Annotated in this window: 387 protein-coding genes, 8 tRNA genes, 6 rRNA genes, 1 other RNA gene and 3 pseudogenes (2 of these 405 running past the window's edge); 219 read left to right on the forward strand and 186 right to left on the reverse strand. The window is 61.5% G+C overall.

The window, feature by feature from the left end; genetic code table 11:
* Positions 1-1163 carry the 5' portion of an Hsp70 family protein gene (locus BLV18_RS02060; protein WP_090355935.1) on the reverse strand. It extends 109 nt beyond the left edge of the window, so only the first 1163 of its 1272 coding nucleotides appear in the window; it begins with the start codon at positions 1161-1163; the stop codon falls past the left edge of the window.
* Positions 1164-1398: 235 nt separating this feature from the next.
* Here BLV18_RS02060 and BLV18_RS02065 point away from each other — a divergent pair, with 235 nt between their 5' ends.
* Complete coding sequence (locus BLV18_RS02065) at positions 1399-2373, forward strand: DnaJ C-terminal domain-containing protein (protein ID WP_090355938.1); 975 nt, start codon at positions 1399-1401, stop codon at positions 2371-2373.
* Positions 2374-2378: 5 nt separating this feature from the next.
* Here the strand turns inward: BLV18_RS02065 and BLV18_RS02070 are convergent, their stop codons facing one another.
* From BLV18_RS02070 to cbiE, 17 genes are all read right to left on the reverse strand, one after another.
* Positions 2379-4949, reverse strand: a complete 2571-nt coding sequence (locus BLV18_RS02070) for a membrane-targeted effector domain-containing toxin (protein WP_090355941.1) — start codon at positions 4947-4949, stop codon at positions 2379-2381.
* A gap of 115 nt (positions 4950-5064) precedes the next feature.
* Entirely contained in the window at positions 5065-6765 is a 1701-nt protein-coding gene (gene ureC, locus BLV18_RS02075) for an urease subunit alpha (protein ID WP_090355944.1), read from the reverse strand.
* 48 nt (positions 6766-6813) lie between these two features.
* Positions 6814-7119: an urease subunit beta gene (locus tag BLV18_RS02080; RefSeq protein ID WP_090355946.1), complete on the reverse strand. Its 306-nt coding sequence runs from the start codon at positions 7117-7119 to the stop codon at positions 6814-6816.
* A 34-nt stretch (positions 7120-7153) separates the two neighbouring features.
* Positions 7154-7672, reverse strand: a complete 519-nt coding sequence (locus tag BLV18_RS02085) for a GNAT family N-acetyltransferase (protein WP_056844352.1) — start codon at positions 7670-7672, stop codon at positions 7154-7156.
* 9 nt (positions 7673-7681) lie between these two features.
* Positions 7682-7984 (reverse strand): urease subunit gamma, encoded by a 303-nt coding sequence (locus tag BLV18_RS02090; protein WP_049861996.1) that lies wholly within the window; start codon positions 7982-7984, stop codon positions 7682-7684.
* Between the two features lie 44 nt (positions 7985-8028).
* A complete protein-coding gene (locus tag BLV18_RS02095; RefSeq protein ID WP_090355949.1) occupies positions 8029-8868 on the reverse strand; it encodes an urease accessory protein UreD in 840 nt (279 codons plus the stop codon).
* 32 nt (positions 8869-8900) lie between these two features.
* Positions 8901-9599, reverse strand: a complete 699-nt coding sequence (gene urtE / locus BLV18_RS02100; protein WP_049861994.1) for an urea ABC transporter ATP-binding subunit UrtE — start codon at positions 9597-9599, stop codon at positions 8901-8903.
* Positions 9600-9719: 120 nt separating this feature from the next.
* Positions 9720-10580, reverse strand: coding sequence for an urea ABC transporter ATP-binding protein UrtD (gene urtD / locus BLV18_RS02105; protein ID WP_049861993.1), 861 nt, complete (start codon positions 10578-10580; stop codon positions 9720-9722).
* Positions 10577-11656 carry an urea ABC transporter permease subunit UrtC gene (urtC, locus tag BLV18_RS02110; protein ID WP_043191047.1) on the reverse strand — a complete coding sequence of 360 codons (1080 nt, stop codon included), beginning with the start codon at positions 11654-11656 and terminating at the stop codon, positions 10577-10579. The genes urtD and urtC overlap by 4 nt, the downstream gene beginning before the upstream one ends.
* Positions 11656-13221, reverse strand: coding sequence for an urea ABC transporter permease subunit UrtB (urtB, locus tag BLV18_RS02115; protein WP_090355951.1), 1566 nt, complete (start codon positions 13219-13221; stop codon positions 11656-11658). Before urtB ends, urtC begins: the two co-directional genes overlap by 1 nt.
* Positions 13222-13412: 191 nt before the next feature.
* Positions 13413-14678: an urea ABC transporter substrate-binding protein gene (gene urtA / locus BLV18_RS02120; RefSeq protein WP_090355953.1), complete on the reverse strand. Its 1266-nt coding sequence runs from the start codon at positions 14676-14678 to the stop codon at positions 13413-13415.
* Between the two features lie 371 nt (positions 14679-15049).
* A complete protein-coding gene (locus tag BLV18_RS02125) occupies positions 15050-16411 on the reverse strand; it encodes a PepSY-associated TM helix domain-containing protein (protein ID WP_090355956.1) in 1362 nt (453 codons plus the stop codon).
* Positions 16412-16564: 153 nt separating this feature from the next.
* Positions 16565-16999, reverse strand: a complete 435-nt coding sequence (locus BLV18_RS02130) for a DUF2946 domain-containing protein (RefSeq protein WP_244156797.1) — start codon at positions 16997-16999, stop codon at positions 16565-16567.
* A complete protein-coding gene (locus BLV18_RS02135; RefSeq protein ID WP_090355959.1) occupies positions 16989-17471 on the reverse strand; it encodes a copper chaperone PCu(A)C in 483 nt (160 codons plus the stop codon). The genes BLV18_RS02130 and BLV18_RS02135 overlap by 11 nt, the downstream gene beginning before the upstream one ends.
* Positions 17472-17551: 80 nt before the next feature.
* Positions 17552-18277 (reverse strand): cobalt-precorrin-6A reductase, encoded by a 726-nt coding sequence (locus BLV18_RS02140; RefSeq protein WP_090355961.1) that lies wholly within the window; start codon positions 18275-18277, stop codon positions 17552-17554.
* Positions 18274-19371, reverse strand: a complete 1098-nt coding sequence (locus BLV18_RS02145) for a cobalt-precorrin-5B (C(1))-methyltransferase (RefSeq protein WP_090355964.1) — start codon at positions 19369-19371, stop codon at positions 18274-18276. The genes BLV18_RS02140 and BLV18_RS02145 overlap by 4 nt, the downstream gene beginning before the upstream one ends.
* Complete coding sequence (cbiE, locus tag BLV18_RS02150) at positions 19364-20572, reverse strand: precorrin-6y C5,15-methyltransferase (decarboxylating) subunit CbiE (protein WP_090355967.1); 1209 nt, start codon at positions 20570-20572, stop codon at positions 19364-19366. Before cbiE ends, BLV18_RS02145 begins: the two co-directional genes overlap by 8 nt.
* A gap of 42 nt (positions 20573-20614) precedes the next feature.
* Here cbiE and cobG point away from each other — a divergent pair, with 42 nt between their 5' ends.
* The 4 genes from cobG to cobJ are packed head-to-tail and all read left to right on the forward strand — an operon-like array spanning position 20615 to position 25149.
* Complete coding sequence (gene cobG / locus BLV18_RS02155) at positions 20615-22108, forward strand: precorrin-3B synthase (RefSeq protein ID WP_090355969.1); 1494 nt, start codon at positions 20615-20617, stop codon at positions 22106-22108.
* The gene (locus BLV18_RS02160; RefSeq protein WP_049861983.1) at positions 22101-22727 is read left to right on the forward strand and encodes a precorrin-8X methylmutase; all 627 of its coding nucleotides are present in this window, start codon (positions 22101-22103) and stop codon (positions 22725-22727) included. The genes cobG and BLV18_RS02160 overlap by 8 nt, the downstream gene beginning before the upstream one ends.
* The gene (locus BLV18_RS02165) at positions 22727-23458 is read left to right on the forward strand and encodes a precorrin-2 C(20)-methyltransferase (RefSeq protein ID WP_090355972.1); all 732 of its coding nucleotides are present in this window, start codon (positions 22727-22729) and stop codon (positions 23456-23458) included. Before BLV18_RS02160 ends, BLV18_RS02165 begins: the two co-directional genes overlap by 1 nt.
* Positions 23458-25149, forward strand: coding sequence for a precorrin-3B C(17)-methyltransferase (cobJ, locus tag BLV18_RS02170; RefSeq protein WP_090355975.1), 1692 nt, complete (start codon positions 23458-23460; stop codon positions 25147-25149). The genes BLV18_RS02165 and cobJ overlap by 1 nt, the downstream gene beginning before the upstream one ends.
* 194 nt (positions 25150-25343) lie before the next feature.
* On the opposite strand, the gene BLV18_RS02175 is transcribed toward cobJ, so the two are convergent.
* The 11 genes from BLV18_RS02175 to BLV18_RS02225 all read right to left on the reverse strand — a co-directional run bounded on the left by BLV18_RS02175 (position 25344) and on the right by BLV18_RS02225 (position 41149).
* The gene (locus tag BLV18_RS02175; RefSeq protein WP_090355977.1) at positions 25344-28109 is read right to left on the reverse strand and encodes a hybrid sensor histidine kinase/response regulator; all 2766 of its coding nucleotides are present in this window, start codon (positions 28107-28109) and stop codon (positions 25344-25346) included.
* Positions 28110-28199: 90 nt separating this feature from the next.
* Positions 28200-29486 carry a phosphoribosylamine--glycine ligase gene (gene purD, locus BLV18_RS02180; protein ID WP_090355980.1) on the reverse strand — a complete coding sequence of 429 codons (1287 nt, stop codon included), beginning with the start codon at positions 29484-29486 and terminating at the stop codon, positions 28200-28202.
* A 246-nt stretch (positions 29487-29732) separates the two neighbouring features.
* On the reverse strand, positions 29733-31340 hold the full coding sequence (gene purH, locus BLV18_RS02185; RefSeq protein ID WP_090355982.1) for a bifunctional phosphoribosylaminoimidazolecarboxamide formyltransferase/IMP cyclohydrolase: 1608 nt from the start codon (positions 31338-31340) through the stop codon (positions 29733-29735).
* A gap of 80 nt (positions 31341-31420) precedes the next feature.
* Positions 31421-31741: a DNA-binding transcriptional regulator Fis gene (fis, locus tag BLV18_RS02190; RefSeq protein ID WP_049861977.1), complete on the reverse strand. Its 321-nt coding sequence runs from the start codon at positions 31739-31741 to the stop codon at positions 31421-31423.
* Positions 31738-32751 carry a tRNA dihydrouridine synthase DusB gene (gene dusB, locus BLV18_RS02195; RefSeq protein ID WP_049861976.1) on the reverse strand — a complete coding sequence of 338 codons (1014 nt, stop codon included), beginning with the start codon at positions 32749-32751 and terminating at the stop codon, positions 31738-31740. The genes fis and dusB overlap by 4 nt, the downstream gene beginning before the upstream one ends.
* A gap of 167 nt (positions 32752-32918) precedes the next feature.
* Positions 32919-34019: a DUF3426 domain-containing protein gene (locus BLV18_RS02200; protein WP_090355985.1), complete on the reverse strand. Its 1101-nt coding sequence runs from the start codon at positions 34017-34019 to the stop codon at positions 32919-32921.
* A gap of 41 nt (positions 34020-34060) precedes the next feature.
* Positions 34061-34939 carry a 50S ribosomal protein L11 methyltransferase gene (gene prmA / locus BLV18_RS02205; protein WP_049861974.1) on the reverse strand — a complete coding sequence of 293 codons (879 nt, stop codon included), beginning with the start codon at positions 34937-34939 and terminating at the stop codon, positions 34061-34063.
* 146 nt (positions 34940-35085) lie between these two features.
* Positions 35086-36432, reverse strand: a complete 1347-nt coding sequence (gene accC / locus BLV18_RS02210; protein ID WP_049861973.1) for an acetyl-CoA carboxylase biotin carboxylase subunit — start codon at positions 36430-36432, stop codon at positions 35086-35088.
* 17 nt (positions 36433-36449) lie between these two features.
* Positions 36450-36905, reverse strand: a complete 456-nt coding sequence (accB, locus tag BLV18_RS02215) for an acetyl-CoA carboxylase biotin carboxyl carrier protein (protein ID WP_090355987.1) — start codon at positions 36903-36905, stop codon at positions 36450-36452.
* 387 nt (positions 36906-37292) lie between these two features.
* On the reverse strand, positions 37293-39074 hold the full coding sequence (locus tag BLV18_RS02220) for a protein-disulfide reductase DsbD (RefSeq protein ID WP_090355989.1): 1782 nt from the start codon (positions 39072-39074) through the stop codon (positions 37293-37295).
* 128 nt (positions 39075-39202) lie between these two features.
* Positions 39203-41149 carry a methyl-accepting chemotaxis protein gene (locus tag BLV18_RS02225; RefSeq protein WP_090355991.1) on the reverse strand — a complete coding sequence of 649 codons (1947 nt, stop codon included), beginning with the start codon at positions 41147-41149 and terminating at the stop codon, positions 39203-39205.
* 282 nt (positions 41150-41431) lie between these two features.
* Here BLV18_RS02225 and BLV18_RS02230 point away from each other — a divergent pair, with 282 nt between their 5' ends.
* The 5 genes from BLV18_RS02230 (at position 41432) to BLV18_RS02250 (ending at position 46562) form a co-directional block, all read left to right on the forward strand.
* Positions 41432-42502, forward strand: coding sequence for a DUF2333 family protein (locus BLV18_RS02230; RefSeq protein ID WP_090355994.1), 1071 nt, complete (start codon positions 41432-41434; stop codon positions 42500-42502).
* 4 nt (positions 42503-42506) lie between these two features.
* Positions 42507-43049 carry an NUDIX hydrolase gene (locus BLV18_RS02235; RefSeq protein ID WP_090355997.1) on the forward strand — a complete coding sequence of 181 codons (543 nt, stop codon included), beginning with the start codon at positions 42507-42509 and terminating at the stop codon, positions 43047-43049.
* A gap of 207 nt (positions 43050-43256) precedes the next feature.
* A complete protein-coding gene (locus BLV18_RS02240) occupies positions 43257-43628 on the forward strand; it encodes a translation initiation factor Sui1 (protein ID WP_090361957.1) in 372 nt (123 codons plus the stop codon).
* Positions 43629-43760: 132 nt separating this feature from the next.
* Complete coding sequence (speA, locus tag BLV18_RS02245) at positions 43761-45674, forward strand: arginine decarboxylase (RefSeq protein ID WP_049861967.1); 1914 nt, start codon at positions 43761-43763, stop codon at positions 45672-45674.
* Between the two features lie 3 nt (positions 45675-45677).
* On the forward strand, positions 45678-46562 hold the full coding sequence (locus BLV18_RS02250; protein WP_090356000.1) for an alpha/beta hydrolase: 885 nt from the start codon (positions 45678-45680) through the stop codon (positions 46560-46562).
* 228 nt (positions 46563-46790) lie between these two features.
* On the opposite strand, the gene BLV18_RS02255 is transcribed toward BLV18_RS02250, so the two are convergent.
* Positions 46791-47213, reverse strand: a complete 423-nt coding sequence (locus BLV18_RS02255; protein WP_090356004.1) for a hypothetical protein — start codon at positions 47211-47213, stop codon at positions 46791-46793.
* Between the two features lie 371 nt (positions 47214-47584).
* Positions 47585-48922: an MATE family efflux transporter gene (locus BLV18_RS02260; RefSeq protein WP_090356008.1), complete on the reverse strand. Its 1338-nt coding sequence runs from the start codon at positions 48920-48922 to the stop codon at positions 47585-47587.
* 144 nt (positions 48923-49066) lie between these two features.
* Between BLV18_RS02260 and BLV18_RS02265 the strand changes: the two genes are divergently transcribed.
* Positions 49067-53959 carry an alpha-2-macroglobulin family protein gene (locus BLV18_RS02265; RefSeq protein WP_090356011.1) on the forward strand — a complete coding sequence of 1631 codons (4893 nt, stop codon included), beginning with the start codon at positions 49067-49069 and terminating at the stop codon, positions 53957-53959.
* Between the two features lie 48 nt (positions 53960-54007).
* Here BLV18_RS02265 and BLV18_RS02270 read toward each other — a convergent pair whose 3' ends face one another.
* Positions 54008-54301, reverse strand: coding sequence for a hypothetical protein (locus tag BLV18_RS02270; protein ID WP_043190966.1), 294 nt, complete (start codon positions 54299-54301; stop codon positions 54008-54010).
* Between the two features lie 149 nt (positions 54302-54450).
* Here BLV18_RS02270 and pbpC point away from each other — a divergent pair, with 149 nt between their 5' ends.
* Positions 54451-56772: a peptidoglycan glycosyltransferase PbpC gene (pbpC, locus tag BLV18_RS02275; protein WP_244156920.1), complete on the forward strand. Its 2322-nt coding sequence runs from the start codon at positions 54451-54453 to the stop codon at positions 56770-56772.
* Between the two features lie 8 nt (positions 56773-56780).
* Here the strand turns inward: pbpC and BLV18_RS02280 are convergent, their stop codons facing one another.
* The 7 genes from BLV18_RS02280 to BLV18_RS02310 all read right to left on the reverse strand — a co-directional run bounded on the left by BLV18_RS02280 (position 56781) and on the right by BLV18_RS02310 (position 61912).
* Positions 56781-57251, reverse strand: coding sequence for a prepilin peptidase (locus BLV18_RS02280; protein ID WP_056844329.1), 471 nt, complete (start codon positions 57249-57251; stop codon positions 56781-56783).
* Between the two features lie 126 nt (positions 57252-57377).
* Positions 57378-57941 carry a DUF4136 domain-containing protein gene (locus tag BLV18_RS02285; RefSeq protein ID WP_090356013.1) on the reverse strand — a complete coding sequence of 188 codons (564 nt, stop codon included), beginning with the start codon at positions 57939-57941 and terminating at the stop codon, positions 57378-57380.
* A gap of 18 nt (positions 57942-57959) precedes the next feature.
* A complete protein-coding gene (locus BLV18_RS02290) occupies positions 57960-58577 on the reverse strand; it encodes a DUF4136 domain-containing protein (RefSeq protein WP_090361963.1) in 618 nt (205 codons plus the stop codon).
* Positions 58578-58597: 20 nt separating this feature from the next.
* Complete coding sequence (locus BLV18_RS02295) at positions 58598-59347, reverse strand: methyltransferase domain-containing protein (protein ID WP_090356016.1); 750 nt, start codon at positions 59345-59347, stop codon at positions 58598-58600.
* Positions 59344-59649: a MazG-like family protein gene (locus BLV18_RS02300; RefSeq protein ID WP_049861957.1), complete on the reverse strand. Its 306-nt coding sequence runs from the start codon at positions 59647-59649 to the stop codon at positions 59344-59346. The genes BLV18_RS02295 and BLV18_RS02300 overlap by 4 nt, the downstream gene beginning before the upstream one ends.
* Positions 59650-59703: 54 nt before the next feature.
* A complete protein-coding gene (locus tag BLV18_RS02305) occupies positions 59704-60570 on the reverse strand; it encodes a MaoC family dehydratase (protein WP_090356017.1) in 867 nt (288 codons plus the stop codon).
* Between the two features lies 1 nt (position 60571).
* Entirely contained in the window at positions 60572-61912 is a 1341-nt protein-coding gene (locus BLV18_RS02310) for a 3-oxoacyl-ACP reductase (protein WP_090356020.1), read from the reverse strand.
* Positions 61913-62016: 104 nt separating this feature from the next.
* Here BLV18_RS02310 and BLV18_RS02315 point away from each other — a divergent pair, with 104 nt between their 5' ends.
* Positions 62017-63306: an acetyl-CoA C-acetyltransferase gene (locus tag BLV18_RS02315; protein WP_090356022.1), complete on the forward strand. Its 1290-nt coding sequence runs from the start codon at positions 62017-62019 to the stop codon at positions 63304-63306.
* Here BLV18_RS02315 and BLV18_RS02320 read toward each other — a convergent pair.
* Positions 63293-64324 carry a bile acid:sodium symporter family protein gene (locus BLV18_RS02320; protein ID WP_090356025.1) on the reverse strand — a complete coding sequence of 344 codons (1032 nt, stop codon included), beginning with the start codon at positions 64322-64324 and terminating at the stop codon, positions 63293-63295. The two genes, BLV18_RS02315 and BLV18_RS02320, sit on opposite strands and share 14 nt — an antisense overlap.
* An 87-nt stretch (positions 64325-64411) precedes the next feature.
* On the opposite strand from BLV18_RS02320, the gene BLV18_RS02325 reads away from it, so the two are divergent.
* Both BLV18_RS02325 and BLV18_RS02330 read left to right on the forward strand, forming a co-directional pair.
* Positions 64412-65194 carry an AraC family transcriptional regulator gene (locus BLV18_RS02325; protein WP_090356029.1) on the forward strand — a complete coding sequence of 261 codons (783 nt, stop codon included), beginning with the start codon at positions 64412-64414 and terminating at the stop codon, positions 65192-65194.
* Between the two features lie 165 nt (positions 65195-65359).
* Positions 65360-66253 (forward strand): PA4780 family RIO1-like protein kinase, encoded by an 894-nt coding sequence (locus BLV18_RS02330; protein WP_049861951.1) that lies wholly within the window; start codon positions 65360-65362, stop codon positions 66251-66253.
* 36 nt (positions 66254-66289) lie between these two features.
* Here the strand turns inward: BLV18_RS02330 and cueR are convergent, their stop codons facing one another.
* Both cueR and BLV18_RS02340 read right to left on the reverse strand, forming a co-directional pair.
* Complete coding sequence (gene cueR, locus BLV18_RS02335) at positions 66290-66691, reverse strand: Cu(I)-responsive transcriptional regulator (RefSeq protein ID WP_090356032.1); 402 nt, start codon at positions 66689-66691, stop codon at positions 66290-66292.
* Between the two features lie 57 nt (positions 66692-66748).
* Positions 66749-67135 carry a hypothetical protein gene (locus BLV18_RS02340; RefSeq protein ID WP_056844319.1) on the reverse strand — a complete coding sequence of 129 codons (387 nt, stop codon included), beginning with the start codon at positions 67133-67135 and terminating at the stop codon, positions 66749-66751.
* Between the two features lie 144 nt (positions 67136-67279).
* Between BLV18_RS02340 and BLV18_RS02345 the strand changes: the two genes are divergently transcribed.
* Both BLV18_RS02345 and BLV18_RS02350 read left to right on the forward strand, forming a co-directional pair.
* Entirely contained in the window at positions 67280-67477 is a 198-nt protein-coding gene (locus BLV18_RS02345) for a heavy-metal-associated domain-containing protein (protein WP_090356035.1), read from the forward strand.
* A gap of 202 nt (positions 67478-67679) precedes the next feature.
* Complete coding sequence (locus BLV18_RS02350) at positions 67680-68873, forward strand: multidrug effflux MFS transporter (RefSeq protein WP_090356038.1); 1194 nt, start codon at positions 67680-67682, stop codon at positions 68871-68873.
* Here BLV18_RS02350 and BLV18_RS02355 read toward each other — a convergent pair.
* Complete coding sequence (locus BLV18_RS02355) at positions 68870-69049, reverse strand: hypothetical protein (RefSeq protein WP_090356041.1); 180 nt, start codon at positions 69047-69049, stop codon at positions 68870-68872. The two genes, BLV18_RS02350 and BLV18_RS02355, sit on opposite strands and share 4 nt — an antisense overlap.
* Positions 69050-69464: 415 nt before the next feature.
* On the opposite strand from BLV18_RS02355, the gene BLV18_RS02360 reads away from it, so the two are divergent.
* Complete coding sequence (locus BLV18_RS02360; protein WP_049861946.1) at positions 69465-70160, forward strand: ArsR/SmtB family transcription factor; 696 nt, start codon at positions 69465-69467, stop codon at positions 70158-70160.
* A 48-nt stretch (positions 70161-70208) separates the two neighbouring features.
* On the opposite strand, the gene BLV18_RS02365 is transcribed toward BLV18_RS02360, so the two are convergent.
* The 6 genes from BLV18_RS02365 to BLV18_RS02390 all read right to left on the reverse strand — a co-directional run bounded on the left by BLV18_RS02365 (position 70209) and on the right by BLV18_RS02390 (position 76444).
* Positions 70209-71162, reverse strand: a complete 954-nt coding sequence (locus BLV18_RS02365) for an adenosine deaminase (RefSeq protein WP_090356043.1) — start codon at positions 71160-71162, stop codon at positions 70209-70211.
* A gap of 120 nt (positions 71163-71282) precedes the next feature.
* A complete protein-coding gene (gene fecE, locus BLV18_RS02370) occupies positions 71283-72074 on the reverse strand; it encodes a Fe(3+) dicitrate ABC transporter ATP-binding protein FecE (protein WP_090356047.1) in 792 nt (263 codons plus the stop codon).
* A gap of 4 nt (positions 72075-72078) precedes the next feature.
* Positions 72079-73047 carry an iron chelate uptake ABC transporter family permease subunit gene (locus tag BLV18_RS02375; RefSeq protein WP_090356049.1) on the reverse strand — a complete coding sequence of 323 codons (969 nt, stop codon included), beginning with the start codon at positions 73045-73047 and terminating at the stop codon, positions 72079-72081.
* Entirely contained in the window at positions 73044-74033 is a 990-nt protein-coding gene (gene fecC, locus BLV18_RS02380) for an iron-dicitrate ABC transporter permease FecC (RefSeq protein ID WP_056844315.1), read from the reverse strand. The genes BLV18_RS02375 and fecC overlap by 4 nt, the downstream gene beginning before the upstream one ends.
* Positions 74034-74954: a Fe(3+) dicitrate ABC transporter substrate-binding protein gene (locus BLV18_RS02385; protein WP_090356052.1), complete on the reverse strand. Its 921-nt coding sequence runs from the start codon at positions 74952-74954 to the stop codon at positions 74034-74036.
* A gap of 116 nt (positions 74955-75070) precedes the next feature.
* The gene (locus BLV18_RS02390) at positions 75071-76444 is read right to left on the reverse strand and encodes an L-serine ammonia-lyase (RefSeq protein ID WP_090356055.1); all 1374 of its coding nucleotides are present in this window, start codon (positions 76442-76444) and stop codon (positions 75071-75073) included.
* Between the two features lie 102 nt (positions 76445-76546).
* On the opposite strand from BLV18_RS02390, the gene BLV18_RS02395 reads away from it, so the two are divergent.
* Together BLV18_RS02395 and BLV18_RS02400 are read left to right on the forward strand one after the other, a co-directional pair.
* Complete coding sequence (locus BLV18_RS02395; RefSeq protein WP_043190912.1) at positions 76547-77464, forward strand: LysR substrate-binding domain-containing protein; 918 nt, start codon at positions 76547-76549, stop codon at positions 77462-77464.
* 94 nt (positions 77465-77558) lie between these two features.
* Positions 77559-78650: a calcium:cation antiporter gene (locus BLV18_RS02400; RefSeq protein ID WP_049861939.1), complete on the forward strand. Its 1092-nt coding sequence runs from the start codon at positions 77559-77561 to the stop codon at positions 78648-78650.
* Between the two features lie 92 nt (positions 78651-78742).
* Here BLV18_RS02400 and BLV18_RS02405 read toward each other — a convergent pair whose 3' ends face one another.
* From BLV18_RS02405 to BLV18_RS02425, 5 genes are all read right to left on the reverse strand, one after another.
* Positions 78743-79426: an SDR family oxidoreductase gene (locus BLV18_RS02405; protein WP_090356058.1), complete on the reverse strand. Its 684-nt coding sequence runs from the start codon at positions 79424-79426 to the stop codon at positions 78743-78745.
* Positions 79427-79482: 56 nt separating this feature from the next.
* Entirely contained in the window at positions 79483-80073 is a 591-nt protein-coding gene (locus BLV18_RS02410) for an IMPACT family protein (protein ID WP_090356060.1), read from the reverse strand.
* A gap of 25 nt (positions 80074-80098) precedes the next feature.
* The gene (locus BLV18_RS02415) at positions 80099-80761 is read right to left on the reverse strand and encodes a TetR/AcrR family transcriptional regulator (RefSeq protein ID WP_090356063.1); all 663 of its coding nucleotides are present in this window, start codon (positions 80759-80761) and stop codon (positions 80099-80101) included.
* A 90-nt stretch (positions 80762-80851) separates the two neighbouring features.
* Positions 80852-82237 carry a uracil-xanthine permease family protein gene (locus BLV18_RS02420; RefSeq protein WP_090356065.1) on the reverse strand — a complete coding sequence of 462 codons (1386 nt, stop codon included), beginning with the start codon at positions 82235-82237 and terminating at the stop codon, positions 80852-80854.
* Positions 82238-82374: 137 nt separating this feature from the next.
* The gene (locus tag BLV18_RS02425) at positions 82375-83292 is read right to left on the reverse strand and encodes a LysR family transcriptional regulator (RefSeq protein WP_090356068.1); all 918 of its coding nucleotides are present in this window, start codon (positions 83290-83292) and stop codon (positions 82375-82377) included.
* Positions 83293-83413: 121 nt separating this feature from the next.
* Here BLV18_RS02425 and aptA point away from each other — a divergent pair, with 121 nt between their 5' ends.
* The 10 genes from aptA to recD all read left to right on the forward strand — a co-directional run bounded on the left by aptA (position 83414) and on the right by recD (position 101496).
* Positions 83414-84760 carry an omega-aminotransferase AptA gene (gene aptA, locus BLV18_RS02430; RefSeq protein WP_090356070.1) on the forward strand — a complete coding sequence of 449 codons (1347 nt, stop codon included), beginning with the start codon at positions 83414-83416 and terminating at the stop codon, positions 84758-84760.
* 23 nt (positions 84761-84783) lie between these two features.
* Positions 84784-86280, forward strand: coding sequence for a CoA-acylating methylmalonate-semialdehyde dehydrogenase (locus BLV18_RS02435; protein WP_090356073.1), 1497 nt, complete (start codon positions 84784-84786; stop codon positions 86278-86280).
* A gap of 583 nt (positions 86281-86863) precedes the next feature.
* A 16S ribosomal RNA gene (locus tag BLV18_RS02445) occupies positions 86864-88400 on the forward strand.
* A 65-nt stretch (positions 88401-88465) separates the two neighbouring features.
* Positions 88466-88542: transfer RNA gene (locus BLV18_RS02450), tRNA-Ile, on the forward strand.
* Between the two features lie 5 nt (positions 88543-88547).
* A tRNA-Ala gene (locus tag BLV18_RS02455) sits at positions 88548-88623 on the forward strand.
* 250 nt (positions 88624-88873) lie between these two features.
* A 23S ribosomal RNA gene (locus tag BLV18_RS02460) occupies positions 88874-91767 on the forward strand.
* Positions 91768-91914: 147 nt separating this feature from the next.
* Positions 91915-92030, forward strand: a 5S ribosomal RNA gene (rrf, locus tag BLV18_RS02465).
* The 16S, 23S and 5S rRNA genes sit together here with 2 tRNA genes alongside, the layout of an rRNA operon.
* Before the next feature lie 210 nt (positions 92031-92240).
* Positions 92241-95720, forward strand: coding sequence for an exodeoxyribonuclease V subunit gamma (gene recC / locus BLV18_RS02470; RefSeq protein WP_090356076.1), 3480 nt, complete (start codon positions 92241-92243; stop codon positions 95718-95720).
* Positions 95717-99412, forward strand: coding sequence for an exodeoxyribonuclease V subunit beta (gene recB, locus BLV18_RS02475; protein WP_090356078.1), 3696 nt, complete (start codon positions 95717-95719; stop codon positions 99410-99412). The genes recC and recB overlap by 4 nt, the downstream gene beginning before the upstream one ends.
* Positions 99409-101496 (forward strand): exodeoxyribonuclease V subunit alpha, encoded by a 2088-nt coding sequence (gene recD / locus BLV18_RS02480; RefSeq protein ID WP_090356081.1) that lies wholly within the window; start codon positions 99409-99411, stop codon positions 101494-101496. Before recB ends, recD begins: the two co-directional genes overlap by 4 nt.
* 28 nt (positions 101497-101524) lie before the next feature.
* On the opposite strand, the gene BLV18_RS02485 is transcribed toward recD, so the two are convergent.
* The gene (locus tag BLV18_RS02485) at positions 101525-102451 is read right to left on the reverse strand and encodes a LysR family transcriptional regulator (protein WP_090356083.1); all 927 of its coding nucleotides are present in this window, start codon (positions 102449-102451) and stop codon (positions 101525-101527) included.
* Between the two features lie 100 nt (positions 102452-102551).
* Here BLV18_RS02485 and BLV18_RS02490 point away from each other — a divergent pair, with 100 nt between their 5' ends.
* The 6 genes from BLV18_RS02490 (at position 102552) to BLV18_RS02515 (ending at position 112744) form a co-directional block, all read left to right on the forward strand.
* Positions 102552-104078: a CoA-acylating methylmalonate-semialdehyde dehydrogenase gene (locus tag BLV18_RS02490; RefSeq protein ID WP_090356085.1), complete on the forward strand. Its 1527-nt coding sequence runs from the start codon at positions 102552-102554 to the stop codon at positions 104076-104078.
* A gap of 10 nt (positions 104079-104088) precedes the next feature.
* Positions 104089-104970, forward strand: a complete 882-nt coding sequence (mmsB, locus tag BLV18_RS02495) for a 3-hydroxyisobutyrate dehydrogenase (protein ID WP_090356087.1) — start codon at positions 104089-104091, stop codon at positions 104968-104970.
* 64 nt (positions 104971-105034) lie between these two features.
* Positions 105035-107872, forward strand: coding sequence for an ATP-binding protein (locus tag BLV18_RS02500; RefSeq protein WP_139210999.1), 2838 nt, complete (start codon positions 105035-105037; stop codon positions 107870-107872).
* Positions 107869-109065: a response regulator cyclic di-GMP phosphodiesterase PvrR gene (pvrR, locus tag BLV18_RS02505; RefSeq protein ID WP_090356091.1), complete on the forward strand. Its 1197-nt coding sequence runs from the start codon at positions 107869-107871 to the stop codon at positions 109063-109065. The genes BLV18_RS02500 and pvrR overlap by 4 nt, the downstream gene beginning before the upstream one ends.
* Positions 109066-109182: 117 nt before the next feature.
* Positions 109183-112068, forward strand: coding sequence for an ATP-binding protein (locus BLV18_RS02510; protein ID WP_090361966.1), 2886 nt, complete (start codon positions 109183-109185; stop codon positions 112066-112068).
* A 28-nt stretch (positions 112069-112096) separates the two neighbouring features.
* Positions 112097-112744 (forward strand): response regulator, encoded by a 648-nt coding sequence (locus tag BLV18_RS02515; protein WP_090356094.1) that lies wholly within the window; start codon positions 112097-112099, stop codon positions 112742-112744.
* A 4-nt stretch (positions 112745-112748) separates the two neighbouring features.
* Here the strand turns inward: BLV18_RS02515 and BLV18_RS02520 are convergent, their stop codons facing one another.
* From BLV18_RS02520 to BLV18_RS02545, 6 genes are all read right to left on the reverse strand, one after another.
* Entirely contained in the window at positions 112749-113246 is a 498-nt protein-coding gene (locus BLV18_RS02520; protein WP_049858611.1) for a fimbrial protein, read from the reverse strand.
* Positions 113243-113728 carry a fimbrial protein gene (locus BLV18_RS02525; protein ID WP_177327933.1) on the reverse strand — a complete coding sequence of 162 codons (486 nt, stop codon included), beginning with the start codon at positions 113726-113728 and terminating at the stop codon, positions 113243-113245. The genes BLV18_RS02520 and BLV18_RS02525 overlap by 4 nt, the downstream gene beginning before the upstream one ends.
* Positions 113729-113738: 10 nt before the next feature.
* Positions 113739-114632, reverse strand: coding sequence for an MrpH family fimbial adhesin (locus tag BLV18_RS02530; protein WP_049858612.1), 894 nt, complete (start codon positions 114630-114632; stop codon positions 113739-113741).
* Entirely contained in the window at positions 114625-117207 is a 2583-nt protein-coding gene (locus tag BLV18_RS02535) for a fimbria/pilus outer membrane usher protein (RefSeq protein ID WP_090356097.1), read from the reverse strand. Before BLV18_RS02535 ends, BLV18_RS02530 begins: the two co-directional genes overlap by 8 nt.
* 24 nt (positions 117208-117231) lie before the next feature.
* Complete coding sequence (locus tag BLV18_RS02540) at positions 117232-117930, reverse strand: fimbrial biogenesis chaperone (protein WP_049858614.1); 699 nt, start codon at positions 117928-117930, stop codon at positions 117232-117234.
* Positions 117931-117994: 64 nt separating this feature from the next.
* Complete coding sequence (locus BLV18_RS02545; protein WP_049858615.1) at positions 117995-118567, reverse strand: fimbrial protein; 573 nt, start codon at positions 118565-118567, stop codon at positions 117995-117997.
* Between the two features lie 219 nt (positions 118568-118786).
* On the opposite strand from BLV18_RS02545, the gene BLV18_RS02550 reads away from it, so the two are divergent.
* The 4 genes from BLV18_RS02550 (at position 118787) to BLV18_RS02565 (ending at position 123273) form a co-directional block, all read left to right on the forward strand.
* Positions 118787-120001 (forward strand): aldose 1-epimerase family protein, encoded by a 1215-nt coding sequence (locus BLV18_RS02550; RefSeq protein ID WP_049858616.1) that lies wholly within the window; start codon positions 118787-118789, stop codon positions 119999-120001.
* Between the two features lie 200 nt (positions 120002-120201).
* Positions 120202-120783 (forward strand): NADPH:quinone oxidoreductase MdaB, encoded by a 582-nt coding sequence (gene mdaB / locus BLV18_RS02555; protein ID WP_090356099.1) that lies wholly within the window; start codon positions 120202-120204, stop codon positions 120781-120783.
* A gap of 68 nt (positions 120784-120851) precedes the next feature.
* Positions 120852-121748 carry a LysR family transcriptional regulator gene (locus BLV18_RS02560; RefSeq protein ID WP_090356102.1) on the forward strand — a complete coding sequence of 299 codons (897 nt, stop codon included), beginning with the start codon at positions 120852-120854 and terminating at the stop codon, positions 121746-121748.
* 106 nt (positions 121749-121854) lie between these two features.
* A complete protein-coding gene (locus BLV18_RS02565; RefSeq protein WP_090356106.1) occupies positions 121855-123273 on the forward strand; it encodes a hypothetical protein in 1419 nt (472 codons plus the stop codon).
* Positions 123274-123503: 230 nt separating this feature from the next.
* On the opposite strand, the gene BLV18_RS22670 is transcribed toward BLV18_RS02565, so the two are convergent.
* The 3 genes and pseudogenes from BLV18_RS22670 to BLV18_RS02575 form a co-directional block, all read right to left on the reverse strand.
* Complete coding sequence (locus BLV18_RS22670; RefSeq protein ID WP_425272638.1) at positions 123504-124367, reverse strand: methyl-accepting chemotaxis protein; 864 nt, start codon at positions 124365-124367, stop codon at positions 123504-123506.
* A gap of 39 nt (positions 124368-124406) precedes the next feature.
* Positions 124407-125285 (reverse strand): annotated as a pseudogene (locus BLV18_RS22675) (methyl-accepting chemotaxis protein); the annotation flags it as partial.
* Positions 125286-125611: 326 nt separating this feature from the next.
* Positions 125612-127198, reverse strand: coding sequence for an aldehyde dehydrogenase (NADP(+)) (locus BLV18_RS02575; RefSeq protein ID WP_090356113.1), 1587 nt, complete (start codon positions 127196-127198; stop codon positions 125612-125614).
* A 684-nt stretch (positions 127199-127882) separates the two neighbouring features.
* Between BLV18_RS02575 and BLV18_RS02580 the strand changes: the two genes are divergently transcribed.
* Positions 127883-128881 carry a response regulator gene (locus BLV18_RS02580; protein ID WP_090356116.1) on the forward strand — a complete coding sequence of 333 codons (999 nt, stop codon included), beginning with the start codon at positions 127883-127885 and terminating at the stop codon, positions 128879-128881.
* Between the two features lie 3 nt (positions 128882-128884).
* Complete coding sequence (locus tag BLV18_RS02585) at positions 128885-129844, forward strand: sensor domain-containing diguanylate cyclase (RefSeq protein WP_090356120.1); 960 nt, start codon at positions 128885-128887, stop codon at positions 129842-129844.
* Positions 129845-129853: 9 nt separating this feature from the next.
* Here the strand turns inward: BLV18_RS02585 and BLV18_RS02590 are convergent, their stop codons facing one another.
* Positions 129854-131197, reverse strand: a complete 1344-nt coding sequence (locus BLV18_RS02590; protein ID WP_090356122.1) for an MFS transporter — start codon at positions 131195-131197, stop codon at positions 129854-129856.
* Positions 131198-131665: 468 nt separating this feature from the next.
* Between BLV18_RS02590 and BLV18_RS02595 the strand changes: the two genes are divergently transcribed.
* Positions 131666-132967: an NAD(P)/FAD-dependent oxidoreductase gene (locus BLV18_RS02595; RefSeq protein ID WP_090356124.1), complete on the forward strand. Its 1302-nt coding sequence runs from the start codon at positions 131666-131668 to the stop codon at positions 132965-132967.
* An 11-nt stretch (positions 132968-132978) separates the two neighbouring features.
* Here the strand turns inward: BLV18_RS02595 and BLV18_RS02600 are convergent, their stop codons facing one another.
* Positions 132979-133782, reverse strand: coding sequence for an IclR family transcriptional regulator (locus BLV18_RS02600; RefSeq protein ID WP_167375908.1), 804 nt, complete (start codon positions 133780-133782; stop codon positions 132979-132981).
* Positions 133783-133913: 131 nt separating this feature from the next.
* Here BLV18_RS02600 and BLV18_RS02605 point away from each other — a divergent pair, with 131 nt between their 5' ends.
* The 7 genes from BLV18_RS02605 to BLV18_RS02635 all read left to right on the forward strand — a co-directional run bounded on the left by BLV18_RS02605 (position 133914) and on the right by BLV18_RS02635 (position 143536).
* Positions 133914-135248, forward strand: coding sequence for an NAD(P)/FAD-dependent oxidoreductase (locus BLV18_RS02605; RefSeq protein ID WP_090356130.1), 1335 nt, complete (start codon positions 133914-133916; stop codon positions 135246-135248).
* Positions 135249-135370: 122 nt separating this feature from the next.
* Positions 135371-137047 carry a peptide ABC transporter substrate-binding protein gene (locus BLV18_RS02610; RefSeq protein WP_090356132.1) on the forward strand — a complete coding sequence of 559 codons (1677 nt, stop codon included), beginning with the start codon at positions 135371-135373 and terminating at the stop codon, positions 137045-137047.
* Between the two features lie 57 nt (positions 137048-137104).
* The gene (locus BLV18_RS02615) at positions 137105-138055 is read left to right on the forward strand and encodes an ABC transporter permease (protein ID WP_090356135.1); all 951 of its coding nucleotides are present in this window, start codon (positions 137105-137107) and stop codon (positions 138053-138055) included.
* 13 nt (positions 138056-138068) lie between these two features.
* Entirely contained in the window at positions 138069-138956 is an 888-nt protein-coding gene (locus tag BLV18_RS02620) for an ABC transporter permease (protein WP_049858630.1), read from the forward strand.
* Positions 138953-139981 (forward strand): ABC transporter ATP-binding protein, encoded by a 1029-nt coding sequence (locus BLV18_RS02625; RefSeq protein WP_090356137.1) that lies wholly within the window; start codon positions 138953-138955, stop codon positions 139979-139981. Before BLV18_RS02620 ends, BLV18_RS02625 begins: the two co-directional genes overlap by 4 nt.
* The gene (locus tag BLV18_RS02630; RefSeq protein ID WP_090356140.1) at positions 139978-141036 is read left to right on the forward strand and encodes an ABC transporter ATP-binding protein; all 1059 of its coding nucleotides are present in this window, start codon (positions 139978-139980) and stop codon (positions 141034-141036) included. Before BLV18_RS02625 ends, BLV18_RS02630 begins: the two co-directional genes overlap by 4 nt.
* A 238-nt stretch (positions 141037-141274) precedes the next feature.
* Positions 141275-143536 (forward strand): TonB-dependent receptor, encoded by a 2262-nt coding sequence (locus BLV18_RS02635; protein WP_090356142.1) that lies wholly within the window; start codon positions 141275-141277, stop codon positions 143534-143536.
* Positions 143537-143664: 128 nt separating this feature from the next.
* Here BLV18_RS02635 and BLV18_RS02640 read toward each other — a convergent pair whose 3' ends face one another.
* Positions 143665-144237, reverse strand: coding sequence for an isochorismatase family protein (locus BLV18_RS02640; RefSeq protein ID WP_090356145.1), 573 nt, complete (start codon positions 144235-144237; stop codon positions 143665-143667).
* A 364-nt stretch (positions 144238-144601) separates the two neighbouring features.
* Entirely contained in the window at positions 144602-144808 is a 207-nt protein-coding gene (locus BLV18_RS22305; RefSeq protein WP_090356148.1) for a hypothetical protein, read from the reverse strand.
* A gap of 817 nt (positions 144809-145625) precedes the next feature.
* Between BLV18_RS22305 and BLV18_RS02650 the strand changes: the two genes are divergently transcribed.
* A complete protein-coding gene (locus tag BLV18_RS02650) occupies positions 145626-146891 on the forward strand; it encodes an ATP-binding protein (RefSeq protein WP_090356150.1) in 1266 nt (421 codons plus the stop codon).
* A 21-nt stretch (positions 146892-146912) separates the two neighbouring features.
* Here the strand turns inward: BLV18_RS02650 and BLV18_RS02655 are convergent, their stop codons facing one another.
* Positions 146913-147434: a GAF domain-containing protein gene (locus BLV18_RS02655; RefSeq protein WP_090356152.1), complete on the reverse strand. Its 522-nt coding sequence runs from the start codon at positions 147432-147434 to the stop codon at positions 146913-146915.
* Between the two features lie 907 nt (positions 147435-148341).
* Between BLV18_RS02655 and dpdE the strand changes: the two genes are divergently transcribed.
* Genes dpdE through dpdD form a run of 8 tightly spaced genes read left to right on the forward strand, consistent with a single transcriptional unit; the run spans position 148342 to position 165755 of the window.
* Positions 148342-151434: a protein DpdE gene (gene dpdE, locus BLV18_RS02660; RefSeq protein ID WP_090356154.1), complete on the forward strand. Its 3093-nt coding sequence runs from the start codon at positions 148342-148344 to the stop codon at positions 151432-151434.
* A complete protein-coding gene (gene dpdF / locus BLV18_RS02665) occupies positions 151431-153896 on the forward strand; it encodes a protein DpdF (RefSeq protein ID WP_090356157.1) in 2466 nt (821 codons plus the stop codon). The genes dpdE and dpdF overlap by 4 nt, the downstream gene beginning before the upstream one ends.
* A 2-nt stretch (positions 153897-153898) precedes the next feature.
* Positions 153899-154783: a protein DpdG gene (dpdG, locus tag BLV18_RS02670; protein ID WP_090356159.1), complete on the forward strand. Its 885-nt coding sequence runs from the start codon at positions 153899-153901 to the stop codon at positions 154781-154783.
* On the forward strand, positions 154780-157860 hold the full coding sequence (gene dpdH / locus BLV18_RS02675) for a protein DpdH (protein ID WP_090356162.1): 3081 nt from the start codon (positions 154780-154782) through the stop codon (positions 157858-157860). The genes dpdG and dpdH overlap by 4 nt, the downstream gene beginning before the upstream one ends.
* A complete protein-coding gene (locus tag BLV18_RS22185) occupies positions 157847-158605 on the forward strand; it encodes a hypothetical protein (RefSeq protein WP_139211001.1) in 759 nt (252 codons plus the stop codon). Before dpdH ends, BLV18_RS22185 begins: the two co-directional genes overlap by 14 nt.
* Positions 158605-163038 carry a protein DpdJ gene (gene dpdJ / locus BLV18_RS02685; protein ID WP_090356168.1) on the forward strand — a complete coding sequence of 1478 codons (4434 nt, stop codon included), beginning with the start codon at positions 158605-158607 and terminating at the stop codon, positions 163036-163038. The genes BLV18_RS22185 and dpdJ overlap by 1 nt, the downstream gene beginning before the upstream one ends.
* 9 nt (positions 163039-163047) lie before the next feature.
* Positions 163048-163575 (forward strand): phospholipase D-like domain-containing protein DpdK, encoded by a 528-nt coding sequence (dpdK, locus tag BLV18_RS02690; RefSeq protein ID WP_090356170.1) that lies wholly within the window; start codon positions 163048-163050, stop codon positions 163573-163575.
* Positions 163572-165755 carry a protein DpdD gene (gene dpdD / locus BLV18_RS02695; RefSeq protein ID WP_139211002.1) on the forward strand — a complete coding sequence of 728 codons (2184 nt, stop codon included), beginning with the start codon at positions 163572-163574 and terminating at the stop codon, positions 165753-165755. The genes dpdK and dpdD overlap by 4 nt, the downstream gene beginning before the upstream one ends.
* Before the next feature lie 110 nt (positions 165756-165865).
* Here dpdD and BLV18_RS02700 read toward each other — a convergent pair whose 3' ends face one another.
* From BLV18_RS02700 to BLV18_RS02730, 7 genes are read right to left on the reverse strand one after another with little or no spacing between them, the layout of a single operon-like run.
* Positions 165866-166306 carry a 6-pyruvoyl trahydropterin synthase family protein gene (locus tag BLV18_RS02700; protein WP_090361968.1) on the reverse strand — a complete coding sequence of 147 codons (441 nt, stop codon included), beginning with the start codon at positions 166304-166306 and terminating at the stop codon, positions 165866-165868.
* A complete protein-coding gene (gene queE, locus BLV18_RS02705; RefSeq protein WP_090356177.1) occupies positions 166306-166938 on the reverse strand; it encodes a 7-carboxy-7-deazaguanine synthase in 633 nt (210 codons plus the stop codon). The genes BLV18_RS02700 and queE overlap by 1 nt, the downstream gene beginning before the upstream one ends.
* Complete coding sequence (gene queC / locus BLV18_RS02710; protein ID WP_090356180.1) at positions 166935-167639, reverse strand: 7-cyano-7-deazaguanine synthase QueC; 705 nt, start codon at positions 167637-167639, stop codon at positions 166935-166937. The genes queE and queC overlap by 4 nt, the downstream gene beginning before the upstream one ends.
* 27 nt (positions 167640-167666) lie before the next feature.
* Positions 167667-168722 (reverse strand): DGQHR domain-containing protein DpdB, encoded by a 1056-nt coding sequence (dbpB, locus tag BLV18_RS02715; RefSeq protein WP_090356183.1) that lies wholly within the window; start codon positions 168720-168722, stop codon positions 167667-167669.
* Positions 168719-170017, reverse strand: a complete 1299-nt coding sequence (gene dpdA / locus BLV18_RS02720) for a tRNA-guanine transglycosylase DpdA (RefSeq protein ID WP_090356185.1) — start codon at positions 170015-170017, stop codon at positions 168719-168721. Before dpdA ends, dbpB (BLV18_RS02715) begins: the two co-directional genes overlap by 4 nt.
* Complete coding sequence (dbpB, locus tag BLV18_RS02725) at positions 170014-171135, reverse strand: DGQHR domain-containing protein DpdB (protein ID WP_090356187.1); 1122 nt, start codon at positions 171133-171135, stop codon at positions 170014-170016. Before dbpB (BLV18_RS02725) ends, dpdA begins: the two co-directional genes overlap by 4 nt.
* A complete protein-coding gene (locus BLV18_RS02730; RefSeq protein WP_090356190.1) occupies positions 171132-172067 on the reverse strand; it encodes a hypothetical protein in 936 nt (311 codons plus the stop codon). The genes dbpB (BLV18_RS02725) and BLV18_RS02730 overlap by 4 nt, the downstream gene beginning before the upstream one ends.
* Positions 172068-172246: 179 nt before the next feature.
* On the opposite strand from BLV18_RS02730, the gene dbpB (BLV18_RS02735) reads away from it, so the two are divergent.
* Together dbpB (BLV18_RS02735) and BLV18_RS02740 are read left to right on the forward strand one after the other, a co-directional pair.
* Positions 172247-173302 (forward strand): DGQHR domain-containing protein DpdB, encoded by a 1056-nt coding sequence (gene dbpB / locus BLV18_RS02735; protein WP_244156798.1) that lies wholly within the window; start codon positions 172247-172249, stop codon positions 173300-173302.
* A 31-nt stretch (positions 173303-173333) separates the two neighbouring features.
* On the forward strand, positions 173334-173771 hold the full coding sequence (locus BLV18_RS02740) for a hypothetical protein (RefSeq protein WP_090356196.1): 438 nt from the start codon (positions 173334-173336) through the stop codon (positions 173769-173771).
* 131 nt (positions 173772-173902) lie between these two features.
* Here the strand turns inward: BLV18_RS02740 and BLV18_RS02745 are convergent.
* The 4 genes and pseudogenes from BLV18_RS02745 to BLV18_RS02760 all read right to left on the reverse strand — a co-directional run.
* A pseudogene (locus BLV18_RS02745) lies at positions 173903-174594 on the reverse strand (integrase arm-type DNA-binding domain-containing protein); the annotation flags it as partial.
* A gap of 175 nt (positions 174595-174769) precedes the next feature.
* Positions 174770-175162, reverse strand: a transfer-messenger RNA (tmRNA) gene (gene ssrA, locus BLV18_RS02750).
* A gap of 78 nt (positions 175163-175240) precedes the next feature.
* The gene (locus BLV18_RS02755) at positions 175241-175513 is read right to left on the reverse strand and encodes a PA2433 domain-containing protein (RefSeq protein WP_090356198.1); all 273 of its coding nucleotides are present in this window, start codon (positions 175511-175513) and stop codon (positions 175241-175243) included.
* A gap of 216 nt (positions 175514-175729) precedes the next feature.
* Positions 175730-177430 (reverse strand): lactate permease LctP family transporter, encoded by a 1701-nt coding sequence (locus BLV18_RS02760; protein ID WP_043190819.1) that lies wholly within the window; start codon positions 177428-177430, stop codon positions 175730-175732.
* Positions 177431-177615: 185 nt separating this feature from the next.
* Here BLV18_RS02760 and BLV18_RS02765 point away from each other — a divergent pair, with 185 nt between their 5' ends.
* A complete protein-coding gene (locus tag BLV18_RS02765; RefSeq protein WP_049858653.1) occupies positions 177616-178383 on the forward strand; it encodes a GntR family transcriptional regulator in 768 nt (255 codons plus the stop codon).
* Between the two features lie 48 nt (positions 178384-178431).
* Here the strand turns inward: BLV18_RS02765 and smpB are convergent, their stop codons facing one another.
* Positions 178432-178914: an SsrA-binding protein SmpB gene (smpB, locus tag BLV18_RS02770; protein ID WP_043190812.1), complete on the reverse strand. Its 483-nt coding sequence runs from the start codon at positions 178912-178914 to the stop codon at positions 178432-178434.
* A gap of 258 nt (positions 178915-179172) precedes the next feature.
* Here smpB and BLV18_RS02775 point away from each other — a divergent pair, with 258 nt between their 5' ends.
* Both BLV18_RS02775 and BLV18_RS02780 read left to right on the forward strand, forming a co-directional pair.
* A complete protein-coding gene (locus tag BLV18_RS02775; protein ID WP_056845235.1) occupies positions 179173-179607 on the forward strand; it encodes a type II toxin-antitoxin system RatA family toxin in 435 nt (144 codons plus the stop codon).
* Positions 179600-179911 (forward strand): RnfH family protein, encoded by a 312-nt coding sequence (locus tag BLV18_RS02780; RefSeq protein WP_090356200.1) that lies wholly within the window; start codon positions 179600-179602, stop codon positions 179909-179911. The genes BLV18_RS02775 and BLV18_RS02780 overlap by 8 nt, the downstream gene beginning before the upstream one ends.
* A gap of 61 nt (positions 179912-179972) precedes the next feature.
* Here BLV18_RS02780 and BLV18_RS02785 read toward each other — a convergent pair whose 3' ends face one another.
* Positions 179973-180494 (reverse strand): outer membrane protein assembly factor BamE, encoded by a 522-nt coding sequence (locus tag BLV18_RS02785; protein WP_049858655.1) that lies wholly within the window; start codon positions 180492-180494, stop codon positions 179973-179975.
* A gap of 98 nt (positions 180495-180592) precedes the next feature.
* Here BLV18_RS02785 and fur point away from each other — a divergent pair, with 98 nt between their 5' ends.
* Complete coding sequence (gene fur / locus BLV18_RS02790) at positions 180593-180997, forward strand: ferric iron uptake transcriptional regulator (RefSeq protein ID WP_049858656.1); 405 nt, start codon at positions 180593-180595, stop codon at positions 180995-180997.
* A 442-nt stretch (positions 180998-181439) separates the two neighbouring features.
* On the opposite strand, the pseudogene BLV18_RS22680 reads toward fur, so the two are convergent.
* Both BLV18_RS22680 and recN read right to left on the reverse strand, forming a co-directional pair.
* A pseudogene (locus BLV18_RS22680) lies at positions 181440-181544 on the reverse strand (hypothetical protein); the annotation flags it as partial.
* A 177-nt stretch (positions 181545-181721) separates the two neighbouring features.
* Entirely contained in the window at positions 181722-183395 is a 1674-nt protein-coding gene (gene recN, locus BLV18_RS02795) for a DNA repair protein RecN (RefSeq protein ID WP_090356204.1), read from the reverse strand.
* Between the two features lie 228 nt (positions 183396-183623).
* Between recN and grpE the strand changes: the two genes are divergently transcribed.
* From grpE to BLV18_RS02835, 8 genes are all read left to right on the forward strand, one after another.
* A complete protein-coding gene (grpE, locus tag BLV18_RS02800) occupies positions 183624-184190 on the forward strand; it encodes a nucleotide exchange factor GrpE (protein ID WP_090356205.1) in 567 nt (188 codons plus the stop codon).
* A 62-nt stretch (positions 184191-184252) separates the two neighbouring features.
* Positions 184253-186226, forward strand: coding sequence for a molecular chaperone DnaK (gene dnaK / locus BLV18_RS02805; protein ID WP_269082545.1), 1974 nt, complete (start codon positions 184253-184255; stop codon positions 186224-186226).
* A gap of 186 nt (positions 186227-186412) precedes the next feature.
* Positions 186413-187540 carry a molecular chaperone DnaJ gene (gene dnaJ / locus BLV18_RS02810; protein WP_090356208.1) on the forward strand — a complete coding sequence of 376 codons (1128 nt, stop codon included), beginning with the start codon at positions 186413-186415 and terminating at the stop codon, positions 187538-187540.
* A 17-nt stretch (positions 187541-187557) separates the two neighbouring features.
* On the forward strand, positions 187558-188361 hold the full coding sequence (gene dapB, locus BLV18_RS02815; protein WP_056845240.1) for a 4-hydroxy-tetrahydrodipicolinate reductase: 804 nt from the start codon (positions 187558-187560) through the stop codon (positions 188359-188361).
* Between the two features lie 305 nt (positions 188362-188666).
* Positions 188667-189803, forward strand: a complete 1137-nt coding sequence (carA, locus tag BLV18_RS02820; protein WP_090356210.1) for a glutamine-hydrolyzing carbamoyl-phosphate synthase small subunit — start codon at positions 188667-188669, stop codon at positions 189801-189803.
* Between the two features lie 125 nt (positions 189804-189928).
* Positions 189929-193150 carry a carbamoyl-phosphate synthase large subunit gene (gene carB / locus BLV18_RS02825; RefSeq protein WP_049858663.1) on the forward strand — a complete coding sequence of 1074 codons (3222 nt, stop codon included), beginning with the start codon at positions 189929-189931 and terminating at the stop codon, positions 193148-193150.
* The gene (greA, locus tag BLV18_RS02830; RefSeq protein WP_090356213.1) at positions 193147-193623 is read left to right on the forward strand and encodes a transcription elongation factor GreA; all 477 of its coding nucleotides are present in this window, start codon (positions 193147-193149) and stop codon (positions 193621-193623) included. Before carB ends, greA begins: the two co-directional genes overlap by 4 nt.
* Before the next feature lie 73 nt (positions 193624-193696).
* On the forward strand, positions 193697-194047 hold the full coding sequence (locus BLV18_RS02835) for an MFS transporter (protein ID WP_090361969.1): 351 nt from the start codon (positions 193697-193699) through the stop codon (positions 194045-194047).
* A 15-nt stretch (positions 194048-194062) separates the two neighbouring features.
* Here BLV18_RS02835 and BLV18_RS02840 read toward each other — a convergent pair whose 3' ends face one another.
* Entirely contained in the window at positions 194063-194371 is a 309-nt protein-coding gene (locus tag BLV18_RS02840; RefSeq protein WP_049858703.1) for a YhbY family RNA-binding protein, read from the reverse strand.
* A gap of 100 nt (positions 194372-194471) precedes the next feature.
* On the opposite strand from BLV18_RS02840, the gene rlmE reads away from it, so the two are divergent.
* The 16 genes from rlmE to BLV18_RS02920 all read left to right on the forward strand — a co-directional run bounded on the left by rlmE (position 194472) and on the right by BLV18_RS02920 (position 210546).
* Entirely contained in the window at positions 194472-195116 is a 645-nt protein-coding gene (rlmE, locus tag BLV18_RS02845) for a 23S rRNA (uridine(2552)-2'-O)-methyltransferase RlmE (RefSeq protein ID WP_090356217.1), read from the forward strand.
* Positions 195117-195313: 197 nt separating this feature from the next.
* Positions 195314-197224, forward strand: a complete 1911-nt coding sequence (ftsH, locus tag BLV18_RS02850) for an ATP-dependent zinc metalloprotease FtsH (RefSeq protein WP_049858666.1) — start codon at positions 195314-195316, stop codon at positions 197222-197224.
* Between the two features lie 35 nt (positions 197225-197259).
* On the forward strand, positions 197260-198111 hold the full coding sequence (gene folP, locus BLV18_RS02855) for a dihydropteroate synthase (protein WP_049858667.1): 852 nt from the start codon (positions 197260-197262) through the stop codon (positions 198109-198111).
* 16 nt (positions 198112-198127) lie between these two features.
* Positions 198128-199468 carry a phosphoglucosamine mutase gene (glmM, locus tag BLV18_RS02860; protein ID WP_049858668.1) on the forward strand — a complete coding sequence of 447 codons (1341 nt, stop codon included), beginning with the start codon at positions 198128-198130 and terminating at the stop codon, positions 199466-199468.
* A gap of 66 nt (positions 199469-199534) precedes the next feature.
* Positions 199535-200290, forward strand: a complete 756-nt coding sequence (gene tpiA, locus BLV18_RS02865) for a triose-phosphate isomerase (RefSeq protein ID WP_090356220.1) — start codon at positions 199535-199537, stop codon at positions 200288-200290.
* Positions 200291-200294: 4 nt separating this feature from the next.
* On the forward strand, positions 200295-200681 hold the full coding sequence (gene secG, locus BLV18_RS02870; RefSeq protein ID WP_082223522.1) for a preprotein translocase subunit SecG: 387 nt from the start codon (positions 200295-200297) through the stop codon (positions 200679-200681).
* 54 nt (positions 200682-200735) lie between these two features.
* Positions 200736-200821 (forward strand) — tRNA-Leu (locus tag BLV18_RS02875).
* A 100-nt stretch (positions 200822-200921) separates the two neighbouring features.
* A tRNA-Met gene (locus tag BLV18_RS02880) sits at positions 200922-200998 on the forward strand.
* Between the two features lie 131 nt (positions 200999-201129).
* Positions 201130-201588, forward strand: coding sequence for a ribosome maturation factor RimP (rimP, locus tag BLV18_RS02885; protein WP_167375975.1), 459 nt, complete (start codon positions 201130-201132; stop codon positions 201586-201588).
* 59 nt (positions 201589-201647) lie between these two features.
* Positions 201648-203129 (forward strand): transcription termination factor NusA, encoded by a 1482-nt coding sequence (gene nusA / locus BLV18_RS02890; RefSeq protein ID WP_043190771.1) that lies wholly within the window; start codon positions 201648-201650, stop codon positions 203127-203129.
* Positions 203130-203155: 26 nt separating this feature from the next.
* Complete coding sequence (gene infB / locus BLV18_RS02895; RefSeq protein WP_056845242.1) at positions 203156-205669, forward strand: translation initiation factor IF-2; 2514 nt, start codon at positions 203156-203158, stop codon at positions 205667-205669.
* A 111-nt stretch (positions 205670-205780) separates the two neighbouring features.
* Positions 205781-206182, forward strand: coding sequence for a 30S ribosome-binding factor RbfA (gene rbfA, locus BLV18_RS02900; RefSeq protein ID WP_049858671.1), 402 nt, complete (start codon positions 205781-205783; stop codon positions 206180-206182).
* Positions 206183-206187: 5 nt separating this feature from the next.
* Positions 206188-207105, forward strand: coding sequence for a tRNA pseudouridine(55) synthase TruB (truB, locus tag BLV18_RS02905; protein WP_049858672.1), 918 nt, complete (start codon positions 206188-206190; stop codon positions 207103-207105).
* 143 nt (positions 207106-207248) lie between these two features.
* Positions 207249-207518: a 30S ribosomal protein S15 gene (gene rpsO / locus BLV18_RS02910; RefSeq protein ID WP_043190760.1), complete on the forward strand. Its 270-nt coding sequence runs from the start codon at positions 207249-207251 to the stop codon at positions 207516-207518.
* 251 nt (positions 207519-207769) lie between these two features.
* The gene (pnp, locus tag BLV18_RS02915; RefSeq protein ID WP_049858673.1) at positions 207770-209875 is read left to right on the forward strand and encodes a polyribonucleotide nucleotidyltransferase; all 2106 of its coding nucleotides are present in this window, start codon (positions 207770-207772) and stop codon (positions 209873-209875) included.
* A gap of 320 nt (positions 209876-210195) precedes the next feature.
* Positions 210196-210546 carry a BON domain-containing protein gene (locus tag BLV18_RS02920; protein ID WP_043190755.1) on the forward strand — a complete coding sequence of 117 codons (351 nt, stop codon included), beginning with the start codon at positions 210196-210198 and terminating at the stop codon, positions 210544-210546.
* Between the two features lie 99 nt (positions 210547-210645).
* On the opposite strand, the gene BLV18_RS02925 is transcribed toward BLV18_RS02920, so the two are convergent.
* From BLV18_RS02925 to dksA, 13 genes are all read right to left on the reverse strand, one after another.
* Positions 210646-210951, reverse strand: a complete 306-nt coding sequence (locus tag BLV18_RS02925; protein ID WP_244156799.1) for a DUF2845 domain-containing protein — start codon at positions 210949-210951, stop codon at positions 210646-210648.
* Positions 210948-213845 (reverse strand): DUF748 domain-containing protein, encoded by a 2898-nt coding sequence (locus BLV18_RS02930; RefSeq protein ID WP_090356225.1) that lies wholly within the window; start codon positions 213843-213845, stop codon positions 210948-210950. Before BLV18_RS02930 ends, BLV18_RS02925 begins: the two co-directional genes overlap by 4 nt.
* Positions 213846-213958: 113 nt before the next feature.
* Positions 213959-214975, reverse strand: a complete 1017-nt coding sequence (locus tag BLV18_RS02935) for a class I SAM-dependent rRNA methyltransferase (protein ID WP_090356227.1) — start codon at positions 214973-214975, stop codon at positions 213959-213961.
* 110 nt (positions 214976-215085) lie between these two features.
* Positions 215086-216750 carry a glucose-6-phosphate isomerase gene (pgi, locus tag BLV18_RS02940; protein ID WP_090356231.1) on the reverse strand — a complete coding sequence of 555 codons (1665 nt, stop codon included), beginning with the start codon at positions 216748-216750 and terminating at the stop codon, positions 215086-215088.
* Positions 216751-216969: 219 nt separating this feature from the next.
* A complete protein-coding gene (gene panC, locus BLV18_RS02945; protein WP_056845247.1) occupies positions 216970-217839 on the reverse strand; it encodes a pantoate--beta-alanine ligase in 870 nt (289 codons plus the stop codon).
* Positions 217836-218636: a 3-methyl-2-oxobutanoate hydroxymethyltransferase gene (panB, locus tag BLV18_RS02950; RefSeq protein WP_090356233.1), complete on the reverse strand. Its 801-nt coding sequence runs from the start codon at positions 218634-218636 to the stop codon at positions 217836-217838. The genes panC and panB overlap by 4 nt, the downstream gene beginning before the upstream one ends.
* A 341-nt stretch (positions 218637-218977) precedes the next feature.
* Positions 218978-219454: a 2-amino-4-hydroxy-6-hydroxymethyldihydropteridine diphosphokinase gene (gene folK, locus BLV18_RS02955; protein ID WP_090356236.1), complete on the reverse strand. Its 477-nt coding sequence runs from the start codon at positions 219452-219454 to the stop codon at positions 218978-218980.
* Positions 219455-219456: 2 nt separating this feature from the next.
* The gene (locus BLV18_RS02960) at positions 219457-220839 is read right to left on the reverse strand and encodes a polynucleotide adenylyltransferase PcnB (protein ID WP_049858681.1); all 1383 of its coding nucleotides are present in this window, start codon (positions 220837-220839) and stop codon (positions 219457-219459) included.
* A gap of 706 nt (positions 220840-221545) precedes the next feature.
* Positions 221546-222979, reverse strand: coding sequence for a sigma-54-dependent transcriptional regulator (locus BLV18_RS02965; protein ID WP_090356241.1), 1434 nt, complete (start codon positions 222977-222979; stop codon positions 221546-221548).
* 22 nt (positions 222980-223001) lie between these two features.
* Complete coding sequence (locus tag BLV18_RS02970) at positions 223002-225956, reverse strand: sensor histidine kinase (RefSeq protein WP_162240103.1); 2955 nt, start codon at positions 225954-225956, stop codon at positions 223002-223004.
* Positions 225940-226116 (reverse strand): hypothetical protein, encoded by a 177-nt coding sequence (locus tag BLV18_RS02975; protein WP_003250005.1) that lies wholly within the window; start codon positions 226114-226116, stop codon positions 225940-225942. Before BLV18_RS02975 ends, BLV18_RS02970 begins: the two co-directional genes overlap by 17 nt.
* 95 nt (positions 226117-226211) lie before the next feature.
* On the reverse strand, positions 226212-227102 hold the full coding sequence (gene gluQRS / locus BLV18_RS02980; RefSeq protein ID WP_090356244.1) for a tRNA glutamyl-Q(34) synthetase GluQRS: 891 nt from the start codon (positions 227100-227102) through the stop codon (positions 226212-226214).
* Between the two features lie 64 nt (positions 227103-227166).
* Positions 227167-227610, reverse strand: a complete 444-nt coding sequence (dksA, locus tag BLV18_RS02985) for an RNA polymerase-binding protein DksA (protein WP_049858684.1) — start codon at positions 227608-227610, stop codon at positions 227167-227169.
* A 244-nt stretch (positions 227611-227854) separates the two neighbouring features.
* Between dksA and BLV18_RS02990 the strand changes: the two genes are divergently transcribed.
* Positions 227855-229030, forward strand: coding sequence for a pyridoxal phosphate-dependent aminotransferase (locus tag BLV18_RS02990; protein ID WP_090356247.1), 1176 nt, complete (start codon positions 227855-227857; stop codon positions 229028-229030).
* Positions 229027-229734, forward strand: coding sequence for a DNA/RNA nuclease SfsA (gene sfsA / locus BLV18_RS02995; protein WP_090356249.1), 708 nt, complete (start codon positions 229027-229029; stop codon positions 229732-229734). The genes BLV18_RS02990 and sfsA overlap by 4 nt, the downstream gene beginning before the upstream one ends.
* A gap of 221 nt (positions 229735-229955) precedes the next feature.
* Here the strand turns inward: sfsA and BLV18_RS03000 are convergent, their stop codons facing one another.
* Positions 229956-230228 carry a TfoX/Sxy family protein gene (locus tag BLV18_RS03000; RefSeq protein WP_090356251.1) on the reverse strand — a complete coding sequence of 91 codons (273 nt, stop codon included), beginning with the start codon at positions 230226-230228 and terminating at the stop codon, positions 229956-229958.
* 125 nt (positions 230229-230353) lie between these two features.
* A complete protein-coding gene (locus BLV18_RS03005) occupies positions 230354-231898 on the reverse strand; it encodes a bifunctional aminoglycoside phosphotransferase/ATP-binding protein (RefSeq protein WP_090356254.1) in 1545 nt (514 codons plus the stop codon).
* A 119-nt stretch (positions 231899-232017) separates the two neighbouring features.
* Here BLV18_RS03005 and mrcB point away from each other — a divergent pair, with 119 nt between their 5' ends.
* From mrcB to BLV18_RS03020, 3 genes are read left to right on the forward strand one after another with little or no spacing between them, the layout of a single operon-like run.
* Entirely contained in the window at positions 232018-234342 is a 2325-nt protein-coding gene (gene mrcB, locus BLV18_RS03010; protein ID WP_090356258.1) for a penicillin-binding protein 1B, read from the forward strand.
* A gap of 15 nt (positions 234343-234357) precedes the next feature.
* Positions 234358-235137, forward strand: coding sequence for a tetratricopeptide repeat protein (locus tag BLV18_RS03015; protein ID WP_090356262.1), 780 nt, complete (start codon positions 234358-234360; stop codon positions 235135-235137).
* Positions 235137-235466, forward strand: a complete 330-nt coding sequence (locus BLV18_RS03020) for a YqcC family protein (protein WP_056845258.1) — start codon at positions 235137-235139, stop codon at positions 235464-235466. Before BLV18_RS03015 ends, BLV18_RS03020 begins: the two co-directional genes overlap by 1 nt.
* 4 nt (positions 235467-235470) lie before the next feature.
* On the opposite strand, the gene BLV18_RS03025 is transcribed toward BLV18_RS03020, so the two are convergent.
* On the reverse strand, positions 235471-235905 hold the full coding sequence (locus tag BLV18_RS03025) for a DUF4124 domain-containing protein (RefSeq protein ID WP_090356265.1): 435 nt from the start codon (positions 235903-235905) through the stop codon (positions 235471-235473).
* 395 nt (positions 235906-236300) lie between these two features.
* Here BLV18_RS03025 and BLV18_RS03030 point away from each other — a divergent pair, with 395 nt between their 5' ends.
* From BLV18_RS03030 to rrf (BLV18_RS03085), 11 genes are all read left to right on the forward strand, one after another.
* Positions 236301-238025 carry an acetolactate synthase 3 large subunit gene (locus BLV18_RS03030; RefSeq protein WP_090361976.1) on the forward strand — a complete coding sequence of 575 codons (1725 nt, stop codon included), beginning with the start codon at positions 236301-236303 and terminating at the stop codon, positions 238023-238025.
* Positions 238026-238027: 2 nt separating this feature from the next.
* Positions 238028-238519, forward strand: coding sequence for an acetolactate synthase small subunit (gene ilvN, locus BLV18_RS03035; RefSeq protein ID WP_049858693.1), 492 nt, complete (start codon positions 238028-238030; stop codon positions 238517-238519).
* 47 nt (positions 238520-238566) lie between these two features.
* Positions 238567-239583: a ketol-acid reductoisomerase gene (gene ilvC, locus BLV18_RS03040; RefSeq protein ID WP_049858694.1), complete on the forward strand. Its 1017-nt coding sequence runs from the start codon at positions 238567-238569 to the stop codon at positions 239581-239583.
* A gap of 146 nt (positions 239584-239729) precedes the next feature.
* On the forward strand, positions 239730-240578 hold the full coding sequence (gene pssA / locus BLV18_RS03045; RefSeq protein ID WP_049858695.1) for a CDP-diacylglycerol--serine O-phosphatidyltransferase: 849 nt from the start codon (positions 239730-239732) through the stop codon (positions 240576-240578).
* A gap of 66 nt (positions 240579-240644) precedes the next feature.
* Positions 240645-241658 carry a protein-methionine-sulfoxide reductase catalytic subunit MsrP gene (gene msrP, locus BLV18_RS03050; RefSeq protein ID WP_090356267.1) on the forward strand — a complete coding sequence of 338 codons (1014 nt, stop codon included), beginning with the start codon at positions 240645-240647 and terminating at the stop codon, positions 241656-241658.
* The gene (msrQ, locus tag BLV18_RS03055; RefSeq protein WP_090356269.1) at positions 241658-242278 is read left to right on the forward strand and encodes a protein-methionine-sulfoxide reductase heme-binding subunit MsrQ; all 621 of its coding nucleotides are present in this window, start codon (positions 241658-241660) and stop codon (positions 242276-242278) included. Before msrP ends, msrQ begins: the two co-directional genes overlap by 1 nt.
* Positions 242279-242787: 509 nt before the next feature.
* Positions 242788-244324 (forward strand): 16S ribosomal RNA (locus tag BLV18_RS03065).
* A gap of 65 nt (positions 244325-244389) precedes the next feature.
* Positions 244390-244466: transfer RNA gene (locus BLV18_RS03070), tRNA-Ile, on the forward strand.
* 5 nt (positions 244467-244471) lie between these two features.
* Positions 244472-244547 (forward strand) — tRNA-Ala (locus BLV18_RS03075).
* A 250-nt stretch (positions 244548-244797) separates the two neighbouring features.
* Positions 244798-247691, forward strand: a 23S ribosomal RNA gene (locus BLV18_RS03080).
* Positions 247692-247838: 147 nt separating this feature from the next.
* Positions 247839-247954 (forward strand): 5S ribosomal RNA (gene rrf, locus BLV18_RS03085).
* A gap of 101 nt (positions 247955-248055) precedes the next feature.
* On the opposite strand, the gene BLV18_RS03090 is transcribed toward rrf (BLV18_RS03085), so the two are convergent.
* Positions 248056-248970 carry a LysR family transcriptional regulator gene (locus tag BLV18_RS03090; protein ID WP_090356271.1) on the reverse strand — a complete coding sequence of 305 codons (915 nt, stop codon included), beginning with the start codon at positions 248968-248970 and terminating at the stop codon, positions 248056-248058.
* A gap of 84 nt (positions 248971-249054) precedes the next feature.
* Between BLV18_RS03090 and BLV18_RS03095 the strand changes: the two genes are divergently transcribed.
* A complete protein-coding gene (locus tag BLV18_RS03095; protein WP_090361978.1) occupies positions 249055-249837 on the forward strand; it encodes an NAD(P)H-dependent oxidoreductase in 783 nt (260 codons plus the stop codon).
* A gap of 33 nt (positions 249838-249870) precedes the next feature.
* Positions 249871-250476, forward strand: coding sequence for a GNAT family N-acetyltransferase (locus tag BLV18_RS03100; RefSeq protein WP_244156800.1), 606 nt, complete (start codon positions 249871-249873; stop codon positions 250474-250476).
* Positions 250477-250524: 48 nt separating this feature from the next.
* Here BLV18_RS03100 and mksF read toward each other — a convergent pair whose 3' ends face one another.
* Genes mksF through mksB form a run of 3 tightly spaced genes read right to left on the reverse strand, consistent with a single transcriptional unit; the run spans position 250525 to position 255297 of the window.
* Positions 250525-253356, reverse strand: coding sequence for an Mks condensin complex protein MksF (gene mksF / locus BLV18_RS03105; protein ID WP_090356276.1), 2832 nt, complete (start codon positions 253354-253356; stop codon positions 250525-250527).
* Positions 253353-254018, reverse strand: a complete 666-nt coding sequence (gene mksE / locus BLV18_RS03110; protein WP_049861792.1) for an Mks condensin complex protein MksE — start codon at positions 254016-254018, stop codon at positions 253353-253355. The genes mksF and mksE overlap by 4 nt, the downstream gene beginning before the upstream one ends.
* Complete coding sequence (gene mksB, locus BLV18_RS03115) at positions 254008-255297, reverse strand: Mks condensin complex protein MksB (protein WP_090356279.1); 1290 nt, start codon at positions 255295-255297, stop codon at positions 254008-254010. The genes mksE and mksB overlap by 11 nt, the downstream gene beginning before the upstream one ends.
* A 159-nt stretch (positions 255298-255456) precedes the next feature.
* Here mksB and BLV18_RS03120 point away from each other — a divergent pair, with 159 nt between their 5' ends.
* Both BLV18_RS03120 and rimI read left to right on the forward strand, forming a co-directional pair.
* Entirely contained in the window at positions 255457-256266 is an 810-nt protein-coding gene (locus BLV18_RS03120; RefSeq protein ID WP_090361981.1) for an energy transducer TonB, read from the forward strand.
* On the forward strand, positions 256259-256711 hold the full coding sequence (gene rimI / locus BLV18_RS03125; RefSeq protein ID WP_043186281.1) for a ribosomal protein S18-alanine N-acetyltransferase: 453 nt from the start codon (positions 256259-256261) through the stop codon (positions 256709-256711). The genes BLV18_RS03120 and rimI overlap by 8 nt, the downstream gene beginning before the upstream one ends.
* 75 nt (positions 256712-256786) lie before the next feature.
* Here the strand turns inward: rimI and BLV18_RS03130 are convergent, their stop codons facing one another.
* On the reverse strand, positions 256787-257194 hold the full coding sequence (locus BLV18_RS03130; protein WP_043186284.1) for a hypothetical protein: 408 nt from the start codon (positions 257192-257194) through the stop codon (positions 256787-256789).
* 138 nt (positions 257195-257332) lie between these two features.
* Between BLV18_RS03130 and can the strand changes: the two genes are divergently transcribed.
* Together can and sodC are read left to right on the forward strand one after the other, a co-directional pair.
* The gene (gene can / locus BLV18_RS03135) at positions 257333-257971 is read left to right on the forward strand and encodes a carbonate dehydratase (protein ID WP_049861794.1); all 639 of its coding nucleotides are present in this window, start codon (positions 257333-257335) and stop codon (positions 257969-257971) included.
* A 101-nt stretch (positions 257972-258072) separates the two neighbouring features.
* Positions 258073-258597 (forward strand): superoxide dismutase family protein, encoded by a 525-nt coding sequence (sodC, locus tag BLV18_RS03140; protein ID WP_056844925.1) that lies wholly within the window; start codon positions 258073-258075, stop codon positions 258595-258597.
* Between the two features lie 84 nt (positions 258598-258681).
* Here the strand turns inward: sodC and BLV18_RS03145 are convergent, their stop codons facing one another.
* From BLV18_RS03145 to BLV18_RS03155, 3 genes are all read right to left on the reverse strand, one after another.
* Entirely contained in the window at positions 258682-259620 is a 939-nt protein-coding gene (locus BLV18_RS03145; protein WP_090356281.1) for a 2-hydroxyacid dehydrogenase, read from the reverse strand.
* A 106-nt stretch (positions 259621-259726) separates the two neighbouring features.
* Positions 259727-259803: transfer RNA gene (locus tag BLV18_RS03150), tRNA-Met, on the reverse strand.
* A gap of 120 nt (positions 259804-259923) precedes the next feature.
* The gene (locus BLV18_RS03155; RefSeq protein WP_049861797.1) at positions 259924-261219 is read right to left on the reverse strand and encodes an NCS2 family permease; all 1296 of its coding nucleotides are present in this window, start codon (positions 261217-261219) and stop codon (positions 259924-259926) included.
* Between the two features lie 395 nt (positions 261220-261614).
* Between BLV18_RS03155 and BLV18_RS22845 the strand changes: the two genes are divergently transcribed.
* Positions 261615-263672 (forward strand): methyl-accepting chemotaxis protein, encoded by a 2058-nt coding sequence (locus BLV18_RS22845; protein WP_090356283.1) that lies wholly within the window; start codon positions 261615-261617, stop codon positions 263670-263672.
* A gap of 88 nt (positions 263673-263760) precedes the next feature.
* Here BLV18_RS22845 and BLV18_RS03165 read toward each other — a convergent pair whose 3' ends face one another.
* The 5 genes from BLV18_RS03165 to BLV18_RS03185 all read right to left on the reverse strand — a co-directional run bounded on the left by BLV18_RS03165 (position 263761) and on the right by BLV18_RS03185 (position 272034).
* Entirely contained in the window at positions 263761-264918 is a 1158-nt protein-coding gene (locus BLV18_RS03165; protein WP_043186305.1) for an osmoprotectant ABC transporter ATP-binding protein OsmV, read from the reverse strand.
* A complete protein-coding gene (locus BLV18_RS03170) occupies positions 264915-265568 on the reverse strand; it encodes an ABC transporter permease (protein WP_049861800.1) in 654 nt (217 codons plus the stop codon). The genes BLV18_RS03165 and BLV18_RS03170 overlap by 4 nt, the downstream gene beginning before the upstream one ends.
* Positions 265565-266479 carry a glycine betaine ABC transporter substrate-binding protein gene (locus tag BLV18_RS03175; protein WP_056844928.1) on the reverse strand — a complete coding sequence of 305 codons (915 nt, stop codon included), beginning with the start codon at positions 266477-266479 and terminating at the stop codon, positions 265565-265567. The genes BLV18_RS03170 and BLV18_RS03175 overlap by 4 nt, the downstream gene beginning before the upstream one ends.
* 17 nt (positions 266480-266496) lie before the next feature.
* Positions 266497-267210 (reverse strand): ABC transporter permease, encoded by a 714-nt coding sequence (locus tag BLV18_RS03180; RefSeq protein WP_049861802.1) that lies wholly within the window; start codon positions 267208-267210, stop codon positions 266497-266499.
* 354 nt (positions 267211-267564) lie between these two features.
* Positions 267565-272034: a dermonecrotic toxin domain-containing protein gene (locus BLV18_RS03185; protein ID WP_090356284.1), complete on the reverse strand. Its 4470-nt coding sequence runs from the start codon at positions 272032-272034 to the stop codon at positions 267565-267567.
* 222 nt (positions 272035-272256) lie between these two features.
* On the opposite strand from BLV18_RS03185, the gene BLV18_RS03190 reads away from it, so the two are divergent.
* A complete protein-coding gene (locus tag BLV18_RS03190; protein WP_090356286.1) occupies positions 272257-273840 on the forward strand; it encodes a peptide chain release factor 3 in 1584 nt (527 codons plus the stop codon).
* A gap of 14 nt (positions 273841-273854) precedes the next feature.
* Here the strand turns inward: BLV18_RS03190 and BLV18_RS03195 are convergent, their stop codons facing one another.
* Positions 273855-274928 carry a polyamine ABC transporter substrate-binding protein gene (locus BLV18_RS03195; RefSeq protein WP_090356287.1) on the reverse strand — a complete coding sequence of 358 codons (1074 nt, stop codon included), beginning with the start codon at positions 274926-274928 and terminating at the stop codon, positions 273855-273857.
* Positions 274929-275087: 159 nt separating this feature from the next.
* On the opposite strand from BLV18_RS03195, the gene BLV18_RS03200 reads away from it, so the two are divergent.
* Together BLV18_RS03200 and BLV18_RS03205 are read left to right on the forward strand one after the other, a co-directional pair.
* On the forward strand, positions 275088-276194 hold the full coding sequence (locus BLV18_RS03200; protein ID WP_090356289.1) for a polysaccharide deacetylase family protein: 1107 nt from the start codon (positions 275088-275090) through the stop codon (positions 276192-276194).
* Positions 276195-276546: 352 nt separating this feature from the next.
* Complete coding sequence (locus tag BLV18_RS03205) at positions 276547-277941, forward strand: PhoH family protein (protein WP_090356291.1); 1395 nt, start codon at positions 276547-276549, stop codon at positions 277939-277941.
* An 18-nt stretch (positions 277942-277959) separates the two neighbouring features.
* Here BLV18_RS03205 and BLV18_RS03210 read toward each other — a convergent pair whose 3' ends face one another.
* The 4 genes from BLV18_RS03210 to BLV18_RS03225 all read right to left on the reverse strand — a co-directional run bounded on the left by BLV18_RS03210 (position 277960) and on the right by BLV18_RS03225 (position 282965).
* The gene (locus BLV18_RS03210) at positions 277960-278685 is read right to left on the reverse strand and encodes a pilus assembly protein (RefSeq protein ID WP_090356293.1); all 726 of its coding nucleotides are present in this window, start codon (positions 278683-278685) and stop codon (positions 277960-277962) included.
* 10 nt (positions 278686-278695) lie between these two features.
* Positions 278696-279868, reverse strand: coding sequence for a hypothetical protein (locus tag BLV18_RS03215; RefSeq protein ID WP_139211003.1), 1173 nt, complete (start codon positions 279866-279868; stop codon positions 278696-278698).
* On the reverse strand, positions 279865-282375 hold the full coding sequence (locus tag BLV18_RS03220) for a TcfC E-set like domain-containing protein (protein WP_090356297.1): 2511 nt from the start codon (positions 282373-282375) through the stop codon (positions 279865-279867). Before BLV18_RS03220 ends, BLV18_RS03215 begins: the two co-directional genes overlap by 4 nt.
* A 104-nt stretch (positions 282376-282479) precedes the next feature.
* Entirely contained in the window at positions 282480-282965 is a 486-nt protein-coding gene (locus BLV18_RS03225; protein WP_090356300.1) for a CS1 type fimbrial major subunit, read from the reverse strand.
* Between the two features lie 242 nt (positions 282966-283207).
* Between BLV18_RS03225 and moaC the strand changes: the two genes are divergently transcribed.
* From moaC to moaE, 3 genes are read left to right on the forward strand one after another with little or no spacing between them, the layout of a single operon-like run.
* A complete protein-coding gene (gene moaC / locus BLV18_RS03230) occupies positions 283208-283681 on the forward strand; it encodes a cyclic pyranopterin monophosphate synthase MoaC (protein ID WP_090356302.1) in 474 nt (157 codons plus the stop codon).
* Positions 283678-283920, forward strand: a complete 243-nt coding sequence (locus tag BLV18_RS03235) for a MoaD/ThiS family protein (protein ID WP_090356304.1) — start codon at positions 283678-283680, stop codon at positions 283918-283920. The genes moaC and BLV18_RS03235 overlap by 4 nt, the downstream gene beginning before the upstream one ends.
* A gap of 1 nt (position 283921) precedes the next feature.
* On the forward strand, positions 283922-284371 hold the full coding sequence (moaE, locus tag BLV18_RS03240; RefSeq protein WP_090356307.1) for a molybdopterin synthase catalytic subunit MoaE: 450 nt from the start codon (positions 283922-283924) through the stop codon (positions 284369-284371).
* A 755-nt stretch (positions 284372-285126) separates the two neighbouring features.
* Here moaE and rhlB read toward each other — a convergent pair.
* Both rhlB and BLV18_RS03255 read right to left on the reverse strand, forming a co-directional pair.
* Positions 285127-286563, reverse strand: coding sequence for an ATP-dependent RNA helicase RhlB (gene rhlB / locus BLV18_RS03250; RefSeq protein ID WP_090356311.1), 1437 nt, complete (start codon positions 286561-286563; stop codon positions 285127-285129).
* A gap of 211 nt (positions 286564-286774) precedes the next feature.
* The gene (locus BLV18_RS03255) at positions 286775-287431 is read right to left on the reverse strand and encodes an alpha/beta hydrolase (RefSeq protein ID WP_090356313.1); all 657 of its coding nucleotides are present in this window, start codon (positions 287429-287431) and stop codon (positions 286775-286777) included.
* 468 nt (positions 287432-287899) lie between these two features.
* On the opposite strand from BLV18_RS03255, the gene BLV18_RS03260 reads away from it, so the two are divergent.
* From BLV18_RS03260 to BLV18_RS03290, 7 genes are all read left to right on the forward strand, one after another.
* Positions 287900-288928, forward strand: a complete 1029-nt coding sequence (locus BLV18_RS03260) for an amino acid ABC transporter substrate-binding protein (RefSeq protein ID WP_049861817.1) — start codon at positions 287900-287902, stop codon at positions 288926-288928.
* A gap of 64 nt (positions 288929-288992) precedes the next feature.
* Complete coding sequence (locus BLV18_RS03265; protein ID WP_090356315.1) at positions 288993-290174, forward strand: amino acid ABC transporter permease; 1182 nt, start codon at positions 288993-288995, stop codon at positions 290172-290174.
* A 10-nt stretch (positions 290175-290184) separates the two neighbouring features.
* A complete protein-coding gene (locus BLV18_RS03270; protein WP_090356317.1) occupies positions 290185-291282 on the forward strand; it encodes an amino acid ABC transporter permease in 1098 nt (365 codons plus the stop codon).
* 10 nt (positions 291283-291292) lie between these two features.
* Positions 291293-292057 (forward strand): amino acid ABC transporter ATP-binding protein, encoded by a 765-nt coding sequence (locus BLV18_RS03275; protein ID WP_056844941.1) that lies wholly within the window; start codon positions 291293-291295, stop codon positions 292055-292057.
* Positions 292058-292482: 425 nt separating this feature from the next.
* Complete coding sequence (locus BLV18_RS03280; protein ID WP_090356318.1) at positions 292483-293706, forward strand: MFS transporter; 1224 nt, start codon at positions 292483-292485, stop codon at positions 293704-293706.
* Between the two features lie 30 nt (positions 293707-293736).
* A complete protein-coding gene (locus tag BLV18_RS03285; protein ID WP_090356319.1) occupies positions 293737-294012 on the forward strand; it encodes a GIY-YIG nuclease family protein in 276 nt (91 codons plus the stop codon).
* Positions 294013-294533: 521 nt separating this feature from the next.
* Positions 294534-295469 (forward strand): glutathione S-transferase family protein, encoded by a 936-nt coding sequence (locus BLV18_RS03290; RefSeq protein WP_090356321.1) that lies wholly within the window; start codon positions 294534-294536, stop codon positions 295467-295469.
* A gap of 146 nt (positions 295470-295615) precedes the next feature.
* On the opposite strand, the gene yejK is transcribed toward BLV18_RS03290, so the two are convergent.
* Positions 295616-296623: a nucleoid-associated protein YejK gene (yejK, locus tag BLV18_RS03295; protein ID WP_049861824.1), complete on the reverse strand. Its 1008-nt coding sequence runs from the start codon at positions 296621-296623 to the stop codon at positions 295616-295618.
* Between the two features lie 408 nt (positions 296624-297031).
* On the opposite strand from yejK, the gene BLV18_RS03300 reads away from it, so the two are divergent.
* Complete coding sequence (locus BLV18_RS03300; RefSeq protein WP_043186365.1) at positions 297032-297313, forward strand: HU family DNA-binding protein; 282 nt, start codon at positions 297032-297034, stop codon at positions 297311-297313.
* A 185-nt stretch (positions 297314-297498) separates the two neighbouring features.
* Here BLV18_RS03300 and rlmF read toward each other — a convergent pair whose 3' ends face one another.
* The 5 genes from rlmF to BLV18_RS03325 all read right to left on the reverse strand — a co-directional run bounded on the left by rlmF (position 297499) and on the right by BLV18_RS03325 (position 304036).
* Positions 297499-298437, reverse strand: a complete 939-nt coding sequence (gene rlmF / locus BLV18_RS03305) for a 23S rRNA (adenine(1618)-N(6))-methyltransferase RlmF (protein WP_090356322.1) — start codon at positions 298435-298437, stop codon at positions 297499-297501.
* Positions 298438-298541: 104 nt separating this feature from the next.
* Positions 298542-301388 carry a valine--tRNA ligase gene (locus tag BLV18_RS03310; protein WP_090356324.1) on the reverse strand — a complete coding sequence of 949 codons (2847 nt, stop codon included), beginning with the start codon at positions 301386-301388 and terminating at the stop codon, positions 298542-298544.
* Positions 301389-301608: 220 nt separating this feature from the next.
* Positions 301609-301986: a hypothetical protein gene (locus tag BLV18_RS03315; RefSeq protein ID WP_056844947.1), complete on the reverse strand. Its 378-nt coding sequence runs from the start codon at positions 301984-301986 to the stop codon at positions 301609-301611.
* 7 nt (positions 301987-301993) lie between these two features.
* Positions 301994-302422 (reverse strand): DNA polymerase III subunit chi, encoded by a 429-nt coding sequence (locus BLV18_RS03320; protein WP_090356327.1) that lies wholly within the window; start codon positions 302420-302422, stop codon positions 301994-301996.
* A gap of 123 nt (positions 302423-302545) precedes the next feature.
* Complete coding sequence (locus tag BLV18_RS03325) at positions 302546-304036, reverse strand: leucyl aminopeptidase (protein WP_090356330.1); 1491 nt, start codon at positions 304034-304036, stop codon at positions 302546-302548.
* Positions 304037-304299: 263 nt separating this feature from the next.
* On the opposite strand from BLV18_RS03325, the gene lptF reads away from it, so the two are divergent.
* The gene (gene lptF / locus BLV18_RS03330) at positions 304300-305418 is read left to right on the forward strand and encodes an LPS export ABC transporter permease LptF (protein WP_090356332.1); all 1119 of its coding nucleotides are present in this window, start codon (positions 304300-304302) and stop codon (positions 305416-305418) included.
* The gene (gene lptG / locus BLV18_RS03335) at positions 305411-306472 is read left to right on the forward strand and encodes an LPS export ABC transporter permease LptG (protein WP_090356335.1); all 1062 of its coding nucleotides are present in this window, start codon (positions 305411-305413) and stop codon (positions 306470-306472) included. The genes lptF and lptG overlap by 8 nt, the downstream gene beginning before the upstream one ends.
* 30 nt (positions 306473-306502) lie before the next feature.
* Here lptG and BLV18_RS03340 read toward each other — a convergent pair whose 3' ends face one another.
* From BLV18_RS03340 to gap, 12 genes are all read right to left on the reverse strand, one after another.
* Complete coding sequence (locus tag BLV18_RS03340) at positions 306503-306997, reverse strand: RDD family protein (RefSeq protein ID WP_090356336.1); 495 nt, start codon at positions 306995-306997, stop codon at positions 306503-306505.
* 95 nt (positions 306998-307092) lie between these two features.
* On the reverse strand, positions 307093-307305 hold the full coding sequence (locus BLV18_RS03345; protein ID WP_049861833.1) for a cold-shock protein: 213 nt from the start codon (positions 307303-307305) through the stop codon (positions 307093-307095).
* Between the two features lie 421 nt (positions 307306-307726).
* On the reverse strand, positions 307727-308851 hold the full coding sequence (gcvT, locus tag BLV18_RS03350) for a glycine cleavage system aminomethyltransferase GcvT (protein WP_090356337.1): 1125 nt from the start codon (positions 308849-308851) through the stop codon (positions 307727-307729).
* A gap of 54 nt (positions 308852-308905) precedes the next feature.
* Positions 308906-311767 (reverse strand): aminomethyl-transferring glycine dehydrogenase, encoded by a 2862-nt coding sequence (gcvP, locus tag BLV18_RS03355; protein ID WP_090356339.1) that lies wholly within the window; start codon positions 311765-311767, stop codon positions 308906-308908.
* Between the two features lie 9 nt (positions 311768-311776).
* Positions 311777-312154 (reverse strand): glycine cleavage system protein GcvH, encoded by a 378-nt coding sequence (gene gcvH, locus BLV18_RS03360; RefSeq protein WP_090356341.1) that lies wholly within the window; start codon positions 312152-312154, stop codon positions 311777-311779.
* Between the two features lie 337 nt (positions 312155-312491).
* Positions 312492-314000 (reverse strand): transcriptional regulator GcsR, encoded by a 1509-nt coding sequence (locus BLV18_RS03365; RefSeq protein WP_090356343.1) that lies wholly within the window; start codon positions 313998-314000, stop codon positions 312492-312494.
* 78 nt (positions 314001-314078) lie between these two features.
* Complete coding sequence (locus BLV18_RS03370) at positions 314079-314480, reverse strand: YbaN family protein (protein ID WP_090361984.1); 402 nt, start codon at positions 314478-314480, stop codon at positions 314079-314081.
* 20 nt (positions 314481-314500) lie between these two features.
* On the reverse strand, positions 314501-315118 hold the full coding sequence (locus tag BLV18_RS03375) for a biliverdin-producing heme oxygenase (protein WP_090356345.1): 618 nt from the start codon (positions 315116-315118) through the stop codon (positions 314501-314503).
* Between the two features lie 113 nt (positions 315119-315231).
* Complete coding sequence (locus BLV18_RS03380; RefSeq protein WP_090356347.1) at positions 315232-317790, reverse strand: TonB-dependent receptor; 2559 nt, start codon at positions 317788-317790, stop codon at positions 315232-315234.
* A gap of 153 nt (positions 317791-317943) precedes the next feature.
* On the reverse strand, positions 317944-318837 hold the full coding sequence (locus BLV18_RS03385) for a FecR family protein (protein WP_090356349.1): 894 nt from the start codon (positions 318835-318837) through the stop codon (positions 317944-317946).
* Positions 318838-318878: 41 nt separating this feature from the next.
* The gene (locus BLV18_RS03390; RefSeq protein WP_090356351.1) at positions 318879-319400 is read right to left on the reverse strand and encodes an RNA polymerase sigma factor; all 522 of its coding nucleotides are present in this window, start codon (positions 319398-319400) and stop codon (positions 318879-318881) included.
* A 125-nt stretch (positions 319401-319525) separates the two neighbouring features.
* Positions 319526-320527, reverse strand: a complete 1002-nt coding sequence (gap, locus tag BLV18_RS03395; protein WP_090356353.1) for a type I glyceraldehyde-3-phosphate dehydrogenase — start codon at positions 320525-320527, stop codon at positions 319526-319528.
* 273 nt (positions 320528-320800) lie between these two features.
* On the opposite strand from gap, the gene edd reads away from it, so the two are divergent.
* From edd to BLV18_RS03440, 9 genes are all read left to right on the forward strand, one after another.
* Complete coding sequence (gene edd / locus BLV18_RS03400; protein WP_056844959.1) at positions 320801-322627, forward strand: phosphogluconate dehydratase; 1827 nt, start codon at positions 320801-320803, stop codon at positions 322625-322627.
* Positions 322624-323577, forward strand: coding sequence for a glucokinase (locus tag BLV18_RS03405; RefSeq protein ID WP_090356355.1), 954 nt, complete (start codon positions 322624-322626; stop codon positions 323575-323577). Before edd ends, BLV18_RS03405 begins: the two co-directional genes overlap by 4 nt.
* A gap of 65 nt (positions 323578-323642) precedes the next feature.
* Complete coding sequence (locus tag BLV18_RS03410; protein ID WP_090356358.1) at positions 323643-324374, forward strand: response regulator; 732 nt, start codon at positions 323643-323645, stop codon at positions 324372-324374.
* A 22-nt stretch (positions 324375-324396) separates the two neighbouring features.
* Entirely contained in the window at positions 324397-325803 is a 1407-nt protein-coding gene (locus tag BLV18_RS03415) for an ATP-binding protein (RefSeq protein ID WP_090361986.1), read from the forward strand.
* 167 nt (positions 325804-325970) lie between these two features.
* Positions 325971-327257, forward strand: a complete 1287-nt coding sequence (locus BLV18_RS03420; protein WP_043186421.1) for an ABC transporter substrate-binding protein — start codon at positions 325971-325973, stop codon at positions 327255-327257.
* Positions 327258-327364: 107 nt separating this feature from the next.
* On the forward strand, positions 327365-328273 hold the full coding sequence (locus BLV18_RS03425) for a carbohydrate ABC transporter permease (protein ID WP_049861849.1): 909 nt from the start codon (positions 327365-327367) through the stop codon (positions 328271-328273).
* Positions 328266-329111, forward strand: coding sequence for a carbohydrate ABC transporter permease (locus BLV18_RS03430; protein WP_090356360.1), 846 nt, complete (start codon positions 328266-328268; stop codon positions 329109-329111). Before BLV18_RS03425 ends, BLV18_RS03430 begins: the two co-directional genes overlap by 8 nt.
* 2 nt (positions 329112-329113) lie before the next feature.
* Positions 329114-330274: an ABC transporter ATP-binding protein gene (locus BLV18_RS03435; RefSeq protein WP_090356362.1), complete on the forward strand. Its 1161-nt coding sequence runs from the start codon at positions 329114-329116 to the stop codon at positions 330272-330274.
* A gap of 129 nt (positions 330275-330403) precedes the next feature.
* Complete coding sequence (locus BLV18_RS03440; protein WP_425272640.1) at positions 330404-331708, forward strand: carbohydrate porin; 1305 nt, start codon at positions 330404-330406, stop codon at positions 331706-331708.
* A gap of 43 nt (positions 331709-331751) precedes the next feature.
* Here the strand turns inward: BLV18_RS03440 and BLV18_RS22310 are convergent, their stop codons facing one another.
* Together BLV18_RS22310 and hexR are read right to left on the reverse strand one after the other, a co-directional pair.
* Positions 331752-331907: a hypothetical protein gene (locus BLV18_RS22310; RefSeq protein ID WP_167375896.1), complete on the reverse strand. Its 156-nt coding sequence runs from the start codon at positions 331905-331907 to the stop codon at positions 331752-331754.
* A complete protein-coding gene (gene hexR, locus BLV18_RS03445) occupies positions 331870-332730 on the reverse strand; it encodes a DNA-binding transcriptional regulator HexR (RefSeq protein WP_177327977.1) in 861 nt (286 codons plus the stop codon). Before hexR ends, BLV18_RS22310 begins: the two co-directional genes overlap by 38 nt.
* Before the next feature lie 211 nt (positions 332731-332941).
* Here hexR and zwf point away from each other — a divergent pair, with 211 nt between their 5' ends.
* Genes zwf through BLV18_RS03460 form a run of 3 tightly spaced genes read left to right on the forward strand, consistent with a single transcriptional unit; the run spans position 332942 to position 335794 of the window.
* On the forward strand, positions 332942-334411 hold the full coding sequence (zwf, locus tag BLV18_RS03450; protein WP_090356368.1) for a glucose-6-phosphate dehydrogenase: 1470 nt from the start codon (positions 332942-332944) through the stop codon (positions 334409-334411).
* Positions 334398-335111, forward strand: a complete 714-nt coding sequence (pgl, locus tag BLV18_RS03455; protein WP_090356370.1) for a 6-phosphogluconolactonase — start codon at positions 334398-334400, stop codon at positions 335109-335111. Before zwf ends, pgl begins: the two co-directional genes overlap by 14 nt.
* A gap of 17 nt (positions 335112-335128) precedes the next feature.
* On the forward strand, positions 335129-335794 hold the full coding sequence (locus tag BLV18_RS03460) for a bifunctional 4-hydroxy-2-oxoglutarate aldolase/2-dehydro-3-deoxy-phosphogluconate aldolase (protein ID WP_090356372.1): 666 nt from the start codon (positions 335129-335131) through the stop codon (positions 335792-335794).
* Between the two features lie 86 nt (positions 335795-335880).
* On the opposite strand, the gene BLV18_RS03465 is transcribed toward BLV18_RS03460, so the two are convergent.
* Positions 335881-336123 (reverse strand): DUF3820 family protein, encoded by a 243-nt coding sequence (locus tag BLV18_RS03465; protein ID WP_090356375.1) that lies wholly within the window; start codon positions 336121-336123, stop codon positions 335881-335883.
* Positions 336124-336356: 233 nt separating this feature from the next.
* On the opposite strand from BLV18_RS03465, the gene BLV18_RS03470 reads away from it, so the two are divergent.
* Positions 336357-336815, forward strand: coding sequence for a ferritin-like domain-containing protein (locus BLV18_RS03470; RefSeq protein ID WP_049861857.1), 459 nt, complete (start codon positions 336357-336359; stop codon positions 336813-336815).
* Positions 336816-336872: 57 nt separating this feature from the next.
* Here BLV18_RS03470 and BLV18_RS03475 read toward each other — a convergent pair whose 3' ends face one another.
* Positions 336873-339968 (reverse strand): multidrug efflux RND transporter permease subunit, encoded by a 3096-nt coding sequence (locus tag BLV18_RS03475; protein WP_090356377.1) that lies wholly within the window; start codon positions 339966-339968, stop codon positions 336873-336875.
* The gene (locus BLV18_RS03480) at positions 339965-341113 is read right to left on the reverse strand and encodes an efflux RND transporter periplasmic adaptor subunit (RefSeq protein ID WP_090356380.1); all 1149 of its coding nucleotides are present in this window, start codon (positions 341111-341113) and stop codon (positions 339965-339967) included. The genes BLV18_RS03475 and BLV18_RS03480 overlap by 4 nt, the downstream gene beginning before the upstream one ends.
* Positions 341114-341388: 275 nt before the next feature.
* Between BLV18_RS03480 and BLV18_RS03485 the strand changes: the two genes are divergently transcribed.
* Positions 341389-341679, forward strand: coding sequence for a hypothetical protein (locus BLV18_RS03485; RefSeq protein ID WP_139211004.1), 291 nt, complete (start codon positions 341389-341391; stop codon positions 341677-341679).
* A gap of 2 nt (positions 341680-341681) precedes the next feature.
* Here the strand turns inward: BLV18_RS03485 and BLV18_RS03490 are convergent, their stop codons facing one another.
* Positions 341682-341996 (reverse strand): hypothetical protein, encoded by a 315-nt coding sequence (locus tag BLV18_RS03490; protein WP_090356384.1) that lies wholly within the window; start codon positions 341994-341996, stop codon positions 341682-341684.
* A 100-nt stretch (positions 341997-342096) separates the two neighbouring features.
* Positions 342097-342996 carry a chemotaxis protein gene (locus BLV18_RS03495; protein ID WP_049861862.1) on the reverse strand — a complete coding sequence of 300 codons (900 nt, stop codon included), beginning with the start codon at positions 342994-342996 and terminating at the stop codon, positions 342097-342099.
* 288 nt (positions 342997-343284) lie between these two features.
* On the opposite strand from BLV18_RS03495, the gene BLV18_RS03500 reads away from it, so the two are divergent.
* From BLV18_RS03500 to alaC, 7 genes are all read left to right on the forward strand, one after another.
* Positions 343285-343791, forward strand: coding sequence for a disulfide bond formation protein B (locus BLV18_RS03500; protein WP_049861863.1), 507 nt, complete (start codon positions 343285-343287; stop codon positions 343789-343791).
* Between the two features lie 574 nt (positions 343792-344365).
* Positions 344366-345301 carry a ubiquinol oxidase subunit II gene (gene cyoA, locus BLV18_RS03505; RefSeq protein ID WP_049861864.1) on the forward strand — a complete coding sequence of 312 codons (936 nt, stop codon included), beginning with the start codon at positions 344366-344368 and terminating at the stop codon, positions 345299-345301.
* A gap of 3 nt (positions 345302-345304) precedes the next feature.
* The gene (gene cyoB / locus BLV18_RS03510; RefSeq protein ID WP_090356386.1) at positions 345305-347320 is read left to right on the forward strand and encodes a cytochrome o ubiquinol oxidase subunit I; all 2016 of its coding nucleotides are present in this window, start codon (positions 345305-345307) and stop codon (positions 347318-347320) included.
* A gap of 3 nt (positions 347321-347323) precedes the next feature.
* On the forward strand, positions 347324-347953 hold the full coding sequence (locus BLV18_RS03515) for a cytochrome o ubiquinol oxidase subunit III (protein WP_049861866.1): 630 nt from the start codon (positions 347324-347326) through the stop codon (positions 347951-347953).
* Positions 347954-348286 carry a cytochrome o ubiquinol oxidase subunit IV gene (gene cyoD / locus BLV18_RS03520; RefSeq protein WP_049861867.1) on the forward strand — a complete coding sequence of 111 codons (333 nt, stop codon included), beginning with the start codon at positions 347954-347956 and terminating at the stop codon, positions 348284-348286.
* Between the two features lie 10 nt (positions 348287-348296).
* Positions 348297-349184, forward strand: a complete 888-nt coding sequence (cyoE, locus tag BLV18_RS03525) for a heme o synthase (RefSeq protein ID WP_049861868.1) — start codon at positions 348297-348299, stop codon at positions 349182-349184.
* Positions 349185-349441: 257 nt separating this feature from the next.
* Complete coding sequence (alaC, locus tag BLV18_RS03530; RefSeq protein ID WP_056844972.1) at positions 349442-350650, forward strand: alanine transaminase; 1209 nt, start codon at positions 349442-349444, stop codon at positions 350648-350650.
* Here the strand turns inward: alaC and BLV18_RS03535 are convergent.
* Positions 350647-351294, reverse strand: a complete 648-nt coding sequence (locus BLV18_RS03535) for a DJ-1/PfpI family protein (RefSeq protein WP_090356389.1) — start codon at positions 351292-351294, stop codon at positions 350647-350649. The two genes, alaC and BLV18_RS03535, sit on opposite strands and share 4 nt — an antisense overlap.
* A 314-nt stretch (positions 351295-351608) precedes the next feature.
* Between BLV18_RS03535 and BLV18_RS03540 the strand changes: the two genes are divergently transcribed.
* Positions 351609-352394, forward strand: coding sequence for a substrate-binding domain-containing protein (locus BLV18_RS03540; RefSeq protein WP_049861871.1), 786 nt, complete (start codon positions 351609-351611; stop codon positions 352392-352394).
* Between the two features lie 26 nt (positions 352395-352420).
* On the opposite strand, the gene BLV18_RS03545 is transcribed toward BLV18_RS03540, so the two are convergent.
* Positions 352421-353272 carry a class I SAM-dependent methyltransferase gene (locus BLV18_RS03545; RefSeq protein WP_341864566.1) on the reverse strand — a complete coding sequence of 284 codons (852 nt, stop codon included), beginning with the start codon at positions 353270-353272 and terminating at the stop codon, positions 352421-352423.
* Between the two features lie 153 nt (positions 353273-353425).
* Positions 353426-354328 (reverse strand): LysR substrate-binding domain-containing protein, encoded by a 903-nt coding sequence (locus BLV18_RS03550; protein WP_090356392.1) that lies wholly within the window; start codon positions 354326-354328, stop codon positions 353426-353428.
* 124 nt (positions 354329-354452) lie between these two features.
* On the opposite strand from BLV18_RS03550, the gene BLV18_RS03555 reads away from it, so the two are divergent.
* Together BLV18_RS03555 and BLV18_RS03560 are read left to right on the forward strand one after the other, a co-directional pair.
* Positions 354453-355229: a 2OG-Fe dioxygenase family protein gene (locus tag BLV18_RS03555; RefSeq protein ID WP_090356394.1), complete on the forward strand. Its 777-nt coding sequence runs from the start codon at positions 354453-354455 to the stop codon at positions 355227-355229.
* A gap of 12 nt (positions 355230-355241) precedes the next feature.
* A complete protein-coding gene (locus tag BLV18_RS03560; protein ID WP_056844975.1) occupies positions 355242-355859 on the forward strand; it encodes a LysE family translocator in 618 nt (205 codons plus the stop codon).
* Between the two features lie 47 nt (positions 355860-355906).
* On the opposite strand, the gene BLV18_RS03565 is transcribed toward BLV18_RS03560, so the two are convergent.
* The 4 genes from BLV18_RS03565 to BLV18_RS03580 all read right to left on the reverse strand — a co-directional run bounded on the left by BLV18_RS03565 (position 355907) and on the right by BLV18_RS03580 (position 359841).
* On the reverse strand, positions 355907-357460 hold the full coding sequence (locus BLV18_RS03565) for an alkaline phosphatase D family protein (RefSeq protein WP_090356396.1): 1554 nt from the start codon (positions 357458-357460) through the stop codon (positions 355907-355909).
* Positions 357461-357518: 58 nt separating this feature from the next.
* Positions 357519-358724, reverse strand: coding sequence for an MFS transporter (locus tag BLV18_RS03570; RefSeq protein WP_090356398.1), 1206 nt, complete (start codon positions 358722-358724; stop codon positions 357519-357521).
* Between the two features lie 104 nt (positions 358725-358828).
* Positions 358829-359458, reverse strand: coding sequence for a LysE family translocator (locus BLV18_RS03575; protein ID WP_090356400.1), 630 nt, complete (start codon positions 359456-359458; stop codon positions 358829-358831).
* Positions 359459-359756: 298 nt separating this feature from the next.
* A tRNA-Leu gene (locus BLV18_RS03580) sits at positions 359757-359841 on the reverse strand.
* 109 nt (positions 359842-359950) lie between these two features.
* Here BLV18_RS03580 and queA point away from each other — a divergent pair.
* The 6 genes from queA to BLV18_RS03610 all read left to right on the forward strand — a co-directional run bounded on the left by queA (position 359951) and on the right by BLV18_RS03610 (position 366054).
* Positions 359951-361015 (forward strand): tRNA preQ1(34) S-adenosylmethionine ribosyltransferase-isomerase QueA, encoded by a 1065-nt coding sequence (queA, locus tag BLV18_RS03585; protein WP_090356402.1) that lies wholly within the window; start codon positions 359951-359953, stop codon positions 361013-361015.
* 14 nt (positions 361016-361029) lie between these two features.
* Entirely contained in the window at positions 361030-362145 is a 1116-nt protein-coding gene (gene tgt / locus BLV18_RS03590; protein ID WP_161804304.1) for a tRNA guanosine(34) transglycosylase Tgt, read from the forward strand.
* A gap of 52 nt (positions 362146-362197) precedes the next feature.
* On the forward strand, positions 362198-362533 hold the full coding sequence (gene yajC / locus BLV18_RS03595; protein ID WP_043186500.1) for a preprotein translocase subunit YajC: 336 nt from the start codon (positions 362198-362200) through the stop codon (positions 362531-362533).
* Positions 362534-362595: 62 nt separating this feature from the next.
* The gene (secD, locus tag BLV18_RS03600) at positions 362596-364464 is read left to right on the forward strand and encodes a protein translocase subunit SecD (RefSeq protein ID WP_049861880.1); all 1869 of its coding nucleotides are present in this window, start codon (positions 362596-362598) and stop codon (positions 364462-364464) included.
* A gap of 9 nt (positions 364465-364473) precedes the next feature.
* Positions 364474-365385 (forward strand): protein translocase subunit SecF, encoded by a 912-nt coding sequence (secF, locus tag BLV18_RS03605; protein ID WP_043186504.1) that lies wholly within the window; start codon positions 364474-364476, stop codon positions 365383-365385.
* A gap of 120 nt (positions 365386-365505) precedes the next feature.
* Positions 365506-366054, forward strand: coding sequence for a glycine zipper 2TM domain-containing protein (locus BLV18_RS03610; protein ID WP_090356404.1), 549 nt, complete (start codon positions 365506-365508; stop codon positions 366052-366054).
* On the opposite strand, the gene BLV18_RS03615 is transcribed toward BLV18_RS03610, so the two are convergent.
* The gene (locus BLV18_RS03615; RefSeq protein WP_090361991.1) at positions 366039-366998 is read right to left on the reverse strand and encodes a LysR family transcriptional regulator; all 960 of its coding nucleotides are present in this window, start codon (positions 366996-366998) and stop codon (positions 366039-366041) included. The two genes, BLV18_RS03610 and BLV18_RS03615, sit on opposite strands and share 16 nt — an antisense overlap.
* Before the next feature lie 498 nt (positions 366999-367496).
* Between BLV18_RS03615 and BLV18_RS03620 the strand changes: the two genes are divergently transcribed.
* The 8 genes from BLV18_RS03620 to argE all read left to right on the forward strand — a co-directional run bounded on the left by BLV18_RS03620 (position 367497) and on the right by argE (position 375311).
* Complete coding sequence (locus BLV18_RS03620) at positions 367497-369017, forward strand: amino acid ABC transporter permease/ATP-binding protein (protein ID WP_090356406.1); 1521 nt, start codon at positions 367497-367499, stop codon at positions 369015-369017.
* A gap of 29 nt (positions 369018-369046) precedes the next feature.
* Positions 369047-369919 (forward strand): phytanoyl-CoA dioxygenase family protein, encoded by an 873-nt coding sequence (locus BLV18_RS03625; RefSeq protein ID WP_090356408.1) that lies wholly within the window; start codon positions 369047-369049, stop codon positions 369917-369919.
* Positions 369920-369944: 25 nt separating this feature from the next.
* A complete protein-coding gene (locus BLV18_RS03630) occupies positions 369945-370778 on the forward strand; it encodes a transporter substrate-binding domain-containing protein (protein WP_049861884.1) in 834 nt (277 codons plus the stop codon).
* A 71-nt stretch (positions 370779-370849) separates the two neighbouring features.
* A complete protein-coding gene (locus BLV18_RS03635; protein ID WP_090356410.1) occupies positions 370850-371581 on the forward strand; it encodes a class II aldolase and adducin N-terminal domain-containing protein in 732 nt (243 codons plus the stop codon).
* Positions 371582-371713: 132 nt separating this feature from the next.
* Positions 371714-373009 (forward strand): flavin-containing monooxygenase, encoded by a 1296-nt coding sequence (locus BLV18_RS03640; protein ID WP_090356412.1) that lies wholly within the window; start codon positions 371714-371716, stop codon positions 373007-373009.
* A gap of 49 nt (positions 373010-373058) precedes the next feature.
* Positions 373059-373469 (forward strand): RidA family protein, encoded by a 411-nt coding sequence (locus BLV18_RS03645; protein ID WP_049861888.1) that lies wholly within the window; start codon positions 373059-373061, stop codon positions 373467-373469.
* Positions 373470-373482: 13 nt separating this feature from the next.
* A complete protein-coding gene (locus tag BLV18_RS03650; RefSeq protein ID WP_090356415.1) occupies positions 373483-374160 on the forward strand; it encodes a DUF1028 domain-containing protein in 678 nt (225 codons plus the stop codon).
* Entirely contained in the window at positions 374157-375311 is a 1155-nt protein-coding gene (gene argE / locus BLV18_RS03655) for an acetylornithine deacetylase (RefSeq protein WP_090356418.1), read from the forward strand. The genes BLV18_RS03650 and argE overlap by 4 nt, the downstream gene beginning before the upstream one ends.
* Positions 375312-375380: 69 nt before the next feature.
* Here the strand turns inward: argE and suhB are convergent, their stop codons facing one another.
* Complete coding sequence (gene suhB, locus BLV18_RS03660) at positions 375381-376196, reverse strand: type III secretion system regulator SuhB (protein WP_049861891.1); 816 nt, start codon at positions 376194-376196, stop codon at positions 375381-375383.
* A 134-nt stretch (positions 376197-376330) separates the two neighbouring features.
* On the opposite strand from suhB, the gene trmJ reads away from it, so the two are divergent.
* The 21 genes from trmJ to BLV18_RS03765 all read left to right on the forward strand — a co-directional run bounded on the left by trmJ (position 376331) and on the right by BLV18_RS03765 (position 395024).
* Positions 376331-377083 (forward strand): tRNA (cytosine(32)/uridine(32)-2'-O)-methyltransferase TrmJ, encoded by a 753-nt coding sequence (gene trmJ / locus BLV18_RS03665; RefSeq protein WP_090356420.1) that lies wholly within the window; start codon positions 376331-376333, stop codon positions 377081-377083.
* Positions 377084-377863 carry a serine O-acetyltransferase gene (cysE, locus tag BLV18_RS03670; RefSeq protein WP_090356422.1) on the forward strand — a complete coding sequence of 260 codons (780 nt, stop codon included), beginning with the start codon at positions 377084-377086 and terminating at the stop codon, positions 377861-377863.
* A 159-nt stretch (positions 377864-378022) separates the two neighbouring features.
* The gene (gene iscR / locus BLV18_RS03675) at positions 378023-378520 is read left to right on the forward strand and encodes a Fe-S cluster assembly transcriptional regulator IscR (RefSeq protein WP_056844988.1); all 498 of its coding nucleotides are present in this window, start codon (positions 378023-378025) and stop codon (positions 378518-378520) included.
* A 34-nt stretch (positions 378521-378554) separates the two neighbouring features.
* Positions 378555-379769 carry an IscS subfamily cysteine desulfurase gene (locus BLV18_RS03680; protein ID WP_049861895.1) on the forward strand — a complete coding sequence of 405 codons (1215 nt, stop codon included), beginning with the start codon at positions 378555-378557 and terminating at the stop codon, positions 379767-379769.
* A 53-nt stretch (positions 379770-379822) separates the two neighbouring features.
* Positions 379823-380209, forward strand: coding sequence for a Fe-S cluster assembly scaffold IscU (gene iscU / locus BLV18_RS03685; RefSeq protein WP_043186545.1), 387 nt, complete (start codon positions 379823-379825; stop codon positions 380207-380209).
* Between the two features lie 90 nt (positions 380210-380299).
* Positions 380300-380623 carry an iron-sulfur cluster assembly protein IscA gene (gene iscA, locus BLV18_RS03690; RefSeq protein WP_049861896.1) on the forward strand — a complete coding sequence of 108 codons (324 nt, stop codon included), beginning with the start codon at positions 380300-380302 and terminating at the stop codon, positions 380621-380623.
* A gap of 9 nt (positions 380624-380632) precedes the next feature.
* A complete protein-coding gene (gene hscB, locus BLV18_RS03695; protein WP_056844989.1) occupies positions 380633-381154 on the forward strand; it encodes a co-chaperone HscB in 522 nt (173 codons plus the stop codon).
* Between the two features lie 46 nt (positions 381155-381200).
* On the forward strand, positions 381201-383063 hold the full coding sequence (gene hscA / locus BLV18_RS03700) for a Fe-S protein assembly chaperone HscA (protein WP_090356424.1): 1863 nt from the start codon (positions 381201-381203) through the stop codon (positions 383061-383063).
* Between the two features lie 3 nt (positions 383064-383066).
* Complete coding sequence (gene fdx, locus BLV18_RS03705; protein ID WP_090356427.1) at positions 383067-383408, forward strand: ISC system 2Fe-2S type ferredoxin; 342 nt, start codon at positions 383067-383069, stop codon at positions 383406-383408.
* Positions 383409-383421: 13 nt separating this feature from the next.
* On the forward strand, positions 383422-383622 hold the full coding sequence (gene iscX / locus BLV18_RS03710) for a Fe-S cluster assembly protein IscX (RefSeq protein ID WP_049861900.1): 201 nt from the start codon (positions 383422-383424) through the stop codon (positions 383620-383622).
* 88 nt (positions 383623-383710) lie between these two features.
* Positions 383711-384136: a nucleoside-diphosphate kinase gene (gene ndk, locus BLV18_RS03715; RefSeq protein WP_043186559.1), complete on the forward strand. Its 426-nt coding sequence runs from the start codon at positions 383711-383713 to the stop codon at positions 384134-384136.
* A 28-nt stretch (positions 384137-384164) separates the two neighbouring features.
* Positions 384165-385313 (forward strand): dual-specificity RNA methyltransferase RlmN, encoded by a 1149-nt coding sequence (rlmN, locus tag BLV18_RS03720; RefSeq protein ID WP_049861901.1) that lies wholly within the window; start codon positions 384165-384167, stop codon positions 385311-385313.
* Between the two features lie 14 nt (positions 385314-385327).
* Positions 385328-386083 carry a type IV pilus biogenesis/stability protein PilW gene (gene pilW / locus BLV18_RS03725; protein WP_090356429.1) on the forward strand — a complete coding sequence of 252 codons (756 nt, stop codon included), beginning with the start codon at positions 385328-385330 and terminating at the stop codon, positions 386081-386083.
* Positions 386080-387060, forward strand: a complete 981-nt coding sequence (locus tag BLV18_RS03730) for a RodZ domain-containing protein (RefSeq protein WP_090356431.1) — start codon at positions 386080-386082, stop codon at positions 387058-387060. The genes pilW and BLV18_RS03730 overlap by 4 nt, the downstream gene beginning before the upstream one ends.
* A 1-nt stretch (position 387061) precedes the next feature.
* A complete protein-coding gene (ispG, locus tag BLV18_RS03735; RefSeq protein ID WP_090356434.1) occupies positions 387062-388171 on the forward strand; it encodes a flavodoxin-dependent (E)-4-hydroxy-3-methylbut-2-enyl-diphosphate synthase in 1110 nt (369 codons plus the stop codon).
* 22 nt (positions 388172-388193) lie between these two features.
* Positions 388194-389483, forward strand: a complete 1290-nt coding sequence (gene hisS, locus BLV18_RS03740; protein WP_049861905.1) for a histidine--tRNA ligase — start codon at positions 388194-388196, stop codon at positions 389481-389483.
* Positions 389484-389525: 42 nt separating this feature from the next.
* Positions 389526-390167 (forward strand): YfgM family protein, encoded by a 642-nt coding sequence (locus BLV18_RS03745; RefSeq protein ID WP_090356435.1) that lies wholly within the window; start codon positions 389526-389528, stop codon positions 390165-390167.
* On the forward strand, positions 390160-391314 hold the full coding sequence (bamB, locus tag BLV18_RS03750) for an outer membrane protein assembly factor BamB (protein ID WP_090356438.1): 1155 nt from the start codon (positions 390160-390162) through the stop codon (positions 391312-391314). The genes BLV18_RS03745 and bamB overlap by 8 nt, the downstream gene beginning before the upstream one ends.
* Positions 391315-391434: 120 nt before the next feature.
* The gene (gene der / locus BLV18_RS03755; RefSeq protein ID WP_049861908.1) at positions 391435-392898 is read left to right on the forward strand and encodes a ribosome biogenesis GTPase Der; all 1464 of its coding nucleotides are present in this window, start codon (positions 391435-391437) and stop codon (positions 392896-392898) included.
* A 180-nt stretch (positions 392899-393078) separates the two neighbouring features.
* Entirely contained in the window at positions 393079-394227 is a 1149-nt protein-coding gene (locus tag BLV18_RS03760; protein WP_090356440.1) for a pyridoxal phosphate-dependent aminotransferase, read from the forward strand.
* Positions 394215-395024 carry an amidohydrolase gene (locus BLV18_RS03765; RefSeq protein WP_090356442.1) on the forward strand — a complete coding sequence of 270 codons (810 nt, stop codon included), beginning with the start codon at positions 394215-394217 and terminating at the stop codon, positions 395022-395024. The genes BLV18_RS03760 and BLV18_RS03765 overlap by 13 nt, the downstream gene beginning before the upstream one ends.
* A gap of 118 nt (positions 395025-395142) precedes the next feature.
* Here BLV18_RS03765 and leuA read toward each other — a convergent pair whose 3' ends face one another.
* The 14 genes from leuA to BLV18_RS03835 all read right to left on the reverse strand — a co-directional run bounded on the left by leuA (position 395143) and on the right by BLV18_RS03835 (position 414351).
* The gene (gene leuA, locus BLV18_RS03770; RefSeq protein ID WP_090356444.1) at positions 395143-396813 is read right to left on the reverse strand and encodes a 2-isopropylmalate synthase; all 1671 of its coding nucleotides are present in this window, start codon (positions 396811-396813) and stop codon (positions 395143-395145) included.
* Between the two features lie 383 nt (positions 396814-397196).
* Entirely contained in the window at positions 397197-398018 is an 822-nt protein-coding gene (locus BLV18_RS03775; RefSeq protein ID WP_090356446.1) for a M23 family metallopeptidase, read from the reverse strand.
* Between the two features lie 3 nt (positions 398019-398021).
* Positions 398022-399401 carry an exodeoxyribonuclease VII large subunit gene (xseA, locus tag BLV18_RS03780; RefSeq protein ID WP_090361994.1) on the reverse strand — a complete coding sequence of 460 codons (1380 nt, stop codon included), beginning with the start codon at positions 399399-399401 and terminating at the stop codon, positions 398022-398024.
* 249 nt (positions 399402-399650) lie between these two features.
* The gene (gene sfnG / locus BLV18_RS03785) at positions 399651-400742 is read right to left on the reverse strand and encodes a dimethylsulfone monooxygenase SfnG (RefSeq protein WP_090356448.1); all 1092 of its coding nucleotides are present in this window, start codon (positions 400740-400742) and stop codon (positions 399651-399653) included.
* 357 nt (positions 400743-401099) lie between these two features.
* A complete protein-coding gene (locus BLV18_RS03790; protein WP_090356450.1) occupies positions 401100-402071 on the reverse strand; it encodes a peptide ABC transporter ATP-binding protein in 972 nt (323 codons plus the stop codon).
* Positions 402071-403039, reverse strand: a complete 969-nt coding sequence (locus BLV18_RS03795; RefSeq protein ID WP_043186595.1) for an ABC transporter ATP-binding protein — start codon at positions 403037-403039, stop codon at positions 402071-402073. Before BLV18_RS03795 ends, BLV18_RS03790 begins: the two co-directional genes overlap by 1 nt.
* Before the next feature lie 10 nt (positions 403040-403049).
* Positions 403050-403961 carry an ABC transporter permease subunit gene (locus BLV18_RS03800; protein WP_049861914.1) on the reverse strand — a complete coding sequence of 304 codons (912 nt, stop codon included), beginning with the start codon at positions 403959-403961 and terminating at the stop codon, positions 403050-403052.
* Between the two features lie 10 nt (positions 403962-403971).
* A complete protein-coding gene (locus BLV18_RS03805; RefSeq protein ID WP_049861915.1) occupies positions 403972-404982 on the reverse strand; it encodes an ABC transporter permease subunit in 1011 nt (336 codons plus the stop codon).
* Positions 404983-405058: 76 nt separating this feature from the next.
* Positions 405059-406654: an ABC transporter substrate-binding protein gene (locus BLV18_RS03810; RefSeq protein ID WP_090361997.1), complete on the reverse strand. Its 1596-nt coding sequence runs from the start codon at positions 406652-406654 to the stop codon at positions 405059-405061.
* Between the two features lie 72 nt (positions 406655-406726).
* Entirely contained in the window at positions 406727-408106 is a 1380-nt protein-coding gene (locus BLV18_RS03815) for an OprD family porin (RefSeq protein WP_056845000.1), read from the reverse strand.
* 162 nt (positions 408107-408268) lie between these two features.
* Positions 408269-409867 carry an ABC transporter substrate-binding protein gene (locus BLV18_RS03820; RefSeq protein WP_090356452.1) on the reverse strand — a complete coding sequence of 533 codons (1599 nt, stop codon included), beginning with the start codon at positions 409865-409867 and terminating at the stop codon, positions 408269-408271.
* Between the two features lie 211 nt (positions 409868-410078).
* Positions 410079-411680 (reverse strand): ABC transporter substrate-binding protein, encoded by a 1602-nt coding sequence (locus tag BLV18_RS03825; RefSeq protein WP_049861918.1) that lies wholly within the window; start codon positions 411678-411680, stop codon positions 410079-410081.
* A 256-nt stretch (positions 411681-411936) separates the two neighbouring features.
* Positions 411937-413538 carry an ABC transporter substrate-binding protein gene (locus tag BLV18_RS03830; protein ID WP_090356454.1) on the reverse strand — a complete coding sequence of 534 codons (1602 nt, stop codon included), beginning with the start codon at positions 413536-413538 and terminating at the stop codon, positions 411937-411939.
* Between the two features lie 102 nt (positions 413539-413640).
* The gene (locus BLV18_RS03835) at positions 413641-414351 is read right to left on the reverse strand and encodes an SIMPL domain-containing protein (protein ID WP_049861920.1); all 711 of its coding nucleotides are present in this window, start codon (positions 414349-414351) and stop codon (positions 413641-413643) included.
* A 200-nt stretch (positions 414352-414551) separates the two neighbouring features.
* On the opposite strand from BLV18_RS03835, the gene BLV18_RS03840 reads away from it, so the two are divergent.
* The 6 genes from BLV18_RS03840 to BLV18_RS03865 all read left to right on the forward strand — a co-directional run bounded on the left by BLV18_RS03840 (position 414552) and on the right by BLV18_RS03865 (position 421267).
* Positions 414552-415811: an ATP-binding protein gene (locus tag BLV18_RS03840; protein WP_049861921.1), complete on the forward strand. Its 1260-nt coding sequence runs from the start codon at positions 414552-414554 to the stop codon at positions 415809-415811.
* Positions 415808-416368: a response regulator transcription factor gene (locus BLV18_RS03845; RefSeq protein ID WP_090356457.1), complete on the forward strand. Its 561-nt coding sequence runs from the start codon at positions 415808-415810 to the stop codon at positions 416366-416368. The genes BLV18_RS03840 and BLV18_RS03845 overlap by 4 nt, the downstream gene beginning before the upstream one ends.
* A 154-nt stretch (positions 416369-416522) precedes the next feature.
* Positions 416523-417272, forward strand: a complete 750-nt coding sequence (locus tag BLV18_RS03850; RefSeq protein ID WP_090356459.1) for a FadR/GntR family transcriptional regulator — start codon at positions 416523-416525, stop codon at positions 417270-417272.
* Between the two features lie 532 nt (positions 417273-417804).
* Entirely contained in the window at positions 417805-418716 is a 912-nt protein-coding gene (kdgD, locus tag BLV18_RS03855; protein WP_090356461.1) for a 5-dehydro-4-deoxyglucarate dehydratase, read from the forward strand.
* Positions 418717-418927: 211 nt separating this feature from the next.
* Entirely contained in the window at positions 418928-419869 is a 942-nt protein-coding gene (locus BLV18_RS03860) for an AEC family transporter (protein WP_049860558.1), read from the forward strand.
* Between the two features lie 45 nt (positions 419870-419914).
* A complete protein-coding gene (locus tag BLV18_RS03865; protein ID WP_049860559.1) occupies positions 419915-421267 on the forward strand; it encodes an amino acid permease in 1353 nt (450 codons plus the stop codon).
* A gap of 10 nt (positions 421268-421277) precedes the next feature.
* Here the strand turns inward: BLV18_RS03865 and BLV18_RS03870 are convergent, their stop codons facing one another.
* The 5 genes from BLV18_RS03870 to gatC form a co-directional block, all read right to left on the reverse strand.
* The gene (locus BLV18_RS03870) at positions 421278-422312 is read right to left on the reverse strand and encodes a calcium/sodium antiporter (protein ID WP_090356463.1); all 1035 of its coding nucleotides are present in this window, start codon (positions 422310-422312) and stop codon (positions 421278-421280) included.
* Positions 422313-422360: 48 nt separating this feature from the next.
* Positions 422361-422759: a septal ring lytic transglycosylase RlpA family protein gene (locus BLV18_RS03875; RefSeq protein WP_425272641.1), complete on the reverse strand. Its 399-nt coding sequence runs from the start codon at positions 422757-422759 to the stop codon at positions 422361-422363.
* Between the two features lie 98 nt (positions 422760-422857).
* Positions 422858-424303 carry an Asp-tRNA(Asn)/Glu-tRNA(Gln) amidotransferase subunit GatB gene (gene gatB, locus BLV18_RS03880; RefSeq protein ID WP_090356467.1) on the reverse strand — a complete coding sequence of 482 codons (1446 nt, stop codon included), beginning with the start codon at positions 424301-424303 and terminating at the stop codon, positions 422858-422860.
* Positions 424304-424314: 11 nt separating this feature from the next.
* A complete protein-coding gene (gatA, locus tag BLV18_RS03885; RefSeq protein ID WP_090356469.1) occupies positions 424315-425766 on the reverse strand; it encodes an Asp-tRNA(Asn)/Glu-tRNA(Gln) amidotransferase subunit GatA in 1452 nt (483 codons plus the stop codon).
* Between the two features lie 17 nt (positions 425767-425783).
* Positions 425784-426071 carry an Asp-tRNA(Asn)/Glu-tRNA(Gln) amidotransferase subunit GatC gene (gene gatC, locus BLV18_RS03890; protein WP_043186652.1) on the reverse strand — a complete coding sequence of 96 codons (288 nt, stop codon included), beginning with the start codon at positions 426069-426071 and terminating at the stop codon, positions 425784-425786.
* Positions 426072-426276: 205 nt separating this feature from the next.
* Here gatC and mreB point away from each other — a divergent pair, with 205 nt between their 5' ends.
* From mreB to tldD, 7 genes are all read left to right on the forward strand, one after another.
* On the forward strand, positions 426277-427314 hold the full coding sequence (gene mreB, locus BLV18_RS03895) for a rod shape-determining protein MreB (RefSeq protein WP_008371426.1): 1038 nt from the start codon (positions 426277-426279) through the stop codon (positions 427312-427314).
* Positions 427315-427450: 136 nt separating this feature from the next.
* The gene (mreC, locus tag BLV18_RS03900) at positions 427451-428500 is read left to right on the forward strand and encodes a rod shape-determining protein MreC (RefSeq protein WP_090356471.1); all 1050 of its coding nucleotides are present in this window, start codon (positions 427451-427453) and stop codon (positions 428498-428500) included.
* Complete coding sequence (gene mreD, locus BLV18_RS03905) at positions 428500-428988, forward strand: rod shape-determining protein MreD (RefSeq protein WP_056845012.1); 489 nt, start codon at positions 428500-428502, stop codon at positions 428986-428988. The genes mreC and mreD overlap by 1 nt, the downstream gene beginning before the upstream one ends.
* A gap of 36 nt (positions 428989-429024) precedes the next feature.
* Positions 429025-429612: a Maf family protein gene (locus BLV18_RS03910; RefSeq protein ID WP_049860565.1), complete on the forward strand. Its 588-nt coding sequence runs from the start codon at positions 429025-429027 to the stop codon at positions 429610-429612.
* A 61-nt stretch (positions 429613-429673) separates the two neighbouring features.
* Entirely contained in the window at positions 429674-431131 is a 1458-nt protein-coding gene (gene rng / locus BLV18_RS03915) for a ribonuclease G (RefSeq protein WP_049860566.1), read from the forward strand.
* 64 nt (positions 431132-431195) lie between these two features.
* Positions 431196-435011 carry a YhdP family protein gene (locus tag BLV18_RS03920; protein ID WP_090356473.1) on the forward strand — a complete coding sequence of 1272 codons (3816 nt, stop codon included), beginning with the start codon at positions 431196-431198 and terminating at the stop codon, positions 435009-435011.
* A gap of 254 nt (positions 435012-435265) precedes the next feature.
* Complete coding sequence (gene tldD / locus BLV18_RS03925; RefSeq protein WP_049860568.1) at positions 435266-436708, forward strand: metalloprotease TldD; 1443 nt, start codon at positions 435266-435268, stop codon at positions 436706-436708.
* A 41-nt stretch (positions 436709-436749) separates the two neighbouring features.
* On the opposite strand, the gene yjgA is transcribed toward tldD, so the two are convergent.
* Positions 436750-437271 carry a ribosome biogenesis factor YjgA gene (gene yjgA, locus BLV18_RS03930; protein ID WP_090356475.1) on the reverse strand — a complete coding sequence of 174 codons (522 nt, stop codon included), beginning with the start codon at positions 437269-437271 and terminating at the stop codon, positions 436750-436752.
* Between the two features lie 108 nt (positions 437272-437379).
* Here yjgA and pmbA point away from each other — a divergent pair, with 108 nt between their 5' ends.
* From pmbA to BLV18_RS03960, 6 genes are all read left to right on the forward strand, one after another.
* Positions 437380-438726, forward strand: a complete 1347-nt coding sequence (gene pmbA, locus BLV18_RS03935) for a metalloprotease PmbA (protein ID WP_049860570.1) — start codon at positions 437380-437382, stop codon at positions 438724-438726.
* Between the two features lie 118 nt (positions 438727-438844).
* Positions 438845-439240 (forward strand): hypothetical protein, encoded by a 396-nt coding sequence (locus BLV18_RS03940; protein ID WP_043186681.1) that lies wholly within the window; start codon positions 438845-438847, stop codon positions 439238-439240.
* On the forward strand, positions 439233-440609 hold the full coding sequence (locus tag BLV18_RS03945) for a class II fumarate hydratase (RefSeq protein WP_090356477.1): 1377 nt from the start codon (positions 439233-439235) through the stop codon (positions 440607-440609). The genes BLV18_RS03940 and BLV18_RS03945 overlap by 8 nt, the downstream gene beginning before the upstream one ends.
* 30 nt (positions 440610-440639) lie before the next feature.
* Complete coding sequence (locus BLV18_RS03950; protein WP_090356479.1) at positions 440640-441092, forward strand: DUF2753 family protein; 453 nt, start codon at positions 440640-440642, stop codon at positions 441090-441092.
* 2 nt (positions 441093-441094) lie between these two features.
* Entirely contained in the window at positions 441095-441706 is a 612-nt protein-coding gene (locus tag BLV18_RS03955; RefSeq protein ID WP_090356481.1) for a superoxide dismutase, read from the forward strand.
* An 8-nt stretch (positions 441707-441714) separates the two neighbouring features.
* Positions 441715-442608 carry a ZIP family metal transporter gene (locus tag BLV18_RS03960; RefSeq protein WP_090356483.1) on the forward strand — a complete coding sequence of 298 codons (894 nt, stop codon included), beginning with the start codon at positions 441715-441717 and terminating at the stop codon, positions 442606-442608.
* Positions 442609-442678: 70 nt separating this feature from the next.
* Here BLV18_RS03960 and BLV18_RS03965 read toward each other — a convergent pair whose 3' ends face one another.
* The 10 genes from BLV18_RS03965 to BLV18_RS04010 form a co-directional block, all read right to left on the reverse strand.
* A complete protein-coding gene (locus BLV18_RS03965) occupies positions 442679-442951 on the reverse strand; it encodes an HPr family phosphocarrier protein (protein WP_090356485.1) in 273 nt (90 codons plus the stop codon).
* 16 nt (positions 442952-442967) lie between these two features.
* Entirely contained in the window at positions 442968-443825 is an 858-nt protein-coding gene (rapZ, locus tag BLV18_RS03970; RefSeq protein WP_049860577.1) for an RNase adapter RapZ, read from the reverse strand.
* 2 nt (positions 443826-443827) lie between these two features.
* Entirely contained in the window at positions 443828-444292 is a 465-nt protein-coding gene (gene ptsN / locus BLV18_RS03975; protein ID WP_049860578.1) for a PTS IIA-like nitrogen regulatory protein PtsN, read from the reverse strand.
* Positions 444293-444304: 12 nt separating this feature from the next.
* Entirely contained in the window at positions 444305-444613 is a 309-nt protein-coding gene (gene hpf, locus BLV18_RS03980; RefSeq protein WP_049860579.1) for a ribosome hibernation-promoting factor, HPF/YfiA family, read from the reverse strand.
* Positions 444614-444691: 78 nt separating this feature from the next.
* Positions 444692-446185: an RNA polymerase factor sigma-54 gene (locus BLV18_RS03985; protein ID WP_090356486.1), complete on the reverse strand. Its 1494-nt coding sequence runs from the start codon at positions 446183-446185 to the stop codon at positions 444692-444694.
* A 163-nt stretch (positions 446186-446348) separates the two neighbouring features.
* The gene (gene lptB, locus BLV18_RS03990) at positions 446349-447074 is read right to left on the reverse strand and encodes an LPS export ABC transporter ATP-binding protein (RefSeq protein ID WP_049860581.1); all 726 of its coding nucleotides are present in this window, start codon (positions 447072-447074) and stop codon (positions 446349-446351) included.
* On the reverse strand, positions 447074-447619 hold the full coding sequence (gene lptA, locus BLV18_RS03995) for a lipopolysaccharide transport periplasmic protein LptA (RefSeq protein WP_056845022.1): 546 nt from the start codon (positions 447617-447619) through the stop codon (positions 447074-447076). The genes lptB and lptA overlap by 1 nt, the downstream gene beginning before the upstream one ends.
* Positions 447606-448178, reverse strand: coding sequence for an LPS export ABC transporter periplasmic protein LptC (gene lptC, locus BLV18_RS04000; protein ID WP_049860583.1), 573 nt, complete (start codon positions 448176-448178; stop codon positions 447606-447608). The genes lptA and lptC overlap by 14 nt, the downstream gene beginning before the upstream one ends.
* Before the next feature lie 8 nt (positions 448179-448186).
* Complete coding sequence (locus tag BLV18_RS04005; protein ID WP_090362000.1) at positions 448187-448723, reverse strand: KdsC family phosphatase; 537 nt, start codon at positions 448721-448723, stop codon at positions 448187-448189.
* A 17-nt stretch (positions 448724-448740) separates the two neighbouring features.
* The gene (locus tag BLV18_RS04010; protein WP_090356488.1) at positions 448741-449715 is read right to left on the reverse strand and encodes a KpsF/GutQ family sugar-phosphate isomerase; all 975 of its coding nucleotides are present in this window, start codon (positions 449713-449715) and stop codon (positions 448741-448743) included.
* 234 nt (positions 449716-449949) lie between these two features.
* Here BLV18_RS04010 and BLV18_RS04015 point away from each other — a divergent pair, with 234 nt between their 5' ends.
* The 10 genes from BLV18_RS04015 (at position 449950) to hisC (ending at position 457835) form a co-directional block, all read left to right on the forward strand.
* A complete protein-coding gene (locus tag BLV18_RS04015) occupies positions 449950-450759 on the forward strand; it encodes an ATP-binding cassette domain-containing protein (protein ID WP_049860586.1) in 810 nt (269 codons plus the stop codon).
* On the forward strand, positions 450759-451556 hold the full coding sequence (gene mlaE / locus BLV18_RS04020) for a lipid asymmetry maintenance ABC transporter permease subunit MlaE (RefSeq protein ID WP_049860587.1): 798 nt from the start codon (positions 450759-450761) through the stop codon (positions 451554-451556). Before BLV18_RS04015 ends, mlaE begins: the two co-directional genes overlap by 1 nt.
* On the forward strand, positions 451556-452023 hold the full coding sequence (mlaD, locus tag BLV18_RS04025) for an outer membrane lipid asymmetry maintenance protein MlaD (protein ID WP_049860588.1): 468 nt from the start codon (positions 451556-451558) through the stop codon (positions 452021-452023). Before mlaE ends, mlaD begins: the two co-directional genes overlap by 1 nt.
* A 10-nt stretch (positions 452024-452033) precedes the next feature.
* Complete coding sequence (locus BLV18_RS04030; RefSeq protein ID WP_049860589.1) at positions 452034-452687, forward strand: MlaC/ttg2D family ABC transporter substrate-binding protein; 654 nt, start codon at positions 452034-452036, stop codon at positions 452685-452687.
* Positions 452687-452989: an STAS domain-containing protein gene (locus BLV18_RS04035; RefSeq protein WP_049860590.1), complete on the forward strand. Its 303-nt coding sequence runs from the start codon at positions 452687-452689 to the stop codon at positions 452987-452989. The genes BLV18_RS04030 and BLV18_RS04035 overlap by 1 nt, the downstream gene beginning before the upstream one ends.
* Before the next feature lie 113 nt (positions 452990-453102).
* Positions 453103-453342, forward strand: coding sequence for a BolA family protein (locus BLV18_RS04040; RefSeq protein WP_043186744.1), 240 nt, complete (start codon positions 453103-453105; stop codon positions 453340-453342).
* 22 nt (positions 453343-453364) lie between these two features.
* On the forward strand, positions 453365-454630 hold the full coding sequence (gene murA, locus BLV18_RS04045) for a UDP-N-acetylglucosamine 1-carboxyvinyltransferase (protein ID WP_043186747.1): 1266 nt from the start codon (positions 453365-453367) through the stop codon (positions 454628-454630).
* Positions 454631-454699: 69 nt separating this feature from the next.
* Positions 454700-455335: an ATP phosphoribosyltransferase gene (hisG, locus tag BLV18_RS04050; RefSeq protein ID WP_090356490.1), complete on the forward strand. Its 636-nt coding sequence runs from the start codon at positions 454700-454702 to the stop codon at positions 455333-455335.
* A 125-nt stretch (positions 455336-455460) separates the two neighbouring features.
* Positions 455461-456789, forward strand: coding sequence for a histidinol dehydrogenase (gene hisD, locus BLV18_RS04055; protein WP_056845027.1), 1329 nt, complete (start codon positions 455461-455463; stop codon positions 456787-456789).
* A 2-nt stretch (positions 456790-456791) separates the two neighbouring features.
* Entirely contained in the window at positions 456792-457835 is a 1044-nt protein-coding gene (gene hisC / locus BLV18_RS04060) for a histidinol-phosphate transaminase (RefSeq protein WP_090356491.1), read from the forward strand.
* Between the two features lie 55 nt (positions 457836-457890).
* Here the strand turns inward: hisC and algW are convergent, their stop codons facing one another.
* A complete protein-coding gene (gene algW / locus BLV18_RS04065) occupies positions 457891-459054 on the reverse strand; it encodes a Do family serine endopeptidase AlgW (RefSeq protein ID WP_090356493.1) in 1164 nt (387 codons plus the stop codon).
* 114 nt (positions 459055-459168) lie between these two features.
* Between algW and BLV18_RS04070 the strand changes: the two genes are divergently transcribed.
* From BLV18_RS04070 to cysN, 3 genes are all read left to right on the forward strand, one after another.
* The gene (locus BLV18_RS04070) at positions 459169-459927 is read left to right on the forward strand and encodes a Nif3-like dinuclear metal center hexameric protein (RefSeq protein ID WP_090356495.1); all 759 of its coding nucleotides are present in this window, start codon (positions 459169-459171) and stop codon (positions 459925-459927) included.
* A gap of 217 nt (positions 459928-460144) precedes the next feature.
* Positions 460145-461062 (forward strand): sulfate adenylyltransferase subunit CysD, encoded by a 918-nt coding sequence (gene cysD / locus BLV18_RS04075; RefSeq protein ID WP_056845033.1) that lies wholly within the window; start codon positions 460145-460147, stop codon positions 461060-461062.
* Positions 461063-461076: 14 nt separating this feature from the next.
* A protein-coding gene (gene cysN / locus BLV18_RS04080; RefSeq protein WP_090356497.1) for a sulfate adenylyltransferase subunit CysN crosses the window boundary here: on the forward strand, positions 461077-461373 show its 5' portion. It continues 1602 nt past the right edge of the window; 297 of the gene's 1899 nt are visible here — the first part of the coding sequence; the start codon lies at positions 461077-461079; its stop codon lies off the right edge, out of view.

The following is a 461373-nucleotide window of genomic DNA, read 5'->3' on the forward strand; positions in this document are numbered from 1 at the left end:
TTGCGCAGGGCCGGGATGCCGCTCGAACCGCCGGTGAAGAACACCGTGTCGACCTGTTCCACGCCCACACCCGCCTTGTTCAGCAATTCGCCGACACTGCCGCGCACGCGTTCGAGCAGGTTGTCGATGGCCGCCTCGAACAGCGCCCGGGTCAGCTCCACGCTCAGGCCCGACTCGATCCGGTCCAGCGGCACATGGCGACTGGCCGCCTCGGTCAGCTGGATCTTGGTTTCTTCCACTTCCATCGCCAGCCAGTGTCCGGCTTTCTGCTCGATCAGCTTGAACAGGCGGTCGATACCGTCGGTGTCCTGGATGTCGTAGCGCATGCTGCCCAGCGCCAGTTGCGACTTCTGCAGGTACACCGAGTTGATGGTGTGCCAGGTGGCCAGGTTCATGTGGTGGCTGGTCGGCATGAAGGCGCCGCTCTTCATCCGGCTGCCATAGCCGAACAGCGGCATGACGCCTTGCAGGCTGAGCTGCTTGTCGAAGTCGGTCCCGCCGATGTGCACGCCACCGGTGGCCAGGATGTCTTCGGCACGGTCGTCCAGCCCACGGCGCTCTGGCGCCAGGCGCACCAGGGAAAAGTCGGACGTACCACCGCCAATGTCGACGATCAGCACCAGCTCTTCACGTTCGATGGTGGACTCGTAGTCGAAGGCGGCCGCAATGGGTTCGAACTGGAACGACACGTCCTTGAAACCGACCTTTTTCGCCACCTCGGCCAGGGTGTCTTCGGCTTCCTGGTCGGCGGCCGCGTCGTCGTCGACGAAATGCACCGGGCGGCCGAGCACGACCTGATCGAACGCACGACCGGCGTTGGCCTCGGCACGCTGCTTGAGCTCGCCGATGAACAGCCCGAGCAAGTCCTTGAACGGCATCGCCGTGCCCAGCACGCTGGTGTCGTGCTTGATCAGCTTGGAGCCCAGCAGGCTCTTGAGCGAACGCATCAGACGGCCTTCATAGCCTTCCAGGTATTCGTGCAGGGCCAGGCGGCCGTACACCGGACGCCGCTCTTCGAAGTTGAAGAAGATCACCGAAGGCAGGGTGATCTTGCCCTCTTCCAACGCGATCAGCGTCTCGCTGCCCGGGCGATGCCAGCCGACAGTGGAGTTGGAGGTGCCGAAGTCGATGCCGCAGGCGCGGGCCGGGGATGCGTTTTTCATGGCAAGGCGAGTCTGTTCAAAAAACGGCCGCGCAGTGTATGCCAGTTGCGTACAGAATCAAGAGCTGCGGCTGTCTTGAAAGTGAGCCGGCGGCCCCAACCTTCTAGCCATCGACCGGGCTGTACAACTCACTGTTCACATCCAGTGCCTTGCAGCCGATAAACTTCCCATGCGTTGCCGAGTCCGACCAATAGGCGCGGGCGGCGCGCATTCGCTCATTGATGGTGATGCTTAGATGGATTTCAAAGACTACTACAAGATTCTGGGCGTCGAGCCGACGGCGGACGAGAAGGCGATCAAGACCGCCTACCGCAAGCTTGCACGTAAATATCACCCCGACGTCAGCAAGGAAAAGGACGCCGAGGACAAGTTCAAGGAAGCCAGCGAGGCCTACGAAGCGCTGAGCAATGCCGACAAGCGTGCCGAATACGACGAGCTGCGCAAGTACGGCCAGCACGGTCGCCCGTTCCAGGGACCGCCGGGCTGGCAGGGGCGGGGCGGCGGTGGTTTCCATGAGGAAAGCGCCGGTGACTTCTCGGATTTCTTCAGCACCATTTTCGGCAACAGCGGCGGCGGTCGTGGTGCAGCCGGCGGCAATCCGTTCGGGCGCGGTGGGCAGCAGCGCAGCCCGGCGCGCAATGGCCAGGACGTGGAGATGGAGCTGTCGATTTCGCTCGAGGAAACCCTCGCCGACGAGTCGAAGAAGATCAGCTTCAAGGTGCCGCAATACAACGCGGGCGGTCAGCGTCTGACCGATGTGGTCAAGAACCTCAACGTGAAGATTCCCGCAGGCGTTGCCGACGGCGAACGCATCCGCCTCAAGGGCCAGGGTGCGCCCGGGGTTGCGGGCGGTGCCAGCGGCGATCTGTTCCTGACTTTACGCCTGGCCGTTCACCCGTTGTTCGAGGTGGACAGCCACGACCTGATCATCCAGGTGCCGTTGGCCCCTTGGGAAGTGGCGTTGGGCACCAAGGTGGCCGTACCCACCTTGACCGGCCGGATCAACCTGACGATCCGCCCGGACAGCCAGAATGGTCAGCGCCTGCGAGTCAAGGGCATGGGCCTGAAGAACAAGCAGGGCGGGCGGGGTGATCTGTTCGCGCAGATCAAGGTGGTCATGCCCCCTGCGGGTGACGAGGACACCAAGGCAGCCTGGGCGACATTGGCCAAGCGCGCCGACTTCGATCCGCGCGAGAACTGGGCGCGCTGATACCGTCAGTGATCGACGCGCGGACCGCTGTCAGCCGCTGGCATTTTCAGGCGGATGTCGCCGCGGATCGGTACCAGGCCCGCTGTCACCACTTCGCCGGCATCGACGCCGAAACGTAATGGTTGACCACTGTCCACCCGTGTGACCCTCAGACTGGGGACGCCGGTGAGGTTGGCCAGGCCAGGGGTTCGGTCATAGTGGTTGGCTAAGGTCTGGTCGGTGAGGGCCAGCCACTTTTCGTCTGACTTGATGCTCTGCAAAGCTTCGATGCGCGCGTACGCATAGTAGACGCGCAAGCGTTGTTGCAGAGGTGGCACAGCGCTGCTCAGACCGTCGGTGGACAGGCTGGCGGCGCAGTCCAGCGCCTTGATGACGATCCCCTGGCGTCGCGCCTCCACCAGCACTTGACGCAACGTGTAGCGGCCACTGTCCAGGCCGGTGCCACGGTTGTGCAGATCGCGCAGCCTTTTTTCCAGATCGCGGCCGAATATTCCGTTTTGCTGAAACTGGTCGAGCAGGTCCTGGTGAAGGTCCTTGAGCAGCCCTTGGACATAGAGGGTCTTGACCTGCTGCGCCTTGAGCGTTGACATGTACTTGATCAGCAATTGGCAACTGCCGACGGCATTCCGGGTTTCGTTGATGACCAGTCCGGTATTGGTGGCATAGACCTGAGTGAAAAACTCCTTGGGTGTCATGGTACTGCTGGGCGTCGGCAGTCGTGGACTCTGCTGTGGTGTGGCGGCCAGGAAAAACGCCTGCGCTTTGTCCGCAAGGGCTTGGCGCACCTCGATCAACTGCGACCGTGCGCCACGCAGCACGCTGTCGATGGGACCGGTCATCAACTGCTTCGCATTGGGGTTGATCAGCATCGCGATGACATCGCGAAAGCCTGGCGACGTGTCGAATGCGGCCAGCGCATCGGTGTGGGTGGCTACGTTTTCGGGTGCGGTCACAGTGAACAGCTCCCAGCGGCCTTTCCAGTCTCTCTGCACGGGGTAGCTGCCGGCGATCTGTTGCGGTGCGATCGGATCGACGATCACCCAGCGGTCAAGCGTGTCGATGTGGACGACCTGAAAGATCTTGCCCGCCAGGCGAATGTAGTACTGACCATCGGGATTGGTGAACACGCCCTGATAGATGCCGGTTCCCTCCGGCAATCCGGTCAAGTCTTCGTCCGTCGCAATGAGATCGAGCGACGAGTCGCCGGGCGTCACACGATCTATCTGGGCCAGCTCTTCGGTATCCAGGTCGAGCGCCGCACCCAGCTCTTCGAAGTTGCCCAGTTCGCCAATGGCCTCGTCACCCACACCGCGCAACAGCGGCATGTCCATAATGATGTTCAACGCGTCCAGTATCGCGGCCTTGAAAGCGGCCTGGCGCACGCTCTTGGTCGAGCCGTGCACAGCCTGGGCGAGGTGGCTGCCAAAGGCAACCGACCCAGCCGCGACCGCTACCAGTGCCACGATCGAGTCGCCTGGAGCCAGCGGTGTGATGATTCGCATGAACGCCTCCAGATCGACCAGAAACAGGTCCTTGCGTAGCTCATGGTTGCTGTTGAGCAACTGTTTGGCGTCTAGCTTCAGCCGATTGCCCACGCTGTCGAACAGAAAAGTGAAGACATCTTTTTCGATCGTTGTGGCGCTGCCGTTGAGCAGGCGCTGTCCGGCTTGCCATGGAGTGGTGCGGATGCGCTCCAACGTGGCCAGGAGCAGCGTGCGCGGTGGCGTGTTCGACTCCCCGCGTGTATCGAAGTGTGCGATCAGACGCTCGCGTCCCTGCTCGAGAGCGGCAGTCTCGGCCACCCAGTCGTACATCTGTTGTTCGTTGTGAAAGGTTCGGAACCAGCCGGCCGGCATGTAGAGGATTTCCGGCCCCTGGCCGGTGGTGATGCGCAGGATGTCGTAGGAGCTCAGATCACCCAGCGTGAAACTCTTGACCACCGTCGTCTTGCGAGTGGTGTGCAGCCGCTTCATGTCTTCCAGCGTGGGCGCTCCCGAGATCGGCCCGGCGAACGCATCGAACACCAGCCTGAGTTCCTTGTTGCTCAGCGCGCCGGTGTTGTAGGCGTTCCAGACGAAGCTGAAGAACAGGATCTTGACCAGCACGCGGCCGTCATCGGCGTAATTGCGCAGGAAGCTGTCCAGGCGTTTCTGATAGTGGGTCGAGAAATCGGTTGCCCAGAATTCCTGCATGATCTGCGAGGGCGCCAATGGCACCTCGTTCGTTTCGTTGTAGAGCCCGGCGTGTTGAACGGTGTAGAACCCGGACATCTGATCGAGCAGGTCGAAGTTCACTTGGTAGAACGTCTTGAATCGGCGCAGCACCAGCTCGGTGACGGTGAGCGTCTCTGCGGGTTTGCCCATATGCTGTTGCCCGGTAAAGGCCCGAGGGTTGTTCTGGGCGTTGTCGAAGTCGTGCCAATAAACGGTGTCCGGGTCCAGGTCCAGGCCGGTATGGAACTTGAGCAGCTTGGTCCCCCAGTCGTGGGCCGATCCTCGCAGGTCGGGGAAGTTCTCGTAGTAGCGGTCGGCGATGGCGCTGACGTTCGCAGCAGATAAAGGGGTGGTTCCGGTCATGGTGTAGCTCCTGGATCGAATGGAGCTGCACCATAGAAAATCCAACCGGAGTCAACGGCCTACATAGATAGGCCAGCTCAGCTCGGTTCGGCACCCGGCGTTGGCACAGGCCCGCTCAGAACAGAAAGTAGCGCTGCGCCATGGGCAGCACGTCGGCCGGTTCGCACCACAGCAGCACGCCGTCGGCCTTGACCTGATAGGTCTGCGGGTCGACGTCGATGTCGGGCAAGTAGCCGTTGTGGATCAAGTCGGTCTTCTGCACCGAGCGGCAGCCTTTCACCACGGCGATCCGCTTCTTCAAGCCCAGCTGTGCAGGCATCCCGGCGTCCAGCGCGGCCTGGCTGATGAAGGTCAGGCTGGTGGCGTGGCGCGAGCCGTCGAAGCTGGCGAACATGGGGCGGTAGTGCACCGGCTGCGGCGTAGGAATAGAGGCGTTGGCGTCGCCCATGAGGCTGGCCGCGATGGCGCCTCCCTTGAGGATCAAGGTTGGTTTGACGCCGAAGAAGGCCGGACGCCAGAGCACCAGGTCAGCCCATTTGCCGATTTCGACCGAACCCACTTCGTGGCTGATGCCATGGGTGATGGCCGGGTTGATGGTGTACTTGGCGATGTAGCGCTTGGCGCGGAAGTTGTCGTTGCCCTCGGCGTCTTCGGGCAGCGGGCCGCGTTGTTTCTTCATCTTGTCGGCGGTCTGCCAGGTGCGCGTGATCACCTCGCCGACCCGACCCATGGCCTGGCTGTCGGAGCTGATCATGGAGAACGCACCCAGGTCGTGCAGGATGTCTTCGGCGGCAATGGTCTCGCGTCGAATGCGGCTTTCGGCGAAGGCCACGTCCTCGGCGATGCTGGGGTCCAGGTGATGGCAGACCATGAGCATGTCCAGGTGCTCGTCGATGGTGTTGCGGGTGAACGGGCGGGTCGGGTTGGTCGAGCTGGGCAATACGTTGGCGAAGCCGCAGGCCTTGATGATGTCCGGGGCGTGGCCGCCGCCGGCGCCTTCGGTGTGGTAGGTGTGAATGGTGCGGCCCTTGAAAGCGGCGAGGGTGGTCTCGACGAAGCCCGACTCGTTGAGTGTGTCGGTATGGATGGCGACCTGCACGTCGTACTGGTCGGCCACGCTCAGGCAATTGTCGATGGCCGCAGGCGTGGTACCCCAGTCTTCGTGCAGTTTGAGGCCGATGGCGCCGGCCTTGACCTGTTCGATCAGCGGCTCGGGCAGGCTGGCGTTGCCCTTGCCGGTGAAGCCGATGTTCATGGCGAAGGCATCGGCGGCCTGGAGCATGCGCGCCATGTGCCAGGGGCCAGAGGTGCAGGTGGTCGCGTTGGTGCCGGTGGCCGGCCCGGTGCCGCCGCCGATCATGGTGGTGACGCCGCTCATCAGTGCCTCTTCGATCTGCTGCGGGCAGATGAAGTGAATGTGGGTGTCGATGCCCCCAGCAGTGAGGATCATGCCTTCACCGGCGATCACTTCGGTGCTGGCGCCGATGGCAATGGTTACATCGGGCTGGATGTCGGGGTTGCCGGCCTTGCCAATGGCCGCGATGCGCCCGTCCTTGAGGCCGACGTCGGCCTTGACGATGCCCCAGTGATCGATGATCAGGGCATTGGTGATCAGCGTGTCGACCACTTCGGCGGCCAGCAACTGGCCTTGACCCATGCCATCGCGGATGACCTTGCCGCCGCCGAATTTGACTTCTTCGCCGTAGGTAGTGAAGTCCTTTTCCACTTCGATCCACAGGTCGGTGTCGGCCAAGCGGACTTTGTCACCGACGGTGGGGCCGAACATGTCGGCGTAGGCTTCTCTGGAAATCTTCATCGCTATGCCCTGCAATTCAATGGTGTGGAGACCCTGGATAAGCGGTGATCAGAGATCACCCATGACGCGGCCGGCGAAGCCGTACACGCGGCGCAGCCCGGCCAGGTCCACCAGTTCCACCTCGCGGCTCTGGCCCGGTTCGAAGCGCACTGCGGTTCCCGCAGGAATGTTCAGGCGCATGCCCCGGCTGGCGGCACGGTCGAAGTGCAGCGCATCGTTGGTCTCGAAGAAGTGATAGTGCGACCCCACCTGAATCGGTCGATCGCCACTGTTGGCCACGGTCAGGCTCAGCGTGCGCCGGCCGGCATTGAGTTCGATGTTGCCAGGCTGGATCTGGTATTGGCCGGGAATCATGGGATAGCTCCTCGAAGTGATGAATGACGGCGGTTCAAGCCGACTCCTGTGGCGGCTCGGCGCCGGGGTTGAGGGCCAGTTGCATGAAGGTCAGGTCCAGCCAGCGGCCGAACTTGATGCCCACCTGCGGCATTTGCCCGGTGGTGACGAAGCCCAGGCGTTCGTGCAGATGAACCGATGCCTGGTTGCCGCTTTCGATGGCGGCCACCATGACGTATTTGCCGCGTTCGCGGGCCCGCTCGATGAGCACCTGCATCAGGCGCGCGCCCAGGCCTTTGCCGCGCTGGTCGTTGCGCACATAGACCGAGTGCTCGACGCTGTAGCGAAAGCCTTCGAACGGGCGCCAGTCGCCGAACGACGCATAGCCGCTGACCTCGCCGTGTTCCTCGGCGACCAGGATCGGGTAGTTTTGCGCCTTGCGCGCTTCGAACCAGGCCTGGCGGTTGGCCAGGTCGACCGGCTGCTCGTTCCAGATCGCGGTGGTGTTGAGCACCGCATCGTTGTAGATCGCGCAGATCCCTGGCAGGTCGCGCTCGGTGGCGTCACGAATCATGCGCGTGCCTCAGGCGATGGGTTGATGAACGGTGACCAGCTTGGTGCCGTCGGGAAACGTGGCCTCCACCTGGATCTCCGGGATCATTTCGGGGATGCCCTCCATGACCTGTTCGCGACTGAGCAGGGTGGTTCCGTAATGCATCAGTTGGGCGACCGTCTGGCCATCGCGGGCGCCTTCGAGCAGGGCGGCGGAGATCAATGCCATGGCCTCCGGGTAATTCAGCTTGAGGCCACGGGCCAGACGGCGCTCGGCGACCAGGCCGGCAGTGAAGATGAGCATCTTGTCTTTTTCGCGAGGTGTCAGGTCCATGGGGGTTCCTTGAGAATTTTGGTAGGTAGCCAGGCAGGATTCAGTCAGGTGCTCCAGATCCGCGGCGCCAGCGCTTCGCGGCCCAGCAGGGCCGGGCGCAGCAGCGTCCACAGCTGGATCAGCCAGTCGCGCGCATGCAGCGCCTCGTCGGCCAGACAGCGCGCCACCAGCAGTCCTGGCAACTGGCTCAGGTCGCCGCGTACGCGGGTTGTCAGCGTCCGGCAGCGTTCGAGCAGGGCCGGGTCGATCTCGCCGGTCACCAGCAAGGTGGCGAACACCGGCTTGCCGCCCAGGCCCACGGCCGATTCGAGCAGGCCGTCGTCGCCGACGATGCGCTGGCGCTCGTGCCAGATCAGCTCGCCGTCGCGACGGATCTCCAGGCGCGACTGGAAATGCCCCTGGTCGAAGCGCTCGGCCGCCGCCGGACGACCCACGGCGACGATGTCCCAATAGAACAGCCGGGCATCGCCTTGCAGATGGATACGGGTATCCAGTTCGGCCTGGGCGGCACTGTAGATGATGGTTTCCTGGGGCAGCCATTCAAGGGTGGCGCCAGCGGCCACGTGCAGCTCGGTGCTTTGATAGGCTGGACTGAGCGCGCGGTACCATTTGGCCGCGCCGGGCGTGGTCAACTGCGCCCAGGCGTTGGCCTGAACCTGTGCGCTGATGTCCAGCCGATCGCCGCCGGCGATACCCCCCGGCGGATGCACGATGATGTGCTGGCATACTTCGGGCCCTTCGGCGTACAGATGCTTCTGCACCCGCAAGGGGCCCAGGTGGCGGCGCAGGGTCGGCCGCGTGCTGTCGCCGAACCGAGCGTAGCCCAGCTCCAGCCGGGCGTGCCAGCTGGGTGTGTAGGGCAGGGAAGTGACAGGTAGATTCATGGCCTTCATTCTTTTTCGGGTCGCGGCAAAGATTAAATGGTTACCAGGCCACGCACACCCTCGGTTTCCATGTTTTCACCACGACCCTGCTGGACGATCTCGCCGCGCGACATGACCAGGTACTGATCGGCCAGCTCGGCGGCGAAGTCATAGAACTGTTCGACCAGCAATATGGCCATGTCGCCACGCGCAGCGAGCTGCTTGATCACGGCGCCGATCTCCTTGATCACCGAAGGCTGGATGCCTTCGGTGGGCTCGTCGAGAATCAGCAGGCGCGGTCGGCTCGCCAGAGCGCGGCCGATTGCCAGTTGTTGCTGTTGACCACCGGACAGGTCGCCACCACGGCGATGCTTCATCTGCAGCAGTACTGGAAACAGTTCGTAGATGAACGCCGGCACCTCGCGCGCTTCGCTGCCGGGAAAGCGCGAAAGCCCCATCAGCAGGTTTTCCTCGACCGTCAGGCGGCCGAAGATCTCGCGGCCCTGGGGCACGTAGGCGATGCCAGCGTGTACCCGCTGATGCGGTTTGAATGCGGTGATCGGCTTGCCTTCCCAGGCCACGCTGCCTTGCTTGGCCGGGATCAGGCCCATCAGGCACTTGAGCAAGGTGGTCTTGCCCACGCCGTTGCGCCCGAGCAGACAGGTCACTTCGCCTATGTTCACATCGAACGACAGGCCGCGCAGGATATGGCTGCCGCCGTAGTATTGGTGAAGCTGGTCGACTTGGAGCATGGGTCTTGTCCTTGTTCTTGCAGTGTCTGGGTGGGCCTCTTCGCGGGCAGAGGACTCGCCGTCCGCCCCGCTCCCACATGTTTGTGGGAGCGGGCTCTGCCCGCGAAGAGGCCCGTGGCATCAACGCCCCAGATAAACCTCGATCACTCGCTCATCGGCCTGCACCGTCTCGAGCGAACCTTCAGCCAGCACGCTGCCCTGATGCAGCACGGTGACATGGTCGGCAATCGAGCCGACGAAGCCCATGTCATGCTCCACCACCATCAACGAATGCTTGCCGGCCAGGGTCTTGAACAGCTCGGCGGTGAATTCGGTTTCGGCATCGGTCATGCCTGCCACCGGTTCATCGAGCAGCAGTAATTGCGGGTCTTGCACCAGCAGCATGCCGATCTCCAGAAACTGCTTCTGGCCGTGGGACAACAGACCGGCCGGGCGATCGACCGACGCGCTCAGGCGAATGGTTTCCAGCACTTCGGCGATGCGGTCGCGCTGCTCGCCGGTCAGCCGCGCGCGCAGGCTGGCCCAGACCGACTTGTCGGTCTTCTGCGCCAGCTCCAGGTTCTCGAACACGCTCAAGGCTTCGAACACGGTCGGCTTCTGGAACTTGCGGCCGATGCCGGCCTGGGCGATCTGCACCTCGCTCATGTGGGTCAGGTCCAGGGTTTCGCCGAACCAGGCCTTGCCCGTGGTGGGTCGGGTCTTGCCGGTGATCACGTCCATCAGCGTGGTCTTGCCGGCACCGTTGGGGCCGATGATGCAGCGTAGCTCACCGACGCCGATGTACAGGTTGAGGTCGTTGAGCGCCTTGAAGCCGTCGAAGCTGACGCTGATGTCTTCCAGGGTCAGAATCGTCCCGTGTCGGGTGTTCAACCCCGGACCGCTGGCCTGGCCCAGGCCGATCGCGTCGCGGCTGGTGCCGGCGTCGCTGTTGGGGTCGAGGATCGGTTCGAGCATGAACTCGCCGGTGGCGGTGATTCTCATTGTTCACCTCTCTTCTTCAACAGGCCGATCACGCCCTTGGGCAGGTACAAGGTGACGATGATGAACAGTGCGCCGAGGAAGAACAGCCAGTATTCGGGAAACGCCACGGTGAACCAGCTCTTCATCCCATTGACGATGCCGGCGCCCAGTAGCGGTCCGATCAGCGTGCCGCGCCCGCCCAAGGCCACCCACACGGCGGCTTCGATGGAGTTGGTCGGCGACATCTCGCTGGGGTTGATGATCCCCACCTGCGGCACGTAGAGCGCGCCGGCCAGACCGCATAGCACGGCGCTGAGCACCCAGACGAACAGCTTGAATCCGCGTGGATCGTAACCGCAGAACATCAGCCGGTTTTCGGCATCGCGCAGCGCGGTCAGCACCCGGCCGAACTTGCTGCGGGCCAGGCGCCAGCCCAGGTACAGGCTCAGCACCAGCAACGCCACGGTGAGCAGGAACAGCACAGCGCGCGTGCCTTGCGAGGTGATGCTGAAGCCCAGGATGCTGCGGAAGTTGGTGAAGCCGTTGTTGCCGCCGAAGCCGGTTTCGTTGCGGAAGAACAGCAGCATGCCGGCGAAGGTCAGGGCCTGGGTCATGATCGAAAAATAGACGCCCTTGATCCGCGAGCGGAAGGCGAAGAAACCGAACACCAGGGCCAGCACGCCCGGCGCCAGCACCGCCAGGCACAGGGCCCAGAGGAAATGTTCGGTACCGACCCAGAACCAGGGCAGCTCGGTCCACGACAGAAACGTCATGAAGGCCGGCAGGCCATCCCCGGCCGCCTCGCGCATCAGGTACATGCCCATGGCGTAGCCGCCCAGGGCGAAGAACAGGCCGTGGCCCAGGGACAGCAGGCCGGCGTAGCCCCAGACCAGGTCCAGCGCCAGAGCGACGATGGCGTAGCAGAGAATCTTGCCGACCAGGGTCAGGGTGTAGGCCGAGACCTGCAAGCCGTTGCTGGCCGGCAGCAGCGACAGCAGCGGCAGGGCGATGAGGATCGCCAGGACCACGACGCCGATGGCGAGGGTCACTTTCGGGCCGGCTTTCTGCGCGGCAGTGAGCATCAAGGGCTGATTCATCAGTCGATCACCCGTCCTTTGAGTGCGAAGAGGCCTTGCGGACGTTTCTGGATGAACAGAATGATCAGCGCGAGGATGAGGATCTTGCCCAGCACCGCACCGATCTGCGGCTCCAGGATCTTGTTGGCGATGCCCAGGCCGAACGCGGCGGACACGCTACCGGCCAGTTGGCCGACACCGCCCAGTACCACCACCAGGAACGAGTCGATGATGTAGCTCTGGCCCAGGTCCGGGCCGACGTTGCCGATCTGGCTCAGGGCTACGCCACCCAGGCCGGCGATGCCCGAGCCCAGACCGAAGGCGAGCATGTCGACACGCCCGGTGGGCACCCCGCAGCAAGCGGCCATGTTGCGGTTCTGAGTGACGGCGCGCACGTTCAGGCCCAGGCGGGTCTTGTTCAGCAGCAGCCAGGTCAGGACCACCACGAACAGCGCGAAGGCGATGATGACGATGCGGTTGTACGGCAGCACCAGGTTGGGCAGCACCTGCCAGCCGCCCGAGAGCCAGGCGGGGTTGGCCACTTCCACGTTCTGCGCGCCGAAGATCAGGCGAATCGCCTGGATCAGCATCAGGCTGATGCCCCAGGTCGCCAGCAGGGTTTCCAGCGGGCGACCGTACAGATGGCGAATCACCGTGCGTTCCAGAAGCATGCCGACGCCTGCGGTGACGAAGAACGCCACGGGCAGGGCGATCAACGGGTAGTACTCGATGGCGCCGGGGGCGATGCGCTGGATCAGCATCTGCACGACGTAGGTCGAGTAGGCGCCGAGCATGAGCATTTCGCCGTGGGCCATGTTGATCACGCCCAGCAGCCCGAAGGTGATCGCCAGGCCCAGGGCGGCCAGCAGCAGGATCGAGCCCAGGGACATGCCGCTGAAGGCCTGGCCCAGAATGTCGCCGATCATCAGCTTGCGCTTCACCTGAGCCAGGCTGGTCTCGGCGGCCGTGCGCACGCCCGGGTCGGTTTCCACGCCCGGCGCCAGCAGGTTTTCCAGACGGGTGCGCGCCAGGGGCTCACCGGTTTCGCCCAGCAGACGCACCGCAGCCAATCGCACGGCGGGCTCGGGAGCGACCAGCTGCAGGTTGGCCAGGGCCAGGGTCAGCGCGGTCTTCACCGTTTCGTCCTGTTCCCCAGTGGTTTGGCGATCGAGCAAGGTCAATTGGTTGGGCTGTGCCGAGCGTTGCAGTTGCTGCGCAGCGGCGAGGCGAACCTGGGCGTTTTCGCTCAGCAGTTGGTGGCTGGCGAGGGCGGTTTCCACCAGGCCGCGCAGGCGGTTGTTCAGGCGCAGCTTGCGCACCGGTTCCACGGCCGCGGCGGTGCCGTCGGCGGGAGTCACCTGGCCATTGGTTTCGATGAACGGTTTTTTCTCGGCGTCGGCGGCAACCCGGCCTTCCTGCAAGGCGTCGAGCAGTTCGAGCCGTGCCGGGTCCGGCTGTGCGGCCCAGGCTTCCAGCAGGCGGACCTGCTCGGCAGACGAGGCGCCGGTGAAATCACTGGCGTCGTTGGCGCTGGCCATCAGTGGCAGCAGCAGGACGACAGTGACGAGGAATTTGATGAGGGACATGGCAAGTCCTTTGAATTGACGGCAATGGCGGCCGCAGACCGCCCCACAGAAACCTTGCGGCCCTTTGTAGGAGCGGTCATCGGCCGCGAAGGGCCACCAAGGTCTGTCATGCACACCACGGTGCCCCTTCGCGGCCGATGACCGCTCCTACAGCAGTCCGCTTACACGACGGCGCTGGGAGGCTGGTTGGATCAGTTGCTCTTCACGGCGTGATCCGGCTTCTTGTCGTTACCCGGAATATAAGGGCTCCATGGCTGGGCACGGATCGGCTCCTTGGTCTGCCACACCACGTTGAACTGACCGTTGTCCTCGATCTCGCCGATCATCACCGGCTTGTGCAGGTGGTGGTTGGTCTTGTCCATGGTCAGGGTGTAGCCCGACGGCGCGGCGAAGGTCTGCCCGGCCATGGCTTCACGTACCTTGTCCACGTCGGTCGACTTGGCCTGATTGGCGGCCTGGGCCCACATGTTGATGCCCACGTAGGTCGCTTCCATCGGATCGTTGGTGACCACGGTGGCGGCGTTCGGCAGGTTCTTGGCCTTGGCGTAGGCTTTCCAGTCGGCGACGAACTGGGTGTTTTCCTTGTTCTCCACCGACTGGAAGTAGTTCCACGCTGCCAGGTTGCCCACCAGCGGCTTGGTGTCGATGCCGCGCAGTTCTTCTTCGCCGACCGAGAACGCCACGACCGGGACGTCGGTGGCCTTCAGGCCCTGGTTGGCCAGCTCCTTGTAGAACGGCACGTTGGAGTCGCCGTTGACGGTGGAGATGACGGCAGTCTTGCCACCGGCCGAGAATTTCTTGATGTTGGCAACGATGGTCTGGTAGTCCGAGTGACCGAACGGGGTGTAGACCTCTTCGATGTCCTTGTCGGCCACGCCCTTGGAGTGCAGGAAGGCGCGCAGAATCTTGTTGGTAGTGCGTGGGTAGACGTAGTCGGTGCCCAGCAGGAAGTAGCGCTTGGCCGCGCCGCCGTCTTCGCTCATCAGGTACTCGACCGCCGGGATCGCCTGCTGGTTGGGCGCCGCGCCGGTGTAGAAGACGTTCGGCGACATCTCTTCACCTTCGTACTGCACGGGGTAGAACAGCAGGCCGTTGAGCTCTTCGAAGACCGGCAGCACCGACTTGCGCGACACCGACGTCCAGCAGCCGAACACCACCGCCACCTTGTCCTGGGTGATCAGTTGGCGCGCCTTCTCGGCGAACAACGGCCAGTTCGACCCCGGGTCCACCACCACCGCCTCGAGCATCTTGCCATTCACGCCGCCCTTGGCGTTGATCTGGTCGATGGTCATCAGGGCCATGTCTTTCAGAGAAGTCTCCGAGATCGCCATGGTGCCGGACAGCGAATGCAGGATGCCGACCTTGATGGTCTCGGCGGCCTGAATCGTCCAGGACAAGCCCATGGCAGCGATCGATGCGGAAAGGGTGAACGCCTTGATCAAGCTGCGACGCTTCATTGTGCAATCTCCATGTACGAATGTTTTTTTAGTGAGGCAGATGGGGACTTCTCAGCGGAGCTTTGCAAGGGGTGTGCCGAAGCGCGCGCAGGTGCGGGATAGGGGGCGAGGGAGGGCTGGGACGAATATCGGCCGCACCGCATTGGTGCTCGATCCGAACGGTGGTGCGTTTCAGTGGATGGTATTGGTGCGCCGGATTTCATCCCCAGCCGAACGACGAACCGCGTTGCCCGCTGACGCGGCTTGCGCCGCTGCTACAGAAACCGTGTGCATCGCTGACCCGGCTTGCGCTCGCGTTGCAGCTGTACTCCGATTCCCTGTAGCAGCGGTGCAAGCCGCGTCCGGGCGCACCGCAGATACAGCTGGATGACTCAGATCGCTTCGATCGGCGGCCGCAGGCGCACCACCATCTGGTCCACCGCCCAGATCAGCAACAGCGACACACCCACCAACGGAAACGCCACGCCAATCGCAATCATCACGCCGACCGCCACCTTCCATCGCGGCAGATCGTGGCGCAGCGGCGGTACACCGAGCTTGCCCTGGGGCCGACGCTTCCACCAGATCACCAGACCGCTGACCGAGCTGAGCAATATCATCAGGCAAACCAGCAGCACGATGATCTGATTGACCGGCCCGAACATCTTGCCCTCGTGCAGCATCACCCCGGTTTCAGTGGCGCGCGCGACCAAACCGTAGTGCTCCCAGCGCACGTCGGCCAGCACCTTGCCGCTGTACTGATCGATGTGCAGGGTCGCGTCGTTGCGTGGATCGTCAGCGAAGACCGCCACAGTGAACACGCCGCTCGCGGTGCTCGGCAGGGTGATGCTGTAGCCGGGCTCCACCTGCAACCGCGCGGCCGTGTCGACCACGCTCTGCAGGCTGACCAACGGCGCTGCCGGGGCGTGCATGTGCCCGCCATGGCCCATGTGCTCGGCATGTGCCCCGGTGGACTTGGGCATGGGCGTGTTTTCCATGGCCCAGGGCACGGTCTGGCGGTGGGCCTGGTTGAGCTGGCCGGCCTGCTCGTCGGACTTGGGCATGGCGTTCCACATGGCGTCAGGGAAGCGGTTCCACACTTGGGCATACTGCTTGCCCCAGAACCCGGTCCAGGTCATGCCGCTGAGCAGCATGATCAGCAGCAACGCTGCGCCCCAGAAACCGACCGCCGCGTGGAGGTCGCGCCACAGCGCCCGGCCCCGGCTGCGCCAGCGCGGCCAGAGCACACCGCTGGCGGCATTGCCGCGCGGCCACCACAGGTACAGGCCGGAGATCACCAGCACGATGCCCCAGCCGGCAGCCAGCTCGATCAGCCGGTCACCCACTGTGCCGATCATCAGCTCGCCATGCAGGGCCCTCGCCACGGCCTGCAGGTTCCACTTGGCGTCCTGCTCGCCCAGCAGCTCGCCGGTGTAGGGATTGAGGAATACGTTCAACTCATGGCCATCGGCATGCACCACGAACTGGGCGCTGCGTTCGGCGGCACTGGGCGGCAGGTACTGACCGATGGTGCCACGCGGGTAAGCATTGTGCGTGCGCAACAGCAGTTCGTCGGCACTCAGGCGCTGTTCGGCCACCGGCACCACCAGCAGATCGCGGTACATCCACGGGTCCAGTTGCGGCTTGAACAGGTAGATGATCCCGGTCAGCGCCAGCAGGATCATGAACGGCGCGACGAACAGCCCGGCGTAGAAGTGCCAGCGCCAGGCAAGGTTGTAGAAAGAGGTTTTCATGGGTGAAAGGTATTCCAACGGTATCGTTGTGCTCAACGTTGACCAATGCACTGCCAATGCCGACCTGTGGAAGCGGGGCGGACGACGAGTCCTCTACCCGCGAATAGGCCTGCGCAGACACCGCATCAGCTCACAGTCATTGGGATTCGACGATCACACCATTGAGGGCGGTGCACGCGTGCGCGCACCGGGAAACACCGCGTGGGTCGCATGTCCCTGGCGAGGCTGGGCAACGAAGACGCTCTGCGGGCGCTGCGAAGTTGCACCCGCGATACCCAGCGTCTGTGGCAGCGCCGGGCAGTGGAAGAACAGGCTGCAATAACCGCATTTCTCCATCAGCACATGCAGCTCGCCCCCAGCCGTGGCGCTGCCATGGTGCTCGCCATGGGCCTCGTGCTGCATGGCAGGCATGGCGCCGTCCATGGGCATGGCGGACCGCGTGTGGTCCATCGGCATCGACTGGGAAATCAACGGCCCGATGAACATCATCAGCACTGCAAAGAGGCTGATCCAGCTGGCGCGGGCCTGGGCAGAAGGCCGGGAAGAAGAGCGCCTGGCGCTCAGGTCGCTCATCGGCTCAATGCGCATGCTCGTCGGCATCGTCCTGCACCGGCGCCTGGGTGAGCACCTGCACCTCGACCACGAAATTCCCCGCCTTGGCGAAGTGCAGGGTCAGCGGGAAATGCTGGCCCGCCTGCAAGGGGCTGCTCAGCTTGAGGTCCAGCAGCATCACGTGAAATGCCATGGGCGCGAACACTGCGTGGCCGCTGGCCGGAATGGTCACGCCCTGAACCTGCTGCATCTTCATCATGCCGTCCTGGTTGATGTGCTGATGCAGTTGCGCGTCACCGGCGATCGGCGTGTCGATGCTGGTCAGGGTGTCGTCGTCCAGCCCGCGGTTGCGCAATTCGAAATACACCGCGACGGTGGGCGCGTTGGGCGGCAGCTCCTGTGCCCAGGGTTCGACGATCAGCAGGTCACCGGCCTTGTATTGGCGGGCGTCGCCCTGCGCGGCGGCAGCGAGCAGCATGAGCACACAGGCAGACCAGAACCTTTTCATCGCAGACACCCCGGTACGAAAGCCGCCATTGTAGCAGCGGTGCAAGCCGCGTCGGCGGTCAACGCAGTAAATCTGGTGCGTTACTGGGCGTATTGATTCATGTGCGCCAGCAGCGTTGCTGCATTCGTGAAGGTGCGATCCACCTGCGGCAGGGGCGGGCGCTTGAGCACCAGCACCGGAAGCCCCAACTCCCGCGCCACCTGCAACTTGGGCTCGGTCGCACCGCTGCCGCTGTTCTTGCTGATCAGCACATCGATAAGGCGCTGGGCGAACAAGGCGCGTTCGTCTTCCAGGCGAAAGGGGCCGCGGGCGCCGATCACCTCGCAACGCGCCGTGCCGGGGTAGGGGTCCAGCGCTCGCAAGGTCCAATGCTGATGGGGTGGAATCTCCTGCAGGTGTTCCAGCGGCTCGCGACCCAGGGTGAACAGCGGTCGCTGGAACGGGGCCAGCGCCTGCACCAGTTCAGCCCAGTCGGTCACTTCTCTCCAGTCGTCACCCGCCTGAGGCTGCCAGGCCGGACGTCGCAGCGCCCAGCACTCGATACCCGCCAGGCCGGCCGCCTTGGCCGCATTGGCGCTGATCTGGGCGGCATAGGGGTGAGTCGCGTCAACCAGCAGCGTAATACCTTCGCTGCTGATGTACGTCGCCAGCCCTTCGGCCCCGCCATACCCGCCGACGCGCACCTGACAGCGCAGGTCGGTGGGCACGCGACCCACGCCGGCCAGGCTGTAGACGTGCTCCGTGCTCAAGGTCCGAGCGATCGCCAAGGCTTCGGTCACGCCACCCAGCAGCAGGATGCGCTTCATGGAGCGACCCCCGCCTGCCCGACGATCCCGCCCTGACGGTCGATGGCGAACACCTCCACCTGCACCCGATCCTGCACCACGCTGCGGGCGAACCGCCAGGCATGACGACAGACTTCATCGCCCAGCTTCACACCTTCGGCATGGGCCAGGGCCAAGGCTTGCTGGCTGGTATTGGCCGCGCGGATACGCGCCTGCAGATCCGCATCGGCGCCGATGTCGCTGGCCCAACCCGCCAGTTGCGGCAGGTCGATGCTCGAATGACGGCTGTGCAGGTCCATGTGTCCGGCCGCCAGCTTGCTGATCTTGCCGAAACCGCCGCACAGGCTGAGTTTGTCCAAGGGTACTTTGCGTACGTGTTTGAGCACTGCACCGACGAAGTCGCCCATCTCGATCAAGGCAATCTCGGGCAGCGCGTAGACCTGGCGCATGGTGTCCTCGCTGGCATTGCCGGTGCACGCGGCGATGTGCCGGTAGCCGTTGGTGGTCGCTACATCGATGCCCTGATGGATGGAGGCGATATAGGCCGCGCACGAAAAAGGCCGCACGATACCGCTGGTGCCCAGGATCGACAGCCCGCCGAGGATGCCCAGGCGTGGGTTCATGGTCTTGAGCGCCAGGCTGGCGCCGTTCTCGACGTTGACGGTGACCTGAAAGCCGCCGCCGTAGCCGTGCTCTTCGGCCAGGCGGGTCAAGTGTTCACCGATCATCCGCCGTGGAACCGGATTGATCGCCGGTTCACCCACGCCCAGCACCAGCCCTGGACGGGTGACGGTCCCCACGCCTTCGCCCGCCACGAAGTGAATGCCGGGCGCATCGAGCAGACGCACCTGGGTGTACAACAGGGCGCCGTGGGTCACATCCGGATCGTCGCCGCCGTCCTTGAGGGTCCCGGCTTCGGCACCGTCGGCATTCAGCCGACAGAACTCCAGGCGCATCGACACCTGCTTGCCCTTGGGCAGCACGATATGCACCGCATCGCTGGCGCCACCGCCCAGCAACAGCCGCGCCGCCGCCAGACTGGTCGCCGTGGCGCAGCTGCCGGTGGTCAGGCCGCTGCGCAACGGGGCCGGTTGCTCCGCCGTTTCTTCACGCATCGAGGGGCTTGACCGTGTCGAGCAGGGTGATCGGCAACGCCTGGCGCCAGGTGTCGAACTCGCCCAGCGGGGCCGCCTGGGCAATGTGCAGCCGGGTCAGGTCGCCACCGTAGCGCTCGCGCCACTGCGCCAGGGCCAGTTCACTCTGCAGGGTGACCGCGTTGGCCACCAGGCGACCGCCGGGTTTGAGCGCTGCCCAGCAATCGGCCAGCACGTTCTCGCGGGTCACGCCGCCGCCGACGAAGATCGCGTCGGGTGCGGGCAAACCGGCCAGCGCGCCCGGCGCCCGCCCGCGCACCAGTTGCAGGCCGGGCACACCCAAGGCATCGCGGTTGTGTTCGATAAAGGCCTGTCGACCTTCGTCGGACTCGACCGCGATGGCGCGGCAGCTGGGATGTGCGCGCATCCATTCGATGCCGATCGAGCCACAGCCGGCGCCCACGTCCCACAGCAGCTCGCCCGGTCGGGGCGCCAGGCGCGCCAGGGTCACCGCGCGAATGTCGCGCTTGGTCAGTTGGCCGTCGTGGCGAAAGGCAGTGTCGGGCAGGCCGGCCAGCGGGGACAGACGCGGGGCGTCCGGGCTGGCCTGGCATTCGATGGCGATGAGGTTCAGCGCGGCGATCTCGGGAAAATCATCGGCGGCGCTACCGTCGATGCGCCGTTCCTTGGCCCCCCCCAGGTGTTCCAGCACGGTTACGCGGCTGAGGCCGAAGCCGCGCTCGCGCAGCAACTGGGCCACGGCCTGCGGGCTCGTGCCATCGTTGCTCAGGACCAGCAGGCGCTGGCCGCTGTACAGGTGCGCAGCCACCGCCGCTACCGGGCGCGCCACTACCGAGAGGGTGACCACGTCCTGCAGCGCCCAGCCCAGGCGCGCGGCGGCCAGCGAATAGGAAGACGGCGAGGGCAGCACGTGCATCTGCTCGGCTGGAATCTGTCGCGCCAGACTGGCGCCCACGCCGTAGAGCATCGGGTCACCACTGGCCAGTACGCAGACCGCCTCGCCGGGTTCGGCCAGCACGGCGTCGAGGCTGAACGGGCTGGGCCAGGCGACCCGGCTACCGACGATGCAGCGCGGCAGCAATTCGAGCTGGCGCGGGCTGCCGACGATGCGCCGGGCGCTCAGCAGCGCGCGCCGTGCCTGTTTGCCCAGGCCCGCAAAACCGTCTTCACCGATACCTACCAGGGTCAGCCAGGCCGACATGAATATCCCTCATACAAAACTATTCCGACGGGCAGACTTTTCATGCCTTCGGCCAAAGCAGGCATAATACCGCGCCTTACCCTTTCCAGTGGTTTTTCGCGCGTGTCCGGTGCCCCTTTGAACAAGACCTCGAACGTTGTCCGCCCCTCGGCGTGTCCGGGGTTGCTGCGTATCGTTCAGGCATTGGACGGAGGCATCTGTCGCATCAAGCTGGCCGGTGGCGAGTTGCGCGCCGACCAGGCCGATGCCGTAGCCGAAGCGGCCGAGCGCCATGCCGAAGGCACGATCGAGGCGACCAACCGCGCCAACCTGCAGATCCGTGGCATCGGCGAGCAGCGCCAGGCCCTGATCGAGCATCTGCTGCAGGCCGGTCTGGGCCCGCGAGAGGCAGCCGGCGACGATGTACGCAATGTCATGCTCAGCCCCACGGCTGGCATCGACCCTCAACAGGTGGCGGATACACGCCCGTTGGCCGCGAAGATCATCCACAGCCTGGAAACCGAGCCGCGCTTTCATGCGTTGTCGGCCAAGTTCGCTGTGCAACTGCAGGGCGGCGAGCGTCTGGCGATGCTCGATCACCACCATGACCTGTGGCTGTCGGCCTTCGAGCGAGACGGGCAGTGCATGTGGGCGTTCGGCCTGGCCGGCTGCCCCGGAAGCGACGCTGCCGTGGGCGCAGTGCCCTTCGACCAGGGCCATGCCCTGGTGGTGGCGGTGCTGGAGCAATTCCTCGAACGGGCGCGACCGGAGCACACGCGCATGCGCGATCTGCTCGCCGATGAGGACGCCTTTTTCGCAGGCAAAGGGCTCAGCCACCCGCCCCGCCATCAACACAGCAGCAGCAGCAGCAGCAGCGCCGCGGTCCTTGTGGGAGCGGGCTCTGCCCGCGAAGAGGCCGCCACTGACACGCTTCAGGCATTCCTCAGCACCCTGGGTCTGCCTGTTTGCCCTGCACCACTGGAAAAGCCGCTGTCCACCTTCAAACTGGGCATCCAGCCACAGCGCCAATCGGGCCTGAGCTTCATCAGCACCCTGGCCCCCCTGGGACGTCTGACCCCAGCCATGCTGCACGGCGCCGCCCAGCTCGCTCGCGACCACGGCAACGGCACCCTGCGCATGACCCCCTGGCAAGGCCTGCTGTTGCCTGATCTACACGAGCCTGAGCCAGTGCTCCGAGCCTTGACCGAGTTGGGTTTCATCACCGGTTCGCAGCAGCCCCTCGCCGCCATGATCGCCTGCACGGGCGCCAGCGGCTGTGCCAAGGGCCTGGCCGATACCAAGGCTGACGCCGTGCGGCTGGCCGCCCTGTTGTCCGATCAAGCGCCGCTGAGCGTCCATCTGAGTGGCTGTTCTCGCTCATGCGCCGCCGCCCATGTCGCTCCGGCGACCCTGCTGGCCAGTACCGCCGGCCACTACGACCTGTATCTACGCGCAGCCGGGGTACCCGGATTCGGGACTCTGCTCGCGCGCCATCTTTCACTGGATGCGGCCGCTGCCCTGCTGCGCGACCGCTCACGGAGCGACACCCATGATTGACTACATCCGCGATGGTCAGGAGATCTATCGCAACTCCTTCGCCATCATTCGTGCCGAAGCGAAGCTGGACCAGATCCCCGCCGACCTGGAAAAACTCGCCGTGCGGGTCATTCACGCCTGCGGCATGGTCGATGTCGTCCAGGACCTGCGTTTCTCTCCCGGTGCCGGCAAGGCCGGACGCGATGCCCTGGCCGCCGGTGCACCCATCCTGTGCGACGCGCGCATGGTCGCCGAAGGCATCACGCGCGCGCGCCTGCCCGCCAACAACCCAGTGATCTGCACCCTCAAGGACGACAGCGTGCCCGCCCTGGCCCAGGCCCTGGGCAATACCCGTTCGGCGGCAGCGCTGGAGCTGTGGCGGCCCCATCTGGCCGGCTCGGTGGTGGTCATCGGCAACGCGCCGACCGCGCTGTTCCACCTGCTTGACATGATCGATGCCGGCGCGCCCAAGCCCGCTCTGATCCTGGGCTTTCCGGTCGGCTTCGTCGGCGCTGCCGAGTCCAAGGCCATGCTCGCGGCCGACAGCCGTGGCGTGCCGTTCGTCATCGTCGAAGGTCGCAAGGGCGGTAGCGCCATGGCGGCTGCAGCGGTCAATGCACTGGCCACGGAGGTCGAGTGATGCAACCGCGTGGCCGTCTGCTGGGACTGGGCGTAGGCCCGGGCGATCCCGAACTGATCACCGTGAAAGCGCTGCGCCTGTTGCGCGAGGCGCCCGTGGTGGCCTATTTCGTCGCCAAGGGCAAGAAGGGCAATGCCTTCGGTATCATCGAGGATCATTTGCAGGCGCAGCAGACCTTGCTGCCGCTGGTCTACCCGGTCACCACCGAGGCACTGCCCGCGCCCCTGTCCTATGAACAGGTGATCAGCGATTTCTACGACGCCGCCAGCCTGGACGTCGCCGCGCACCTGGATGCCGGCCGCGATGTGGCGGTGATCTGCGAAGGTGATCCGTTCTTCTATGGCTCCTACATGTACCTGCACGACCGGCTCGCCGAGCGCTATGAGGCCCAGGTGATTCCCGGCGTCTGCTCGATGCTCGGTGGGGCCTCGGTCCTGGGTGCGCCGCTGGTGTACCGTAATCAGAGCCTCTCGGTGCTGTCGGGCGTGCTCCCGGCGGATGACCTCAAGCGTCGTCTGGCCGACGCCGATGCTGCGGTGATCATGAAGCTGGGCCGCAACTTCCACAAAGTCCGCGAAGTGCTGGCCGAACTGGGTCTGGCCGAGCGTGCGCTGTACGTCGAACGCGCCACCATGGCCAACCAGAAGATCGTCCCCCTGGCCGAAGTCGATCCGACCTCGTCGCCGTATTTTTCCTTGATCATCGTTCCGGGTGAGAGGTGGCAAGGCTGATGAACGCTCCAGCAATCGTGATTCTCGGCAGTGGCGCACTGGCCACCGCGCGGCGCCTGCAGCAATGCTATCCACAGGCGCTGATCCACGGCCTGGTCGAGCGCGTGACCGATGTCGACTGCAGCTACCAGGATTTCGGTGCCACCTTGCGTCAGCTGTATCAGCAAGACACGCCGATCATCGCCCTGTGCGCGGCAGGTATCGTCATCCGCAGCCTGGCGCCGGTCCTGCTGGAGAAGGGCGCCGAGCCTCCGGTGCTGGCCGTGGCCGAGGACGGCAGCGCCGTCGTGCCGTTGTTGGGAGGCCTGGCCGGGGGCAACGTGCTGGCTCGTGAAATCGCTGCAGGGCTGGGCATCGCCGCCGCGATCACCACCAGCGGCGAATTGCGCTTCGGCACCTGCCTGCTCAATCCGCCCAGTGGCTACGCCCTGGCCGATCTGGAACTGGGCAAGCGCTTCGTTTCCGATCTGCTGGCCGGCGAAGCCGTGCGTGTCGAAGGCGCAGCGCCATGGCTGGCCGAGGCGCGCCTGCCCGAGGATGCCCAGGCGCGGCTGACCATCCATGTCGGCAGCGAGGCGCGGCAGCCCTCGGCCAACGAACTGCTCATCCACCCACGCAACGTGCTGGTCGCGGTGAGTGCGGCGCAGCCCGAACTGGCCGAGTCCGTGCGTGACGCGCTGCAGCACGGCGGCATTGCCCTGCCATCCCTGGCGTGCCTGTTGGCGAACGAGTGCGACATGGCTGATCCGGTATTGCATGAAGCCGCGGCAGCGTTGGCCGTGCCGCTGCGCTTTGCCGCGGTGCAAGGCTCGCTGGCACAACTGGCCCTCCAAGCAATGCCGAAGTCGTCCCCCATCGCGATCGGCGAGCACCTGGCGATCGCCGTGGCCGATCAGCCGTTGGACATTGCCAGCATCGGTCTGCCGCGCGGACGTCTGGCGGTGATCGGCCTGGGTCCCGGCGCTGCCGATCTCATGGTCCCGGCGGTCAAAGCGGAGCTGGCACGTGCCAATGACGTGCTGGGGTACGAGACCTATGTCCGCATGGCCGGCCCGTTCCGCGCCGATCAGGTGCTGCACTGCACCGACAACCGCGAAGAAATGCAACGTGCACGCCATGCGTTCGAGTTGGCGGCTCAGGGCCGCTCGGTGGTGGTGGTCTCGTCCGGTGACCCTGGCGTGTTCGCCATGGCGGCCGCCGTGCTGGAGGCGCTGCATGAATCCACCGACCCGCGCTGGCACGCGGTGGAGTTGGAGATGCTGCCGGGCGTTTCGGCCTCCCTGGCCACCGCAGCACAGGCCGGCGCACCGCTGGGCCACGATTTCTGCGTGCTGTCGCTCTCCGACAACCTCAAACCGTGGGCCATCATCGAGAAGCGTCTGGACCTGGCCTGCGAGGCCGACCTGGCCCTGGCGTTCTACAACCCGATTTCCCGCTCGCGCCCATGGCAATTGGGCAAGGCCCTGGACATCGTTCGCCAGCATCGCGCCCCTACTACCCCCATCGTTCTGGGGCGAGACATCGGCCGGCCCGGCCAGACCCTGCGCGTCATCACCCTGGGCGAGTTGACCCCCGAGCAGGTGGACATGCGCACCATGGTCCTGGTGGGTTCCTCCACCACCTGCACCTTCGCCAAGGCCGCAGGCGGCACCTGGGTCTATACCCCACGTTGGTACGGCAGCAAACCCTGATCTGCAAACGAACATCAACCGCTGCCACACTGCGCATTCCCTGACACACCGCGCACACTGCCGCCGAACGACTCCCCCTGTAGCAGCGGCGCAAGCCGCGTCCGGCCGCACCGCGCACTGCCTGACACACCGCGTATACAGCTGACGCGGCTCGCGCCGCTGCTACAGGTGCAGGTGCAGGTGCAGGTGCAGGGTCAGAGGGTTTTCAACGGGGCCACGATGGCCTCGCGCTGGGCCGCCCAATGCTCGACCAGTTCGCGCAGCTGCGACATTTCGATCGGCTTGGCCATATGCCCGTCCATGCCGGCCTGGCGCGCCTGATCCTTGTGCTCGCTGAGGATGTGCGCGGTCAGCGCCACCACCGGCGTACGCACGCGCTGGTTGCCCATTTCCCACGCACGCAGCTGACGGGTGGCAGAAAAGCCATCGAGGATCGGCATTTCACAGTCCATCAGCACCAGGTCGTAGCGCTGGGCCTTCATCGCTCGCAAGGCTTCCTCGCCATTGCTGGCGGTGTCCGGATGCAGGTTGAGCTTGCCGAGCATGCCGCGGATCACCTTGGTGGAAATGTTGTTGTCCTCGGCGACCAGGATGCGAAAGTCGCTGGGCAGGTCGATCGGCGGCAGGTGGGCAGCGGCAGGTGGCGGTGCCTCGATGTCGCCGCGATGGCTGAGCTCGTCGGCCAGGGTGGTCTTGAGCGTATAGCCGGCCACGGGCTTGGCCAGGATGCGTTTGATCCCGGCATTGCGCGCGACGATCTTGCTCGGCGCGTTGCTGATGCCGGTGAGCATGATCAACAGAATATCGTGGTTCAGGCTTGGATCTTCCTTGATCTTCGCTGCCAGCTGCATGCCGGTCATGCCGGGCATATTCTGGTCCAGCAGGACCACATCGAAATAGTCACGCAAATGCGCCTTGGTGCGCAGCAGAGCCAAGGCTTCCTTGCCTGACGGCACCGAGCTGACGTTCAGACCCCAGGCGCTGCACTGCTGCACGAGCACCTTGCGGCAGGTTTCGTTGTCGTCGACCACCAGCACCCGTGCGTTCCTGAGCGGCAGATCGAGGTCCGAGCACGGCTGTTCGAGTCGTTGCGGATCCAGCGGCAGGGTCAGCCACAGCGTACTGCCATGCTCGCTGCCGCTCTTGATGCCGAAATCGCCCTTCATCAACAGCACCAGTTGACGGGCGATCACCAGCCCCAGATGCCCGCTCAGGCGATTGCCGTCGAGCAGGTTGGTGCTGCGCAGCTCGGTGTGCAGCAGCGCTTCGCGTTCGGCGCTCGGCATCGGTTCGCCGCTGTCCTGCACGGCGATGCGCAGGCGCGGTGTGGCACTGCGCTGGTCGAGCGCCACTACCAGCAGGATCTCACCCTGGTCGGTCTTCTTCAGGGCGTTGTCCAGCAGGCTCAGCAGCGCTTGGCGCAGGCGTGTAGGGTCACCGCTGATGACCCGCGGCACCTGCGGCTGGGTGAAGCTGATCAGTTCGATGTTCTGCTGCTCAGCCTTGGCGCGGAAGATGTTCAGGCAGTCTTCGATCAACGCGTGCAGGTCGAACTGCACATCGTCGAGCTCGATCTGTCCGGATTCGATCTTGGAAATATCCAGGATCTCGTTGATCAGACCGAGCAGCTCGTTGCCGGCACTGTGGATAGTCTGTACATAGTCGCGTTGCTTGACCGACAGCGGCGTGCCCAGCAACAGCTCGGTCATGCCCAGTACGCCGTTCATGGGTGTACGAATCTCGTGGCTGAGCTTGGCCAGAAATTCTGCCTTGGCGTTGATCTCGGCTGTGCTCGCCGCCAGTTGCCGGCTGGCGCTGTAGCGATCCTCACTGATGCTGCGCAGACGCTGGGTCAGGGCGGCATTGAGGATCACTCCGCCGACCATGGCGAATCCGAGCAAGGTAAAGATCAGCCATTGCGAAGGTGTGCGGGTCAGGCCGAGAAGCGCTGGCAGGACCACCAGGCAGCCCAGGTTGCACACCAGCAGACCCAGGCAGAACGTCCGTGCCGGGCGGTAGCCCTGCAGCCAGTGCCAGGCGCCGATCATCAGCATGGTCAGGCTGGTCAGAGCCAGCAGGCCGTAGGCGAAGAAGTTGAATGGCAGGCCGTCGACGAACAGCAGCAGCAACCCGCACAGGGCAATCAGCGCCACTTCGGCCTTGATGATGGTATTGGAGCGCTGGTGTTGGCGCACGGCAAAGAAACGCAGGCAGAACAGCAGCCCGGTCACCGATGCCAGCAGCAGCGCACTGTAGGCAGCCGGCGTGCGCGCCCCCGGCCAGAGCGAAACCCAGGGTCCGGTGAAGTTGAACAGGATCAGCGCCGATGCCAGCAGGCATGCCTGGGAGCAGGCCAGCCACAGGCTGCTGCTGGAGCGCCGATGGGCGAAGCACATCAGGTTGTGCAGGATGAGCATGGCGACACAGCCCAACAGCAGACCGAACAGCAATGGCTCACGTTGGTCGGCGGCAGCCGCGGAAGACGATTGCAGCACGATGCTGGGACGAATCTGGTGTTCCGAAGCGATGCGCAGATAGACGTCCAGAGGCTTCTGGCTCACCGGTAGCGTCAGCAGATGATCACTGCTGGCCAGCGGGGCTTCAGTATTGACATCGGTGTCCGAGGAGGCGCGTCTGATGAGCGCGTCGGCATCGAGCACGTAGAAATCCAGCGCCTTGAGATCGGGGCAGAAAATCCGCAGCAACAATTCCTGGTCGCTCGGCGGCAGGCGGTAGTGCAGCCACAGCGCGCCGTTAGGTCCGGCGGCGTTGACCTGGCGCAGTTGCACGGGGGAGAACTGGTTCTGGAAGCGTTCGGAGCGCACGTCGCCCAACTGCAGCCGGCCATCCTCGTCCATCAGCATCGACCAGCCGCCCGCCGACTCTGCGTGAGCACCGAGCATACAGAGCAGGACCAGCAGGCCCGCGGTGAATCCTATGGCAGTCCTGAGCCAGCGCAAGGCGAAATCCCTTCGTAGATGAATGCCTGATTATAGCCGTGTGCGCCGTGAAACGTGTGTCGAGGGCGTCACGCCCTCGACGTTCACCGTTTACTCGCCGTTTTCGCGAGCAATGGCCCGGTAGCCGATGTCACGACGATAGAAGCAGCCCGACCAATCGATCTTGGCTGCCAACGCATAAGCCTGGCGTTGCGCGGCGCCGACGCTGTCACCCAGTGCCGTGGCGCACAATACGCGGCCGCCTGCCGTGACGACTTGGCCATCCTTGAGCGCGGTGCCCGCATGGAACACCTTGCCCGGCTCGTTCGCCGCTGCATCCAGGCCACCGATCACATCGCCTTTGCCGTAGTCGCCTGGGTAGCCACCGGCCGCCAGCACGATGCCGACGCTTGGCCGCGGGTCCCATTGCGCTTCGATCTTGTCCAGCGCCTGGGCGAAGGCCGCTTCGATCAGCAGAATAAGGCTCGACTGCAGGCGCAGCATGACCGGCTGAGTTTCCGGGTCACCGAAGCGGCAGTTGAACTCGATGACTTTGGGGTTGCCGGCCTTGTCGATCATCAGACCGGCATACAGGAAGCCTGTGTAGACATTGCCTTCTTCGGCCATGCCACGCACGGTGGGCCAGATCACCTGGTCCATGACCCGCTGGTGAACCTCGGCAGTCACCACCGGGGCAGGGGAGTAGGCACCCATGCCACCGGTGTTCGGGCCGCTGTCGCCGTCGCCGACCCGCTTGTGGTCCTGGCTGGTGGCCATGGGCAGCACGTTCTTGCCGTCGACCATGACGATGAAACTGGCTTCCTCGCCATCGAGAAACTCTTCGATGACCACGCGCGAGCCGGCATCACCGAAGGCATTGCCGGCGAGCATGTCGCGCACGGCGTCTTCGGCTTCCTGCAGGGTCATGGCGACGATCACGCCCTTGCCTGCGGCCAGGCCATCGGCCTTGATCACGATCGGCGCGCCTTTTTCGCGCAGATAGGCCAGGGCCGGCTCGATCTCGGTGAAGTTCTGGTAATCGGCGTTGGGAATCTTGTGCCGCGCCAGGAAATCCTTGGTGAACGCCTTCGAGCCTTCGAGCTGGGCGGCACCTGCGGTCGGACCGAAACAATCCAGGTTGCGCGAGCGGAACAGATCGACGACGCCGGCTACTAGCGGCACTTCCGGTCCGACGATGGTCAGGGACACGTTCTTTTCGGCGAAGTCGGCCAGTTGCTCCAGTGCCAGCACATCGATAGCGACGTTCTCGCACTTGGCTTCGGTGGCGGTACCGGCGTTGCCCGGCGCTACGAAGACTTTCTCGACCCGTGGGTCCTGGGCGACTTTCCAGGCCAGCGCATGTTCGCGCCCGCCGCTGCCAATGATCAATACGTTCATGGTTCAAAACCTCGGTAAAGCGGAATTCTAGGGGTGTTCACGGTATGTCGCGTAACGGCCTGACGCGGCTCGCGCCGCTGCTACAGGGGTGGCGTACCCGTGGAACATCGCTGCAGGAGGTCGCAGTGGAGTGGGTAGATGCAAGGCGGAACCGGTGGCGCTGAGCGCAGTTGCCTATTGGCAATGAGCATCAGCGACACCGGTTCCAACGCGGCAGATACCCGCTTCAATGCGGCCGTCGCCAAATCAGTGGCGGAAGTGGCGCATGCCGGTGAAAACCATCGCGATCCCGGCTTCATCGGCCGCCGCAATCACCTCGGCATCACGCATCGAACCGCCCGGCTGGATCACCGCGGTGATCCCCACCTTGGCCGCGTTGTCCAGGCCATCGCGGAACGGGAAGAACGCGTCCGAGGCCATCACGGAACCCTGTACCTGCAACCCGGCGTGTTCAGCCTTGATTGCCGCGATGCGCGCCGAGTTCACCCGGCTCATCTGGCCGGCACCGACACCGATGGTCTGGCGATTCTTGGCGTACACGATCGCGTTGGACTTGACGTACTTGGCCACTTTCCAGGCAAAGATCAGGTCATGGATTTCCTGCTCGCTCGGCGCCCGGCGGGTCACCACCTTCAGATCATCGGCGCCGATCATGCCGATATCGCGGCTTTGCACCAGCAGGCCGCCGTTCACTCGCTTGTAGTCCCAGGCGTCGGCCCGCTCGGCCGACCACTGTCCACAGGCCAGCAGGCGCACGTTGGCCTTGGCCGCGACGATGGCGCGGGCTTCATCACTGACACTCGGGGCAATGATCACTTCGACGAACTGACGCTCGACGATGGCCTTGGCCGTGGCCGCATCCAGTTCGCGGTTGAAGGCGATGATGCCGCCGAAGGCCGATTCGGTGTCGGTGGCGTAGGCCAGCTCATAGGCCTGGCGAATGCCGCCTTCGGCCTCCGGGCACACCGCCACGCCGCACGGGTTGGCATGCTTGACGATGACGCACGCCGGCTTGACGAAGCTCTTCACGCATTCCAGCGCGGCGTCGGTATCGGCCACGTTGTTGTAGGACAGTTCTTTGCCTTGCAGCTGGGTCGCGGTGGCGATGCCCACTTCGGCCGGCTGGGCCTCGACGTAGAACGCCGCTTTCTGGTGCGGGTTCTCGCCGTAGCGCATTTCCTGGGCCTTGACGAACTGGCTGTTGAAAGTGCGCGGGAATTCGCCGCGGCCTTCGGTGCTCAGGGTCTCGCCAGCCTGATCGATGGTGCCCATGTAGTTGGCGATCATGCCATCGTACGCGGCGGTATGCTCGAAAGCCTTGAGCATCAGGTCAAAGCGCTGCGCGTAGGTCAGGCCACCGGCTTTCAGGCTTTCCAGCACCTGTGCGTAGTCACTGGCGTTGACCACGATGGCCACGTCCTTGTGGTTCTTCGCGGCCGAACGGACCATGGTCGGTCCGCCGATGTCGATGTTCTCGATGGCGGTGGGCAGGTCGCAGCCGGGCTTGGAAATCGTGGCCTGGAAGGGATAGAGGTTGACCGCGACCAGATCGATCGGCTTGATGCCATGTTCGGCCATGATGGCGTCGTCGGTACCGCGACGGCCAAGGATGCCGCCGTGGATCTTCGGATGCAGGGTTTTCACGCGGCCGTCCATCATCTCGGCGAAGCCGGTGTAGTCGGCCACTTCCACAGCGGCCACGGCGTTGTCGCGCAGCAGCTTGAAGGTACCGCCGGTGGACAGGATCTCGACGCCAAGGGCTTCCAGTTCGCGGGCGAATTCAACGATCCCGGTCTTGTCGGAAACGCTGATCAAGGCGCGGCGGATCGGCAGGCGGGTGGTCTGGTCGGTCATCACGATTTCCATCTTCAAAGCGTAGAAGTCAACAAAAAAGGCGAACCGCTGGGTCGCCTTTTCTGGTTTGAATGCTTCGGTTACAGCAGGTCGTATTGCTTGAGTTTCTTGCGCAGGGTGCCGCGATTCAGGCCCAGCATTTCACTGGCCTTGGTCTGGTTGCCCTTGACGTGGTTCATGACGCTTTCGAGCAAGGGAGCTTCGACTTCGGACAGCACCAGGTTGTACACGTCCGTGACGGAGGCGCCTTCGAGGTGCGCAAAGTAGTTGTGCAACGCCTTCTCGACACTGCCGCGCAGGGTCTGGCCCTCTTCGCTCGGCGTGTTCAGATGCTGCTTCAGGTTTACGTTGTCGCTCACAGGCGTTGTTCCACTCACTAAAGTCTCGCTCATCATCGTCATGCGGCCACCTCTTTCGCGTCCCTTTCACCAAGGCTTCTATGGCGTTCGCCGAAGAACTCGCGAACGTTGGCGCATTGCTCTTGCGTCTCTTGCAGCCCATTGAAATGGCTGCGAAATTCCCGCCCGCCCGGCTGTGTACTCAGGTACCAGCCAACATGCTTGCGGGCGATGCGCACGCCCATCACCTCGCCATAGAAGGCGTGCAGGGCCTGCAAATGTTCCAGCAGAATGCTTTCCACTTCACTCAACTGCGGTGCCGGCAGCAGTTCACCGGTGCGCAGGTAATGCTCGATTTCCCGGAAGATCCACGGCCGACCCTGCGCCGCGCGCCCTATCAGCAGGCCGTCGGCACCGGTCGCCTGCAATACCTGCCGGGCTTTGTGCGGTGAATCGATGTCGCCATTGGCAAAAACCGGGATCGACACCGCCTGCTTGATCGCGGCGATGGTGTCGTATTCGGCTTCGCCGGTGTACAGGTCGGCGCGTGTGCGACCGTGCACCGCCAACGCGGCGATGCCCGATTGCTCGGCAATCTTTGCAACGCTGATGCCATTACGGTTGGAACGGTCCCAACCCGTACGAATCTTCAGGGTGACCGGCACATCCACGGCCCCCACCACCGCCTCCAGAATCTGCGCCACCAGCGCTTCATCCTTGAGCAAGGCAGACCCCGCTGCCTTGTTGCACACCTTTTTCGCCGGACAGCCCATGTTGATGTCGATGATCTGCGCGCCGGCCTCGACGTTGGCCCGTGCCGCCTCGGCCAGCATCTGCGCATCCCCGCCGGCGATCTGCACCGAGCGCGGCTCGGGATCACCTTCGTGGATCATGCGCAGCCGCGACTTGCGGCTGTTCCACAGGCTCATGTCGCTGGTGACCATCTCCGACACCACCAGGCCAGCGCCCAGGCGCTTGCACAACTGACGAAAGGGCTGATCGGTAACCCCGGCCATGGGGGCCAGGACCAGCGAATTGTTCAAGGTATATGGGCCGATGCGTACCGCCGACATAGGACTTCCCTGTTGTGGGGCCGGATCATGAGAGTTCGAAAAAGGGTTGGCATAATACCCGCTCTCGATGACGGGTTAAAGATCGATTTGGATAAAATCTGAACAGTTATCTGCCCCCGCGGACAGGTTTGGACTGGCGGAGTGCGCCCCTCCACCGAAGCCTCCGGCTATTCGGGCGAGCGGAAACTCAGGCTGTAATTGACCGCTGCAGGGCCTGGGTCGAGGATGTCCAGGGCAATGTGGATAGGCGTCTGCGGGGGCATCTCGGCCTTGCCGGCCAACTCGCCGTTAAGGTATTCGCTGGGCTTGAAGCGACGGCTGGCGATCAGTTGGCCGTTGAGGTCGGCGAAGCGCAGTTCAAGCAGGGGAAAGGGCTGTGCAAACGCGGCGCGATTGTAGATGATCGCATCCACCACCAGCGCTCCGGCAAAGTCAGGGTGGCTGCGCACCACCAGGTTGCTGCTTTTTATCAGGGCAATATCGACCTTGGCCGGTACGCTGCAGCCTATTACGGGGCACAGTTCCTGAAACAGCGGGCGATACTGATCCTGTCGAGCCAGCTCGCCGAAGTGGTAGACCACGTATTGCACGCCCAGGCCCAAGGCGGCCACGATCGCCAGGCCCAACCACATCAAGCGTTTGCCCCAGTGCGGGCGAGGCTTCTCCCAGGCCAGTTGCATCGGTTCGTCGAGCAGATCGGCCAGGTCGTCGTCATCACGCACGGCCGGTTCGCTGCGGTCGGCTTGCGCCTTGCGCGGCGAGTTGAAGGCGCTCACGGATGGCTCGTCCCGGTCGTGTTCGTCCAGCGCCGACAGCCGGCCGTTGCCGTCCAGGGACGGTTCATCGTCGATGTGCGTGTCGTCGAGGTCTGCACGGCTTGAAAGCGACGGTTCGGTCCGGCTCGCAGGCGCTACTGCTTCGTCGTCATCCAGTGTAGGTTGCCGCTCGATGATCGGCGGCAAGGCTGGCGAATCCACCTCGGCATCGTCCCGGCGCGCGCTCAGGCTGTCCACTCGGGGCGCGTCGCCCAGTTCCAGCTGGTCCAGGTCGATGTCACCGTTGCTCCACGGCCGCGGCGCCAGCTCAGGCGGCCTGGGCAGGTTGGCCGGGGTCAGGGTCGCGCTCTGTTCGAGCAACTGCCGGGCGGCGTTGAAGACCTGCAGGCAGGAGCCACAACGAACCACGCCACGTGCCACACTCAGCTGGCTGTGGTTGACGCGGAAGCTGCTCTGGCAATGCGGGCACTGGGTGACGAAACTTTCGCTCATGCGCAGGTCCTGGGAGGGCAGGGAAACATGCTGGTCGGGGCTCAGCGGCGACGGCCGCTGATGCGTACCCAGCCATCACGGTTGGCGATCGGGTCCAGCTCGAAGTCCTGAGCGTAGGCGGCGGCGACTTCCTCACCCTGCTCGGCGAGGATGCCGGACAACGCCAGCAGGCCGCCAGGCCGGACCAGCCCGCTGAGCTGGGGTGCGAGGCTGACCAGCGGCCCGGCAAGGATGTTGGCTACCAGCACGTCCGCCTGCTGCGCAGGCAAGTCGGCAGGCAGATACACCGGGAAGCGGTCGTCGGCAATGCCGTTGCGCTGGGCGTTGTCGCGCGAAGCCTCCAGGGCCTGCACGTCGATGTCGGTGCCGACCGCCTGCTGCGCACCCAGCAGCAGTGCAGCGATCGCCAGGATGCCCGAGCCGCAGCCGAAGTCCAGCACCTGAGTGTCCTGCAATTGCTGACCGTCCAGCCACTCCAGGCACAGGGCCGTGGTGGGGTGGGTGCCGGTGCCGAACGCCAGGCCCGGGTCCAGCAGCAAGTTGACGGCGCCAGGCTCCGGGGCTTCGTGCCAGCTGGGTACGATCCACAAGCGGCGGCCGAAGCGCATGGGCTGGAAATTGTCCATCCAGCTGCGTTCCCAGTCCTGGTCCTCGATCACCTCGGCGTGATGCTCGGGCAGCGTCGTGCCGGTCAGCAACTGCAAGTGGGCAAATACTGCGTCGGCGTCGGTGTCGGCTTCGAACAGCGCCAGCAAGTGGGTGTGCGACCACAGCGGTGTGGTGTTGAGTTCAGGTTCGAAGATCGGCTGGTCTTCGGCATCCATGAACGTGACGGACACGGCACCGACTTCCAGCAGCGCATCTTCATAGGTTTCGGCTTGTTCTGGGCTGATGGCCAGACGGACTTGCAGCCAAGGCATGGCAGGCACCTTCGATCTAAACGGGGGGCGCAGCAGGGTCGCTGCGACAAGCGCGCCAGTTTACGCGAGGAGGCGCGTCAGGACCAAAAAAACCCGGCTCGAAAGCCGGGTCCTTTTCACATGACAACGTCACATAGACTACCGAATCACTTCTGGCTGGCCAGTTTGTGTTCCAGGTAGTGGATGTTGATGCCGCCTTTGCAGAAACCTTCATCGCGCACCAGGTCACGGTGCAGTGGGATGTTGGTCTTGATGCCGTCCACGATGATCTCGTCCAGCGCATTGCGCATACGGGCCAGGGCCTCGTCGCGATCCTTGCCCCAGGTGATCAGCTTGCCGATCAGCGAGTCGTAGTTCGGCGGTACCGCATAGCCACTGTACAGGTGCGAGTCGACGCGAACGCCGTTGCCACCCGGCGCGTGGAAATGCTTGACGGTGCCGGGGCTGGGGATGAAGTTCTTCGGATCTTCGGCGTTGATGCGGCACTCCAGGGAGTGACCGCGAATGACCACGTCATCCTGGGTGAACGACAACTTGTTGCCTGCGGCGATGCTGAGCATCTCCTTGACGATGTCGATACCCGTGACCATCTCCGATACCGGGTGCTCCACCTGAACGCGTGTGTTCATCTCGATGAAGTAGAAACGACCGTTCTCGTACAGGAACTCGAAAGTGCCAGCACCGCGGTAGCCGATCTCGATGCACGCCTTGACGCAGCGAGCCAGAACTTCCTCGCGAGCGGCCTCGTCGATGCCCGGTGCCGGTGCTTCTTCCAGTACCTTCTGGTGACGGCGCTGCAGAGAGCAGTCGCGATCGCCCAGGTGAATTGCCTGGCCCTGACCGTCGGACAGCACCTGAACTTCCACGTGACGTGGATTGGTCAGGAATTTTTCCAGGTACACCATCGGGTTGCCGAACGCGGCACCGGCCTCGGTGCGGGTCAGCTTAGCCGAGGCGATCAGGTCTTCTTCCTTGTGCACCACGCGCATGCCGCGACCACCGCCGCCGCCAGCGGCCTTGATGATCACCGGGTAGCCGACTTCACGGCCAATGCGCAGGGCTTCTTCCTCGTCTTCCGGCAGCGGGCCATCGGAGCCGGGTACCGTCGGTACGCCAGCGGCGATCATCGCGTGCTTGGCCGAAACCTTGTCGCCCATCAGGCGGATGGTGTCGGCAGTCGGGCCGATGAAGGCAAAACCGGATTTCTCGACCTGCTCGGCAAAGTCCGCGTTCTCGGCGAGAAAGCCATAGCCTGGGTGAATGGCGGTGGCGCCAGTCACTTCGGCAGCGGCGATGATTGCCGGGATGTGCAGATAGGACAGGTTGGCAGGCGCCGGACCGATGCAGACCGACTCGTCAGCCAGGCCGAGGTGCATCAGCTCCTTGTCGGCCTTGGAGTAGACGGCAACGGTCTTGATGCCCAGCTCTTTGCAGGCACGCAGGATCCGCAAGGCGATTTCGCCGCGGTTGGCGATCAGAACTTTTTCCAACATCGCAGGCTCTCCGCTGGTCAAACGATGGTGAACAGCGGCTGGTCGTACTCAACCGGCTGACCGTCTTCTACCAGGATCGATTCGATCACACCGCTGGTTTCAGCTTCGATGTGGTTCATCATTTTCATTGCTTCGACGATGCACAGGGTATCGCCCTTCTTCACGGTCTGGCCCACTTCGACGAATGCCGGCGACGCTGGCGACGCCTTGCGGTAGAAGGTGCCGACCATTGGCGAGCGAGCCACGGTGCCGTTCAACTTGGCAGCAGCGGGTTCGGCGGCTGCGGCAGCAGGTGCGGCGGCCACGGGCGCGGCGGCAGGGGCTGCCACCGGCGCGGGCGCATAGTACTGCTGGGCCGGGGTCTTGCTGTGACGGCTGATCCGTACGGATTCTTCGCCTTCCTTGATTTCCAGCTCGTCGATGCCGGACTCTTCCAGCAGCTCGATCAGTTTCTTGACTTTACGAATATCCATTAATCATCAACTCCCAAGGGTCGGTCAGGGGCGTTCAGTAGGTGTTCTATGCCAAGCGCCTTTCACAGAAGGCTGCGAACACTCATGTGCCGTTGAAAAGGGCCGAGTGACGGCGAAAATTCTTGAACGTGCCGGTGAAAAACACGCACGTCGAACAGTGGGATGCTCATCGACAGCGGCGCGTCACGTCGGTGGTGACATCGACCGGTAAAAGGCGTCGGGTCATGTCCATTTTCAGTGGTCTCTCACCGTCGGGTTCATACGCAGAGCGGGCGAACTATGCCGGAAAGCCCGGGCGTCTGTCCAGTTAAGCGCAATAGCCCGCACGTTGCCCGATGTTTGCGCAAAATTTGTGACTCGCTTGTCGATTTCGGTCACTGCCGACGATCATTGATCGCCTGATGGCGGTATTTTGCCGACGAACCCTGCCGCATCGATTTCGCCAACGACCCGTGAGGCGACCTGTTCGATGCCGTTGGCGTCGAAGAACAGCAAGGCCGGTGGCCCGAACAGCTTGAAGCGATCGAGCAGGGCGCGCTGTTCGGCATTGCTCTGGGTAATGTCCAGGCGCACTTTGCGATACCCCGCCAGTCGCGCGATGACCTGCGGATCGGTCAGTACTTCATGCTCGATGACCTTGCAGCTGATGCACCAGTCGGCGTACCAGTCCAGTACCAGAGGCTGGCCACTGGCCTTGGCCTGTTGCAGGGCCAGTTCGAAACCTTCACGGGTAGTCACCGTCTGCCACGCATCGGCTGCGGCACTCGGCGGGGCAGCACTCGAAGCACTGATGGTGGGAGGTGCCAACGGCTGGAAAGGATCGGATTGGCCGCTCAGGGCTCCGTGCCAGCAAGCCAGGGCGTAGAACACAAAGCCCAGCCCCAGCACCTGTTGCAAGCGTTGCCGCGCCGGTTTCACCACCCACTCCAGCGCCCCCATGAACACGCCGACGCCGGCGGCCAGCAGACCGATCAACAGCAGGGTCACACTGCCTGGCAATACCCGGGCGAGCAGGGCGATCGCCAGGCCCAGCAGCAGCACGCCGATGGCATTCTTGACGGTCACCAGCCAAGGGCCGCTCTTGGGCAGCCAGGCCGCGCCGCCGGTGGCGACCAACAGCAGCGGCGCGCCCATGCCCAGGCCCAGGGCGAAGAGTTTCAACCCGCCTCCCAAGGCATCGCCGCTGGCGCTGATATAGAGCAGTGCCCCGGCCAGCGGCGCCGATACGCACGGTGACACCAACAGGCTCGACACCACGCCCAGCACCGCGGCGCCCCACAGCGAGCCGCCCTTGGCATTGCCGGCCACGCGATCGAGGCGCTGGCTCACGGCCGCTGGCAGCTTGAGCTCGAACAAACCGAACATGGCCAGGGCGAAAATCACGAAGAACAGGGCGAAGGGCACCAGCACCCAGATCGACTGCAAGCGTGCCTGCAGGTTGAGTTCGGCGCCGAACTTGCCCATCAGCGCACCGAGCAAGGCGAAACAGACTGCCATGGGCAGCACGTAGGCCAGCGACAGACTGAAGCCGCGCCACCCGCCGACCTGCCCGCGCAGGACCACGCCGGACAGGATCGGCAGCATCGGCAACACGCAGGGGGTGAAGGTCAGGCCGATGCCGGCGAGAAAGAACAACGCCAGTTCATGCCATTGCCAGCCACCGTCGACAGGCGTCTGGCTGGCCACTGGCGCGGCCTGCCCGATGCCCGACACGGACAGGCGCTGGGTCTCCGGCGGATAGCACAAGCCCTTGTCGGCACAGCCCTGGAAGGTCACCGCCAGGGTGAAGGCCCGCTGATCACCGCTGGGGCGAGGAATGTGCACATCGAGAATGCCGTGGTACACCTCGACATCGCCGAAGTACTCGTCATGTTTCGCCTCGCCAGGCGGCAGTTGTGCCGTTCCCAGCGCGATGTCGGCGGGTTCGGCCTTGAATTCGAAGCGGTGGCGATAGAGGTAGTAGCCTTCGGCGATGACAAAGCGCAGGGTGATGTCTTGCGCCGACGACTGCACCTGTTCGAGCTGGAACGCCTGGCCGACCGGCAGGAAGTCGGCGCTGTTGTTCAGCGACGCGCCTCCCAGGGTGGCGCTGGGCCGTGTGTCAAGCAGACCGGAAGCCGCGACGGGCAGTGCGAAAACCAACAACAGGAGGCAGAGCAGGCGGCGCATGACGTTTCTCGAACAGCAACTGAGCGCGCATCATACTGGAGCGGTGCGGTACTGCCGAATCGCCATGGGCCAATTTCATGTAACAGGATGGGTCGCCCGGATAGGGTCGCCCAGACGGGTCGCCCGCACTAGACCCTGAACGCCTGCACGGCCGTGCGCAGCTCACCCCCCAGTTGCAACAGGTGCTCGCTTTGAGCCCGTCCCTGGTCAATGAGTTGCAGGTTGTCTTCACCCAAGCCATGAATGCGCTCGCCGTGCTCGCGAATCTCGCCGACCGCGTCACTTTGCTGTGCAGTCGAGTCGGCGATGCGCACGGCGGTGTCGGAGATGGTCTGGATCGCCGTGACGATCTGCGTCAGCGCGCCGTCCGCCGCCTCGGCTTGACTCGCCGTGGCCTGAGCATGAACCACTTGCGCGCGGATACCCTGCACGGAGTCCCTTGCAACCGTCTGCAGGCCGGCAATCAAGGTCTGGATTTGATGGGTCGCCCCGGTCGTGCGCGACGCCAGCGAACGCACCTCTTCGGCCACCACCGCGAAACCGCGACCCATCTCGCCGGCACGGGCCGCCTCGATCGCGGCATTGAGGGCGAGCAGGTTGGTCTGGTCGGCGATCGAGCGAATCACAGTCAGCACTTCGCCGATGGTGGCTGATTCCTCGGCGAGCTGTTCGATCATCTGCGCGTTGCCCTGCACCTCACCCACCAGTGCATGCAGGCCCCTCAGGCTCTGCCCGATGACCTGCTGACCATGCTCCACCGCATCACCCGCCAGGCGGCTGGCCGCTGCAGCCTGACTGGCGTCACCGGCCACTTGGCCGATGGTCGCTTCCAGCTCGCCCAGTGCATCGCGAATTTGCGCCGTGTCCCCGGCCTGGCGCAGCGCCCCTTGATGCAGGCCACCACTGAGCTCGGCCAGTTGATGGCTGCTGCCGGCCACCTGCTCGGCGTTCTGGCGAATGGTGCCGACCAACTCGACCAGATAAAGACGCAGGCGATTGAGTGAGGCTTCGATGGCCTGCAACTCATGGTTGGTCCGGCCCAGAGCAATGGGCCGGGCGAAGTCTCCCTCGGCCCAGGTCGACAGCGCTGGATCCAGTCGGGTCAGCACGCCCGCCAGACGGCGTTGCATGCGGTCGATGAGCAGCGCGATCAGCAGAATCAGACCGATCATGGCCCCTTGCAGCAGTCGCACTTCACCCTGGATTCGAGCGTGCTGGCTGCGCACGCCGGGTTCCAGCGCCCCCAGGCCCTGCTGGACCGCGCCGATGCGTCGCTGCGCGGTCTCGGCCAGCTCGGTCCGACGCTGGATCAGTTCACGGGTACGGCTCAATTCGGCCGGATACCGCGTCAACAGGCTGGCCAGCTCGCGCTTGAGGTCCACGCCGTCATCCTGAGTGGCCGTGGTGCTTTCATTCTGCAACCCCATCAATGTAGCGAAATCATCGGCACTCGACGCGCCGGTGCTGGAAACGCCCAGCAGCGGCAAGCCTTCCAGGGTGCTGGCCTGGGTCCTGATGCCGACCAGTTCGCGTTCCACGTCGGCGGCCAGCTCGCTGCGCCCGCTGCTGATCATCTTCTCCCGTGCCAGGGTCAGTTTGGCCAGTTGCTGGCTGGCGCCCAGCAGCGTTGCCTGATAAGCGCCGTTGCCCTGTGAATACCGGGCCAGTTGCTCCAGCGTGCCGCCCAGTTCGCGTTCGGCCTGCACCAGCAGGGCCTGTGGGTCCCCCGCCAGCTTGCCGGCGGCCAGCAGTTGCTCGGCGGTGAACGTCTCCAGCGCATCCACTTCCTGCAGCAAGGGGCCGGTGAGCTCTGCCGGCAGCCCGGTGATGCCTTCACGCAGCCGGGTCAAGGCCTGGGTGGCTTCGGCATGGCGCAGCGCGTCACCACTGTTCAGGTAATCCTGAACGTTGCGCACGACTTCATCCTGGAACTGACGTGACAGTTGCAGGTAGCGCTCCATCAGCAGATAAGGCTGCTCCAAGGCCCTTTGCGACCACCACAGGGTCGCTGCCAGTGCGATGCACACGGCAACCAGCAACAACGTGTTCAGATTGGTGAGCAGTTTCAGGCGCATGGGGCACTACCAACAGCGAAATGGTCAGTGCGTGAAGGTATGGCCGATCTGTTACAGGCTCGTGACGTGAACGTTAAAAAGATGGCACATGGCTTTCATCGTCGATCGGCACCTGGTCCTGGTCTGACACATCCGGATGCCTTTGCCGCGGCTGCAGCCTGCTTGTGCATCCTTTATAGTGCCGTTGCGCTATCTCACCTGGAAAACTTTGCCCGTAGGAGGCACGTTAGCCAAGTGACGAGGTCAGAACCCATGAATTCCGCGATAGAAAGGACATAAGCCATGCTGGACTGGAAGAATCGTGCGGGCACAGGCGATGCGCGCGAGCGTGCCGACACCAGTGGCGGCTCACGCAGGCCCTTCAAAAGCCTGCTCCTGAGCAAGGCGGTACTGGGCGCACTGGCCATCTATCTGGTCGTGACCCTGTTGCTGGGTTGGTACTGGAGCGAAGAGCCCGAACTGTTCCCGGTGCAGCAGAATGCCCAGGCGGCCGCCCAGCGTGACGGGCGCCAGATGGTGGTGGGCTACACCACGGTGGAAACCCTCAAGACCGTGGCTTCCACCCTGCTGAACAAGCCCGGTGGCTATATTTCCAACGACCGTTTTCCACCCGGCCTGTGGATGGACAACATGCCCAGCTGGGAATACGGCGTGCTGGTACAGGTGCGTGACCTGAGCCGCGCGCTGCGCAAGGACTTCGCCCGTTCGCAGTCGCAGTCGGCCGAAGACGGCGATCTGGCTCGCGCCGAACCGCGTTTCAATTTCGACAACAAGAGCTGGGTGCTGCCCTCCAGCGAATCGGAGTTTCAGGAAGGCATCAACCTGCTGACGCGCTACCAGAATCGCCTGTCCGATCCGAGCCAGACCAACGCGCTGTTCTACACCCGCGCCGATAACCTGAACAACTGGCTGGGCGACGTCGGTACCCGACTGGGTTCGCTGTCGCAACGGCTGTCGGCCAGTGTCGGTCGCGTCAAGCTCAACACCACCCTCAAGACTGAAAGCGTGATTGCCGGCCAGGCACCACAGGTGGACGAAGAAATCGTCGAAACTCCGTGGATGCAGATCGATAACGTCTTCTACGAGGCTCGAGGTCAGGCCTGGGCGTTGTCGCACCTGCTGCGCGCCATCGAAGTCGATTTCGCCGACGTGCTGGCCAAGAAGAACGCAACCGTGAGCGTGCGCCAGATCATTCGCGAACTGGAAGCTTCCCAAGCACCAGTCTGGAGCCCGATGATTCTCAACGGTAGCGGTTTCGGCATGTGGGCCAACCACTCGCTGGTCATGGCCAACTACATCTCGCGGGCCAACGCGGCAGTGATCGACCTGCGCCAGCTGCTGTCGCAGGGCTGAGGACATGCCGATCTCGACCCAGGAGGTCGAACATCGCGCAGCGTCCGATGCCGAGTCGATTGCCTGGGTCGATGAGTCCGACCGCCTGCTGGGAACCCTGCCCAGAGCCGAGCTGCGTGAACGTGGGCTGATCGGCCGGGGGACCTACATCCTTCTGTTCAACAGCGAGGGCGAGCTGTGCGTTCACCGCCGCACGCTAAGCAAGGCGATCTATCCAGGCTACTGGGACGTGGCAGCCGGTGGCATGGTGCAGGGCGACGAAACCTATGCCGAGTCGGCTGCACGCGAGCTTGAAGAGGAACTGGGCGTGAGCGGTGTCGAGTTGACCGCCCACGAGCAGTTTTTCTTCGATCAGCCGGGCAATCGCGTCTGGTGCGCGGTTTTTTCGGCCGTCTGGGATGGACCGCTGGAACTGCAGCCCGAGGAGGTCCTCGAAGCGCGCTTCATGCCTGTACAACAGGCCCTCGACGAGAGCGCCACTGAACCGTATTGCCCCGACTCGGTGGCAGCACTGTTGCGCTTTCTGGCTTGCCGCGACAATGCCTGACAGCAGCCGTACCGCACCGATCCCCGAGCGCGCCCGTTCCACGTAGGAGCGGTCATCGGCCGCGAAAAAGCACCGCGTAACGCCTGACCGCCCGCACTCTTCCATGAAATCCGCGCAACCTCGGCAATTGCTTCCTTCAGGCCCTTAGCACACACCCCGTTTCCCGCTAAACTGCGCGGCCTGATCCACTTCACATGAGGCATGCCGGTGGCCAAGAAAGCCGCATCCTTCGCCGCCCTGGGCGGCCTGGTGTTCTCTACCGACAGCGGTCGGCATTGTCCCGACTGTCGTCAGCCCATCGACGCCTGTACCTGCAAGCAAACGGCCGTGCCCGAAGGCGACGGCATCGCTCGCGTGCGGCGGGAAAGCAAAGGGCGTGGCGGCAAGACCGTGACCACCATCACCGGCGTGCCGCTGCCAGCCGATGCCCTCAAGGAATTGGCGACCACCCTCAAGCGCCGTTGCGGCACGGGTGGCGCGCTCAAAGAGGGTGTCATCGAGATCCAGGGCGATCACGTCGAGCTGCTACTTGCCGAGCTGGTCAAGCAGGGCTTCAAGGCCCGCAAATCCGGTGGCTGAGCCATACGCCTTGTAAACTTGAGGTACTCGCCGGGGTCTACCCCTGCAGGCGCAGCAACCGTCATCTTTACCCTCTACACTGCGCAGGGCCTGACGGCCCGTGACAACCGACTTTTTTCATAGGGGACCTCGATGTCCGTACGACGCACACGCAAAGACGATGGCAGCCAATGGACCGTGGCTGACAGCCGCAGCGTTTATGGCATTCGCCACTGGGGCGCGGGCTATTTCGCCATCAACGAGGCCGGCCGTGTCGAGGTTCGTCCCAACGGCCCGGACAGCTCGCCGATCGATCTTTACGAACAGGTCGACCACCTGCGCAAGAGCGGCCTGTCGCTGCCGCTGCTGGTGCGCTTCCCCGACATCCTGCAAGACCGCGTGCGCCAGCTGACCGGGGCTTTCGATGCCAACATCGCCCGCTTGGAATACCAGAATCGCTACACCGCGCTGTACCCGATCAAGGTCAACCAGCAGGAAGCGGTGGTGGAAAACATCATCGCCACCCAGGACGTCTCGATCGGCCTGGAAGCCGGTTCCAAGCCCGAGCTGCTGGCCGTGCTGGCTCTGGCGCCGAAAGGCGGAACCATCGTCTGCAACGGCTACAAGGACCGTGAGTTCATCCGTCTGGCCCTGATCGGCCAGAAGCTGGGCCACAACGTCTTCATCGTCATCGAAAAAGAGTCCGAAGTGGCGCTGGTCATTGAGGAAGCGGCCGACCTCAAGGTCAAGCCGCAGATCGGCCTGCGCGTGCGTCTGTCGTCCCTGGCTTCGAGCAAGTGGGCCGACACCGGCGGTGAAAAATCCAAGTTCGGCCTGTCCGCCGCGCAGCTGCTGTCGGTGGTCGAGCGCTTCCGCGAAGCCGGTGTCGATCAAGGCATTCGCCTGCTGCATTTCCACATGGGTTCGCAGATCGCCAACCTGGCGGACTACCAGCATGGCTTCAAGGAAGCGATCCGTTACTACGGCGAGCTGCGCGCGCTCGGCCTGCCGGTCGATCACATCGACGTGGGCGGCGGTCTGGGTGTCGACTACGACGGTACGCATTCGCGCAATGCCAGCTCGATCAACTACGACATGGACGACTACGCCGGTGTCGTGGTGGGCATGCTCAAGGAGTTCTGCGATGCCCAAGGCATGCCGCATCCGCACATCTTCTCGGAAAGCGGCCGCTCGCTGACCGCGCACCACGCCATGCTGGTGGTTCAGGTCACCGACGTCGAACGTCACAACGACGAAGTCCCCGAGATCGTCGACAAGCAGAGCCTGCCCGAAACCCTGCAATGGCTGGTCGACCTGCTCGGCCCGACCGATATCGAGATGGTCACCGAGAACTACTGGCGCGCCACGCACTACATCAGCGACATCGCTGCGCAGTACGCCGACGGCAAGGTGACCCTGGCGCAGAAGGCGCTGGCCGAACAGTGCTACTTCGCCGTGTGCCGTCGCCTGCACAACTCGCTCAAGGCCCGCCAGCGTTCCCATCGCCAGGTACTGGACGAGCTCAACGACAAGCTCGCCGACAAGTACATCTGCAACTTCTCGGTGTTCCAGAGCCTGCCTGATACCTGGGCCATCGGCCAGGTGCTGCCGATCCTGCCGCTGCATCGTCTCGACGAAGAACCGCTGCGTCGCGCCGTGCTGCAGGACCTGACCTGCGACTCCGACGGCAAGATCAAGCAGTACGTGGATGAGCAAAGCATCGAGACCAGCCTGCCGGTACACGCCGTCAACCAGGGTGAAGATTACCTGCTGGGCATCTTCCTGGTCGGCGCGTACCAGGAAATCCTCGGTGACATGCACAACCTGTTCGGTGACACCGATTCGGTGAACATCTATCAGCGTCAGGATGGCAGCGTGTACAGCGCCGGTATCGAAACCCATGACACCATCGAAGACATGCTGCGCTATGTGCACCTGTCCCCCGAAGAGCTGATGACCCATTACCGCGACAAGGTCGCCAGTGCCAAGATCACTGCGCGCGAACGCACCCAGTACCTGGACGCCCTGCGCCTGGGCCTGACCCGTTCTTCGTACCTGTCCTCGTAACGCATGGGCCTGGCTGCCCGGTTGCTCGCCTTCGCAGCCCTGCTGGGGCTGCTGAGCGGTTGCTCCGGGTTGCGCACCCTGGATGTCGTGACGCCGTCCAGTGGCTACCAGCTGACCCAAGGGGTAGCCTACGGCCTCGATCCGCGTCAGAAGCTGGACGTCTATCGTCCCACCCGACCACTGCCGGCCACACCGGTGGTGGTTTTTTTCTATGGGGGCACCTGGAACAGCGGCGAGCGGGGCGACTATCGTTTCCTCGCCCAGGTGCTGGCTGCTCGCGGCATTCTGGTGGTGGTCGCCGACTACCGTCTCTACCCGCAGGTGCGCTATCCCAGCTTTATCGAGGACGGTGCCGATGCCGTTGCCTGGACCTATCGAAACATCGATCGGTACGGTGGCGACGTTCGCCGTCTGTTCCTGATGGGCCACAGCTCCGGTGGCTATAACGCGGCCATGCTTGCCCTCGATCCGCAGTGGCTGCGTAAAGCCGGGGTCCCCGCCAATGCGCTGCGCGGCTGGATTGGCCTGGCCGGCCCCTATGATTTCCTGCCGATCGAGAATCCCGAAGCCAGGCCGGTATTCTTCTTCCCCGATTCACCGCCCCAATCGCAACCCATCAACCAGCCTCTGACCGGCTCGCCTCCGGCGTTGCTCATCGCCGCGACCCATGACTCGACCGTGGACCCGGTTCGCAACAGCGAAGGCCTGGCGCACCGACTGCGCGCCGCTTGCGTCCTGGTGCAGGAACGCTATTACCGCCGACCGAACCACCGCACCTTGGTTGCCTCATTCGCCTGGCCCCTGCGCTGGTTGGCACCGGTGCTGAATGACGTTGTGCGGTTCGTCGAGGCCAAGCCTGAAACAGCGGAAGTCCGTTTGCGCGAATAGATCAATCTTGCCAGTCACCGCAAACACTATTCTCGGATTTTATTTGAGTAGGTGCTGAACGTACTGCGTGCAGAGGTCATCGAAGCACGTGTTCGACGCGTTTCGGGGTGGGGTGGAAGTGTACAGTTGCAATAGCTTTGGGAACGGTATCCAGGTACTCCGCAAGTATCAATATCCTTGTAGGAAAAAGCCCGCTTAATTGCAGGCCTTTTCTATGAGCTCAAAGGCTCACTGGTATTTATCTTCGATCTTGCGCTTTTCCAGTGTGTAGGTTTTCAGATCGATTTCATTGATGGTGAGTTTGGAATCAAGCTCGTTCATGTCACGTTTTCTCAAGCTGGCAACATGCTCCTTGCTGGCGTGATAGTTCAAAGTTTCGGCAGCGTCGTAGCCGCTGACCGGGTCCCATAGAATGGACGCTGGCCACAGAAGCAGGTTGACGACGCCCCAACCATAGGCGCGGCCATAAAATGACCCGCCGCCAGGCAATAGGCCAAGGCCGGCACCGAGGACGGGTTGTTTGACTTCCACGGCGAGGTTTTTGGCGCGGAGCATTGCAAGTTCGGATTGCTGGGCGGAGTTGAGTCCGCTCGCGCAGCCAGTGGTCAATACGATGAGCGTAACGGCAAACAAACTGCGAAGTGTAGACATCCCTATTCCTTATTTACGGATTTCCAATCGATAGTGAAGTGGAAGGCGGCGTAGTCTATAGACGGGATATGGATATGTATCGCTTGTTAGCGTGATTTTAACTAATGGTTACATTTGGCTGGGGGGCGGAGTCGTGATCGTGCAAAGAAGACCTTGTTACTTCTAGTAATGATCTCGCCAAGTATTGCCGTATTCTGTGCAGATTGAATGTTGACTCTTCCTGTCATAAGAAAGCGTCCGCATTAGCTAACAAGGTTTAGCTGATTGATTGTCAGTTTATCGTATTGAAATTCTTGCCGTAGGGTTGTATGGATGCTGTTCGAGGTATAGAAGCTGTGAACGAAGTGTGGAACCTCGTTTACATCCATCCGTTACGATACCCACTCATCCCTGCGCTGCAACCGCCACGCAATCCACCCCAGCGTCACCGCCCGCAGCATCATGAACAGCAGGAAACTGATCCACAGACCATGATTCCCGAACCCGGTGCTCCACCAGCCGATCGGCAACATCACCACCACACTGACCAGCATCGCATTGCGCATCTCCCGCGCCCGCGTTGCACCAATGAACAGGCCGTCCAACAGATAGCTCCCCACCGCAATCAGCGGCAGCACGGCCAGGTATGGCAGGAACGGATAGGCCGCCTCACGGACACTGGGAATATCGGTCTGCAGATTGACGAACACATGCCCAGCGAGCAGAAACAGCACGGCAAACCCGCTGCTGGCGATCAGCGACCAGCCAAGGGACACCACCAGCGAACGGCGCAGCGTTTGCCGATCGCGCGCACCGATGGCGTGCCCGCACAACGCTTCGACCGCATGGGCCAGGCCGTCCAGCGCATAGGCAGTGATGAGCAGGCCGTTGAGCAGCAGCGCATTGGCGGCCACGGTGGCGTCGCCCAAGCGTGCGCCCTGAATGGTGATCAGCAGAAAGACCCCGGACAGCGCCAGGCTGCGCAGAAAGATATCGCGGTTGACGCCCAACAGCGGCTGCCAGTTGCGCCACGACTGCAGTGCTGTCCACACCATATGCCCCGGATAGGCGCGCAGGGAGGGACGGGTGAGGGCCAGACCGAGCAGGGCGCCAACCCATTCGGCAATCACTGACGCACGCGCCGAGCCCAGGACGCCCCAGTCCAGGCCGAGCACGAACCACAGGTTCAGAGCGATATTGACCACGTTGGTGGTCAGCAGCAGTTGCAACGGCGCGCGGGCGTTCTGGGTACCAAGGAACCAGCCGATCAGGGCGTAGCTGGCCAGGGCCGCGGGCAGCCCCAGCAGGCGCGTCTGGAAAAAGTCGTGGGTGGCTTGCTCCAGTGCCGCGGACGGCGCCATGAAGCTCAGGGCGAGGTGGCTGAAGGGCAGGGCCAGCATCGACAGCAGCAGGGAAAACAGCAGCCCCAGGCTCAGGCCCTGCACGAGGATCTGGCGCAGCGCGTCACCGTCGCGGCGCCCGGCCGCCTGCGCGGCGAAACCGGTGGTGCCCATGCGCAGGAAACTCATCAGCGACACCATGAACGTAAACAGGCTGCCGCCCACGGCCACTGCGCCCAATTGGTGAGCGTGGGGCAGATGGCCGATCACGGCGCTGTCCACCAGCGTCACCAGCGGGACCGACAGGTTGGACAGAATCATCGGCGCAGCAAGGGCCCAGACGTTCTTGTGGGTGAGGCGATGGCGCCAGTCGGTCAGTAGGGTAGACATGCAAGCTCCGCGTTCGGGGCGGGGATTGTAGCCCACACTCGCAACACCACGGCACAGTTGTCTCAACCGGTAACCCTGCCTACGAAAACGTCAATATTGATATATATTCTCAGCCTTGCTTTTCACTGCCCCAGGTACCTCACATTGAACAAAGGACTGTTTCTGGCCTGTGCACTGGCCCTGCTCGGCGGGTGCGATTCATCGACCTCGGAAAAACCCGTCGAGCCCGCGCCGCCGGTGGCTGCAACGGCTGCGGCGGCCAACGTCGATCTGCCTGCCCTGGCGAAGCGCTACGAAGGCCGTGAGCTGGCCGTCGCCGATACCTCGGAAATTCAGCTTGATGGCGCCAGCACCCTCTCGGTGACCTTCACCGCACCGCTGGATCCCAAGCAGAACTTCGCCGACAAGGTTCACCTGGTCGACAGCACCCGAGGCACGCTGGACGGCGCCTGGGAGCTGTCCGACAACCTGATGGAGCTGCGTTTTCGCCATCTGGAGCCCAAGCGCAAACTGGTGCTGACGGTCGATGCCGGCCTGCTCTCGGTGAACCAGGGCACCTTGGCCAGTGCGTACAGCAGTCGCCTGGAAACCCGAGACCTGCAACCCACCGTGGGCTTCGCCAGCCGCGGCTCGCTGTTGCCCACCCGACTGGCCGAAGGCTTGCCGGTGATTGCGCTGAACGTCGACAAGGTCGATGTCGAATTCTTCCGCATACGGCCCGAGCAACTGCCGGCCTTTCTCAGTCGCTGGGGCCGCAACAGCAGCCTGCAAAGCTATGAATCCCGCGAGCTGTTGCCCATGGCCGAACTGGTCTACGGCGGTCGCTTCAATCTCGATCCGGCGGCCAATACCCGCGAGACCCTGCTGCTGCCCATCGGCGGTATCAAGCCGTTGCAGCAGCCGGGCGTCTATCTGGCGGTAATGCGTGCCTCGGGCACCTACGACTATGCCCAGCCGGCGACGCTGTTCACGCTGAGCGACATCGGCCTGTCCGTGCATCGCTACGCCGACCGCATGGACGTATTCACCCAAGCGCTGGAAGGCGGCAAGGCCCTGGGCGACGTCAGTCTGCAACTGCTTGACGGCAAGGGCCGCACGATTGGCGAAGGCAAGACCGACGCCGCCGGACATGCCGAACTGCCCTTGCCGGTGAAAGCCGAGGTGCTGCTGGCACACCAGGGCGAGCAGACCAGCCTGCTGCGGCTGAACACCGCTGCCCTGGATCTGGCCGAGTTCGACATCGCCGGGCCCAAGGCACATCCGTTGCAGTTTTTCGTTTTCGGTCCGCGCGACCTGTACCGCCCTGGCGAAACCGTGTTGCTCAACGCCTTGCTGCGCGACAACGACGGCCACCCGGTCAAGCCGCAACCGGTGAGCGTCGAGGTCCGCCGGCCGGACGACCAGCTCAGCCGCAAATTCGTCTGGCAACCGGACGATGCGGGCTTCTATCGCTATCAGCTGCCACTGGCAGGCGAAGCCCCGACCGGGCGCTGGCAACTGCTGTTCGACCTGGGCGACGGCAAGCCTCAGGTCTATGAATTCCAGGTGGAAGACTTCCTCCCCGAGCGCCTGGCCCTGGACCTCAAGGGCCAGGACACGCCTATCGCACCTGCCGATACGCTGGATGTCGACGTAACCGGCCGCTATCTGTACGGCGCTCCGGCCTCGGGCAACCGGCTGAGCGGCCAGTTGTACGTGCGTCCGCTGCGCGAAGCGGTGCCTGCGCTGCCGGGTTTCCAGTTCGGCTCTCTGACCGAGGGCGAACTCAGTCAGGATATGGAGCTTGATGAAACCCCCCTCGATGCGCAGGGCAAGGCGAACCTCGCCATCGACAGCCGCTGGAGTGACGCCAAGTCGCCCCTGCAACTGGTGCTGCAAGCCAGCCTGCAGGAGTCCGGTGGTCGTCCCATCACGCGCCGGCTGGTGCAGCCGGTCTGGCCCGCTGACCGGCTGCCCGGCGTGCGCGGCATGTTCGACGGCGAGAACGTCGACGGCGACGGGCCGGCCGAGTTCGAGTTGCTGGTCGCCGACGCCCAAGGCCACAAGTTCGCGGCCGATGGGCTCAAGGTACGGCTGGTGCGCGAGCGCCGCGACTATTACTGGAATTACTCCGAGAGCGACGGCTGGAGCTACAACTACAACGAGAAATACCTGAACCTGAGCGAGGAAACGCTCTCGGTCGCCGAAGGCGGTACGACCAAGGTCAGTTTCCCCGTGGAATGGGGGCCCTATCGCGTCGAGGTCGAAGACCCACAAACCGGCCTGGTCAGCAGCCTGCGTTTCTGGGCCGGCTACAGCTGGCAGGACAACACCGAAGGCGGCGCGGTACGCCCGGATCAGGTCAAGCTGGCACTGGACAAGCCCCACTACAGTGACGGCGACACCGCCAGGGTAACGGTGACGCCACCGGCCGCCGGCAATGGCTATCTGTTGGTGGAATCTGCCGAAGGCCCCTTGTTCTGGCAGGAAATCGACGTGCCCGCCGAGGGCAGGACCTTCGACATCAAGGTCGATCCGAAATGGGCCCGGCATGATCTCTACATCAGCGCGCTGGTGATTCGCCCCGGCGAACGCAAGGCCAACGTCACCCCCAAGCGTGCGGTCGGCCTGCTGCACCTGCCGCTCGATCGCGCTGCGCGCAAGTTGGCGCTGAGCCTCGACGCGCCCTCGACCATGCGTCCCCAGCAGCCGCTCACGGTCAAGGTGCAGGCACGCAACAGCGACGGCAGTATCCCGCGTCAGGCTCACGTGCTGCTGGCCGCGGTGGACGTGGGTATCCTCAATATCACCCAGTACGCCACGCCGGATCCTTTTGCCGCCTTGTTCGGCCGCAAGGGCTACGGTGCCGACCAGTTGGACGTCTACGGCCAGCTGATCGAGGCAGGGCAGGGGCGGCTCGCCAGTCTGGCCTTCGGTGGCGACGCTGCCAACCTGGCCAAGGGCGGCAAGCGTCCACAGACCAGCGTCAACATCGTGGCCCTGCAAAGTGCCCCCGTGACGCTGAACGAGCAGGGCGAAGGGCAACTGACCCTCGATATCCCCGACTTCAACGGCGAGCTGCGGGTGATGGCGCAAGCCTGGACCGAAGATCGCTTCGGCATGGCCGAGGCCAAGACCGTTGTCGCCGCGCCCCTGGTCGCAGAACTGTCCGCGCCGCGCTTCCTTGCTGGCGGCGACCAGGCGCGCGTTGCACTCGACATCACCAACCTGACCGAACGATCACAGACCCTGACCGTGCAGTTGAACACCGAAGGCCCCTTGACCCTGCTGGACGCCCCCCGCAAGCAGTTGCAGTTGGCCAAGGGCGAGCGGCAGACGCTGTACGTGCCGGTGCAAGCCTCGGGCGGGTTGGGCCAGGGGCACATCAAGGTGCAGATCGAAGGCCTCGACCTGCCTGGTGAAACCTTGCCACCCATCACTCGGGACTGGACCCTGGGCGTGCGTCCTGCCTACCCCGCTCTGGTCAGGCATCTGCGCAGCGTGCTCAAGGATCAACCCTGGACGCTGCCGGCCGGTGCCCTGTCACCCTTCGAATCCGCAGGACGAGAGGCGCTGCTGACTCTGTCGAGTCGGCCGCCGCTGAACATCGGCGAGCAGATCAAGGCGCTCAGGGCATATCCCTACGGCTGCCTGGAACAAACCGTCAGCGGCCTGTATCCGTCGCTGTATTCCGATGCCGCCAGTCTGAAGAAACTGGGTGTGGAGAGCGATACGGATGCCGAGCGCAAACGCAAGATGGACATCGGCATCGAACGGCTGCTGGGCATGCAGCGCTACAACGGCAGCTTCGGGCTGTGGGGCGCGGATGGCGAGGAGGAGTACTGGCTGACGGCCTATGTGACCGACTTCCTGCTGCGCGCCCGCGATCAAGGCTATGCCGTACCCCCGGAGCCGTTGAAGAAGGCCAATGAGCGGCTGCTGCGCTACCTTCAGGAGCGCGACCTGATCGAGGCCGACTACAGCGACAACCTGGAACACACCCGCTTCGCGGTTCAGGCGTATGCCGGTCTGGTGCTCGCGCGCAGCCAACAGGCGCCGTTGGGCGCGCTGCGCAGCCTGTTCGACCGGCGCAGCGATGCACGCTCGGGTTTGCCGCTGGTGCAGTTGGCGATCGCCCTGCAGAAGATGGGCGACCAGCCGCGCGCCGATCAGGCGCTGCAAGCCGGTCTGGCGGCCAGTCGCAGCGATGCTGACTGGCTCGGCGACTACGGCAGCCCGCTGCGCGACCAGGCCCTGGTACTCGCCTTGCTCCAGGAGAATGACCTGAGCAAAGCAACGCTCGAAGAGCGTCTGTTCACCCTCTCGGACTTGCTCGCCAGCAGCAGCTGGCTTTCCACCCAGGAGCGCAACGCCCTGTACCTGGCCGGTCGCACGGCACTGGCTTCGCCTCAGCAACCCTGGGCCGCCCAGCTGCAAAGTGCTGGCACCAGCCACGCGCTGACTGACGCCCAGCCTGCGCTGAAGCTGGCCGACGGCGCGCTGTCCGAGCCGCTCACCGTCACCAGCCAGACGCAACAGCCGCTGTACCAGCAGTTGACCTTGTCGGGCTATCCGGCACAGCCACCGGCGCCGTCTGCAGACAACCTGTCGATCCGTCGCCAATACCTGAGCCTGGACGGCGAGCCGCTCAAGCTCGATACGCTCAAGAGCGGTGATCTGGTGCTGGTGCATCTGGTCGTGGGCGCCAAGCAGCGCGTAGCGGATGCATTGGTTGTGGATCTGCTGCCCGCCGGCCTGGAAATCGAGAATCAGAATCTGGCGCAAAGTGCCGCCAGCCTGGACGACGCCAGCAGCAACGTCAGGCAGTGGCGTGAATCGATGCAGAACGCCAGCCTGCAGCATCAGGAGTTTCGCGATGACCGCTACGTGGTGGCGCTCAAACTCGATGGTTATGGCAGCACGCACCTGCTGTACCTGGCTCGTGCGGTGACCCCTGGTACCTACAAGGTCCCGCCGCCGCAGGTGGAATCGATGTACCGGCCAGGCTGGCATGCGGTCGGCGCTACGCCACCGGATCTTACGGTTCGGCCCCGGTGACCGTGTGCAAGGGCAGCCGCTGGCTGCCTTAGCCGCTCGCTTTGGAGCCTACTGAATGATCCAGCTCAGCAACCAAAGGCCCAGCACGGCCCAGATGACACCCATGATGATCGACGCACGCATGAACGCTCGGACAGCGGAATACAGAAACAGCAGGCCCACGATCAGGGCCGCGATGGTGACGATGTTGGTGTCCATGCCCAAGGTCCGCGACAGGCCGTCGACGAAGTTGCCCCCTGCGTTGCCGAGGAGGCTGAACAGCCAGCTCAGGCTGTCGACCACCCAGCGGATGATGGCGCCCAGGGCCTGTCCCAACCACTCGAAAAAGCCTTCTACATGCATAGCTGCGTCCTGATTCGGTTAGTGGCATTCACGCCATTGTGCCCCCTTTGGCCATGCGCCAGCGAACCAAGTTCCCGACAGCGCCAGCAAGGTTGGCGCACTTGATCCGCAGCATTCTCGTTTCTCCGAAGTCGCCTCGACGTAGATTCATTCGCCGCTCGCTGTTGGCGCTTGGTGTGCCGGTGGTGCTCCTGTGGCTGGCCGATCGGCTCTGGCCGCTGCCGTTGCCACAGGATGACCTGGCCCGCGTGGTGCTGGCCGAGGACGGTACACCGCTATGGCGCTTCGCCGATGCCGAGGGCGTGTGGCGCTATCCGACCCGCGTGGAGCAGGTGTCGCCCTATTATCTGGAAGCCTTGCTGACCTACGAAGACCGCTGGTTCTACGAACATCCAGGTATCAATCCGCTGGCGCTGGTCCGCGCGGCCTGGCTCAACCTCGGCGGTGGGCGGGTGCTTTCGGGCGGCAGTACGTTATCGATGCAGGTGGCACGGCTGCTCGATCCGCATTCGCGGACCTTCTCCGGCAAGCTGCACCAATTATGGCGAACCGCACAACTGGAGTGGCACCTGAGCAAGAGGCAGATCCTGACGCTGTACCTGGATCGCGCACCGTTCGGTGGCACCCTGCAAGGCGTGGCGGCAGCCAGTTGGGCGTATCTGGGCAAGCCGCCCGCGCAGCTCACCCGCAGCGAAGCCGCCTTGCTGGCGGTGCTGCCCCAGGCGCCGAGCCGCCTGCGTCCTGACCGGCATCCGCAGTTGGCGCAGGCCGCTCGCGATAAAGTGCTGCAACGCATGGCCGACCAAGGCGTGTGGCCCGCCGCTCAAGTACGCGAAGCACAACAGGAGCCCTTGTTGCTGGCCCCGCGGCAGGAACCGGCATTGGCCCCGTTGCTGGCCCGACGCCTGAACCGCAGCGACAGCCCGCCGCTCATCCACACCCTGATCGACGCCAGCCTGCAGCGGCGTCTCGAAGACCTGCTCCTGGGCTGGCGTGCACGTCTGCCGGAGCGTACGTCGGCGGCGATTCTGGTAGTGGATGCCCAGACCATGGCCGTGCGTGCCTACCTGGGCTCGGTGGACCTCGCCGATACCCGGCGCTTTGGCCATGTCGACATGATCAGCGCCATCCGCTCGCCAGGCTCCACGCTCAAGCCTTTTCTCTATGGCATGGCCCTGGATGCCGGATTGATTCACTCCGAATCGCTGTTGCAGGATGTCCCGCGACGGTACGGGGACTACCGGCCCGGCAATTTCTCTGCGGGGTTCAGCGGTCCGGTCGCGGCCAGCTCGGCGTTGTCCCTCTCGCTCAACCTGCCCGCCGTGCAATTGCTCGAAGCGTTGGGTCCCAAACGCTTTGCCGCGCAGTTGCGCAACGGTGGCCTGAACCTGAGCTGGCCGCTGGCCGCCGAGCCCAATCTGGCCATGGTCCTGGGCGGCGTGGGCAGTCGGCTCGACGATCTGGTCGCCGCCTACAGCGCCTTCGCGCGCAGCGGCAACAGCGCCGTCCTGCGCTGGCAGCCACAGGATGCATTGCGCGAGCGACCCATGATGTCGGCAGGTGCCGCCTGGATCGTGCGGCGTATCCTCAGCGGTCAGGCCCGGCCGGATCAGGACCGGCACGCCGATCTGGTCCAGCGTCCCGCGCTGGCCTGGAAGACCGGCACCAGCTACGGCTTTCGCGATGCCTGGTCGATCGGCGTCGGGCCGCGCTATCTGATCGGCGTGTGGATCGGTCGGCCCGATGGCACCCCGGTACCCGGTCAATTCGGTCTGGCCTCGGCCGCGCCATTGATGCTGCAGGTCCACGATGTGCTGAGCAATCGCGAGGCACAGCGGGCCATTGCCACGCCGGTCCAGCCCATGCCCGCCAGCGTCGGCGTCGCCGCGATCTGCTGGCCTCAGGGGCAACCCCTGGATCGAGGCGACCCCAACTGCCGCCGCCAACGCTTTGCCTGGACCCTGGACAACACCGTCCCGCCTACCCTGCAGGCATTGGATCAGCCCCTTGGGACCGGTTTGCTGCAACAGGTCTGGCTTTCGCCGCAGGGACTGCGAACTAGCGCCTCCTGCCCGGATGCCCAGGCGCGATCCATCGCATTGTGGCCTGCCGCTCTCGAACCCTGGTTACCCAAAGTCGAGCGCCGGGAAATGCGTTTGCCCCAGGAAGACCCGCAGTGCCCGGCACCTCCTTTGCCGTCCATGGCAGCGCTGTCCATCGTCGGTGCTCGCAACGGCGACCGCCTGCGCCAGCCAACGACCAGCAGCGGTCCCTTGCGGCTGCAGCTCTCCACGCTCGGCGGGCAGGGGCCGTATTGGTGGTTCATCAATGGCAAACCTCAAGGGAATGTCGCCGGAGACGGTAGCTTGAGCGCCGTGTTCGAGCGGCCGGGCAGTTATCAGGTCAGTGTGCTGGATGAAGCAGGGCAAACGGCCAAGGTCGAACTGACCGTGTCGGATCAGGGCTTTTGAAAAAGCAATCAGCTCAGCCAGAACAGCGTCATCACGAAACCGGCGAGCAAGAAGGGAGTGAGGGGCAGCACGGTCGCTGCATTGGGGTCCAGATAGACCGCCTTGCGCCGGTAGCGAATGCTCAGCCGTTGCCAGATCAGCGGGGTGACGAACACCCACAGCACCAGGGCCACGATGCCGCCGATGAGGGTTCCGACCAGATGGCTGCTGTCCGAAGCCAGGGCCAGGGCCCAGAGCAGCTTGACCTCACCACAGCTCAGCCGACCGTTGAGGTAGCCGGGCAACGTCAACGCCATGCTCAACACCAGCGCCGCTGCCGCTTCCACCATGCTCGATCCGATCCAGGTGTGCCCGGTGGAGAACAGGCACGCCAGCGCCAGCACCCCCGCGCCGACGGTCAAGGTATCGGCGATGCGCCTGTGCCGAATATCCTGCTCGGCGCACAGGGTAAACCAGAGGAGAAGAACGAGACTTGGCATGGCAGCACCCGCTTGAGTACGACAGTGGATCACTTCTGAAACAGGCCTTCTGCTTTCAGATTAGACGCCTCGCGCACGACGAAGGGGTAACTGCGGTACTTTTTTTCTTTGCCAAGCCTGAGTCGCTCAGCGGGGCGGGTAGGTGGACAGGATGTCGTTCACCGCCTTCTGAATGACACTGCTGCGTTCACTCGGCGACACCGCACTGTCGTTGACCAGTTGCTCGGTGCTGCCGCGCCACACCAGCTTGCCGTCGCGTCCATCGAGCATGTCCAGCTGCAAGGTCGCGACCTTGTAATCGATGCTGCGGGTTTCATTCATCGCTGGCGTGGCCCAGTAGGGCCCCCAGTAGCCACCGCCCCAGCCGCCCCCGTAGTTGGTAGTGACTTGCTGCTGACGGTTATCGACGATCAGGTACGCCTGCACGGTCACGTCGGCACGGCCACCGGCGGCGGCCGGCCGCAGACCTCGCTGGTCGAGCTGACTGCTGACGGCTTGGCGAATGCGCTGCTCGGTCAGGTCGCTGCGCACCCGCGGATCGTCCGGCCGGTATTGCACGGCTGGTTCTTTCCAGGCCCAGCTGCGGTAGGCCGCAAAGTCGCGGCTGGCATCGAAATCGTGATTGACCCGAGGGGTTTGGCACGCGGCCAGCAACAACGCCAAGGGTAGAACGGCAAGACGACGCAACATGATGAAATCTCCTATGGATCAGGAAGGAGGATAAGCCGTGAGCGCCTTTTGTACCGCGTTGCGTAACGCCTCGTTACGATCGCTCAGGCTGCCCTGGCTGCTGGTTTCAGCACTCGCGCTCCAGACAGGCTGGCCGCTCTTGCCGTCGAACAGGTCGATGCGCACCACCATGACCTGGATCTGGTAGGTGCGTACCACCGGATAACTGCCGTAACCGCCGAAGCGATCATAGCGATCGTACGGCCCGTAACCACGCCCATAGCCGGCGCCGTAGCCGACGTCGTCACGGGTCTGTTGCAGGCGCGTCTCCATGCGCAGGCTGGTACCGACCCGCAGATCGGCAGTGCCGCCACCGCGCTGAGGACGCAGGCCACGCTGGTCGAGGGCATTGCTCACAGCCTCGGCGATCTGCGCCGAATCCGCCCAACTTGTTCCAGCCGGCAACTGTCCGTTGACCCAAGCCCAATTGCGGTACTGGGCATAGTCACGCGCAGGCGCGGGGTAGGCACTGGCGTCGAAGGTCTGCGCGGCCTGCGCCGGTGCCGGCGGCAACGGTCTGGAACTGGCCACATAGGGATTGGGGCTCTGGCAGGCCGTCAGGGCCAGGCAAACAGCGCAAAGTGACAGGCGACGCATGGCAGTCTCCGAAATACCGATCAAGCGGGGCGGCAGATCCAGTGCAGGTAACGGCCCAGGCCGGCAAACGCCGGATGCCGCCGATGGGCAAGCTCCATTTCCACCAGTTGTTCCAGGTCGGCGCGCTTCTGGAAGTCGATGGGCATGTAGTCGTGAAACACCCGCACACCGCTCATGGATTCGACACGCCACGTGCCCTCAAGTTGCGCGGCCAGCTCGCGCGGGTCCAGCGGCTGCTGGGGCGTCAGGCTCTGCTTCTCGCCCGCCAGCTCATTGCTGTGCAGCTTGCGGAAATGGCCTTTGAGCAGGTTGCGGTAAACCAGCGCATCGCGGTTGTAGAACGCCAGCGACAGCCAGCCATGGGCGGCGGTCAGCGAATGCAGCACCGGCAGAATGGCGTGCGGCTCGGCCAGCCACTCCAGCACCGCATGGCAGATCACCAGGTCGAAGGCAGGCAGCCCCAGTTCGGGCAGCTGCTGCCAGGACGCCTGGATGAAGGTGGCACTCTGGCCTGCGGCGGCGAAGCGCTCGCGGGCGCCATCGAGCATCGGTTCGGCCGGTTCGCTCAGGGTGACCTGATGACCTTGCTCGGCCAGCCACAAGGCCATGTGGCCCAGGCCGCCGCCGACATCCAGCACCCGCAGAGGACGCTGCGGCAAGGCCTCGCGCAGGTCGGCCTGAAGCACGGCGAGTCGAATCGCACCCTTGGCACCGCCATAGATCTTTTCGGCGAAGCGAGTCGCCAGTTGATCGAAATGGCGATCGTTCATCGCGCGAACCGCCGCTCGCTGTCGGCCAGCTTGGCGCGTACCACCTGATCCATGTCCAGACCCAGTTCGCTGCACAACAGCAACAGGTACAGCACCACATCGCCGACTTCCTGGCCTGCATGTTCGAGTTGCTCGGCCGAGAGGTGTCGCGACTGGTCTTCGGTCAGCCACTGGAAGATCTCCAGCAGTTCGGACATCTCGACGCTGGCCGCCATGGCCAGGTTTTTCGGGCTGTGAAAACGCCGCCAATCGTTGTTTTCGCGAATCTGGTGCAGGCGTTGGGTAAGTGCGTCTAGGTTCATTGCAAAGCTCCTGAAGGCGCATAGCTTCAAGCTGAACTTTGCCGAACGCAATAGCTACAGGGTCGCCGGGCCCCAGGTTCCGCTCATGTGCAACAGATCGTCGCGACCGCGCAACGCCAGCTGCCCACTCTGGCCCGCCGCGCTGGCACTGAGAATAAGCTCGCTGGGCAGGCGTACCGGCTTGTGAAACGCCACCTCAAGTTGGTAGTTGCTCTGCGGCAAGCGCTCACGCAGCGCGGCCACGCTCTGCGCCAGGCTCCACATGCCGTGGGCGATGGCGGTGGGAAAGCCGAACAGGCGTGCGCTCAGGGCACTGAGGTGAATCGGGTTGTAATCCCCCGAGACCCGCGCATAGCGCCGCCCGGTGTCGGCGGCGGCGTACCAGCGATGCACCGCGACCAATGCGGATAGGGGCTGCTGAGCATCCGTCTGCACAGGGCGTGGCAAACCGTCGATCTTCGCCTGGCGACACAGCATCGTGCTGTGTTCCTGCCAGAGCGGGCCCAGGGGGTCATCGACCTGGGTCACCAGATCGAACGTCACGCCTTTCTCGTGGGCCTGCAGATTCTGCGCGTGTACGCTGACCCGCACGCCGGCGACGCCGCCCAGTGGGCGCAACACCTGGATGCGATTGCGCAAATGCACCAGCCCCAGTATTGGAAACGGAAAACGCTTGTCGGTCAGCAGGCGCATCTGCAGGGCGAACGCCAGGACATGCGGGTAAGTGGCGGGCAGCATGCCGCCTTCGCCGAACCCGCACAGCTCGCGATAGGCCGCCAGGTGCCTGGGGTCGGCCGACAGATTGCAGCGCAGGCCCAGATCGGGCAGGTGCTCGCCGGTGATCTTGCGATTGAGCGCAGCTTTCAGATAGGCGCGGGGCAGGTCGGGCTTGCGTGGCAAGGTCTGCCAGTGGATCGCCATGTCAGGTCCCCAGGATGCTTTGGCCGCACACGCGCAGCACTTGCCCATTCACGGCGCCACTGCCTGGCTGGGCCAGCCAGGCGACGGCCTCGGCGACGTCCTGCGGCTGTCCGCCCTGGCCCAGCGAGCTCATGCGTCGACCCGCCTCGCGCAGGGCGAAGGGCATCTGTGCGGTCATGCCGGTTTCGATGAAGCCGGGCGCTACAGCGTTGATGGTCGCGCCCCGGGTGGCCAGCCTGGGCGCGAATGCCTCAGCCAGGCCGATCAGCCCGGCCTTGCTTGCCGCGTAGTTGCTTTGCCCGCGGTTGCCGGCAATGCCCGAAGTCGAAGAGAGCAGTATCACCCGACCGTCGTCGCGCAACGTGCCGCGATCGAACAGCGCCTGGGTCAGGCGTTGCGGCGCGAGCAGATTGACGGCAAGCACCGAGTCCCAGTACTCGGGCGTCATGTTGACCAAGGTCTTGTCGCGCGTGATGCCCGCGTTGTGCACGACGATATCGATCCCTTCCGGCAGCGCCTCGATCAGCCGTTCGGCCGCGTCGCTGGCGCAGATGTCCAGATCGATCGTGCGGCCTCCCAGTCGCGCCGCCAGCGCTTCCAGATCGGCACGCGCCTGGGGTACGTCGAGCAGGATCACGTCGGCACCGTCGCGGGCCAGGGTTTCGGCGATCGAAGCACCGATGCCGCGCGCAGCGCCCGTGACCAAAGCCTTGCGGCCTGCCAGTGGCCGCGTCCAGTCGCTGACCTGACGCGTGCTGGCCCGCAACGACAGCACCTGGCCCGAGACGAACGCACTTTTTGGCGAGAGAAAGAAGCGCAGGGCGCCTTCCAGTTGTTCGTCCGCTTCGGGAGCGACGTGGAGCAACTGCAAGGTGCCGCCGTTGCGCAGTTCCTTGGCCAGCGATCGGCTGAAACCTTCCACGGCGCGCTGGGCAATGTGCGCTTCGGGGTCATCCAGATCGCGAGGCTCGCGCCCCAGGATGACGATATGCGCGTTGTGATCCAGGCTCTTGATCAGCGGCTGGAAGAACTCGCGCAAGCGCGCCAGCTGAGTGCTGTCGACGATTCCACTGGCATCGAACACCACCGCCTTGATGCGAGGACCCAACCCTGCGGTCCAGTCCGGCAGGCCAGCGGCACCGAAGGCCGTATCGGTGAGGCGCTGGGCGAAGCCGGCAACCTTGTCGCCCAGCGCGCCGCCGCCCAGCAGCAGGGCGCCTTCCACCGGTCGCATGCGTCCACCTTGCCAGCGCTCCAGGCGTGCCGGCGCTGGCAGGCCGACGGCACTTACCAAGCGGCGACCAAGGTCGGAGTTGACGAAGTCGATATATCGATCGGACATGGAACAGGCTCCGGGTCAAGGGGTTCAAAGTGTGGACCACGGCAAGGCCCGCGTCGTTCGCCTGGGCCCTTTGCAGCACGTTTCTTCAACCCAGGATGTCCGCCATGAACCTTGACACGAATCCGGTGCGCCGGGTTGCCATCATCGGCAGCAACCGCATTCCTTTCGCGCGAGCCAACGGGCCCTACGCGCGGATCGGCAATCAGGCGATGCTCACGGCTGCGCTCGAAGGCCTGATCGAGCGCTATGCACTGCATGGCCAGCGCCTGGGCGAAGTGGCGGCAGGCGCCGTGCTCAAGCACTCCCGGGATTTCAATCTGACCCGCGAATGCGTGCTGGACTCGCGGCTGTCTGCGCAGACTCCGGCCTACGATGTGCAGCAGGCCTGTGGCACGGGCCTCGAGGCTGCGCTGCTGGTGGCCAACAAGATCGCCCTGGGCCAGATTGAATGCGGCATCGCCGGTGGCGTCGACAGTGCTTCCGACGCCCCGATCGCTGTCGATGAAGGGCTGCGTCAGATTCTCTTGCAGACCCACCGCGCCAAATCCTTCGGCGAGCGCGCCAAGGCGTTGCTGCAACTGCGACCTCGGCATTTGAAACCCGAACTGCCGCGCAACGGCGAGCCGAGAACCGGGCTGTCGATGGGGCAGCACTGCGAGCTGATGGCGCAACACTGGAACATTCCCCGCCAGGCACAGGATGAACTGGCCCTGCGCAGCCATCACACCCTCGCGGCGGCCTATGCCGAGGGATGGCAGGACGATCTCAGCACGCCATTCGGTGGACTGGTTCGCGACCATAATCTGCGTCCCGACCTGACCCTGGAAAAACTGGCAGCGCTCAAGCCGGTGTTCGAGAAGAACTCTCAGGGAACGCTGACGGCAGGCAACTCCACGCCGCTGACGGATGGCGCCTCGGTGGTGCTGCTGGCCAGTGAAGCCTGGGCACGGGAACGCGGACTGCCGGTGCTGGCGTATTGGCGTGACGGCGAGGCGGCAGCGGTCGACTTCGTCGGCGGCCAGGAAGGCCTGTTGATGGCGCCGGTCTACGCCGTGCCGCGCTTGCTCGCCCGCAACGGCCTGAGCCTGCAGGATTTCGACTACTACGAAATCCATGAAGCCTTTGCCGCGCAGGTGCTCTGCACGCTCAAGGCCTGGGAGGACGCGGACTACTGCCGCACACGCCTGGGCCTGAAGGCGCCGTTGGGAGCGATCGATCGTACTCGCCTCAACGTCAAGGGCAGCTCCCTGGCGGCAGGGCATCCGTTCGCCGCCACCGGTGGCCGCATCCTCGGCAACCTGAGCAAGCTGCTGGACAGGGCCGGCGGTGGCCGCGGGCTGATTTCCATCTGCGCCGCCGGCGGGCAGGGCGTCACCGCAATCATCGAGCGATGACAGGGTTTCCCACGGGTGCGACGGCCGCTTCCAGACGCAGCCGATTGGCATAGTTTTCCGCCATGATCGAACACACGATCAACTGCAGCGGGTGGTAGATCATGATCGGCAGCAGGATCAGGCCCAGGCCCGGGTTGCTGCCGAAGATCAACGCAGCCATCGGCGCACCGGCCGCCAGCGATTTCTTGCTGGCGCAGAACACTGCAGCGACCTTGTCGGCGTGGTTGAAGCCCAGCCATTTGGCCGTGCGCGTGGTCAGCAGCAGGATCAGCGCCAGCAGCAGCGCACTGCCGCCCACCGCGATGGCCAGGACCGACGCGCCTTGCTGTTCCCACAGCCCCGACATCATCGAGTTGCAGAAGGCGGCATACACCAGTAGCAGAATCACTGCCTTGTCGATCAGGTTGGTGTAGCGCTTGTGCTTCCCGAAAAACTTGCCGAACAGGGGGCGCAACAATTGGCCCAGCACCAGCGGCAACAGCAGCATGGCGCACAGGTCCAGCAGGGTTTCCCCCAGGTCGATGCCTCCCGAACCACCGCCGACCACCAGCGCGCAGAGGAACGGCGTGATGAAGATGCCCAGCACACTCGACAGGCTGGCATTGAGAATTGCCGCCGGCACGTTGCCGCCCGCACTGCCGGTCAAGGCCACCGACGAAGAAATGGTCGACGGCAATGCGGCCAGGTACAGGAAACCCACCATCAAGGCGCCGGGAATGAACGCACCCAGGGTCCTGTCGCAGGCCAGCCACAGCAGTGGGAACACCACGAAGGTGAAGGCCTGCACCATCAGGTGCAGCCGCCAGTTCTTCAAGCCGTGGCGGATCTGCTCGCTGGACAGGTTCATGCCATGCAGAAAGAACACCACGAACACGCCGATATTGGTCACCAGGCCGGCATGCATTGCGCCGCCGGTGGCGCCGAAGCGGGGAAACAGCCAAGCCAGCAGAACGGCCAGCACCATGCCGCAGAGGAACCAGTCGGTTACCACGCGCTTGAGGTGTTTGAAAATGTGCATGAAAGAATCGCCTGTGCGTCGATGAACATTGAGATGAACAGGCTAACTCAGGCACTCTGTTGCCGTCTCGCGATAGAGAGCCAACCAATGCCGATAAACGGACACGCTCCGCCACCTCGCTCCATTCCCGACCTGGTCAGCCTGCCACGCCCTTTGTACGCCCGTGCCGAAAGCCTGGGCGCAGGTTCGTGGACTCCAGCCCATCGGCACGACTGGGCGCAGTTTTCCTACGCCATCAGCGGCGTGCTCGGCGTCCATACCGACGAAGGCAATTTCTTCGCGCCGCCACAGTGGGGCATCTGGATTCCCGCCGGTGTCGAGCACAAGGTCGTCACCTCGATGCGCGCCGAGATGCGCAGTCTGTACGTGCGCCGCGACGAGTCGCCCTGGCTCACCGAGCACTGCAAGGTGCTCGAAGTCACGCCGCTGGCACGTGAGCTGATCAAGGGCTTCTGCGAGTTGCCCCATGAGTACCCGGCAGGGGATACCGCACAGGCGCGTCTGGTGCAGGTGTTGCTGGACCAGCTTGCAGTGCTGCCTGAAGTGGCGTTCTCCTTGCCCCTGCCCAGGGAGCATCGGCTGTTGGCCTTGTGCAATCAGCTGATCGCGGCGCCCGATCAGGCCACCACGCTGAGCCAGTGGGCAAGCCGCCTGGGCACTTCGGAAAAAACCCTGATGCGCCTGTTCCAGCGCGAAACCGGCCTGAGCTTTCGCGCCTGGCGCCAGCGCATGCGGCTGCTGTCGTCGCTGCAGGCCCTGGAGCAGGGTGACAGCGTCACAACGGCGGCGCTGAACCACGGCTATGAATCCACGTCGGCCTTCATTGCCGCTTTCAAGGGGTTGTTCGGTTTCACCCCGGGCGAGCTTTGATGCCCGGGCGTCGCTGTCGCTACGCCGGGAAAGCGCTATGATCGGCCACCGCTTGGCGAGTAGTTTGCATCCTTTTACAGGCTCGGGTCGGCAAGCCGCGCTCGCTGTGAGAGGATGCCGTCAGAATTCGCGTGTTTGGCTACGAAGGACCCAGAATAAAAGCTGATGAAGACTCCAAAACGCATTGAACCGCTGATCGAGGACGGTCTGGTGGACGAGGTGCTGCGACCGCTCATGAGCGGTAAAGAAGCAGCTGTCTATGTGGTGCGCTGCGGCAAGGAATTGCGCTGCGCCAAGGTCTACAAGGAGGCGAACAAACGAAGCTTCCGCCAGGCGGCCGAATACCAGGAAGGCCGCAAGGTGCGCAACAGCCGACAGGCGCGGGCGATGGCCAAGGGCTCCAAGTTCGGCCGCAAGGAAACCGAGGACGCCTGGCAGAACGCCGAAGTCGCGGCGCTGTTCAAGTTGGCCAGCGCCGGTGTACGTGTGCCCAAGCCGTACGATTTTCTCGAGGGCGTGCTGCTCATGGAGATGATCTGCGACGAGTACGGCGATGCGGCGCCGCGTCTCAATGACGTCGAACTGGAACCCGATCAGGCGCGCGAATACCACGCGTTCCTCATCCACCAGATCGTGCTGATGCTCTGCACGGGTCTGGTGCACGGTGACCTTTCAGAGTTCAACGTGCTGCTCACGCCCGACGGCCCGGTGATCATCGATCTGCCTCAGGCCGTAGACGCCGCCGGCAACAACCACGCCTTCAGCATGTTGGAACGTGATGTCGGAAACATGGCCAGCTATTTCGGCCGGTTCGCCCCCGAGCTGCGCCAGACCCGCTACGCCAAGGAAATGTGGGCGTTGTACGAGGAGGGCAAGCTGCACCCGGCCAGCGTGCTGACGGGCGAGTTCGTCGAAGAGGAAGTGGAGGCTGATGTCGGCGGCGTGATGCGGGAAATCGAGGCCGCGCGCCTGGACGACATTCGTCGACGTGCCGCGCGCGAAGCCGACGAGCAGCCGACCAAGACCACGGAAGAGCCGCCACCGCCCTGGTTGCAGTAGGCACACGGCCATAGGCTGCGGGCGCCTTCTTCCGGGTCAGTTGCAACAGCCCCCGGATGCCAGCTCCTGAAGGATCGGGCAGTCCGGGCGGTCGTCGCCATGGCAATGGTCCACCAGATGGACAAGCGTATCGCGCAACTGGCTCAGCTCACCGATGCGACGGTCCAGCTCGTCGATGTGCTTGCGTGCCAATTGCTTCACATCGGCGCTGGCGCGCTCGCGGTCCTGCCACAGCGTCAGCAGCCGGGCCACTTCTTCCAGTGAAAATCCAAGGTCGCGCGAGCGCTTGATGAAGCCGAGCGTATGCAGGTCTGCGGCCTGATACAGGCGGTATCCGCTGTCGCTGCGCAGTGCTGGCGCGAGCAGCCCGATAGACTCGTAATAGCGGATCATTTTTGCGCTGAGGCCGCTTTCACGGGCGGCCTGGCCAATGTTCATGGTTGGAATGTCCTCGGTAGCGTTTGCGCCAGTATCAACCCTACCCCTTGGACAAGGTCAATACTCCAGCGGCTCGGGCTTGAGGTACAGGCCGGCACTGCCTGCTGCAATGCGGAATTTCTGGATCTGTCCGGCCTGCAGGGTCACGATTACCGGTTTGTATTCGGTCATGCCCGGCGCGCACCCGGGCATCTGTCCAGGCAGCTGACGCAGACCCACCGACACGGGGCCGGGCGGCAGGTTGAAGGAGGTGGCCTGTTCTTGAAACAGCCGGCCGACCAGTTGATCCTGCAGGTAGACCCCGATCTCGCAGGACGTGGCGACTTCCAGTCGCTCCCGGGAAACGATCAGAATGCCGTACGGCTGCCCGGTACCCGCACCGGCCCAACAGCTTTGTGCCGCCAGGGCACACATCCCGAACAGCCATGGAATCATCGGGCGCATCGAATCTCTCCTGCCAGTAGGGTCAGCGTCCAGCTTGGACGAGTGATCTGAGGAATTCCAGCCCGGCCGCACCGGGCGAAACTTGACCTTGCCCCGATGGCAAGGTTGAGAATGGCTGCAATCCCGTTCAGCGAGGTATTACCCATGCAACAGTTCAACGTGCAAGGCATGACCTGCGGCCATTGCGTACGCGCCGTAACCCAGGCCATCACCGCTCAAGACCCGGCCGCCCAGGTTCAGATAGACCTGGCAGCGGGCAAGGTCGAGACCAACACCCAGCTGCCGCCCGAGCGAATCATCCAGCTGATCGCCGAAGAAGGCTACAGCGCAACCCCCGCATAACCCACCGCACGCACCGCTACTACGGGCGAAACCGTCGCCTGTGGCAGCGGTGCAAGCCGCGTCCGCCCGCACCGCGGTCCCCCTGACCCGCCCCAACCGCTGTCACCCATGGGCAATCCCCCAGGCGGAACCTTCACCCCGATCCCCGCGCAACCCGGTTAGACTAGGTCGCCTGTATTGCCTGGACATAAAGAATACCCCGATGAATTTCAAGACCATCCTGATCCTGGGGGCGCTCAGCGCGTTCGGCCCTCTGGCGATCGATTTCTACCTGCCTGGCTTCCCTGCCATGGCGCTGGCCTTCGCCACCGACGAAAAACACATCCAGACCACCCTGGCGGCCTACTTCCTGGGCCTTTCGATCGGCCAGTTGATCTACGGCCCCGTGGCTGACCGCTTCGGTCGCCGAGTCCCGTTGCTCGTGGGCGTTTCGCTGTTCACCCTGGCTTCGTTGGCGTGCGCTTTCGCACCCACTCTGGAGTGGCTGATCGCCGCCCGATTCGTCCAGGCCCTGGGCGGTTGCGCTGGCATGGTGCTGGCCCGTGCCATCGTCAGTGACAAATGCGATGCGGTCGGATCGGCCAAGGTCTTCTCGCAACTGATGCTGGTCATGGGGCTGGCGCCCATCCTGGCACCTCTGCTCGGGGGTGTCCTGGTGAACGGTTGGGGCTGGCAGTGGATCTTCATAGTGCTCACCCTGTTCAGCGCCGCCTGCACCCTGGCCGTCGCCCTCGGCCTGCCCGAAAGCATGCCGGCGGACAGGCCGAGACGCCCGCTCAGCGGCGCGCCGAAGCTGTACGGTGGCTTGCTGTTGGACCCGGTGTTCATGGGCCATGCGCTGACCGGCGGAATCGCCATGGCCGGCATGTTCGCCTACATCGCCGGTTCACCCTTCGTGTTCATCAAGCTCTACGGCGTACCGGCCGAACACTACGGCTGGCTCTTTGGCAGCAACGCAGCCGGCTTCATCCTGATGGCGCAGATCAACGCCCGTCTGCTCTCTCGTCACGGCCCGGCGTGGCTGCTGTCACGTACCGTGTGGATCTACATGGCGGCGGGCGCCGTGCTTCTCGCCCTCTGCGCGCTGAAGCCAACGGCACTATGGCCGCTGCTGATTCCGCTGTTCGTCTGTCTGGCGAGCCTGGGCGGGATCATCCCCAATGCCTCTGCCTGCGCCATGAGCGGCCAAGGGTCACGCGCCGGCAGCGCATCGGCCCTGTTGGGCTGCCTGCAGTTCAGCCTTGCTGCCGCCACTGCTTCTCTGGTGGGCGTATTGCACGACGGCACCGCCATGCCCATGGCCTGGGTGATCGCCGGCTGCGGCCTGCTGGCCGTCTGCGCGGCGCTACTGACTCGCCGCTGCCAGCAGCGCCGCGATCTACAGAAGGCCATCTAGCCGGGGCTGGCCTGCCGCGCCTGCGGCAGGCCATGGGGGGCCTGCAAGCGGGCTTCGAGCGTGGCGATGAAAGCCCGCGCCTCGGCTTCGCTGCGAAAGGACACTACGTGCTGGTCCATCTGCACCTGCCAACGGCTGCCACGTGGCTGCTTCAACTCAGAAAGAAGAACGTTCATTGCAAAGTCCTCGGGCTCGAGATGAGAAGCCAGTGTAATCCTCATTCGGGGCGTTCGAGCGTGGCCCGCTTGCCCGTCGGACTGACGGTGCGATGCTGCTCCCAACATAATCATGTAGGTCTGCAAGGACGGATATTGCGGGAAAAGTCGGTATTGGCTGTGAGGTTGAACCCGCCCTGAACCCCGTATGCAGCCGGCTCAGGCGCAGGTGGGCGATACGTTTCGGGCACTTGAGCAAATGTCCTGGAAAATGCCGATGGTAACTCCGGTGAATACAAATGCAGGGTATTGCATATCTCTCGCATTCTTGGGTCAGCCTCGACGATTTCGTCCAATTCCGTACAAAGGTGGGGTGCCTATAATCACCCCGGCAACCATTGCCAGATTGACGAACGTTTCCACAGGGAGTGAATACATGCCACCAACACCTTGCATCAGCAGGATCGCCACATTGCTGGCCGACCCCAAACGTAGCGCCATGCTCTGGGCCCTCATCGACGGTACCACGCGGGGCGCCGATGAGCTGGCATCGCTGGCAGGTGTGTCGGCCTCTTCGGCCGGCGCGCATCTGGCGCGGCTGTCGGCCGGCGGTCTGCTGACGTTCGAAGCCCGAGGGCGCAAGCGCTTCTTCCGCTTGGCCAAGCCAGAAGTGGGGGCCGCCGTGGAAGCGCTGGCCAGCGTATCGCTGGTGCAGGCCAAGACAGGAACGGCTGCGCCGATCAGCGTGCCCAAGCCATGCTCGCCCAGGGCGCTGCATCAAGTACGTCTGTGTGGTGATCATCTGGGGGGCGTGCTGGCGGCCGACCTGTTCCAGCGCATGGTCGAAAACGGCTGGCTCGAGCACTATGAGCAACGTCTGGAAGTCACCGCGCTCGGCAGCAGCCGCCTGGCCAGTCGAGGCATCTACACCCAGGCACTGGTCAACCGCGAGCGCCAGCCGCTGAACAGCTGCTGCGACTGGAGCACCCAGCGCCCGCACCTGGGTGGCGCACTGGGTGCAGGGTTGCTGACCCTGTTTCTGCAGTCGGGTTGGCTCAAGCTCAATGAAGACAGCCGCTCATTGCAGGTGACGCGGCTGGGCATGATCGAGATCGGCCGCCTGGGCACCTGACAGCGCATTTCACCGATGACAACGGGCGGCGTTTCGACGCCGCCAGCCTCACTGCTTGATCAGGCGTGCATCCAGGCTGTTCTGCGCCAGGCGCCGGGCCTGGTCCTCGGTCATGCCCAGATGGGTGTGCAGCGCGTGATAGTTCTCGGTGACGTAGCCACCGAAATAGGCCGGATCATCGGAATTCACCGTGACCTTCACGCCGCGCTCGAGCATGTCGAGAATGTTGTGCTGGCCCATGTGATCGAACACGCACAGCTTGGTGTTGGAAAGCGGGCACACGGTCAGCGGGATCTGCTCGTCGATGATGCGCTGCATCAGCCGCTCATCCTCGATGGCTCGCACGCCGTGGTCGATGCGTTGGATCTTGAGCAGGTCCAGGGCTTCCCAGATGTACTCGGGCGGACCTTCCTCGCCCGCGTGGGCCACGGTCAGGAAGCCCTCGTCGCGGGCACGGTCGAACACACGCTGGAACTTGCTCGGCGGATGGCCCATCTCGGAGCTGTCCAGACCCACGGCCACGAAGGCATCGCGGAAGGGCAGCGCCTGGTTCAGGGTCTTCTGTGCTTCGTCTTCGCTCAGGTGGCGCAGGAAGCTCAGGATCAGACCGCTGTCGACACCCAGCCGGGTACGGCCATCATTGAGTGCAGCGGTGATGCCACCCAGCACGGTCTCGAAGGCAATGCCACGGTCGGTGTGGGTCTGCGGGTCGAAGAACGGTTCGGTGTGCACGACGTTCTGGGCCTGGCAACGCAGCAGGTAGGCCCAGGTCAGGTCGTAGAAATCCTGCTCGGTGCGCAGCACATCGGCACCGCGGTAATACAGGTCGAGAAACTCCTGCAGGTTGTTGAACGCATAGGCTCCGCGCAGCGCCTCTACATCATTCCAGGGCAATGCGATCTTGTTGCGCTCGGCCAGGGCGAACAGCAGCTCGGGTTCCAGCGAGCCTTCCAGGTGCATGTGCAGTTCGGCCTTGGGCAAGGCATTGAGCCAGTCGTACATGGTGTTTTCATTCTCTCATCAGGTGCAATCGTGGCCAATTCTACAGGTATTGACCCTCACCCGCAGCCGCGCAGGGCCGGACGACACCTTCGCGCCGACGCTCGGCCAGGCACGGCACGTTCAGGTCGACTCGCGAGTGCTCTTTTCCACCACGCACATCGGCGTACCCGCCACCGGTTCGCGGATGACCTGCACCTGCACCTCGAACACCCGCTGCATCAACTCGGCATCGACGACCTGCGCAGGCGTGCCATCAGCCACCAGGCGGCCTTGATGCATCACTGCCAGATGATCGGCGTAGCGGCACGCCTGGTTGATGTCGTGCAGCACGGTGACCACGGTCTTGCCTTCGGCCGCCAGCTCGCGCATCAGATCGAGCAGCTCGACCTGGTGACTGATGTCCAGATAGGTCGTGGGCTCGTCGAGCAGCACCACCGGGGTATTCTGCGCCAGCACCATGGCCAGCCACGCCCGTTGCCGCTGGCCACCGGAGAGGTCCGCCAAGGCAGTATCGGCAAGCGCTTCCAGGCCCATGCGCTGCAGGGCCTGATCCACGGCGCCACGGTCCGCGCCGCTCAGGCGCCCCCAGAAGCTGTTGTGCGGGCTGCGTCCATAAGCCACCAATTGGGCCACGCTGACCCCTTCGGGGATGGGCAGCACCTGCGGCAGAAACGCGACCTGTCGCGCCAGCGTCCGCGACGACAGTTGCGCATAGGCCTGGCCATCCAGGCTCACTGTGCCCGACTGCGGCGTGATGATGCGCGCCAGCGCCTTGAGCAAGGTCGATTTGCCGCAGCCGTTGGGGCCGATCAGCGCAGTGACCTGCCCGGCGGGCGGGGTGAACGAAAGGTTGCAAACGATAGGCTTGGCGCCGTAGCCGATGTCGACGCCGTCGGCCTTGATGATGCTCATGATGTCAGCCCTTGAAGCGTGCCAGCAGCCAGAGAAAGTAGGGAGCGCCGATCACTGCGGTCAAGATGCCCGCCGGAATCTCGCTGGGCGCGATCAGCGTGCGTCCCAAGGTGTCGGCCAGCACCAGCAGCAGCGCGCCGATCAGCATCGCGGCCGGCAGCAGGTGCTGATGATGCCCACCCACCAGTCGCCGTGCCATGTGCGGAGCCACCAGCCCCAGAAAGCCCACCGGTCCGATGATTCCCACGCCCAGGCTGCTCAACAGCACCGCCATGCCCATCGCCAGCCAGCGCGTACGCGCAAGGGCCGTGCCCAGGCTGTGCGCCGCTTCGTCGCCCAGGCCGATCAGGTTCAGCGGCTTTGCCAGGCTCAGAGCCAACGGCATCAGCAGCAGAAACGGCAGCGCCAGCTCGACGTGATGCCAATTGCGACTCCACAGGCTGCCGGTCAGGGCGAGCAAGGCGGTGTTGATGTCCAGCGGATGGGACAGGATCAGAAACTCCGTGACGCTGGACAAAGTAACGGCGATCGCTACCCCGGACAACGCAAAGCGCACGCCGGAAAAACTCACGCCGCTGTTGTACAGCGCCAGCAGCAGCGCGCCGCCAGCGCCGCCCACCCCTGCAACCAGAGGCAGCCAGGTGAAGGGCAACTGCGGAAAAGCGATGATGGCGATGGTCAGGGCCAGCCCGGCGCCCTGGGTCACCCCCAGAATCTCCGGCGAGGCCAGCGGGTTGCGGATCACCCCCTGCACCAAGGCGCCGGCCAGGCCCAGGGCGCTGCCGGTAAGGATGGCGATCAGTGCGCGTGGAAGGCGGTGGTTCCATACCTCGAAGTCCAGCGCATCGTGGGCGATCAGTCGATCCAACACTGTCCCCGGTGTCAGCCAGGACGTGCCGGCGCTCAGGCTCAGCCACAGGGCCGCCAGCACCAGCGCAAGCAGGATCAGCAGGCGAGGGTAGGGCCGAGTCATTGCGTGCGCCTGGCAAGGTACAGGAAGAACGGTGCGCCGATCAGGGCGGTCACTACCCCGGCCGGCGTTTCCGCCGGGAAGGCCACGGCGCGGCTGACAAGGTCGGCTGCCAGCACGATCGCCGCTCCCAGCAGGGCGCTGGCCGGCATCAGCCAGCGATAGTCGTTGCCCAGGTATTGTCGAGCGATGTTCGGCGCGATCAGCCCCACGAAACCGATCGGGCCAACCGCACAAACGCTTGCACCCACCAGCAGCAGGCTGACGAAGAACACCTGCAGGCGCAGGCTGGCGATGCCGACCCCCAGCGAGCGCGCCGCATCCTCGCCCAGATTCACCAGGTTCAGACGCGGCGCACAGAACATGGCCCACACGGCGCCCACCAAGGTGCACGGCCATAGCAATTGCAGTTGCGCGGCACCCACATTGGCCAGTGATCCGGCCAGCCAGTTGAGCACGCTCTGTGCCTGCGTCTCGACCAGTATTACGGTCAACCGCGTCAGCGCCGCACACAGTGCCGCCACCGTGACGCCGGCCAGCACCAGTCGGCCTTGCGCCGCCGTCGGTGACCAGGCGCCGCCCAGGCTGAAGACGATCACCCAGGCCAAGGCGCCACCCAGACACGTCATCAGCAGCGCACCACCGGCAAACGGCAGGGCCACCAGCCCCGTGGAGAACAACGCCAGCCCCAGCGCAGCACCGGCCGTGACCCCGAACAGTGACGGCGACGCCAGGCGATTGCGGGTAATGCCCTGCATCAATGCGCCCGCCAGTCCCAGGCAGGCACCGACCAAAGCCGCACACAGTGCTCGCGGCACCCGCAGTTGGGCAACGATATAGGCCATGTTGCCGCCCTCGCGGCCTTGACTGAACAAACCGTTGAACGCATCAGCCTGACTGATCGTGAACGGCGACCAGGCATAAAGAGAGATCCAGAACAGCCCGGCGACGGTCACCGCGCCCAGCGCCATCGCCAACCCACGCCTCATTCAGGGCGTCATGGCGGCTTTGCCGCCCTTGAGAATGGCCAATGCATCCTCGGCAATCTGCTCGGACGCCATCACCCCACGGTTGCGTGCCCAGGTGTCACCGTCGACTTCCGCGACCTGGTGATTGCGCACTGCGCCCAGCACTGGCCACAGTGGCTGCTGGCTCCAAGTGTCGACCAGACTCGGATGCCGGTAGTGGCCGACCAGCAGCCAGGCAGGGTCCAGTGCCAGCAATTGCTCCAGGCTGACGAACTCGGTCGGTGCCGCATGACTGCGCACCGGCGGAACCTGCAAACCGATGGCCGCCAGCACGCTGCCCGCATAGGAATGGGGGCCGTGCACGGAAAAGCTGTCTTCCCGAGCCACACCGAACAGCACCTTGGTGCCGGCCGGCACCTGCCCGGCAATGTCGGCGAGGCTGCGACGGTTCTGCGCGATCCGCGCCTGCATCGCCTCGTGCTTGCCCAGCGCCTGGCCGATCAGTTCGGCAGACTTCAGGCTGCCTTCGTAGTCTTCCCCACGCGATGGCAGCAGCAGGGTCGGTGCCAGGCTCGCCAGGTCGTTGTACAGCGCCTGGTGGCGGTTGAGGTCGGCGATGATCAGGTCGGGCTTGAGCCGTGCGATCTGCTCGATGCTGGGCTGCGCGCGCAAGCCCACCGACGTCCATTGGCCGATGGCCTTGCGTACCCGTGGCAACACGCGGTTGGCATCGCCATCGTCGGCGGCCCCCACTGGCGTGACGCCCACGGCCGCAAGGCTGTCGAGAAAGGAAAACTCCAGCACCACCACACGTTGTGGCGCCTGGGGCAGATGGACGGTGTGCTGACCGTCATCGATATCGATGGGCGCGGCGACGGCCAGCCTGGCGCACAGGGCCAGGGCACCGACGGCGATCATGGAGATGAGGCGGGAACTGCGCATGGACAAATACCTTCGCTGTGAAAGCTGCGCGCTGGGCGGGCGCGCAAAAACGGCGGGTACTATTCCATATCAGGCTGTTGCGATCAAAAAACATTCTCTTTCACAACACAGGCAGCTCAACATTCCACCAGATTGACCGCCAAACCCCCGCGCGATGTTTCCTTGTACTTGTCGTGCATGTCGGCGCCGGTGTCACGCATGGTGCGGATGGCGTGATCCAGGGAGATGAAGTGCTCGCCATCCCCGCGCAGCGCCATTTGCGCGGCGTTGATCGCCTTGACCGCGGCAATCGCATTGCGCTCGATGCACGGCACCTGAACCAGGCCGCCGACCGGATCGCAGGTCAGCCCAAGGTTGTGCTCAAGGCCGATTTCCGCCGCGTTCTCGACCTGCTCCGGTGTGGCTCCCAGCACTTCGGCCAGGCCTGCGGCGGCCATGGCGCAGGCCGAACCGACCTCGCCCTGGCAGCCCACCTCGGCACCGGAAATCGAAGCGTTCTTCTTGCACAGAATGCCCACCGCAGCGGCGGCCAGGAAGAAACGCACCACGTCGTCGGCCGACGCTTCAGGGCAAAACTTCATGTAGTAGTGCAGCACCGCCGGAATGATACCGGCCGCGCCATTGGTAGGAGCGGTCACCATGCGCCCGCCGGCGGCATTCTCCTCGTTCACCGCCAGGGCGAAGACGTTCACCCACTCCATGGCACTCAAGGTCGAACCGATGACATTGGGCTTGCCGATCTCCTGCAGGTTCTGGTGCAACCGATAGGCGCGGCGCCGCACATTCAGCCCACCGGGCAGAATGCCTTGCCCGGTCAGCCCCTTGTCCACGCAGGCCTGCATCGCCTGCCAGATCACCGCCAACTGCTCACGGATCTGACCTTCGGAGCGCCAGGCCTTTTCGTTCTCCATCATCAGCGCCGAGATGCTCAAGCCGGTGCGTTTGCACAGGCTCAACAACTGCGCCGCCGACGAGAAATCGTAGGGCAGGGCCGTGGTGTCATTGTCCAGCACACCGCTGGCAGCCTGCTCGGCATCGATCACGAAACCGCCGCCGACCGAGTAGTACGTCTGCTCGTGCACCTCGCCGTTCTGCAGATGCGCCAGCAAGGTCATGCCATTGGGGTGGTAGGGCAGGCTCTCATCGAGCAGCAGCATGTCGCGTTGCCAGTCGAAATGGATCGCGTGCTCGCCCAGGTGCAGGCACTGCCGCTGGATCACCTCGTCCACCCGTGGCCCTACGGTTTGCGGGTCCACGCGGTCCGGCCATTCGCCCATCAAACCCATCAGGGTGGCGCGGTCGCTGCCATGGCCCACGCCGGTCGCCGACAGCGAGCCATACAGGCGGACTTCGATACGCTCCACCAGCGGCGTCATGCCGTGCTCGTTCAAGTGTTTGGCAAACAGGGCAGCGGCGCGCATCGGACCCACCGTATGGGAACTGGAGGGCCCGATGCCGATCTTGAACATGTCGAATACGCTGATAGCCATGTCTGCCCCATTCTCTCTCTATACACTCGTGCCCTATCTTTGAGCTGACAGACATTTCAGACAAACGATACTTACTAAGTCATTGTTTAGCGGGGCTCACCGATGAGCAAAATCCTCAATGCCCAAATGCACGCCTGGCTGCAGGTGTTCGCCTGCGCCGCGCGGCATTTGTCCTTCACCCGCTGCGCCGATGAACTGCATGTCACCCCCGGTGCCATCAGCCAGCAGATGAAGCAATTGGAAGATCGGCTCGGCTTTCCGCTGTTTCACCGCGTGGGGCGCGGTCTGCAACTGACTGCACAGGGCCAGCGGCTTGCCGTGGTTGCCAACGAAGTGCACAGCCGCATCGACGAAGAATTGCGGCTGTTGCATTCCGGCGCGATCGGCGGGGTGTTCAAGTTGCGCAGCATTCCCTCCTTTCTGAGCAAGTGGCTGATGCCACGGCTGCCCAGCCTGGAACGGGCGTTTCCCGAGCTGCAATTGCGCGTGATCGCCGAAGACAGCAGCGGCTCCCTGCGCGACGATGACTTCGATCTGGCCATCGACCTCAACGATGGCAGCTACCCCGGCCTGGTCACCACGCCCTTGCTGGAGGAAGAGTTGTTCCCGGTCTGCTCGCCACTGCTGCTCGAAGGCCGGCCGCCTTTGGACAGCCCAGGCCAACTGGTTCACTTCCCATTGCTCCACGACATCACCGCCTGGCGTGGCAGCTACGAATACGCGGAGTGGGAGTTCTACCTCTCGGCCATCGGCGCCGAAGGCATCGACGTGCGCCGTGGGCACACCTTCAATCGCAACCACCTGACCATCGACGCCGCGCGCATGGGCATGGGCGTGGCCATCGCGCGCCGGGCACTGATCACCGACGAACTGGAACAAGGCTCGCTGATCGTGCCGTTCGGGTGGCCCATCCAGGCGCGCAAGAAATACGTGCTGGCGTACCGCGAAGGCGCCCTCAATACCCCCACCCGACGCGCCATCCATGACTGGCTGGTGGCCCAGGCACAGGTCCGGCCCTGAACCTTTGCCGCTGTTGCATACTCTCATCCGCTGATTCTTGTTACATCCAGTTACTTACCGCGGCACAGGTCGCAGCAATCAGCGAAGGCAGGCCATGATCGCGTTACTCAAGCAGGAAAAATTTCTACTTCTGGCGGTGATCGCCGCATGCGTCGCCTTTCCGGCCGAGCACTACCTGCTCAGCCACGGCCAAGGCGTGGCATTGGGCGCAGGCATAGCCCTGGTCGTGGCGATCATCTTCGCCTCGGTGCGCGTGGCGGGACATGCCGAATTGCTTGCCGAAAAATTCGGCGACCCCTACGGCACCATGATCCTCACTCTCTCGGCAGTACTGGTCGAAGTGGTGGTACTGGGCATCATGATGAGCAACGAGCCGTCCCCGACCCTGGTGCGTGACACCATCTATTCGGCGGTGATGCTCGACATCAACGGCATCCTCGGCCTTGCCGCACTGATGGGTGGCCTCAAGCACGGCGAGCAGTCCTACAACGACGATTCGGCGCGCAGCTACAGCGTCATGATCCTCACCGCCATGGGCGTGTCCATGGTAGTCCCCGAGTTCATCCCCGAGGGCAACTGGAAGGTCTATTCGGGCTTCACCATCGGCGCCATGCTCGTGCTCTACGCGTTGTTCCTGCGCATGCAGGTCGGCCCGCACAGCTACTTCTTCAGCTACAACTACCCGGAAAAGAAGAAGCGCAAGGGCGTGACCACTGAACCGGAAAAGCCGGTTCACCTGGGCTGGTCGGTGGGGACGCTGGTGTTCGGTATCGTCATCATCGGTGCGCTGGCCGAAGTCATGTCCAAGACCATCGACCTGGGTCTGGAAGGCACCGGCGCGCCACCCGTGGTGACGGCCATTCTGGTGGCCGCCATTTCCGCCGCACCGGAAATTCTCACCGCCTTGCGCGCAGCCTTGGCCAACCGCATGCAGTCGGTGGTCAACATCGCGCTGGGCGCCTCGCTGTCGACGGTGATTCTCACCGTACCGGTCATGGAAGGCCTGGCCTTGTACAGCGGCCAGCCCTTCCAGATGGCCATGACCCCGGTCCAGACCGTGATGATCTTCATCACCCTGCTGATCTGCGCCATCAACCTCAACGACGGCGAAACCAACGCCATCGAAGGCATGACTCACTTCGTACTGTTCGCCACCTTCATCATGCTATCGATCCTGGGCCTCTAAACCAGATTCCACTGGTAGAACCCGTATCCTGTGGGAGCGGGCTCTGCCCGCGAAGAGGCCTCCTCTGACACCCCTGTACCCCTGCAAGCCCCTCACCACTCAATCCTCTCCCCCCGATAATCCAGAAACTGCAACCCACCCTTGCCCAACTGCCCGGTGATCACATCCACCAACCCCCGGGTACTGGTGGCAACGTCCAGACTGGCCCCTTCGCCACCCATGTCGGTCTTCACCCACCCCGGGTGCATCGCCAGCACCGTCAGCGCAGGCCGCGCCAGCTCGGTCACGAACGTATTGGTCATCGAATTCAAGGCCGCTTTGCTCGCCTTGTACAACGCCATGGGCGACCCTTCGGGCATCGCCACGCTACCGAGCACCGAACTCATGAACGCAATCGCACCGCCGTCGGCGACATTGTCCGCCAGTCGCTGGGCCAAGCGGATCGGCGCCACGGCATTGATGACGAACAGCTCGCCGATTTCCGCATCGCTGGCCTGATCGGTGTTGTAGCCCGCCGGCCCGGACACTCCGGCATTGATGAACAGCAGATCGAAGCGCTGCTGCTGCAGACGCTGGGCCAATGCATCCATCGATTCCAGCCGAGTCATCTCCAGTGCTTCCACCGTGGCCCCGGTGGCCGTCAGCCCTGCCGGGATCTTGCCCAGATCACGAACCGTGGCCGTCACTTCCCAGCCATCCTCGCTCAATCTCTCCACCAGCCCCAGGCCCAGGCCACGGGAGGCACCGATCACCAGCGCTTTCTTTGCAGTTGTCATCGCGACGCTCCTGGAAAAGGAAACAGACTAGCACTCACCGTGAACAAGCCGCAGGTTCATGAAGCAGCGTTTTGCAGCACGATCCGCCCCCGCGAAAGGTCGGCCAACTGCTGCGCAAGGGTCGGGATGACTTCGCTGGCCACTGCCAGCTGCAGATCGACGCCATTGCTGGTGAAATCTTCCGCAGTCACCAGCCCTTCAGCCTCGGCCACGCGAAGCTTGACCAGGGCCAGCTCGCTGAACGTGCAGGAACACGACACCGCCACGCGCGCGATCAGCAGGCGCTTGGGCGCCTGTTGCAGACATTTGTTCGCCCCCCCGCCATAGGCGCGGGCCAATCCTCCGGTGCCCAGCTGAATACCGCCGTACCAGCGAATCACCAGCACCACCACCTGATCGCAATCCTGCGCCTCGATGGCCGCCAGAATGGGTCGGCCTGCCGTACCGCCCGGCTCGCCGTCGTCGTTGCTGCGGTACTGGTCGCCCAGTTTCCACGCCCAGCAATTGTGAGTGGCCGCCAGATCGCTGTTCTGTTCGATGAACGCCTGGGCGTCCTGCACGCTGGCAATGGGTGCGGCGAGGGTGATGAATCGACTCTTGCGAATCTCCTCGCGGAACTCGCAAGGGCCCAGCAGGGTGGAAGGCATCGCTATCTCTTGGCTGTTGCAGTGATCACACTGCAGGGGTCAGTCCGCATCCCTTTAGGATGATGCGGATCAGGTTGTCACCGGCTTGCTCGAAATCCTCTCGCGTCAGCCTCGCCTGTCCGGTCACCCGGCAGATCTGCGTGGCAAAGTCGGCGTAATGCTGAGTACTGCCCCACAGCAGGAAGATCAGGTGCACAGGGTCGACTGGGTCCATTTTACCGGCATCGATCCACGCCTGGAACACGGCGGCGCGCCCCGTGAACCAGCTGCGATAGTCCTGGTTGAAGTATTCGGTCAAGCACTCGCCACCGCTGATGATCTCCATGGCGAAGATCCGCGACGCCAGTGGCTGACGTCGGGAAAACTCCATCTTGGCGCGAATGTAACGGGTCAAGGCCTGCGCCGGATCGTCCTCGGCACTCAAGGTGTTGAAGGTGCTGTCCCACAGCTCGATGATGTTGCTCAGCACCGCGATGTACAGCCCCAGTTTGTTGGTGAAGTAGTAATGCAGATTGGCCTTGGGCAGCCCGACGTTGAGCGCGATGTTATTCATGCTCGTACCCTTGAAACCGTGCCGGGCAAATTCGTCTTCGGCCGCCTTGAGAATCGCTTCCTCATTCTTCTGGCGGATGCGGCTGGCAGGCTTGCCACTGGCCGAGGCGCTGTGCGCGGGGACTTCAAGCATCATGGGGCGGTTCCGAGCAAATCGTGTGGGTAAGGCAGATGCGTTGATAACGCACCTGCCCGGATACGACAAGCATCGTCGCGAAAATGTCGCTCAAACCGGTTCGTTTTCCAGTCGCTGCGTCGACACTTCGCCGCTGTGCTTGGGTTCCGGCAACAACAGGCACATGATCAGCGCGGTGACGCCGCCACTGGTGATCGCCGAGTCGAACAGGTTCTGCACCAGTTGCGGCATGCGGTGCAGCAGTTGGGGCTGCGCGGCCACACCCAGGCCCACGCCGAACGAGGTGGCGATGATCAGCATGTTGCGCCGATCCAGCGGCGACTGCGCCAGAATCCTCACCCCAGCGGCTGCGACGCTGCCGAACATCACCAGGGTGGCGCCCCCCAGCACCGGCTTGGGAATCTGCTGCAGCACGGCACCGATTATCGGCAACAACCCGAGCAGCATCAGCACGACGCCGATGTACAGCCCCACATAGCGGCTGGCCACGCCCGTCAGTTGGATGACCCCATTGTTCTGCGCGAACGTGGTGTTGGGAAAGGCGCTGAAAGTGGCGGCTACCATGCCACTCACGCCGTCGCCCAGCACACCCCCTTTGAGCCGGTCGATGTAGCTCGGTCCGCTGATGGGCTGTCGCGACAGCATGCAGTTCGCCGTCAGGTCGCCCACCGTCTCCAGGGTACTGATCAGATAGATCAGGGCCACGGGCAGAAACGCCGTCCAATCGAAAGCGAAACCGAACTTGAAAGGCACCGGCACACTGATCAGCGGTAGGTCCGGCAGTGGCTGGATCACCAGCTTGCCACTGAACCAGGCGGCCAGGCTGCCCACCGCCAGCCCGATGATGATCGCCGACAGCCGCAACCAGGTTGCGGCGCTGCGATTGAGCAGAATGATCACCACCAGCACGAACGCGCCCAGGGCAAGGTTGCCTGGCGCACCGAAGTCTGGCGCGTTGAAGCCTCCGCCCAGGTCAGTGATACCCACCTTGATCAGGCTCACGCCAATCAGCGTGATCACGATGCCGGTCACCAGCGGGGTAATGACACGCCGTAGCTGACCGATGAAGCGACTCAGCACGATCTGCACCAACGCGCCGAAAAAGCACACCCCGAAAATCATCGCCAGAATGTCTTCCGGGCTGCCCCCGCGCTGCTTGACGATGAAGCCGGCCGATAGCACCGCCCCCAGAAAGGCGAAACTGGTGCCTTGCAGACAGATCATGCCTGCGCCGATGCCGAACGGACGGCGTGCCTGGATGAACGTGCCGATGCCGGACACCAACAGCGCCATGCTGATCAAGTACGGCAAATGCGTGCCGAGGCCCAACGCCGAGCCAATGATCAACGGGGGCGTGATGATCCCGACGAACGCAGCGAGTACGTGCTGAAGCGCCGCCAGCATCGAAGTCACGGGGGGCGGACGGTCATGCAGACCATAGATCAGTTCGCTGGGCGTGGACGTATCGGTAGGCATGGCGTCGGACTCTCGGCACGGTCGATGGACTGGAGTCAGTCCTCGCTTTGCGAAGCAGTCGTGCAAAAAGCTGTCCAATCGCTCAGGTTTTTACTTGCCATGTTAAAAACCCAAACCAGATCAAGGAGATAAGAACGTCATCGGGTTTCGTACAAACTCTCCAGAAAGCTTTCGAGCACCAAATGCGGGCGTCGCCCCTTGCGAGTGACCCAGGATAGGCTCAAGTCATAGAACCGTTCGGCCGCCTTGAGTGCGCGCAGTCGCCCCTGCTGCACCCAGAACGTCGCGTAGTGGTCGGGCAGATAGCCGATGTAGCGCCCGGTCAGAATCAGGAACGCCATGCCCTCGCGATCCGACGCGCTGGCCGTGCAGTTCAGTGCCTGGTAACGCGCCTGAATTTCGGCCGGCAGGCGGAAGGTCGGTGCGATCGCCTCCTGGGCATCGAGCCGTGCATCGTCCAGTTGCGCATCGTCGGCGTAGAACAGCGGATGGCCCACCGCGCAGTACAGCAGCGAGCGCTCGCTGTACAACGGCTGGTATTCAAGCCCGGACAGCGGACTGGCCTGCGGCACCACGCCCACGTGCAGGCTGCCGTCCAGCACCCCTTGTTCGACCTGGCTCGGAGCGATCATGCGGATCTGAATGCGTACGTCCGGCCCTCGATCCTTCAACTGCGCCAACGCATGGGTGATGCGCATGTGCGGCAGCGTCACCAGGTTGTCGGTCAGGCCAATGTTGAGTTCACCGCGCAAATGCCGATGCAGGCCATTGACCTCGGTACGAAAGCTCTCCACCGCACCCAGCATCTGCAGGGCCGAGTGATACACCTCGCGACCTTCCTCGGTCAGCGAAAAACCGGCTCGGCCCCGCTGGCACAAACGCAGACCCAGGCGCTGCTCCAGATCGCTCATCTGCTGACTGATCGCCGAGCGGCCGATACCGAGCACATTCTCCGCCGCAGAAAAACCGCCGCACTCCACCACGCTGCGGAAGATGCGCAGCAGGCGAATATCGAAATCACTGACCTGCGCGAGGGGATCGGGACGGCGGCTCATAGTTTAGTGATTGCCTGACTGAAGATCGCAAAAGTTGAATTTTCCAGACTTTATCGCCGTGACACCGTAGGGGCAACACGCTTGTCATCGCGTCTCCAATCGCTCAAAGAGGTTTGTGCCCATGAACATGCCCGAGAACGCCCCCGTTGGCGTTACCAGCCAGCTCAAGCTGGACGCTCACTGGATGCCGTACACCGCCAACCGCAGCTTCCAACGTGATCCTCGGATCATTGTCGCGGCCCAGGGCAGTTGGCTGACCGATGACAAGGGCCGCCAGATCTACGACAGCCTTTCCGGTCTGTGGACCTGCGGTGCAGGCCACACGCGCAAGGAAATCCAGGAAGCGGTGTCGCGCCAACTCGGTGTGCTCGACTACTCCCCCGCGTTTCAGTACGGCCATCCGTTGTCGTTCCAGCTGGCTGAAAAGATCACCGACCTGACCCCCGGCACTCTCAATCACGTCTTCTATACCAACTCCGGCTCCGAGTGCTGCGACACGGCCGTGAAAATGGTTCGCGCCTACTGGCGCCTGAAAGGCCAGGCCACCAAGACCAAGATGATCGGCCGCGCCCGTGGCTACCACGGCGTCAACGTGGCCGGCACCAGCCTGGGTGGAGTCAACGGCAACCGCAAGATGTTCGGTCAATTGATGGACGTGGACCACATCCCCCACACCCTGCTGCCGGGCAATACCTTCTCCAAGGGGTCACCGGAGGAGGGCGGCATCGCCCTGGCCGACGAAATGCTCAAGGTCATCGAGCTGCACGATGCCTCCAACATCGCCGCCCTGATCGTCGAGCCCATGGCCGGTTCGGCAGGCGTCCTGCCGCCGCCCAAGGGCTACCTCAAGCGCCTGCGTGAGATCTGCGACCAGCACAACATCCTGCTGATCTTCGACGAAGTCATCACCGGTTTCGGTCGTACCGGCGCCATGTTCGGCGCCGACACCTTCGGCGTGACGCCGGATCTGATGTGCATCGCCAAGCAGATCACCAACGGCGCCATCCCGATGGGCGCCGTCATCGCCAGCACCGAGATCTACCAGACCTTCATGAACCAGGCGACGCCCGAGTACGCCGTGGAATTCCCCCACGGTTACACCTACTCGGCCCACCCTGTAGCCTGCGCCGCCGGCCTTGCCGCACTGGACCTGCTGCAGCGCGAAAACCTGGTGCAGAGCGCCGCCGAACTGGCACCGCATTTCGAAAGCGTGCTGCACGGCGTCAAGGGGGCGAAGAACATCGTCGACATCCGCAACTATGGCCTCGCCGGTGCGATCCAGCTGGCGCCCCGGGATGGCGACGCCATCGTGCGCCCCTACGAAGCGTCCATGAAACTGTGGAAAGCCGGCTTCTACGTCCGCTTCGGCGGTGACACCCTGCAGTTCGGCCCTACCTTCAACGCCCAGCCACAAGACCTCGATCGCCTGTTCGACGCCGTGGGCGAAGCCCTCAACCAGATCGACTGACCTTTTTTTCAGGAGCCCTTTGCATGAGCACTATCCAACACTTGATCAATGGCGATCTGGTTTCCAGTGGCGACCGCACGGCCGACGTCTTCAACCCATCGACCGGCCAACCTATCCGCACTCTCCAACTGGCCAGCCGCGAAACCGTGCAACAGGCCATCGACTCCGCCAAGGCCGCCTTCCCGGCCTGGCGCAAGACCCCGGCGGCCAAGCGCGCCCAGGTGATGTTCCGCTTCAAGCAACTGCTCGAGCAGAACGAAGCCAAGATTGCCCAGATGATCAGTGAAGAGCATGGCAAGACCCTGGAGGACGCCGCAGGCGAACTCAAACGCGGCATCGAAAACGTCGAATTCGCCTGCGCAGCCCCCGAAGTGCTCAAGGGCGAGTACAGCCGCAACGTCGGTCCGAACATCGATGCCTGGTCCGACTTCCAGCCCTTGGGTATCGTCGCCGGTATCACACCCTTCAACTTCCCGGCCATGGTCCCCTTGTGGATGTACCCGCTGGCCATCGTCTGCGGCAACTGCTTCATCCTCAAGCCGTCCGAGCGCGACCCCAGCTCCACACTCTATATAGCCCAACTGTTGCTGGAAGCAGGCCTGCCAGCCGGCGTGCTCAACGTCGTCCACGGCGACAAGGTCGCAGTGGATGCCCTCATCGAAGCGCCCGAGGTCAAGGCGTTGAGCTTCGTCGGCTCCACACCCATCGCCGAGTACATCTATAGCGAGGGTACTCGCCGTGGCAAGCGCGTCCAGGCCCTGGGTGGCGCGAAGAACCACGCGGTGCTGATGCCCGACGCCGATCTGGACAACGCGGTCAGCGCCCTGATGGGTGCGGCCTACGGTTCCTGCGGTGAGCGCTGCATGGCCATCTCGGTCGCCGTCTGTGTCGGTGACCAGGTCGCAGACGCGCTCGTGGCCAAGCTGACTCCGCAGATCAAAGCTTTGAAAATCGGCGCCGGTACCTCTTGCGGCCTCGACATGGGCCCCCTCGTGACTGCCCAGGCACGTGACAAGGTGTCGGGCTACGTCGACGACGGCGAGCAGGCCGGTGCCAAACTCGTCGTGGATGGCCGCGGCCTGAGTGTGGCAGGCAACGAAGAAGGCTTCTTCCTCGGCGGCTGCCTGTTCGACCACGTCACCCCGCAGATGCGCATCTATAAAGAGGAAATCTTCGGGCCGGTACTGTGCATCGTCCGTGTCGACAGCCTCGAACAGGCCATGCAACTGATCAACGACCACGAATACGGCAACGGCACCTGCATCTTTACCCGCGACGGTGAAGCGGCGCGCCTGTTCTGCGACGAGATCGAAGTCGGCATGGTCGGCGTCAACGTACCCTTGCCCGTACCGGTTGCCTATCACAGCTTCGGCGGCTGGAAGCGCTCACTCTTCGGCGACCTGCACGCCTATGGGCCAGACGGCGTGCGTTTCTACACACGCCGCAAAGCCATCACGCAACGCTGGCCGCAACGCGCCAGCCACGAAGCCTCGCAGTTTGCTTTCCCGAGTCTTGAGTAGCCAGTCGAAGCAGCAATAAGGGGCGGGCCGCAGGCCCGCCCCTTGCTTTTGAATGGATGTGACAGATTTTTGAAATTACCTGTTGACGCCTCCTCAGATCTCTCTATAATTCGCCCCACTTCCGGCGCAGTCGAAACGATAAACGCTTTGTTAATCAATGAGTTAGTCGTTCAGGTGGTGAGGAAGTGCTTCGATCTTCAAGGTCGGAAGCGGTGAAAAAGGCAGTTGACAGCGGTTTGAAACGCTGTAGAATTCGCCTCCCGCTGACGAGTGATCGAGGCGAGTCAAGTGTTTGAAGTTGTTCAGGTTTCTGGAAAAATACTTCGAAATAAACGCTTGACAGAATATGAGGCCAGCGTAGAATGCGCGCCTCGGTTGAGACGAAAGAATCAACCCACCGCTCTTTAACAATTGAATCAAGCAATTCGTGTGGGTGCTTGTGAGTTAAGACTGTTAGTCAACAAGATTATCAGCATCACAACAACTCCACGAGAAATCAAAGAGTTACCTCGATCCTTCGGGTTCGAGTTTGCGATTGCTGAGCCAAGTTTATAGGGTTTTCTCAAAACCCGATTGCAGTATTGAACTGAAGAGTTTGATCATGGCTCAGATTGAACGCTGGCGGCAGGCCTAACACATGCAAGTCGAGCGGTTGAGGGAAGCTTGCTTCCTGATTCAGCGGCGGACGGGTGAGTAATGCCTAGGAATCTGCCTGGTAGTGGGGGACAACGTTTCGAAAGGAACGCTAATACCGCATACGTCCTACGGGAGAAAGCAGGGGACCTTCGGGCCTTGCGCTATCAGATGAGCCTAGGTCGGATTAGCTAGTTGGTGAGGTAATGGCTCACCAAGGCGACGATCCGTAACTGGTCTGAGAGGATGATCAGTCACACTGGAACTGAGACACGGTCCAGACTCCTACGGGAGGCAGCAGTGGGGAATATTGGACAATGGGCGAAAGCCTGATCCAGCCATGCCGCGTGTGTGAAGAAGGTCTTCGGATTGTAAAGCACTTTAAGTTGGGAGGAAGGGCAGTCAGCGAATACCTTGCTGTCTTGACGTTACCGACAGAATAAGCACCGGCTAACTCTGTGCCAGCAGCCGCGGTAATACAGAGGGTGCAAGCGTTAATCGGAATTACTGGGCGTAAAGCGCGCGTAGGTGGTTTGTTAAGTTGAATGTGAAATCCCCGGGCTCAACCTGGGAACTGCATCCAAAACTGGCAAGCTAGAGTAGGGCAGAGGGTGGTGGAATTTCCTGTGTAGCGGTGAAATGCGTAGATATAGGAAGGAACACCAGTGGCGAAGGCGACCACCTGGGCTCATACTGACACTGAGGTGCGAAAGCGTGGGGAGCAAACAGGATTAGATACCCTGGTAGTCCACGCCGTAAACGATGTCAACTAGCCGTTGGGAGTCTTGAACTCTTAGTGGCGCAGCTAACGCATTAAGTTGACCGCCTGGGGAGTACGGCCGCAAGGTTAAAACTCAAATGAATTGACGGGGGCCCGCACAAGCGGTGGAGCATGTGGTTTAATTCGAAGCAACGCGAAGAACCTTACCAGGCCTTGACATCCAATGAACTTTCCAGAGATGGATGGGTGCCTTCGGGAACATTGAGACAGGTGCTGCATGGCTGTCGTCAGCTCGTGTCGTGAGATGTTGGGTTAAGTCCCGTAACGAGCGCAACCCTTGTCCTTAGTTACCAGCACGTTATGGTGGGCACTCTAAGGAGACTGCCGGTGACAAACCGGAGGAAGGTGGGGATGACGTCAAGTCATCATGGCCCTTACGGCCTGGGCTACACACGTGCTACAATGGTCGGTACAGAGGGTTGCCAAGCCGCGAGGTGGAGCTAATCTCACAAAACCGATCGTAGTCCGGATCGCAGTCTGCAACTCGACTGCGTGAAGTCGGAATCGCTAGTAATCGCGAATCAGAATGTCGCGGTGAATACGTTCCCGGGCCTTGTACACACCGCCCGTCACACCATGGGAGTGGGTTGCACCAGAAGTAGCTAGTCTAACCTTCGGGAGGACGGTTACCACGGTGTGATTCATGACTGGGGTGAAGTCGTAACAAGGTAGCCGTAGGGGAACCTGCGGCTGGATCACCTCCTTAATCGACGACAACAGCTGGCTCATGAGCTCCCACACGAATTGCTTGATTCATTGAAGAAGACGATTGGGTCTGTAGCTCAGTTGGTTAGAGCGCACCCCTGATAAGGGTGAGGTCGGCAGTTCGAATCTGCCCAGACCCACCAATTATGGGGCCATAGCTCAGCTGGGAGAGCGCCTGCCTTGCACGCAGGAGGTCAGCGGTTCGATCCCGCTTGGCTCCACCACTTTTGGTGCTCCATCGTTGTCAAAGCTTAGAAATGAGCATTCCATCGGTTGATGGTTGAATGCTGATTTCTGATCTTTTTCAGAATCGTTCTTTAAAAATTTGGGTATGTGATAGAAAGATAGACTGGACAGACACTTTCACTGGTGTAGGTTCAGGCTAAGGTAAAATTTGTGAGTTGCTCTTTGAGTAAATGCGAATTTTCGGCGAATGTCGTCTTCACAGTATAACCAGATTGCTTGGGGTTATATGGTCAAGTGAAGAAGCGCATACGGTGGATGCCTTGGCAGTCAGAGGCGATGAAAGACGTGGTAGCCTGCGAAAAGCTTCGGGGAGTCGGCAAACAGACTGTGATCCGGAGATGTCTGAATGGGGGAACCCAACTGTCATAAGACAGTTATCTCATGCTGAATACATAGGCATGCGAGGCGAACCAGGGGAACTGAAACATCTAAGTACCCTGAGGAAAAGAAATCAACCGAGATTCCCTTAGTAGTGGCGAGCGAACGGGGACCAGCCCTTAAGTTGATTTGAGATTAGCGGAACGCTCTGGAAAGTGCGGCCATAGTGGGTGATAGCCCTGTACGCGAAAATCTCTTGTCAATGAAATCGAGTAGGACGGGGCACGAGAAACCTTGTCTGAATATGGGGGGACCATCCTCCAAGGCTAAATACTACTGACTGACCGATAGTGAACTAGTACCGTGAGGGAAAGGCGAAAAGAACCCCGGAGAGGGGAGTGAAATAGATCCTGAAACCGTATGCGTACAAGCAGTGGGAGCAGACTTCGTTCTGTGACTGCGTACCTTTTGTATAATGGGTCAGCGACTTATATTCAGTGGCGAGCTTAACCGAATAGGGGAGGCGTAGCGAAAGCGAGTCTTAATAGGGCGTTTAGTCGCTGGGTATAGACCCGAAACCGGGCGATCTATCCATGGGCAGGTTGAAGGTTAGGTAACACTGACTGGAGGACCGAACCGACTACCGTTGAAAAGTTAGCGGATGACCTGTGGATCGGAGTGAAAGGCTAATCAAGCTCGGAGATAGCTGGTTCTCCTCGAAAGCTATTTAGGTAGCGCCTCATGTATCACTGTAGGGGGTAGAGCACTGTTTCGGCTAGGGGGTCATCCCGACTTACCAAACCGATGCAAACTCCGAATACCTACAAGTGCCGAGCATGGGAGACACACGGCGGGTGCTAACGTCCGTCGTGAAAAGGGAAACAACCCAGACCGTCAGCTAAGGTCCCAAAATCCTGGTTAAGTGGGAAACGATGTGGGAAGGCTTAGACAGCTAGGAGGTTGGCTTAGAAGCAGCCACCCTTTAAAGAAAGCGTAATAGCTCACTAGTCGAGTCGGCCTGCGCGGAAGATGTAACGGGGCTCAAACCAGGTACCGAAGCTACGGGTATCATCTTTTGATGATGCGGTAGAGGAGCGTTCTGTAAGCCTGTGAAGGTGAGTTGAGAAGCTTGCTGGAGGTATCAGAAGTGCGAATGCTGACATGAGTAACGACAATGGGTGTGAAAAACACCCACGCCGAAAGACCAAGGTTTCCTGCGCAACGTTAATCGACGCAGGGTTAGTCGGTCCCTAAGGCGAGGCTGAAAAGCGTAGTCGATGGAAAACAGGTTAATATTCCTGTACTTCTGGTTATTGCGATGGAGGGACGGAGAAGGCTAGGCCAGCTTGGCGTTGGTTGTCCAAGTTTAAGGTGGTAGGCTGAGATCTTAGGTAAATCCGGGATCTTAAGGCCGAGAGCTGATGACGAGTTGTCTTTTAGACGACGAAGTGGTTGATGCCATGCTTCCAAGAAAAGCTTCTAAGCTTCAGGTAACCAGGAACCGTACCCCAAACCGACACAGGTGGTTGGGTAGAGAATACCAAGGCGCTTGAGAGAACTCGGGTGAAGGAACTAGGCAAAATGGCACCGTAACTTCGGGAGAAGGTGCGCCGGTGAGGGTGAAGGACTTGCTCCGTAAGCTCATGCCGGTCGAAGATACCAGGCCGCTGCGACTGTTTATTAAAAACACAGCACTCTGCAAACACGAAAGTGGACGTATAGGGTGTGACGCCTGCCCGGTGCCGGAAGGTTAATTGATGGGGTTAGCGCAAGCGAAGCTCTTGATCGAAGCCCCGGTAAACGGCGGCCGTAACTATAACGGTCCTAAGGTAGCGAAATTCCTTGTCGGGTAAGTTCCGACCTGCACGAATGGCGTAACGATGGCGGCGCTGTCTCCACCCGAGACTCAGTGAAATTGAAATCGCTGTGAAGATGCAGTGTATCCGCGGCTAGACGGAAAGACCCCGTGAACCTTTACTATAGCTTTGCACTGGACTTTGAATTTGCTTGTGTAGGATAGGTGGGAGGCTTTGAAGCGTGGACGCCAGTCTGCGTGGAGCCATCCTTGAAATACCACCCTGGCAACTTTGAGGTTCTAACTCAGGTCCGTCATCCGGATCGAGGACAGTGTATGGTGGGTAGTTTGACTGGGGCGGTCTCCTCCTAAAGAGTAACGGAGGAGTACGAAGGTGCGCTCAGACCGGTCGGAAATCGGTCGTAGAGTATAAAGGCAAAAGCGCGCTTGACTGCGAGACAGACACGTCGAGCAGGTACGAAAGTAGGTCTTAGTGATCCGGTGGTTCTGTATGGAAGGGCCATCGCTCAACGGATAAAAGGTACTCCGGGGATAACAGGCTGATACCGCCCAAGAGTTCATATCGACGGCGGTGTTTGGCACCTCGATGTCGGCTCATCACATCCTGGGGCTGAAGCCGGTCCCAAGGGTATGGCTGTTCGCCATTTAAAGTGGTACGCGAGCTGGGTTTAGAACGTCGTGAGACAGTTCGGTCCCTATCTGCCGTGGACGTTTGAGATTTGAGAGGGGCTGCTCCTAGTACGAGAGGACCGGAGTGGACGAACCTCTGGTGTTCCGGTTGTCACGCCAGTGGCATTGCCGGGTAGCTATGTTCGGAAAAGATAACCGCTGAAAGCATCTAAGCGGGAAACTTGCCTCAAGATGAGATCTCACTGGAACCTTGAGTTCCCTGAAGGGCCGTCGAAGACTACGACGTTGATAGGTGGGGTGTGTAAGCGCTGTGAGGCGTTGAGCTAACCCATACTAATTGCCCGTGAGGCTTGACCATATAACACCCAAGCAATTTGCGTCGAACGACCAGATTGCGGTGACTGTGGAGATGACACGAACCGAAAGTTCGCAGCAAGGCAACCCACAAATATCACATACCCGATTCGCTGGAATGCCTCCCAAGGGCATCCCGGCTACAGAATTTCTTGACGACCATAGAGCATTGGAACCACCTGATCCCATCCCGAACTCAGCAGTGAAACGATGCATCGCCGATGGTAGTGTGGGGTTTCCCCATGTGAGAGTAGGTCATCGTCAAGATTCAATTCCGAAACCCCTATCTGCGCGAGCAGGTAGGGGTTTTGTCTTTGTGCGGCTTTTTCTCTAGCGCTTCGCTGTAAGACCTCTCCTACTTATCAAGTCGACATTCAGTTGTCTCTTACACGTTGAGCAGAACCGGCTGGCTCAACTGACAAAGCTACATCTGATATGGTTGATCCTTGATTCACGCTTACCTCAAGGACTTCGCACATGTCGGCCATGTCGCCTCTCACCCCCGGTTTCATGGTTGTACATGGCAATCGCCTGGACGAACTGCGCAGTCTTGTCGTGAGCTGGATGCGCCTGTACCCGCTGCGTCCACTGGAAAACGAAATCATCCTGGTGCAGAGCAATGGTATCGCTCAATGGCTCAAGCTTGCGCTCGCCGCGGACGAAAGCACGGACGAGGAAGGAGGGGTAGGAATCTCGGCGGCGGTGGATGTGCAGTTGCCTGGCAGTTTCATGTGGCAGCTGTATCGAAGCGTATTGGGGCACGACCAGATTCCTTCTTCCTCGCTGCTCGACAAGGCACCGCTCACCTGGCGTTTGATGCGTCTGTTACCGCAACTGATCGACCGGCCCCATTTCGAACCTCTCCAGCGCTTCCTGCTCGACGATAACGACCTGCGCAAGCGCTACCAGTTGTCAGAACGGCTGGCAGACTTGTTCGATCAGTATCAGGTCTATCGCGCGGATTGGCTTCAGGACTGGGCGGTAGGCAAGCATCAGCTGCGCAATGGGCGAGGTTTAAGCAAGTCCTTGCCTGCAGGCAATTGTTGGCAAGCGGAGTTGTGGAGGGCATTGCTGGAGGATGTAGGGTCAGAAGGCATGGCACAAAGCCGGGCGGGGGTACATCAACGCTTCATGGAGGCTGCTGCCGCGCTGGATGAAGCGCCTTCGACATTGCCATCGCGTGTAATCGTGTTCGGTATTTCGTCGCTACCAGCCCAGGGCCTGGAAGCCTTGGCGGCGCTGGGTCGCTTCAGTCAGGTGCTGTTGTGTGTGCACAATCCCTGTCGGCACCATTGGGCCGATATCGTGGCAGACAAGGACCTGCTGCGTCATCAATACAAGCGCCAGGCTCGCAAGCAGGGCATGCCGGTCGTATTGGATTCAGACAACCTTCATCAGCACGCCCATCCCTTGCTCGCTGCCTGGGGCAAGCAAGGGCGTGACTACATCAATCTGCTCGACAGCTATGACGACCCCGCCAGCTATCAGGCTGCATTTGGCGACGGTCGTATCGATCTTTTCAGCGAAGGCGAGCCGCGACACCTGTTGGGTCAGTTGCAGGACGACATCCTTGAGCTGCGCCCCCTGGGCGAAACACAGTCGATCTGGCCCAGCGTCGATATCAAGACCGACAAGAGCATTCGCTTCCACGTTGCACACAGTGCGCAGCGCGAGGTGGAGATTCTGCACGATCAGCTGTTGGCACGCTTCAGTGCCGATGCCGCGCTGCGTCCACGTGATGTGATCGTCATGGTGCCCGACATCGACAGCTACGCCCCCCATATTCGGGCGGTGTTTGGCCAGCTGGACCGGGATGACCGCAGATTCATCCCCTTCACGCTGACCGATCAAGGTCAACGCGGGCGTGATCCTTTGCTCATAGCGGTCGAGCACCTGCTCAAGCTACCGGACAGTCGCTTCCCCGTGAGCGAGATTCTTGATCTGCTCGACGTGCCTGCCCTGCGCAGTCGATTTGCGATTCTGGAGCGGGACCTGCCGACGCTGCGTCGCTGGATCGAAGGGGCGGGTATTCGCTGGGGTCTCGATGCACGCCAACGCACGCAGATGGGACTGCCGATCGAACTGGAGCAGAACACCTGGCGCTTTGGGCTGCGACGAATGTTGCTTGGTTATGCCGTGGGAACCGGAATAGGGTGCAGTGACATCGAGCCCTACGACGAAATCGGTGGCCTGGATGCAGCGCTTATCGGGCCGCTTGCAGCGCTTTTGGATGCGCTGGAAGTGGCCTGCCAGCAACTTGATCGTCCGGCCACCCCTGCGCAGTGGGGTATCAGACTGCATCAGTTGCTGCAGCTGTTCTTCGCTGCCGAGACGGAGCATGACGAATACCTGCTCAATCAGCTTGAAGAACTGCGTGAAGAGTGGCTGGAAACCTGCGAAGCGGTGGGACTGGTCGAGCAATTGCCGCTGACGGTGGTGCGTGAAGCCTGGCTCGCCGGGCTGGATCAGGGGCGCTTGAGCCAGCGCTTTCTGGCAGGCTCCGTCAACTTCTGTACCTTGATGCCGATGCGCGCCATTCCGTTCAAGATCGTCTGCCTGTTGGGCATGAACGATGGCGACTACCCGCGGGCGCAGCCACCGCTGGACTTCGACTTGATGGGCAGCGATTACCGCCCGGGGGACCGTTCCCGTCGCGAGGACGACCGCTACCTGCTGCTGGAAGCCCTGCTCTCGGCGCGTGAGCAACTCTACATGAGCTGGGTGGGGCGCAGCATCAGGGACAACAGCGAACGGCCACCGTCCGTGCTGATCGGGCAGTTGCGCGATCACCTGGCCAGTGGCTGGCGGCTGTCAGGCGACGAGGCACTGGACAGTTCCGCTAGCGGACAGAAGCTCTTGCACGCGCTCACGCTGGAGCATCCGCTTCAGCCTTTCAGTGCTCGGTACTTTCACCAGGGAAATCCTGCGCTCTTCAGTTTTGCCAGCGAGTGGCAGCACTTGCACGCAGGCATAGCGGCAGCGGATGCGCAGGTACCGCTGCCTGCTCATCGTCAGGAAGAGCCATTGAGCGTGGCTCAGCTACAGGATTTTCTGCGCAATCCGGTCAGGCACTTTTTCAGCCAGCGGCTCAAGGTCTTCTTCGAGTCGGCCGAGAAGCCGGTGTCCGATATCGAGCCCTTCGTGCTCGATGCGCTGGAGCGTTACACCCTCAGTGACAGCCTGCTCAGTGCGGGCATGGCCAGTGCCGGTGAAATCGCCGACGTGCTGGAGAACCACGCTCGCAAGTTGCAGGGCAGCGGTCTTTTACCCATGGCAGAATTCGGTACGCGACTGCGGGAAGAATTGATCGAACCATTGCCCGATCTGCTCGAGCGCTACCGCCAGTTGCTCGTGCTCTGGCCTTCCCGGCTGGACAGCGCTCTACCGATCACTTTCCAGGCACAGGGCATCGTACTGGAGGGGTGGCTGGCGGGCGTGTACCAGCGCGAGGATGGTAACTGCCTCAGTGTTTCGACGATCGCCAATGCCATCGGCGGCGTGCGCTCGCGCAAATGGCATCGTCTGATACGTCCCTGGGTCTTGCATCTCGCCTCGTGCGCCGTGGGGCTGCCCCTGACAACGGCGGTAGTGGCCAGCGACGATACCTTGTTGCTCGATCCATTGCCTCTGGACCAGGCTCAAACGGCGCTGAGCGATCTATTGCTGGCCTGGCAGACGGGCATGACCCGTCCTCTGCCGGTAGCGGTGAAGACAGCCGTGGCCTGGCTTTCGCAGACTGATGGGGAGAAAGCCTTGGCGGCAGCACGAAAAGCCTATGAGGGGGATGGGGTGACCAGCAATGGCGAGCGCCGGGAGGCGGTGGCGTTGATGCGCCAGTTCGCTGATTTCGATGCACTGGTCGACAGTGAAGAGTTCGAGGGTTGGGCTCAGACGCTCTACCAACCCATGCTGGAAGCGCCCTGGCGCTCGGTCGATGAGCAGGAGGCCCGATCATGACGTCTCTTGAACGTCCATTGGCGTTGGCCTTCCCACTGCGTGGCAGTCAGTTGATCGAAGCCAGCGCGGGCACCGGCAAGACATTCACCATTTCCGCACTCTATCTGCGTTTGATCCTGGGCCACGGTGCGGACATCAACGGATTCGGTCGCGAACTGCTGCCTCCGCAGATCTTGGTCGTGACCTTCACCGATGCGGCGACCAAGGAGCTGCGCGAGCGGATTCGGATACGGCTGGCCGAAGCGGCTCGTTTTTTTCGAGACGAGATCTCGGCACCGGATGCATTGATCGCGCAGTTGCGCGACGAATTCGACACCACCCAGTGGGCGGCCAGCGCAGCCCGACTGGATATTGCTGCGCAATGGATGGATGAGGCAGCCGTTTCCACCATCCACAGCTGGTGCCAGCGCATGCTGCGCGAGCATGCGTTCGACAGCGGCAGTTTGTTCACCCAGAGCCTAGAGACCGATCACAGCGACCTGCTGGGCGAAGTCGTGCGTGACTATTGGCGGCGCTATTACTACCCGATGCAAGGCGCTGCCCTGGATTGGGTAAGAGCTCATCTGGGCGGGCCCGCAGCGTTGCTCACCCGAGTACGAGGGCTGTTTGCCCATGCGCACGAGGGCGCTTCGGGCGATGAACCTGGCGAGCTGATCGAGCGTGCTCTGGCCGAGCGCGTGCAGGCCTTGATCGAGCTCAAGAAACCCTGGCCGCAGTGGGCCATCGAGTTGCGTGAAATCTGCCTGCAGGCCGTGGCGGCGAAGGCGGTCGACGGTCGCAAGATGCAGGCACGCTATTTCGAACCCTGGTTCGAGAAGATCACGGCCTGGGCGACCGACCCGGATCAGCACGAGCTGGATATCGGCACCGGCTTTACCCGCCTGACCCCCGAAGGCATGGCCGAAGCCTGGAAGGGAGAGGCCCCTGATCACCCTGGATTGCAAGCGATGGTCATGCTGCCCGCAGCGCTGGCGGCGCTGCCGACACCTGAAAGCGCGGTGCTCAGGCATGCTGCCCAGTGGATCGGCGAACGCTTCGAGGAAGAGAAACGCCGGCGCGCGGAAATGGGCTTCGACGATATGCTGGTCCGGCTCGACCGTGCGCTTCAGGGCGCCGGTGGCGAGCAGTTGGCCCAGTTGATTCGCGAACAGTTCCCGGTGGCCCTGATCGATGAGTTTCAGGACACCGATCCGGTTCAGTACCGCATTTTCGAGCGTATCTATCACATCGAGGAGAACGAACAGGAGACCGGGCTATTCCTGATCGGCGATCCGAAGCAGGCGATCTACGCTTTCCGCGGTGCCGATATACACACCTACCTGCAGGCACGTCGTGCGACCGAGGGGCGGCTGCATACATTGGGTACCAATTTCCGGTCAACCCGGGCCATGGTCGGGGCGGTCAACCATGTGTTCATGCAGGCCGAGCAGCGTGTGCAGGAACGAGGTGCGTTCCTGTTCCGGCAGGGTGAAGACAATCCGGTGCCGTTCATCGATGTGCAGGCCCAGGGGCGCAAGGAATCGTTGATCGTCGAGGAGCAGGCCGTACCGGCGCTGACCCTCTGGCAATTGGCCAGTGATCAGCCTGTTTCGGGCGTTGCCTATCGCAAGGCCCTGGCAGCTGCCTGCGCGGCCGAAATCGTGCGCCTGTTGAACGCCGGCCAAGCCGGGCAAGGTGGCTTTCAAGTGGAGGGGCGCAAAGCCAGAGGTATCTTGCCGGCCGACATCGCCATTTTGGTACGCGATGGCAAGGAAGCTCAGGCCGTGCGCGCCGAGTTGACCGAGCGCGGGGTACGCAGCGTGTACCTGTCGGACAAGGACTCGGTGTTCGCTGCACAGGAGGCCCACGATCTGCTGGCCTGGCTGAAGGCGTGCGCCGAGCCCGATTCGGAGCGGCAATTGCGCGCTGCCTTGGCGAGCATGACGCTGAACCGTTCGCTGCATGAACTGGAGCAGTTGAATCTCAGCGAGCTGGAATGGGAAGCGCGAGTCATGCAGTTCCGCAGCTATCGAACCATCTGGCGCAGCCAGGGTGTGCTGCCGATGCTGCGCAGGTTGCTGCACGACTTCGACCTGCCGTTGGCGTTGATCGGTCGCGACGATGGCGAACGTATCCTGACCAACCTGCTGCACCTGTGCGAACTGTTGCAGCAGGCATCCAGCGAACTGGATGGTGAGCAAGCGTTGATCCGTCATCTGAGCGAACAGCTGGCGCTGTCCGGCAGCGCGGCCGAGGAGCACATCCTGCGCCTGGAAAGCGACGAGCAGTTGGTGAAGGTGGTGACCATTCACAAGTCCAAGGGGCTGGAGTACGCGCTGGTTTTCCTGCCCTTCATCTGCAGCTGCAAGCCGGTCGATGGTAAGCGCTTGCCGTTGATCTATCACGATGCGTCACACCGGGCGCAACTGACACTGAGCCCTACGCCTGAACAGGTGGCGCTGGCCGACGACGAGCGTCTGGCCGAGGATCTGCGTCTGCTTTACGTGGCCTTGACCCGGGCTCAACACAGCTGTTGGCTCGGCATCGCGGACCTCAAGCGCGGCACGACCAAGGAGTCGGTGTTTCATCGCTCGGCTATTGGTTACCTGCTGGGCGGCGGGCAGCCTCTGGTCGATGCGAGCCAGCTTGCGAGCTGGTTGCAGGCTGTGAGTGCGGGATGCCCGGACATCGTGAGCCTGCCGGTACCGGAAGCGGACGAGACCCGCTACGTACCGTTGCGCAGCGATGCCGCGCTGCTCAAGGTGCGCCAACCCAAGCGCAGTGCTCGGGAAAACTGGTGGATAGCCTCTTACAGTGCGTTGCGCATCAGCGACGCCTTGAGCGCGGATGACGATCAGGCGCCCGACAGCGCGCTTGAGCAGAAGCTCATGGACGATGAGCGCCTGGACGTCCAGGTACCGCGCGAAGTGCCGGCCACCAGTGGCGATATTCATCGTTTCCCCCGCGGGCCGGGTCCGGGGACTTTTCTACACGGTTTGCTGGAGTGGGCGGGGCGCGAAGGGTTCGCCAGTGTTGCGGAGGCTCCCGAACGTTTGGCCGACAACGTCGCCCGCCGTTGCAGTCGGCGCGGCTGGACCGGCTGGATCCCGACCCTCGACGAATGGCTGCGACGTTTCATCGACGAGCCATTGCGCCTCGGATCCGAGCGCGCGCCGGTACGCATGGCCGAGCTCGATCAATACCAGATCGAAATGGAGTTCTGGTTCGCCAGCCACAAGGTCGACGTGACCCGGCTCGATGCTCTGGTGCGCCAGTACACTCACCCTGGCGTGCTTCGGCTGCCAGCCGAAGGGGCGATGCTCAATGGCATGTTCAAGGGCTTCATCGACCTGTGCTTCGAGCATCAGGGCCAGTATTACGTTGCCGACTACAAATCCAACTGGCTGGGCCCGGATGATGATGCCTATACCCAGGAGGCGATGACCGAATCCATTCTGGCCAACCGCTACGACCTGCAATACGTGCTGTACCTGCTCGCCTTGCACCGACAGTTGAAAGCCCGGCTGCCAGGGTACGACTACGACCAGCATGTCGGAGGTGCGGTATTCGTGTTTCTGCGCGGCCTGGGGGCGCCCAGTCAAGGGGTGTACTTCACGCGTCCGCCACGTGAGCTCATCGAGGAGCTCGATGCGTTGTTCAAAGGCGGACGCCGCGATGTCCAGGCCGACCTGTTCGAGGAAAGTACACCATGACCCGCTCGTTTGCCGACCTGTTGCCGACGCCTCTGGACGCACACAGCCTTGCTCGATTGCAGCCCCGTACACATACGGCCGACCTGTTGGCGCTGCTCGAGCGCTGGGTCGAGCGCGGCTGGCTGCGCGCGCTGGACAAGGCCTTCGTGGCGTTTCTGGCCGACCTTGATCCCCAGGGAGATCCCCTGGTGTTGCTGGCTGCTGCCTTGGCCAGTCACCAGCTTGGGCATGGACACGTCTGCCTGGACTTGGCAGCAACGCTGCAGGCGCCGGATTTTGCCTTGTCGCTACCGCCCGAAGGCGATCTGCAGGGAGGCGTGGCCCTGCTGCCATCGCAGTTGCTGGAGGGCCTGAGTCCCGACGCCTGGTTGAGCAGTCTGGCGAATAGCCCATTGGTGAGCAACGGGGACGACACTTCTGGCAGCTCGCCCTTGGTGCTTTCGAGTCAACGTCTGTACCTGCGTCGGTACTGGGCTTACGAGCGGCGCATCGGTGATGCGTTGCGCCAGCGTCTGGAGGCGCATGAGCCGATACCGGAGGATCTTGCCCAGCGTTTGACGCAATTGTTCGGCACCGCCGATGGGGCGCGGATCGATTGGCAGAAACTGGCCTGCGCGCTGGCGGCCCGCGGCGCCTTCAGTATCGTCACCGGCGGCCCGGGGACCGGCAAGACCACCACGGTGGTACGCCTGCTGGCGCTGTTGCAGGGGCCTGCCGTTGCCCAGGACAAACCGCTGCGCATTCGTCTGGCGGCACCGACCGGCAAGGCGGCGGCTCGGCTGACGGAATCGATCAGCCTGCAGGTCCAGAGCCTGGAAGTGGACGCGGCGATCAAGGCGCGCATTCCCACCGAGGTAACCACCGTTCACCGGCTGCTGGGAAGCCGTCCAGGTACGCGGCATTTTCGTCACGATGCGGCCAACCCTTTGCCCTTGGACGTGTTGGTGGTCGACGAGGCCTCGATGATCGACCTCGAGATGATGGCCAACCTGCTCGACGCGCTGCCGCCTCATGCGCGGCTGGTGCTGCTGGGCGACAAGGATCAGTTGGCGTCGGTCGAGGCGGGGGCCGTGCTGGGTGATCTATGCAGCCAGGCCGAGGCCGGCTACTACAGCCCGGCGACGCGAGCCTGGCTGGAGCAGGTGAGCGGCGAGGATCTGGCGCACAGTGGTTTGCTCGAAGGGAACGAGCGTGATCACGCCTTGGCACAACAGGTGGTCATGTTGCGGCACTCGCGTCGGTTCGGCGAGGACAGTGGCATCGGCCAGTTGGCCGCCCGCGTCAACCTGCAGGACGCCGAAGGTGCGCGTGCCTTGCTCCAGGAAGGCCGGTACCAGGATGTGCATTGGCTGCCACTCAAGGGTGAACACGATGCGGCGCTGTTGCGTCTGCTGCTGGACGGGCATGGTCGCAACAGCGATGGACCGCAAGGCTACCGCCGCTATCTCGAGCAGATGGATATGGCTCGACCGCCGGCTGAAACGCCACTTGAAGATGAAGCCTGGGCAACCTGGGCCCGTGGGTTGCTGAATGCTTTCGACGAGTTTCAGCTGCTGTGCGCGGTACGAAAAGGGCCTTGGGGGGTCGAAAGCCTGAACGCACGCGCGACCCAAGCCTTGACGCAGGCGCGCCTGATCGACGGAAGCCAACCCTGGTACGAAGGCCGTCCGGTATTGATGACCCGCAACGACTATGGCCTGGGTTTGATGAACGGTGATATCGGCATCGCCCTTATGCTGCCCGAGGGTGGCGGGCGCGAGCGAAGGGTCTTGCGCGTGGCCTTCCCGCGCAACGACGGGCAGGGCGGCATTCGTTTCGTGCTGCCCAGTCGGTTGAATGACGTGGAGACGGTGTACGCGATGACGGTGCACAAATCCCAGGGTTCCGAATTCGCGCACACGGCACTGATCCTGCCGGACGCGTTGAATCCGGTGTTGACCAAGGAGTTGATCTACACCGGAATCACGCGTGCCAAACACTGGTTCACCCTGGTCGAAAGCCGCAAGGGTGTGTTCGAGGAAGCGGTGCGGCGCAGGGTGAAGAGGCTCAGTGGGTTGATGCTTGGGTGGCAGTCTAACGTCTGAGTGGAGCGGGACGCGGCTGGCTCCGTTGCTACAGGGGGGCGGGGGTGCCCATCAATAGCGGTGCGTTGCGTTCGGTGACGTTGCGGATGTAATCCCACAACAGCGTAATCCGTTTCAGCTTGCGCAAGTCCTCGCGGCAGTACATCCAGAACTGCCGGGTGATATCGATTTCCTCGGGCAGGACCTCCACCAGGCGTTCGTCCTGGGCAGCCAGGAAGCAGGGCAGGATGACCAGCCCGTGGCCCTGGAGCGCCGCAGTGTACTGGGCGATCACGCTGGTGCTGCGCAGTCCGGCGTTGACGTTGGGCAGCAGTTTGCTCAGGTAGAGCAGCTCGGAGCTGAATGCCAGGTCGTCGACGTAGCTGATGAAGCGGTGGCCGCTGAGTTGGGCGCTGCTGTCGATGGGCGGGTGGCGATCCAGGTAGGCGCGTGTGGCATACAGTTTCAATCGGTAATCGCAGAGCTTGCAGCAGACGTAGGGACCGTGTTCGGGGCGTTCAAGCGCGATGACGATATCGGCTTCGCGCTTGGAGAGGCTGATGAAGTGTGGCAGCGGCAGGATGTCGACCGAGATTGCCGGGTAGGTGTCGACGAAGTGACTCAGTTGCGGGGTGATGAAGAAGCTGCCGAAGCCTTCGGTGCAACCCATGCGAATGTGTCCTGACAGTGCCACGCCGGAGCCTGAAACCTGTTCGCAGGCCATGTGCAGGGTGCTTTCCATGGATTCGGCCGACGCGAGCAGGCGCTGCCCTTCGGCGGTGAGGACGAAGCCGGTGGTCCGTGATTTTTCGAACAGCAGGGTACCCAGCGCGTTCTCCAGCGAGCCGATGCGTCGCGACACGGTGGTGTAGTCCACCCCCAGGCGTTTGGCTGCGATGCTAGCCTTGCGGGTGCGGGCCACCTCGAGAAAGAACTTGAGGTCGTCCCAGTTCAGGCTGCTAAGGTCTTTTTGCATGTTGGACCGGCTTTATTGTGAGTTCTTGTTAGATGTTTGCAGCCTCTATACTCCACCGCAGAACCGTCTCGCCACAACAATAAATACGCGGAGGTCATCCATGAACGTGTCCGTTCAACCGAATGCCAGCAAGCTCGACGATGTGAAACTGCTGATCGATGGCCAATGGGTCGCATCGACCACTCAGGAATGGCGCGACATCGTCAACCCGGCCACCCAGCAAGTGCTGGCGCGTGTGCCCTTCGCCACGACCGATGAAGTCAATGCCGCGGTTGCTGCCGCGCAGCGTGCGTTCAAGACCTGGCGTCTGACGCCGCTGGGTGCGCGGATGCGCATCATGCTCAAGCTGCAGGCCCTGATTCGCGAACACTCCAAGCGGATCGCCCAGACCTTGAGTGCCGAGCAGGGCAAGACCATTGCCGACGCCGAAGGCGATATTTTCCGCGGCCTGGAAGTGGTCGAGCACGCCTGTTCCATCGGCAGCCTGCAGATGGGTGAGTTCGCCGAGAACGTGGCCGGGGGCGTCGATACCTACACCTTGCGTCAGCCCATCGGCGTCTGTACCGGGATCACCCCGTTCAACTTCCCGGCGATGATTCCGCTGTGGATGTTTCCGATGGCCATCGTCTGCGGCAACACCTTCGTGCTCAAGCCGTCCGAGCAGGATCCCCTGTCCACGGTCCAGTTGGTAGAGCTGGCGCTGGAGGCGGGTGTGCCGCCTGGCGTGCTGAACGTGGTGCATGGCGGCAAGGAAGTGGTGGATGCGCTGTGCACCCATGCCGATATCAAAGCGGTGTCGTTCGTCGGCTCGACTGCGGTCGGCACTCATGTGTATGACCTGGCTGGCCGCCATGGCAAGCGTGTGCAGTCGATGATGGGGGCCAAGAACCATGCCGTGGTATTGCCGGACGCCAACCGCGAGCAGACCCTCAATGCGCTCGTCGGCGCTGCGTTCGGTGCAGCCGGGCAGCGCTGCATGGCGACTTCGGTGGCGGTGCTGGTGGGCAAGTCCCGCGAGTGGATTCCGGACCTGAAGGCGCTGGCGCAGAAACTCAAGGTCAACGCAGGCAGCGAGCCGGGCACTGACGTAGGTCCGGTGATTTCCCGGCGTGCGCTGGAGCGTGTCACGGGTTTGATCGACAGCGGTGTGCAGGAAGGCGCCAAGCTGGAGCTCGATGGCCGCGGCGTGCAGGTGCCAGGTTACGAGCAGGGCAACTTCGTGGGGCCGACCTTGTTCAGCGGTGTCACCACGGATATGCAGATCTACACCCAGGAGATTTTCGGGCCGGTGCTGATCACGCTGGAAGTCGACACCCTCGACGATGCCATCGCCCTGGTCAACGCCAATCCGTTCGGCAACGGTGTGGGGCTGTTCACCCAGAGCGGTGCGGCGGCGCGCAAGTTCCAGAGCGAGATCGATGTGGGCCAGGTGGGGATCAATATCCCGATTCCCGTGCCGGTGCCTTCGTTCAGCTTCACCGGGTCGCGCGGTTCCAAGCTCGGCGATCTGGGGCCCTACGGCAAGCAGGTGGTGCAGTTCTATACCCAGACCAAGACAGTCACGGCGCGCTGGTTCGATGACGACAGCGTGAACGATGGCGTCAACACCACCATCAACCTGAAGTAGGAGCACCGCCATGAACATCGCTTTCATTGGCCTGGGCAACATGGGCGCGCCCATGGCGCGCAACCTGCTCAAGGCCGGCCATACGTTGCACCTGTTCGATCTCAACCAGGCTGTGCTTGCCGAACTGGCGCAGTTGGGTGGCCATATCAGCGCATCGCCGAAGGATGCCGCCGCGCAGGGCGAGCTGGTGATCACCATGTTGCCGGCAGCCGCCCATGTGCGCAGCGTCTACCTGGGCGAGGAGGGCGTGCTGGCGGGTATTCGTTCCGGTACGCCGGCGGTGGATTGCAGCACCATCGATCCGCAGACCGCGCGCGACATTGCCGCCGCAGCGGCCAAGCAGGGTGTCGACCTGGCCGATGCGCCGGTATCGGGTGGCACTGGCGGCGCCCAGGCGGGCACCCTGACGTTCATGGTCGGCGCATCGACCGAACTGTTTGGCCAGTTGCAGCCAGTGCTGGCGCAGATGGGGCGCAACATCGTTCACTGTGGTGAGGTGGGCACGGGGCAGATCGCCAAGATCTGCAACAACCTGCTGTTGGGGATTTCCATGGTCGGCGTCTCCGAGGCCATGGCCCTGGGCAATGCGCTGGGCATCGATACCCAGGTGCTGGCCGGGATCATCAACAGCTCTACGGGCCGATGCTGGAGTTCGGATACCTACAATCCATGGCCGGGCGTCAGCGAGACAGCGCCGGCTGCTCGTGGGTATAGCGGGGGCTTTGGAGCCGAGCTGATGCTCAAGGATCTGGGCCTGGCGACCGAGGCGGCCAAGCAGGCCCGCCAGCCGGTGATTCTGGGGGCGGTGGCGCAGCAGTTGTATCAGGCGATGAGTCTGCGCGGGGAGGGCGGGCTGGACTTCTCGGCGATCGTCAAGGCGTACCAGCGCTGACCGCCATGAGCGTTTAAGAATCGTCTGATGGGCCGGGTGCAGTGGGGTGCGTAGTGTGCGCCCCATGAAACTCAAACACTTCCTGCAACCGTTGGACTCTTCCTTCTCGACGCCCAAGGCGGCGCGCAAACTGTTGCATCTGTTTGCCGCAGCCTTGGTGTTGGGGCTGTTCGCCGGTGCAGGCAGTTATCTGCGTACGGCCTTCAATGATGAGGTCAGTCTGCGCCGCAGCGACATGAACGCGGCCATCTCCGATGCTCAGAATTTCTTCGTCAGCCGCCAGACATTGCTCAGAAGCCTGGGGCTTTCAGCTGTGCGCAATGTGGTGCAACCCAAGCCCAACCTCAACGAGGTACCCACCGAAGAGGTGCATATTGCCTTGGGCCAAGGCGCCGACAGTTGGAGCTTGTGGCTGACCAAGCGCATGCTCGCTCACCTGCGACAGAGCAAGGTCAACCTCCTGTATATCGGTGCGGGCCAGGGCCTGGCGCCAGACCAGACGTCCACCATCACCCGTCTGTTCAGTATCGCCGACAGCGTTTCTCCCGTACCGATGTGCGTGCCTCGCAGGCTGCGAGCCTTCGAAGGGGTTGGACAACCGACCAACGACTACCTCTGGCTCAGCGATCAGAGCGACGCCGCTTCGCCCCTGTATATTTTCACTCGGCTGGACGAGCGCAGTCCGGCTTCAGGGTGGCTGGGCCTGGAAGTGGAGGTGCCAGACCTGATGGAAGCGCTGCGCCACGACAGCGCTGGAGATTTTCTGCTGCTCGATGCCAGGGGTGAAGTGATCTTCACCAGTGCTGTCGGTCAATCGGCGTACCAGGCGCTCGACCTGCTCAGGAGCAGCAACGCTTTTGGCCTGGTGGGCGGAGGCTGGCTTCCGCAGCATCTGGCGATCAAGAAACAGCTGGGCTATTCGCAATGGCAGATCGTCTACACCCTGAAGCTGAGTGCGCTGCTTCCGGCGTTGGCCGCACGTGTGTTGACCTGTCTGTTGTCGTGCCTGATTGCGACGATACTGATGTGCTGGCTGGTTCGGCGCATCGATCGGCGGCTGATCATCCCGGCAGGTCACCGTATTGAAGCGTTGGTGGAGAGTGAAGCGTTCAGCAGCACCGTCATTCGCATCGCGCCTGTGGCGCTGTGCGTGCTGCGTCGTAGCGATGGCAAGGTCGTGCTGCAGAACCCCTTGGCGGAACAGTGGCTGGGCCATGGCCAGGAGCGTGAGCAGCTGTGTCATGGCTGGATTCATCGGGCCTTCGATCAACTGGACCGCAATGGCAGCGACGAAATCGAATTGGCCGATGGACGCCATCTTTACCTCGCCTTCGCGCCGACGCGTTACCAGCGCGAAGAGGTTCTGATCTGCGCGTTCAGCGATATCAGTGCCCGCAAACAGGTCGAGCGAGCATTGCAGCAGGCGCGCCGCTCGGCGGACGCGGCCAATGAGGCCAAGACGCTGTTCCTGGCCACCATGAGCCATGAAATCCGTACGCCGCTCTACGGCGTACTGGGCACCCTGGAGCTGCTGACGCGAACCGAACTCAATGGGCAGCAGCGCAACTACCTGAAAGCCATCGAGGGCTCGTCGGCCAACCTGCTGCAGTTGATCTGCGATGTGCTGGATGTGGCCAAGATCGAGGCAGGGCAATTGTCGCTGGAGCTGACGACTTTCTCGCCCCTGGCGCTGGTTCGGGAAGTCATGCAGGGGTATGCCGGTGCCGCCCAAGGCAAAGGCCTGCGGCTGTTCAGCTGCATCGATCCGCAGATGCCCCAGCAGTTGCGTGGGGATGTGACCCGATTACGCCAGGTGCTCAACAACCTGCTCAGCAATGCGCTCAAGTTCACTGACAGCGGTCGCATCGTGTTGCGGGTGCGCGTGGATACGCGAGACGAGGAGCGCCCGGTGTTGCACTGGCAGATCGTCGATACCGGCAAGGGCATCAGCCGCGAAGATCAGCAGCATTTGTTCGAGCCGTTTTTCCAGGCCAGTGGCAATGCCAATGTGGTAGCCGGAACTGGTTTGGGCCTGTCGATCTGCAAGCGTCTGATTCATCTCATGAACGGCAATCTGCGAGTGGTCAGCGAACCGGGTCTGGGCAGTAGCTTCGCCTTCGATGTGCCGCTGGAGCAGGTGCGCGAGCAGCCGGGCCTGGTCAATGCCGAGCCGCTCATGGCCCATAGGGTCTATGTGGTGTCGCGCATGCACGACCTGTCCGACAGCGTCTGCGGCTGGCTGCGACGCTGGGGCGCGATTGCCCAGGTCGGGGTGCCGGCAGCAGGGGAGGTGCCTGTCGATGCCGTACTGGTCGAGCTGGAGACGGTTGCCGAAGAGTCCAGTCTCGTGCCGCGCTGGCTCGGTCCTAGGGTCATCGCCAGCCCCATGGAGCTGATGTTCGATGCAGCGCTTTCAGGCATCTGGCAGGCCAACCTAAACAACCTGGAAGAGATCAGGGAAGCGGTGTCCCGTGCCCAGGGACAAGCGCGCAAGCACTGCACCGGCGTGACCGAAGCCCCAGCTGAGATGGAGCTGAATCTTCGCGTGCTGGTGGTCGAGGACAATGTGATCAATCAATTGATTCTGCGTGATCAGCTCGAGGAGCTGGGCTGCAACGTGGTACTGGCCGGTGACGGTGTCGAGGCGTTGTCGCTGTGGCACGCCGCCGAGTTCGACCTGGTGCTGACCGATGTCAACATGCCGCGCATGAACGGCTATGAGCTTGCCGCGCAGTTGCGCCAGCGTGACTGCACGCTGCCCATTATCGGTGCCACGGCCAATGCCATGCGCGAAGAAGGCGACAAGTGCCTGGCCGCGGGAATGAACCAGTGCCTGATCAAACCGGTGACGTTGCGGGCCCTGCACCAGTGTCTGCAGCACTACCCGCGGAGGGTGGCGTGAGTCCCTATCGCGTGCTCATCGTTGAAGACCACCCCTTTCAACATGAGTATCTGGTGCATGTGTTCAATGAAGCGGGTGGCTTCAACGTCGACACCGTCTGGGACGGGCAGACGGCGCTGCAATCGCTGGCTGGCGGCCATTACGATTTGCTCCTCAGTGACCTGCTCATGCCCGGCATGGATGGGGTACAGCTGATCCAGCAACTGGCGACCCTGGACAAGCCTCCGGTACTGGCGCTGATGAGCGTGGCGTCGCGCCGCATGTTGGAGGGGGCTGGTCTGGCCGCGCGCAACCTGGGGCTGACCGTCGCCGGTCTGATCTCCAAGCCTGTGCAGGCGACGGCCGTGCAACGCCTGCGCGACTGTCTGGATCAGATCGGCGGCGCACCGCGCGGCGCGAGCGGCCAGCCGATCCTTGATGATGTGGACGCCGTGGCGGCAGCGCTGCACAACGGTCAGATACAGGCGTGGTTCCAGCCCAAGAAAAGCCTGTGCGATGGCCGCATCGTCGGCGCCGAGGCATTGGCGCGCTGGCTGCATCCTGGTGCAGGGTTGTTGATGCCCGGGGCCTTTCTCGGGTCGGTGCAGCGGGCGGGGTTGGAAGAAACACTGCTGTGGCTGACTCTGCGGCATACATTGGCTGCGCAGCAGCACTGGCGGCGCAAGGGCTACAGCATTCCCGTGTCGATCAATCTGCCGACCCATCTGCTGGATCAGCATGATCTGGCTGACCGATTGCATGCGCAGGTCGTGGAGCAGGGTGCCGATCCACAGCAGGTGATCTTCGAACTGATGGAAACCTCCACCGCCCATCAGCTCAGCGATTACTACGCGGGCGCGTGCCGGTTGCGCATGAAGGGCTTTGGCCTGGCGCAGGATGATTTCGGTCAGGGCTTCAGCTCGTACTTCAATCTGGTGTCCACGCCTTTCAGCGAGCTCAAGCTCGACCGCTCGCTGGTGCACGGATGTGCCGACAACGAGCACTTGGCCACGGCACTGCAGAGCATTGTCGAGCTGTGCCGCAAATTTGGTCTGGCCGTGGTGGCAGAAGGCGTGGAAACCCATGCCGAGCTCATGCTGCTGCGGCGTATCGGCTGTGAGCAGGTACAGGGGTTTCTCATCTCGCCCGCTGTTGCGGTTGATCGTTTCAGCACTTTGCTGGTAGAAGATGGCCCTGCGCCAGCACTAAGCTGATCGGACGGGGTCCGATGTCTACGAAGCCCAAGGGAAGGGTCGCCTGCATTCAGGCGTCAACGGCCACGGCCACTGCCAGGCACTACGCCTTTCATCAAGGCTTCAACGGTATTGATCATGAAGCATGCAAGCTTGCGTCTCGGGGCGCTGGCGCTCAGTTCGCAGCGCCTGAACAAGGGCCTGCTGCTGTTGGCGGGGCTGACGCTGCTGCTCACCAGCACCAGCTATTGGGCCGTCAGCCGCCTGGTCGAGGCGGAACAGGACAAGGTGGAGTTTCATTTCGCGCGGGTGATCGAGAACATCCACGAGCATGAGACGTTCCTGCGCAACGTGGCCAGCGCCTACGATCGCACCAACCACAGCCTGCTGGCCGACGTCCAACCGGCCAGCACGACGGCGCTGGGCAGCGATGGCCACCGCGAGCTGTTTCAGGGGCGCGCATTGCCACTGTCATTGCCTTTCACCTTGGCCTATGACAGTCGGCTGACCAGCATGGAGACCCGCGGCGCGCTCTCCTTGGGCACTCAGCTGACCGATTACTACAGCACTTATTGGGCTGGCTCCTATTACGCTTCGCCGCAGATGTTCGTGTTCGCCCCCAACGCTCAGTTCGACATTGCCGTGCCAGGCATTGATGGCACGCGGCAGCGTCTGCCTTTGCGCCAGGCCCAGTATCTGGAGATAGCCGGGCGTCTGCGTGAGCAATTGCAGCCACAGCGGCCGTTGCTCAGCGGCACGGGGGTGCGCTGGCTACGGGCGCCATCGGGCCTGTACAGCACTGCCAAGACGTTGGTCGCGAGCATCGGTGTCGACCTGCCTGCCAGCATCATGCCCTCACGGCAGGAACAGGGCCTGACCACCGTAGTGGCGCTGCTGGACATGGGGCAGATCAACGAGATCGAACGACTACTGCGACGCCCCGTGTACAACCAGTTCACCCTGATCTCGCCCCAGGGCGAGGTATTGCTCGGCAGCCTGGACGATGACAGTCAGGCGCCGATGGGCTTGAGTTTCAGCGGCAAGGGCTTGCGGTTCAAGATGAGCACTGAAAACGGCGCGCGCTGGACTGCGCTGTACGCCATCAGCTACCAGGATTTTCTGCGTTACGCCAAGTGGCCGCTGGTGGGCCTTGGCTTGACGGTATTGCTGGCCTTGCTGGTGGGGTGGTGGATCAACCGCTGGTACCGCCTGCAGATCGTGCAGCCGGCGCAGCGTGCTCAACAGCGTCTGTTCGAGGGTGAGGCGTTCAACCGGGTGATGATGGACAACGCCCCTGTCGGCTTGAGTGTCGTGCGCCGCGAAGACCACGAAGTGTTGCTCGAGAACCAGCGTGCACGCGAATGGCAGGGCACCGCCGAGCTGATCAAGTCGCTGAACCTCGGTGACGTCCCTGCCACCCCCGATGAGGTCTGGCTGGAGGTGGCCGGACGACACCTGCAGGCGTGCTTCGTGGCGACCCGCTATCAGGGCGAGGATGTGCTGCTGTGCGGTTTCAACGACATCACCCAACATGTCGATACGGCGCAGACCATGGAGGAGGCCCGCCGCACCGCCGACCAGGCCAGTGAGGCGAAGACGTTGTTCCTGGCCACCATGAGCCACGAGATTCGCACACCGCTGTATGGCGTGCTGGGCAATCTGGAACTGCTTGGCCTGACCGATCTCAACCATCGTCAGCGTCAGTATCTGGAAGTGATTCAAGGCTCGTCGGCGGTGCTGTTTCAGCTGATCAGCGATGTGTTGGATGTGTCCAAGATCGAGTCCGGTCAGATCGCGCTCGAGGCGATTACCTTCTGTCCGCAGGATCTGGTGCAGGAGGCGGTCCGCGGTTTCACGGCGGCCGCTCAGCACAAGGGCCTGCCGATTCAAACCGAGATCGAGCCACAGGTGCCTGCGCGCCTGCGTGGTGATCCGGGGCGTATTCGGCAGATCCTCAACAACCTGTTGAGCAATGCCATCAAGTTCACCGAATCGGGCCGGGTACTGGTGCGTCTGGCCGTGGTCGAAATGAGCGAGGCGCGCGTGGCGTTGCAGTGGCAGGTGTCCGATACCGGCGCGGGTATCCCGGAAAAGGCTCTGGAGCAGCTGTTCAAACCCTTTTACCAAGTGTCCGAGCGTGACCAGAGCACGGGTGCCGGGCTTGGGCTGTCGATCTGTGCCCGCTTGAGCGAGTTGATGGGCGGCAGCATGCGCGTGGTCAGCGAGCCTGGCCTGGGCAGCAGTTTTTCGCTGTTGCTGGAACTGCCCATTGTCGCCCTGCAAGCGCCGCCGGCGGTCTCGCAGCCCCAGCAGGGTAGCCGCTTGCCGGGTAAGCCATTGCAGATTCTGGTCGCCGAAGACAACCCGATCAATCAGGCCATATTGCAAGAGCAACTGCAGGCGCTTGGGGCCCAGGCGACGGTGACGGAAAATGGCGAGCGGGCCTTGCAGGCGTGGGCCGCGCAAGCGTTCGACCTGGTCATTACCGACGTCAACATGCCACGCATGAATGGTTACGAGCTGACTCGCGAGCTGCGTCGCATCGGCGCTACGGTGCCGATCATCGGGGTCACCGCCAACGCCATGCGCGAAGAAGGTGAGCGTTGCCTGCAAGTGGGCATGAATGCCTGGGTCGTCAAACCGTTGAGTCTGTCGATGCTGCGCGCGACGGTGCTGGCCCACTGCAGCGAAGCGCAGGGCGGCGGGCTGGCGGTGGATCTCGAGGGTTGGATCGCCCTGTCGCCGGCGATGCGCCAACTGATGGAACGTACGCTGCATGAGGATATCGAGCAGATCGAACAGGGTCTGCGTTCGGGTGACGGCACCCTCGTGCAACAGCGTCTGCACAGCCTCAACGGCGGTCTTGCCACGGTACGGGCCACGGCGCTATCCATGGCTTGTGGTCAATGGGAGGCGGCTTTGGAGCAAGGCCCTCTGGACGCGCGCGCCAGTGCCGGTATCAAGGTGTTGCTGGAACGCTTGCGCGTAGTGGCGATGGCTCTGCGAGAGGAGCCGCGCGCATGATCATTGGACAACGCACGGAAGGTAGCTTATGCAACAACTGAAAGTCGTCATTGCCGACGACCACCCCATCGTCCTGGTGGGGGTGCGTGAGATGGTCATGCGCGATCAACGCTTTGCCGTGGTGGCTGAGGCCGTCAGCCCCAGCCAGTTGGTGGAGCAACTACAGACCCATCGGCCGGACGTGCTCATCACCGACTACAACATGCCCGGCGATGCCGTGTATGGCGACGGATTGAAACTGATCCAGTACGTGCTGCGCCACTTCCCCGACACTCAGGTGCTGGTGCTCACCATGGTTTCCAATAGCCTGATCCTGTCGCGTCTGGACGAGCTCGGGGTGGCGGGCGTGATCCAGAAAAATCACCTTCACGAAGAGATTCAGAAGGCCTTGAGCGCCCTGAGCGATCGACGCAGCTACCGCAGCCCACAGGCCCCCGCCAGTTCGGTGGTCGGCAGTACTCAGCAGGTCGATGAGCGGTTCGCCAGTCTGTCACCCAAGGAGTTGGAAGTGCTGCGCCTGTTCGTGACGGGGTTGAGCGTCAGCGATATCGCTCGCCACCTGAGCCGCAGCATCAAGACCGTCAGTGCGCAGAAGGTGGCCGCCATGCGCAAGCTGGAAGTGGACAGCGATCAAGCGCTGTTGACGTACTGCATACGGGCCGAGCAGTTCGAGTAGGCGGCTACAGGTAGGTCATTTCGAGCATCAGCAAGGCGCTGTAGCTGCCCGCCTCGGGTAGTGCTTCCAGCATGACCGGGGTGACTCGCAATACCAGCTCCAAGGTCTTCCCGGACACGGTGAAGGCATTGCTCTGGCCCAGACCGAAATCGATCTCCGTCCCCGCCACCTGCGGCCGCAGCAGGCTCAGGCGCAAGCCCAGCTGTGCCAGGCTGGTGGCCAGGGTGCGGCGATCGCTGGTGCTGGCTGCCGACAGCTTGAGGTCGACGCGGCTGGCGTCACGGCAATCGAAGACCAAGGGCACATCGACGCTGCCGACCTTGGCGTCGTGCAGTTGATTGAGCGATACCACTCCCAGATCCACCTGCTGAACACCAGCGAAGCGGGCGCTGCAGGGCGGGGAGATCAGTTGGCCGGTCACTTCGATACGGGCGCTATCGCCTGCGGCCAGCGCACCGGATGAGCAAAGCCAGGCGAGCAGGGCAAGATGACGAATGGTCATAGGTACTCGATGTTCATCACGAAGGTGGAGGTAAAACTGCCGGGCGTGAGCTCGCCACGCTGCACCAGTCGTGCACTCAGGCTCAGGTCCACACTGCCGCTTTGACCGGTCAGGGTGCGCTTGACGTTTAGTAGGTTGGCCGCCGTGTTGTTGCTGGTCCACAACAGCGAGACACCCAGGTTGGCGGCCGTCGTCCGTGCCACGGTGTCGGTGAAGGTGTTGTTGCTCGAACTCAGGCCAACGTTCAGCGACGAGCCCGCCGGGCAGGTCAGTGTTACCGGCACCGCTATCGGTGCGGCGCTGGCGACCTGGTCGGTACGCACGTCACCGAAGTCGACCGTCAGGGTCGAACTGCTGGCCAGCACGCAAGGCGGGCGGGTCAGTGTTCCCCGAACGCTGATGTTGACTGTATCGCTGGCCGCCAGTGCGGCGGTGTCGATCATCGACGCCAAAAGAAGGGTCAGCAGGGCAGAACGTTTCATGGCCAATGCCTCAGCGGTAATCGATGGTCAGGGTGTATTGCGCCTGAAAGCTGCCGGCCGGTGATGCGCCCGCTGCCAGACGTGGGGTGAAGCCAAGGTTCAGGCTGTTGTCGCCCGCTCGCAGGTTGATACTGCGGGCGCTGTTGAGCGAGACGGCGGTGTTGCTGTCGGTCCAGCGCGCGGCCATGTTCAGTCCCGACAGCGAGGTCGTCGACAGGCCGTTGGCAGCGTCCATGGTCTGCTGGTTGGAGGCCAGGGTGACGTTGGCCTGCAAGGCCGTGGCGCAGTTGAGCGAGACGGTGGTGTTCTGGCTGACGTTCTGCAGGCTGTCATTGCGCAGCGTGCCGAAGTTCAGGTTGACGGTGCCCGGCGAGGTCAGGCTGCAGGACGGCGCCGTGACGGTGTAGCTGATCAGCAGCGCATTCATATAGTCACCGTAGGCCTGCCAGCCTCCGATGGAGGTATTGGTCAGTTGCACCGCCAGCCAGTGCTGACCGGTGGTGGCGGCTGTCATGCCTATCACAGCGACGGAGTAGCTCACGACACGGCCCACCGCCAAGGTTTGACAGGTGATGGGTATGCAGATCGTACCAGGGGTGCCGACGGGTACTTCGGACAATTGCATCCCCATGTAGAACGCCATAACGCTTGGTGGGTTGCCTACCAGTTTGTTCTGTGAGTACTGCAGCGATGCCCCTACCGGATACCGGCGTGTAACGGTGCAGCTCCCTTGCATGATCAGGCCGAACTGCGTATTGGGGGCTACATTGCCCAGATCACCGGAAGAATTGCTGTGAGTGCATTTCATGTTGTTCTCGATCAAGGCCTGAGCCGGCGCACTCAGCAGACACAGCAGTGCGCTGAGCAGGCCCAGGACGGCCTTTTTCAAACAAGCTTCATACATTGGGTACACCTTGGCTTGGCTGTTGGGCGGTCGCGGGCCGGTCGCACTGGGACTGGATCTGGGCGATGCCGGTGGTGGGTTGATCGGCCAGGTCCAGTGCCACCGCGCACCAAGACTGACCATTGACGCTGACCTGCAGCCGCGCCTTGTCCGGCACACCGCTGAGGAAGATCCGTCCGTTGTCGGCCACCATCGCGGCGTTCAGAGGAACGCCCTGCACGTCCAGCAACTGTGCACTGGCGGCGAAAGGAGCCGGGTTGCCGAACTGATCGCTCAGCTTGAGCAGTACCCGGCGGCCGCGCTGGGTGTGAAAGTCCACCAGCGCAAAGGCGCCGCGGGTCGGTGCGACCTCCTGCACCAGCTGCGTGATATCGATGTCTTCGGGCAGGCTTTCGGTGTCCAGCGAAATGCGATTGCTCCGGTAGGGCAGGGCCGATGGCACCACCGTGTAGCCGTCGGCGTTGGTGTACACGCCGGTCTTGTTGAGCACGCTGACATTGGCAGCCCCGGGAGTGGCAACGATGATGTTGGTCTCGCCCAGCGGCTGGCTGAAGATCAGGCTATTGCGATGAGCAAGCACCGCGCCTTCAATGCCGTAGTCCAACTGTTGGTCATTGCCGTAGCGGTTGTAGGCGCCGTGCACCACTGCGCGGGAGCCGTCATAGCGCGCCGCGATCGATGAGCCCAGGACGTCGCTCTGGTCACTGGTTTGTTGCGAAACGCCCACGTTGTAGCTCAGTGCTCCCTCCGGCAACGCGTTGCCGCTCAGGGTTGCGGTACGTGATGCCTGGCCCGTCGAGCTCTGGCTGGTGTTGAAGGTGGCGCGCTGCCCCGACGGTCCGCCCAGCGGCAAGCTGATGCTCAGCGACACGCTGCGGCTGTCCACTTCATTGCCCCGATTCAAGCCCAGGCCCAGGGAGTAGGAAACATTGTGCGCTGTGAAGTTGTAGCCCACCTGGAGCGAGGTGTCGGCTTTGCTGTAGTTCCAGTAGGCCGATTTCGACAGGTTCGCGTACAGCCCGCCATAATTGCCCAGTTGTTGGGAAATGTTGGCGGTGAAGTTGCTTTTGACATGGCCGTTGCGATAGCTGGACAGCGCCTGCACGTTCTCTCGGCTGTTGAGTGCTTCGCTGAACGAGTAGTAGCCGCTGGTGGAATAGCGATAGCCGATCAGGCTGAAGTTGGTGTCGGTGGCGGCCAGTGACTTGGAGTAGCGAAAGCGGTAGGACTGCCCGCTTGCACTGGCTTTGCCTGCGCCCACGCCAGTGCTACGGGCGTGGGTCACATCCAGAGATACAGCGCCCAGGCCGGAAAAGTCGTGCGCCAGACCCAGCAGGCCGGCGTTGTATTCGGCGCTGGTCAAGGTCCCGCCGAACACCGTGGTGCCGCCGCTCAAACCCCGGCGCAGGCTGGCCTGGACGAAAGCCGGTGCGGCGTGCTGTTGGCTGTCTTCGCTGGGACGATAGTGGCCCGCGTAGAACGAGTAGCTCTGCTGACCTTCGCGCAGCATGTACGGCACGGAGGAGAACGACTGGGTGTACACCTGTCGCTGCCCATCAGGCCCTTCTACCGTGATTTCCAGGTCGCCATTGCTGGAGGTGGGGTACAGATCGGTCAGGGCGAAAGGGCCCGAAGGCACCCAGCGTTCGTCGATCACATAGCCGCGCTGGCGGATGGTGATCCGCGAGCGGCCGTTGGCGATGCCACGCACCACAGGCGCGAACTCCCGAGCCTGATCGGGAAGCATGTCCAGGTCGGAGGCCACCCCCACGCCGCGATAAGGCAGGGCGTCGAACAGATCACCTTCGGTGTTGGCCTCGCCCACGGTGGCGATCGCCATCAGGTTGCCCAGATCCCGCTGCGCGTAGGTTTCCAGATTCTGCCAGCGGCCCGGATTGCCGGTTCCCTTGCGCCAGGTCGAATGGTTGCGTAGCCGCCACGGGCCGCTGTTGATGCCGCTGCGCAGGGTGCCGAACTGGTTCTGACGGGCCTTTCCATCGTACTGCGCGGCACTGCCCGAGAAACTGTAGTTGGCGAACGCGACTTGCTCGCCTTCGCTCCATTGCTTGCGCCGCAGCGCAAACGGAATGCTGCCCAGATACGCCTGGGGAATCTGGATGTCGAGGTGTTGGCGATTGAAGTCGTAGTCGTAGCTCACGCCACTGAGTGGGCCGCTCAAATCCACGCAGCCAGTTTCCACCTCGGTAGCCCCCTGCAGCACGTCGGAGGAGACGCCATTGCTCAATAGGAATTCGCTGTCCACGCAGGGGTACAAGCCGGTGACCGAGCGAGCTGGGGTTTGTGGGTCACGGATGAAACGCAGGTCGCTCTGGCCTGCCTGTTTCTGATTGATGCTCACGTTGACGTGGTAGATCCCGGGTAACTGCCCTTCGCTCAATGCGCTGACTTGTTCTTGCACCGCGGTCGATGTGCGACCGCCACCAATTTCCAGAAACGAGGAATCGAACCGGTAGCCGGCCTGGGCATCGGCGAGATGCAAGGCCAGGGCTGCAAAAAAAGGGCAGCCGATGACCTTCACCGCGCGTGAGCGCATGAAAAGGTGCGAACGGAGCATAGGGCATCCTGAAGTCAGGGAGGGTCAGTTGACCTGGGCAGTGGGTGCGACGAGGGTGCTGCCGTACTCGTCGATGTAGCTCAGGGTGATGCGGTCGCCAGGCTTGGCTGCGACGTCGAGTTGGCGCTGCTCTGCGGGGCGGATGACATCGGGGATGTCTGCGGTGGCGACGTCGTTGACCTTCAACTCGCTGACCACCAGGTTGAATCCGGAGGGGTTGCGCACCTGCAGTTTGCCGTTGTTCGAATGCCAGGCCACGTTGGCGGTTGCCTCCTTCAGCGTGCCCTTGAGGCCTGCGGGCCGGTAGAACAGCTTGATGGAGGTTTTCAGGGCGATCTGCAGCACGTTCTGCGCGGTTTGTTCCTGAGTCATGGCCGGAATCGCTTTGACGTTCATCAGGAACAGGCTTTCCTGGTCCTGCGGAAGCGACTGCGAACCGGTGTAGAGAATGCGCAGCACGTTTTCGCTGTTGCCATCCAGGCGAAACAGCGGTGGGGTGACGAGAAAGCCTTCGACGCTGTTTTCCGTCTGGGCGCCGTAGGCGCTTACCCAGGACTGCACCAGATAGGGCGCGTCTTCACCACGGTTGCTGACGCTGAGATTGGCCTCCTTGGCGGCACTGTCATAGATCACGCGGGTAGCGCCTACCGATACGGCGGCGCTCGCCTGACCTGCCAGCAGCACAGGCAACAGGGTCAGAAGAGAAAGGAATCTGGAACGCATGGACATACCTTCATGCTCGGCAAGGCCAGCCGGGATGCGGCCCGGGCCGGCCTTGGCCAGTGAGTTACTTGTAGATGACGTCGAAGCTGGCCAGCGCATACACCTGACCGGTGCCAATGCCCGACGCAGTGACTTCACCCTGTTCGTTCTTGGTGTCGACCGCGGTCCGCACATACTCGGCACTGAAGTCGAAGGTGTTCGACTGCGGGCGCAGTGCGTAATCGGAGGTTGGCGTGTTCAGGGCGACCTGGTTGCCGGTGCGCTGGTCGTTGATGCGAATCGCCACGCCCTTGACCTGGTTTTCGCCGGTCAGGCCCAGCAAGGTGGAGTCCACGGCGTCCTGTTGGCCGCTGAAGCGGATGGCCACGTTCTTGCGGGTGGTGGTGCTGCAATTGTCCAGGCTGATGGAAAAGGTGTTGCCTCCGGCCGCATCACCGACCGCCGGGCCGAAATCGGCGATACGGACCTGGCCCAGCTCGACCGAGCGGTTCACGCTGCTGGTATTGATGGTGCAGGCGTTATCGGTGACCGCGCCGGTGAACTCGATCTGACCGTCGGCGGCCTGCACGTTGGCAGCGGCCAGCAACAGGCACGAAGCGCCACAGGCGATCGTGTATTTCCCTAGGTTCTTCAGCATTTGCATTGCCCTTGTAGTGGGGAGTGAGTGGAGGCCTGCACAGGTCTTGAACGCCTGATCAGCAGACGCAGCCATGGTGCCGCGTTGGGCGCGGCAACCCCATCAGACGAATCTTAAAGCGCCCTCCAGACCCATTTTCAAATCCCCCCAAGACGACTAGACTCGAAGGCTGAAACGTTTCACTGTACTGCCTCATAACTCCAATAAAGGGCCACCCCCATGAAACTGCTCCCCCTCGCCTGTGCCATCTCCGCGTTCACCCTCAGTGCCCACGCCCTGGCCTGGGATTTCGTGCTGCTGGACAGCGACAAGCCAGCGCAGAACCAGCGCATTACCAGCGAACAGTTGGGCGTCAAAGTCGACAAGCCGTTTTCCATCACCATGCGAACCCTGCACGGCGGCCGTCAGGAAGGTGTGAGCCTGATCGATATCGATAACGGCACCATGAAGCTGACGCTGGTGCCTACGCGCGGCATGAACGTGCTCCATGCCCAAGTCGGCGATGCGCGAATGGGCTGGGATTCGCCGGTGAAGGAGGTGGTCAATCCGGCCTTCATCGAGCTCAACGGCCGAGGCGGTCTGGGTTGGCTGGAAGGCTTCAACGAGTTGGTCACCCGCTGCGGTTACGAATGGGTCGGTCACCCCGGCATGGACAATGGCGAGTTGCTGACCCTGCATGGTCGCGCTGCGAACATTCCGGCCAGCAAGGTCACGGTGCACATTGACGAAGCGCCGCCCTATGCGATTCACGTGCGTGGCGAGCTGAAGGAGCAGGCCTTCAAGAAGGTCGACTTCAGCGTACAGACCGAGCTGGTGACCGAGCCCGGCGCGGCCCGTTTCGTGCTCAACGACACCCTGACCAACAACGGCGACTACCCCAAGGAATACCAGGCGCTGTATCACAGCAACTTCAGCACGCCGTTCCTGGAGGAGGGCGCGCGGTTCGCTGCGGCGGTCAAACAGGTCTCTCCGTTCAACGACAAGGCCAAGGGTGACCTGGGCGATTGGCAGACCTATCGCGCGCCGACCAAGGACTATGACGAAACCGTCTACAACGTGGTGCCCTACGGCGACGCCAAGGGCGACACGCTGACCGTGCTGCACAACAAGGCCGGCAGCCTGGGCGTGGCGGTGGGGTTCAATGTCCAGCAGTTGCCGGTGTTCTCGCTGTGGAAGAACACCGATACCCAAGGTCAGGGGTACGTGACGGGGCTGGAGCCGGGTACCAGTTTTTCCTATAACCGCCGTTACCAGCGGCCTTTGAACCTGGTCCCGACCATCGAGCCCAAGCAGCAGAAGCAGTTCAGCATCAGCTACAGCCTGCTGGCGGACAAGCCGGCCGTGGACAAGGCGCTGAAGACCATCGACACGATTCGCGACGGTCGCCAGACCGAAGTGCGGCAGACGCCGTTGGTGGACCTGAGCAAGGAGTAGGAAGCGCTGTGGTCATGAGCTGAAATCCGCGCGGACATACCGACACGCGGATTTCGGCTCACCAATGAAATCGCACGAATGAACGCTCATTCGTGCCTGCCAGGCAACATACATTTGCGTATCGCTGCCTTACTCCCCGCAACCAAGCCCTCTAGACTGCGCCCATCGATATTACTCGCACAGTCAACGAGGCCACTTTCATGAAAAAGATTCTCCTGCTCAACGGCGGCAAGCAGTTCGCCCACTCCGACGGTCGCTACAACCAGACCCTGCATGACGCCGCCGTCGCCTACCTGGACCGCGCCGGCTTCGACGTGAAGCAGACCTTCATCGACGGCGGCTACGACCTGGCCGAAGAAGTGCAGAAATACCAGTGGGCCGATGTGATCATCTATCAGATGCCGGGCTGGTGGATGGGCGCGCCGTGGACCGTGAAAAAGTACATCGACGAAGTGTTCACCGAAGGCCATGGCAGCCTCTACGCCAACGACGGCCGCACGCGTTCCGATGCTTCGCAGAAATATGGCAGCGGCGGTTTGCTCAAGGGCAAGCAGTACATGATCTCGGCCACCTGGAACGCGCCGCAGCAGGCGTTCGAGGATCCTGCCGATTTCTTCGAGGGCAAAGGGGTGGACGCGGTGTACTTCCCGTTCCACAAGGCCAACGAGTTTCTCGACATGACCGCCTTGCCGACCTTCCTCAGCGTCGATGTGATGAAGAGACCCGACATCGACAACGACGTCGCGCGCTATGAAGCGCATCTGGCTAAGGTGCTGAGCTGACGGCACGCTCGCCCGGGTAGCGATTGATGTATGTTGCGCACGTCCCGGTACACCCGATGAGGCCTGCCTTGAAATCCCGATCCGATGAGCTGCAAGTCTTCGTCGCCGTCATCCAGAGCGGCTCCATATCTGCGGCCGCCGAGCAGTTCAGGCAGACCCCATCGGCGGTCAGCCGCACCTTGTCCAAGCTTGAAGCCAAGCTGGACACGACGCTGATCAACCGCACCACACGGCGCATGGACCTGACCGAGGAGGGGCGGTTTTTCTTCGAGCAGGCCAAGGACATCCTGGCGCGCATGGATGAGCTGGAAGAGCGTTTGTCGCTGCGTCAGCAGACGCCGGCCGGGCGCTTGCGCATCAATGCCGCGTCACCGTTCATGCTGCACGCGATCGTCCCGTACGTGGCCGAATTTCGCGAGCGCTATCTGGACATTCAGTTGGAGCTCAACAGCGACGATCTGATCATCGATCTGATCGAGCACAGCACCGACATCGCCATTCGCATCGGCGTGCTGGCCGACTCGACCTTGCACGCACGCTCCCTGGGCTGCACGCCGTTGAATATCCTCGCCAGCCCGGCCTACCTCGAACGCCACGGCGTTCCCCAGACCATCGCCGCGTTGAGCCAGCATGTGCTGCTGGGCTTCACCCAGACCGAAACCCTCAATCACTGGCCGTTGCGTCATGCCGAGGGCGATCGGTTGCAGATCCAGCCGCGGATTGCGGCGTCCAGTGGCGAAACGTTGCGTCAGTTGGCGCTGGAGGGGCAGGGGATTGTCTGCCTGTCGCATTTCATGACCCACGAAGACATTCGTCAGGGGCGCTTGCAGGTGGTGCTGGCCGAGGCCAACAGCGGCTATCGACAGCCGATCCATGCGGTGTACTACCGCAATTCGCAGTTGGCGTTGCGAATTCAGTGCTTCCTGGACTTCATTCAGGACAAGCTGGCCATTTACGCCTGCTGAATCTATGCCTGCTGAATCTACGGCTGTTGAAGAGGGAGCAGATGGATTGCACCGCTTTCGATCCGCCGCTTACCATGAAGCCTGATTGCCACTGCCAGGACTCATCATGAAGCGCATTGCATTGCTCGCCGCCCTCATCACGCTGGCCAGCTGCTCCAGCAAGGGGCCCGACGACGGCAGCCTGGGCAACGAACAGGCCAAGGACATGTTCAAGGAGGCGATGTCGCAGCCGCCCGTGCCGCAGAGCGTGATGCGCAACGGTGACCGCCTGAGCTTCATGCTGTTGCAGCCCAAGAGCGAGACATCCCCGTTCGGCTTTCTGTTGCAGGTCGATGCGGCCTGTTCCAGCCCCAGCGCCAGCCTGATCTATCTGGATGGCGTGAAGCGCATCTATTTCGCCAGCCCCGATGGCAAATACGCACCGGCGCGCCCGATTCCTGCCGGCCAGGTAGAAGTGCTCAACGCCAGCCCCGCCTTCCAGCGTGCCTGCGCCACAACGCCCCAGCCGGATTGGCGTGTGCTCAAGGGCGAGGGTGACGAGCAGTATGTGATGATCGATCGCAACAGCCTGTCCACCGTCGACGGCCAGTTGCAGTTCTGGGCCGGCTACGATTCGCCGAGCATCGGCCACGACCTGCCGTACAACGCGCCCTATGCGCAGAAGCGCGAACGCTATGCGCTGGACTGCGGCAAACAGACCTTCAGCCTGCTGGCCGGGTATGACCTGGACGAACACAACACCGTGACCGATGGAGGGGTGTTCTTCGAGCCCAAGACGTACTCGGTGAAGGGCAGCGATCCTGACTATCGATTGTTGTTCGATGCGGCCTGCGGCAAGCCCGAGGGCCTTGCCGCGTTGCCGGCGTTCAAACCGCGGAGCAAGGCACCGTTGGTGCTGACCACGCCCCGGGTGCAGGCGCCGGCCTTGTCGGCGGTCAAACAGTTGAACCTGCCGGCACCGGCAAAGCAGTTGAAGCGGACGGTTGAAACCGGCACCGCTCACCTCAAGGGGCAGAGTGCGCCGTTCACCGAGGAGAAGTCGTTCAGCCAGGACAAGGCGTCGGGCCTGCTGGCCGTGCGAACCAAGGGCAGCAACTTCGAGGGGCAGGCGGTGAGCTTTCGCGGGCTGGTCGCGTTGGCCCAGCAGACCGTGTACAGCGGTGAGGCGCCGATGGTGGATAACATCGGCTTGAACGCCATTGCGTTCAGTGGGGACTGGAAGAACATGCCGGTGGGCGCTCAGTTGGGCTATGTCACCGACGGCAAGATGAGCAACAGCGTGGTGGGCGAGTACGGCAAGCCGCGCCAGGCGTTCGACTGCCGCGTCGAACAGCAGGTGCCCGCCGCGCAGGTCAACGCCCATCTGAGCGGGCAGGCGAAGAAGCTGCGGTGTGCGCATCTGGAGGACAGTTTCAAGCGGGTGGAGACGTTGTATTACCTGGAGGATTACGGGTACTTCTTCCGCGCCGGGGTGGACCCCAATGACTTCTTTCATGAAGAGCGGGTGTTGAAGGAAGTGGAGTGAGCGGTTGGGATCGCGTTGCCGCCTGACGCGGCTTGCGCCGCTGCTACAGGGATCGTGTTGCTGCTGGACGCGGCTTGCGCCGCTGCTACAGGGATCGCGTCGGTGCCGGACGCGGCTTGCGCCGCTGCTACAGGGATCGCGTTGCTGCCTGACGCGGATGCGCCGCTGCTACAGGGATAGGGTTTCTGTAGCAGCGGCGCGAGCCGCGTCAGGGTTTGGGCGTGTTTTGGTCAAACACGGAAATGGCTGACCATCATCTGCAGCTGATTACCCAGGCGGGCCAGTTCGACGCTTGAGGCAGCGGTTTCTTCGCTGGCCGAGGCGGTCTGTTCCGACACGTCGCGCACGTTGATGATGCTGCGGCTGATTTCCTCGGCGACCGAGCTCTGCTGCTCGGCGGCTGCGGCGATCTGCTGGTTCATGGCCTGGATGCTGGACACCGTGCGCGTGATGTTTTCCAGCGACGTGCCGGCGCGGCGCGTCAGCTCGACGCTGCTGTCGGTCAGGCCACGGCTGCTGAGCATGACGCTGGCGACCTGTTGGGTACCCGACTGCAAGCCTGCCACCAGCCCTTCGATTTCCTCGGTGGATTTCTGCGTGCGCTGGGCCAGGCCGCGCACTTCATCGGCCACCACCGCAAAGCCACGTCCGGCCTCGCCTGCGCGGGCCGCTTCGATGGCCGCGTTGAGGGCCAGCAGGTTGGTTTGTTCGGCCACGGCCTTGATCACGTCCATGACGCTGCCGATCTTGTCGCTTTCCTTCTGCAGTGCGTTCATCGCTTCGGTAGAGCGGCGGACTTCCTCGGCCAGCTTTTCGATCTGCGCAATCGCTTCGCCGACGACCTTGTCGCCTTCGCGCGCTTCCTCGTCAGCCGTGGTCGCAGCCACCGAGGCCTGCTCGGCGTTGCGAGCCACTTCCTGAACGGTCGCGGTCATCTCGTGCATGGCGGTGGCGACCTGATCGGTCTCGACCTTCTGATTGTTGACCCCGGCACTGGTCTGCTCGGTGACGGCCGACAGCTCTTCGGCGGCGCTGGCGATCTGGGTGACGCTGTCGCGGATGCCACCGATCAGTTCGCGCAGGGTTGAGCCCATGCGCTGGATGCCTTGCTGCAGCACGCCCAGTTCGTCCTTGCGCGTTACCTTCAAGTCGTGGCTGAGGTCGCCACTGGCGATGCGCTCGACCACGTCCAGGGTCTGTTGCAGAGGGCGGGTGATCTGTCGGGTGATGATCCAGGCGGCGAGGATGCCGAAGATCAATGCCAGCAGTGCCGCGCCGATCTGATAGCTGCGCGCTTCGGCGCTTTCGGCATCGCGGCGCTGGATCTGGATCTTGTACAGCTCATCGCTGAGGCGGACGATTTCCGAGCCTTCGACGGTCATCTCGGCGCGTGCGGTGTTGATCTGGGCGATCGACGCCTTGAAACCGGCCACTGCATTGCGATAGTTGCTCAGGGCCGCGTTGAGTTGCTGCAGGCGAGCCTGCTCGGTGGGCAAGCGGGTCGTCAGCTGTTGCAGCTCGGCCACGGCCCGGTCCATTTGGGCAAAGGCCGTCTGCTCGGATTTATCGGTGGCGTTGCTGGTGTAGTTCAGCACGTCGTAGCGTGCTTGCTGGATGAACTGCCGGGCGCGATTGATGGCCTGGTATTCGTCGAAGCGCAGTTCACTGTCGGGCAGGGCAAGCACAGCCGCATCGATCTGGTCGACCAGCTCGTAGGCTGCTGCTGCCGTGGTGTCCATGTTCTGCCGCGCGGTATTGCTGGCCTTGTAGCCTTCACGCATCTGGTTCAACGATTTCTGGTAGGCGCCGATCTGTTCGGCCTGAGCCTTCAGGCGCTGCAGATTTTCAGGGCTCTTGAAACCGTCGATGAGTTTCTTCTGCTGTGCTTCGAAAGCGTCGAGCTGGGTTTGAACGGTTTGCGCCGAAGCGTCGTCGCCGTTGGTCAGCATGTACTGCAGCCGCACGATGCGCAGCTTGGTCAGGCTGTTGTTGAGCTCGGAAATATCGCTCATCCAGTTGCTGCGCTGGATCAGGCTGCTCAAGCTGGTCCATCCGGTCAGCGCCAACAGCGCGGTCAATACCAGCACCAGGCCGAAGCCCAATGCAAGTTTTCGGGTAACGCTGATATTGCCGAACCAGCCGTTCATAAAATGTGCTCCTGACAGTAAAGGGTCAGACCTGGACGACCATAGTTGTGCTTATGGCGGTCGCCATGAAAAGGTCTCGGTGATTTCCCCATATCGGCCACGGGCGGCAGAGCTGAAACAAAAAGTGAGAACGGCGACGCAAAAAAAACGGCGCGATCAAGATCGCGCCGTTCATTGTCACCACCGATGCGTCATGCGATCGGCTGTGAACTCCACTCGCCATTGACCAGGCGCTGCAGGCCCAGCGGGTTGGCATTGCGCAGTGCTTCGGGCAGCAACGCGTCCGGGTAGTTCTGGTAGCAGACCGGGCGCAGGAAGCGGTCGATCGCCAGGGTGCCGACCGACGTGCCGCGGGCATCGGAGGTGGCTGGATAAGGGCCGCCGTGGACCATGGCATCGGACACTTCCACGCCGGTCGGGTAGCCGTTGACCAGGATGCGACCGACTTTCTGTTCCAGCACCGGCACCAGCCACTGGTACTTGGCCAGGTCGGTAGCGGTTTCGCCGATCAAGGTGGCGGTCAGCTGTCCGCGCAGCGATTGCAGGGCGGTCTTGAGCTCGGCATCGTCGGCGACTTCGATCACCACGGTGGCCGGGCCGAACACTTCTTCCTGAAGCAGTTCGTCACCGTTGAGCAGCAGGCTCACGTCGGCCTTGAACAGTTGCGCCTGAGCCTGTTGGCCTTCCTGCGGGTTGCCGGCCAAATGCGTGACGCCCTGGTGCGACAGCAGGTGTTCGACGCCTTTGCTGTAGCTGCGTAGGCCACCGGCGTTGAGCATGGTTTGTGGCGCCTGGGCTGCCATTTGCGCTTGCAGGTGCTCGAGGAAAGCACTGAAGGCCGGCGAGCGAACGCCGATCACCAAGCCTGGGTTGGTGCAGAACTGCCCACCGCCCATCACCACGGAAGCCGCCAGTTCCTTGGCCACGGTTTCGCCCCGGGTGGCCAGGGCGTCTGGCAGCAGCACGACCGGGTTGATGCTGGACATTTCAGCGAACACCGGGATCGGCTGGGCGCGCTCGGCGGCCATCTTGCACAGCGCGTTGCCGCCGTTCAGCGAGCCGGTGAAGCCGACTGCCTGAATCGCCGGGTGCTTGACCAGCGGCTCACCGACGCCGGCACCGAAGATCATGTTGAACACGCCCTTGGGCATGCCGGTTTTTTCCGCTGCGCGGATGATGGCGGTGCCCACCAGATCGGCCGTCGCCATGTGACCGCTGTGGGCCTTGAACACCACCGGGCAGCCCGAAGCCAGGGCTGCGGCAGTGTCGCCACCGGCGGTGGAGAATGCCAGCGGGAAGTTGCTGGCGCCGAACACGGCCACCGGGCCGACGCCGATGCGGTACTGGCGCAGGTCGACGCGCGGCAGCGGCTTTCGGTCCGGCAGGGCGAGATCGATGCGGGCACCGAGGAAGTCGCCGCGGCGCAGGACCTTGGCGAACAGGCGCATCTGGCCGCTGGTGCGACCGCGCTCGCCTTGGATACGGCCGGCAGGCAGGGCGGTTTCCTGGCAGACGATGGCCACGAAGTCATCGCCCAGGGCATCGAGTTCGTCAGCGATGGCGTCCAGGAATTCGGCGCGGCGAGCGGGGCTCAGCTGGCGATATTCCAGGAAAGCGTTGTCGGCGGCCTGGCAGGCGGCGTCGACTTCGGCATCGGTGGCTTGGTAGAAGGCATAAGGAAGCGCCTCGCCGGTGGTGGCGTCGACACTCTTGAGTTTGGGCTCGCCACTGGCGCTGCGGTTGCCGCCGATGAAGTTGTGACCGAGGATGTTAGGCATTGTTGTCTCCGTGTCCTGTGGGCGGGTTGTTAACAGACATCATACAACTTGGTCATATACCGGGCAAGTTGCCCCCCGAATCACCCACTGTAGCCGCCTCGGCCGCCGATGTGGTGAATCAGGCAGACCGCGGTGTGCCCGGACGCGGCTTGCACCGCTGCTACAAAAGCCCGTTGCGAGCGGTTGTGGCCTCTGTAGCAGCGGCGCGAGCCGCGTCGGCGGTTGGCGCGGTGGATCGGGCAGACCGTGGTGCGTCCGGACGCGGCTTGCACCGCTGCTACAAAAGCCCGTCGCGAGCGGTTGTCGCCTCTGTAGCAGCGGCGCGAGCCGCGTCGGCGGTTGACGCGGTCAATCAGGCATACCGCTCGCCGTGAGCGGTTGTGGCCCCTGTAGCAGCGGCGCGAGCCGCGTCGGCGGTTGGCGCGGTGGATCGGGCAGACCGCGGTGTGCTCGGACGCGGCTTGCGCCGCTGCTACAGAGGCCTGGCGTGATCGATCTGCAACCCCGTGTCGGCGGTGGATGCGGTGAATCAGGCTGAACGCGGTAACCCACATCGGCATTCGCGCCGAATGAAAGCAAATAGCCAGCACGCAAGGTAGCGGCGAACAGGGCCTTGGGGGTATGGTGGGCAATGGTGCATCAATGGCGATCATGCGCGTCGCCCCATGGAGAGAACGAGAGGACATGCTGCCCATTCCCCTGTTGATCTGCGATGACTCGAACATGGCTCGCAAGCAGCTGCTGCGTGCCCTGCCGGCGGATTGGGAGGCCACGGTCACCCAGGCGGTGAACGGCCACCAGGCGCTCGAGGCCGTGCGCCAGGGGAAAGGCGATGTGATGTTGCTGGACCTGACCATGCCCGACATGGACGGCTACCAGGTCCTGGCCGCGCTGCGCGAGCAAAACCTGCCGTGCAAGGTCATCGTCGTCTCGGGCGACGTCCAGGATCAGGCCCTGCGCCGGGTTCGCGAGTTGGGCGCGCTGGCCTTCATCAAGAAACCGGCCGAACCCGAAGAGCTGCGCCGGGTGCTGCTCAAGGCCGGCCTGCTGGAAAAAACCACTGGCACAGCCCTGCGTCGCAGCAGCGACAGCACGCTGCACATCGGCTTCATCGACGCCCTGCGCGAAGCCATCAACGTTGCCATGGGCCAGGCCGCCGCCATGCTGGCCAAAGTGCTTGGCGTGTTCATCCACCTGCCCGTACCCAACGTCAACCTGCTCGAAGCCAGCGAGCTGCACATGGTGCTGGCGGACGTGCAGAGTGAGCAACCGATCACCGCCATCTGCCAGGGGTTCATCGGCGGCGGCATTGCCGGCGAAGCGATGCTGATCTTCCACGATTGCGACATCGCCGACCTGGCTCGCTTGATGAACCGCAGCGCGCTCGACTACTCCGACCTCGAGATGCTGCTGGATCTGTCATCGGTCATCATCGGCGCCTGCCTCAGCGGCCTGGCCCAGCAGTTGGACGTCATGTTTTCCCAGAGCCACCCGCACATCCTTGGCAACCATGCCGCGATCGACGATCTCATCGCCGTCGGCAAACACCGCTGGAAAAAGACCCTCACCGTGGAAATCAGCTACGCCCTGGAAGGCCACTGCATTCACTTCGACCTGTTGCTGCTGTTCACCGAGGACTCGGTACCGTTGCTGCGCGACAAGCTCGACTACCTGATGAACTGAACCATGAGCCGACCTATCGAACTCGACGAATTTCACTGGCTGCTGGCGATCACCCAGAGCATCGACGTAGGCGTGGTGGTGCTCGACAGCGATTACCAGGTGCAGGTCTGGAACACCTTCATGGAAAACCGCTCCGGCGTGCAGCCCAAGGACGCCATCGGACATTGCTTCTTCAGCTTGTTCCCGGAGATCGATTGCGAGTGGTTCCGCAAGAAGGTCAGCAGTGTGGTCACCCTCGGCACCCCGGCTTTCACCATCTGGGAACAGCGTCCGTACCTGCTGCGCTTCAAGAACTACCAGCCGATCACCGGGCAGGAGGCGTTCATGTATCAGAACACCACCATCCTGCCACTGCGCTCCACCCATGGTGAGGTCAAACACATCTGCGTGGTGATCTACGATGTCACCGACGTGGCCATCAACCGGCGACAACTGCAGGCCTCCAACCTGGAACTGCAGAAGCTGTCGAGCACCGATCGCCTGACTGGGTTGTGCAACCGTGGCCACTGGGAAGAAGCGCTGAAGGTCGAGTACGTCCGACATGGCCGCTATGGCCACGCCACCTCGTTGATCATGTTCGACATCGACCACTTCAAACGGGTCAACGACACCTATGGCCATCAGGTGGGCGACCAGGTCATCCAGCGCGTGGCGCAGGTGCTGCGCGGGCTGGTTCGTGACGCCGACATTGCCGGACGCTACGGCGGCGAGGAGTTCGCCGTGCTGCTGCCGGACACCGACAAGGCCGGTGGCGCCATATTGGCCGAGCGGTTGCGCCAGGCCGTCGAGGCTGAAGTGGTCGAGCACGAAAGCGGCCCGATCCGCTTCACCATCAGCCTGGGCGTAGCCGACCTCGGCTACCCCAGCACCGAACACCAGCAACTGATCGAATGGGCCGACCAGGCGCTGTATGCCTCCAAGCGCGCTGGCCGCAATCGGGTGACCGTCTACGAGCGGCCCTGACCGGGACGATCAATCCTTGGTGGCATGCGCCCAGCGATAGTCCAGACGCGGCGCACGGACTTTTATCCGGCGCTTGGTCTTGCTGAACAACGGCTCATGCACCGGCTCGGGATCCTTCAGGAACACCGTCAAGACCGCACTCAGTGCATACAGGCCGGTGAAGGCCCAGACCACGCCTTCCAGGCCGAAGCTTTCATTGAAGATCGCCACCACCGCCGGTCCCACCCAGGTGGATGCACCCGCGCCCAAGCTCAGCACCGACAGCGCGGCGGCCTTGTTGTGCGGCGCCAGGGCCGGCGCCAGTGCCGATAGCGGCACGAAGCACGCCAGGGTCAGGCCATACAGTGCGCCGAACACCGAGGCCAGCAGGAAGTTGTCGGGAAAGGCCTGCGGCATGAAGAAGAACAGCGGCGTAGTGATCGTGCTACCGATGGCGCCCAGCCAGAGGATGGTATTGCGGTAGCCGATCCGCGTGCTGATGACGCTGGAACCCATGTTGCCGATGATGTTGAACACGAAGACGATGGTCAGCAGTTGCAGCCACTGTTCCAGGGTGAACCCCACCGTGTCCATGAAGAACCCCGGCAGCACCACCAGAAAACCGAACATCGACGAGGTGTTGATGATGCGCACCACACCGGCCAGGGTCACCTTGGGGTGCGACCACATGATGGTGATGTTCTTGGCCATCGACACCAGCGGCTTCTCGCCCTCGGGTGCGAGGCGGCGCATGCCGTGGGCTTCACGCATGCCGATCAGGCCGATCAAACCACCGATGACCACCAGCGCGAACGACAGCCAGAAAGTCTGCAACGCGCCGATCAGCGGAATGCTCACGCTCGCCACCAGTGAACCCAGGGTCGGCAGACCTGCTGCATAAGCCACCCAGAACCAGCCAACCGCCAGACCCATCTTGCGCGACGGTGTCGCGGCGGCGATCCACACCAGAAACCCGTAGGCGAACAGTGGATAGCCGAAGCCGCGCAGACCATAGGTCAGCAGGATCATCTTGTAGCTCAGAGTTTCCAGGCCATAGATCAGGAACAGAACCTCGAACACGCTCCAGATCAACAGGCCCAGCATCATGACCCGTTTCGGCCCCCAGATATTCGACAGTGCGCCGGCCAGCCAGGAGGAGATGCCGACGGTGACGCCATACAGCGTGAACACCATGGCGATTTCGCCTTCGGGCATGCCGCGGTCACTGAGAAACGGGGAGAGGTAACCCAGTTCGACGCCGTCGCCGATCATGAAGATCAGCAGGCCGACGAAGCCCCAGAACATGGGGTAGGGGATGCCGATTTTGTCGCACAGGCGAGAGAGGGGGGTGTTCGGAGTGGATTGATTGCTCAATGGTCCGTTCCTTTTTTGCAGCACGGCGCTTGGGCGCGCCGAATGAATGGCCTCGATGAGGTTGGAAGGCAGGCTCGGTGAAGAGCAAATCGCCACGCAGCGGTGGCACAACTCGGCGGGTCAGGAGGGGCTCAGCAGGATCGCCGGCGTACGGCGTGCATGGGCCCTGTAATCTGCTTTATTTGAGATTTTCGCGCCGTTTGCTTATTTGTTATCGCATCTGAAACGATTCAGCGCAACCGCCCGAGCGGGCGTTGCCTGCGACAACGTGCCCGGTGGTAATGGCCGCAGGCCACGTCTCATGGCGGCTAAGGTGTTGCAAAAGATGACTGAAAAAAACCTGATAATTTTCCATTGCGCCTGGCTTTGTCTCAGCATGTGAGAGCATGAGCGCGCCACGTCCCCAGGACTTGCCGCTCGCCGTTTCAAGGGGTAGATGTAGGGACACCGACATTGGCAGGCGTTCCCATGTACCCGCTCATTTCCCACGTCGACAGCGACACTTCTCTGCCCGACAGCGCCGATGTGGTGATCATCGGCGGCGGCATCATCGGCGTGTGCACGGCCTTCTTCCTGGCCGAGCGGGGCGTGTCGGTGGTGCTGGTGGAAAAGAGCGGCATCGCCCACGAACAGTCGTCGCGCAATTGGGGCTGGGTGCGGACCATGGGCCGTGACGTCGCCGAAGTGCCGTTGGCCATCGCCAGTCTGAAACTGTGGGACGGCTGGGCCAGCAAGCTGCGCCACGAGACAGGCTTCACCCGCTCCGGCATTCTCTATGCCTGCGAATCGGCAGCCGAGCTGGCAGCCAAGGTCAGCTGGCTGGATCAGGCCAAACCGCTGGGCATCGAGGCGCGGCTGCTCGACACCGTCCAGATTCAGGCGCGCCTGCAAGCCAAGGTGCCGGCCTCGTGGACCGGTGCGCTGTTCACCGAAAGCGACGGGCGCGCCGAGCCGGACATCGCCACGGCGGCCATTGCCGAAGGGGCACGCGCACGCGGCGCCAGGCTGTTCGTGCGCTGTGCCGCGCGCAGTGTCGAAACCACCGCGGGAAGGGTCAGTTCGGTGGTCACCGAACTGGGCGAAATCAAATGCACCAGCGTCGTGCTGGCGGCCGGTGCCTGGTCGAGCCTGTTCTGCGGCAACCTGGGCATCCGCCTGCCGCAGCTGCGCGTGCTCGGTTCGGTGATGCGCACCGGGCCGCTGCCGGGCGGGCCGGAGTGCGCCGTGGCCACCGAGAAGGTCTCGTTCAGAAAGCGTGCCGACGGCGGCTACACCGTGGCCCTGCGCAACGCCAACGTGGCGGCGCTGGTGCCGGACAGCTTTCGCTACCTACCCGACTTTCTGCCCATGGTCAGGGCGCATCACCACGAATACCGCCTGCGCGTGACCCGCCAGAGCTGGCAGGAACTCAACACGCCCAAACGCTGGAGCAATGCCCAGGCTTCACCGTTCGAGACACAGCGTTTGTACGATCCCAAGCCGGTGGACGCCTACCTCGACAAGGCCCTGAGCATGCTCGCCGAGCAATTCCCGATCTTTGCCCAGGCGCGGATCGAGCAGCGCTGGGCGGGGCTGATCGATGTCACACCCGACATCGTCCCGGTGATGGATCAGGTGCAGAGCCTGCCGGGCTTCTACCTGGCCACCGGCTTCTCCGGGCATGGTTTCGGCATCGGACCGGGCGCCGGCCACCTGATGGCCGACCTGATCACCGGCGACCAACCCCTGGTCGATCCTGCGCCGTTTCGTTTCGCCCGGTTCGCCCGATGAGGCGCGTTCATTCAGGCGCCCAGCCGTTGCGCGATGCTGTCGGCTTCCTTGCGCATGGCCTGCACCAATCGCTGCTGGTAAAGCGGGGTCATGCGCACGCTGGGCAAGGCGCAGCTCAGCGCCCCCACCGGGGCGGCGCTGGCATCGAGGATCGGCACCGCCACGCCGGTGTGCAGCGGCAGCACGCGATCGGCCAGGCCGCAGGCGAAACCTTGCTGGCGCACCTGCTTGAAGGTGGAGCGCAGGGCACTGTCGCTGATGGCGTATTCACGCAGCAGGCGCGGCGCGTTGTGTTCCAGAATCTGCGCACGGGCCGCAGTGGGCAGGTGGCTGAGCAGCGCCAGCGAGCCCTGACCAACGCCGCTCAGCACGCGCGCGCCCACGCAGTCGGCAAAACTCTGAGTGGGATTGGCGCCTTCGTGCAGCTCCAGGCACAGGGCGTAGTAGCCGTCCTGAACGAACAGAAAGAAACTGTCCTGAAAGGTCTCGCACAGGCGCAGCAAGGCCGGGCGGGCCAACTCGCGCACGCCGCCGGTGTTGCCGGCCTGGGCACCGAGGCTGAGCAATTGGTAACCCAGGAAGTAGGGGCCCCGCAGCCGCGGCAGGCGCACGAAGCCGTAGGATTTCATGGCCTTGAGCAGGCGGTACAGGGTGGCGCGGCTGAGCTGGGTGTCGGCGCTGAGCGCATCGATGGTCGCACCCTGCGCACCGCGCGCCGCGATCGCCTGGAGAATGTCGAAGGAGCGATCCAGCGTCTGCGTGCCTTGAGTGCTGCAGCGTGGCAGGCGGCGGGTCGATGAGTCGGTGTGGGGCATGCTGACCTCTCCCGTGAAGCGACGATTGCCGAGCCATGGCCCGGCAGGCCGACTGGCACTGCAAATGCGCTGCAATATCCGGGCCCTCGCAGCGCCCATCCATTCATGATCCATCAGGAGAACAGCCAGCGATGCCAGGACCTCGCGTAGTACCCGTACAGGGCGATGAACAACTGCCGGAGCGTGTCGACGTGGTGGTGATCGGGGGTGGCATCGTCGGTGCCTCCACGGCGCTGGAGCTTGCCGAACGCGGCTTGAAGGTGGCGCTGTGCGAGAAAGGTGGCATCGGTCACGAGCAGTCCAGTCGCAACTGGGGCTGGGTGCGCATCTCGCGCCGCGACCCGCGTGAACTGCCGCTGATGGCCCATGCCCTGAACATCTGGGGCGACCTCGCCGCGCGCATCGGCAAGGACGTCGGCTACACCCGCGCCGGCATTCTCTTCACCTGTGCGGACGATCAAAGCTACGCGGAGCACGAGCGCTGGAAGGCCAATCTGGACGATTACCCGGTGCGTGCGCGGATGCTCTCGGGCACCGACCTGGCCACGGTGTTGCCCGGCGCCGAGCGTCTGCGCATCAAGGGTGCGCTGTACACCCCCGATGACGGTCGCGCCGAACCGCAACAGGCGGCCCCGGCGATTGCCGAAGCGGCGCGGGCCAAAGGGGCGATGATCTTAACCGAGTGCGCGGTGCGTGGCATCGAGCGCACGGCAGGCCGGGTCAGCGGCGTCATCACCGAGCGCGGCGCGATCGCCTGCACGTCCGTGGTGCTGGCCGGTGGCGCCTGGTCGAGCCTGTTCTGCTCGCCGTTGAAGGTGCATTTGCCGCAGCTCAAGGTGCTCAATTCGGTGATCCGTACCACGCCCCTGCAGGGCGGCCCGGAATCCGCCATCTGGGCAATGGACTTCGCCGTGCGCAAACGCCAGGACGGCGGCTACACCGTCGCCTCCGGCCACGAAAACATCGCCGACATCGTCCCCGACTCCTTTCGTTACGCGCGGCAGTTCTGGCCTGCGTTGCAGCAGGAGCACAAGTCACTGTCGTTTCGCCTGGGCCAGCGTTTTTTCCAGGAAGCGGTGCTGCCCAAGCGCTGGGCACTGGACGAAGCCAGCCCCTTCGAATACCGCCGCGTGCTCGATCCGGTGCCATCGATCCGGCAAACTAACCGCGCCCTGGCCAGCCTGACCAACGCCTTCCCGGTGTTCGCCAACGTGCGGATCGCCCAGCGCTGGGGCGGCATGATCGATGTCACGCCCGATGCCGTGCCGGTGATCTCGGCGGTGGACGGTGTGCCCGGATTTTTCATCGCCACCGGATTCTCGGGTCATGGCTTCGGCATCGGGCCGGCGGCAGGAAGGCTGATGGCCAATCTGGTCACCGGTGAAACCCCGATCGTCGACCCGCAAGCGTTTCGCCTGTCGCGCTTCAGCGATGGCTCCAACCCACGGCCCATTTCCGGATTCTAGAACCGCCCGATCACTCGGCAACAGCCCTGCAGAAGCTCGTTCGAACGAGCCCGGGTCCAGCGTCCAAGACGCTTTCCAACGCCTGCCACCTGCCCTTTCTTCCTTACTGTGGGAGCTTCAGCATGTCGCAACGCGATGACTCGGATAAAGGCAACAGCCTGTCGAACCCGACCCGCCGCCAGGCGCTGGCCATGGCCATCATCGGTGCTGCGGGCAGCCTGCTGCCCCTGGGCCGGACCAGCCAATCGTTCGCGGCCATGGCCGCCCCGCCGTCCGGACAGGTGATCATCGGCCTGTCCCAGGAACCCACCGTCTTCAATCCGCACATGCCGCACATCGAAGTGGACGACGGCATCCACTGGAACGTGTTCGACCCGCTGTTCGGCATCTCGCCCAGCGGTGAATTCGTTCCGGCCCTGGCCACCGAAGTGCCGACCGTGGCCAATGGCGGCATCTCCGCCGACGGCCTGCAGTGGAAGGTGAAACTGCGCAGCGATGCCAAATGGCACGACGGCCGACCCTTCACCGCCGAAGACGTGAAGTACACCCTGGAACTGATCGTCTCGCCGAATTTTCGCAGCGGTCGCCGCGCCGGCCACGATCTGCTGCGCGACATCACCGTGGTTTCGCCCACCGAAATCCACTGGCGCATGGAGAAATCCTACGCACCCTACGCCTCGATCCTGTCGTCCACCTTCATGGTGCCCAAACATATTCTCTCGGTCGCCGCCGACGTCAACACGGCACCGTTCAACAATGCACCGATCGGCACCGGGCCGTTCAAGTGGGGCACGCGGGTGGCTGGCGACCACATCCAGCTCAAGGCCAACCCTGACTATCACGGCACCCAGCCGCAGATCGACAGCGTGATCTTCAAGTACATCCCCGACCTGACCGTGCTCTACACCCAGTTCAAGACCGGCGACATCGACGTCACCGCCATGCAGGGCATCACCCCCGACCATTACGAGGAAGCCAAGGACCTGGCCGGGCGCACCGTGGTGATTTTGCCGGTGGCCACCATCGAGTCGGTGACCCTGAACATGGAGCGCCCGCAGTTCAAGGACCCCGTCGTGCGCCAGGCGCTGTACATGGCCATCGACAAGAAGACCATCATCGACGAATTGTATTTCGGCCTGGTGCTGCCCACCGAAACCTACATGCCGCAACAGTCGGCCTACTACAACCCGAACCTGCCCAAGCAAAGCTTCAACATCGAGGCGGCCAGCAAACTGCTCGATGACGCCGGCTGGAAACCGGGCGCTGGCGGCATTCGCGAGAAGGGCGGGGTGCGCCTCTCGTTCACCAACTCCACCACCGCCGGCAACCAGATCCGCGAGCAGGCGCAGCAGTTCATCCAGCAGACCTGGCTGGCCATCGGTGTGGAGATGAAAATCTCCAACCTGCCGCCTGCGGTGATGTGGGGCGAGTACTGGGTGCAGTCCAAATTCGACTCGGTGATCGTCGGCAACAACTTCCTCACCGGTGCCGACCCCGACACCCGCGACTACTTCGGTTCGCAATCGACCAATGCCAAAGGCGGGGCCGGGCAGAACAACTCGCAATACGTCAACGCCAAGGTCGACGAACTGCTGGCCCAAGGCGCGGCGATCCAGGACGTCGCTCAGCGCAAGGCGGTGTACGTGCAGGTGCAGGACCTGATCCGCCAGGACCTGCCCATCCTGCCGCTGTTTCAGTACACCTACGTGCGCGGCTACAAATCGGGCCTCAAGGGCTTCACCGGCAACATCAACCTGCGCATCGAACCCTGGAACGTCAACACCTGGTCCTGGACCTGAGCACGCCCATGCCTGGCCGCAGGGTCGGGTGTCGTTCGCACCGCAGAGGATTCAAGCATGCCGAACTACATTCTCAACCGCCTGGGGCAGAGCGCCGTGGTGCTGGTGCTGGTCTCGCTGATCGGCTTCATGGTGCTCAACCTGGCTCCCGGCGGGCCGATGTCGCAGTTCGCCCTGAACCCCGGCATGAGCCAGGCCGAGCTGGACCGCATCGCCGAGCAGCTGGGCTTGAAGCGGCCACTGCTGGTGCAGTACATCGACTGGTTCAGCCATCTGTTCGTCGGCGACTGGGGCAACTCGTTCCGCGACGGCCGCCCGGTGCTCAGCGTGATTGCCGGGCACCTGCCCGCGACGTTGCTGCTGATGGGCACCTCGACGCTGCTGTCCATCGTCATTGGCACCTGGGTTGGCGTGCTAGGGGCGGTGCGCCGCTATTCGGTGTTCGACACCCTGGCCACGGTCGGCGCGATGGTGGCGCTGTCGATTCCCACCTTCTGGTTCGGGCTGGTGGCGATCTTCTTGTTCTCCCTGCACCTGGGCTGGCTCCCGGCGGGCAACATGTACACCATCGGCGACCAGTCCCTGGGCGATTACGCCATTCACCTGGTGCTGCCGGTGCTGGTGCTGGCCCTGGTCAACGTGGCGATCTGGAGCCGCTACATGCGCTCCGCCACCCTGGACGTGATCGACCAGGACTTCGTCCGCACCGCCCGCGCCAAGGGCGTGCCCTATCGCCGAGTGCTGACTCACCACGTGATTCGCAATGCCCTGCTGCCGATGATCACCCTCGCCGGGCTGCAGATACCCACCATCCTCGGCGGCGCGCTGATCACCGAAACGGTGTTCACCTGGCCCGGCATGGGCCGGCTGTTCCTCGACAGCCTGGGTTACAGCGACTACCCGGTGATCATGGGCATTCTGATGTTCTCGGCCGTACTGGTGCTGCTGGGCAACCTGCTCGCCGATCTGTTGATAGGCGTCGCCGACCCCCGTGTCCGGCTGGCCTGAAGGAGTACCGCCCATGACCACCGCCACGCACTACCTGCCCGCCAGCCGCCGCTGGGCCTGGCTGGCCAACCCCACCCTGCGCCGTTTCATGCGCCACAAACTGGCCGTGCTCGGCGTGGTGATGATCACCGTATTGATCCTGGCCTGCGTGTTCGGCCCCTACCTGCTGCACTACAACGACCTGAGCATCGACATCCGCAACCGCTTCGCGCCGCCGTTCACCGGCAATCACTACCTGGGCACCGACGCGCTGGGCCGCGACACGGCTGCCCGCTTGCTCAACGCCGGGCGCATCTCGTTGATGGTGGGCTTCTGCGCGATGCTCATCAGCATCGTCATCGGCACCCTGATCGGCGTCATCGCCGGTTACTACCGCGGCTGGGTCGGCGCCGGGTTGATGCGCTTCGTCGATGCCTTCCTGTCTTTTCCCAGCGTGTTCCTGGTGCTGGTGCTGGCGGCGTTCACCAAACCCAGCCCGATGATGATCACCCTGATCATCGCCGTGACCAGCTGGATGGAAATCTCGCGCATCGTCGAAGCCGAGATCCGCTCGCTGCGCGAACGCGACTTCACCCTGGCCGCCCGCATGATCGGCGCCAGCAACCGCTGGATCATGTTTCGCGAACTGATGCCCAACGCCATCGGCCCGATCATCGTCGCGGCCACCCTGACCATCGCCAACGCCATTCTGCTGGAGGCCTACATCAGCTTCCTCGGCTACGGCATCCAGCCGCCCTTGCCCAGCTGGGGCAACATGCTCAACGCCGCCCAGCAGTACCTGGGCAAGGCGCCCTGGCTGGCGATCATTCCCGGGCTGGCGATCACCCTCGCGGTGACCAGCTTCAACTTCATCGGCGACGGCCTGCGCGACGCGCTGGACGGCAGGAGCGACCTGAAATGAACGCAGATGAAAAGATCGCCGTGGCGCACCTCAACGTCGCCTTCCGCAAGGGCGCCGGCTACGTGCCCGTGGTCCACGACATCAACTTCACCATCGGTGCCGGCGAAACCCTGGCCCTGGTGGGCGAGAGCGGTTCAGGCAAGAGCGTCACCAGCCTGGCCATCATGAAGCTGCTCGCCGAAGCGCCGAAAACCCGCATCGACGGCAGCGCCATCGTCGCCGACCGCCACGGCGCGCCCATCGACCTGGTGGCCATGGGCGAGCAGCAGATGCGCCACGTGCGCGGCAACCGCGTGGCGATGATCTTCCAGGAACCGCTGACCTCGCTGAACCCGGTGCACCGCGTAGGCGACCAGATCGCCGAAGCGATCCGTTTCCATGAGTCCCTGAGCAAGGCCGACGCCCGCGCCCGCGCGTTGGCCCTGCTGGAGCAGGTCGGCATTCCGGAACCGGTCAAGCGCCTGGACTGTTATCCCCACGAGCTGTCCGGCGGCATGCGCCAGCGGGTGATGATCGCCATCGCCCTGGCCATGGAGCCGGACGTGCTGATTGCCGACGAACCCACCACCGCGCTGGACGTGACCGTGCAGGCGCAGATCCTTGACCTGCTGCGCAACCTGCAGAAGAAGAACGGCATGGCGATCCTGTTCATCACCCACAACTTCGGCGTGGTCGCGGAAATCGCCGACCGGGTCATGGTGATGTACGCCGGGCGCATCGTCGAACAGGGCAGCGTCAGCCAGGTGCTGTCATCGCCGCGCATGCCCTACACCCGCGGCTTGCTGGCCGCAGTGCCGCGCTTCGAACACGCCGGTCTGGCGCAAGGTGAACTGGGCACCATCGCCGGCTTTGTCCCCGACCCCAGCACACCGCCCAGCGGCTGCGCCTTCCACCCGCGCTGCGGCTACAGCATTGCTGGCCGCTGCGACCAACAGGCACCCGTGCTGGAAGAAATCGAAATGGGCCACCAACTGCGCTGCGTGCGCTGGCGGGAACTGGCGACCGAACAGGAAGGTGCACGATGAAAGAACGTCCGCTGATCGACGTCGTCGGCTTGAAGAAATACTTCCCCGTGCGCAAGACCTTCCTCGCTCACCGTCGCGACCGCGACGACAACCTGGTCCGCGCCGTGGATGGTGTCGACCTGAGCATCGCCCGTGGCGAAGTGCTCGGCCTGGTGGGCGAAAGCGGCTCGGGCAAGAGCACCCTGGGCCGCAGCCTGATGATGCTCGACCTACCCACCGAAGGGCACATCGTCTTCGACAACGTCGAAATCACACCCTTCAACGACCGCCTGCTCAAGCCCTATCGCAAGCGCATGCAGATGATCTTCCAGGACCCCTACGGTTCGCTGAACCCGCGCATGAGCGTGGGTGACATCCTCGCCATGCCGCTGCGCTTCCACAACCCCGAACTCGACGCCGCCGGGCGCCGGGAAAAGGCCGGGCAGGCCCTGGAAACCGTCGGCCTCGCGGCCCAGTACCTGGACCGTTACCCCCACGAGTTCTCCGGCGGTCAACGCCAGCGCATCGGCATCGCCCGCGCCCTGACCCTGGAACCTGAATTCATCATGGCCGACGAACCGGTGTCGGCCCTGGACGTCTCGGTGCAGGCGCAAGTGCTCAACCTGTTCGCGCGCATCCGTCGGCAGATGAACCTGACCATGCTCTTCGTCACCCACGACCTGGCCGTGGTCGGCCACATCGCCGACCGCGTTGCGGTGATGTACCTGGGCCGCATCGTCGAAATAGCGCCCACCCGCGAGCTGTTCAGCCATCCCCGACACCCCTACACCGAAGCGCTGATGTCGGCCATCCCCATGCCCGAACCCGGGCAGCGGCGGCAGCGAATCGTGCTTCAGGGCGATATCCCTAGCCCTATTTCACCGCCTTCGGGATGCGCGTTTCGCACCCGCTGCCCCTACGTCCTGCCCGCCTGCGCACAGGATCGACCGCTGTTGCGTGAGGTCAGCGCAGGTCATGGCGTGGCGTGTATACGGGATGATCTGGAGTTGGTTTCGCCGCTCCACGAACAGCGCGAAATCATGCAGCAGTCACATCAGCGCCTGGCCGGGAGCTGACATCAGCTGCCCCGCGATCTGCTTCTAGTCCCCAACCCTCCCATACAAACCCCTGTCTCAATGTGGGAGCGGGTTCTACCCGCGATGAGGCCAGCCGACGTCCCGTCGCCCCAAAGATCCCAAAAGCGACTTGAGCCCACATAAAAAAGCTGAAGATGTAGCAGAGAAAGATTCGCATTCGCTACAATCCAGCAGTTTGCCCACTCTCTTCAGTCGCCCATCCCCAGCAGGATTGTTCATGCCTATCCCACAGTTTCCACGTAAAGCCGCGGTCAGTTCCGTTTGGTTACCCATTTGCCTGATCGCCAGCTTTTCGCCGATTGTCGCCCATGCGCAAACGACGCTTGAGCTGCCTGTGGAAACAACGCAGCCGGAAGGTCCCGCCGCAAGCCAAGGGACAACGCTGGAATTGGGCGAGACGGCGATCTCTGCCAGCGCGGACGCTTCGCGCGAAGGCCTGGTGCCCGAATACGAGGGTGGTCAGGTCGCACGGGGCGGCCGGGTAGGTATTCTGGGCAACAAGGACTACATGGAGACGCCGTTCACTTCAACGTCCTACACGAATCAACTCATTCAGGATCAGCAGGCGCGCAGTGTCGCGGACATTCTGCAGAACGACCCTTCGGTTCGCATCGCCCGTGGATTCGGCAACTTCCAAGAGTTGTACGTGATGCGCGGTTTCCCGCTGTACTCCGATGACATTGCCTACAACGGGCTCTATGGCCTGTTGCCTCGGCAGTACGTGGCCTCCGAATTCATCGAACGCGTTGAAGTGTTCCGCGGCGCCAACGCCTTCCTCAACGGCGCAGCGCCAGGCGGCACCGGAATTGGTGGTGCCATCAACATCTTGCCCAAGCGCGCGCCGAACGAGCCGCTTACACGCCTCACTGTAGGTGCCGAGAACAACGGCTTCGGCACGGTCGCCGCCGACGTCGCCCGTCGCTTCGGCGAAGATGATCGCTTTGGTGTTCGAATCAACGCGGCCAAGCGAGGCGGTGAAACCTCGGTGGATGATCAGGACCGCAACCTGGATATGTTCGCCCTGGGCCTCGATTACCAAGGCGACCGGCTGCGCCTGTCTGCCGATGTCGGCCATCAGTATCACTTCATCGATACGCCCCAGCCGAGCGTTACCCCGGTAGGCGGTATTCCTAGCGCGCCCAAAGCGCGTGACAACTACGGACAGTCCTGGACCTACTCGAAAGAGAAGCAGACCTTCGGCACCTTCCGCGCCGAATATGACCTGACCGACTCTCTCACCACCTGGGCCGCCGCGGGTATGCGCAAAGGCGAGGAAAAAAACGTCCTCGCCAATCCGTCATCCACCCCCTCCGGTGTGACTTCCGCCTCGCGCTTCGACAACTACCGCGAAGAGACCGTCACCACGGGTGAAGTGGGTATGCGTTTCAACCTGCAGACTGGCCCGGTATCCCATGAGTGGGTCGTTTCAGGTTCCATGTACGACACCAAGGACAAGAACGCCTGGGCTGGCAATTTCTCCAACCCGATAGTGGGCGATCTGTACGGCTCCAACGACGCAGCACAGCCCGAGAACGTGTTGTTCAACGGCTCCATGTCCGATCCGGAAATCACTGGGCGTACCCACACACAAAGCTTGGCCATTGCCGACACCCTGGGTTTCTTCGACGATCAGTTGCTGGTCACCCTAGGCGCTCGTCGCCAGGGCCTGGATGTCACCGAATACAACTACATCAGCGGCGACCGCACTTCTCAGTACAAACGCTACGAAACCACACCCGTGGCAGGCATCGTGTATCAGTTGAACGGCCAGTTCTCCGTGTACGCGAACTACATCGAAGGCCTGACCAAAGGTGATACCGCAGGTGCCACCACCACCTTGCCCAACGGCTCGACCGCGCCGGTGCTGAACTCCGGGGAATCCTTGACACCTTATGTCGCCAAGCAAACCGAGGTCGGCATCAAGTACGACAGCGGCAACCTGGGCGGCAGCCTGGCTGTATTCCAGACCGAGAAGCCGGTCGGCATCGTCGAGAACCAGGTGTTCAAAGACGGCGGCGAGCAGCGAAACCGTGGTATCGAACTGTCGGTGTTCGGCCAGCCCACACAGGGCGTGCGCCTGTTGGGTGGCGTCACCTTGCTCGATGCCGAGCTGACCAAAACCCAGAACGGCGAAAACGACGGCAACGAGCCTATCGGCGTGCCCAAGACACAGGCCAACATCGGCGGTGAGTGGGACGTGCCTGGGCTCAACGGTGTGACCTTGACCAGCCGCGTCATCTACACCGCCAGCCAGTACGCCAATAACGCCAACAGCCTTGAGATTCCTTCGTGGACACGTCTGGACCTGGGTGCTCGTTACGGCTTCAAAGTGGACGAGCGCGACGTGACCCTGCGTGCGCGCGTGGACAACGTGACCGGTCGCGATTACTGGGCATCCACCGGCGGTTATCCGGGGTCTAACTATCTGGTACTCGGCGCGCCGCGGACATTCTCTGTCAGTGCTTCTGTCGATTTCTGAGTACGGTTGAGCAGGTATGTAAATGAAAGAAACGGGAGCTGCGGCTCCCGTTTCCTTTGTGATGATTCACTGATTTCGCGAGCCATGTTAGAGCGGGCTCTACCGGCGATGAGGCCAGTCGCCTCACCTCAGCCCCCTAATCCAAGCGCCTCGACCGCATCCCGCGCCAGCACCACCTCGGCGTACTCACTCCCCAGTATCGCCAACGTCAGATTATGAACGGTTTCAGCATCCCAGACGGTGCCGTCCGCTGCGGTGATCGGCACTGCCGTCGTGGCATCCGAGGGAAGAATGATGTTGTACCCCAAGGCTTTCCCCACCCGAACCGTGGCGTCCATGCTGTTGTGGATAACCACACCCGTCAGCACAAAACGCGTCACCTGCATCTGCTTGAGCATGGCATCCAGATCGGTACCGATGAACGCGCAGTTCTGCTGTTTGGTAATGACCGGTTCACCGTCCAAGGGGGCAACTTCTTGCTTGATGCCATTCCATGGGCCGTGGGTGTGGTAGGTCGAAGTAGGTGTAGGTTCATCGTGCTTTACGTGAAGCACAGGCCAGTTATTCGAGCGCCAAAGTTGTAGAAGGCGTTGGATGGTTTCCAGGTAGCCGGGGTTGCTCTTGCCATTCCATTTCGGCTGGTCGATGGCGTCTTGCACGTCGAGGATGATGAGAGGGATGGAGTTGGGCTGGTCGCTCATGGAAGGCCGTTTTATCGGAAAAGAATGGGGTCAGTGTGCGGTAACCAGTAAGTCCGTTCAATGGGCGATAGGCAGTGTGGGATGCATGGCAGGCGTACCTGAAACGGTTATGATCTTCAGCACCGTAGGCCTGTGTACGCGCAAGCGATCCTCATTACGTAGACCCTGCGTGCCGCGTCAAGCCCCTGGTCCCCACTTGGTCCCAGAAGAGCTTCGCAATCAGTGACGAAGCCACCAGGATCGACTTCCGAATACTGGATTCTAAGGCAGTGAACCGCACTCACCTATTGCAATGCTGTTCATTTTTTGAACGGTACCTATCAATCTCGATCGGCACCGCCTTCGTGCTTGATGACGATCGGAATCAACTAAACCGCAACTTCATCTCCAGCAGCGAATCCTCCACCAGCGTCCTGCTCGTCTCCGTCAGCAAGGCCACAGCTTGGTTAAGCGCACGACAGAGCTGCTGATTGGCATCGCTCGTTTCCGCAGCAAGCACCGACGCGGTATCTAGCAATTGACTAGCACGTTGAAGGGATTGGTAAGCAGCGAGATTCGTTTGATCTTTCATGATTGGCGACTTCCGTATGTGAGGTGAGATCTGCCAGCACTCGCCGTCAAACGAGTGGGTGGCAGCTGTGCATGGGTTGACGGACCGGTCACATACGAACCCGGCGCACCCGAAGGTGCCCCACGCACAGCCGCCATAGCGTTCGAAACGGGTGCGGAGGCGCCCGAGCCGAGTCTTGAGACTGCGCGTTCGTATGTAAGACAGGCCGTCAAACCTGGTCACGCATGTGGCGTGACGAGTGGGAGGATAGGCAGCGTGGGTAGGCAGGTCAACTGTGATGCCTGTCTAGCCAGGGCTCCGGTCCCGGTTGATTGTTTGCAAGCAGTGTCTCAAGCATAAATCCAAAAAGGCTCGTGGGTCGTGGAGGAGGCTTGCCTTAATTCCCCCAACTCGCTGGCTCCTGTCCCGCCCATGATCGGCGGCGTAGAAATGGGAGACTTAGTGCGCGACACGGATTGGTACAGCACCGCTCTGGGCGATTACAGCTCATGGCCTGCATCCCTGCGTACTGCCTTGTCGCTGGTATTGAACACCAAGGGCATCGCGGCCCTTTACTGGGGGCCGCAGCAGTGGTTGCTCTATAACGATGCCTACGGCCTGGCACTGGGCGATCGGCACCCTGCAGCGTTCGGTCGCCCGATGCCGGAGGTGCTCACCGACATCGCCCGTGTGCTCAGCCCCCAAGTGGCACAGGTGCTCGCCACAGGCGATGGTTTCTCCATAGAGAACTTGTCGATGATGATGCGGCGTCACGGCAGAGAGGAAGAGACCGTATGGACCTACAGCTTTTCGCCTGTGCAGGGCGAAAGCGTCGGCTATGAAGGCGTACTACCGCTGGATATCCTGGTCGACCCAGCCAGACGAGCAGCAGATCAACGCCGTGGGCCGCGACTTCACCGCCGAGCGGGAGAGCGCCAACGCCCTGGCCGCCGCCGAGGAAGCCCTGCGTCAATCGCAGAAGCTGGAAGCCATCGGCCAACTCACCGGTGGCGTCGCCCACGACTTCAACAACCTGCTGACCGTAATCAAGTCGTCGACTGACCTGCTCAAACGGCCGGATCTCTCCAGCGAGCGACGCGCACGCTACGTGTCAGCCATCGCCGACACCGTCGAACGAGCCGCCAAAGTCACCTCGCAACTGCTTGCCTTCGCCCGGCGTCAAACACTGCAACCGACTGTGTTCGCACCTGCAGAGAACCTGCGGGCCCTGGCCAGCATGATCAAGACTCTGGTGGGCGCCGAAGTGGAGCTGGTGATGGACATCCCCGAACACAGCCACTTCGTGATCGCCGACCCCTCTCAGTTCGACATGGCAATCGTCAACATGGCCGTCAACGCGCGTGACGCCATGGTCGGCCAAGGGCGCCTCATTATCCGAGTGGATCCAGCCCGCTACGAAGCCAAGGCTGGCGAACAGCCGATGATCGCCGGCGATCAGGTAGTGATCTCGATGACCGATACCGGCAGCGGCATCGCGCCGGTGCACCTGGGCAGGATATTCGAGCCCTTCTTCACCACCAAAGGCGTGGGGCAGGGCACGGGCCTTGGCCTGTCGCAAGCGTTTGGGTTCGCCAAGCAATCGGGTGGCGAGATCACCGTGGACAGTGAAGTCGATCAAGGCACCACCTTCACACTCTACCTGCCCCAAGCATCCGAGCCGCGCGAGCCACGGAATGTCGAAGCGACCCATGAATTGGTACACGGGCACGGCACCGGTGTATTGATCGTCGAAGACAACCCTCAAGTGGACGCCTTTGCGATGCACTCACTCACGGATCTAGGCTACCGGCCGGTCCTTGCCATCAATGGACAGGAAGCCCTGGCCGAACTGGCCCGCGACGCCAGCCGATTCAAAGTGGTGTTTTCCGATGTAGTGATGCCGGGGATGACAGGCATCGAGTTGGCCCATGAGATTCGTCGGCGATACGCAGGTTTACCTGTAGTGCTGACGTCGGGATACAGCCATGTGCTGGCAGAGAAAGGGACCGATGGATTCGAGTTGTTGCATAAACCCTATTCGGTGGAGCAGTTGTCGCGCTTGTTGTGCGGGACTGTGTGTACACATCGCTTGAGGGTGACCTGAGCTAGCATCCCCCTCCAACAATCACTCCAACTCAATCCCGACACTCGCCACCTTAACCGCCAAGCTCGCAAAGAATATGCACCCGATCAACCGGGCAAAAATCTCCAGCGTCTCGCACACATCCGGATCTTCAAACAGCACAGGCCGCGAATCAATCGCGCAAAGCGCTCCATACAAGCGACCATCAGGCAGGAAAATGGGCACGCCTACGTAACTGTCCAGATCATAGGTCTTGACGATCAGTCGTGAGGCGAAGCTGTGGTCATGGCTGACTTTCGGGATCAGCAACGGCGCTGGGTCTCGCTGGAACTCGCTGCAGATCGTGTCTTCCAGCGGAAAAGCCTCGCCTGCGCCGATTCCCAGGTCGGCGGAATCGTGCACGGAGCAGATCACCAATTCCGCGTCGCCGAACTTGGTGATCGCGGCGAAGCGCATGTTGGTTAGCCGGGTCACCAGACGCAGGATATTGGTGGTGGCTTCGATTTCAGCGATGGCTGAGCGTTCTTCTTGAGACAGGAGGCTGGGCGGGTAGTGGAGTGCCATGGTGTACCTCGTCGTTTGGTGCAGTTTCGGCTTGTGGGGGAGGTTCTGCAAGGGGGGAGGGCTGGGGCGATGCTATGGCAGCGGTGCGATTGAGCCAACGCTATCGGTCCGGGCACAGAAAAAAGCACTTGCGAGCTACGCGAACTGTTAGGTTTGTAAGGCTCGCTTAGGCCGGGATTATCTGAATTGAATCTATATCTATCTGAAAATTAGGTAGAAAATGCTGTTATGAAAATTACTGGAATACCATCTGGAATACGGAATCCTGAGTTTGATCCGGGATCGGCCTAGGGCAATCTTTGGATTTCACTAGTAGGACGTTACATGAGCATGGACAACTCGATTGACCGGCTGCCAGGGCATTGCTGATACCACGCAGAACAGCACTCGGGGGCCGACTTTCGTAGGGGCGCCGAATTTCATGGCGTTATGGATTTTTTCGATTCGAACGGCTGCTTTTCAGCAGCGTGTTTCAGCGTGGTTCGATCTGTTCGAAAAATGTAGTTGTACAGGTAAGCGCATATGGATATGTACTTAAGGGTTACATATGGTTGAGTCCTGCAGAGAATCGCGTCAGGAACCGGTGCTAGTGCGCTGGCGGCATTCAAGGGTCAGTGCTAGGCATGCTGTGCCGGTAAAGTCAATGGGTGTGTGGCTATGTGTCGCCTTTTGCGGGTCCACTGATGGCTGCGGGTGATCCAATCGTGCATTGGCTAGCTGTGATAGCAAAAAAACACCATGCTATGGCTTTACCCGGCTATGGCCAACGGATAGGGTGAGCGTCACCGGAAGTGTTGGCCTCAGAAGTCGCGCCCATTACCGCGTGAGGCGCCAAGCGCCACCGCCTCGTTCATGTTGCTAGTAAGAGACGGAAAAGGATAGGAAATAATACTGGTAGAGGGACGAAGTGAACCAGGTTTTAGAAGTCGGTGAGTTGGTTCTGTCCAGTGCTTTTCCTGGCATTGGCAAACTGTCGAGATTGGATCTTGAGAAGGGCGAGTGCGAAGTCACGTTCTTCAAATCCCCTTTAAATCCTGAGGCGAGGACGCTCAGGGTCGATCTAGTCGACGTTAGGAAAACTCAATTGTATGAGGAAGCCATCGTCTATTGTCGAGATCAATCGACAGGTATCTGGCGGCGTGGTCGGTACGGCGGTTCGCGGCCACTCAATCGGCATCTGGTAATTTTTCGCGCTGACGATAACGATCAAGCGGTTGTCGATATCGATGAAATCTACTGCCTGAACCTCGGAACGCAGGATTTACTCGATCCTTCGGCGTTCCTGGCGGCTAGGGCTAACGACGCGCCTTTTTTCTTCCCCCTACGCCAGGATTTCCTCGAAGCGTATATCGAGCAGCGGGCGGCTTGCCGTTCCATCGGTGCGATTACCAGCAGCAGCGTAGAGTTGGAGCCGCATCAAATTGCCGTGGTTAGGCGCGTCCTTCAGGATCCATGCCCGAAGTACCTGCTAGCGGATGAAGTGGGCTTGGGCAAGACGATCGAGGCAGGTCTGATCATCCGTGAGCACGTGCTTCAGAAAAAGTTCGACGCCAATGTTCTAATTGCAGCGCCGGCTTCTATTGTCACTCAATGGCATGAGGAGTTAAGGGACCGATTTCATCTTGGCGAGTTGATGTCTACAAAGCATCGATCGGAACAGCTGATTCGAGTATGCAGTCATGAACAGTTGGTAACGGCTTTGCAGGAGGGTGGCCAGCCTAGCTTGTTTGTCGTTGACGAGATGCATCAATTGGCGCCGCTGGCCTGGTCCTCCGAGCAACGCTCGAATGACCTGTTTCAGGTGCTGGCGGAGGCCTGCCAAGCAGCCGAGGTGACTCTGTTGTTGTCGGGAACCCCGTTAAATGGGAACGAAAGGAATTTCCTGGCGATGCTGCATTGCTTGAGTCCCGAAGCTTATGAGATCTCGGAATCGGGGGTTCAGCGTTTCATCGCTCGAGTCAAGGAGCGTGAGTGGCTTGGCGGGCTGTATAGCGCACTGATCCCGGGTAACTCGAACGCCGCATTGGAACAAGCACTACAGGATCTGCGGAGTAAATTCCCTGAGGATCAGGAGTTGCATGAGCGAATCGGCAGTTTGATGCCGTTGGTGGATCTCTTCGCCGAGGAGAGCGGCGAGGAGCGCGAGCAACAGATCATAGGCTTGCGGCATTACCTCGGAGAACACTACCGACTGCATCAGCGCATGCTTCGTAACCGCCGGGAAATGGGGCATCTCGCGCAGTTATTTCCAGGATTGGCTGGTTTGCGCCGTCAATATTGGCCGATAGAACCACGCAGCATGCCATTGGATCTGTTGTTGGAAGAGTACCGTAGCCAGGCCTGCCGAGATCCTGATGAGTTCCAGGCAATGAGTTCTGGAGAGTACCTGAACTGGGTTGACGACATGTTGGGCAGTCCATTACTGGTCAAGCAGCGGGCCGATAGGTTCGACAGGCAACTGGCGGCCACGCTTGAAGCAACCGAGCGGGAGTTCCTTACCGAAATATCCAAGCAGGCCTCACTAGAGCAGGCGTGTAAAGATCGTAGTTTGATCGCGAGTCTGGAAATTTGGTTAGTCGAAAACCCTAAGGGTAAGGTGGTTGTTTTCTGCGGTGACGAAGTCGTCGCGGATCATGTTGCCGCTACGCTCGGTGACTCTCTGGCTGTAGGTATAGTGCGCAATAATTCCGACCGCGACTCGGAGTTCTTGCAGTCGGGCAGTTTTGTGCGGGTATTGGTTTGCGATCAAGGTGGTGAAGATGGTCTTAACCTGCATGGAGGGCAGAAACTCGCCGTGCATTACAGTCTTCCGAGATCGTTCAGTCGCGTTGAACAACGTCTGGGACGATTGAACCGTTACAGCGCAAATTTGCGTGGCATCAGGCCTGTGAAAAGCTTGGTTCTGATGTCTGACCATGATGGTTTGCTCCGACGGTGGCTAGATCTGCTTGACACATCGGTAGGTGTGTTTAATCAGACAGTGGCAAGCTTGCAGTACGTACTGGAGGAGCACCTCGAAAAGACTTGGCAGACAGTCGCGCGATCTGGCGATGAAGAGTTGCTTGTCTGCGCTAAGCAGCTGAGCGGCGAGGGCGGCCTGCTGGATCGCGAGCGCCGTCGGGTGAAAGTACAAGAAGAATTGCTTGCATTGGACGAGGATGTCGCCAAGGCAAGGGACTTCGCCGAAAAAATTTCCGAGGCGGACGAAATAGCCGAGGAGCAGATTGGCCGCATGTGTGCCTGGATGACGCGCGGCTTGAACTTCAGGCTAGAGGGGGATCTGCAGCAGCAATTTAGGTTGGGCTTCGGCCTTGACCCCGCTGAGCCTGGCGGTCGCACCCTGGTGGACGTGAAGACCTTTATCGAAGGTTGCATCACGGGTATTGATCCGGAAAGTGGTAACCCGCCATACACCGCCTCCATGAGTTTCTCGCGGCAGCAGGCTTCAGTTCAATCGGGCGTGTATCCCTTCCGTTACGGCCAGCCGTTCGTGGATTCCATATATGAACTGGCCGTTGGTGATTCGCGGGGGGCAACCTGCGCATTCTTGCGAATTCTTAATAGCAGTGCCCTGCAAGCGCCAAAGATTTTCTTTCATTTCAAGTGGTTGGTAACCGCTGCCCGGCCGGATTGCACGCATCAGGAACAAGTTATCGCCGATGAGTTACTGGCACCTGCGGTACATGGACACTGGCTCGCTGAAGACGGCAGCCTGGTAAAAGCCGAAAGCACATTGAAATCCCTGGAATGGCCTTACAAGAAGCCCACGGGCGCCATCTTCCAGGATATCAATCTGCGCCATGATGTCTGGTCCGAGTTGGAGTTTCTCTTACCTGCGGGTGAATGGAAACGCATGGTGCTGAGTATCACTGAGTTGAGCCGAAAGAGGATCGTAGAGGAGATAGGCGCTCTGCGAGGTTCCGTCCTTGAGTCGCACGTACACCTTATGGCGGTACACGCCCAGATCCTGTGTTCGAAAGATCTGTGGAGGAATGAATGATTCAAGCCCAATGGAACGCCTTGCAGAGAGCTCTGCTGGCGCAAGAGCATCAATCCGAGCAGTCTGTCGTAGAGCCGTACTTTCTCCGCCTGCTGATAGTGTTCGGCGACGCCAAGGCGGGCTCGGCCGATCGTGCCGTCGCTTGCCGTGATGCTTTCGGCTGTGCTCAAGCTCATGGCTGCACTGATTTGCTGCTTCAACTGCCTGCCGGTTCCGTTGAAAAGCAACACCTATTCCGAGTGGGGCTGACTCAAGATCCGTTGACCGACCGGATCAGGTTAGAGGTTGCTTTCGAAGAAACGGATTTGGCAGTTTACAGACGTCAACGTCGCCGATTCCTGCACCAACCTCAAATAGACGTGGCCTTGAGCAGTGCTTTGGGCCGTGTTGGATTCAGTAGCTACAATGGCCATGGTCAGCAAACTGCGGTTCGGGCCTTGCTGACCTCTCCGGATGACAGCACGGTCTTCATCAATCTGCCGACAGGTTGCGGCAAGACTCTGGCCGTCCATGCTTTGAGTTTGTTTGCCTATCGGCAGAAAGTGGTGCTTGTGATTGCGCCTACGACCGGACTTTCCATCGAGCAGGCCGCGCGCGCAGGAGAAGTGCTGGAGGCCGCAGGATGCGGACACGGTGGTAGCTACGTGTGGATCGGTGGCCAGGCGGAAGCGGAGCGTCGGGAGATACGGGAGCGCCTGCATTGCGGCAGTCAACGGATCTTGTTCTGTGCCCCCGAGTCCGCCATATCGGGTCTTCGACCTCTGCTATTCCAGTTGGCTGCGAAAGGACTTCTCGGTGCGCTAGTAATCGATGAAGCACATTTGGTCGGTCAATGGGGGGCGGAGTTCCGTCCTGACTTCCAACTGCTTGCCCCTCTATTCCACTCTCTCAGGGAGTACTCATCAAGCGCCATCCGCACCTTGTTGATGTCGGCTACGTTTAATGTCGCGGCTCTGGAGGTGTTGAAAGAAGCCTTCGTTCCTGAAGGAAAGAAGGCTATAGATATCAACGGCAGTTTTTTGCGACCGGAAGTGAACTTCAATGTCCGTAGAGTCTTTGCAGAGGAAGAGCACCGGCAGGTTGTGTTGGACATGCTGTGGCGCTTGCCTCGACCTCTGATTCTCTACACAACGACTCGGGCGGATGCGAAGAACTGGCGAGACCTGCTCGCCGAGCAGGGCTTCCGGCGTCTTGGTTTGTTCCACGGCGAAACCAATACCCAAGAGCGCAAGCGCTTAATAGACCAGTGGCAGGATGACCACCTGGACATAATGGTTGCGACGTCCGCTTTCGGTGTCGGTATGGACAAGAGCGACGTCCGTTCGGTGTTGCATGCGGCAGTACCGGAAAATTTAGATCGCTTCTATCAAGAGGCTGGGCGTGCTGGGCGCGATGGCAATGCCTGCTGGTCTTGGTTGGTTTTCTACCCGGAGCAGATAAAGGTGGCAGAGGGGATATCACGAGCAAGGCTGATATCCAGTGAGTTGGGCTTGGACCGCTGGAACGCCTTGCTGCAAACCCGCCAGCGCAGCAGTGATGGTTGCTTCAGTGTTTCTCTGTCGATGTTTCGCCGCGACTTGAAACGTCGTAGCGAAGGGAACGCAGAATGGAACGTACGTACGTTGCTTTTGATGCAACGAGCAGGCCTGATTCGATTGCGCTATTCGCCGCCCGAGGCTGTTTACGAAAGCGCCGTAGTTACAGATACAGATGAACTGAAAAGTGACAACTATTTTGACCGTATCGATATACAAATCCTGATCGATGCTCATCAGTCCGAAGATATCTGGCAGCGCCATGTCGATCCTCAGCGCACCCATGAAAAACAGGCAATGGAAGAGAACTTCGCCGGTTTGCGTAGATGGTTGGATGATCCGGATCAGTCGTTGTGCCGCCTGCTGGAAGAGTTCTACAGACTGGATGGATTCAGTCCTGAACGCAGTTGCGGCGGATGCCCTGGTTGCCGCGCTCAGGGGCGGGGGCCCTTTACGCCAACGTTGAGTGCGTCTTCCCATGTGACTGGCATAGTGCCTCCTGCAACGCCGAAATGGATGCCGGAATTCCAGTTACAGAGGATCCACTACCGTGCGGAGAGTTATCGTAGCGTTAATCCTCGTGCTCTGATTCATAACTGGCGGCGATGGATGGTGACTCTCCTGCGCAGCCAGCAGGTGCAGGCTGTCCGTGCCAGTCGAGCTTTTTTGGATGAAATACAGACCGATGCTGGTTTTAGAACACTACCTTTCTGGTGTGCCCTGGAACCATTCGACAGTGCTGGAAGTTGGACTGAGTTGGTATTACTCATGCCAGAGGAAAGTCACCTACCTGCGGGAGGTTACGATGCTCCGGCAAGGCTGATAGTTGCGCCCGAGACTCTGAGCGATCCGAATCACCCGTACCGAAACTGGTGGGAATGTGATACCCGAAGCAAGGATTTGGTCGACTTCGAAAGGGAAATATAAATATGTCCATGGTGAATAATGCCCACCCTGGTAGCAGTCTAATACTGCTAAATCTTATTGATCGTGTACTGGTTCGCAAAGGAAAGCCAGTTGCTCGCGCGGAGTTATTGGATACTTTGCGGCCGGACTTGCTCCCGAAAAGTGAGAATGGAGCAAAACGTTTTGAGTCAAATCTAGATTTCTGGTTGGAAGAAGGATTGTGGTTGCAGGATAGTGAAGGAGTGATCCTCTTACCCCCGCAGGCCCGAGATCAGAGTCTGGCCTCTCGGGTGCTGGAATTAATTATTAAAAACGCAGTTAAAGGACCCGACAGCGTTATTCTGGATGGCACTCGCAATGAACCGTTCTTTCGAGCCATGACCTGTTTATTGGCGCAGCGTCGTTACACTTTCATGGGGGGCGACTCGGTAAGTTCTGCTAATGCTGCTGAGGCAGTAAATAGCCATCTGCCGGGCAGAGGATTGAATGAGTCTAACGAACTCTCGACCTTCTTAGCGTACGGAGATTTTCTTGGCTTTCTAGAGCCATTCGGCAAGGGCTACCTTGTCGATCCAACACGGGCTATTGAACCCTATCTCGAACGAATCTTTGAGGGTGAGCGAGCACTGGCGGTCAGGATCTTTGTCGAGCGGTTAGGAGATTTTTTGCCACTACTGGATGGTGGGCGTTACCGAAGGTTGTTGGAACCTTACATGGCAGATTGGCAAACAGATGCCTCGCATGAAATCAGTGCCGCACTTAGCCACGCTCTAATCCGTCTGGAAAGTCTATTTCGATTGCGCTTGGAAAAGATCTCGGACGATAGTTCGAGTATGCGTCTGCTATTGCCGAATGGTGTTCAACGCTCCGTAAGTGAGATTCAATACCGTAACGAGGTGGCCGTATGAGTCTGATCAATTACTGGCCGACTTCAGACCATATTCTCCAGTGTATCCGTACGGAGGCAGAGGAATTAGCTGAGCACGTACTCTTAGCGGTGCATGAACCTATGCAATTGCTTCGGATAGGTAACGGAGCAGAGCAGCAATGCACTGAAGCCGATTTGCTAAAGCACTTTCTTGAGGTAGAACGGCCGATTCCTTTAATCGGCCGTTCTGGCGTCGGTAAGTCTCATCTGATTCGCTGGTTGGAAGCCCAGCTAAAACTGCAGTCGCAATCCGTCAACTGGCACATTGTTCGCATTCCAAAGAATTCGAGTTTACGCCAGGTGTTGGAAGTTCTACTGGATGGTTTGGAAGGCGACGCGTTTGACAGTGCGCGTCTACGTATTCAGTCGGTAGGTGAAATGCTGAGGACTGAGGAGGTCGCAGATTTGTTGCTGACTTTCATGTCCCAGCAACTGCGGCGACTCAATGACGATGTCGAAAAAGAAAGGCTATCTTACAAGGAAAATCCACACGCCGCCCGAGAATTACCTGTTGAAAAAACGCTACGTTGGCGAACTGTGCTCGCGCACACAAATCCGGGTTGTGGTCTTTCAGAATTGATTACCGACCCTAACTTTAAGAAAAGTTTGCTTAACCCAAAACACTGTATTTATCAGTTTGCAAGTCGTTTGACTCAGGGCGCTACCGATCAAGAGTTGAGCCGAAACGATTACCAAATCATTGCCGAGGATTTGGACTTCAGTTTCAACCTCGATGACTTATCGCAAAGCGCTCGGCAGTATGTCAGTAGGGCCCAGTTGAACACCAATAGGCAGGCGCAAGAAGCAGCGGCAAGTGTTCTAAATGAGGTGCTGGGAGAGTCCACCAGAACAGCCTTTCGCCATTTGTTCAGTTTCAATGGCGGTAGTTTTGTAGATCTTTTCAAAGACATTCGTCGTACGTTGAAGGTCCAAGGTCGTACCTTGGTCGTTCTAGTGGAGGATATGGCGGCGATTTCTGCTATCGAGGATGTGCTGATCGATAGCCTTCTGGAAGAGGCTGTTAGGGATGAAAAGCAGGAACTGTGTACGCTTCGCTCGGCTATCGCGGTAACGGATGGTTACCAAGGGTATCTACGGAGGCAGGACACGATTCAGACACGTGCACAATATGAGTGGCTGATACGTGATCATGGCCAGAGTCGCGAGCAAACGCTGGAGCGTATCGTTGATTTCTGTGGTCGCTACCTTAACGCTGCCCGTCACGGCAGTGCAAAGTTGAAAGCGTCTTGGTTAGAGCGCTCGACCGAACCTGATTGGCCGCCAGTTTGGGAGGATTCAGAAGGTCCGCCGGAGGAACTTCAAGCGTTCGGTCTTTCGCCTTCTGGTGTACCGCTATTTCCATTCAATCGTAACGCGATCAGTGCGTTGGTGGGGCACTATTGTAGCGACGACGAAGAGTTGAAGTTCAATCCCCGTCAAGTCTTGAACCAGATAGTGTTGCGTGTATTACGTGATCACCGTCAGGCTTGCAATGAACGTCGATTTCCGCCGGCGGAGTTTGCCGGCATCAAGGGCGGTGCTGGATTGATCGATCTGTATAGGCTCGACCAGCCTGCACGTTGCGAAACCGTAGCTGCAATTTGGGGCCATGGTTGCCGATCAATTGCAGAGTTGCAGCAGGACTTGGATTGGCGTGTGGCAAACGTATTCGGGCTAGATGAATTGGCATCTTTGTTGAAAGAGGTCCAGCCTGTCGGTTTTGTTCGCCCTCCGGCGCGGACAGTCAAGGGCCCAAAAAATACTAAGACGGCGGTAGAGCCAAAAGGACCAAAACCCGATCCCGATCAGCATCGATTGGAAGAGGTTGTTTCAGAGTGGTTCCAGCGCAAGAGGAAGTTGGAGCAAGAAGAGTCCAAAAAGTTAAGAAACGCCTTGAACAAGATGTATCAGCAATATGCTCATTCTGACTGGTTCGGTTTAGGGGCGCGGCCGGAATTACTGAGTGGGAACTTTGTTTATATAAATATTCCATTTTCCATCACAGGGAACAGAACCACTAATCTGGTGAGTTTTTGCCAGGAAGAAGACTTCGACGACCCTCAAAAGGCAGCTGTTTTGAAGGGGGTTACGCTGGCGCTACTACGCTACGAAACCGCCAACCCGAAACCCGGAGGGATAGGTTGGCAATACGATGGTGGATTCGAAGATTATTTGCGCTATCAAAATTTCGCCGCCTATTGGGTCCCTCAGGTTCTAGAAACGCTTGCGCTAATGGAACGCTCAAAACTACATGAGGTATTGTTTGAACAGTTGAGCTTAGTTCCAGTTTTGGGGTTGTGGCGTACTGCATCCAATGATCGTCAACGACTCAATGAGTTGCTTACTCCGGCAAAAAAGGTCTTGGAGTCATTGCCTACACCTGCTTCTCCCGGATTGCTAGAGCTTCGCACAAGGGCGTTGGATGAATGGGAAGGAAAGCGAGACGCCTGGTTGAAATTGGTTGCTGCCAATGACCATGGTGTGGATGGAGAGTTGGCGCTCAAGTCATTTAAAGAGGCTAGTAAGATCGGTTTTGGGCAGAAGTTAGCCCGGAATGATAGGCAAATTACCCAGGAATTGCAGTCGTCTTTTAATATATTGTCCGTTCTTGATGGTTATTCCCGGTACGAGCAATTTTGCTCCTTGCTGGATGAAATGTCTGAGATTGTTCGTGGCATCAGTGAGGAGGGGCGTCATTATCCTACTCACATTCCAGAGGTGCCGAATTCTAAGAAGATGCTAGAGGTCTTGAGCGCTCTACGATCGGGCGAGGTTTGGGTTGCAGTCAAGACTTTTCTTTTGTTTTGGAAGGAATCCGAATTGTCCAGGAGGCTGCAACTGATCAATCAAGTTGACGGAGACAGTCTGCAAAAGGCAGTTCAGTCATTTGCGGCGTGGGATAAGTTTGAAGCATATGTATCGCCGCGGCTGGAAAATGAGAGTCGCGAATTTGGTCTGGATATTTTGGAGAAGTCACAAGCGAGAGTTACTGAGTTATTGATGGTGTTGACTGGTACTTTGACGGGGTTGTTGGAGGAATGCCGTGAGCAGTCTTGAGCAAAAAGTTAGTGTTTTACGTGAGCGGATCTCATTGAACCGGTCGATTGGTGATTCGCGTATAGCCATTGATGATTGCAAAGAAATTTTCGAGAGATTTTCGGGGCTTTCAGAAAAGCTTGTTTTGCTGCGGCGGCAATCATCGAGCCTAGCTGCCTTGCCGGATGATGCTCCAGAGTCACTGGATTTGAAAAGTGAGTTTCACGACCAGATCTATAGGACTTTAGCGAGTTTAGATGTTTTTTTTGAGGTGTGGAAAACTTATAAACAATCTTCTCGTCAGGATGACTCTCTAGATAATTCAAGGATTGCACTTGAAAATTTAGTTGTCCAACTGGAAAACAAACTCGAATCCTGCTGGAAATCATGGACCGAACAATTGTATAGCCAGTGCATGGTTGAGAAAGTGATACTCGATAGCCAGCGTGAGATACCGGGTTTTGAACACCTTTACGATGACTATGTCAAGTCGCAGGGCGATTTTAAAGTCCTGGCAAAGCGCGTGCCGGAAACGGTGTGGCCGCTTGAAGACTTGATGAAGCTTAAAAAGCGTATGGAGCAACTTCGAGATGAAATGCAGCTCGATCTTCCCGAGAACGTTAAACGCTTCTTCAAGGTATTGAACCAACGTGGTAGGTCTGCAGGTGTTCTATTGTCGGAGATGGACAAGCACACTTTCTGTTGGCTTCTTGAGCATGACTTGCTAGGTCAGTTCTCCGTCGAACGCAGTAGGAAGCTATTTTGATGGAAATATCCCTTGAGAGTTTGTGTACTGCCCTCGATCGCCTGGAGGTGTTGGAGACGAGTTTGCTGGCCTGGGGGGACACCGGTGGCTTCTTCACTGAAGACGAGATACTTGCGACACTCGAAGAGGTGCTTCCCGAGGACGATCCCTATGACGTTCTGCTCGGACTCTGCGACCACGCAATGGTGATCGAGGCTCCCCACCCTGAGGGATTATCCAAGCGCTACAGGACGCGAATGGGAGAAGCTGTGCATCTGTACCGCCATCTTCGCCAGTGGTTCTTAAACAAACCGGCCGACCAGGCCCGTACGCTAGTTTCCGATTTTCGTTTCGTTCGACGGCCGCGTAGTTACCCCTGCCGCGATCAGAGTTTACAGAAACTGCTAGATTGCTTGGGCGAGGACGCTTCTGCGCGATTCCACCTGCCAATCCGCGCTCTACTGGGACACCAGGAGAACCTGCTTCTGGCCGGCTTTCAGGTGCGTGCTACTAATCGAGTCCTGCAGGCGTCTAAGGATCGGTCCATCCATGCTGCCGGCAGCATAGTCTGTGCCGGCACTGGTAGCGGCAAGACCTTAGCTTTCTATTTACCAGCCTTAGCTGCCTTATGCAGTCAATTGGCTGAGGATGCGTCCTCGCGAGTACGCATTCTGGCGATCTACCCGCGGCGTGAACTGCTTAAGGATCAGTTCATGGAGACTTGGAGCCAATGCCGAAAACTGGACGAATTGGTCAAGTCGCAGTCAGGCCGAAAAATTTCCATTGGGGCATTTTTTGGCGACACGCTGGAGAACACCAGTTCTGCCCATGAAGCCGCAAAAAAGTTCAGCGGCAATTTGCCGTTCGACTTGTTGCGTTGCCCAAGGAAGGATTGCTCCGGAAAAATGGAATGGCGTCTGGAGGGGTCTGTCGCGCAACGCGAAGAACTGCACTGCAGTCGCTGTGATCATTATGTACCTCATGATGAGGTTCGATTGACTCGGCGGTCTCTGGCTGCTGCGCCACCGGATATCCTCTTCACGACGACTGAAATGCTGAATCAGCATCTTGGGAACTATGCATTCCACCACTTATTTGGGGTAGGTAACTCCGAGGGGCCCACACTGGTGCTGCTGGATGAGGTGCATACTTATGAAGGTAGTAGCGGAGCGCAGACGGCCTATCTGCTACGGCGTTGGATGAAGCGAAGTGAATGCCGCCCACACTTCGTTGGACTTTCCGCTACTTTGAGTGGCGCACCTGCTTTTTTTTCCGAGTTAATCGGGGCGAAAGAAGGTCATGTGGAGTTGATCGAGCCTCTTGCGGATGAGATGGTGGATGAGGGCGCCGAGTATCTTATGTTGTTGCGCGGGGATCCGGTTTCTCAAACCGCATTGCTTTCCACCACCATTCAGGCCGCCATGTTGACTCGACGTATCCTAGATAATCGTGACAAGAGATCGCGTGGAACATGGGGAAGTAAAACTTTCGTCTTTACCGATGATTTGGATGTCAACAATCGACTCTATCACCAACTGGCAGACGCTGAAGGTTGGAAAACCAGGGGCGCGCAGTTGGTGCCGGACCATGAACCGCTGGCAAGCTTGAGGGGAGGTGGTCGCTATCTAGATTATCCAAGCCGCCTTAAACGTATTCAGTTAGGCCAAGACTGGCAAATAGGCATGGATATCGGGCATTCGCTCGACAATGATGATCGCGCTCTGGTAGGCCGGACCTCTAGTCAGGACTCTGGCGTCGACCCTAACTCCGAGATAGTAGTGGCTACTGCTTCGCTGGAGGTCGGCTTTAACGATCCATTGGTTGGAGCGGTTTTGCAGCATAAGGCGCCGCGTAGCGTTGCATCCTATCTGCAGCGCAAGGGGCGTGCTGGGCGCCCCCGCGGGATGCGCCCATGGACTCTCGTTGTGCTTTCTGAGTTCGGTCGAGATCGAGTTGCTTTCCAGCGTTACGAGGATTTGCTTACCCCTGAAATCAAGCGACAGAGGTTGCCCCTTCAGAATGGGCATATCCAGAAGATGCAGGGGGCAATGGCAACGCTGGATTGGCTAGCGATGGTGCTGAAGAGGGGGTCGGTTTGGAGAATCCTGAAGTATCCCAAAGGATCGTCTGCACAACTGACGACCTTACTCTCGGCTGTTGAGCAAGTACTGCAACCTGGTGGAATGCAGGACCGATATGTTGGTTATTTGAAGGACGCGATGCGCATAGATGAGGCAGCCTTGCAGCAAGTGCTGTGGGCTTCACCGCGATCATTGATGTTGTCTTTTTTGCCGACGCTTCGGCGGCAATTGAAAACGCTGTGGTGCGAGTATGGAGAAAAATGGAAAGAGTTACCCCGAGGCCGCTCGCCGATGCCGGCTTTCATTCCAGAGGCAATGTTCGCCGAATTAAATATTCCCAACCTATTCGTGTCTTTGCAGCGTGGGGAGGGTAATGATGCAAAATGGGAAGGACTGCCATTTTATCAGGCTTTGCGCGAGTTCTCCCCCGGCAGGATTTCCAAACGTTTTGCTATCAAGTATGACCTGGCTGACTGGCTGATCCCGGAGGGATTCCAGCCGATTGCCGATATCCTACAACAGGTTGACTTTGAGATTGCGGAAGCATTCGGAGAGTACCTACAGAACGAAGGGACGGTGGCCGCGGGATCCGATGCAGAATTGTCTGTGTTGCGCCCGCTGGAAATACATACCCGCGCTCTGCGCAAGGCGAGTGGGTTGACAGAAAAGAGTAATTCCCGACTGCGTTGGGACTCGGAATTCATCTTGGCCGAACATACATCTGTTCAGAAGCCACCGATGGGAAGTTGGAGGAAGCACCTGATTGATGTGGCGTTTTGCCTCCACCAGCAGATGACGCCACTTGAGGTGGTGCGCTATAGCAAAGGAGCCGATGCCACGCTGCGTTTTCGCAGTGGCCAAATCGCGCGGGTGAATTTTGCATGGAAAAGCCAAGGTGAGCCGATAGCCGTAGGTGCGCGTCAGTGGGTGGATGGTATGCGCCTTCGTTTTCGAGTCTGCGATGAAACTATTGCAGATCTCCTGGGGACCCTTGCCATATCCGCCGCATTGCGTCCGTTGTTGTTCCGGCGGCGGGTCGAGCAACTAGGTCGTTTCGACGGTGACCCCTTTACAGCCAATTGGGTATGTGAGTGCTTCCTAGCCGCTTTGGCTGCTGAGTTGAAAGACGTGGGCCCGGCCGAGCCATCGGTGATGCATGGAGCCTTGCGCCGTCTACTTTCCGACGAGGGTAAGGAACGCTTGCTCGCTATTCCGCAAAGCCTTTTCCAACTCGATGAGCAAGAAGAAAGTTCCAGGGAGCAGGAATTACAGGCCGACCTGCGCGGACTCCTGGGATGCTCTGAAGTGTTAGCCCAACTAGCAGATTGTGCCGAGCCTCTGTGGCGGGATATTCATTCCTTGCCAGATATTGTGGAATGGACAAAAGAACTGCTGGCCAATACGTTGGCAGCAGCAACCCAGCTAACACTATGCACCTTGCTTGGGGACGTCAATGAACGCTCGGTGAATGCTGATGCGCTTTGGCAAGACGGTAACCTGGAAGTATGGCTCAGCGAGGTCGAAGCGGGTGGTTGTGGAATCATCAGTCGCTTGGCCGAAGACTACTTCGATGATCCTTTGCGATTTCTGAATGTATTGGCATGCAGTTTGCGCCCGGGTGACTACGAGCAAATTGACTTCGATCTTTACGAATTGCTGGAGAGGGCTTCTGTTGATGAGGAGGTCGAGAGGGTTCTAACGGATGTCCGTGCAGCAGCCGGTCATAAGCAGCGTCGCAAGGCCGGTGCAGCTATGCATTCCAGTCTCTTGCGGGCGGGGTTTGCACTTAGCCACAGTTTTCTCAGTGTATTGCACTCTCGCATACTCAAGCCGAGCAGCAGTCGGCAAACGGATGCTGAACTGCTTACATTGCTCAAGCAATGGCGAGAACTCGAGGTCAGGAGTGGCATTGAGTGGCCCCTTAATATCGTTTCCCACACCTTGGCGGCGCAGAAGATGAGAGCGAATGCGACTGTCTCTGATTTATTTCGTGCTCATTGTGTTAATCAGGGGTTGTTGTGGCCGCGAGGTAACACAATTCGCCAATCGGAATTGAATCGTTACAATCCTTTTAGTAATGGGAATTCGGCCACGGAGCGAATGCTTGGCGCTGGTTTGTTCGCCGGGCGTAGACTTCGGATAGTGTATTCAAATTCCTATTTGAGTGAGTTGCACAAATTCTTGCGAGAAGAGGGTAGCGTTGAATTGGTGATTCCCCGCGATCAGCAGGGGGGAGTGTCAAAAGTTATTACCGAGGTACAGTTGTATCCGGTTGACTATCTGGGTTTGTTACTTTACCCCAGAGTGGGCGAACTACAGAGGGAAGATGGTTCCCTGGTGCTGGTCATAGAGTTGGCGGAGGCTTTGCAGTGAGGGCGCGCTATGAATGAGCAGCGGCAGATTTTTCTGCATGGACCTCTGGGCCGTAGGCAGTTTCGTGAAGTGCTAAGCACTATGCTGGCGTCTTTGCTGATCAATCCAGACGAGATCTGGCTTGTATCACCTTGGTTGAGCGATTTTCCTCTATTGGATAATCGCTCAGGGCAATGGAATTCATTGGAACCCAAGTGGGGTAGTCGAACCGTTTCGTTCAGCGAGTTATTGGCACGGGCTGTCACGGGGGGGTGTACCTTGCGAATCGCAACCCGCGATGTAGACTCCAGTCGCTATTTTGTCCGTGGCCTTGAAAATCGTCTCGGCGACAATCAGGACTTTCACTACCTGATCAGTGACACCCTGCATTCGAAGGGCTTTTTGACCCGGTCAGGGTTTCTTAAGGGTTCCTTGAACTACACATTCAGCGGTACGCAACGAAACGATGAGCATGTGACTCTGACACAAGACGCACAGGTGATATCCGATGCGTTTCTTGAATTCAAAAATCATTATTGTTTCGAGGCCGATATATGAGTATTCCACCAGATTGGCTTCGGAATTTTTTCACTGAAGACAATCAAATCGATCTTGATCGAGTGCTTTCGCTGACTAACCCGTATGATCCAAAGTTTCAGGATCTACTCAAGCCACTCATGTCTTCAGCAATCGATGGAAAATGGCCGTTGCTGCTCCCGGTTAGTCGTGACGGCGAACTTTATTTCTATGGTGCTGAGCGCGACAGTCGATCTTTGGAGGAGTTGCGACAGATACTGCAAGCGGTGTTGGGAGCAGCGGATACGTATCCAGAGTTTCCATTGATTAAGGTAGCCCGGGAAAAAATCGAACAGATTCTTTTACAGCAGGCACCTGCAGGGCTTCTCAAAGTTGATTTGTTGCGCCAGTCACAGAGCGACTTCGCTTTACGTAAACGTGTTTTTCAAGCGTTGGCATCGGTGCTGGATCTTTATCAGCAACGGCCGCCAGTAACCGCTGTGGTGAAGCGGCCAGTTGGGCGGATCCTGCGGGATTTCTTCGCTGCTTGTCAGTCCAGAGATGGTTCGAGAGCATCGCACTTTTTTGACGAACTCAAAACGACAGGCAATTTCAGTCAGCGAAACTTGATCTCTCTGGAGTTGCAGGCCTGGGAGGCTGAGCGTCGTTGGTCGGACATTCTAGGACATCCCCGACTAGTGGATATGCTGGGCGGAAGAATGCCTGCCCAACTGGTTCGGGTTCTATTGCGTGCCATAGGTAATTTGGGCGGTGATCGCTTGCTGGAGCCAGCAGCGTTTGGCGAGGTCCCTCTAGAACATATACGTCTTCTATGTCAGCCTATCAGCCCCCTTTTTGCCAATCGGCCCCCCCTGGAGACCCGCGATTGCTTTGCATCTGACTGGAAACTCTGGGCGATAGGCAACGGGGCATTGGGCTTTTCTGATGGCCTTGATGGTCTTCCTGACTTCATCGATCCGGTCTGGATTTGCGGATTGCACGACTGGGCAAATGTGCCAATCAAGACCCCGGTAGCGCCAACCATAGCGCCAATCCGTTCGCTGCAAAAAGTCGAATCTCCCCAGACCTTCAACGATCTGCGACTGGTGCTCGAAGGCTCGCTATCTGCCTCCATGGAAGAGTTACGCGAGATCTGGGTCGCAGTGCAGGAAGCACCCGAAGAGTTAAAAAATGAACTCTACGTTTATCCACGCCTGCAGTCGGTGTGGCAAGGCATGTGCCAGATCTTCGATGGTAGTAGGGAGCTTGGTTGGAAGGGATGGCTAGAACGCCTGAAGGAGGCTTCCACTGACCCAGATGCCCTGATTCATGAGTTACAGGAGGAGAGCCAGAGTTGGTCAATAGAGTCCTTCTCGGAGGCTCAGTTGAGTCAGTGTCTGCATGGCGATGCCAGTACTTCCCTATTGTTGCGAGACAGCTTGCCGCTACTGCTGGACTGGCTGGATCATCGTCAAATCCTCTGCTCCGGGCACTTCTGGCTGGAATGGCTGGAGTTGCTGGCGCTCGATGATTTGGTTAATCCGTCGGACGTACAATTGGCAGGGCAGATTGTGCAGCGCTTCTTGTCCCGCCCTAGCCAAATCGGCGACCGTGCGCGCTTAGGGGAATCCTTGGAGTTGTTATGGGAGAAGGGCGGTTCGGTCAGTGCTTATTCGGAAATGCTCGAGATTGTCGAGTTGCTTCTGGACGAGACTCAACCGGGGCAGCAAGAGTTGCGAAAGCTTTGGTTGGTACTTCAAGGATTTGCCTTGAGTCGCTGGACTCGTCTCGAGTTAGCGCAGCGTGTTCTCACCAAAAGTCTCGCCAGAGAGATATTTGGTGAGAGCAATGAGGCGAATTATCCGCCACTAGCTGCTGAAGGAGGCGATGCTGATCTTGACGTCCAAACAAGAAAGCTATCGGGTAGGCTGCTGGCTATCTACAGCCTTACTGAAGGGGCCGCGCGGCGGGCTAAAACGGTACTGGAAGGCATGTTCGAAGGTCTGCGAGTGGAACTCAATCATGATCATACTGCGACCCCGGCTCTGCAGAATTTAGCCAAAAAAGCTAATTACTTTTTGTTTGTTGCCGGTAGCGCGAAGCATCAAGCCTTCTATCCCGTGAGTCGGATAAGACAGGATTTGATCTATCCCTTAGGAAAAGGCGCATCGAGCATCATCGAAGCATTCTGCAAAAGCTGCGTAAATTTTACTTCGGAGTGATGAGGTGAATTTATAAAGGTCAAGCGTTCTGCGTCATCGTTCGGTGAGCACACAGAATTGCTTCGACTCGACATGCGTGTTGCCTGGCGGGTTGCCTACGTGATCAAAGTCTACCGCGTCCAGCGTAACACGCAGCGGTCACCGCTGAGGCGACGCTCGACCATAACGGCGCATAGACTAGGCACTGAATCTTCGAGTTGCTTACGGATAAAAGCGCACAGGTTTTCGATTGTGGCCGGCCCCAGATCCTGCACCTCGTCAAGTAGTCGGTGATCGAGCATCTCGCGAACACGGGCAATCTCACTTCGTAGGTAGCCCAGGTCAATTAGCATGCCGGAGGTGGCATCTGGTTGACCTGCGACGGTGACCTCCGCTTCATAGGTATGCCCATGGATGCGCCGGCTACTCTCAGTTTCTATGCCACGACTCAACGTATGGGCAGCCTCGAAGAAGAACCGCTGCGACAATTCACAGATCGTGTTTCTAGTCGAATTGAGCATGAACTCAGCATCGGGCGAAGGTGAGGTAGGAGCACCTGGTGACGTGGACATCATCGGATCTCCAATATCTTGTGTGTTTGCACGGACAGTCGCCACGTGGTGTTGGCTTGACAATAAGCAATCGCAGACCGAGTGTTTTGGCGTTGCAATGGACCATCCATTGGTTGCAATAGGTAGTACTTGAAGTCGTTGGTTGTAATGGTGTCGGGCAGCAGTCCCGGCTGTGGGTAAACGAGTTTCAATTCGTCACCGCTTCGCTGTACCCACTCTGTACCAGCCTTGGGGCTGACACAGATCCAGTCGATCCCCGTAGGCGCCGCGATGGTGCCATTAGTTTCAACGGCTACCTCGAAATCTTGGTTATGAAGTGCGTCGATCAGCGCGTCATCGACCTGCAACAAGGGCTCGCCTCCTGTGAGCACGACATAACGGTGCGCTTGGCCAACCGGCCACTGCGAGGCAATTTGCTCGACTAAGTTCTCCGCGGTCAGGTACTTGCCACCCAAGGTTCCGTTCGTACCCGCAAAATCGGTGTCGCAGAACTGGCAAACAGCTTGGGAGCGGTCGGCTTCCCGGCCACTCCAAAGATTGCACCCTGAAAAGCGACAGAACACTGCAGGTCGGCCCGCTCGAAGCCCTTCTCCTTGCAGGGTGTAGAAGATTTCTTTGATGCTGTAGGTCATGCGTTGTTATCTCGCAGGAATGCTTCGAAGCCGGTTCGGCGCAACTCGCAAGCGGGGCAGTCGTTGCAACCATATCCCCAGTTATGTCGATGCTGACGATCACCCAGGTAGCAAGTGTGGGTTTCTTCCTTAACGAACTCGACAAAGCTAGTTCCGCCGAGTTCTTTCGCCAACTCCCAGGTTTGTCTTTTATCCAGCCACATTAAGGGTGTCTCGATAACTAACGGCATATCCATGCCAAGGCCGAGCGAGACCTGCAGCGACTTCAGTGTGTTGTCTCGACAATCTGGATAGCCTGAGTAGTCCGTTTCACACATTCCACCCACAAGCACACTAAGTCCTCTTCGATAGGAGATGGCGGCAGCAAAGGTGAAGAACAGCAGATTACGTCCGGGAACGAAGGTGTTGGGGAGTCCGTTCTTTTCAAACTCTATAGTTTTCCCACCTGTCATCGCTGTATCGCTGATCTGGCCGAGTAATTTAAGGTCAAGCACGTGATCCTCACCGAGTCGCTTAGCCCAGTTCGGAAATCTGTTCCGTATCTCCTGCAAGACATTTATCCGGCACTCAAGTTCTATTTCGTGCCTCTGGCCATAATCAAAGCCAATGGTCTCGACGTGCTCGTAACGTTCCAGCGCCCAAGCAAGGCAGGTGGTAGAATCTTGTCCGCCTGAAAAAAGAACTAAGGCTTTGCTGTGCATACTGCTCTCCTCTGGACTGGGTCTGATTTAGCGCCGTTTCATTTCTTGCTTGAGTTTGTCGGTCAGATATTTGGTGAGCAACCCGATATCAGTGGGCGTGTTTTGGATGCCGTTCCAGGGGCGTTGGTCGGTTGCAGATATGTGCCATTCGCCACTTGTCCACGCCGTATGAGGTTTCAAAAGTTTTAGACCTTTGATAAATCCTTCCTTGCTGGTTGTGCCTTGATCGGAGTAAAGCAACTCCATAACGAAACTCAAAGAAACCAGGCCTGCCCCGTGCTTCAAGCGAGAGTTCCTAGGCGCTAGTCCCTCCCATTCCGATTTGAAAACTACACGCACTGCATGGAAGAAATTATTGATAAGTTCGATGCTGCGCCCCTCAAAGTCATCAAACTTCATGAAGCTACGAATCGCGCCATCATTCGCAGAGTTCATCACGAACTTCTGCATCGCCATGTCGCTTAGTACTCCTCTAGGGTTCGTATGTTGCTTGATCTCGCCAAACAGAGAGGAGTTAGGCAAAAAATTCAACAAATCAATAATACGAGCAGCGAATTTACGACTTGTGAACCGTTCGGGCAGTCCGTCAACAGTCGGTAAAAGTTCATAGATCAGCGATTTTGGCAGCGGCCTCGTATTGTTGACGAGCACAAACTGCTGCCGCAGTTCGTTGTAGTCTTTACAAATCAATGCAGATACAAATACCTGGAATCCAGGTTTTTCCATCGTCGCAAGGGCGCTGAGTCGTTGTTGTCCATCGACCACGAAGCCTGGTTTGGATTCAGTAGTATCAATAACGATTTCTACAATACCCTCGCCGAGGTCTTTAATCGTGACCCCGTCCAGAAAGGCCAAGATGATTGCATTAGGGAGCAATGCATCGTCGCGCTGAAGATAGTCACGAATGTCTCTGATGTGCGACGCGACTTGATGGCGCTGAAAACCTTTGAGGTGGCCTTCTTCATTGCGGCCAACTCTCTCAATTTCAGAAAATTCTAAAATTTCATTTGGAGTGGCCGCAAACGAAAATACATCATGCTCGGAGGCCTGTTGGGCGCGAACACCCTTAAATCGATAAATCATTGTTTCGAAAGTTCCAGAGTTTTCTGAAGGTGGCGGTGGTACACGCCTAAATTATGAAATCCGCGTCTTTTGTTTCGATTGCTGGCTCGAAAGATAATAGTTTCGATACCGACTGACTGACAAATCGAACATTGGCATTTTTGCCACGGTTTATCTCTCAGTGTGGGTGAGATTAGTCGGACATGCTTGGTGATTTCTTTTTCCATTTCTATTGGTGATAATATTGTGCCGGATAGAGTCAGTCGGAGATAGTCTACTAGTACGGCTAAGGTAGAATCAAAGTCGAGAAGATTTTTATCGTAGTCGCGGATCGCTAGCAGCGCCGCTTTTTCTTTGATTTGTAACTCTTCTGCGCTCAAAGTGCCTTTTTTAATTCCTTGCATTAGGCGTGGATTTTCAATTGCCTGAGGAATACGGATGGCAGTGTAATAATCCAGTTTGGTTGTATTGTTGCCCATGTAATAATTACACTTTGCATCTTTAAATGCGCGTATAAGGGGGGAGGTTGAGTCAAAGCTGGTAATGCCATATCCAGTGAACTCATGGATGTTCTCTGCTTTAGCAAAACCCAGCAGATGAATGTTTGTCTCGGGCTTGAGGACCGCTCGAAGCTCTTTTAGAACCTCATGGATTTGATCGACTTTCAAAGGTACTAGACCTCCGATCGCCAAGTAGCGATAACCCATGTCTTCGAGTTGTTTTGCAGCGTTCGCCATGCTTTGAGGAGACCAACCCTGTACCGCTCCAAGAGGTTCGAAAGGCCATTCCGCCTCCTTCACTAAACGTAGAAACTCTTGTGCATTTTTGAGCGTAATTTCGTACCGAAACAACACATCCTCCGACTGGCTCAGCGCTGGCGGATTGCTGGAGTCACAGTTGAATATGATGTGGTCTGGCGAGCAGCCATGGGTGAATCCCGCATCCGAGTAGAACTCTACTACTTCGCTTGGGCTATACGCAGGGGTAGGGTGTTCTACATAGGCAAAAGCCCCGCAGTCCCCTAGGACCATCGTGTCTTTGAACTGAATGCCATCGAGTCGTAGAAATTTGCGCGCGCCTTCTCTGAGGAAGCGGTGCTGCTCGGAAGTCGAGTACCGAACCTTTGAATTAGCGACACCATTTGCAGGTCGCACTGCGCTCATCGAGACCAATAACCCATCGTAAGGGACGGGCGTCATCATTTCGTGCGCATACTGGTCATCCCAGTATCTCTTTCGGCCTGGCGCATTTCGATCGTTGATGAAATCGTAGTCCGGGTCTACGTAGTCTTGGGTGTCGGCGTATAAAAATTTCATTGGTGAGTGCTGGTCATGTAGAGGCGGATCAAGGTTTCTTGCAGTGCCTTGATATCTTGAGGGGTGCTTTGGATTTCATTCCACTGGACATTAATCATCGGCCACTGACCTGTTGTCCATGCGCAGTAAGGAGCTACTTTGGCCAGTTCTTGTAGCACTGCTTCGTAGGTTTCGCGCTGACCACCGATTTTGGCGTAGATCCGATCCATAAGCACTCCCATGGCGATGATCCCCGCTGAGTGCATGAGTCGACTGCTCTTGGATTCAAGTGCCCACGCCTCTGGAAACGTATCACGCACTGCTCGCCAGAAGGTCGTTAGTAGGTTGTACATGGACTCAACGTTCGCCGCACCATCGGTGCTGGAGGTGTATGGAGCCAACGCTCCCAACGGATTACTGATGCTATGACGGATCATTGTTATTACAGCTGTGTCAGTGATCACTGCTTTGCTATTTTGCTCGGACGACCGCTTTATGAGTTTGTGGAAAGGGGAGTTGGGATCGCGGCTAAGAAGCCCGCACAACTCAGCTGGTGCCTTGCGAGCACTCAGTTCGCGGGGCAAAAGGATGCTGCCTGTCTCCGGCAGTAGTTCGTTGATCAGTCGAGTGGGCAAGGGTTTGGCCTTGTTGACCAAAATGAACTGCTCGCGCTGAGTGGTCAGGCTGTCGGACACAAAGCCGATCACTGGTACAGGAAGATCCGAGTTAGCCGCTTTCGCCAACGCCAATGAGCGCTGTTGCCCGTCTACGATCCAGGCAGATCTCATTCCTTCCTCCCTGATAGGGATCGTTAGCGTACCCGCTTGCGAAAGCCCCGCATCACCAGTCGGCTTGCTTCCGCGTGCTGCAACAAAACGCAGGTCTGGAGACAGCGCTAAGATAATTGCATTGGGGAAAAGTACATTTCCCTGATTGAGGTACTCGGTGATCCCTTTGACATGACTCTTAATCTCGGGGCGCTGAAAACCCTTGAGGGGGCTGCTGTCTTCGCGCGACAGGCGGCTGATGTCGGCAATTCGGACGAGGTCAGATCCCCTGATGAATAACGCATACACATCAAGGTTGTCGCCTTGAGTGGTGCGTAGTGCACGCACCACAATCGCATCTTCGCTCGTCATGCTTTGCTCTCTACGCTGTCTTGACCTTTGATGTCCTGCCAGATCCTCCGAAAGCGCGATTGCTCGCACGACACCATGGCGTCGTCCCTCAAGTAGCGTAACAATCGGGTGGAACTGCCTTGGTAGTCAGCCCACACACACTCAAGCATGTAGGCAATTTCACTGTCCGATGCGCGCCGCCGGATGGTCGTTTTAGCTAGTGATAAAAGATCCATCGCCGCGCTGACGCTCTTTCGAGCGATCTCAGCAGGAGCACTCGACAGTTCAAGAATCTCAATGAAATGACGCAGGGCTCTCTGGGGGAAATCGTTGCGAGTGCCCGGTAGTGTTGAGGTTTCAAGGCGTTCGTCATAGGGCATCGCGATGCGTCGTAAATGGCTGGGAAGCATCTCGATGCCCGGGCGCGAGGTGAATATTCTGAGCTTATCGATCTGCGTGTTCCTGATTTTTCCGAGGTCTTCGCCGATCAGCTGCACATAGTTTGAAGAGAGGGCAATGAGCACCAAGTCGATGTCGGGTTGGCTGACAAGATCCGCGAGGGCGCCTCCCTTTGATTGGGTGACATTCACGGCTTCCCACCAATCTGATGCGCACACACCCAATTTTTCGAGATGTGGGATGATAGAATTCGGATCCTGAGCCACCGTCAGGTTGTACGGTGGACATCTCCGATCGCCTTCAATCAACCCTAAGCCGGTCGACGCAAACATTAGCTTCGCGTCCAACTTCGTTGCTACGCGCCTCGCGTCAGAAACGCTTCTGCCCACGTAGAGTGAAGATGCCATCAGAGTGGTGGGACGTTCGTCTATTTGCCCCTTCCACGCCTTTGCCATAGCTGCAATCGATGAATAACACTCGTCCTTCAGCACCACCGGCGGCAGGCCGTCGAGACGTTTTCGATTGGTGCAGTTGGTGATGATTACGGTTTTCATGGGAAAACTGCAGACCTATTTTGACGGGTTTCGCATTTATCTGATGCTGACAATCTACCATTTAATAACTGTATGGGCCAATGCGCTTGAGCTAGTTTTTATGCGGAAGGGTTGGTATAAGAGCCTCAATACTGCTGCTATCCCTCTTTCTGGGGGGGCGCTCGATGGAGGAAGACCCATTGCTTAAGTTCAGCGCAATCAAGGCGTTACAGAGCCCAACCCACCAAGTGGTGTCGTTTGCGGCTACTGTTGAGCAGATTTTGACGATCGCTAGCATCGACCGAGTCAATCGTGATGATCGTGGCGCCCTTCATGGCTTTCAGCGGCCACAGGTGTCCAAGCACATACGAGAGATCCGCGACTACCTCTCCCGTCCCGATGCGGTAATGCCCAATGCTGTGGTGTTAGCGTTTACCAATGGAGTCCGAGTGGTGGATGGAGATGGACCCTATGCAGAAATTGAGGTGGATATTTCATCTGGCCCTCCTGGGTTCGTTGTGGATGGTCAGCAGCGCCTATCTGCGTTAGCTGGGCTCGAGGGGAGTTCGTTCCAGCTACTGGTGTCTGCTCTTGTGTGTGAAAATCAGGATGAGCTTCGTCGACAATTCATTCTTGTCAACAACACCAGTCCATTACCGAAGTCGCTGGTATATGAACTGCTCCCGTCTGTCAGCGGCCTTCCATTCAGAATGACTTCCCGCGCCCGCGCAGCCCGCATCGTGGAAATGCTGAATTATGACGATCGATCTTCTTTGCAAGGTCAGATTAAGCAGCATACCAATCCCTTAGGAGTCATCGGCGATACGTCGCTCCAAAAACTGGTAATGAACTCCCTATCAGACGGTTACTGTCGGGAGGTGATTGAGTTGCCGGGAGGTGAAGATCGATGTTTCTTGGCCATCAGTGAGTTTTTCCAGGCGGTTCAGGAGGTGTTTGGAAATGCTTGGCATGGTCATACACCTAAAAGTTCTCGTCTAGTACATAGCGCAGGGATTATTTCCATGGGGTTTGTTATGGAACAGTTATGTGCTACAGGAGCGCCACTGGCCCCAGTATTCAAGTTAGGCCTGAGAAAGCTACAAGGATATACAGCTTGGACGCTCGGTTCGGGAGAGTGGTCCTTTAAAACAGGCAGCCGGCCATGGAATGGCGTTCAGAATTTACATGGTGATATTCATCTTTTAACTGATCATTTGACCAGGGTAGTTCGAAGGTCGGAACTCGTACCTAGCTAACTGGGCTAATTACTAATATTTAGGAGGCAATATGCCTACTTTGGTTTCATCGAATCTGTCTCCAGCCCTGGCCAGCGACGCCAGTGTAAAAGAGTTCTCAGAAGTCATTCTTCATCTATCCATGGCTTTTCAGGAGGCATTGAGGAGGCTTGCAGGGCAGGACGAAGCTTTCCCTTCTGAAGGGTATGGCATGCTGACTGAAGCCTACGGTTTGCGGACGCGTGCGAATATTCTCTATCTGACGCCATCTACCCATGTGGTGCACGAATTAAGCTTTTCCCAAACTGCTATGTTGGAGAAATTTGAAGAAATATTAAATTTCCTGAATAATGTCGCCGATTTGCGCACTGTTAACTCCATTCTGGTTTCCGTAATCACCATTGCATCAGCACTGGGTGAAGGACGAGCCATGGTTGTAGAGTTTTTGTTTGAAACGCTATGCATCGATCTTGAGTCTTGGAAGGTTTAGTCTAGCTGTTTTTTTTTGCCTGAGATACGGAAAGAATTAGTGTAGATTTTGAAAGTTCGTTTTTGAGGCCGTTCGGCGACTGCCCATCCGGTGGTCGCCGGCTCAGCTTGGCGAGTGATCGTGTGTTGTCATTCGATCAGGCAGCGAGTCGCGCGCTTGATGCTATCGTTCGCGATTCCCATCATGACCTCAGGCAGTTCCTCAGGTGACAGCGCGGCCATGTTCTCTTTCTGTGGCTTCTTGAACACTGCTCGAATTCTATTGGGGAGGGGGCGAGGAATATCGCTCCCGAGTTTACCCCGTAAGTCATGATCTCGTTGAGCCGTTGGCACAGTCGCTTCACTGTCTCGAGGCTGCCTTTGGCCTCGATTGGGCCAAGCAGTTCGATGACCATCGGTGCGCTGATTTTTGAGAGCGGCGTAGTTTTCAGGTCTGGAAATACATGCAGCGTAAGCGATCGCCAAATGTCTTCGGCGTACGCCGGCGTAACGGAGTCCTTCTTCAGCTGTCTCCGCTCGTTTGGCTTCGTCCTGTGCATTGCGTTGTACCTTGGGATCAATGCCTTGTGCAAGCAGCACGCGCGCTTCCACCACTTTCTTCTTTGCATTCGCCAGCGAGAGCTCTGGGTACGTGCCCAGCCCCATATTGATACGGTTTTTGGTTACCAGCTCGCGGTAGTTGAAGTTCCACAGCATTGAGCCATTGCTCCCGATTCGGAGCTGAAGCCGTCGCCATCGTTGAGCACGTAATCTTTGTCTTTTGCCTTGACTACCTTGACTGCCTTGAGCTGGCGGTCGGAGAGGCGAAGGGCTGGAGCAGGCATGAGAGCTTCCTCTTACACTGATTTGGTATTCCAAAAAATAGCACTGAATGCCTTGGAATACCCAAACGGATGGAACTCAAAACACCTCTGCGGAGCCCATTAGCCCTTAAACCCTTGATTTCGCTGGATTTCAGGCACAAAAAAAGACGCCCTAAGACGTCTTCTCCTGCAGATTTGGTGGAGCCGGGGGGATTTGAACCCCCGTCCGCCAGTACTCCGCTGTCGGTACTACATGCTTAGCCGTGTCTACTGAGTTAATCCGCAGCCGCCCGACTGGCAGGGTGCATTGGACGAGCTGTGTAAGTTTTAGTCGCTTTGCCCACAGCGTGCTACACGACGATCCTGTTCTGCGTGACGATCACTTTGGGTTTACAGGCATCCCCTGATGATCGCTGGCACCGAAGTAGCCAGAAGAGCGGCTCAGCTACCGTTAGGCAGCGAGAGCTTGGCCCTCGTAGGTTTCGTCGTTGGCAACTATAGAAAGTTGCAACAGTGGATTTACGACTTCTGTTACCAAGTCGGCATGCACCTAAAGTTTCGCAACCGGCGTCGAATCCTAATCGGCCCCAACCCCTGCGGTTAGGCAGGGGAGACGTAGTCTACGTCATTTCGCGGCGTCAGGCCAACCCTATGGTTGGCTTGGCGGTCAACCTTTGCTTTTCTGAGCATCCATCAGGATGTTCATGGCATCGGTGGAGTGCGAGATGCAGGCTTTTTCGTCCTTGGCAGCGTGGGCGGCCATGGCTGCTTTGTAGGCGTCGTCGTATTGGCTCTTGGCAGGGTCGCCCAGTTGCATGGAAGTGGTCTTGGCGTCGTTCAGCTTCTGCATGTTGACGGCGCACAGGTCTTCAGCTGCGAACACAGGGGATGCTATCAGGGCGGAGGCTACGATCAGGCCGGACAGATAGGTACGCTTCATAAGAATCTCCTTACTCAAGGTGGACTCGGCGCTCCTCGGTAGGATCGGCGTCCGCAGTCAGAAATAGCCCGATTGCTTGCGGGCCTGATGAATGGACTTCGCGCCAATGCAGGGGTTCTACGCAAAACGTGTGCGGATGTAAAAAAATTCATAAGGCACCAAAAGGGGGCATGTTAGCCCCCAGGTTTGGTGTGATAGACGTAGATCGGCTGCCGATCAGTGCACCAGCATGCCGGTGAACCAGTACGCTTGGGCCAGGGTGATCAAGCCGATGATGGTGGCGAACAGCAGGCTGTGCTTGAGCGTGAAGCGCAGCAGGTCGGACTCGCGGCCCACCAGGCCGGTGGCGGCACAGGCGACGGCGATGGACTGCGGCGAGATCATCTTGCCAGTCACGCCTCCGCTGGAGTTGGCGGCCACCATCAGTACGTCGCTGACGCCCAGTTGGTGCGCGGTGGTGGCCTGCAGCGAGCCGAACAGGGCGTTGGACGAGGTGTCCGAGCCGGTGAGGAATACACCGAGCCAGCCCAGGAACGGCGAGAAGAACGGGAACGCGGAGCCAGTGCCGGCCAGGACCAGCGCCATGGTGGAAGACATGCCCGAGAAGTTGGTGACGAAGGCGAAGGCCAGCACCATGCCGATGGACAGGATCGGCCAGCGCAGTTCGAACAAGGTTTCACCGAACGTCTTGAACGCGGTCTTGATGTCGATGCGCAGCACCATCATCGAGATGATCGCGGCGAACAGAATCGCCGTGCCGGTGGCCGAGATCGGGTCGAACTTGAACACGGCGGGCATCGGTGTGGCGGTAGCGACGATGGGCGCGGTTTTGAGTACCAGTTGGTCCAGGTGCGGGATGGCGAAGTTGAAGACGAAGTTGTACATGGCGCCGCCCGGGGCGAACATCGCCTTGAACGGCTTCAGGGTCCAGATGGTGACGAGCACGGTCAGGATCAGGAACGGCGACCAGGCCTTGAGGATCTGCCCCAGGCTGTAGGGCGTTGGCGTCGAGCCACCGACGGTGCTGGCTTTGCCTGTTGGCCCGCCGCCCATCACGGCTGCGCCACCGCTGACGGCGACCGTTTCGCTGCTGGCCGCGCGCTTGGGTTGCCAGACTTTGAGGAACAGGGTCAGGCAGACGATGCTGGCCAGGGCCGAGGTGATGTCGGGCAGTTCCGGGCCGATGAAGTTGGAGGTCAGGTACTGCACGATGGCGAAGCTCAGGCCTGCGACCAGCGCCGCTGGCCAGGTTTCCCGAACGCCCCGCAGGCCGTCCATGATGAACACCAGCCAGAACGGGACGATCAGCGATAGCAGTGGCAGTTGACGGCCGGTCATGGCGCCGATCTTGAACGGGTCGATGCCGGTCACCTGACCCGCGACGATGATCGGGATGCCCAAGGCGCCGAAGGCCACCGGCGCGGTGTTGGCGATCAGGCACAGGCCTGCGGCGTACAGCGGGTTGAAGCCCAGGCCCACCAACAGGGCTGCGGTAATCGCCACCGGCGCGCCGAAGCCTGCCGCACCTTCCAGAAACGCACCGAAGCAGAAGCCGATCAGCAACACCTGCAGGCGTTGGTCGTCGGTGATGGACAGCACCGAGCTGCGGATGATTTCGAACTGGCCGCTCTTCACCGTCAGCTTGTAGAGGAACACGGCGGCCACGATGATCCAGGCGATCGGCCACAGGCCGTACATGAACCCGTAACCCGCGGCGGCCAGCGCCATGTCGGCGGGCATGCCGTAGGCGAAGATGGCCAGGATGATGGACAGCGCCAGCGTGATGCTGCCGGCGATGTACCCCTTCATGCGGAATACGGCCAGCGCCAGGAAGAAGAACACGATGGGAATGACGGCAACCAGGGCGGACAGCCCGAGGCTTCCGAGCGGGTTGTAGATCTGCTGCCAGGTTTGCATAAGCTGAGGCCCCTTGTTTTTTTTGGAAGGCTTGGCGCTGTCGTGCGGCTGTTTGATTGCAGAAATTGGTAATACCAATTTACAATAAATCCAAGTCAGGTTAGGGCGCAGCCGTGGGGCTGTCAATTTACTTGTCTATGACTTTGGTCGAGTGCGGCCGAAGCAATCGTGTGTTGGAGCCATCCATGGGTATTGATCAAGTCCGCCAGCGGCGTTTGTCCGATGGCATTGTCGAGCGTCTGGAAGCCATGATCCTGGAGGGCACCCTGCGTGCAGGCGAGCGCTTGCCGGCCGAGCGGGCGCTCGCCGAGCAATTCGGCGTGTCGCGCCCCTCGCTGCGCGAAGCCATCCAGAAGCTGGTGGCCAAGGGCATGCTGGTCAGTCGTCAGGGCGGCGGCAACTATGTCTGCCACAAGCTGGGTTCGACCTTCAGCGATCCATTGCTGGCGCTGCTGGAAAGCAATCCGGAGAGCCAGCGCGACCTGCTGGAATTTCGTCACACGCTGGAAGCGTCATGTGCGTTCTATGCGGCGCAGCGCGCCACTGAGATCGATCGTGAACAACTGAAGCTCGCCATGGATGTTCTGGAAGACTGTTACCGGCGGGTCGACAGCGTGACGCGGGAGGAGGAGGGCGTGGCCGATGCCAACTTTCATCTGGCCATCGCCGAAGCCAGTCACAACGCGGTGTTACTGCACACCGTGCGTGGGCTGTTCGACATGCTCAAGCGCAATATGGTGGTGAACATCGGTGGGATGCATCGGCACAGTGTCGAAACCCGCGACAAGCTCATCGCACAGCATCGGCGGCTGTTTCAAGCAATCGTCGAGGGGCAGGCAGAACAGGCGCGGGAGTTGGCCAGTCTGCACATCACCTACGTGCAGGGCGTGCTCGACGAGGCGCGGCAGACGGTGCAGCGAACCGCTCGCGCGCAGCGACGCAACGGCTTGTGAAAGCAAGCCGGAAAACGCGGTGAAACCGGCGCTGCAAGGGCGGGGAGATCAGTCTTCCTTGCCCTTGTTGCGCACGGCACGCTGCAGCTCGCGGTTGGAATCGCGCTCGCGCTCGGTGTCGCGCTTGTCGTATTCCTTCTTGCCCTTGCCCAGAGCGATTTCGCACTTGATCAAGTGCTTGCTCCAGTAGATCGACAAGGCCACGCAGGCATAGCCCTTCTGCTGAACCTGGGCGAACAGCTTTTCCAGCTCGCGGCGGTTGAGCAACAGTTTGCGGGTACGCGTCGGGTCGGCGATCACGTGGGTGCTGGCCGTGGTCAGGGGGGTGAAGTGGCTACCCATCAGCCAGGCTTCGCCATCCTTGAGCAGCACGTAGCTGTCCACCAGTTGCGCCTTGCCGGCACGCAGGCTTTTTACTTCCCAACCGGCCAGGACCAAGCCAGCCTCGAAACGGTGTTCGATGAAGTAATCGTGTCGCGCTTTCTTGTTCTGCGCGATGGTCCCTGTAGGGTGTTTCTTTAATTTGGCCATAGGGCGCGCATTATAGGCAGTCGTTGCGCTCTCGGCTACGGTATTGCGGTGTGCTTGAGCGGTTGCAATGAATACCGGACAATACGTGATCTTTTTGGATAGCCTGCGCTCAGCCGCTGTCGACAAAGAAGCCCCATGATTTCGTTGGCGTGCCCCCTGTCTGCTGGCATGCCTACCTTATTTTCAAGGCGCCGTTGGCGTCGTCCGGCCGGCGCGTGATGCTCGCGTCCGCCGCCCAGCTTTGGAAGTGACGCTCGCATGACTACCCATATTCAACGTTCGGCTTTGCTGCCATATCCTGCTCAGGCCCTGTATGACCTGGTCAACGATGTGTCGCGCTATCCCGAGTTCCTGCCCTGGTGTTCGGCCACCACCATCCTCGAAGAAACCGACACCTTGATGCGCGCCAACCTGGACATTGCCAAGGGTGGGTTGAGTCAGCACTTCGTGACCCGCAATACCCTGGAGCCCGGTCGCTCCATCGAAATGAACCTGGAAGAAGGCCCGTTCAATCAATTGCACGGTATGTGGATATTCAAGCCGTTGGGTGAGAAGGCCTGCAAGATCAGCCTGGATCTATCCTTCGACTACGCTGGCCCCATCGTTCGTGCCACCTTGGGTCCGCTGTTCAACCAGGCTGCCAATACCCTGGTCGATGCCTTTTGCCAGCGCGCCAAGCAGTTGCATGGCTGACCAGTCGATCGAGATTGAAGTGGTCTATGCCGCTGTCGATGACCAGGCATTGATCTCGCTTCAGGTACCCGTGGGTACCACGGTGGCCCAGGCCATCGAAATGTCAGGCATCGCCGTACGATTTCCTGACGTGGATTTCTCCCGGTGTCCGGTGGGCATTTTCGCAAAGCTTGTGGATTCTCCTGCCGAATACGTTATGCAGGCAGGTGATCGTATCGAGCTTTATCGACCTTTGTTGGCGGACCCAAAAGAAGTGCGGCGATTGCGCGCGGCCAAGGCGGCGCAAGCGCGCAAGACACGCTGAGATACGTGTTCTTCGCCCATGAAAAAGCCCGGCATCACCGGGCTTTTTTCGTATCGCCTGCTTACTGCGGCGAAACGTCCAGCGGCTGGGGCGTTGGGACGGGAACCGTCTTCACACCGTCCACATCGCGCTGGATGTCTTCGAGCATCGACCCAGGCTTGGGTGGCTCTTCGGCTTTCTGTGGCTCGCCCTGTTGAGGCACGACGTTGGTGTCGGTATCGCTGCCCAGAATCGCCTGATCCTTGCTGACGCCGGGCATGAAGTCGCCGGACAGGCCAACCAGCTGGTCGTTGCCGTTGAACAGGACACTCATGCGTTCCTGCTGACGTTCGCCGCCGCCTGGCTGCAGGCTGTACAGGTAATCCCAGCGATTGGCGTGGAACGTGTCGACCAGCAGAGGGTTGCCCATGATAAACCTTACTTGCCGACGGGTCATTCCGGGCCTTAACTGGTCTATCATGTCCTGCGTGACGACATTGCCCTGCTGGATGTCGATTTTGTAAACCCCGGGGAATGAACAACCGGCGAGTGCGAGCAGTCCCACGAAGGTGAGGCTGGTTAGCAAGTGCTTGGTGTTTTGCATCGGTGGGCGACTTCCACTATCTTGGCTGGGACAACGTAAACCCCGATCATACCCGTATTAAGAGATGCTGCGAAGCCGCATCGTTGAGAAAGCTGACCATGGTTGATAATAGCGAACTGCGTAAAGCCGGCCTCAAGGTGACCCTTCCACGGGTCAAGATTCTGCAAATGCTGGAATCGGCACAGCAACGCCACATGAGCGCCGAAGAGGTCTACAAGGCGCTGATGGAGGCTGGCGAGGATGTGGGTCTGGCCACGGTTTACCGTGTTCTGACTCAATTCGAAGCGGCCGGTCTGGTAGCACGTCACAACTTCGACGGCGGCCATGCCGTGTTCGAATTGGCAGACGGCGAGCATCACGACCACATGGTCGATGTGGAGTCGGGTGAAGTGATCGAGTTCACCGATCACGAGATTGAACGGCTCCAGAAGGAGCGTGCGATCCAGAACGGCTACGAGTTGGTCGATCACAACCTGGTGCTGTACGTGCGCCGGCCCAAGTAATCTCGGGCTTGATGCAGAAAGGCGACCCTAGGGTCGCCTTTTTTGTATGCGGTGTGTCAGTGAGGGCCTCTTCGCGGGCAGAGCCCGCTCCCACAATGAATAGTGTCACATCATCATGTGGGAGCGGGCTCTGCCCGCGAAGAGGCCGGACCTGCCACCATCACCCCTTGGCCGTGACCACCATCTTCTTGGCATGCGCCAATGATTCTTTGGTCAAATCGATCCCGCCCAGCATCCGCGCCACTTCTTCCACGCGCTCGCCCTCGCCCAGGTTCGACACCTCGGGCTTGATGCAGAAAGGCGACCCTAGGGTCGCCTTTTTTGTATGCGGTGTGTCAGTGGGGGCCTCTTCGCGGGCAGAGCCCGCTCCCACATGGAGCAGGATTGCATTGCAGCATTGTGGGAGCGGGCTCTGCCCGCGAAGAGGCCGGGCCTGCCACCATCACCCCTTGGCCGTCACCACCATCTTCTTGGCATGGGCCAACGATTCCTTGGTCAAATCGATCCCGCCCAGCATCCGCGCCACTTCTTCCACGCGTTCGCCCTTGCCCAGGTTCGACACCTCGGGCTTGATGCAGAAAGGCGACCCTAGGGTCGCCTTTTTTGTATGCGGTGTGTCAGTGAGGGCCCTTTCGCGGGCAGAGCCCGCTCCCACATGGAGCAGGATTGCATTGCAGCATTGTGGGAGCGGGCTCTGCCCGCGAAGAGGCCGGACCTGCCACCATCACCCCTTGGCCGTCACCACCATCTTCTTGGCATGGGCCAACGATTCCTTGGTCAAGTCGATCCCGCCCAGCATCCGCGCCACTTCTTCCACGCGCTCGCCCTTGCCCAGGTTCGACACCGCCGTGCGCGTCTCGTCGCTGCCACGCACCTTGTGCACGAACAGGTGATGATGCCCTTGAGCCGCCACCTGTGGCAGGTGGGTCACGGTCAACACCTGCCCACGTTCACCCAGACGACGCAGCAATTGGCCGACGATTTCTGCGGTAGGCCCGCCGATACCCACGTCCACTTCGTCGAACACCAGCGTCGGGACCCGCGAGGTCTGCGCCGTGATCACCTGGATCGCCAGACTGATCCGCGACAGCTCACCACCCGAAGCCACCTTGGCCAGGGGCTTCATGGGCTGGCCCGGGTTGGCGCTGACCAGTAGCTCGACCTGCTCTAGGCCATTGGGATGCAAGTCCTCATGGGCGTTGGCGCGCAACTCGATAGTAAAGCGCCCGCCGGGCATGCCCAGGCGCTGAATTTCCACTTCCACCGCCGAGGCCAGTTGCGCTGCCGCATGGGTGCGCAGGCCGGTCAGCTCGCGCGCTTTTTCCTGGTAGTGACGGGCATAGGCCGCCAGTTCTTCACCCAGTTGCTCGATCGACTCGTCGCTGGCATTCAAGCCTTCCAGCTCTTCGAGCAAGCGGTGTTGCAGCGCCACCACTTCGGTCGGGTGCACGCGGTGTTTGCGCGCCAGGGTATAGATGGTGTCGAGGCGTTCCTCGATGTGCTGTAAACGCGCCGGGTCTGCCTCGAAGTGATCAAGGAAGCGATTGAGTTCGCCGACCGCTTCTTCCACCTGAATCTGCGCCGTGGCCAGCATCGAGGCGGCTTCGCCCAGCGCGTTCGGTGCATTGCTGACGCCGCCCAAGCGATTCAGGCTGGCGGTCAGCGCGCTGAGCACGTTGCCCGAATCATTTTCACTGCAGTGGTCGATCACCTGGCGGCAGATGCCGAACAGCGCTTCGGCGTTGGTCAGGTTCTTGTGTTCCTGCTCCAACTGCTCCAGCTCGTTTTCACCCAGGCCGAGATTCTCCAGCTCTTCCAGCTGATAGCTGAGCAGTTGGTGGCGTGCGCGCTGCTCGTCGCCGGAATCCGACAGGCGTTCGAGTTCCTGGCGGGTCTGCCGCCACTTCTGCGCGGCCAGTTGCACTTGCCGAGCCAGGTCGCTGGCGCCGGCGTATTCGTCGAGCAGGCGGCGATGGGTGTCGGTCTTGAGCAGCGACTGGTGCTCGTGCTGGCTGTGGATGTCGATCAGCAGCTCGCCCAGAGACTTGAGGTCGCCCAGCGGGCAGGGTGTGCCGTTGATGTAGCCGCGCGAACCGCCCTTGGCGGTGATCACCCGGCGCAGAATGCAGGGGCCGTCGGTTTCCAGGTCGCGCTCGGCCAGCCAGGCGCTGGCCTCGGGGATGTCGACCAGGTCGAACGTGGCCAGGATGTCGGCCTTGTCGGCGCCCGGACGAACCACGCCGCAGTCGGCACGATCGCCCAGGGCCAGGCCCAGCGCATCGAGCATGATCGATTTGCCGGCGCCGGTCTCGCCCGTGATCACGCTCATCCCGCGCTCGAGTTCGAGGTCGAGATGTTCGACGATGGCATAGTTGTGTACGGACAGGTGCACCAGCATAAGACCGCCCCCAGGCATGAATGTCTGGTTATTTATACAGTGTTTCATGCAGGGCTGACAATATTCGTCCTTAGCTCGTTTTCGCCTGATCTCGGGATTTTTTATTGCTGACTTGCAAAGCTCGCGTGTCGCCGCTTGTCGTCAGCCCTTGAAGCGCGGATTTGTGACCCCATATACCGGTCAGAAGCGCGAGTCGACCTCGCGGACGTAATCGAGAGGAGAGAACCAATGGCTGACGAACAGAACCTGGACGATCAGAATCTAGACGCTAATCAGGCTGCCGACGCCGGTGCCGAAGACCTCACCGCGCGCGTGCAATTGCTCGAAGAGCAGCTCGCCGCCGCCCAGGACCAGTCCCTGCGCGTAGCCGCCGACCTGCAGAACGTTCGCCGCCGTGCCGACCAGGACGTGGAAAAGGCGCACAAGTTTGCCCTCGAGAAGTTCGCCGGCGACCTGCTGCCTGTGCTCGACAGTCTGGAGCGCGGCATCGAACTGTCCAGCCCCGATGACGAAAGCATCCGTCCGATGCGCGAAGGCATGGAGCTGACCCTGAAAATGTTCCAGGACACGCTCAAGCGCTACAACCTCGAGGCCATCGATCCGCACGGTCAGCCGTTCAACGCCGAGCATCATCAGGCCATGGCCATGCAGGAAAGCGCGGACGTCGAGCCCAACAGTGTCTTGAAAGTTTTCCAGAAGGGCTATCAGCTCAATGGACGCCTGCTGCGCCCGGCCATGGTCGTGGTCAGCAAGGCCGCCGTACCGGTTTCGCCTTCGATCGACGAGCAGGCTTGAAATCGGCCAAGTGGCCCCCATCTTAGTGTCAAGCGTTTAAGTGCTACCGCAGACAGCCACCACTGTCGCGGCAACCAAATCCAAAATTTTCGGGCCTTAGTGCCAGGAGAAGAAACATGGGCAAGATTATCGGTATCGACCTGGGGACCACCAACTCCTGCGTCTCCATTCTGGAAAACGGCAAGGCCAAGGTCATCGAGAACGCCGAAGGCGCTCGCACCACACCTTCGATCATCGCGTATGCCAACGACGGCGAAATTCTCGTCGGTCAGTCGGCCAAGCGTCAGGCGGTCACCAACCCGCATAACACCCTGTACGCGGTTAAGCGTCTGATCGGTCGTCGTTTCTCCGAAGACGTCGTACAGAAAGACATTCAGATGGTGCCTTACAAGATTGTCGAAGCCGACAACAAGGACGCCTGGGTTGAAGTCAACGGCAACAAAATGGCTCCGCCACAGATCTCGGCTGAAATCTTGAAAAAGATGAAGAAGACTGCCGAAGACTACCTGGGTGAAGCCGTTACCGAAGCGGTCATCACCGTACCGGCCTACTTCAACGACAGCCAGCGTCAGGCCACCAAAGACGCCGGTCGTATCGCGGGTCTGGACGTCAAGCGCATCATCAACGAGCCGACTGCCGCGGCACTGGCATACGGCATGGACAAGGCCAAGGGCGACCACACTGTCATCGTTTATGACCTGGGTGGCGGTACCTTCGACGTGTCCGTGATCGAAATCGCTGAAGTCGATGGCGAGCACCAGTTCGAAGTGTTGGCCACCAACGGCGACACTTTCCTGGGTGGTGAAGACTTCGACATCCGCTTGATCGACTACCTCGTCGACGAGTTCAAGAAAGAAAGCGGCATGAACCTCAAGGGTGACCCGCTGGCCATGCAGCGCCTGAAGGAAGCTGCGGAAAAAGCCAAGATCGAACTGTCCTCGAGCCAGTCGACCGACGTTAACCTGCCGTACATCACTGCAGACGCGACCGGTCCTAAGCACTTGAACGTGAAGATCTCCCGCGCCAAGCTGGAATCGCTTGTTGAAGACCTGGTTCAACGCACCATCGAGCCTTGCCGCACCGCCATGAAAGACGCCGGTATCGACGTTGGCGCGATCAACGACGTGATCCTGGTCGGTGGTCAGACCCGTATGCCACTGGTACAGAAGCTGGTGACCGATTTCTTCGGTAAGGAAGCTCGCAAGGACGTCAACCCTGACGAAGCCGTTGCCATGGGTGCTGCCATCCAGGGCGCCGTACTGGCCGGTGACGTGAAAGACGTGCTGCTGCTCGACGTCAGCCCGCTGACCCTGGGTATCGAAACCATGGGTGGCGTGATGACCGCGCTGATCGAGAAGAACACCACGATTCCTACCAAGAAATCGCAGGTATTCTCGACTGCCGACGACAACCAGGGCGCCGTGACCATCCACGTCCTGCAAGGCGAGCGCAAGCAAGCCGCGCAGAACAAGTCGCTGGGCAAGTTCGACCTGGCCGAGATTCCACCGGCTCCACGTGGCGTACCGCAGATCGAAGTGACCTTCGACATCGATGCCAACGGCATCCTGCACGTCGGCGCGAAGGACAAGGCCACCGGCAAGACTCAGTCCATCGTGATCAAGGCCAACTCCGGTCTGTCCGAAGACGAAATTCAGCAGATGGTTCGTGACGCTGAAGTCAACGCCGAGGAAGACCGCAAGTTCGAAGAGCTGGCTGCTGCTCGCAACCAGGGTGATGCACTGGTGCACTCGACTCGCAAGATGGTCGCTGACGCAGGTGACAAGGTCACCGCCGACGAGAAGACTGCCATCGAAGCGGCCGTTGTGGCGCTGGAAACTGCGGTCAAGGGCGACGACAAGGCAGCGATCGATGCCAAGGTCGAAGAATTGTCCAAGGTCTCCGCTCCAGTGGCACAGAAGATGTACGCCGAACAGGCCGAGAAGCCTGAAGGCGCCGCTGCTCAGCCAGCGGAAGAAGCCGGCAAGCACGACGACGTCGTCGATGCCGAATTCGAAGAAGTCAAAGACAACAAGTAATTCTTGTTGGTCGGCCGGTTGACTGTGCTCGCACGGTGACTGGTAGGATGTCGCCGCGCGGGGGCTTGCTCCCGCGTTGGCGTGTCTGGAATACACGAATTTTAACAACATGCGACAGCGATCGGATGTTGGCGGCGCGGTCAGCGGCGCCCCTGCGTGCTGGCTCCCAAAAGAGTAAAAAGACTTATGGCAAAGCGTGACTATTACGAGGTTCTGGGGGTGGAGCGTGGCTCCAGCGAAGCGGATCTGAAGAAGGCCTATCGCCGCCTCGCGATGAAGCATCACCCGGATCGCAACCCTGACAGCAAGGAATCCGAGGAAGCCTTCAAGGAGGCCAACGAGGCCTACGAAGTGCTGTCCGACGCCAGCAAGCGCGCGGCATACGACCAGTACGGTCATGCCGGCGTCGACCCGAGCATGGGTGGCGGCGGCCAGGGCTTCGGCGGGCAGAATTTCTCCGACATCTTCGGCGATGTGTTCAGCGATTTCTTCGGTGGCGGTCGTGGCGGCAATGGCCGCGGTGGCGCCCAGCGTGGTAGCGACCTGCGCTACACGCTCGAGCTGAACCTGGAAGAAGCCGTGCGCGGCACCACGGTCAGTATCCGTGTGCCGACGCTGGTCAACTGCAAGCCTTGCGACGGCAGTGGCGCGAAGAGGGGCTCGGCGCCGATCACCTGCCCAACCTGTGGCGGTATCGGCCAGGTGCGCATGCAGCAGGGCTTCTTCTCTGTGCAGCAGACCTGCCCGCGCTGCCACGGCCAGGGCAAGATCATCTCCGACCCGTGCGATTCGTGCCACGGCGAAGGCCGTGTCGAAGAGTACAAGACCCTCTCGGTCAAGGTGCCTTCGGGCGTCGACACCGGCGACCGCATTCGCCTCTCCGGCGAAGGCGAGGCGGGCATGCAGGGCGGTCCGACTGGCGATCTGTACGTGGTCATCAACGTGCGCGAGCACGCGATCTTCCAGCGCGACGGCAAGCACCTGTATTGCGAAGTGCCTATCAGCTTTACCGATGCGGCCTTGGGCGGCGAGCTGGAAGTGCCGACCCTCGACGGTCGGGTCAAGCTGAAGATCCCGGAAGGCACCCAGACCGGCAAGCAGTTCCGTCTGCGTGGCAAGGGCGTTGCGCCCGTGCGTGGCGGTGGTGCTGGCGACCTGATGTGCCGAGTGGCGGTGGAAACGCCCGTCAACCTCAACCGCCGTCAGCGTGAGTTGCTGGAAGAATTCCGCACTTCGCTGGAAGGCGACGAATCCCATTCCCCGAAGGCCAATGGTTGGTTCGAGGGTGTGAAGCGTTTCTTCGGCGACTTGTAAGGCATAAGGATTCAAGCATGCGACGTATAGCTGTGATGGGCGCCGCCGGGCGCATGGGCAAGACGTTGATCGAAGCGGTCCAGCTGGCGCCCGGCGCCGGTCTGACTGCTGCGATCGATCGGCCGGACAGCACGCTGGTCGGCGCCGATGCTGGTGAACTGGCGGCGCTGGGCCGTATCGGCGTGCCGTTGTCGGGTGACGTGGCGAAGGTGGCGGAAGAATTCGATGTATTGATCGACTTCACTCACCCAACCGTGACCCTGAAAAACTTGGCGTTCTGCCGCAAGGCCGGTAAGGCCATGGTCATCGGTACGACCGGTTTCAGTCCCGAGGAGAAGGCGCTGCTGGCCGAGGCGGGCAAGGACATTCCGATCGTCTTCGCTGCCAACTTCAGCGTCGGTGTCAACCTGTGCCTGAAGCTGCTCGACACCGCTGCACGGGTGTTGGGCGACGATGTCGACATCGAGATCATGGAAGCCCATCACCGGCACAAGGTCGACGCTCCGTCGGGCACGGCAGTGCGCATGGGTGAAGTGGTTGCCAATGCCTTGGGTCGCGACCTCAAGCAAGTGGCGGTCTACGGCCGTGAAGGCCAGACCGGTGCGCGCGAGCGTCAGACCATCGGTTTCGCCACTGTGCGTGCCGGTGACGTGGTGGGTGACCACACCGTGCTGTTCGCCGCTGACGGCGAGCGCGTCGAGATCACCCACAAGGCCTCCAGCCGCATGACGTTCGCCAAGGGCGCGGTACGCGCCGCCCTCTGGCTCGACGGCCGTGCCCCAGGCTTCTACGACATGCAGGATGTGCTCGACCTGCATTGATCCAGCTATCCTTCGCGGGCAAGCCCGCTCCCACAGGATCTTTGATGTGGCGAAGATCCTGTGGGAGCGGGCTTGCCCGCGAAGGCTCACGCCAGCAAATCACCACTGTGCGTCGCATCCTGCCAAGTCTTCACCGCATTCGCGGTAGACCAAAACCCCTCTTTTCTGTAAGCTACAGCTTTAGTGTGTCCACTAAAAGCGCGCAGATAATTCGATGAAAAGAAGCGGGGTGACGTATCCATACGGCATTCCGCTTTTTTACAACCTGCGATCGCCCTTTCAGGCTTTATTTACGGGAGGTCTTCTTGACTAAGCCAGCCATACTCGCCCTTGCCGATGGCAGCATCTTTCGCGGCGAAGCCATTGGAGCCGACGGGCAAACCGTTGGTGAGGTGGTGTTCAACACCGCCATGACCGGCTATCAGGAAATCCTTACCGATCCTTCCTATGCCCAGCAAATCGTTACCCTGACCTACCCCCACATCGGCAACACCGGTACCACGCCCGAAGACGCCGAGTCCGATCGCGTCTGGTCCGCAGGCCTGGTGATCCGCGACCTGCCACTGGTTGCCAGCAACTGGCGCAACACGCTGTCCCTGGACGAATACCTGAAAGCCAACAACGTCGTCGCCATCGCCGGCATCGATACTCGCCGCCTGACCCGCATCCTGCGTGAGAAGGGCGCGCAGAACGGCTGCATCATGGCCGGTGACGACATCAGCGAAGAGGCCGCCATCGCCGCCGCTCGCGCCTTCCCTGGCCTCAAGGGCATGGACCTGGCCAAGGAAGTCAGCACCAAGGACACCTACCAGTGGCGCTCCAGTGTCTGGGACCTCAAGTCCGACAGCCACCCCGACGTGCCCAACAGTGAATTGCCGTACCACGTGGTCGCCTACGACTACGGCGTCAAGGTCAACATCCTGCGCATGCTCGTCGAACGCGGCTGCCACCTGACCGTGGTGCCGGCGCAAACCCCGGCCGCCGACGTGCTCGCCCTCAACCCCGATGGCGTGTTCCTGTCCAACGGCCCTGGCGATCCGGAGCCCTGCGACTACGCTATCCAGGCGATCAAGGAAGTGCTGCAGACCGAGATTCCCGTCTTCGGCATCTGCCTGGGTCACCAGCTGCTGGCCCTGGCCGCCGGCGCCAAGACCGTCAAGATGGGTCACGGCCACCACGGCGCCAACCACCCGGTGCAGGACGTCGACAGCGGCGTGGTGATGATCACCAGTCAGAACCATGGTTTCGCGGTAGACGAAGCGACGCTGCCGGGCAATGTGCGTGCGATCCACAAATCGCTGTTCGATGGCACCCTGCAGGGCATCGAGCTGACCGCCAAGGCCGCCTTCAGCTTCCAGGGTCACCCTGAAGCCAGCCCTGGCCCCAATGACGTCTCGCCACTGTTCGACCGCTTCATCGAATCGATGGCCAAACGCCGCTGATTCCTGTCGGACCCGTGTGTAACGCGCGCCCCGGCTGGCCCCGTCGAAGACGGACAGGCCGCCAGGGCGCCGCCCAATAAAGTCCAGGCGGGCAGCCGGCTGAACTGCGCAATTGAGTGAGAACCATGCCAAAACGTACAGACTTGAAAAGCATCCTGATTCTTGGTGCCGGCCCGATCGTCATCGGCCAGGCCTGCGAATTCGACTACTCCGGCGCCCAGGCCTGCAAGGCCCTGCGCGAAGAGGGCTACCGCGTCATCCTGGTCAACTCCAACCCGGCCACCATCATGACCGACCCGGACATGGCCGACGCCACCTACATCGAACCGATCAAATGGCAGACCGTGGCCAAGATCATCGAGAAGGAGCGTCCGGACGCCGTGCTGCCGACCATGGGTGGCCAGACTGCCCTGAACTGCGCCCTGGACCTGGAGCGCGAAGGCGTGCTGGCCAAGTTCGGCGTGGAAATGATCGGTGCCAACGCCGACACCATCGACAAGGCCGAAGACCGTTCGCGCTTCGACAAGGCCATGAAATCCATTGGCCTGGCCTGCCCACGCTCGGGCATCGCCCACAGCATGGAAGAAGCCAACGCAGTACTCGAGAAGCTCGGCTTCCCGTGCATCATTCGTCCTTCGTTCACCATGGGCGGCACCGGCGGCGGTATCGCCTACAACCGTGAAGAATTCGAGGAAATCTGCGCCCGCGGTCTGGACCTGTCGCCGACCAAGGAACTGCTGATCGACGAATCGCTGATCGGCTGGAAAGAGTACGAGATGGAAGTGGTCCGCGACAAAAAGGACAACTGCATCATCGTCTGCTCGATCGAGAACTTCGACCCAATGGGCGTGCACACCGGTGACTCGATCACCGTTGCACCGGCGCAGACCCTCACCGACAAGGAATACCAGATCCTGCGCAACGCCTCCCTGGCGGTCCTTCGCGAGATCGGTGTGGAAACCGGTGGTTCCAACGTGCAGTTCGGTATCTGCCCGAACACCGGCCGCATGGTCGTCATCGAGATGAACCCGCGCGTGTCGCGTTCCTCGGCGCTGGCCTCCAAAGCCACCGGCTTCCCGATCGCCAAGGTCGCAGCCAAGCTCGCCGTCGGCTACACCCTCGACGAACTGCAGAACGACATCACCGGCGGCAAGACCCCGGCGTCCTTCGAGCCGTCGATCGACTACGTCGTCACCAAGCTGCCGCGCTTCGCCTTCGAGAAATTCCCCAAGGCCGACGCCCGCCTGACCACCCAGATGAAATCCGTGGGTGAAGTCATGGCCATCGGCCGGACCTTCCAGGAATCCCTGCAGAAAGCCTTGCGCGGCCTGGAAGTGGGCGTCTGCGGCCTGGACCCGAAAGTCGACCTGAGCAGCCCTGAAGCCAGCGGCATCCTCAAGCGCGAACTGACCGTGCCGGGCGCCGAGCGCATCTGGTACGTCGCCGACGCCATGCGCGCCGGCATGAGCGTGGATGCCATCTTCGACCTGACCATGATCGACCGCTGGTTCCTGGTGCAGATGGAAGACCTGATCAAGGAGGAAGAGAAGGTCAAGACCCTGGGTCTGGCCGATATCGACAAGGCCTTGATGTTCCGCCTCAAGCGCAAGGGCTTCTCCGATCAGCGACTGGCCAAGCTGCTGGGCATCACCGACAAGAACCTGCGTCGCCACCGCCACAAGCTGGAAATCTTCCCGGTCTACAAGCGCGTCGACACCTGCGCCGCCGAGTTCGCCACCGACACCGCCTACCTGTACTCCACGTACGAGGAAGAGTGCGAAGCCAACCCGTCGGACCGTGACAAGATCATGATCCTGGGCGGTGGTCCGAACCGTATCGGCCAGGGCATCGAGTTCGACTACTGCTGCGTTCACGCGGCCCTGGCCCTGCGCGCCGACGGGTACGAGACCATCATGGTCAACTGCAACCCGGAAACCGTCTCCACCGACTACGACACCTCCGACCGTCTGTACTTCGAGCCGCTGACGCTCGAAGACGTGCTGGAAGTGGTGCGCGTCGAGAAGCCCAAGGGTGTCATCGTCCAGTACGGTGGCCAGACCCCGCTGAAACTGGCCCGCGCGCTGGAAGAAGCCGGCGTGCCGATCATCGGCACCAGCCCGGACGCCATCGACCGCGCCGAAGACCGCGAGCGCTTCCAGCAGATGGTCCAGCGCCTGAACCTGCTGCAGCCGCCGAACGCCACTGTGCGCAGCGAAGAAGAAGCCATTCGTGCTGCCGGCACCATCGGTTATCCGCTGGTCGTGCGTCCTTCCTACGTGCTGGGCGGCCGTGCCATGGAAATCGTCTACGAACTGGACGAGCTCAAGCGCTACCTGCGTGAAGCCGTGCAGGTGTCCAACGACAGCCCGGTGCTGCTCGACCACTTCCTCAACTGCGCCATCGAGATGGACGTTGACGCGGTGTGCGACGGGACCGATGTAGTCATCGGTGCGATCATGCAGCACATCGAGCAGGCCGGCGTTCACTCCGGTGACTCGGCGTGCTCGCTGCCACCGTACTCGCTGCCGGCTCACGTGCAGGACGAAGTGCGCGAGCAGGTCAAGAAGATGGCCCTGGAGCTGGGTGTCATCGGTCTGATGAACGTGCAGCTGGCCTTGCAGGGCGACAAGATCTATGTGATCGAAGTCAACCCGCGTGCCTCGCGTACCGTGCCGTTCGTGTCCAAGTGCATCGGCACCTCGCTGGCGATGATCGCGGCGCGTGTCATGGCCGGCAAGACGCTGAAGGAAATCGGCTTCACCCAGGAAATCATTCCCAACTTCTACAGCGTCAAGGAAGCGGTGTTCCCGTTCGCCAAGTTCCCAGGCGTCGACCCGATCCTCGGCCCGGAAATGAAATCCACCGGTGAAGTCATGGGCGTCGGCGACACCTTCGGCGAAGCCTTCGCCAAGGCCCAGATGGGCGCCAGCGAAGTATTGCCAACCGGCGGCACCGCGTTCATCAGCGTGCGCGACGACGACAAGCCACTGGTGGCGGGCGTCGCTCGCGACCTGATCGCGCTGGGCTTCGAAGTGGTCGCCACCGCAGGCACCGCGCGCGTCATTGAAGAAGCCGGGTTGAAAGTACGTCGCGTGAACAAGGTGACCGAGGGCCGTCCGCACGTGGTCGACATGATCAAGAACGACGAAGTCACCTTGATCATCAACACCACCGAAGGTCGTCAATCGATCGCCGATTCTTACTCGATCCGTCGCAACGCCTTGCAGCACAAGATCTACTGCACCACGACCATTGCCGCTGGCGAAGCGATCTGTGAAGCGCTGAAGTTCGGTCCAGAAAAGACCGTGCGCCGTTTGCAGGATCTCCACGCAGGACTCAACGCATGATCAAATATCCAATGACTGTCCAGGGCCATCGCGCCCTGGAGGTAGAACACGAGTTTCTAAGCAAGACCGAGCGTCCGCGCTTGAGTCAGGCCATCGGTGAGGCGCGCGAATTGGGCGACCTCAAGGAAAACGCCGAATACCATGCCGCCCGCGAGGAGCAGGGCATGGTCGAGGCACGTATCCGCGACATCGAAGGCCGTTTGCAGAATGCTGTGGTGATCGACGTCACCACGATTCCGAAAACCGGCAAGGTGATCTTCGGCACGACCGTGGAAATCGCCAATGTCGATACCGACGAGCGCGTGAAGTACAAGATCGTGGGAGAGGACGAGGCCGACATCAAGGGCGGCAAGCTATCCCATGGCTCGCCCATCGCACGTGCCCTGATCGCCAAGGAAGAGGGCGATGTGGTCACCGTGAAGACGCCCGGTGGCGTGATCGAGTACGAGATTGTCGAAGTCGCCCACATTTGATCGGCCGCAGTCCCGGCAGGTGAGCGCCGTCATCTGGCAACTGACCCAGACGCTTTGGGTCGGTGGCCTGTGGATGCTGCATTTCGGTGTGCTGCCAGCGCTGGTCAAGGTAGGCCTCGCGCCACTGCTGGTGGAAGATATCGGCAGCCAGACAGGCTCCATGCTGATGGGGTTCGCCGGTTTCTGCGCGGTGCTGCAACTGCTGTTGCTGGCACGACTGCAGGGTGCGGCGTGCCTTGTGCGCGACGCGCGCGGGCAGCTGTTGTGGGCGGTATTGGTGGCGTGCGCGGCGTATTTCGCCGTGGCCTGGATGCTGGCCGATGCAGTGCGCTGGCAGTTGTTGTGCTATCTGGTGGCGGGCGTTACCGGCTTGGTGCTCGTGGTGCAGCCGGTGCCCTCGAGGGCGCGCAGGGCGCGACCTTGAGGATCGGCATGAGCATCAGCGGAATCGATGCACGTTCGACAGCTGCTTGTTCACTTGCGGGTTCTTGCGGTAAACCAGTGCCATCTTGCCGATGACCTGGACCAGATCGGCACGGCCGACCTTGCACAGTTCGGCAACGGCTTGCAGGCGTTGTTCGCGGTCGAGGATGTTGAGTTTGATCTTGATCAGCTCGTGATCGCTCAAGGCGCGTTCGAATTCTGCTAAAACACCTTCAGTCAAACCGTTGTCGGCAACCATCAAAACCGGCTTGAGATGGTGACCAATCGATTTGTACTGTTTCTTCTGCTCCTGAGTGAGCGGCATAATCTGACCCTTCATCTGATCTTGTAAAAAGCGGCGGCCAGTTTACCCGAGCGCCCTCGGCTCCGCCCAGTTAATCACGACCCGTTATTCGAGGTGCCCCGTGGCCCGTTCCAAGACAAGCCTCAATTGGCTGAAAGAACACTTCAACGATCCCTACGTCAAAATGGCGCAGAAAGACGGGTATCGTTCGCGTGCAAGCTACAAGTTGCTGGAAATACAGGAACGCGACCGCCTGATCCGTCCCGGCATGAGCGTCATCGACCTGGGCGCAGCGCCCGGAGGCTGGTCCCAGGTGACCAGTCGTCTGATTGGTGGCCAGGGTCGCCTTATTGCGTCCGACATCCTGGAAATGGACAGCATCGCCGATGTCACCTTCATTCAGGGCGATTTCACCGAAGACGCGGTGTTGGCGCAGATCCTGGCAGCCGTCGGCAATTCGGAAGTCGACCTTGTGATTTCCGATATGGCCCCCAATATGAGTGGACTGGCCGCAGTCGACATGCCTCGTGCGATGTTTCTCTGCGAGCTGGCGCTCGACCTGGCCAGCCGGGTCCTGCGTCCGGGCGGTGATTTCCTGATCAAGGTCTTCCAGGGTGAAGGCTTCGACGTGTATCACAAGACCGTTCGGCACATGTTCGAGAAGGTACAGATGCGCAAGCCTTCCTCGTCCCGTGACCGCTCCCGCGAGCAGTACCTGCTGGCCCGCGGTTTCAAGGGTGTGGAAAAGCCGGACCAAGAGGTCTGAGGCTGTCGATAGCTTTTATTAAATGGCGCGGCATGCTGAGCATAAACGAAGATTACGCAGTCAAAGTTTCACAAAAGGTTACAGACGCCGCCTGCGGAGCCGCAGGCAATGTAGTAAGTTTGGCCGGTGAACATCATGCGAAGCACGCCTGCGCGGGTTGCGGGTAGCAGGCTTCAGAGGGTAGCGAATTGAACGATATGGCAAAGAATCTGATCCTGTGGTTGATCATCGCCGCCGTCCTGGTGACGGTCATGAACAACTTCTCCAGCCCCAACGAGCCGCAGACCCTCAACTATTCCGACTTCATCCAGCAGGTGAAGGACGGCAAGGTCGAACGCGTTGCGGTCGATGGCTATGTCATCACCGGCAAACGCACTGACGGCGATGCCTTCAAGACCATCCGCCCGGCCATCCAGGATAACGGCCTGATCGGCGATCTGGTGGACAACAAGGTCGTGGTCGAAGGCAAGCAGCCTGAACAGCAAAGCATCTGGACCCAGCTCCTGGTGGCCAGCTTCCCGATCCTGGTGATCATCGCGGTGTTCATGTTCTTCATGCGCCAGATGCAGGGCGGGGCAGGCGGCAAGGGCGGCCCGATGAGTTTCGGCAAGAGCAAGGCGCGCTTGCTGTCCGAAGATCAGGTCAAGACCACCCTGGCTGACGTCGCCGGTTGCGACGAAGCCAAGGAAGAAGTTGGCGAGCTGGTCGAGTTCCTGCGCGACCCAGGCAAGTTCCAGCGCCTGGGCGGTCGTATCCCTCGTGGCGTGCTGATGGTCGGCCCGCCCGGTACCGGTAAGACCTTGCTGGCCAAGGCCATCGCCGGTGAAGCCAAGGTTCCGTTCTTCACCATTTCCGGTTCGGACTTCGTCGAGATGTTCGTCGGCGTCGGTGCCAGTCGTGTGCGCGACATGTTCGAGCAAGCCAAGAAGCATGCGCCTTGCATCATCTTCATCGACGAAATCGATGCCGTGGGTCGTCATCGTGGCGCTGGCATGGGTGGCGGTCACGACGAACGCGAGCAGACGCTCAACCAGTTGCTGGTCGAGATGGACGGTTTCGAAATGAATGACGGCATCATCGTCATTGCTGCGACCAACCGTCCTGACGTACTCGACCCTGCGCTGCTGCGTCCAGGCCGCTTCGACCGTCAGGTCGTGGTAGGGCTGCCGGACATCCGTGGGCGCGAGCAGATCCTCAAGGTCCACATGAAGAAAGCGCCTTTGGGCGACGACGTGAACCCTGCTGTCATCGCTCGCGGCACGCCAGGCTTCTCCGGTGCCGACCTGGCCAACCTGGTCAACGAGGCCTCTCTGTTCGCTGCCCGTAATGGCAAGCGCCTTGTCGAGATGAAAGAGTTCGAACTCGCCAAGGACAAGATCATGATGGGCGCCGAGCGCAAGACCATGGTCATGTCCGAGAAGGAAAAGCAGAACACTGCCTATCACGAAGCGGGCCACGCCATCGTTGGTCGCGTCGTGCCGGAGCACGATCCGGTCTACAAGGTCTCGATCATTCCCCGTGGTCGTGCCCTGGGTGTAACCATGTTCCTGCCTGAAGAGGATCGCTACAGCCTCTCCAAGCGTGCGCTGATCAGCCAGATCTGCTCGCTGTATGGCGGCCGTATCGCCGAAGAGATGACCTTGGGCTTCGATGGCGTCACCACCGGTGCCTCCAACGACATCATGCGTGCCAGCCAGATCGCCCGGAACATGGTCACCAAGTGGGGCCTGTCGGAGAAACTCGGCCCATTGCTCTACGCCGAAGACGAAGACCAGGGCTACCTGGGTCGTGGCGGCGGCGGTGGCGCAGCAGCCGTATCGGGTGAGACCGCCAAGGTGATCGACTCCGAAGTGCGCAGCATCATTGACCAGTGCTACGGCACGGCCAAGCAGATCCTCACTGACAACCGAGACAAGCTGGACGCGATGGCAGATGCACTGATGAAGTACGAAACGATCGATGCCGATCAGATCGACGACATCATGGCCGGCCGTACGCCACGTGAGCCTCGCGACTGGTCTGGTGGTGGTTCGGGTCCTTCGGGCACCACCATCGCACCGGATCCGCGTCCTGAGACACCCATCGGTGGTCCAGCGGCCGAAGTCTGAAACAGACGTCTCGCGCTTGATACCTAAGGTTTGACATGACCCCTTCGCAATACCCCACTCGGTTGCCTTGCGGCAACCGAGTTCTCGATCTGACTCAGACGCACGTCATGGGTATCCTCAATATCACTCCCGACTCTTTCTCCGATGGCGGCCGGTTCAACCAGCGCGATCTTGCCCTGCGTCATGCGCAGGCAATGGTCGAGGCGGGTGCGACCCTCATCGACATCGGTGGCGAGTCGACACGTCCGGGTGCTCGCCCGGTCTCCGTGGTCGAAGAGCTGGAGCGTGTCGCGCCATTGGTCGAAGCGATCAGCCGCGAACTCGATGTGATCATTTCGGTGGACACGTCCACTCCGGCCGTCATGCGCGAAAGTGCACGGCTTGGCGCTGGCCTGATCAACGATGTGCGTGCGCTACGCCGTGACGGCGCGCTGGACGCTGCGGCGGCCACCGGCCTGCCGGTTTGCCTGATGCACATGCAGGGCGAGCCTGGCACCATGCAGGATCATCCCCATTACGACGACCTGTTGGGCGAGGTGTCGAGCTTTTTGCTCGAACGAATGCAAGCCTGCGCTTCGGCAGGCATCCCGGCTGAGCGTATACTCCTCGACCCAGGCTTCGGCTTCGCCAAATCGCATGCGCACAACCTGAGCCTGTTCAAGCATATGCAGGCACTGCATGCGCTCGGGCGGCCCTTGCTGGTGGGCGTTTCGCGCAAGAGCATGGTTGGCCTGGCCCTGAACAAGCCCGTGACCGAGCGCCTCAACGGCAGCTTGGCCCTGGCTGCCCTGGCGATGACCAAGGGGGCAAAGATCCTGCGCGTCCACGATGTGGCCGAAACGATCGATGTCGTTCGGATGATCGCCGCCGTTGAAGCGGCCGAATAAGAATTACGGAGTACTTATGAGCAGGAAATATTTTGGCACCGACGGCATTCGTGGCCGTGTCGGCGAGTACCCGATCACCCCTGACTTCATGCTCAAGCTGGGCTGGGCGGCGGGCATGGCTTTCCGCAAGATGGGCGCCTGCCGCGTACTGGTCGGCAAGGACACGCGCATCTCCGGCTACATGTTCGAGTCCGCGCTGGAGGCCGGCTTGTCAGCGGCTGGCGCCGACGTGCTGCTGCTTGGCCCGATGCCAACGCCTGCCATTGCCTACCTGACGCGCACGTTCCACGCCGAGGCCGGTATCGTCATCAGCGCCTCGCACAATCCGCACGATGATAACGGCATCAAGTTCTTCTCCGGTCAGGGCACCAAACTGCCTGACGAAGTCGAATCGATGATCGAAGAGCTCATGGATGCACCCATGACCGTGGCCGAGTCCAGCAAGCTGGGCAAGGTTTCACGCATCAACGATGCCGCTGGCCGCTACATCGAATTCTGCAAGAGCAGTGTGCCTACCACCACCGATTTCGCCGGTCTCAAACTGGTGATCGATTGTGCGCATGGCGCCACTTACAAAGTTGCCCCCAACGTCTTTCGCGAGCTGGGTGCACAGGTCACGGTGCTGTCCGCAGCGCCCGACGGCCTGAACATCAACGACAACTGTGGCTCCACTCACATGGAAGCGCTGCAGGCTGCCGTGCTGATCGGGCACGCGGACCTGGGCATCGCGTTCGACGGTGACGGCGACCGCGTCCTGATGGTCGACCATACCGGCGCCATCGTCGATGGCGACGACCTGCTGTTCATCATCGCCCGCGACCTTCAGGAGCGCGGCAAGCTGCATGGCGGCGTTGTGGGGACGCTGATGAGCAACCTGGGGCTGGAGTTGGCCTTCAAGGATCTCTCCATCCCTTTCGTACGCGCCAGCGTCGGTGACCGCTACGTCATGGCCGAGCTCAAGGAGCGTGATTGGCAGCTGGGCGGCGAGAATTCCGGGCACATCGTGTGCTGCCATCACACCACCACGGGTGACGCGATCATTGCTGCGTTGCAGGTGCTGCTGGCCCTCAAGCGTCGTGATGAAACCCTTGCCCATGCCCGCCAAGGGCTGCGCAAGTGCCCTCAGGTATTGGTCAACGTGCGCTTCGCCGGTGGCGACGTCAATCCGGTCGAGCATCCGTCGGTCAAGGAGGCGTGCGAGCGCGTCACCCAGGCCATGGGTGGCCGTGGGCGGGTGCTGTTGCGCAAGTCCGGTACCGAGCCGTTGGTGCGGGTAATGGTCGAAGGCGACGACGAAAAGGTCGTGCGTGGCTATGCCGATGAGCTTGCCAGACTGGTGAGTGAAGTTTGCGCCTGAATACGGCTTGCCAGTGAACGTTGCGTTGGGTAACATCTGCGCCCACTTTGATCGACGAGGTACAGCATGCGTCGCCCCATGGTAGCTGGTAACTGGAAAATGCATGGTACCCGCGCCAGCGTCGCTGAGCTGATCAAGGGTCTGTCTGATCAGTCCTTGCCCGACTCTGTCGAGGTTGCGGTGTTCCCACCTCTGCTGTTCATCGACCGTGTGGTCGAGGGTCTGCAGGGGAGCAAGATCGCCGTCGGTGCTCAAAACTGCGCGGTTCAGGCCGGGCAGGGTGCGCTGACCGGTGAAACGGCTTCGAGCCAGTTGGTCGATGCCGGGTGTTCACTGGTACTGATCGGCCATTCCGAGCGTCGCCAGGTCATCGGCGAAGGTGAACAGCAGCTGATCGAGAAATTCCGCGCCGCGCAAGCGGCCGGCCTGACGCCAGTGCTGTGCATAGGGGAAACCCTGGAAGAGCGCGAAGCCGGTCAGACATTGGATATTGTAGGTCGTCAGCTGGGCAGTGTGGTTACAGCCCTGGGTATCGAAGCGTTCACCCGTGCAGTGATCGCCTACGAACCGGTCTGGGCCATTGGCACCGGGCTGACGGCCACGCCGCAACAGGCTCAGGATGTGCACGCTGCCATCCGCGCCCAGTTGACGGCAGAAGATGCCAAGGTCGCACAAGCTGTGCGGCTGTTGTACGGCGGTAGCGTCAAAGCGGCCAATGCGGCCGAACTGTTCGGCATGCCGGATATCGATGGGGGCCTGATTGGTGGTGCTTCCCTGAATGCAGATGATTTCGGTGCGATCTGTCGCGCCGCGGGAAACTGAGAAAATGCTGGAAACAGTCGTAGTCGTTCTTCATCTGTTGGGTGCCCTGAGCGTCGTCGCTCTGGTTTTGCTGCAACAGGGTAAAGGTGCGGACGCTGGCGCGTCGTTCGGGGCAGGTGCATCAAATACTGTCTTCGGAAGCCAAGGTTCCTCTACCTTTCTTAGTAAGTTTACTGCTATACTTGCCGCCTGTTTCTTCATAACCAGCTTGGGGTTAGGTTACTTTGCTAAAGAGAAAGCTCAACAGCTGACTCAAGTAGGTTTGCCAGATCCAGCGGTTATCGAAGCACCACGGCAGAAGCCGGCTACAGATGATGTTCCGGTGCTTCAAGAGCAAAAGACCGATGCGGCTCCTGCTGCTGACGTTCCTCAGGCTCAAGAGCAAAAATGATTCTCGAAAGGGCATCAGGGTTACAAAAGCGGTAAGGGTTTCAAACGTTGTATTGCCGAGGTGGTGGAATTGGTAGACACGCAACCTTGAGGTGGTTGTGCCCATAGGGTGTAGGGGTTCGAGTCCCCTTCTCGGTACCAATTAGTAATCAGGAGAGCCCGCTGTTGCGGGCTTTCTTGTCGGTGGAAGCTTGGATTGACCCAAAACGGGTTCGGTCGTATACTTTCGCCCCAGCTTTGTCGCGGGATGGAGCAGTCTGGTAGCTCGTCGGGCTCATAACCCGAAGGTCGTTGGTTCAAATCCAGCTCCCGCAACCAGTTTTAGCAAGGCCCCTTTTCAAAGGGGCTTTTTGTTAGCTGGACAGTTCTTAGCGCCGGTATTCAACGGCGTATCCGGGATGGGCGCTTCGCCCATTTTTTATTTGCACAGCATGCACGAGGGGGTTCAGGTGTCGAGCAAGCTAGAACAGTTGCAGGCCTTGTTGGCCCCGGTGGTCGTGGCCCTAGGCTATGAATGCTGGGGTATTGAGTTTTCGGCTCAAGGCCGCCATTCACTTTTGCGTGTCTATATCGATAAAGAGGGCGGCGTGCTGGTGGACGACTGCGCCATCGTCAGCCGCCAGCTCAGTGGTGTGCTGGATGTCGAAGATCCCATCACGGTTGAATACACCCTTGAAGTTTCTTCTCCAGGCATGGAACGCCCGCTGTTCACCATCGAACAGTTTGCAGCGTACGCCGGAGCACAAGTAAAGATAAAGCTGCGCGCGCCTTTCGAAGGACGTCGCAACTTTCAGGGCCTTCTCCACGGTGTGGAGGGCCAGGATGTCGTGATTCGAGTAGACGAACACGAATTCCTGCTGCCGATCGATTCGATCGACAAGGCCAATATCATTCCCAGTTTTGACTGAGACGTGCCAGATACTGCGGGTCCCGCGGATCCAATGGCTTGCGAAAGGCGAGGCGTACGATGAGCAAAGAAGTACTGCTGGTTGTTGAGTCGGTATCCAATGAAAAGGGTGTACCGGCAGGCGTAATATTCGAAGCGCTGGAGATTGCTCTGGCGACCGCGACCAAGAAACGCTTCGAAGACGAAGTGGATCTTCGCGTGGAAATCAATCGCCACACCGGCTCCTATGAAACCTTCCGTCGCTGGACGGTCGTCGAGGAAGCCGATCTGGACGATCCGGCCATCGAAACCTGGCCGAGCAAGGTTGTATTGACCCATCCCGAAGCCAAGGTGGGTGATGTCATCGAAGAGAAGATCGACTCCATCGAGTTCGGTCGTATCGCTGCACAGACTGCCAAGCAGGTCATCGTGCAGAAAGTTCGCGAAGCCGAGCGCGCCCAGGTGGTCGACGCTTACCGCGAACGTCTGGGCGAGATCATCTCGGGTACGGTCAAGAAAGTGACCCGTGACAATGTCATCGTCGACCTGGGCAACAACGCCGAGGCCCTGTTGGCTCGGGAAGATATCATTTCGCGGGAAACCTTCCGTGTCGGTGTGCGCTTGCGTGCACTGCTCAAGGAAATCCGTACCGAAAACCGTGGTCCTCAACTGATTCTTTCGCGCACCGCCCCGGAAATGCTCATCGAGCTGTTCCGCATCGAAGTGCCGGAAATCGCTGAAGGCCTCATTGAAGTCATGGCCGCATCCCGTGATCCGGGTTCGCGCGCCAAGATCGCCGTTCGCTCCAAGGACAAGCGCATCGACCCGCAGGGTGCCTGTATCGGCATGCGCGGATCGCGTGTGCAGGCTGTGTCCGGCGAGTTGGGCGGCGAGCGCGTCGACATCGTCCTCTGGGACGATAACCCGGCACAGTTCGTCATCAATGCCATGTCCCCGGCGGAAGTCGCGGCCATCATCGTCGACGAAGACGCCCATGCCATGGACATCGCCGTGGGCGCCGACAACCTGGCTCAGGCCATCGGTCGTGGCGGTCAGAACGTGCGTCTGGCCAGCCAGTTGACCGGCTGGACACTGAACGTGATGACCGAATCGGACATCCAGGCCAAGCAGCAAGCGGAAACCGGTGACATCCTGCGCAACTTCATCGACGAGCTGGAAGTCGATGAAGAACTGGCCCAGGTACTGGTTGACGAAGGTTTCACAAGCCTGGAAGAGATTGCCTACGTACCGTTGGAAGAGATGCTCAACATCGACGGCTTTGACGAAGATATCGTCAACGAGCTTCGCGCTCGGGCCAAGGATCGCTTGTTGACCAAAGCCATCGCTACAGAGGAAAAGCTGGCAGACGCCCATCCGGCCGAAGACCTGCTCTCGCTTGAGGGTATGGACAAGGATTTGGCGATGGAACTGGCGGTGCGCGGCGTAGTTACCCGCGAAGACCTGGCCGAGCAGTCGATTGACGACCTGCTCGACATCGACGGCATTGACCAAGATCGTGCCGGCAAGTTGATCATGGCCGCCCGAGCCCATTGGTTCGAGTAATTGGCGCGGCCTGAGGAGAGAAGTGCATGACGCAAGTCACGGTGAAAGAATTGGCCCAAGAGGTCGCCGCACCGGTAGAGCGCCTGCTTCAGCAGATGCGTGAGGCAGGTCTGCCGCACACCGACGCCGGACAAGTTGTGACCGACAATGAGAAGCAGGCTCTGCTGGCTCATTTGAAAAGCAGCCACAAGGCGAAAGCGGAAGAACCGCGCAAGATTACCTTGCAGCGCAAGACCCAAAGCACCCTGCGTGTGGCCGGTAGCAAGAGCATCAGCGTAGAAGTACGCAAGAAGAAAGTATTCGTTCAGCGCAGCCCGGAAGAAATCCAGGCCGAGCAGAAGCGTGAGCTCGAAGAGCGTCGCGCAGCGGAAAATGCTGCCCGTCAGAAGGCTGAGCAGGAAGCCCGTTCGCGTGCCGAAGAAGAAGCACGCAAGCAGCCTGGCAGCACCGTTCAGGCGGACGCCCCTGCCGCACCGGCGCCAGCTCCATCGGCGCCGAGCGTCGATGTGGCTGCCGTTGCTCCGGCACCGGCGCCCGAGCGCAAGAAGGAAGAGCCCCGTCGCCCCGACAAGCCGCGCAACGACGACCGTCGCAGCGGCAGTGGCAACAGTGATGGCGAGCGCAAGAACCAGCCTCACCGTGCCACCGTCAAGGAGAAGGCTCCGACTCCGCGCGCCGCGCCTCGTACCACCGACGAAGAAAGCGATGGCTTCCGTCGTGGCGGTCGTGGCAAGGGCAAGCTGAAGAAGCGCAACGCCCACGGCTTCCAGAGCCCTACCGGTCCTCTGGTGCGTGACGTGAAAATCGGCGAGACCATCTCTGTCGGCGATCTCGCTGCGCAGATGTCGGTCAAGGCTGCCGAGATCATCAAGTTCATGTTCAAGCTGGGCACTCCGGCCACCATCAACCAGGTGCTGGATCAGGAAACTGCTCAGCTGGTTGCCGAGGAGCTGGGCCACAAGGTGACCCTGGTCAGCGACACCGCTCTGGAAGATTCCCTGGCCGAATCGCTGAAGTTCGAAGGTGAAGCCTTCGCTCGTGCTCCGGTCGTGACCGTCATGGGCCACGTTGACCACGGCAAGACCTCGCTGCTCGACTACATTCGTCGTGCCAAGGTCGCTGCTGGTGAAGCCGGCGGCATCACTCAGCACATCGGTGCCTACCACGTTGAAACCGAGCGCGGCATGGTCACCTTCCTCGACACCCCGGGCCACGCCGCGTTTACCGCGATGCGTGCCCGTGGTGCCAAGGCGACGGACATCGTGATCCTGGTGGTCGCGGCGGACGACGGCGTGATGCCGCAAACCATCGAAGCCGTTCAGCATGCGAAAGCCGCTGGCGTGCCACTGGTGGTCGCGGTGAACAAGATCGACAAGCCAGGTGCCGACCTGGACCGTATCCGCAGCGAGCTGTCGGTTCACGGTGTGACTTCCGAAGAGTGGGGCGGCGACACCCCGTTCGTACCGGTTTCGGCCAAGCAAGGTACGGGCGTCGACGAATTGCTCGAAGCTGTGTTGCTGCAGGCTGAAGTACTGGAATTGACCGCAACGCCTTCGGCTCCTGGCCGTGGTGTGGTCGTCGAATCGCGCCTGGACAAGGGCCGCGGTCCGGTAGCCACCGTGCTGGTTCAGGACGGTACGCTGCGTCAGGGCGACATGGTGCTGGTCGGTTCGAACTACGGCCGTGTACGGGCCATGCTCGACGAGAACGGCAAGCCGATCAAGGAAGCCGGTCCGGCCATCCCGGTCGAGATCCTGGGCCTTGACGGTACCCCGGATGCTGGCGACGAGATGAGCGTGGTTGCCGACGAGAAGAAAGCCCGTGAAGTGGCTCTGTTCCGTCAAGGCAAGTTCCGCGAAGTCAAGCTGGCCCGTGCTCACGCCGGCAAGCTGGAAAACATCTTCGAGAACATGGGTCAGGAAGAGAAGAAGACGCTCAACATCGTCCTCAAATCCGACGTCCGTGGATCGCTGGAAGCGTTGCAGGGCGCCTTGAACGGCCTGGGCAACGACGAAGTGCAGGTGCGTGTGGTCGGTGGCGGCGTCGGTGGTATCACCGAATCCGATGCCAACCTGGCCCTGGCTTCGACAGCGGTACTGTTCGGCTTCAACGTGCGGGCCGATGCCGGCGCGCGCAAGATCGTCGAGCAGGAAGGTCTGGATATGCGTTACTACAACGTGATCTACGACATCATCGAAGACGTCAAGAAAGCCCTGACCGGTATGCTCGGCAGCGATGTTCGCGAGAACATCCTGGGTATCGCCGAAGTGCGTGACGTGTTCCGTTCGCCGAAGTTCGGTGCGATCGCCGGCTGCATGGTCATCGAGGGTGTGGTCTTCCGCAACCGTCCGATCCGTGTACTGCGCGAAGACATCGTGATCTTCGAAGGCGAGCTGGAATCGCTGCGTCGCTTCAAGGACGATGCGTCCGAAGTGCGTGCCGGCATGGAATGCGGTATCGGCGTCAAGAGCTACAACGACGTCAAGGTCGGTGACAAGATCGAAGTCTTCGAGAAAGTCCAAGTGGCTCGTACCCTCTAAGCCGCGACCTCCAGGAACCGGTCCGGCCATCGCCGGGCAGGTTCTAAACGCAACGCCCGATCCGGCCCAGCCTGATCGGGCGTTTGCCGCTCTAGTTACAGGTAATGAAACATGGCAAAAGAATACAGCCGTACCCAGCGCATCGGCGATCAGATGCAGCGCGAGCTGGCGCAACTGATCCGTCGCGAAGTCAAGGATCCACGCGTCGGCCTGGTCACCATCACGGCGGTGGAAGTCAGCCGCGATGTCGGCCATGCCAAGGTGTTCATCACCGTCATGGGTCAGGACAGCGCTGCCGATATCGCCCAGAGCATCAAGGTGCTGAACTCGGCCGCCGGCTTCCTGCGCATGCAGTTGGCCAAGGAAATGAAGTTGCGCAGCGTGCCGCAACTGCATTTCCACTACGACGAAAGCGTGAGCCGTGGCGCTCATCTGTCAGCGTTGATCGAGCGTGCCGTGGCCGAAGACAGCCAGCATCACGCAGACGATTCGGCCGAAGAGTCCAAGGAGTAATCCCGGTGGCTCAGGTCAAGCGTATCCGTCGCAACGTCAGTGGCATCATCCTGCTGGACAAGCCACTGGGGTTCACTTCCAACGCCGCTTTGCAGAAAGTGCGCTGGCTGCTCAATGCCGAGAAGGCCGGTCATACCGGCAGTCTCGACCCCTTGGCTACCGGCGTGCTGCCGCTGTGCTTTGGCGAGGCGACCAAATTCTCCCAGTACCTGCTCGACTCCGACAAGGGCTATGAGACATTGGCCCAGTTGGGCAAGACCACGACCACGGCCGATGCCGAGGGCGAGGTTCTGCAGACCCGCGAGGTGACCGTCGGTCAGTCCGACATCGAAGCCGTGTTGCCTCGATTCCGCGGGCAGATCAGCCAGGTACCGCCGATGTACTCGGCGCTCAAGCGTGACGGCCAGCCGCTCTACAAACTGGCGCGTGCCGGTGAAGTAGTGGAGCGCGAGCCGCGTTCTGTTACTATTGCGCGGCTCGAATTGCTTGGCTGCGAGCAGACCACCGCGCGGTTCGCCGTGGACTGCAGCAAAGGCACCTACATTCGGACCCTGGTCGAGGACATCGGCGAGGCGTTGGGGTGTGGTGCGTACGTCGCCGAGCTGCGTCGGACCCAGGCGGGCCCGTTCAGCCTGGCGCAAACCGTGACGCTCGAAGAGCTTGAAGCGGTGCATGCCGAGGGCGGAAACGAGGCGGTGGACAAGTTTCTGCTGCCATCGGACAGCGGCCTGCAGGATTGGCCACTGCTGCAATTCTCGGAGCACAGTGCGTTCTACTGGCTTCATGGCCAGCCGGTAAGGGCTCCGGAAGCCCCCAAGTTCGGCATGGTGCGGGTACAGGATCACAATGGTCGCTTCATCGGTATCGGTGAAGTGAGCGAAGACGGGCGCATTGCGCCGCGTCGCTTGATTCGGTCGGAATGACCGATCCCGGTCGTCACGGTGTTCGTGACGGCTGGTCGAGGACGGCTGTCAACAGGCACGGTCGCACCTCTTCTCATGAATACAGGGTTCTGCCCTGGCCTGTTGGACACTGCATGCAGTGCCCTTGATAGTGGAGATGCCTCATGGCTCTTAGCGTTGAAGACAAAGCTCAAATCGTTGCCGACTACCAGCAAGCCGTTGGTGATACCGGTTCGCCAGAAGTGCAGGTTGCACTGCTGACGCACAACATCAACAAGCTGCAGGGTCACTTCAAGGCCAACGGCAAAGACCACCACTCGCGTCGTGGTCTGATCCGCATGGTCAACCAGCGCCGCAAGCTGCTGGACTACCTGAAGGGCAAGGACGTCACCCGTTACAGCGCCCTGATCGGTCGTCTGGGTCTGCGTCGCTAATAGCGGCTCGACACGCGGTGACAAGCGTGGTTCGCCATGTTCGCAGGCCTGGGCACAAGCTCGGGCCTGCGAGGGCGCCACGCGCAATCCTGAGGTTGGTTGTCTGTCGTACCCCAGCGGGTTTCTCGCAGGGGCGGGCAGGCTCCCAGCCTCAAGTTGTATCTGGACGGTCAACGGGGCCGATTCCCCGCTCTGCCCAAGAATTTCGCAAGAAACCAGTTCCCCCAAGAGCCAACAGAAGGTAGGAAACCGTGAACCCGGTAATCAAGACGTTTCAATTCGGTCAATCGACCGTAACCCTCGAAACGGGCCGCATTGCCCGTCAAGCCTCCGGCGCCGTACTGGTCACCGTCGATAACGACGTGACCGTGCTGGTTACCGTGGTAGGTGCCAAGCAAGCCGATCCAGGCAAAGGCTTTTTCCCGCTGTCCGTGCACTACCAGGAAAAGACCTACGCTGCCGGCAAGATCCCCGGTGGTTTCTTCAAGCGTGAAGGCCGTCCTTCCGAAAAAGAAACCCTGACTTCGCGTTTGATCGATCGCCCGATCCGCCCCCTGTTCCCAGAAGGCTTCATGAACGAAGTGCAGGTCGTCTGCACCGTCGTTTCCACCAGCAAGAAAACCGATCCGGACATCGCTGCGATGATCGGTACCTCGGCAGCCCTGGCCATTTCCGGCATTCCGTTCGATGGTCCGATCGGCGCTGCGCGCGTGGCTTTCCACGAGAGCACTGGCTACCTGCTGAACCCGACCTACGAGCAGCAGCAGGCGTCGAGCCTGGACATGGTCGTGGCCGGTACCAAAGACGCCGTGCTGATGGTTGAATCGGAAGCCAAAGAGCTGACCGAAGACCAGATGCTGGGCGCTGTGCTGTTCGCCCACGACGAGTTCCAGTCGGTCATCAAGGCCGTTGGCGAGCTGGCTGCCGAAGCCGCCAAGCCTACCTGGAGCTGGACGCCGAAAGCCTGGAACACCGAGCTGCTCGGCGCGATCCGTGGCGAATTCGGCGACGCCGTTTCCCAGGCCTACACCATCACCGTCAAGGCCGATCGCTACGCCAAGCTGGGCGAGCTGCGTGAACAGGTAATTGCCAAGTTCTCCGGCGAAGAAGGTCAGCCGACCGCAGCCGAAGTGAAGGAAATCTTCGGCGAGATCGAGTACCGCACCGTTCGCGAAAACATCGTCAACGGCAAGCCACGCATCGACGGTCGCGACACCAAGACCGTGCGTCCGTTGAACATCGAAGTCGGTGTACTGCCCAAGACCCACGGTTCGGCCCTGTTCACCCGTGGTGAAACCCAGGCGCTGGTCGTCGCGACTCTGGGCACCGCCCGCGACGCACAGTTGCTGGACACCCTGGAAGGCGAGAAGAAAGACCCCTTCATGCTGCACTACAACTTCCCTCCGTTCTCGGTGGGCGAGTGTGGTCGCATGGGCGGTGCAGGCCGTCGCGAAATCGGTCACGGCCGTCTGGCCCGTCGTTCGGTACAGGCCATGCTGCCCGCCGCCGATGTGTTCCCGTACACCATCCGCGTGGTATCGGAAATCACCGAGTCCAACGGTTCCAGCTCCATGGCGTCGGTCTGCGGTGCCTCCCTGGCCCTGATGGACGCTGGTGTGCCGATGAAGGCGCCGGTGGCCGGTATCGCCATGGGTCTGGTCAAGGAAGGCGAGAAGTTCGCCATCCTCACCGACATCCTGGGTGACGAAGACCACTTGGGCGACATGGACTTCAAGGTCGCCGGTACCGCCAAGGGCGTTACCGCGCTGCAGATGGACATCAAGATCAACGGCATCACCGAAGAGATCATGGAAATCGCCCTGGGCCAGGCCCTTGAAGCGCGCCTGAACATCCTCGGTCAGATGAACCAGATCATCGGTACCTCGCGTACCGAGCTGTCGGAAAACGCTCCGACCATGATCGCCATGAAGATCGACACCGACAAGATCCGCGACGTGATCGGCAAGGGTGGCGCAACCATCCGTGCCATCTGCGAGGAAACCAAGGCTTCGATCGACATCGAAGACGACGGCTCGATCAAGATCTTCGGCGAGTCCAAGGAAGCCGCTGAAGCTGCGCGTCAGCGCGTTCTGGGCATCACCGCAGAAGCCGAGATCGGCAAGATCTACGTCGGCAAGGTCGAGCGCATCGTCGACTTCGGTGCATTCGTCAACATCCTGCCGGGCAAGGACGGTCTGGTTCACATCTCCATGCTCAGCGATGCTCGCGTAGAGAAAGTGACCGACATCCTCAAAGAAGGTCAGGAAGTCGAAGTACTGGTGCTGGACGTGGACAACCGCGGCCGTATCAAGCTGTCCATCAAGGACGTTGCTGCTGCAAAGGCCTCGGGCGTCTAAACCCGCAGGTGTGAAGAAAGAGCCCTTCGGGGCTCTTTTTTTTCGCCTAGAGTTCACTAAGTAGCGGTTAGAACGCCGAAAGCTGTGCAGTTGAGTGATTGAAGTGAGCAGGGAACTTTTGCGGACTTGCAACTTGCACGCAAAAAACTGTACGAGCGTGCAAACTGCACGATAGTGCGGTTTTCGCATAATTATAAGTCATTGATTATTAAGGATTTTGCAGAGCGAAGCAGGTTGGCATGACGCCTGCAACATCCCTGTCACCTGCCACCAAGACATTAAATGGTCGCAGACCTTTTCAAAAAACAGGAGTGAATCGTATGAAGAAGTTCGCTATTGCTGCCGCTACTGCTACCGCGCTGACCCTGACCATGGCCAACGCCGCTTTCGCTCAACAGTCCACCCAGGCTCCTATGGTGGTTGCTGCTGGTGAAGTTACTCACGCCAAAGAAGCAACTTCCGACACTTGGATCACCACCAAGGTCAAATCCGATCTGGTCACCGAGAAAGGCATTCCAGGCACCGACATCAAGGTAGAAACCAACAAAGGCGTGGTTTCCCTGTCGTCGACCGTTGCTGTGACCGAAGCACAGAAGGCTACTGCCGTGCGTATCACCAAGGCAATCAAAGGCGTGAAAGCTGTTTCCGCCGATGGCCTGAAAGCCGAGTAAGTTTCATGCGAAGGCCACAGGGATGTGGCCACTTAAAGCCCCGGCGTGCTGCGCCGGGGCTTTTTTATGCCCGCGAATTGGGTACCAATCAGGGCCGAATCAGTTACGGCTGCTCTCGATCTCCACCAGACGGCTACCGACGAACTTCAAGTACTGACTCATGCCGTTGGACGGTCCGTACACCCATTCTTCGATGGGCAGTTCAACGCGCCGATTGATCGGGCCCGAGCGCTCATAGCCCGTCTGTGCCTTGCTGGCGGGAGCACCACACTTCTGCTCGACCTGAACCGTACGATCATTCAGCGACACCAGAGTGCTGCCGCAGCGCATCGTCGAGGCGGCGCCCGCCGTGTCGCACAGCGCCAGCAACAAAGGCGCGCAGCTCATCCAAATCAACTTGTTCATTCGGCATCCAGATGCAGTGGGGTGATGATGCGTCCGTCTTTTTCAGCCTGACCCAGGGCCGCATCGATGAAGTACACGCGCTCGTCAGCCAGTTGGCCCTTGTCGACCAGAAAGTCCTTGATGCTGCCCGCGCGCGCCTGACCCAGCTGGCGCAGCAACGCGTTGTTCGACGCCCACGACTTGAGCACTGCTTCACGCAACTTGTCGGCGCGTGTTTTGCTGTCCAGCTGTTGCCATTCCGCCGGCGGCTGGCCTTTGAGTCGCGTGCGGTAGATGGCTTCGAGCATCGGCGGTTTGTCGTCTTCGGGCACCTGCATCTCTGCAGCCGTGGCCGGGACCTTGTCGCCGCGGCGCTGAGCCATCTTATAGTAGGTGCTCTGGTACTCGCGCTCCAGCCGCTGTTGAGCGATGAGCGGGCCGTCGCTGGCCTGGGCGCTGGTGCCTTCGATTTCCAGGCGCAGCATCGGACGTTCCTTCAAGGCGGTTGCCAGCTTCATCAGCGCCGCTTGCGCCTCGGCACTGAGCTCATCGGAGCCTGGGCGGAACGACACGGTGCTCAGATCCTGCGACCCACCACCACTGACCAGCCCGCCAATGAACTTGAACGGTGCCTGCGCGGCGCGGACCATGAGATTGCGCAGGGTCTGCCAGACGATCGGCATGACGCTGAACTGGGGGCTGTTGAGGTCGCCACTCACCGGCAGTTCGATGGCGATCTTGCCCTCGGAGTCCTTGAGCAGCGCAATCGCCAGCCGCAACGGCAGATCCACCGCATCGGGGCTGTCGACCTTGTCACCCAACTGCAGCTGTTCCACCAGCAGCTTGTTTTCCGCCTTGAGCTGGCCTTTGGTGATCAGGTAGTGCAGGTCAAGATTCAGACGGCCCTTGCGAATGCGATAACCGGCGAACTTGCCGGAGTAGGGCGTCAGCGTGGTCAGCTCCACGCGCTTGAAGCTGGTGGTGATGTCCAAGCTGGCCATCGGATCGAAAGGGTTCAGCGCACCGGAAATGGTCACCGGCGCATAGCGATCGACCTTGCCCTGGATGTCGATGCGCGCAGGTTTGGCCTGGCGGTTGTCGATGGTGCCGATGCGCCCGTTGAGTTGCTGGACGGCGGTGGCGAAGTTGGGCGTCAGGCTGAAGTCGGCGAAGTTGGCCGAGCCGTTGTCGATGTCCACGGCGCCGATGCGGATGCCCAGTGGCGTTTCCGCATTGGCCGGTTTGCCAGCCCGGGCCGGCTCGGCGGGCTGCGCCGGTTGCGGAATCAGCAGGTCGTCGATATTGGTGGTGCGGTCCTCGTTGATCATGAAGCGCGCATACGGCTGCTGCAGCTGGACCCGTTCGATGTCCAGGCGATCGCCGTGGCGATACTCCAGACCGGTCAGGGTCAGGTGCTGCCATTTGACGAAGTCGCGCTCCTTGAGCGTATCGAGCGTGTGCAATTGATCGACTTCGGCGCGACCGGATACGGTCATGGCTAGGGGTTCGGTGCCGGTCAGTTGCACATCGAGATCGCTGTCGAGCATGCCGCTGCGCAGTTCCAGACGAATCAGCGGACTGATGTAGGCCTGCGCGATACGCAGGTCGATGTCCTGAGTGCTGACCTTCATGCGGGCAGCAACCGGCGCCAGACTGACCTCGCCGCTGGCCTGTACACGACCTTGCTTGCCCAGGCCGGTATCGAGCTTGAGGGTGAAGGGCGCGCCGTTGAGGCTGTCGAAGTCATGCAGGTCCAGGTTGAGTGGACCCACGTCCACGGCGACCTCATCGGTAGGCACACGGTCGGCCAGATGCACCTGGTAGTCACGCAGCTGGACATCCTTGAGCAGCACCTGCCAGGGCTTGGCCGGCGAACTTGTCGGCTCTTTGGGTGCTGGCTGCTGTGGTGCCGAGCTGGCGAACAGTTTCTGCCAGTCGAGCTGCCCATCCGCCTCGCGGGCGGCCCAGGTTTCCAGCTTGTGACTGCGTATCCGACCGACACTGACCAGTTGCTTGACCAGGTCGACCGACGTGTCGCTGACGTCCAGGCGCTCGAGTCGAGCCAGGGGACGTCCATCGGGAGCTGCGATCGCGAAGGGCGCGACGCTAAGGGCCACCTTGTCCAGTTTCAGCTCGGTCTGCTTGGCCAGATTGAGGTTGTAATCGGCACTCAGGGTGAACACGCCCTTTTCCAGAACCAACGGCACGCTGTCGCGCACGTACGGCCACCAGACGCTCATCTGCGCATCGGTCACCTTCAGCGATCCCTGGGACGACACCGGGCTCAGGCCGATCCGGCCACGCCAGTCGATACGACCGCCCTGAGGGCTGTTGGCAACCAGGGTCATGTCGGCATGATCGTCTGGCAGCGTGCTGAGGTTCTGCAGCTCCAGATTCATCGAGTCGTATAGAAATTCGATGGGCTGGCTGGGGCGCAGATCCTTGAAATGCAAACGCCCATCGACCAGCTTGATGCTGCCGATGCGCAAGGCGAAGGGCTCGGAAGGCGCGTCCTGCTCGGCAGCGGTATCGCTGGCCGGAAGCTTGAACAGAGCGCTCAGGTTCAGTTTACCGCTTTTGTCGAACAGTACTTGAGTCTGCGGTCTGTCCAGTTCCACTGCGACCAGATGCAAGGCGCCGGTCCACAGGCTGTCCACTTGCAGGTTGGCGTACAGCCGCTCGAAACCGATCTGTTCGGCGCCAGGCTCGCCGATCTTCAGCCCCCATAGGGTCAGCTCGAGACTGAACGGATTGAACTCCAGCCGCTGCAACTGTGCAGGCACGGTGGAGTAGGCCGCTAGCTGCTGATTGGCTACCCGCAGCGCTACGCCGGGCAGGATCAGGAAACCGAGCATCGCGTACAGCGCAACCAGCGCCACGAGGGTGGCGGCAGTGCGTTTCAATCCTTTGGACATGGAAATGGGGCCATCTGACGTGATCGGAGGTGCTTGGAGTATGGCACGTCAATGTGGTTCCTATGACTCAGCCCGCGTAAGTCATGGAATTTTCACCAGTTGATGTAGGAAAATTAGAAATTCAGGATCAGCGTCTTCAAGGGTGGCTGACCGTCGCTGGATGGAAAATCAGCGGCTGGGGCCAGTACCGAGTATTCACGTACAGGTCGACCGGCTTTCTCGGCGCAGCGCAGCACCTGATCGCGCCAGTCGTCAAGGTTGACCTTCGCCAGGTTGTTGCAGCAGACCAGTACACCGTTCTCGGCCGTGGCGAGAATCGCTGGTTTGAGCAGGCTCTGATAATCGCGCAGCAGATCGACCGTACCGAATGCACTTTTCGCCCAGGCTGGCGGATCGAGAAAGACCAAGTCGTACTGACGCTGCGGCAAGCGCGGGTAGGCTGGCAGCTTCTGGCCTCTGCGCGCGGTGATCGGCAGCCCGGCCAACTGGCGTATGGCCGGGAAATAGTCCGACTGGATGAACTGCATGGGCGCAAGCTCGGGGTTCAGCGCTCCGTTCTCGGCACCGACCGCCAGGTTGCCTTCGGCAAAGTCCAGGTTGCACACCTCACGGGCACCGCCTGCCGCTGCACTCAGGCCAACGCCGCAGGTGTAGGCGAACAGGTTCAACACGCTTTTGCCGGCACTGTGCTGCTTGACCCAGCCACGCGCATTGCGCAGGTCGAGAAACAGCAACGGGTCCTGGCCAGGATGACGGCCACGCACGCGATAGTTCAGGCCCCATTCACGTCCAACCAGATCCACCAGCGCGGCGTCTTCGGCGCGATACACCGTGTCTTCCCGATCAATCCGCGAATTGCCCCGTGACCGGTCGTTGTACACCAGCAGTAGCGGTGTCTGCAGATGCTGCTCGACCGCACCGTGCAAGGCCAACAGGTCTTCACGCTCCAGCGTCTGGTGGAAGCTTTGCACCAGCAACTGTGGGCCATAGCGGTCGACGGTCAGGCCACCGGCGCCTTCTTGGCTGCCGTGGAACAGGCGATAGCAATCGGTACCCTGTTCATGCAGTGGGTCGAGCAATGACGAACGAGCGTCGAGGGCGGCGCGCAGCGCTTGGATCAAAGCGGGCATGCACGGCGCCTGACGAAAAAAGGAGGGTGGCAATTCTACCTCAATTGCCCGGTGCCGCGAGGGATCGCACGGTCGCGGCGCTGTCCAGCAGCGTCGCGACCGTGTGAGGGTCAGCCGCGGTGACGGCCGCGGAAGTAGTTGATCAGGCCTTGGGTCGAAGCATCTTCGGCAGTCGTTTCGTTTTCACCGATCAGACGCTGGTAGACACCCTTGCCCAGTTCCTTGCCCAGTTCCACGCCCCACTGATCGAAGGCATTGATGCCCCACAGCACGCTCTGCACGAACACCTTGTGTTCATACATTGCAACCAGCGCGCCCAGGCGACGTGGGCTGATGCGCTCGACCACCAGGGTGTTGCTCGGACGGTTACCGGGAATGACCTTGTGCGGCGCCAGCTTCTGCACGTCCTCCTCGGCCATGCCGCGTTCGCGCAGTTCGGCTTCCGACTCGCTGCGGCTCTTGCCCAGCATCAGCGCCTGGCTCTGCGACAGGCAGTTGGCGAACAGCCACTGATGGTGGTCGGCAACCGGGTTGAAGCTCACTACCGGAACGATGAAGTCGGCCGGAATCATGTGGGTGCCTTGATGCAGCAGCTGGTGATAGGCGTGCTGACCGTTGCAGCCGACGCCGCCCCAGATGACCGGGCCGGTGTCGATGTTCACCGGCGTGCCGTCCTGGCGTACGCTCTTGCCGTTGGATTCCATATCCAATTGCTGCAGGTGCTTGGTGATGTTGCGCAGGTAGTGGTCGTACGGCAGGATCGCGTGGCTCTTGGCATCCCAGAAGTTGCCGTACCACACGCCCAGCAGGGCCAGCAGCACCGGCATGTTCTGTTCGAACGGTGCCGACTGGAAATGCTGGTCCATGGTGTAGGCGCCCGACAGCAGCTCCTTGAAGTTGGCCATGCCGATCGACATGGCGATCGGCAAGCCGATGGCCGACCACAGCGAATAGCGCCCACCCACCCAGTCCCACATCGGGAAGATGTTTTCCTCGCGGATACCGAACTCCACAGCGGCGGCATTGTTGCTCGACACGGCGATGAAGTGACGGTACAGCTCGGCTTCCGAACCACCCTGTGCCAGGTACCAGCCCCGCGCGGCCTGGGCGTTCTTCAAGGTTTCCAGGGTGCTGAACGACTTGGAGGAGACGATGAACAGGGTCGTCTCGGCACGCAGCTTGGCCGACAGCTCGTGGAATTCGCTGCCGTCGATGTTGGCCAGGTAATGACAGCGCACGCCTTTCTGCGCGTATGGCAGGAGGGCTTCGGACACCAGCTCAGGGCCGAGGAAGGAGCCACCGATACCGATGTTCACCACGTCGGTGATCGGCTTCTCGGTATAGCCGCGCCACAGGCCGTCATGGATGCGCGTGACCAGCTCGGTGATCTGGTTGAGAACCTTGTGCACGTCCGGCATCACGTTGACGCCATTGACGTTGAGCTTGTCGCCTACCGGACGGCGCAGAGCGGTGTGCAGAGCCGGGCGACCTTCGGAAGCATTGAGCAGCTCGCCGGCGAACATAGCCTTGATGGCGCCTTGCAGATCCACTTCGTTGGCCAGCTCGACCAGCAGGTCGCGGGTCTGCGTGTCGATCAGGTTTTTCGAATAGTCGAGGAACAGGCCGCAGGCGCTCAGGGAGAAATGCTCGAAACGCTGAGGGTCGGCGTTGAAGGCATCGCGCATGCTGAAGTCTTGCATGGCAGCGCGGTGCTGGGTTAGCGCCTGCCAAGCGGGCAGGGTAGTCACATCGTGCGGGGTTCGGTAGTACGCCATCGCTGCAAATTTCCTTTTTCTTGAACTGCCTTTGGACATTGGAACGCTCGGCCGGTTGCGTGCCTGTTGCATCAAAAGATCCAACAGGCGGCCAGGGTCATTGCGGGCCACTGATCGGCTGCCAATGCACGGTTCGGACGCTGCACCACCTTAAACCGCCGCGCGCATTCTGTCTGCGCCTAGTGGCCGGTGCGTGAACGACTTTCGAGCGGTCGCGGTTCAGCCGTGCTGAGGATCGTGATCGAGGTCCAGGTGCAGGTTGTCGATCAATCGCGTGGTACCCAGGTTCGCCGCGACCAGAATGACCAGATCGCGGTCATCGGCAGTGGCCGGCCGCAGGGTCAGTGCGTGGCGTACTTCCAGGTACTCGGGCACGAAGCCCGCTTGGGCAATGACTTGCCTGGCCTGGTCCAGCAGCAGCGGATAGTCGCGACGGCCCTGGCTGATCTGTGCCGCTACCTGGCTGAGCACCTGGTACAGCAACGGTGCCTGGGCGCGTTGTTCTTCGCTCAGATAACCATTGCGCGACGACAGCGCCAGGCCGTCTTCGGCACGCACGGTCGGCTCACCGATAATCTGGATCGGCATGTTGAGATCGCGCACCAGCGCCCGAATGACCGCCAGTTGCTGATAGTCCTTCTGACCAAAGACGGCCAGATCTGGCTGGACCATGTTGAACAGCTTGCTGACTACCGTCGCCACGCCTTCGAAGTGGCCAGGACGGCTGGTGCCGCACAGACCTTCGGACAATTGCGGAACGCTCACACGGGTCTGCCCGGCCATGCCGTCGGGGTACATCTCGGCAGCCGAAGGTGCGAACAGCAGACTGCAGCCTGCCTGCACTAGCCGCTCCTGATCGGCAGCCAGGGTACGCGGGTACTTGTCCAGATCTTCGCTGGGGCCGAACTGCAACGGGTTGACGAAGATACTGGCCACTACGAAATCGACACGCTGGGTGGCCTTGGCGACCAGCGCCGCATGGCCGCTGTGCAGGTTGCCCATGGTCGGCACCAGGCCGATACGCTTGCCTTCGCCACGAGCGCGGGCCACGGCGGCGCGCAGTTCACGGACGGTCTTGACGGTGTTCATGAGGCGAATCCATGTTCAGGTGCAGGGAAATCAACCGCCTTGACGGCGCTCACATAGGCGCGCAGGGCGCCTTGAATATCGCTCTGCCCGGTCATGAAGTTTTTCACGAAGCGTGGCACGCGGCCGCTCAACGACAGCCCGAGCATGTCGTGCAGTACCAAAACCTGGCCATCCACGGCGCTGCCGGCGCCGATGCCGATGACCGGGATCTTCACCGCCTGGGCAATGTCGGCTGCCAGTTCGACGGGCACGCACTCGAGCAGCAGCATGGCCGCGCCGGCCTGTTCCAGGGCGATGGCATCGGCACGCATCTGGCGTGCCTGGATATCCTGGCGTCCCTGCACCTTGTAGCCGCCGAGCAGGTTGACCGATTGTGGGGTCAGGCCCAGGTGGACACACGCGGGAACACCCCGCTCGGCGAGCAGGCGGACCGGCTCGGCGAGCCAGGCAGCCCCTTCGAGCTTGACCATGTGTGCCCCGGCCTGCATCAGCAAAGCGCTGTTGGCCAGCGTTTGCTCGCTGGTGGCATAGGCCATGAAAGGCAGGTCGGCCACGATGAACGCGCCTTGGTTGCCACGTTTAACGCTGCCCACATGGTAGGCCACGTCGGCAACGGTCACGGGCAATGTGCTGTCATGCCCCTGCAAAACCATGCCCAGCGAATCGCCCACGAGCAACACTTCGACACCCGCCGCACAGGCGGCGTGGGCGAATGTTGCGTCGTAGCAGGTCAGCATGGTGATCTTTTCACCCTTGAGCTTGAGGCTCTGCAGGGTGGTCAGGGTGATTTCGGGCATGAAAAAAATCCTCGGACTGGCGCTGTGTCGACACAACATCATCTGTCGTGATGTTTGGAAACCCACGCATAAACGTTGGTTTCGCGCCGTTTGGCACCTCAGGGTGCAACGGGCCGCCTATAGTCGTGAGCACGACCGGGGAAGTCAATTGGGTTTAGGGCCTCTTCGCGGGCAGAGCCCACTCCCACAGGTCCGCGCGGAAGTCACTTATTTGTGCCCGGAGCCCAATCCCCAAGTCCATGTGGAAGCCACTTCTTTGTGCCTGTAACCCAATCCAACACGTTCTTTGTGGGAGCGGGGCGGGCGGCGAGCCATCTGCCCGCGAAGAGACCTCACCGACGCTACAGCTTCTCCAGCCCCACGAACGGGCAGGCAGCCAGAAGCGCGCGCAGGCTGCGGCCATCGGCCAATACGAATGCCTCGTCCACCAGCTCGGCCAACGGATACAGCACGAACGCGCGTGCGTGCAGATGGTAGTGCGGCACCTTGAGGCGAGGCTCGTCGATCACCCGATCGGCATAGGTGATGATGTCCAGGTCCAGAGTACGCGGCCCCCAGCGCTCGCCACGCTCACGGCCTTGATCGCTCTCGATCGCCTGCAGTGCGTCGAGCAATGCCAGTGGGGCCAGCTCGGTGTCCAGCGCCGCCACGGCATTGGTGTAGCGAGGCTGGCCGGGCAGCAGTGAGTCGCTGGTATAGAACGATGAAGTTTCGACCAGTCGGGTATCCGGCAGCCCAGCCATGGCCTGCAGGGCATCACGCAGTTGCCGTTGCGGGCTGTCCAGATTGCTGCCCAGCCCGATGTGTACCCGCGCCATGCTTATTCGTCGGCCTCGCCACGCTTGCTGCGTTTGGCGCCGGTACGACGACGCTTGCGTGGTGCGCCAGACTCGTCCTTGCCACCCAGGTCGGCGATCATGTCGCGGCGTTCACTGTCGTTGCAGTCCTGATAATCGGTCCACCATTCGCCCAGGCCATCGGTTTCTTCGCCGGCCTTTTCGCGCAGCAACAGGAAGTCGTAGCCGGCGCGGAAACGTGGATTGTCGAGCAACAGGTCGGCGCGCTTGCCACTGCGTCGCGGCAGACGTTCCTGCATGTCCCAGATCTCGCGGATTGGAATGGTGAAACGTTTGGGAATGGCGACGCGTTGGCACTGTTCGGCAATCAGCTCGTGCGCTGCTTCCTGCATTGCCGGAATCGGTGGCATGCCGCGGCTTTGCAGGCGCAGTACACGCGCCGGCAGCGCCGGCCAGAGCAGGGCGGCGAACAGGAAAGCCGGGGTGACCGGCTTGCCTTGCTTGATGCGCAGGTCGGTGTTGCGCAGCGCCTCGCTGATCAGCGTGTGCGTGTAGGTCGGCGTGTCTTCCAGAGCCTGAGTGGTGGCCGGGAACAGCGAGTCGAACAGTTGCAGATCGACCAGCATCTCGAAGGTATCGGCCGCGTAGCCGGACAGGAACAGCTTGAGCACTTCCTCGAACAGACGCGCCGACGGTATCTCGCGCAGCATCGGCGCCAGTTCGCGAATCGGCGCAGCGGTGTGCTTCTCGATGCCGAAGTCCAGCTTGGCGGCGAAGCGCACGGCGCGCAGCATCCGCACCGGATCCTCCTGATAGCGCTGGGTCGGATCGCCGATCAGGCGAATCAGGCGGTTGCGCACATCGTGCACGCCATTGGCGTAGTCCAGGATCCGTTCGCTGACCGGATCGTAGTACAAGGCATTGATGGTCAGGTCGCGGCGCTGGGCGTCGTCTTCCAGGGTGCCGTAGACGTTGTCGCGCAGGATGCGCCCGCTTTCGCTGCTGGAGGAGCGATGGACATCCTGCTCGTCATCCTCTTCCGGATGATTGGCACGGAAGGTTGCGACTTCGATGATCTCGCGGCCGAAATGGATGTGTACGAGCTTGAAGCGCCGGCCAATCACGCGTGCGTTGCGGAACTCGGCACGGACCTGCTCGGGCGTGGCGCTGGTGGCGACGTCGAAATCCTTGGGCACGATGCCCAGCATGAGGTCACGTACGCAACCGCCTACCAGATAGGCCTGATAACCCGCGCTCTGCAGGCGCTCGACGATGCCCACGGCGTGGCGGCTGAACTGGCTGCGTTGCAGCGAGTGTTGACCAGCATTGAGCACTTCGGGCGTGGTGCGCCGGTGCTGCGGGTGACGCGCGGGAGTATTCAAAGACTTGAACAGCTTCTTCAGCATGGGATGCACTGTTTGAAGGGATTTTCGGCCATATACGAAGAACGACCGCATGATGGGCGGGGATTCTAGCATTTAGTCGAGGGATGGTGTAGGAGGCAGCGCCGGTCGGCGCAAGCGGCAGGACAAAAGCCGGAAACTACAAGGGGAGCCGAAGCTCCCCAAGAAGTAGTTGCGTGCTCTGTTTTTATTTTTTGTCGGGCTTCTTGTTTTTGTTGAGTGCCCTGTCCACCGAACCTGGGTTCGGGGGTGGCTCCCTATTCGGGAGCAAGAGCAAACGGATTGCTTTGGTCGCTGTGCTGTGATGATCGCGGTGATCCAACCAGTTCTGGCTTCTGCTTCAAAGCAGTTGTTGTAGTTCTCTGCCTGGCTGCGGGTTTCCCCAAAAACAACGCCTCTCCAAAAGAATCAGTTAGCTGCGCCTCCGCCGTGTTGTTCTTGTTATGCGTGAGTCGATTCGTCTTGTTCTTGTTATGGGTTTGCTTGCTTGTTGTTGTTCTTGTACCAGAGATATAGCAGGTCCCATGCCAACTTTTGCGAGTCCCTGTAGAACGGGGCTTTGCGGGTAAAAGGCCGGTGGTCGAGGGTCAGAATCGACCCGGGATTCGTTACCGATGGAACCGTGTTTTGTTACGTCGCAGGCCTAGGGTAACAGTTTGTCACGGCTACCCGTCAAGCCGCGAAACCCGCGGGCTAGAGCTGAAACGTATCAGCTTTCACTGGCCACACTCGACTTGCGCCGCGGGATGCCCAGGCGCTGTCGACGCTCCCACAGACACTTGCGGCTGACGCCCAATTTGCGCGCCAACTCGGTCTCGGTCATGTGGTCTTGATGCTCCAGCACGAAGTGCTGGAAATAATCTTCCAGAGAAAGATCTTCGGTGGGGTCGTGAGCGGTGTTGTTCGCCCCGTTCGGTTGGGAAGGCAGGCCAACGAAGTCATCGGTGTCCTGCAGATCGGCGAGTTCGATGTCGATGCCCAGCAGCTCGGCCGATATCTCGGTGCTCTCGCTAAGGATCACCGAGCGCTCGACGGCGTTTTCCAGTTCGCGCACGTTGCCCGGCCAGGAATACTGCCGAATCGCCTGCTCGGCATCGGCGGCGAAACGCAGGTCGGTACGTCCGATCCGGGCGCTCTGGCGAATCAGGAACGCCTTGGCGATCTCGCCGACATCGGCACCACGCTCGCGCAATGGCGGCAGCTTCAGCGCGATCACGTGCAGGCGGTAGTAGAGGTCCTCACGGAACTGGCCCAGCTTGGCCAGGCTTTTCAGGTCGCGGTGAGTCGCGGCAATCAGACGAACGTCGACTTTCTGCGACTGTACCGAGCCCACGCGGCGAATCTCGCCTTCCTGCAGGACCCTGAGCAGGCGTGCCTGAGCCTCCAGGGGCAGCTCGCCGATCTCGTCGAGAAACAGCGTTCCGCCATCGGCGGCTTCGACCAGTCCGGCACGCCCGGCGCTGGCGCCGGTGAAGGCACCTTTCTCATGGCCGAACAGTTCGGACTCGATCAAGGTTTCCGGGATCGCGGCACAGTTGACCGAGATCATCGGTGCCTTCGCACGTTTGGACAGGTTATGCAGGGCCCGAGCGACCAGTTCCTTGCCGGTGCCGGACTCGCCCTGGATCAACACGTTCGAATCGGTCGGCGCCACCTTGCGGATCTTGCTGTAGAGATCCTGCATGGGCGGGCAGGAGCCGATGATGCCAATATCGCCATTGGCGTTCTGCGCGGCTGGTTTGTCGGCGCCTGGCTTGCTTGCCGGTCGTTCGACGGCCTCCGCCGGTGCGCTTTGCCGATCGCGCAGGATGCGTGCGGCAGCCTGAAGCATTTCATCGTGATCGAAGGGCTTGGCGATGTAGTCCACCGCGCCCATCTTCATCGAGTCGACCGCCGAGCGCAGGCTGGCGTAGCTGGTCATGATGAGTACCGGAGTGCCTTCGCCCAGCTTGATCAGCTCGGTGCCTGGCGCACCGGGCAGGCGCAGGTCGCTGATGATCAGGTCGAACGATGGAATGCTGAACCGCTCCTGTGCTTCCTGCACGGAGCCGGCCTCACTGACCTGGTACTGGTTGCGTTCGAGCAGGCGACGCAGGGCAGATCGAATGATGGTTTCGTCTTCGACGATCAAAATATGCGGCATTGATTCTATTCTCTCGACGGTCTCAGTTCACAGCGGACGTCGCTTCGACATGACGCGGCAATGTCACCCGAATCCGGGTACCGCGCTGGCTCTGGATATCGGCCGGGCTGTCGATGGTGATCTGTCCATAATGCTCTTCAACGATGGAATAGACCAGAGCGAGCCCCAGTCCGGTCCCTTCGCCCGGATCCTTGGTGGTGAAGAACGGTTCGAATAACCGGTCCATGATGTTTTTGGGAATGCCGCTGCCCTCGTCTTCGACGATGAGGTCGACGGTCTGTTCGCTGGCCTCGGTCTTGACGCGTACCGCGCCGCCGGCCACCGAGGCGTCCCGCGCATTGGACAACAGATTGATCAGCACCTGTGCCAGGCGTTGTGGATCGCCCACGGCCCAGTGCTCGGGGTCGCACAGGTTGTAGAACTGGATCTCGAAGTTGCGGCGATTCAGGGCCAGCAGGCCAATGGCATCCTGGGCCACCTGGGCCAGATTGACCGGCTCATCGCTGTGCTGGTGGCCACCGGCATGGGCGAAGCTCATCAGCGACTGGACGATGCGCGACACGCGTTTGGTCTGTTCGAGAATCTGGCTGCTCAGTTCGGTGATCTCGGCGTCTTCCTCGCGCTCTTCGCGCAGGTTCTGCGCCAGGCAGGCGATGCCGGTGATCGGGTTGCCGATCTCGTGGGCCACCCCGGCCGCCAGCCTGCCGATGCTGGCCAGGCGTTCGGAATGCACCAGCTTGTCTTCGAGCATTTGCGTTTCGGTCAGATCCTCGACCAGCACCACCAGGCCACTGTTGCCCGGTGCCAGTGGCTCATCGATGGCGGCCTTGTGCAGGTTCAGCCAACGGGTCTGCCCATCCAGAGCCAGGCGCTGCTTGTGCAAGTGTTCGTCGGGCACGTTGATGAAGTCGATCAGCAGGCTGCGCCATGGCTGGCTGATCGTTACCAGGCGCGAGCCGACCACGTGCTGGGCAGGCACGCCGGTCAGGTCCTCCATGGCCTTGTTCCACATCAGGATCTCCTGATCCTTGGCCAGCGAGCAGACGCCCATGGGCAATTCCTGCAGGGTCTGGCGGTGGTAGCGACGCAGCGCATCCAGCTCGGCGGCCAGGCCGGTCAGGCGCGAGTGGTAGTCTTCCAGGCGGCTTTCGATGAAGTGGATGTCTTCGGTCACATAGTTTTCGCTGCCCGACTTGTAGGGCAAAAACGTCTCGACCATGTCCTGGGCCACGCTGGGGCCCATGAGGCCGGACAGGTTGGCCTCGATCCGGTCACGCAGACGGCGCAAGGCGTAGGGCCGTCGCTCGTCGAAGGGCAGGTAGAGATCACGCAGGGCTTGTTCCACCTCCCGCTGGGCAGCCTTGGCGCCCAGCGGTTTGGCCAGCTGCGTGGCGAACTCCTGGGGCGAGGCGGCGTGCAGCTCGCGGCGCTGCGGGCGGCGTACGTTGTCCACCGCACAGGCTTCGGCGGCGCTGACTTCTTCAGTGCTGGCGGCGGTGAACAGCGAGATCAGCGTGAACAGCAAGACGTTGGCCGCCAGCGAAGCAATGGCTGCCATATGCCAACTGGTGTCGTCGAGCACGTAGATCATGTTCAAGCGCGGAATGTAGAAGCCTTGCAGGTTGCCGATCAGCGGCAGCAGCATGGTAACCATCCAGACCGCCATGCCTGCCAACAGACCGGCGATGAATCCGCGGCGATTGGCCGTGGGCCAGTACAGCACCGACAGCACACCCGGCAGGAACTGCAGCGTGGCCACGAAAGCGACGATGCCCAGGTGAGCCAGGTCCTGCTTGGCGCCCAGCAGCAGGTAGAAGGCATAGCCGGCCATGATGATGGCGACGATCAAGGCTCGACGCGTCCACTTCAGCCAGCGGTAGATATTGCCCTCGGCCGGCGGCTGGTACAGCGGTAGCACCAGGTGGTTGAGCATCATGCCCGACAGCGCCAGGGTGGTGACGATGATCAGTCCACAGGACGCAGAGAGCCCGCCGACGTACGCCAGCAGCGCCAGCGCCTGACTGTTGGCGGCGATGCCGACCCCCAGCGTGAAGAATTCCGGGTTGGTGGTGACGCCCAAGCGCAGACCGGCCCAGAGGATCAGCGGCACCGCCAGACTCATCAGCAACAGGAACAGCGGCAGCCCCCAACTGGCGCTGACCAGCGCACGGGGGTTGAGGTTCTCGGTAAAGACCATGTGGTACATGTGCGGCATGACGATCGCCGACGCGAAGAACACCAGCAGCAGCGTGCGCCAGGGCCCCTCTTGCAGGGGCGCATGCAGCGAAGCCAGCGCGGTCTGGTTCTGCAGTAACCATTGCTCCAGATCGTGCGGCCCGTCGAATACACCGTACAGGGCGTACAGGCCGATACCGCCCACCGCGATCAGCTTGATCACCGATTCGAAGGCAATGGCGAACACCAGTCCCTCGTGCTTCTCGCGGGTCGCGATATGACGCGAGCCGAAAAAGATCGTGAACAAAGTGATGAGCACGCAGAAGCTCAACGCCACTCGATTCTGCACCAGCTCGCCGGTCATGATGCCAATGGAATCGGCAACCGCTTGAATCTGCAGCGCCAGCAACGGCAGTACGCCGACCAGCATGAACACGGTAGTCAGCGCGCCGGCCCAGGTGCTGCGGAAGCGAAAGGCGAACAGGTCGGCCAGCGATGACAGCTGATAGGTGCGCGTGACCTTGAGTATCGGATACAGCAGCACCGGCGCCAGCAGAAACGCGCCGGACACTCCCAGGTAGCAGGCCAGAAAACCATAGCCATACTGATAGGCCAGGCCAACCGTGCCATAGAATGCCCAGGCGCTGGCGTAGACGCCCAGTGACAGGGTGTAGGTCAACGGATGGCGAATGATCGCCCGCGCGATCATGCCGCGTTCGCTGACCCAGGCTACCGCGAACAGCACCAGCAGGTAGGCCGCGCTGACCAGCAACATCTGGGTAAGGCTAAAGCTCATCGGCATCACGCTGGCTCTGCAGGATAAAGGTCACCACGATCAGAATCAGCCATAGCAGGTAGGGTCGATACCACGCACCGGTGGGCTCGATCCACCAGTCCATGATGGCGGGGGAGAACAGGTAGATCCCCACCACCAGAAGCAGGACCAATCGATAGATGTACATGCTGGCCTCGGGGTAGGGTCGTGTGCAAAAACGGTGCGGCGATGGTAGCGGATCGGCGTGTCGCTGCGAAGGGGCGGGTATGACCCGGCTGCCGATCACTCGCCCAGCTGCGCCTCTGCCACCGTGCGCACACGGGGAATCGCATCACTGTTCCAATGCGCCACGCCCCAGCCCAGCACATCCTGAACGCTGCCGTCGGCCAGATCGGCCTCAGGTGCCTGGCCCAGCGCGCGCAGGGCACGCACCAGCAGGGGAGCTGCCTGATCCGGATCCAGGGGAGGAGATCGGTAACTTTTGCCCAGCTTGTTGCCATCGGGCTGGATGATCAGAGGGACATGCAGGTACCGCGGTTGCGGCAATCCCAGCAACTCCTGCAGATACAGATGGCGCGGTGTCGAATCCAGTAGGTCGGCACCGCGAACGATATCCGTCACCCCCTGCCAGGCATCGTCCAGCACCACCGCCAGTTGATAGGCATACAGACCGTCGCGACGACGGATGACGAAGTCCCCCGACTCGCGGCCCAAATGCTGCGAATACGCACCCTGCACTCGGTCCTCGAAGCGATACAGCAGTTCCGGAACGCGCACGCGGATGGCTGCATCCTCGGTCGTGTGCCCGGCATTGCGACAGGTGCCGGGATAGATGCCTTGATAGGGTTCCAGCTGTTTGCGCGAGCAGGTACAGGCATAGGCAAGCCCCTGCGTGAGCAAGCGGTCGATTACCTGCTGGTAGGCGGCATGACGCAGGCTCTGATAGACCACCTCGCCATCCCAGTGCAACCCGTAGCTGTCCAGCGTCTGGAGGATGGCTGCCTGGGCACCGGCGACTTCCCGCGGCGGATCGAGGTCCTCCATGCGCACCAGCCAGCGACCACCCGCAGCGCGGGCGTCCAGCCAGGACGCCAGGGCGGCCACCAGGGAGCCGAAATGCAGGTAGCCGCTCGGAGTCGGGGCGAAGCGACCTATATAAGGAGGGGTTGTCATGGGCGCAGGATTCTACGGGCAATACAGATACAAAGGGGCGCCGTGGCGCCCCTTTGTCGACAGGTCATTTGCCGACCTGTTTTTCCTTGATTTCCGCCAAGGTCTTGCAGTCGATGCACAGATCGGCGGTCGGACGTGCCTCAAGGCGGCGAATGCCGATCTCGATGCCGCAGGATTCGCACCAGCCGTACTCTTCGTCTTCGATCAACTGCAGCGTCTTGTCGATCTTCTTGATCAACTTGCGTTCGCGATCGCGAGCGCGCAATTCGAGGCTGAATTCCTCTTCCTGACTGGCCCGATCGGCCGGGTCAGGAAAGTTGGCGGCTTCGTCCTTCATGTGGTCGACGGTGCGATCCACTTCCTGCATCAAGTCCTGTTTCCACTTGTTCAGGATCTTGGTGAAGTGAGCACGCATCGGCTTGCCCATGTACTCCTCGCCCTTCGTCGGAACGTAGGGAGCGAAACCGGACAAGTTGCCAGTGTTTTGTTGCTTTTCATTGGTGGGCATGAATCAACCGCCTCTCGCTCTACTAATCCATTGCGCAGGATGATCCTTCTCCGGCACCCGCCGGCCCTGCGACTGCAAGCCGGCGAACTTACCAGATCGAACCAGCACGCGCTACTCCCGGTTGTCGTGCCTGGAACGCCTGCGTCGCAGGCACGATGTGGTGGCTTTCGATCGCGCGTTCAGTGAAACGTTCGATGCGAAGGTTCGGTAGAATCCGCTTTTTTCGCTGCCACAAGGAATACCCATGGCTCCGCTCTACAGCGCACGCAGTCGCGCCATCGAACCGTTTCACGTGATGGCGCTACTGGCCCGGGCCAATGAACTGCAGAGCCAGGGGCACGATGTGATCCACCTGGAAATTGGCGAGCCGGACTTCACCACGGCCGCCCCCATCGTTGCTGCCGGACAGGCCGCATTGGCCGCCGGGCATACCCGCTATACCGCTGCACGGGGGCTGCCGGCGCTGCGCGAAGCCATCGCCGGGTTCTATCGACAGCGCTACGGCCTGGACATCGATCCCCAGCGCATCATGATAACCCCGGGCGGCTCGGGCGCCTTGTTGCTGGCGGCCAGCCTGCTGGTCGATCCCGGCAAGCACTGGCTTCTGGCTGACCCCGGCTACCCGTGCAATCGGCATTTCCTGCGCCTGGTCGAAGGTGCTGCCCAACTGGTCCCGGTGGGTCCTGAGCAGCGTTATCAACTCAACGCCCAGCTGGTGGCGCAGCATTGGGACGAGCACAGCGTCGGCGCCTTGGTAGCGTCCCCGGCCAACCCCACCGGCACGTTACTGAGTCGCGACGAATTGCGTGCCTTGAGCCAGGCCGTGAAGGGCCGCCAGGGCCATCTTGTGGTCGACGAGATCTATCACGGTTTGACCTATGGCACGACCGCAGCCAGTGTGCTGGAAGTGGATGACGATGCCTTCGTCCTAAATAGTTTTTCCAAGTATTTCGGGATGACCGGTTGGCGCCTCGGCTGGCTGGTTGCACCCCCTCAGGCTATCCCCGAACTGGAAAAACTGGCGCAGAACCTGTACATCAGCGCCCCGAGCATGGCGCAGCATGCGGCACTGGCCTGCTTCGAGCCGGCCACGCTGGAGATCTTCGAACAGCGCCGCGAAGCATTCGGCCAGCGCCGCGATTATCTGTTGCCTGCGCTGCGCGACTTGGGCTTCGCCATTGCCGTCGAGCCTGAAGGCGCTTTCTACCTGTACGCCGATATCAGTGCATTCAGCGACGATGCCTTCACATTCTGCCAATACTTCCTGGAAACCGAGCATGTGGCATTCACGCCGGGGCTGGACTTCGGTCGTCACAAAGCGGGCCACCATGTCCGCTTCGCCTACACCCAGAGCCTTCCACGTCTGGAACAGGCCGTGGCGCGGATCGCTCGTGGCCTGCAAAGCTGGCAGGCAAGATGATCTTCTCGCCGGCCCTGGAACAAGGGCGTCTGATCCAGCGCTACAAGCGGTTTCTTGCCGACATCGAGCTTGAAAACGGCGAGCGGCTGACCATCCACTGCCCCAATACCGGCTCGATGCTCAACTGCATGATGCCTGGCGGTCGCGTCTGGTTCACGCGTTCGAGCGACCCCAAGCGCAAGTTACCGGGTACCTGGGAGATCAGTGAAACGCCGCAGGGCCGATTGGCCTGCATCAATACTGCGCGGGCCAATGCACTGGTAGAGGAAGCGTTGATCGCCGGCCGGATAGTGGAGCTGGCCGGATTCTCTGCACTCAAGCGCGAGGTGCCCTATGGCCAGGAGCGCAGCCGTATCGACTTCCGTCTGGATTACCCGGATTGCTGCGCGTGGGTCGAAGTGAAGAGCGTAACCCTGGGCTTCGCCGACAGCCGCATCGCAGCGTTCCCCGATGCCGTGACCCAGCGAGGCGCCAAGCACCTGCGTGAATTGGCCGCGCTGGCCCGCAGCGGCGTGCGCGCTGTGCAGCTGTATTGCGTCAACATCGATGGCGTGGACGCCGTAAGACCGGCGTCGGAGATCGACGCAGGCTACGCGCTGGCGTTGCGCCAGGCGGTGGATGCCGGTGTCGAGGTGTTGGCCTATGGTGTGCATCTGGATTCCCACGAGATCGTCATCGACCGTTCTCTGCCGGTGATCTTGTAACCCTCGTGGGGCAGGGCGCTATGGATCTCCGGGCAAAAAAAGACCCGGCAAAGTGCCGGGTCAATAACCGTGATTAGCCTGATGAGGAGACATCTGAAAGTCCGAACCAAGGGCCTTCCAGAGATCACCAGTCTCGCGACTGGATGTGATAATCATAACGATTCTCATTTAAGAGTCAAGCGCTCTGCGCATTTATTTGCATCGGCCGTGCAAAATGGTCGCTAAGACCTGCCCGGAGGCAGCAGGGCCGCGACCTGACGGTTCAGGCTCTGCTTGCGTTCGCATGACAGTTCGCTCCAGTGCACATCCCGCAATGCTCCCTCGATCGCGTAGAGAAGCACCTTCGAAGCGCGAAAGCCGCGATGCCTCACCGCGCAGTACGCCTGTACGGCACCTGCCCGGCGAAGATCGGTAGCATTGTGGATACCGACAGCATGAAGCCATTGAGCGGAGGTCTTGCCCAGATTCTTCAGGGCCAGAAGTTCATCGGTCATCAAACCTCCTGGCGTCGGCCAAGGCATGAGAGGGGGGACGATGGGGCAGGCAGCAGCAAACAGTGTAGTGGCGGCAGACCGGCGTGCTGCGTGGCCGGTCTGTTCGGATCGAGCGCTACAGTGTGTTACAGCCCTGGCAGGCGTTGGCGGATCTGCTCCACCAGTTTGTCCAGACTGCCGCTTTCATGGGTTTCCACGCGACGGGTCTGCAGCAGCTCGGCCTCGCTCAAGGGTTCGCGGCTCGCCTGCTGAGCGTCGATCACCGCCTGGGTGGCATCGGAAGGGTCGTCGGAGTGGGCCTGACGCTGCTGCAGCCAGCTGGAAATCACCGCTGCCGGCGCGTTGCAATCCAGGATCAGGAACGGCACCCCGGTGGACTCGGCGATCTGCGCCGCTGCCGCGCGTTGCTCGGCTTTGAGGTACGTCGCGTCTATCACCACCGGCAGGCCGGCGCGCAGTACGTGTTCCGCCAGCTTGTGCAGGTGCAGGTAAGTCGCTTCGCTGGTGCTGGCGTCATACAGGCCCGTCTCGGCGGTCTGGGTGCCGAACAGGCGCTTGCGCTCCACGTCCGAGCGCAGGCGGATCGCACCCAGCGCCTCGACCAGGCGCAGGGCGACGTGACTCTTGCCCACTGCCGATACGCCGCTGGTTATGGCCAGGAAGCGCGAAGGGATAGCGCTGTAGCTTTCCGCCAGGTTGGCGTAGTTGCGGTACTGGCGCAGCGTCGTTGCACGCTGTACGCCGGTGGCGTCCGGCGACAGGCTGAACAGCGCCACCTTGGCCCGCACCAGCGCCCGGTAGGCCTTGTAGAAGTTCAGCAACTCAAGGCCCTGATAGTCTCCGGTCAATTCCAGGTATTGGCTGATAAAGCGCCGCGCCAGGCTCTTCAACCCGCGGTCTTCCAGGTCCATGGCCAGGAAGGCGATGTCGGCATAGACGTCGGTGAACCGGAACGGCTCGTTGAACTCGATGCAGTCGAAGATCACCACTTCGCCATCGATGACGGTAGCGTTGCCCAGGTGGATGTCACCGTGGCACTCGCGGATGAACCCGTCTTGCTTGCGCAGCGCCAGCAGCGGTTCCAGGCGCACATAGCTGCTTTGTGCCCAGGCCTGCAAGGCATCCAGCTGGGCCAGGTCATCCTTGTCGGTGAGGAACGGGCGAATCTGTTCGAAGTTCTGTTCGACCGGAGCCATCGCCGCCTTCGGCGTGCCGGCTTCGTGCGTATCGGCGACCACGGGGGCCGCACGATGGAAGTCGGCAATCTGCCGTGCCAGCGAATCCACATGCGCCTGGGTCAGTTCACCGTTGGCCTGCAGCGTGCTCAACAGATTCCCACCCTCGAACTGGCGCATCTGCAGTGCGTACTCGATCGGCTCACCTTCGCCGCCCAGCACAGGTGCTTCCGCGCTGCCGGTGATCGGCAGCACCTGCAGGTACAGGTCGGAGGTCAGGCGCTGATTGAGGCGCAGCTCTTCGGCGCAGAAGTGGGCGCGGTCGGCCAGCTCGGAGAAGTCCAGAAAGCCGAAGTTCATCGGTTTCTTGATCTTGTAGGCGTAGGGGCCGGTCAGTATCACCCAGGAAATGTGCGTCTCGATGACCTGGAACCCTTCCACCGGATGCGGGTACAGGGCCGGGTCTTGCAGGGCGGCGATCAGGGTCTGGCTCACAGGCGATCCTTCATAGGCTGGGATGATTTCAAGGCCGTCATTATGGCCAGTGTCTGCGGTGATGCAAACCGCCAACGGTCCCTGCCCGCGACAAATCAAAGTGCGTATAATCCGCCGCCATGACTCGAACCCGATCTTCCCGTACCCCTAAAAAACCCCCATCTGGCGGCTTGCGCACCTGGCTCGGCTGGGGCCTCAAGCTGGGCCTGGTAGGCCTGGTGATCCTCGCCGGCTTTGCCGTCTACCTGGACGCCGTGGTCCAGGAGAAATTCTCCGGCAAGCGCTGGACCATCCCGGCCAAGGTGTACGCCCGCCCGCTGGAGTTGTTCGTCGGCCAGAAGCTGGCCAAGAATGATTTCCTGACCGAGCTCGATGCGCTCGGCTACCGTCGGCAAACCACCGTCGATGGCCCGGGCACCGACTCGGTCAATGGCAATACGGTCGACCTGAACACCCGTGGCTTCCAGTTCTACGAAGGGCTGGAACAGCCCCAGGCCGTGCGTGTGAAGTTCTCCGGCGATTACGTCTCGGAACTCAGCGGCAGCGGTGGCAAGAAGGTCGCAGTAGTGCGTCTCGAACCGTTGCTGATCGGTGGCCTGTACCCGAAAAACCTCGAGGACCGCATTCTGATCAAGCTCGATCAAGTGCCACCTTATCTGCTCGACACCCTGGTGACCGTCGAGGATCGCGACTTCTACCACCATTTTGGCGTCTCGCCCAAGTCCATCGCCCGCGCCATCTGGGTCAATACTTCTTCCGGCGCCATGCGCCAGGGTGGCAGTACCCTGACCCAGCAGTTGGTGAAGAACTTCTACCTGACCAACGAGCGCAGCCTGACCCGCAAGCTGACCGAAGCGATGATGGCGGTGCTGCTGGAATTGCACTACGACAAGGGTGAAATCCTCGAGGCCTATCTCAACGAGGTTTTCGTCGGCCAGGACGGCCAGCGCGCCGTGCACGGCTTCGGTCTGGCCAGCCAGTTCTTCTTCAGTCAGCCGTTGTCCGAGCTCAAGCTGCACCAGGTGGCATTGCTGGTGGGTATGGTCAAAGGCCCGTCCTCCTATAACCCGCGGCGCAATCCCGAGCGGGCCCTGGAACGCCGCAACCTGGTGCTCGATCTGCTGGCACAGCAGGGCGTAGCGACTCAGGAAGCGGTCGACGCCGCCAAGAAGATGCCCTTGGGCGTGACCAAGCGCGGCAGCCTAGCCGACAGCTCGTTCCCCGGCTTCCTCGACTTGGTCAAGCGCCAGTTGCGCGACGATTATCGCGACGAAGACTTGACCGAAGAAGGCCTGCGGATCTTCACCAGTTTCGACCCGATCCTGCAGATGAAGGCCGAATCGTCGGTTACCGACACCTTCAAACGCCTGGCCGGGCGCAAAGGCGCCGATGAAGTCGAGGCGGCCATGGTCGTGACCAACCCCGAAAGCGGCGAAGTGCAGGCCTTGGTCGGCAGCCGCGTACCGGGTTTCGCCGGTTTCAATCGCGCGCTCGATGCAGTGCGTCCCATCGGCTCGCTGATCAAGCCGGCGGTGTACCTGACCGCGCTTGAGCAGCCTAGCAAATACACTCTGACCAGTTGGGTGCAGGACGTACCGTTTTCGGTCAAGGGCGCAGACGGTCAGATCTGGAAGCCGCAGAACTACGAACGCAATTCCAATGGTACGGTGTTCCTGTATCAGGGCCTCGCCCATTCCTACAACCTGTCGACGGCCCGCCTGGGCCTGGATCTGGGCGTGCCCAACGTGCTCAAGACCCTCGGCAAGCTGGGCGTACAGGTCGATTGGCCCCCCTACCCGTCGATGTTGCTGGGGGCGGGCGGCCTGGCGCCGATGCAGGTGGCAACCATGTACCAGACCTTGGCCAATGGCGGTTTCAATACGCCGATGCGGGGCATCCGCAGCGTGCTCACGGCCGAAGGTGAGCCGCTCAAGCGCTACCCGTTCCAGATCCAGCAGCGCTTCGACCCGGCCTCCATCTACCTGATCCAGAACGCCATGCAGCGGGTGATGCGCGAAGGCACCGGACGTTCGGTCTACAACGTGCTGCCGAGCAATCTGAATCTGGCCGGCAAGACCGGCACCAGTAACGACTCGCGCGACAGCTGGTTCGCCGGCTTCAGTCAGGACGTGTTGGCCGTGGTCTGGTTGGGCCGTGACGATAATGGCAAGACACCGTTCACCGGTGCCACCGGTGCGCTGCAGGTCTGGACCAGCTTCATGAAGAAAGCCGATCCGCTGCCACTGGATACCCCTGTCCCGGAAAACGTGGTGCAGGCCTGGGTCGACGCCAAGACCGGACAGGGCTCGGACGCAAGCTGCCCCAACGCTGTGCAGATGCCGTATATTCGTGGCAGCGAACCGACTCCAGGCACCGCATGCGGCGGCGCCAATCCAGCCACCGACGATTCGGTGATGGACTGGGTCAAAGGCTGGTTGAACTAAGCGAAGGGGAATGAAGTGAACAAGTGGTGGTTTCCTGCCTTGACGGCATTGGCTTTGCTCAACGGTTGCGCCAGCGTGGAACGTGGCTCCATTCCAGTGGTTGATTCCGGCTCTGCGGTCACCAATGGCGAGCGGGTATCGCGCACCGGCGGTTTCCGCCAGACCACCGTGGTTCGTCCAAAGGCACAGGCCCAGGCGATCACCGAAGATTCCGGCGTGGTCGTCATGGTGCCGCAAGGGGCGGGCTCGCAGCCGATCCAGAGCTTCCCAGCGCCAGGTAACAGCGCGCCGATCAGCACCGGGCCGATCACCCCCGGCCCGATAGTGCCCGGCCCCAGCAGCTCGGCGCCCGTGAGCCAGGCGCCGGCCTATACGCCGGCCGCGCCAAGCACGACCTACAACATGCCGGCCAGCGCTCCGAGCGGAATTCCGCGGGCCAGCAGCGGTGGCGGCCTGTCCGCCGACGAACAACTGGACGGCCCGGTCCTGGCACTGTTGACCACCGCTCAGCAGCAGCAGGGTGGCGGCGATCTGAACGGCGCTTCCTCCAGCCTGGAGCGGGCCCAACGCATCGCACCGCGCGAGCCGCAGGTGCTGTACAAGCTGGCGCAAGTGCGGCTGGCCCAGGGTGACGCTGCCCAGGCCGAGCAACTGGCCCGCCGAGCGCTGACCTACGCCAATGGTCGTCCCGATCTGCAAGCGAGCCTGTGGAACATCATCGCCCAGTCGCGCGACAAGCAGGGCGATGCAGCAGGAGCCAACCTGGCTCGCCAGAAAGCCAAGAGCGCTTCGTGATGGATGATCGTTTTCTTGCGATCGCCGAGCATCTGCTGTTGATCGAACGCGAATTGCGTCAGCAGGGTTGGTGGCAGGATGTGCCACCCAGTGCCGAAGCGCTGGCCAGCGTCGAGCCGTTCAGCGTTGACACTCTGGACTTCGATCAGTGGCTGCAGTGGATCTTCCTGCCCCGCATGAAGACCATCATCGAGCAGGATCTTCCTCTGCCCAACGCCTCGGGCATTCTGGCGATGGCCGAAATGGTCTACGCCGATCGTCCCGACCAGAGCCGCGGCCTGCGCGCCAGCCTGGCGCGCTTCGACGAGCTGATCGGGCAGGTACGCTAGACGCTTACGTGCACTGCTCGTCGATCACCTTGCGCACTTCCTCGATCTTGGCCTGACGCTCCTGCTCGGTCAGGCGCTTGACCTCGCCATTGACCTGCTGAAGCACCCGCGGGTTGTTCTTGAGCTGCGCCAGGTTGGTCCTGGCGCCGGTACAGAACTCGTTGCGCCGCGCCGTCTCGTCGGCCACCTGCGACTTCACCTTGCGGTCGATCCGGCGCTGCTCGGCCTCGCCACTGGCTTTCATCACCGCGTCGTTGGAAATTGGCTCGGGCGGGGTCACCGGCTTCACGCCTTCCACGGCGGTCGCCTCAACGCCGTTGGGCGGTCGTGCATCAAAATGCGTCACGCCTTGGCTATCGACCCATTTGTAGATTTGCCCTGCTATCACCCATGGGGACAGGGCAAACAGCAGCAAACTTGCGGCAACGGTTGAACGCATGGCGCCTTCTCTGAGGGTTGGTTACGCATGAAACTACCATAGCTCATCAGCCAGACAGGGTTTATTGCGCTGTTTGGGTGCAGGTGCGCAATAAAATGCACGCATCACTTGACTTGCAGCAGACGAATCACAACAATCCAAAGTCCGCTGTACAGGGACTGCCAGAAGCAGACCCACACAGCAGAGCACAGGCGCACACCAGCGCCGACCCGTAATACCCGCAACGCGTTACCTCGCGCTGGGTGGGAAAGCCCGTGACACTTGGGTGCTCCCAATACTTGCTCAGTCAGTGCTGACGTACGTCGGCGACCACCGTCGCTCATGCTCTGCTGGCAGTAAACCTATTAAGACCCGTTCCCATGGAGCGGTATTCTGGCGTTTTAGAGGTGAACAACGTGGAGCTTTTATCTGGCGCTGAAATGGTCGTCCGCTTCCTGCGCGACGAAGGCGTTAAGCACATCTACGGGTACCCCGGTGGTGCCCTCCTGCATGTCTATGACGCCCTGTTCAAGGAACCCGCAGTCGAGCACGTGCTGGTCCGGCACGAGCAGGCCGCAACTCACATGGCCGATGGCTATGCCCGCGCGACCGGCAAGGCCGGCGTGGTACTGGTGACGTCCGGCCCGGGTGCCACCAACGCCATTACCGGTATCGCCACGGCCTACATGGACTCCATTCCGATGGTGATCCTCTCGGGCCAGGTGGCCAGCACCTTGGTCGGCACCGACGCGTTCCAGGAAACCGACATGATCGGTATCTCCCGTCCCATCGTGAAGCACAGCTTCATGATCAAGCACGCCTCGGAGATCCCCGAAGTCCTGAAGAAGGCTTTCTACCTGGCTCAGTCCGGTCGTCCCGGCCCTGTTGTGGTCGACATCCCCAAGGACATGACCAACCCGGCCGAAAAATTCGAATACGTCTATCCCAAGAAAGCCAAGCTGCGCTCCTACAGCCCGGCGGTTCGCGGTCACTCCGGTCAAATTCGCAAGGCCGTGGAAATGCTCCTGGCCGCCAAGCGTCCGGTCATGTACGCCGGAGGTGGCGTCATTCTCGGTGGCGCCTCCGCCGCCCTGACCGAGCTGGCGCAGATCCTCGACCTGCCGGTGACCAACACCCTGATGGGTCTGGGCGCCTATCCGGGCATGGATCGTCAGTTCGTCGGCATGCTCGGCATGCACGGCAGCTACACCGCCAACCTGGCCATGCACCATGCCGACGTGATCCTGGCCGTGGGCGCCCGCTTCGACGACCGTGTGATCAACGGCGCGGCCAAGTTCTGCCCGAACGCCAAGATCATCCACATCGATATCGACCCGGCCTCGATCTCCAAGACCATCAAGGCAGACGTGCCGATCGTGGGCCCGGTGGACAGCGTCCTGACCGAAATGCTCGCAACCTTGAAAGACATCGGTGAAACCCCGAACAAGGACACCGTTGCCAGTTGGTGGAAGCAGGTCGAAGAATGGCGTGGCGATAACGGCCTGTTCCCCTACGACAAGGGCGATGGCTCCAAGATCAAGCCGCAGAAGGTCATCGAGACGCTGTGCGAAGTCACCCAGGGCGACGCCTACGTCACCTCTGATGTGGGCCAGCACCAGATGTTCGCCGCGCAGTACTATCTGTTCAACAAGCCCAATCGCTGGATCAACTCCGGTGGCCTGGGCACCATGGGCTTCGGCTTCCCGGCGGCCATGGGTGTCAAGATGAGCTTTCCCGATGCCCACGTTGCCTGCGTGACCGGGGAGGGCAGTATCCAGATGAACATTCAGGAGCTGTCCACCTGCCTGCAGTACGGTCTGCCGGTCAAGATCATCCTGCTCAACAACGGGGTACTTGGCATGGTGCGCCAGTGGCAGGACATGAGCTACGGCGGTCGTCACTCGCATTCCTACGTCGAATCGCTACCCGACTTCGTCAAGCTGGTCGAAGCGTATGGTCACGTCGGCATGCGCATCACTGACCTCAAGGACCTCAAGCCGAAAATGGAAGAAGCCTTCGCCATGACCGACCGTCTGGTTTTCCTCGACATCCAGGTCGACGTTGGCGAGCACGTCTATCCGATGCAGATCAAGGACGGCTCGATGCGCGACATGTGGCTCAGCAAGACGGAGCGGACCTGATTATGCGGCACATCATTTCACTTTTGCTCGAGAACGAACCCGGCGCCCTGTCGCGCGTGGTAGGGCTGTTCTCGCAGCGCAACTACAACATCGAAAGCCTGACCGTGGCGCCCACCGAAGACCCGACCCTGTCGCGTCTGACGTTGACCACGGTAGGGCATGATGAAGTGATCGAACAGATCACGAAGAACCTCAACAAGTTGATCGAGGTGGTCAAGCTGGTAGACCTGTCGGAAAGCGCTCACATCGAACGCGAACTGATGCTGGTCAAGGTCAAGGCCACTGGCGCCCAACGCGCCGAGATCAAACGCACCACGGACATCTTCCGTGGGCAGATCGTTGATGTCAGCAGTAGCGTCTACACCGTTCAGCTGACGGGCACCAGCGACAAGCTGGATAGCTTCCTGCAGTCTATCGGCACCGCCTCGATCCTCGAAACCGTGCGCAGTGGCGTGACCGGTATCGCTCGCGGCGACAAAGTGCTGAGCATCTAACTCAATTGGCGACTGGCCGAAACGGCCCAGATAACAGGTGATATTCAATGAAAGTTTACTACGACAAAGATTGCGACCTCTCGATCATCCAGGGCAAGAAAGTAGCCATCATCGGCTACGGTTCCCAGGGCCATGCCCAGGCATGCAACCTGAAGGATTCGGGCGTCGACGTCACTGTGGGCCTGCGCAAGGGCTCGGCTACTGTCGCCAAGGCTGAGGCCCACGGCTTGAAAGTTGCCGACGTCGCTACCGCCGTTGCCGGTGCCGACCTGGTCATGATCCTGACCCCTGACGAATTCCAGTCCCAGCTGTACAAGACCGAAGTCGAGCCCAACATCAAGCAGGGCGCGACTCTGGCGTTCTCCCACGGTTTCGCCATTCACTACAACCAGGTCGTGCCACGCGCCGACCTGGACGTGATCATGATTGCACCCAAGGCGCCGGGTCACACCGTGCGTACCGAGTTCGTCAAGGGCGGCGGTATCCCTGACCTGATCGCCATCTACCAGGATGCCTCGGGCAACGCCAAGAACGTCGCGCTGTCCTACGCTTCGGGCGTGGGCGGTGGACGTACCGGCATCATCGAAACCACGTTCAAGGACGAGACCGAAACCGACCTGTTCGGTGAGCAGGCCGTTCTGTGCGGCGGTACCGTGGAACTGGTCAAGGCCGGCTTCGAAACTCTGGTCGAAGCCGGTTATGCACCGGAAATGGCCTACTTCGAGTGCCTGCACGAACTCAAGCTGATCGTCGACCTCATGTACGAAGGCGGTATCGCCAACATGAACTACTCGATCTCCAACAACGCCGAATACGGCGAGTACGTGACCGGTCCTGAAGTCATCAACGCCGAGTCCCGCCAGGCGATGCGCAACGCACTCAAGCGCATCCAGGATGGTGAATACGCCAAGATGTTCATCAACGAAGGCGCCACCAACTATCCATCGATGACCGCCAAGCGCCGCAACAACGCCGCTCATGGCATCGAAGTCATTGGTGAGCAGCTGCGTTCCATGATGCCTTGGATCGCTGCCAACAAGATCGTCGACAAAGCCAAGAACTGATACAGTTCCAAGCGATGAAAACGCGGCCCCGGCCGCGTTTTTTCGTTATGGTGGCAAGCTTCTGGTATAAAGCTGCAACGTTTTGCGGTCGAACCCTCGACCCAGACGCCTGTCGAAACTTTCCACACCGTTGCAAGGTATTGTCCATGAGCGAACGTCCCCAAGAGCCAAACAAGGCTCCTGACGCCGAAAGCCTCCTGCCGATCGATGAGCATGTCGAAGAAGGGCATGACGCCGAAGGACGTAAAGTCCGGCACCGCGGTATCTATCTTCTGCCCAACCTGTTCACCACGGCGAACCTGTTTGCGGGCTTCTACTCGATCATCAACTCGATCAGCGCCCAGAGCGCCGGCAATGCTGCCGAAGCCAGCAAGTACTTTGCTTACGCAGCCATCGCCATCTTCGTCGCCATGGTCCTCGACAGCCTCGATGGCCGAGTGGCACGCATGACCAACACCCAAAGCGCCTTCGGAGCGGAATACGATTCACTTTCCGACATGGTCGCGTTCGGTGTCGCACCTGCACTGCTCGCCTTTGGCTGGGCACTGGGTGACATGGGCAAGGTTGGCTGGATGGTGGCCTTCATCTACGTCGCGGGTGCCGCCTTGCGACTGGCCCGCTTCAACACCCAGGTCGGTACGGCTGACAAACGCTATTTCATCGGTCTGGCCAGTCCTGCCGCGGCGGGTGTGGTCGCCGGTCTGGTATGGGCGTTCAGCGACTACGGCATCCAGGGCTCGAAGATGTCATTCCTGGTCGCCTTGCTGGTAGCCGCCGCAGGCATGCTGATGGTGAGCAACATCAAGTACAACAGCTTCAAGGAACTGGATCTCAAGGGGCGCGTACCCTTCGTGGCCATCCTGGCGGTCGTGCTGGTGTTCGCGGTGGTGTTCAGCGATCCGCCCCGCATTCTGCTGTTGATCTTCCTCGCCTATGCAGCGTCAGGTCCGATACAGTATTTGTTACGCATGCGTCGTCACAAAAAAGCCGACTAAATTCAATTTCACGCATAATCCGTAGTCTCTTGGTATGTTGAATACAGCCAAGGCTACGGAGGCACCATGCTCATCAAGCTACCGCGTGCTTCGGACTGCAAAGAGTCCGAAGTCACCCCCGAATCGATCTATCTCTCCCGCCGCTCGCTCATGGGCGCCACCGCAACAGCCTTGGCCGTTTCGGCACTTCCTTCCTGGGCATCCGCTGCCGACCCGTCACGCTACGAAGGCGTCGACACCAGCAGTCCGCCTGCCTGGCTGAATGACAAGTTGGGACAAACCCGCTGGGGCGCGGTCACCGTGCAAGGCGAGGCGATCACGCCTTTCAAGGATGCCACCCACTACAACAACTTCTATGAGTTCGGCACCGGCAAGGGCGACCCAGCAGTCAATGCCGGTGCCTTGAAAACCGAACCCTGGTCGGTCGTGATAGACGGTGAGGTCGCCAAACCCGGGCGCTATGCGCTCGAAGACTTCATGAAGCCCTATCAGTTGGAGGAGAGGATCTATCGGCTGCGCTGTGTCGAGGCGTGGTCCATGGTCATCCCCTGGATCGGCTTTCCCATCTCGGCCTTGCTCAAGCAGGTCGAGCCCACTTCGAAAGCCAAGTACATCCGCTTCGAAACCTTGCAGGATCCCAAGACCATGCCTGGCCAGCGTTCTGGCTTCGCCTTGATCAACTGGCCCTATGTAGAAGGCCTGCGCTTGGACGAAGCGATGAATCCGCTGGCGATTCTCGGCGTCGGCATGTACGGCCGCGAACTGCCCAACCAGAACGGCGCACCCTTGCGCCTGGTGGTGCCGTGGAAGTACGGGTTCAAAAGCATCAAGTCCATCGTCCGGATCAGCCTGGTCAGCGAGCAGCCAGAGACGACCTGGGAAAACATTGCACCGAGCGAGTACGGGTTCTATGCCAACGTGAACCCGGAAGTCGACCATCCGCGCTGGACACAGGCTCGCGAACGGCGCCTGCCCAGCGGGCTGTTCAGCCCCAACGTCCGCGAGACGGCAATGTTCAATGGCTACGGTGAGGAAGTGGCATCCCTCTATACCGGCATGGATCTGCGGAAAAACTACTGATGCGTTACCCGTTCTGGCGTTTGAGTGTATTCGTGGTCGCCTGCGTATGGCCGCTGTTGTGGCTGTACCAGGCGTGGATATTTGCCTTGGGGCCCGATCCGGGCAAGGTGCTTGTCGATCGTCTGGGTCTGGGCACCTTGATTCTGGTGTTGATCACCCTGTGCATGACTCCCTTGCAAAAGCTGTCTGGCTGGCCGGGCTGGATAGCCGTACGCCGTCAATTGGGCCTTTGGTGCTTTGCCTATGTATGCCTGCATCTGGCCGCTTATCTGTTCTTCGTGCTTGGTTTGGACTGGGGGCAGCTTGGCGTCGAGCTGAGCAAGCGTCCCTATATCATCGTCGGAAGCCTGGCGTTCCTGTGCCTGCTGGCATTGGCCGTGACATCGAACCGCTACAGCCAGCGGCGGCTGGGTCGCCGTTGGAAGCAACTGCACCGCCTCATCTATGCCGTGCTGGGGCTGGGGTTGCTGCACTTCCTCTGGATCGTTCGTGCAGACCTGGAGGAGTGGTCGATCTACGCGGCTGTCGGCGCATTCCTGATGCTGCTTCGAGTTCCTGCCGTGGCGCGGCGTATTCCCCGTCTAGCGGGGCGAAAACCAGCTACCGCGAAAAAGGTGTGAATTAACGGTTGACGCCCCTCCAGATCTGTCTATAATTCGCCCCACTTCCGGCGCAGCCGAAACGATAAACGCCTTGTTAATCAATGAGTTAGTCGTTCAGGTAGTGAGGAAGTGCTTCGATCTTCAAGGTCGGAAGCGGTGAGAAAGGCAGTTGACAGCGGTTTGAAACGCTGTAGAATTCGCCTCCCGCTGACGAGTGATCGAAGCGAGTCAAGTGTTTGAAGTTGTTCAGGTTTCTGGAAAAATACTTCGAAATAAACGCTTGACAGAATATGAGGCCAGCGTAGAATGCGCGCCTCGGTTGAGACGAAAGAATCAACCCACCGCTCTTTAACAATTGAATCAAGCAATTCGTGTGGGTGCTTGTGAGTTAAGACTGTTAGTCAACAAGATTATCAGCATCACAACGACTCCGCGAGAAATCAAAGAGTTACCTCGATCCTTCGGGTTCGAGTTTGCGATTGCTGAGCCAAGTTTATAGGGTTTTCTCAAAACCCGATTGCAGTATTGAACTGAAGAGTTTGATCATGGCTCAGATTGAACGCTGGCGGCAGGCCTAACACATGCAAGTCGAGCGGTTGAAGGAAGCTTGCTTCCTGATTCAGCGGCGGACGGGTGAGTAATGCCTAGGAATCTGCCTGGTAGTGGGGGACAACGTTTCGAAAGGAACGCTAATACCGCATACGTCCTACGGGAGAAAGCAGGGGACCTTCGGGCCTTGCGCTATCAGATGAGCCTAGGTCGGATTAGCTAGTTGGTGAGGTAATGGCTCACCAAGGCGACGATCCGTAACTGGTCTGAGAGGATGATCAGTCACACTGGAACTGAGACACGGTCCAGACTCCTACGGGAGGCAGCAGTGGGGAATATTGGACAATGGGCGAAAGCCTGATCCAGCCATGCCGCGTGTGTGAAGAAGGTCTTCGGATTGTAAAGCACTTTAAGTTGGGAGGAAGGGCAGTCAGCGAATACCTTGCTGTCTTGACGTTACCGACAGAATAAGCACCGGCTAACTCTGTGCCAGCAGCCGCGGTAATACAGAGGGTGCAAGCGTTAATCGGAATTACTGGGCGTAAAGCGCGCGTAGGTGGTTTGTTAAGTTGGATGTGAAATCCCCGGGCTCAACCTGGGAACTGCATCCAAAACTGGCAAGCTAGAGTAGGGCAGAGGGTGGTGGAATTTCCTGTGTAGCGGTGAAATGCGTAGATATAGGAAGGAACACCAGTGGCGAAGGCGACCACCTGGGCTCATACTGACACTGAGGTGCGAAAGCGTGGGGAGCAAACAGGATTAGATACCCTGGTAGTCCACGCCGTAAACGATGTCAACTAGCCGTTGGGAGTCTTGAACTCTTAGTGGCGCAGCTAACGCATTAAGTTGACCGCCTGGGGAGTACGGCCGCAAGGTTAAAACTCAAATGAATTGACGGGGGCCCGCACAAGCGGTGGAGCATGTGGTTTAATTCGAAGCAACGCGAAGAACCTTACCAGGCCTTGACATCCAATGAACTTTCCAGAGATGGATGGGTGCCTTCGGGAACATTGAGACAGGTGCTGCATGGCTGTCGTCAGCTCGTGTCGTGAGATGTTGGGTTAAGTCCCGTAACGAGCGCAACCCTTGTCCTTAGTTACCAGCACGTTATGGTGGGCACTCTAAGGAGACTGCCGGTGACAAACCGGAGGAAGGTGGGGATGACGTCAAGTCATCATGGCCCTTACGGCCTGGGCTACACACGTGCTACAATGGTCGGTACAGAGGGTTGCCAAGCCGCGAGGTGGAGCTAATCTCACAAAACCGATCGTAGTCCGGATCGCAGTCTGCAACTCGACTGCGTGAAGTCGGAATCGCTAGTAATCGCGAATCAGAATGTCGCGGTGAATACGTTCCCGGGCCTTGTACACACCGCCCGTCACACCATGGGAGTGGGTTGCACCAGAAGTAGCTAGTCTAACCTTCGGGAGGACGGTTACCACGGTGTGATTCATGACTGGGGTGAAGTCGTAACAAGGTAGCCGTAGGGGAACCTGCGGCTGGATCACCTCCTTAATCGACGACAACAGCTGGCTCATGAGCTCCCACACGAATTGCTTGATTCATTGAAGAAGACGATTGGGTCTGTAGCTCAGTTGGTTAGAGCGCACCCCTGATAAGGGTGAGGTCGGCAGTTCGAATCTGCCCAGACCCACCAATTATGGGGCCATAGCTCAGCTGGGAGAGCGCCTGCCTTGCACGCAGGAGGTCAGCGGTTCGATCCCGCTTGGCTCCACCACTTTTGGTGCTCCATCGTTGTCAAAGCTTAGAAATGAGCATTCCATCGGTTGATGGTTGAATGCTGATTTCTGATCTTTTTCAGAATCGTTCTTTAAAAATTTGGGTATGTGATAGAAAGATAGACTGGACAGACACTTTCACTGGTGTAGGTTCAGGCTAAGGTAAAATTTGTGAGTTGCTCTTTGAGTAAATGCGAATTTTCGGCGAATGTCGTCTTCACAGTATAACCAGATTGCTTGGGGTTATATGGTCAAGTGAAGAAGCGCATACGGTAGATGCCTTGGCAGTCAGAGGCGATGAAAGACGTGGTAGCCTGCGAAAAGCTTCGGGGAGTCGGCAAACAGACTGTGATCCGGAGATGTCTGAATGGGGGAACCCAACTGTCATAAGACAGTTATCTCATGCTGAATACATAGGCATGCGAGGCGAACCAGGGGAACTGAAACATCTAAGTACCCTGAGGAAAAGAAATCAACCGAGATTCCCTTAGTAGTGGCGAGCGAACGGGGACCAGCCCTTAAGTTGATTTGAGATTAGCGGAACGCTCTGGAAAGTGCGGCCATAGTGGGTGATAGCCCTGTACGCGAAAATCTCTTGTCAATGAAATCGAGTAGGACGGGGCACGAGAAACCTTGTCTGAATATGGGGGGACCATCCTCCAAGGCTAAATACTACTGACTGACCGATAGTGAACTAGTACCGTGAGGGAAAGGCGAAAAGAACCCCGGAGAGGGGAGTGAAATAGATCCTGAAACCGTATGCGTACAAGCAGTGGGAGCAGACTTCGTTCTGTGACTGCGTACCTTTTGTATAATGGGTCAGCGACTTATATTCAGTGGCGAGCTTAACCGAATAGGGGAGGCGTAGCGAAAGCGAGTCTTAATAGGGCGTTTAGTCGCTGGGTATAGACCCGAAACCGGGCGATCTATCCATGGGCAGGTTGAAGGTTAGGTAACACTGACTGGAGGACCGAACCGACTACCGTTGAAAAGTTAGCGGATGACCTGTGGATCGGAGTGAAAGGCTAATCAAGCTCGGAGATAGCTGGTTCTCCTCGAAAGCTATTTAGGTAGCGCCTCATGTATCACTGTAGGGGGTAGAGCACTGTTTCGGCTAGGGGGTCATCCCGACTTACCAAACCGATGCAAACTCCGAATACCTACAAGTGCCGAGCATGGGAGACACACGGCGGGTGCTAACGTCCGTCGTGAAAAGGGAAACAACCCAGACCGTCAGCTAAGGTCCCAAAATCCTGGTTAAGTGGGAAACGATGTGGGAAGGCTTAGACAGCTAGGAGGTTGGCTTAGAAGCAGCCACCCTTTAAAGAAAGCGTAATAGCTCACTAGTCGAGTCGGCCTGCGCGGAAGATGTAACGGGGCTCAAACCAGGTACCGAAGCTACGGGTATCATCTTTTGATGATGCGGTAGAGGAGCGTTCTGTAAGCCTGTGAAGGTGAGTTGAGAAGCTTGCTGGAGGTATCAGAAGTGCGAATGCTGACATGAGTAACGACAATGGGTGTGAAAAACACCCACGCCGAAAGACCAAGGTTTCCTGCGCAACGTTAATCGACGCAGGGTTAGTCGGTCCCTAAGGCGAGGCTGAAAAGCGTAGTCGATGGAAAACAGGTTAATATTCCTGTACTTCTGGTTATTGCGATGGAGGGACGGAGAAGGCTAGGCCAGCTTGGCGTTGGTTGTCCAAGTTTAAGGTGGTAGGCTGAGATCTTAGGTAAATCCGGGATCTCAAGGCCGAGAGCTGATGACGAGTTGTCTTTTAGACGACGAAGTGGTTGATGCCATGCTTCCAAGAAAAGCTTCTAAGCTTCAGGTAACCAGGAACCGTACCCCAAACCGACACAGGTGGTTGGGTAGAGAATACCAAGGCGCTTGAGAGAACTCGGGTGAAGGAACTAGGCAAAATGGCACCGTAACTTCGGGAGAAGGTGCGCCGGTGAGGGTGAAGGACTTGCTCCGTAAGCTCATGCCGGTCGAAGATACCAGGCCGCTGCGACTGTTTATTAAAAACACAGCACTCTGCAAACACGAAAGTGGACGTATAGGGTGTGACGCCTGCCCGGTGCCGGAAGGTTAATTGATGGGGTTAGCGCAAGCGAAGCTCTTGATCGAAGCCCCGGTAAACGGCGGCCGTAACTATAACGGTCCTAAGGTAGCGAAATTCCTTGTCGGGTAAGTTCCGACCTGCACGAATGGCGTAACGATGGCGGCGCTGTCTCCACCCGAGACTCAGTGAAATTGAAATCGCTGTGAAGATGCAGTGTATCCGCGGCTAGACGGAAAGACCCCGTGAACCTTTACTATAGCTTTGCACTGGACTTTGAATTTGCTTGTGTAGGATAGGTGGGAGGCTTTGAAGCGTGGACGCCAGTCTGCGTGGAGCCATCCTTGAAATACCACCCTGGCAACTTTGAGGTTCTAACTCAGGTCCGTCATCCGGATCGAGGACAGTGTATGGTGGGTAGTTTGACTGGGGCGGTCTCCTCCTAAAGAGTAACGGAGGAGTACGAAGGTGCGCTCAGACCGGTCGGAAATCGGTCGTAGAGTATAAAGGCAAAAGCGCGCTTGACTGCGAGACAGACACGTCGAGCAGGTACGAAAGTAGGTCTTAGTGATCCGGTGGTTCTGTATGGAAGGGCCATCGCTCAACGGATAAAAGGTACTCCGGGGATAACAGGCTGATACCGCCCAAGAGTTCATATCGACGGCGGTGTTTGGCACCTCGATGTCGGCTCATCACATCCTGGGGCTGAAGCCGGTCCCAAGGGTATGGCTGTTCGCCATTTAAAGTGGTACGCGAGCTGGGTTTAGAACGTCGTGAGACAGTTCGGTCCCTATCTGCCGTGGACGTTTGAGATTTGAGAGGGGCTGCTCCTAGTACGAGAGGACCGGAGTGGACGAACCTCTGGTGTTCCGGTTGTCACGCCAGTGGCATTGCCGGGTAGCTATGTTCGGAAAAGATAACCGCTGAAAGCATCTAAGCGGGAAACTTGCCTCAAGATGAGATCTCACTGGAACCTTGAGTTCCCTGAAGGGCCGTCGAAGACTACGACGTTGATAGGTGGGGTGTGTAAGCGCTGTGAGGCGTTGAGCTAACCCATACTAATTGCCCGTGAGGCTTGACCATATAACACCCAAGCAATTTGCGTCGAATGACCAGATTGCGGTGACTGTGGAGATGACACGAACCGAAAGTTCGCAGCAAGACAACCCACGAATATCACATACCCGATTCGCTGGAATGCCTCCCAAGGGCATCCTGGCTACAGAATTTCTTGACGACCATAGAGCATTGGAACCACCTGATCCCATCCCGAACTCAGCAGTGAAACGATGCATCGCCGATGGTAGTGTGGGGTTTCCCCATGTGAGAGTAGGTCATCGTCAAGATTCAATTCCGAAACCCCTATCTGCGCAAGCAGGTAGGGGTTTTGTCTTTCATGAGGCAAAAATAACGACCCTGGCGGGTGGTTTTTTTGCAGCATGCCTACTTATGGATCTGTGCCTTTATGCAATCCAGAGGCGATGAGATCGCGCAGCCACATGTGGCCAGGGTCTCGATGCAGTCTTTCCGGCCACAACATGAGCATCTCAAAACCTGGAATAGCGAGTGGAGGTGTCTGTACGTGAAGAGCTGGCTCATCCTGCACAAGTCTTTCCGGCACCAGCGCGACCAAGTCACTGTGAACCAGTGCTGAAACAAGCGAGTTGAAAGTGGACACTGATAGAACGACTTTGCGTTCCAGCCCTTGGGCAGCCAGTGCCTGGTCCGTACCGCCAACGAAGCCAGCGCCATTGGGTGACACCACAGCGTGTTCAAGACCACAGAATGCCTTGAGTGAAAGCGGGGTTGCCAATGCGGGATGACCGCGACGCCCTGCCAGCACATAGCGTTCGTGAACCAAAGACTTGTGACGCAGTTTCGGTGGTGCTTCATCGCGGGTGTGCAGGGCCAGATCGATCCGACCATTTTCAAGGTCATCGGCGAGGCTGAGGGGACTCTTGTTCAACAGCACCAGGCGGGTGTCCGGTGCCAGGCGCCTGAGCACTGCCAACGATGGCCAGACCAATGCGGTCACGGCGTAATCACTCGCAGCGATCTTCCAGGTGTGATTGGACAGTGCAGGCTCGAATGGGGCGCTCGGGCTCAGCGTCGCTTCCAAAGCCACCAGGGCTTCACGCAACGGTCCGCGCAACGCCTTGGCTCGCTCGGTAGGTGACATCCCTCGCGGGCCTGGCAGCAACAAGGGATCGTCCAGAATCTCCCGCAGTCGACCCAGTTGCAGGCTGACTGTCGGTTGAGCCAGATTGAGGAGTCGGGCGGCGCGGGTGACGTTTTGCTCGGACAGCAGTGCATCCAGCGTGACCAGTAGATTGAGATCCAGGCGGCGCAAGGTATTGTGCATGCAAATACCAGATGTTTCGGGAATTCATTTCTATCATAGCGAGGCAGTCGCTACCGTGTGGCATTCATTTACCTGGAGCTCCACATTAAGCTGCTGCTTGTCTACGCTCATCCTGAACCTCGATCCCTGAATGGCTCACTCAAGGATTTCGCCATCGCTCACCTGAAAGCCGGGGGGCACGAAGTAGTCGTTTCGGATCTGTACGCCATGGGTTGGAAAGCGCCTCTGGATTCCGACGATGCGCCTGGCTATGACAACCAAGCGCCTTTCAGCCCTGCGCTTGAATCGCAGCGCGTGTTCGATGCGGGCACGCAGCCGCTGGACATCGAGGGAGAACAGGCAAAGTTGCGCTGGGCGGACGCCGTGATCTTTCAGTTTCCACTGTGGTGGTTCTCGATGCCTGCAATTCTCAAGGGCTGGATCGAGCGCGTCTATGCCTACGGGTTTGCCTACGGCGTTGGCGAACACAGCGAAAGTCATTGGGGTGATCGCTACGGCGAAGGCAGCATGACGGGAAAGCGCGCCATGTTGGTGGTGACCATGGGCGGGTGGGAGCCGCATTACAGTGATCGAGGCGTAAACGGTGCGCTGAATGATCTGCTGTTTCCCATTCAACATGGCGTGCTTTTCTATCCTGGGTTCGCGGTGATGCCGCCTTTTCCGATCTTCAAAACAGGCAAAATGGACGCGACTCGGTTCGAACAGGTTTGTGAAGCCTACGCGGTGCGCCTGGATAATCTGTTCAATGATGAGCCGCTGCGATTTCGTCGCCAGAATGGTGGGGACTATGAGATTCCGGCGTTGACTCTCAAGCCGCATGTTGCGCCTGGGCGTAATGATCTGGGCATCCATGTGAGTGACGACTGAACACTGAAAGGTTTGAAGAAGAGGACAACGAAGTTGAGTGCTGAAATGGACGTTGATTCGAACCTGAGTGGATTGCACGTGCCTGGATTCAACCTGGGTAGTTATGTCCTTCGTCGTATCCGTTCTGACGATGCCCAAGTGGTATTTGCAGGTCTCTCCAACCCGCAGGTCATCGCTCACTATGGCGTGTCCTACGAAAGCCTTGAGGCGACTGCCGAGCAGATGCGTTGGTATGACTGGCTTTTGGCCGAGGGAGTGGGAATCTGGTGGGGCATTGCCAGGCAGGAAGACGACCACCTTATTGGTGCCTGCGGTTTCAATGACAGGCAGCACGAACATCACCGCATCGACCTGGGGTACTGGCTTCTGCCGGAGTACTGGGGGCGAGGCATCATGCAGGCGGCGTTGTCGCATATTCTCAGGTATGCGTTTGGGCATATGGGTATCCATCGAGTGCATGCAGACGTCGAGCCGGAGAATGTTGCCAGCTTGCATCTGCTGGAGAAGCTTGGATTTGCCCACGAAGGTACGTTGCGCGATGTCGAATACAAGGATGGGCGCTATATCAGCCTGCACCAGTTGAGCCTGATTAGGACCGACCCGGCGGCGATTGAGCTGATCAGACCGGCAAGTGGTTGAAGGCTAAAAAAAGCCCCGCTGTTGCGGGGCTCGTTCATTGCGTTGCGTTTACCGAGTGGCCTCGCTTTCGAGTGCAGCGACCGCTTTCGTCAGTTCGTCGTGGCGGCGGATGAATTTCCAGTCCGCCTCATCGATGTAGATGCCTTCGGCGCTGCTGCCGCCTTCGAGGTCGATGGCGACGTGAGCGGATACCTGTGGTTTCACGCTCGCCAGAATCGGCGTGAAACCCAGTTGCTGGCTGGTTTCCAGCAGGGCGGCCTGGTTGCGTTCGTCGATATCGGCGGCTTCGTCGAGGTAATAGGGCAGACGGATGCGGCCGGCTTGATCGCGATCCATCAGGTGCAGCAACAGGTACATGTTGGTCAGCGCCTTGATGGTCATTGTGGTGCCGTTGGAGGCGGCGCCATCGATGTCCGTGTGGATGACCGGTTGGCCGTTGATCTTGGTGATTTCGAAGGCCAGTTCGAACAGGTCCTTGAGGCCGAGCTGGTTATGATTGGCCGCAACCATGCGGGCCAGGTATTCCTTGGCCTCCTCGTTCTTGCTGTCCTGCTCGGCGCTCTGGTTGAGGTCGAACACGGAAAGGGTTTCGCCTTCCTCGTATTGGCCTGCGCTGTGGATGATCTGGTCGATGTGCTTGAGGGCGTCCTTGTTGGGTGCGAGCACGATGCGGAAGCTTTGCAGGTTCGACACCTGGCGCTTGTTGATCTCGCGGTTGAACAACGCCAGCTGATGTTCGAGGCTGTCGTAGTCGCTGCGGATGTTGCGCAGGGTCCGGGCGATGTCGGTGACGGCGGCGCGTCGAGCCTTGCCCAGGGTCAGGGCCTCGTCGGTGCGATGGGCATAGGCGTTGATCAGCAATTGCAGACGGCGCTCGACGTTGTCTTCGCTGTCGAACTTGGCCACGCCCTTGAGGCGCACCTGGGCGTACAAGGCTTCGATCTGTCCGTCGACACGTTGCAGGCTCTGCCAGCTGTCCTGATAGTCATTGAGCAAGGGCAGCAGGTTGTCCATCGAGTCGTCGATCAGCTCCATGAAAGGCGTGCCGAATGGCAGATCGGTCGGGAGCAGGTGGCGGCGGCGCAGGGCATCGTCCAGAGTGCGCTGTTTGCTTTCCAGGTCGGCGATCTGTCGGCCCACCAGCTGCAGCTTGGCAGACAGCTGTCCGACGCGCTCGGTGAAGGCGTCGCTGGAGCGCGCCAGTTCGTCCTGGGCCGCTTCGAGTTGGGCAAGCTGTTCGAGCTTGTCCTGCTCTTCGCGGCTCAGGGTCTGACTGCGACGGTAGTCTTCCAAGGCCTTCTGGGCATCCAGAACCTCCTGGTACAGCGTCTCGGAGCGCGACTTGCTGGCCGAAAGGTCCGCGGCAACGGCCTGTTGGGTCTTGAGTTGCTGCAACTCCTTTTCCAGGCGCGCACGTTGCTCGCGCAGGGCGGCGCGATCAGCCAGGGCCTGCAACACCGGCGGTTCGATGGTGGACAGGTCAATGGAGAGTCCGGGCAGTTCGAAGCGCTCGCCCTTGAAGCGGTCAAGCACGGTCTGCACGGTGTCGACCCAGGCGTTGCCGTCATCCAGGTCCAGACCTCGTGGGCCGGTGGGCAGGCTGAACAGCGCGCCGTTGAACAGGCGCATCAGGCGGTCGACATCCTGCTGCGAGAACTCTTCGCGCAGGCGCGCGTAGCTGTTGTTGTCGGCATGCTCCAGTTGCTGGCGGATGGACTTGAGGCGCTGCTCGACGTCGCCGATCCGCTCCTGCAGGTCCTGTGCGCTGAACTGGCGAGACTGCGCCAGGGCGCCGGCCAGTTCGTCGTGGGCATCCTTGGCAGCCAGCAGCTGCTGCTCCAGCATCCGTACGTCGGTGACCAGCGCGAAGCGGTTCTTGAGGACCGAGAGCTCGCCGAGCCAGCGCTGGATGGTCGAGATTTCGCGCTCCAGGCGCATGAGCTCCTGGGTGCTGCCGCGCTGATTGGTCTGTAGCACATCCTGTTCGTTGCGGTAGTGCTCGGACTGGATGACCAGCTCTTCCTTGCGCGCGCCGGCATAGTCCTGCCAGGTACCCAGCAGCCCATCCAGGATCGGCGAGAGACGGTGCAGCTTGCCGCGCAGGCCGTCGCGCTGGGCGACACCATTGGCCAGTGCCTCGACCAGCGGGCCGGCAGCGACCAGGGCGTTGTAGTCCTGCTCCATGCGGCGTACGTCGCGGAAGGCCTCTTCACAGGCGGCGATGTAGTCGACGCTGCCTGAGCGCAGGCTGTGCTCGAAGGCATCGAGGAACAGCTGCTTGAGTTTGGCCGCAGTGATTTCGCGCATGTGCAGCAGGTTGATGAACAGGGCGCGGAAGGTTTTCAGGCTCTGCTCGCTGGTCGAGCGCAGGGGGATCAGGGTGAGGTCGAGCGGTACGCTGGTGTGGCCGCCGACCAGCAGGCGACGCAGCTCCTCGGGTTTGAGCTCATAGGCCTTGAGGTTATGGCGTTCGAGATTGCTGAACAGCTCTTTCTGGCGCAGGCAGGTACCGTCCTGCTGGTAATGCGCCAGATCCAGTTCGCCTGCATAGGCAAAGAACTGATGACCGAAGCCCCCGCCAGGACCGCGACCGACCACGCCGATGACATGGGGGCCGTGGGCCAGGACGACTTCGCAGAGGATGTAGCTGGTATCGGTGGCGAAATAGAAGCGACGCGACTGCTCCAGGGTGTACTTGCCGAAGCTCATGTCGGACATGCGCGCCAGGATCGGGAACTGCAGGGCGTTGATCGAGGCACTTTTGCCCAGGTTGTTGGCGCCGTAGACCGACAGCGGCTGCTCCAGCGGAAACAGGCCCAGGCTGTAGCCGGCGGTGTTGAGCAAGGCGAAGCGGCGGATGCCGTAGCGTTCCTGGGTCATGCGTCGAGCTCCTGTCGCTCTTGGGCTATGGCGAGGGCCAAGGCCTGTTCGTCGCTGATGTCATCGCCCTCATCGGTGTCGTCACCGGCCAGCATCGGCACCGGCAGGGGCAGGGCGCTGTGCAGGCTGGCGGCCAGGTCGCGGTCCTGCTGCACCGATAGGCACACATCGAGGAAGCGATGCATCGGCGCCAGAAAGCGATAGATGCCATTGTCTTCGGCGGTGAAGCCGAGTTGGGTCATGCGCCGCAGGATCTTCTCTTCCAGTTCTTCCTGGGTCTGCACTTCGGCCTGCAGGAACAGGTCGCGGTATTTGTCCAGCAGGGCCGGCAGTTCGTCGCGCCCCAGGCTGCCGCCATCGAGTACGGCAATCGGATCGCGGCCTTGATCGGCCAGGTGCTCCACCAGGATGAAGGTGAACAGGGACAGACGCTGCGCGGTCTTGTTGACCTGAGCGGCGGCCAGCTCTGGAACGAAGTAGTAGAAGCCGCGGGTGTCGCAGACCAGTTCGAAGCCCAGGGCCTTGAACAGGCCGCGGTACACGTCCTGCAGGGTCGAGAGTTGCGAGTAGAGCTCCGGGTCGCGGCGGCTGATGTGAAAGCCTTTGAGCAGCTCGCGAAAGATCGGCGCCAGGTGGGTCAGTTCGTTGAGGTCAAGATGCATGTTCGGTGCTCGCGGAGTGTGCCGGAGTGACCGCTGTGGCGGGCTCGGCGCTGGAAAGCAGGGCGAAGGAGCGCAGGCTCAGCTGGTGCTCGCGGGTATGGTAGTCACGGCGTTCGAGGCGTTGGCGGGCAAAGCGCTTGTCTCGTGACAGGCGCGAGAACCAGTACAGCAGCTCATCGGTGGCGCCATCGGGTTCCTGGTCGAGCAGCCAGAGCATCAGGTCGGGCATCGGCAGGGCGTGTTCGCAACGTTCGAGCATTTCCTTGACCGTGCGGGGTGCGCGCTGGCTGCCTGCGGTGTCGCTCTTGTGCGCCTTGGGGAAGGGCGCGGGCTTGGCTTCGAAGCGGGCGAGGGCGTAGACATAGGCTTCGACCTGGCTGGCGCTGCCCAGGAATGTGCTCTGCGGACGGCTGAACAATGGCAGGGCGGCCTGGGGGACGGCGTCCAGGCCTTTGCGGCGAATGGCCGAGAGTGCAAGGGCTGCGCCGCGGGTCACGGCATTGTGCCGGCGTGCTTCCTCGCGCAGGGGCAGCAGCAGTTCACGGGCATGGCGCAGGGTCAGCTGCGCGCACGTCTGCATTTCGAGAATGCGCGCGTGGGTGCGCAACAGCATGTCATCATCGACCAGGTGACCAAGGCGCTGCTGTTCACCGAGCAAACGCAGCAGGACGTTTTCGACCTTGCGCACGCCTTGCTCGAAGGCGCCGTCGGCGTTGACCAGTTGGATCATGGGTTCGACGTATTCATCCCATGTCGCGAGGACCTCGGCGTAGCGCTGGCGCAGGTCAACCTGGCGATCGCGGGTCTTGGCCCGCTCGGCCACGGCCACCAGCGCCTGCTCGTCATTGGCCAGTTTCTTGAGGACATCGCGCACGCGCATGTCGAGCAGTCGCAGCTGGCGAGCCAGGTCATTACCATCGCGAATGTCGAAGGCATCCTGGATGTGCCCGGCCAAACGTTCGAGGTGGCGCAGGTAGGCTTCGATCTCCAGGCACAGGCCCAGGCGGTGTTCGCGCCGCAGGTAGGCGAGGAAGTCGTGGATCTGTGCGTTGAGCTCGAAGCGGTTGGGGCTTTTCGCGACGGGTACCAGGATGTCCAGCCGGATCCAAGTGTCGAGCAGGCTGGTGATCTCCTGGGCAGTGCTGTCCAGGCGTTGGGCAGCCAGCTGCTGACGCAGCTCGACAAGGCTCAGGGTACCTTGGTCGAAGTGCTCGCACAGCGGCTCCAGCAGGGCCCAGTGGTCGGCGAGGGCGCGCAGCACGCGCTTGGGTTCGATCATCGGCTGGTCGACTCGTGCCAGGTTAAAGGGTCGCGATTGTACTGCATGATGGGGCGGGTTTTGGTGCTGCGCGCGAGCGCTTGTGTAAAACGTGGCGGCACATCGTGTGGAACATCGGTAGAATCCACCGCCTCGACTTACCCACAGATGGCTGACCCTTTGCTCAACGAGTCCCGTCGCCGCGCCTATCTGGACGCCATGCAGGTAGTGCATTGGCTGCCCCGTACCGAGCTGCCGTTCGCAGCGCCTTCGCGTGCCTGTGTACTTGCGCATGTCGAGGTGTTGCCGTCGCTCTCGGAGCCTGCCGAGCAGGCGGCGGTGACCTCGGCGCTGCCGAATGCTCCGCGCGCGGTGGAGCCTGCGCTGCCCGATCCGGCCAAGGTTCAGCGGCCCAGGATCGAGGTGCCGCGGCCCAGCGTTGCACGTCCGGCCGTGGCTGCTGTGGCCGAAGAGGCCGTCGAGGCACCGGTCGCCAAACCGGTCAGTGCGCCGCCGCGTTTTGCCTTGCAGGTGCTGCGCGCCGGTCCTTGTCTGGTGCTGGTTGAGCTGGCCACAGGGCAGGCGTTCCAGAGTCGCGATCCTTCCTACCTGCTGCTCAAGGACATGCTGCGCGCTGCCGGCCTGCCCGATGCGCCACAAATCCTGGGCGAGCCGATCCGCTGGCCGTTTCTGCAGCGCGGCCAGTTGGACCAGGGGCCGGATGCGGCCTGCGATTTCGTGCAGGGCTTCGTCATGGCGCAGCTTGAGCAGACGCCGTGCACGTGCCTGTGGTTGGTCGGGCTGCCGGCAATTCGTTTTGCCGGGCGCGCCAATGCCGAAGATTACAACCGCGAGCTGGAAGTGGAAGGGCTTGGGCTGGCCTGGGCCGTACCGGGTCTTGAGCTGTTGATGGATGAACCCGAGCGCAAGGCTGCCGTTTGGCAGGCGATGCGCCGTCTGCTACCGCGTTGGAAAAACCGTGATGAGTGATGCCGTAAGCTTTCGCCGAATGACCGAAGCGGATCTGGATGCCGTACTCAAGATCGAATTCGCCGCCTACACCCATCCATGGACGCGGGGCATCTTTCTCGATGGTTTGAAATCATACGAGATCTGGCTGATGTTCGACGGCCAGCAACAGGTGGGGCATGGCGTGCTCAACGTCATCATCGACGAAGCTCATCTGCTGAACATCACCGTGAAGCCGGAAAACCAAGGTCGTGGACTGGGTTTGAAGTTGCTCGAGCGGCTGATGTCGCGAGCCTACGAGCTGGGCGGGCGTGAGTGCTTTCTGGAGCTGCGCGCCAGCAATCAGTCGGCGTACCGCCTATACGAACGCTATGGCTTCAATGAGATCGGCAAGCGACGGGACTACTACCCCATGGCCGGTGGGCGCGAGGATGCGCTGGTCATGGCCTGTACGTTGTTCGAATGACTGCTTTGTTCAAGTGAGCGCCACCGATCACTGCCCTGCAGGAACCTGGGAAAGTGATCGGTGTGAGCGCCGGCCTCAGCGTTTGCCGTCGAGCGGATCGATCAGGGCCAGTTCTTCTTCATCCAGGCCATCGCCGCCGCCAATGTCATCTTCATCGACGAAGCTCAGTTCCTGATCAGCGGGACCGCTTTCGCCTGGCTCGTTGGGCGAACGTGCGCCATCCTCGTGGATCAATGTTTCTGGGCTAAGGTCGTCGTCGGTCGGATTGTGATCATCCATCGAGGCGCCGGTCAGGCCTGCTTCGCGTACGCGCTCTTCAGGGACCAGATGCTCCAGCTCGTCGGCGGGGATGGTATCGCCGATCCTGCCGGTGGGACCGTCCGTGTCATCGAAATCCAGCTCGCGGACTTGGCCCATGCGATCTTCGGTGTCGTCGATCGGGTTGGGTTGTGGCGCATCGTAGGGGCGATGGGAGTCAGTCATTACGGCAATCCTCTGGTGTGTGTCTAGATAAGGTTGACCCTCGTGCGGCTGGAAAGATTCAGCGTGATTTGTTGGCACCCACCGTGACCTTGTGCGGTGCTGGCCAGTCATAATCCAAATCATTCTTGAGGCTTGAACATGCATGATCTACAGGAACTGATCGACAACAATGCGCGCTGGGCCGAGGCGATCAAGGAAGAAGATCCGGAGTTCTTCGCCAAGCTGGCGCGTCAGCAGACCCCGGAGTTTCTCTGGATCGGCTGCTCGGACGCCCGGGTGCCGGCAAACGAGATCGTGGGCATGCTGCCGGGCGATCTGTTCGTGCACCGCAACGTGGCCAACGTGGTGCTGCACACCGATCTGAACTGCATGTCGGTGATCCAGTACGCGGTCGATGTACTCAAGGTCAAACACATCCTGGTGACCGGCCATTACGGCTGCGGCGGCGTACGCGCAGCGATGCAGGATCGCCAGCTGGGCTTGATCGATGGCTGGCTGCGGACCATTCGCGACCTGTACTACGAGCACCGCAAGGTGCTGGCGACCTTGCCCACCGAAGAGGAGCAGGTCGATCGTCTGTGCGAACTCAACGTCATTCAGCAGGTGGCCAACGTCGGGCATACCAGCATCGTTCAGAACGCCTGGCATCGTGGCCAGGAGCTGTCGGTGCATGGCTGCATCTACGGCATCAAGGATGGCCGCTGGAAGAGCCTGGACGTGACCATCAGTGGCTTCGATCAACTGCCGCCGCAATACCGTCTGCGCGCGCTGGATTGATGGGCAGGAACGAGTGGGCCCGATTCGGGTTCTGAACGGAATGGGGCGGCGATGCGAGTCGCGGCCCTACCGGTAATCAAACGCGAAGCGAAGGAGGCACGATGAAGTCTTATGGCTGGCTTGCACTGATGGCTGCAATGTCGATCGGTAGCGCCAATGCGGCATCCAAGGAAGTGCAGATGAATCTGGTCAGCGCCGAGGGCGCGCCACAGCCGATCGGCACGGTGATGATCGAGGAAACGCCTTACGGGCTGGAGTTCACGCCGCAGCTCAAGTCGCTGCCGGCAGGCGTGCATGGTTTCCACGTGCATGCCAACGGCAGCTGCGCGGCGGCGATGAAGGACGGCAAGATGTCGGCTGCGGAAGCGGCGGGCGGGCACTTCGATCCACAGAAGACCGGCAAGCACCTGGGCCCCTATGATGCCAAAGGTCACCTGGGGGATCTGCCGGCGATCTACGTGAATGCCGATGGCACCGCGACCTATCCGGTGCTGGCGCCGCGCTTGAAGAAATTGAGCGAAGTGGAAGGGCATGCGTTGATGGTGCATGCCGGTGGTGACAACCATTCCGATTCACCGGCACCGTTGGGTGGTGGTGCGGCACGGATGGCTTGTGGGGTGATTTGATCTTTGTGTGAGGTTGGGGAGCGGTGGTGCGGCCTTCGCGGGCAGAGCCCGCTCCCACAGGGTCTACGCTGAGTAGGGTGGTCGTCAGAGCTGGACGGGTGTGAGCACCGGTTCGCCACTGAAGAACGCGCTCAGGTTGCGTTCTACCATTGTCACCGTGTCTCGCGTGGCTTCTGGTGAGAGGCCTGCCACGTGAGGCGTCAGGATGACGTTGTGCAGCGTCTTGAAGGCGTCTGGTACGTTGGGCTCGTCGTCGAACACGTCCAGCGCCGCACCGGCTATGGTGTTGGTTTGCAGAGCCGTCAGTAGATCGTCCGTCGCCACGACGCTGCCGCGGGCGATGTTTACCAGAAACCCCTGCGGACCCAGTGCTTTCAGCACGCTGGCGTCGACGATGGCGCGGGTTTGCGCGCCGCCTGGTGTGGCAATCACCAGAATATCGCTGACTGCGGCCAACTCTACCGGGCTTGCGCAGTACCCATAGTCGACATCATCGCGTTGCGTGCGGTTGTGGTAGTGCACGCTCATGTCGAAACCCAGCGCGGCGCGCTTGGCGATTGCCAGGCCGACGGCTCCCAGCCCGATGATGCCCAGCCGCTTGCCGGCCACCGAAGGGCGCATGCTCTTGACCCACTCGCCACGCCGGACCGACGCATCGGCGCGCGGGATATCGCGCATCAGGGCCAGCAAGAGCGCCAGGGTATGGTCAGCCACCGAGGATGCATTCACCCCAGCGCCGTTGGTCACGGTCAAGCCGTGTGCCTTGGCGGCTGTCAGATCGACGTTCTCGTAGCCTGCGCCCAGCACGCAGATGATGCGCAGCTTAGGGAGAGCCGCCATCTCGTCCGCCGTCAAACCCAACGGGCCACGGGTGAGCACGGCATCGATGCGGTCCGCGTGGTCGGCGATCGCCTTGGCGCGCTGGGCAGGCGAGGGCGCCATGATCAGGTCGTAGCCTTGATCTTCGAGAATCGACACGTAGTCGTTGATGGTTTCGACCAGCACCAGCACCGTTGCACGCATGGAGACCTCCAGGGTGAGAAATGAAGGTCATGGTAGCAAGTTGTGGTCATGCGCAAATGCGCGCATAAAAAAAGGGCTTACCTTTCGGTAAGCCCTTTTTCGTACTTGGTGGCTACACAGGGACTTGAACCCCGGACCCCAGCATTATGAATGCTATGCTCTAACCAACTGAGCTATGTAGCCAAGTGGCGCGCATTATTCGCTTGAAACGGGATTGTGTCAACACCCCTTTGCAAAATATTTATGCGTGCGATCAAACGCTTAGACTATGCGCGGGTACAAGGGGGGCGCGCGGCGCGGCGATCAGCCACCGAACCAGCCCAGCTTGATGACGAAGATGATCGACAGCACGACCAGTGCCGAATTGAGTTCGCGCCATTTGCCGCTCAGCAGTTTGACCGCCGTCCAGGTGATGAAGCCGAACGCGATGCCGTTGGCGATCGAGTAGGTCAATGGCATGGCCAGCGCGGTGACGACGACGGGTGCGGCAACGGTGATGTCGTCCCAGTCGATTTCTGCCAGCCCCGACGCCATCAGTACCGCCACGAACAGCAGCGCGGGGGCGGTCGCGAACGCTGGAACGCTGCCGGCCAAGGGCGCGAAGAACAGCGCCAGGAGGAAAAGGCAGGCGACCACAATGGCGGTCAGGCCGGTTCGCCCACCGGCGCTGACGCCCGCTGCCGACTCGATGTAGCTGGTGGTGGTCGAGGTGCCCAGCAGCGAGCCGGCCAGTGCGGCGGTGCTGTCGGCGATCAGGGCGCGGCCCATTTTCGGCATGTGGCCGTCCTTGCCCATCAGGCCGGCGCGTTTGGCCACGCCGATGAGGGTGCCGGAGTTGTCGAACAGATCGACGAAGAGGAAGGCGAAGATCACGCTGATCAGGCCGACGTCGAACGCACCCTTGATGTCCAGTTGCAGGAAGGTCGGCGCCAATGATGGCGGCATCGATACCACGCCGCCGAACGGCGTGATGCCGAGCACGATGGACAGCACGGTGATCAGCAGGATGCCGATCAGCACCGAGCCGCGGACCTTGAGCGCTTCCAGGGCAACGATGATGAAGAAGCCGAGGATCGCCAGGACCGGCTCGGGTTTGGACAAGTCACCCATGCCGACCAGGGTGGCCGGGTTGGCGACCACGATCTTGGCGTTTTGCAGTGCGATCAGCGCCAGGAACAGGCCGATGCCTGCGGCGATGGCTGAACGCAGTGGCAAGGGAATGCTGTTGATGATCCATTCGCGGATGCGGAAGATCGACAGCAGGAAGAAACACACGGCCGAGATGAACACCGCGCCCAGTGCCACCTGCCAGCTGTGGCCCAGGTGCAGGACCACGGTGTAGGTGAAGAACGCATTGAGGCCCATGCCCGGCGCCAGGGCGATCGGGTAGTTGGCGATCAGGCCCATGATCGCCGAGCCGATGGCTGCCGCCAGGCAGGTCGCGACGAACAGGGCACCCTTGTCCATGCCGGTTTCGCCCAGGATGCTGGGGTTGACGAACAAGATGTAGGCCATGGCCAGGAAGGTGGTGACCCCGGCGAGGATTTCCGTGCGCACGGTGGTGTTGTGCGCCTTGAGCTTGAAGAATGAGTCCAGCATGTTGCTCCCCTGGGACGATGGACGCCGGATCGTGCGGCGACGGTGTGTGTAGCGAGCCAGCCTGAGCGAGCGTTGGCGTGTGCTGAAACATAACTGTGTGGTCAGCTTTTGCGGTTTGCGTGTAGCAGGTTCCGGGCCATGTCATTGGAGGCGGTGTTTGCGCGCCATCGGTAATGCGTTACGGCTCTCTTGCCACTTCCGGTTACACATTCTTTGCACTGATTGGAAGCAGGGAGTCGGGGGCTTCTGCACCAAAGCGGAGCCGCGCCAGCGGTGGGGCGATCCAGGGTACGGGCAAAGCCGAGGGAAGATGATTGGTCTGAATCTTGCTGAGATGGCATTTTGCTGGCGCCACGTTTCCGTAGGTACCTGCAGTCTCCGTGGAGTTGTCGGACATGCATGCTTTGTTGTCACCGGGTATCCGGTTGCTGGGTCGCTATGGTTTCGCGCGCAAGTTTCAGCTGCTGTTTCTCCTGTTCATGCTGCCGCTGGTAGGCAGTCTGTGGCTGTTGGGGGAAGACTTTCGCGACCGGCTGGCGGTCATCAATGCCGAGCGCAGCGGCGTGCATCAGTTGCTGGCACTCGACAGCTTGGATGCGCAGCTGTCGGCGCAGCGCAACCGTGCCGCGCGCTGGAAAGCGGTGGATATCCAGCGCCAGCCAACGCCAGAGGCGCAGGCGGCGATCGCTGCGCTGGAGGCGGCCACGCCGGGGATCCAGGCGTCGCTCGACAAGCTGAGCAGTGAGCTGGCGCGCGAAAAGGCGCCTGCCGATACCCTGGAGCGGCTGCAAGCGGTACAAACCGCGACCAAGGGTCTGGACTTGGCGAGCCTGCGCCAGGTGGGTTGGTGGCCTGACGGCTACGATCGCTTCACGGCCGCGCTGACGTCGGTGCAGGTGCTGCGCGAGCAGATCGCCATGGCCAGCGGATTGATCGTCGATCCATGGCGGGAAACCTATCTCCTGATGCAGATCGCGACCCAGCAGGCGCCTGATCTGATCGAGCGCGTCGGGAGGTTGGGCAGCATTGGTCATTCGTCATTGGTGGCGGGGCAGTTCAGCCTGCAGAGTCGGCTGCAGATGCGTGATCTGCGCAGCCGCATCAACGATGCGCGCGAGCAACTGGTGAAAGCCGGTGGCGCCTTGCAGCAGCGCCTGCCGGAGCAACTGCGCGGCTGGGATGCGCAGTACCAGAAGGCGCTGGGGACGTTGGATGGCGAGTTGAAGCGGCTGGACGAGAATCTGTTCGGCGGCGACATCAAGCTGTCTGCCGCGCAGTTCGAAAGCAGTATCGACAGCATGCTCGGCGCCTTGAACGAACTGCGTCACGAGTCGCTGAAGTCGTTGGAATGGCGGCTGGATCACTATCACGATCAGGCCGTTCGCCAGTTGATTCCAGGCGCTGCGGTATTCGCCCTGTTGCTGTTGGCCGCGCTGTACCTGTTCGTGTGCCTGCAGGCGTCGATTCGACGCAGCGCCAGCGGAATCACCACGCTGGCGCAATCGCTGCGCGACGGCGATCTGAGTGTTCAGGTAGCGGTGCAGGGGCGTGACGAGCTCGCAGCAATCAGTACGGCGCTCAATGCCGCCGTGGTGCAGTTGCGTGGCAGTCTGCTGGGCGTCAACCACGAGACCGTGCAGTTGAGCCAGGCGGTGGCGACGCTCAATAGCCAATCCAGCGGCACGCTTGATGAGGTCGAGGCGCAGCAGCAACAGATCAGCCAGATCGCGGCGGCGGCCACGCAGCTGGCCGCCACTTCGCAAGGCGTGGCCCGCAGTTGCGAGGAGGCTTCAGGCAGTGCCCAGCACACCCGGCAGATTGCCGAAGACAGCAGCCGTGATAGCCAACGCACCACTGCCAGTATCCAGCAGCTCAACCAGCGCTTGAACGACACGGCCCAGGCGCTTGGCCGTGTGAGTGAACAGGGGCAGCAGATCCAGTCGGTGGTGGATGCGATTCGCGGTATTGCCGAGCAGACCAATCTGCTGGCGCTCAATGCGGCCATCGAGGCGGCCCGGGCGGGCGAGCAGGGGCGCGGCTTTGCGGTGGTGGCCGATGAGGTGCGCAGCCTGTCGCAGCGCACGCAAGCGTCTACCGGGCAGATTGCCGGGACGGTGGAAAGCCTGCGTTCGACGGTCAAGCAGGCCGTGGATTTGATGCAGGCCGCGTGTGGGCAGGCGCAGGTCGATGCGCAGTCGGTGATGGGCCTGGGTGAGCGCCTGGGTGAGATTGCCGGAGCGGTACAGGGGGTGACCGATACCCTGGCGCAGATCGCCACGGCGGTGGAGGAGCAGGCCGCCACGGCCGATGAGGTGAGCAGCAATATCCAGCAGGTGGACCAGGCGGCGGTGCGCCTGCTCGAGGGTGCGCGGGCTGTGAACCAGGCGGCGGATCGGTTGGGGCAGGGGAGCCGGGTGCTGAGCGAGAATACGGCGCGGTTCAATCTGGGGTAGGGCTGTGGAGTTGCGGGGTGGCTTTCGCGGGCAGAGGGCTCGGCGGCTGTCCCGCTCCCACACGGCGTGGGAGCGGGGCGGTGGCTTGTCAGGCCTGGGCGGTTTCGGCGGGGGAGACGATGCTGGTTTTCATGCCGCGCGAGCGGCCTGAGCTGAGGTAGGCGGCGATCGATTCCTGGGTCACTTCGCCGAGGAACACGTTCTCCGCGTCCAGCACCGGCAGCCATGAGCGGTTGAACTCGTACATGCGCGACAGCAGGATGCGCAGGTGCTCGTCGTAGGCCGCCGTGGCGTTGAATTCACGCAGGAAGTCGACGCAGCTGCCGACCTGGCGGTACAGGTCGCGGCGGCGTACATAACCCATGGCCTTGTTCTGCGCGTCGGTGACCACGACGTAGCGCCGGTCGTGTTCGTCCATCAGCTCCAGTGCATCGGCCACCGGCGTTTCCGGGCTCACCGACGGTGCGTTGTCGGCGGCGTCCTCGGCCTTGACCAGCAGCAGGCGCTTGAGCGTGCTGTCCTGGCCGACGAAGTTGCTGACGAAGTCGTCCACCGGATGGGCCAGCAAGGTGTCGGGATGGTCGATCTGCAGTAGCTTGCCGGCACGGAAAATAGCGATCTTGTCGCCCAGCTTGATCGCTTCGTCGATGTCATGGCTGACCATGATCACGGTCTTGTTCAAGGCCCGCTGCATCTCGAAGAACTCGTTCTGGATCATCTCGCGGTTGATCGGGTCGACCGCGCCGAAGGGCTCGTCCATCAACAGCAACGGCGCTTCGGCGGCCAGGGCGCGGATCACGCCGATGCGCTGTTGCTGGCCGCCCGAGAGTTCGCGCGGGTAGCGATGCAGGTACTGCTTGGGTTCCAGCTTGATCATGCTCATCAGCTCGCGGGCGCGCTCGGCGCAGCGCTTCTTGTCCCAACCGAGCAGGCGCGGGACCACGGTGATGTTCTCCTCGATGGTCATGTTGGGGAACAGGCCGATCTGCTGGATCACATAGCCGATGTTGCGGCGCAGGGTCACTTCGTCCAGGCCGGTGGTGTCTTCGCCGTTGATCAGGACCTTGCCGGAGGTGGGCATGATCAGCCGGTTGATCATCTTCAGCGTGGTGCTCTTGCCGCAGCCCGAAGGCCCGAGGAATACGCAGATCTCGCCTTCATTGACGGTCAGGCTTACCGCGTCGACGGCTTTGACTTCCTTGCCGTTGCTGTGGAAGGTCTTGGTCAGGTTCTGAAGTTCGATCATTTCAATAATCCTTTGGGAGTCAGGGCGCGTTGCAGCCATTGCAGGAGCAGGTCGGCGATGATCGCCAGGACACTGACCAGCACGGCGCCGACGATGAGCATGGACATGTCGCTGCGGCTGATGGAAGTGAGGATGAGAACGCCCAGGCCGCCGGCGCCGATGGTGGCGGCGATGGTCATGACGCCGATGTTCATCACCACGGCGGTGCGCACGCCGGCGAGGATCACCGGCACGGCGATGGGCAGTTCGACCATGCGCAGGCGCTGGCCGAAGGTCATGCCGATGCCCTTGGCCGCTTCGCGGATGCCGGGCTCCACGCCGGTCAGGGCCAGGTAGGTATTACGCAGGATCGGCAGCAGCGAGTAGAGAAACACGGCGGTGATGGCCGGCAGTGGGCCAAGGCCCTGGCCGAACTTGGAATAGAACGGCAGCAGCAACCCGAACAGGGCGATCGAGGGGATCGTCAGCAGCACCGTGGCGCAGGCCTGCAGCGGCCCGGCGAGTGCCGGAAAGCGGGTCATCAGGATGCCGATGGGCACGCCGAAGAGGATGGCCAGGCTGACGGCGATGCCGACCAGCGTGATGTGCTGCCAGGTCAGTTGCAGCACCAACGGCCAGTCGAGGTGGGAGAAGGTGTCGAGGAAACTCATGGCTTCTCCTGGGCTTGATCGTTGATCGGATGGGCCTTGAGAAACTCGGCCGCCACGACGGTCGGGCTGCGGTGCGCGACGTCGACCTGGGCATTGAGCTCACGCATGGTGGCATCGTCGAGCATCTCGGCAAGCGGCTTGAGTTGCGCGGCCAGTTGCGGATGGGCGTCGAGCAGTTGCTGGCGAACCACGGGCGCTGCGGTGTAGTCGGGGAAGTACTTGAGGTCGTCTTCGAGCAGTTTGAGCTTGAACGCGTTGAGGCGGCCATCGGTGGTATAGACGAGGCCGGTGAACACCTGCCCGTTGCGCAGCGCGGTATAGACAAGGCCGGCATCCATCTGGCGAATGTCACGCCGGGTGAATTTCAGGTCGTAGGTCTGGGTCAAGCCCACCAGGCCGTCGGAGCGGTTGGCGAACTCGGTGTCCAGGGCCAGGATGTGGTCTTTCTTCGGCTCGTCGATCAGCACCTGATTCAGCTGGCTGATGGTGTTGACCTGGGGATACGCCTTGGCGACGTCTTCAGGCAAGGCCAGGGCGTAGGTGTTGCTGAACCGCGAAGGGGTCAGCCAGACCAGGCCTTTTTTGCCATCCAGCTCCTTGACTCGCGCGTAGGTCGCGGCGCTGTCGAGCTTCTCGTCGATGTGGTTGTAGGACACCAGGGAGACGCCGGTGTATTCCCAGAGCATATCCAATTGGCCGCTTTCCTGGGCACTGCGCGCCAGGTTGCTGCCCAGGCCGCCGGTAACCCGTACGTCGTAGCCCTTGCTGCCCAGGTATTGAGCGGTGATGGCCGCCAGTACGGTTTGCTCGGTGAACACCCGCGCGCCGAGGCGGATCACGGGTTTGTCTGCGGCCTGCGCGACGCCCGCGCACAGCAGGGCCAGGCCCAGTACGATGCTTAACTTCTTCATTGAATTCATTCCTTCGCTCAGCGAGTCAACCCGCGTTCAAGCCAGAGGCGGCTGACCAGGGTCACGATGCCGTCCAGGATCAAGGCCAGCAGCGCAGTGCAGGCGGCGCCCAGCAGCAGCTGCGGCTGATTGTTCAGGGCGATACCGGGGAAGATCAGGCTGCCCAGGCTGTTGGCGCCGATGAGGAACGCCAGGGGCGCAGTGCCCACGTTGATCGCCAGCGCCACACGTACACCGCCGACGATGATCGGCACGGCATTGGGCAATTCCACCTTGAACAGCACCTGGCGTGGGGTCATGCCAATGCCGGTGGCGGCTTCCTTGAGTGAACCCTGAACGTTTTTCAGCCCCTCGTAGGTGTTGCGCACGATGGGCAGCAGGGAGGCGAGAAACAGCGCGAAGATGGCAGGGCCGCTGCCGATGCCCAGGATGCCCAGGGCGATGGCGAGGACCGCCAGGGGAGGAATGGTGTTGCCGATGTTGAATATCTGCATGAAGCGTTCGGCGCGCTTGACCATGCTGGGTCGACTCAGCGCGACGCCGGCAGGGATGCCCACCAACAGTGCGGCGAACATTGAAACCAGCACCAGAATCAGGTGCGCTTGCAGGTAGAACAGCAGGTCTTCACGGTAGTGCTCGATAGTGCTTATGCCGATCCAATGGACCAGCAGGGCCAGGACGGCAACGATAACCGCGCCCCCTAACAGCCCTTTGCCATAGCGATTAGCCACAGGCGGACTCCTTTTTCAGTCGGCGCCTACCGGGCCTGCGACGAGCGCTCGGGCGAGCGATCGGCCCAGGTAGGACGCGAATAGCAGCTCGCGTGGTGCGAGCCATAAGCGCAGCCTCGTCAGGCTAACTTGCTGATTTTGCTGACCCTGATGCGTATTCGGATCAGGGTGTGGACGTCTCCGGGCGTGCAAAGGTTCCCATACATGGACGGCACTTGGCCACCTCGGATGCCGTTCACGAGCAAATGGACGGTGGCGAAAATGGCGCGGCTGGCCGGCGCAGCGCCACGTTGGATTGCGATGTGCGCTGTTGCGGCAAGGGGGCCAACCCGCTCCCCACTGCTTGAATCCAGATCAATCCAGGTGCCGTCTCTGGCCCAGCCTGTAGATCAGCAAGGTCAGCGAGTCGGCGTTCATCAGCATGATGCGTGAACGGATGTCCGCGTTGTCGAGGAACCTGCGGCGGGCGTCCACAAGGTCCGGCGAGGCGGCGATCCGCAGAATCAACGCGCGTCCCTTGCGGTCGTCGTTGCGCAGGTCGCGTATCTGGCCGGTTACGTCATCGCGTACGGTGAACAGCCGTCGGCTGGGTGTGAGATGGGAGAACAGCTCGTCATGCTCATGCTCGAGCCAGGCGCGACGTACGCCAGGTTGCAACCTTTCGACGTAGGGGGTCGCAGCCTCCAGATAGCGGATATCGCGGGTGTCACAGGCGATGTGGGTAAACTCATGCAGCAACACCATGGCCTTGCTCAAGGCATTCGCATCGTCGGGTGTGAAGGTCGGCGCCAGCGGCAGGTGGCGGGCGGTGTCGAACTCAAAGAATTCGTCGAGCAGGAAAACCTGCTTCTGCGGGTCCAGTGCGGACATGAACGCGATACCGACGCTGGAGGCCGGGCTCAGGCGGCGGCCCATGATGTAGCGTTTTGAACTCACCGGCGAATACGCTCGCGATGCCATGACGGTGACGAGTTTTTCCAGCGATTGACGGATGCGTCGCACCAGCGCGTCACTGACCTGTGGCGTACCGAAGAAACGCGCGATGATCTCCAGAGTGGCCGCCGGTGCGCGGTGGGTGGGGATAGCGCGATGCAGGTTATCCAAAGCGACGCCCAGGTAGGTCAGGGCATCGCGGTGTGCATGGCGCAACATGCGGGCGCGTTGCGGCATCAATTCACGGATCTTGCGCGCGCCCACGGCCAGGATGACCACCTGGTCGCGGCTCAGCGTCCAGCGCGTCAAGCGTCCACCCAGCCGGCTTGGCACGCCACCTTCGTACAGGGGCAGTGCCTGAGGCACGCTGATTGCCCAACCCAGTTGGGGATCGAAATTGAGCATGGGTCCCAATTCCTCGTCCATCTCACCCGCCAGAAACCATTGGTCGCCTTCCTGTCGAACACGATAGAGCCGACTGCGCAGGCTGACGAAATGCTCGTAGGTGGTTCGCGTGGCGTAGCTGCCGGTGGACGCCTCGAAATACAGTTCGTGCAAGGCTTGGCCGGGGCTTTCGTAGCCGGCCAGGGATACGCCGTACTGTTCGTCTTCGCGCATGGCCTGCCAGAACTGCTCGAGGCTGGTCGGCACGTTTTCCAGTTTCGCGACACCATGTCCGATCAATGCACCCTGAATCAGTGCACAGGTCAGCTCAAGCAGGTTCTGGCCCCATTTGTGCTGTTCTGCAGCCTCGACGACCTGCAGGGTCTTGAGCTCCAACTGCCACGCGGCCAGGATCAGACCCATTTTGCCCGGCAGAAACATCGGCAGTTGCTCCCAGGCCAGGCTCAATACGTTGACGAAGGCGTTCCATTGCGCCTGTGCCGCTGTGATGAATTGTGTCTTGGAGTGCGCGACCAGGTAGCGCGCGTTGTCCTCGAACAGAAAGTGCAGCAGGTTGCCGGCGATGGGTGTACTTTCCAGTCGAACAGGGCCTGGCGCTGGAAAGTAATCGAAACCAGAGGTCGAGCTCGGGTTCAGATGTGCTTCTCGGAAGCCACCATGGTCGTAGCGTGAACGCCACTGCCCGGGCATGCGTGCCAAGACGCGTTGTTGCAAGGCGCTGTCGTCGATCAATGCCTGCAGCAACGCGGCAGTGCCGCCGAACGCCTGCAGCGGGACGCTGGCCTCATACGGCAGATACAGCACACACAGGCCGGTACCACGGGCGATGAACAGATAACTGTCCGGGACGCAATCGGGTTGCAGGCCAGGGCCGGGGATCAATTGCAGTGGCGTGAAATCGAGGACTCCCAGCTCGCCAGCCTTGCGCAGCTGTGCCTCGGGCGCAAGCATCACTTGAGTGACCAACTGAACGGCCTGCAATGACAGGTCACCCATGAGGTGCGCTCGCCAGGCGCGTTCGATCAACTGGCCGGGCAGTTGACGGCAGTACAGCGCAAGCCTTTGTGAATAGCGCACGTCCGTTGCAGTGAACGCCTGCTCCAGCATCACCTGGTAATGTTTGCCCAGGTCCAGCGCTCGGACCCGTTGGCGAACATAGGCGGCATCCAGCTCGGGGGGAGCCGGATGCCCGCTGCCCAGCTCGATGGCTGTAAGGGCTGCGTCCCAGTCGCGGTAATGATTCAGGGCATATTGCACCAGGCTTTGCCGATGACTGACCGTGGCGGCGGGAATGGCACTGGGAATCTCACCCGGCATCGGCGGTGCCGACACATAGCGCTGGGTGGTCACGAAGATGGCCTGGGGCTTGAACCGACCGGGCGTGAAATCGATGTCCAGCTGGCTTTGCAAACGATCCTGGGCAAAGGCTGGAATGTCCTGAAGGTCGAGCAGGTAATCCTGCTCGACGGGGCTGCTCAACAAATTGTAGGCCAAGGCTTTCAGGTAATCGTTTTTCTGCGCAGCAGTCGCCTGCGCCAACCAGGGTGGAATCATGTCGATCTGGATTTGCCGACGCGCCAGGTCACGGTAGTGCTCCAGAGCCTGTGCCAGACTGTCGGACGGATCCGCCTGACGCATCAGATCAGGCAGTGACGCGCTGGGCCAGCTGCCCGCCATCAAATGATCGAAGGTTTGCAGGCGCCAGGCTTGCCTTGCGGTGCTGTCGGGAATGTTCTCCTGCAAGGCCGCAGGGCGCTGGGCAGGCTTGTGGTCCAGCCGAGTTTCCAGCTCGTTCAGGTAATACCGCAGTTTGCGATAGTACCCGCCGGACAACGCCTCTCGGTGCTGCACTGCCTGTTCGAATGAAGCACGCAACTGCCGGCGAGCACGCTGCAAAATCGACGTCATCAATGATTTTGGCAACGCGTCGACTGGCTGCTGTACCCCTTCGGCGACCTGTATGAAAGCCTGGCCCAGGTCAGCATCCTCGTTCTGCCATAGCGCCTGGGGCAGGTTGGGCGCGGGTAGCTGGATGGACAGTGCTGCGGGGCCGTCTTCCAGGACGCAGGCCATTTCCAGTTGCAGAATACTGGCCGAAACCGACGCCAAGTCCGGTCCTCGCGCTTGATAGCGGGCGTATTGCAGGTCCAGATCGGCCAAGTGAGTGAGTAACTGCTGCGGGTTGTGGGCATCACGCAGGATCGCACCGCCGACGTAGTTCAGGCTGGCCGGATCATCGCGAATGTCGGCTGGGAAAAGAGGGGCCATGATTCGCAAATGGGGATCCAGGTACTGATCCAGGGCCAGGGCTTGCTGGCACAGGCGCAAAGGGGTCTGCGAACTGTCCGTGCTCAGGGCTTCATGAAGACGGCTGCGTTGACGTGCCAGCAGAGCGTTTGCATACCCCTGGAGCGTTTGAATGGGCGTGGGGTCCAGGCACAACGCATTGATTCTCAGCGTTTGCAAAAGGGCTCGGCCGCTGCCGGATACCTGAAGCAGCCAGTAGTCTCGGCGTAGCGGGTCAGAGAGGTCCGCCAGCAAGGCTCGACGGCTGGGATAACACTGCACTCCATCGGCAGCGCGATAAATGTAATACGAGCCTGTATGGTCCGGCAAGCTCAGCACCAGCAGATCGTCCAGCGGCACGCTCTGGTTTTCCATTGTCGACACACGCAGGGAAAAGGCTCGCAACGCGAGCGCCGTTTCTGCATCGAGTCCGATCGCCCATGCGGCCAGTTGGCGGTATTGCTCCGGTTCCAGCCGGCCGGCTTGCCTGCTGTGCAGCAGGTGGTGGAGCAGGGTAGTCTGCAGTGCCGTGCCCAGTTGTTCGCACAGTGGCGCACTGGTGGCGGCCGCGTCATTCCAGTATTGGGCCAGGCAAGTGCTGGCGCGCACTGCCGGATCGATAGGTCCGTCTTTGTCAGCAGCGAGCATGGCATCAGGTGTCGGCTGGTTTCGCACCCATCCGCGCAGCTGCGCAAGGTTGTCTGCAAGACCCGCCTGCATACGCAGCATCAATGCATCGAACACGTCCCCGCTGAGCAGCGAGCCTTGAAAGGCCTCGACCTGGTGCCTCTTCATCGCAAGCTGCTGTGTCGCTGTCGCCGCAAAGCGCAAGGCTGCTCCCCATCCCGATTTGCCGATGTGTTCGAGGAGAAACTGCTTGAGCTGCAGCGGGTCGGCAAAGCGGCGCAGCCCCATCAGTGGGTTGTAGAGCATCACGACATTGGAGTGCCCGCCTCGGCTGAGTCGGACCGTGGCAGGCAGATCGACCCGTTGGCCATCGCTCAGGATGGCTGCGATCGAGTCAACGCGCATCTGTCGCAGCGAAGTGGGCTGGTGGTCACGGTCGGTTGCGTGCAGCAGCTCCAGCCATTGATGCTCTTGTACGGTGATCGTGCCGGCAGCCAGACTGGCCTGCGCGTGAGCCGCGAAACGTTGCCGCAGCGAAGTACTGTGGAACCAGGGTAGAAATTGGGTAGGCATGGTGACTCCTGGGCAATGGATAGCCCCGCCTGCTGATCGAGCATGGGATGGCGGAGCGGCCACTGTTGCCTGGCCCGGCCGCATGGAGGTGGTATCTATGGCTGAGGCATGCGTGAAGAGGGAGCGCTTGAAAGTCGGAGCATCGCCTTGGACAAGGTGCGATTTTTGCCGAGGCAGGCTATAATCCGCGCCCTTTTTCACTCCCTCGCCAGGCGATCATCCATGACCCAACAGGCCGCCGAAGTCGCGAAACGCCGCACTTTTGCCATTATTTCCCACCCGGATGCGGGTAAGACGACCATCACCGAGAAACTCTTGCTGATGGGCAAGGCAATTGCCGTGGCCGGTACGGTCAAGTCGCGCAAATCCGACCGTCACGCGACTTCCGACTGGATGGAAATGGAGAAGCAGCGCGGGATTTCCATCACCACCTCGGTGATGCAGTTCCCCTATCGCGAGCACATGGTCAACCTGCTCGACACCCCGGGTCACGAAGACTTCTCGGAAGACACCTACCGCACCCTGACGGCGGTGGACTCGGCGCTGATGGTGCTCGATGGCGGTAAAGGCGTCGAGCCGCGCACCATTGCCCTGATGGATGTCTGCCGCCTGCGCGACACGCCGATCGTCAGCTTCATCAACAAGCTGGACCGCGACATTCGCGACCCGATCGAGCTGCTCGACGAGATCGAGGCGGTGCTCAAGATCAAGGCCGCGCCGATCACCTGGCCGATTGGCTGCTACCGCGACTTCAAGGGCGTCTATCACCTGGCAGGCGACTACATCATCGTTTACACGCCGGGCCATGGCCACGAGCGTACCGATGTGAAGATCATCGAGAAGCTGGACTCCGACGAGGCCCGTGCGCACCTGGGTGACGAGTACGACCGCTTCGTCGAGCAACTGGAACTGGTGCAGGGCGCTTGCCACGAATTCAACCAGGACGAGTTCCTGACCGGCCAGCTGACGCCGGTGTTCTTCGGTACGGCGCTGGGCAACTTCGGCGTCGACCATGTGCTCGATGCCGTCGTGGACTGGGCGCCGCGCCCGCTGCCGCGGGTGGCGAACGAGCGGACCGTGGAGCCGGTGGAAGAGAAATTCTCCGGCTTCGTGTTCAAGATCCAGGCGAACATGGACCCCAAGCACCGCGACCGTATCGCCTTCATGCGCATCTGTTCGGGCCGCTACGAGAAGGGCATGAAGATGCGCCACGTGCGCACCGGCAAGGACCTGCGCATCGGCGATGCCCTGACGTTCTTCTCCTCCGAGCGCGAGCAGCTCGAAGAAGCCTTCGCCGGCGACATCATCGGCCTGCACAACCACGGCACCATCCAGATCGGCGACACCTTCAGCGAGGGTGAAAGCCTGGGCTTCACCGGTATCCCGCACTTCGCCCCGGAGCTGTTCCGCCGAGTGCGGCTCAAGGATCCGCTCAAGTCCAAGCAGTTGCGCCAGGGGTTGCAACAGTTGGCCGAGGAAGGTGCCACCCAGGTGTTCTTCCCCGAGCGCAGCAACGACATCATTCTCGGCGCGGTCGGCGTGCTGCAGTTCGACGTGGTCGCCAGCCGCCTGAAAGAGGAATACAAGGTGGAATGCGCCTACGAGCCGATCACCGTGTGGTCCGCCCGCTGGATCGAGTGTGCCGACAAGAAGAAACTCGAGGAATTCAGCAACAAGGCCGCTGAGAACCTGGCCCTGGACGGCGGTGGGCACCTGACCTACCTGGCGCCGACGCGAGTCAATCTGGCGCTGATGCAGGAACGTTGGCCGGACGTGAAATTCCGTGCCACTCGCGAGCATCACTGATCCAAGCCAGGGCCTCAGTGACGGATCTGGTTCCAGATTCGGGTGCGCAGCTGTTCGATATCGGCCGGCATGGGCTGTAGCAGGAACAGCTTGCTCATCACCTCGGCGCTGGGGTAGATCCGCAGATCGCCCTTGATCGCAGGGTCGACCCATTCATCGGCGCCTTCGTTGCCATTGGCGTAGTGCACGCTGTTGGTGATGTTGGCCATGACCTTGGGGTCCAGCAGGTAGTTGAGAAAGGTGTACGCCGCGTCTTCGTCCGGCGCGTCGGCGGGGATGGCGACCATGTCGAACCACATGGTCGAGCCCTCCCGCGGCAAGGTGAACTCGATGTCCACGCCCTGGTTGGCCTGTCTGGCCTGAGTCTGCGCCTGCAGGATATCGCCGGAAAAACCGATCACGGCGCACAGCTTCCCCTCGGCCAACTGATGGCTGTACTCCACCGAATCGAAATAGCGTACGTAGGGCTTGATGCTCAGCAGCAGCGCGCGCGCCTTGTCGTAGTCGGCCGGATTCTGGCTGTGCGAGGGCAGCCCCAGATAGTTGAGTGCCATGGGCAACAATTCGGGGCCGATGTCGAGGATGGCGACGCCGCACTTCTTCAGGCGCGCGATGTTTTCCGGCTTGAACACCAGATCCCAGGAATCCACCGGCGCATCGTCGCCGAGCGCGGCCTTGACCTGCTGCACGTTGTAGCCGATACCGCTGAAGCCCCACAGGTAGGGGAAGCCGTAACGATTGCCGGGGTCGTTGATTTCCAGGGCGCGCAGCAGGGCAGGGTTCAGGTACTTCCAGTTCGGCAGACGGCTGCGGTCCAGTGGCTTGAGATTGCCGACACTGATATGCCGATTCATGAAGTGGTTGGATGGAAAGATCACATCGTACTTTCCGGGGGATTCACGCAGGCGTTTTTCCAGGGTTTCGTTACTGTCGAAAATAGAATATTGGGTGTCGATGCCGGTCTGGCGCTGGAAGTTGGACAGGGTATCGGGGGCCATGTAATCGGGCCAGTTGAAGATGCTGACCTTGCCGGCGGCGAACGCCATGGGCGTGGCCAGCATCAGCACGGCGAGGGCCAAGCGAAGCATAGGGTGATTCCTGAACCGCCGTTGATTGCCTACTGTAATCACAGAAACGAGGTGGGGGAAGGCCCGCGCGCACCACCACGCTACGCGCCGCGGCATGACAGCGGTATAGTGCCCGCGCACCCTTCATCGAGGAGATCGCCGTTGCGTTGGGTATCAAGGATGCTGGCCGCTCTGTTCTGCGGCGCTCAGGCCGCCGTCGCCGCGCCGCCGGTGGCGACCCTGGAGCGCAGTCACTGGCCCGAGCGCATCGAATCGCCGGTACTGTTCGATGTGGCCTCGCGTGCGCAGATACTGCTGTTCGCCCGTTCGTTGCTGGCCAGTGAAAGCCAGGACGAAGCACAGCTGACCGCACGTCTGGGCCTGCGCCAGATCAACCTGCTGGCGATCGACGACTTGCGCCAGCGACTCTGGCAGCGGCTCTGGGCCAATTTCGATCTGGCGCAGCAAAGCTGCGAGCAGGACGCCTCGTTCTGCTATGCCATCGACAGCGAAAGCGATCTGCGCACCCAGGCGGCCGATCTGGGTATCGCGCCCGAGTCCTTCTATTCCGGGTTTGCCGTACCGGGCCAGGTGTTCAGCGAGGCCTATCTCAACGAATTGTTGCGTCTGGCCGCGGTGTCGCCGCAGACCACCAGCGAAGTGCAGCTGTTGTCGGAACAGGAATTCGATGGCAACGGCTTTGCCGACCGCACCTTCCTGCTCACCTTCGACGGCGGCCCCAGCCCGGCCGATGGCGCCACCGATGCGCTGACCGGCTACCTGCGTGCGCAGGATCTGAGCGCTACGTTCTTCGTGCCAGGCCAGAGCCTGCAGGCGCGCGCCGACAAGACCTCGGTGGCTCAATTGCAGGCGCTGTATGCCGGGCAGTGCGTGGCGACCCTGGGTTGGCAGTACGTCTCTCATGGACAATGGGACAAATGGCAGGACTCGATACTGCGCAGCATCGCGCTGCTGCAGAGCGATCTGCCTGACAGCTACGTGCCCTGGTTCCGCCCACCCTATGGTCAGCGCCGCGCCGACAGCGGTGGGTTCTTCGCTGGCGCGGGTCTGAGAGTGGCGCTGTGGAACATCGATTCGATGGACGACGACAGCCGCCTGACCGCCCAGCAGGCCGGCGAGCGTACGCTCAGCCTGATGCTGCTGTGGCGTCGGGGGATCGTGGTGTTTCATGACAGCCTGGCCAAGGCTCAGACTGCGGTGCCCTGGCTGATGCGCGAAACCGCCCAGACCGACATCCAATGGCAAGCCTGCGCCGACGTTCAGTGAACAAAAGCGTTAAACGTCAGGTTTTACGGGGCTTTGGCAGGTTTTTTGCGAAATTTGCCGGTCTGGTGACGGGCGGGTCAACTTCGGACTCTAACGGCGTGCGTTGCAGCCGCCAAGCGTTATTCGCACTACGGAAAAATAAACTTCAAAAAACCGTAAAGTGCTTTTTTCCTTCATGGGTTTTGCGGTATTACGAAGACAGACCGCCGAACCCTGCATCACAGGTGGCGTCTTCCAGAGACTCTCCACCTGTGCGCAGGTCCTGCTCCTTGATGCGGGAATCCGGCGGCCTTTTCGCGGCGCAGCACCGTCCAGGTATTGCGTTGTCAGGCTCCCAAAAAGGTGACCGAGTATGGATGAACAAGGACGCAGCACCTCTTCCGATCAGCCAATCCTTTATGTGCTCGATACCAACGTACTGATCCACGATCCAAACGCCCTGCTGAATTTCGAAGAGCACCACGTCGCCATCCCCATGACCGTTCTGGAGGAACTGGACAAACTCAAGGATGGCAAGCAGACCGTCGCTGCCGAGTGTCGGCAGGCCATCCGTCTGATCGACAAGACCCTGGGCGATGCCTCGCCTCCAGTGGTCGAGTCCGGCGTACCGATCATGCGCGTCAATGGCAGCACCAAAGGCTTCCTGTCCATCCTGATGGACAAGCGTCCCGAACCTTCGAACCTGCTGCCGCAGAACCTCAACGACAACATCATCATCAACCAGCTGATCGACCTGCACACACGCAACCCCGACCTGAGCGTGATTCTGGTCACCAAAGACATCAACATGCGCCTCAAGGCGCGCGCCTGCGGCATTGCCGCCGAGGATTACAGCACCGACCAGCTGGTCGACGACGTGTCGCTGCTTTCACGCGGCTATCACAACGTGCCCGGATCGTTCTGGGATCGCGTGAGCAAGGTCGAGACCCGTCAGGACCACGGCCGCACCTGGCACCGCGTGCAGTTGAGCGAGCTGCTGCCGTCGGTGCACATGAACGAGTTCATCATCGACGAGCAGGGTTTCGTCGGCTGGATCAAGGGCATCAAGGACGACGAACTGATGATCCTCGACCTGCATCAGGAGCCTTTGTTGCACCAGGAAGCCTGGGGTCTGAAGCCACGCGACATCTATCAGGCGCTGGCCTTGTTCGCCCTGCTGGACCCGGACATCCACCTGGTCAACCTGTCCGGTGCGGCGGGTTCGGGCAAGACCATCCTGGCGCTGGCTGCCGCCATCGAGCAGACCATGGTGACCAAGCGCTACCGGCGCATCATCGCCACCCGAAGCGTGCAGGGGCTGGACCAGGAGATCGGTTTCCTGCCCGGTACCGAAGCGGAAAAAATGGAGCCCTGGCTGGGCGCCATCACCGACAACCTCGAAGCCCTGCACATGGAGGATGAAAACACCCACGGCAGCGTCGACTACATCCTGAGCAAGGTGCCGTTGCAGTTCAAATCCCTCAACTACATCCGAGGCCGCAGTTTCCAGCAAAGCCTGATCCTGATCGACGAGTGCCAGAACCTGACGCCGCACCAGATGAAAACCATCATCACCCGTGCCGGCGCCGGTTCCAAAGTGATCTGCCTGGGCAACCTGGCGCAGATCGACACCCCCTACCTGTCGGCGCCCAGTTCGGGGCTGACCTACCTGACGGAGCGTTTCAAGGATTTCCCGCAGGGTGTGCACATCACCTTGCAAGGTGTACCGCGGTCGATTCTGGCCGAGTATGCCGAGAGTCATCTGTAAGCCCGTGTCCGAGAAGCGTCAGCCGTTGAACTCGATCGAGCGGCGCTTCTCGCCTTCCTCCAGCACGAAGCGATAGGCGCGCCCAGGTTTTTTGTCGAACACCATCTGGCCCCCAGGGCGGATATGGTGTTTGACTGGAGTGGTGCAGTCTCGACCGCTGCTGTCGCAGTCATTGAAATGATCCAGTACCACTGTGGCGTTGCCTCGGTTGGGAATGGCGAATCGTCCCGGCTCCTGAACCACGTCGCTGTCGTATCGAGTCTGAGTTGGTTTGACGAAGACCACTGCGCCGTAACCTGCAAGTATGTTGACACCTGCCTTGAGGGATTCGCCGTACTGGCGCGTTTCTTCGGCAGTCAACCCGAAGCTGTCCTGCTTATCGGGAAGCACCGGGATGAAGCGCAGGCGAAAGTAGCGCTCCTGCGTGCGTTCTCCACGAAACAACAGGCGTACCTGCTGCATGCCTTTGGCCGGCACGATCAGCCTGGCAGGGCTGGCGATCAGCGTGCGCTGTTCGGTAGGCAGGCCGTCCATCGAAACCTCCTGCACCTTGCCGTCTGCACCGTATACCAGCTCGGCCACTGTGACCTTGACGAATGCCGTGCCGTCGCCACTGTTGTAGATGCGCTTGAGCGCCGTACTGCGCGTACCTTCAAGGTATTCGTACATGCTGCCGATGTTCAGTTCAGGCGCTGCATGGACACAAGGTGCCAGCACCGCCAATAGGGTCAAGAGCAGTCTCATGGATAGGGCCTCACGGGTTGGCGTCGTAGATGATGGTGATCCAGCCGCTGTATTTGCCCGGGTACTTCACCATGGGTTCGATGTCAGCCTTGATGACATCGAAGTGCAGGGTGCCAGGTTGGTTGGAGACATTGCCAAGCGGCGCGATGAGTTTGGCTTGCGAGCGTCCGTCGAGCAGTTGCAGACGGTCCACAGGACGTCGCTTTTCACTAAAGGTGCCCGGCAGCGTCAAGGCCACCTGTACGGGCACCTCGGTGGTGCCGTTCAGGTGTTTTATATTGCATTGGTTGGTCCGGCTTGGGTATTGACACGCCAGGTACACCATGAAAGTACTGGAGGCCCACACCTGGAGCGGCACATTCTTGTAGAGGCGTTCGGGTATGCGCTGGTTGACCATGAAATCGTTCCAGCCGCCTGGCGGCATGATGCTCAGCTCGGTGCCGGCCGAGGGCATCTCCACCTGCATGTCATGCAGCACGTTGAAGCGAAAGACCAGGTCGATGCTATCGGTATCGTTGCCGTACATTTCGCCAAAGTCGAAGCCGGTCGGTGCACCGAGCTGATAGGTCAGGCGGCCTTCCCAGCGACCGGGACTCAAGGTGGCGGTATCCGGGAAGGTGGGGTAGAAAATCATGCCCAGTTCATTGAAGAAGACCTGCTGTGAGCCGGGCGTACTTGGCATTCTGGCAACGCAGGGCAAAGTGTAGATGTACCACAAGTGCTGCCGATAATTGCTGCCAGGGTAGGACGGCACTGAGGTGCACGTTCCGTTGATGTCGCGCTCTACCACCGGATGCGTTTCGTGCCGAACCTTCTGACTGATGGCGCCGACCTCGATAGTGATCGACGCGGTCTGACCGGTGCTCTCGTTAACCACCGTCAGTATCTGTTTGGGTGGGGGGCGTACATAGACTTTGGCTCGGTCGTTATCTACCGACAAATCGATGCTCTTGTAGTAGGTCAAGGGCAGGTTCACGGCCCATTGGTTCCAGCACGCACTACCTTGGGTGAACCAGCGGCAGAAACTGGGCGTTGCCGTGGTGTTGGTGAATTTTCCCCGGGTATCGATCCAGGCCGTCACCACCGCGTCGGCGCCTGCGGCCTGGTTGCTCAGCAGTTGTATGAACAGTGCCAGCATCAGCAGTGCTTGCCATCCCCTTGTTGTCATCATAGCGGTGTTCATCCCGCACCTCCGTCCAGCGTATTGGCCGCAGCCAGACTGTCCGGGCTGCATTGTTGATCGCCCACCAGCAGGATCTCGTTCTCCCGCGTGGCATGTTTTCCATCAAGCTTGAGAAAACACAGTCGACCGCCACTCTGGCGGACTTCCAAAGTAGGCGTGGATTCGCTCATTTCCACCGCGAAGAAACCGTCGGTTTCAGTCAGGCTGCGGCTGGCGTGATTGATGACCAGAGCGCCCTTGATAGGCTCACCGCGGACATCCAGCAGGCGACCCAGCACGGTCACGGTACGCATTACTCGGATCTGTTGATAATTCACGCCGCCGCGGTTCAGGTGATAGCTCACAGTAGCGGGCTGGATGACCGCTGCCTGGGCGTCCTGTCCCTGGAAATCGAAGAGCACGTGGCCCGGGCGATAAGCGCTGACCGGAATGATGTTGCGTCCAGGCCTGAGCGGAGCGCTGGCGCCGTTATGGTCATCGGCCCGTAGCGTCAGATCGCTGATGTCCGATTCCACGTCCACGATCATGCCGGCTTCGTAGGCTTGAAAGTTGCCACTGACCGCCGCCTTGCCGCCACCCAGTGCCACGGTGCTTTCCAGATTGAGGCCACCGCTCAGATTGTTGTCGTAGGAAGAGCTTTGCAGGTAGGCATCGCCGTACACTGCGTTGTTCCGGAATTGCACATTGCCCGCCAGGCCGGTGCCGTAGCGGTCCCCGGTGACGGTTGCCGCAACATTGTGCAGCGTGTGGTGCGCAATACTTTGCTGGTAGGTCAGCGACACGTTCTGGTCGCGGCTGCCGTCGCGGGCAGTGCGTGTGCCCAGGGTGCCCGAAAGACGCCGCCCGTTTTCACCCAGGCTCATGCTCAAGGTGAAGTTGACACCGCGATTGCGGGCCCCGTTGGTTCCAGGGTTGCCAGGATGGTCGAACACCGAGGTGCGCCAATTGGCATCCGAACCCAGCAGTTTGCCGTGGTAGGTCAAGCCCAGGTCAAACGAGGTGCCGCCATACAGGCCATCGGCTTGGGCCACGCGAGTGGTGGTGCTGATACGGGCGTTGAGACGATGCAGCCAGGACAGCGAAGTCTGGATGACGTCCTGTCCCGGTGGTCTTTCGCGCTGCCCGCGCTGGCGTGGAAATTGTTGCCAGCTCTGGTTGCGACCCAGGACCAGGTTGCCGCCGTCGTATGTCCACAGCGCCTGCAAGTCATAACCGTGGCCGTGTGCCTGGGTCTGGAAGAGGTTGGCGTACAGCTTGAGGCGGTCGCTCGCGTCCCAGTCGATGGAGCTACCGTATTGGTCATAGCCACCTACCCGTTGCAGCGATCCGCCCAGCACGACCCTTGAATGGGCCAAGTAGTTGAACAGCATGCCCGCGCTCAGGCTGCGTTGATCATCGCTGTCCCAGTTGCTCAGCAGTGTCCGGCGCTGGCCCAGGTAGAGGTTGTAGCGCCACGGCTGGTCGGGATCGCTCCAGTTCGAAGGCTTGTAGATGAACGCTTCGTTGCTGGAGGTGACCTGGCCGTCTTCGATCAGGCGCACTTCCACATCGTAGATACCGCCGGGCAGTACTTTGGTGTCGATGGTCTGCAAGCCAGGCTGAACCGGCTGGCTATTGATCAAGACCCCGCTGCGATAGATCTCGACCACGCCCGGGCGGTTGGGCGTGACATAGATAGGGGTTGCGCTGGGGCTGGCATTAGCCACGGCCAGACTGTCACTGGTGCCATACATGATCCCCAGTGCTGTGTCGGGTGTGTCGCCAAGCAGCCGTGGCTGGCGCACCAGGCCTTGAGCCCCGGGGGTGAAATAGCCCAGCCGGTAGAAGTGGCGCTCTTGCAGGCGCTCGGCATAGAGCTGATCGATACGGTGACGGGTGCCAGGCTCATTGTCGCGGCTGCGATCGGCCTGAGCCTGAGCCATTGTCGTCCATTGACCTATGCTGCCTTGACCTTGCACGGCATAACGACCGGTCTGCTCGGTTTCGCCTGCCGAAATGTTCACCTGGTTACGCAAGATGAGACCGCGACTGCCCTGTTCAGGCAATGCGTAGAAACGCTGCTCTTGGTCATCGTATTCGGCGGTACGGGTCAGAATCGACAATTGCGAATTATTCAGGCTGTAGTGCAATGCGACCAGGTCATGGGTGCAGTTCTGTTCGCAGTTGCCCAAGGGTTGGCCTTCGGCGAGATAGTCCGCCCAGCGTTGCCGCAGGTGGTCGGGTTCGGCGCTGTCTTCGCTGGCGGTGAACTCGATCAACTGTACTCGCTCTTGACGATCAAGCATGACCAGCGCTTCGCCCAGCAGGCGTCCGTCCAGTTCGACGCGTACCGCCAGGGGGACATCGAAGAAGTGTTCACTGAAATCACTTGGCAAGCCTTGTGCCTGACTCAGGATTCCTTGCTGACTGGCGAGTTGTTGAGCCGATGCGGCCGCAGATGCAGACAGCAACAAGAACAGGGCCAGAGCCCGGCTCCCGAGAAATATCGATGCGGCATATGGTGTCATGGCTGTCACATAGGCAAAGGCCTCCCGGCTGTACGGGGTACCGTGAGGCCGGGGGCAAAGATCACGCACAGGCAAGTTGTTGTTCTGGGATCCTGTGCCGAGAATCAGGCTGGATCAGGTGTTTCGAAAATCACATTGACCAGACCCTGGTAGCTGCCCGGTACGAAAGCGCCTGCCGGCTTGACCGCGCTGACCTGAAAGTCGATCACGGTGCCGTTCTTGGCGTCGTCGACGCTGGCGACGATCTCGCCTGCAGCGGCGGTGCCCAGGGTCTTTCCGCCCACACTGACGTTCAGCGCGATGGTGTTGGCGCCACTGGTCATGGAAGCAGCGTTCATCAGCTTGGCCTTGATGGCGCCGCTGGTGCTCTTGACCGACAACTGCTTGCGGATAGGCTCCAACGTCCCATCCACAGGGCGGTAGCTCATGTTCTGTGGGTCGTTCATCCAGTTGCCGCCCAGCGGTTCGACGTAGAAACGTTCAACGGGTACGGTCGCGGTCACGGTCACGGTATGGTCGATACGCTGATCGGCCAGGGCCGCGCCGGCGAACAACAGGGCTGCTGGCAGTGCAAGAATTGAGGCTTTCATCGGGTACGTTTCCTTGGGTTTGATTTGAGCATTGAAAACGTGCCGCGCATCGAACAGCGGGAAACAGGTACCTACCCGGTCGACGTGCAACATCGAGGGGAAGTGTGCTAGGGAAAAGATGGGAAGAAAGTCGGACATCTCCCAAGTTGTTCGAGAAAATTCCTACCTCTTAGGCGTCTGCGGTTCGTGCATGCCACCTGTTGCAGGGCTACAATCGCCGCTTCTGGAACAGGAGTAAGGCTGTGCTGACCCATCTCGATTCCCAAGGCCGCGCGCACATGGTGGACGTCACCGAGAAGGCCGTCACTTCTCGCGAAGCCGTGGCCGAGGCACGTGTCCGTATGCTGCCACCGACCTTGCGCATGATCGTCGACGGTGAGCATCCCAAAGGCGATGTGTTTGCCGTGGCGCGCATCGCCGGTATCCAGGCGGCGAAGAAAACCAGTGATCTCATTCCTCTGTGCCACCCGCTGATGCTGACCGGCGTGAAGGTCGAGTTGGTGGCCGATGGCGAGGACAGCGTGCTGATCACCGCGCGCTGCAAGCTGGCCGGGCAGACCGGGGTGGAAATGGAGGCCCTGACGGCGGCGAGTGTTGCAGCTCTGACGATCTACGACATGTGCAAGGCAGTGGATCGCGGCATGGTCATCGAGCAGGTGCGCCTGCTGGAGAAGCAGGGTGGCAAGAGTGGGCATTTCAAGGCGGACGCCTCATGAGTTACACGGTGCTGTATTTCGCCCGCTATCGCGAGTTGCTGGGCGTCGGCAAGGAAGTGGTCACCGGCGAGTTCGCCAGTGTCGATGCCTTGCGCGAATTCCTCATTCTGCGTGGGGATCGCGAGATTCTTGGGGAGAAGGGCCTGATGTGCGCCCGCAATCAGGAGATGTGTGCACTGAGCGAGCCCCTGTTCGATGGCGATGAAGTCGCGTTCTTTCCAACCGTGACCGGAGGCTGACATGAGCGTTCGCGTGCAGCATGAGCCGTTCGACCCGGGCGTTGAGCTCAATGCCTTGCATCAGGTCAATACCGGGGTGGGTGCAGTGGTTGGTTTCGTTGGCTACGTGCGCGATTTCAATGACGGACTCGAAGTGCGCGGGATGTTGCTGGAACACTACCCGGGCATGACCGAGAAGGCCTTGGACAAGATCGTTCTGGAAGCAGCGCAGCGTTGGCCGTTGCTGAAACTGGAGATCCTGCACCGTGTCGGTGCGCTGGAACCGGGTGAGCCGATCGTGTTCGTCGGTGTGGCCAGCGCTCATCGTCAGGCGGCGTTCGAGGCCTGCGACTTCGTCATGGACTATCTCAAGACCCGAGCGCCGTTCTGGAAAAAGGAAAGCACCGAGAATGGTCCACGCTGGGTGCAGGGACGCGAAAGCGACGAGCAGGCGGCGCAGCGCTGGGAATGATCTGAAGGTCGGCGGCGGCCTTTCGCGGGCAGAGCCCGCTCCCACAAGAGATCGGCGCTGTGGAGCGGGTGTACCGCGATGAGGCCTCTTCGCGGGCAGAGCCCGCTCCCACAAGAGATCGGCGCTGTGGAGCAGGTGTACCGCGATGAGGCCTTCGCGGGCAGAGCCCGCTCCCACAAGAGATCGGCGCTGTGGAGCGGGTGTACCGCGATGAGGCCTTTCGCGGGCAGAGCCCGCTCCTACAAGAGGTCGGCGCTGTGGAGCAGGTGTACCGCGATGAGGCCTTCGCGGGCAGAGCCCGCTCCCACAAGAGATCGGCGCTGTGGAGCGGGTGTACCGCGATGAGGCCTTTCGCGGGCAGAGCCCGCTCCCACAAGAGATCGGCGCTGTGGAGCGGGTGTACCGCGATGAGGCCTCTTCGCGGGCAGAGCCCGCTCCCACAAGAGATCGGCGCTGTGGAGCGGGTGTACCGCGATGAGGCCTCTTCGCGGGCAGAGCCCGCTCCCACAAGAGATCGGCGCTGTGGAGCGGGTGTACCGCGATGAGGCCTCTTCGCGGGCAGAGCCCGCTCCCACAAGAGATCGGCGCTGTGGAGCGGGTGTACCGCGATGAGGCCTTTCGCGGGCAGAGCCCGCTCTCACAAGAGATCGGCGCTGCGGAGCAGGTGTACCGCGATGAGCCTTCGCGGGCAGAGTCCGCTCTCACAAGAGGTCGGCGCGGTGAGGCTTCGCTGCCTCGGACCGCTCCTACAGGGGTCAGGAGCGCTTGCGCTCCACCGGTTTGAGCAGCTCGGCTGATGGCATTTCGAAGTTGATCTTGCGGCCCAGCAGCGCTTCGATGGAAGGCAGTTGGTAGGAGTCGTCTTCGCCTGCGAAGCTGATCGACACGCCACTGGTGCCGGCCCGCCCTGTACGACCGATGCGATGAACATAGTCATCCGGCACTTCGGGCAGGGTGAAATTGATCACATGGCTGATGCCATCGATATGGATGCCGCGGCCTGCCACATCGGTGGCCACCAGCACGCGGATCTTGCCTTCGCGAAACCCCTCCAGCGTCTTGATGCGCTTGTGCTGCGGCACATCTCCGGACAGCTGCGCAGCATTCACGCCGTCGCGCACCAGGCGCTCTTCGATGCGGCGTACTTCGTCCTTGCGGTTGGCAAACACGATCACGCGCTCCCAATCGTTACCGGTGACCAGGTTGTACAGCAGCGTGTACTTGTCGCTGCCGGCGACGGCGTATACGTGTTGCTCGACGGTTTCGCTGGCGACGTTCTCAGGTTCGATCTCGACGATGGCCGGGTCGGTGGTCCACTGCTGGGCCAGGTTCATCACGTCTTCGGTGAAGGTGGCCGAGAACAGCAGGGTCTGGCGCTCCTGCTTGGGCGGGGTCTGGCGAATGATCTGACGCACCTGGGGGATGAAGCCCATGTCGAGCATGCGGTCGGCTTCATCGAGCACCATCACTTCGACCATGTCCAGGTGCACTTCGCCGCGCTGGTTGAAGTCCAGCAGGCGACCGGGGGTGGCGACCAGGATGTCGCAGTGACGGGCTTCGAGCTGCTTGAGCTGCTTGTCGAAGTCCATGCCGCCGACGAAGGTCATTACGTTCAGGCCGGTGTACTTGGTCAGGCCTGCGGCATCCTTGGCGATCTGTACCACCAGCTCGCGGGTGGGCGCGATGATCAGCGCGCGCGGCTCGCCCATGAAGCGCTCCTTGGGCGCAGGCGTCTGCTGCAACTGAGAGATGATCGAGACGAGGAAGGCGGCAGTCTTGCCGGTGCCGGTCTGGGCACGGCCGATGGCGTCGCGGCCCTTGAGGGTATAACCCAGCACCTGCGCCTGGATCGGCGTGCAATAGGGGAAACCGAGGTCGTGGATGGCGTGCATCAGCTCGTCGGTGAGCGCGAAGTCGTGGAAGCGGGTCTTGCCTTCCTGCGGGGCGACCTGAAAGTCGGCGCGGTTCCAGGCCGGTGCCACAGGCTTGGGCGGGCGAGGGCGGCGGGGCGTTTCGACGATGATGGGTGCAGCGGCTGCTGCCGGTTCAGGGCTGGCGGCCGGTGCAACCGCCACAGTGGCCGGCGGGGTCGATTCTTCAGTGTCGACGGGTAGCGCGCGGGTGGCGCCAGTGTCGGCAGCAAGCGGCTGTGCGTCGCTCTTGCCAAACATCTTCTTGAGTGCTTTGAGCACGGGCTTCTCATCGATTGGTTAAGGAATGTGCGTCAGGCAGTGTAATGCAAGAATCGCGCACGACGGTAGAAGAGTGCTGGATGTGGGAAAGGCGGGTGAAGGGTGTACCGATGTATGGCAGATACACCAGGGTGCCTGGTTCGCGGCCATTGACCGCTCCTACACGGGTTCCGTAGAAGCGGTCTTTGGCCCGTGAATGGCCTGCCTGGGGTCAGTGCAACCGCTGCGCCAACCAGTCGCCGATGTCCGCGATCTCTTGCGGTAACACTTGGTGACCCATGGGGTATTCCCGCCACGCTGCGTCCACGCCCCAGCCTTTGAGGTATTCATAGGCACTGCGACCCATGGCATTGATCACCACCTCGTCGTTCTGCCCATGCAGGCAGAGTGCCGGGGTGCGCTGCTGGCTCGCGGCCAATTCGACTTTTTCGTCGAAGGTCGGCGCATAGGTCGACAGCGCCAGCACCCCGCCCAACGGTCCTGTCCAGGTGATGTAGGCCGTGTGCAGGATCACCGCGCCACCTTGGGAAAACCCGGCGATGAAGATTCGCTCCGGCGCGATCCCGCTCGCCTGCTGCTCCTCGATCAGGCCGCAAAGCATCTGCGCAGACGCTTCCAGCTGACCCTGGTCAATCGCCCGTGCCGGACTCATGGCAATGATGTTGTACCAGCTGGGCATGGCGTAGCCGCCATTGATGGTGACCGCGCGGGTCGGCGCCTGGGGCAGTACGAAGCGCGTGCTGTGCAGGCGTTGCTGCAGGGCTTCTGCTACCGGCAGGAAGTCATATCTATCTGCGCCCAGGCCGTGCAGCCAGATGACACAGGCGTCGGCGGTGTGGTTCGGTTCGATGATCAAGGGATCAGTCATGGTTGCTCCGTTGTGGGGCGCCCGCTCTGTTTGAGTGCAGTGCGACGGGGCGCGATGGTGCGATCTCTGAAGAAGATGTCGCAAGGCTACAAGTTTTTCTATTGACGTGCACTTAAACGCTTTCCGGATTCACTCTGGTACGAGGCTTGCTATGTAACTGGCGTAATACCAGCATCCTCATCGGCGGTAACACTATAGAGCCCTTCGGAACTGACGCAGAGCAGTCCATCAGGGTTGTAGCAGAATCGGTCGATGATCGCGAAAGACGCCGCAGGCCACTGCGTCGGACCTTGCGGGGAGCGGGGGCAAGCGTTGCATATCCCGGTCGCGCCATCTGGCCACTCGGGTTCATCACTTGTATTGCGATTGATGCTTGACCCAACAACTAGCCGACACGGGTCGATACCGCCTCATTTAGGTGCAGCGCAATTCAAGCTCGGACACAACAAGAGCAACTGGAGGTTTTGAATGAAGATGTTGAAATCCACCCTGGCTGTACTGACCGCTGCGACCGTTCTGGGCGTGAGCAGCTTCGCTCAGGCGGGTGCCACTCTGGACGCCATCCAGAAGAAAGGTTTCGTACAGTGCGGCGTCTCCGACGGCCTGCCGGGTTTCTCCGTTCCTGATGCTTCGGGCAAGATCGTTGGTATCGACGCCGACGTCTGCCGTGCCGTCGCTGCCGCCGTGTTCGGCGACGCCACCAAGGTCAAGTTCAGCCAGCTGAACGCCAAGGAGCGTTTCACCGCGTTGCAGTCCGGTGAAATCGACATCCTGTCGCGCAACACCACCTGGACCAGCTCCCGCGATGCGGGCATGGGCATGGTCTTCGCCGGCGTGACCTACTACGACGGCATCGGCTTCCTGGTGAACAACAAGCTGGGCGTGAAGAGCGCCAAGGAACTGGACGGTGCAACCATCTGCATCCAGGCCGGTACCACCACCGAACTGAACGTGTCCGACTACTTCCGCGGCAATGGCCTGAAGTACACCCCAATCACATTCGACACTTCCGACGAAAGCGCCAAGTCCCTGGAAGGCGGCCGTTGCGACGTACTGACCTCCGACAAGTCGCAGCTGTTCGCCCAGCGCAGCAAGCTGGCCGCACCGAACGACTATATCGTGCTGCCGGAAACCATTTCCAAGGAGCCTTTGGGCCCAGTGGTACGCCGTGGCGATGAAGACTGGCTGGCAATCGTCAAGTGGACCCTGTTCGCTCAGCTCAACGCCGAAGAAGCGGGCGTGACCTCGAAGAACGTCGAAGCCGAAGCCAAGTCGACCAAGAACCCGGACGTGGCTCGTCTGCTGGGCGCCGATGGCGAATACGGCAAGGACCTGAAACTGCCGAAGGACTGGGTGGTACAGATCGTCAAGCAGGTCGGCAACTACGGTGAAATGTTCGAGCGCAACCTGGGCGCGAACACCCCGCTGAAGATCGACCGTGGCCAGAACGCTCTGTGGAACGCTGGCGGTATCCAGTACGCACCACCCGTACGCTGATCGGCCCTGCGCCTGACGGCACGTTGCCGTCAGGCGCTGTTCTCCCTTTCCTCTGGGGCTTTCCATGCAAAATCAAATCGGCGCACCCAAGCAGGGCCTGTCCCTGACTGATCCACGTGTGCGTGCGTGGCTTTTCCAGATCATCACCATTGTGGCGGTGGTCGGTTTGGGCTGGTTTCTGTTCAACAATACACAGACCAACCTGCAACACCGGGGCATCACTTCCGGTTTCGACTTTCTTGAACGCAGTGCCGGCTTCGGCATTGCCCAACACCTGATCGACTACACCGAATCGGACAGCTACGCGCGCGTGTTCGTGATCGGCCTGCTCAACACCCTGCTGGTGTCGATCATCGGCATCATCCTGGCAACCCTGCTGGGTTTCGTGATCGGTGTGGCTCGGCTGTCGCCCAACTTCATGATCAACAAGCTGGCGACGATCTATATCGAGGTATTCCGCAATATCCCGCCGCTGCTGCAGATCCTGTTCTGGTACTTCGCGGTGTTTCTGACGCTGCCTGGGCCGCGCGCCGCCCATGGCTTCATGGACAGCTTCTACGTCAGCAGCCGCGGCCTGAACATGCCGGCTGCCCTTGCTGCACCGGGCTTCTGGCCGTTCGTGATCAGCGTCATCCTGGCCATCGTCGGCATCGTGCTGATGTCCAAATGGGCCACCAAGCGCTTCGAAGCCACCGGCGAGCCGTTCCACAAGTTCTGGGTGGGCCTGGCGATTCTGATCGTCGTGCCGGCCCTGTGCTCGCTGATCTTCGGCGCTCCTGTGCATTGGGAAAAACCCGAGCTCAAGGGCTTCAACTTCGTCGGTGGCTGGGTATTGATCCCGGAACTGCTGGCCCTGACCCTGGCCCTGACCGTGTACACCGCGGCGTTCATCGCCGAGATCGTGCGTTCGGGCATCAAGTCGGTGAGCCACGGCCAGACCGAAGCGGCGCATTCCCTGGGGCTGCGCAACGGCCCGACCCTGCGCAAGGTGATCATCCCGCAGGCCCTGCGCGTGATCATTCCGCCACTGACCAGCCAATACCTGAACCTGGCGAAGAACTCGTCGCTGGCTGCCGGTATCGGTTACCCGGAAATGGTTTCGCTGTTCGCCGGTACCGTGCTCAACCAGACGGGGCAGGCGATCGAAGTCATTGCCATCACCATGAGCGTGTACCTGGCGATCAGTATCAGCATTTCCCTGCTGATGAACTGGTACAACAAGCGCATTGCGCTGATCGAACGGTGAGGATGAGCGCATGACGACCCATATTTTCAAACCCGACCAGCCACCACCGAGCAAAGTGTTCGGCCCGGTCGCGTGGATGCGCCAGAACCTGTTTTCCAGCTGGCTCAACACCCTGCTGACGCTGTTGTCGCTGTACCTGATCTGGCTGATCGTACCGCCGTTGTTGAGCTGGTCGATCTTCGACGCGAACTGGGTCGGCACCACCCGTGCCGACTGCACCAAGGAAGGCGCCTGCTGGGTGTTCATCCAGCAACGTTTCGGCCAGTTCATGTACGGCTATTACCCACCCGAGCTGCGCTGGCGCGTCGACCTGACCGTCTGGCTGGCGGTCCTGGGTGTGGCGCCGCTGTTCATCTCGCGATTCAAGCGCAAAGCCGTCTACGGCATCGGTTTCCTGGTGCTGTACCCGATCATCGCCTACTTCCTGCTGCACGGCGGGGCGTTCGGCATGCCTAACGTGGCCACCAGCCAGTGGGGCGGTCTGATGCTCACCCTGGTGATCGCCACTGTCGGCATTGCCGGTGCCTTGCCGTTGGGGATTCTGCTGGCCCTGGGCCGTCGCTCGAAAATGCCGGCGGTGAAGGTAGTCTGCGTGACCTTTATCGAGTTCTGGCGCGGCGTGCCGTTGATCACCGTGCTGTTCATGTCCTCGGTGATGCTGCCGCTGTTCCTGCCTGAAGGCATGAACTTCGACAAGCTGCTGCGTGCGCTGATCGGCGTGATCCTGTTCCAGTCGGCCTATGTCGCCGAAGTGGTGCGCGGTGGTATGCAGGCCATTCCCAAGGGGCAGTACGAGGCGGCTTCGGCCATGGCGCTGGGCTACTGGCGCAGCATGGGTCTGGTGATCCTGCCGCAGGCCCTGAAGATGGTCATTCCGGGCATCGTCAACACCTTCATTGCATTGTTCAAGGACACCAGCCTGGTGATCATCATCGGCCTGTTCGACCTGCTCAACAGCGTCAAGCAGGCGGCAGCCGACCCGGCGTGGCTGGGCATGGCGACCGAGGGCTACGTGTTCGCGGCCTTGGTGTTCTGGATCTTCTGTTTCGGTATGTCCCGCTACTCCATGCACCTGGAGCGCAAGCTGGACACTGGCCACAAGCGTTAGGAGCTTAATCATGAGTGAAGCGATCAAGAAACCGGCCGGCGCTCCGGGCATCATCCAGATGCAAGGCGTGAACAAGTGGTACGGCCAGTTCCACGTGCTAAAGGACATCAACCTGAACGTGACCCAAGGCGAGCGTATCGTGTTGTGCGGGCCTTCGGGTTCGGGCAAGTCGACCACCATTCGCTGCCTGAACCGGCTGGAAGAGCATCAGCAGGGCACCATCATCGTCGACGGCGTGGAGCTGACCAACGATCTCAAGCAGATCGAAACGGTACGTCGCGAAGTGGGCATGGTGTTTCAGCACTTCAACCTGTTCCCGCACCTGACCATCCTGCAGAACTGCACGCTGGCGCCGATGTGGGTGCGCAAGATGCCCAAGCGCCAGGCCGAGGAAATCGCCATGCATTACCTGGAGCGCGTACGCATTCCGGAGCAGGCGCACAAGTTTCCGGGTCAGTTGTCCGGTGGTCAGCAGCAGCGTGTGGCCATTGCGCGGGCGCTGTGCATGAAGCCCAAGATCATGCTGTTCGACGAACCGACTTCGGCGCTCGACCCGGAAATGGTCAAGGAAGTGCTCGACACCATGATCGGCCTGGCCGAGGATGGCATGACCATGCTCTGCGTGACTCACGAAATGGGCTTCGCCCGCACCGTGGCGAACCGGGTGATCTTCATGGACAAGGGGGAGATCGTCGAGCAGGCCGCACCGAACGACTTCTTCGACAACCCGCAGAGTGACCGGACGCGGATGTTCTTGAGCCAGATCCTGCACTGATCACCGTTTGCAGCAAACGAAAAGCCCGGGCCTGTGCCCGGGTTTTTTCGTTTCAGGTCTGCTGCACCGCAGCGCCTGCTTCGCGGGCAGAGCCCGCTCCCACAGGGGATCCGCGCCTGTTGTGGGACCCTGTTGTGGAGCCCTGTTATGGGAGCGGGCTCTGCCCGCGAAGGGCGCACTGCGGTTCACCTGACATACCACAGCGCCTGCTTCGCGGCCGATGACCGCTCCTACGGGTTGCCCGGATACCTGTGGGAGCGGGCTCTGCCCGCGAAGGGCGCACTGCGGTCTGAAGGGCACACTGCCAGCCAGGTATTTGCCATTGCTGGCAATAGGCTCTACGCTTCCTCGTTCAAAGCCGTATCCAAGAGACCACCAGGCATTCCCGTCCTGGCAATGGTCCGCACTTTCGTTTCTGGACTTTTATGCCTACTGCCAACTGTACCCCCGCGAGTCGCGATATCGTCACGCCGCTGCATAAACCCTGGTTGCTGATCCTTGGACTGGTACTGGTGGCGCTCAACCTGCGTCCGGCCCTGTCGAGCATGGCGCCGTTGCTTGCGCAGGTCTCTGCCACCCTCGGCCTGAGCGGCTCGACGGCCGGTCTGCTGACCACGCTCCCGGTTCTGTGCCTGGGCCTTTTCGCGCCGCTGGCACCTTTGCTGGCTCGGCGTTTCGACAGCGAGCGTGTGGTCCTTGGCGTGTTGCTCGTGCTGGCGGCCGGCATCGCTTTGCGCAGTCAGTTGGGCATCTGGGGCTTGTTCATCGGCAGCCTGGTGGCCGGTGGCAGTATCGGAATCATCGGCGTGCTGCTGCCTGGCATCGTCAAGCGCGACTTCGCCCGACAGGCCGGCACGATGACCGGCGTCTACACCATGGCGTTGTGCCTCGGAGCGGCATTGGCGGCCGGTTCCAGCGTGCCACTGAGCCAGTATTTCGATGACAGCTGGCGCATCGGTCTGGCGTTCTGGATGGTGCCGGCGTTGCTGGCTGCGGTGTTCTGGTGGCCGCAGACGCGGCAGAAGCATGGTGTCCAGCGTGCTCGCTATCGCGTGACCGGGCTGTTTCGTGATCCGCTCGCGTGGCAGGTCACGTTGTTCATGGGGTTGCAGTCGTCGCTGGCGTACATCGTCTTCGGCTGGTTGCCGTCGATCCTGATCGGGCGCGGGTTATCGGCTGCGCAAGCGGGTCTGGTCATGTCATTCTCGATCATCGTGCAGTTGCCCAGCGCCTTGACCGTGCCATGGCTGGCCACCCGCGGCCGTGATCAGCGCCTGCCGATTCTCGCGGTGATGGCGCTGAGCCTGGCTGGGTTGTTCGGCCTGCTTTACGCACCGCTGGGCGGGATGTGGGGCTGGGCGATTGTCTTGGGGTTGGGCCAGGGCGGGGTGTTCGCGCTGGCACTGACTTTGATCGTACTGCGCTCGCGCGATGCCCATGTGGCGGCCAATCTGTCGAGCATGGCCCAGGGCGTGGGCTACACCATCGCGTCGATGGGGCCTTTCGCGGTCGGTCTGGTGCACGACATGACGGGTGGGTGGGGCGCAGTGGGTTGGGTGTTCGCCTTCATCGGCGTCGCCGCCACGGCCGCGGGCATGGGGGCCGGGCGCACGCTGCATGTGCAGGCTATGGCGACGAAGGTGGAGTGATATTGCTTGCACACAGGCGCTGTTGAATCGATGACCGCTGCCACGCCAGCCAAGCCCTGGTATGTCTACCTGGTGCGCGCGGCGAATGGCTCGCTTTACTGCGGCATCAGTGACGATCCGCAGCGCCGTTTCGCCAAGCACCAGAGTGGGAAGGGCGCGCGGTTCTTCCTGTCCAGCCCGGCAGTGGCGTTGGTTTACGTGGAAGCATGGCCAAGCAAAAGCGAAGCCTTGCGCCACGAGCGGCTGATCAAACGCTTGCGCAAGCCCGCCAAGGAACACCTCGTAGCCTCCTTCACCCCCCTGTAGCGGCGCGAGCCGCGTCCGGCTTCATCGCGTTCATTCAGGCACACCGCATGCACCGCCGACGCGGCTTGCGCCGCTGCTACGGAGATCGCGTTCCCCTGTAGCAGCGGCGCGAGCCGCGTCCGGCTTCATCGCGTTCGTTCAGGCATACCGCATGCACCGCCGACGCGGCTTGCGCCGCTGCTACGGAGATCGCGTTCCCCTGTAGCAGCGGCGCGAGCCGCGTCCGGCTTCATCGCGTTCGTTCAGGCATACCGCATGCACCGCCGACGCGGCTTGCGCCGCTGCTACGGAGATCGCGTTCCCCTGTAGCAGCGGCGCGAGCCGCGTCCGGCTTCATCGCGTTCATTCAGGCACACCGCATGCACCGCCGACGCGGCTTGCGCCGCTGCTACAGGGATTGCGAGCCGCGTTCGGGGTTATGCGTTCATTCAGGTATACCGCATGCGTCGCTTTTACAGGGGTATGTGGTCTGCGCGAGGGCGAGTAAGCTGTGGGCTTTCCCATCCGCTGCTGGAGCCGATATGTCCGAGTTGATCCTGCATCACTATCCGACCTCGCCGTTCGCCGAAAAGGCCCGTTTGATGCTCGGCTTCAAAGGGCTCGCGTGGCGCTCGGTGCTGATCTCGCCGATCATGCCCAAGCCTGATCTGACAGCGCTGACCGGTGGCTATCGCAAGACGCCAGTGCTGCAGGTCGGGGCCGATGTTTATTGCGACACCGCCCTGATCGCTCGACGGCTGGAGCAGGAGAAAGCCTTGCCGGCGCTGCTGCCCCTTGGCCAGGAGCTCACCGTGGCCACTTTCGCCGCCTGGGCCGATTCGGTGCTGTTCCAGCATGCCGTCAGCCTGGTGTTCCAGCCCGAGTCCATCAGCGCCCGCCTGTCGCGTCTGCCCGAAGACGCCGCCAAGGCCTTCATCGCCGACCGCATGGCGCTGTTCCAGGGCGGCACTGCCACGCGTCTGCCGGTGGAGCAGGCCAAGCATCAGTGGCCGACGTTCATGGCGCGCCTGGAACAGCAACTGCAGAACGCAGAGGGTGAGTACCTGTTTGGCGAACCTACCCTGGCTGATTTCTCCATGGCCCACCTATTGTGGTTTCTCAAGGGCACGCCGGTCACCGCACCGCTGGTGGATGCCTACCCTGCCATCCACGCCTGGCTGGGTCGCGTACTGGGTTTTGGCCACGGCACCTACAGCGAGCTGACTGCCGACGAGGCCCTGGCGATTGCCAAAGCGGCCACTCCGGCAGACTTGCCCGATGAAACGTTCGAGGACCCCAACGGGTTCAAGGCGGGCGACCAGGTGAGCATCTCGGCCGTGGACTATGGTGTCGACCCCGTGCAGGGCGAGTTGTTGTTTGCCGGGGCTGAGGAATTGATCATCCGGCGTGAAGACGCGCGCGCCGGCGTGGTGCATGTGCATTTTCCGCGAGTGGGTTTTGCGATCACAAAACCGTAGCGGCGACGTCAAGCCGGACACCCCACACCGCCTGCTTCCCCGCCGATTGTGGGAGCGGGCTCTGCCCGCGAAGGCCACGCTGCGGTTCGATTGACACCCCTCAGCACCCGCTTCGCGGCCAGTGACCACTCATACGGCGCATTCCGTCAATCCTTGCGCCGTTTGAGCTGGTCGGTCAGTTGCGACGGCAGGCCCTTGATGATCAAGGTACCGGCTTCCTCGTCATACTCGATCTTCGAGCCCAGCAGATGCGCCTCGAAGCTGATCGACAGCCCCTCGGCCCGCCCGGTGAAGCGACGAAACTGGTTGAGGGTGCGCTTGTCGGCCGGAATCTCCGGCGACAAACCGTAATCCTTGTTGCGGATATGGTCATAGAACGCCTGCGGGCGCTCTTCATCGATCAGACCCGACAGCTCTTTCAACGTGACCGGCTCGCCCATCTTGGTCTGGCTGGTGGCGTACTCCACCAGCGTCTGGGTTTTCTCCCGCGCCGACTCTTCTGGCAGGTCCTCGCTCTCGACGAAGTCGCTGAACGCCTTGAGCAGTGTCCGCGTTTCTCCCGGACCATCCACGCCTTCCTGGCAGCCGATGAAGTCGCGGAAGTACTCCGAGACCTTCTTGCCGTTCTTGCCCTTGATGAACGAGATGTACTGTTTGGACTGCTTGTTGTTCTGCCACTCCGACAGGTTGATGCGCGCCGCCAGGTGCAGTTGCCCCAGGTCCAGGTGCCGCGACGGGGTCACGTCGAGCTCGGAGGTCACGGCCACGCCTTCACTGTGATGCAGCAAGGCAATGGCCAGGTAATCGGTCATGCCCTGCTGGTAGTGCGCGAACAGCACATGCCCACCGGTGGACAGGTTGGATTCTTCCATCAGCTTCTGCAGGTGCTCGACGGCCGTGCGGCTGAACTGGGTGAAGTCGCGGCCCTCGTCCAGATAGTCCTTGAGCCAGCCGCTGAACGGGTGCGCGCCGGACTCGGCATGGAAGAAGCCCCAAGCCTTGCCCTGCTTGGCGTTGTAACTTTCGTTGAGGTCGGCAAGCAGATGTTCGATGGCGCTGGACTCGGCCAGCTCGCTGTCGCGCGCATGAAGCACGGCAGGCGTGCCGTCGGGTTTCTTGTCGATCAAATGGACGATGCAGTGACGGATCGGCATGGGCTTCTCGGCTTGTCTGACTGATGGGCACGGCGGCTGGAGCAGGCCGTGCCGCAAAGGGGCGAAGTGTAACGTAGATAGGGGTTTTACGGATTGCCGGTGACCTGCGCATGCGCTGAAACGACGAAATCGTCTATTTTTTGGCCAAACCCATGATAAAGCTGAATAAAAGGGCCGCTAGTGGCGGATATTTGTTTGGCTCTGTGCTAGTTTTGCCCGGTCTTGCGGCCCACGAGGCCGTGAAGCCCCGCAGAGAGCGGCTTTCGAGTCGAACCAAACGTCATTCTGGGTATCTACAATGGCGATTGGCATGACCGAAACGCGAGCCCCGGCGGACGTCGCACGCCCGGCTCCGACTTACGCTGCACTTTGCAATCCAATTGAATTTGATAGGGAAGGTACACCACCATGGCATTAACCAAAGACCAACTGATCGCCGATATCGCTGAAGCTATCGACGCGCCGAAAACCACCGCGCGCAACGCTATCGAGCAGCTGGGCCAGATCGTTGCCGATCAATTGGAAAATGGCAGCGAGATCACTCTGCCTGGTATCGGCAAGCTGAAAATCACCGAGCGTCCTGCCCGCACTGGCCGTAACCCTTCGACTGGCGCTGCCATCGAAATCGCTGCCAAGAAAGTCGTCAAGTTCGTCCCAGCCAAAGTGCTGACCGATTCCGTTAACAAGTAATTGTAACGGCTCGATGAACCGTGCCGCGGGTCAACCCGGGCGCGGTTTTTTTGTGCCTGTAAATCCATAGGCGCGGTCTGTGAGCATCTGTGGGAGCGGGCTCTGCCCGCGAAGCTCGCAACGCGTGGTGGCTGCTTCGCGGGCAGAGCCCGCTCCCACAGGGGCCGCAGTGCGCCGTGAATCAGTCAGCTGAACCAGTTTTTGCCGGCTGGCTCTGCCTGGAAGGTCCAGGCGACGAAGCGGCTTTGCTTCTGGCCTTGGCCCATTTCCACCACTCGGACCTGCACGGCATTGACCTTGCCAAGGGCTGCCTGAATGACCGGCAGGTTGGACGCCTTGGACACCAGCGTCGAAAACCACAACACCTGCTGTCCCACGGCCACGCTTTCGTTGATCAACTGCGTCACGAAGCGAATCTCGCCGCCTTCACACCACAACTCGTTGTTCTGACCGCCAAAGTTGAGCACGGGCAACTTGCGCTTGGGATCGGCCTTGCCCAGCGCGCGCCATTTGCGCTGGCTGCCGCGGGTCGCTTCCTGCAACGACGCGTGGAAGGGTGGATTGCACAGGGTCACGGCGAATCGTTCTTCGCGGCCCAGTAGTCCCTGGAGAATCTGTCGAGGCTGCGTCTGCTGGCGCAGGGAAATGGCTTTGCCCAGTTTGTTGGCCTGCACGATGGTGTTGGCCGAGGCCAGTGCCACCGGGTCGATGTCGGAGCCTACGAACTGCCAGCGATAGTCACTGTGGCCCAGCAGGGGGTAGATGCAGTTGGCACCTACACCCACGTCGAGCGCCCTGACGCCGGCGCCCCGCGGAATCTCGCCGCCGTTGCTTTCGGCCAGCAGGTCGGCCAGGCAGTGCAGATAGTCGGCCCGTCCGGGTATGGGCGGACACAGGTAGCCGTCCGGGATGTCCCAGTGCTCAATGCCATAGAGGGTCCTGAGCAACGCCCGGTTGAACACCTTCACCGCCGCAGGATCGGCGAAGTCGATGCTTTGCTTGCCATACGGGTTGAGGATGACGAACCGGGCAAGGTCCGGATGGCTCTTGATCAATTGCGGGAAATCGTAGCGACCCTGGTGGCGATTGCGCGGGTGCAGGGTGGGTTTTGGCGGGGTGGACATGGAGAGGTTACCGGTAGGGGCGGGGGCCTCTTCGCGGGCAGAGCTCACTCCCACACAACGCTCTGTGGGAGCGGGCTTTGCCCGCGAAGAGGCCAGCAGACGGATTACAGGCTGGCGATCCGCGCGTGCTGTTCAGCCAGCTTGGTCAATGCCTGTTCGGCTTCGGCCAGTTTGGCGCGCTCTTTGTCGATGACGGCAGGGGGTGCCTTGTCGACGAAGGCTGCATTGGACAGCTTGCCGCCCACGCGAGCGACTTCACCGTTCAGCCGCTGGATTTCCTTGTCCAGGCGAGCCAGTTCGGCGTCCTTGTCGATCAGCCCGGCCATCGGCACCAGCACTTCCATTTCACCGACCAGCGCAGTAGCGCTCAGAGGCGCTTCCTGGTCATCGTCCAGCACGGTGATGGACTCCAGCTTGGCGAGCTTCTTGAGCAAGGCATCGTTTTCCTGCAGACGACGCTGATCCTGGCTGCCGGTGTTCTTGAGGAACAACGCCAGTGGCTTGCCCGGACCGATGTTCATCTCGCCGCGAATGTTGCGCACGCCGAGCATCAGGCCCTTGAGCCACTCGATATCGTCTTCGGCGGCGGTGTCGATACGGCTTTCATTGGCCACCGGCCAAGGCTGCAGCATGATCGTCTTGCCCTGCACACCGGCGAGCGGCGCCAGGCGCTGCCAGATTTCTTCGGTGATGAACGGCATGAACGGATGCGCCAGGCGCAACGCCACTTCCAGCACGCGCACCAGGGTGCGACGGGTACCGCGCTGGCGCTCCACCGGAGCGTTCTCGTCCCACAGCACCGGCTTGGACAGCTCCAGGTACCAGTCGCAATACTGGTTCCAGATGAACTCATAGAGTGCCTGGGCAGCCAGGTCGAAACGGAACTGATCCAGATGACGCGTCACTTCGGCTTCGGTACGCTGCAACTGCGAGATGATCCAGCGATCGGCGAGCGAGAGCTCGTAGGCCTCACCGTTCTGGCCGCAGTCCTCGCCCTTGTCGAGCACATAGCGCGCGGCGTTCCAGATCTTGTTGCAGAAATTGCGATAGCCCTCGACGCGGCCCATGTCGAACTTGATGTCGCGGCCGGTGGACGCCAGCGAGCAGAAGGTGAAGCGCAGGGCGTCGGTGCCGTAGCTGGCGATGCCGCCTTCGAACTCGTCGCGAGTCTGCTTCTCGATCTTCTTCGCAAGCTTGGGCTGCATCATGCCGCTGGTGCGCTTTTCGACCAGGGCTTCGAGCTCGATACCGTCGATGATGTCCAGCGGGTCGAGCACGTTGCCCTTGGACTTGGACATCTTCTGGCCCTGGCCATCACGCACCAGGCCGTGCACGTAGACCGTCTTGAACGGCACTTGCGGCGTACCGTTCTCGTCCTTGACCAGGTGCATGGTCAACATGATCATCCGGGCGACCCAGAAGAAGATGATGTCGAAGCCGGTGACCAGCACGTCGGTGCTGTGGAATTTCTTCAGGAATTCGGTCTGCTCCGGCCAGCCCAGGGTGGAAAAGGTCCACAGGCCCGAGCTGAACCAGGTGTCCAGCACGTCGTTGTCCTGGTTGAGCACCACATCGGCGCCCAGGCCGTGCTTGCTGCGCACTTCGGCTTCGCTGCGGCCGACGTAGACCTTGCCGGACTCGTCGTACCAGGCCGGGATGCGATGGCCCCACCAGAGCTGGCGGCTGATGCACCAGTCCTGGATATCGCGCATCCAGGAGAAGTACATGTTTTCGTACTGCTTGGGCACGAAGGCGATGCGGCCGTCTTCCACAGCGGCGATGGCAGGTTCGGCCAGCGGCTTGGTGGACACGTACCACTGGTCGGTCAGCCAGGGCTCGATGACGGTGCCGGAGCGATCGCCCTTCGGCACTTTCAAGGCGTGGTCGTCGACGCTGACCAGCAGGCCGGCGGCGTCGAACGCGGCGACGATCTGCTTGCGGGCCTCGAAGCGGTCCAGGCCGGCGTATTCGCCAGGCAAGGTGCCATCGACGCTGTCGTTCAGCGTGCCGTCGAGGTTGAACACCTGAGCGCTGGGCAGAACGTTGGCATTCTTGTCGAAGATGTTGAGCAACGGCAGGTTGTGCCGCTTGCCGACTTCGTAGTCGTTGAAATCGTGGGCCGGAGTGATCTTCACGCAGCCGGTACCGAACTCGGGGTCGCAATAATCATCGGCGATGATCGGAATGAGGCGGCCTACCAAGGGCAGTTCGACGAACTTGCCGATCAATGCTTGGTAGCGCTCGTCGTTCGGGTTCACCGCGACCGCGGCGTCGCCGAGCATGGTTTCCGGGCGTGTGGTGGCGACGATCAGGTAGTCGTTGCCTTCGGCGGTTTTCGCGCCATCTGCCAGCGGGTACTTGAGGTTCCAGAGGAAACCCTTTTCATCGTGGTTTTCCACTTCCAGGTCGGAGATGGCCGTGTGCAGCTTGGTGTCCCAGTTGACCAGGCGCTTGCCGCGGTAGATCAGGCCGTCTTCGTGCAGGCGCACGAAGGCTTCCTTGACCGCTTCGGACAGGCCGTCATCCATGGTGAAACGTTCGCGGCTCCAGTCGACCGACGAGCCGAGGCGACGGATCTGGCGGCTGATGTTGCCACCGGACTGGTCTTTCCATTCCCAGATCTTTTCCAGGAATTTTTCCCGGCCCAGGTCATGGCGATTCAGACCCTGGGCTTCGATCTGGCGCTCGACCAGCATCTGCGTGGCGATACCGGCGTGGTCGGTACCCGGCTGCCACAGGGTGTTGCGACCCTGCATGCGGCGGAAACGGATCAGGGCGTCCATGATCGCGTTGTTGAAGCCGTGGCCCATATGCAGGCTGCCGGTGACGTTCGGCGGCGGAATCATGATGGTGTAGGAGTCGCCGGCACCTTGCGGGGCGAAGTAGTTCTCGGCCTCCCAGGTCTGGTACCAGGAAGTTTCGATAGCGTGCGGCTGGTAGGTCTTATCCATGCGCGGCGGGACCCTATAAGGCATTTATTCAAAGAAAGCCGGGAAGTATAGCGGGGATATGGCGGCTATGGGAGGGAGGCGGGCTGCGCAGGAGCGGTCCGTGGTCGCGATGGGCGCGATTCGGTATGGCTGACTCACCGTAGCGCCTGTTTCGCGGCCGATGACCGCTCCTACGGTGGTAGGCGAGCGGCCCGTGGCTGCGAAGGGCGGGGGAAGGGGATCAGGGCTGGTTCAGCAACCGTTCCATGCGGGCCTCGAGGCGGCGCTTGATTTCCGTTTCGATGTGCGGCGCGAAATCGTCGATCACATCCTGCATGATCAACTGAGCGGCGGCGCGCAGTTCGGCGTCCAGGTGCAGCAGGGTGTCCTGGCGGTTCTGCGCGGGGGTAGGGGCAACGGTTGCCGCCGCTGGCGCTTCGGCAGCGGCCCCGGGCTCGTCGTGCAGTTCGAACAGTAACGGCACATCCGGCTCGCTGCGAACCACGGCGTCGGTCAGCAGCGGTGGCTGGAGGGTATCATCGCCGAGCAGCTTGCGGATCGATTCGAGGTCGTCCAGCAGGTGTACGGATTTGGGCAAAGGCTTGGTGTTGTTGTCCATCGTGGGCTCAAAGTCGCGATAAGCGGTGGTCTTGCAGAGGATAGCCTTGTTCACGGTAGAAGCGAAAACTCTCCCGGGCGGCCTGACGAATAGCAGGGTCTTCTACCACTATTTCAGCGATACGGGCGAACTGCCCGGCAAAGCTCGGTACGCTCAAGGCCAGGTTGATCAGCAGGTCGTCATGGCCCGCCGCCTGTGCAGCGATGCCCAACGTAACGGGCGAGTGCGGATCGTCCTCTGCCAGGCTGTGGGGGACGAAGCTCTCGCCCTTGAAGCTCCACAGGCGTGCATCCAGTGCCTCGCGCTGGGCAGCGTCAGTGCAATGGACGTACACCCGGTGGCCCAGGCGCCAGGCTTTTTCGCCCAGTTTGCAGGCGAAGTCCAGGCGTGCGGCGGACAGGGGCGTGGGCAGAACATAGAAGTCGACTTGGGGCATGGCGTGTTCCTGGTGCTTGAGACCGCGTCGCCCTTTTCGCGGGCAGAGCCCCGCTCCCACACAAGCATGCTTCCTGTGGGAGCGGGGCTCTGCCCGCGAAAAGACCGACGCGGACTTGAGGCATTACACCCCGGCGCGATCCAGCAGGTACTGGGTGAGCAGAGGCACAGGACGACCGGTGGCGCCCTTGTCCTTGCCGCCGCTGACCCACGCCGTACCGGCGATGTCCAGGTGCGCCCACTCATAGGCTTTGGTGAAGCGGGACAGGAAGCAGCCGGCAGTGATGGCACCGCCCTTCGGCCCACCGATGTTGGCGATGTCGGCGAACGGGCTGTCCAGTTGCTCCTGGTACTCCTCGAACAGCGGCAGCTGCCAGCAACGATCGTCCGCCTGCTTGCCCGCTTCCAGCAACTGGCCGACCAGGGCTTCGTTGTTGCTCATCAGGCCGGTGGTATGGCCGCCCAGAGCGACGACACAGGCGCCGGTCAGGGTCGCGATGTCGATCACCGCGCGCGGGTTGAAACGCTCGGCGTAGGTCAGGGCATCGCACAGCACCAGACGGCCTTCGGCGTCGGTGTTGAGGATCTCCACGGTCTGGCCGCTCATGGTCTCGACGATGTCGCCAGGGCGTGTCGCACGGTCACTGGGCATGTTCTCGGCGCAGGCCATCAGGCACACCAGGTTGATCGGCAGTTCCAGTTCCAGCACGGCGCGCAGGGTGCCGAACACGCTGGCCGCACCGCACATGTCGTACTTCATCTCGTCCATGCCGGCCGCTGGCTTGATGCTGATGCCACCGGTGTCGAAGGTGATGCCTTTACCCACCAGCACGTACGGCTGCTCGGATTTCTTCGCGCCCTGATAGTTGAGCACGATCAGGCGCGGCGGCTGTGCGCTGCCCTGGGCGACGGCCAGGAACGCGCCCATGCCCAGTTCCTTGAGCTTCTTCTCGTCGTGGATCTCGACCTTGAGGTTCTTGTGCGCCTTGCTCAGGCTCTTGGCGGCTTCGGCCAGGAAGCTGGGATGGCACAGGTTGGGCGGCAGATTGCCCAGGTCCTTGGTGAAGCTCATGCCGCTGGCGATGGCCTTGGCATGGGTCACGGCGCGCTCGACGTCGGCCTGGCTGGATTTCGCGGTCAGCAGGGTGATCTTCTGCAAGGCACGCGGATCGGCCTTCTTGCTCTTGAAGCGATCGAACACGTATTCGCCATCGATCAGGGTCTCTGCCAGCAGGCGGGTTCGGCCGTAGGCGTCACGGCCCTTGACGGTCAGCTCGTCGAAAGCGAACACGGCATCGCTGCCGCCCAGGTTCTTCAATGCGCCATAGGCAGCGCTGGCCAGCTTGCGCCATGGGCGGTCGGCCAGTTCTTCGTCCTTGCCGCTGCCCACCAGCAGCAGGCGTTCGGCCTTGAGTGCAGGCACGCCCGGCAGCAACAGGGTCTGGCCGGCACGACCGACGATGTCGCCACGCTTGAGTGCAGCGCTGATCAAACCGCCGCTCAGGCCGTCGATCTTGCTGGCAATGGCGCCCAGTGCGCGCTCTTCGCCGATGGCGACGACGAGGGTCGCGGTTTTAATCGATTCGGCAGCAACGCTCTTTACAACCAATTCCATATCCAGAACCCCTGATTCTAGGTCGATGCTTGCGCAAGACGGTTCGCGCGAAAGCGTCCAGTTTGACCCCAGCCCCAGCCCCCTCGCAACCTTTGCATGGTGGTAATTGTCCATCCAATGCCGCTGTTAAGTGACAGGCACAGCCTTTCACAGGATAATGCGGCGACTTTTTTACCTGGCCCGCTCCTGCGGGCCGGCCCCTGTCCTGGCTGCTACGTTCCCCTGTCGGGCTGCCTGCGCGCGACGACCCTGGAGTGTCTGGTTTGATCGTTTTCCGTTATCTGTCCCGTGAGGTCATGATCACAATGAGCGCCGTGAGTGCGGTGCTCCTGGTGATCATCATGAGCGGGCGCTTCATCAAGTACCTGGCCCAGGCGGCGTCAGGGATCCTCGACCCCGGCGTGCTGTTCATGATCATGGGCTTCCGCCTGCCGGGCTTCCTGCAGCTGATCCTGCCGCTGGGCCTGTTTCTGGGCATCCTGCTGGCGTACGGGCGCCTGTACCTGGAAAGCGAGATGACCGTGCTGTCCGCCACCGGCATGAGCCAGCAGCGCCTGCTGGCGATCACCATGGCCCCGGCGGCGCTGGTTGCCCTGCTAGTGGCCTGGCTGAGCCTGAGCCTCGCCCCGCAAGGCGTCGCCCAGGTCGCCACGATCATCAACCAGCAGGACGCCATGACCGAGTTCGACACCCTGGTGCCGGGTCGCTTCCAGGCGTTGCGCGATGGCACGCGGGTCACCTATACCCAGAGCCTCTCGGAAAACCGCGTCGACCTCAGCGGCGTGTTCATCTCCGAGAAGCGCATGTCCCAGGACAAGTCCAAGGATCGTGGCATTTCTGTGCTCGTGGCCGAGAAGGGCCGCCAGGAAGTGCGTGCCGACGGCAACCGCTACCTGATCCTGGAAAACGGCTTCCGTTACGACGGCAATCCGGGAGAAGCCAACTACCGCGCCATCCAGTACGACACCTACGGCGTGCTTCTGCCCAAGCCGGACGTGAGCAGTGACATCACCGATCGCGAAGCCATCCCTACCGGTGAGCTGTGGGGCAGCAATGACCCACGGCCTCGCGCCGAACTGCAGTGGCGCCTGTCGCTGCCCATACTGGTGTTCATCGTGACTCTGATGGCAGTCCCGTTGTCGCGGGTCAATCCGCGCCAGGGCCGCTTCCTCAAATTGCTACCGGCGATCCTTCTGTACATGGCCTATCTGACCCTGCTCATCGCCGCGCGCAGCGCCATGGAAAAAGGCCGGCTGCCCGCAGCCCTCGGCATGTGGTGGGTGCACGCGCTGTTCCTGGCCATCGGCCTGCTGTTGATGTATTGGGAACCCATGAAGCTGGCCCGTGCCAGCCGCCGTGCCAAGGGGGTGACCCATGGTTAAGCTCGATCGCTATATCGGCAAGAGCGTCGCGGTCGCCATTCTGGCCGTGCTGGGGATCATCCTCGGGCTGGCCTCGCTGTTCGCCTTCATCGACGAGATGGGCGACATCAGCGACACCTACACCTTGGTCGATGCCGGCAAGTACGTTGCCCTGACGGCGCCGCGACGGGTCTACGACATGCTGCCGATGGCGGCCCTGATCGGCTGTCTGATCGGCCTCGGCAGCCTGGCCAGCAGCAGCGAACTGACCATCATGCGCGCGGCCGGCGTGTCGGTGGGGCGGATCGTCTGGGCGGTGATGAAGCCCATGCTGGTGTTGATGATCGTGGGCGTGCTGGTGGGTGAATACGTTGCCCCACCTGCAGAAGACAAGGCTCAGGCCGAGCGCTCCCTGGCTCAGGGCAGCGGTGATGCGCAGAGCGGCAAGCACGGCATGTGGCACCGCCAGGGTGACGAATTCATCCACATCAACACGGTGCAGCCACGAGGCCTGCTGTACGGGGTCACCCGTTACCGCTTCGACGACCAGCGCCACATGCTCAGCGCCAGCTTCGCCCGCAAGGCGCAGTACGATGGCGATCATTGGCAGTTGAGCGATGTCACCACCACGCTCTTTCACAGTGATCGCAGCGAAGTGGTCAAGGCTGCTGACGAGCGCTGGGAGGTCTCTCTGACCCCACAGTTGCTCAGCACGGTCATTGTCGCGCCCGAAGCGCTGTCGATTTCAGGTCTGTGGGGCTACATCCACTACCTCGCCGATCAAGGGCTGAACAACGGTCAGTACTGGTTGGCGTTCTGGGTGAAGGTCCTGCAACCGCTGGTCACGGCAGCGCTGGTGTTGATGGCCATCTCGTTCATCTTCGGTCCGTTGCGCTCGGTCACTCTGGGCCAGCGCGTGTTCACCGGCGTGCTGGTGGGCTTCGTGTTCCGCATCGCCCAGGACCTGCTCGGGCCATCGAGCCTGGTATTCGGCTTCCCACCGCTGCTGGCGGTGGTGCTGCCTGCGGCGATCTGCGCCGTGGCAGGGATCTGGCTGTTGCGACGCGCCGGTTAGCGCAAGCACAGCCATGCAGAAAACCGGCCCTCAGTGGCCGGTTTTTCGTTGGGCCATCCGCACTACCTGGCTGCGCGATCCCAGATCGTGCCAGGTGCGCTGGCGTCGATCGAACAGCATCCACCACCAGCCGATCCCCAGGCATAGCCACGACAACATCGCCAGGACAAACCGCAGCGCCGCCTGGCCCAGGCCAAGCGGGCTACCGTCGGCACTTTGCACGCGGATACCCCAGGCCTGCATGCCCAGGGTCTGCCCGGCACGGGTCCAGAAACAGGCGAAGAAGGCGAACGACAGGCTCGCCAGCAGCAGTGAAAGCCATCGGTCATGATCCAAGGCGCCTGCCTCGGACAGGGCGCGCAGGTGAGCTTCGCCGTACCAGAGCATTTGTCCCAGCTTGTACAGCGCGGTGGCGACCATCAGCAGGGCTACTAACAGGATCATATCGTAGGCTGCCGCAGCCAGGCGACGAGTCAAGGTTGCCGGCGTCGGCTGCCGTATAGCGTTTACGGCATCGGGTGCCATCGAGAATCCTTGGAAGGGGAGGCAGTCGGCGCTTGTCGAGCGGCCACAAAAAAGCCCCAGGCTATCAGCGCTGGGGCTTTTGGGCGACGCTCGAATCAAGCCTCGGCTTGAACCTCGTCAGCCTGCAGGCCTTTCTGGCCCTGTACGGATACGAAGGTGACCTTTTGGCCTTCCTTCAGGCTCTTGAAGCCGTTGCCTTGAATGGCGCGGAAGTGAACGAACAGGTCTGGACCGCTTTCAGGCGTAATGAAACCGAAACCTTTTTCGTCGTTGAACCACTTGACGGTACCGCTTTGACGATTCGACATAGCTTAATTTCCTTGAAACCTAGAAGTATTAACAGCGTCTTTCACATGAAAGAGTACTGGGCTGATTTGCAGGAAAGTTAAGAGACGTCGAACGGGTTGTAGCAGTCATCAGCGCTACTGCCCAGGTCACGATCCAAGCGACCCATGCAAACACAGTGGAGAAACTTTACGCTAACTTCAGCGCGAAAAACAAGCCCTCGCAACCGTCACGTTCAGACCTTTTTGTGCCGCATTTCAGGCCCTGTTCGGGGCGTTGCCCCAAGTTCGTGCACAAGGGTGCATGCACTTGACGTCATTGAGTTAAAACAACGGAAACAGTGCAATAAGGTGTGTTGGAACTATGACGCTTTAGCTTCGCGTCATAGTTTTTATCTACCAGAAGCGGCTGTTAGCCACAGTGCATCGATGCGCCAGGTTGCACTCAGCCCCGATAATATCGTTGCGGCACGAACGGCATCTTTGCAACTTTCATGGGCACGGGCTTGCCACGCACGATGGCACTGAGCGTGGTGTCCAGCGTCGCTGCGCTGGCCTCCACATAGCCCATGGCAACCGGAGCATCCAGGGTCGGGCCGAAACCGCCACTGCAGACGCGACCGACTTCAACACCTTCGGCATTCAGGATGGGAGCACCCTCGCGTACGGGTGTGCGTTCCTGAGGCAGCAGGCCGACGCGCTTGCGTGCAACACCTTCGCGCTGCTGCGCGAAGATGATCTCGTCACCCGGGAAACCTCCGGCACGGGCACCATCGGCGCGGCGCGTTTTGGAAATGGCCCAGAGCAAGCTGGCCTCGATCGGTGACGTATCGCTGTCCATGTCATGGCCGTACAGACACAGGCCTGCTTCGAGTCGCAGCGAATCCCGTGCGCCCAGGCCAATGGGTTCCACTTCGGGCTCGGCCAGCAACGCGCGCGCCAAGGCTTCGGCCTGGGCGTTCGGCACGGAAATCTCGAAACCGTCCTCGCCGGTGTAGCCCGAGCGACTCACGTAGCAGTCCACGCCGAGCAGCTTGACGCTGGCGAATTGCATGAACGTCATCTGCGCGACTTCCGGGGCCAGACGTGCCAGCACCGTGACCGCGGCCGGACCCTGAAGCGCCAGCAGCGCACGTGAATCGAACAGGGCTTCGATCGTGCAACGGCCGCTCAGATGCTGTTGCAGGTGGGCCAGGTCCTGGTCCTTGCAGGCAGCGTTGACGACCAGCATCAAGGTGTCGTTACCCAGGTTCGCCACCATCAGGTCGTCGAGAATGCCGCCCTGTTCGTTGGTGAACAGCGCATAGCGCTGCATGCCCACCGGCAGGTCGATGATGTCCACCGGTACCAGCGTTTCAAGGGCCTTGGCGGCGTCGGCGCCGGTCAGGCGAATCTGGCCCATGTGCGACACATCGAACAGGCCGGCCTGGGCCCGGGTGTGTCGATGTTCTTTCATGACGCCCAGTGGGTACTGCACCGGCATGTCGTAGCCGGCGAAGGGCACCATGCGCGCGCCCAGTTCCAGGTGCAGCGCATGCAGCGGGGTTGTTTGCAGGGGGGTATCGGACATAGTCATTCCTTGCGCAGCAGGGCGCGCGGCAATCAAGGCCGCGCGCCGCCGTCATCACGCTTGCTGATAGGCTTCGATGGAAGGGCAGGCACACACCAAGTTGCGGTCGCCGAAAACGTTGTCGACTCGGCCAACGGGTGGCCAGTACTTGTTTTCCAGCAGGGTCGGCAGCGGGTAGACCGCTTGTTCACGACTGTAGGCGTGGGTCCATTCGCCGACCAGCTCGGCGGCCGTGTGCGGCGCATTCTTCAGCGGGTTGTCGTCGCGATCCAGACGGCCTTCCTCGACCGCACGAATTTCTTCGCGGATCTGGATCATGGCGTTGCAGAAGCGGTCGAGTTCTTCCATCGATTCGCTTTCGGTCGGCTCGATCATCAACGTGCCCGCCACCGGGAACGACATGGTCGGGGCGTGGAAGCCGAAGTCGATCAGGCGCTTGGCGACGTCGTCGACGCTGATGCCGCTGCTGTCCTTGAGCGGACGCACGTCGAGGATGCACTCGTGAGCCACCAGGCCGTTGCTGCCGGCGTACAGAATCGGGTAGTGCTGCTCCAGGCGCCGGGCGATGTAGTTGGCGTTGAGGATGGCCACCTGGGAGGCGCGCTTGAGGCCGTCGCCGCCCATCATGCGGATGTACATCCAGGTGATCGGCAGGATGCTGGCGCTGCCGAACGGCGCTGCACAGACTGCGCCTTCCTTGCGTTCCAGGGCCGCATGGCCGGGCAGGAACGGAGCCAGGTGCGCCTTGACGCCGATCGGGCCGACACCCGGACCGCCACCGCCATGGGGAATGCAGAAGGTCTTGTGCAGGTTCAGGTGGGACACGTCGCCGCCGAACTTGCCCGGCGCGCACAGGCCCACCATGGCATTCATGTTGGCGCCATCGATGTACACCTGGCCACCGTGGGCATGGATGATCGCGCAGATCTCGCGGATACCTTCCTCGAACACGCCATGGGTGGACGGGTAGGTGATCATCAGGGCTGCCAGCTTGTCGCTGTGCTCGATGGCCTTGGCGCGCAGGTCTTCGATGTCGACGTTGCCGCGCGCGTCGCAGGCGGTGACCACCACGCGCATCCCGGCCATGTGCGCCGTGGCCGGATTGGTGCCGTGGGCCGAAGACGGAATCAGGCAGATGTCGCGATGCGCTTCGCCACGGCTCTGGTGATAGGCGCGAATGGCCAGCAGCCCGGCGTACTCACCCTGGGAACCGGCGTTGGGCTGCAGGGACACGGAGTCGTAACCGGTGGCGGCGCACAGCATGCTCTCCAGCTCATCGGTCAGCAGTTGATAGCCCTGGCTCTGCGCAGCCGGTGCGAAAGGGTGCAACTGGCCGAATTCGGCCCAGGTCACCGGGATCATCTCGCTGGCGGCGTTGAGCTTCATGGTGCAGGAGCCCAGCGGGATCATGGTGCGATCCAGGGCCAGGTCCTTGTCGGCCAGGCGGCGCAGATAGCGCATCAGCTCGGTTTCCGAGTGATAGCGGTTGAAGACCGGATGTTGCAGGATCGCCGACTGACGCAGCAGGGCTTCAGGCAGTTGATCGGCGACTTCGTCGGCCAGGGTCTGGAAGGTCACCTGGGTGCTTTCGTTGTGGAACAGCGTAAACAGTGCTTCCACATCGGCCTGGCGGGTGGTCTCGTCCAGCGAGATACCCACGCGCTCGGCATCGACCTCGCGCAAGTTGATACCCGCGGCACGGGCCTGCTCATGCAGGCGCTCGGTGGAGTTGCCCGTGGCGAGGGTGAGTGTGTCGAAGAAGTGCTGCTGCTCGACGCGCACGCCCAGTTGCGTCAGGCCGCGCGCCAGGATGGCGGTCAGCTGGTGGGTGCGCCGAGCGATCTGGATCAGGCCGGCCGGGCCGTGGTAGACCGCGTACATGCTGGCGATGTTGGCCAGCAGGACCTGCGCCGTGCAGATGTTGCTGGTCGCCTTCTCGCGGCGGATATGCTGCTCGCGGGTCTGCATGGCCAGGCGCAGGGCGCTCTTGCCGTGGCGGTCCACGGACACACCGACCAGACGGCCCGGCATGTCACGCTTGAAGCTGTCGCGGGTGGAAAAGTACGCCGCATGGGGGCCGCCGAAACCCAACGGCACACCAAAACGCTGGGCGCTGCCGATGGCCACGTCGGCACCGAATTCACCCGGCGGGCTGAGCAGCGTCAAGGCCAGCAGGTCCGCGGCCACCGCCACCAGAGCGTTGCCGGTGTGGAAGCGCTCGACCAGTTCGCGGTAATCGAAAATGTCGCCGTTGCTGGCGGGGTACTGCAGCAGTGCGCCAAAGAAGCCGTCGGTGTCGGCGAGCTCGTGCTCGTCGCCGATGACCACCTCGATACCCAAGGGCTCGGCGCGGGTGATCAGTACGGCCAGGGTCTGCGGGTGGCAGTGGCTGGAGGCGAAGAAGCGCTGGCTGCCCTTGTTCTTGCTCAGGCGTTTGCAGAAGGTCATGGCTTCGGCAGCCGCGGTCGCTTCGTCGAGCAGCGAGGCATTGGCGATGGGCAAGCCGGTCAGGTCGCTGATCAAGGTCTGGAAGTTCAGCAGCGCTTCCAGGCGGCCTTGGGAGATTTCCGGCTGATACGGCGTGTAGGCGGTGTACCACGCAGGGTTTTCCAGCAGGTTGCGCAGAATCGGCGCTGGCGTGTGGGTGTTGTAATAGCCCTGACCGATGTAGTTCTTGAACAGTTGGTTCTGCTGGGCAATGGCCTTGATGGCGGCCAAGGCATCGGCTTCGCTCTGCCCGGCAGACAGACCAAGCACACTAGTGCCCTTGATGCTTTCGGGGATGACGCTGGCGCTCAGCGCGTCCAGGTTCTCGTAGCCGAGAAAATCGAGCATGGCCTGCTCGTCGGCAGGGCCGGGGCCGATGTGGCGAGCGATGAATTCGTTGTCGGTGTGCAGTGCAATGGCGCGAGTCATGGTCGATCCTCAGCCTTGGGCGGCGATCAGGTTGTCGTAGGCGGGCTGGTCGAGCAAGGCGTGAACCTGGCCGAGGTCATCGGGGATGAAGCGGAAGAACCAGCCCTGTGCCAGCGGGTCCTGATTGACCAGTTCCGGGGCGGCATCGAGCGCTGCGTTGACCTCGACGATCTCGCCGTCGAGCGGCATGTTGATGCTGCTGGCAGCCTTCACCGATTCCAGCACCGAAACCTCGGCATCGCGCGCGTGGTGGGCCAGCTCGGGCAACTGCACGAACACGACATCGCCCAAGGCGTTCTGGGCGAAAGGGGTGATGCCGACTGTGACGCTGCCGTCGGCTTCGAGGCGTAGCCATTCGTGTTCGACGGTGAAACGCAACTCGCTCATGGAAACTCCGCAATGATTTGGGGTTCAGCAATGGCGGTTACGTAGCAAGATGGTTGCCAGATTTCTCAAAGCCACACACTTCAAGGCCTTCAGGCAGATGACCCACGTCCAGCAGCAGAGTGGCTGTAACGAAAACGCTACGCACCGCCCTGGTCCATTCCCCGCGACAACCCCTGTAGCCGCGGCGCAAGCCGCGTCGGCGGCCAACGCGGTCTGTTGAGTACACCTCGGTGAGCCCGGACGCGGCTTGCGCTGCTGCTACAGAGCGCATCAGGCAAGAGTGTATTGGATTGCGTACGGTGTATTGGAATCGATACAGCGCAGTCCGTGTCACTTGTCAGGATGCGCCACCGATACCGTATTTGCGTAACCGGTTGGCAATGGCCGTATGTGACGTCTGCAGACGACTGGCCAATTGGCGGCTCGACGGGTAGCTGGGGTACAGCTTTTCCAGCAGCGCTTTTTCGTAGGCACCCACCGCCTGCTCCAGGCTGACCACCTCACTGTCGTTGCGGTGGGTCACGCGGGTACCGGCAATATCCAGATCGCCGATATCCACCGTATTGCTTTCGCAGACGGCAGCGGCGCGAAAGATCACGTTCTGCAACTGCCGGACATTGCCCGGCCAGCGGTTGCCCAGCAAGGCAGGATAAGTGTTCGCTGTCAGTCGGCACATCGGCCGCTGAATCTGGGTGCAGGCCTGCTGCATGAAATAACGCGCCAGCAACAGGATGTCCTCCCCGCGCTCGCGCAGCGGCGGCACATTCAGGTTGAGCACGTTGAGGCGGTAGAACAAGTCTTCCCGAAACGCCCCTTCGGCCACCATCTGCTCCAGATTGCGGTGGGTGGCGCTGAGGATGCGCACATTGACCTTGACCTCGCGGTCGCCGCCGACCCGGCGGAAACTGCCATCGTTGAGAAAACGCAGCAGCTTGGCTTGCAGGTAAGGCGACATTTCCCCGATTTCGTCGAGGAACACCGTGCCCTGGTGGGCCAACTCCATCAGCCCCGGCTTGCCGCCTCGCTGAGCACCCGTGAAGGCGCCGGGGGCGTAGCCGAACAGCTCGCTCTCGGCGAGGTTCTCCGGCAGCGCGGCACAATTGAGGGCCAGGAACGGCGCCCCGTGGCGCGCGCTGACGGCATGGCAGGCACGTGCCACCAGTTCCTTGCCGGTGCCCGTTTCGCCCTGGATCAATAAAGGCGCATCCAGGGCCGCGACGCGCTGCGCCCGAGCTTTCAGCGCACGAATGGGTGCAGAGTCACCCAGCAGCGAATCGAATCCCTCGGCATGGTCGTGGTGCAGGGCGGCCAGCCGTTCACCCATGCGGTTGGGCGGGTACAGCGTCAGCAAGGCACCTGCGTCGGTGATGGGTGTGGCATCGAGCAGCAGCGTCTGGCCATTCAGGTTGACCTCGCGCAGCGGCAGTCGGAACCCCTGTTCCAACAGAGAACCGAGCAGGGCCGGATCGGCGAACAGATCGCCCACCGACTGCCCGGCCGGCTCGCGACCATACAGCTCGACCAAGGCCGGGTTGGCCAGCAGAACATTGCCGGCACTGTCCAGCGCCAGCACTGGATCGGCCATGGCAGCCAGCAGAGCTTCGAGCTGCAGATGCCGGCGCTGTCCGGGCAGAATGTCGACCACACGCACGTCTTCCACGCCCTTTACCCGGAACAGGGCATCGTGCAGCTCTTCCAGGACCAGCGGGCTGAGCGTCGGTGCATCGATGTAGACGTTGGGTGGGACCATCTCGACGGCATCGAGGTTGAGATTGCGAGCGCCAAGCAATGCCAGCACTTCCTGGGTGATGCCGACACGGTCGATGAAGCTGACGTGGATACGCATGGGTTTCGTGCATTCTGGACAGCGGAGGCAGGCAGTATGCCTTGCCATGGCTCAAAGCTGTAGGGCCGAGGCTGTGGGTCAGCGCTCGGCAGTGACGCGTTCGGGTCGCGACCAGATCCACAGGTTGACCAGCACCATGCCCGCGATGGCGGCGTAGACCGGCCAGTGTTGCTTGAGGGTGAACCACATCACCAGCGAGCAGATCACCATGCTGACGGTGGCGCTGACCTTGGTCCGGCGGGTGATCACCTTGCCATTGCGCCAGTTGTGCAGCATGGGGCCGAACAGCTTGTGGTTCTCCAGCCAGGCGCTGAGCCGCGGCGAGCTTTTGGTTGCCGCCCACGCGGCCAGCAGGATGAACTCGGTGGTGGGCAACCCCGGCACCACGATCGCGATCAGCCCGATGATCAGGCTGGTATAGGCGAGCAGGCCGTAAAGCACGCGGGCCATCTTTGAGGGGAGCGGGCGAGGGTTGTCCATGAGTTCCATACAGTCGGGTTTCAAGCCGGCGCCGTGTCCCGATGATCGGCGTAGGTGTGTTGCAGCAGCACCTGCAAGCGCGCGAACGCGTCGTTGGCCGCCTGGTCGGCTTCCGCTTCTTCGCTCGGGCTGAAGGGCAGGGCATCGAAAATTGCGTTGAAGGCTTTCCAGCCCCTGCCGCGTCCGCCTTCGGGTTCGGCCAGATGACGAGCACCGAAACTCTCCGTGTAGCCCAGGGCGTTGGCCCGCTTGATCAGGATAGCGGCGCCGAGTTTAGACCCTTCGGAGACACGAATCCAGGTCAGCGCCGTCGCCCGGCTGGGCTCGCTGAGGGCGCCCGGAACAGGTTGCGGAATGGCCACGCCCAGATCGATCAGGTCGGCCTTGGCCGCCTCTGCGCGGCAGCGCCCGGGCAGGTCGGGAAACAAGGCGATCAGGGCGGGATCGTTGTACAGGTGCTGCAGCTCCGACTGGAACAGGTACTGCATCTGAAGAAAACGCGCATAGCTTTCCGGCGTATCGAAGGGGGCGTAGCGGGCCACGGTATTTTCCAGGCTGTCGTGCAACGCCTGGCTGATCGCGCGCAAGCGGGCGGAGCGCAGTGGGGCGTGGTCCTGAGTGTGCTCGGTGACGGTCATTGCGAATTCCTTGAAAAATGCGGTGCTGTGTAGACGAGACGAATCGACTCACAGCGGACCGTAAAAAAATCCCACCACAGGGGCAGCGGTTATCTGCCCCTACAGTGCCATTATCAGATGTCCCAAACCAGATTGATCGCGAAATTACGACCGGGAGCCGTGAGACGGTCGAGGTTGGCGGGTGATGTCACCGCCGCTTCGCCCACCCCGTCATAACTGCGTACGTCGTCCCATAGCCAGTATTTCTTGTCGGTGAGGTTGTACAGGCCGGCGTTGACGGTGACGTCGTCGGTGACCTTGTAGTAACCGGCCAGGTCGAGGATGCCGAAACCAGGCGTTTTGAACACGCCGCTGCCGTCTGGCGACTTGAACGCGCTGCTGTCCACTCGGTTCTGCCGCTTGACCAGTGTCCAGCTGAGCAGGCCGCCGTACTGCTGCTGCTCGTAACCCAGTCCGAAGACACCTTTGAGCGGATTGACGCTGTTGATCGGTTGGCCGTTGTCTTCGTTCTTGCCATGGGCGTAGGCGATGGCGCCCTGGCTGTAGAGACCTTGCGGTGCGCCGAAGCTGTCCAGGTTCAAGCGGCCCTTGAGCTCGACGCCCTTGATGGTGGCGTGCTTGATATTGTTGCTTTGGAACACCGCGGACGTCGCCCCGGGGGTGACCGCATCTTCGTTGATGAAGTCACGATACTGGTTGTAGAACACCGCGATGTCGAAAGTGCCGGCTTCGAATGTGCCGCGCAGACCGGTTTCATAGCTTCTGCTTTTCTCTGGATCCAGGTCAGGATTGGGCTGGACCGTATAGCCGGCGCCCAGGTTTTCGAAGCGACCGTACAGCGCCTTGGCCGAGGGCGTGCGGAAGCCTTCGGCATACTGCCCGTACCAAGTGTAGTGGTCATCGAAGTCGTAGGTCACGCCCAGCTTGGGCGACAACCGGTGCCAGTTCCGCTCGCTGTCGGTCACGGTGTATTCACCTGTGGGGTTGACCGTGCGCAGGAATTCATCGGTCAGGCGGGGCTTGAGCTGGGTGTAGTCATAGCGCGCGCTGGGCAGAAAGGTCCACTGGTTCCAGCGGATCTCGTCCTGGGCGAACAGGCTGTAGGTGTTGATGGTCGGGTCGGGGAAGTCGCTGGACTTGACCAGGCGATCGGTCGAACTGTCGGCGCCGATGGAGCGGCAGCTGCCCATCACGGTCAGGCAGGTCCCGTAGCCGCTGCGCGAGCCGGTGACCTTCTGCTGACGGATGTTCGTGCCGTAGGTCAGCAGGTGATCGGTTTGTCCCACCTGAAAGGCTTTGTCCAATTGCAGGTCGAACACCCACTGGCGCTCTTTGTACAGGGTGTCACGCGCTCGCAGCACATCGCGTGCGCGCGGAACCACATAGTGCTCTTCGGTGTGCTGGTCGGTCTTGGCGATCTGGTAGTTCAGGCTCCACTTGATGTGATCGGCCACGACGCTGTCCAGGCCGAAGTCGTGGTTCAAGCCGAAGCGCTCCCGGGTGACCGTGTCATTGCCACCGCGCGATCGATAGAAATTCAGCGGGCTGCCATTGGCATACGGGCCGCCATAGGCGCTTTTCAGGTCGACATCACGGTCGTCCTTGTACTTTTCATAGGTGAGCCCGAACCGAGCGTCGTCGGCGTAGTTCCAGCCCAGCTTGGCCAGAACGTTGGTGGAGCGTACATCCTTGGGGTCGGCTGCGGTGCGGCTCAGGCCGGTAGTGTTGTGATCTGCGTGGGACTCGGTTTCATGCCCGTTGCGCTGGCTCACATGCAGCAGGGCGTCGAGGTCACCGGTACGGCCGGCCACGGTGGCCGAGTTCAGCCAGCTCTCGTCTGCCGAGCTGTAGCCGGTCTTCAGGCGCGCGCCGATGTCCTTGCCTGGTTTGATGATGTCTTCCGGGTCCAGGGTGTAGTAGCTGACCACCCCACCGATGGCACTGCTGCCGTACAGCGACGACGCCGGCCCGCGCAGGATTTCCACGCGCTTGACGATTTCCGGGTCGACATAGTTGCGCTCGGTTTGCGCGTAGGGGCCGTTGAAGAAGCTGTCCGGCACTTCGACGCCATCGACCTGGGTGAGGATGCGGTCGCCATCGATGCCGCGAATGTTGTAGCCGGTGATGCCACTGCGCAGACCGGTGCCGCCCGCGGAAACGCCCGGTTCGTAGCGCACCACATCCTGAATCGTGTTGACGTTGTCACGGTCCAGCTGCATGCGGCCCTGCACGCTGACGGTGCTTGGTACGCTGTCGGCGCTCTGTTCCTGGCGGGTGGCACTGACGGTCATCTGCTGCAGGGCGATCACGGCACCCGGCGGACTGCGCTCGAGCACGACATTGTTGGCGCTGATTTTCCGGTAGCGCAGCGATGTGCCCGCGAGCAGGCGATCCAGTGCCTGTTCCGGCGTCAGGTTGCCACGTGCGCCGGGTGAGACAACGTCCCGAGCGAGCTCTGCGGGCAGTCCGACTTGCCATCCCGTCGTGGTGCTGAAGCCGTTCAAGGCCAATGTCAGAGGTTGCTGGGCGATGCTGAAGGAGTGACTGACGCTGTTACGGGCGCTGCTTGGTGTCGGCTCTGCAGCGCTGCCCACGGCAGGCACGGCGGCCAGCAGCAGGGCAGCGGCGAGCACCGAGTGGTGGAACGTTGGACGAGTGAAACCTGTGGGCATCGAAAGCGCTCCCTGTCGCGTGTCGTTATAGTGTCGCTGATTCGAATGCGAATCAGTTGCATTGGCTATGACTAGACGGATGGGGAAGCGCTACAGCGTAAAAATAGTTATGCAGGTTATGCAGGGTGTTGGTTCATGGCACTGACGTGTCCGTCAGTTCAGGATGACCAGCGCCGGAAACTCCCGCACCTGTGCCGACGTCACTTGGGCCAGCGAGCGAACGACATCGAGCGGATTGTCCAGGCGGTAATTGCCGGTCACCGCCACCTGCTCGAGCTTCTTGTCGGTGTTGATGATCCACCCCGGGTAATAGCGCCGCAGTTCGGCGAGCACCTCGCCCATGGGGCAGTTCTCGAAGATCAGCCGGCCCTGGACCCAGGCCAGATCCTTCTGCGGATCGAGCCGCTCGCGCGTGCCGAACCCCTTGGGGCCGATGCGGATACTGTCTCCGGCGTTCAGGCGGACCTTCTCGTCATGGCTGGCGCTGAGGTCGACGTTGCCGCGCTGCACTCGCACTTGCGCCTGGCCATCGTGGTAGCTCACGGCGAAGGCGCTGTCGAGCACATCGGCACGCACCGGGCCGGCTCGCACCTGCAACGGTTGTTGGCGGCTGGGCGGCACCTCGAAAAACGCTTCGCCTTCGTACAGGCGCGCGTTGCGTTGGCGGGTGTCGATTCGGCTGGAAAAGGCCGAATCGGTGTTGAGCAGCACCTTGGAGCCGTCCTCCAGTTCCAGGTGCTGGCGTTCGCCGACCTGGGTCAGATGAGCGGCCTGTACGCGCAGCGGCAGCTGGGGGAAATTGAGTACACCGACCACCAGCATCGCGGCTGTGGCGAGAGGTTTCCAATGCCGCCGCCACGCCGGCGTTCGGCGCTGCGTTTGCATGGCCACGGCGGCGTCCTGCACCGGCGCCCCGTGCCACACGGCGCGGGCTTGCTCGAACGCAGCGGCATGTTCGGGGTCGGCCAGCAGCCAGGTCTCGAATGCCCTCTGCTCGGCGGGGTCGGCGCAGGGCTGAACGATCAGCCAATCGATGGCTTGCTCCATGACGGGCGTCAATGGCGCCTGTTCTGGTGAATGCTGCCGGTTCACGGGTGTTGCTCCAGGCGCTGTGCGACGCCGATGCAGATCGCCATGATCAATTTCAATTCCTTCTGTATGGTGCTTGCCGAGACGTGCAGTTCCTCGGCAATTTCCACATAACTGCTGCCATGCACTCGGCTCAATATGAAAATGCGCTGCTGGCGCGGCGTCAGTCGGCCAAGGCTCAGGGTCAGCCTGGCCAGCAGGCGCTCGGCATGAGCCGCCTCATCTGGAGTGCTGCTCACTGCTGCAATGCTTTGTAGCACGTCGAGGGGCACATCTTCGACCATGGTCCGCTCCTGCACCCGCCGTGAGCGCAGATAATCCAGTGCCAGATTGCGCGCTGTCTGGAACACGAAAGGTTCGAGATGCTCGATGGGGCGCTCGCCCAGGGCACGGTTGACCCTCAGGTAGGTTTCCTGAAGCAGGTCTTCGGCGGTGCTGGGGTTGCGTACCATGCGCTGAAGGGTGCGCAGCAGACTCAAGCGTTGGGAGAGGAAAACGGAATTGAAGCGTGATTGACTCACGGAAGTGCCCGACCGGAAAGCAGCAGATGATAATGCTTCTCATCTGCTCATCTAGTCAAGTCGCGATCTTTGCAGGAGGTATCGCGGCTGGAGACGGCATCAACCATATCCAGCCGCTATGGGGCTTACTTGGCGTTGATCAGCGCCAGGCAGTTGTCCAGCATGCGATTCGAGAAGCCCCACTCGTTGTCGTACCAGGCCATGACCTTGACCAGCTTGCCGTTGACCTTGGTGTGGTTGGCATCGAAGATCGACGACAGCGGGTTGTGGTTGAAGTCGGTGGAAACCAGCGGCAGGGTGTTGTAACCCAGCACCTTGGACTGCTCGGCGGCCGCCTGCATCAGCGCATTGATTTCGTCACGGCTGACTTGGCGCGACAGGTTCAGGGTCAGGTCGACCAGCGATACGTTGATCACCGGGACGCGTACCGCCATGCCGGTCAGTTTGCCGGCAAGTTCGGGCAGCACCAGGCCTACTGCCTCGGCAGCACCGGTCTTGCTGGGGATCATCGACTGGGTGGCCGAGCGCGCGCGGTAGGGGTCGCTGTGGTACACGTCGATCAGGTTCTGGTCGTTGGTGTAGGCATGGATCGTGGTCATCAAACCCTGCTCGATGCCCAGTTCGCGGTGCAGTACCTGGGCAACCGGCGCCAGGCAGTTGGTGGTGCACGAGGCGTTGGAGATCACCTCGTGGGACTGGCGCAGCACTTCATGGTTGACGCCATAGACCACCGTGGCGTCGGCGCCCTTGGCCGGGGCCGAGATGATCACCTTGCGCGCGCCAGCGGTCAGATGCGCCGCAGCCTTCTCACGGTCGGTGAACAGGCCGGTGCATTCGAACACCACGTCGATGTTCTCGGCCTTCCACGGCAGCTCGGCCGGGTTGCGGATGGCGCTCACCGAAATGCGATCGCCATTGACCGTCAGGCCTTCCTTGTCGTGCTCCACCGTGCCGTCGAAGGTGCCATGCACCGTGTCGTACTTGAGCAGGTGGGCGTTGATCGCGCTGTCGCCCAGGTCGTTGATGGCGACGACTTGCAGGTCCTGGCGGTAGCCTTGGGTATAGAGTGCCCGCAGGACGTTGCGGCCGATGCGGCCAAAACCGTTGATAGCTATACGAATGGTCATGAGTGATTCCTGTAATCAGATTGGGTGATTCCCCTTGGATCAGGTCCGGGCAAGCAGGTCACGTAATCTGTTTTGTTGTTGGAATTACAAGATTATTCGCATAGAAATAGAAAACAAGCCTTTTTAGTGGCAATATTTTGTTCTATCTACAACGAGTGACCGGTACAACCCTTCCTTCACATCGATTCTGCCTGCAGGGCTTTGAGCCCTGGCACAGGTCGTAGTTCGGACAGAGTGTTGCAGAGGTCGCCCCCAAAGCCTGGAGTTCTTCACATGCATCCCCGCGTCCTTGAGGTCACCCAACGGCTGATCGCGCGTAGCCAAGCTACCCGCGAGCACTACCTGCAACTGATCGACAGCGCTGCCAGCGACGGCCCCATGCGGGGCAAGCTGCAGTGTGCGAACTTTGCCCATGGAGTAGCGGGGTGCGGCACCGAAGACAAGCACCAACTGCGCATGATGAACGCGACCAACATCGCAATTGTTTCGTCATATAACGACATGCTCTCGGCGCATCAGCCCTACGAAACCTACCCCGAGCAGCTCAAGCAAGCCCTGCGTGAAATCGGCTCGGTCGGCCAGTTCGCCGGCGGCGTGCCGGCCATGTGCGATGGCGTGACCCAGGGTGAGCCCGGCATGGAGCTGAGCCTGGCCAGCCGCGAAACCATTGCGCTGTCCACAGCCGTGGCGCTGTCGCACAACATGTTCGACGGTGCGCTGATGCTCGGCATCTGCGACAAGATCGTGCCGGGCTTGATGATGGGGGCCCTGCGTTTTGGCCATCTGCCCATGATCTTCGTCCCCGGCGGACCGATGCCGTCGGGCATTTCCAACAAGGAAAAGGCCGATGTCCGGCAGCGCTATGCCGAGGGCAAGGCCAGCCGTGAGGAATTGCTCGAATCGGAGATGAAGTCCTACCACAGTCCGGGCACCTGCACCTTCTATGGCACGGCCAACACCAATCAGTTGCTCATGGAGGTGCTGGGCCTGCATTTGCCGGGCGCCTCGTTCGTCAACCCCAATACGCCGCTGCGCGACGCGCTGACCCATGAAGCGGCTCATCAGGTGACGCGCCTGACCAAAGCCAATGGCGAGTTCACGCCCATTGGCCGCATCGTCGATGAAAAGTCACTGGTGAATTCGATCGTCGCCCTGCACGCCACGGGTGGTTCGACCAACCACACGCTGCACATGCCGGCGATCGCCATGGCAGCAGGCATCATCCTGACCTGGCAGGACATGGCCGACCTTTCCGAGGTCGTGCCCACCCTGTCCAACGTCTACCCGAACGGCAAGGCCGACATCAACCATTTCCAGGCCGCTGGCGGCATGGCGTTCTTGATTCGCGAGCTGCTCGGTGCAGGCCTGTTGCACGAGGATGTCAACACCGTGGCTGGCCATGGCCTGAGCCGCTATACCCGCGAGCCGTTTCTGGAAGACGGCCGGCTGGTCTGGCGCGAAGGGCCTGTGGCGAGCCTCGACGAGAGCATTCTGCGCCCGGTGGCACGCCCGTTTTCGGCCGAGGGCGGATTGCGCGTGATGGAAGGCAACCTGGGCCGTGGCGTCATGAAAGTGTCTGCTGTGGCTCTGGAGAATCAGGTGGTAGAAGCGCCTTGCCGCGTGTTCCAGGACCAGCAGGAACTGGCCGACGCGTTCAAGGCCGGCGAACTGGAAAAGGATTTCGTCGCCGTCATGCGCTTCCAGGGGCCGCGCTCCAACGGCATGCCGGAACTGCACAAGATGACGCCGTTTCTCGGCGTGCTGCAGGACCGCGGCTTCAAGGTCGCGCTGGTCACCGACGGTCGCATGTCCGGCGCGTCCGGCAAGATTCCCGCCGCGATTCACGTCAGCCCCGAAGCGGCCAGTGGCGGACCGTTGGCCTTGGTGCGCGATGGCGATATCATCCGGGTCGACGGTGTCGAAGGTACCTTGCAGGTGCGCGTCGATGCCCAGACGCTGGCCAGCCGCACCCCGGCGGTCGGCACCTTGGCCAATGGCGTAGGTTGCGGGCGTGAACTGTTCGGGTTCATGCGCCAGGCCTTCAGCTCGGCCGAGCAAGGCGCCAGTGCCTTCACTTCGGGGTTGGAGATTTTGCGATGACACTCGCCCTCATTGGCGATATTGGCGGTACCAACGCACGTTTCGCCATCTGGGAGAATGACGCATTGCATTCGGTCCGGGTCTTCGCGACGGCGGACTACACCAGCCCCGAGCACGCAATCGGCGTGTACATGGCCGACCTCAAACTGCAAAAAGGCGATATCGGCGCCGCGTGCCTGGCGGTGGCCGGCCCGGTGGACGGTGACGAATTTCGCTTCACCAACAGCCATTGGCGCCTGAGCCGCAAGGCGTTCTGCCAGACTTTGCAGGTGGGCCACCTGCTGCTGATCAACGATTTCACGGCCATGGCCTTGGGCATGACCCGCCTGCAGCCCGACGAGTATCAGCTGGTGTGCGAAGGGGAGGCCGACCCTGCACGTCCGGCCGTGGTCATCGGTCCGGGCACCGGCCTGGGCGTGGGCACCTTGATCGGCCTGCGCAACGGCTGGATGGCGCTGCCGGGAGAGGGCGGCCATGTCGACCTGCCCGTCGGCAGCCCCCGCGAAGCTCAACTGCGGGCGCACATCGAAGCACAGATCGGTCACGTCAGTGCCGAAACGATTCTGAGCGGTGGCGGCTTGTTGAGGTTGTATCAAACTGTGTGCGAAGTGGACGGCCACGAACCATCCTGCGACTCACCTGCGCAAGTCACCGAAGCCGGTCTGGCCGGCGATCCCGTCGCCCGCGAAACCCTGGAGCAATTCTGTCGCTTTCTCGGCCGAGTGGCGGGCAACAATGTGCTGACCGTGGGCGGTCGCGGCGGTGTGTACATCGTCGGCGGCGTGATCCCGCGCTTCCTGGATATCTTCATGCAGAGCGGTTTCGCCGAGAGCTTCGCCGACAAGGGCTGCATGAGCGATTACTTCAAGGGCATTCCCGTGTGGGTGGTCACGGCCGAGTTCTCCGGACTGCTGGGCGCTGGCGTGGCCTTGCAACAGGCGCAAGCTTGAGCGTTTAATCAGCCCTTGAAAAAAGCCGGGCGTATCGACCCGGCAATGACAACAAGGACGCCCACGTGAGCACTGTCGGCAAATCGATCCTGCTGGTCGATGACGATCAGGAAATCCGCGAACTGCTGGACACCTACCTGAGCCGCGCCGGCTTTGCCGTGCGCACCACTGCCGACGGCGCCGGCTTTCGCGAAGCCCTGAGCGCCGAGGTCGGCACCGACCTGGTAATTCTTGACGTCATGCTGCCCGATGAAGACGGCTTCAGCCTGTGCCGCTGGATCCGCCAGCATCCGCGCATGGCCCAAGTGCCGATCATCATGCTGACGGCCAGCTCCGATGAAGCGGACCGGGTAATCGGTCTCGAATTGGGCGCCGATGACTATCTGGGCAAACCGTTCAGCCCTCGCGAGCTGCAAGCGCGCATCAAGGCACTGCTGCGGCGCAGCCAGTTCGCCAGCGAGCGTAGCGAGCGCAGCGGCGAGGTGCTCGGCTTCGACGAGTGGCGGCTCGATACCGTGAGCCACCGGTTGTTTCACACCGATGGCGAGGAGGTGTTCCTGTCCGGTGCCGACTTCGCCCTGCTCAAGCTGTTCCTCGATCATCCCCAGCAGATTCTCGACCGCGACACCATCGGCAACGCCACACGCGGGCGCGAGCCGATGCCTCTGGACCGCATCGTCGACATGGCGGTGAGCCGTCTGCGCCAGCGCCTGCGCGACAACGACAAACCGCCCCGGTTGATCCGCACGGTGCGCGGTAGCGGCTACCTGCTGGCGGCCCACGTTGCGCCTGTTTAAACCACGCTCGCTGTTGGGCCGCATGCTCTTGCTGACCCTGCTGGCGGTGCTGCTGGCGCAGGGGTTGTCCAGCGTGATCTGGCTGTCACAGCTACGGGCCACCCAGCTCGAAGGACTGGTCACCAGCGCGCGCAGCCTGGCGCATTCGATGGCGGCCAGCGTCAGCTATTTCCGTTCGCTGCCACTGGCCTATCGGCCGCTGGTGCTGGATCAACTGCGCAGCATGGGCGGTACGCGCTTTTTCGTATCGCTCAATGACAAGCCCCTGGGCATGCAGTTGCTCGAACCAACCGCACGCAAGACCGCGGTGATCGAGGCGGTGTCTGCGGTGCTCAGAGCCCAACTGGGCAGCGACGTGGATATTTCGGTGACCTTCGTCAGCCCCGATGATCTGCGCATCTTCAACAGCGGCCTGAAGCTGGACGAACTGCCGCGTTCCTGGGCGCACTACGCCCTGACCCTGGAGCCGGTGAATCCACCGGTGCTGGTCACCCAGATTCGCCTGGGGCCGAGCGAATGGCTGTACATCGCTTCACTGTTGCCCGAACCCTACACGACCCTGGAAGAAGAGGGACTGCCGGCCCAGCAGATCTGGTTCATCGCCCTCACCAGCGGTTTCCTGTTGCTGTTCATCGGCGTGCTGGTGCACTGGCAGAGTCGTCCTCTCAAACGTCTGGCTCGAGCCGCACGCGAGTTGTCCTTGGGCGAGGTCAACAACCAGCCGCCCATGGACGGAGGCGGCAGCGAGGTGGTGGAAGTGGCGCGGGCGCTGAATGCCATGCGCGAGCGCATCAGCCGCTACCTGACCGAACGCAGCCAGCTGTTCAGCGCCATCTCCCATGACTTGCGCACGCCCATCACCCGTTTGCGGCTGCGCGTCGAACTGCTCGACGATCCCGCCCTGGAGGCCAAGTTCGGCCGCGACCTGGACGAGCTGGAATTGCTGGTCAAGGGCGCACTGCAATGCGTGAAAGACACCGACATCCACGAGAACATCGAGCGGGTCGATCTCGATCAGGTCCTCGACTGTCTGGTGGAACCTTATCTGGCGCCGCACGGCAATGGCCGTGTAACTCTGGAAGGCCAGGCGCGCCGACCCTACGCCGGCAAACCGCTGGCCATCAAGCGCTGCATCGGCAACCTGATCGACAACGCCCTGAAGTACGGTGACCGCGCGCACCTGTCCATCCACGACGATACGCAGGCCTTCGTGCTGTACGTGGACGATGAGGGCCCCGGTGTACCCGAGCAACGATTACAGAAGGTCTTCGAGCCGCACTTCCGCCTGGCCGGTACCCAGCAGGGCTATGGGCTAGGGCTGGGCATCGCGCGCAACATCGCCCACAGCCACGGTGGCGAGGTGACGTTGCAGAATCTTCCGGCCGGTGGCTTGCGGGTGACATTGGTCTTGCCGCGCAAGACGGTGTGAGCGGTCCGCGTGTTTCTGCACGCCGACTGGCCTGGCGATCATGAATGTCACCAGTCTGTGACATTTCCCTATCCCTTCGTTACCTGCACCCCACTTGGCGGTGTTTACACTCTCACGCAACGCAAGCATCAGACTTGCCTCTGCATAACAACAAAAAAGGAAGTCCCATGAACAAGCTCTCTCGCCTCGCCCTCGTCGTTTCCTTCGCCTCCCTGTTCCCGCTCAGTGCCATGGCTGCCGATTCCAAAGGTTCGGTGGAAGTGGTCCATTGGTGGACGTCAGGCGGTGAAAAAGCGGCGGTCGACGTGCTCAAGGCGCAAGTCGAGAAAGATGGCTTCACCTGGAAAGACGGGGCTGTAGCCGGTGGCGGCGGTTCGACTGCCATGACCGTGCTCAAGAGCCGCGCCGTGGCCGGCAACCCGCCTGGTGTAGCCCAGATCAAAGGCCCGGACATCCAGGAATGGGCGTCGACCGGCCTGCTCGACACCGACGTGCTGAAAGACGTGGCCAAGTCGGAAAAGTGGGACAGTCTGCTCGACAAGAAAGTCTCCGATACCGTGAAGTACGACGGTGATTACGTCGCTGTGCCGGTGAATATTCACCGCGTGAACTGGCTGTGGATCAACCCGGAAGTGTTCAAGAAAGCCGGTATCACCAAGAACCCGACCACTCTCGAAGAATTCTACGCCGCGGGCGACAAGCTCAAGGCTGCAGGTTTCATCCCTCTGGCCCATGGTGGTCAGCCTTGGCAGGACAGCACCGTGTTCGAAGCGGTAGTGCTTTCGGTCATGGGTGTCGATGGTTACAAAAAGGCCCTGGTGGACCTGGACAACGCCGCGCTGACTGGCCCGGAAATGGTCAAGGCGCTGACCGAGCTGAAGAAAGTCGCGACCTACATGGACGCCGACGGCAAAGGTCAGGACTGGAACCTGGAGGCGGCCAAAGTCATCAACGGCAAGGCCGGCATGCAGATCATGGGTGACTGGGCCAAGTCCGAATGGACCGCCGCCAAGAAAGTCGCTGGCAAGGACTATGAGTGCGTGGCCTTCCCGGGCACCGACAAGGCGTTCACCTACAACATCGACTCGCTGGCCGTGTTCAAGCAGAAGGACGCAGGCACTGCGGCCGGTCAGCAGGACATCGCCAAAGTCGTGCTGGGTGAGAACTTCCAGAAAGTCTTCAGCATCAACAAAGGCTCGATCCCGGTTCGCAACGACATGCTGAACAACATGGAACAACTTGGTTTCGATTCCTGCGCACAGACCGCTGCCAAGGACTTCCTGGCGGACGCCAAGTCCGGCGGCCTGCAACCGAGCATGGCGCACAACATGGCGACCACGCTGGCCGTGCAAGGCGCTTTCTTCGATGTCGTGACCAACTACATCAACGACCCGAAGGCCGATCCGGCCGACACTGCCAAGAAGCTCGGCGCAGCGGTCAAGTCTTCCAAATAAGCCGTAGCGGCAAGCTGCAAGCTGCAAGTCAGAGCACTGCCCTGCTTATCTTGCAGCTTGAAACTTGTAGCTAGTAGCTGCCCTTTTCTTTCTCGATGGATTTCCCCATGAGCTCTGTTGCTGCGTTCAGCAAAGCCTCGCCGTTCGATGCATTGCAACGCTGGCTGCCAAAACTGGTGCTGGCGCCGAGCATGTTCATCGTACTGGTGGGCTTCTATGGCTACATCCTGTGGACGTTCGTGCTGTCGTTCACCACGTCGACGTTCCTGCCGACCTACAAGTGGGCGGGCCTTGCGCAGTACGCGCGGTTGTTCGACAACGACCGCTGGTGGGTCGCGAGCAAGAACCTCGCCGTGTTCGGTGGCATGTTCATCGGCATCACGCTGGTGATCGGTGTGTTGCTGGCGGTGTTCCTTGACCAGCGCATCCGTCGCGAAGGCTTTATCCGCACCATTTATCTGTACCCGATGGCACTTTCGATGATCGTCACCGGTACCGCGTGGAAATGGCTGCTCAACCCGGGCATGGGCCTGGACAAATTGCTGCGTGACTGGGGCTGGGAAGGCTTCCGTCTCGACTGGCTGATCGACCCCGATCGCGTGGTCTACTGCCTTGTGATCGCGGCGGTGTGGCAAGCCTCGGGCTTTATCATGGCGATGTTCCTCGCTGGCCTGCGTGGTGTCGATCAATCGATCATTCGTGCCGCGCAGATCGATGGCGCGAGCATGCCGACGATCTACTGGAAAGTGGTGCTGCCCAGTCTGCGTCCGGTGTTCTTCAGTGCGGTGATGATTCTGGCGCACATCGCGATCAAGAGTTTCGACCTGGTCGCGGCGATGACCGCCGGTGGTCCGGGTTATTCCTCCGACCTGCCGGCGATGTTCATGTATTCCTTCACCTTCAGTCGCGGCCAGATGGGCATGGGCTCGGCCAGTGCGATTCTGATGCTCGGTGCGATCCTCGCGATCATCGTGCCTTACCTGTATTCCGAGCTGAGGACCAAGCGCAATGACTGATCTCGCAGCCAAACCCGCCATCAACCTGAGTCGCATCGCGATTTACGCGGTGCTGATCCTCGCCGTATTGCTTTATCTGGTGCCGCTGGTAGTCATGTTGCTGACCAGCTTCAAGACTCCGGAAGACATCAGCACCGGCAACCTGCTGAGCTGGCCGACCGTGGTCAGCGGCATCGGCTGGGTCAAGGCCTGGGCCACGGTTGACGGGTACTTCTGGAACTCGATCAAGATCACCGTACCGGCCGTGATCATCTCTACCGCCATCGGGGCACTGAACGGCTACGTGCTGTCGATGTGGCGCTTCCGCGGTTCGCAGTTGTTCTTCGGTCTGCTGTTGTTCGGCTGCTTCCTGCCGTTCCAGACGGTGCTGCTGCCGGCCTCGTTCACGCTCGGCAAGATCGGGCTGGCCAGCACTACCACCGGCCTGGTGCTTGTCCACGTGGTTTACGGTCTGGCGTTCACCACGCTGTTTTTCCGTAACTACTACGTGAGCATTCCCGACGCGCTGGTTAAAGCCGCACGTCTGGACGGCGCGGGTTTCTTCACGATTTTCCGCCGCATCATTCTGCCGATGTCGACGCCGATCATCATGGTGTGCCTGATCTGGCAATTCACCCAGATCTGGAACGACTTCCTGTTCGGTGTGGTGTTCTCCAGCGGTGATTCGCAACCGATCACGGTGGCGCTGAACAACCTGGTCAACACCAGCACCGGCGCCAAGGAATACAACGTGGACATGGCGGCGGCGATGATCGCCGGTTTGCCGACCCTGCTGGTCTATGTGGTCGCAGGCAAGTATTTCGTGCGCGGGCTGACAGCCGGCGCAGTCAAGGGGTAATCATGGCTACGCTCGAACTTCGCAACGTCAACAAGACCTACGGTCCCGGCCTGCCGGACACGCTGAAGAACATCGAACTGTCGATCAAGGACGGGGAGTTCCTGATCCTCGTCGGCCCGTCGGGGTGCGGCAAGTCGACCCTGATGAACTGCATCGCCGGTCTGGAAAGCATCACCGGCGGCGCGATCATGATTGGTGATCAGGACGTCAGTGGCATGAGCCCGAAGGATCGTGACATCGCCATGGTGTTCCAATCCTACGCGCTGTACCCGACCATGAGCGTGCGCGAGAACATCGAATTCGGCTTGAAGATCCGCAAGATGCCGCAGTCGGCGATCGACGAAGAAGTCGCGCGCGTGGCCAAGCTGCTGCAGATCGAACATCTGCTCAACCGCAAACCCGGTCAGCTCTCCGGTGGTCAGCAACAGCGTGTGGCGATGGGCCGTGCCCTGGCGCGTCGGCCGAAGATTTATCTGTTCGACGAACCGCTGTCCAACCTCGACGCCAAACTGCGCGTCGAGATGCGCACTGAAATGAAACTGATGCACCAGCGCCTGAAGACCACCACGGTCTACGTCACCCACGACCAGATCGAGGCCATGACCCTGGGCGACAAGGTGGCGGTCATGAAGGATGGGATCATCCAGCAGTTCGGTACGCCACAACAGATCTACAACGATCCGGCCAACCTGTTCGTGGCCAGCTTCATCGGCTCGCCGCCGATGAACTTCATCCCTCTGCGTCTGACGCGTCAGGACGGCCGTCTGGTGGCGTTGCTCGACAGCGGCCAGGCGCGCTGCGAGCTACCGCTGGGGGTCACCGACGCAGGGTTGGAAGATCGCGAGATTATCCTCGGTATTCGCCCCGAGCAGATCGCCCTGGCGAGCGAACAGAGCACGGGGTTGCCGGTGTTGCGCGCCGAAGTACAGATCACCGAGCCGACCGGGCCGGACACCCTGGTGTTCGTCACGGTGAACCAGACCAAGGTCTGCTGCCGACTGGCGCCGGATGATGCACCGACGCCAGGCGCGACCCTCAACCTGTTGCTGGACCCGAGCAAGGTCCTGCTTTTCGACGCGGCCAGTGGCGAGCGTCTCGGCACAACGCGCTCCGTGGAAGATGCTGCACCCTTGGGCAACGTGACCCAGTTCAAAGGACGCTGAATAGCGATACCGGCAGGCGGCCTGTCGCCTGTCATTGGCAAGACTGTACAACACGTCAATAACAATAAAAGAGGAAGCGGGATGAACAGCAGACTTATCAACAAACCCAGACTGATCGGCCAATTGTCGATGCTTGGCGCCTTGAGTCTGGCCGGTAGCGTGCACGCCGCCGGCGCCTTCACCGAAGAGTCGCCGTGGATGACCGGCGATTGGGGTGGAGCGCGTACCGAGTTGCTGGAAAAGGGGTACGATTTTTCGCTGGAGTATGTGGGGGAGGTTGGTAGCAACCTGAACGGTGGCTACAACGACGACACCACCGCACGCTACAGCGACCAGTTCGCCCTGGGCGTGAAGATGGATCTGGAAAAGATCCTGGGCTGGAACGACGCCGAGTTCAAGCTGGCCATTACCGAACGTAGCGGTCGCAACATTTCCAACGACCGGATCGGCGATCCGCGTGCCGGGACCTTGAGTTCCTCCCAGGAAGTCTGGGGCAGGGGGCAGACCTGGCGGCTGACGCAGATGTGGTACAAGCAGGGCTATTTCGACAACAAGCTCAACGTCAAGATCGGTCGATTCGGTCCGGGCGAGGAATTCAACAGCTTCCCGTGCGACTTCCAGAACCTGGCGTTCTGCGGTTCGCAGGTCGGCAACTGGGTGGGCAACATCTGGTACAACTGGCCGGTCAGCCAGTGGGCCTTGCGCATCAAGTACAACATCACGCCGGAAGTGTACGCGCAGGTGGGTGTGTTCGAGCAAAACCCTTCGTACCTGGAAACCGGCAACGGCTTCAAGCTCAGCGGTAGCGGCACCAAAGGCATGATCCTGCCGGTCGAACTGGTGTGGACGCCCAAGCTCAACGATCTGCCGGGCGAGTACCGTCTGGGCTACTACTACAGCACGGCCAAGGCCGACGACGTCTATGAAGACGGCAATGGCCAGGCGGCCGCCGTGTCCGGCGCCAGTTACAAGTCCCACAGCAGCAAGCATGGCGCCTGGATCGTGGCCCAGCAGCAGTTGACCAGCCATAACGGCAGCGCTGCCCGTGGTCTGAGCATCTTCGCCAACGCCACCGTGCACGACAAGGACACCAACTTCGTCGACAACTACCAGCAGATCGGCCTGACCTACATGGGGCCTTTCGACGCTCGGCCCAAGGATGACATCGGCGTGGGCATCGCCCGCATCCACGTCAACGACGACGTACGCAAGAATCGTCGCCTGGTCAACGATCTGAACAATGTCGACGACTACGACAACCCCACCTACCTGCCGATCCAGGAAACCGAATACAACGCCGAGATCTACTACGGGTTCCACGTCACCAACTGGCTGACCGTGCGGCCCAACGTGCAGTACATCAAGCACCCGGGCGGCGTGAATCAGGTGGACGATGCACTGGTGGCCGGCCTGAAGATCCAGTCCAAGTTCTGATTTGTGGTGTGCTCTTTACGGGTGACTTCGGTCGCCCGTTTTTTTACCCGGTGACGGGCTCACCGTAGGAGCGGTCATCGGCCGCGAAAGCCAGGGCACAGTCCATCTGCTTCACCGCAGCGCACTTTTCGCGGCCACTGGCCGCTCCTGCATATCCGTATTCAGTCCAGCCCATCCCCAGCCGGATAGCGGCTGACATTCAGGCTTTCCTTGATCTTCCTCAGGTGCGGCTGGAAATCCACGCCGCGTCGTAGCGTCATGCCCGTGGCCAGCACATCGAGCACGGTCAGTTGCACGATGCGCGAGGTCATCGGCATGTAAATATCCGTGTCTTCTGGCAGGGGTATGTTCAGACTGACACTGCTGGCCTTGGCCAGGGGCGAGCCCGCGGCGGTCAGGCCCAGCACCGAGGCGCCGTTTTCCCGCGCCAGGCGAGCCACTTCCACCAGTTCGCGGGTGCGCCCAGTGTAGGAAATGATCACGAACAGCTCACCGGTGTGGGCCACCGAGGCCAGCATTCGCTGCATGAGGACATCGGCATGCGCCGACACCGCCAGGTTGAAGCGGAAGAACTTGTGCTGCGCATCGAGCGCCACCGGCGCCGATGCGCCGAGGCCGAAGAAATGGATCTGCCGCGCCTGGATCAGCATGTCCACGGCGCGGCTGACCAAGGCCGGATCGAGTTGCTGGCAGGCGCTGTCCAACGAGGCAATGGCGCTGCCGAAAATCTTCTGGGTGTAGGCTGCAGGATCGTCGTCGGCTTCAACCGCGCGACTGACATAAGCCGCGCCGCTGGCCAGGCTCTGCGCCAGTTGCAGCTTCAGCTCAGGGTAGCCACTGACGCCGAAGGAGCGACAGAAGCGGTTCACCGTCGGCTCGCTGACCTTGGCGGCTTGCGCCAGGGCGGCAATACTGAAGCGGGTTGCCTGCTGCGGATTGAGCAGAATGATCTCGGCCACCTTGCGTTCGGCCTTGTTCAGCTCATCGAGGCGGCTCTGGATCTGTTCCAGAAGATTTCGCACACGGTCCATGGTATGTCCTTGGGTCTACTGCAGCCAGCGAGCATGTCTGGCCAGGCTGTCTTCACGGGTGGCTTATCCTACTGGTGGGCGCAGTGCGCCACCACCCGTATCTGTTTGAAGGGGCAAATGTTGTGGTTATTACTACATTCTGCCTTGAATCGCGCCCTGAAAAAGGGTATTTCTACGTCAACTTGATAGAAGAACAAACATCATGCCCTCAATGACCGCAGGATCATGCACCTTTGCCCTCTTTGGCGCCCTGGGCGACCTGGCATTGCGCAAGCTGTTTCCAGCGCTGTATCAACTCGATCGCGCGCAGTTGCTGCACGCCGATACCCGCATTCTCGCGTTGGCCCGTGAACCCGGTGACGAGGCCCACCACCTGGGTGTCATTGAGGCCGGACTGCGCAAATTCGTTTCCGAGGCGCAGCTGGAGCCTGAACCGCTGCAGCGTTTTCTGGCCCGTCTGAGCTACGTGCACGTGGACTTTCTGGACGCCGATACCTACGTTGCGCTGGCCGAGAAAGTCGGCAATGCCGAGCAATTGATCGCCTACTTCGCCACGCCGGCTGCCGTGTACGGCGCCATCTGCGAAAACCTGCACAAGGTCGGCCTGACCGAGCGCACCCGCGCCGTGCTGGAAAAGCCGATTGGCCACGACCTGGAATCCTCGCGCCGGGTCAACGACGCCGTGGCGCAGTACTTCCCGGAAAACCGGGTCTATCGAATCGACCACTACCTGGGCAAGGAGACGGTGCAGAACCTCATTGCCCTGCGCTTCGCCAACAGCCTGTTCGAAACCCAGTGGAACCAGAACTACATTTCCCACGTGGAAATCACCGTGGCGGAAAAGGTCGGTATCGAAGGGCGTTGGGGGTATTTCGACCAGGCCGGTCAGTTGCGCGACATGATCCAGAACCACCTGTTGCAGCTGCTGTGCCTGATCGCCATGGACCCACCGGCCGATCTGTCCGCCGACAGTATCCGCGACGAGAAAGTGAAGGTTCTCAAGGCGCTCGCACCGTTCACTGCCGATGGTCTGACCCAGCAAGTGGTACGGGGTCAGTACATCGCCGGTTACAGCGAAGGCCGGCCCGTGCCGGGGTATCTGGAAGAGGAAAACTCCAACACCCAGAGCGACACCGAAACGTTCGTCGCGCTGCGAGCCGACATTCGCAACTGGCGCTGGGCCGGCGTGCCGTTCTACCTGCGCACCGGCAAGCGCATGCCGCAGAAACTGTCGCAGATCGTCATCCACTTCAAAGAGCCGCCGCACTACATCTTCGCCCCCGAGCAGCGCCTGCAGATCAGCAACAAGCTGATCATCCGCCTGCAACCGGACGAAGGCATATCGCTGCGGGTGATGACCAAGGAACAAGGCCTGGACAAGGGCATGCAACTGCGCAGCGGGCCGTTGCAACTGAATTTCTCCGACACCTATCGCAGTGCGCGTATTCCAGATGCGTACGAGCGGTTGCTGCTGGAGGTCATGCAGGGCAATCAGAACCTGTTTGTCCGCAAAGATGAAATCGAATATGCGTGGACATGGTGCGATCAGCTGATCGCCGGCTGGAAGAAGTCCGGCGATGCCCCCAAGCCGTACGCGGCAGGTTCCTGGGGGCCGATGAGCTCGATTGCCCTGATCACACGCGATGGGAGATCCTGGTATGGCGATATCTGATTTACAGTTCCCCGAAGGGGTGAAGGTTCACGACTGCGTGAGCGCTCCCCTGATGGCCGAAGCCTTGGCCGGCACGGTGGCCGAACAATTGCGCGAGGCCATCGAACGTCAGAACGTGGCGACCCTGGTGGTTTCCGGCGGACGCAGTCCGGTAGCGTTCTTCGAATGCCTGGCGCGTCAGAGCCTGGACTGGTCGCGCGTGGTGATTTCCCTGGCCGACGAGCGCTGGGTGCCCATCGAGCACGCCGACAGCAACGCCGGTCTGCTCAAGCGCCACCTGTTGGTTGGCGCGGTGGAGCAGGCTCGTTTCGTCAGCTTGTACCAGACCACTTCCAGCCAGGAGGGGGCCGCTGCAGTGGCCGATGACCTGCTCGGCCAATTGCCGCCGATCGATGTGCTGGTACTGGGCATGGGTGATGACGGGCACACCGCGTCGTTGTTTCCCGACAGCCCCAACCTCCAACAGGCCCTGGCACTGGACAGCGAGCGTCGCTGCTGGCCGATGCTGGCGCCCAGCGTACCCCATCAACGCCTGAGCATGAGCCGCGCGCTGCTGGCCTCGGCCCGCTTCAAGGTGTTGTCGGTACAGGGCGAAAGCAAGTTGAGCACATTGCGCACCGCACTGGCCGGCGACGATGTCGCGCAGATGCCGATCCGCGCCTTCCTGCACTCCGCGTTGGATATCTACTGGTGTCACTGAATCAAGGAACTGCCGCAATGATCACCACCGAACAACAGCAACGCATGGTCGACAAGGTTGCCCAGATCGACGCCCTGGCGGCGCGTGCGCGAATCCTGCCCGTCATCACCATCGCGCGTGAAGAGGACATTCTGCCGCTCGCCGATGCGCTGGCGGCCGGCGGTCTGACCGTGCTGGAAGTGACCCTGCGTTCGGCACTCGGCCTGAAGGCCATTCAGGTGCTGCGCGAGCAACGCCCCGAACTGCTGGTGGGCGCAGGTACCGTACTGACTCGGGAAATGCTGGCCGCAACCGAGCAGGCCGGCTCTCAGTTCACCGTCACCCCCGGTGTGACCCAGGACATGCTCAAGGCCGGTGTGGAAAGCTCGCTGCCCTTGCTGCCGGGTATCAGCAGTCCGTCCGAATTGATGATGGGCTACGCGCTGGGGTATCGCCGCTTCAAGCTGTTCCCGGCCGAGGTGAGCGGTGGTGTTGCTGCCATCAAGGCGCTGGGCGGACCTTTCCCGGAAGTACGCTTCTGCCCGACCGGCGGCGTGGGTCCAGGCAACATCAACAGCTACATGGGGCAGTCCAACGTGATGTGCGTGGGCGGCTCGTGGATGCTCGACAGCAAATGGATTGAAAACCGCGATTGGGCACGCATTCAGGAGTGCAGCGCGCAAGCACTGGCTCTGCTCGATTGATCAGACTTCGTTAGGCGCTTCATGGCTGTCTTCAGTGCGCTTGGTCGGCGCACTTTTTTTTGCCTGGAACAAAGCCCTCACGGTGTCTACCGGCCATCGGCAATGCGCGGCTTGCCATGTTTGACACGCAGCGGATCGAGCAGGTCGGACAAACCGTTGTGATCGATTTCCTGCATGAGGGCCAGCAGACCACCCAGCTCTCCCTTGGGAAAGCCTTCGCGTGCGAACCAGTTCAGATAATGCCCTGGCAGATCGGCAATCACCCGGCCCTTGTACTTGCCGAAGGGCATTGCAAATGTCACCAGGGATTCGAGTTTTTCGGGGTTCATGGGCAGGTCTTCGCAACGAGTTTCGTTTCATGGACAGAGTGGCAAAGGTTACATGCATTCTGCACGAGCACATAATTCGTGATCATGCATAAAGAGGGCAGGGTCGGCTGCTGATTAATCGCAAGCTACTGATTTATAAGACGATAACCAATTACATCGATTTGGCACGAAGCCTGCTGTTGCTCATCCATCCCCAACCCGGTTTCCGATTTTTTCTCAGGAATTGAACAAAGATGAATGGTCCCACCAAAAGCGTGATTTCGATTCTTAACAATCTGATCGAAACCTGCAAAGACGGTCAGGAAGGCTTCAAGACGTGTGCCGAAGACATCAAGAACCCCGAGCTCAAGGCGCTGTTCACCAAGCACGCGCACGAATGCGCCGAGGCGGCGGGCGAGTTGCAAGCCGAAGTGATCGCCTTGGGGGGTACGCCTGAGGATTCCACCAGCCTGAGCGGCGACCTGCACCGCCGTTGGGTCGACGTCAAATCGATTTTTACCGGCAAGGATGAAGAAGCGGTCTTGAACGAAGCCGAGCGTGGCGAAGATGTGGCACTTGCAGCCTATAAAGACGCCTTGGCCCAGCCACTGCCCGCCCATGTCCATTCCATCATCGAGCGTCAGCAGCAGGGCGTGCAACGCAATCACGACGAGATCAAGGCGCTGCGCAATATCGCTCGCGCCCATAGCTGAGTAGGTTTGAGCAATAGAAGAACGCCCGCGTATCGGGCGTTTTTTTATGGGTAGTGTTCAGTGGCTGGCAGGCAGTGCGGGTGTCCGCGAACCGTCGGTGCGGTGAAACAGCCGCTCCAGTTGCAGATAGATCACCGGGGTGGTGAACAGCGTCAGCACCTGGCTGATGAGCAGGCCGCCCACCACCGCGATACCCAGCGGCTGGCGCAATTCCGCACCGGCGCCGTAGCCGAACATCAACGGCAACGCGCCCAGCAGTGCAGCCAGGGTGGTCATGATGATCGGGCGAAATCGCGTCAGGCAGGCTTTGTGTATCGCTTCGTGCGGGGGCAGTCCCTGGATGCGTTGCGCCTGCAGGGCGAAGTCGATCATCAGAATGCCGTTCTTCTTGACGATGCCGATCAGCAAGACCAGGCCGATCAAACCCATGATCGAGAAATCCTGTCCCCACAGCCATAGCAGCAACAAGGCACCGAGCCCGGCCGAAGGCAGGGTCGAGATGATCGTCAGGGGGTGGACGAAGCTTTCGTACAGCACGCCCAGGATGATATAGACCGCCACCAGGGCGGCCAGAATCAGCCAGGGTTGGCTGGCCAGCGAGCTTTGAAAGGCCTGGGCTGCGCCTTGGAAACTGCCGGTGATGGAAGCGGGCATGCCCAGTTCCGCCTCCGTGCGTTCGAGCAGCGCCACGGCTTCGCCCAACGCAACGCCTGGCGCCAGGTTGAAAGACAGGTTGGCAGCCGGAAACAGACCGTCGTGACTGATCGACAAGGGGCCCTGAGTGGGCGGCTCCACTCGGGCGACGGCCGAGAGCGGTACCATTTCACCGCTCAGCGCCGAGCGCAGATAGAAGTACTGCAGGCTCTGGGCCTTGCCGCGCTGATCCGCCTTGAGCTCCAGAATGACCTTGTACTGATTGGTCTCGGTCTGGAATTCGTTGATCTGGCGCTGACCGAACGCATCGTACAGCGCCTGATCGATGTCGCTGGTGGTCAGGCCGAAACGCGCTGCGGCCACGCGATCGATGCTGATCTGCGTCACGCTGCCACCCAACTGCAAGTCGTTGGACAGGTCGCGGAAGGCCGGATTGGCCCGCAGCCGCTCGGTCAGACGCTGGGTCCACAGGTTCAGGGTGGGCCCGTCATTGCTCTTGAGCACGTATTGGTACTGACTACGGCTGGGGCCGGCGCTGAGGTTGATGTCCTGCCCGGCGCGCAGGTACAGCACCACGCCCGGGACCTGCGCCAGTTGCGGCCGCAGGCGGTCGATGAACTCGCTGGCCGACACGTCTCGCTCGCCTTGGTTCTTCAAGCCGATCCAGAATCGTCCGGTGGCAATGGTCTGGTTGCTGCCTGTCACGCCGACAGCGTGGGAATAAGCCCGGACCGCCGGATCTGCGCCGACGATGCGGGCCAGAGCGAGGTGTTTTTCCTGCATGTCCTTATAGGAAATGTCCGCCGCCGCCTCGGTCGTACCCAGCACGAAACCGGTGTCCTGCACCGGGAAGAACCCTTTCGGGATGAGCACGTAGCCTGCGACTGAAAGGCCCACGGTCAGGGCGAACACGGCCAGGGTGATACGCTGGTGCGCCAGCGCGCGTATCAGCCCCTTGTCATACCAGTCCAGCAGACGCGCACCGAAATCGGCGCGCGTGGCGTGCGCGGGTCGGCGCATGAACAGCGCGCACAAGGTCGGTGCCAGGGTCAGGGAAACCACGACCGAAATCAGAATGGTCGAGGTCGCCGTCAAGGCAAACTCCTTGAACAGCCGCCCGACCACGCCCCCCATGAACAACAGCGGAATGAAGGCGGCAATCAGCGAAAAACTGATCGACACCACCGTGAAGCTGATTTCACTGGCACCCTTGATCGCCGCTTCGCGCATGCCATCGCCGGCTTCCAGATGGCGATGGATGTTCTCCACCACGACGATCGCGTCGTCGACCACGAAGCCGACGCTGATCACGATCGCCACCAGCGTCAGATTGTTCAGGCTGAAACCCATCAGGTACATGGCGGCGAATGTCGCGACCAGAGACACACCCAGCACGCTCGACACGATCAGCGTGGCTGACAGCTGGCGCAGGAACAGGGCCATGACCGCCACGACCAGCAACACGGCGATCAGCAGCGTCAGCTCGACTTCGTGCAGGGAAGCCCGAATGGTCTGGGTGCGGTCGTTGAGCACGGTGACGTCCACGGTCGCCGGCAGCATCTCCTGCAGGCGTGGCATGGCGGCGAGAATGCGGTCGACGGTGTCGACGATATTCGCGCCCGGCTGGCGGAAAATCGTCAGGTTCAACCCCGGTTGATCACCGGACCAGGATTGCACGTAGGCATTCTCCGCGCCCTGGATCACCGTGGCGACATCCTTGAGCTGCACCGGCGCACCGTCACGGTAGGCCACCACCAGCTGCGCGTATTCATCGGCTTCGAACAGTTGATCGTTGGTGGCCAGTGTCGACACGCTGGTGTCACCGTACAGAGCGCCCTTGGCCAGGTTCAAGCTGGTCTGCTGGATGGCGCCGCGCAGGTCGGCCAAGGTCAGCTCCAACGCAGCCAGGCGCTCGGGAGCCGCCTGCACACGAATCGCCGGGCGTTGCTGGCCAGTGATGTAGACCTGGCCGACGCCCTCGATCTGGCTCAGTTGCCGAGCCAGCAGCGTTTCGGTGTAGTCACTCAACACATGGGTGGGCATTTGCGCCGAGCTCACGCTGAGGATCAGCACCGGGCTGTCCCCCGGGTTGACCTTGCGCCAGGTTGGCAGGTTGGGCATGTCCTGCGGTAGACGTCCGGCCGCGGTATTGATCGCTGCCTGGACTTCTTGCGCGGCGGTGTCGATGCTTTTGCTGAGGCTGAATTGCAGGATCAGATTGGTCGAGCCCAGCGCGCTGCTGGAGGTCATCTGGGTCATGCCGGGGATGGCACTGAACTGCACTTCCAGAGGCGTGGCGACCGAAGACGCCATGGTCTGCGGACTGGCGCCGGGCAATTGAGCGTTCACCTGAATGGTCGGGAAATCCGCTTCGGGCAGCGGCGCAATTGCCAGCCGGGTAAAGGCCAGGCCACCGAGCAACACCAGGGCAAAGGTCAGCAGAACGGTGGCCACCGGGTGGTCGATGCACCAGGCGCTGACCGAGCGCCCGGTGCTCATGGCGCGGTCGCTGCGTTGCCCGTCGCCGGCTCGACAAGCTGTACTGGAGCGCCTGGCCTCAATCTTGACTGCCCGTCACTGACCAGCACGTCACCAGCCGCCACGCCTTCTATCAGGCTCTGCGTGGAGTTCTGGTAAAGCACCTGCACCGGAACCTGCTCGACCTTGGCGTCAGTCACACGGTAGACGTAATGGCCGTCGATCCCGCGCTGGACCACGGCCAATGGCACCACCAGGGCATTGCGCTCGACCCCGACCTGCAATCCGACACTCACCAGCTGACCTGGCCACAAAGTGTGTTTGCCGTTATGAAATTCGGCCTTGGCGCGAATGGTACCGGTGTTTGCCGCAATCTGGTTGTCGAGCAGGGTGAGGTGGCCTTCACCGACCTGCGTGCCCGTCTCGGTGTCGCCATTTATGTACGCGCGCACCACCGCTGGCTGCGGCTTGTCCAGCAGCGACTGCAGGGTGGCCAGTTCCTGCTGCGGCAGCGAGAACTCGACAGCGATGGGGTCGATCTGAGTCACCGTGAACAAGCCTTCGGCATCACTGACGCGCAGGAAATTGCCGGGATCCACGCGTCGAATCCCGACCCGACCGGTCACCGGCGAACGAATCTGGGTATAGGACAACTGCACTTGCGCCGCAGCGATGGCGGCCTTGTTGCCTTGCAGGGTTGCGGTGAGCTGGTCGAACAGGGCTTGCTGTTCGTCGAGCACCTGGCGGGAAATACCATTGTCACGGCTCAGGTCCTTGTACCGGCGCAGGTTGATCCCTGCCACTTGCAACTGCGCCTGGCTCTGACTGGCTTGCGCCTGAGCTTGAGCCAGGCTGGCGCGAATGGCGCGATCGTCGATGCTGGCGAGCGCATCCCCTTTGTTCACCCATTGGCCTTCTTTCACCGCGACCTGGTCAAGAATACCGTCGACCTGCGCGCGCACGGTCACGCTGTGCAATGAAAGCACCGAACCGATGCCGGTGAGGTAACGCGGAACATCGGCCTGCACCACGCTGACCACCCGCACCGGGATGGGCTGGGCCGGTGTTGGCTGGGTGGGTGAGGTGCGCTTGAACAGCCATGCCGCGACGACCACGACGACGAGCAGCAGACCTGCCACGAGCAGGGGGCGGATGGCTATGCGCATGCGGATCGGACACCGGCAGGGGGGAAGATCGGGCAGTTTGACCTTAGTCGCGCTGCCTTGCCAAGCCCAGGCCTGTGGGTGGTCGGCCCTAGGCAGCCGACGCCCATGGGGCTATTGCGGTTCGCCTAGGAAAAAATCGCTCAGATCCAGAGGCGTTTAACCGTTAGCCCCGTCGGGTTTTTCCTACAAGGTGTGCTGAATAGACCTATGGAACTGCCCAGTTGATCACCAGAGACTTCTTTCCTTACAACAAGTCGATAAATGAAGGAAGGCCAGTGATCGTTATGGACTGTGTGAAGTATGGCAAAGGATTGCTGCTGGCGAGTCTGATCCCCGTAATGCTGGCCTTGCTGTACGTCAGCACGTTGCCGGCGGCGATCAAGTGCTGCGCCTTTCAACTGGCCCTCGCCTTGGGCATGCTGTTGGTGTTATCGACACGCCAGCAATGGATCAGGGTGCTGGTGGTTGTTTCATTCATGCTCAAGTTCGCAGCGCTGGAAGCACTCGACGAGAAAGCCGGCAGCATGCCGTTTGTCAGCATCCTCTATGCATTCATTCTGCTTTGACGTTATTTGCCCTGTACCGAATCCCACTGAGTGACGAATGCCTTGCGGCTTTGCTTATGGTACAGACACAGCTCGGCGCCAGGCTGATTCTTCATGTGCGCCTGTGGATAACGGCCTTGGATGAGCACTGCGGTGTAACCCACGCGGTCTTCGAATTCGGCAGGCGCGCTGGCCACCCGGGCCTGTTTCAATGTGGTGGCTTTCAAGCAGCTGCTCGCGACGCGTTTGTCGTGTTCCGCCCAGGCTTGGTCGGTCGACGCCATCGCTTGAGTGGTGGCGCCGCCGAGCGCGAGCAAAAGGGTCAGGTAGGTTTTCATGGTCAGGGAGCCTCAGCGGTGTAAACGGGCACCCATTATGCCTGGGTGCACCGCTGACCTGACTGCGTTGAGGCGCAGGTACCTTTATGCCGCAGCGAACTCAGCGCGCCTGTTCGGCGACGAAACGCGCTGCGGTGATCAGGCAGCCGGTCAGTTCGGGGGAGGAGAATTTCGTCAGCACGGCATTGGCGCCGGCCAGCCGAGCCTTCTCGCTGTTCATCGTACTGTCCAGCGAGGTGTGCAGCAGAACGTACAGATCCTTGAAGTCTGGTGTTTCTCGCAAAGTGCGGGTCAGCGCGTAGCCGTCCATTTCCGACATCTCGATATCCGATACCAGCACATTGATCTGCGCCTCGGTGCCCTGCAGTTCCAACAGGCAGTCGATCGCCTCGCGGGCGCTGCGCGCCGTCCGACATTCGATGCCCAGGGTGCGCAAGGTGATGAGCGACTGCTGCAACGCCACGTGGCTGTCGTCCACAACCAGGATGTTGGCGTTGGCCAGGCAGCGGGCATCGGCGTCGCTCAAGCGCTGGGGTTCGCCCTGCAGGCGCGCCGGGGCAATGCCATGGATGACTTTCTCGATGTCCAGTACCTGCACCAGCGCACCGTCCACCTGGGTCACCCCGGTGATGAACGACTTGGTACCCGAGCCGTAGGGTGGCGGACGGATATCGGTACTCAGGCAATGCACTATGCGGCTGACGGCCTGAACGTGCAGGCCCTGCTTGGAGCGACTGACGTCCGTGACGATCAGGCACCCGCCGGACGGATCGAGCAAGGGTTGCTCACCGATCGCCCGGCTCAGGTCGATGACGGACAACGCCTGGCCCCGCAGGGTTGCCACCCCTTTGACGTGGGGGTGTGCTTCGGGGAGTCGGGTCAGGGCAGGGCAGGGGATGATCTCGCTGACCTTGAGCAGGTTGATGGCCATCAACTTGCCGCTGCGCAAGGTGAACAACAGCAACGAAAGGGAATCTGCGCGGGCGTTCTGGGTTGCCATGTGAACCTTCTTGATGGAGCCGATGCGGGGCGGCGAACGACCCGCCAAAGGAGTGCGTTGCCTATGTATCGACTCGACACGCGCAGGCTTTAACGAGATCGCCATGCTGGCTGCCACGCCTGGCTTAACGTCGGTTTAATCACGCGCGCCATACTGTGTGCGGATCGGCAGAAATTTCTGGTTACACCGTATTTCCAGAGTTTTCCTACAGTCCACTTGGCAACCCAGCGTGTAGACTGGCGCCCATCTAAAAACCTGCCCGTACTGACCTGTAAAGGGAAAGCTGCAATGAATGAAGTCAACCTGCGCCTGAACCGCGAGCGACGTTTCCTGGTATTGCTGGGCGTGATCTGCCTGGCCTTGATCGGTGGGGCGCTGTACATGCAGATCGTGTTGGGCGAGGCGCCTTGCCCATTGTGCATCCTGCAACGCTATGCCTTGCTTTTCATTGCCCTGTTCGCCTTCATCGGCGCGGCGATGCGCGGCCGTACCGGTGTGACGGTATGCGAAGGGTTGGTAGTGCTCAGCGCCGTGGGCGGCATTGCTGCGGCCGGGCGTCATGCATGGGTATTGGCCAATCCCTCGGTCAGTTGCGGCCTCGACACGCTGCAACCGATCGTCGACGGGTTGCCCCTGGCCGATCTGATGCCCAGCGTGTTTCAGGTCCAGGGTTTCTGCTCGACACCTTACCCACCGGTGCTTGGCCTGTCGCTGGCGCAATGGGCGCTGGTGGCTTTTGTGATGACGGCTATCCTTGTACCCGTGGGCATCTACCGCAATCGAACACGCGCCTGATGGCGCCAGGGGTGTCGGCCTCGTCATTATTCGTGCCGGAAGTCGATTCCGCCTTCGGCGTGTAACGGCGAAGATGCGACAACCCGTCGTCGGCGATTTCGCGAAAGCCCCTAAAATACGGGCCTTCGCAAGGGTTTTCAGGGGTGCGACATCGTGTCGCAAGGCTTTGAAAGTGCGTCGGATTGTTGCATAATTTGGAAATACCTGTTGCTGGATTAGTCGTAGTCAATGGGTAAAGGGCTCACTACAATCGCGGAAATTTCAGCAGGTCAGTGCCTCAAAAAGGGCAGGTCGGTGGCGCTTTTGCACCATTGGCAGGCACTTTTTCATACCGTTGGTACGGCTTGGCTGAACCCTTGAGTGGTCCGTGCACTCAAGGGAAAGAGTCTGCAATCCTCTGGGTTGCACAAGTCATGACAGCTGCACCGTTCCAGACCGGTCTTGTCACCCCGCAGCAACTGCGAGCCTGGCATGTCCGTATTCAATCCCGATATAAATGCTGGCGCTTGGCAGGTTGAAGTGTTGGCTACCAAAACACAATTGCATTGAAGCAAGCTGCTCTAGAGGTCGTGAGATGAGTAAAAAGCGTTACCCCAGACTGTTTGGCATACTGCCCTTTTTAGGCATGCTTTTTCTCGGCGGGTGCAAATGGACCCTGATCGACTCGAAAGGGCAGGTGGGCATCGACGAACGCAACCTGATCTACATCGCCACCGGGCTGATGTTGCTGGTGGTGATCCCGGTCATCGTCATGGCGCTTGCGTTCGCCTGGAAGTACCGTGCCTCCAACAAGGAAGCCACATACACGCCTGAATGGGCGCACTCCACCAAGATCGAACTGGTGGTGTGGGGCATCCCGCTGCTGATCATCATCGCGCTGGGCTACGTGACCTACGTGTCGACTCATCACCTGGATCCGTACCGTCCGCTGGATTCCGAGCACAAGCCGGTCACCATCCAGGTCGTTGCGATGGACTGGAAATGGTTGTTCATCTATCCGGAACAAGGCATTGCCACAGTCAACAAGATCGTCTTCCCGGCCAACGTACCGGTCAACTTCCGCATCACCTCCGACTCGGTCATGAACTCGTTCTTCATTCCGCAGCTGGGCGGCCAGATCTACGCAATGGCCGGCATGCAGACGCAGTTGCACCTGATCGCCAATGAAAACGGCGAGTTCGACGGCATCTCCGCGAACTACAGCGGTGCAGGCTTCACCGGCATGAAATTCAAAGCAGTCGCTACGACCCAGGCTGATTTCGATGCATGGGTCAGTGAAGTGAAGAGCGCGCCTAAGCAGCTCGATGCAGCTACCTACGAAGCGCTGGCCAAACCTAGCGAGAAAAATCCGGTCGAGCTGTATTCCTCGTACGTCCCGAACCTGTTCCAGACCATCATCGACAAGTATGAAGGCATGAACCCAGGTAAAGGCGTCAGCCACGAGGGGAAGCAAGCCTCGAACGAAGGGATGGACATGGGCAAGAATTCAGCTGCTGGGGCAGAGGAGTAAAAGATGTTCGGTAAACTTAGTCTGGAAGCGGTGCCCTTCCACGAGCCGATAGTGATGGTGACACTCGCCGTCGTTGCGGTGCTCGGGGCGGTGGTGTTCGGTCTGATCACCTACTACAAGAAGTGGACGTACCTGTGGACCGAGTGGTTCACGTCGGTTGACCACAAGAAAATCGGCGTGATGTACATCGCCGTTGCCATGGTCATGCTGCTGCGCGGCTTTGCCGACGCCATCATGATGCGCTCGCAGCTTGCGGTCGCCACGGGCGGTTCCACCGGCTTCCTGCCACCGGAACATTACGACCAGATCTTCACCGCTCACGGTGTGATCATGATCATCTTCATGGCCATGCCATTCATGATCGGTCTGATGAACATTGTCGTGCCGCTGCAGATCGGCGCTCGCGACGTGGCTTTCCCGTTCCTGAACTCGGTCAGCTTCTGGCTGTTCGTGGTCGGCGTGCTGTTGGTCAACATCTCTCTGGGTGTCGGCGAGTTCGCCAAGACCGGCTGGGTGGCGTATCCACCGTTGGCGGGGTTGCAATACAGTCCGGGGGTAGGTGTCGATTACTACATCTGGGCACTGCAGATATCCGGCTTGGGTACCTTGCTCACAGGCGTCAACTTCATCGTCACCATCCTGAAGATGCGTGCGCCTGGCATGACGCTGATGAAAATGCCGGTGTTCACCTGGAACTGCCTGTGCACCGCGGTCCTGATCGCTGCTTCGTTCCCGATCCTCACCGCTGTACTGTTCATGCTGACCCTTGACCGCTACTTGGGCTTCCACTTCTTCACCAACGAGCTTGGTGGGAACCCGATGATGTACGTCAACCTGTTCTGGGCCTGGGGTCACCCCGAGGTTTACATCCTGATCCTGCCGGCCTTCGGTGTGTTCTCGGAAGTAACCTCGACGTTCTGTAAAAAGCGTCTGTTCGGCTACGTCTCCCTGGTATGGGCAACGATCGCCATTACCGTGCTGTCGTTCGTGGTCTGGCTGCACCACTTTTTCACCATGGGTTCGGGGGCCAACGTCAACGCCTTCTTCGGCATCATGACAATGGTCATTGCAATTCCGACCGGTGTGAAGATCTTCACCTGGCTGTTCACCATGTACCGTGGCCGCATCGAGTTCACCTCTCCGATGTTGTGGACCATCGGTTTCATCGTGACCTTCAGCATCGGCGGCATGACCGGCGTACTGCTGGCGGTACCGGGTGCTGACTTCGTCCTGCACAACAGCCTGTTCCTGATCGCTCACTTCCACAACGTGATCATCGGTGGTGCGGTATTCGGTTACCTGGCCGGCTTCGCCTTCTGGTTCCCGAAAGCGTTTGGCTTCAAGCTCAACGAGCGTCTGGGCAAGTACTCGTTCTGGTGCTGGCTGGTCGGTTTCTACCTGGCGTTCATGCCGTTGTACGTGCTGGGCTTCATGGGCATGACCCGTCGCCTGAACCACACCGACAACCCAGAGTGGACGCCTTGGCTATACGTGGCTTTCGTCGGTGCACTGTTCGTCGCCGCCGGTATCTTCTTCCAGCTGCTGCAACTCTATGTATCGATCCGCGATCGTCACAAGAATCAGGACGTTTCGGGCGACCCATGGGATGGCCGTACCCTGGAGTGGTCGACTTCGTCGCCACCACCGTTCTACAACTTCGCCGAGCAGCCAGTGGTTTCCGACCTGGACGCTTACTGGGGCATGAAAGAGCGTGGTGAAGCCACTGCCAACGCCGCGGACTACAAGCAGATTCACATGCCGCGCAACACCGGTATGGGCGTGCTGATGTCGTTCTTCGGTCTGATCCTGGGCTTCGCCGCCATCTGGCATATCTGGTGGGCGGCTGCGATCGGCCTGGCCGGCATGGTCATCACCCTGATCGTGCGCAGCTATGACGACGACATCGACTACTACGTACCGGCTGAAGAAGTCGCTCGTATCGAAGGTGAACGCATGGCTCGCCTGGCAAACGCTGCACGAGTTGATTCTCGTCTGAACTCCACGGTGGAGAAGGCTTAAACAATGTCTAACGCAACCTTAAACGCGGAAGTGGCTCACCAACACGAGCACGGTCACGACGATCACGATCATCACGATTCCGGGGGCATGACTGTCTTTGGTTTCTGGATCTACCTGATGACCGACTGCATCCTGTTCGCGTCGATCTTCGCCGCCTACGCAGTACTGGTTAACAACGTCGCCGGTGGCCCGTCGGGCCACGACATCTTCGAGCTGCCCTTCGTGGCAGCCGAGACTGCACTGCTGCTGTTCAGCTCCATCACGTATGGCTTCGCCATGCTGGCGCTGCACAGCAACGACAAAAGCGGCGTGATGAAGTGGTTGTTCGTCACGTTCCTGCTGGGTGCAGGCTTCATCGCGATGGAGATCTACGAGTTCCACAAGCTGATCGAAGAGGGCTTCGGCCCGCAGCGCAGCGGCTTCCTGACCGGGTTCTTCACCCTGGTAGGCACCCACGGCCTGCACGTGACCAGCGGCTTGATCTGGATGGCGGTGCTGATCGCCCAGATCAAATCCAAAGGCCTGACCGCAACCAACAACACGCGCATGAGCTGCCTGAGCCTGTTCTGGCACTTCCTGGACGTGGTCTGGATCTGCGTGTTCACCGTCGTCTATCTGATGGGAGCTCTGTAAATGGCAAACCCTCATACCACTTCGGCCGGTAGCAGCCACGGTAGCTACAAGTCGTACATGATCGGTTTCGTACTGTCGGTCATCCTGACCGCGATTCCGTTCGGTCTGGTGATGTTCCCGACCCTGTCCAAGGAAGCCACGCTGTGGATCGTGCTGATCTTCGCAGTGGTCCAAGTGCTGGTTCACCTGGTTTACTTCCTGCACCTGGACCGCACGTCCGAACAGCGCTGGAACGTGATCGCCTTCGTCTTCTCGGCGCTGATCATTGCGTTCCTGGTCGGTCTGTCGCTGTGGATCATGTTCAGCATCCATCACTTCATGATGGCGAAGTAAGGAACCCGGCATGTCCGTTAAGCACTTTATCCAAATCACCAAACCGGGGATCATTTTCGGTAACGTGCTTTCCGTGGCAGGTGGGTTCTTCCTGGCCTCTCAAGGGCATGTCGACATTGGGCTGTTTCTGGCTACAGTGATCGGTACATCGCTGGTGGTGGCATCGGGCTGTGCATTCAACAACTGCATCGACCGCGACATCGACGTGAAGATGGAGCGCACCAAGAACCGCGCATTGGTCCAGGGGCAGATTTCGGTGAAGGTCGCATTGATCTTCGCAACGCTGCTCGGGGTCGCCGGGATGGTCATGCTGTACGCATTGGCCAACCCTCTGGCGGCGTTGTGCGGTCTGATCGGCTTCGTGATCTATGTGGGGTTCTATAGCCTCTACCTGAAGCGCAAGTCGGTGCATGGTACGTTGGTCGGCAGTCTGTCCGGTGCCATGCCTCCGGTGATCGGTTACGTGGCAGTCAGCAACAGTTTCGATCTGGCGGCGTTGACGCTGCTGGTGATGTTCAGCCTGTGGCAGATGCCTCATTCGTATGCCATCGCGATCTTCCGCTTCAATGATTATCTGGCAGCTTCGATTCCAGTGTTGCCGGTGAAGCGCGGTATCGTGGTGGCCAAGAAGCACATCCTGCTCTACATCCTGGCTTTCCTGTTGGCGACGCTGATGCTGACCCTGGGTGGCTATGCCGGGATGAGCTATCTGGCAGTGGCGGCGGCCATGGGCATGTACTGGTTGTACATGGCCTGGACGGGCTACAAGGCGGTTGATGATCGAGTCTGGGCGCGCAAGCTGTTCGTGTTCTCGATCTTCACCATCACTGCCTTGAGCGTGATGATGTCGCTGGATTTCAAGGTGCCCAGTGAGTTGTTGCTGACTTACGCGCACTGATTTCGCTGCAGCGATAAAAACGCCCCGGACCGAATAGATCCGGGGCTTTTTTTGGGCAGAGGTTGGGTCAGTGGTGCGGCCTTCGCGGGCAGAGCCCGCTCCCACAGGGACTCTTGTGGAACCGGGCTCTGCCCGCGAAGGGCTCGCCGCATATTCCGCTTTACAGCCCCGCATCGGCCCGATTATCGTTCGACCTGGCCACCGCAGTGGCCAACGTCGCTCGGACGGTTCCGGGCGCTTACGTCTCCGAGGAAATCATGGCCGAACCTGTTCGCCCGCGCCGCTTTGCGCGCATCGATCGTCTCCCCCCTTATGTGTTCAACATCACTGCCGAATTGAAGATGGCTGCGCGTCGGCGCGGCGAAGACATCATCGACCTGAGCATGGGTAATCCCGACGGCGCCACGCCGCCCCACATCGTCGACAAACTGGTGACCGTTGCCCAGCGCGAAGACACCCATGGCTACTCCACTTCCCGTGGCATCCCGCGGCTGCGCCGGGCGATCTCGCGCTGGTACAAGGACCGCTATCAGGTCGATATCGACCCTGAAGACGAAGCCATCGTCACCATTGGTTCGAAGGAGGGCCTGGCCCACCTGATGCTGGCGACCCTCGACCAGGGTGATACCGTTCTGGTGCCCAACCCCAGCTACCCTATTCACATCTATGGTGCTGTGATCGCCGGTGCCCAGGTACGCTCGGTGCCGCTGGTGCCCGGTGTGGATTTCTTCAATGAGCTGGAGCGGGCGATCCGCGAGTCCATTCCCAAGCCGAAGATGATGATCCTGGGCTTTCCTTCCAACCCGACCGCGCAATGCGTGGAACTGGATTTCTTCGAGCGGGTGGTGGCACTCGCCAAGCGCTACGACGTTTTGGTGGTGCACGACCTGGCCTACGCCGACATCGTCTACGACGGCTGGAAGGCGCCTTCGATCATGCAGGTACCGGGCGCCAAGGACATCGCCGTCGAGTTCTTCACGCTGTCCAAAAGTTACAACATGGCAGGATGGCGAATCGGCTTCATGGTCGGCAATCCCGAGCTGGTCAACGCTCTGGCCCGGATCAAGAGCTATCACGACTACGGCACGTTCACACCCCTGCAGGTGGCGGCCATCGCCGCACTCGAAGGCGATCAGCAGTGTGTGAAAGACATCGCCGAACAGTACCGCCAGCGTCGCAACGTGCTGGTCAAAGGTCTTCACGAGCTGGGTTGGATGGTGGAAAACCCCAAGGCTTCGATGTACGTCTGGGCGAAGATTCCCGAGGACTACGCCCATCTTGGTTCGCTCGAATTCGCCAAGAAGCTGTTGGCCGAAGCCAAGGTCTGCGTCTCGCCGGGCATCGGGTTCGGTGACTATGGCGATGATCACGTGCGCTTTGCCCTGATCGAAAACCAGGATCGCATACGCCAGGCCGTACGTGGCATCCGCCAGATGTTCCGGGCCGACAAGGCGGATCGTTCCTAGCCTGGCAGGTCGCGCCACTCGTACTGCATCTGGCGCGCGGTGATGCGCGCTGCGTCACCGCCCAGCAGCCTCGCCACCAGATGCAGGCTCATGTCGATACCGGCGGAAATCCCGGCACTGGTGACCAGGCTGCCGGCGTCGACATAGGGCACATTTTCCTGCACGTCCAGGTCCGGGTAGCTTTCACGGAGCTCCTGGATGTCGGCCCAATGGGTGGTCACGCTGTGTCCTTGCAGCAGGCCAGCCTTGGCCAGAATCAACGCCCCGCTGCACACCGACGTCAGCAAGCCTGTCGACGATGCCATCCGGCGCACCCAAGCCAGGGTCTGCGGATCGTTTACGGGCTGATCGATCACACCACCCGGTACTATCAGAACGTCGCAAGGCAGTTCGTCATCGAACTGCGCATCGGGCTGCACCCGTAGGTCGTAGCGCGCAGTAAGCAGCTCGCGACTGGCCGCGACTGTACTGACGAGAAACGGTGGATGAGCACTGAGGCCGTCGCGCAAGGCGATGCGCGTGGCGACACTGAACACCTCGTAAGGTCCTGCGAAGTCGAGGATCTCGATACCGGGATACAGCAGGATGACCACCTGCAAGGGGCGGTCGAAAATCTGCAGTTCGGGGGGCAGGGCGTTGGGCATACGTTCACTCCAGTCTGGAGCAGGCATGATCGGTCCGGAGCTTGCGTGGGTAAATGACAGTTACCCCACAGATCCTGCCAATGCATCGTGCGACGCATTGTCGGGATAGGCGCTCGACTGTCCGGAGAAATTGTTTCGCCAAGTTGCAATTGCCCGAGAACACCTTTTTAAATGGCAACCTGATCCTGGCTTTTGGCCGATTACGCGTAAACTGATCATTCCTCGCGAGGCGGTTGACCTTCACCGCACTCGTTCGCTTCGCCTCTGGCCAGTCATCGGCCAGGCTTCATCTTCAGTTTCAGGATCATATTGTCATGACCAAACGGCTCACCAGCGCTCTGCTGGCTTGTGTATTACTCGGCTCCAGCGCCGCCCACGCGCAGAAAGCGCCCCCACCGGTTCAGCTGTCGTTGCTCGGCTCCGGTGGTGTGGTCAGCGCCATGCAGACCATCGTCGTCGAATATGAAAAGGCCACTGGGGTCAAAGTCACGGTGTTGCCTTCGCCGGCCATCGGCGACAACCCCATGGCGATCTCCAGTCGACTGGAGCGCGGCGAGCGTGCGGACCTGGTGCTTACCGAAGACGCGGCCCTGAACAAACTCATTCAATTGGGTGAAGTGCAGCGCGAGCCACGGGTGGATGTCGGCAAGTCGTTCATTGCCATGGCGGTACGCCAGGGCGAGGCCAAGCCTGACATCGGCAGTGTCGACGCCTTTCGCAAGACGCTGCTGGACGCCCGTTCGCTGGCCTATTCCAACAGTACCAGTGGCCTGTACCTGTCACATCTACTGTTCCCGCGCATGAAGCTCACCGAGCAGCTTCGCGATAAAAGCAGCCTGGTCGACAACGAGCCAGTAGGGGCGGCCGTCGCTCGGGGCGATGTGCAATTGGGGTTCCAGCAGTTGAGCGAGCTCAAGGCGGTACCAGGTATCGACATCGTCGGTCTGATTCCCGATGCGGTGCAGAAGATGACGCTGTATTCAGGTGGCGTTACACGTACCAGCGCTCACCCTGAAGAGGCCGCGGCGTTGCTGCAGTACTTGAGCACCCCGGCGGCCCGGCTGGCAATTGAGGAAAGCGGGCTGACGCCGGTGCACTGACCGGCCCCGGCCGCTCGCTATGGGCGCTAGAGAAATCTGACAGTGTGAAAGGCCACCGTGTTGTAGGGCACGGTGATTTCCTGCTTGTCCTTGAGATCCGGATGTGTAGCGATGATTTCGCGCACTTTCTGGAAGATCGGTTCCTGCTGCTCTGGGGCAAGGGCAGAAATGAAGCTGATCGAGCGTACCCGGTTGAGGATGACGTCCTCTGGCGTACCGGTGTACGTATGGGTGAACCGCTTTTCCACCAGGGGCGTGAATCCGCTGTGAGGAAATGCTTCCCGCCATTTCTGGGTATAGAACCGTGGGCTGTCTGCGGCCACATCGCTCACGATGTCCGCGATCTGGCGCACCCAATCGTGGCTGGTGTCGCGCAGGTTCCAGATCATCCCCAAGCGTCCTCTGGGTTTCAGCACGCGGTAGATTTCCGCCATGCTGGCGGCATTGGCGAACCAATGGAAGGAGTGGGCACAGACCACGGCGTCCACCGACCCACTTTTGAGGGGAATTTCCTCGGCAGCTCCTTCGAGGACCTTCACGTAGGGGTTGTCGGCCCAGTTGTGTTCCAGCTGTGCGCGCATCGCCGCAACAGGCTCGACGGCGAACACTTCGGCGCCGGCCTCGAGCAGTCGCGGAATGAACTTGCCGGTGCCAGACCCCAGGTCGAGTACCGTTGTGTGGGGTGGGTCCCATTTGCTGTGCGGCTTGATCTGAATCGTCTCGCGCAGCCAGTTGTCGAGCTCCTTGGGGTAGTCCGGACGGCCCTTGTCGAAGGCGTCGGCCCCCTGCAGGTAGCCCTTTGCAGCCGTCGATGGAAGGATGCCCTGGAGCTTTTCGGTCAAGTTCTTGATTTGCAGAATATCGCCTAGGTTTTTCACGTTCGCCCCTCGCACGCTTGCTGGCGCTTTCGTAGTCGCCAGGCTGATGGAACAGCGGAACACCCAACCAGCCTCGGTGGGCGTTATAAGACAAAGCGTAGCGCAAGGTGGACGAGGCGGTGGTTAATTCCTGCTGCACGAGACGAGACCGGATCAGAGGGGGGTGGCAGATGCGCCTTCAAGCCCATGGGCCACCGATGCCTGCGCCTGGAGCTCCAGCCACTGACGAAAAACCCTGCATTTCCGGCTTTCTTCGGTCGACCGCGCCGACAGCAGGAAATACCCGGACCCGTCGCGTACAAAGCCGAAGGGTGCGACCAGTTGGCCCGAGGCGAGCTCTTCTTCCACCATCATCATAGACGCCATGCTCACGCCCAGGCCTGCGGTGGCCGCCTGAACGCACAAGTAGAAGTGCTCGTAATCGATGGTCGTGACATCGCAGGCCACTTTCTGCACCAGACGCAACCACTGCTCCCAGGCCGCGGGTCGTGTTCGACTGCGAAGCAGGTGCACGCCGCTCAATCGTCCAGCCGGCCCTGCCAGACTGGGCGCGCACACCGGGCCCACCCATTCCGGACACAGTGCGCTGCTGTGCACGGTGTCATCCCAGTGGAAATCGTCGCGTCGGATGGCCAGGTCTGCGCTACACCGAGAGAAATCGATCGGTCCGCCCGCTGCCAGCAATTGAATCTGGATGTCCGGGTGCGCCTTGTTGAAGGCGGGCAGGCGTGGAATCAGCCATTTCATTGCGATGGTCGGCTCGCAGGACAACACCAGAATGTCTTCGCCGGCTTTCTGCTGTACCTGACGAACCGCCTGTTCCAGCTGCTCGAACATCGGTTGGGTCACCTCATGCAGCAGACGTCCGGCATGGTTGAGAAACACCGCACGATTCCGTCGATCGAACAGCTCCACGCCCAATGCCTCTTCAAGCGAGCGAATCTGGCGGCTCACAGCGCCATGAGTGACGTGCAGTTGCTCTGCGGCCTTGATGAAACTCTGCGTTTGCGCGGCAGCGTTGAAAAAACGGAAGGAAGCGAGGGGCGGGAGGCTCATACGGGCAACGAAATCTCACAGGTTTCGATGACTATAAATCGTTTTTTTCAGCCCAGGCAAAACTCCATGATGGCGCTCGTTGCCGAGGATTCTGGCGACCTGACCAATAAAATGGAGAAAATCCATGGACAATATTCATAAGCGTGCAGTGCCCATTGGCAATCTTGCTCCCCAGCTTTATACGCCACTGATCGCCGAAGTCTGCGATACCGTAAACCGCAATGGGTTTGTTTTTCTGCAACCGCCCATGGTCGCAGCCTTGCTGAACAGTGCCGTACCCGGCTTCGTCCAGGGCTGGGAAGACTTCCGGCTCTCATGGGGTCATCTGGACCAGGACGCGTTCATGGGCGACGGTGGTACCTATCGCTTCCGGCGTTACGCCACCTTCTTCACCGAGCAGGGCAGTCGCCACTGGCAACCCTGTCCTCACCAACCGCATTACCAGACCACTGTGCACAACCCACTCAATGGCGGCATTGTCCGGCACTTTGCCCCGATCCCGACCGAGCTCTGCGAAGGCCTGGTGTTTTCGGCGGTGATGGATCTGTGTTGCGCCTGCTTCAACGTGCTGGCGCCACACTGCGCATGGCATATCGAAGTTCATCAGTTCCGCATCGATGCGTCCGCGGGGGCCGCCTCTCCCACGCCCGAAGGTGTGCACCGGGACGGCGTCGACTTTGTATTCATGCTGATGGTCAACAGGGTCAATGTCGTGGAGGGGGAAACGTCCATCTACGATAACGACCAGCGGCTGCTGGCCAGGCATTCGATGATCCATGAGCTGGAAGCTGCCCTGCTCAATGACGCACAGGTCCGGCACGGTGTCAGCGCCATCATCCCGATACACCCCGATCGACCTGCCCACCGCGATGTACTGGTCGTTACTTTCAAGAAACGCTGACGGAATGTGGTCATGAACGAATTACTGGCAGTAGCCCTGATTACCGTATTGGCTGTCATCAGCCCAGGCCCCGACTTCGCCATGGTCACGCGCAACAGTTATGCCTATGGGCGGCGCAGTGGACTGATCGCGGCATTGGGCATTGCCTGCGGTGTACAGGTGCATGTTTTCTACACCGTGTTCGGTATTGCCGTGATCATCACGCAATCGCCCCTGTTGTTCATGGCCATGAAATGGCTGGGTGCCGGTTATCTCATTTACCTTGGGCTGCGCTCATTGCTCAACACGTCAAAGTTGGCGCTGGATACCGTCGAGGGTGCGACACCGTCTCTGTGGAGCGCTTTCCGAATGGGCTTTTTCACCAATGCGCTCAATCCCAAGACGATGCTGTTCGTGGTGGCGACCTACAGTCAGGTCGTGCAGGCAGGCAGTTCGATGACGACGAACTTTGCCTACGGTTTGTTCATGTCGTTCTCGCACTGGGTGTGGTTCAGCATCGTGGCGCTGTTCTTTTCGTCCGGGCCATTGCGGCGGCGGATGCTGGAGAAACAACGCCTCGTCGATCGCGTGATCGGCACCGCGCTCATCGGGTTGGGCGCGAGCCTGGTGCTGCCGGGCCTCGTTGGCTGAGCCATGGCACCGCAAGCCGTCTGCCATGGCGCTTGCGGTGCAATCGATCAGGCCGGCTGCAGTTTCTTTTCGAACACCACCACGCCGTCCAGGTCGCGCAGTTGCACGGTCATTTCCCCGCTCAAGCCCTCGATCTGCACTTCGCCGAAAAACTGGAAGCCCGCGAACGGCGAAGTGTTCTGCGCAGGCGGCGCTTTCTGGAAAACCACTTGCGGACCGAACGTGGCATCCAGCGGATTGGGCCCGAAGCTGCCGGCATTCAACGGTCCGGCGACGAACTCCCAGAACGGTTCGAAGTCCTGAAACGCAGCGCGATCGGGATGGTAGTGGTGGGCTGCGCAGTAATGCACATCGGCCGTGAGCCAGACGGTGTTGGCGATTTTTTGCTGGCGCAGAAAACCCAGCAGCTCGGCGATTTCCAGCTCGCGACCCTTGGCAGCGCCGTCATCGCCGTTGGCGATCGCCTCCCAGCGGCCAACGCCTGGGCTGACTTCTCCATCTGGAACACCCAGACCGATGGGCATGTCGGCGGCGATGACTTTCCACTGCGCCTGCGACCCCTTGAGCCCGGACTTGAGCCAGTCCAGTTGCGCCTGCCCGAGAAACGCCGTGCGGGCTTCGGGCGTGGGCGCCAGGTTGTCATCGTTGCCGCTACGGTAGCTGCGCATATCCAACACGAAAATGTCCAGCATCGGCCCGTAGCTGAGCTTGCGGTATATACGCCCGCCGTTGTCGGCCCGCTGCAGGCGCATGGGGGCGTACTCGAGCCACGCCTGACGGGCGTTGCCCACCAGGTGGTGAATGTCGCGGTTCTGGTAACGCTCGTCGAGCTGCTTGCTGGGCGACCAGTTGTTGGTCACCTCGTGGTCGTCCCATTGCCAGATCTGCGGCACCTCGGCGTTGAACCGGCGCACGTTTTCATCCATCAGGTTGTAGCGGTAGTTGCCGCGGTACTCATCCAGAGTCTCGGCCACCTTGCTCTTGGCTTCGGTGGTGATGTTGCGCCACACGCGGCCATTTTCCGTGGTCACCGTGGCCGGCACCGGCCCGTCGGCGTAAATGGTGTCGCCGCTGTGGATGAAGAAATCTGGCAAGCGCAGGCGCATGGCTTCGTAGATACGCATGCCGCCAATTTCCGGATTGATGCCAAAGCCCTGACCCACGGTGTCGCCGCTCCACACGAAACGGATGTCACGACGCTGGGAAGGCTCGCTGCGCAGATGACCGAACCACGGCTCGCTGCTGACGCCGGTCTGCGCGTCCTCGAACTGCACCCGATAGAAGATCGCCTGATCCACCGGCAAGCCATTGAGCTCGACTCGTGCGGTAAAGTCGGTGCCAGCGTCGGCCAATGGCGAGACCAGTCGGCGCGGGTTGGTGAACATGCTGCGCGTATCCCACTCCACCACCATTCGCGCCGGGCGGTCGCACCGGCTCCAGACCATTGCCTTGTCGCCCAACAGGTCCCCGGACTGTACGCCATCGGTGAGTTGGGGACGGTCCTTGACCGAGGCGATCACCGCTGGCGCCAGCCCCGGCAGCAGAAAACCCGCACCCACGGCCTGGACGAGGCGACGGCGCTTAAGGTCGAACATGCTCATGACATAGCCCTGTGAAAGAGAAAGGGCTATGTAAGCGTGGGGATGTGACAGGGGCGTGTCAGCCAGGAACGATCGTCTCGCTCGCCGAACTTGCCTGCAGCGTGCGCAGGCCTGTCAGCACGGCGGTGAGCATCAGCAAGCCGGCGCCGATGGCGACGCCGAATCCGGCACGGGTACCGAAGTGGTCGATGACCAGGCCGGCGATCGCGCCGCCCATTGCAATGCCGACACTGACGCCTGTACTCAACCAGGTCAGCCCTTCAGTGATCTTTCCGGGCGGCAGGATTTTCGTGCCGATGTTCATCACCACGATCAGCGTCGGCGCGAACGACATGCCGGTGATGAACAGCAAGCCGGTGAGCCAGTACACATTGGGCGCAAAGATCGGCAGCGTCGTCGCCACGGCGGTGAATACCGCACCAATCAGCAATTGGGTTTCGAACGGTAGCCCACTCCTGACCGCTCCGAAGGTGATCCCGGCGACCATCGACCCGGCCGCGAAGCCTGCCAGGACGAAGCTGGCAGCGGCCGCCCAGCCGGCCTCCTTGGCAAAAGCGACCACCGCCACGTCGACCGATCCGCCGAGCACGCCCAGCGCCAGCATCGCCACGACGATGATCCGCAAGGCCGGAATGCGCAGGGGAGAGCTGGAGTGGCCTTTGACGGCCGGTATCGGCGGTGGCTCGGTTTCGTGCTGGCGCAGGAAGGCGACCACGCCGACGGCCAGCAGCACGGCGGCCACCAAAGGTCCGGCTTGAGGAAACAGACCGCTGCTCAAAGCGATGGACAGCGGCGGGCCGACGATGAAGGTGAATTCCACCAGCACCGTATCCAGGGAATACGCGGCGTGCAGCTGCGGCTTTCCGCGAAACAGATAGGCCCAGCGCGCGCGGATCATCGCCCCGAAATGGGGAAGCACACCCGCCATGGCTGCCAGCACGAACAGCACCGGCAACGGCGCATGCCAGTACACGGCACCGATCAGGGCCAGCAGCATGCCAATGCTGAACGCCGCGATCGGCGCCAGCACCTTGCGCTGGCCGCGCTGATCCACCAGCTTCGAGATCTTCGGCCCGAGTATGGCGCTGGTCAGGGTATAAGTGCCCGCTACCGCCCCTGCGACCCAGTAGCGGCCCGTTTCCTGTGCGAGCATGGCAATCAGGCCCATTCCGACCATGGCTTGCGGAAGCCTGGCCATCGAGCCGGCCACGATCAGCGCCACGACGCCTGGGGTTGCGAAGAATGTACGGTAGGCATTGCTCATGTGAAGGGCGGAACTCCGTGTTCGCGGGGGTGGATCAGGTAGGGGCTTTCATAGTGCCAGTAGGTTGAAGCTGATACCTGTTTTGCCGGGGTGTAGAAGGAAGATCATAGGGGTCGCTCAAGAAATAACAGTCGTGCGGCCAGTGCCGTCATCATGCCCGCGAAGCCATAGCTGCCCCACCTTCTCAACGCCGGACCGCCATTCAACCGTTTACGCAGCGTTGCGGCACAAAGGGCGAGCACGCAGTGAAAAACCAGGGCAATCAAGGCGAGCAGCATGCCCAGCACCGAAAGCTGGACGACTACGCTTGCGTTGCCGACCGTGACGAATTGCGGCAGGAACACCATGAAGAACAGCAGGGCCTTGGGGTTCAACAAGCTATTGAGCGTGGCGCGAATGAATACCTTGCGGGTCGAGCCCAGCGGAAGTGGGGCAGCGCTTTGAGCCGTTGGCGCCGTCAACGCTTGCCAAGCCATCCACAACAGATAGCACGCACCCGCCAACCGCAACAAGTCGAAAGCAGGAGCCCAACTCATGACGACAGCACCCATGCCTGCGCTGACCAGCAGCGTCATGATCAAATCTGCCAGCGAAATGCCCAGCGCGGCCGCCACCCCGGCCCGCCAGCCATGGGCAAGGGCGTGACTTGTGACGAACGCCATGTTCGGTCCGGGGACGATCAGCAGCAATGCCGCGGCAATGACGAACAGGTAGAGGTTGGCTGCATCCGGCATGACGACTGCTCCTTTGAGTTGATTCCAAGGGTAGGCGCATCAGGTCAGCGGCGGGAGGCACAGTTCATGAGAAGGTGGGGGCAACAGTCGATTTTGCTGCAGAGGTCGCCAAGGCTGCGAAAGACACGGTGCCCCTTGAGCCATATATCGAATGCCTGGGTACCACTGAATAGGTGGCGGTGAACGGATACGGCGTCGGCAGCGCTGGCTTGTTCATGGTCAGCGGCCGTTTCTGCACAGGAAGGATGCCGAATCGCAGGCGAAAAAAAAGACCTTCGCGAAGGTCTTTTTTCTGATTTGGTGCCCCGAGGGAGACTCGAACTCCCACTCCTTTCGAAAACGGATTTTGAATCCGCCGCGTCTACCAATTCCGCCATCAGGGCTTACAGGCGGCGAAGTATAGAGACGACTCGACCACTGGTCAATCAGCTTTCATGGTCAATTTTGAAGATTTTTGCTAGAATTTTCAGCCCTATACAGCCGAACCCTATCATGCGCGTCGCCGATTTCTCTTTCGAGCTTCCTGATTCCCTGATCGCTCGCCATCCGCTGGCCGAGCGCCATGGCAGCCGCCTGTTGGTCCTCGATGGGCCGTCCGGTGCGCTGGATCATCGTCAATTCACCGATCTGCCGGGCTTTCTGCGGCCGGGCGACCTGATGGTGTTCAACAACACCCGGGTGATTCCGGCGCGGGTGTTTGGCCAGAAGGCGTCGGGGGGCAAGCTGGAAATTCTGGTGGAGCGCGTGCTGGACAGCCACCGCGTGCTGGCCCATGTGCGTTCCAGCAAGTCGCCCAAGCCCGGCTCGATGATCCTGATCGACGGTGGTGGCGAGGCCGAGATGGTCGCGCGGCACGATGCGCTGTTCGAGCTGCGCTTCAACGAAGAGGTGCTGCCGCTGCTCGACAAGGTTGGCCACATGCCGTTGCCGCCCTACATCGACCGGCCCGACGACACCGCCGACCGCGAGCGCTACCAGACCGTGTACGCCGAGAAGGCCGGCGCGGTGGCGGCGCCGACGGCGGGTCTGCACTTCGACGAGGCGCTGCTGGCGCAGATCGAAGCGATGGGCGTTGAAACTGCCTTCGTCACATTGCATGTAGGCGCGGGCACCTTCCAGCCGGTGCGGGTCGAGAAGCTCGAAGATCACCATATGCATAAAGAGTGGCTGGAGGTCAGCCAGGACGTGGTCGATGCGGTGCAGGCGTGCAAGGCCCGCGGTGGCCGGGTGGTAGCGGTAGGTACCACCAGCGTGCGTTCGCTGGAAAGCGCCGCCCGCGATGGTGTATTGAAACCGTTCAGTGGCGACACCGACATCTTCATCTTTCCAGGGCGGCCGTTTCATGTGGTCGATGCCCTGGTAACCAACTTTCATTTGCCCGAGTCCACGCTGTTGATGCTGGTCTCGGCGTTCGCGGGTTATCCCGAAGCCATGGCGGCCTATGCGGCGGCGGTGGCCAACGAGTACCGCTTCTTCAGTTACGGTGATGCCATGTTCATCACCCGCAATCCGGCGCCTCGCGGTCCCAGCGAAGCCGCGCCAGGGGATCAAGCATGAGTCGCACCTGTCGTATGTCGTTCGAGTTGCTGGCCACCGATGGCAAGGCCCGTCGTGGCCGCCTCACCTTTCCCCGTGGCGTGGTGGAAACCCCGGCGTTCATGCCGGTGGGCACCTATGGCACGGTCAAGGGCATGTTGCCGCGCGACATCGAGGCGATTGGCGCACAGATGATCCTGGGCAACACCTTTCACCTGTGGCTGCGTCCGGGCACCGAGGTGATCAAGGCGCACGGCGACCTGCACGATTTCATGCAGTGGAAAGGGCCGATTCTGACCGACTCCGGTGGCTTCCAGGTATTCAGCCTCGGCGCCATGCGCAAGATCAAGGAGGAGGGCGTGTACTTCGCCTCCCCGGTGGACGGCTCCAAGGTCTTCATGGGTCCCGAGGAATCGATGCAGGTGCAGCGTGACCTGGGCTCGGACGTCGTGATGATCTTCGACGAATGCACGCCTTATCCCGCCGACGAGCAGACCGCGCGCACGTCCATGGAGCTGTCGCTGCGCTGGGCGCAACGTTCCAAGGATGCCCACGCTGACAGCACGGCGGCGTTGTTCGGCATCGTTCAGGGCGGCATGCACGAGAACCTGCGCATGCGTTCGCTCGAAGGCCTGGACAAGATCGGCTTCGATGGCCTGGCCATCGGCGGCCTGTCGGTGGGCGAGCCCAAGCACGAAATGATCAAGGTGCTCGACTACCTGCCGGGCCAGATGCCCGCTGACAAACCTCGTTACCTTATGGGGGTAGGCAAACCCGAAGACTTGGTCGAGGGTGTGCGCCGCGGCGTCGACATGTTCGACTGCGTGATGCCGACGCGCAACGCGCGCAATGGGCATCTGTTCATCGATACCGGCGTGCTGAAGATCCGCAATGCGTTCCATCGCCACGATGATTCGCCGCTGGACCCTACCTGCGATTGCTACACCTGCCGCAACTTCTCGCGCGCTTATCTGCACCACCTGGACAAGTGCGGGGAAATGCTGGGTAGCATGTTGAATACCATCCACAATTTGCGTCATTACCAGCGCCTGATGGCTGGTTTGCGCGAGGCTATTCAACAGGGTACATTGGCCGCCTTTGTCGATGCCTTCTATGCCAAGCGCGGGCTGCCTGTGCCGCCCTTGGACTGACCGTTTTATAAAGACTTTCAAGTCAATAACTTCTAAGTAACTGGAGCGTTGAATGAGCTTTTTGATCCCCGCCGCTTTCGCGGACGCCGCTGCACCGGCTGCTGGCCCTGCCGGCACTGGCTTCGAGTGGATTTTCCTGGTCGGTTTCCTGGTCATCTTCTACATGATGATCTGGCGCCCGCAGGCCAAGCGTGCCAAGGAACAGAAAAACCTGCTGGGCAACCTGCAGAAAGGTGACGAAGTGGTTACCAACGGCGGCATTGCCGGCAAGATCAACAAGGTCACCGACGACTTCGTGGTCATCGAAGTGTCCGACACCGTCGAGCTGAAAATCCAGAAGGGCGCCATCGCCGCGACCCTGCCCAAAGGCACGCTCAAAGCGATCTAAGCTGCAGACTTTTACCCATGTCGGGGCGCGCAAGGCGCCCCGCGTCTTGAACGGGCGGCGTGATGCTGAACAAATACCCTCTGTGGAAATATGTACTGATCCTGGCGGTGCTGGCGATCGGTTTTATCTATTCCGCACCTAATCTCTATCCTGATGACGCGGCCATCCAGGTCAGCGGCGCGAGCACTGCGCTGCAGGTCAATCAGGCCGATCTGGATCGCGTCGGCACGGCGCTCAACGCCGCCGGCATCCAGGTCAAATCCGCAAGCCTGGCCGAAAACGGCAAGGGCGGTCTGCTGCGCCTGACCAAGGCCGAAGACCAGCTGCCGGCCAAGGATGTCGTGCGCAAGGCGCTGGGCGACGACTACGTGGTGGCCCTGAACCTGGCCCCTACCACGCCGCCGTGGTTGCGCAGCCTGGGCGCCAGCCCGATGAAGCTGGGCCTCGACCTGTCCGGTGGTGTGCACTTCCTGCTCGAAGTGGACATGGACAAGGCGCTCGACGCCCGCATGAAAGTCTACGAAGGCGAAGTCAAGACGCTGCTGCGCAAGGAACGTGTGCGCTATCGCAGCCTGCCGCAGCAGGATGGTGCCATCCAGCTGGGCTTCAACGACACCGCGACCCGTGACCAGGCCCAGGCTTTGATCCGCAAGAATTTCACCGATTTCGACCTGACCGCCAGCGAGCGCAACGAGTTGTCGGTGTTGCGCCTGTCCATGACTCAGGCCAAGGTTGCGGAAATCCGCGAATACTCGATCAAGCAGAACCTGACCACGGTGCGTAACCGGGTCAACGAACTGGGTGTGGCCGAGCCGCTGGTACAGCGTCAGGGTGCCAACCGCATCGTGGTCGAGCTGCCGGGCGTGCAGGACACCGCCGAAGCCAAGCGTATCCTGGGCAAGACCGCCAACCTGGAATTCCGCCTCGGCGCAGGCCCGGACGATTCCAAGGCCACCACCGAGACCTTCGAATTCCGCGAGGGCAACCGTGCTCCGGCGGCCGTCGAGCGTGGCCTGATCATCACCGGTGACCAGGTCACCGACGCCCAGGCCAGCTTCGACGAACATGGCCAGCCACAGGTGAACATCAAGCTCGATGGCCACGGCGGCGACCTGATGAGCCGCGCCACGCGCAGCAACGTCGGCCGCAGCATGGCGGTGATCTTCATCGAACAGCGCCCGACCACCCGCTACGTCAAGCAAACGGTCAATGGCGTGGAGAAGGACGTCGCGGTACAGACCTTCACCGAAGAGAAGAAGATCATCAGCCTGGCGACCATCCAGTCGCCGCTGGGCAGCCAGTTCCGCATCACCGGCCTCAACGGCCAGGGTGAATCCTCCGAACTGGCCCTGCTGCTGCGCGCCGGTGGCCTGGCCGCACCGATGTACTTCGCCGAAGAACGCACCATCGGGCCGAGCCTGGGCGCCGACAACATCACCAAGGGTATCGATGCGTCGCTGTGGGGCATGCTGTTCGTCTCGCTGTTCATCATCGCCATCTATCGCTTCTTCGGTGTGATCGCCACCGTGGCACTGGCCTTGAACATGGTCATGCTGCTGGCGCTGATGTCGTTGCTGGGCGCGACCCTGACGTTGCCGGGTATCGCCGGTATCGTATTGACGATGGGCATGGCGGTGGACGCCAACGTGCTGATCTTCTCGCGCATACGTGAAGAGATCGCCAATGGCATGAGCATCCAGCGCGCCATTCACGAAGGTTTCGACCGCGCCTACACCGCGATCATCGACGCCAACCTGACGACGCTGCTGGTCGGCGGGATTCTCTTTGCCATGGGCACCGGCCCGGTGAAGGGCTTCGCCGTTACCATGTCCCTCGGGATCTTTACCTCGATGTTCACGGCCATCATGGTGACCCGCGCAATGGTCAACCTGATCTACGGCGGTCGGGACTTCAAGAAGTTGTGGATTTAAGGGGCTGCCATGTTACGTACCATCAACTTCATGGGCGTGCGCAATATTGCGTTCGCCATCACCGTGCTCCTTACCGTGCTGGCGCTGTTCAGCATGTTCCACAAGGGCATGAACTACGGGCTGGACTTCACCGGCGGTACGCTCATCGAGCTGACCTACGAGAAACCGGCCGACCTGGGCCTGGTCCGTGACGAGCTGGTGAAAGCCGGCTATCACGACGCCGTGGTGCAGAACTTCGGTGCGACCACCGACCTGCTGGTGCGCATGCCGGGTGAAGACCCGCAACTGGGCAACCAGGTCGCGGCGGCGCTGCAAACGGTCGGTGGCGACAACCCGGCCACGGTCAAGCGCGTCGAGTTCGTCGGCCCGCAGGTGGGCGAAGAACTGCGCGACCAGGGCGGCCTCGGCATGCTGCTGGCGCTTGGCGGCGTACTCGTCTACCTGGCGTTCCGTTTCCAGTGGAAATTCGCGGTCGGCGCCATCCTGTCGCTGATTCACGACGTGATCGTCACCGTGGGCCTGTTGTCGTTCTTCCAGATCACCTTCGACCTGACAGTGCTGGCGGCGGTACTGGCCATCATCGGCTACTCGCTCAACGACACCATCGTGGTATTCGACCGGGTTCGCGAGAACTTCCGGGTGATGCGCAAGGCGTCCCTGATCGAGAACATCAACGTTTCCACGACCCAGACGCTGCTGCGTACCGTGGCGACCTCGGTGTCGACCCTGCTGGCCATCGCCGCCCTGATGTTCTTCGGTGGCGACAACCTGTGGGGCTTCTCGCTGGCACTGTTCATCGGCGTCATGGCCGGTACCTACTCGTCGATCTACATCGCCAACGTGGTACTGATCTGGCTGAACCTGAGCAGCGAGGATCTGATTCCTCCCGTGGCCAAGGACCAGGTCGACGACCGTCCATAAGACGTTCCACGTCAACTGCGGCAAGGCCTGAAAGGCGCGAGTATTGAACTCGCGCCTTTTTTCATGCTCCAAGGCTGGGAAACGTGGCCTGGCGCCATGACCGTAGTCAGGAGGTTCAAAGTGAATAAGTCGTTGCTGATTGGTGCAGTGCTGGGTGCTGTCGGTGTTACCGCCGGAGGCGCCGTTGCAACCTACAGCCTCGTGAACAAAGGCCCCGAGTACGCCGACGTCTTGGCCGCAGAGCCGATCAAACAGCAGATCAAGACGCCGCGCGAAGTGTGCAAGGACGTCACCGTGACTCGGCAGAGGCCGGTGCAGGATCAGCATCAGATCGTGGGCAGTGTATTGGGCGCAGTGGCGGGCGGCTTGCTCGGCAATCAGGTCGGTGGTGGCAACGGCAAGAAGATCGCCACCGTGGCCGGTGCTGTCGGCGGTGGATACGCCGGCAACAAGGTCCAGGAGGGCATGCAGGGTCGTGACACCTACACCACGACTCAGACCCGCTGCAACACGGTCAACGACATCAGCGACAAGGTCGTGGGCTACAACGTGAAGTACCAGCTCGACGGCAAGGTCGGACAAGTGCGCATGGACCGTGACCCCGGCTCGCAGATCCCGGTGAACAAGCAGGGTCAATTGATCCTTGGTGAGAATCAGGCCGGGCAATAAGCTCCAGGTTCCTCCTCGCTCATACGCGCCGCCGGTCCCGGCGGCGTTAGCTCCACACTCCGGCAATACTCCATGAACAGCCGAGTCGCCCGACTCGGCTGGTTGTTGCGCAGGTGCGCCATCACCAGCGTTGAGGCCGGCATGTCGTCTTCGATCTCCAGATGCGCCAGCAGCTTGCCGTCATAGGTCATATGGCTGCATGGCCGCGTGACCAACACCGAAAATCCCAATCCTTGCCCTACCATGCAGCGAACCATTTCGATGGAGGGGGAGCTGTAGGCAACGACCGGGGCATAGCCTTTCTCGGTGAAGATATCCATGAAGTAACTGCGGCTGGGAACGGCATCGAGCAGGATCATCGGCTCCTCGCTCAGGGCCTGCAAAGTGACCGAGGTTCGTTGCGCCAGAGGATGGCCGAGCGGTAGCAGGGCATAGGGCTTGTGGGGCGCGTTGAGGGCCTGTTTGTGGATGGTGTTGCCCAGTTCCAGGTCGTAGAGAAAGGCCAGGTCGAAGCGACCACGGTGCAGGCCGTGCATCAGTTCGTGCTGTTCACCGTCATAGAGTTGAATGGCAACTTCCGGGTACAGGCTCTTGAATCCGGCCACCAACTTGGGCATGTACAACGGCGCGGCCGATTCGAAACAGCCAATGGCAATGGTGCCCGAAACATTGCCATTCTCGACGCGCGAATCCTGTTCCAATTCCTGGGACAGCCTTAATAACTCCTTGGCCTTTTCATAGATCCTGCCGCCTCCGGCCGTGAGTGAAACACCTTGGGCATGATGGCGGACGAACAAGGGTTGATTGAAGGCTTCTTCGAGATTCTTGATCGCGACGGAGATGGACGGCTGGGATATATGCAACTGTCGGGAGGCTTCGGCAATGCTGTCCTGTTCGACGGCCGCGACGAAGTATTTGAGTTGCCGAAGGGTGAAGTGCATCAAGTTCAGCTCCTCGGCAGCGCCGTGCAGCCCTGCGCCGCCTGAATAGGTTTTACCTATGCCTGCGAAGACCATGCCAGTGCTTGGGCCCCCCCCAACTACAGGGGCTGTCGGAACCCTGATCACACTTTACGCCCAGCAATAGCAACGCCCTGCAAGCGAGCTTCTCAAGTGCGGCATTCCGGCACACCCAATGAATCAAGGCGCAAAACCCATTTCGCACCAAAAAGTCTCGTCTGCAGTGAGACCGGAAACAGGCTGCGCTAAAACCGTGCAGTTGTTCTCAAGCTTTGCATCTAACCAAGTAGACACAGGGAGTGCGAAGTTCGCCTTAGCAACTTCTGCTTAGGTTTTTCCTATGCAAGGGGCCCGAATTTACTAATTTCGGCAAAACCTGGCATCAATCATGATGGGTTCAAGACGGGCAGAACGGGCAACGTTCGAAGTTCATAGTCGACAGGAAGTCACCCATCACCCTTGACCTTGCCAAGCGAGCCGACGATGACGTTTGATTGGAAATACATGTTTGGTCTGCTCGGCGATACCGAGTTCTGGATGGCGGCCTGGACCGTGATTCAACTCAGTGTATTGACCTGGGTCGTCAGTATTGTGCTTGGCTTCGTGCTGGCGCTGGCGAAGCAATCTTCCCGTCCATTGCTCAACTTGCCGGCGCGCGGTTACATCTGGCTGTTTCGCAGCCTGCCGCTGCTGGTCCTGCTGATATTCGTCTACAACCTGCCACAGGCGATGCCGTCCACTTCGGCCGTGCTGGCCAACCCGTTCTGGGCCGGACTGATCGCGCTGGTGTTGAGTGAAACCGCCTACGTTGCGGAGATCCATCGTGGCGGGCTGCTGTCCATCGCCAAGGGGCAAAGCGAGGCTGCGCGGGCATTGGGTCTGCGTTTTGCCGGCACCCAGTGGCGGATCGTCATCCCCCAGGCCTTGCGGGTGGCCCTGCCGTCGCTCACCAACGAATTCATTTCCATCGTCAAGCTCAGCTCGCTGGTGTCGGTGATCTCGCTGACCGAGATCCTCATGGTGGGTCAGCGCCTGTATTCGCAGAACTTTCTGGTCATGGAAACCATGGCAGGGGTGGCGTTCTTCTACGTGCTGATCGTGACCGTGTTCGATTTCCTGCTCAAACGCCTGGAGCGTTATCTGGACGTGACCCAGACCAAGGCCGCGCGTCAGCCGGATGCCGAAGTGCTGCGCCTGGCCACCGAACACCGCGCCGCGGTGACGCGACCCGATAGCGCCGCCACCGGTCCTGCGTTGCAGGCGACCAAGCTGCACAAGGCCTATAACGACGTCGAAGTGCTGGGCGCGGTGAGCCTGCAGATCGAGCCGGGCGAGGTGGTGTCGGTGATCGGTCCTTCGGGGTCGGGCAAGACCACGCTGATTCGCCTGCTCAATGGCCTGGAGCAGATCGACAACGGCGACATCAAGATCAACGGCAAGCCGTTCATTCACCTGAACCGGCAGGGCGCGCAACCGCCGCGCTATGTGGAGCACGCCGAGCACCGCATGAACATCGGCATGGTGTTCCAGAGCTTCAATCTGTTCCCGCACATGACTGTGCTGAACAACCTGCTGATGGCGCCGCGTTATCACCGTCTGGCGCCCCTGGCCGAACTCAAGCAGCAGGCCTACACCTTGCTGCACAAGGTCGGCATGCTCGACCACGCGTGGAAATACCCGCATCAGTTGTCCGGCGGCCAGCAGCAGCGCGTGGCGATCGCCCGGGCATTGATGATGCGCCCGCAGATCATGCTGTTCGATGAGCCCACCTCGGCGCTCGATCCAGAGAAGGTCAATGAGGTGCTGCAGGTGATCGAGGCCCTGGCCAGCGAGGGCATCACCATGATCATCGTGACCCACGAAATGAATTTTGCCTTCAAGGTTTCCGATCGCATCGTCTTCATGGAGAAGGGGCGAGTGGTTTGCGACGACAGCCCGCAGGCGCTGCGTGGCGGTCACAACCCGCGAGTGGAAGCGTTCCTGAAAGATGTCTCGTTGGCCTGAAGCCAACCCTACCGGTGCGAGGAGAGAACATGATCGAGCAATGGCAGATAGACCAGTTTCACCAGGATGGCTTTCTGGTGGTCGAGGATGTGCTGGCGGCGCCTGAAGTGGCGGCGCTGCAGCATGACTTCGATCAATGGGTGCAGGACAGCCGCAGCCAGGCTCAGGCCTGGGGTGAAACCCTGGATGGTCGCGCACGTTTCGATGTGGAAAGCGATCACCGTGCCGACCATCCCTCCCTGCGCCGGGTAGCGTCGCCCACCGAGATTTCGCCGGCGTATCGCCAGACGGCGTTCGAATCGCGCATGGCCGAAATCGCCGGGCAGTTGATCGGCGGGAGCGGCACCCGTTTCCATCACAGCAAGATCAACTCCAAGCTGCCGCACACCGCGACCCAGGTGAAATGGCATCAGGATTTCCTCTTCACCCCGCACAGCAACGACGACCTGGTAACGGCGCTGTTGATGGTCAGCGAAGTGACCGCCCAGAACGGTCCGCTCAAGGTGATACCCGGTAGCCACAAAGGTCCGCTGTGGTCGCACTGGCACAACGAGCGTTTCACCGGCGCGGTGGCCGATGCCGTGGTCGATGAACACTGCCAGGCGCCGGTGGCCTGCTTCGGCCCGCCCGGCTCGGTGTGCTTCATGCACACCCGCCTGCTGCATGCCTCGAGCCCCAATCACACCGAAGATCCGCGGACGCTGTTCATCAGCGTGTACGCCGCCGAGGACGCTCTGCCACTGGCCGACAACCCGCTGCCCAGTGAGCACGCCGGGCGCCTGGTGGCCGGGTGCGAAAGCGGCTTGATCCGCAGCACCGAGAACCATGTGCGTCTGCCCCAGAAACCCAAGGGTGCATCGTTTTTCGTCCAGCAGGCCGGTACCGACCTGGCAACAGCCTGAATCCATTGACTGCGAGGAATACCCCATGAAGTTGCCAAGCCTGAAAGCCCGCCCCGTCGCCATGGCCGTTTTCGGCGCCATCCTGGCTGCCAGTTCGTTGAGCGCTTCGGCGTTCCAGCAGCCCGGCAAGATCGTCGCCGGGTCCGACATGACGTTCTTCCCCTACGAGTACATGGAGAAGAACAAGCCTGCCGGCTTCGATATCGAGTTCCTCGACGGTCTCGCCAAGGTCATGGGCATGACTGCGGAAAACATCGACACCCGCTTTCCCAACCTGATCAGCGGGCTTCAGGCCGGACGGTTCGATATCACCAACTCGTCGATGTACATCACCGCCGACCGCATGAAGGTGATCGACATGGTCCCTTACCTGAAAAGCGGTGAGTCGATCCTCGCGGTCAAGGGCAGCGCCTATCAGCCCAAGACGCCGGAAGAGTTCTGCGGGCACAAGATCGGCTCCATGGGCGCCACCTCCTGGTTGCAGCAGTTGCAGAAGCTGTCCGCCGAGTATTGTGTGAAGAATGGTCTGCAGCCGATCGCCATCAGTGAGTACGGCACCGACCCGCAAACCACCCAGGCCATGCTCGCCCACGCGGTGGAAGCGCAGATCACCGACGCGGCGGTCGCTCGCGGGGTGGTCGACAAGCTGGGCGATCGCGTGGTGATTTCCTCGCAGACCCTGATCTACCCGGTGCTCAACGGCTTCGGTGTGAAGAAAGGCAATGACGAGGTCCGCAACGCGCTGATCCAGGGCCTGGAGAAGTACAGCAAGACCCCCGAATACGCGGCGCTGCTGGACAAGTACAAGTTCCAGGCGCCGACCGCCGATGACATCGCGGCCTTGATGCCCAAGCCCTGATATCGCGCCTCGACATCAGCCGACAGTACCCGTCGATCCTGGCGGGTACGTTTCCATGGAGTGCCCAGAGCATGGCCCTGAGTTTCGAAGAACAGACGCGCATCGACCTGGCCGCAACGTTCCGCATCATCGCCCACCTGGGCATGCACGAGGCGGTCGCCAACCATTTCAGCGCTGCCATCAGCGCCGACGGCAAGCAGTTCCTGCTCAACCCCAAGTGGGTGCATTTCTCGCGGCTGCGGGCCAGTGATCTGTTGCTGCTCGATGCCGACGACACCGAAGCCGCGCATCGTCCGGACGTGGATGCCACGGCCTGGTCGATCCACGGCCAGGTTCACCAGCGCCTGCCCGATGCCCGGGTGGTGCTGCACCTGCACCCGGTCTACACCACGGCCGTAGCTTGCCTTGCGCAACCCAGGATTCTGCCGGTCGACCAGAACACGGCGCGTTATTTCAACCGCGTTGCGGTGGACGAACTCTACGGCGGCATGGCCGATACCAGTGCCGAGGGTGCCCGCCTGGCCAACCTGCTGCAGGACAAGCGCCGGCTGCTGATGGGCAACCACGGCGTCATCGTCACCGCCGCCACGGTGGGCGAAGCCTTCGATGACATCTGGACCTTGGAGCGAGCCTGCCAGATTCTGGTGACGGCCTGGTCGACCGGCCAGCCGCTCAAGCTGCTCGCCGATGACGTCGCGGAAAAGACCGCACGGGACTGGGAGAAGATCACCGATTTTTCCCAGCGCCATTTCGAAGAAATGAAGCACCTGATGATCCAGGCGGACCCTTCGCTGGTGGACTGAGCGCAACCGAGCGCCCGAATGATTGAAGCTTTGCACACAGCCTCGCGGGTGCCGCAGGACGCCGTGCGCCCGGCTTTCGAATTTTCATGAAGACAGCGACTGGCCACCGACGGCCTGTCGAAGGATGCCAAGATGAACCAACAGATCACCGAAATAGACACCCTGGTCGTAGGCGCCGGCCAGGCCGGCGTGGCCATGAGCGAGCACCTGAGCCGTCTGGGTATCCCTCACTTGGTGCTAGAGCGGCATCGCATCGCCGAAGCCTGGCGCTCCGGCCGCTGGGACTCGCTGGTGGCCAACGGCCCGGCCTGGCACGATCGGTTTCCTGGCCTTGAATTCGATATGGACCCCGATGGCTTTGCCGGCAAGGAGCAGGTGGCCGACTATTTCGAGGCCTATGCCCGCAAGTTCGACGCGCCGATCAAGACCGGGGTCGAGGTCAGGCGTGTCACGCGCAATGTCGGCCGCGCCGGCTTCACCGTGGAAACCAGTGACGGCACCTATTGCGTCAACCACCTGGTATCGGCCACCGGGCCGTTTCAGAAGCCGGTGATCCCGGCCATCGCGCCCACGGATTCGACCCTCCACCAGATTCACTCGGCGCACTATTTCAATCCTGAACAATTGCCCGCAGGCGCGGTGCTGGTGGTCGGTGCCGGTTCCTCCGGGGTGCAGATCGCCGAGGAGCTGCTGCGTGCCGGGCGTAAGGTCTACCTCTCGGTGGGTCCCCACGATCGGCCGCCGCGCGCCTACCGTGGGCGCGACTTCTGCTGGTGGCTGGGGGTACTCGGGCTGTGGGACAGTGAAACGGTGCAGGCGGGTCGGGAGCACGTCACCATCGCCGTCAGCGGTGCCCGCGGCGGGCACACCGTGGACTTCCGGCGACTGGCTCAGGCGGGCATGGTGCTGGTGGGTCTGACCGAGCGCTTTGCCGACGGCAAGGTCAGCTTCGCCCAGGATCTGAACGACAATCTGGACCGAGGCGACGAGAACTACCTGGCGCTGCTCGATGCTGCCGACGCCTACGCCGAGCGCAACGGCCTGGACCTGCCCCTGGAGCCGACTGCCCGCGAACGCGTGGCCGACGCGGCGTGCATTGCCCAACCCCTGCAAGCGCTGGACCTGACCGAGGCGGGGGTGTCCACGATCATCTGGGCCACCGGCTATTCGCAGGACTACAGCTGGCTGCAGGTCGACGCCTTCCACGCCAACGGCAAGCCACGCCATCAGCGCGGTGTGAGCAGCGAGCAGGGCGTCTACTTCGTCGGCCTGCCTTGGCTGTCGCGGCGCGGGTCGGCCTTTATCTGGGGCGTCTGGCATGACGCCAAGCATGTCGCCGATCAGATCGCCACGCAGCGCAAGTACCGCGCCTATGACGAGTCCCGGACCGCTGCCCGGACACCCGCGCCGTTGCGCGCCAACGCTTGATCATCACTGTGTCGCCTCACTACGACGCGCACGCCAAGGAGCTTCGTTCATGGTCACCCATACCCGCATTCGCATGTTCAACACCAAGGACACCTACCCCAATCAGAGCCTGGACAATGATTTGTGCCAGGCGGTGCGCGCCGGCAATACCGTGTACGTGCGCGGTCAGGTGGGCACCGATTTCGACGGCAACCTGGTCGGCCTGGGCGACCCTGCGGCGCAGGCCGAGCAGGCCATGAAAAACGTCAAGCAGTTGCTGGAGGAGGCGGGCAGTGACTTGTCGCACATCGTCAAGACCACCACCTACATCATCGATCCGCGTTATCGCGAGCCGGTCTATCACGTGGTTGGCCGCTGGCTCAAAGGTGTCTTTCCGATCTCCACGGGCCTGGTGGTCTCGGCCCTGGGTCAGCCGCAGTGGCTGATGGAAATCGACGTGATCGCCGTCATTCCGGACTGAGGAGTTCTCTGCCATGACCTTTTCCATCGCAGCGCGCTGCGCCGAAACCGGCCAGTTGGGCATCGCCATCAGCTCGTCGAGCATCGCCGTAGGCGCCCGCTGCCCGTGGCTTTTGGCCGGTGTGGGCGCGGTGTCGTCGCAGAACATCACGCTGCCAGCCCTCGGTCCGCAGGCGCTGGCGCAACTGGAACAACAGGTGTCGCCTGACCAGGCGTTGCAACAGGTGCTGGACCGCGACGGCTTCGGTGCGTATCGCCAGATCATCGCCATCGATGCGCAAGGCCGCAGCGCCCACGCCAGTGGCGGCCAGACCTTGGGCATTCATCACGCGCGCAGCGGTGAGCAGTGCGTGGCCGCCGGCAACATGCTGGCCACGACCGCCGTGGTCGACGCCGTGGTCGAGGCGTTCGAAAACGCCTCCGGGCATTTGGCCGAGCGTCTGCTGCACGCCATGCTCGCCGGCCTGGCCGCGGGCGGCGAAGCCGGACCGGTGCATTCGGCGGCGCTGAAGGTGGTGGGCGAGCTGCCGTGGCCCATTGTGGATCTGCGCGTTGACTGGGCCGAGCATGACCCCTTGGGCGAGTTGCAGGGATTGTGGCAGGCCTATCGACCGCAGATGCAGGACTACATCGACCGTGCCCTGAATCCGGCGGTAGCACCGGGCTATGGCGTGCCCGGAGACGAGCGATGAGCGCCAGCCGTGAGCTGCTGGCGAACTTGGTGGCCTTCGACACCACCAGCCGCGAATCCAACCTTGCCCTGATCGAGTTCGTTCGCGACTACCTGGCCGAGCACGGCGTGAGCAGCGAACTGATCTACAACGAGGACGGCAGCAAGGCCAATCTGTTCGCCAGCATCGGCCCGGCCGATGTGCCGGGCATCGTCCTGTCAGGTCATACCGACGTGGTGCCGGTGGACGGCCAGGCCTGGACGTATCCTGCGTTCCAGTTGAGCGAAGCGGACGGCAAGTTGTACGGCCGCGGCACGGCAGACATGAAAGGCTACATCGCCTGCGTACTGGCACAGGTGCCCGCGCTGGTGCAGGCGCCCCTGCGTCGGCCGGTGCACATCGCCTTGTCCTACGATGAGGAGGTCGGTTGCCTGGGCGTACGCTCGCTGCTCGAGGCCCTGCGGGGCAAGCCGGTGCAGCCGATGTTGTGCGTGATCGGCGAGCCGACCGAGCTGGCGCCGGTGCTCGGCCACAAGGGCAAACTGGCCATGCGCTGCGAGGTGCATGGCATGGCCTGCCATTCGGCCCATGCGCCGAGCGGGGTCAATGCCATCGAATACGCCGCGCGGCTGATTGCCGAACTGGGTCGGCTGGGCGACGCGCTGCAGGCACCGGCTGCCCGCAACGAGCGCTTCGATCCGCCGTTTTCCACGGTGCAGGTGGGAGTGATCGCTGGCGGTACCGCGCTCAACATCGTTCCGCAGCATTGCCGTTTCGATTTCGAGGTGCGCTCGCTGCCTGCCGAAGACCCGCGACAGTTGACCCAGGCCCTGCAGCGCTACGCCGAGCACACGCTGCTGCCGGGGATGCAGGCGATCAGTGGTCAGAGTGCAATTCGGTTCAGCGAGCTGTCGAGCTATCCGGGCCTGGACGTCAGCCATGCCGGCGAGGCCGCCCGCTTGATCGCGCGGTTCAGCGGTTCGCAGGCGTTTTCCACGGTGGCCTTCGGTACCGAAGGCGGGCTGTTCGATCAGGCAGGCATCGCCACCGTGGTGTGCGGGCCCGGGAGCATGGCGCAGGGGCACAAGCCCGATGAGTTCGTCAGCCTCGCGCAGCTGGCCGGATGCGACGAGATGCTGGGGCGAATACTGGCTTTCGCCTGCGAAGGTTGACTGGGCGGGGGCTGAATTGCGCCCATGAAAAAAGCACCCCGTGGGGTGCTTTTCTTGTCGTGCCAGGTCTCAGCGCTTGAGCGAGGCCGGCAGGTGCGGCTGGATGGCGGTCAGCACTGCCTTGAAGCACTTGGTGTTACCGGCAACGATGTGGCCGTTTTCCAGGAAGTTGTGACCGCCGGTGAAATCGCTCACCAGGCCGCCCGCTTCCTGAATCAGCAGGACGCCTGCGGCCATGTCCCATTCCGACAGGCCCGACTCCCAGAACGCATCGAAGCGGCCAGCGGCAACGTAGGCCAGATCCAGGCTGGCGGCGCCGGCGCGGCGAATGCCGGCGGTCTGGCCGACCAGGCTGCGGAACATGCCCAGGTAGTTGTCCAGGTTGTCCATCTGGTTGTCGCGGAACGGGAAGCCGGTGCCCAGCAGGGCGCCGTCCAGGCTGGTGCGACCGCTGACGCGCAGGCGACGGCCATTGAGCTGGGCGCCACGGCCACGGCTGGCGGTGAATTCTTCCTGGCGGACCGGATCGAGCACGACGGCGTGTTCCAGACGACCACGGTACTTGCACGCGATGCTGACGGCGAAGTGCGGTACGCCGCGCAGGAAGTTGGTGGTGCCGTCCAGTGGGTCGATGATCCAGAGGTAGTCTTCGCCCTCACCGCTGCCGGCATGGAAACCGGTCTCTTCGCCACGGATGCCGTGGGTCGGGTAGGCCTTGCGCAGGGCGTCGATGATTTTCTGTTCGGCAGCGCGATCGACTTCGGACACGTAATCCTTGGCATCTTTCTCGTCGACCTTGATGGTATCCAGGCGCTCGATGGAGCGGAAGATCAATTCACTGGCGCTGCGGGCGGCGCGCAGCGCGATATTCAGCATGGGCTGCATGGACGTTTCACCTAAGGTCGTTAAAGAAAGCCGCGCATTCTAGCAGAAAAGTCGTGGACAAGAAGAGGGACATAGCCTTAGTTATAGGCCTTCTGTAATATTTGCCGCCCTTTCCCCGACACAGAGCCCTAGCCGTGCTGGATAACATCCGAGTCGTCCTGGTCAATACCAGCCATCCCGGCAACATCGGTGGCGCGGCGCGCGCCATGAAAAACATGGGGTTGTCGCGGCTGGTGCTGGTCGAGCCCCGCGACTTCCCGTCGCCCGAAGCCGACGCCCGCGCATCGGGCGCCAGCGACGTGCTGGAAAACGCCCAGGTGGTCGCCACTCTGGAAGAGGCGTTGGTGGGCTGCACCGTGGTGCTGGGCACCAGTGCCCGCGACCGCAGCCTGCCGTGGCCGCTGGTAGATCCCCGGGAGTGTGGCGAGAAGGTCATCGAGGAGGCCGGGCAGGGCAAGGAGATCGCGCTGGTGTTCGGTCGCGAGCACGCTGGCTTGACCAACGATGAGCTGCAGCGCTGTCATTTCCATGTGCACATTCCGTCCAATCCGGAGTTCAGTTCGTTGAATCTGGCGGCAGCGGTGCAAGTGCTCGGGTATGAAGTGCGCATGGCCTGGCTGGCGGGCAAGCGTCCGGCGCCAACGCTGGACAAGACCGAGGAGCTGGCCACCAGCGACGAAATGGAGCGCTTCTATGGCCATCTGCAGGACACCCTGGTCGACATCGCCTTTCTCGACCCGGACAAGCCACGGCACCTGATGGCTCGCCTGCGCCGCCTGTTCGGGCGCAGCGCCGTGAACAAGTCGGAAATGAGTATTTTGCGCGGCATTCTCACCGAGACCCAGAAGGTCGCTCGGGGCGAGCCGCATAAGCGCAAGGATCAATAAATGTTCGAACGTCTGCGGGAAGATATCCAGAGTGTTTTTCATCGCGATCCGGCCGCGCGCAATGCGTTCGAGGTGTTGACCTGCTACCCGGGCATGCACGCCATCTGGCTGCATCGAGCCGCCCATGCCTTGTGGAAGCGCGAGTTGAAGTGGCTGGCGCGGGTGGTGTCCAACTTCGGTCGCTGGATGACGGGCATCGAGATCCATCCCGGTGCGACGGTGGGGCGGCGCTTTTTCATCGACCACGGCATGGGCATCGTGATCGGCGAGACGGCCGAGATCGGTGACGACGTGACGATCTACCAGGGCGTGACCTTGGGCGGCACCAGCTGGAACAAGGGCAAGCGCCATCCGACCCTGGCCGATGGCGTGGTGGTGGGGGCGGGCGCCAAGGTGCTCGGGCCGTTCACGGTGGGTGCCGGGGCCAAGGTCGGCTCCAACGCGGTGGTGACCAAGGAAGTGCCGCCCGGCGCGACCGTGGTCGGGATACCCGGCAAGATCATCGTCAAAAGCGATGACCAGCTGGACGCACGGCGCAAGGCCATGGCCGAGAAGATCGGTTTCGATGCCTATGGCGTCGGCGGCGAAGACATGCCCGACCCGGTGGCGCGAGCCATCGGCCAGCTGCTCGATCATCTGCATGCGGTGGACGGGCGTCTGGAAGGGATGTGTGGCGCGCTGAACCGTCTGGGCAGTGACTACTGCGCCAAGGACCTGCCGCCCCTGCGCGACGAAGACTTCGAATGCGTGCAAGGCGCGGAGCGCAAGGCGCAGTCTTGATCCGGGCCGTCACACAGGCCCCAATCGGCATCATTAGTCTGCTACCATTGCGCCGCCGTTTTTGCACCCAAGTCCTAGTAATTCAGTAGGACTTATAGTTGACAAATTTACTCGGAAATAGGATGATCGAACCTATTCCGAGAACCCGTGGTACTAGCCATGCGACTGACAACGAAAGGCCGATACGCCGTCACTGCCATGCTCGACCTGGCATTGCACGCGCAGCGTGGTCCGGTCTCATTGGCCGACATCTCCGAGCGCCAGGGCATATCCCTGTCCTACCTGGAGCAACTGTTCGCCAAGCTGCGCCGGGGCAACCTGGTGTCCAGCGTGCGTGGTCCCGGCGGTGGTTATCAGCTGTCCCGCGAAATGGAAGGCATCCAGGTTGCACAGGTCATCGACGCGGTCAACGAATCGGTCGATGCCACCAAGTGCCAGGGGCTGGGTGATTGCCACGCCGGTGACACCTGCCTGACCCATCACCTGTGGTGTGACCTCAGCCAGCAGATTCACGAATTTTTGAGCGGTATCAGTCTGTCCGACCTTGTCACTCGTCGTGAGGTGCAAGAAGTCGCTCAGCGCCAGGATCTGCGTCGTTGCAACAGCAATGGCCGCATGCAGCGCCTGGACAAGATCGAAACGTCTGCCGTCGAATGAGAAAGCCAGGTTAGCCGCCTGATAGGAGATACCAATGAAGTTGCCGATTTACCTCGATTACTCCGCGACCACGCCAGTGGATCCTCGCGTTGCACAGAAGATGATCGAATGCCTGCAGATGGACGGGAACTTCGGTAACCCGGCTTCCCGTTCGCACGTGTTCGGCTGGAAGGCTGAAGAAGCCGTCGAGAACGCCCGTCGCCAAGTGGCCGACCTGGTCGGTGCCGACCCGCGCGAGATCGTCTGGACCAGCGGTGCCACCGAGTCCGACAACCTCGCGATCAAGGGTGTGGCGCACTTCTACCAGACCAAGGGCAAGCACATCATTACCACCAAGATCGAGCACAAGGCGGTCCTGGATACCACCCGCCAGCTCGAGCGTGAAGGTTTCGACGTCACCTATCTGGAGCCCGGCACCGACGGTCTGGTCACTCCGGCCATGATCGAAGCGGCCATGCGTGACGACACCATCCTGGTCTCGGTCATCCATGTGAACAACGAAATCGGCGTGATCAACGACATCGCTGCCATCGGTGAGCTGACTCGCTCGCGCGGCGTGCTGTTCCACGTCGATGCGGCCCAGTCCACCGGCAAGGTCGAGATCGACCTGTCGGCACTGAAGGTCGACCTGATGTCGTTCTCGGCGCACAAGACCTATGGTCCCAAGGGTATCGGCGCGCTGTACGTCAGCCGCAAGCCGCGTGTTCGCCTCGAAGCGGCCATGCACGGCGGCGGTCATGAGCGCGGCATGCGTTCGGGCACCCTGGCCACGCACCAGATCGTCGGCATGGGTGAAGCCTTCCGCATCGCCAAGGAAACCATGGCCAGCGAAAACCTGCGTATCAAGGCGCTGAGCGATCGCTTCTACCAGCAGGTCGAGAACCTCGAAGAGCTGTACGTCAACGGCAGCCTGACGGCCCGTGTGCCGCACAACCTGAACCTGTCCTTCAACTATGTCGAAGGCGAGTCGCTGATCATGGCCCTCAAGGACCTGGCAGTGTCGTCCGGTTCGGCGTGCACCTCGGCCTCGCTTGAGCCTTCGTATGTACTGCGCGCCCTGGGCCGCAACGACGAGTTGGCGCACAGCTCCATCCGTTTCACCTTCGGTCGCTTCACCACCGAAGAAGAAGTCGATTACGCCGCGCAGAAAGTCTGCGAGGCCGTCACCAAGCTGCGCGCTCTGTCGCCGCTGTGGGACATGTACAAAGACGGTGTCGATATCTCGAAGATCGAGTGGGCGGCGCACTAAGTAGCTGCCGACAAGAGCGGCTTACCTGATGAGTTTCAGTAAGGATCAATACCATGGCTTACAGTGAAAAGGTCATCGACCACTACGAAAACCCACGTAACGTGGGCAAGATGGACGCCGAAGATGCCGACGTCGGCACTGGCATGGTCGGCGCTCCGGCGTGCGGCGATGTGATGCGTCTGCAGATCCGCGTCAACGAGCAGGGCATCATCGAAGATGCCAAGTTCAAGACCTACGGCTGCGGTTCGGCCATCGCTTCCAGCTCCCTCGCCACCGAGTGGATGAAGGGCAAGACCCTGGACGAAGCCGAAACCATCAAGAATACCCAGCTGGCCGAAGAACTGGCGTTGCCGCCGGTGAAGATCCACTGCTCGGTGCTCGCCGAGGACGCCATCAAGGCGGCCGTGCGCGACTACAAGCAGAAGAAAGGTCTGCTCTGAGTCAGAGCGAAGCTGGACACAGTCGAAGGTTCGATACAGCGCGGTGCGGGTGACCGCTCGCGCGAAACCGTTTGCAGGTAAGGAGTCACGATGGCTATCAGCATGACAGAAGCCGCCGCCAACCATGTTCGTCGTTCCCTCCAGGGGCGTGGCAAGGGTGACGGCATTCGCTTGGGCGTACGCACCACCGGTTGCTCGGGCCTGGCCTACGTGCTGGAGTTCGTCGATGAAGCCGGTAGCGAAGACAAGGTCTTCGAGAACCATGGCGTCAAGGTGATCATCGATCCCAAGAGCCTGGTCTACCTGGACGGCACCGAACTCGATTTCGTCAAGGAAGGGTTGAACGAAGGCTTCAAGTTCAACAACCCCAACGTGCGCGGCGAATGTGGCTGCGGCGAAAGCTTCAATATCTGAGGCACATCCGTGGGTACTCCTTGTCATTTCGCCCTGTTCGACCTCAAGCCCGGCTTTCGTCTGGACCTCGATCAACTGGCCACGCGCTATCGCGAGTTGGCCCGCGAGGTCCATCCCGATCGCTTTGCCGATGCCTCCGAGCGCGAGCAGCGTCAGGCCCTCGAAAAGTCTGCAGGCCTGAACGACGCCTACCAGACCTTGAAGGCGGCGCCCAAGCGTGCGCGCTATTTGCTGTCCATCAGTGGCCAGGAAGTACCGCAGGAAGTCACGGTCCACGATCCGGACTTTCTTCTGCAGCAGATGCAGTGGCGCGAAGAACTCGAAGACCTGCAGGACAGCGCCGACCTGGCGGGCGTGGCAACGTTCAAGCGCCGGGTCAAGACCGCGCAGGCTGAACTCGAAGACAGCTTCGCTGCCTGTTGGGATGACGCTGCGCAACGCGAACAGGCCGAACGCCTGATGCGGCGCATGCAGTTCCTCGACAAGCTTTCCTATGAAGTGCGCCAGCTCGAAGAGCGCCTCGACGATTAACCCAGTGTCGCTACGGCCGCACGCCTGAATTCCTGACCTGATAAGCATGGCCCTACTGCAGATCGCCGAACCTGGCCAGAGTCCTCAACCACACCAGCGTCGTCTGGCCGTGGGGATCGACCTGGGCACTACCAATTCGCTGGTCGCTGCGCTGCGCAGCGGTCTCTCCGAACCCCTGGCGGACGCAGACGGGCAGGTCATTCTGCCGTCTGCTGTGCGCTATCATGCCGACCGCATCGAAGTGGGAGCGGCTGCCAAGGCCGCCGCTGCCAGCGATCCGCTCAACACCGTGCTCTCGGTCAAGCGCCTGATGGGCCGCGGCCTGACCGACGTCAAGCAACTGGGCGAGCAATTGCCCTACCGCTTCGTCGGTGGCGAGTCGCACATGCCGTTCATCGAAACCGCGCAAGGCCCGAAGAGTCCGGTGGAGGTGTCCGCCGACATCCTCAAGGCCCTGCGTCAGCGTGCCGAAGACACCCTGGGTGGCGAGCTGGTGGGGGCGGTGATCACCGTGCCTGCCTATTTCGACGATGCCCAGCGCCAGGCCACCAAGGACGCTGCGCGTCTGGCCGGTCTGAACGTCTTGCGCCTGCTCAACGAGCCCACCGCCGCGGCTGTGGCCTATGGCCTGGATCAACACGCCGAAGGGCTGGTGGCGATCTACGACCTGGGCGGCGGGACGTTCGACATTTCCATCCTGCGCCTCACCGGCGGTGTGTTCGAAGTGCTGGCCACCGGCGGCGACAGCGCGCTGGGCGGCGATGATTTCGACCATGCCATCGCCGGCTGGATCGTCGAGCAGGCCGGTGTATCCGCCAACCTCGATCCTGGTGCGCAGCGCCAATTGCTCCAGGCGGCCTGCGCTGCCAAGGAAGCGTTGAGCCAGACGCACAGCACCACCATCACCTACGGTAGCTGGAGCGCGGAACTCACCCGCGATGCCTTCCAGGCCCTGATCGAACCCATGGTCGCGCGCAGCCTCAAGGCGTGCCGACGCGCCGTGCGTGACGCGAACATCGAGATCGACGAGATTCTCGCCGTGGTCATGGTCGGCGGTTCCACTCGCGTTCCGCGTGTGCGTGAAGCGGTGGGCGAGCTGTTCGGGCGTCAGCCCCTGACCGACATCGACCCGGATCAGGTCGTGGCTATCGGTGCCGCCATCCAGGCCGATACGCTGGCCGGCAACAAGCGTGACGGCGGCGAACTGTTGCTGCTCGATGTCATTCCACTGTCCCTGGGGCTGGAAACCATGGGCGGGCTGATGGAGAAGGTGATTCCGCGCAACACCACCATTCCCGTCGCCCGTGCCCAGGATTTCACCACTTATAAAGACGGCCAGTCGGCCTTGCTGGTGCATGTGCTGCAGGGTGAGCGCGAGCTGATCAGCGACTGCCGGTCCCTGGCCCGTTTCGAACTGCGCGGTATTCCTGCCATGGTGGCTGGTGCGGCGAAGATCCGCGTCACCTTCCAGGTCGACGCCGATGGTCTGCTCAGTGTGTCCGCCCGCGAGCTGGGTTCGGGCGTCGAGGCGAGCATTCAGGTCAAGCCGTCCTACGGTCTGACCGACGGCGAGATCGCCCGGATGCTCACCGATTCCTTCCAGTACGCCGGCGATGACAAGGTCGCTCGCCAGTTGCGTGAACACCAGGTCGACGGTGAGCGTCTGATCGAGGCCGTACAGGCCGCGCTGGACGCCGACGGCGAGCGCCTGCTCGACGACGAGGAGCGCATGGTGATCGGCTTGCAGATGGACGAGTTGCGCGCGCTGGTCAAAGGCAATGACGGTCCGGCCATCGAACAGCAGACCAAGCTGCTGTCGCAGGTGACCGATGCGTTCGCCGCGCGTCGCATGAACAATGCCGTGAAAGACGCCCTGTCAGGGCGCAACCTGAATGAAATTGAGGAATAACTGATGCCGAAGGTGACATTTCTGCCCCACGCCGAGCATTGCCCGGACGGTATGGTGGTCGAGGCTGAAACCGGCAGGTCGCTGCTCGACGTCGCCCACGATCATCACATCGAGATCGAGAGTGCCTGCGGCGGCGTCTGCGCCTGCACCACCTGCCACTGCGTGATCCGCGCCGGCTTCAACTCCCTGGAAGAGGCCGACGAGCTGGAAGAAGACTTCCTTGACCGCGCCTGGGGGCTGGAAGCCACGTCGCGTCTGAGCTGCCAGGCCAAGGTCGGCACCGAGGACATCACCGTCGAGATTCCCAAGTACTCGCTCAATCACGCCGCCGAAGCGCCGCACTGACCGAGGGATTGTCATGAGCTATGGTTGGAATGATGTACAGCGCATCGCCGAGGAGCTGGAAGAGCAGCACCCGGATCTGGATCCGTATTCGATCGGCTTCACCCGCCTGCAGCAGATGATCAAGGCGCTGCCGGATTTCGATGACACCTCCGGTCGCGTCGGCGAGAAGGTGCTCGAAGCGGTGCAGACCCTCTGGGCCGCCGAAAAAGACTGATCGATTTGCAGGTTAGGCAATACCCCGGAACCCGCGTATAATTCGCGGGTTTAATTTTTCGCTTCAATCACCGTTTCTGGAGTTTCACATGGCTGTTCAACGTACTTTCTCCATCATCAAGCCCGACGCTGTCGCCAAGAACGTCATCGGCGAGATCACCACTCGTTTCGAAAAAGCCGGTCTGCGCGTCGTTGCCTCGAAACTCAAGCAACTGTCCAAGGCCGAGGCCGAAGGCTTCTACGCCGAGCACAGCGCTCGTGGCTTCTTCGGTGAACTGGTTGCCTTCATGACTTCCGGCCCGGTTGTCGTTCAGGTTCTGGAAGGCGAAAACGCCATCGCCCTGAACCGCGAGCTGATGGGTGCCACCAACCCTAAAGAAGCCGCTGCCGGTACCATCCGCGCCGACTTCGCCGAGTCGATCGACGCCAACGCCGTTCACGGTTCGGACTCCGAAGCCGCTGCTGCTCGCGAAATCGCATACTTCTTCGCTACTACCGAAGTAACCACTCGCTAAGCTACGGCTCACGAGTGAAGGTGAATCCATGACTGATATGACTGGCAAGACGAACCTGTTGGGGCTGACTCAACCGGAAATGGAACAGTTCTTCGACTCGATCGGGGAGAAGCGCTTTCGTGCCGGTCAGGTCATGAAGTGGATTCACCATTTTGGCGTGGACGATTTCGATGCCATGACCAACGTCGGCAAGGCCCTGCGCGAAAAGCTCAAGGCCTGTGCCGAGATCCGCGGCCCCGAAGTGGTCAGCGAGGACATCTCCACCGACGGCACCCGCAAATGGGTGGTGCGCGTGGCGTCCGGCAGCTGCGTCGAGACCGTCTACATCCCCCAGGGCAAGCGCGGCACCTTGTGTGTTTCGTCCCAGGCGGGCTGTGCCCTGGATTGCAGTTTCTGCTCCACCGGCAAACAAGGCTTCAACAGCAACCTCACCGCCGCCGAAGTCATCGGCCAGGTGTGGATTGCCAACAAATCCTTCGGCAGCGTCCCGGCGACCGTCGACCGTGCCATCACCAACGTGGTGATGATGGGCATGGGCGAGCCGCTGCTGAACTTCGACAACGTCATCGCGGCCATGCGCCTGATGATGGATGACCTGGGCTATGGCATCTCCAAACGCCGGGTCACCCTGTCGACCTCGGGTGTCGTCCCGATGATCGACGTGCTCGCCGATCACATCGACGTGTCCCTGGCCCTGTCGCTGCATGCGCCCAACGACGCACTGCGCAACCAGCTGGTACCGATCAACAAGAAGTACCCGCTCAAGATGCTGCTCGAGTCGTGCCAGCGCTACATGTCGCAATTGGGCGAAAAGCGTGTGCTGACCATCGAGTACACCTTGCTCAAGGACGTCAACGATCAGCTCGACCATGCCATCGAAATGGTCGAGCTGCTCAAGAACGTGCCGTGCAAGATCAACCTGATTCCGTTCAACCCGTTCCCTCATTCCGGTTACGAGCGGCCGAGCAACAACGCCATCCGTCGTTTCCAGGATCACCTGCACCAGGCCGGCTTCAACGTGACCGTGCGCACCACTCGTGGCGAGGATATCGACGCCGCCTGTGGTCAGTTGGTGGGGCAGGTCATGGACCGCACGCGTCGCAGTGAGCGCTACATCGCCGTACGCCAATTAGGCGCTGAGGCCGATATGCCGCAAACTGCCGCGAATCGGAACTGAACGAGAGGAACTCCATGACCCTGCGCGCCGCGCTGCTGATCGTCTTCGCCTTGCTGACCGGCTGCGTCACCACGGGCAAGGTCAATCCGATGGACACCAGCAAGGGTCGGGACGAGGCGCGTCAGGCCTACGTGCAACTGGGTCTGGGATACCTGCAGGAAGGCAGTACCGAGCGGGCCAAGATTCCCTTGAAGAAGGCCCTGGAGCTCAACGGTTCCGACGCCGACGCCAATGCGGCACTGGCCTTGGTGTTCCAGGCGGAAATGGAACCCGAGCTTGCCGAACAGCACTTTCGCAAGGCTTTGAACGCACGCAGCGATGCCCGTATCCTGAACAACTACGGCAGCTTCCTGTATGAACAGAAACGCTACAAGGAAGCCTACGAACTGTTCGAGAAGGCCGCCGCCGACACGCTCTATCCAGAGCGATCGCGGGTCTTCGAAAACCTTGGCATGACAGCGGCGGCCCTGGGCCAGCGTGAGGTGGCACGGCAGAACCTGGAGAAAGCGCTGCGGCTCAATCGCCAGCAGCCGCGGGCGCTGCTGGAAATGGCTGAAATGTCGTACCAGGACATGCAGTATGTGCCGGCCAAGGAGTATTTCGACCGGTTCACCCAGTTGAGCGAGCAAACCGCGCGCAGCCTGCTGCTCGGCACGCGTCTGGCGAAAGTCTACGAAGACAAGAACAAGGCCGCCAGTTATGGCCTGCAACTCAAACGGCTTTATCCCGGTACGCCGGAATATCAGCAATACCTGTCGGAGCAAAGATGAAAGCGGCGCATCCCGAAGTAGCAGCAGGCTCTCGTGTAAACCCCGGCGATACCTTGCGTCAGGCCCGTGAAGGCAAAGCGTGGTCGTTGCCCGAGGTGGCCGCGCGGCTGAACCTCACCCCGGCCTCTTTGGCCAACCTGGAAGCGGGCGCGTTCGACAAGCTGCCGGGCCACACTTTTTCCCGTGGCTACATTCGCGCCTATGCCAAATTGCTTGGCCTGGATCAGGCCGTGCTGGTGCAGGCGTTCGATCAGTACACCGGCACCAACGCGCAGGGCAGCAACGTGCATGGCCTGGGCCGCATCGAAGAACCTTCGCGCCTGGCCCACAACCTGCTGCGTATCGTCAGCCTGATGCTGGTGCTGGCCCTGGTGGGCGGCGGCTTCCTCTGGTGGCAGGACAAGACCACCACCCGTGGCACCGATCCGACCAACGTTGCGCTGGAGCACGTCGAAGTCGAAAGCGCCGACGGCACGACCCAGATTCATCCATTGGACGAGCCTGAAGACCAGGCCGTGGTGGCTGCGCGCGAAGGCGAGCCCACCTCGTTGAGCCTGGGACAGGGCCAAACCCCGGTTGACCCGGCCACTACCGGCACACCGGCGACCACGACTACCCAGTCATCTGCGACCGTTGCGCAGACGCCTGCAACCGTTGCCACGCCTGTTCCCGCACCTGTACCCAATTCAGCGACAACACCTGCCGCGCCTGCGCCAGTCGAGACGCCCGTGGCCGGGCAGGGCCAGGTCGGCATGAACTTCGTCGCCGACTGCTGGACCCAGGTCACCGATGCTACCGGCAAAGTCTTGTACAGCGGCCTCAAACGCAGTGGTGACAATCTTCAGGTGAGCGGCAAGCCGCCGCTTTCCATACGCCTGGGCGTGGCCAATGCCGCCCAGGTGACTTACAACGGTCAAGCGGTGGATGTCGCACCCTTTACCAAGGGCAATACTGCTCGCATGAAGCTGGGGCAATAACATGCACGGTGAATCTCCGATCAAGCGCCGCGAATCGCGCAAAATATGGGTCGGCTCGGTACCGGTGGGGGGCGATGCGCCCATCGCCGTGCAGAGCATGACCAACACCGACACCAATGATGTCGATGCCACTGTCGGGCAGATCCAGCGCCTGGTCGATGCCGGCGTCGACATCGTGCGCGTGTCCGTGCCCGACATGGACGCCGCCGAAGCCTTCGGGCGCATCAAGCAGCGCGTCAGCGTGCCGCTGGTGGCCGACATCCACTTCGACTACAAGATTGCCCTGCGCGTGGCCGAGCTGGGTGTGGACTGCCTGCGTATCAACCCCGGCAACATCGGTCGCGAAGACCGCGTGCGCGCCGTGGTCGATGCCGCGCGCGATCGTGGCATCCCGATCCGCATCGGCGTCAACGCAGGCTCCCTGGAAAAGGACCTGCAGAAGAAGTACGGCGAACCGACCCCGGAAGCACTGGTCGAGTCCGCGCTGCGTCACGTCGAGCATCTGGTGCGTCTGGATTTCCACGACTTCAAGGTCAGCGTCAAGGCTTCCGACGTGTTCATGGCCGTCGACGCCTATCGTCTGCTGGCCAAGCAGATCATCCAGCCGCTGCACCTGGGGATCACCGAAGCCGGAGGCCTGCGTTCGGGTACGGTCAAGTCGGCGGTCGGCCTGGGCATGCTGCTGGCCGACGGCATCGGCGACACCATCCGCATCTCGCTGGCGGCCGATCCGGTGGAAGAGGTCAAGGTCGGCTACGACATTCTCAAGTCGTTGCGCCTGCGTTCGCGCGGCATCAACTTCATTGCCTGCCCCAGCTGCTCGCGACAGAACTTCGACGTGGTCAAGACCATGAACGAGCTCGAAGGCCGTCTCGAAGACCTGCTGGTGCCGCTGGACGTCGCGGTCATCGGTTGTGTGGTCAACGGTCCGGGCGAAGCCAAGGAGGCCCATGTCGGCCTCACCGGCGGCACGCCGAACCTGATCTACATCGACGGCAAGCCGTCGCAGAAACTGACCAATGACAACCTGGTGGATGAGCTCGAGAAGCTGATCCGGCAGAAGGCTGCGGAAAAGGTCGAAGCCGATGCGGCGTTGATCGTTCGCGGCTAACAGGGATTTTTAAGGATATTTTGTGAGCAAGACTCTGCAAGCCATTCGTGGCATGAACGACATCCTGCCGGAGCAGACGCCGCTGTGGCGTTACTTCGAAGGCACTGTGGCCGGTTTGCTGGACGGTTACGGCTACCGCCAGATCCGCATGCCCATCGTCGAGTTCACCGACCTGTTCAAGCGCTCCATCGGCGAAGTCACCGATATCGTCGAAAAGGAGATGTACACCTTCGAGGATCGCAACGGTGATTCCCTCACGCTGCGCCCCGAAGGTACAGCAGCCTGTGTCCGCGCGGTGCTCGAACATGGCCTGAGCGGTGGTGGCCAGGTGCAGAAGCTCTGGTACATGGGCCCGATGTTTCGCCATGAACGGCCGCAGAAGGGGCGCTATCGCCAGTTCCACCAGATCGGCCTGGAAGTGTTCAATCTCGACGGTCCGGATATCGACGCCGAGCTGATCGTGCTGACCTGGCGCCTGTGGAAACTGCTGGGCATTCGCGACGCGGTCACCCTGGAACTCAACAGCCTGGGCACCAGCGAAGCCCGCGGTCGCTACCGCGAGGCGTTGGTGGAATTTCTCACCGCGCACCTGGACCAGATCGACGAAGACAGCCAGCGCCGCCTGAAGACCAACCCGTTGCGCGTGCTCGATACCAAGCACCCGGAAACCCAGGCGGTTTTGGTCAACGCGCCGAAGCTGGCCGATTATCTCGACGAAGAGTCGCGCGTGCATTTCGAGGGCTTGAAGGCGCGTCTGGATGCCGCCGGCATTCCCTACGTGATCAACCCCAAGCTGGTGCGGGGCCTGGACTACTACAGCAAGACCGTTTTCGAGTGGGTCACCGACAAGCTGGGCGCTCAGGGCACCGTCTGTGCCGGCGGCCGCTATGATGGCCTGGTCGAGCAGATGGGTGGCAAGCCGACGCCGGGCGTGGGTTTTGCCATGGGCATCGAACGTCTGATCCTATTGCTCGAAACCCTGGAGCAGGTGCCCGAATCCATTGCCCGGCAGGTCGACGTCTACCTCTGCGCTTTCGGCGAACAGGCCGAGTTGGCAGGTCTGACCCTGGCCGAGCGGCTGCGCGACCAGGTGCCGGGCCTGCGCCTGATGGTCAACGCCGGTGCCGGCAGTTTCAAGAGCCAGTTCAAGAAGGCCGACAAGAGCGGTGCCTTGTACGCCTTGATCCTGGGGGACGACGAACTGGCCCAACAAGTGGTAGGTTTCAAACCCCTGCGCGGCCAGGGCGAACAACAGAACATTGCCTGGTCGGCGTTGGCCGACCATCTGGCGACCTGCGTTGTGCAGGGCTGAATCAAGCAAGCATCAAGCATTTGCGCGAATAGGAGCATTGGGGTGTCGAGTACCGAAGACGAACAAATGGGCGAACTCAAGGACTGGTGGCAGCGTAACGGCAAGCCCCTGGTCACCGGTGGCCTGCTGGCCCTGGTGGTCGTGTTCGGCTGGCAAGCCTGGACCCGCTATCAGAGCAACCAGTCGCAGAGCGCTTCCAACCTGTACCAGCAGTTGCTGGAAGCCAGCCTGACCCCGACCGGCAAGCCCGATACCGCCCAGGTGGCAGACCTGGCCGGCAAGCTCAAGAACGAGTTCGGCGGCACTGCCTATGCGCAGTACGCCAGCCTGTTCCTGGCCAAGGCCGCCGTCGATGCCGGCAAGCTCGATGATGCCGCCGCCGAACTCAAGACGGTGGTCGACAAGCCGGTCGACACCACCCTGGGCGAAGTGGCACGTCAGCGCCTGGCGCAGGTCATGGCCGCGCAGAACAAGGCCGAAGACGCCTTGAAGCTGCTCGACGGCGATGCCGACAAGGCGTTCCTGGCAGCCCGCGAAGAACTCAAGGGTGACCTGCTGGTGCAACTGGGCCGCAGCGACGACGCCTATGCCGCCTATCAAAAAGCCAAGGCTGCGCTGTCCGATGAAGCGGCGGTGGGTGGCCTTCAAATCAAGCTCGACGACCTGGCCAAAGGGGATGCGTGACGTGATCCGTTGGAAACATGCAGCATTGCTGGCCCTGGCCTTGATGGCCGTGGGTTGCAGCAGCAACAGCAAGAAGGAACTGCCCCCGGCCGAGCTCACCGACTTCAAGGAAGAAGTGTCCTTGCAGAAGGTCTGGAGCCGCGGTATCGGCGACGGCCAGGGCAAGACCTACAACATGCTCGTGCCGGCGATCGAGAACGATCGCATCTACGCCGCCGATGTGAACGGCGAAGTGGTCGCGATGAACCGCATGACCGGCGACGTGCTGTGGAAGAAAGACCTGGACCAGCCGGTTTCCGGTGCCGTGGGCGTGAGCTACGGCCTGGTGACCCTGGGCACCTTGCGCGGCGACGTGATCGCACTCGACGCCGACACCGGTGAGCAACGCTGGAAGAAACGCGTGAACAGCGAAGTGCTGGCACCACCGGCCAACAACGGCAACGTCGTGGTGGTGCAGACCCAGGACGATCGCCTGATCGGTCTGGATGCCAGCACTGGTGATCAGCGCTGGATCTACGACAGCACTCCAGCGGTGTTGACCCTGCGCGGTACGGGCGCCCCTCTGGTGACCAACCAGCTGGCGATCGCCGGTCTGTCGACTGGCAAGGTCGTGGCTCTGGACATCTCCAACGGCGTGCCGGTCTGGGAAGCTCGGGTCGCCGTGCCTCAGGGGCGTTCCGAACTGGATCGCGTGGTCGACATTGACGGCGGCCTGCTGTTGTCCGGCGGCACGCTGTATGTGACCACCTACCAGGGCCGCATGGCCGGCCTGGACCTGGAAAGCGGGCGTGTGCTGTGGCAGCGCGATGCTTCCAGCTACGCAGGTGTCGCGCAGGGCTTCGGCAACGTCTACACCAGCCTGGCCTCGGGCACCGTGGAGGGCGTCGACGAGCGTTCCACTACCGCCCTGTGGAGCAACGACCAACTGGCGCGTCGCCAGCTGTCGGCTCCCGAAGTGTTTTCCAGCTACATCGCGGTGGGCGACCTGGAAGGTTACGTCCACCTGCTGAGTCAGGTCGACGGTCGTTTCGTCAGCCGTACTCGGGTCGACAGTGACGGTGTACGGGCTCGCCCGCTGGTCGTTGGCGACATGCTTTATATTTACGGCAACAGTGGCAAGCTGGAAGCCCTGACCGTCAAGCAGTGATTGACTATGCTTCCAGACACCCACGGGTGCCTGGAAGCCGCTTCGTTTGAAGCGCCTCGAACTCCGGCCGCTGCCTGCAGCGGCCTTTGTATTTTCTGAATCAACGCAGTGGAGAGCCGCATGGTTCCCGTAATCGCCCTGGTGGGCCGACCCAACGTCGGTAAATCCACCATGTTCAACCGCCTGACCAAAAGCCGTGACGCCATCGTCGGCGACCTGTCTGGTCTTACCCGTGATCGCCAATACGGTGAGGCGCGCTGGCAAGGGCGTTCCTACATTCTGGTCGACACCGGTGGTATTTCCGGTGACGAACACGGCATGGACGAGAAGATGGCCGAGCAGTCGCTGCTGGCCATCGAAGAAGCCGATGTCGTGATGTTCCTGGTCGATGCGCGCGCGGGTTTCACCGCCGCCGACCAGATGATTGCCGAGCACCTGCGCAAGCGTAACAAGCGCTCGCTTTTGGTCGCCAACAAGGTCGACAACGTCGACCCCGAGATGGCCAAGGCCGAATTCGCCCCACTGGGCATGGGCGACGCCATCCCCGTGGCCGGTGCCCAGGGCCGCGGTGTCAACGCGCTGCTCGAAGCCGCCTTGAGCGAGTTCCCGCGCGACGAGGAAGAAGTCGACCTCAACGCCGAGGTGGCCGAGGGCGAGGAAGCCGTGCGCATTCCGGGCCCGAGCGAGAAGGACGGCATCAAGATCGCCATCATCGGTCGACCCAACGTCGGCAAGTCGACGCTGGTCAATCGCATGCTCGGCGAAGACCGGGTGATCGTCTATGACCAGCCAGGTACGACTCGCGACAGCATCTACATTCCCTTCGAACGCAACGAAGAGAAGTACACGCTGATCGACACGGCCGGTGTGCGCAAGCGCGGCAAGATCCACGAGGAAGTGGAAAAATTCTCGGTGGTCAAGACGCTGCAGGCGATCAAGGACGCCAACGTGGTGATCTTCGTCATGGATGCACGCGAAGGCGTGGTCGACCATGACCTGAACCTGCTGGGCTTCGCCCTGGAAACCGGGCGCGCCATCGTCATCGCGCTGAACAAGTGGGACGGCATGCAGCCCAGCGAGCGCGACTATGTGAAGGTCGAGCTGGAGCGGCGGTTGTTCTTCGTCGACTTCGCCGACATCCACTTCATTTCGGCGCTGCATGGCACCGGCGTGGGCAACTTGTATGCTTCGGTGCAGGCATCGTTCAAGTCGGCGATCACCCGCTGGCCGACCAGCCGCCTGACCCAGATCCTTGAGGACGCGGTGCAGGAGCACCAGCCGCCGATGGTCAACAGCCGCCGGATCAAGCTGCGCTACGCTCACCTGGGTGGTGCCAACCCGCCGTTGATCGTGATCCACGGCAATCAGGTGGAGAAGGTACCGAAGTCGTACGTGCGCTATCTGGAAAACACGTATCGCCGCGTGCTTAAGCTGGTCGGTACGCCGATCCGTATCGAGTTCAAGGGTGGCGAGAACCCGTACGAAGGCAACAAGAACACGCTCACCGACCGCCAGGTCAACAAGAAGCGTCGCCTGATGTCGCACCACAAGAAAGCCGACAAAAAGCGCCGCGACAAGCGCTGACAGACCGCGGTGGTGCTGGACGCGGCTCGCGCCGCTGCTACAGGGGAATGTGTAACCCGTATCAGCGGTGCATGCGTTCCATCAGGCCCCCCGCAATCCCTGTAGCAGCGGCGCAAGCCGCGTCGGCGGTGCATGCGGTCTGCCTGCTACACTGGGGAACGTTTTCCCAGGGAGCGGCCCATGATCAGCAGCAAGCTGCCGAATGTCGGCACCACCATCTTCACCACCATGTCCCAGCTCGCCGCACAAACCGGCGCTTTGAACCTGTCTCAGGGCTTTCCTGATTTCGACGGTCCGCCTGCCTTGCTCGAAGCCGTCGGGCGCCATGTGCTGGCCGGGCATAACCAATACTCGCCCATGACCGGTCTGCCCGCCCTGCGCCAACAGGTTGCGGTCAAGGTCGAGCGCTTGTACGGGCGTCGTGTGGATGCCGAAAGCGAAATCACCATCACCCCCGGCGCCACCCAGGCGATTTTCTGCGCGATTCAGGCCACCATTCGCCACGGCGATGAAGTGATCGTGTTCGATCCGTGCTACGACAGCTACGAGCCTGCGGTCGAACTGGCGGGCGGGACGTGCGTGCACGTGCAACTGAATGCTGCGAATTTCAGCATCGACTGGCAGCAACTGGGCCAAGCGATCAACGCGCGTACCCGAATGATCGTGATCAACTCGCCACACAACCCAAGCGGGGCCTTGATCACTGCCGCCGAACTCGACCGCCTGGCGACCTTGATCGCCGACCGCGACATCTACATCCTCAGCGACGAGGTCTACGAGCACCTGGTATTCGATGGCGTCGCCCATGCCAGCGTGCTGGCCTGCGAGCGGCTATACGAGCGGGCGTTCGTGGTCAGCTCGTTCGGCAAGACCTATCACGTCACCGGCTGGAAAACCGGCTACGTCATCGCACCGCCCGCGCTGATGGGGGAGCTGCGCAAGGTGCACCAGTACGTCAGTTTCTGTGGCGTCACGCCCTTGCAGCATGCCTTGGCCGAGTACATGGCTGAACACCCCGACCACGTGGATGCGTTGCCTGGGTTCTATCAGGGCAAGCGCGATCTGCTCTGCGATCTGCTGACCGATTCGCGGTTCACGTTTGTGCCCACGCCCGGCACCTATTTTCAACTGGTCGACTATTCGGCGATCCGCCCCGACCTCAACGACGTCGACATGGCACAGTGGCTGACGCGTGAGCATGGGGTGGCCAGCATTCCGGTTTCGGTGTTCTATCGCACGCCGGTTGCGGACCAACGCCTGGTTCGCTTGTGTTTCGCCAAACGTGAGGAGACGCTGCGCGAGGCAGCCCACAAACTATGCCGAATCTGACGGAAGCAACCCTGGCCGAGCAGGCCCCTGAACTAAGAATCGCGCTGATCCAGACCCAGCTGGCCTGGCACGACCGCGAGGCCAATCTCGAACACTTCGATACCTTGCTGGAACAAGCCCAGGGCGCCGATCTGGTGGTCTTGCCCGAGATGTTCACCACTGGCTTTTCGATGGAGTCCGAAAGCCTGTGCGAGCCCGAGAATGGAGTAACCCACGACTGGCTGCTGGCGTGGGCCAACAAGCTCGATGCGGTGGTCACCGGCAGCGTGATCGTCCAGGCTGCCGATGGCAGCCACCGCAATCGCCTGCTGTGGGCCTGCCCGGATGGGCGGATGCTGCACTACGACAAGCGTCATCTGTTTCGCATGGCGGGGGAGCACGAACACTACAGCCCCGGCGAGCGGCAAGCCGTGTTCGCCGTGAAGGGCTGGCGCGTGCGTCCGTTGATCTGTTACGACCTGCGTTTTCCGGTATGGAGCCGAGATGGCGAGGGTACCGACCTGCTGTTGTACACGGCCAACTGGCCGGGCGCTCGACGCATGCACTGGAACCGCCTGCTGCCGGCCCGTGCGATCGAGAACCTCTGCTACGTGGCGGCGGTGAATCGGGTGGGCACCGACGGCAAGGGCTTTGCCTACACGGGTGACAGCCAGTTATTGGACTTTCAGGGCGAGACCCTGTTGTGCGCGGGTGAGGCCGACGGCGTGTTTCATGCCAGCCTCGATGCCCAGGCCCTGCACGCCTATCGCAGCAAGTTCCCGGCCCACCTGGACGCTGACGAATACGAGTTGCGCTAGGAACGCTCATGCCTGACACACCGCGGTGTGTTTTTTGCGGACAATGACCGCTCCTGCGAGGTAGCGCAGGCATAAAAAAACCGGCCCTGATGGGCCGGTTCTTGCGCGGCTACCCGTATCAGGCAGCTTTCGCTTCCTGCTGGCTCAGCGAGCGATTCAGTGCGCTGAACAGCGCCTTGAAGCTGGCGGTGGTGATGTTTTCATCCACGCCTACGCCATGCACCGGACGTCCACCGGCCACACGCAGCTCGATATAGGCAGCGGCCTTGGCGTTGGTGCCAGCGCCAATGGCGTGTTCGTTGTAGTCCATGATCTCGACCGCGACCGGCATGGAGGCGACGAGCGCTTCCAGGGCGCCGTTGCCCTTGCCGCGCCAGTGCTGGGTTTCACCGTCGCTGTGCACTTCCACGTCAACCGCACTGTTGCCGTTCTCTTCCTGCAACCGATGGCTGATCAACGCATAGGGCGTGTTGGCCTGCAGGTACTCCTTGCGCAACAGCGCATAGATCTGCTGAGCGGTCATTTCAAGGCCCAGGCGGTCGGTCTCGCCCTGTACTACCTGGCTGAACTCGATCTGCATGCGACGCGGCAGGCTGATGCCGTATTCCTGTTCGAGCAGGTAGGTGATGCCACCCTTGCCCGACTGGCTGTTGACGCGGATGACTGCTTCGTAGCTGCGACCGATGTCGGCCGGGTCGATCGGCAGGTAGGGCACTTCCCACACCGTGCCTTCCTTCTGCTGGGTGAAACCCTTGCGAATGGCGTCCTGGTGCGAGCCGGAAAATGCGGTATGGACCAGATCACCCACGTACGGATGACGCGGATGCACCGGCAACTGGTTGCATTCCTCGACCACCTTGCGGATGCCGTCGATGTCGGAGAAGTCCAGCTCGGGATCGACGCCCTGGGTGTACAGGTTCAAGCCAAGAGTCACCAGATCGACGTTACCGGTCCGCTCGCCGTTGCCGAACAGGCAGCCTTCCACGCGATCTGCACCGGCCATCAGGCCCAGTTCGGTGGCGGCCACGCCGGTGCCACGGTCGTTGTGGGTGTGCAGGCTGAGCAGCACGCTGTCGCGACGGGTGATGTGACGGCCGAACCATTCGATCTGATCGGCATAGATGTTCGGGGTGGACACTTCCACGGTCGCCGGCAGGTTGAGGATCACCTTGTTCTGCGGCGTGGGGTTCCACACTTCGATCACCGCATCGCAGACTTCCTTGGCGAACTCGAGCTCGGTGGCGCTGAACGTCTCCGGCGAATATTGAAAGGTCCACTGGGTTTCCGGCTGCTGCGCTGCGTATTTGACGAACAGCTTGGCGGCATTCACCGCGATGTCCTTGACGCCTTGTTTGTCCTGGTTGAAGACGATCTTGCGGAAGGACGGCGAAGTGGCGTTGTACAGGTGAACGATGGCTTTCTTGGCGCCCTTGAGCGATTCGAAGGTGCGCGCGATGAGGTCTTCACGGGCCTGGGTCAGGACCTGAATGGTCGTGTCGTCCGGGATATGGCCCTCTTCGATCAAGGTGCGCACGAAATCAAAATCGGTCTGCGACGCGGAAGGGAAGGAGGCTTCGATTTCCTTCACGCCCACGGCGACCAGGGTTTTCCAGAAGCGCAGTTTCTTGACCGCATCCATGGGTTCGATCAGTGACTGGTTGCCGTCGCGCAGGTCGGAGCTGCACCAGATGGGCGCGGCGGTGATGGACTTCGACGGCCAGGTGCGATCGGGGAGGTCGATAGTCGGGAACGCGCGGTACTTCTGCGACGGGTCTTTGAGCATGGACATGGTGAAAATCCTTGGTGAGCAGCCTGGGGAAAGGGCCTGCCGGTCATTCGAAAAGGTGAGGGGCGAGGCGACGCGTTTCAGCCAGGCAGTCGTGCACTGACCAGGCAGAGGCTGCGGTGCTGGCGGAGCTGGATGAGGGTGTGGGCGGTTTTCATGACCTCAACCCTAACCACTGGGGTGAAAAATGGCAAGGGTATTGGGGAAAATGGTAGGAGAGTTGGCTATCTTGGAGCAGGCGAGATTTTATTGCTGAAGATTTGGAAAGGGGTGCCAGAGATTGCGTGGCTTCAAGGGGCCACGCAATGCGTTGGGTCGACGGTGAGGCCTTCGCGGGCAGTGCCCGCTCCCACAGGTCAAGCAGTGCTGAGAGGATTTGCGGTGGATCAAGGCTGGAAGGCGTTGATGAAGATTGCCGGATCGACCCGGGCATCGTTCAGGCTGACGTTCCAGTGCATGTGCGGCCCGGTGGCGCGGCCTGTGGAGCCTACGCGTCCGACCACGGCGCCGCGCACCAGGTCCTGGCCGACCTTCACGTCGATCTTTGACATGTGGCAGAACATGCTGATGAACCCCTGCCCATGGTCGACGAACACCGTGTTGCCGTTGAAGAAGTAGTCGCCTACCAGGATCACCTTGCCATTGGCAGGCGTCTTGATCGGCGTACCGGCGGGCACCGCGAAATCCAGGCCGGAGTGTGGATTGCGCTCCTCGCCATTGAAGAAACGGCGTACACCGAACTTGCTCGACAAGGGGCCGCTGACCGGCTTGTCCAGCAGCAGATTGCTCGGCGTGCCGGGGCTGAAGCTGCGGTAGGCGCGCAGCTGTTCGGCGAGTTCGCCGTCGATGCGCTTGATGTCCGCCGGGTTGGGATTGACCTGACGGGTATTCTTCAAGGTGATCCGCTGTTCGGGGTACTTCTTGCTGCCAATCTCGAAACCGATGGCGCGACCGGCCACGCTGACCTGCGCCTGGCCAGGCTTGGCGGTCAACGGGATGCCGACGATCGCGCGCCAGGTACCTTGCTCATTGACCACCAGCACGCGCTTGCCATCGTAGGTCGCCTTGGGCGCCTGGCTGGCGTTGCCCAGATCCACCACCGCCACGCCGCCTGGCACCGGCTTGTTCAGCAGCCGGGTGATGTAGCTGTCCGCCTGAGCGAACGAGGACAGGCACAACAGCAGGGCGACAACGAGAAAACGCGGCATGGATCAATCCAGTAAAGAAAGGGTAACGGGCGTGAGGTGATTGTCTTCCACCCGCACTTCAAGCTCGCCTTCGCCCAATCTTGCGACCAGGCGCTGACCGCGCTGGGTCTGCTCGGCGCTGCGGATGGCTTGCCCATGTTCGTCGAGCAGAATGCTGTAGCCGCGCCCGAGGGTTGCCAGCGGGCTGACCACGTGCAAGGTCTGCACCTGACTCTGCAACTGCTGGCGACGGTCCTTGAGCGCGTCACGCATGGCCCGCGGCAAGCGCTCGGCCAGGCCGTCCAGGCGCTGCTTGAGCAGGCGCAGCACACGGTCCGGATGCTGCCCGGCCAGGCGTGTCTGCAACTGCGCCAGGCGATGCGCACGCGCAGTCATCTGTCGCTCGAAGGCGCGGCGCATGCGCATGTCCAGATCATCCAGGCGTTGCGCCTGCTGGCGCAGGCGCTCGCCGGGGTGGCGCAGGCGTCGGGTCAGCCCCTCAACGCGCAGGCGTTCGTGAGCCAGACGATTGTGCATGCGCAACACCAGGCGTCGCTGCAGGCTGTCGAGCCGCCGTTGCAGGTCGCCGGCATCCGGCGCCAGCAGCTCGGCGGCCGCAGAAGGTGTCGGTGCACGCACATCGGCCACGAAGTCACTGATGGAGACGTCGGTCTCATGACCCACGGCGCTGACAATGGGCGTCACGCACGCATCGACGGCGCGCGCCACGGCTTCCTCGTTGAAGCACCAGAGGTCCTCCAGCGAGCCGCCGCCACGGGCGAGGATGATCGCATCGAAGCCGCGTGCATCGGCCAGGCGCAGAGCGCGGACGATCTGTGCGGTGGCCTCGCGGCCCTGCACGGCGGTCGGGATCAGGGTCAGCTGGATCTGCGGGGCACGTCGACGGAACACGCTGATGATGTCGCGGATCACCGCGCCGGTCGGCGAACTGACGATACCGATGCGTTGCGGGTGCGCCGGCAGGGCCACCTTGCGTTCGCTGCTGAACAGACCTTCGGCGTCGAGCTTTACCTTGAGCGCGTCGAACGCCATGCGCAGCGCGCCGTCACCGGCAGGCTCCACGGTGTCGAGAATCAGCTGATAGTCGCCACGGCCTTCGAACAGCGAGACCTTGCCGCGCACTTTCACCGCTGCGCCATCCTTGAGCACCTGGCGCACACGTTGAGCGTTCTGCCGGAACAGGGCACAGCGCACCTGGGCGCCGCTGTCCTTGAGCGTGAAATAGACGTGGCCGGACGCCGGACGCGCCAGGTTGGAGATTTCACCTTCGACCCAGATATTGCTGAAGACATCTTCGAGCAACACACGGGCACGGCCATTGAGCTGGCTGACGGTGATGACCTCGCGATCGAGGTTCAGGCGGGCAAAGGGGTCTTTGATCATGTTCGGCATCATAGAGACATTCGTCTGCGGATGCACTGGGGCAGGGGGGGGTAGATCAGGCCTCTTCACACAATGGTGAAGAGGCTTGCAGGTGTTGAAAGAACGGCCTGGCGTCATGACTCGTCATTTACGCGTATCCACAGCCGGAACGTCGATATCCAGACCCAGCAGTTCGCGGCGGCGGTCATGAAGCCCCGCGAAGGTGGCCAGGGCGCTGTCGATGCCTGCATGGGCTCATCGATGTGACATTCAGGCCACTTGCTGCGCGGTGGCGCGCTCGGCTTCCAGCTCGCGGACAAGCGGCAGCACACGCTTGCCGAAGTACTCGACTTCCTCCTGGAAGTGCAGGAATGCGCTCAACACCAGATCCACACCCACTGCCTTGAGTGCAACGATGCGCTCGGCAATCTGCTCTGGCGTACCAACCAGATTGGTCTTGAAACCATCGTTATACTGCACCAAATCTTGGAAGCTGGACTTGGCCCAGTTGCCCTCGCCTTCGGGGCTGGCTTTACCGGCCTGTTTGGCGGCATCACCAAAGGCGTTGACGGCTTCCGGATCGGCCTGGTCGATGATTTCCTCGAGCACGGCGCGCGCTTCTTCTTCGGTGTCGCGGGCGATGATGAAGGCGTTCACGCCGATCTTGACCTTATGGTTGTTGGCTGCAGCCTTGGCGCGGATGTCATCCACCTGGGCCTTGATGCCTTCAACGGTGTTGCCGTTGGTGAAATACCAGTCGGACACCCGCGCGGCCATGTCCCGCGCAGCACGCGAACTGCCGCCCTGAAAAATTTCCGGGTGCTGCTGAATGGGTTTTGGTTTGAGCGTGTATTCATTGGTGCGGTAGAAGTCGCCGCGGAACGTGAAGTTGTCCTGGGTCCAGATGCCCTTGACGGTGCGGATGAACTCTTCCGAGCGACGATAGCGTTCGTCGTGCTCCAGCCAATGTTCACCAATGGCGGTGAACTCCCCTTTGAACCAGCCGGAGACGATGTTGATCGCCACGCGGCCGTTGGTGAGCTGGTCGATGGTTGCGATCTGTTTGGCCAGCAGCACCGGCGGCCATGGCCCTGGCAATACGGCGGCGATCACTTTCAATTTGGTCGTGGCGGCCAGCAGCGCGTGGCTGAACGCCACCGACTCGTGCTGGTATTCGGCGCTGTAACCGGCGGTGAAGCGAATTTGCGTCAAGCCGTATTCAAAGCCTGCCGCTTCAGCGATTTGCGCCAGTTTACGGTTGTAGTCGATGTCCCAGCTGGTGCGCTGCTGGATCTTGCTCACCACCAAGCCCCCACTTACGTTGGGGACCCAGTAGGCGAATTTGATGTTGTCTTGGCTCATGGCTACTTATCCTCTTGCCGGGGCTGCCGTGTGGCGACCATGCAGGAGCAAGAGCAGTAACTATGCCATATGGTTTTTTCTTATTTATCAGCGTGTTGACCGTATCGCCCGGCCAACGAAGGTGTTTGGCAAAGCACAGTCTGTTGAACGACTGTTGCCCTGGCAACAGTAGAAAGCCTGGCAATAGCTCCAGGGAGCCCCATCCCGTCAGATTGAGTCAGAGCCTGACGGGGTGGGGCTGTGCCACCCATTCGGACAGCGTCTCCCGTAGAAGCATGCCCATGAGGAACGCAAGAACATCGCGTTCATCCAAGAGACCTGAATGGACGTTGGCACTTCACGCGAGCAAGCCCGCCCTTACACCAGGAACTGCTCGGCGTAGTGACACGCCACCTGCCGCGTATCCACCGGCCGGAACGCCGGTACTTCGGTGCTGCAGCGCTCGGTGGCGTACGGGCAGCGCTTGTGGAACGCACAGCCCGACGGCGGATTCAGCGGGTTGGGCAACTCGCCGACGATCTTGATCTTGGGCTTGAGCGGGTCCGGCTTGATGGTCGGCGTGGCCGACAGCAGGGCCTGGGTGTAGGGGTGCAGAGGACGGGTGTAGATGTCTTCCTTGGGCCCCATTTCCGCCGGCCTGCCCAGGTACATCACCAGCACCTGGTCGGCCACATGACGCACCACGGCCAGGTTGTGGGAGATGAACACGTACGCCGTGTTGAATTCCTGCTGCAAGTCCATGAACAGGTTAAGCACCTGCGCCTGGATCGACACGTCGAGGGCCGAGGTGGGTTCGTCGGCGACCAGCACTTTGGGCTGCAACATCATGGCGCGGGCCAGGGCGATGCGCTGGCGCTGGCCACCGGAGAACATGTGCGGGTAGCGCTGGTAGTGTTCAGGGCGCAGGCCGACCTGCTGCATCATCGCCTGGACCTTCTCGCGGCGCTCGGCCTTGCTCAGGGAGGTGTTGATCAGCAGCGGCTCGCCGAGTTGGTCGCCGATCTTCTGCCGAGGGTTGAGCGAAGCGTAGGGGCTCTGGAACACCATCTGCACGTCCTTGCGCAGTTGCTTGCGCTCGGCCTTGCTGGCGCCTGCCACTTCCTGGCCGGCGATCTGCAGCGAACCGGAGGAGGGTTCTTCGATCAGGGTCAGCGCGCGGGCCAGGGTCGACTTGCCGCAGCCCGATTCACCGACCACGGCGAGGGTCTTGCCGGCTTCCAGCTCGAAGGATACGCCATTGAGGGCACGCACCACGGCATGGGGCTTGAAGAGCCCGCGCGAAACGTCGTAATGACGGGTAAGGTCGCGGGCGGTCAGTACGACGCTCATCACGCCACCTCCTGATTGAGTGGGTAGAAACAACGCGCCAGGCTCTGGGCTTTGGGGTCCAGGGCCGGGCGTTCGGTGCGACAGTTTTCCCGCACGTACGGGCAGCGCGGCGACAGCAGGCAGCCCTGCGGACGGTCGTAGCGGCCGGGGACGATGCCAGGCAGGGTGGCCAGGCGCTCGGCGCCTTCGCTGTGCTCCGGGATAGCCATTAGCAACGCTTCGCTGTAGGGGTGCGCGGGAATGTCGAACAATTGCGGCACATGGCCCACTTCCACTGCCTGACCGGCGTACATCACGCACACGCGCTGGGCGGTTTCGGCCACCACGGCCAGGTCGTGGGTGATCAGGATCAGACCCATGTTCTGCTCTTGTTGCAGGCTGAGCAGCAACTCCATGATCTGCGCCTGGATGGTCACGTCCAGTGCGGTGGTCGGTTCGTCGGCGATCAGCAGCTTGGGCTCACCGGCAATCGCCATGGCGATCGCGACGCGTTGGCTCATGCCCCCGGACAGCTGATGCGGATAGGCATCCAAGCGGCTTTCGGCTGCCGGGATTTCCACTTTCTTGAGCAATTCCAGAGCACGCTGGCGCGCGGCCTTGCCGGACATGCCCAGGTGCTGGCGCAGGACTTCCTCGATCTGGAAACCCACGGTGTAGCTGGGGTTAAGCGCAGTCATCGGGTCCTGGAAAATCATCGCCAGGTCCTTGCCGACCACCTTGCGCCGTTGCCGGGCGTTGAGCTTGAGCATGTCGTGGCCGTCGAAGACCAGCGAGTCGGCGGTGACGATGCCGGGTGCATCGATCAGGCCCATCAGGGCCATCATGGTCACCGATTTGCCCGAGCCCGATTCGCCGACGATGGCCAGCACTTCGCCCTTGTCCACGCTCAGGTCCAGCCCGTCCACGACCGGTACGGCCTTGGCATCGCCGAAACGTACGTTCAGGTTGTTGATATTCAAAAGTGACATGATCGGCTCCTCAGGCGGCGTTCTTGAGTTTGGGGTCCAGCGCATCGCGCAGCCCGTCGCCCATCAGGTTGATTGCCAGCACGCTGAGCAGAATGGTCAGGCCCGGCAGGCTCACCACCCACCAGGCGCGTTCGATGTAGTCACGCGCTGAAGCCAGCATGGTGCCCCATTCCGGCGTTGGCGGTTGTACGCCCAGGCCCAGGAAGCCCAGGGCGGCGGCATCGAGAATCGCCGAGGAAAAGCTCAAGGTGGCCTGCACGATCAGTGGCGCCATGCAGTTGGGCAGCACGGTGATGAACATCAGGCGCGGCAGCGTAGCCCCGGCCAGGCGCGCGGCGGTCACGTAGTCACGGTTCAGTTCGCCCATCACCGCAGCGCGGGTCAGGCGTACGTAGGAGGGCAGCGAGACCACGGCAATGGCGATCACGGTGTTGATCAGGCCAGGGCCGAGGATGGCGACGATCGCCACGGCCAGCAGCAGCGATGGCAGCGCCAGCATGACGTCCATCAGGCGCATGATCGACGGCCCGAGAATGCGCGGGAAGAATCCGGCCAGCAGGCCCATCAGAATGCCGGGGATCAGCGACATCACCACCGACGACAGGCCGATCAGGAGCGACAGCCGCGAGCCCTGGATCAGGCGCGAAAGCAGATCACGGCCCAGCTCGTCGGTGCCCAGGATGAATTGCCACTGGCCGCCTTCCAGCCATACCGGCGGGGTGAGGAGGAAGTCACGGTACTGCTCGCTGGGGTTGTGCGGGGCCACCCACGGCGCGAACAGCGCGCAGAAGACGATGATCAGCATGAACACCAGGCCCGCCACGGCGCCCTTGTTCTTGGCGAATGCCTGCCAGAATTCCTTGTACGGGGAGGGGTAGAGCAGGCTCTGATCCACTGCGACCGTTTCGATTTTCGTAGTCATGGATAGGGTCTCAACGCTGATGACGGATGCGTGGGTTGGCCAGGCCGTAGAGGATATCCACCACGAAGTTGACCAGGATCACCAGGCAGGCGATCAACAGGATGCCGTTCTGCACGACAGGGTAGTCACGGGCGCCGATGGCCTCGATCAGCCACTTGCCGATGCCCGGCCACGAGAAGATGGTTTCGGTCAGGACCGCACCGGCCAGCAAGGTGCCGACCTGCAGGCCGAACACCGTGAGCACCGGAATCAGCGCGTTGCGCAGACCGTGCACGAACACCACGCGAGTCGGCGACAGGCCCTTGGCGCGGGCAGTGCGCACGTAGTCCTCGCGCAGCACTTCGAGCATCGAGGAACGGGTCATGCGGGCGATCACCGCCAGCGGAATGGTGCCCAGCACGATGGCGGGCAGAATCAGGTGCTGCAGGGCGTCCAACCAGGCGCCTTCGTCTTCGCTGAACAACGTGTCGATGAGCATGAAACCGGTTTTCGGCTGGATGTCGTAGAGCAGGTCGATGCGCCCCGACACTGGCGTCCAGCCCAGGGTCACGGAGAAGAACATGATCAGGATCAGGCCCCACCAGAAGATGGGCATGGAATAGCCGGCCAGGGAAATGCCCATGACCCCATGGTCGAACAGTGATCCTCGCTTGAGCGCGGCGATCACCCCCGCCAGCAGGCCGAGCACGCCGGCGAAGATCAGCGCGGCGATGGACAGCTCCAGCGTGGCCGGAAACAGCGCAGTGAACTCGGTCCAGACGCTCTCGCGCGTACGCAGCGACTCACCCAGGTTGCCCTGGGCGAGATTGCCGATGTAATCCAGGTACTGAGCATACAGGGGCTTGTTCAGACCCAGGCGTTCCATCGCCTGTGCGTGCATTTCGGGGTCGACCCGACGCTCGCCCATCATCACTTCGACAGGGTCACCGGGAATCAGGCGTATCAACGCGAAGGTCAATAGCGTGATGCCGAAGAAAGTGGGGATCAGCAATCCCACACGTCGGGCAATAAAACTAAACATCGTGCGTAGTACCTCATCAGCCGGTTAGGCAAGCCGCGCATCCGCCCGGGTGGGCGCCGATACGCGGCGTCTTTTTCTACTTCACCTGGGTGGTGGCGAAGTTGTTATTGGTCATCGGGCTTATGTGGAAGCCTTCGACGTTCTTGCGCATGGCCGAGAACACACGTGGATACGCCAGGCTCAACCAAGGTTGCTCTTTGAGAAAAATGACCTGCGCCTGTTCGTAGAACGCCGCGCGCGCTGCCGGTTCAGTGGCTTCGCGGGCCTGGCTGACCAGGGCGTCGAATTCCTTGTTGCACCAGCGCGCGGCGTTTTCGCCGTTCTTCGCTGCTTCGCAGGTAAGGTTCGGGCTGAGGAAGTTGTCCGGGTCGCCGTTGTCGCCGGCCCAACCGTAGAAAGCCAGGTCATGTTCGCCCAGTTTCAGGCGCTTGATCAACTCGCCCCATTCCAGCACGCGGATATCCAGCTTGATGCCAACCTTGGCCAGGTCGGCCTGCAACAGTTGCGCTGCGAGGCTGGAGTTGGGGTTGGTCGGGCTGCTGCCGTTGCGCGCGAAGATGGTGAACGAGGTGCCTTCCGGAACGCCGGCTTCCTTGAGCAGGGCGCGGGCCTTGTCCGGATCGTAGGGCAGGTCTTTGAGGCTGTGGTTGTAGCCCAGCAGCGTGGTCGGGTAGGGCCCCACGCCCGGTGTCGCGTTTCCCTCGCCGAACAGGGTTCGAACGAAGGTCTGCTTGTCGAAGGCCATCTGGATGGCCTGGCGCACGCGTACGTCGCTCAGGTATTTGTGGGTGGTGTTGATGGCCACGTAGCTGGTCATCAAGGCATCCATTTCGGCGATCTTGAGCTGAGGATCGGCCTTGATGCCGGGTACGTCGTCCGGCTTGGGATAGACCGCCACCTGGCATTCGTTGGCACGCAGCTTCTGCGCCCGCACGTTGTTGTCCACGGTGATGGCGAAAATCAGGGGGTCGGCCGGTGGCTTGCCCTTGTAGTAATCGGGGTTGGCCTTGAAGCGAACCTGGGCGTCCTTGCTGTAGCGCACGAACACGAACGGCCCGGTGCCGATCGGCTTGCTGTTCAAGTCGGCGGTCTTGCCGGCCTTGAGCAACTGGTCGGCGTATTCGGCTGAGTAGATCGAGGTGAAGGGCATCGCCATGTCGCGCAGGAACGGCGCTTCGGGGCGCTTGAGCACGAAACGCACGGTCATGTCGTCGAGCTTGTCGATGCTCTGGATCAGATCACCCATGGCCATCGATTCGAAATAGGGATAGCCCATGGTCGACTTGTCATGCCAGGGATGCTTGGCGTCGAACTGGCGCATGAAGCTCCACAGCACGTCGTCGGCATTCAGGGTGCGGGTCGGCTTGAAGTACTCCGTGGTGTGGAACTTCACGCCTTCGCGCAAGTGGAACGTATAGATCTTGCCGTCTTCACTGATGTCCCAGCTCTTGGCCAGTCCTGGCTGGATGTCGGTGGTGCCCGGCGTGAAGTCGACCAGGCGGTTGAGCACCGTCTCGGCCGAGGCATCGCTCGTGACCGCGCCGGTGTATTGAACGATATCGAAACCTTCGGGGCTGGCTTCGGTGCAGACCACCAGCGGTTTGGCACTGGCGCCCAAGGTCAGGCCGAGCAGGGCGGCTGCCACGGCAGCCTTCAGAGATAGCGTTTTCATCATTGCCCTCGCAATCGCACGTAAGCGTAGCCGCTGCCCGGGATTCGTCGAACCCCGGGCAGCGGTTGCCGATCAAAGAATCTGGAACGGAATGGTGGTGACGATGCGCAGCTCGTTGAGGCTGCCATCGACCTGATTGGCGCTGGCGCGGTGGGCACTGTAGGTCGCGCGGATGGTGCTGGCCTTCAACGGCCCGCCCTGCACGGCATACGAGGTGCCGAAGCCGTACTCGTAATGCTTCTCGCCGTCCTGGGCCTGGATGCCATCATAGCCGCCGCCCTTGTAGTGCGTGCCATCGATACCCCAGCCGCGCGCGGTGTAGACGCTGAACTTGAGGCCGGGTACGCCATAGCCGGCCATGTCCAGCCCGTAACCGATCTGGAACGATTTTTCGTTCGGGCCGTTGTAGTCGGAAAACAGCGAGTTGGCCAGGAAAATGGCGTTGGTCTCGTGCAGGTAGTCGAAGTATTCGTTGCCGTTCACTTCCTGGAAGGCCAGGGTCAGGCTGTGCGCCTTGTGCGTGGCGGTCAACGACAGGCTGTAGGTGTCGTTGTCGATGGCGCCCATTTTCGAGCTGCCGGCATCCTTGGTCTTGTAGTAGTTGAAACCGGTGGTCAGGCCCAGCACCGAGGCATCGCCCAGTTCATGGGAGGCACCGAAGTAGTACTGGTTCCACACATCCTTGACGTTGGACGCGTACAGGCTGGTGGTCAGGCTTTTCAGCGGCTGGTAGTTGAGGCCGAAGATGTTGACCTGGTCGGTGGTGGTGCCGTCGCCGTACTCGGTCCTGAACTTGCTCAGGCTCTGTTCGGTTCGCGGCGAGACGCGGCTGAACGTGCCCAGGTCGAAGTCGAGGTTGTCGAACTCGGCGCTGTGCAGGCTGACACCCTCGAAGCTGGAGGGCAGGGCACGGTTGCCGATGAAGGCCAGTACCGGCGTGTTCATCGATTGGCGCCCGGCGGTCAGCACGGTGTTGGACACCCGCGCCTTGAGGTTGGCCAGGCCCGCCTTGGTCCACTGGTCGACCACGTCGCCATCGTGATCGGTCAGTGTGCGGTTCCCCCCGCCGGCCACGCGACCTTTGCCCTGCTCCAGCGCCACGGTGTTGTAGGCCGCCACTTCGGTACTGAACCCCACGGTGCCCTGAGTGAAGCCCGAGGTGTAGTTGACGATGGTGCCCTGAACCCAGGTGTCGCGGCTGCCGGTGCGTTCGGTCACGCCATCGCCCTTGTTGATGCCCCAGGTCAGGCCACGCTTGCCCTTCTCCTTGGCGAACCAGTTGCGGGTCGAGCCGGTCAGGCTCGAGTCCTCGATGAAGCCCTTGGCCTCATCCTGTGCGCTGCTGGTCTTGACGGTAAGCGGGATGAACGCCTGGCTGGCTTCATCGGCCAGGACCAGGGGGGCGAACCCGCTCAACGACAAGGTGAAGACTGCTCTCTTGGTAATTTTCAACTGAAGCTCCTTACTTTTTTAGTTTTATGGCCGCGTCTTCTAGTGCGGCTGATGGCCAGTCCATGGCCCGTGATGACAGTTGCAAACGTTTGCTTGCTCTTTTTTGCCAAAAGCTCCCCAAGCCCATGGCACGGTCATGGGTGTGGGGAAGGCCTGGTTTATCTAGTCGCGCAGACTCACGCCGCCAAAGTCGTTACGCCCGAACGGGCTGACCTTGAAACCTTCAACCTTGGCGCTGACCGGCTGGTTGACGGTGGAGTGGGCGATCGGGGTGATCGGCACCTGTTGCTTGAGCAACTGCTGGGCCTGACGATAGAGCACGCTGCGCTCTTCGCGGTCGGTGACGCGCTTGGCTTGCTGGACCAGCTTGTCGTAGTCCTGGTTGCACCACATCGAGTAGTTGTTGCTGCCGATGGCGTCGCAGCTGTACAGCGTGCCCAGCCAGTTGTCCGGGTCGCCGTTGTCGCCGGTCCAGCCAATCAGCGAGACGTCGTGTTCGCCGCGTTTGGTGCGGTCCAGGTACTCGCCCCACTCGTAGCTGACGATCTTGACCTTGAGGCCGATCTTGCCCCAGTCGGCCTGCAGCATTTCAGCCATCAGCTTGGCGTTGGGGTTGTAGGGGCGCTGCACGGGCATGGCCCACAGTGTGATCTCGGTGCCTTCCTTGACGCCGGCGGCCTGCAGCATCTGCTTGGCTTTCTCCGGATCGAAGGGCGCGTCCTTGATGCTCTCGTCGTAGGACCACTGGGTCGGCGGCATGGCGTTGACGGCCTTCTGCCCGGCGCCCTGGTAGACGGCCTTGAGAATGGCGTCCTTGTTCACCGCCATGTCCATGGCCTGGCGCATTTCCAGCTGGTCGAACGGCTTGTGACGCACGTTGTAGGTGATGTAGCCCAGGTTGTAGCCGGCCTGCTCCATGACCTTGAGCTTGGGGTCGGCCTTGAGGCCCGCGAGGTCGGCAGGGCGTGGGTAGGCGGTGACCTGGCACTCGTTCTTCTTGAGCTTCTGCATGCGCACCGATGCGTCGGTGTTGATGGCGAAGATCAGTTGGTCGACCTTTACCTGGCTCATGTCCCAGTACTGCGGGTTGGCCTTGTAGCGGATCTGCGAGTCTTTCTGGTAACGCTGGAAGGCGAACGGACCGGTGCCGATCGGCTTCTGGTTGATGTCGCGCATGTTGCCGCTCTTGAGCAGCTGCTCGGCGTACTCGGCGGACAGGATGGACGCGAAGTTCATGGCGATGTTCTGCACGAACGCGGCGTCTACGGCGTTGAGGGTGAACACCACGGTGTGGTCGTCGGTTTTCTCGACCTTGGCGATGTTCTTGTCCAGGCTCATGCTGACGAAGTACGGGAACTCGGTCGGGTACGCCTTGCGAAACGGCTGATTGGGATCGAGCATGCGATTGAAGGTGAACAGCACATCGTCGGCGTTGAAGTCACGGGTCGGCTTGAACGCTTCGTTGCTGTGGAACTTGACCCCTTCGCGCAGGTGGAAGGTGTAGGTCAGGCCGTCTTCGGAGATGTCCCACTTGGTGGCCAGCGCGGGAATGACACTGGTGCCGCCTTTTTCGAATTCAGTCAGGCGGTTGTAGATCGGTTGCGCAGCGTCGTTGTCGGTGCCGCTCGTGTACTGGGCGATGTCGAAGCCGGCGGGGCTGCCTTCGGAGCAGTACACCAGGCTGTTGGCGGCCTGGCTGAGGCCGACCTGGCCGAGCAGGCCCAGAGCAAGCATGGCGGAGCAAAGCTGGGTATGTCGCATGATAGTCCCTGTCTTGTTGTTTTCCGGTCGTGGGGCGCCAGTCCCTGGCGGGAATACGGCGGCCGTCGCCAAAGGAAGCTAGTCCCATTTGGCGAGGGCGTATGTCGGCGTATTCCGGTAGAGCTGTGGGAAAAATCCTGGCGTTAATGCAAGCGAATGGGCGCTGGACCTGCCGGTCCATCGCCCGCTTCCATTAGGGGAGGTGCCTGGTTCAGTCCTTCACGCCCACGCCATAGAACGAGTTCAAGCCAAAGGGGCTGATCTTGAAGTCGGTGACCTTGGCGCTCATGGGCTGGTAGACCGTGGAGTGCGCGATCGGGGTGATCGGCACCTGTTGCTTGAGGCGCACCTGGGCCTGTTTGTACAGCTCGGTGCGCTTGGCCTGATCGGGCGTGGCCTTGGCGGTCTTGATCAACTGGTCGTAGTCCTTGTCGCACCACTTGGAGAAGTTGTTGCCGTTCACCGCATCGCAACCGTACAGGGTGCCCAGCCAGTTGTCCGGGTCACCGTTGTCGCCGCTCCAGCCGATCAGCATGGCATCGGTCTCGCCGGCCTTGGCGCGCTTGAGGTATTCACCCCACTCGTAGCTGACGATCTTGGCCTTGATACCCACCTTGGCCCAGTCCGACTGCAGCATTTCGGCCATCAGCTTGGCGTTGGGGTTGTAGGGACGCTGTACCGGCATGGCCCACAGGGTGATCTCGGTGCCTTCCTTGACGCCGGCTTCCTTGAGCAGCTTCTTGGCCTCTTCCACGTTGTAGCCGGCGTCCTTGATGCTCGTGTCATAGGACCATTGGGTCGGCGGCATGGCGTTGACGGCCAATTGACCGGCGCCCTGGTAAACGGCCTCGATGATGCTCTGCTTGTTCACCGCCATGTCCAGCGCCTGGCGAACCTTGAGGTTGCCCAGTGGTTCGTGGGTCACGTTGTAGGCGATGTATCCCAGGTTGAAGCCAGCCTGGTCGGGCATCTGCAGGTTCTTGTCTTCCTTGAGCGGCTTGAGATCGGCCGGACGTGGATAGACGCTGACCTGGCATTCGTTCTTCTTGAGCTTCTGCATGCGCACGGATGCATCGGTGGTGATGGCGAAGATCAGGTTGTCGATCTTCACGTCAGCCGGGTTCCAGTAATCCTTGTTGCCCTTGTAGCGAATCTGCGCGTCTTTCTGATAGCGATTGAACACGAACGGGCCGGTGCCGATCGGCTTCTGGTTGATGTCGGCGGCCTTGCCCTGCTTGAGCAACTGGGCGGCGTATTCGGCGGACTGGATCGAAGCGAAGCTCATGGCCATGTTCTGGATGAACGCGGCGTCGACCGTCTTCAAGGTGAAGCGGACGGTGTGATCGTCGAGCTTCTCGATGTTGGTGATGTTCTCGTCCATGCCCATGTCGGTGAAGTACGGGAACTCGGTCGGATAGGCTTTGCGGAACGGCATGTTCTTGTCGATCATGCGGTTGAAAGTGAACAGCACGTCGTCGGCGTTGAATTCACGGGACGGCTTGAAGTAGTCGGTGGTGTGGAACTTGACCCCTTCGCGCAGGTGGAAGGTGTAGGTCAGGGCGTCTTCGGAGATGTCCCAGCTGGTAGCCAGCCCCGGGATGACTGCGGTGCCGCCACGCTCGAACTGGCTCAGACGGTTGAAGACGGTTTCTGCCGAAGCGTCGAAATCCGTACCACTGGTATACAGCGCCGGGTCAAAACCCGCCGGACTGCCTTCAGAGCAGAATACAAGGTTGCTCGCAGCATGGGCGAAAGGGGCGCTGGCGAGCAGGCCGGCCCCGACGATGAACGGAATGACCGCGGTTTTGAGCATGGTGGCCTCAGTTGTTGTCATTTTAAGAATGAGGACGACCTTGTGAGTCGACCTGGCCGATACTTATGCAGGCGGCATACCCAAATCAACCGTTTGCGGTGTATCGCACCTGAAACGGTGGGACGGGCGTACACGAATGTCGCATCGATGTAAGTTTTTCGGTAGTTGAACGCATGTTCAACTACATTTGGCCACTCAATGCACACTTATCGACCCCATTGCACCACGATGACGCACTGCAATGGGGCGTTCGGTATCACTGCGAAAGGCTGACACCATAGAAAGGCGTCAGGCCGAAGGGGCTGATGCGGAAATCCTGGACTTCCTTGCGCATGGGTTGGAAGACCGTGGAGTTGGCGATCGGGGTGATCGGCACCTGTTGCTTGAGTATGGCCTGCGCCTGCTGGTACAGCTTCACGCGTTCATCGCGATCGCTGCTCAGTTTGGCCTGCTGGATGAGCTTGTCGTAGGCTGGATCGCACCATTTGGCGTAGTTGCTGCCCTTGACCGCCGCGCAGCTGTAGAGCACGCCGAGCCAGTTGTCCGGATCGCCATTGTCGCCGGTCCACCCGTAGATCATGGTGTCGTGCTCGCCATTCTTGGCGCGCTTGATGTACTCGCCCCATTCATAACTGACGATGTTGGCCTTGATGCCGATCTTGGCCCAGTCGTTCTGGATCATCTGCGCCGACATGCGCGCATTGGGGTTGGACGCACGCTGCACCGTCATGGCCCACAGGTCGATGGTCGTGCCCTCTTTTATTCCGGCTTCCTTGAGCAGGGCGCGGGCCTTGGTAATGTCGTAGGGCGCGTCCTTGATTCGGGTGTCATACGACCATTGCGCAGGGGGCAGGGCGTTCTGCGCCAACTGACCGGCGCTCTGATACACCGCCTTGATGATGGCCGGCTTGTCGATCGCCATGTCCAGGGCCTGACGCACCTTGAGCTGGTCGAGCGGCGGATGGGTCACGTTGTAGGCCAGGAAACCCAGGTTGAAGCCCGGCTGGCTGAGCACGCGCAGGTTGGGGTCCTGTTTCATCACGTCGATGTCGGCCGGCCGTGGATAGCCGCTGACCTGGCATTCGCCAGCCTTCAGCTTCTGCAGGCGCACCGCAGCATCGGTACTGATGGAGAAGATCAGGTTGTCGAGCTTGACGTCCTCGGGTTTCCAGTACGCCTTGTTGGCGGTGTAGCGGATCTGCGAATCCTTCTGGTAGCGCTTGAACACGAACGGGCCGGTGCCGATGGGTTTCTGGTTGATGTCGGCGGCCTTGCCCTGCTTGAGCAACTGGTCGGCGTATTCGGCGGACTGCACCGAAGCGAAACTCATCGCCAGGTTCTGCACAAAGGCGGCGTCGACCGTGTTCAGCGTGAAGACCACGGTATGCGGGTCTTGTTTGCTGACCGACTTGATGTTGGTGTTCAGGCCCATGTCGGTGAAATAGGGCGATTCCGAAGGGTAGGCCTTGCGGAATGGATGCTCGGGGTCGAGCAGGCGCTGGAAGGTGAACAGCACGTCGTCCGCGTTGAAATCGCGGGTGGGCGTGAAGTAGTCGGTGGTGTGGAACTTGACGCCTTCGCGCAGGTGAAAGGTGTAGGTCAAGCCGTCCGGGGAGACGTCCCAGGAAGTGGCCAGCCCCGGTTCGACTTCGGTGCCGCCGCGCTTGAACTGGGTCAGGCGATTGAAGACGGTTTCCGCCGAGGCGTCGAAATCGGTACCACTGGTGTACTGGCTGGGATCGAAACCGGCAGGGCTGGCTTCGGAGCAGTACACCAGCGTACTCGCGGCCTGGGCCATGGGCATCCCGGCGCACAGGGCGGCGGTAAGGAGCAGGGGCTTGAAGGCGGGGATATCCATATTGGGCCTCGATAGACGAAGGGAGGGACTCGGGGAGTGATGTTTGCGGACAGAATCCGTCCTGCGGGAGCGGATTCTGCCTTTGACGAAAGCGTCAGCCTATCAAGGCATCACGACTTCGATGACGCCGTCGGCATTGATGCTGACCTCGCTGGTGCCCGCTTCTACGTCGGGGGTCACCGGAGCCGCGTCGGCGCGAGCGGCCTTCATCATCATCGGCGCCGAGGCGTAGGGGCGAGGGTAGCCAGCGCTGTTGAGGTTGAGGTTGACCACCTTGTAGCTCTTGCCGCCCAGGGCGTCGGTAGCCAGTTGCGCGCGGGCTTTGAACGCAGCCACGGCTTCCTTGAGCAGGGCGTCTTCGCTCTGCTTGCGGGTCTTGTCGGCGATGGAGAAGTCCATGGCGCCCATCTTCAGGCTCTGCAGCAGTTCGCCGGTGAGTTTGGACAGGGCCGGGAAGTCGGCGCTTTCAAGGCGCACTTCGGCGCGCTCGCGCCAGCCGGTGATGGTCTGGCCCTTGTCATCGTAGATCGGATAGCTGTTGCGACTGCCCTGGCGGACGATCACGCCTTTGACTTCGCGGGCCTGGGCCAGGGCCTTGTTCAACGTGTCGCTGATACCGGCGGCCAGCTTGGCCGGGTCGGCATTCTGCTCCTCGCTGTAGAGGGTCACGAGCATCAGGTCGCGAGGCACTTCCTGGCTGACCTCGGCACGCAGGGAAATCTGGTTGTAGCGGGCCTCGTCGGCCAGGGCAGGGAGGCTGGACAACAGGCTTGCGCCAAGGACCAGAGCGGCGCTGCGGGTGATGACGGGCATGGAAAACTCCTTGTTGTAGGTGCTGCGTAAGACTGGCCAGGCCGGATGCGGTTCCTGAGGGGGCTGCATGGACAGGCCACCTTTTACGATAAACCCAAGGCCTGCACTTGCGACGCGGTCATTTGCCGCACTTTTCGCTGTCGACGCGTCGAGTTGGTTATACTTGCACCGACCCGCCTGCAGCGCTCACTGGAGAGCAAATGCTCGCCCACCCTATGCCTCTTTCCGCTTCACGCCAGAACCTCTGGCGCCTGACCTTCATCCGCACGCTGGTACTGGCCGCTCAGGCCGGCTCGGTCGGCTTCGCCTACCTCACGCACCTGTTGCCCTTGCCGTGGCTGGCGTTGAGCACCACCCTGGCGGTGTCGGCCATACTCTGCGCGCTGACCGTGCTGCGCCTGCGCTTCTCGTTGCCGGTCACCGAACTTGAATACGCCTTGCAACTGGCCTGCGACCTGCTCATCCACAGTGTCCTGCTGTACTACTCGGGCGGCGGTGCCAACCCGTTCGTTTCCTATTACCTGGTGCCGCTGACCATCGCCGCCGTGACCCTGCCCTGGGTCTATTCCCTGGTGCTGTCCGGGATCGCCCTGGCGTGCTACACCTTCATGCTGGCGCATTTCTATCCCCTCGACGCATTGCCGATCGGTCGTGAGAACCTGCAGATCTACGGCATGTGGTTGAGCTTTGCCCTGGCCGCTTCGGTAATCACCTTCTTCGCCGCCAAGATGGCCGAAGAGTTGCGCCGCCAGGAACAACTGCGTGCGCAGCGCCGCGAAGAGGGTCTGCGTGACCAGCAACTGCTGGCCGTGGCCACCGAGGCCGCCGGTGCCGCGCATGAGTTGGGTACGCCACTGGCCACCATGAGCGTGCTGCTCAAGGAGATGCGCCAGGACCATCCCCAGCCCGAACTGCAGGAAGACCTGCAGGTGCTGCAGGATCAGGTCAAGCTGTGCAAGGAAACCCTGCAGCAGCTGGTGCGCGCCGCCGAGGCCAATCGGCGCATGGCTGTGGTCGATCAACCCGTGACCGCCTGGCTCGACGAAGCCCTGAATCGCTGGCACTTGATGCGTCCCGAATCCAGCTACCGCTTCCACCGCCAGGGCCAGGGCGAGGTTCCCCATCTGGCGCCGCCGCCGGACCTGACCCAGGCGCTGCTCAACCTGCTCAACAACGCCGCCGATGCCTGCCCCGACAACCTCGAGGTCAGGCTGGACTGGGACAGCGTAGACATTTTCATCTCGATCCGTGACCACGGAGCGGGTGTTCCCCTGGCGATTGCCGAGCAGATCGGCAAGCCGTTCTTCACCACAAAGGGCAAAGGCTTCGGCCTCGGCCTGTTCTTGAGCAAAGCCAGCGTGACTCGCGCCGGCGGCTCGGTAAAACTCTATAGTCATGAAGAGGGCGGCACGCTCACCGAGCTGCGTCTGCCCCGTGGCGTCCGAGGAGATGATCGATGACTGACGAACACCAAGTCGAAGGCGAAGAACTGCCACATTTGTTGTTGGTAGATGATGACGCCACCTTCACCCGTGTCATGGCCCGCGCCATGAGCCGCCGAGGCTTTCGCGTGAGTACCGCGGGCAGCGCCGAGGAAGGCTTGAAGCTGGCCCAGGACGACGTGCCGGACTACGCCGCGCTGGACCTGAAAATGGAAGGCGATTCGGGCCTGGTGCTGCTGCCCAAGCTGCTGGAGCTGGACCCGGAGATGCGTGTGGTGATCCTCACCGGCTATTCCAGCATCGCGACCGCAGTGGAGGCGATCAAGCGTGGCGCCTGCAACTACCTGTGCAAGCCGGCCGACGCCGACGACGTGCTGGCTGCGCTGTCGGCCGAACACGCCGACCTCGATAGCCTAGTGCCGGAAAACCCCATGTCGGTGGACCGCCTGCAATGGGAGCACATCCAGCGGGTGCTCACCGAGCACGCGGGCAACATTTCTGCCACGGCGCGGGCGTTGGGTATGCACCGACGCACCCTGCAACGCAAATTGCAGAAGCGTCCGGTTCGGCGCTGAATCCGCGGCGCATGCTCTGGTTGGCGCCTTGCGTGCATCGGCTGGCGGCATTTGCCCGCGTGCTGGGCATTGCGGCCACTCATGCCATGATCGTACAACCTGCTTTAGGCTATGATTGCTCCAATCACCGACCGTTTCGAGAATGACTTTCACTATGGATACTCAGAGCGCCGCCCCACGCGCCCGTCGCAAACCGCGCAGCCTGGCCCAGGAACTGGTGGCCGTGCTGACCCAGCGTATTCTCGATGGCGAACTCAAGCGGGGCGACAAACTGCCTACCGAGTCGGCCATCATGGAAGAGCAGGGCGTCAGCCGCACGGTGGTGCGTGAAGCCATTTCCCGGCTGCAGGCGGCGGGGCAGGTCGAGACCCGCCATGGCATCGGCACTTTCGTGCTGGATACGCCGAGCCCGAGTGGCTTTCGCATCGATCCGGCGACCATCGTCACGTTGCGCGACGTGCTCGCGGTGCTGGAGCTGCGCATCAGCCTGGAAGTGGAGTCCGCCGGTCTGGCTGCCAGCCGACGCTCCGACGAACAGCTGGCGGCCATGCGCGCGGCGCTCGATGCGCTGAACGAAAGCGCGGCCCATGCCAGTGACGCCGTGGCATCCGATTTCCAGTTCCACCTGCAGATCGCCTTGTCCACTGGCAACCGGTACTTCACCGACATCATGACGCACCTGGGCACCAGCATCATTCCCCGTACCCGGCTGAATTCGGCGCGCTTGGCGCACGATGACCAGCAGCACTACATGACCCGTCTCAGCCGCGAGCACGAGGAAATCTACGACGCCATTGCCCGTCAGGATTCCGATGCGGCACGCGCCGCCATGCGCCTGCACCTGACCAACAGCCGCGAACGCCTGCGCCAGGCCCACCAGGAAGCCGAAGCCGGCACGGCCTGATCGCCTCAAGGCGATTCCTGATACCCCATGGTGCACCTGACGCGGCTCGCGCCGCTGCTACAGAAGCACCGCAACCCCTGTAGCAGCGGCGCAAGCCGCGTCGGCGGCCAAGGTGATCTTTCTGATACCCCGCGGTGAAACCTGACGCGGCTCGCGCCGCTGCTACAGGGACACCGCGACCCTCTGTAGCAGCGGCGCAAGCCGCGTCGGCGGCCAAGGTGATTTGTCTGATACCCCGCGGTGAAACCTGACGCGGCTCGCGCCGCTGCTACAGGGACACCGCGACCCTCTGTAGCAGCGGCGCAAGCCGCGTCGGCGGCCAAGGTGATTTGTCTGATACCCCGCGGTGAAACCTGACGCGGCTCGCGCCGCTGCTACAGGGATCCTGTGGGCGGTGCATGGTGAACAATCTGAAAATACTTCGTTCCGGCTATTGAGGAACACTTGGAGTAGTTGTACGATGACGTACGACATCAGCCAGCCATGGCTGCTTGGTTGTTCAATTTTCCATGCGACCCAGGGTGTTCAAACAATGAATCCACAAGAACTAAAGTCCATCCTCAACCACGGCTTGCTGTCTTTCCCGGTAACCGACTTCACTGCCCAAGGCGACTTCCACCGCGAGGGCTATATCAAGCGCCTGGAATGGCTTGCCCCGTATGGCGCCAGCGCGCTGTTCGCTGCCGGCGGTACCGGTGAGTTCTTCTCCCTCGCTGCCAGCGAATACTCGCAGGTGATCAAGACTGCGGTCGACACTTGCGCCAAAAGCGTGCCTATCCTCGCCGGTGTGGGCGGTTCCACTCGCCAGGCCATCGAATATGCGCAGGAAGCCGAGCGCCTGGGCGCCAAGGGTCTGTTGCTGTTGCCGCACTACCTGACCGAAGCCAGCCAGGACGGCGTGGCCGCCCACGTCGAAGCCGTGTGCAAATCGGTCAACATCGGCGTCATCGTCTACAACCGCAACGTCTGCCGTCTGAACGCACTGCTGCTCGAGCGTCTGGCCGAAACCTGCCCGAACCTGATCGGCTACAAGGACGGCTTGGGCGATATCGAACTGATGGTGTCGATCCGTCGCCGTCTGGGCGACCGTTTCAGCTACCTGGGTGGCCTGCCGACCGCCGAAGTCTATGCTGCTGCCTACAAGGCGCTGGGCGTACCGGTCTATTCGTCCGCCGTGTTCAACTTCATCCCGAAGACCGCGATGGACTTCTACCACGCGATCGCCGCTGACGATCACGTCACCGTAGGCAAGTTGATCGATGACTTCTTCCTGCCTTACCTGGACATCCGCAACCGCAAGTCGGGCTATGCCGTCAGTATCGTCAAGGCCGGCGCCAAGATCGCAGGTTACGACGCAGGTCCGGTGCGCACCCCGCTGACCGACCTGACTGGCGAAGAGTATGAAATGCTCGCTGCGCTGATGGACAAGATGGGTCCGCAGTAAGCTTCGGAACCGCGGTGCGGCGTGCGCGGCCGCTGACCGCTCCTACGGGGATCTTGCAGGTGCTGGGGATCTTTGTGGGAGCGGGGCAGGCGACGAGCCCGCTGCCCTCCAAGCGGCTGCTCCAGACACAGGCTTTGCCAGAATTTCCCCGCCTCATTCCCCTATCCTCGCTATCATTGTCGTCTGACTCCAGGCAACAGGTTCCCCCGGCATGCTGGCCCTATTTCTGCAGACCCTGAACGTGACCGCTCCGGTGTTCGCCATGCTGTTTTTGGGCTATGGGCTGAAGCGGATCGAGTGGATCAACGATAACTTCATCAAGACCGCCTCGGCCTTGGTGTTCAACGTCTGCATGCCGTCCTTGCTGTTCCTGGGCATCTACCATGCCGACCTGCGCTCGGCGCTCAAGCCCGGTTTGCTGGTGTATTTCGTGGTGGCCACGGTGGGCAGCTTCGCCATCGCCTGGTGGATCGCCACCAAGCGTTGTCCGGAGGTCGATCGCGGCGTCTTCACCCAAGGCGCATTTCGCGGCAACAACGGCGTCATTGGCCTGGCTCTGGCCGGCAGCATGTATGGTGACTACGGCATCTCTCTGGGCTCGATCCTCGCGGGCCTGGTGATCGTGCTCTACAACTCCTTGTCCGTCGTGGTGCTGGCGATCTACAGCCCCAACATCAAGTCCGACCCCTTGAGCATCTGCAAGAGCATCCTGGTCAACCCGCTGATCATCAGCGTGGTCACGGCCGTGCCCTTCGCCTGGCTGCAGGTGCCCATCCCCAACTGGATCCTGACTTCTGCCGATTACGTCGCGCAGATGAGCCTGCCGCTGGCACTGATCTGCATCGGCGGCACCCTGTCGCTGGCGGCCTTGCGCAGCAGCGGTTCGGTGGCCCTGAGCGCCAGCGCGGTGAAAATGATCCTGCTGCCGATCGTCGGTACATTCGGTGCCTGGCTGTTGGGCTTTCGCGGGGCGGAACTGGGCATTCTGTTCCTGTATATTGGCGCTCCTTCGGCCTCGGTCGGTTATGTCATGGTGCGGGCCAGCGGCGGCAACTATTCGCTCGCCGCCGCCATCATCGTGATCACCACCCTGGCGGCGGCCATCACCACCAATATCGGAATTTTCCTGTTGCAGTGGGGCGGCTGGATCTAGACGCTGCTTGCCCACCGGCAAGCATTTACCCGCTAAGGAACCGCAATGGATGATCAATCCACCCCCGAAGGTCTGCATCGGGGTCTGAAAAACAGGCATATCCAGCTCATTGCCCTGGGCGGCGCCATCGGCACCGGCCTGTTTCTGGGCATTGCCCAGACCATCGGCATGGCCGGCCCTTCGGTGATCCTGGGCTACGCCATCGGCGGCCTGATCGCTTTCTTCATCATGCGCCAGCTCGGTGAGATGGTCGTCGAGGAACCGGTCACCGGGACCTTCAGCCATTTCGCCAACCGCTACTGGAGTGGCCTGGCCGGGTTCATGTCCGGCTGGAACTACTGGGTGCTGTACGTGCTGGTGGGCATGGCCGAGCTCACCGCCGTGGGCATCTACATCAAGTACTGGTGGCCGGACGTGCCCACCTGGGCTTCGGCCGCGGTGTTCTTCGTGCTGATCAACGCGATCAACATGTTCCAGGTGAAGATCTATGGCGAGATGGAGTTCTGGTTCTCGTTGATCAAGGTGGCGGCCATCGTCAGCATGATCGGCTTCGGCGCCTGGATGCTGGCCACCGGCAATGGCGGGCCTGATGCCAGCGTTGCCAACCTTTGGCAATACGGTGGCTTCTTCCCCAACGGCATCGGGGGCCTGACCCTGGCCATGGCGGTGATCATGTTCTCCTTCGGCGGCCTGGAACTGGTCGGCATCACCGCCGCCGAAGCCGATGATCCCAAGCGCAGCATACCCAAGGCCACCAACCAGGTGATCTACCGCATCCTGCTGTTCTACGTGGGCGCCTTGACCATCCTGCTGTCGCTGTACCCGTGGCAGAAAGTGGTCGAGGGCGGCAGTCCGTTCGTGATGATCTTCCACGCGCTGGACAGCAACGTGGTGGCTACCGTACTCAATGTGGTGGTGCTGACCGCAGCGCTGTCGGTCTACAACAGCTGCGTCTATTGCAATAGCCGCATGCTGTTCGGCCTGGCGGTGCAGGGTGATGCACCCAAGACCTTGCTCAAGGTCAACCGCCGTGGCGTGCCCATGAAAGCACTGGGGATTTCCGCGCTGGCAACCGGCTTGAGCGTGCTCATCAACTACCTGATGCCGGGCGAGGCGTTTGGCTTGCTGATGGCGCTGGCCGTCTCTGCGCTGGTCATCAACTGGGGCATCATCAGTATCACCCACCTGAAATTCCGCAAGGCCATGCGCGCCAACGGTCATGCAACGTTCTTTCCGAGCTGGGGCTACCCGATCACCAACTGGGTATGCCTGGCGTTCCTGGCAGCGATTCTGGTGATCATGTACATGACCCCAGGCATCCGCATTTCGGTGCTGTTGATTCCCGTATGGCTTGGGGTGCTGGCCGTGGCCTGGATGTTCAAGAAGCGCCAGGGGTAGGGCGCGTCGTTCAGTGCTGTCGACGCCAGGCGCGCAGGGTGCCCCAGAGCACCACCGCCGCCAGCACTGGCAGCACGTAGAACAGCATCAGCTCTTCCAGTCTCGCCGCCAGCGGCATGCCCGTGGTGAAGGTCACCACATGCAGGCCATAGGCAGCGTAGAGCCCCAGCAGCACCAGCCCCTCGACCCGTGTGACGCGGTATCCCGAGTAGAACAGGGGCAGGCACAGCAGCGTGACGCCCAGCATGACCGGCAGGTCGAAATCCAGCGCATTGGGCGAAACGCTCAAGGGTGCTGGCGCCAGAACGGCGGTCAGGCCTAGCACGCCGAGCAGGTTGAACAGGTTGCTGCCGATCACGTTACCCACCGCAATCTCACGGTGACCGCGCAACGCGGCCACGAGCGAGGTGGCCAATTCCGGAAGAGAGGTGCCGACGGCCACGATGGTCAATCCGATCACCCGATCCGACAGGCCGAAATCGGTGGCCAGTTCCAGCGCCGCTTCCAGTAACCAGTGGCTTCCGGCAACCAGCAGCAGCAAACCGCCGAGCATCATGCCCAGGCACTTGAGCCAGGGGGCGGTGCCCTGTGGCGTCGCCACCCGGCCCGGATGCCGCGACTGGCGCCATAACACGCCCAGGTAGCCGACCAGGCCCAGGAGCAGGATGCCGCCTTCCAGGCGCCCCAGTTGCTCGTTCAAGGCCAGTCCGAATACCAGCGCACTGGCGCCGATCAGCAACGGGATATCGAGCCGCAGCAGTTGCCGGGACACCCGCAACGGAATGATCAGCGCGGATAACCCCAAGGTCACCAGCAAGCTGAAGATGTTGCTGCCCACCAGGCTGCCCACGGCGATGTCGGGCGTACCGACGAACGTCGCCTGCAGGCTGACCGCCAGCTGCGGCGCACTGCTGCCCAGCGCCACCACGCCCAGGCCCACCACCAGTGGCCTGACCTTCAGCGCAGCCGCCAGGCGCACGGCGCCGCGCACCAGCCATTCGGCCCCGGCAATCAGCAGCAACAGCCCTGTGAACAATTGCAGCAAGGTGGGTCCGGGCAAGGTGGCGAGATTGAAAATGACGGCGGCTCCGAGTCAGTCTTGCAGGGTTTGCACACGCACGCGAGCGGTGCCGCTGCGCAGCATGCCCAGTTTTTCTGCCGCGCCCTTGGACACATCGATCAAGCGCCCGCGCGACTGAGGACCACGGTCGTTGATCCGCACGATGACGTTGCGCTGGTTGGCCAGATTGGTCACCACCACTCGGGTGCCGAATGGCAGCTGGCGGTGGGCCGCAGTCAGGCCGTACTGATCGAAGCGTTCGCCACTGGCCGTGCGAGCGCCATGGTGGCGCGCGCCGTAATAGGAGGCGACCCCGTCACGGTCGTAACCACGGGGGTCGATGATGCCGTTCTGGCTGGCGCAACCGGCCAACAACGCAATCGCGCCGGCACAAACGGCATGACGCCCAAATGAACAAGCCCCCCGTAGCAGCGGTGCAAGCCGCGTCGGCGGTATTCCCGGTCCGTCTGATTCACCGCGTCGGGGCCACACGCGGCTTGCGCCGCTGTTACAGGGGGTGCGCTGTTGCATCAACCGGCCAGCTTGCTCTTGAGTAACTCGTTGACCTGCTGCGGGTTGGCCTTGCCCTTGGACGCTTTCATGGCCTGGCCGACGAAGAAGCCGAACATCTTGCCGCGTTTGGCCTCGTCTGCCGCACGGTACTGTTCGACCTGCTCGGCGTTGGCGGCCAACACTTCGTCCAGCACCTTCTCGATGGCACCGCTGTCGGTGACCTGTTTCAGGCCGCGCGCCTCGATGATCTGGTCGGCATCGCCTTCACCATTGGCCATGGCTTCGAAGACCATCTTGGCGATCTTGCCGGAGATGGTGTTGTCCTTGATGCGCTGCAGCATGCCACCCAGTTGCGCGGCGCTGACCGGCGACTCCTCGATTTCCACGCCCTGCTTGTTCAGCAGGCTGCCCAGCTCGACCATGACCCAGTTGGCGGCCAGCTTGGCATCGCCGCAGCTGCCCACGACCTGCTCGAAGAAGTCAGCCTGCTCGCGGCTCGAAGCCAATACGCTGGCATCGTACGCGGACAAACCAAACTCGTTCTGGAAGCGCTCACGCTTGGCCGGCGGCAGCTCCGGCAGAGTCGCCCGGGTGGTTTCCAGGAACGAATCCTCGATCACCACCGGCAGCAGGTCCGGATCGGGGAAGTAACGGTAGTCGTTGGCTTCCTCCTTGCTGCGCATGGCCCGTGTCTCGTCCTTGTTCGGATCGTACAGGCGGGTTTGCTGAACGACCTTGCCACCGTCCTCGATCAGCTCGATCTGGCGCGCGATCTCGCTGTTGATGGCGCGTTCGATGAAGCGGAACGAGTTGACGTTCTTGATCTCGCAGCGTGTGCCGAACTCGACCTGTCCCTTGGGCCGGATCGAGACGTTGCAGTCGCAGCGCAGCGAGCCTTCGGCCATGTTGCCGTCACAGATGCCCAGGTAGCGGACCAGCGCATGGATCGCCTTGACGTAGGCCACGGCTTCCTTGGCGCTGCGCATGTCGGGCTCGGACACGATTTCCAGCAGCGGTGTACCAGCTCGGTTGAGGTCGATACCCGTGCTGCCGCTGAAGTCCTCGTGCAGGCTCTTGCCGGCGTCCTCTTCCAGGTGCGCGCGGGTCACACCGATGCGCTTGACCGTGCCGTCTTCCAGGGTAATGTCCAGGTGGCCCTTGCCGACGATCGGCAGCTCCATCTGGCTGATCTGGTAGCCCTTGGGCAGGTCGGGGTAGAAGTAGTTCTTGCGCGCGAACACGTTGTGCTGGCCGATCTCGGCATCGATGGCCAGACCGAACATCACGGCCATGCGCACGGCTTCCTGGTTGAGCACCGGCAGCACGCCGGGCATGCCCAGGTCGACCAGGCTGGCCTGGGTGTTCGGCTCGGAGCCGAAGATGGTGGAACTGCCGGAGAAAATCTTCGACTGGGTGGCGAGCTGGGTATGAATCTCCAGCCCGATCACGACTTCCCATTGCATGATGTTTCTCCTTAGAAGCCTTCAGGCGCGCGAGTGTGCCAGTCGGTGACTTGCTGGTACTGGTGCGCCACGTTGAGCAGGCGGCCTTCCTGGAAGTAAGGGGCCAGCAGTTGCACGCCGACCGGCAGGCCATCGACGAAACCGGCCGGCATCGACAGGCCGGGCAGGCCGGCCAGGTTGGCGGTGATCGTGTAGATGTCTTCCAGGTAGGCGGCCACCGGATCGGCGTTCTTGGCCCCCAGTTTCCAGGCCGGGTTTGGCGTGGTCGGGCTGAGGATCATGTCGACGTCTTCGAAGGCGGCCATGAAATCGTTCTTGATCAGGCGGCGAATCTTCTGCGCCTGCAGGTAATAGGCGTCGTAGTAGCCGGCCGACAGGGCATAGGCACCGACCATGATGCGGCGCTGCACTTCCGCCCCGAAGCCTTCGGCGCGCGAACGCTTGTACAGATCGGTCAGATCCTTGGGGTTCTCGCAGCGGTAGCCGAAGCGCACGCCATCGAAGCGCGACAGGTTAGAGGACGCTTCGGCCGGCGCGATCACGTAGTAGGCGGCGATCGCCTGCTGCATGTTCGGCAGGCTGATGTGCTTGATCACCGCGCCGAGTTTTTCCAGCGCCTGGATGCTGGCCTGCACCCGTTCGGCGATGCGCGGGTCGAGGCCGGCACCGAAGTATTCCTTTGGCACGCCGATGCGCAGACCCTGCAGGGAGTCGCCCAGGGTGGCGCTGTAGTCCGGAACCGGCTCATCGATGCTGGTGGAGTCCTGCGGATCGAAGCCCGCCATGCCTTGCAGGAGCAGGGCGCAGTCTTCGGCGTTGCGCGCCAGCACGCCGGCCTGATCGAGGCTGGAGGCGTAGGCGATCATGCCCCAGCGCGACACCCGGCCGTAGGTCGGTTTGATGCCGGTGAGATTGGTGAAGGCGGCGGGTTGGCGAATCGAGCCGCCGGTGTCGGTACCTGTGGCCACTGGCAGCAGACGCGCGGCCACGGCCGCAGCCGAACCGCCCGACGAGCCGCCGGGCACGTGCGCCAGGTTCCAGGGGTTTTTCACCGCGCCGTAATGGCTGTTCTCGTTGGCCGAGCCCATGGCGAATTCGTCCATGTTCAGCTTGCCCAGAGTGACCGCGCCGGCCGCATTGAGCTTGGCCACCACGGTGGCATCGTAGGGCGCCTCGAAGTTGTCCAGCATCCTGGACCCGCAACTGGTGCGGATGCCCTGGGTGCAGAACAGATCCTTGTGGGCCAGCGGCACGCCCAGCAGGGCACCGCTTTCACCCTTGGCGCGGCGCGCATCGGCGGCCTGTGCCTGGGCGATGGCATGCTCGGGGGTGACGGTGATGAAGCTGTTGAGCTGCGGGTCCAGCTGGGCGATGCGCGCCAGCAGGGTGCGGGTCAACTCTTCGGCGGAAAATTTCTTGTCGGCGAGTCCGCGGGCGATCTCGGCCAGTGTCAGTTGATGCATGGCAGGCTCTTTTCCCTTTACTCGATGACTTTCGGAACCAGGTACAGGCCGTTCTCGACCGCCGGCGCAATGGCCTGGTAGGCGTCGCGCTGGTTGCGTTCGGTCACCTGGTCGGCGCGCAGCCGCTGGCTCGCTTCCAGTGGGTGGGCCAGGGGTTCGATGCCGCGGGTGTCGACCGCTTGCATCTGGTCGACCAGGCCCAGAATGCTGTTCAGTGCTTCGATGGTGCGTGGCAGATCGGCGTCATTCAGGCCCAGACGAGCCAGGTGAGCGATCTTTTCCACGTCGCAGCGTTCAAGCGCCATGGGGGTCTCCGGTGGAAAATGAAATACGGCAGGGCCGTGGTTTTGGGGAACACAATCGCACTTCTGCGGTCATATGGCCGCGATCGAGTGCAGGCGTGCCCGGAAAAACAGCCAATTTAACATATTGGCGCCTTGCCCAAAATCCCCGCCGTTGTTAGAGTTTGCCGCACTTTTTTACCCACGCGTTGCCTAGGGTCCTTTTCCCATGTTCAAGAAACTGCGTGGCATGTTTTCCAGCGATCTTTCCATCGACCTGGGCACTGCCAACACCCTTATTTACGTGCGTGAGCGCGGTATCGTTCTGAATGAGCCATCGGTTGTGGCCATTCGGACCCACGGTAATCAGAAAAGTGTCGTTGCGGTCGGTACCGAAGCCAAGCGCATGCTCGGTCGTACCCCCGGCAACATCGCCGCCATTCGCCCCATGAAGGACGGCGTCATCGCCGACTTCAGCGTCTGCGAAAAGATGCTGCAATATTTCATCAACAAGGTGCACGAAAACAGCTTCCTGCAGCCCAGCCCGCGCGTGCTGATCTGTGTGCCTTGCAAGTCCACCCAGGTGGAGCGTCGTGCCATTCGTGAATCGGCGCTCGGCGCCGGTGCCCGCGAAGTGTTCCTGATCGAAGAGCCCATGGCAGCCGCCATCGGTGCCGGTTTGCCGGTCGAGGAAGCACGCGGTTCGATGGTCGTCGACATCGGCGGTGGCACCACCGAAATTGCCCTGATCTCGCTCAATGGCGTGGTCTACGCCGAGTCCGTCCGCGTGGGCGGCGACCGCTTCGACGAAGCCATCGTCACCTACGTGCGTCGCAACTACGGCAGCCTGATCGGCGAATCCACCGCCGAGCGCATCAAGCAGGAAATCGGCACCGCCTACCCAGGCGGCGAAGTGCGTGAAGTCGACGTGCGCGGCCGCAACCTGGCCGAGGGCGTGCCACGCGCCTTCACCCTGAACTCCAACGAAGTGCTGGAGGCTCTGCAGGAGTCCCTGGCCACAATCGTGCAGGCGGTCAAGAGCGCGCTGGAGCAGTCGCCTCCGGAATTGGCCTCGGACATCGCCGAGCGCGGCCTGGTGCTGACCGGTGGTGGCGCGCTGCTGCGCGACCTCGACAAGCTGCTGGCCCAGGAAACCGGCCTGCCGGTGATCGTCGCCGAAGACCCGCTGACGTGCGTGGCTCGTGGTGGCGGTCGCGCCCTGGAAATGATGGACAAGCACACCATGGATCTGCTCTCCAGCGAGTAACTTCGCGGGAAAGATTCCTGGGGCCGTTTACAGGTAGCGTCTTCGATGCTACCTGTATGCGTCCTGTACTTTCGATCCGGGCCGGTTTGCCGTCACATGAATGACCACATGAACATTTGCCTGGGAGGAGCGGCTTATTAAACCGCTTTTCACCAAGGGCCCCTCACTGGGCGTGCGCCTGTTGGTGCTGGTCGTGCTGTCGGTCGCGCTGATGGTGGTCGACGCGCGCTTCACTCTGCTCAAGCCCGTGCGCAGCGAAATGTCGCTGGTGCTGATGCGTGCCTATTGGGTGACCGATCTGCCACAGCGTTTGTACGAGGGCGTTGCCAGCCAGTTTGGCAGCCGCACCGAGTTGTTGGCCGAAAACGAGAAACTCAAGACCGAAGCTCTGTTGTTGCAGGGTCGCCTGCAAAAGCTGGCGGCGCTGACCGAGCAGAACGTGCGCCTGCGCGAGTTGCTCAACTCCTCGGCGCTGGTGAACGAAAAGGTCGAGGTCGCCGAGCTGATCGGCATGGACCCGAACCCGTTCACCCATCGCATCCTGATCAACAAGGGCGAACGCGACGGTGTGGTGCTCGGTCAGCCGGTGCTCGACGCACGTGGCCTGATGGGGCAGGTGGTCGAATTGATGCCCTACACCTCGCGCGTGTTGCTGCTCACCGACACCACCCACAGCATCCCGGTGCAGGTCAACCGCAACGGCCTGCGCGCCATTGCCAGCGGCACGGGGAATCCCGAGCGCCTGGAATTGCGCCATGTAGCCGACACCGCTGACATCAAGGAAGGCGATCTGCTGGTCAGCTCGGGTCTGGGGCAGCGTTTCCCGGCCGGGTATCCGGTGGCCACGGTGAAGGAAGTCATCCACGACTCCGGCCAGCCCTTTGCCATCGTGCGCGCGGTGCCGACCGCCGCCCTGAACCGCAGCCGTTATCTGTTGCTGGTGTTCAGCGACAGCCGTTCGCCGGAGCAGCGCGCCACCGAGGCCGCGCAGGCCCAGGAAGCCGCCGATCGCCAAGGCGCGGCTCCTGAAGTCAGCGCTCCGACGACGCCGACGACGGCGCCCGCTGCCGCTGCACCCGCATCCGCCACACCCGCGCACAGCACCGCACCGGCCGCCACCCCCGCGCACACGACCCCGGCGACACCTTCGCGGTCCGCGCCGGCTACAACACGGGAGAGGCAATAATGGTGGGTACTCGCTCGCGCAATGGCTGGGTCATCTGGGTGACCTTCATCGTCGGCCTGTTGCTTTGTGTGTCGCCGATGCCGCAGTTCATGGAAGTATTGCGGCCGCTGTGGCTGGCCCTGCTGCTGGCCTACTGGACGCTCTCGGTACCGCACAAGGTGGGCATGACCACCGCCTGGGTCCTGGGGCTGGCGCAGGACGTGCTGTTCGGCACGCTGCTTGGGCAGAACGCGCTCATCCTCAGCCTCATCACCTTCCTCATCCTGTCCCTGGCCCAGCGCATGCGCATCTTCCCGATGTGGCAGCAGAGCCTGGTCATTCTCGTGGTCTTCGGCCTGGCGCAGTTGGTGCAGCTGTGGCTGAGCGCCTTGACCGGCAACCGTCAACCTACCCTGGCCCTGTTGCTGCCTGCGCTGATGAGCGCTTTGCTCTGGCCGTGGGTCAGCTACCTGCTGCGCGGCTTGCGCAAGCGCCTGGGCATCAACTGACGGGCCCGTGCGCGGCCCGACGCGGAGACGCCTCGCATGTCTACCCTGTACCTGGCTTCCAGCTCGCCGCGACGGCGTGAACTGCTGACACAGATCGGCGTCCCGTTCACCGTGGTCAAGGCACCCATCGACGAAACCCCGCAGGCCGGTGAAGGCAGCTTTGCCTACGTACAACGCATGGCCGAAGAAAAGGCTCGCGCCGGCTGGGAGTCGCTGCCGCAGCCAGGCAGCGGTCATGTGCTGGGCGCAGATACGGCGGTCATCGCTCAAGGCCGCATTCTCGGCAAACCGCGTGACGAGGCCGATGCCTTGGCGATACTGGCGTTGTTGTCCGGCAGCACTCACGAGGTGATCACCACCGTGGCGCTGTTCGACGGTGCGCGCATGGACACCTGCACCGCGTCGGCGCGGGTCACCTTCCGCCCTATTGACGAGGCAGAGGCCCGTGCCTATTGGGCCAGCGGCGAGCCGGCGGACAAGGCGGGCGGTTATGGCATTCAGGGTCTGGGTGCAATATTCGTAGAAAAGCTCGAAGGCAGTTATTCTGCCGTCGTCGGTCTGGGTTTGTTCGAAACCGCGGCGCTGCTGCAACGCAACGGCATCGCCTGCTGGCAAGCGTCCTGAGAAGGGCCTTGCGGGCGCGTCATCGCCACTACAATAAAGACACCAGGAACGAGACCCAGCCATGAGCGAAGAGATTCTGATCAACATCACGCCGATGGAATCGCGCGTGGCCGTGGTGGAAAACGGTGTCCTGCAAGAGGTGCATGTCGAGCGCACTCAGCGTCGCGGCATCGTCGGCAATATCTACAAGGGCAAGGTCGTGCGCGTGCTGCCCGGCATGCAGGCCGCCTTCATCGACATCGGCCTGGACCGCGCCGCGTTCATCCACGCGTCGGAAATCTCCCTGCGCGAAGGCTCGAGCCTGGAAACCATCAGCGCCCTGGTCCACGAAGGACAAAGCCTGGTGGTGCAGGTCACCAAGGACCCGATCGGTTCCAAGGGCGCACGCCTGACCACCCAGCTGTCGATCCCTTCGCGCTACCTGGTGTACATGCCGCGCACCCGGCACGTCGGCATTTCCCTGAAGATCGAAGACGAGAGCGAGCGCGAACGCCTGAAGAAGGTGGTGGCCGACTGTGTCGAGAAAGAAGGTATCCAGGAAGTCGGCGGGTTCATCCTGCGCACCGCTGCCGACGGCGCCGGTGCCGAGGAAATCCTCATGGACATCCGCTATCTGCGCCGTCTGTGGGACCAGATCAACGCGCAGATCCAGACCGTTGGTGCACCGACCGAAATCTACGAAGACCTGGGCCTGGCACTGCGCACCCTGCGCGACCTGGTCAACCCGAAGATCGAGAAGATCCGCATCGACTCCCGGGAAACCTTCCAGAAGACCACCCAGTTCGTTGCCGAGCTGATGCCCGAAATCGCCGACCGCCTGGAACATTACCCCGGCGAGCGCCCGATCTTCGATCTGTACGGTGTGGAGGACGAGATCCAGCGCGCCCTGGACCGCAAGGTGCCGCTCAAGTCCGGCGGCTATCTGGTGGTGGACCCAGCCGAGGCGATGACCACCATCGACGTCAACACCGGCGCTTTCGTCGGTCACCGCAACCTCGAAGAAACCATCTTCAAGACCAATCTGGAAGCGGCCACCGCCATTGCCCGGCAACTGCGCCTGCGCAACATCGGCGGGATCATCATCATCGACTTCATCGACATGGAAGATGAGGAGCATCAGCGTCAGGTTCTGCGCACCCTGGAGAAGCAGCTGGAGCGCGATCACGCCAAGACCAACATCATCGGCATCACCGAGCTGGGTCTGGTGCAGATGACCCGCAAGCGCACCCGGGAAAGCCTCGAACAAGTGCTGTGCGAACCCTGCATTTGCTGCCAGGGCCGCGGCAAGCTGAAGACCCCCGAGACAGTGTGTTACGAGATTTTTCGCGAGATCCTGCGCGAGGCCCGTGCCTATCAGGCCGAAGGCTATCGTGTGCTGGCCAATCAGAAAGTGGTCGACCGTCTGCTCGACGAAGAATCCGGCAATGTGGCCGAACTGGAAGCGTTTATCGGACGAACCATTCGCTTCCAGGTCGAGTCCATGTATTCCCAGGAACAATATGATGTGGTGCTGCTCTGAAACGGCCAGTGGAACGATTCTCGACCTGTAGGGCTGACACGGTACATTGCCGGAGCGTGCCTGCATGGTCCGTGTGAGTGCTGCGCTCGGGGGCTTGATCCGTTGGGCCCTGGCACTGTGCGCCGTGCTGCTGGTGTTGCTGGCGCTCTATGTCAGCCTGGGTCGGCAGTTGATTCCGTTGGTGGCCGAGTACGATGCTCAGATCGAGGCGCGTGCCAGCGAGGCGCTGGGCATGCCGGTGCGCATCGGCAGCCTGGAAGGCCGCTGGAACCGTCTGGCGCCAGTGCTGCTGATTCATGATGTGCAGGTGGGCGAGGGCAGCAACGCGCTGCGTCTCGATCAGGTCAAGGTGGTACCGGACCTGTTGAGCAGCCTGTTGGCGCGTGCGGTGCGCATTGCCCATCTCGAGCTGGGCGGCGTGCAGCTCAGCGCCGTCGAGGATGCCACGGGCAAGTGGTCGGTCAAGGGCGTGCCCCAGCAACCGGATCAGGCCTTCGACGTGCAGCGCACGTTGCAGCAGATGCAACAGGTCGAGCAGTTGTCGGTGCTCGACAGTCAGCTGACCCTGCAACCCTTCGAGCATGATCCACTGACCCTCACCTATGTCGGCCTGAGTCTGCGCACCGCTGACGAGCGCCAGCGTCTGGACCTGCGCCTGCACCTGCCCGACGGTCAGCCGTTGGCGCTGAACGTCGAGGCTCAGGTGCGCGCCGAACACTGGCGCGACGGCCGCGCCCAGGCCTACGCGAATCTGCCGCAGAGCGACTGGGCAAAGTGGCTGCCAAGTCGCTATACCCAGGGTTGGAAGCTTGACCAGCTCAAGGCGGGGGGCGAGGTTTGGGTGGACTGGGCAGACGCCAATGTCCAGCGAGCCGTGGTTCAACTGGATGCGCCAGCGCTCAAGGGCGCCTATGGCGACCACAAGCCGTACACCCTCGCCGATCTCACGCTGAAGGCGTGGATGCAGCGCAACACCGACGGTTTCGACGTGAACCTGGGAACCCTCGCCATGACGCTGGACGGCAAGCCGTGGCAGACTCATATTGCGCTGCAGCAGCGCGCGGCAACGCCGTCGAGTCAGGAGCAGTGGCGTGTGCAGGCCGATCGCCTCGACCTGACCCCGATCACGCCACTGCTCGACGCGCTGGCACCCCTGCCCAAGCAGGTGGCGGCCATCGTCAATGGCCTGAACTTCACTGGCGTGGTGCGCAACCTTTCCCTCGACGTTCGTCCCAAGGCCACGGGTGCCGAGCGCCTGAGCTACGCCGCCAATCTGGAGAATGTCGGCTTCGATGCCTACTACGGTGCTCCAGCGGCAGACAATGTCAGTGGCAGTTTGATTGGCGACATCGGCCAAGGCGAACTGCGCCTGGACAGCGACAAGTTCATGCTGCACCTGAGCCCCATCTTCGAAAAGCCCTGGCATTACCTCAAGGCTAACGCCCGGCTGAACTTCAAGCTCGATGATCACGCTTTCACCTTGATCGCGCCGGCCATTCGTGTGCTGGGCGAGGAGGGCAAGATCGCGGCCGATTTCCTCATTCGCCTGCCGTTGCATCACGAGGCCGAGCCCTACATGGACCTGCGGGTTGGCCTGGTCGACGGCGATGGCGCCTACACCAGCAAATACCTGCCCAAGGTGCTCAGCCCGTCGGTCGACCAGTGGCTGCGTACGGCGATCAAACGTGGCGCGGTCGACCAGGGTTACTTCCAGTACCAAGGCTCGCTGGCCAGTGCAGCCGAGGCCCATTCACGCAGCATCACCCTGTTTTTCAAGGTCCATGACGTGACCCTGGCCTTCCAGCCCGGCTGGCCGGAGGCGCGCAAGGTCGCAGGCAATGTCTACATCCAGGACGGCGACGTGCGCATCCTGGCTGACCGTGGGCAGATTCTCGACACCAAGGTCAGCGACGTTGCGGTCAGCGTGCCCCACGTACCAGTTGGCCAGGACAGCCACTTGTTCGTGAACGGCAATTTCGACGGCGGCCTGGCCGACGGGTTGAAGATCCTGCAGACCGCCCCGATCGGTACCGCCGACATCTTCGCTGGCTGGCAGGGCGAGGGCCCGCTCAAGGGCAAGCTGGAACTCGACATCCCGCTGGTCAAGGGGCACGAGCCCAAGGTGGTGGTCGACTTCAGCACCCGTGCGGCGCGCCTGAAGATCAAGTCGCCGGAGCTTGCGCTCAGTCAACTGGGCGGGACATTCCGTTTCGACTTCGACAAGGGCCTGAGTGGCGAGGGCGTCACGGCCCAGGCCTTCGATCAGCCGGTGAAGGCGCAGATCATGGCCGAGGGCAAGCCGGGCGCGCCGTTGACGCGCATCGTCGCCGACAGCCAGATCCCGGTGAAACGCCTGGTCGACTGGTTGCAGGTCAAGCAGGCCGTGCCGGCGTCCGGCGATATCGCCTACCAGTTGCAACTCAAGCTGGGCAGCGACAGCCAGCTTCGCGTCGACTCCGACCTCAAGGGCGTCGACATCGACTTGCCCGCACCCTTTGGCAAAGCGCGTTCAGTGGCCCGTCCCACGGCCTTCGTGATGAACCTGCAAGGCCGTGAGCGTCGCTTCGACGTCACCTACGCCGACATCGCCAGCTTCGCCTACGCCGCGCCGCCCAACGACCTGGCCAGCGGCCGCGGTGAATTGCTGGTCGGCGCCGGCACGCCGCAGCTTCCTGCGACCCAGGGCCTGCGGGTGCGTGGCGCGTTGCCGACCCTGGACCTGGAGCCGTGGCAGCAGCAGGCCGAGAACTACACGGGCGGCAATCCGAGTGGCACCGCCAGCCAGATCATCAATGCCGTCGACCTGCAGATCGGCACGCTCAAGGGGTTCGGCCAGCAACTCGACCAGGCGCGGGTACAGCTCAACCGCAGCCCCAGCGCCTGGCACCTCGCTGTGGCCAGCCAGCAAATCACTGGCAGGGTCGATGTACCCGATGGCAAGGCGACCCCGATCAATGTCGACCTCGACACCGTGCGCTTGCCGCCGGTCGATCCGAACGCGGTCAAGGCCGATAATCCGGTCGAGTCGCCTGATCCCCTGGCCAATGTCGATCCGCGCAAGATACCGGCGGTCAATGTCAGGATTCGCCAGCTGTTGCAGGGTTCGGAACTGGTCGGCAGTTGGTCGTTGAAGCTGCGCCCAACCGCCCGTGGTGTCGCCCTCAACGACCTCGACCTGGGGCTCAAGGGCTTGATGCTGCAAGGTGCTGCGACTTGGGAAGGTGCCTCTGGAGCGTCCAGCACCTGGTTCCGCGGGCGGCTGCAGGGCAAGAACCTGGCCGACGTGCTCCAGGCCTGGAAATTCGCGCCCACCGTGACCAGCGAGTCGTTCCACCTGGATGCCGACGGCCGCTGGCCCGGTTCGCCGGCCTGGGTGGGACTCAAGCGTTTTTCCGGCAACCTGGACGCGACCCTGCGTGACGGCCAGTTCGTCGAAGTCGAAGGCGGTGCGCAGGCCCTGCGCGTGTTCGGTCTGCTCAACTTCAATGCGATCGGTCGCCGTCTGCGTCTGGATTTCTCCGATGTGCTGGGCAAGGGTTTGAGCTACGATCGAGTCAAGGGCCTGCTGGTGGCCAGCGAAGGGGTGTACGTGACGCGGACCCCGATCACCCTGCGCGGCCCCAGCACCGACATCGATCTGGACGGTACCCTGGACATGGTGCGCGACGGCGTCAACGCCAAGGTGCAGGTCGCCTTGCCGATCACCAACAGCCTGCCGCTGGCTGCGGTCCTGGTGGGCGCACCGGTGGTCGGCGGCGCCCTGTTCGTGGTGAACAAGCTGCTCGGCGACCGCGTGGCGCGCTTTGCCAGTGTGCAGTACCGCATCGAGGGGTCGTGGAAGGATCCGCAGATGACCCTGGTCAAGCCTTTCGGTGGCTGACAATGCGGTTGCCTTGGCTGTGTATCGGACGGCTGGGCCAGGCCGGGTATTGAAAACGTGTCGGGGCGGACGCATGTAGTGTTTATTCGTCACAGGCACCGGCATTGCGCGCGTCGCCCCAGGCGACGCGCGAGCATCCATTTGCGCAGACCGCCTCGCGGCCTGCGAGCACCTACTGACGCAGCGCCGCCAAGCGAACTGCGAGCATCTATCCCGCAGCGCGCGACGCGCCCTGCGAACAGCGCGGAGTAAATATGAGCCAGATGTTATCCACCGTCAGCGACCACCTGCTGGCCCCCGGCGGCCTCACGCTCGACAGCCTGCAATCGGTGCTGGGCGAGTTGGCCGGCCCGGGCATCGACGCGGCCGACCTGTATTTCCAGGGTCAGATTTCCGAGTCCTGGGCGCTGGAAGACGGCATCGTCAAGGAAGGCAGTTTCAACCTCGACCAAGGCGTGGGCGTACGCGCCCAGTCCGGGGAAAAGACCGGCTTCGCCTACAGCAACGCGATCACCCAGGATGCGCTGGTGCAGGCCGCGCGCGCGGCGCGCTCGATCTCCCGCGCCGGCCAGAATGGCCGTGTGCAGGCCTTCAGCAGTCCAGTGGTCAGCCAGCTGTACGGTCCGGACAACCCACTGGAAGTGCTTACCCGCGCCGAAAAGGTCGACCTGCTCAAGCGTGTCGATGCCGCCACTCGCGCACTGGACCCCCGTATTCAGCAAGTCACCGTGAGCATGGCCGGGGTCTGGGAACGGATTCTGGTCGCGGCCGCTGATGGCAGCCTGGCGGCGGACGTGCGACCACTGGTGCGTTTCAACGTCAGTGTCATCGTCGAGCACAACGGTCGTCGCGAGCGCGGTGGCCATGGCGGCGGTGGACGTACCGACTATCGTTATTTCCTCGCCGAAGACCGCGCCATGGGCTATGCCCGCGAGGCGCTGCGCCAGGCTCTGGTGAACGTCGAAGCGGTGGCGGCACCGGCGGGCACCATGCCCGTGGTGATGGGTGCCGGCTGGTCTGGCGTGTTGCTGCACGAAGCGGTCGGGCATGGTCTGGAAGGCGACTTCAACCGCAAGGGCAGCTCGGCCTACAGCGGTCGCGTCGGTGAGAAGGTGGCATCGAGCCTGTGCACCATCGTCGACGATGGCACGCTGGCCGGGCGTCGCGGCTCGCTGAGCGTCGATGACGAAGGTACGCCGACCCAGTGCACCACCTTGATCGAAAATGGCGTGCTCAAGGGCTACATGCAGGACAAGCTCAACGCGCGGCTGATGGGCGTCGCTGCCACCGGCAACGGTCGCCGCGAATCCTATGCGCACCTACCCATGCCGCGCATGACCAACACCTACATGCTGGCGGGCGAGAGCGATCCGGCCGAGATCATCGCTTCGGTGAAGAAAGGCATCTACTGCGCCAACCTTGGCGGCGGACAGGTGGATATCACCAGCGGCAAGTTCGTCTTCTCGACCAGCGAAGCCTACCTGATCGAAGATGGCAAGATCACCACGCCAGTCAAGGGCGCGACGTTGATCGGCAATGGGCCGGAGGCGATGAGCAAGGTGTCGATGGTCGGCAACGACCTGGCACTGGACAGTGGCGTGGGCACCTGTGGCAAGGATGGCCAGTCGGTACCGGTCGGTGTCGGTCAGCCCACCTTGAAGATCGATGCGATCACGGTGGGCGGTACCGGCGCCTGAAGCGGGTGATGGGCAAGCCGGACGGCCTGCCCGCGGGCCTGTCAGCGCAGGCCGCGTTGGGTTTCGTCCAGCTCGCGGATGTACTTGAAGATCTTGCGCGTGGTAGCGGGCGGCTTGTTGTGAGCCGTTTCGTGCTGGGCCTGGCGAACCAGGTTGCGCAGGTGCTGGCGGTCGGTTTCCGGGTACTCGGCGAAGAACGCCTCCAGCACCTGGTCCGGGCCTGCGACCAACCGATCGCGCCAACGCTCCAGGTTGTGGAAACGTTCGTTGTACTGCCGGGTGGAGGCGTCCAGTTGATCGAGCAGCACCAGAATCGCCTCGACGTCCTGATCGCGCATCAGCTTACCGATGAACTGGATGTGGCGTTTGCGCGCGATGTGCGCCGTGTGCTTTGAGGCGTCACCCAGTGCCCGCCGCAAAGCGTCGGTCAGGGGCAGGCGATCGAGCATGTCCGGCTTGAGCGTGGTGAGCCGCTCGCCCAGATCGGTCAGCGCATGCAGTTCGCGCTTGACCTGAGTTTTGCTTTTTCCCTCGTCGAGGGAGTCGTCGTAAGAATCAACCATGGGGGCCGTCCGCAAATAAACGCCGCCATGATAACCAGTCGGGGGCCGCTTGTCTGGCCCGGCCGTAGATCGGCCCGCGCCGAAACCCGAATTTGAGTGGAGAACACCATGAACGCACCCCAGAGCGTCGGCCCGCAGGCACTGCCCGTCCTGCAGGAGCAAGTGCAGCAGATCATCGACGAAGCCAAACGCCAGGGCGCCAGTGCCTGTGAAGTGGCGGTTTCGCTGGAGCAGGGCCTGTCCACGTCGGTGCGTCAACGCGAGGTGGAAACTGTCGAGTTCAACCGTGACCAAGGCTTTGGCATCACGCTGTACGTTGGCCAGCGCAAGGGCTCGGCCAGCACCTCGGCCAGCGGTCCACAGGCCATTCGCGAAACCGTCGCCGCAGCGCTGGCGATCGCCAAACACACCTCCGAAGATGAAAGCTCGGGCTTGGCCGACGCCGCCCTGATGGCGCGCGAGCAGCCGGACTTCGACCTTTACCACGCCTGGGACATCACGCCCGAGCAGGCCATCGAAAAGGCCCTGGCCTGCGAAGCGGCCGCCTTCGATGCCGAACCCCTGATCAAGAACGCCGACGGCACCACGCTCAACACCCACCAGGGCTGCCGCGTGTATGGCAACAGCCATGGTTTCATCGGCGGCTATGCGTCGACCCGGCACAGCCTGAGTTGCGTGATGATCGCCGAGGCCAACGGTCAGATGCAGCGTGACTACTGGTACGACGTCAATCGTCAGGGCGAATTGCTCGCCGATCCCGTTGCCATCGGTCAGCGCGCCGCACAGCGGGCTGCGGCCCGATTGGGCGCACGTCCGGTGCCGACCTGCGAGGTACCGGTGCTGTTTTCAGCCGAGCTGGCCGGGGGCTTGTTCGGCAATTTCCTGGCCGCCGTTTCCGGGGGCAACCTGTATCGCAAGTCCTCGTTCCTGGAAGGGGCGATGGGGCAGCGCCTGTTCCCCGAGTGGCTGACCCTGGACGAGCGTCCGCACCTGATGCGTGCCATGGGCAGCGCAGCGTTCGACGGCGATGGTCTGGCCACCTACGCCAAGCCGTTCGTGGAGAACGGTGAACTGGTCTCCTATGTGCTCAGTACCTATTCAGGGCGCAAGCTGGGCCTGCCCAGCACCGCCAACTCCGGTGGCGTGCACAACCTGTTCGTGACCCACGGCGACGAAGACCAGAAAGCGCTGCTACGGCGCATGGGGCGTGGCTTGCTGGTCACCGAGTTGATGGGCCACGGCCTGAACATGGTCACCGGCGACTACTCGCGCGGTGCTGCCGGATTCTGGGTCGAAAATGGCGAGATCCAGTTTCCGGTTCAGGAAGTGACCATTGCCGGGAACATGCGCGACATGTTCAAACAGATCGTCGCCGTGGGTAACGATCTGGAGCTGCGCAGCAACATTCGCACAGGCTCGGTCCTGATCGAGCGCATGACCGTCGCCGGCAGCTGATCCTAGCGCCGGTCCGTCGCGGCCGGCACGGTTTGCAGCACAGGTGCCCACATGGGCGCTTGTGTTGATTCTCAATATCAATCAATAATAAAACTCATTCCGGCAAAAAGGTGCGCCGATGAGTTCTGCCGTTCACGAATTCGCCCATCTCGAAAACTGGCATTGGCTCGGCCTGCAAATCCGTTGCGCGCTGGCCCCCGACGAGCCGCGACTCATCGAACACTACCTCGCCCAAGGCCGCTACCTGGCGCGCTTTACCCCGACTTCTTCATGGTCCGTGGCTCACGGCACCTTTCGCCTGATGCTCGCTACCGCCCTCGATCAAGCCCTGCCGTGGCACTGGCGCAGCCTGTGTCTGGACCAGGCTTGGCGGCCTTTGCGTGACCTGCGCAATTGCGCGGCACAGCCAGCCCAGGTCCGCCAGTGGCAGGACTGCGCCCATCAGCTGGCGCGCTGCGAGTTGCTGCCTTCGATTCCACTCACTGATCTGCTGCAAGGATATTGCGATGAGTAACACCCGTATCGAGCGTGACAGCATGGGCGAACTGCAGGTACCGGAGGCCGCCCTGTATGGCGCCCAGACCCAGCGGGCCGTCGATAACTTTCCGATCAGCCGGCAGCGCATGCCGACCCAGTTCATCCGCGCGCTGATCCTGGCCAAGGCCGCTGCGGCCAAGGCCAACGTCGAGCTTGCGCAGATCAGCGCCGGCCAGGGCGATGCCATCGTGCGTGCCTGCGAACAACTGCTGGCCGACGACTTCATGCAGCACTTTCCGGTCGACATCTACCAGACCGGCTCCGGCACCAGCTCCAACATGAATGCCAACGAGGTCATCGCGACCTTGGCGGGCCGCCTTGTCGACGAGCCGGTCAACCCCAACGACCATGTCAACTGCGGTCAGAGCAGCAACGACATCATCCCCACCAGCATTCACGTGAGCGCTGCGCTGGCCCTGCACGAACAACTGCTGCCTGCACTGCGGCACTTGGTGCAGGTCACCCAGGCCAAGGCCGAGCAGGTTCACGTCTTCGTCAAGACCGGCCGCACGCACCTGATGGATGCCATGCCGGTGCGCATGAGCCAGGTGCTGCATGGTTGGGCGGCGCAGATCCAGGCCAACATCGACCACCTGCAAGCGCTGCAGCCTGCCTTGCAGGCGTTGGCACAGGGCGGCACGGCGGTGGGCACCGGGATCAACGCGCATCCCGAGTTCGCCCGGCGTTTCTGTCATCACCTTGGCGAGCTGACCGGTGTCGAGTTCACCCAGGGCGAGAACCTGTTCGCCCTGATCGGCTCCCAGGACACCGCAGTGGCGGTGTCCGGCCAGCTCAAAGGCACCGCCGTCACCCTGATGAAGATCGCCAACGACCTGCGCTGGATGAACTCCGGGCCACTGGCCGGCCTGGGTGAAATCGAACTCGAGGCCCTGCAGCCGGGTTCCTCGATCATGCCGGGCAAGGTCAATCCGGTGATTCCCGAGGCGACCGCCATGGTGGCGGCGCAGGTTATCGGCAATGACGCGGCGATCGCCATCGCCGGTCAGTCCGGCAATTTCGAGCTCAATGTGATGCTGCCGATCATTGCCCACAACCTGCTGTCCAGCATCGAACTGATGGCCAGTGCTAGTCGTCTGCTGGGCGACAAGGCGATCGCGACGTTCAAGGTCAACGAGGCCAAGCTCAAGGAAGCGCTCGCGCGCAACCCGATTCTGGTGACGGCACTCAATCCGATCATCGGATATCAGCAGGCTGCCCAGATTGCCAAGCTAGCCTACAAGGAAGGTCGGCCGATCATCGACGTCGCGCTGGAGCAAACCGACCTGAGCCGCGAGCAGCTCAGCGACCTGCTCGACCCGGAAAAGCTCACGGCCGGCGGTATCTGACCGCTCGGCGACTGCTGGGAGACCTGCGCCATGCAGCACTGGAAACGTATCACGGAGACGGCCAACGCCTGCTTTGTCCGGGGCGAGCTGATCGATGCGCGCGAACACTACCTGCAAGCCCTCGCTTGGGCTCAGGTGCTGTTCGAACGCTGGGCGGATGTCGACGAAGCGGTGGCCGCGTGCGTCATTTCCCATCACAACCTGGTTGACCTGCATCTGCAACTGCATCAACCCGAAGAAAGCGCCGAATACCTGTGCGCCATCCATGAACGCTTGTTGCGTGCGGCGCAGGACCCTCGGCTGCGGCCAACACTGCGCGAGGCCGCGCTGCGTCATGCCGGCAAGACCTACGCCGAGCTGCTCGGCTTCACTCGCCAGCATGGCGAATACCCCCGTACCCACCGGTTGCTGTGTGGCGCCGCCGACATCGACGTCGCGCCAGCGGTCACGCAATCCGATCACCTTCCCTACGGAGTTCACTGAAAATGCCCTATACCTTGCCCGCCCTGTCGTATGCCTATGACGCCCTGGAGCCGCACATCGATGCCGCGACCATGGAGATCCACCACACCAAGCATCACCAGACCTACATCACCAACGTCAACGCCGCCATCGAAGGTACCGAGTACGCCGAATGGCCGGTGGAAAAGCTGGTGGCCTCGGTCAAGCAGCTGCCGGAAAACCTGCGTGGCGCCGTTACCAATCACGGTGGCGGACATGCCAACCACAGCCTGTTCTGGGAAGTCATGTCGCCCAATGGCGGCGGTCAGCCCCAGGGCAGCGTTGGCCAGGCCATCGATGCCGAACTGGGCGGGTTCGACGCGTTCAAGGAAGCCTTCACCAAAGCTGCCCTGAGTCGCTTCGGCAGCGGCTGGGCCTGGCTCAGCGTCACGCCTGAGAAGAAGCTGGTCGTGGAGAGCAGCGGTAACCAGGACAGCCCATTGATGAATGGCAACACGCCCATCCTGGGGCTCGATATCTGGGAGCATGCCTACTACCTCAAGTATCAGAACCGTCGGCCGGAATACATCAATGCGTTCTACAACGTGGTCGACTGGGCCAATGTCGAGAAGCGCTACCAAGCCGCGCTGAGCTGAGTCTGGCCATGGGATCACAGACCTTCGCGCTGGCCAGTGTTCGCCGTTTTCGTCTGGCACTGGGCACGGTGTTGCTGCTGGCCGGCGCAGCTCTGCTGGTGGGCGAGCTGCTGGACTGGCTCGACCTCGAACCGCGTATCCTGCGTGCACTCGAGGGCGGTGCCATCTGCGCCTTGGGCACCGCCCTGGGCGCCGTTCCGGTACTGGTCATCCGCAGCATGCCCGTCGCGGTGGCCGATACGTTGCTGGGTTTCGGTGCCGGCGTGATGCTCGCCGCCACCGCGTTCTCGCTGATCATCCCCGGCCTGGATGCGGCAGCGGCGATCGGTTTCTCGCGCTGGGGTGCCGGCGCCCTGATGAGCCTGGGCATCATGTCCGGAGCATTCTGCCTGTACCTGGTGGACAGGAGGGTATCCGGCGTTACTCCGGATTACCTGGTGGGCACGACGCAACAGCCGGTGATCCCGGCACGCATCTGGATCTTCGTGATTGCCATCATCGCTCACAACATCCCGGAAGGCATGGCCGTCGGCGTTTCGGCAGGCGGCGGCATGCACGACGCCGACAGTCTGGCGATGGGCATCGCCTTGCAGGATGTGCCCGAAGGGCTGGTGATCGCATTGGTTCTGGCCGGGGCAGGCATGGCGCGCTACAAGGCTTTCCTGATTGGTGCCGCATCCGGGCTGGTGGAGCCGGTGTTTGCGGTACTGTGTGCCTGGCTGGTACGCATGGGCGAGCTGCTGCTACCTCTGGGCCTGGCCTTTGCGGCTGGCGCCATGCTGCTGGTCGTGACCCACGAAATCATTCCCGAATCACGCAGCAACGGCCATCACAAGCTGGCAAGCCTGGGCCTGTGTGTCGGTTTCTGTCTGATGATGGTCATGGACACCGCGTTGTCTTGAATCTGGTACCTGGGTGGTGGACAGCTCGATGGCCTCCACCCCGGTTCCGACGCTTGGCCACTGGCTTGGCTTACTCGCCTTCGTCGAACTTGTCGTTGATCAACTTGACGATGGCGTCCAGCGCTTCCTGATCCTGCTCGCCTTCGGTGTGCAAGTGAATGGTGGTGCCTTTGCCGGCTGCCAACATCATCACACCCATGATGCTTTTGCCATCGACCAGCGACTCTGGCGAGCGACCCACACGCACCTGACAGGGATAGCGTCCAGCGACGCCGACGAATTTTGCCGCGGCGCGGGCGTGCAGGCCGAGCTTGTTGATGATTTCTACTTGGAGGGCGGGCATTGCGCGGGGGATCCTTTCAGCTGAGGTCGCGATGGCGAACCTGGACGTTCTTGAGCGACTGCTGCAGCAATCGGCCCAGGCGCTCGGTCAAGTATACCGAGCGATGGTGCCCGCCTGTACAGCCAATGGCGATCGTCACGTAGGCGCGGCTGCTGGCAGCGAAGCGGGGCAGCCATTTGAGCAGGTAAGAGGAGATGTCCTGATACATCTCTTCGACGTCCGGCTGCGCTGCCAGGTATTCGGCGACCGGCGCATCGAGCCCGGACTGTTCGCGCAATTCCGGCTTCCAGTACGGGTTGGGCAGGCAGCGCACGTCGAACACCAGGTCGGCGTCTATCGGCATGCCCCGCTTGAAGCCGAACGATTCCACCAGAAACGCGGTGCCCGGCTCCGGCTTGTTCAACAGCCGTACCTTGATGGCGTCGCGCAACTGGTAGAGGTTAAGGCTGGTGGTGTTGATCTTGAGATCGGCCAAGTCGACGATAGGCCCGAGCAAATCGCTTTCCACCCGGATGGCTTCGGCCAGCGAGCGGTTGCTGTTGCTCAGAGGGTGTCGACGTCGGGTCTCGGAGAAGCGCTTGAGTAGCGTTTCTTCGTCGGCGTCCAGGTACAGGACATCGCATTGGATGTGCTTGGCGCGCATTTCAGCCAGTAACTGCGGAAAGCGGGACAGATGGCTGGGCAGGTTACGCGCATCGATCGATACCGCCACCTGGGGCTGCGCCAGTTCGGTGTGGATCAACGCACGCTCGGCCAGTTCGGGCAGCAGCCCGGCCGGCAAGTTGTCGATGCAATAGAAACCGTTGTCTTCGAGAACATCCAGGGCAGTGCTCTTGCCTGAGCCTGAGCGGCCACTGACGATGATCAAACGCATGGTTAACGACCGTTCTGTTCGTCCAGTACCACTTGGTACAAGGCTTGATTGCTGGGCGCCGAACGCAGTCTTTCGCGCACTTCCTTGCGATCGAGCATGCTGGCGATCTGGCGGAGCAATTCCAGGTGCGCATCGGTGGCCGCTTCGGGCACCAGAAGCACGAATAGCAGGTCGACCGGAGCGCCATCGATTGCGTCGTAGTCGATCGGCGCGCTCAGGTGAACGAGGGCACTGACCGGCGTATCGCAGCCTTTGAGCCGGCAATGCGGTATGGCGATGCCGTTACCGAATCCAGTGGAGCCCAGTTTTTCACGGGCAATCAGCGCTTCGAACACGGTCTGGGTGTCGAGCGATGGCACTTCACGACCGATCAGGTTGGCGATCTCTTCGAGTGCTTTCTTCTTGCTGCCGCCCGGCACGTTCACACGTGAACGGCCGGGGGTCAGGATGGTTTCTAATCGGATCATGGGTGGGGAGTGTCAGCGAGCAGTCGCGCCTTGCAACAGACTCTGCTGTTTTTCCTTATGCTTTTTGAGTTGGCGATCCAGCTTGTCGGTAAGCAGATCGATGGCCGCGTACATGTCGTCATGTTCGGCGTTGGCAACCACCTCGCCACCGGGTATGCGCAGGGTGGCTTCGATTTTCTGTTTGAGCTTCTCGACCTCCATGATCACCTGCACGTTGGTGATCTTGTCGAAGTGGCGTTCGAGACGCTCGAGTTTTTCCCCGATGTAGGTTCGCAGGGGTTCGGTCACATCCAGTTGGTGTCCACTGATGTTGACTTGCATACCGCTTCTCCTTATTGCCATTGCATAAAGAAGCAGGCTTGGGTGCCTGCCACTGGAACGCTGTGGCACATCGCAGGGCTACATCAACCGCTTGCGTTCGCTGGACGGCGCAATCCCAAGGGACTCGCGATACTTGGCGACCGTTCGGCGGGCTACCTGGATGCCTTGTGCCTCCAGTAAACCAGCGATCTTGCTGTCACTCAACGGCTTTTTCTGATTTTCGGCGGCGACCAGTTTCTTGATGATCGCGCGGATCGCGGTGGAGGAGCATTCGCCCCCCTCGGAGGTGCTGACATGGCTGGAGAAAAAGTATTTCAGCTCGTATATGCCGCGCGGCGTGTGCATGTATTTCTGCGTGGTCACCCGGGAAATGGTCGACTCGTGCATGCCCACCGCCTCGGCGATGTCGTGCAGAACCAGGGGCTTCATGGCCTCGTCGCCGTAATCGAGGAAGCCACGCTGATGCTCGACGATCTGGGTGGCAACCTTCATCAGGGTTTCGTTGCGGCTTTGCAGGCTCTTGATGAACCAGCGCGCTTCCTGGAGCTGGTTGCGCATGAAGGTGTTGTCGGCGCTGGTGTCGGCGCGCCGCACGAAGCCGGCATACTGCGGATTGACCCGCAGCCGCGGGACCGACTCCTGATTGAGCTCGACCAGCCAGCGGTCGTTGTCCTTGCGCACGATGACGTCGGGCACGACGTATTCGGGTTCGCTGGATTCGATCTGCGAGCCAGGCCGCGGGTTCAGGCTCTGTACCAGCTCGATGACCTGGCGCAGTTCGTCTTCCTTGAGCTTCATGCGCCGCATCAGCTGGCTGTAGTCACGCGAGCCGAGCATGTCGATGAAATCGCTCACCAGCCGCTGTGCTTCGGCCAGCCAACGGGTCTTGGCCGGTAGCTGGCGCAGTTGCAGCATCAGGCATTCGCTCAGGTCGCGGGCGGCGATGCCGGCCGGTTCGAACTGCTGGATGCGATGCAGCACCGCTTCGATTTCGTCCAGTTCGATGTCCAGCTCGGGGTCGAAGGAATCGCAGATTTCCTGCAGCGTCTCGTCCAGATAACCCTGATTGTTGATACAGTCGATGATGGTCACGGCGATCAGCCGATCGGTATCGGACATGGGCGCCAGATTCAACTGCCACAGCAGGTGCGTCTGCAGGCTCTCGCCGACCGACGTGCGGGTGGTGAAGTCCCACTCGTCGTCATCGTTGCTCGGCAGGCTGCTGGCACTGGTCTGGTAGATGTCTTCCCAAGCCGTGTCGACGGGCAATTCGTTGGGGATGCGCTCGTTCCAGTCGCCTTCCTCGAGGTTGTCCACCGTCGGCGCAGACTCCTGGAAGCTCGGTTCCTGGATCTCCTGGGTCGGCTTCTGCTCGATGTTGTCGGCCAGCGGGTCGCTGTTGTCGAAGTCGTCGCCTTCTTCCTGGCGTTCGAGCATGGGATTGGATTCCAGCGCTTCCTGGATTTCCTGCTGGAGGTCCAGGGTCGATAGCTGGAGAAGGCGGATGGCCTGTTGCAACTGCGGTGTCATCGTCAGTTGCTGGCCCATACGTAGGACGAGCGATGGTTTCATGGCAGGAACTTAACACCTTGGTCGCCGGCGCGAAGCGCCTTCTACTACGGGTACCGAAGTACCCGGCTTATGTCGTAAGCAAATTATATGCCTGAAACCTGAGTGTTTGCCTAGGGCGCCATGAAAATTAATGCCCGCAGGAGGGCGACGGCGCCCTTGGGCCTTACAAGCGAAACTCGTGGCCCAGGTAGACTTCGCGGACCAGATCGTTGGCCAGGATGGTCTGGGCATCGCCTTCGGCGATCAACTGGCCATCATTGACGATATAGGCCGTTTCACAGATGTCCAGGGTCTCGCGGACGTTGTGGTCGGTGATCAATACGCCGATGCCCTTGGTCTTGAGGTGGTGGATGATCTGCTTGATGTCGCCGACCGAAATCGGATCGACACCGGCGAAGGGTTCGTCGAGCAGGATGAACTTGGGCGCGGTGGCCAGTGCACGTGCGATCTCCACGCGGCGGCGTTCACCACCCGAAAGGCTCATGCCCAGGTTGTCGCGAATGTGCGTGATGTGGAATTCCTGCAACAGGCCTTCGAGCTCGGCCAGGCGAGCCGCGGCGTCTAGCTCCTTGCGGGTTTCCAGGATGGCCATGATGTTGTCTGCCACCGACAGCTTGCGGAAGATCGAGGCTTCCTGCGGCAGATAACCGATACCCGAACGGGCACGGCCGTGCATCGGCTGGTGGCTGACGTCCAGGTCGTCGATGAGGACGCGGCCCTGATCGGCCTGTACCAGGCCGACGATCATGTAGAAGCAGGTGGTCTTGCCGGCACCGTTGGGGCCCAGCAGGCCGACGATCTGTCCGCTTTCGATGGACAGGCTCACGTCGCGTACGACTTGTCGGCTCTTGTAGCTCTTGGCCAGGTGCTGCGCTTTCAGGACTGCCATCACTGGGCCTTCTGCGGTGCGTCGGATTTCTTCTTGGGCTGGATCACCATGTCGATCCGCGGACGAGGCGTGGTGACCTTGCTGCCCGTGGCACGGCCGGCGTTGACCACCTGGCGCACCGTGTCATAGACGATCTTCTCGCCTTCGGAGGTGTTGCCGTCGTTGATGACCTTGGCCTTGTCGATCAGCACGATGCGGTTCTGCGCCGCGAAGTATTGAATGGTCACGCCATAGGCCTGAACGATGGGCTTGTCCACCGCAGGTTTCTGCTCGTAATAGGCCAGGTTGCCGACGGCAGTGAACACGTCCACGTCGCCGGTGGCGTTGCGGGTGATGGTCACGGTATTGCCGGTGATCTTCATCGACCCCTGGGTGATGATCACATTGCCCTTGTAGGTCGCCACACCCTGTTTGTCGTCGAGCTGGGCATCGTCGGACTGGATATGAATGGGCTGATCGCGGTCAGTGGGCAGTGCCCAGGCGCTCGCGCTTCCCAGTGCTGCGCTCAGGCCGAGCAAAAAGGGGAGGGTTTTAACGAGCCTCATACTGTCCTCTTACGTTGGACAACAAGTTGATCTTGCTGTCATTCAGATACGCTTTCATGCCCTTGGCCGTCGACACGCCACCGGCGCCGTCGATTCTAACGTCTTGGTCGGTCTGCGCATATTGCTTCTGTGGGAAAACGGTCATGCGTGAGCTGGTGATCAGCGTGGCGCGGCTCTTCTGGTCGGTGCGCGCGATGCGAACCGAATCGATCAGCTCGACCTGGCTGCCATCGGGATTGACCTCGCCACGGTCGCTGGTCACGTGCCATGGGTAGACAGTGCCGCGGTACAGCTGCATGTCGGGCTTGGTCAGCAAGGTCACCTGCGAGGTCTTGACGTGCTCGACCTTGTCGGCGGTCATGTCGTACTGCACGCCACCGTCGGGCAGGTACTGGCGAGCCTTCGCGTTGATAGCGTAGTAATCGATCTGGCTTTCGTCGACGGCCGCAGCCGGCTGGTCGAGGAAACGCTCCGGGCTGATGTCCCAGTAGCCGATGGCGGCGAACAGCAGCCCCAGCACACCCAGGATCACGATATTACGAATTTTCTTGTTCAGCATGTCAGGCCCTACAGGTAGGCGGCACGGGCCGCTTCGAGATTGCCTTGGGCAGCCAGGATCAGCTCGCAGAACTCGCGCGCTGCACCCATGCCACCACTGGCCTGGGTCACGCCGTCGGCATGCTGGCGCACGAAGGCATTGGCATTGGCCACGGCCATGCCCAGCCCCACCCGGCGAATCACCGGCAGGTCGGGCAGATCGTCACCCAGGTAGGCCACTTGCTCATAGTTCAGGCCGAGCTCGGCGAGCAGGCCGTCGAGTACCACGAGCTTGTCTTCGCGCCCCTGAAATAGATGGGCAATACCCAGGTTGCGGGCCCGCCGCTCCACCACCGGACTGCTGCGGCCGGTGATGATCGCAGTGGTCACGCCGCTGTTGATGAGCATCTTGATGCCCTGGCCATCCAGCGTGCTGAAGCTCTTGAACTCGCTGCCGTCGGCCAGGAAATACAGACGGCCATCGGTCAGTACGCCGTCGACGTCGAATACGGCCAGCTTGATGGCCTTGCCACATTGCAGAAGCTCGCTGCTGCCAGTCTGGGTCATTGCGTCGTTTCCGGTCATTACATGACTCCCGCGCGCAGCAGGTCGCCCAGGTTGAAGGCGCCTACCGGACAGTCCTGATCATCGACCACGACCAGTGAGTTGATCTTGTTGTCTTCCATGATCTTCAGCGCCTCGGCGGCCAGCATGTCGGCGCGCGCGGTCTTGCCGTGGGAAGTCATGACGTCTTCGATTCGAGTGTTGTGGACATCGATGGTGCGATCCAATGTGCGCCGCAGGTCACCGTCGGTGAAGATCCCGGCGAGGCGGCCATCGGCCTCCAGGACGGCGGTCATGCCCAGCCCCTTGCGGGTCATTTCCATCAGCGCATCGCGCAGCAGCGTGCCGCGCGGCACCTGTGGCAGCGCGGTGCCGGTGTGCATGACGTGCTCGACCTTGAGCAGCAGGCGACGACCCAGGGCACCACCGGGATGGGAGAAGGCGAAGTCATCGGCGGTGAAGCCTCGCGCCTCGAGCAGGGCGATGGCGAGGGCATCGCCCAGTACCAGGGTCGCCGTGGTGGAGGAGGTCGGTGCCAGGTTCAACGGGCAGGCTTCCTGGGCGACGCGGGCGTCGAGGTTGACCTCGGCGGCCTGGGCCAGGGGCGAGTCGGGGTTGCCGGTCATGCTGATCATGGGAATGCCCATGCGCTTGATCAAAGGCAGCAATGTGACGATTTCTGCGGTCGAACCGGAGTTGGACAGGGCCAGGATGACGTCCTGGCGGGTGATCATGCCCATGTCGCCGTGGCTGGCCTCGGCAGGATGGACGAAAAACGCCGGGGTGCCGGTGCTGGCCAGGGTCGCGGCGATCTTGTTGCCGATGTGTCCGGATTTGCCCATGCCCAGCACGATCACGCGGCCATCGCTTTCGAGGATCAGTTCGCAGGCGCGCACGAAATCGGCGTCGATATGGGCGAGCAGGCCCTCTACCGCTTCGATCTCGAGACGGATGGTGCGGTGCGCGGATTGGATCAGGTCGCTGGTCTGGCTCATGGCGAAAATCGGTAGGCCCGGTGAAAAGGCGGCGATTATAGCGGGAATGGGCGAGCGACTCACCTGCCTATTTTGCGGCCTGTACAAATCAACGACACGGCATGCCAATGGATCGATCTTGGGCGGCACCTGTCTGCAATGCTATAGTTCGCCGCTTGTTCGGCCTGTCCGCGCCAAGTGTCTTCGGTCAGAAGATGAGCGTCCGAGGGTAAGGTTGCACTGCAAGGAGTTTAAATGAGTGCCGATAGCGCCTACGCGGTCGAGCTGAAAGGGGTTTCTTTCAAGCGCGGTGCGCGGAGCATTTTCAATGATGTCGATATCCGCATTCCTCGCGGCAAGGTCACCGGTATCATGGGGCCTTCAGGTAGCGGCAAGACGACGCTCCTGCGTCTGATGGGCGCCCAGCTGCGACCCACTGGCGGCGAGGTCTGGGTCAATGGCCAGAACCTGCCCAAGCTATCGCGCAGCGACCTGTTCGATGCGCGCAAGCACATGGGCGTGCTGTTCCAGAGCGGAGCGCTGTTCACCGACCTGGACGTGTTCGAGAACGTGGCCTTCCCGCTGCGGGTGCATACCGACCTGCCCGAAGACATGATCCGCGACATCGTCCTGATGAAGCTGCAGGCCGTCGGGCTGCGTGGCGCCATCGAACTGATGCCCGACGAATTGTCCGGTGGCATGAAGCGTCGTGTCGCATTGGCCCGTGCCATTGCCATGGATCCGCAGATACTGATGTACGACGAACCGTTCGTCGGCCAGGATCCGATCGCCATGGGCGTGTTGGTCCGGCTGATCCGCCTGCTCAACGATGCCCTGGGCATCACCAGTATCGTGGTCTCCCACGACCTGGCGGAAACCGCGAGCATCGCCGACTACATCTATGTGGTCGGCGATGGTCAGGTGCTGGGTCATGGTACGCCCGAGGCATTGATGGCGTCGGACAACCCGCGCGTCCGTCAATTCATGAAAGGCGATCCCGACGGTCCCGTGCCTTTTCATTTTTCCGCGCCCGATTACCGCGCCGATCTGCTGGGGAAGCGTTGATGCGCAAGAAATCAATCATGGAGCGAGTGCGCCTGTTCGGTCGATCGGCCATCGACATGGTCGGCATCCTGGGGCGTTCCGGGCTGTTCCTGGGTCACGCTCTTGTGGGCCGCGGCGGTATCGGTGGCGGTTTTCAACTGCTGATGAAGCAGCTGTATTCCGTGGGTGTGATGTCGCTGCTGATCATTGTCGTGTCCGGTGTGTTCATCGGCATGGTACTGGCGTTGCAGGGCTTCAGCATTCTGGCCAAGTACGGCTCCGAGCAGGCGGTCGGGCAAATGGTCGCGCTCACGCTGTTGCGTGAACTCGGGCCGGTGGTGACCGCTCTATTGTTCGCCGGTCGCGCAGGGTCGGCACTGACCGCCGAGATCGGCAACATGAAGTCGACCGAGCAGTTGTCGAGCCTGGAAATGATTGGCGTCGACCCGCTCAAGTACATCGTTGCGCCAAGGCTGTGGGCTGGTTTCATTTCCCTGCCGCTGCTGGCCATGATCTTCAGCGTCGTCGGTATCTGGGGTGGATCCTGGGTGGCCGTCGATTGGCTGGGGGTCTACGAAGGATCGTTCTGGGCCAACATGCAGAACAGCGTCAATTTCACCGATGACGTGCTCAACGGTGTGATCAAGAGCCTGGTATTCGCTTTCGTCGTCACCTGGATCGCCGTGTTCCAGGGGTATGACTGTGAACCCACGTCCGAGGGCATCAGCCGCGCTACCACCAAGACCGTGGTCTATGCGTCGCTGGCCGTCCTGGGCCTGGACTTTATTCTGACCGCCCTGATGTTTGGAGATTTCTGATGCAAAACCGATCAATGGAAGTCGGAGTCGGCCTGTTCCTTCTGGCCGGTATCCTGGCTTTGCTGCTGTTGGCCTTGCGTGTCAGTGGTCTGTCCACCAGCGCGAATACCGAGAGCTACAAACTTTATGCCTATTTTGACAATATCGCCGGTTTGACTGTCAGAGCCAAGGTGACCATGGCCGGTGTGACCATAGGCAAGGTCACGGCCATCGATCTGGATCGCGACACCTTCACCGGAAGGGTGACCCTGCAGCTGGACAAGAAAGTGGACAACCTGCCCACCGACTCCACTGCTTCCATCCTGACGGCGGGTCTGCTGGGCGAGAAATACATTGGTATCAGCGTGGGTGGCGAGGAGGCCTTGCTCGCCGACGGCGGTACCATCCATGACACCCAGTCGTCCCTGGTGCTCGAAGACCTGATCGGCAAGTTCCTGCTCAATACAGTCAGCAAAGATGCCAAATAAGGAGTTATCCATGTTTTCGATCATGCGACGCAGCCTGCTGGTTCTGGTGGCTCTGCTGCCGATGTGGGCCAATGCAGCGCCTGCGGTGTCCGCACATCAGGTGGTGCAGGGCGTCACCGACCGACTGCTGTCGGATCTGGAAAAGAACCGCGACACCTACCGCAGCAATCCGCAGGCGTTCTACGACGCGCTCAACACCATCGTCGGTCCCGTGGTCGACGCCGATGGCATTTCGCGCAGCATCATGACCGTGAAATATTCGCGCAAGGCTACCCCCGCGCAGATGGCCCGGTTCCAGGAAAACTTCAAGCGCAGCTTGATGCAGTTCTACGGCAACGCCTTGCTTGAGTACAACAACCAGGGCATCACCGTAGGTCCGGCCAAGGATGAAAGCGGCACACGCACCAGCGTCGACATGCAGGTCAAGGGTACGGGTGGGGCGGTGTATCCGGTTTCCTACACCCTGGAAAACCTGAACAACGAATGGAAAGTGCGTAACGTCATCATCAACGGCATCAACATCGGCAAGCTGTTCCGCGATCAGTTCGCCGACAGCATGCAGCGCAACGGCAACGACCTGGACAAGACCATCGATGGTTGGGCTGGCGAAGTCGCCAAGGCCAAGGAAGTGACCGACAAAGCTGCACCGACGAGCGCGCAGTGATGGAACAGGGTCGTGTCGAACTGTCGGGCGATCAGCTGAGCCTGGCCGGTGTGCTGGATTACCGCTGCGGTGCGGCCCTGCGCAAGCAGGGGCAGGCACTGATTCAATCCAGTCAGGCCGCCGCGCTGGTCATCGACTGCACCGGCGTGGAAAAGTCGAGCAGCGTGGGTCTGTCCCTGCTGCTGGGCTTCATGCGCGATGCTCAGGCCGCTGGCAAGAGCGTGCGAGTTCAGGCATTGCCGCACGACATGCGTCAGATCGCTCAGGTCACAGGCATGAGCGACTTCTTTTCACAGAATTGATTGGCCATCTGCACAGCTCTCTGACCTGATCCCGTGAATCCGGGGTTCGCAGTCGGAGGGCTTTTTTGTATGATGGCCGACCCGCGCGCACAGGGCGCCGATCGAGGTTGAGCATGCAGGCTGTAGAAGTGAAGGGTTTCCTTGAATCCAAACTGCCCGGAGTGCAGGTGGAAGTCGAAGGCGAAGGCTGCAATTTCCAGTTGAACGTGATCAGTGACGAGCTGACTGCGCTCAGTCCGGTCAAGCGCCAGCAACAGATCTATGCTCATTTGAACCCATGGATCGCCGATGGCAGCATCCATGCGATCACCATGAAATTCTTCAGCAGCGCAGCCTGGGCTGAGCGTTCCTGAGCCACCCCGCGTCGAGACTCCAATGGACAAACTGATTATTACTGGCGGCGTTCGCCTTGATGGCGAAATCCGCATTTCCGGGGCGAAGAACTCCGCCCTGCCGATCCTGGCCGCTACCTTGCTGGCAGATGGGCCGGTGACGGTCGCCAACCTGCCGCACCTGCACGACATCACCACCATGATCGAGCTGTTCGGCCGCATGGGCATCGAGCCGGTGATCGACGAGAAGCTGGCCGTGGAAATCGATCCGCGCACCATCAAGACCCTGGTTGCGCCGTACGAGCTGGTCAAGACCATGCGCGCCTCGATCCTGGTCCTGGGCCCGATGGTCGCCCGTTTCGGTGAGGCCGAAGTGGCGCTGCCCGGCGGCTGCGCGATCGGTTCGCGTCCGGTCGACCTGCACATCCGTGGTCTGGAAGCCATGGGCGCCGTGATCGACGTGGAAGCCGGCTACATCAAGGCCAAGGCCCCCGAGGGCGGGCTGCGCGGTGCCAACTTCTTCTTCGATACTGTCAGTGTGACGGGTACCGAGAACATCATGATGGCCGCGGCATTGGCCAACGGCCGCAGCGTGCTGCAGAACGCTGCGCGCGAGCCGGAAGTGGTCGACCTGGCCAACTTCATCAACGCCATGGGCGGCAATGTCCAGGGCGCAGGCACCGACACCATCACCATCGATGGCGTCAAGCGTCTGCACTCGGCGACCTACAAAGTCATGCCCGATCGCATCGAGACCGGCACCTACCTGGTGGCTGCGGCCTGCACCGGCGGCCGGGTCAAGGTCAAGGACACCGATCCGACCATCCTCGAAGCGGTGCTGGAAAAGCTGCGCGAAGCGGGTGCCGAGATCACCACGGGCGCCGACTGGATCGAACTGAACATGCACGGCAAGCGGCCTAAGGCGGTCAACGTCCGCACCGCGCCATACCCTGCGTTCCCCACCGACATGCAGGCGCAGTTCATCTCGCTCAACGCTATTGCCGAAGGCACGGGCGCCGTGATCGAGACCATTTTCGAGAACCGCTTCATGCACGTGTACGAAATGCACCGCATGGGCGCGCAGATCCAGGTGGAAGGCAACACGGCCATCGTCACCGGTGCCGAAAAGCTCAAGGGCGCGCCCGTCATGGCCACCGACCTGCGAGCTTCGGCCAGCCTGGTGATCTCGGCGCTGACGGCTGAAGGCGACACCCTGATCGACCGCATCTACCACATCGACCGTGGCTACGAGTGCATCGAAGAAAAACTGCAGATGCTGGGCGCCAAGATCCGTCGCGTACCGGGCTGATGAGCGTGCAGGGCGCAGGGATGCGCCCGGGCGTTGCCAGAAACTTTCCTGTAAGGACTGACGTTTCCCATGTTGACCATTGCGTTGTCCAAAGGCCGCATTCTTGACGATACATTGCCGCTCCTGGCCGAGGCGGGCATCGTGCCCACCGAAAACCCGGACAAGAGCCGCAAGCTGATCATTCCCACGACCCAGGACGATGTGCGCCTGCTGATCGTGCGCGCCACCGATGTGCCGACCTATGTCGAACACGGTGCTGCCGACCTGGGCGTTGCCGGCAAGGACGTCCTGCTCGAATACAGCGGCCAGGGCCTGTACGAGCCGCTGGATCTGCAGATTGCCCAGTGCAAGCTGATGACTGCGGGCGCCATCGGTGCTGCCGAGCCCACGGGGCGTCTGCGCGTCGCCACCAAGTTCGTCAACGTTGCCAAGCGTTACTACGCCGAGCAGGGTCGTCAGGTCGATATCATCAAGCTGTACGGCTCCATGGAGCTGGCACCGCTGGTGGGCCTGGCCGACAAGATCATCGATGTCGTCGACACCGGCAACACCCTGCGCGCCAATGGCCTGGAACCCCAGGAATTGATCGCCCACATCAGCTCCCGGCTGGTGGTGAACAAAGCCTCCATGAAAATGCAGTACGCCCGCATCCAGGCGTTGATCGACACCCTGCGCAAGGCAGTGGAGTCGCGACACCGCGGCTGACTTTCCCGCGCGGGTTCGCAACCCGCGCCCGTCTATCCGCATCATAGCCAAATAACTCAAGTGCCCATGTGGATCGATTGGTAATCTATCGGCGCTTGAGCAATTGCCATTATTTGAGGCCCGCCATGACCGCTTCCACTGCTATTCGCCGACTCGATGCCACTGATCCGGACTTCGCCCGCCATCTGGACCATCTGTTGAGCTGGGAAAGTGTGTCCGATGATTCGGTCAATCAGCGGGTGCTGGACATCATCAAGGCCGTGCGCGAGCGTGGCGATGCTGCGCTGGTCGAGTTCACCGAGCGCTTCGATGGTCTGCAGGTGGCGTCGATGGCCGACCTGATCCTGCCGCGCGAGCGCCTGGAACTGGCGCTCACGCGCATCACCGAGGCCCAGCGCGAAGCGCTTGAAACCGCCGCCGAGCGGGTGCGCCTGTATCACGAAAAGCAGAAGCAGGACTCCTGGAGCTATACCGAAGCCGATGGGACTGTGCTCGGCCAGAAAGTGACGCCACTGGATCGCGCCGGCCTGTATGTGCCTGGCGGCAAGGCGTCGTACCCCTCGTCAGTGCTGATGAACGCCATTCCAGCGAAGGTGGCGGGCGTGACCGAAGTGGTCATGGTCGTGCCCACGCCGCGAGGCGAGGTCAACGAACTGGTATTGGCAGCGGCCTGCATCGCCGGGGTCGACCGCGTGTTCACCATCGGCGGCGCCCAAGCCGTTGCGGCCCTGGCCTACGGCACTGAAAGCGTGCCGCGGGTGGACAAGGTCGTCGGCCCTGGCAACATCTACGTGGCGACGGCCAAGCGCCATGTGTTCGGCCAGGTCGGGATCGACATGATCGCAGGTCCCTCCGAGATTCTGGTGGTCTGCGACGGCGGCACCGATCCGGACTGGATCGCCATGGATCTGTTCTCCCAGGCCGAACACGACGAAGACGCCCAGGCGATTCTGGTCAGCCCCGATGCGGAGTTCCTCGACAAGGTCGCGGCCAGCATCGACAAGCTGCTGCCGACCATGGAACGTGCCGAGATCATCAATACCTCGATCAACGGCCGTGGCGCGTTGATCAAGGTCCGCGACATGCAGCAGGCCATCGAGGTGGCCAACCGCATCGCGCCGGAGCACCTGGAGTTGTCGGTCGAAGATCCTCAGGCCTGGCTGCCGCAGATCCGTCACGCCGGTGCCATCTTCATGGGTCGTCACACCAGTGAAGCGCTGGGCGACTACTGCGCAGGTCCCAACCATGTGCTGCCGACGTCCGGCACGGCGCGCTTTTCCTCGCCCCTGGGGGTCTATGACTTCCAGAAGCGTTCGTCGATCATCTTCTGCTCCGAGCAGGGGGCTTCCGAACTGGGCAAGACCGCTTCGGTACTGGCCCGGGGTGAATCCCTGAGCGCCCATGCCCGCAGCGCCGAATACCGTATTCAATCCGATCTGGCAAAAGGGGAGTGAGCATGAGCAAATTCTGGAGCCCTTTCGTCAAGGACCTGGTGCCCTACGTGCCCGGCGAGCAACCTAAGGTCGCCAACCTGGTCAAGCTCAACACCAACGAGAACCCCTACGGCCCATCGCCTAAGGCGATCGAAGCCATGCGCGCCGAGTTGAGCGATGCCCTGCGCCTGTACCCGGACCCCAACAGCGATCTGCTCAAGCAAGCCGTGGCGGACTATTACGGTGTGCAGACCAACCAGGTGTTTCTGGGCAATGGTTCGGACGAGGTGCTGGCGCATATCTTTCACGGTTTGTTCCAGCATGACCAACCGCTGCTGTTTCCGGACATCAGCTACAGCTTCTATCCGGTCTACTGCGGTTTGTATGGCATTCCCTTCGAGGCCGTGCCGCTGGATGACCAGTTCCAGATTCGTGCGCAAGACTATGCCAAGCCCAACGCCGGGATCATCTTCCCCAACCCGAACGCACCCACCGGTTGCCTCTTGCCGCTGGAGGCGGTCGAGCAGATCGTCAAGGCCAGCCCGGACTCGGTCGTTGTGGTGGACGAAGCCTACGTCGACTTCGGTGGCGAAACGGCGATCAAGCTGGTCGATCGCTATCCGAACCTGCTGGTCACCCAGACCGTGTCCAAATCACGCTCGTTGGCCGGCCTGCGTGTAGGCCTGGCGGTGGGGCATCCGGATCTGATCGAGGCGCTGGAGCGCATCAAGAACAGCTTCAACTCCTATCCGATCGACCGCATCGCCGTCGCCGGCGCCGCTGCGGCCTTCGCCGACACGGCCTACTTCGAAGACACCTGCGCCAAGGTCATTGCCAGCCGGGAAAAACTGGTCGAAGGGCTGCAACAGCGTGGGTTCGACGTGCTGCCTTCGGCGGCCAACTTCATCTTCGCTCGCCATCTCGAACAGGACGCGGCGGGCATCGCAGCTCGCCTGCGGGAGAAAGGTGTGATCGTGCGGCACTTCAAGCAGGAACGCATTGCCCAGTTCCTGCGCATCAGCATTGGTACGCCGGAGCAGAATCAGGCGTTGCTGGACGCGCTGTAAGTTTCACGCAGACCCTGTGCAGCGGAGCGACCGCTGCACATTGCGGTTGCAGGGCCTACTTTTCCTCCGTCTTCACCGCCGCCGGCGCCGGTGGCGGGCGCAGGCCCACTTCGGCGTTCAAGGTGAGCTCCTTGCCCTTGCGCATCACCTGGATGGCGATGCGGTCGCCTGGCTTGGTGCGGGCCACCTGATTCATCGACCGACGTCCATCGCCGGCCGCCTCGCCATTGATGCTGAGGATGACGTCGCCCAGTTGCAAACCGGCTTTCTGCGCCGGGCCGCCCTGGAAAACCCCTGCAACCACGATGCCTGGCCGGTCCTTGATGCCGAACGACTCGGCCAGTTCTTCGGTCATCGGCTGCACTTCGATGCCCAGCCAGCCGCGAATCACCTGGCCATGTTCGATGATCGACTTCATCACCTCCAGCGCCAGCTTGGTCGGGATGGCGAAGCCGATGCCCTGCGAACCGCCGGACTTGGAGAAGATCGCCGTGTTGATGCCGGTCAGGTTGCCGTTGGCATCCACCAGGGCGCCGCCGGAGTTGCCGGGGTTGATCGCCGCATCGGTCTGGATGAAATCTTCGTAAGTGTTGAGGCCCAGCTGGTTGCGGCCGGTGGCGCTGATGATGCCCATGGTCACCGTCTGGCCGACCCCGAACGGGTTACCGATGGCCAGGGCGACATCGCCGATGCGGATGCCGTCGGAACGCCCGATGGTGATGGCCGGAACGTTCTTCAGATCGATCTTGAGCACTGCCAGGTCCGTCTCCGGATCACTGCCGATCACCCGGGCGAGGGTTTCACGTCCGTCCTTGAGCGCCACCACGATCTGGTCGGCACCTGCGGTCACGTGGTTGTTGGTGAGCAGGTAGCCTTCCGGGCTCATGATCACCGCCGAGCCCAGGCTCGATTCCCAGCGCCGCTGCTTGGGCAGGTTGTCGCCGAAGAAGCGGCGGAACTGCGGATCTTCGAACAGCGGGTGAGCGCCCTTGTTGACCGCTTTGGTGGTGTAGAGATTCGCCACGGCGGGGGCGGCAATGGCCACGGCGTCGGCGTAGGACACCGGACCCTGGATGACGCTGGCGCTTTGCGGCGCCTGCTGCAGGTTGACGTCCTGGCTGGGCAGGCCCACCCATTGCGGAAAGCGCAGGATAACCAGCAGGGCGATCAATATGCCGGTCAACAGCGGCCAACCAAAGAAGCGCAAGGCCTTGAACATGGGGACAATCCTGGAAGGTAGCGAGGGGCTGTTTCTTCGAGGCGCGGGAGCGCCATAATGGCCGGCATTATACGGGCGCTCGCGCCGCGCTGAACTGCCTTTGTGGAGACTTTTATGGCTGTGGCACTGAACACGTTGGTCGAAGAAGCCGACCGTTATCTGGGCAGCGCGAAGATCCAGGATTACTGTCCCAATGGTTTGCAGGTGGAAGGGCGCCCGCAGGTCATGCGTATCGTCAGTGGGGTCACGGCAAGCCAGGCGTTGCTCGATGCCGCGGTGGAAGCCAAGGCCGATCTGGTGCTGGTGCATCATGGCTATTTCTGGAAGGGCGAGAACCCCTGCGTGGTCGGCATGAAACAGCGACGTCTGAAGACGTTGCTCAGGCACGACATCAGCCTGTTGGCCTATCACCTGCCTTTGGATGTGCACGCCGAAGTGGGCAACAACGTGCAGCTGGCGCGGCAGCTGGAGCTCACGGTGGAAGGTCCGCTGGACCCGGCCGACAGCCGCGTGGTGGGGCTGATCGGCTCATTGCCCGAACCGATGCACCCGCGTGACTTCGCTCGCCGCGTGCAGGAAGTGCTGGGCCGCGAGCCGTTGCTGATCGAAGGCAGCGAAAAGATCCGGCGCGTGGGCTGGTGCACCGGTGGCGGGCAGGGCTACATCGACCGTGCGATTGCGGCCGGTGTCGACCTGTACATCAGTGGCGAGGCGTCCGAGCAGACCTTTCACAGCGCGCGCGAGAACGACATCAGCTTCATCGCCGCCGGGCATCATGCTACCGAACGCTATGGGGTCCAGGCGCTGGGTGATTACCTGGCACGGCGCTTTGCGCTTGAGCATGTGTTCATCGACTGTCCCAATCCGGTCTGATCGTCGGACCGTGGTGCCTGATTCGCGGGCAGAGCCCCGCTCCCACATTGTGACCGCGAAGGGGGGAGAGCCATGCCGGAAGCTCCAAACCACAAGGCATATTGATATACCCCTTCGATCTAACCACCTCCCACGACCCACCCATACGCCGTGTTAAAGTGCCCGGCTCGAACACGGCCCGCAGGCCGTCCATAAAGACTGTATTCCGTGAGTAGCCATGGTCGACAAACTGACGCATCTGAAACAGCTGGAGGCGGAAAGCATCCACATCATTCGTGAGGTGGCCGCTGAGTTCGATAACCCGGTGATGTTGTACTCCATCGGCAAAGACTCGGCCGTGATGCTGCATCTGGCGCGCAAGGCCTTCTTCCCCGGCAAGCTGCCGTTCCCGGTGATGCACGTCGACACCCAGTGGAAGTTCCAGGAAATGTACAAGTTCCGCGATCGCATGGTCGAGGAACTGGGCCTGGACCTGTTGGTGCACGTCAATCCCGAAGGCGTGGCGCAGGGCATCAACCCCTTCACCCACGGCAGCTCCAAGCACACCGACATCATGAAGACCCAGGGCCTGAAACAGGCGCTGGACAAGCACGGCTTCGACGCCGCCTTCGGGGGTGCGCGCCGCGACGAAGAGAAGTCGCGGGCCAAGGAGCGGGTCTATTCGTTCCGCGACAGCAAGCACCGCTGGGATCCGAAGAACCAGCGTCCGGAGCTGTGGAACGTCTACAACGGCAAGGTCAACAAGGGCGAATCGATCCGTGTGTTCCCTCTGTCGAACTGGACCGAGCTCGACATCTGGCAGTACATCTACCTGGAAGGCATCCCGATCGTGCCGCTGTACTTCGCCGCCGAACGTGAAGTGATCGAGAAGAACGGCACGCTGATCATGATCGACGACGACCGCATCCTCGAGCACCTCAGCGAGGAAGAGAAGGCCAGCATCGTCAAGAAGAAAGTTCGTTTCCGTACCCTTGGCTGCTACCCGTTGACGGGCGCGGTGGAGTCCGAGGCCGAAAGCCTCACCGACATCATTCAGGAAATGCTCCTGACGCGAACGTCCGAGCGCCAGGGCCGGGTCATCGATCACGATGGCGCCGGTTCCATGGAAGACAAGAAACGTCAGGGCTACTTCTAAAGCAGGGTCAGAACATGTCGCACCAATCCGAATTGATCAGCGAGGACATCCTCGCCTACCTGGCCCAGCACGAACGCAAGGAACTGCTGCGCTTCCTTACCTGCGGCAACGTCGACGACGGCAAGAGCACCCTGATCGGGCGTCTGCTGCACGACTCCAAGATGATCTACGAAGATCACCTGGAAGCCATCACTCGCGACTCGAAGAAATCCGGCACCACCGGTGAAGAAGTCGACCTGGCGCTGCTGGTCGACGGCCTGCAGGCCGAGCGCGAGCAGGGCATCACCATCGATGTCGCCTACCGCTATTTC

Origin of the sequence: Pseudomonas coleopterorum (assembly GCF_900105555.1) — a bacterium.
GTDB lineage: Bacteria > Pseudomonadota > Gammaproteobacteria > Pseudomonadales > Pseudomonadaceae > Aquipseudomonas > Aquipseudomonas coleopterorum.

Coding starts and splice junctions, on each gene's coding strand:
- BLV18_RS02065 (WP_090355938.1), top strand. CDS start 1,399: ATGGATTTCAAAGACTACTACAAGATTCTGGGCGTCGAGCCGACGGCG.
- BLV18_RS02070 (WP_090355941.1), bottom strand. CDS start 4,949: ATGACCGGAACCACCCCTTTATCTGCTGCGAACGTCAGCGCCATCGCC.
- ureC (WP_090355944.1), bottom strand. CDS start 6,765: ATGAAGATTTCCAGAGAAGCCTACGCCGACATGTTCGGCCCCACCGTC.
- BLV18_RS02080 (WP_090355946.1), bottom strand. CDS start 7,119: ATGATTCCCGGCCAATACCAGATCCAGCCTGGCAACATCGAACTCAAT.
- BLV18_RS02085 (WP_056844352.1), bottom strand. CDS start 7,672: ATGATTCGTGACGCCACCGAGCGCGACCTGCCAGGGATCTGCGCGATC.
- BLV18_RS02090 (WP_049861996.1), bottom strand. CDS start 7,984: ATGGACCTGACACCTCGCGAAAAAGACAAGATGCTCATCTTCACTGCC.
- BLV18_RS02095 (WP_090355949.1), bottom strand. CDS start 8,868: ATGAATCTACCTGTCACTTCCCTGCCCTACACACCCAGCTGGCACGCC.
- urtE (WP_049861994.1), bottom strand. CDS start 9,599: ATGCTCCAAGTCGACCAGCTTCACCAATACTACGGCGGCAGCCATATC.
- urtD (WP_049861993.1), bottom strand. CDS start 10,580: ATGAGAATCACCGCCACCGGCGAGTTCATGCTCGAACCGATCCTCGAC.
- urtC (WP_043191047.1), bottom strand. CDS start 11,656: ATGAATCAGCCCTTGATGCTCACTGCCGCGCAGAAAGCCGGCCCGAAA.
- urtB (WP_090355951.1), bottom strand. CDS start 13,221: ATGTCCCTCATCAAATTCCTCGTCACTGTCGTCCTGCTGCTGCCACTG.
- urtA (WP_090355953.1), bottom strand. CDS start 14,678: ATGAAGCGTCGCAGCTTGATCAAGGCGTTCACCCTTTCCGCATCGATC.
- BLV18_RS02125 (WP_090355956.1), bottom strand. CDS start 16,411: ATGAAAACCTCTTTCTACAACCTTGCCTGGCGCTGGCACTTCTACGCC.
- BLV18_RS02130 (WP_244156797.1), bottom strand. CDS start 16,999: ATGCGCATTGAGCCGATGAGCGACCTGAGCGCCAGGCGCTCTTCTTCC.
- BLV18_RS02135 (WP_090355959.1), bottom strand. CDS start 17,471: ATGAAAAGGTTCTGGTCTGCCTGTGTGCTCATGCTGCTCGCTGCCGCC.
- BLV18_RS02140 (WP_090355961.1), bottom strand. CDS start 18,277: ATGAAGCGCATCCTGCTGCTGGGTGGCGTGACCGAAGCCTTGGCGATC.
- BLV18_RS02145 (WP_090355964.1), bottom strand. CDS start 19,371: ATGCGTGAAGAAACGGCGGAGCAACCGGCCCCGTTGCGCAGCGGCCTG.
- cbiE (WP_090355967.1), bottom strand. CDS start 20,572: ATGTCGGCCTGGCTGACCCTGGTAGGTATCGGTGAAGACGGTTTTGCG.
- cobG (WP_090355969.1), top strand. CDS start 20,615: ATGCCTTCGGCCAAAGCAGGCATAATACCGCGCCTTACCCTTTCCAGT.
- BLV18_RS02160 (WP_049861983.1), top strand. CDS start 22,101: ATGATTGACTACATCCGCGATGGTCAGGAGATCTATCGCAACTCCTTC.
- BLV18_RS02165 (WP_090355972.1), top strand. CDS start 22,727: ATGCAACCGCGTGGCCGTCTGCTGGGACTGGGCGTAGGCCCGGGCGAT.
- cobJ (WP_090355975.1), top strand. CDS start 23,458: ATGAACGCTCCAGCAATCGTGATTCTCGGCAGTGGCGCACTGGCCACC.
- purD (WP_090355980.1), bottom strand. CDS start 29,486: ATGAACGTATTGATCATTGGCAGCGGCGGGCGCGAACATGCGCTGGCC.
- purH (WP_090355982.1), bottom strand. CDS start 31,340: ATGACCGACCAGACCACCCGCCTGCCGATCCGCCGCGCCTTGATCAGC.
- fis (WP_049861977.1), bottom strand. CDS start 31,741: ATGACGATGATGAGCGAGACTTTAGTGAGTGGAACAACGCCTGTGAGC.
- dusB (WP_049861976.1), bottom strand. CDS start 32,751: ATGTCGGCGGTACGCATCGGCCCATATACCTTGAACAATTCGCTGGTC.
- BLV18_RS02200 (WP_090355985.1), bottom strand. CDS start 34,019: ATGAGCGAAAGTTTCGTCACCCAGTGCCCGCATTGCCAGAGCAGCTTC.
- prmA (WP_049861974.1), bottom strand. CDS start 34,939: ATGCCTTGGCTGCAAGTCCGTCTGGCCATCAGCCCAGAACAAGCCGAA.
- accC (WP_049861973.1), bottom strand. CDS start 36,432: ATGTTGGAAAAAGTTCTGATCGCCAACCGCGGCGAAATCGCCTTGCGG.
- accB (WP_090355987.1), bottom strand. CDS start 36,905: ATGGATATTCGTAAAGTCAAGAAACTGATCGAGCTGCTGGAAGAGTCC.
- BLV18_RS02220 (WP_090355989.1), bottom strand. CDS start 39,074: ATGCGCCGCCTGCTCTGCCTCCTGTTGTTGGTTTTCGCACTGCCCGTC.
- BLV18_RS02225 (WP_090355991.1), bottom strand. CDS start 41,149: ATGCGCCTGAAACTGCTCACCAATCTGAACACGTTGTTGCTGGTTGCC.
- BLV18_RS02230 (WP_090355994.1), top strand. CDS start 41,432: ATGCTGGACTGGAAGAATCGTGCGGGCACAGGCGATGCGCGCGAGCGT.
- BLV18_RS02235 (WP_090355997.1), top strand. CDS start 42,507: ATGCCGATCTCGACCCAGGAGGTCGAACATCGCGCAGCGTCCGATGCC.
- speA (WP_049861967.1), top strand. CDS start 43,761: ATGTCCGTACGACGCACACGCAAAGACGATGGCAGCCAATGGACCGTG.
- BLV18_RS02250 (WP_090356000.1), top strand. CDS start 45,678: ATGGGCCTGGCTGCCCGGTTGCTCGCCTTCGCAGCCCTGCTGGGGCTG.
- BLV18_RS02255 (WP_090356004.1), bottom strand. CDS start 47,213: ATGTCTACACTTCGCAGTTTGTTTGCCGTTACGCTCATCGTATTGACC.
- BLV18_RS02260 (WP_090356008.1), bottom strand. CDS start 48,922: ATGTCTACCCTACTGACCGACTGGCGCCATCGCCTCACCCACAAGAAC.
- BLV18_RS02270 (WP_043190966.1), bottom strand. CDS start 54,301: ATGCATGTAGAAGGCTTTTTCGAGTGGTTGGGACAGGCCCTGGGCGCC.
- BLV18_RS02280 (WP_056844329.1), bottom strand. CDS start 57,251: ATGCCAAGTCTCGTTCTTCTCCTCTGGTTTACCCTGTGCGCCGAGCAG.
- BLV18_RS02285 (WP_090356013.1), bottom strand. CDS start 57,941: ATGTTGCGTCGTCTTGCCGTTCTACCCTTGGCGTTGTTGCTGGCCGCG.
- BLV18_RS02290 (WP_090361963.1), bottom strand. CDS start 58,577: ATGCGTCGCCTGTCACTTTGCGCTGTTTGCCTGGCCCTGACGGCCTGC.
- BLV18_RS02295 (WP_090356016.1), bottom strand. CDS start 59,347: ATGAACGATCGCCATTTCGATCAACTGGCGACTCGCTTCGCCGAAAAG.
- BLV18_RS02300 (WP_049861957.1), bottom strand. CDS start 59,649: ATGAACCTAGACGCACTTACCCAACGCCTGCACCAGATTCGCGAAAAC.
- BLV18_RS02305 (WP_090356017.1), bottom strand. CDS start 60,570: ATGGCGATCCACTGGCAGACCTTGCCACGCAAGCCCGACCTGCCCCGC.
- BLV18_RS02310 (WP_090356020.1), bottom strand. CDS start 61,912: ATGTCCGATCGATATATCGACTTCGTCAACTCCGACCTTGGTCGCCGC.
- BLV18_RS02315 (WP_090356022.1), top strand. CDS start 62,017: ATGAACCTTGACACGAATCCGGTGCGCCGGGTTGCCATCATCGGCAGC.
- BLV18_RS02320 (WP_090356025.1), bottom strand. CDS start 64,324: ATGCACATTTTCAAACACCTCAAGCGCGTGGTAACCGACTGGTTCCTC.
- BLV18_RS02325 (WP_090356029.1), top strand. CDS start 64,412: ATGCCGATAAACGGACACGCTCCGCCACCTCGCTCCATTCCCGACCTG.
- BLV18_RS02330 (WP_049861951.1), top strand. CDS start 65,360: ATGAAGACTCCAAAACGCATTGAACCGCTGATCGAGGACGGTCTGGTG.
- cueR (WP_090356032.1), bottom strand. CDS start 66,691: ATGAACATTGGCCAGGCCGCCCGTGAAAGCGGCCTCAGCGCAAAAATG.
- BLV18_RS02340 (WP_056844319.1), bottom strand. CDS start 67,135: ATGCGCCCGATGATTCCATGGCTGTTCGGGATGTGTGCCCTGGCGGCA.
- BLV18_RS02345 (WP_090356035.1), top strand. CDS start 67,280: ATGCAACAGTTCAACGTGCAAGGCATGACCTGCGGCCATTGCGTACGC.
- BLV18_RS02350 (WP_090356038.1), top strand. CDS start 67,680: ATGAATTTCAAGACCATCCTGATCCTGGGGGCGCTCAGCGCGTTCGGC.
- BLV18_RS02355 (WP_090356041.1), bottom strand. CDS start 69,049: ATGAACGTTCTTCTTTCTGAGTTGAAGCAGCCACGTGGCAGCCGTTGG.
- BLV18_RS02360 (WP_049861946.1), top strand. CDS start 69,465: ATGCCACCAACACCTTGCATCAGCAGGATCGCCACATTGCTGGCCGAC.
- BLV18_RS02365 (WP_090356043.1), bottom strand. CDS start 71,162: ATGTACGACTGGCTCAATGCCTTGCCCAAGGCCGAACTGCACATGCAC.
- fecE (WP_090356047.1), bottom strand. CDS start 72,074: ATGAGCATCATCAAGGCCGACGGCGTCGACATCGGCTACGGCGCCAAG.
- BLV18_RS02375 (WP_090356049.1), bottom strand. CDS start 73,047: ATGACTCGGCCCTACCCTCGCCTGCTGATCCTGCTTGCGCTGGTGCTG.
- fecC (WP_056844315.1), bottom strand. CDS start 74,033: ATGAGGCGTGGGTTGGCGATGGCGCTGGGCGCGGTGACCGTCGCCGGG.
- BLV18_RS02385 (WP_090356052.1), bottom strand. CDS start 74,954: ATGCGCAGTTCCCGCCTCATCTCCATGATCGCCGTCGGTGCCCTGGCC.
- BLV18_RS02390 (WP_090356055.1), bottom strand. CDS start 76,444: ATGGCTATCAGCGTATTCGACATGTTCAAGATCGGCATCGGGCCCTCC.
- BLV18_RS02395 (WP_043190912.1), top strand. CDS start 76,547: ATGAGCAAAATCCTCAATGCCCAAATGCACGCCTGGCTGCAGGTGTTC.
- BLV18_RS02400 (WP_049861939.1), top strand. CDS start 77,559: ATGATCGCGTTACTCAAGCAGGAAAAATTTCTACTTCTGGCGGTGATC.
- BLV18_RS02405 (WP_090356058.1), bottom strand. CDS start 79,426: ATGACAACTGCAAAGAAAGCGCTGGTGATCGGTGCCTCCCGTGGCCTG.
- BLV18_RS02410 (WP_090356060.1), bottom strand. CDS start 80,073: ATGCCTTCCACCCTGCTGGGCCCTTGCGAGTTCCGCGAGGAGATTCGC.
- BLV18_RS02415 (WP_090356063.1), bottom strand. CDS start 80,761: ATGATGCTTGAAGTCCCCGCGCACAGCGCCTCGGCCAGTGGCAAGCCT.
- BLV18_RS02420 (WP_090356065.1), bottom strand. CDS start 82,237: ATGCCTACCGATACGTCCACGCCCAGCGAACTGATCTATGGTCTGCAT.
- BLV18_RS02425 (WP_090356068.1), bottom strand. CDS start 83,292: ATGAGCCGCCGTCCCGATCCCCTCGCGCAGGTCAGTGATTTCGATATT.
- aptA (WP_090356070.1), top strand. CDS start 83,414: ATGAACATGCCCGAGAACGCCCCCGTTGGCGTTACCAGCCAGCTCAAG.
- BLV18_RS02435 (WP_090356073.1), top strand. CDS start 84,784: ATGAGCACTATCCAACACTTGATCAATGGCGATCTGGTTTCCAGTGGC.
- recC (WP_090356076.1), top strand. CDS start 92,241: ATGTCGGCCATGTCGCCTCTCACCCCCGGTTTCATGGTTGTACATGGC.
- recB (WP_090356078.1), top strand. CDS start 95,717: ATGACGTCTCTTGAACGTCCATTGGCGTTGGCCTTCCCACTGCGTGGC.
- recD (WP_090356081.1), top strand. CDS start 99,409: ATGACCCGCTCGTTTGCCGACCTGTTGCCGACGCCTCTGGACGCACAC.
- BLV18_RS02485 (WP_090356083.1), bottom strand. CDS start 102,451: ATGCAAAAAGACCTTAGCAGCCTGAACTGGGACGACCTCAAGTTCTTT.
- BLV18_RS02490 (WP_090356085.1), top strand. CDS start 102,552: ATGAACGTGTCCGTTCAACCGAATGCCAGCAAGCTCGACGATGTGAAA.
- mmsB (WP_090356087.1), top strand. CDS start 104,089: ATGAACATCGCTTTCATTGGCCTGGGCAACATGGGCGCGCCCATGGCG.
- BLV18_RS02500 (WP_139210999.1), top strand. CDS start 105,035: ATGAAACTCAAACACTTCCTGCAACCGTTGGACTCTTCCTTCTCGACG.
- BLV18_RS02510 (WP_090361966.1), top strand. CDS start 109,183: ATGAAGCATGCAAGCTTGCGTCTCGGGGCGCTGGCGCTCAGTTCGCAG.
- BLV18_RS02515 (WP_090356094.1), top strand. CDS start 112,097: ATGCAACAACTGAAAGTCGTCATTGCCGACGACCACCCCATCGTCCTG.
- BLV18_RS02520 (WP_049858611.1), bottom strand. CDS start 113,246: ATGACCATTCGTCATCTTGCCCTGCTCGCCTGGCTTTGCTCATCCGGT.
- BLV18_RS02525 (WP_177327933.1), bottom strand. CDS start 113,728: ATGAAACGTTCTGCCCTGCTGACCCTTCTTTTGGCGTCGATGATCGAC.
- BLV18_RS02530 (WP_049858612.1), bottom strand. CDS start 114,632: ATGTATGAAGCTTGTTTGAAAAAGGCCGTCCTGGGCCTGCTCAGCGCA.
- BLV18_RS02535 (WP_090356097.1), bottom strand. CDS start 117,207: ATGCTCCGTTCGCACCTTTTCATGCGCTCACGCGCGGTGAAGGTCATC.
- BLV18_RS02540 (WP_049858614.1), bottom strand. CDS start 117,930: ATGCGTTCCAGATTCCTTTCTCTTCTGACCCTGTTGCCTGTGCTGCTG.
- BLV18_RS02545 (WP_049858615.1), bottom strand. CDS start 118,567: ATGCTGAAGAACCTAGGGAAATACACGATCGCCTGTGGCGCTTCGTGC.
- BLV18_RS02550 (WP_049858616.1), top strand. CDS start 118,787: ATGAAACTGCTCCCCCTCGCCTGTGCCATCTCCGCGTTCACCCTCAGT.
- mdaB (WP_090356099.1), top strand. CDS start 120,202: ATGAAAAAGATTCTCCTGCTCAACGGCGGCAAGCAGTTCGCCCACTCC.
- BLV18_RS02565 (WP_090356106.1), top strand. CDS start 121,855: ATGAAGCGCATTGCATTGCTCGCCGCCCTCATCACGCTGGCCAGCTGC.
- BLV18_RS22670 (WP_425272638.1), bottom strand. CDS start 124,367: ATGGGCTCAACCCTGCGCGAACTGATCGGTGGCATCCGCGACAGCGTC.
- BLV18_RS02575 (WP_090356113.1), bottom strand. CDS start 127,198: ATGCCTAACATCCTCGGTCACAACTTCATCGGCGGCAACCGCAGCGCC.
- BLV18_RS02580 (WP_090356116.1), top strand. CDS start 127,883: ATGCTGCCCATTCCCCTGTTGATCTGCGATGACTCGAACATGGCTCGC.
- BLV18_RS02585 (WP_090356120.1), top strand. CDS start 128,885: ATGAGCCGACCTATCGAACTCGACGAATTTCACTGGCTGCTGGCGATC.
- BLV18_RS02595 (WP_090356124.1), top strand. CDS start 131,666: ATGTACCCGCTCATTTCCCACGTCGACAGCGACACTTCTCTGCCCGAC.
- BLV18_RS02600 (WP_167375908.1), bottom strand. CDS start 133,782: ATGCCCCACACCGACTCATCGACCCGCCGCCTGCCACGCTGCAGCACT.
- BLV18_RS02605 (WP_090356130.1), top strand. CDS start 133,914: ATGCCAGGACCTCGCGTAGTACCCGTACAGGGCGATGAACAACTGCCG.
- BLV18_RS02610 (WP_090356132.1), top strand. CDS start 135,371: ATGTCGCAACGCGATGACTCGGATAAAGGCAACAGCCTGTCGAACCCG.
- BLV18_RS02615 (WP_090356135.1), top strand. CDS start 137,105: ATGCCGAACTACATTCTCAACCGCCTGGGGCAGAGCGCCGTGGTGCTG.
- BLV18_RS02620 (WP_049858630.1), top strand. CDS start 138,069: ATGACCACCGCCACGCACTACCTGCCCGCCAGCCGCCGCTGGGCCTGG.
- BLV18_RS02625 (WP_090356137.1), top strand. CDS start 138,953: ATGAACGCAGATGAAAAGATCGCCGTGGCGCACCTCAACGTCGCCTTC.
- BLV18_RS02630 (WP_090356140.1), top strand. CDS start 139,978: ATGAAAGAACGTCCGCTGATCGACGTCGTCGGCTTGAAGAAATACTTC.
- BLV18_RS02635 (WP_090356142.1), top strand. CDS start 141,275: ATGCCTATCCCACAGTTTCCACGTAAAGCCGCGGTCAGTTCCGTTTGG.
- BLV18_RS02640 (WP_090356145.1), bottom strand. CDS start 144,237: ATGAGCGACCAGCCCAACTCCATCCCTCTCATCATCCTCGACGTGCAA.
- BLV18_RS22305 (WP_090356148.1), bottom strand. CDS start 144,808: ATGAAAGATCAAACGAATCTCGCTGCTTACCAATCCCTTCAACGTGCT.
- BLV18_RS02650 (WP_090356150.1), top strand. CDS start 145,626: ATGAAGGCGTACTACCGCTGGATATCCTGGTCGACCCAGCCAGACGAG.
- BLV18_RS02655 (WP_090356152.1), bottom strand. CDS start 147,434: ATGGCACTCCACTACCCGCCCAGCCTCCTGTCTCAAGAAGAACGCTCA.
- dpdF (WP_090356157.1), top strand. CDS start 151,431: ATGATTCAAGCCCAATGGAACGCCTTGCAGAGAGCTCTGCTGGCGCAA.
- dpdG (WP_090356159.1), top strand. CDS start 153,899: ATGTCCATGGTGAATAATGCCCACCCTGGTAGCAGTCTAATACTGCTA.
- dpdH (WP_090356162.1), top strand. CDS start 154,780: ATGAGTCTGATCAATTACTGGCCGACTTCAGACCATATTCTCCAGTGT.
- dpdJ (WP_090356168.1), top strand. CDS start 158,605: ATGGAAATATCCCTTGAGAGTTTGTGTACTGCCCTCGATCGCCTGGAG.
- dpdK (WP_090356170.1), top strand. CDS start 163,048: ATGAATGAGCAGCGGCAGATTTTTCTGCATGGACCTCTGGGCCGTAGG.
- dpdD (WP_139211002.1), top strand. CDS start 163,572: ATGAGTATTCCACCAGATTGGCTTCGGAATTTTTTCACTGAAGACAAT.
- BLV18_RS02700 (WP_090361968.1), bottom strand. CDS start 166,306: ATGTCCACGTCACCAGGTGCTCCTACCTCACCTTCGCCCGATGCTGAG.
- queE (WP_090356177.1), bottom strand. CDS start 166,938: ATGACCTACAGCATCAAAGAAATCTTCTACACCCTGCAAGGAGAAGGG.
- queC (WP_090356180.1), bottom strand. CDS start 167,639: ATGCACAGCAAAGCCTTAGTTCTTTTTTCAGGCGGACAAGATTCTACC.
- dbpB (WP_090356183.1), bottom strand. CDS start 168,722: ATGATTTATCGATTTAAGGGTGTTCGCGCCCAACAGGCCTCCGAGCAT.
- dpdA (WP_090356185.1), bottom strand. CDS start 170,017: ATGAAATTTTTATACGCCGACACCCAAGACTACGTAGACCCGGACTAC.
- dbpB (WP_090356187.1), bottom strand. CDS start 171,135: ATGACGAGCGAAGATGCGATTGTGGTGCGTGCACTACGCACCACTCAA.
- BLV18_RS02730 (WP_090356190.1), bottom strand. CDS start 172,067: ATGAAAACCGTAATCATCACCAACTGCACCAATCGAAAACGTCTCGAC.
- BLV18_RS02740 (WP_090356196.1), top strand. CDS start 173,334: ATGCCTACTTTGGTTTCATCGAATCTGTCTCCAGCCCTGGCCAGCGAC.
- BLV18_RS02755 (WP_090356198.1), bottom strand. CDS start 175,513: ATGAAGCGTACCTATCTGTCCGGCCTGATCGTAGCCTCCGCCCTGATA.
- BLV18_RS02760 (WP_043190819.1), bottom strand. CDS start 177,430: ATGCAAACCTGGCAGCAGATCTACAACCCGCTCGGAAGCCTCGGGCTG.
- BLV18_RS02765 (WP_049858653.1), top strand. CDS start 177,616: ATGGGTATTGATCAAGTCCGCCAGCGGCGTTTGTCCGATGGCATTGTC.
- smpB (WP_043190812.1), bottom strand. CDS start 178,914: ATGGCCAAATTAAAGAAACACCCTACAGGGACCATCGCGCAGAACAAG.
- BLV18_RS02775 (WP_056845235.1), top strand. CDS start 179,173: ATGACTACCCATATTCAACGTTCGGCTTTGCTGCCATATCCTGCTCAG.
- BLV18_RS02780 (WP_090356200.1), top strand. CDS start 179,600: ATGGCTGACCAGTCGATCGAGATTGAAGTGGTCTATGCCGCTGTCGAT.
- BLV18_RS02785 (WP_049858655.1), bottom strand. CDS start 180,494: ATGCAAAACACCAAGCACTTGCTAACCAGCCTCACCTTCGTGGGACTG.
- fur (WP_049858656.1), top strand. CDS start 180,593: ATGGTTGATAATAGCGAACTGCGTAAAGCCGGCCTCAAGGTGACCCTT.
- recN (WP_090356204.1), bottom strand. CDS start 183,395: ATGCTGGTGCACCTGTCCGTACACAACTATGCCATCGTCGAACATCTC.
- grpE (WP_090356205.1), top strand. CDS start 183,624: ATGGCTGACGAACAGAACCTGGACGATCAGAATCTAGACGCTAATCAG.
- dnaJ (WP_090356208.1), top strand. CDS start 186,413: ATGGCAAAGCGTGACTATTACGAGGTTCTGGGGGTGGAGCGTGGCTCC.
- dapB (WP_056845240.1), top strand. CDS start 187,558: ATGCGACGTATAGCTGTGATGGGCGCCGCCGGGCGCATGGGCAAGACG.
- carB (WP_049858663.1), top strand. CDS start 189,929: ATGCCAAAACGTACAGACTTGAAAAGCATCCTGATTCTTGGTGCCGGC.
- greA (WP_090356213.1), top strand. CDS start 193,147: ATGATCAAATATCCAATGACTGTCCAGGGCCATCGCGCCCTGGAGGTA.
- BLV18_RS02835 (WP_090361969.1), top strand. CDS start 193,697: ATGCTGCATTTCGGTGTGCTGCCAGCGCTGGTCAAGGTAGGCCTCGCG.
- BLV18_RS02840 (WP_049858703.1), bottom strand. CDS start 194,371: ATGCCGCTCACTCAGGAGCAGAAGAAACAGTACAAATCGATTGGTCAC.
- ftsH (WP_049858666.1), top strand. CDS start 195,314: ATGGCAAAGAATCTGATCCTGTGGTTGATCATCGCCGCCGTCCTGGTG.
- folP (WP_049858667.1), top strand. CDS start 197,260: ATGACCCCTTCGCAATACCCCACTCGGTTGCCTTGCGGCAACCGAGTT.
- glmM (WP_049858668.1), top strand. CDS start 198,128: ATGAGCAGGAAATATTTTGGCACCGACGGCATTCGTGGCCGTGTCGGC.
- tpiA (WP_090356220.1), top strand. CDS start 199,535: ATGCGTCGCCCCATGGTAGCTGGTAACTGGAAAATGCATGGTACCCGC.
- secG (WP_082223522.1), top strand. CDS start 200,295: ATGCTGGAAACAGTCGTAGTCGTTCTTCATCTGTTGGGTGCCCTGAGC.
- nusA (WP_043190771.1), top strand. CDS start 201,648: ATGAGCAAAGAAGTACTGCTGGTTGTTGAGTCGGTATCCAATGAAAAG.
- infB (WP_056845242.1), top strand. CDS start 203,156: ATGACGCAAGTCACGGTGAAAGAATTGGCCCAAGAGGTCGCCGCACCG.
- rbfA (WP_049858671.1), top strand. CDS start 205,781: ATGGCAAAAGAATACAGCCGTACCCAGCGCATCGGCGATCAGATGCAG.
- rpsO (WP_043190760.1), top strand. CDS start 207,249: ATGGCTCTTAGCGTTGAAGACAAAGCTCAAATCGTTGCCGACTACCAG.
- BLV18_RS02920 (WP_043190755.1), top strand. CDS start 210,196: ATGAAGAAGTTCGCTATTGCTGCCGCTACTGCTACCGCGCTGACCCTG.
- BLV18_RS02925 (WP_244156799.1), bottom strand. CDS start 210,951: ATGAACAAGTTGATTTGGATGAGCTGCGCGCCTTTGTTGCTGGCGCTG.
- BLV18_RS02930 (WP_090356225.1), bottom strand. CDS start 213,845: ATGTCCAAAGGATTGAAACGCACTGCCGCCACCCTCGTGGCGCTGGTT.
- BLV18_RS02935 (WP_090356227.1), bottom strand. CDS start 214,975: ATGCCCGCTTTGATCCAAGCGCTGCGCGCCGCCCTCGACGCTCGTTCG.
- pgi (WP_090356231.1), bottom strand. CDS start 216,750: ATGGCGTACTACCGAACCCCGCACGATGTGACTACCCTGCCCGCTTGG.
- panC (WP_056845247.1), bottom strand. CDS start 217,839: ATGAACACCGTCAAGACCGTCCGTGAACTGCGCGCCGCCGTGGCCCGC.
- panB (WP_090356233.1), bottom strand. CDS start 218,636: ATGCCCGAAATCACCCTGACCACCCTGCAGAGCCTCAAGCTCAAGGGT.
- folK (WP_090356236.1), bottom strand. CDS start 219,454: ATGGCGCGGGTACACATCGGGCTGGGCAGCAATCTGGACAGCCCGCAA.
- BLV18_RS02960 (WP_049858681.1), bottom strand. CDS start 220,839: ATGCTGAAGAAGCTGTTCAAGTCTTTGAATACTCCCGCGCGTCACCCG.
- BLV18_RS02965 (WP_090356241.1), bottom strand. CDS start 222,979: ATGCCGCATATTTTGATCGTCGAAGACGAAACCATCATTCGATCTGCC.
- BLV18_RS02970 (WP_162240103.1), bottom strand. CDS start 225,956: ATGCCGATGAGCTTTAGCCTTACCCAGATGTTGCTGGTCAGCGCGGCC.
- BLV18_RS02975 (WP_003250005.1), bottom strand. CDS start 226,116: ATGTACATCTATCGATTGGTCCTGCTTCTGGTGGTGGGGATCTACCTG.
- gluQRS (WP_090356244.1), bottom strand. CDS start 227,102: ATGACAACCCCTCCTTATATAGGTCGCTTCGCCCCGACTCCGAGCGGC.
- dksA (WP_049858684.1), bottom strand. CDS start 227,610: ATGCCCACCAATGAAAAGCAACAAAACACTGGCAACTTGTCCGGTTTC.
- BLV18_RS02990 (WP_090356247.1), top strand. CDS start 227,855: ATGGCTCCGCTCTACAGCGCACGCAGTCGCGCCATCGAACCGTTTCAC.
- sfsA (WP_090356249.1), top strand. CDS start 229,027: ATGATCTTCTCGCCGGCCCTGGAACAAGGGCGTCTGATCCAGCGCTAC.
- BLV18_RS03000 (WP_090356251.1), bottom strand. CDS start 230,228: ATGACCGATGAACTTCTGGCCCTGAAGAATCTGGGCAAGACCTCCGCT.
- mrcB (WP_090356258.1), top strand. CDS start 232,018: ATGACTCGAACCCGATCTTCCCGTACCCCTAAAAAACCCCCATCTGGC.
- BLV18_RS03020 (WP_056845258.1), top strand. CDS start 235,137: ATGGATGATCGTTTTCTTGCGATCGCCGAGCATCTGCTGTTGATCGAA.
- BLV18_RS03025 (WP_090356265.1), bottom strand. CDS start 235,905: ATGCGTTCAACCGTTGCCGCAAGTTTGCTGCTGTTTGCCCTGTCCCCA.
- ilvN (WP_049858693.1), top strand. CDS start 238,028: ATGCGGCACATCATTTCACTTTTGCTCGAGAACGAACCCGGCGCCCTG.
- ilvC (WP_049858694.1), top strand. CDS start 238,567: ATGAAAGTTTACTACGACAAAGATTGCGACCTCTCGATCATCCAGGGC.
- pssA (WP_049858695.1), top strand. CDS start 239,730: ATGAGCGAACGTCCCCAAGAGCCAAACAAGGCTCCTGACGCCGAAAGC.
- msrP (WP_090356267.1), top strand. CDS start 240,645: ATGCTCATCAAGCTACCGCGTGCTTCGGACTGCAAAGAGTCCGAAGTC.
- msrQ (WP_090356269.1), top strand. CDS start 241,658: ATGCGTTACCCGTTCTGGCGTTTGAGTGTATTCGTGGTCGCCTGCGTA.
- BLV18_RS03090 (WP_090356271.1), bottom strand. CDS start 248,970: ATGCACAATACCTTGCGCCGCCTGGATCTCAATCTACTGGTCACGCTG.
- mksF (WP_090356276.1), bottom strand. CDS start 253,356: ATGACCCAGGAACGCTACGGCATCCGCCGCTTCGCCTTGCTCAACACC.
- mksE (WP_049861792.1), bottom strand. CDS start 254,018: ATGCATCTTGACCTCAACGAACTGACCCACCTGGCGCCGATCTTTCGC.
- mksB (WP_090356279.1), bottom strand. CDS start 255,297: ATGATCGAACCCAAGCGCGTGCTGCGCGCCCTCGCCGACCACTGGGCC.
- rimI (WP_043186281.1), top strand. CDS start 256,259: ATGAGTGATGCCGTAAGCTTTCGCCGAATGACCGAAGCGGATCTGGAT.
- BLV18_RS03130 (WP_043186284.1), bottom strand. CDS start 257,194: ATGACTGACTCCCATCGCCCCTACGATGCGCCACAACCCAACCCGATC.
- can (WP_049861794.1), top strand. CDS start 257,333: ATGCATGATCTACAGGAACTGATCGACAACAATGCGCGCTGGGCCGAG.
- sodC (WP_056844925.1), top strand. CDS start 258,073: ATGAAGTCTTATGGCTGGCTTGCACTGATGGCTGCAATGTCGATCGGT.
- BLV18_RS03145 (WP_090356281.1), bottom strand. CDS start 259,620: ATGCGTGCAACGGTGCTGGTGCTGGTCGAAACCATCAACGACTACGTG.
- BLV18_RS03155 (WP_049861797.1), bottom strand. CDS start 261,219: ATGCTGGACTCATTCTTCAAGCTCAAGGCGCACAACACCACCGTGCGC.
- BLV18_RS22845 (WP_090356283.1), top strand. CDS start 261,615: ATGCATGCTTTGTTGTCACCGGGTATCCGGTTGCTGGGTCGCTATGGT.
- BLV18_RS03165 (WP_043186305.1), bottom strand. CDS start 264,918: ATGATCGAACTTCAGAACCTGACCAAGACCTTCCACAGCAACGGCAAG.
- BLV18_RS03170 (WP_049861800.1), bottom strand. CDS start 265,568: ATGAGTTTCCTCGACACCTTCTCCCACCTCGACTGGCCGTTGGTGCTG.
- BLV18_RS03175 (WP_056844928.1), bottom strand. CDS start 266,479: ATGAAGAAGTTAAGCATCGTACTGGGCCTGGCCCTGCTGTGCGCGGGC.
- BLV18_RS03185 (WP_090356284.1), bottom strand. CDS start 272,034: ATGCCTACCCAATTTCTACCCTGGTTCCACAGTACTTCGCTGCGGCAA.
- BLV18_RS03190 (WP_090356286.1), top strand. CDS start 272,257: ATGACCCAACAGGCCGCCGAAGTCGCGAAACGCCGCACTTTTGCCATT.
- BLV18_RS03195 (WP_090356287.1), bottom strand. CDS start 274,928: ATGCTTCGCTTGGCCCTCGCCGTGCTGATGCTGGCCACGCCCATGGCG.
- BLV18_RS03200 (WP_090356289.1), top strand. CDS start 275,088: ATGCTGGCCGCTCTGTTCTGCGGCGCTCAGGCCGCCGTCGCCGCGCCG.
- BLV18_RS03205 (WP_090356291.1), top strand. CDS start 276,547: ATGGATGAACAAGGACGCAGCACCTCTTCCGATCAGCCAATCCTTTAT.
- BLV18_RS03210 (WP_090356293.1), bottom strand. CDS start 278,685: ATGAGACTGCTCTTGACCCTATTGGCGGTGCTGGCACCTTGTGTCCAT.
- BLV18_RS03215 (WP_139211003.1), bottom strand. CDS start 279,868: ATGAACACCGCTATGATGACAACAAGGGGATGGCAAGCACTGCTGATG.
- BLV18_RS03220 (WP_090356297.1), bottom strand. CDS start 282,375: ATGACACCATATGCCGCATCGATATTTCTCGGGAGCCGGGCTCTGGCC.
- BLV18_RS03225 (WP_090356300.1), bottom strand. CDS start 282,965: ATGAAAGCCTCAATTCTTGCACTGCCAGCAGCCCTGTTGTTCGCCGGC.
- BLV18_RS03235 (WP_090356304.1), top strand. CDS start 283,678: ATGAGTTACACGGTGCTGTATTTCGCCCGCTATCGCGAGTTGCTGGGC.
- moaE (WP_090356307.1), top strand. CDS start 283,922: ATGAGCGTTCGCGTGCAGCATGAGCCGTTCGACCCGGGCGTTGAGCTC.
- BLV18_RS03255 (WP_090356313.1), bottom strand. CDS start 287,431: ATGACTGATCCCTTGATCATCGAACCGAACCACACCGCCGACGCCTGT.
- BLV18_RS03260 (WP_049861817.1), top strand. CDS start 287,900: ATGAAGATGTTGAAATCCACCCTGGCTGTACTGACCGCTGCGACCGTT.
- BLV18_RS03265 (WP_090356315.1), top strand. CDS start 288,993: ATGCAAAATCAAATCGGCGCACCCAAGCAGGGCCTGTCCCTGACTGAT.
- BLV18_RS03270 (WP_090356317.1), top strand. CDS start 290,185: ATGACGACCCATATTTTCAAACCCGACCAGCCACCACCGAGCAAAGTG.
- BLV18_RS03275 (WP_056844941.1), top strand. CDS start 291,293: ATGAGTGAAGCGATCAAGAAACCGGCCGGCGCTCCGGGCATCATCCAG.
- BLV18_RS03280 (WP_090356318.1), top strand. CDS start 292,483: ATGCCTACTGCCAACTGTACCCCCGCGAGTCGCGATATCGTCACGCCG.
- BLV18_RS03285 (WP_090356319.1), top strand. CDS start 293,737: ATGACCGCTGCCACGCCAGCCAAGCCCTGGTATGTCTACCTGGTGCGC.
- BLV18_RS03290 (WP_090356321.1), top strand. CDS start 294,534: ATGTCCGAGTTGATCCTGCATCACTATCCGACCTCGCCGTTCGCCGAA.
- yejK (WP_049861824.1), bottom strand. CDS start 296,623: ATGCCGATCCGTCACTGCATCGTCCATTTGATCGACAAGAAACCCGAC.
- BLV18_RS03300 (WP_043186365.1), top strand. CDS start 297,032: ATGGCATTAACCAAAGACCAACTGATCGCCGATATCGCTGAAGCTATC.
- rlmF (WP_090356322.1), bottom strand. CDS start 298,437: ATGTCCACCCCGCCAAAACCCACCCTGCACCCGCGCAATCGCCACCAG.
- BLV18_RS03310 (WP_090356324.1), bottom strand. CDS start 301,388: ATGGATAAGACCTACCAGCCGCACGCTATCGAAACTTCCTGGTACCAG.
- BLV18_RS03315 (WP_056844947.1), bottom strand. CDS start 301,986: ATGGACAACAACACCAAGCCTTTGCCCAAATCCGTACACCTGCTGGAC.
- BLV18_RS03320 (WP_090356327.1), bottom strand. CDS start 302,422: ATGCCCCAAGTCGACTTCTATGTTCTGCCCACGCCCCTGTCCGCCGCA.
- BLV18_RS03325 (WP_090356330.1), bottom strand. CDS start 304,036: ATGGAATTGGTTGTAAAGAGCGTTGCTGCCGAATCGATTAAAACCGCG.
- lptG (WP_090356335.1), top strand. CDS start 305,411: ATGGTTAAGCTCGATCGCTATATCGGCAAGAGCGTCGCGGTCGCCATT.
- BLV18_RS03340 (WP_090356336.1), bottom strand. CDS start 306,997: ATGGCACCCGATGCCGTAAACGCTATACGGCAGCCGACGCCGGCAACC.
- BLV18_RS03345 (WP_049861833.1), bottom strand. CDS start 307,305: ATGTCGAATCGTCAAAGCGGTACCGTCAAGTGGTTCAACGACGAAAAA.
- gcvT (WP_090356337.1), bottom strand. CDS start 308,851: ATGTCCGATACCCCCCTGCAAACAACCCCGCTGCATGCGCTGCACCTG.
- gcvP (WP_090356339.1), bottom strand. CDS start 311,767: ATGACTCGCGCCATTGCACTGCACACCGACAACGAATTCATCGCTCGC.
- gcvH (WP_090356341.1), bottom strand. CDS start 312,154: ATGAGCGAGTTGCGTTTCACCGTCGAACACGAATGGCTACGCCTCGAA.
- BLV18_RS03365 (WP_090356343.1), bottom strand. CDS start 314,000: ATGCGTATCCACGTCAGCTTCATCGACCGTGTCGGCATCACCCAGGAA.
- BLV18_RS03370 (WP_090361984.1), bottom strand. CDS start 314,480: ATGGACAACCCTCGCCCGCTCCCCTCAAAGATGGCCCGCGTGCTTTAC.
- BLV18_RS03375 (WP_090356345.1), bottom strand. CDS start 315,118: ATGACCGTCACCGAGCACACTCAGGACCACGCCCCACTGCGCTCCGCC.
- BLV18_RS03380 (WP_090356347.1), bottom strand. CDS start 317,790: ATGCCCACAGGTTTCACTCGTCCAACGTTCCACCACTCGGTGCTCGCC.
- BLV18_RS03385 (WP_090356349.1), bottom strand. CDS start 318,837: ATGGAGCAAGCCATCGATTGGCTGATCGTTCAGCCCTGCGCCGACCCC.
- gap (WP_090356353.1), bottom strand. CDS start 320,527: ATGACCATTCGTATAGCTATCAACGGTTTTGGCCGCATCGGCCGCAAC.
- edd (WP_056844959.1), top strand. CDS start 320,801: ATGCATCCCCGCGTCCTTGAGGTCACCCAACGGCTGATCGCGCGTAGC.
- BLV18_RS03405 (WP_090356355.1), top strand. CDS start 322,624: ATGACACTCGCCCTCATTGGCGATATTGGCGGTACCAACGCACGTTTC.
- BLV18_RS03415 (WP_090361986.1), top strand. CDS start 324,397: ATGCTCTTGCTGACCCTGCTGGCGGTGCTGCTGGCGCAGGGGTTGTCC.
- BLV18_RS03420 (WP_043186421.1), top strand. CDS start 325,971: ATGAACAAGCTCTCTCGCCTCGCCCTCGTCGTTTCCTTCGCCTCCCTG.
- BLV18_RS03425 (WP_049861849.1), top strand. CDS start 327,365: ATGAGCTCTGTTGCTGCGTTCAGCAAAGCCTCGCCGTTCGATGCATTG.
- BLV18_RS03430 (WP_090356360.1), top strand. CDS start 328,266: ATGACTGATCTCGCAGCCAAACCCGCCATCAACCTGAGTCGCATCGCG.
- BLV18_RS03435 (WP_090356362.1), top strand. CDS start 329,114: ATGGCTACGCTCGAACTTCGCAACGTCAACAAGACCTACGGTCCCGGC.
- BLV18_RS03440 (WP_425272640.1), top strand. CDS start 330,404: ATGCTTGGCGCCTTGAGTCTGGCCGGTAGCGTGCACGCCGCCGGCGCC.
- BLV18_RS22310 (WP_167375896.1), bottom strand. CDS start 331,907: ATGTCAGCCGCTATCCGGCTGGGGATGGGCTGGACTGAATACGGATAT.
- zwf (WP_090356368.1), top strand. CDS start 332,942: ATGCCCTCAATGACCGCAGGATCATGCACCTTTGCCCTCTTTGGCGCC.
- pgl (WP_090356370.1), top strand. CDS start 334,398: ATGGCGATATCTGATTTACAGTTCCCCGAAGGGGTGAAGGTTCACGAC.
- BLV18_RS03460 (WP_090356372.1), top strand. CDS start 335,129: ATGATCACCACCGAACAACAGCAACGCATGGTCGACAAGGTTGCCCAG.
- BLV18_RS03465 (WP_090356375.1), bottom strand. CDS start 336,123: ATGAACCCCGAAAAACTCGAATCCCTGGTGACATTTGCAATGCCCTTC.
- BLV18_RS03470 (WP_049861857.1), top strand. CDS start 336,357: ATGAATGGTCCCACCAAAAGCGTGATTTCGATTCTTAACAATCTGATC.
- BLV18_RS03475 (WP_090356377.1), bottom strand. CDS start 339,968: ATGAGCACCGGGCGCTCGGTCAGCGCCTGGTGCATCGACCACCCGGTG.
- BLV18_RS03480 (WP_090356380.1), bottom strand. CDS start 341,113: ATGCGCATAGCCATCCGCCCCCTGCTCGTGGCAGGTCTGCTGCTCGTC.
- BLV18_RS03490 (WP_090356384.1), bottom strand. CDS start 341,996: ATGAAAACCTACCTGACCCTTTTGCTCGCGCTCGGCGGCGCCACCACT.
- BLV18_RS03495 (WP_049861862.1), bottom strand. CDS start 342,996: ATGGCAACCCAGAACGCCCGCGCAGATTCCCTTTCGTTGCTGTTGTTC.
- BLV18_RS03500 (WP_049861863.1), top strand. CDS start 343,285: ATGAATGAAGTCAACCTGCGCCTGAACCGCGAGCGACGTTTCCTGGTA.
- cyoA (WP_049861864.1), top strand. CDS start 344,366: ATGAGTAAAAAGCGTTACCCCAGACTGTTTGGCATACTGCCCTTTTTA.
- cyoB (WP_090356386.1), top strand. CDS start 345,305: ATGTTCGGTAAACTTAGTCTGGAAGCGGTGCCCTTCCACGAGCCGATA.
- BLV18_RS03515 (WP_049861866.1), top strand. CDS start 347,324: ATGTCTAACGCAACCTTAAACGCGGAAGTGGCTCACCAACACGAGCAC.
- cyoD (WP_049861867.1), top strand. CDS start 347,954: ATGGCAAACCCTCATACCACTTCGGCCGGTAGCAGCCACGGTAGCTAC.
- cyoE (WP_049861868.1), top strand. CDS start 348,297: ATGTCCGTTAAGCACTTTATCCAAATCACCAAACCGGGGATCATTTTC.
- alaC (WP_056844972.1), top strand. CDS start 349,442: ATGGCCGAACCTGTTCGCCCGCGCCGCTTTGCGCGCATCGATCGTCTC.
- BLV18_RS03535 (WP_090356389.1), bottom strand. CDS start 351,294: ATGCCCAACGCCCTGCCCCCCGAACTGCAGATTTTCGACCGCCCCTTG.
- BLV18_RS03540 (WP_049861871.1), top strand. CDS start 351,609: ATGACCAAACGGCTCACCAGCGCTCTGCTGGCTTGTGTATTACTCGGC.
- BLV18_RS03550 (WP_090356392.1), bottom strand. CDS start 354,328: ATGAGCCTCCCGCCCCTCGCTTCCTTCCGTTTTTTCAACGCTGCCGCG.
- BLV18_RS03555 (WP_090356394.1), top strand. CDS start 354,453: ATGGACAATATTCATAAGCGTGCAGTGCCCATTGGCAATCTTGCTCCC.
- BLV18_RS03560 (WP_056844975.1), top strand. CDS start 355,242: ATGAACGAATTACTGGCAGTAGCCCTGATTACCGTATTGGCTGTCATC.
- BLV18_RS03565 (WP_090356396.1), bottom strand. CDS start 357,460: ATGAGCATGTTCGACCTTAAGCGCCGTCGCCTCGTCCAGGCCGTGGGT.
- BLV18_RS03570 (WP_090356398.1), bottom strand. CDS start 358,724: ATGAGCAATGCCTACCGTACATTCTTCGCAACCCCAGGCGTCGTGGCG.
- BLV18_RS03575 (WP_090356400.1), bottom strand. CDS start 359,458: ATGCCGGATGCAGCCAACCTCTACCTGTTCGTCATTGCCGCGGCATTG.
- queA (WP_090356402.1), top strand. CDS start 359,951: ATGCGCGTCGCCGATTTCTCTTTCGAGCTTCCTGATTCCCTGATCGCT.
- tgt (WP_161804304.1), top strand. CDS start 361,030: ATGTCGTTCGAGTTGCTGGCCACCGATGGCAAGGCCCGTCGTGGCCGC.
- yajC (WP_043186500.1), top strand. CDS start 362,198: ATGAGCTTTTTGATCCCCGCCGCTTTCGCGGACGCCGCTGCACCGGCT.
- secD (WP_049861880.1), top strand. CDS start 362,596: ATGCTGAACAAATACCCTCTGTGGAAATATGTACTGATCCTGGCGGTG.
- secF (WP_043186504.1), top strand. CDS start 364,474: ATGTTACGTACCATCAACTTCATGGGCGTGCGCAATATTGCGTTCGCC.
- BLV18_RS03620 (WP_090356406.1), top strand. CDS start 367,497: ATGACGTTTGATTGGAAATACATGTTTGGTCTGCTCGGCGATACCGAG.
- BLV18_RS03625 (WP_090356408.1), top strand. CDS start 369,047: ATGATCGAGCAATGGCAGATAGACCAGTTTCACCAGGATGGCTTTCTG.
- BLV18_RS03630 (WP_049861884.1), top strand. CDS start 369,945: ATGAAGTTGCCAAGCCTGAAAGCCCGCCCCGTCGCCATGGCCGTTTTC.
- BLV18_RS03635 (WP_090356410.1), top strand. CDS start 370,850: ATGGCCCTGAGTTTCGAAGAACAGACGCGCATCGACCTGGCCGCAACG.
- BLV18_RS03640 (WP_090356412.1), top strand. CDS start 371,714: ATGAACCAACAGATCACCGAAATAGACACCCTGGTCGTAGGCGCCGGC.
- BLV18_RS03645 (WP_049861888.1), top strand. CDS start 373,059: ATGGTCACCCATACCCGCATTCGCATGTTCAACACCAAGGACACCTAC.
- BLV18_RS03650 (WP_090356415.1), top strand. CDS start 373,483: ATGACCTTTTCCATCGCAGCGCGCTGCGCCGAAACCGGCCAGTTGGGC.
- argE (WP_090356418.1), top strand. CDS start 374,157: ATGAGCGCCAGCCGTGAGCTGCTGGCGAACTTGGTGGCCTTCGACACC.
- suhB (WP_049861891.1), bottom strand. CDS start 376,196: ATGCAGCCCATGCTGAATATCGCGCTGCGCGCCGCCCGCAGCGCCAGT.
- cysE (WP_090356422.1), top strand. CDS start 377,084: ATGTTCGAACGTCTGCGGGAAGATATCCAGAGTGTTTTTCATCGCGAT.
- iscR (WP_056844988.1), top strand. CDS start 378,023: ATGCGACTGACAACGAAAGGCCGATACGCCGTCACTGCCATGCTCGAC.
- BLV18_RS03680 (WP_049861895.1), top strand. CDS start 378,555: ATGAAGTTGCCGATTTACCTCGATTACTCCGCGACCACGCCAGTGGAT.
- iscU (WP_043186545.1), top strand. CDS start 379,823: ATGGCTTACAGTGAAAAGGTCATCGACCACTACGAAAACCCACGTAAC.
- iscA (WP_049861896.1), top strand. CDS start 380,300: ATGGCTATCAGCATGACAGAAGCCGCCGCCAACCATGTTCGTCGTTCC.
- hscA (WP_090356424.1), top strand. CDS start 381,201: ATGGCCCTACTGCAGATCGCCGAACCTGGCCAGAGTCCTCAACCACAC.
- fdx (WP_090356427.1), top strand. CDS start 383,067: ATGCCGAAGGTGACATTTCTGCCCCACGCCGAGCATTGCCCGGACGGT.
- iscX (WP_049861900.1), top strand. CDS start 383,422: ATGAGCTATGGTTGGAATGATGTACAGCGCATCGCCGAGGAGCTGGAA.
- ndk (WP_043186559.1), top strand. CDS start 383,711: ATGGCTGTTCAACGTACTTTCTCCATCATCAAGCCCGACGCTGTCGCC.
- rlmN (WP_049861901.1), top strand. CDS start 384,165: ATGACTGATATGACTGGCAAGACGAACCTGTTGGGGCTGACTCAACCG.
- pilW (WP_090356429.1), top strand. CDS start 385,328: ATGACCCTGCGCGCCGCGCTGCTGATCGTCTTCGCCTTGCTGACCGGC.
- BLV18_RS03730 (WP_090356431.1), top strand. CDS start 386,080: ATGAAAGCGGCGCATCCCGAAGTAGCAGCAGGCTCTCGTGTAAACCCC.
- ispG (WP_090356434.1), top strand. CDS start 387,062: ATGCACGGTGAATCTCCGATCAAGCGCCGCGAATCGCGCAAAATATGG.
- bamB (WP_090356438.1), top strand. CDS start 390,160: ATGCGTGACGTGATCCGTTGGAAACATGCAGCATTGCTGGCCCTGGCC.
- der (WP_049861908.1), top strand. CDS start 391,435: ATGGTTCCCGTAATCGCCCTGGTGGGCCGACCCAACGTCGGTAAATCC.
- BLV18_RS03760 (WP_090356440.1), top strand. CDS start 393,079: ATGATCAGCAGCAAGCTGCCGAATGTCGGCACCACCATCTTCACCACC.
- BLV18_RS03765 (WP_090356442.1), top strand. CDS start 394,215: ATGCCGAATCTGACGGAAGCAACCCTGGCCGAGCAGGCCCCTGAACTA.
- leuA (WP_090356444.1), bottom strand. CDS start 396,813: ATGTCCATGCTCAAAGACCCGTCGCAGAAGTACCGCGCGTTCCCGACT.
- BLV18_RS03775 (WP_090356446.1), bottom strand. CDS start 398,018: ATGCCGCGTTTTCTCGTTGTCGCCCTGCTGTTGTGCCTGTCCTCGTTC.
- xseA (WP_090361994.1), bottom strand. CDS start 399,401: ATGATCAAAGACCCCTTTGCCCGCCTGAACCTCGATCGCGAGGTCATC.
- sfnG (WP_090356448.1), bottom strand. CDS start 400,742: ATGAGCCAAGACAACATCAAATTCGCCTACTGGGTCCCCAACGTAAGT.
- BLV18_RS03790 (WP_090356450.1), bottom strand. CDS start 402,071: ATGAGCGTCGTACTGACCGCCCGCGACCTTACCCGTCATTACGACGTT.
- BLV18_RS03795 (WP_043186595.1), bottom strand. CDS start 403,039: ATGTCACTTTTGAATATCAACAACCTGAACGTACGTTTCGGCGATGCC.
- BLV18_RS03800 (WP_049861914.1), bottom strand. CDS start 403,961: ATGACTACGAAAATCGAAACGGTCGCAGTGGATCAGAGCCTGCTCTAC.
- BLV18_RS03805 (WP_049861915.1), bottom strand. CDS start 404,982: ATGTTTAGTTTTATTGCCCGACGTGTGGGATTGCTGATCCCCACTTTC.
- BLV18_RS03810 (WP_090361997.1), bottom strand. CDS start 406,654: ATGAAAACGCTATCTCTGAAGGCTGCCGTGGCAGCCGCCCTGCTCGGC.
- BLV18_RS03820 (WP_090356452.1), bottom strand. CDS start 409,867: ATGCGACATACCCAGCTTTGCTCCGCCATGCTTGCTCTGGGCCTGCTC.
- BLV18_RS03825 (WP_049861918.1), bottom strand. CDS start 411,680: ATGCTCAAAACCGCGGTCATTCCGTTCATCGTCGGGGCCGGCCTGCTC.
- BLV18_RS03830 (WP_090356454.1), bottom strand. CDS start 413,538: ATGGATATCCCCGCCTTCAAGCCCCTGCTCCTTACCGCCGCCCTGTGC.
- BLV18_RS03835 (WP_049861920.1), bottom strand. CDS start 414,351: ATGCCCGTCATCACCCGCAGCGCCGCTCTGGTCCTTGGCGCAAGCCTG.
- BLV18_RS03840 (WP_049861921.1), top strand. CDS start 414,552: ATGCTCGCCCACCCTATGCCTCTTTCCGCTTCACGCCAGAACCTCTGG.
- BLV18_RS03845 (WP_090356457.1), top strand. CDS start 415,808: ATGACTGACGAACACCAAGTCGAAGGCGAAGAACTGCCACATTTGTTG.
- BLV18_RS03850 (WP_090356459.1), top strand. CDS start 416,523: ATGGATACTCAGAGCGCCGCCCCACGCGCCCGTCGCAAACCGCGCAGC.
- kdgD (WP_090356461.1), top strand. CDS start 417,805: ATGAATCCACAAGAACTAAAGTCCATCCTCAACCACGGCTTGCTGTCT.
- BLV18_RS03860 (WP_049860558.1), top strand. CDS start 418,928: ATGCTGGCCCTATTTCTGCAGACCCTGAACGTGACCGCTCCGGTGTTC.
- BLV18_RS03865 (WP_049860559.1), top strand. CDS start 419,915: ATGGATGATCAATCCACCCCCGAAGGTCTGCATCGGGGTCTGAAAAAC.
- gatB (WP_090356467.1), bottom strand. CDS start 424,303: ATGCAATGGGAAGTCGTGATCGGGCTGGAGATTCATACCCAGCTCGCC.
- gatA (WP_090356469.1), bottom strand. CDS start 425,766: ATGCATCAACTGACACTGGCCGAGATCGCCCGCGGACTCGCCGACAAG.
- gatC (WP_043186652.1), bottom strand. CDS start 426,071: ATGGCGCTTGAACGCTGCGACGTGGAAAAGATCGCTCACCTGGCTCGT.
- mreB (WP_008371426.1), top strand. CDS start 426,277: ATGTTCAAGAAACTGCGTGGCATGTTTTCCAGCGATCTTTCCATCGAC.
- mreD (WP_056845012.1), top strand. CDS start 428,500: ATGGTGGGTACTCGCTCGCGCAATGGCTGGGTCATCTGGGTGACCTTC.
- BLV18_RS03910 (WP_049860565.1), top strand. CDS start 429,025: ATGTCTACCCTGTACCTGGCTTCCAGCTCGCCGCGACGGCGTGAACTG.
- rng (WP_049860566.1), top strand. CDS start 429,674: ATGAGCGAAGAGATTCTGATCAACATCACGCCGATGGAATCGCGCGTG.
- BLV18_RS03920 (WP_090356473.1), top strand. CDS start 431,196: ATGGTCCGTGTGAGTGCTGCGCTCGGGGGCTTGATCCGTTGGGCCCTG.
- tldD (WP_049860568.1), top strand. CDS start 435,266: ATGAGCCAGATGTTATCCACCGTCAGCGACCACCTGCTGGCCCCCGGC.
- yjgA (WP_090356475.1), bottom strand. CDS start 437,271: ATGGTTGATTCTTACGACGACTCCCTCGACGAGGGAAAAAGCAAAACT.
- pmbA (WP_049860570.1), top strand. CDS start 437,380: ATGAACGCACCCCAGAGCGTCGGCCCGCAGGCACTGCCCGTCCTGCAG.
- BLV18_RS03940 (WP_043186681.1), top strand. CDS start 438,845: ATGAGTTCTGCCGTTCACGAATTCGCCCATCTCGAAAACTGGCATTGG.
- BLV18_RS03945 (WP_090356477.1), top strand. CDS start 439,233: ATGAGTAACACCCGTATCGAGCGTGACAGCATGGGCGAACTGCAGGTA.
- BLV18_RS03950 (WP_090356479.1), top strand. CDS start 440,640: ATGCAGCACTGGAAACGTATCACGGAGACGGCCAACGCCTGCTTTGTC.
- BLV18_RS03955 (WP_090356481.1), top strand. CDS start 441,095: ATGCCCTATACCTTGCCCGCCCTGTCGTATGCCTATGACGCCCTGGAG.
- BLV18_RS03960 (WP_090356483.1), top strand. CDS start 441,715: ATGGGATCACAGACCTTCGCGCTGGCCAGTGTTCGCCGTTTTCGTCTG.
- BLV18_RS03965 (WP_090356485.1), bottom strand. CDS start 442,951: ATGCCCGCCCTCCAAGTAGAAATCATCAACAAGCTCGGCCTGCACGCC.
- rapZ (WP_049860577.1), bottom strand. CDS start 443,825: ATGCGTTTGATCATCGTCAGTGGCCGCTCAGGCTCAGGCAAGAGCACT.
- ptsN (WP_049860578.1), bottom strand. CDS start 444,292: ATGATCCGATTAGAAACCATCCTGACCCCCGGCCGTTCACGTGTGAAC.
- hpf (WP_049860579.1), bottom strand. CDS start 444,613: ATGCAAGTCAACATCAGTGGACACCAACTGGATGTGACCGAACCCCTG.
- BLV18_RS03985 (WP_090356486.1), bottom strand. CDS start 446,185: ATGAAACCATCGCTCGTCCTACGTATGGGCCAGCAACTGACGATGACA.
- lptB (WP_049860581.1), bottom strand. CDS start 447,074: ATGGCAGTCCTGAAAGCGCAGCACCTGGCCAAGAGCTACAAGAGCCGA.
- lptA (WP_056845022.1), bottom strand. CDS start 447,619: ATGAGGCTCGTTAAAACCCTCCCCTTTTTGCTCGGCCTGAGCGCAGCA.
- lptC (WP_049860583.1), bottom strand. CDS start 448,178: ATGCTGAACAAGAAAATTCGTAATATCGTGATCCTGGGTGTGCTGGGG.
- BLV18_RS04005 (WP_090362000.1), bottom strand. CDS start 448,723: ATGACCCAGACTGGCAGCAGCGAGCTTCTGCAATGTGGCAAGGCCATC.
- BLV18_RS04010 (WP_090356488.1), bottom strand. CDS start 449,715: ATGAGCCAGACCAGCGACCTGATCCAATCCGCGCACCGCACCATCCGT.
- BLV18_RS04015 (WP_049860586.1), top strand. CDS start 449,950: ATGAGTGCCGATAGCGCCTACGCGGTCGAGCTGAAAGGGGTTTCTTTC.
- mlaE (WP_049860587.1), top strand. CDS start 450,759: ATGCGCAAGAAATCAATCATGGAGCGAGTGCGCCTGTTCGGTCGATCG.
- mlaD (WP_049860588.1), top strand. CDS start 451,556: ATGCAAAACCGATCAATGGAAGTCGGAGTCGGCCTGTTCCTTCTGGCC.
- BLV18_RS04030 (WP_049860589.1), top strand. CDS start 452,034: ATGTTTTCGATCATGCGACGCAGCCTGCTGGTTCTGGTGGCTCTGCTG.
- BLV18_RS04035 (WP_049860590.1), top strand. CDS start 452,687: ATGGAACAGGGTCGTGTCGAACTGTCGGGCGATCAGCTGAGCCTGGCC.
- BLV18_RS04040 (WP_043186744.1), top strand. CDS start 453,103: ATGCAGGCTGTAGAAGTGAAGGGTTTCCTTGAATCCAAACTGCCCGGA.
- murA (WP_043186747.1), top strand. CDS start 453,365: ATGGACAAACTGATTATTACTGGCGGCGTTCGCCTTGATGGCGAAATC.
- hisG (WP_090356490.1), top strand. CDS start 454,700: ATGTTGACCATTGCGTTGTCCAAAGGCCGCATTCTTGACGATACATTG.
- hisD (WP_056845027.1), top strand. CDS start 455,461: ATGACCGCTTCCACTGCTATTCGCCGACTCGATGCCACTGATCCGGAC.
- hisC (WP_090356491.1), top strand. CDS start 456,792: ATGAGCAAATTCTGGAGCCCTTTCGTCAAGGACCTGGTGCCCTACGTG.
- algW (WP_090356493.1), bottom strand. CDS start 459,054: ATGTTCAAGGCCTTGCGCTTCTTTGGTTGGCCGCTGTTGACCGGCATA.
- BLV18_RS04070 (WP_090356495.1), top strand. CDS start 459,169: ATGGCTGTGGCACTGAACACGTTGGTCGAAGAAGCCGACCGTTATCTG.
- cysD (WP_056845033.1), top strand. CDS start 460,145: ATGGTCGACAAACTGACGCATCTGAAACAGCTGGAGGCGGAAAGCATC.